The sequence below is a fragment of the Shewanella japonica genome (assembly GCF_002075795.1).
GTDB lineage: Bacteria > Pseudomonadota > Gammaproteobacteria > Enterobacterales > Shewanellaceae > Shewanella > Shewanella japonica.
The window spans coordinates 3389944-3851316 of record NZ_CP020472.1; the positions used below are offsets into that span (position 1 = coordinate 3389944).

A 461373-nucleotide genomic window follows, 5' to 3' on the forward strand; every position below is an offset into this window, starting at 1 on the left:
CGCGATAAGGATACTCCTCAAATTCATTGGTATAGATAGTCAGTCAGACTCAAGTGTGGTTTCTTACCTATTATTTGAAAAAGCCTACACAAGTGCTTTAATTGATTTAGGTTATCAAGACGCAATGACACAGATAGACACCTTTAAGGACTTTTTTAATATCAAGACTACCTAGCTGGATAAAAGGAATGTTATGGACGCAATAAGGATAATTGCTCTAGCAACTTTGCTGATGTTAGCAGCCTGCAATGACACTAAGTTACAATTTGACCCCGATCCTCTCAAAGGCAGCTTACATACGGTTGACTGGGCAGGCACTTACCAAGGCGTTTTTCCTTGTCCAAGCTGCAACGGAATGAAAACCATACTCACCTTAATTGCCCCTAATCAATACACCATTTCAACAGAGCACTTAGGACAAGACCCTAACCCATTTGTCAGTTCAGGTGAGTTCAATTGGGATAGTACAGGAAATATAATCTATTTAGATCGAGGGCAAATTTACCAAGTTGTAGAAAGCAAAATGTACTTATTGAATGTGGAAAGTCAACGAATACGTGGGGAACACGAAGAGCAGTATATTGTTCACAAAATCAGTTCATAAAATCAGTTCATAAAATCAGCTCATAAAAAAGCCTTCCCCTTATATGTCCAACAGTATGTCCAGTCGTCGATATACATTGTTAGCAATTAGCTTCCCGGCTACCGCCTAACATAAGCGAATGATACCAGATAGGTCGGAAAGAGTTTTTCACCAACAAAGCACATATATTTTGCTTTCGCTTCAAAATAAAATTCGGTAAAAAGTACGGGTAACCAGTCATGATATACGCTATGACAGCCCTAAAAACTCAGCTGTAGTAGCATCACTTTGGAAAGAGTTATGTCTCAAAACTATAAATTTGATATCGACGATCTTCTTTGGGATGAAGAAGTTGAAACCAAGCCCAAAACGAAAAAAGTCAATCATCGTAGAAAGGATACCAAAAAACGTTATGCCGATGATTACGCTGAATTAGATTTTGAGGCGAACCAATATCAGTGACAGACTGCCATAAAAAAAGCAAGTTGCTCAGCAACTTGCTTTTTTATATATGAACGACCAACGATGAAAGTGCTAGAATTTTGCCGTACCGCCAATATAGAAACCATCATCAAATGAGCGATCTGAACGGTCGTCATATTTGAATGTTAAGTTACGGTAACCTACAAACAATGCCATATTCGGGTTAAAGCTATACTTCACTTTTGCACCTAGCTCGGTGTAGCCATCGACGTTAGAAAAAGATAATACAGAAGGTGCGTAATAAGCATCACCATGTAATGATAAATTGTTATTCAGCGCCAAGCTGTAATGACCACCCACTGATATCACACTGCCATTTGGACTATCATCAAACCAAACTGAAGACCATTTAGGGCCTACTTCAATAGTATGTGGACCAGTTTGATGAACCATGTGCATCGCAAATTCAGCCAAATGTCCTTTTTTATCAGAATAAATGTAACCCGCTTCAAGGTTGGTATGCTCATTAAGGTAAGATTTTAAATCAGCAGAAACCACATGTTCGCTTATACCAAACGTTAATTCGGATGCACTTGCATTCAACGATAGTGCACTTACTGCCGCTATGGCTGCAGCTTTAATGGTTTTGCTCATGTTAATACCTCAATCAAGAATCATAATTTGCCGAGATTATACTGACCATTATTATTAAGTCTTTATAAATCAGTCACGCTGGTGACAAATCAATCACTCGCATACAAACTTCAAACGCGTTAATAACAATTTAACCAAATGATTCATACTTGCTACTTATAAATATTGATTACGACATTGCTAAAAAATAAACGAAATAGCAGTGTTTTTGATATCTAACTCACAACAAAAAAATTAAATTGCACACAATTTAATTGTGCTATTAGAGTTGATCAGATATAGTAAGAACAAATCTATGAGGAGTAAGCTATGAGTCAGTCTTTTTACGATCAATCAGCAGTTGATATTCAAGGTAATACCGTTTCAATGGCACAATTTAAAGACAAAGTTGTGTTAGTCGTTAACACCGCTAGTGAATGTGGCTTTACTCATCAATACAAACCACTGGAGCATTTATACCAACTCTACAAAGATCAAGGTTTTGTGGTATTAGGTTTTCCGTGTAATCAATTTGGTAAACAAGAAAAAGGCGACGAAGCAGCTATCAGTGAATTTTGTGAAATTAATTTCGGGGTCACCTTCCCACTATTTAGCAAAATTGATGTAAATGGCCCAGATTCAGCACCGCTATATACTTTCTTGAAGTCACAAGCTAAGGGATTATTAGGTAGTCAGTCGATAAAATGGAACTTTACAAAGTTTTTAATCAACAAAGATGGCAAGGTTCTCAATCGATATTCACCAACAACAAAGCCGGAAAACCTAATGAGTGAAATTGAGGGCTTATTAAAATAAATATCAACCCACTGAATTTAAACACAAAAAATTTATTAAAAGTCATATCAAAAGAAATATCAAAATAAATTGTATTTTTTTTGAACTATTCAGAGAAGGGAGAGTCTTACTTACTAAGACAGTGTGATTTCACTTTCATCATCTCCCTGGGACTTCTAGCGCGGTCCCCTTGATCTCAAAGTGGATCGATAGGCAATCATTTGATTGCCTTTTTTTATGGCTCTAAATACGTAAGCCAATACATCGACATCTCAATCATAATAGTACTCCTCTCCGACTAGCTAAAACTCATAAAAAGCGGCGTAATGGCAAGACTCTAGGTCATCAAAAATCAGTTTTTTATATTTTTATAAAAAATTTTAAATTTATTTGAACCTTTTTGAATAGCAACGCTCTGAGTATATGTAGCAAGTTGGTAAGCGTTAATGGTAAAGCAAACCCTTCATCACGGTTTACTTCACAAGATAATTTATCAACATGGTCTCATCAACCAATGCTAACCGAATTATTTTTAAGACTGCTTTACTGGTTTTTGAATTGTTCATCATCATCCCCCCCATTCGGGAACCTGTTAATCTGCTAGCGCTTGATTAACTTATGTCCCACAAGAAATACTTCTGGCAACCCATTGGGTTGCCATTTTTTTATCTGTGCTTTAATTAATACAAAAATCACCCCTTCCATACAAAGCCCGCACGCTTATGTTGGTATGAGATAGAAAGGAGTGTTAGATAAAAATGCATCTTGGATATAAATAGAATGAAAAGATCATTTTTTTATAAAATCATTGAACCTTTTATTAAACCACCACTCTGAGTAACTGTAGCGAGTTGATAATGGTTAAGTGGATTCTTACTTACCCAACATCTCAAGTTTGATTAGCCCTTCATCACGGCAACATTAAATGATCGCTAACCGAATTAGTTTACGACTGTTTCATTGTTCATCATCATCCCCCTTATTTGGGAACCTGTTAATTCGCTAGCGCTTGATTAACTTATGTCCCGCAAGAAATACTTCTGGCAACCCATTGGGTTGCCATTTTTTTATCTGTGCTTTAATCCATACAAAGCCCGCACGCTTATGTTGGTATGAGATAGAAAGGAGTGTTGGTTAAAAATGAATCTTGGATAAAAATGAAATGAAAAGATCATTTTTTTATAAAATCATTGAACCTTTTATTAAACCACCACTCTGAGTAACTGTAGCGAGTTGATAATGGTTAAGTAGATTCTTACTTACCCAACATCTCAAGTTTGATTAGCCCTTCATCACGGCAACATCAAATGATCGCTAACCGAATTAGTTTAAGACTGTTTCATTGTTCATCATCATCCCCCTTATTTGGGAACCTGTTAATTCGCTAGCGCTTGATTAACTTATGTCCCGCAAGAAATACTTCTGGCAACCCATTGGGTTGCCATTTTTTTATCTGTGCTTTAATCAATACAAACATGACCCTTTCCATACAAAGCCCGCACGCTTATGTTGGTTTGAGATAGAAAGGAGTGTTGGTTAAAAATGAATCTTGGATAAAAATGCATCTTGGATATAAATAGAATGAAAAAATGATTTTTTTATAAAATCATTGAACCTTTTATTAAACCACCACTCTGAGTAACTGTAGCGAGTTGATAATGGTTAAGTGGATTCTTACTTACCCAACATCTCAAGTTTGATTAGCCCTTCATCACGGCAACATTAAATGATCGCTAACCGAATTAGTTTAAGACTGTTTCATTGTTTGTTCATCATCCCCCTTATTTGGGAACCTGTTAATCCGCTAGCGTATGATTAACTTATGTCCCACAAGAAATACTTCTGGCAACCTATTGGGTTGCCATTTTTTTATCTTAAATTCAGCAAATAAAATTTGAGGTTAATCGGGCAAGTTTCGTTCAAAGCAAGAAGAGTTGGGTTAATTTTAAACAGGTCTCTTTAAGCTAAAAAATTTTTCCTAAAAAATGTATTTTTTTACTCATGACATTGAACCTTTTGTTAAACCGCTACTCTGAGTAAGTGTAGCGAGTTGATAATGGTTAAGTGGATTCTTACTTACCGACTATCTCAAGTTTGATTAGCCCTTCATCACGGCCACATTAAATGATCGCTAACAGAATTAGTTTAAGACTGTTTCATTGTTCATCATCATCCCCCTTATTTGGGAACCTGTTAATCCGCTAGCGTATGATTAACTTATGTCCCACAAGAAATACTTCTGGCAACCCATTGGGTTGCCATTTTTTTGTTCGTTATTTAGCTAAGGAGTATTGAGGTAACTGGAGTTTTATGACGTAAGCATAACATCCAGTTGTACTTGTAATGATGGGTGATAGCTTGCTCTTGTTTGCTGATAAATATCTGACACAAAATCCACATAGCCAGCAATAAGCAATTCACTGTAGAGTGGTTTTACAAATTTTGCTCGTCCAATACTTCCTAAGAATTCAGCGACGGTTGGCAGCACTACCTCATAATGGTTTCGAATGGCGACTCTAAGCCAGTCACATGCAAGCTCTGCATTTTTGCTCTGAGTAAAACCAAAGGTCATATCCAAATCTTTCAACTGAACCTGCGTTAATTGAAATGGCAATTGGTTGATAAAATACTGCCAATGGTGCACTCGCCAGCCTGCCACATTCAATTGCTTTGCATGCCCTCCTGCGCAAAATTGTGTTAATGCCGAGGTCACTTTGTCTAAGCTACTTGATGTTGGGCCCTCGAACCACTCAGGTAGGCCCTCACCATAAACCCAAGTGAGTAATTCACCCTCTGATATTTTGCCGCCATGCTGGGGCAATAAGGTTTGTTTGGCATACTCTACAAACGTCTCTGTTGTAATAGCCTCAAACTTAAACTGCTGAACATAATTAAATAAGAACACATCAAAATCAGCGCGTCCTAGCCTCGATTCAAGCTCATGTACAAACATAGAGGCTTTATCATAAGTAAATCGATTAAATGAGTCGTTAGCATCTTGAAACTGGACATTAGCTGGCAAAGTTTGTGCACTTAGTGGCATTGATAGCATTTCTTCTTTTAAGCGACCATATTCAATCACCCACTCAAGTTCCGCTTGTTCTTGGCCATATATTTTTTCAACCAAACGATTGGTGAAATATGTGGTAAAACCTTCATTTAGCCATAAGTCACGCCAGGTTGCATTACTGACTAAATTGCCTGTCCAAGAGTGGGCTAATTCATGCGCCACGGTTGACACTAAGCTTTTATCACCTGCAATCAATGTTGGAGTAATAAATGCTAAACGTGGGTTCTCCATTCCACCAAAAGGGAAACTGGGTGGCAGCACTATCATGTCATAACGATCCCAAGGATAAGGCCCCAATAAAGATTCTGCAGCCACAATCATTGATTCGGTATCTTCAAACTCCTTGAGCGCCTTATCAAGCATGCCAGGTTCTGTATAAATAGCGCATCGATGGCTAATCTCACCATAAGCTAAATCGCCAACTGCAAGCGCAAGCAAATGAGTTGGAATGGGTTTTTCCATTTCAAAATAGAATTGACCATCTTGAGGTATAGCAGAAGAATTAGCGGCGCTCATTACTGCACGAAGACCGTTATTAACTTTGACACTCGCATTGAAAGTGATTCTGGCCTTCGGGCTGTCTTGCAGTGGGATCCAGCTTCGGGCATTAACAGGCTGAGATTGACTAAATAGATAAGGGTGTTGTTTACCTAAGGTTTGCTCAGGAGTTAACCATTGTAATCCTTGGGCGCTAGGCGAAGTATGATAATGAATAACCACTTCGGTAATCTCTGTACCGATATCAACAGTGATTTGCCCGCCTTGAAACTCGCTTAGGCTTTCATATGAATAGTGACACTGGTTTCCATGGATATCTGTCACTGCATCAATCAACAAATCACGGCTATCTAGCACCAAATGCACAGCGGATGTTTGCCGTTTAAATTGCAAATTAACCTGTCCATGAAGTTGCTGTTTGTCAAAGTCAACATCAAGGAAAAGCGTCATATGATGCACGATAATGTCATCAGTGTTAGCAACAGAATGGTAGTCACGAGTGAAATCTAATTGTTCAGCCACATCAAACCCTTATTGGAATTATTATCGGGTTATATTAACTCACTTAGGTCTTTTCATCGAGTCTATTAAACGGACACAAAAAAGCCTCACGAATGAGGCTTTTAGTGTCAAAAGTGGGATTGTATTACAGCTTAATTCCAGCTTTTTCTAGGTCTTTTGCAACAACACTACGAGGTAGTGGTACGTAACCGTCTTTTTCTACGATTTGCTGACCTTGCTTAGATAACACGTAACGGATGAATTCACGATCCATTGGTGATAAATCTTTGTTAGGGTGCTTGTTGATGTAAACATATAGGTAGCGAGATAATGGGTAAGTACCATTTGCAGCGTTACCTGCTGTTGCATCAATGTATTTAGTGCCTTTCTTAGAGATTGCTACAGCTTTAACACCTGCAGTCTTGTAACCGATACCTGAGTAACCGATTGCATTAAGGCCTTGAGACACAGATTGAACTACTGAAGCTGAACCCGGTTGCTCGTTTACGTTTGCTTTGAAATCACCTTTACAAAGTGCTTTCTTTTTGAAGTAACCGTAAGTACCTGATACTGAGTTACGACCGTACAACTGGATGTCTTTCTTAGACCAGTTGCCGTCTAAACCAACATCACCCCAACGATTTACGTCGTTACCGCCACATTTCTTAGTTGACGAGAAGATAGAATCGATTTGCTCGATGCTTAAACCTTCAATTGGGTTATCTTTATGTACGAAAACTGCTAATGCATCGATTGCTACACGAATTGCCGTTGGTTGGTAACCGTAATGCTTTTCAAATGCTTCAACTTCGTTAGGCTTCATTTGACGGCTCATTGGACCGAATTGTGAAGTACCTTCAGTTAATGCTGGTGGTGCAGTAGAAGAACCAGCAGCTTGAATTTGGATATTTACGTTAGGGTAAATATGTTTGAACTCTTCAGCCCATAACGTCATCATGTTAGCAAGTGTATCTGAACCCACTGATGATAAATTACCTGAAACACCACTTGTTTTTTCGTACACAGGTAATGTTTTATCAATTGCTGCCATCGATGTTGCTGAAAATACACCAGCTGCAGTAAAGGCAATAGCGCCAACTAGCTGTTTAAGTTTCATTGTAATGCTCCGGTATTATAAGCGTTGTTATTTAAGACACGCTCAGTATCAATTGCTACGATGACAAGTCTATGACCAATATGTGACAGTTGTATGACAATCAACATTTTTGACATTCTTGTTACACCTGCTGCAACCCCGCAAATACTAACTTAAAATACTATTTAAACAGTGACTTATAGAGGCTTACTTTATCTTACCCTAAATACACACTCATTTTTTATTGACGTTATATGACAATCTTTGTTGATTTCAATTAAAAACGGCGCCCAAAACCGATAATTAAATGCTGCCAATTTAAAAAGCCATACTCAGCATATAAATTCCATTCATTTTTCGGCCCGAAGTCATAGTTCATACTCAATGACATATTTTTAGTTTCTTCTTTCGCCAAATCGATATCAAATTTCACATCTTCCATTAAAGGCTCAAGCTCTGTGCCAACAAAGGAGTAATCACCGGTGACATTCTGATCAACACTTTGATGGCTGAATGCTAAAAACCAAGCTAGCTTGTCGGTGCCTACATCAAATCGTTGCCCTACTCTTACTGAAGCAATTTTAGTTTTAATGACACTATCAGTTGTATTAGTGTTGGCTTTCACTATTGCCCCCACGGCCATCACAATTACAGGAGTATCACCAATAATGGGATCTATTTGTCCCGCAAGCACAGTACCGATACCGTAATTTTTAGCGGTATAATTAATAGGAATTGGCAGTACCACGCCATTACAGGCCTCATCACAAGGCAAACCTTCAACATTATCTAACTTAGCCAAGATATCTTTGTTGCCTTCGGTATACCCCAACAAAGCATAGACATTCCAAAACGGTAATATCCACGCATCAATTTTAAGCTGCACACTTCTATCAGAACCTGTAATACTGACATCTTCAGCAGGCACGACGTAATCATTGGGGCCACGAAACCCTAATAAACCACCATCTACTTGAACCTCAAAGTCATTAACAGCGATGTAGTCGGCATCAATGTTGTTATAAAAAAGGCTCACGCCTACGGGGATAGGTAACTCATAGCCTCGCTCAGTCGCTTTATCAGACAATAAGGGTAAACCACTCCAGTGAGAAGGCTTAGTCTGTTGTTGTACCACAGTGTTAACATCGTTGTTGGCATTAGCAGTAAAACTAACACCTGAAAGTAAAACACTGGCCAATAACACCGATTGAGATTTAACTGAGTAATTAAACATAATTCCGAAACAAAAGTAATTAAATGAGGTTCAGCCAAAACAGCTGAGCGAAAGCGTCACAGAGAAAGCGCCTTGATACATATTGTAGAGCATGTTAATGAATTGCGTGATACTTTACGACTTACTCTGAGCGGGGATGTTAACTGCATCACAAGCAGCCTAATCACAGGCAGTTAAAACGATTAGCCTATAAATTAAAAAGCTAACTCGCATTGACATGAGTTGGCTTTATTAAATGAAGTAATACTAGCAATTAATTACTTGTGTTGTTTTTTACAACCAAGTTTATGGGGATAATAAAACTAAAACAGCTGCCTTTATCAAGCTCACTAGTAATGGTTAACTCACTGTAATGATGGCTTAAAGCATGCTTTACAATAGCTAGGCCTAGCCCACTACCGCCCGTCTTACTTGAACGTGCATTATCCACACGATAAAAGCGTTCGGTTAAACGATTAATATGCTGTGGAGCAATACCAAGACCTGTATCAGTCACACTAAATTGGGCGCCTGCTGGTACCATTTCCCAGCGCACAGTCACCTTACCACCAGGCTCGGTATAACGAATCGCATTAGAGATTAAATTTGTGCACGCGCTACGTAATTGTAGCTCGTTACCGTGGCAATCTAAGCCGTCTTCGCAATAAAAAGATAAATCATATTGATCAAGGGCTAGCGCTGAAGCTTCATCTTTTAAGATATCTAACATCGCTCTCATATTGATGGTTTTTTCCAAATCAATATCGGCACCATCTTCGATACGAGACAAAGCTAACAATTGCTCGACCATTGATTGCATACGTCTTGTTTGTTGTTGCATCAGATTCAATGGTTTATGGTTCATGCTGTCTGGCTCTTCCATGCTTTGCATGATTTCTAAATAGCCTTGAAGCACTGTTAGCGGTGTCTTAAGTTCATGGGATACATTCGCTACAAACTCTTTTCGCATCCCTTCTAATTGATTAATTCGTGTGACATCGCGAGCGATTAATAATAATTGCCTGTCACCGTAACTCATTAAGCGGATTTCTAATAAACGCTGCTCTGACACTGGAGATGCCAATTCAAGCGGTTCATTAAATTCACCTTTTTTAAGGTATTCAGAAAAATCTGGGTGACGGATTAAATTATCGATTCTTTGACCATTATCTTGCGGCCAAACAAACCCTAAAATCAGTTGAGCAAGCTTGTTACACCATAGAATATTCAACTCGGAATCTAGTACAACTGCAGCATCAGGCAGTGCTTCTGCACCTTGTCTAAAGCGGCTCAATAACGAAGCGAGTTGGCCGACTCTACGACGGTTTTTACCTTGTAAGCGATAGATACCATTGAAAATACCTTCCCAGCTACCCGTCCCTTGAGGAGGCGTTAATTTTCTGTCTTTCCAAAGCCAAAAATTAAGACGACTAATTTGTCGGTAATGCCATCCTAATAAAAGAATACTGCCGATAATAAGGGTGAGTGCGACTTGATTTATCAATAAGCCGATAAGGGCGAATACAAGCTCAATTCCGAGGAGCCGTAATAGCAAGCGAGATCCTGAATAAGATCGAAACATAAGTAGCCTAAAATTAATGTAAATAATCCAGTTTGCGGATTATTACCTAATTGTTGGTAGGTAAATATTGGCTCACAAGATAGCGTAAAATGAAATCTCTGACCACGACTAATTGTTAAAAAACCACTGAGAGATTGTAAAATACAACAACATACTCCTTATGTCGTTACTCAATGCAATCTACTGCAGTAGTTTTTTATCTGCGGCTTTAAATATTACATTCTGGTCGAAAAACGGTAACCAGCACCACGAACGGTTTGAATTAACTTATCATGCCCAGAGTCTTCAACCGCTTTACGTAAACGACGAATATGTACATCAACAGTTCTGTCTTCTACATAAACATTCGTGCCCCACACATTATCTAATAGCTGTTCACGGCTATAGACACGCTCTGGGTGAGTCATAAAGAAGTGCAGCAATCTAAACTCGGTTGGCCCCATGTCTAGAACCGACTCGCCTACCGAAACGCGATGACTGACAGGATCCAGTAACAATCCTTGCACATCAATGGTTTCTTCTAGACGCGTAGGTGCACTACGACGTAAAACGGCTTTAATACGTGCCACAAGCTCTTTAGGAGAGAAAGGTTTAGTGATGTAATCATCAGCTCCCACTTCTAAGCCTTTTACCTTATCTTCTTCTTCACCGCGAGCAGTTAGCATGATGATAGGAATTTGACGTGTAAATTCATCTTGCTTTAAGCGTTTAGCCAATTGTATGCCACTGCCGCCAGGGAACATCCAATCCAACAGGATGAGATCCGGGTAAGGCTCTTGCAATAGCTCAACGGCTGAATCAAAGTCTTCAGCAGCAGATGTGGTAAAACCATGTTGTTCCATAACAAAGGTCAGCATCTCACGAATGGCTGACTCATCTTCTACAATTAAAATCTTAGCTGTCATAATCTTTTCTGTGTTTAGTAAGCCGCATGAGTATTATTGGTCAGTTTTATTACAGAAATATGATCTTAGCACTCAAAAAAGCTATAAAATCATATTTTTGTCATAAATCTATCATTCTTTTCAATCTAACTTGTTAACAGTGCAACGTATAGAGAGCTAACTCACTATTGCTGCAATAAAAAATAAAGGAGACTAACGCCTCCTTTATTATCAAGAATCTAGCTGAAGCATTGATTAAATGCTTAATTTAGAACTTGTGTTCAATACCTACAGCGAAGTAGCTTTCATCGATAGAGATATCGATAATGTCACCATTGTCTTCTTCTACTGTGCCCATTGAAGTACGGTCAGTGTAGAAAGCGAATAGTTTTGTAGGCTTACCTAACGAGTAATCTGCACCAATTGACCATGAATCACCTTTGTCTTCCATGTCTTGGTATTGTGCTTTTAACGTTACTTCTTGAATTTTGTAAGCTGCACTTAATAAGTAACCATCGATGCTTGAACCGCTATCAACTTTTTCTTCTTGCTGGTACATACCGCCTAATACAAAACCAGCGATTTTACCTTGAACAGTACCACGAACGATGTCGTAACCGGCAACTTCAGAGTCGTAAGCAATTGCAGCATAAACTGGGCTTTTCTTTAGACCAGAATCACCGTACATAGCCGCAATACTGAAACCATCACTTTCTTCTTGCTTGCTATCACCTTCAGCAGCGTAAGTTACACCAACTTGAAAATCACCAAACTTTGGCGTTAAGTAAGTTGCAGTTTGCGCTAGACGGTTTTCACCTTTGAAAAGTGCTTTTAAATCGCCTGAGTAATCGTTAAATAGGTCAACTTTACCTTGTGATTTTTTCAGCATAGTGTCGTTACGACCCACAGCGAAAGAACCAAAGTTACCTTTTAAACCAACAAACTGGTTACGAGCAGTGAAGTTATCTGAACTAGCATTGCCAGTATCAACTTGGTATTCGATAGTGTAAAACGCTTCTAAAGACTCACTTAATTCAAATCCGCCTTTTACACCGAAACGTGATGCATTACTTTGAATTTCAGTTACTGAACCGTCACCTTCGTCATTCGACTGAACTGACACATTCAACTTACCATATACTTCTAGAGGTTCTGCTGCATGGGCAGTTGAAAGCGTAGCAGTGGCAATAGCAGAAGCAACTAACGTTTTATAAAAAGCATTCATCATTTCATCCTTTAGACATATTTTTTGGTGTTTTACACCATTTTTTGTGCTGCTATCAGGTTGGAACAAGCAGATATTTGCTGCCTAATAGCTTGGGAACGATGCGAATAGTGCACGCCTTTTGTTGCAGAAATATTTCAAAAAGCCGAGTTTATTAAGCTAAAGCTAATTCAGCAAAAGCAAAGAACAAACAAGCTGCTGATTTTTAATGGATTTAATTTAAAATTATGAAATATTACAGTTTAATGAATTCTGAATATGGAACAATCAAGCTGCAGTCTTTTGATGGTTTACCCCAGCGCATGGATCCCGTAAACTGCATTTTTAATTTTTGATGAGTGTCTTTTTATGTGGTTTAAAAATCTCACCCTTTATCGTTTCAATAAACCTTTCACTACCGATACCGAGGCACTAGAAACAGCATTAGCTGATTTCACTTTCTCGCCATGTTCTAGCCAAGACATCAGTAAATCTGGATTTTCAAAAGCGTTAGGTAAACAAGGCCATGCATTGGTGCACAGTGCTGAAAATCGCCACCTCATTTGTGTGACCAAAGAAGAAAAGATTCTACCAGGTCAGGTGATTAAAGAAGCTTTAGATGAAAAAGTGGCATTAATAGAAGATCAAGAAAGTCGCAAAGTCACCAAGAAAGAAAAAGATGCGATGAAAGAAGAGATCACTATGACGCTTCTGCCTCGGGCATTTTCTCGTCGCAGTCAAACTCACGCGTTAATCATGCCAGAACTTGAGATGATTCTGGTTGATAGCTCAAGTGCAGCAAAAGCTGAAGAGTTACTCGCATTATTACGTAAAGCGCTCGGTAGCTTACCAGTTATACCACTTCACTTTACTACGCCAATTGAAACCACATTAACTGAATGGTTACGCAATGGTTCATCGCCACAGCCATTTGAAATGCAAGATGAAGCAGAACTTAAGTCAGATTCAGATGAAGGTGGTATCGTGCGCTTTAAACAGCAGGTACTGCAAGAAGATGAAGTGCTAGCACACCTTGCTACAGGTAAGCAGGTGCACAAGTTAGCGCTACATTTTGGCCAATCTATCGCATTTTTATTGCAATCAGACGCCAGCGTGAAGCGTCTTAAATTCTCAGAAGAATTCAGAGCGGCAACTGATGATGTTGGCACTGAAGATCCTTTAGCCAAATTAGATGCTGACTTCGCACTAATGGGCGGAGAGCTTGTTGCCTTTATCAATGCATTACAACAAGCATTAGGCCCAATAGAAGAGAATATCTAAATGACTTCCCCTGCTTGGATAACAAGCAGCGGTTAAGATTATTGATACATAAAAAAGCCCTCAACGCATCCGCATTGAGGGCTTTTAACAATTAATAACTAGATGAATTTACCTGCATCATCAAATGGCCAATCAATACCAAGCCAAGCTTTTAAGAATGCTTTTTGCGCATTAGTCGGATTAGACACACCTTCAATCGCTAAGTCACCTTTAGGTTGCTCTTCTAGTGTCAGTGAAACTTGAGTTAACTTATCATTATTAAAAATAGTCAGTTCAATTTCGTCACCTGCGTTAAAGTCTTCTAAACGCTTTTTGAACCCAGCTGTAGTCACTTTTAATCCATTAACCGCAATAATTTCATTGCCCGCCACAATACCCGCCAGCCATGCAGGGCTGTTACGTGTCACATGAGCAAGCGTGAGATCGTTATGCTGACCAGTTAATGTAAGACCGCTGTAAACGGTCGCTTTTTCACTGTCGCCATAAGATAAGACCAATCCAGCTTGAGCCAGTAATGAGTCAAACTCTAAACTAAATGGTGATGTAATATGTGACTGCCACCAAGGTTGATAATCTTTACCAGAAAGCGATGCTAATATGTTTTTCACATCATCAACGTTATACCCTTTAGGTAACTTGAAGTCTTGATATAACTTACGATGAACATCACGATAAGAATGAGCAAGCTCAGTGTCTGCTAACAGGTTAAAATCTAAAGATAAAGAAGCTAAATAACCTTCAGAATAAATATTAACACCATGGTTAATGGCATAATCGCCACCTGTATTAGTCCATTCATTCAAGCTAGCTTCAGCAACAGATTGAATTTCCCGCCCAGGTTTGTTGAGATTTCTATCAATACGTTTTGCTAAATCAGCAAAAAACTCTTTTGGCGTAATAACGTCAGCACGAAGCAATAATTGATTTTGGAAATAACTGGTTGAGCCTTCGGCCATCCACAATAACTCAGTCATGCTTGCCTTTTGATAGTCGTAAGGTACTAACCCTTCAGGACGGTAGGCTTTCACATTCCATGTATGGATAAACTCATGTGATGCTGTACTAATGAAGCGTAAGTAATCCTTTCGCTCACGAAAGTTAAACCTTGGCAGTTGAATAATGGTCGAATTTAAGTGCTCAGTTGCACCACGTGCGCCACTGGTAGCGTGGATCATGTAGACGTAACGTTCAAAAGGATAATCATCCCATATGACTTCCGCTGTGCTACTGATTTTTGTTAGGTCTGTAACGATCTGTTCAGCGTCATAGTTACCTTCCCCCCAAAAAACCACTTCATAATCACGTCCATCAGCTTCAAAGCTGTAGTGTGTGTTTACTCCAGTTTCGATTGGAGAATCGATCAATACATCATAATTATCAGCAACAAAAGAGTGCTTACTACGTCCTGATTCCATTCCTGAATAACTTTGCCAGCCTTTAGGCACCGTCATAGAAACATTCACCTTATCTTGGCGAAACTCGGGGCTATACATAAATACGCCACTGGCATCTAAATAAGCATGGGATTCATCAATATGGCGAACACGAGTTCCTAAATCATTAGCGTAAAGCTGATAACTCACATTGACCTCTGTCGGCTCTTGTAGCTCAATCGTCCACTCACCTGTTGCAGTTCTCTGCCAATTTAGTGCATTACCATCGTCATCTGTCGCCTTAAACAAACGCACACCATCTGCAAGTGGAAGCACTGCATATTTACCAGTACGCCAAACCGGTAAATTTACTGTAAGCGTATCTGCAGATGACTCGGGAAAGGTCACATTCACTTTTGCAAGGTGATGTTGTGGTTGAGTGAGATCAATCTGATATTGCACTTCAGCCAGGGTAGAAGCTGAAAAAAATATCCCTGCGGTAAAAATAGCCAGTTTTGAGACTTTCACTATCGATTCCTTCTGTTATTATTCTTGTTATATTTTTACACGCTGTAGTTAAGCGTTTTCAACATCATATAGATTTGTTGTAATAAATATTACATTAAATGAGGTGGCATTATAACAAGAGCTTATTGTAGGCTCACCCACTTCCAACAAAAGCTTACAAAATAATAAGGTCACTGTTCTTACATGCGAAAATTGATACCAAACTGCTTGGCCTTTATTTTATTAATAATTTCAATTCCGGCATTAGCAATCGATCCACAAGAACGTGAAATTGAATTCAATGAAACACCGCAAGCGCTATTTGACCAACTATTAGTTCGAACACAATTTCCGCTTTCATTCAATAACCGCCAAGAATTTGAGTTAATAGCAAAAGAACTCAAATATACGCCAGATGAATTACAAGCAGACCTCGAAACTTTGGCTCGTTTGTATATGGAAACGGTTGTCAGAACACCAAATAAAACTGAAAACTCTCGTTTATTGACTCAACAGTTAGAATCAATTGCAGTAACCCCAATGCAAGAAGCGATGATATTGCTACTTGAAGCAAGATTTCGCGGTATTGAAGATCAACAGTACAAACAATCCATTATTTTATTTAAAGAAGCTTTGAAGAAAATTGCTTCAATACGTGATGAGCACAGCCTCACCTTACAATTTGTTTTACATGGCGGTTTAAGCAGCCTTCACGCCATATTAAAGCAAGATACCCAAGCCTTATATCATTATAAAAATTATCGAGAAATTGCTTACCAGCTGCGAAATGACTATTTTATTGCCCAATCTGAAACCGCTATTGGTAAATATTACACTGGTAAAAACCAGCTAGCGAAAGCGCTGCAACATCATAGCGAAGCCTATCGAATTTCCAATCGATTGAATTACCCAGTAATTCAAGCTCACGCTCAATTTCAGCTTTCAAGGGCTTATCGTGATTTAGGCCAATGGGATGAAGCATTAAAAAATGCAAATGAAGCTGCCATTAGCTTTCAGGAGTTAGGACATGAAGCCTTACAGTCTAATGCCATGACAGTCATCGCCATGGTGTACGGCAACCAAAAACAATGGAATAAAGCCATTGATTATTATTTAAATGCACAACAGCTCGATAAAAAAAATAATCAGGTTATTAGCCAAGGACTAAATTTCCATAATATTGGCGAAGCGTACATGTATCTAGACAACTACCCGTCTTCTGTCAGTTATTTGAAAATGGCCAACGAGATTTTTAAAAGCCGTAGAGTCATGCATTATTTGGTATACAACGAGTTGCTGTTTGCTGAAGTGATGTCAAAACAAGCCTTATGGGAAGAAACGATTACTCATGCCAAGGCCGCGCTAGTCATTGCAGAAGAAAAGCAACTTATTGATGCGCAAAAAGAGGCCCTTTCTTTTCTTTCCAAAGCTTACCGCGGGATAAAAGATGATTCCTCAGCGCTTGAAATGATGGATAAGCTTGTAGCGATAGATAATGAACAGCAAGAAAATATTGTGGATGAAGCGGTAAACTCAAACCTGAATGAAGAAAAGCTCAAATTTGAAATAAACGTTTACCAAAACAAGTTAAATGGCTATATCAAGAGCAGTAAAGATCAGCAAATGGCGATTATCATTCTACTGGCCGCTATCTTTATTTTGTCGTTTGTGTGGTTATATAGCTTAAAAAGAATTAATACATTAAAACAAAAACAACAGTCATTAACCGCCAAAGTTATTCAAGACCCACTCACCGAAGTAAAGGGCTACAGAGGGATGCTTGACTGCATGTCCACTGGCACATCGCCTAAAACCATTGCCTTAGTTAATATCAAAGCACTTACCGATTTAGATATTGACTTTGGGCTATCGGAATCAAAATTAATTACAGAAAGCTTAATCCAGCAATTTGAGAAAGACCTTCCAGCTTGTGTTTATGTCATTAAGCCAGGCGAATTTGCTTTTTGCTTTAAAGAAACATTCACAGCTAATGAAACACTCAAAAAGATTGAGGCAAGTTTGGCTTCGCAAGATTTAGCAATCAATACCAATATTCCTAATTACTCGGTAGTAAAACATGACCCCCTTGAATGCATCATGGGTCATATTAATCTCCCTTTATTGGCGAACCCTAATTTACGCCTTACCAACGACCTTCAGTTTGAAACAGTACAATATGCCCTTGCAGCAGCAAAAACCATTGATAAAGGTAGTACTTACGTCAGTATACGTACACTGAACTTTGCTCCAGCAGCCATCTTTTTCAAACCTTTATATTTAAACCTTACTCATGCATTGCAAAGAGGCATTATCAGAGCTGAAAGTAATAGACCTATCGCTGAGATAAAATGGCCTACAAATTAACCAATAAACACAAACATCATTAATCTTTCGTCCACAGCGGCCGATATAGGTATATAGTTAATAATATTATTTCTATAAAAATACCAAATACAGTATTATAAACGTCACTAATCAATCAAATAGGTGATTGATGTTGTTAGTTATTTGATTGATTTAGGAAGCTCATAAGCATGAAAGATTCTTCGACGGCAGTGTCACAAGTTTCACTTTTGAAACAGAAACTAAACTCTGCCAAGTTGGCGCTTGAAGAAATCCATAAGGATCGTAATGAAAAATTACGCACCCTAATTCAATTTTTAGGTCATTTAAGCCTTGCCTGTAAAGGTCAAAATCTAGAACTTGATAATCGATTAGCCAAGCTAAGACATCATTTACAAGGTTATGATCAAATTGATGAGGCCTTGCCTGAGCTCGTTGAAATTGAGCGCCTATTAAAAGGCCAATACAATCATACAATGACTCAACTTGAAGAAAGCCGTACCAGTCTTTCTCGAGTTATCAGCCAAATTCAACGTGTAGACTCCGCCCCAGAAGAAATTAAAAAAGAAATTAATTACTTCAAAAAAGATCTCAATAAACCGATTCATACCATTTGGGAGTACATCCCTAAAGTTGAACAAGTCATCGGCTTTTACGAGCATATTTTACAAAAGCAATTTGCAGGTACTGATGAACACGTTATTTTGCCTCAGCACCTTATTTTAGCCAAAGAGCTAGCCCAAAAAATTTCTGAGATAGAATTTAGAAAAGAACAGCGTGATCAAATTTTGGTCATGAAAGAAGTATTAATGGGTGATATTAAACTCAATACCCTGCTTGAGTCGTATCAAACAATATTAAGCCTTTTACTCAATAACATCGCACGTGAAAAAACAGCGTCCCAAGACTTTTTATATGCTTTGAATGATGCCATTAGTGTCGTTAGAGATGTGGTAAGTAACACGGCTAATAACAATGAACGTTCACAGCAAATAAAAAGCCAGCTGAACAAAGAGATTAACTTACGTGTTGACAATGCCGATGGCATTTTAATTGAGTCAGATGATTTAAACGCATTAAAGACAGCGCTGACAATTCAATTATCTTCGCTTAAAGATGCGCTAAGCCGTAAAGAAGCATTGGAAAACAGAGAGCAAACACTGCTCAGAAAATCCATTGAGTCAATGCGAAAAGAATTAACCAGTATTACCAAAGAGGCAAATAGTTATAAAGAAAAACTATTTGAACATCAAAAACTTAATTTACTTGATCCATTAACACAATTGCCTAACAGAACCGCACTTGAGGATAGAATGGAGCAAGAATTTCGCAACCATAAGCGTTTTAATGCACCGCTTTGGGTTGCTGTTACTGACATAGATTACTTTAAATCAGTCAATGATAACTTTGGTCACAGCACCGGTGATAAAACATTGCAGGTCATTGCTATGGCGCTAAAAAACTCATTGCGAGAAAGCGAGTTTGTCGCACGATACGGCGGTGAAGAATTTGTTTTATTACTTCCAGAAGTCAATGAAGACAATATTGGTTTATTATTAAATCGTGTCAGAGAAAAAATTAAGAACATTCCATTTAAATTTAAAAATCAGCGAATTACAGTTACATTATCAATAGGTGCTGCGCAAGTAATGGAAAATGAACGTATCGAAGAAACCTTTGAACGTGCCGATGCAGCCCTATACAAAGCCAAACACAATGGCAGAGATAGAGTCGTAATCGATATCTAACCTTCGATGCAACTCATCTCAAGAGGAGTTGCATATGATAGTAAAAATAAGCCCTCGCGGAAGTTTAGATCAACTTTCACAAATGGAAGTTAATCGACTCAAACAAAGCGCTAAGAGTGATTTATACCAACTACTTCGAAACTGCGCCCTTGCAGTGCTTGCCTCAGGATTACAAAGTGATAATTCTGAGGCCCTATTTGATAAATACACCAATTTTGACATCAATGTACTCCAGCGCGAACGAGGCTTATTAATTGAATTGATTAATCCGCCAGAGCAAGCATTTGTTGATGGCGAGATTATCGCAGGAATTCAAGAGCATCTTTTCGCCGTTCTTCGAGACATCGTCTATATCGACAATAAATACGACAATCTCAAACACATCAATCTTACTAATGCGAGCCATATCACCAATGTTGTGTTCGATATTTTACGCAACGCAAGAGTCATCTCACCGATGAAAGATCCTAATGTCGTCGTTTGTTGGGGAGGCCATAGTATCAATCCTATTGAATATCAATATACCCGTGAAGTGGGCTATGAACTTGGGCTACGTGGACTCGACATTTGTACAGGTTGCGGCCCTGGAGCAATGGAAGGACCAATGAAGGGAGCAGCCATTGGTCATGCTAAGCAAAGGGTTAATAACGCTCGTTATATTGGCTTAACTGAGCCAAGTATCATCGCCGCAGAGCCGCCAAATCAAATTGTTAATGAGCTAGTGATTTTACCCGACATAGAAAAACGCTTAGAAGCCTTTGTGAGGCTAGGCCATGGTATTGTTATCTTCCCTGGTGGTGCGGGTACAGCCGAAGAACTGCTTTATATTTTAGGTATCTTACTTAACAATGCTAACCAATCCTTACCCTTCCCTTTGATACTCACAGGTCCCATTGAGAGTGCCGATTACTTTACCGAGATCGATGCGTTTATTGGGGCCACTTTAGGACCTGACGCTCAAGCTAAATACCAAATCATTATCGATGATCCCGTCAAAGTAGGACAAATCATGAAACAAGGTATGCAAGCCGTTAAAAACAGCCGCAAAGAATTGGGCGATGCATATCAATATCAATGGTCTTTAAAAATAGAGCCCGAGTTTCAGCTACCATTCGATCCGACCCATGAAGTGATGCAAAACCTGCATTTATATTTCCAGCCTAATAAGGCCGAGCTAGCAGCAACCCTTCGACGTGCTTTTTCAGGGATAGTCGCTGGCAATGTGAAAGGAGACACCATAAAGCTCATTGAAGAGCTAGGCCCCTTTGAGATCCGCGGTGACAAACAATTAATGATGATGATGGATAAACTGCTCAATGCATTTGTTAGCCAGCAACGAATGAAATTACCAGGCAGTGCATACGTGCCTTGCTATCGCATAATGAATAAAACGGAAAATGAAACGGAATCCCAATAGGGTTCCGTCAATATCTGTCGCTTTAATGGTGGTGATTGTTTAACAAAACGTTAAATAGCTATATGATTAGTCATCATAAATTAAAACTGAATTTAATCACCTATATGGTGAGCTAAAACTATTCAATCTAACGTGGGCTCACTTGAGCCTTACCACCAGCAACGAAAATAAACATGAACAAACTGTTGATCATTGATGGTCTGAACCTTGTTAGACGTATTCATGCAGTACTACCAGATGAAAATGATATTGCCAGCGTCAAAGAACGTACGTTAGCCGCAGCCAAAAAACTGTTAGTTCACCATGAGCCCAGCCATGCGATTGTCGTCTGGGATGGTGATGAAGAATCTTGGCGAAAACAGTTATACCCTGATTATAAAAAAGGACGTAAGCCGATGCCTACGCCTTTAAAATCGGGATTAGCCGATATTAAAGCGGCGCTTTCTGAAGCACATATACATTCTCATGACGCCGTCTCAGAAGCAGATGATGTCATCGCTACCCTAGCGACTAAAATCACTGAAAATAAAGGTAAAGCAATTATCGTCTCTACTGATAAAGGTTTCAGCCAAATCATTGATGACAATATCGTCATATGGGATCACTTCAAACAACAATATTTCGATTTAACTGAATACGAAAAAAAGCTTGCTGTACAACAAAGTCAGATACTTGATTTTATCGCGCTAGCTGGAGACAGCGGCAATAAAGTACCTGGGATAGCAGGTATTGGGCCGAAGTCAGCAGCCGATTTATTAAATAAGTTCAGAAGCTTAGCAAACCTATACAAGTCCATTGATAACTTAGGTGCAAAACAAGCGCAAAAGCTCATTGATGGTAAAGACATGGCGAGAGTGAGTTACAAGTTAGCCCAATTACAATGTCATATGCCCCTCAATATCAATCTCAAACAATTCAGAGTCATTAGCAATAGCGAAAGGAATACCTAAGCAAATGAATTCAAAAATGTCCTTTACCATCGCCTCCATGTTCATTGCCTACATCGTCTTCGCAATTGCCGTTGTGATGGTGTATGAACCGAAACCAGAAGATAGAAGTTGGCAAGAAAGACAAGAGTTTAATCACAATATGCTCAGTGAAATCAATATAGGCCAGCCTATTGAGAACATTAGAAAATTAATGGGTCGAGCGGACTTTACCGAAGCGAAAGCAACTGACAACGCTAACTTTCAGATCATGTTTTATCGAACCCATCATGTTAAATCTGACGGCATCACTACTAAAGATGAGTGCACGCCATTGTTATTTAAAGATGGAAAATTGATTGCGTGGGGACAAGAGACTTACGATCAGTTTTTACAAATTCCCATTTTAAATAATGTCATCCCAGCTTCTCCCCCTGCAGTCGCCGAAACAGATTCTGATGACCATAAGACCCCTTTATCAGAAGGTGAAAAGTAATCTGATAATTGCCCCTAATATCTCAGTTTTAAAACGAGAATTCGACTGTCAGCCTATTGAGCCACAATCGTGTGCAAGGTTACTTTAGCCATAAAAAATGCCACATAATGTGGCATTTTTATTAATCACAATTAAGTCTATTTAACTGTTATTGATACTCTTTATAAGCCTCACCTTTCTCTAACCATTCAGGGGCTTTAGCACCTTTAAGATAATGGTCAAAGTACTGCTTCATTCTGATTGTATAGTCGAGTTTATTCGGATATTTCTTCAAATGATGCGGCTCGTCTTCATATTGTAAAAACACCACATCCTTACCAGTGCGTCGCATTGCAAGGTATAACTCAACGCCTTGCTCCCATGGCACCGCATCATCTTTATCACCAAACATGATCATCATTGGTGTCTGAATACGTTCAGCATAAAATACTGGTGAATTCTCAATATATTTTTGTGGGGAGTTAAATAAACTTTCTCCAATTCGACTTTGGCCTGTTTCATACTGGAACTGTCGAGCTAAACCAGAACCATGACGAATACCACTGTATGCACTCGTCATATTAGACACAGGGGCCCCCGTTACAGCTGCTTTAAAGATATTGGTTTGGGTAACCGCAAATGCAGTTTGATAACCACCCCATGAGTGTCCTTGAATACCGACAGCATCAGGATCTGCAATGCCCATATCAATTAACTTTTGCACACCAGAAGTTAACCCTTTAACCGCTGATGCACCTGGATAACCAACTTCAAACCGAATGTCCGGTAAGAAAATCGCATAACCATTGTCAGCGTACCAAGCGAAGTTAGGACGATGATTAATAGCCATATGCGGGAATGAATGTAATCGGTCGCTCATAAAGCGATAGAAATACACCATAACAGGATACTGTTTACCTTCTTGATAATTAGTCGGCTTGATCAATACACCGTCAGTTAATCGGCCATCTGCATCACGCCATTGCACTAGCTCGGCACTGGCCCAATTAAAATCATCTCGCTGTTTATCTAACGCCGTTTGCTTAACACCATCTTGCGGTGCTGCAATGTCAGCGGTGTAAAGATCAGGATAAAGATCATAACGCTCTTTTGAATACACGATAGTGTCAGCATTTTTACTTTTTGCTAGCACTTTCACTTTCGCATCGGTTTCCATCAAGGTTGTTAACCCAGGCACACCTACAACGGCACTGTATAAGCTATCCGCTTTGGTTTTTTCGTTGTAACCATGCACCAACACCGTTTGCTGCTGTGCTATCGTTGCTGGGACATTCTTGTCTTCATACAACCCTTCAATTCTCATTTGCGTACTGGTTTTACGCCCCTCACCGGCCGTCAGCATAAAGCCATCGAATGATGCACTGCTAAATTGCCAAGCATCATACTTGTCGTAAGCAATAATACCTGAACCATCAGCTAACCAAGGGCCAAAGCCATAACTCGGTGCATTACCTGGGTAGTCATGATCTTCATTGGCAAAGCTCACGCTAATGTCTTTAGAGATGGTATGCCTTCTTACTCCTGCAATGTCATAGAGAAAGAGCTGACCTTGCTGATAATAAGCCACAAATCTCGCATTAGGTGATAGCGTCGGCATTTCATTCGTTGGGTGCTGGGTTAAAAGCTGCTGCTTTCGGCCTGTATTTAAGTCCACTAAATACACATCTTGATAAAAACCAGCCCAAGTGATCATTTTTTGATAAGGCACATCTGATGTGGCCAATAGATATCGTTTTTGCTCACCATATTGCACATTTGGTACATCTTTATCTGCTAGTTGCACAATACGGTTGGCATTGACGTGAAGAACAGCTAAGTAAGTACGTTGTAATTCTTTACTGTATTGTTTGACTTCATGGGGCTTAATTTTAGGATCATCCCCATGCCATACTTTCAGGTTTCGTAAGCCGGTTACGACTTCAGTATCAAACAAATCAGCTTGCTGTTTTATTTCAGGTAAAGAAACCACTTTATCAACCTGTGGTACTCGACCTACAAATAAACGCAAACTATCTTCTGAGAAGAAGATTTTTGAATATTGATTAAGTGTCCATTCATCCGTTGTAGGCGTTGGCTTAACCTGGCTATTTTTCAAATCAATAATAGATAACTGATACTCACGTTCATCTCGCTTAACGGCGGCATCACCACTGGTAAACGCAAGCCATAATCCGTCGTCAGATACGCTTAACTCTCCAAATTGTTGAGTTTGGCTTTGGTGTAGTTGGTTTAAGGTATTATTGATTAAATTAACTTTTTTAATGGTGTGGCGCTGATTATTGATATCGTTGCTCGCAACAACAAAGTTTTTACCGACTGTGTCAAAAGCAAACTGTGTCACATGCTCAAACTCATGAGCATTATTATCAGCTAGATGAATAAGTTTGATTTTACTGCCAGTGTCTTTCTCATCAACTTTGGCTTTATCGTCTTTATCCGCCTCCTTATCAGCCTCTTCGGATTCTTCAGCTTCAAACCATATCGCGACAAACTCACCATTAGGGCTAAATTCTGCGTGTTTTACCTTTTCAAACTGCTGTTGCTCTCCAGTGCTGGTATTTAGCAATACCAAACCACTATGAAGTTCAGACTTTTTGAGGGTCTCTGCAGATAATAAACTCGGCTCAATTTTCGCTATTGCAAAAGAGCCTTGGCTATTAAGCTGAAGTGCCGAACCACCATCAATAACGTACTGTTTTTGAGTCGCGGCAATATTCACTAAGGCGCGACTGTCGCCTCTATCAGGCATCGCTTCAACCGCAATAACACGACCATTATCAGAAATAACTGGCTGTTGCAGGGTTTCAAAATGCATGATGTCATTTAAGCTTAACGTTTTTGGCTGCTGCGCAGCGTTTACTGCAACGGACGCGGCGAGTAACGTCAGTGGTAGAAATGTATGTAACTTCAAAGTCATCCTCGTGAGTTATTATTATCGAGCAATTAAACAAATGGATCTTTATTCAATCAAGCGCTTTGACACATACGCAATGAATACGAGCTAACATTTAATCGACTTGAGTGATGTTGAGGTAAACCATCCAGCTATTTACTGGTGCATTTTTAACCTGTTAGACCAAAGTCGTCTGTAAAAATATTCTTATCTACCTAAGCTACTCAGGTAAAATCATTGCCGCGCCAACCTTTTTGCAACATGTAAAGTGTATTTATGACGCTAATTGAATCTTAAATTTACGCTATTGTGAATATATTAAAGCAATCAGCTGAGGATTAACTTAAAAAATACAAAAAATATGTGATTAAACTCACTAAATCCTGTAAAAAAAATTCTAAATTCGTTAAAATGCGGCGCATTAAAACGTTAGTAAATCGTTCTGTTACAAGCTTGTTAACGTAAACAGAGAAATGCAGTAACTACTAGGTGGAAGGACTATCCATGCCAAAACGTACTATAACCGTAATCCCAGGTGACGGGATTGGACCAAGCATTATCGATTCCGCTTTAAAGATTCTCGACAAAGCTGGTTGCGACTTTGAATATGAATTTGCAGACGCCGGTTTAGCCGCTTTAGAAAAACAAGGTGAATTAGTACCTCAGCGTACCTTAGACCTTATTGAAAAAAACCGTATCACTCTTAAAGGTCCATTAACCACTCCAGTGGGTGAAGGCTTTACTTCTATCAATGTTAGCTTGCGTAAAAAGTTCAGTTTATACGCAAACGTACGTCCAGTGCTTTCGTTTAAAGGTACTCAAGCACGTTACGACAATATTGATATCATCACCGTTCGTGAAAACACCGAAGGTATGTACTCTGGTTTAGGCCAAAAAGTATCTGAAGATGGTGCTACTGCAGAAGCAACTAGTATCATTACTCGCCAAGGTGCTGAACAAATTACCACTTTCGCTTATGAGCTTGCTCGTAAAGAAAACCGTAAAAAAGTAACGATTGTTCACAAAGCAAACATCATGAAGTCGACTTCAGGTTTATTCTTGAAAGTGGCGCGTGAAGTAAGCCAGCGTTACCCAGATATCGAAACAGAAGAAATGATTGTTGATGCAACATGTATGAAGTTGGTCATGAATCCAGAAAATTTCGATGTATTGGTAACAACTAACTTATTCGGTGACATTTTATCTGACTTATGTGCAGGTTTAGTGGGCGGTTTAGGCATGGCACCAGGTGCTAACATCGGTAGCGACGCTGCGATTTTTGAAGCCGTACATGGCAGTGCACCTGATATTGCGGGTAAAAACTTAGCAAACCCAACTTCAGTTATTCTTGCATCTATCCAAATGCTTGAGTATCTAGGTATGGCTGATAAAGCTGAAATGATCCGTAGTGCAGTATCTGCAGTGATCGAAGAAGGCGACCGTACGACTCGCGATTTAGGTGGTACACACGGTACGACTGACTTCACTCAAGCCGTTATTGACCGTTTAGGCTAATCTTTGCATTAAGCTAAGCTAAATAGATAATAAAAAGCCCTTAGTGAGATTCACTAAGGGCTTTTTTATAGCTGAAACAATAAACATCACAAAAACAATGCCAATATCGCTTCAAGGATTAATTAAAGTTCCATGGTGTATTTGGTTTAACCCATAAATGCACTGTCACTTCATCACGGTCATGATAAAGATGCTTACATTGGATTTTAAAATCTTCGATTTCGTTTTCTTTTAAAATCTCAGCCATAGTATCGAGGATTTGTCTCACCTCTTTATAACGGCTTTTCATTGGTAGCTTAAGGTTAAAAATAGCTTCTTTAAACCAACCATTTATCGCCCATGCTTCCATAAGCTCTGCAACCCGTGAAGGCTTCTCAACCATGTCACACACCAACCAATAGATGTTCTTTCGCGGTGGGTCAAAACGGAAACCATCAGCACGATAGTGACGAACCTGACCTGTATCCATCAACTTTTGATCCATAGGACCATTATCAACAGCAGCGACAAACATACCGCGGCGAACGAGTTGATAGGTCCAACCGCCAGGACATGCCCCTAAATCAACAGAATGAAGACCTGAGCGACAGCGCTGTTCTTGTTCTTCTTTTGTTAAGAAGTGCCCAAATGCTTCGTCTAATTTCAAACTTGACCGGCTAGGTGCATCAGCCGCCATTTTAAGACGTGGGATCCCCATAAAATGAGGCGAGCTATTATTAGTTAGTGAGTAACCAACGTACGCTTGACCTGGCCCAACAAAACAAACGTGAATAATGGGTCTTTTGTCATTTTCTTGAGCAAGCAATGAGCCTGACTTTTTCAAACCTTGCCTTAGTGGCACGGTAAACTTACGACAAAAACCCGATAATTCCTTCGCTTCATTAGTATCCGGCGTTTCAACACGTAACTCTCCCGCTTTTGACACTTCCGCTAAAGCTGCAACAATTGGAGAGACACGGTCTGATTCAGGCAAATCTTTTAGTAAATCATTTGCCGCAAACATTTGTCGCGCGAACACCAAAGAGTTGAGCTCAATTCTTTTTGCTAGTTGTTCACCACCATCTTCTTCAAAGCTTTGGAAAATAACATAAGCATCATTGGTATTGGTTTTTACAAAACCACCAATATTCAATTCAGCTGCACGCTGTTGAATTTCTGCTGCGCAATCTTTCTCATAGCCTGCACGGCAGAATAAAAATAGGTTTTTCATGATGAACCTTTGGTGTCGATAACGAGACTGTACGTTCCATTAGAATAATGACGTCAGTGCTTGTGATTAAAAATAGTTTGCTGGGCTGCATTATACGCAAAATTCATAATTCTGTGTGAAATGAAACGAGAAATACAGAAACTAAAAAAGCAGCTAAAACGATGTTTCAGCTGCTTTTAATAAACTCATATGGCTTTTCAGTAGGTTAACTCATTAATCTTTCTGATACTTAGCAATGGCAACTGCAAATAATATCCAACCGATTAACATGCATCCACCACCCATTGGAGTTATTGGTCCGATCCACTTAGCCCCAGTAAAGGCATAAAGATACAATGAACCAGAAAACAGTAAGATGCCGATAAAAAACAGATACCCAGCCCAATCAAGTAACTTTGACGAGATCCAATGGCCTGCAAACGCAACAGCGATAATCGCAAAGGTATGATAAAAGTGATAATCAACGCCTAAATTAAAAATGGCAATTAACTCTGGTGAGGCAATATTTTTTAATCCGTGTGCACCAAATGCGCCAAGCGCAACGGCTAAAAAACCATTTAGCGCTGCTAAAAGTAGTAAACCTTTTTTCATCATGATTGCCTTTAAATGATCAATTTATATGTGCATTAATGAAATGCTGACATTGTTGAATACAAGTTTGCAGATTATCCTCTAATGTGGTCCCTGACGACTTCCGTGGTTTAAAACTATGATCGCCATCCTTAATCCACTGTATTTCAATCGACTTGTTTAAAGGCCATTGCGGGAGTTCTTCTTTACCGCCAAATTTGTCCCGCTCTCCTTGCATAACTAATAACGGTACAGTGCAATCATTGACTGGTGCTAACCTAGGTTCTCCACCTTTTAATGGAACAAAAGGATAACCAAGGCAAATCACGCCTTTGATCAATTTAGCGAACTCAGAAAATTCAGGTACAAGTTCGACCTTCGCCATTTCAGCTAACTCTGGCGTCATCAATATGGCCGACATTCTACCACCCATAGATTTCCCCATTAAAATAATATTCTCAACCGCTAAGGTTTGCTGTTTATTTTGCGCTAGTACTTGCTGCAATACTTGTTGAAAATGATTGAGTAGTTTTGGCGCCCTATCTGGAGGTCTGCGTTTGCCATCTTGCATGTTGGCTTGCATATACAAAAAGTTAAAACGTAACACTTGAACGCCAGTTTGGCTCAGTCCAGTTGCCACAGCCTCCATAAACTCATGATGCATATTAGCGCCAGCACCATGAGCAAAAACCACTAAAGTTTTGCTCTGCTCACCTTGTAAAATATATTCTATTGCTTGACCATTGATTTCACTAGAGCACAACTTATCTGTCATTGATTGGGGTTCACTTATTGATGAATAATTGTTGAATGGTAAGTTGAGGCCTCTTAGCAACACTTTGCTTTAAACGCCTCATAGTTTCGTGCAGCTTAAGCACAGCAAGTAATAAATCACTTCTAGAAAGTAACGACTTATTTATCTAACCAGCTAATAGCTCACTGCGTGACTCTTCAGCAAACATATCTACCATCCATTCTCTGAAAGCTGCCACTTTTCCGAGCTCTGAGTGGCTCTGCTGACACACAAGGTAATAAGCGTCTTTACTGACTAATATTTCCGAGAACGGACACACAAGTCGACCGGCTTTAATATCAGGCCTTGCCAATACGCTATACCCCAATGCCACACCTTGACCATGAGCCGCAGCTTGCAATACTAATGATGAATGGCTGAAGATAGGACCAGAATTAACATTAATTTCACTAATCCCGCATTGTCTAAACCAAGCCTGCCAATCTTGACGACTCGAGTCGTGTAATAAGGTGTGATTTTTTAAATCGCTGGGTTTTTCAAGAGGCTTAGGACCGCTCAATAACAGCGGTGAACAAACAGGAATTAACACTTCATTACGAAGTTTATCTGCACGTAGCCCAGGCCAATTACCTTGACCATAATAAATAGCGACATCGACATCATCAGTCAATGAGTCGACCTCGCTATCTACAGCTTTAATTCGCACATCAATGTCTGGGTTTTTCTCACTAAACTTTGCAAGTCTTGGCACAAGCCATTGAATTGCAAAGCTTGGTGACATGCTTACCGTTAACGAACCAATCGCGCTTCTGGCTAATAGCCTATCGGTAGATTCGCCTAATTGGATAAAAATATCTTTGATATCGAGGAAGTAGCTTTGGCCTTCTTCAGTCAATAATAGCGAGCGATTTTTGCGTCGAAATAGTTTTAAGCCCAAAAAATCTTCTAGTGCTTTTATCTGGTGACTGACTGCTGCTTGCGTGACAAATAGCTCTTCTGCCGCTCGAGTAAAACTTAAGTGCCTCGCAGCAGCCTCGAATGCTTTGACTGCATTCAAAGGTGGCAATCTTCTCGACATAGTGATCAATCTCTCGTTTTTTAATTAGTTTTTCTAATGATTATCGTTATTTTTTGTCGTTTGTAAAGAACACTGTGTTCGTTTAAATTATAACCATTGAAATTTAGTGAGTTGGACAATCTCTACCAGGTAATAAGGGAGTGTCCGACAGTGTGATTTGTCACCTCGGAGGCGACCCTTTATGTTTAACTTAACAACGTTAGCAGCAGCTGCTTTACTCTCTTCATGTGCATTTATGGCTACAGCAAATGATACCACAATTGATATCAGCGACCTTCAAGCATCAATTAATGCTGAACTTGAGCAAAGCATGAATGAAATGCAAAACAACATCGATGTTAACGTGAAAAACACGCTAACCGAAGAGAAAGAAGACAAAGCGACAATCAAAACGGCTGAAACACGTATTGCTGATTAATTTACTGTAAAAACCGTTTCAAAAAAACCGCATTAACCATTTTATTGGTAATGCGGTTTTTTTATATTCAATATTCACAGCTATTTCAGGTAAAAAAATAGCCACTAGAATTAATCTAATGGCTATTTAGCATTAACATAGTTTATTCGAATCGACGAATCAATTAAGGACGGTAAACCTTAACGTTAGTGTAGCCTTGCTCAGTTAAATACAGAGCTTGTAATTTACTCATCACACCACGATCGCAATACAATAGGTAAGTTTTTTCTTTACTTAAGTCTGCAAATTGAGTGGCTAGTTTGAAGAAAGGGATCTTCAATATTTCTGTATCAGCTATTTTTAGCGGATTTTGCTCTTCTTCATCTTGAGCACGAATATCAATAACTACTTCGTCATTATCGATTGCAGCGACTGTTTCAGTTTCACTTACCGTTGTTTCGACCTTTTCTGCAATTTGCTTGATATCAATCACGACAGCGTCATTAACGACTCTATCGACAAGATCTTCTGAAAACTTCAATTCTTCAGCTTCAATTTTAGATAAAATGGCTTTCACTGTTGGTTTCTGTGAAATCACACCACAATATTCAGGAATAGCTTTAGCAAAATCTTCTGTGCCAATTTTACGGCTTTCATTAATGATATCTTGCTTATCCATGGTGATCAGTGGACGCAGAATCAATAAATCGGTGCAACGGTCGATTACATTGAGGTTAGTCAAGGTTTGACTTGAAACTTGACCGAGACTTTCACCTGTAACTAGTGCTTGAATACCGTATTTCTCGGCAATTTTAGTGGCCGCACGCATCATCACACGCTTTAAAATAACGCCCATTTGACCATTGTCGATTTTCTCAAGGATCTCTTCTACAACTGGCTCAAAAGGCACTGTGATAAAACGAACTTTATGAGATTCTCCATACTTTTGCCATAAGTGGTAAGCAACTTGTTTAACGCCAATCTCATGTTGAGCGCCACCTAAGTTAAAGAAACAGTAATGTGTACGTGCGCCCTTTTTGATAAACTGATAGCTAGAAACACCAGAATCAAAACCACCCGAAATAAGTGATAACACATCTTCTTGAGTCGCCATAGGGAAGCCACCTAGACCTTCAATACGACGTACAACCATGTATAGCTTTTCATGATCAATCTCAAGATTCACTGTCATATCAGGATTTTTTAACTTCACGCCAACAGCGTCAGTGTGCTGGTTTAAACCACCACCGACATAACGTTCGACTTCAATTGAATTGAAATCATGTTTACCTGTTCGCTTAACACGAACACAGAAGGTTTTACCTGCTAGTTCATCTTTATATACAGGCAAAACTTGCTGGTAAATGTCATCAATTGACTCAAATGAGTATTCATCAACTTGAATCACATGAGCAATACCAGGGATACATTTTAATCTAGCTGAAATCGCATCAATTCTTGCTTGTTCATCGCTCGCTACGTGGATCATGATACGATCCCATTGGCGTTGCACTTTTACATCGTCATCAACTTTTTTAAGTACATTGCGAATGTTTGTTTCAAGGATTTTAGTAAAACGCATTCTCACCGTTTTACTTTTCATCATGATTTCTGGGTATAGCTTTACGATAAACTTCATTGGATTTCCGCGGGCTTCTGTTTCGGTATTACCTTACTAGCAAACTAAACCAATGATATAAAACAAAAATATATCAAAATTTAATATGTAAAAAGGCTTAAAAATGATGGCTAGAAAAGCAACCAGCCATTAAAGGCGGGATTATAACAAAAATTGTCTATTTACCAAACACAATAAATCACCAGATTTGAGCGCAGGCTTATTGATTTATCAGGCTTCAGGCCAATAAAAAAACCGCAGTAATAACAGAATTAATCTGATACTAAAACGGCTTGATAACTCACCATAAAAACAATAATCAAAACAACAAACTTAACAAAAACGCCACTGATGATAATCCAACCATAGGTTATTATTAAGCCACTGTATGTCGCTAAAAACTATGATTCAAAAAACTATGGTACAAAAAACCTATGGCGCAAAATCTATGGCGACATAACCTCAATTTCATCTGACTCTTTAGCTTTACCTTGCTCAATGGCAATTTCCACTCGACGATTACGACTGCGATTTTGGTTAGAGTCATTGGGTACTAACGGGGCATTTGATGCCATACCAACCACTTGCATTCTCGCTTCATCAAACCCTTTCACTTTTGCTAGCTCATGGGCGACAGCAACAGCACGTTTACTAGACAAGTCCCAGTTAGAGCTATAAAGCTCATTACTAATATGCATTCCGTCTGTATGCCCCGAAACCGTGACAATACCAGGGACATCTTTTAATAACTCACCAATTGAACGAACCACAGGCTTAAAACGAGGTTGTAGAAAACCAGATCCCGAAGCAAAGGAGCCTTTTTCACGAATTCGAATAATAATTTGCTGACCTAATGATTCAATTTCTATGGCACCATCAACAATCTCTTCATTGAGTTTTTCAGCCATTTTCTTAACTTGATCGTTAATATTCTCTTGTTCTGATGAAGCTTGAGATTGCTGAGCTTGAGCTTGTTGCTGCGCAGTAGCAGAAGAATTGCCGCCTCGGTTTTCACCTTGTTGCTTTTGAACGCCGCCAGCACTGGCATCTTCACCTGCTTGATACTCAATCGTTTGTTGAGTCATCTCGTTGGTTTGCTGGTTAATAATTTCAATCGGGGTAGGATCGGGCTTGCCTGGGCGAAACTCCAGCGCAATCACAGAGGTACCTTTGGGAATATCTTTCACTTCGACTTTATTTTGCACCCCGAAGGCGTATTTCATTGAACCGGCAATTTGCTTGAACTTCATCACATCCATTTCGGAAAAAGCCAATAACAGTACAAAGAAACACATTAGCAGCGACATTAAATCAGCAAATGTCGCTAGCCATAAAGGGGCGCCAGGTGGCGGACAATTACACTTGGCTTTTTTGGCCATGAGTTACTCTCCGTCCGTGGTATCGATTTGACGTTGTTTTTCAGCTAAGTAGTTTTTCAAAAATCCTTCAATTACACGTGGATTCTGACCATCTTGAATCGCTAATACAGCATCCATGATTAAATTACGATTGAGGAGTTCTTCACTCATTCTTAACTGCAATTTATCCGCGATTGGAATAGCAATCATGTTGGCAATGATTGCACCGTAAAGTGTGGTTAATAATGCCACAGCCATCGATGGTCCAATAGATTTCGGGTCATCCATATTTGATAACATGGCAACCAAACCAATCAAGGTACCGATCATCCCCATTGCAGGTGCTACATCACCTAAAGATTTAAAAATGCCGATACCGGTTTTATGACGTTCTTCGGTCAAGGCTATGTCTTTTTCTAAGGCTTCTCGTACGACATCGCCATCGTGACCATCAACCAGCATATCAACTGCTTTTTGCATAAAACTGTTGGTGATTTGCGCTTCTTCTAAAGCTAAGAAACCACCTTTACGAGCGGCATCTGCCATATTGACTGATTGCTCGATGAGATCTTCTGGCTTGTCAATTTTGAACATAAAAGCTTTAGCACCAATTTTAACAGCGCCAAGAAACTGCTTTAAATTGTACTTCATCATGACCACAAACAATGAACCGATAAATACGATCATAATCGACGGCACATCAACAAAGATGGAAATACCACCACTGCTGACCATTGACCCAATAATAAATGCAAATGCGCCTATCAAACCGATTAGGGTTGCTAAATCCACAATGTCTCCTTGATTGCAGTCTTAAAATGCTGCCTTAGCTGATAAATCACTACCAACGCAGCACTTATCTTTTCAGTATCAATGTAACACCCTGTGCAACAGGGATAATAGTTCAAATATCAAAAAACACTGAAAAAACAGCATTCGATTATAAAATAACGGCCAGTGCTAAAAAATTCATCAATTATTAGGTCACTATTTACGAGTGGGCCATCAATTAAATGAATGCGAATGAAGGAAACTGGCTTTCGTTATAGTTATCGGTCAAACTTAGCCCAAGTTTAGAGATTTTTTACTAATTTGTATAAATTTTCAGTCTTAAAGCGTGCTATTGAGCAAATAAACAACGACTGAATTTGACCCTTAGGTCGCCCTGATATACCTTGTCATCCGCAAATCAGAAGGAATCATAATTGTGGCTAAAAAACCTGAGAATCTAAGTTTTGAAGAATCGTTATCGGAGCTTGAAAACATCGTTGCAGATCTTGAGCAAGGTGAAGTCACACTAGACAATGCCCTCAAACAATTCGAGCGCGGAATTAAGCTTGTACGTCAAAGCCAATCTAAGCTTGAACAAGCCCAACAAAAAGTATCTATCCTACTTGATGAAGATGATACGAATCTGACCCCATTTACCGTTGAAGGCGAATAAGCGTGTTAGACCAAGCTATTGAAAAATATCAACAACGTGTCAATCGAGTTCTTGAAGCAAAACTAAATGAACTTGATGACAATGCTCCCCAATTAAAAGCTGCGATGATTCATGGTGCTTTACTTGGCGGCAAGCGTATTCGTCCATTTATGGTATACAGTATCGGTGAAATGCTTGGTGCTGATAGTCGCATACTCGATAATGCCGCAGCGGCCATTGAGTGCGTCCATGCTTACTCATTAATCCATGACGATTTACCCGCTATGGATGATGATGCGCTTCGCCGTGGCCAACCAACGGTACATATTGCTTTTGATGAAGCGACAGCGATATTAGCAGGTGATGCACTACAAACACTGGCATTTGAGCTCATTTGTCAGCCAGTCGAAGGGATCAATCCACAGCAACAATTGGCAATGGTAACGGCACTAGCTAAAGCCTCAGGCTATAGTGGTATGTGTGGCGGACAAGCAATTGATCTGAGTTCGACAGATAAACGTATTAATATTGAACAGCTGACCCAATTACATAACAAAAAAACTGGTGCGTTAATAAGTTGCGCCGCAGAATTAGCGTTAATTGCCGCTAATGCCTCTGACACAGAGCAGCAAATCATCAGAGAATTCGCCGAAAATATTGGTTTAGCTTTTCAAGTTCAAGATGACATTTTAGATATCACTGCCAGCACCGAAGAGCTTGGTAAACCACAAGGCAGTGACGAAGAAGCCAACAAAAGCACTTTCCCCAGCTTACTTGGACTTGACGGTGCTAATGAATGCGCCGAAAAACTAATTAACGATGCACTTTCAGCGCTGGCTAAATTGACCTACAATAGCCAGTTAATTGCAGACTTCGCCCGCTATATCATTGCGCGAAGATTATAAAAGAGACAGTTTATCTCATTATGAGTTTCGATAATTCTCAATTTCCAGTGTTAGCACAAGCTAATACGCCTGAAGATTTAAAAAAGCTACCGCAAGGTATGCTGCCACAGCTGTCTGATGAGTTAAGACAATTCTTACTAAAATCAGTAAGTAATTCCAGTGGCCATTTTGCATCAGGCTTAGGCACAGTCGAATTGACCGTGGCGCTTCATTACGTCTATAACACGCCATTCGATCGTTTAGTTTGGGACGTTGGTCATCAAGCTTACCCGCACAAAATTTTAACCGGTCGTCGTGAACAAATGCATACTATTCGTCAAAAGAATGGTTTGCACCCGTTCCCATGGCGTGAAGAAAGTGAATACGATACGTTCAGTGTTGGTCACTCTGGCACGTCAGTTAGCGCTGCTTTAGCGATGGCAGTTGCAGCTGAAAAAGAACAAAAAGATCGTAAAGTTGTTGCCGTTATTGGTGATGGTGCTATGACAGGCGGCATGGTGTTTGAAGCCATGAACCACGCCGGTGATTTACACAATGACATGTTAGTTGTGCTAAATGACAACGAGATGTCAATTTCTGAAAACGTCGGAGCACTCAACAACCACCTAGCACAATTAATGTCGGGCCGCTTTTACACCACGATCCGTGAAGGCAGTAAAAAAGTCCTCAAAGGTATGCCAGTCATTAAAGAAATGGCAAAGCGCACCGAAGAGCATCTTAAAGGCATGGTTGTGCCTGGAACACTATTCGAAGAACTTGGATTCAACTACATCGGCCCTATCGATGGTCATGATGTAGATTCGTTAGTCGAAACATTGCGCAATATGCGTGACCTTAAAGGTCCACAAATTCTTCATATCATGACCAAGAAAGGTCGTGGTTATGAACCTGCAGAAAAAGATCCTATCGGCTGGCATGCGGTCCCTAAATTTGATCACACTCAATTTAGAAAGCCTAAAGCGAAACCAAGCTCACCAACCTTCTCGCAAGTGTTTGGTAAATGGTTATGCGATGTTGCCAAAGAAGATGAGAAGCTTTTAGCGATTACGCCTGCAATGCGTGAAGGTTCAGGAATGGTTGAGTTTTCGCAAAAATTCCCTAAACAGTACTTTGATGCCGCCATTGCAGAACAACATGCTGTCACCCTCGGGGCTGGTTTTGCGTGTGAAGGGTTCAATGCGGTTGTGGCAATTTACTCAACCTTCTTACAACGTGGCTACGATCAAATCATTCATGACGTCGCCTTACAAAAACTGCCAGTACTATTTGCCATAGACCGCGGTGGTATTGTGGGTGCCGATGGTCCTACACACCAAGGTGCATTTGACTTAAGTTTTTTACGTTGCGTACCTAATATGGTCATAATGGCACCATCTGACGAAGATGAGTGCCGCCAAATGCTTTATACAGGTTATTGCTATAAAGACGGTCCTACCGCGGTTCGATACCCTCGTGGGAGTGCTACTGGCATTGAGCAAACTGAAGTTATGACTGCTCTGCCAATTGGTAAAGGCTTGATAAAACGTCAAGGCAAACGAATTGCCATTGTTAATTTTGGTACGACATTGGCCGCAGGTTTAGAAGCTGGCGAAGCACTTGACGCTACCGTTGCTGATATGCGCTTTGTTAAGCCACTCGATGAAGCTTTACTGGCTGAATTGGCCACTAGCCATGATGTGATCGTGACATTAGAAGAAAACGCCATTATGGGCGGTGCTGGTAGCGGTGTTATTGAAGCGTTGCAAAAAATGAAAATCATTAAGCCTGTTTTACAAATTGGTTTACCTGATGAATTCATTAAGCACGGCGCACCCGATGAGATAATTAAAGAATTAAAACTCGATGGTGAAGGTGTACTCGCTCAAATCAATGCCTATTTAGATTAACTTACTCCTTGTTTGATTGCCTCGTCTGTTAAACGGTTGAAGCGAGTATTTGCTTTAAATGGCGATAAAGAGACATAAAAAAAAAGGACTGCAATTGCAGTCCTTTTTTTTTGATACTTAATCGCTGTTTTAATGCTTGAATAGTCTCTTCGTGTGAGCCTATTCGTTTGAATATCTGCGCTTGAGTATCTGCACTTAAGTATCTATGCTTGAGTATCTACGCTTGGGCCACCTTGAGAAACCATAACCATAGCTGGACGGAGTAAGCGTGAATTTAAGGTATAACCCTTCTGCATAACCAACATGACAGTGTCTTTTGGATATTCTGCGCTAGGTTGCATACCAATTGCTTGGTGATGTTCAGGGTTAAATGCTTCGCCGATTGGGTTAACTTGTACCACTCCGAATTTCTCTACTGAACCTAAGAAACCTTTCATGGTTAATTCAACACCTTCAACGATAGCTTTAGTCGCTTCATCTTCAGGATTAACACCTGTTAACGCACGCTCCATGTTGTCCAACACAGGTAGCAGTTCGTTTACAAACTTCTCTAAAGCGAATGCACGTGCTTTTTCAACATCTTTAGCCGCGCGAGTACGGATATTTGCTGTTTCTGCTGCAGCACGAATTTCTACATCTTTACGTTCAGCTAATGCTGCTTCAGATGCCGCAAGTTGTTGTTCTAACTCTTCAATTCTAAGGTTAGCTTGAGTTAGCTCATCAACTTCTTGTGTTGCTTCAGTTTCAACTTCTGTTTCGATTTCAGTGGTTTCAGCTGCATCAATAACGTCTTGATCTGCTTTATTTGACTCGTTGCTCATTTTCACTCCAGCTAAAAATGCTTTGTTTCTGATTACTATGGGCATATTATGGGGATCAATTTCTTTGTTTCAAGCCTTTGAGCAAATCAAATACTAATATGACCAAAAAGTTCCAAACAATTGGCCTAATCGGCAAACCACACCACAAGGGTACAAACCTCACTTTGAAGCGTTTGCATCACTGGTTGTCGATGCAAGGTTTCGATATTTTAGCCGAAGAACGTGTCGCCTCAGAACTGAAAGTCGACATTGAATCGGTTGATTTAACAGAATTAGGTGAGCGTTGCGATTTAGCCATTGTGGTAGGCGGCGACGGAAATATGCTTGGAGCTGCCAGAGTATTAGCTAGGTTTGATATTGCAGTGATTGGTGTAAACCGTGGCAACTTAGGTTTTTTAACTGATTTACCTCCAGATAACTTCGAAGCGTCGTTGTCGAAGGTGTTAGACGGACAATATGACACTGAGTACCGTTTTTTGCTTGAGGCAGAAGTCCATCGCCATGGCATGCTCAAATCAAGTAATACCGCTGTCAATGAGGCCGTACTGCATCCAGGTAAAGTGGCGCACATGATCCAGTTTGAGGTCTATATTGATGATCAATTCATGTATAGTCAGCGGGCTGACGGCATGATTGTCTCAACGCCTACAGGCTCGACCGCGTACTCATTATCTGCTGGCGGCTCAATTCTCACCCCTAACCTGCAAGCATTAATTTTAGTGCCAATGTTTCCACACACCTTATCTTGTCGCCCTATTGTTGTGGATGCAAGCAGTACAATTAAGTTAGTCGTCTCGCCCGATAATGGCGAAAACCTTGAAGTAAGCTGTGATGGGCATGTGCATTTATCTGTACTGCCTGGTGATGAGATTTTAATAAGCCGCAGTGAAGACAGGCTTAGAATGATTCACCCTAAGGGGCATAATTACTTTAATGTGTTAAGAGCTAAATTGGGCTGGGGCAGTAAGTTATTTTAAGGTGCTGAAATATTGATGCGCGCAGAAGGCGCATCAATATTCCCCTGTGTTAACTGATTTAATTTGCTGTTAAGCAAGCGAGCAATTGCTCGGTAAGGGTTGTTTCATTTAGTGCAGGTAGCGAAATTATCTCGATGCGAGAATCCATCGCATCATCCAGTTCCATCACTGATAATTTGCCATCAGACATATTAAAACCCGCAATCCCTTCTTCAGTGATCATCACAGCCTTAATACGTACCACATTATGTGCAATTAATTGATTAATGAAACTAATAAGCTTATCAAATTCAAAGCATAAACTAGGATCAAAAATCCAACCAATACTAAATGCTCCCTCACCTTGATTAGATTTAACCCAATAACCACCTTGATTAAACTCGACAGGCTTTGGTAATGGCTCTGATGAAGAAACAGGCTTAAATATTGAAGCTGAACTTTGTGTTAATGACGTGCTTTTGCCCAAGCTAGTAGATTGCTTAATTGGTGTTGTCGATTTAGCGCGAGGTAAAAGTGGCTTATCAATCTCATTTAATAACAATTTAATCGCACTTTCAGCATTGGCGCTAATTAGTATCGATTCTTGGTTAACTCGGCCAATAAGTGCCGATAAGCTTTCAAACTCTTGTGCTTGATATAAATCAGCTTTACTTGCATAAACAATATCAGCAATGCGTAGCTGCTGATTAAAATTTTCATTATCACGATAAGCTTCAATGAGCACTTTACGTGCATCAACCACACATACCGTTTGATTGACCGATAGTACTTGGCGGTTATATTCGTTGGTTAATACTTTTAAAATCTCAGCTGGATGCCCTAAACCTGTAGGCTCGATAAAAAGTCTGTCAGGTTTGGCTTTTTGAATCAGTTGGTTAATAGCAACTTGAGTCGGGATCCCAGCAGCACAGCACAAACAACCACCAGCAACTTCTTTAATCACCACTTGCTCGGATGAGTGAGTGCCAGCCATTAGACTGGCATCAATACCAATTTCACCAAACTCATTAACTAATATAGCCCATGTTTCATTTTCAGGTTTTAACTTGAGTAAAGACAAAATAAGGCTAGTTTTACCTGCGCCTAAAAAACCCGTAATTACATTTGTTTTGATAGTCTTGAGGATCACCCAACATTTCCTTGTTCAATTAGTACTTAAAAAAGCCGTAATGATCACTTAGCTTTTTTAGCATATTTACCTTGTCGACTTGGTTTGGCTTTATCATTGCCACGATGACCATTTGGTCTTTTATGTTTAAAAGATTTCTTTGGCTTAACCGCTTCAACTTCACGGTATCTGGCTGGTAAAGGAGCGCCAGCTTCATAGCCAGGCTGAACATGGACTTCTATTTGGCATTGAATTAGCGACTCAATATCACTTAATAATTCCATTTCATTTTGAGCTACTAACGAAATTGCCTGTCCAGCAAGTCCTGCTCGCCCTGTTCGACCAATACGGTGAACATAATCTTCAGGCTCAGGCGGTAACTCAAAGTTAATCACCAAAGGTAAAGCCTCAATATCTAGGCCTCGAGCAGCAAGATCGGTAGCAATCATGACACGCAGTTTACCGCTTTTAAATTCTTCTAACGCTCTATTTCGTGCTCCCTGAGTTTTATCGCCATGAAACACTGCAGCTTTAATACCGTCTAATTTCAACTCTTTAAGAAGGTGTTCCGCAGTTTCTTTCATACTGGTAAACACCATTACTTGTTGCCAATTATTACGGCCAATCAGTTCTGATAACAACTCTGCTTTACGTCGTTTGTCCACTTGAAATACCGATTGAGAAATCGTATCGGCAGTGGCTTGATTTGACACATGCACAAACTCAGGCGACTTAAGCATTTTTGCCGCTAAGCTTTTGACATCTTCTGAATAGGTTGCTGAAAACATCATGGTTTGATGTTGACGATTGACTAAACGTTTTACCTTCTCTATGTCTTTGACAAAACCAAGATCAAGCATCCTGTCAGCTTCATCAATCACTAAATGAGTGACAAAAGATAAATCCAGATCGTACTGGCCAATAATGTCAAATAATCTACCAGGCGTAGCAACGAGAATGTCTACCCCTTTATTTAACGCTTTACGTTGGGGGTTAATGCTTGCCCCGCCATATACTGCGACACTCTCAAACGGTAAAAATTGAGCGTAATCAACAATGTTACGCTCAATTTGGATTGCTAACTCTCGTGTTGGCGTCATAATTAACACACGGAGTCTTTGCCAAGCAGTTTTGGTCTCTTGTTGCTCAATTTGTTGCGACAACAATGATAATAATGGCAACGAAAACGCAGCGGTCTTACCTGTACCTGTTTGAGCACTTGCTAAAACATCTTTACCTTCAATCACAAGTGGCATCACAACCTGCTGTACTGGCGTCATTTTGTCGTAGCCGCACGCCTTAACCGCATCTAAAATAGGCTGTGAAAAGCCAACAGAATCAAAAGTCATATTTTTCTCTAATCTACACAAGTAATAATGGCGCTATTGTAGCGGCTCAATGACATTTAAGCGATGTATTCAAGGCTGGATCAGTCCCTTTCACTATTAAATACACAAAATTCAATAAATACTGTTTTTAAGTGCAAAGTAACAGTTTGTATCTTGTGGTTTTTTTTGTTGATTTACCTAGACCAATTAAGCAACATAACCGCAACAAAAACAAAACACAAAAAAGGCCCACAATGAAATTGATGTACCCGTTGTTATTTGCATTGACCTTATCTGCATGTGGTGGAAGTTCAGATTCAAGCACAACCGATCCAGTAGAACCTGTCGACCCAAATCCACCTGTAGAAGAAAAAGAGCTTCAAGCTGATATTTGTTACATCATGTCGACATCGCTAGGTGACATTACACTTGCTATCGATACAACAAACACACCGATCACTGGTGAAAATTTTAAAACCTATGTTGAAGAAGAGTTCTACAATGGCACAATTTTTCACCGTGTAATTCATAACTTTGTTTCGCAAGGTGGTGGCTTCACATCAGGATTAGTCGCAAAACCAACTAATGATCCCATTGAGTTAGAAAGTAACGTCGGCTTATCGAATGCTCGCGGCACCATTGCAATGGCAAGAACCAACGTGGCAAATTCAGCAACATCGCAGTTTTATATTAACGCGCTAGATAATACACAACTGGATTACAGTTCAAGTACAAATCCTGGTTATGCTGTTTTCGGTCAAGTTGTACAAGGAATGGAAGTCGTTGATCAAATCAATATCACTGATACTAATAGTAGTGATGTGCCGACGACAGATATCGTCATCAACACAGTAACTGAAACCACTTGTCCTCAAGTTTAACGACCTGAATGATAGCGGGTATATTCTAGTTTTATCTCTAACGGTTTCTCTTATTTAAATGCTGATAACACTTTTAGTTATCAGCGTTTTTTTAGTGGATAATGTGCTCAATATCTCGCAAAAAACTAAAATAAGCGCCAAATCCCCATTTCGTATTAAAACTACAAAATGACAAAAATTTAGTATCAATATATGATTTTCATCACAAACCACAGTGCATTTGGTTGTTACTTTAACGACAGAAAAGAATTTTAACTTTATTAATTTCAAGCGTTGAAGAGGTTTATTATGGCGACTAAATTTTTCATTCCAAGTGTAAATGTTCTCGGTCAAGGTGGTGTTGATGAAGCAATTAATGACATTAAAACATTAGGCTTCAAACGTGCTCTGATAGTTACTGATACGCCATTAGTTAACATTGGTTTAGTAGATAAGGTCGCTGCTAAACTCATCGATAATGGCATTACAGTATTCATCTTTGATGGCGTACAACCTAACCCAACAGTGAGCAATGTTGAAGCTGGTTTAGCCATGCTAAATGCACATGAATGTGATTTTGTTATTTCATTAGGTGGCGGTTCACCGCACGACTGCGCCAAAGGTATTGCATTAGTCGCAACCAATGGCGGCAGTATTAGTGACTATGAAGGTCTGGATGTATCAACTCGTCCACAATTACCTTTAGTTGCTATCAATACAACAGCCGGTACGGCCAGTGAAATGACACGCTTTTGTATCATTACTGATGAAACTCGTCACATTAAAATGGCTATCGTCGACAAAAACACGACACCAATTTTATCAGTAAATGATCCTGAGCTTATGATTGAAAAGCCGGCGGCATTGACTGCGGCTACTGGTATGGATGCACTAACGCACGCAATTGAAGCATACGTTTCAATCGCTGCCACTCCCATTACCGATGCTTGCGCGATTAAAGCAATCGAGTTAATTAAAGCCAATTTAGTCAATGCGGTAGAGCAAGGCGATAATATTGACGCTCGAGAACAAATGGCATACGCGCAATTCTTAGCGGGTATGGCATTTAATAATGCAAGCCTTGGGTATGTCCATGCTATGGCGCATCAACTTGGTGGTTTTTACGACCTACCTCATGGGGTTTGTAATGCATTGTTACTGCCGCATGTTCAGGCATGCAATGCAAAAGTGGTTCCAGGTAAGTTAAAAGACATCGCTAAAGCAATGGGGGTAGATGTTGCTCAACTATCTGATGAACAAGGTGCTGAGTCTGCAATTGAAGCAATTAAAGCGTTATCTGTTGCAGTGAATATACCTGCTAACTTAACCGAGTTAGGTGTGAACCCTGAAGACATTCCAGTCTTAGCTGACAATGCGTTAAAAGATGCATGCGGATTGACTAACCCGCAACAAGCAACACACGCAGAAATTTGCGAAATTTTTACCAACGCTCTATAAGTTAATAAGTACCTAATCAGCATAAGCTGACTCATTGTCTAACATGATGTGTTAAGAAAGACAGAAATCGTACTGCGGCAAGCTAACTTGGTTGCAGCAGTACGATTTTCATTCAAGTATCGAGCTACAACAACTGGCAAGTTTGGTATACCTGCTTGGCAGTAATTCACGCATGTGCTTATAGGCAAACTATCAATATTAAGCATCAAAAAACAAAGTACCAATCACAGATAAAAACACATAAACAACTGTTTAATATATATTTTTAATTACCATCATTTAAGAACTGTTAACTGGCTCTAACTTCTATAAATAACCATTGACCAAAGTTAAATTAGCAGTCTATGATGAATTACATTCTTAAAAAAGTAGGTAAGCTATGACAGCAATCACTCATGTGTATAACTACACAGTAAGATGTCCTCATTACAAAGAAAATGAAAAACCAGCAAGCTGGTTAAATCATGTCGAAATTAACCAATCTAGTGAAATCGCACTAAATAGAATTACTAAGTGGCACTGTGAGCCAGGCTCAAAAGCATTTGAAAATGGTGAGTTTGTGGTTAGAAAATCTGACACTGACGATACCTACTATGCAATGCAAAGTAACCGCATGTTAAATAACGCCCACTCACTGGTGACGTTTAAAATATTCTTAGACCAATGCTGCCAAGATGCGGATCCCGAAAAAATTGTAGCTCACCTTGTTGAAGATTATAACGGCCGACTGGCTAAAGCTCAGTAAATCAGTCATGACAACTTAATAAAGCACAATTGTTTTCCAAAATCTTCACTGACTCGTATATCGTTCTAAATGGAAAACAGTCATATCAACCCGACAATACATTGCGATTGTCGGTGTTGTTTTAACTGTAATTAACTTTCCAACTCCGCGCATATTTTGTGATCGACTCTTCGTTTTTGGTAACAGCATTGATATGCGATCACAGTTTATCGATCAAAATCTGACGAACTCCCCTGTATTACTATATAAACACTGCTCAAATTTCTATTTTAATATCAGAACACAGTGAACTTACAGGCTCAGTCAATTGAACTTAGTCTCACTGAAAACAAGTGATTTAAAACGCTTTTACAATTAGCCCCGCTTTATCAAACTTATGTTTACATTATAAAGATAATACGAGTAGATAAAGTTCAATATGGCCAAGCTTTTCGATTTCTGCCATTAACCAAATTAACAAGTGAGCTAATTGGCGTTCATATAACGCCCCAAATAGAAATTAACTGAATTTTTAAACTTACCTTTATAGGAGCATCATCAGATGCAAGCAGTTCCAAATATCGTCATTATTGGTGGCGGCGCAGGTGGTATGGAAATCGCCACAAAACTTGGTCATAAAGTTGGCAGAAAAGGCAAAGCAAAAGTCACATTAATTGATTGCGCCGAAAGCCATGTGTGGAAGCCGTTATTGCACGAAGTGGCAACAGGCGCCTTAGATATTGGCCTAGATGCAATCAGCTATCGAGGCCACGCATCAGCCCATGGTTATCATTTCCAGCAAGGTGCGATGATTGATATTAATCGAGACGAAAAACAGATTGTTTTGGCGCCAATTAATGACGAAGAAGGTCAAGAGCTGTTACCAGCGCGCCATATTCCATATGATTATGCCGTAATCGCAATTGGTAGTGTTGCAAACGACTTCAATATACCAGGCGTTAAAGAACACAGTTTATTCTTAGATAACACTGAACAAGCCATGTCTATTCGTAAAATATTACTGAATAAATTCATGCGCTACGCAAGCCACCATCAACTTGATGAAAAAATCAAAATTGCTGTCGTTGGCGCTGGTGCTACAGGTGTGGAAATGTCAGCGGAAATGCACCATGCAGTTGAACAGCTAAGTGGCTTTGGCTATAAAATTGATACTAGCTTGCTTGAAGTGACCTTAATTGAAGCTGATGAACGTATTTTACCAAAAGTCGATAAGGTAGAGATTTCAAATTCAGTTACCCGTGAGCTGAAACAGCTTGGCGTAAACGTAATGACAAATACGCGTATCACACAAGTAACCCCTGAAGGTTTATCAACAACTGAAGGCAACTTAATTCCTTCAGACATGGTTATTTGGTCTACTGGTGTAAAAGCGCCTGACTTCCTGAACAATATTGGTGGCCTTGAAAGCAACCATATCAATCAGGTGATGGTAAAGCAGAACATGCAAACGACGCTAGATGACCATATTTTCTCAATTGGAGACTGTGCAGCGTGCCCACAAGAAGATGGCAGCTGGGTACCGCCTAGAGGTCAATCAGCAAGACAAATGGCGTTAATGACAGCCGATAACATTATATTAATGCTTGAAGGCAAAGCACCTAAGAATGAATATGTGTATAAAGATTTAGGCTCTTTGGTGAATTTATCTAAGTTTCATACTGTCGGTAATTTAATGTCATTCATGGGCGGTGGTGTATTAGTGGAAGGTAAAATTGCCCGTTTCGTTTACACTTCTTTATATCGTCGTCATTTGATTGAATTACACGGTGTAGTTAAAGGGACATTAATGATGTTGGCTAAAGGCATTGGTCGCATCATTCATCCACATTTAAAACTACATTAAAGGCAGGTAAGCCCTTTTAGGCTTTTAATGCGTTTTAGCAAAAGCCCATTTCAATATTGAAATGGGCTTTTTTGTTTTAAGCCTTACGCAGCATTCGCTCTGATCCCATGTGGCACAGGCAAACCACGTTCATTGATATTCACAAAAACAACTTTATCAACCACCGCAATAGGCGCGTTTGTTGATTGATTTCTTGCTTTACAGCGAAGTGTTATAGAGCTTTGACCTAAGCTAATAATTTCCATTCCAAACTCAACTACATCACCCAAGCTTGCTGAGCACATAAAATTAATTTCCGACACTAGCTTGGGCATCAATAATTTACTGTGCATTTCACATCGAGCATAAAGAGACGTTTCTTCATTTAGCCACTTCATCAACTGGCCACTGCATAATTTCTTATCTGAATTTAAATCAACTAATTTGACAATATGACGGCCTAAATATTCCATGATATTGATCCTTTTATAGAGAATACCCCTAAAGAGGTAGCAACATTAATACCACTAAGGTAAACAATTGAAATATAAGGAGTAGAACAAAATAAACTTAACCCAAAAGAGATGGCTTGCGCTACAAATGAGCATAACATGAGTAAGATTGCACGATAAAAGCGCAACGATAGTCGCTCGCTACGCTTTGTCTTTGATTGGCAATATTTTAGATAAACTACTTAGTGAGAGCCTGAGGCAAACATGCTTTAAGTGCTTTAACAAACGTCAGTATGTCTTGTCGGCTAATATCTTTATGGGTCACAAAGCGAAGAGAATAACTAGAACTGATTAATATCCCTTGTTGTGCGAGTAACAAGGTTAAATGCTTTACATCAAAGCGTTTATCTAACGTCGCAAAAACCATATTAGTCTGTACTTGTGAAATATCTACGTTAAGCTCAGGCATCTCAAGTAAATGTTGCGCGAGTAAAGCTGCGTTATCATGATCTTCTGCTAATCTATCAACCTGATCGGTAATCGCAAGTTCTGCGGCAGCTGCGATTATCCCAGCCTGACGCATACCACCACCTAACATTTTACGCCATCGAATTGCTTTATTAATTAATCGCTCATCACCTAACAATATTGATCCAATTGGCGCCGATAACCCCTTTGATAAACAAATAGAAACAGAATCAAAATATTGGGTAATATCACTTATCGCTATATTTTGAGCCACTGCAGCATTGGCAACTCTAGCACCATCAAGGTGAATTTTTAAATTATGATTAAACGCTAACGCTTGGGCATCAGCCAAATATTGTTGCGGTAGGACTTTTCCCCCAATCGTGTTTTCAATGCTCAGCAAGCGAGTTCTGGCAAAGTGCACATCATCGGGTTTAATTGCTGCTTCAATATCCGTTAATAAGATACTGCCATCAGCTTGATTATTTAGCGGTTGTGGTTGAATACTCCCCAGTACGGCAGCCCCACCACCCTCAAATTTGTAATTATGAGCCTGCTGACCACAAAGGTATTCATCGCCTCGGTCACAATGGCTTATCAAGGCCAGTAAATTGGCTTGAGTGCCTGAACTAACAAACAAGGCACTGTCAAAGCCGAATCGCTCAGCGGCCATGTCTTGCAAACGATTCACCGTCGGGTCATCGCCATAAACATCATCGCCGACTTTTGCATTCGCCATTGCCGCTCGCATCGCATCGGTAGGTTTTGTGACTGTATCACTACGAAAATCTATCATGTTTGTTCTCATCAACATCAAGCTTGTAATAAGCAGCTAAATTAAAGACATTCATTCTACCTTAATTAATCATGCCTTCATTATTTAATGTCACACCATTTGAACCAATTCAGCCTATGTTGATTAAATTTGTCACAAAAAAAACCAGCAACAAGTGCTGGTTTTTTTAAAAGAGTTACCAACTTATTTGGCAGGCATCTCTTTTAAGTGAAGATCCATTTGTGGGTATGGAATTTCAATATTCGCTGCATCAAGTGCATTTTTAATTTGTTCAAGTAGTTCGAACTTAGCACCCCAATAATCTGGTGTCTTTACCCAAGGACGTACAACAAAGTTAATTGAAGAATCAGCAAGCTCAGCCAGTGCGATTGTGTACGCAGGATCTTTTAAGACATAGGCATTGTTGTCTAACACTTCAGTTAATATTTTCTTGGTTTGAGCAATATCAGCACCGTAGCCAACACCAATAACCATATCGATACGACGTTTTTCTTGTGCAGAATAGTTGGTAATTGTGCCATTCATCATTGCTGAGTTAGGAGCAACAATCACTTTGTTATCAGGCGTTAAAAGACGTGTTGAAAAGATAGTGATTTCATCAATCGTACCAGAGACACCTGCCGCATCAACGTAATCACCTACGCGACATGGACGAAATACAACCATAAGCACGCCAGAAGCAAAGTTTGATAATGAACCTTGAAGCGCTAAACCTACCGCTAAACCAGCCGCACCCAATACAGCAACCAATGACGCTGTTTGCACGCCAATTTGGCCTAAAGTGGCGATAATGGTAAATACAAAAACAACGCCCCAGACTAAGTTACCGACAAAAGAGGCAACTGTTTCATCAATTTTACGGCTTAGCATCATCTTAGTGGTTAAGTTCTTAGCCACGTTTGATAAGTACTTACCGATAATAAAGATAACAATTGCCATGACCACTTTCAGTCCGTAAGTGACAATAAATTCTGGCGCTTGTTGCATTAAGCCTTCAATATTTTCCATTGTTTAACTCCCTAAATATAAATTATTTTGTACTTTTACTATTTAATAAAATGTCTACTCGTCTATTTAATTGACGTGATTCTTTAGATAAATTATCAGTCATAGGCTGACTGCTACCCTTGCCTAACACTTCTATAAATTCTGTATTAACGCCATACTCTTTACTTAGTAATGACTTCACTGCTTTTGCCCGTGCTAAAGACAAGGCGTTATTAAACTGCTCTGCTCCAATATTGTCTGTGTGCCCTACCAACAACACCTTTGCGGAATGCCTAATCTCTGGTAAAAATGCCTGTAAAGAAGCTCTCTGCGTTTGCGATAAGTCTGCGTGGGCAAATTCAAAGAATAGCCGTATTGGAGATTCAATAGCTGAAACTGAATGACCTTGCACATCAGCAACACCTGCAGCTTTTTCATCGATGACATTCGTTTCACTTGATAACAAAGTAAGGTCCTGGCAGCCATTGGCTAACACAACCGCATCAGCGGGTGTATCAGGACATGCATCTTTTTTATCTGGTACGCCGTCTTTATCGGTATCAACCCACGCCGAACAAGGTAAACTCAAACTTAATAAGCAAGCTAAGACAAATACTTTGTAAAACATCTTGCCTCCACGCTTATAAATCCAAGATTAGGCATGCGAAAACAGCACATGTTGCTAACAGGTAAATCAAACAATTGAATATCTAATTAAGACAAACAGATCCAAAGAGTTATATTTTATCTCCTTGTTAACAGATTGCAAAGCAATTAACCAAACTTACTCTAGTATAGGTAGGATTTTTTAACTTGCTTATCCTTAGCCCCTCTCGCTTCAACACTGCATTAACCAAAACAGTGAAATACAAGCTTGAACCTGCACCAGCGTTAAACGAATACAAACCCACTACAAATATCAACAAAGGTATCTAAAAATCCAACGAAGTTGTGATTTTATACAAGTATTTACAGAGCCAGATGTCGCATTAGCATTGACTTTTAAGGCCTTTAAAGGGTATATAAGGTTAGCTTTTTGAGGTTTTAATGATTAAAACTTTAAAATGATGACATTTAATATAATAAATAAACAACAAAGTGATTAATTTTATAGCAACTAAATTGAAACACTAACGGGCGTAGACCCTTAAATAATCAATACGTTGAAATTAATCACCATTTGCAGACAACAATTTCTGTGGCGACCCTTGTCCCGCAGGCAATCACAAGCTTAAGGTGGAAGACTTAATGAGCAATGCAAAACCACAGGGGACCATGCTTGGTCATCCCAAGGGGCTTTTCCTGCTGTTTACAACAGAATTATGGGAAAGATTTAGTTACTACGCAATGCGCGCCATTTTGGTGCTCTATCTAGTCGATAAGGTTCAATCAGATGGTGGTCATGGTCTTGGTTGGACACAAGCAGATGCAATCTCTCTTTATGGTACTTTCACAGGTCTAGTATACTTAACACCGCTTATTGGTGGTTGGTTAGCTGATAATTATTTAGGTCAACGTAAAGCCATCATGATTGGTGGTGCATTAATGGCTGCTGGTCAATTTACTTTGGCATTTCCTCATAGTTGGGCACCGGGTGCCGAAACGACTATTTTCTATATCGGTCTATTTACTCTTATCATTGGTAACGGCTTATTTAAGCCAAATATCTCTACTATGGTAGGTGACTTATATGAAGAAGGTGATCACCGTCGTGATGGTGCATTTACTATCTTCTATATGGGTATCAACGTAGGTGCATTCCTTTCAGGTATCATTGTTGGTTCGGTTGTTGCAGCTTACGATGGTAACTTCCAAATGGGCTTCTTGTGTGCAGGTATCGGTATGGTACTTTCACTGATTATTCAATTTGTTTTTGCGCAAAAATTATTAGGTGACATTGGTCGCTACCCTGCTGCAAAACTTGAAAAAGAGAAGCAAAAAGAAAAAGGTGATGTACGTAAAGAGCCATTAACTAAAGTTGAGCGTGACCGTATTAAAGTGATTATGGTTATGGGTCTGTTCACCATTATCTTCTGGGCTGGCTTTGAGCAAGCTGGTGGTCTGATGAACTTGTTCACTAATGACTTTACTGACCGTATGATTGGTAGCTGGGAAGTACCAACAACTTGGTTCCAGTCTTTAAACGCTATGTTTATTGTTATTTTTGCGCCAGTGATAGCCTCTATTTGGGTACGTCTTGGTAAAAATGAGCCTAACTCACCTGTAAAATTTGCTTTAGGTTTAGTATTACTGGGTATTGGTTTCCTATTCATGATTGGTGCGGTATTAGAAATGGGCGGTGACGCCAATGCCAAATCAAGCATGTGGTGGCTTGTAGGTGCATACTTCTTCCATACTATGGGCGAACTATGTTTATCTCCAATCGGTCTATCAATGGTAACTAAACTTGCTCCACTGCGTATTGCTTCTCTAATGATGGGTGCTTGGTTCCTATTCGTTGCTATTGCAAACAAAGTTGGCGGCATTGTAGGTTCATTCATTGGTCATGGTGGCGAAAAAGAAGAGCAACTTGCTAATGCAATGGCCATTTTCGCTGGTATCGCAATTACTTCTGCTGTATCAGGCATTATCCTTTACTTCATGGCTGACAAGCTCGTTGACTGGATGCGCGGCGCTGAAGGACACAATGAAAGCGAAGAAGAAGCATTAGCAGAAGAAATCGCTGTTACTGCTGAACATGAAGCGATTAAACCAAGTTAATCGATAAGTGTTAAAAAGCTAAAAACCTCGCAATTGCGAGGTTTTTAGTTTTTTACTTTCTTAATGCTTGTTAGCTAATGACTTATCACTTATTTAAAAACTTGAAACAGCCCAAAATAAACCTACCTTGTCTTATACTAGTAACCGACTAGTTAACCGCTAACTCAATAAAACCACCAGCAGGAACAGTTTCATCATAATATAATCCGTCAAATTCATTATTCAAAAGTTTATTACGATGCTGACTAATATTACTGGCGATACAAATTTTTTCTTCAGGCATTAACGTTCTAAACTGCATACTTGGTTTATTCCATTCAACAGTTCCCAGCTGTAACGATTCAGACATTGCCAATGGCGCAAGCCCATTATTATTACGTAAATAACAGCGTAAACCGCTACCAGCCTGCCCTATTGCCACTCTAAAGTTACTTAAATCAATGCAGACATAAACAATATCTACAAATAAATTAATGCCAGAATTAACCATACGGTCATTTAGGTAGCTCAACATATTAAACGGCTCAATGAGTGTGGTGCTCAATCCATTTCTAAATAACTTTAGTTTTTGATTTACGAAACTTCTTAATAGTACGCAGCCAAATGCAGCACGATTATCCTCGGGATGGAAATGAGCCATATACATCATTAAGTGATTGTCACCCACCATCGTTGAGTCAATAAAGTAGGCACTGACATCACTATTTTTGCAGAGGCTATAATGAATTTTAGCTGATGGATAACACACATTTGATGCAGGAAATAATTGCTGCTGAACACTTTTAGCCGCTTCTGAATTATGTTCAAGCAAACTGAAATTATCGGTTAACTCTTGGTAGGATAAATCCTGACTCATGTTTGCCGCTGAATTAATCACCGCGTCACTATCATTAAAATCGAGATGTTCTAATTGCGTGTTTTGTGGGGAAATAGCTTGCAAGATGGCTTGTTCGATAATACTAAAATCAGCCAAAGGTTTAACCAAATAATCACTGGCGCCATATCGCAAAGCCTCAACAACATCGGCCATGACATTGTTTCCAGAAATGACAATTGAAGGCACTGCTGGATTAATTTTAATAATTTGCTTGAGCATCCCTAACCCATCGAGTTTAGGCATACTCAAGTCTGCAATCACAATATCAACAGTATGAGCCTGAAACTCACTGACACCTTCGTTACCATCTGCGGCTTCGAATACAACGGCACCTTGCTGGACTAAAAAATCGGCCAACAATTGCCTAAAAACTGAATCATCTTCAACTAACAGCACAGCGACATCTGTTAATGCCATACTTTTCCCCGGCAGATTATCTACCGGCGAAATAATTAGTCCGGCAGGTTTACTCGAGCTCTAATAGGTATTCTTCGAGTAACTCGTCATCGTCTTGTTTTGAAGGCACATTGCCGTCATAAACTTTATAATCCATATACTGAAAATAGGCTTCTTTTACAAAGGTATATGGATCAAGCGCATTATCCAATAAGCGTTCTTGATCAATAGCAGCAGCACGAGAATCAAGGTTTTTTAAACCCCATTTCAAAATGGACTGCCATAACAAGAACTCTGATAAAGGAAAGTATAGACCATCAACCCAATCTGAGGCGAGTTCCCTTGTCACATAGGGACCAAAAAAAGGCGCCATAAAATAAGGCCCATTTGGTACACCGTAATAGCCCAAAACTTCGTTAAATTGATCTTGTTTTCTTACCATCCCCATCATGTCAGCAACATCAATGATGCCGAATAAACCTAAGGTGGTATTAACTGTGAAGCGGCCACCAGCATTGGCAGCCCAACCCCATTTTCCTTGTAATGCATTATTCACAAGTGAACTTGGCTCTTCAAAGTTACGTACAAAGTTATTGACACCTGATTTAACGGGTAAGGGTAAATAGTCGTTGTAGCCGTGGGCTATGGGGCGAAATAAATGCCTGTCTAGCACCAAGTAATTAAAGTCCCACATTGCACGGTTAAAACCTTCAATGGGGTCTCTTGGGTCGTTATAAATAACTTCAACTGCTGGTTTTACGGTTGATTGAGGTGCATTGGTTGAAGCTTCTTCAGCGTGCGCTAAAAAAACCGAATTACCCAACATCAAAGAAAGTAACATCCATTTATACTTCATACATCTCTCTTTAGGGAATTAGTAACTACCAGCAAATGACAATATTTATGATACTAATGAGTACGTTATATACATATGATGAGATCAAATAGAGACTACAAAGAAAGTTGGAAATCATCATATTCTTGCTGATAGTGTTAAAGCTTAATCTTAGTAAGTCGATAAAAGAGCACTGAGGTTATAACTTGTTCATTGAGCTTATCGGCAACGATAAATAACAAAGTTATTTAAACAATAAGTCAATATTTGTAAGTTTAGCAATGTTACAAATACCACCAAGTGACTTACGATTAGGCTACACAATGACTTTTAAGGATACGTGTGGCCAACAAGATATCAACCATTAAATTGTAATAGAACATATTATAAGGTGCTATTGCCCTGTTATGACAACTATCAAAACAAGTGCACATATAGACAAAAGTGAAGTAGGTGCCGCATTAAAAAATGCAGCTAAATCCCACAGTCTAGACTCGTCCTCGTCAAGGCCAGCATCATCACAATTAGAGCAAGGTACTGTGCTGGTTCCTGCTAAAATAATTGCTGATAAACCAATAGCTAATTCTTCAACAAGTCGTGCGCAAGTGGATAAGCCTCAACCAGCAGCAGCGAATCCAAGTCAAGTTACACTTGATATAAAAGGTAAACAGATACAATTTAAACCGAGCCTGCAAGTCAACCAACTGTTGCAGGCTGGCGCTAAAGTCATGATTAGCGCCGAGCAAGTCACTCAGTTGACAACCAGCACACAGCCAAGCCCAACACAAGCCGTTAATCTAGGGCAACAACAAATTGTCATTGTAGGCCAGCCTGTTAGGCTTAACTTACCGGATGAAATTTTAAATATTGCCTATTCAAATGGAATTTCATCCAAGCAGCTTTTGACGTTAGCATCTCGACCACAAGGTTATCCGCTACCAATTGTAAACATCAATACCAATGTAATGAGATTCGATAATGGCACCAATGTCACTGTTTCAACATTACCCACACTACCTAGTGGTACCCAAGTTGCCTATGTATCTCAGATCGCAGGCAAACTGCAGCTCATATTAAGCCCAGTAAGACTTATAGAGTCGGTACCAATGACACTAAAAGTCGACCATATTACCGATGCGAGTACTAAGGCTGCGCCCAGCTTGACCTCCCAATTAGACCAACGCATTATCACTCGAAATGAGCCGGTCCAGGTCTTATCGCAATTTTTAAAAAAGCTTGAGCACATGCCTGCAGCTATAGAGAATAGTCATGTCAGACAGGTACAATCTAATACAACCATGTACCCAGTGCAGAAACCTTCTACAGAGTTGATTGCAAAACAAAGCCATCAAGAACAAGCGTTGTTTATAAAAATTAAAGATGTATTAACGAGCCCTTTCAATAACAGAAGCATTGACCTTCTCAACAGCAATGTTTCGCAATTATTATCTAAAGGGGCGTCGTTATCTCCAGATCAGTTTAAACAACTCACCAACCTTATTCTGCAAATGGCCCAATCAAGCAATGCTGGGAGCTTGAGGGTGACGCAGGAGCAAATAGCTGCGATTACTGCGCAGGTGAATAAGTTAACCCCTCAAGCTAAGCTTGATGCCGCTCATATTTGCGCAGCAACTAAACTTACTGGCGAAACTTTGGCGAATACAGTCTCGAATAGCACTGTGGCTGGTAATAGCCTAGTTAGTCATAGTAAGTCACCATTTGAAGTACTAAACCAAAATTTATCTAAAGCTGGTGCAATGCCCTCTCAGCAAGCCGATACTACTCAATCACAAAGCCTAGCATCACAACTATTAAAAATACTGCCTAAGCTCGATCCATCGCCAATAACTGAGTTAGTTAATCCTCAACTTCTAAAGGCTGAACTAACACAACTTGCAAACCTTAACCTGAGCCAGACAGCATCTATTCCAAATAGCACACTAATGGGCGGAGCAATAACAAGTCTATTTCAATTATTGCTCGGATTTAAACTCAAAAGTGTTAATACCAGTATGAGCCCGAAGCTGCAAAACTATATGGCTAAATTACAACAGAAAGTTGTTAGTTCAATGACCGCCAATCATCCGATGCTAGCAGCATTAGATAAAGCGGGCAGCTTAGAATCACTCACTAAATTTGCATCAAGTGTGAACCTTTACCAACAAGCCAGTAATGAAAACAGTCAAACGCAGACTTGGTACTTTGCTTTACCTTATTCTATTGGGCAAAGAAATGAGCAGTTTGAAGGCAAATTTGAACAGTCCGCAGCTAAGGATGAAGATGAAAAACAGCAAGGTTGGCGTCTTCAGCTTAAGTTTAACCTTGCCCACGGCCCATTACTAATTAATGCCCATAAACAAGGTGAGTACCTAGACTTAGCCTTCACTGGTGACAATCCTGCTATTTTGTCAAAAGTGGATTCATTTCAAGAAGCTTTAGCTGAAAAAATAAACCAAGCAGGCTTACAAGCGCGAGAGATAAAAACCACTGTAGCCCCAGTTGCCGCGACCTTATTACCTGGCGACCATTACTTGGTGAAAACCAACGCTTAATAAAGCTGGGAGAGTAAAACCAGTACAAGTGAAATCAGTGTTTAGTCAAAACACGTTTTTAATTGAAAGCAAAATAAAGAATAGGATATGTATGAGTAAGATTAAGAAAGCGGTTGCGTTGAGCTTTGATGGAAAAGAAGCGCCAAAAGTAACAGCAACAGGCAAGGATTTAGTCGCGCAAGAAATCATTGCTTTAGCAGAAGCAACGGGGGTTTATATCCATCAGGATGAGCATTTAAGTGAGTTTTTACAATTGCTAGAGCTAGGTGAAGAAGTTCCCAAAGAGCTCTACACGCTAATCGCAGAGCTCATTGCATTTGTCTATATGCTAGATGGTAAATTTCCTGAGCAATGGAACAACCTTCATCAAAGGATCCTAGATAAAGCCTAATGACAATGTACGCTATTTTTTATGTAAACGAATGATAAGTTCAGCTTCGGCTTTCGGTAATTCACATTCTTCCATTAATTCTTGTACCCCAGCGCCTAACCCCACCATTTTTAATGCGCGAGAATATAACTTAGACTGGGGATCTTGCTGACTGGCCTCTTCAATCATATCTGATTGTTTAGCAATCTTTTGCTCGAGTTCTAATACTCTTTTACCTACCCCTATAGTGCCACTTCTTAGCTCTTGCAGCTCGCGCTTGACCGACTCGCGCTGTCGATCATTTTCTTTAACTAACAAGGTAAGTGCATCAACTTTGCTTTGCAGCTTAGCTGTTTTTTTACTAAACACAGTCCAAAAAATTGCCCCTGCAACAACAATAATAACGATAAGAATCAGCAACTCTTGTGACATTTATTTTCCTTGGTAAATTTTTTAGTCATTAAAACACAAAAGCCAGCAAAAAATAATGCTGGCTTTCATTGGTATAGCGTTAACACTATAACTGAGTGATTTCAGCCCACTCATCATCCGATAATAATTTATCTAAGTCGACTAAAATAAGTAACTCATTGTCACGGTTGCTCACACCTTGGATAAATTTAGCACTTTCTTCAGTGCCGACATTCGGTGCATTATCAATTTCAGAGCGGCGTAAGTAAACGACTTCAGCAACGCTATCCACTAAAATACCAATAACTTGTTTTTCAGCTTCAATGATAACGATACGAGACGAGTCATCGACCTCAGCCGAATCAAGGCCAAAGCGCGAGCGTGTATCAATAACAGTAACCACATTACCACGAAGATTAATAATACCCAGTACATATAATGGCGCACCTGGTACAGGGGCGATTTCAGTGTAACGTAACACCTCTTGTACTTGCATCACATTAATGCCGTAGGTTTCATTATCTAACTTAAATGTTACCCACTGTAAAACTACATCTTCTTTACCCGTAGCAACCGCTGCTACATTTCTTGAGTCTGTCATAAATAACCTCAGTCAATCGAATCTTGACAACCTAATCCTGCATCTAGCATTTCAATAAGCGCTTGCACGTTTAAAATGCCACACATTTGTTCTTTTACCACACCAGCAAGCCACGGACGCTTACCAGGTTTTTCACGCCAATTAACTTGTGATTTATCTATTTTTACAGCGTTAACTAATGACTCACAAGCCAAGCCCCAATCACTGTCTTCTAGCATTACTAAATACTGATAATCTACGCTTTCAGCCAATTCTTTAGTGTATTTCTCTGGCATAACCCAGCGGCAACTATCCACTACGTTAACTTTTTGCTCCCTGCGTGTTTGTACTCCTAAAAACCAATCCGGGCGACCTATTAGATGACTAATATGCTCTATTTTAACAATACCACCTAGACTTACCAATGGCACAGCAAGTGTCAGCCCTGCAACATTAAAAAACAGTACCTGAAACTCATTATCAAGCACTTCTTGCAAGTTTTGAGTGACACTTGGTGGTGTTGCTCCAGTTTGTAAAGCAGGAGATGACTCTCGTTTACTATCAAGGGTGTCTTCCCTTGAATGGTTTTTCTTTAATGATATATCGGCAGTTTTTTCAGATACTTTACTGACAGATGCGCCAGAAGTGTCAATTTTTTTATCTAGGCTGTTTGCCTGAGTTTCTGGGCTTGCTTGGCTAAGCTTTTCCCTCAATAACTGTGCTTTTAATTTAATATCATCTTGAACCTTGCTACTTGAAGGTTGTTTAATATCCGCAGCAAGATTTTCTTGTGCTTTTTCTAATGTTGGCTCGACAACACCTTGCTTCTTAATCGTTGCACTAACGGCTGGTTCAGCATGTTTCGACACGGCTGAAAGTAATTTAGATAAAGCCGCTTTATCAACTGGAGGTTCAGCAAACGCTTTGCTCTGTTGTGATGTGCCAGCAACCCTAGCCTCGTTGAGCTGCGGAACATCGTCAATTGGAGCGACAGGCTTGTGTACCACTTTGCTGTGCTTTTTCTTGAAATCTACTGAATTGATATCTCGAGGGTTAGCTGCTGTTTTTTCATTTACTGATGCCTCGTGAGTATCAATAGTCTTTTTCGTTGCGGCAATGGAGTTAGTTGCATTGTCTGTTTTAGCAGTTGTTGAATTAGATAAGGGAGTTTCGGAGTCAGCTAAGCCTGCCGGCTCTTCTAGAGCTTCTTGTAATAAAACAGAAAAAAAATCAAAAACAGTTTCGTCAACCGATTTTGACATGCTTAAACTCCTTGGCGAGCAAAAAATCTAATAGTCGATTATAAGCTTTCATACCTCGGCTGCTCGGGGAATAGTGAGAAGCAGGGACATGCGCAAGACTCGCATCTCTAAACTTAGTATCGACAGGAATAACATCTGGCCACAAGGTATCAGGATATTTTTCCTCTAACGACTGCAATGCAATAGGTGATGCTTTGGTTCTTCTATCGAACATGGTAGGTAAAATGGTAAAACTATAGGTCGTTTTTTTAGAACGCCCCATTAACCCCATTGTTTTAACCATACGTTCTAAGCCTTTAATCGCCAGAAATTCTGTTTGCACAGGAATAACGATATGCTGGCTCGCAGCCAATGCATTGACCATCAACACCCCTAAAATAGGTGGACAGTCGATGATAGCCACATCGTATTTATCTGCAAGTAACGAGGTCACATTTCTAAGTACTAACCCCACCCCCTCTTGATGACCGAGCGCTCTATCTAGGGTAGCAAGGGCCATTGAAGCAGGAATAATATCCAATCCATCTATGGATGTGGGGACGATATGCTTTTCAACACTTTCAAGAGTAAGGGTCTTATGTGAAAGGAAAATATCATATAGTGAGCTTGGGATTTCTTCTGAATCAATGCCGAGATAGTAACCCAATGAAGCATGAGGATCCGTGTCAATCATAAGCACTTTTTGGCCACGTTTTACTAACGCACCCGCTAAACTTGCCACCGTTGTGGTTTTGCCGACACCACCCTTTTGATTAGCAATTGTCCATACTTTCAAATCACGCCTCATTACTCATAAGTGTTTGCACTATATTATTGTTATTGTTTGTTATTGCTATTACTAGGCTCAGCCTCACGCGTGGTAACTCTGATCCCCCCATGGGGTAAGGTAATCACTTTCACACCTTGTGCATTTTCAGTTACAACTCCGTTTGAAATGACTGAGTTTGAAAATTGCTGCTCAGCATTAGTGTTTGCCGCGGGCTGTGATGAAACCGCATCACTCCCTGGGCCAAACGTCATTGTTATTCCTTCTCCATCAGCCGCTCTTGCCGCCAAAGCTTTAGTTTGATCAGGGTATTTCGCTAACCAATTGGCAATATCTGCAGCCTGCTCATCGGGTACCATCAATAATACTTGTGATGCTTTAAGCTCTTCTACTTGTTTTGTTAATTGTCGATTTTCTTTAGCAAGATCAAAATAAAGTGCACCAAGTGCAATCACTCCAATAACCAACAAAAACACGACAAGCATGTGCTGGGTCGACATTGAATGGCTCGCTTTAGCCACGAGCTGTCTCTTTCATAATCGCTTCAGCCATATTATCTAAGGCTATAGAGTGTGATGATATTCCCGCTGATGTAACGGCTTGAGGCATGCCATAAACAACACAACTCGCCTCATCTTGCGCCCAAATAGTGGCACCAGCGGCCTTTAACATTCTAGCACCTTCACGGCCATCTGCTCCCATTCCTGTTAGCACAACGGCCATAACATCGCTGCCAAATGCTTTTGAAGCAGAAGCAAAGGTAATATCGACACTGGGTTTGTAGTTCATGTCAGCATTACCTGCAATCACTTTTAATCGCCCTAGCGCCCCCGCTTTTTCTATCATCAATTGCATGCCACCTGGCGCTAAATACGCACAACCGGGTTTCAAGGTATCGCCAGTTTGTGCTTCTTTCACGTCAATTTTACATAAGCTATTAAGTCGACTGGCAAATGCTGGAGTAAAAGCAGCAGGCATATGTTGAATTAGCAATATTGGATGAGGATAACTAGCTGGAAATGAGGTCAAAATTTTCTGCAGTGCGACTGGACCACCTGTCGATGTGCCAATTAGCAATGCTTTATATTTTTTACCACTTGCTCGAATGGATGACACAGATGCGGCATTAACTGGTTGTTCGCTAGCTCCACTCGTTTTTGAACGCAGTGATGTCAGCGAACTAGTAGGCTTGCCTGTTGAATGACTAGTCAACGGACGAGTAGTCGCATTGGCACGAGCTATAGGTTTATACAGTCTTCTACGACCTAACGCTTTTACCCTTTGTTGTAGTAGCTTAATCGCATCATCTTTATTAGATGCGATATCTTCAAATCGTTTAGGTAAAAAGTCTAATGCACCCGCATCTAATGCATCAAGCGTCGCCTGCGCACCATCATGGGTTAATGATGAAAACATTAAGATCGGTGTTGGATTCGAAGCCATGATATGGCGCACGGCAGTAATACCGTCCATAACAGGCATTTCAATATCCATAGTAATCACTTGAGGCTTAAGCTTCTCAGTCATCTCAATGGCTTCTTTGCCATTAACTGCAACACCAACAACTTCTAGGTCAGGATCTTGATTAACAATCTCACTGACCCGTCGTCTAAAGAAACTTGAGTCATCTACAACTAATACTTTGGTAGCCATTTAAGTCCTTAAAAATTGGAACTCTTACTTCTTATTCTTGGCGTAATATTTCAGCAATCCAGGTACATCTAAAATAAGTGCAATACCACCATCAGAAGTAATTGTTGCCCCAGCCATTCCTGGCGTACCTTGTAACATACTGCCAAGAGGTTTAATCACGACTTCTTCTTGGCCGATCAAGGCGTCAACGACAAAACCAATTTGCATTGTCCCTAATTGAACAATCACTACATGGCCTTGCTGCTTATCACCGTGAGTAAAGTTGGTTTTATTTCGATGTAACCATTGCTCTAGATAGAATAGCGGTACCGCTTTATCACGCACAATGACAGTTAATTGACCATCTACTACATTTGTTTTAGTTAGATCGAGATGGAAAATCTCGTTAACACTTGATAACGGTAAGGCAAAGACTTGTTTAGCCACATCCACCATCAAGGTTGGCATAATTGCTAAAGTCAGTGGCACTTTAATTTCTAAAATGGTGCCTTTACCCTTCACTGAATCAATATGTACGGTTCCGTTAAGCTGGGTAATACGTGTTTTAACGACATCCATACCAACACCACGGCCGGAGATGTCTGAAATTTCAACTTTGGTCGAAAAGCCTGGTGCGAAAATCAAGTTATAAGCTTCATTATCAGTCATTCTAGCGGCTGAATCTTCATCCAATACACCACGACTAATAGCAATTTCTTTTAACTTATCAGCATCCATTCCAGCGCCATCATCTTCAATTTTAAGAAGAATATGGTCACCTTCTTGGCTTGCCGACAGGGTAATTGTACCTGCACGTGACTTGCCATTGGCTTCACGAGTGATAGGCATTTCAATACCATGATCCACTGAGTTTCTCACCAAGTGAACTAAAGGATCGGCTAATGCTTCAACCAAGTTTTTATCAAGGTCGGTATCTTCACCCACCATGACTAAATCAATTTCTTTATTTAATGTTCTCGCTAAATCACGTACAACTCGAGGGAAGCGACCAAACACTTTCTTGATCGGTTGCATACGAGTTTTCATCACTGCGCCTTGAAGGTCAGCAGTAACAAGATCGAGGTTAGCTAAAGCTTTAGACATCTCTTCGTCATCGCGAGAAATACCTAAACTCACTAATCGATTTCTAACCAGAACCAACTCACCGACCATATTCATAATTTGGTCGAGTCTCGAGGTATCTACGCGAACAGTTGTCTCACCTTGAGGCATTTGCGCTTTTGCAGGCTCTGCCTTCTTAGCCACAGCTGCTTTAGGCGCTGCTGGCGCTTTTGCAACCGGAGCAGCTTTCTCTACTTTAGCTGCAGGAGTTGCAACTGGTTCAGCAGCTTTAGCTTGGGTAGTTTGCGCTTTATCTGCAGCTGACTGACTTGCGTTTGATGGCGATGAGCTTGTTGATGATGAAGCAGGCTTTGAGGATGTCGATGCTGTTGCTGCAGGTTTAACGGCCGCTGGTGCAGACCCCTTTCCATGCAACTCATCTAATAACTTTTCAAATTCGTCATCAGTAATATCATCGGCATCTACGGCAGGTTCTTGTTCAACTGGCGCAGGAGTCGCTTTCGCTGTTGGCGCGGCATTAAAACCACTTGAACCATGAAGCTCATCTAATAGCGCTTCAAATTCATCATCGGTGATTTCATCGCTGCTGGCAGCTGGTTCAGATTCAGCAACTGGCGCAATTGCAGGTTCAGGCTCAACTTGAGACGTTGGACTTTTTCCTTCACCATGAAGTGCATCAAGTAAAGCTTCGAATTCACTTTCGTCGATATCATCAATAGAGCCTGACGCATCTGAGATTTCGTCATCAAGTTGTGCTTCAACTGCAGGTTCTTCAACAGTCTCTACAACGTCTTCAGAAATTGATTCAATAAATTCTTCGACAACTTCAACTTCATGATCGGCATGAGTTGCGCTGCCAGCAAGCTCTGATGGTAAAGGCTCACCAGAACTTAATAATTTGAGTTTTTCCAACAACTCAGGATCAGCATCATCTTGTTGCTGACCTTGTTGAGTTTGTTCGAACATGCTGTTGATGGCATCAACTGCTTGCAGAATAATATCCATTAATTCTGCATTTACTTGGCGCTTGCCCGTTCTTAGTAAGTCAAAGGTATTTTCTGCCTCATGACACACATCGACCATTGGGCCTAAACTTAAAAATCCAGCACCACCTTTAACAGTGTGGAACCCTCTAAAAATAGCATTCAGTAAATCAGCATCATCAGGATTATTTTCAAGAGCGACAAGTTGCTCTTGCAGAAGCTCTAAAATTTCACCAGCTTCAATTAAAAAGTCCTGGAGTATCTCTTCATCAACATCAAAAGACATTAAATTTGACTCCTAGTTAGAAACCCAGACTTGAGAGCAGATCATCCACTTCATCTTGGCCAGTCACCACGTCTTCACGTGTTTCAGCATTCAAGATAGGGCCTTCTGCTTCAATTTTATTTTCATCAACGACCCGTGCCGAGTCAGCTGCATTTTCGCCAAAGATGGTTAGCATTGACACTAAACTGCTTTCCACTTCTCTGACTAAATCAATAACACGACGGATCATTTGCCCGGTTAAGTCTTGGAAATCTTGCGCCATCAATATCTGATTGAGCAATTCTCTTAATCGACTTGAGTCATGTTCGCTATGAGACATGATATGTTGAACGTCATGACACAGAGCCTTAAACTCATTAAGAGCAATGTCTCTACGCATCAATTTATCCCACATTGGCGTGACCGATTGAATGTTATTTATTATTGTATCGGCCAAAGGTAAACATTCTTCAACTGCATCCATGGTTTTATTTGCAGCTTGCTCTGTCATATCGATGACAAAGTTCAATCTTTCTTTTGCGTCAGGTATTTCGTTGTTGGCAAGTTCGGCTAAACGCGTATCTAATTGGAATTCATTTAATGAACTGTGTAATTGACGTGTCAATTTACCCACTTCATCAAACAACTCTCTTTGAAGCGGCGCTGATAAGTCACGAATGACGTCATCAGCTTGTTCTTGTTGTCCATCTTCAAGTAGTGCTACGAGCTGCTTGGCTTGCTCAAGGTCGATTAACCCCGATATTGCTGCCTGCATAACTTATCCTTAGCTTATGCTAAACGCTCAAAGATTTTATCGAGTTTTTCTTTTAGCGTTGCAGCGGTAAACGGTTTAACAACATAACCATTCACACCAGCTTGCGCTGCTGCGATAATTTGTTCGCGTTTTGCTTCTGCGGTCACCATTAAAACAGGTAAATGTTTTAATGAATCATCAGCACGAATAGCCTTTAGCAAATCAATTCCTTGCATGCCTGGCATATTCCAGTCAGTGACAACAAAATCAAATTCGCTTTTTTGTAACATTGGTAAGGCGGTTGAGCCATCATCTGCTTCTTGGGTATTATTAAACCCCAAGTCTCGCAACAAGTTCTTGATGATGCGTCTCATTGTTGAAAAGTCATCAACAATAAGAATCTTCATATTCTTGTCCAAGGTTTCCTCCGGTGAGCTTCACACTGTGCTTTTATTAATAATTATACCTGTGTCCAATGCTTAAGCTTGCCTTTAAGACGCAGCATTGCCTGACTTAATATCTGGCTAACACGCGACTCGCTGACCTCAAGAATGGCACCGATTTCTTTTAAATTTAATGCTTCGTCATAATATAGCGACAAAACTAACGCATCTCTTTCGGGTAATGTTGTAATTGCTTCGGCTAACGCAGATTTAAACTGAGTTTCAGCTAAGGAATCAAAATTTTCATCGTGAGTTGTTTCCTCACTTACAATCACATCTTCAGAAACACCAAGATCTTCTATTCCGATGACTTTACCGACTGACACATCATTGAGAATATGGTGATATTCTTCTAATGTCATTTCTAGCTTTTCAGCAATTTCGGTATCTCTAGCATCACGGCCAAGTTCTTGTCCTAGTTCATCAATAACCTGAGCCACTCGGCGCTGATTACGGTGCACAGAACGAGGAACCCAGTCTCCGCGACGGATTTCATCAATCATAGAGCCACGAATTCTGATGCCTGCAAAGGTTTCAAATTTTGCCCCTTTGCTTCCATCAAACTTCGTTGATGCTTCTAGCAACCCCATCATCCCTGCTTGTAATAAGTCATCTAATTGCACTGATGCTGGCAGCCTTGCTAGCATGTGATGTGCAATTCTTTTTACCAACGGAGCATACTGTTCAACAATTGAAGTTTTATTATCAAACTGAGTATACGCGGCGGCTTTATTCACTCGTAGTATCCTCTTGTGGATCTTTACGCTGAACTAAACGTTCAACAAAAAATTCAAGATGTCCACCAGGCTGTTGCGGTATCGGCCAGCTCATAATTTTATTCGCTAAACCATGGTATGCAATGGCCGCAGGAGACTTAGGAAAGGCTTCGATAACTAATTTTTGTTTACGTACAGACTTACGTAAGTTCTCATCGAATGGCACCGTAGCAACCAATTCTAAAGCCACATCTAAGAATCTATCGGTTACTTTACTCAGTTTGGCAAATAACTCCATACCTTCGCGTAAACTTCGTACCATATTTGCTACAATTTTGAACCGGAACACACCATGTTCACGACTCAGAATTTTTATCAAGGCATATGCATCGGTAATTGATGTCGGTTCATCACAAACCACAATCAATACATCTTGTGAAGCACGAGAGAAACTTAACACCATATCTGAAATACCTGCTGCCGTATCGACAATCAGTACATCAAACTGGGTTTTCATTTCGCTGAAAGCACGAATTAGTCCAACGTGCTGAGCTTGAGTCAATTCAACCATCGCTTGTGTACCTGAAGTGGCCGGTACAATACCGATCCCTTTAGGACCACGAACGATAATATCATCCAGTTCAGCTTCGCCAGACAGTACATGAGATAAGTTACGTTCAGCTCGAATACCGAGCATCACATCGACGTTCGCTAAGCCTAAATCGGCATCAAGTACGAGTACTCGTTTACCTTTCTCTGCAAGGGCAACAGCTGTATTAATTGACACACTGGTTTTACCCACGCCGCCTTTACCGCCACTTACTGCGATTACTTTTACTTTGTCGTTATTTGGTTGATTCATCATACGTAAACCACTTGCTTGATCTCGGGTCATATTTTTACTCGAATGCGTAGGCCATGTCATTTGACCACGCAGTGTCAGGTGACGTTTGAGGTTTGGTGTCGTTTAATGCTGCTAACGCTTGTTTTGCTAACATTAGCGTATCTGCAACTTGCATATCTTCTGGAACACGTTGACCATCAGTTACATAACTTAATGGTAACCCATTTTGAATCAATACACTTAATGCGCCGGCAATCGATACGGATTCATCTAGTTTTGTCAAAATAACTCCCGATAACGGGATGCGTTTAAAATGCTCAACTGCATCTTGTAACACTCTGCGTTGTGAAGTTGCTGACATGACTAAATAACTTCTAATCGGTATTCTTGTATTTGCCATTAAATCATCTAATTGCTGATATAGGCGTAAATCACGTTGTCCCATACCTGCAGTATCTATTAATACTAACTTACGATTCTTAAACTGATAAAGAATTTGTTCTAATTCAGCTAAATCATGTGCCTGTTTAACAGGACAGCCCATTATTTTGCCATAAGTTGCTAATTGCTCAAAGGCTCCAATACGATAATGATCGGTTGTAATTAATGCAACTTGCTCTGGGCCATGATGTGCAGCAAATCGAGCAGCTAGTTTTGCTAGTGAGGTCGTTTTTCCAACACCTGTTGGACCAACAAAAGCAACAACGCCACCAGTGCGCACAATATCATCACCTTGATTATCTAATAAATTCGCTAAACTCTGTGGTAGTGCTCTAACCAAATCTGCTGGGGTATATTGTTGACTAAGCCCTGCTAATTTTGCGGCAACAGCAGGAGAAAACTCAGCATTAATGAGTTTACTTTCAAGCATAGCCCCAACTGGGTCTGTACGTTTTTTCTGATCCTTCATCAATGATGAAACTTGATGGGTCAACAATCCTCGTAATGACGCCATTTCTTCGCGCATGGCTTCCATTTCTTCAGATTGACTATGATTTCTTGATGAACTTCTTGGTTGGTCGAATTGCGGCTGCGGTTTACTGTCAGCTTTAGCGGCTTTAGTATCTTGAAGCTGTTTTGCCCAATCAGGTAATTCCGTTTCTTCTACTCGCTGAGTCATCTGTTGCTGTAAACGATTATGCTGCTTTTCTAATAACGCTTGCAGAGAGTCTGCCGCTGGTGGTGGGCTCACTTTGGTCTGGGCTTTAACTGATGGCTTGTTGATTCCTAACGAAACTTGGTCATCACTCACGTCCATAAAACCAGGAACAGGTAAGTTCACTGCAACATCAGCTTTTGGCTCGTCGTAATCAACAGCTGCAACAATTTCTATACCACCAGTGACTTTCTTATTTGACATGATCACAGCATCTGACCCCAAGGTGTCTTTCACTTGAGCTAATGCTGAACGCATGTCTTTGGCAAAAAATCGTTTAATTTTCACTTAACACCTCTTTCAAACAGAAAGTCATCGCTATTGCCCTACTGCAGATACTATGCGTATTTGCTTTTCATCAGGAATTTCTTGATAAGAAATAACCCGTAAATTCGGGATAGTATATTTAACAAATCGTGACAGCGTTGACCTTAGCATACCTGATGTCAATAAAATGGCTGGCTGACCGACCATTTCTTGCTTCTGAGAAGCGTCTAGTAATGACTTCTGCATGCGTTCTGCAAGGCCTGGTTCAATATTTGGCCCTTCACCGCCTGTCGCTTGCATAGACTTGTGCAACATCTGTTCCAACTCTGGCGCCAATGTTATGACAGAGATTTCTAATTCTGGTCCAGATATCTCTTGAACAATCATTCTCTTCAATGCAATCCGCACTGCGGCTGTTAATACTTCAGTATCATTACTCTTTGTACCGTATTCTAACAGTGTTTGCACTATTGTACGTAAATCTCGTATAGAAACACCTTCATTAAGAAGGTTTTGCATCACTTTAACCACTGAGCCAAGTGGCATGATGTCTGGAATAAAGCCATCAATAAGTTTCGGAGAGTTTTTAGCTAGCATGTCCATTAATTGCTGTACTTCTTCATAGCCCAGTAATTTCGCAGCATTGTTCGTCAATAACTGACTAATATGAGTCGCTACTACCGTTGCGGTATCCACGACCGTATACCCTAATGTTTGGGCATGTTCACGCTGCTCAGGTGCTATCCATACAGCTTCTAAACCAAAGGCTGGGTCAGTTGTCTCAATGCCATCAAGTTTACCGTAAACTTGCCCTGGATTGATGGCAAGTTCACAGTCATGCCTAACTTCAGCCTCACCAACAACAACGCCCATCAGCGAGATTCGATAACTATTTGGTGATAAATCCAAGTTGTCGCGAATATGCACAGCAGGAACAAGGAAGCCTAACTCTTGAGATAGTTTTTTACGCACCCCTTTAATACGGCCAAGTAATTCGCCGCCTTGACCTTTATCCACAAGAGGAATTAAGCGATACCCCACTTCTAGTCCAATAGTGTCAACATGTTGAACATCTTCCCAGCTCAATTCTTTGGGTTCAGCATCTTTAACTTCTGCTGGGCTGCTCACAGCTTTTTCAAGGGCCGCAGTTTTAGCGTCATTATTACGTTTATAAATCATGTAAGCTGCAATGCCAGTAATCACAGCAAAAGTTAAGAAAGCAAAATGAGGCATTCCAGGGACAATACCCATGATGAACAATACAGCAGATGCAATCGCCATTGATTTATGACTATCAAACATCTGGCTAATCATCATACCGCCCATGTCACCAGATTCATTTTGACGAGTGACCATTAACGCAGCAGCAATCGATAGTAACAATCCTGGAATTTGAGCAACTAAGCCATCACCAATAGTGAGCAGAGTATAAATTTCAACGGCACTCGAAAAATCTAGCCCATGTTGCACCATACCAATAACAAAGCCACCAAGAATGTTGATGACCAAAATCATGATACCCGCAATGGCATCACCTTTTACAAATTTTGACGCACCATCCATCGCACCGTAAAAGTCTGCCTCTTTAGTCACTTCAGCACGTCTAACTCGAGCTTGGTCTTGCGTCAATGTACCTGCGTTAAGGTCAGCATCAATCGCCATTTGTTTGCCGGGCATAGCATCCAATGTAAAGCGAGCACTGACCTCAGAAATACGTCCAGCACCTTTAGTTACAACGGCAAAATTGATAATAATCAAGATAAGGAAAACCACTAAACCGACAGCATAGTTACCACCGATAACGACTGAGCCAAATGCCTCAATGACTTTACCTGCAGCATCTCCACCGTTATGGCCTTCTAACAATACAATCCGAGTGGAAGCGACATTGAGCGCTAGACGTAATAAGGTCGCAACGAGAAGCACACTAGGGAAAGCAGCAAAATCTAATGGACGATCAGAATAAATAGCAACTAACAGCACGACCAGAGCAAGTGCAATGTTAAATGAAAACAAGATATCGAGTAAAAATGCGGGCATTGGTAGCACGACCATGCCGAGTGCAGCAAGTACCAATAGCGGTGTACCAACACCTTTGAAAGTACTGAATCTAACTTGTTTAACTTGGCCTAATGCTGCTTTTACATCCATCAGTAGGAAACCTTTATAGTAATATTCTTGACGCTAACGTCTCTAATTAGCAATTACTACGCCAAAAGAATGGTTCAAACAGAAATACTCAGCTGAGTGGCCAAGTTATAACCAAAAAACAATTAATAAATCTCAGTTAGTGTTTTAAGTCATCGGGGATGGGTTGATTTAAAGGAATAGGTTTAGGGCGCTTCCCTTTGCCTTTTTGATATTGTTTAAGCTGAAAAACATAAGCAAGAATTTGAGCGACAGCAGTAAAGAGCCCTTCTGGCACTTGCTGTTCAATTTTCGTCGTATGATAAATGGCACGGGCTAAAGGTGGTGCGGAGACAATCGGTACTTCATGCTCTCGAGCAATTTCGCGTATTTTAAATGCGACATCATCCACACCTTTCGCCACTAAAAAAGGCGCAGATGATTGCATAACATCGTATTTTACAGCCACAGCGTAATGCTCGGGGTTTACCACAATAACATCGGCATTAGGGACTTCAGACATCATGCGCTTATTCGCCATTTCATGCTGCATTTGCCTAATACGCCCTTTCACTTCCGGCTTACCTTCAGTGTCTTTATATTCATCTTTTACTTCTTGTTTGGTCATTTTTAATTGTTTGTTGTGATTCCATATTTGAAATGGCACATCAATAATTACAATGAATAACATCGAAGAACACAGTAAAATAAACATCCACACTAATAGCTCTAGCGCATGATATACATTGCCAGGCAAGTGGTCAGTCGACAGTGTCAAAATGTCAAAGAAGTAAAAACTTAACAAGAAATAGGCTGAAATGGCCACCACAGAAAATTTGGCAATCCCCTTAGTCAGCTCAACCAATGCTTGAGTACCAAACATCCGCTTAAAGCCTTTGGCAGGATTCATTTTACTGCCTTTAGGCATAAAAGCTTTTACAGAAAACGTCATACCACCAAGAATGATATTACCGATAAATGCAATGACAGTTAAAAAGCCAATAAAGCTGAATAACGGGAACGCGAGCTCTGTGCCAATAATTCCCCAAACGAGAAACATGGAGTTGGTATCAAAAATCTGGTCACGTTCCATGGTCAAAATTTGCGTCATGATGGTGTGCAGACTTCGCGCAAGGTTTGGCCCCACAATAGCAAAGCCCACTGCTGATGCGAGTAATACCGCCGCAGTACCTATTTCTTTTGAACGTGCCACCTGCCCCTTATCACGCGACTGTTGCAGTCGCTTGGCGGTGGGTTCCTCGGTACGTTCTTGACCAGTATCTTCTGCCATCAGTAATTTACCGAGTTATCGAGCCGTCAGTTTGACAGGTCAGTTGCAAAATATCACACATCAATACTTGGCCTTGCAGCCAAACCTCATCGAAATGAGACATGATGGGTCCTAAAGTTAACCACAAAATTAGCAATCCACTCACCATAGTGACTGGAAAACCAATTGCGAAAATATTCAATTGAGGTGATGCACGAGTCATTACCCCAAAAGAAAGGTTTATTAATAATAAGGCGACAATCGCTGAAATTGACATGGTGAGTGCAGCGCCAAACATATAGCCACCAAACTCAGCAAGTCTGCGATAATTTGTAATTGTGAAGCCCTGATTTGAAATAGGAATCGTATCAAAACTCGCCACCAGCATAGTAAACATCAGCAAATGCCCGTCCACGGCAAGAAAAATCAATGTTGCCAATAATAAAAAGAAATTACCTACAACGGGTGTCTGCTGTCCTGAGCCTGGGTCAACCATTGACGCAAAACCCAAACTGGTTTGCATACCAATAATTTGTCCAGTTAATACAAAAGTTTGCATGACCAAAATAGTGACAAACCCCATTGCAGTACCGATAAGGATTTGTTGTGCTGTAATAAACACTGCACTTAACGAAAATAGCTCAATATTGCCAACGGGTTCAGGTAACACAGGCGCCACAGCAATGGTAATGGCGACTGATAATAATAAGCGGACTCTTGCTGGAGTGGTGTTAGCGCCAAATACCGCCATGACCATCAACATTGAGGAAATTCTAAATAACGGCCAGACATAAGCTGCTATTGTTTGGCTAATTTCCTCAAATAGAATCTCCATCAAGCTAGCCTATCACTTGCGGGATCATATCAACCATGGTGTAAAAGAAATCCATCATGGTTTGCACTAACCAATGGCCTAAAAACATTAATGAAAAAAGCGTCATTAACAGCCTTGGTAAAAAGCTTAAGGTTTGTTCATTAATTGAGGTGGCCGCTTGAAACACAGCGACAATTAAACCGACAAAAAGACCCGGTAAAATAATCGCTGATACGATCAATACAATAACCGACAGCCCTTCGCGAAATATATCAATTAACGACTCTGGTGACATAGTTGGCCCTTACGTGCCGAAACTGTTGGCAAGTGTTCCCATGACTAATCCCCAACCATCAACTAATACAAACAACATAATCTTGAATGGTAAAGAAACAATCATCGGCGATAACATCATCATACCCATCGCCATCAAAATACTCGCAACCACTAAATCGAGCACCAAAAATGGCACAAACAACATAAAGCCAATTTGAAAAGCAGTTTTTAATTCGCTGGTGATAAAAGCAGGTACCAGAACACTCATAGGCACTTGCTCTGGAGATGAAATATTCGTGTAACCAGAAATTTCAATAAAGGTTTCTAAGTCTGTGGTTCTGACTTGAGACAGCATAAATGCTCTAAGTGGCTCTTTGCCTACCTCATACGCTTGCTGCATCGTCAGTGATTCATTGATATATGGCTCAACCGCTTGGTCGTAAATTTTGTCGAAGACTGGCGCCATGATAAAAAATGTCATGAACATGCTCATACCAATCAACACTTGGTTTGAAGGGGTTTGCTGTAATCCAAGCGCTTGACGCAAAATAGAAAGCACGACAATGATACGGGTAAATGAAGTCAGCATGATGACCATGGCTGGAATAAAGCTCATCGCCGTCATCAATAACAAGATCTGCATTGTTACTGAATATTCAGTGCTACCATCGGCCCCTGTTGTGACTGTGACGGCTTTTAAAATACCGTCTTCTGCAAAGCTATAAGGGGTGAAAAATAATGCCGTCAATAATGTCAGAACAATCCATTTTTTCATTATCGTTATTCCTTGGAAGCTGACTTAGCTTGCTCTTTGGCTTGCTTTAAACGGCTTGCAAATGAAGTGGTTTCAACTTGTACTGCGCTATCTAATTTTTCAATCAGATTCACTTGCTGCGCGGTCACGCCGAGTAAATATTGTTGGCCTTCTAGCTCAACAAGCACCAGTTTTTCTTTTTGCCCTAACGGCGTCATTGCAACGGTTTTTATGACACCTTGGTTAGATTGAACGAGGTTTAGCTTTTTAACGATGTATGCCAGAACAAAAATGATCGCAATCACTAATATCAGGCCACCCATCATACTGGATAAGGCTGCAATATTTGATGTTTCCGCCCCCCCGAGTAGCCACCACGGGTGACGCAGCCTCATTGACAGCAGAACTCGCAATGGCGAACAAAATAACAGCATTTAACACAAATAAATCCTTTACTAATTGATGGGTGTTTTATCTCTATTTTACTTAAGCTTTTTGATCCGTTCAGTTTGGCTGATCACATCTGTTAGGCGAATACCAAATTTATCATTCACCACAACCACTTCACCATGGGCAATCAAGGTACCATTAACCATAACATCTAATGGTTCACCCGCCACCCTATCAAGCTCAACAACTGAGCCTTGGTTAAGTTGCAGTAAATTACGAATACTAATAAAGCTTCGCCCTACTTCCATCGAGATGGTGACAGGAATGTCCATGATGCTATCAAGTTTTTCTGCTTCTTCTTTTGAAATAGGCGCAGATTCATCAACTAACTCATCAAGCTCGACTTGTTCAGCAACATTTGCTTCTTCAAGAGCTTGCTCTGCCATCGCTGCTGCCCAATCATCAGTATCATCACTCATTACTTCACCTTATAATTCTGAAATATCACGCGCTTTACCTTTCTTACGCGTAATTAATTGTAGTTCCGATTTAGCGGTTTCTGGTCGAGGTATTTTCTCGCTAATTTTTAACGCTAAGTTATCTCTAGACTTACCTAATTTACATCGATAAGTCGGTAAATCTTCGATTCGCATCATGATGTGTTCTGGTAATTCAATCGGTATCACATCACCAGCTTTAAACTCCATGACATCTCTAAGAGTCACTTCATGTTCAATAATATTGGCATCGATTCCAACCTGCACGTCCATAATTTCATCACGTAATGCTTGGCCCCAGCGCATGTCGGTATCTTGTTTATCACTTTGAACACCCGCATCTAATAATTCTCGAATCGGCTCAATCATTGAATACGGCATCGTGATATGAAAATCACCACCGCCACCATCCACTTCAATGTGGAATGAGTTAATCACCACAACTTCAGTTGGGCTAACAATATTCGCCATTGCAGGGTTAACTTCAGAGTCAAGGTACTCAAATTCGACATCCATCACTGGCGCCCAAGCATCCTTGTAGTCTTCAAAAATAATTTTCAGTAATAGTTGTACAATGCGACGCTCGGTCGGGGTAAATTCACGTCCCTCAATCTTGGCGTGGAAACGTCCATCACCACCAAAGAAGTTATCAACGAGAATAAATACCAGACGTGCTTCCATCGTGATAAGTGCAGTCCCTTTTAGCGGACTGAAACGCACCATATTTAAACTTGTTGGCACAAATAGCGTATGCACGTATTCGCCAAACTTGAGCATTTGTACGCCATTAATCGAGACTTCGGCTGCACGGCGCATCATATTAAACATGCTAATGCGAAGATGACGAGCAAAACGTTCGTTTACAATTTCCAGCGTCGGCATTCGCCCACGCACAATTCTATCTTGAGATGAGAAGTCATATACCCGAGTATCGTCATTCTCATTAATGTCATCTTCATCGACATCATCAACACCATGGAGTAGCGCATCAATTTCGTCTTGGCTTAATAAATCACTCACGTCATCACCTTGGCTTTTTCACTGGCGTTATTGCATTACGAAGCCAGTAAATAGTACTTTTTCGACTATTTTTCGACCCGCTACAGGTTGCAATGTATTTTGCACGTTTAGTAAGGCCATTTGTCTTAACTCGTCTTTTCCAGCTTGAGTACTGAGCTTTTGAACATCAGCAGCACTAAATGTTGTCAGTAACGCATCTTCAATTAAAGGAATATGCATTTTAGCTGTTTGACCATCGTCGCCTCGTACCATTAGTTGAACTTTAATTTCAACTAACCTTGCTCTATCGACTCCTGGTAAATTAAACAAAAACGGCCTAGGCATACCGACGTAGTTCGCTTTACCTTTGGTTGAATCATCTTCCACCACTTCACTTGTTGCTGCTGTGCCCGGTGTCGTTGAAGCAGACTCTTCATCTCCACCTAAAAAGAACATTGCAGCACCTGCGATAACCGCAAGCAACACCACACCTATTACAATAAAAATGATGAGCTTCTTTTTACTTTTAGGTTGGTTCTCTGTGGTTAACTCTAAAGACTCTTCTTCAGCCATAATTCATTCCATTTATTTATTGCGCTGCCAGTAAAATTATTAACATTCGCTATAGCGCACCAACAGTCTTAACTTGTTGGCTATAGATTACCGACTTAGGCGTAATAATCTATAGCAGAATTGCTACTCAGTGAATGTTTTGCTGCAATGTCGAGTTCTTGTGCTGATATTTCATCCAACATCGCATCACCATTGCTGTTTTGTTCATCATATTCAGATTTCGACTCGTTATCACCATCTTGAGAAACATGACTATCAGCAAGTTGAAGTCCTTCTTCAGCTAACATTTCGCGTAACTTAGGAATCGCTTGTTCGACGAGATCTCTTGTTTGTGATTGTGCGACTTGGAACTGTACTTGAGTTTGCTCACCGTGAACTTGAACTCTCACGACCATATGACCGAGCTCGGCAGGATCAAGTCGAATTTCAGCATGTTGAACGCCTTGTCCGACCATAGTGATTAATTGCTGCTTCATCACTGGAGCAAACTTTTGAATCATATCTTGCATGTTCACAGCAGCTTCAGCCCCTTGGCGTAAAGATAGCTGAAATTGTGGGACATCACTTTTATGTTGCGCCGTAAAGCTGCTTTGATTTTGTAATGCTTTTACTTCAGTTGACTCAGGTGTTAACTCAGACGTTGCTGCGCTAGCAGCTGAACTGGCCAACGCTGCATTTTTAGCTATTTGTTTATCCATTGACACAGTTAACTCAGCTTTGGACAAATTGATTTGAGGCACCTCTTTAGAGGATGACTTCGTCTCTGATTGGCTTGCTTCGCCTAATATCGTGCCTTTTTCGGCATTGAGATTCGCCTCTGCAGTATTTTTACTGGCTTGCATTTCAAGTGTCGTATTAACCACTGACTGAGGGTTCACTAATGATGCATTATTTGTTTGATTGGCATTAGCTTGCGTATTGGACGCTAAATTAGCGACGTTTTTAACTGAGTCACTGTCAGCCGCACCTTCATTAGCATTTGCAAGCACAGCTTGCTTATCTGTCAGAGCCATTAAAGGCAAAGCTTGTTCACCGTTTAGCTGATGCTGACGATTGAAATCAGCAATCAATTGATTAAGCTGCGCTGGCGTGAGGCTCGCTAATTTCTCGCTATCCATTGATGAAAACTCACTTAACTGAGTAAGCTGTTCAGCCGTCAACGATGATAGAAAAGCGTTGACGGTTTCATCAACCTCAGTCTCAAGTTGTTCATCAGAGTTGATTGTCTGAGTATTTGCCAATAATTCAGAATCCAGCATGTCAGAATCTATTGCTGAGCCTTCGTCCGCTAAAAGCTCTTCATCTAACGGCAATTCTTTGCCACTTGGATCTGAAGGACCGACTTTATCAAAATTTTCAGACATACCAATTTGCGCAAAAATTAACTCTACATCAGCCTCTTCAATTGCGACATCAAACTGCTCTTCTACATTTGTCTCGCTACTTTTTGCCAACTTGGTCTTTTCAACATCCATTTGTGACGCTTGGTTAAAAACAGATAGAAAAGATTGATTATCAGCACCTTGCGATTTATCTGAACCAGTAACACTTGCAACTTTACCACTATTGCCTAATAAAATATTACTCATCTGCTGCATAACCAACTCCAAATCACTCCCCTAATCGAAACCATTAACAAGGTCATTTCTGGGGGTTTATCCATTGTCACAAAGCTGACACTTTGCGAAGTTAATACAAGTAACCTGCAAATTAAATGCCAAACTTTTATCTTTGTAAAAAGTTGAAAATTGGTAAGAGTAATGACAGTGAAATGAAACTAATGATGAATTGATAAAAATAATAAAAAGACCTTAGCGAGATTTCTTGCGGATAAACTGCTGCATAGCAAATTCATCTGATGCTTTTTGTTCCTTTTTATTGGCAAGCTGTTGAGCTTTTTGGGCGTTTTTTTCAAGTAACAATTCAACTGCTTTGCGCTTTTGTTGTTTCTCTTGCCAGTGAACCTGACGATAACCCGTTTGTTTCTCAGCCTCTTTTACCGCATTAACTTGTTGTAATAAGGCTTGATCTACTTGCTTTATAAATTCATGAAAAGAATGATACTGGCTTGCACTGAGGGTTTTCCCTTGGTTTTCGCCCATTTGTTTCATGTATTCAAGTCGATAATTATTAAGCGCATCAAGTTGGCTTTGATGTTTTTGTTGTTCAAGCTGAGCAGACTTTAGCTGAAGCGCAGCTTGCTCTTCAGCTTCTTTGTTCAACTTTAATACGGTTAACAAGGGATCAGTTCGGCGCATTATTTACATTGAGCAGCAATCTGCCCAACCATAGTTTGACTATCATCAAAAGTAATTACATCTTTAAAGCCTTGCCTTAAAAAGGCATTCATAGCCGGTTGTAGGCGAATCGCATTATCAATTCGAGGATCACTCCCTTGGGAATAAGCACCTATCGAAATAAGATCTCTGTTTTGCTGATACAAGGAATACATTTGTTTAACCAGTCGCATCGACTCAAGGTGCTCTGCTGAAATAACCATAGGCGCAACACGACTAATAGATTGTTCAATATCTATTGCAGGGTAATGCCCTGAATCTGCAAGAGTCCTTGATAACACAATATGACCATCTAAAATCGCTCGAGACGCATCTGCAATGGGATCTTGTTGATCATCACCTTCGGTTAATACCGTATAAAACGCAGTAATAGAACCTTGCCCCGGTCCACCATTACCGGCTCGTTCCACTAAACGTGGCAGCTTGGCAAATACTGAAGGCGGATAGCCTTTGGTTGCTGGCGGCTCCCCGACAGCAAGGGCAACTTCACGTTGCGCTTGAGCATATCGAGTTAAACTGTCCATTAATAACAAGACGTTATAGCCGAGATCTCTAAAGTATTCAGCTATTCGTGTAGACGTTTCACACGCTCGAAGTCGCATTAACGGTGAAGTATCTGCTGGCGCAGCGATAACGACCGAGCGAGCTCGACCTTCAGGGCCCAAAATTTCTTCAATAAATTCTTTTACTTCTCGACCACGCTCTCCCACTAAGCCAACAACAATAATATCTGCCGTTGTCCCCCGTGTCATCATGCCAAGTAGCACACTTTTACCGACACCAGAACCAGCAAATAATCCCATACGCTGACCTTTACCTACGGTTAGCATGGCATTAATCGCTCTGACTCCCACATCCAAGGGTTCTGAAATAGCCCGTCGAGAAAGCGGGTTAATCGGTGGTGCATGTCTTGACGCTTGCTGTTCTGTGTTTAATGGGCCTAAACCATCCAACGGTGCACCACTACCATCAAGCACGCGCCCTAATAAACTTAAACCGACATTTAACCCTGATTGCTCACCCAAAGGTTGAACTCTTGCTCCTGGTAACACGCCTCTTAATTCTTCTACCGGCATCAAATACAAGAGTTCATCATCAAATCCAACTACTTCAGCAATTAGCTCACCAGCCATAGTTTCAATTGAACATAAACTACCGACAGGTGCACGACAGCCCGTTGCCTCTAGCGTTAACCCTACAACACGCACCAATTGCCCACTTGCAACAGGGCGCAAAGGACTGACTTTTTGGCTTTGTATTTTGAGTTTATTCAGTAGCTGATGTTGACGGCTTTGCATCGTCGATATCCTCAGCAGTTACAGAAGTGTCAGGAGCTTGACTCGCTTCCTCTACAGGCGCGTCTGATGCTGCTAGATTGGCTATTTCAGGGGACAGTTGTTTTGGCGACAATGCAGCGTCAGGCTCATTCTCATCTGCAATTGTTGTTTCTGGCTCATGTCGAACTGGTGAAGATGTCGTCGTTGAATCCAAATCTCTTGCTGGTAGTTCATCGACAATATCAGTTTGATAAACGTTGGAATCCGATTTCACCGTTTGAACATTATGTTGAATACCTTGTGCTTGCTCTTGAAGCTGAGAGAGCACCTGCTTCATTCTCTCTTCAACTCGCAAGTCCACGCTTGAACGTAAGCTATTAATAATACAGTCACCGGAATTCAGAGAAGGATCGGCATCGATTTCCCAATGGTTTTTTGCTAACTGAGCATCACTGTACATTTTGGTGACTAAGGTGGCGTCGTCAGGATGTAATCGAAGTTTTACTTGCTGTTCTTTAATAGGCAGTGAGTCAACACCTTGGCGTAACACAGATAAAATATGTTCTGGATGAGTTTTTAGCTCATGGCCCACAATGGATTTTGCCAGATTAATAGCAAGGGTGAGCATTTCTGACTCAATTTCAGCGTCGAGAATCATTAACGGTTGCTCAAACTGTTGCACAATGCCCGTTAAGCGCTCCAACATCTCATTCGCTTTATTCAATCCCTCTTCATAGCCTTGTTGCTCGCCTTGGCTAAATCCTTCTGAGTGACCTTGTTCTAACCCTGCTAATTTCCCCTGCTCAAGCCCTTGGTTATACCCATCAGCTTTGCCTTGTTCAAATCCTTCTTGCTCTGCCTCTGCTCGAATTTGCTCAATCTCAGCCATGGTTGGCGGTAATAACGGTTTGTCATCCGCTTGCGGTGGCGGATTATTGGCACCTAAGTGACCAAATAAGTTTGACGGAGCATCAGCTTGAGATTCAGTCACATCAGGTAATTGCCAGTGACTAAAATCATGTTCTTCATTTTCAAGCGGTTTGTTGGTTTTAGCGTCCGTCATCTTAATGGCCTAATTGACTGCAAAAATACTGGTTAAGTCGGTGATGTCACTCTCTCGTTTAGCACAAGTGATTATAAGAACTCTTCTCCACCACCGCCGCCAAGCATAATTTCACCACTATCACTCAAGCGTCGTGCAATTGCGAGAATTTCTTTTTGAGCCACTTCCACTTCACTGATCCTAATCGGTCCCATAGCCTCAAGATCGTCACGTAGTAACTCACCTGCACGCTTAGACATATTACCCACGATTTTATCAGATAACTGGTCATCGGCCCCTTTCAAGGCTTTCATAAGTACATCTTGTTGTACTTCTCTGAGCAAGACTTGAATGCCACGGTCATCAACGTCAATCAAGTTCTCAAATACAAACATTAAGTCTTGGATCTGTTGTGCCATTTCCTCATCAGATTCACGCATGGTTTCCATAATCTGACTTTCTACGCCGGTATCAAGGAAGTTCATAATATTCGCAGCTGCTTTTAAGCCGCCCATTTTAGCCGCTTGTGCGCCGCCTTGGCCTGCAAACTGTTTCTCCATGATGTCATTTAACTCTTGCAATGCAGCAGGTTGCACTTCTTCCAAGTTAGCAATACGCATCATTAAATCTAAGCGGGTATTTTCTGGGAACTGACTAAAAATTTCAGCCGCTTGATCGGGCTCTAAATAAGATAAAACAATAGTTTGGATTTGCGGATGCTCATTCTGAATAATGGTGGCAACCTGACGTGCATCCATCCATTTCAATGAATCCAAACCTTTGGCACCACTGCCCATGATAATTTGTTCAATCAAATTACCCGCTTTATCTTCACCAAGTGCCGCTGTTAATGCTTTTCTGACAAATTCTTCACTATTAAAGCCAATAGATGAGAATTTTTGGATTTCTTCAAGAAATAACTTATGAACACCAATGACTTTTTCTTGGCCAAACTCTTCCATAGCAGCCATTGCCATACCGACTTTCTGGACTTGCTTAGGTTCAAGGTGCTTTAAAATCGAAGCTGCATCAGCTTCACTTAGGCTTAACAGCAAAATAGCCGTTTTCTCGATACCCGTTAAGTCATCAGGGTTAAACCCTTTAGTTGCCTCTGCAACTGCTACGTCATCATTTGCCATCTTCTTGTAACCAACTCTTAATTACTTGGGTAGAAAGTTCAGGTTCATTAGCCACTAATGCCCTAATCGACTTGATCATATCATCATCTTTATGCAGGTTCGGTATTTGAATTGAACCGTCATCAGCATAACTGTAATCAGCTTGCTGAGTATTTAACATGCCTAATGTGTCTGCGGCGTACTGATCTTCAATTTCAGCAAGCTCATGGCCTAAACGTGTTTCTTCAGGCATCTCAACTTCGTTAGATTTCAATAACCTGTTTAGCATTGGACGAATAACAAATAATATCAGAACTAGCACTAATAATGCGCCTAGTATTAGCCTTACCGCTCGCCAAAACCATGGTTGCTCCCACATTTCAAGCGCTGGCAACTCTTCAATTAGTTGGTCCATAAATGGAACCGTTACCACCTCCAACGTATCACCACGTTGACTGGTAAACCCCATCGCCCCTTCTAATAAACGTCGGATATTAGTCAGCTCTTGTTCGGTTCTAGGTACTCTTGTTACCACACCATTTTCATCAACAGGTCCAGGCTTGTAGTCAATAGCAACTGATACACTTAACCTTCTAACCACGCCAACTTGCTGACGAGTATGACTAATAGTCGTATCAAGCTCAAAGTTACGAGTCGCTTCACGGAAACTGTCTCCAGTAGCTGCAGTGGCTTCAGATTCACCCACTTCTTGTGGAATATCAGACTCCATAGGTGGTTGGTTTGATAATGCACCTGGAATACCACCCATTGCCTGACCCGATGAATTACGCTCAATGGTCATTTCGCTGCGTACTGCTGGTAAATCAGGAGAAAAACGTTTTGCTGTTTGCTCAACGGCAGTGAAGTCCATATTGACATCCACTTGCGAGGTAAAGTTTTCAGGGCCTAAAATCGGCATTAAAATAGAATCAACTTTATTACGGTATTCAGATTCTTTTTGTTGAACTAACTCTTGTTCACGGCGAGCTCTTGCTGAAGCGCCATCTTGGCTTCCAGAGTTAAGTAAACGGCCATTAGAGTCAGTCACTGTGACTCGAGTAGGCTCCAAACCCTGAACAGCAGAAGCGACAATATCAACAATGGAATCAATTTCTTCTTGGCCTAAGCTGCCACGGCGCACGTTAACGACTACGGTTGCGCTAGGTTTAGATTTGTTTCTGGCAAATACATTTTCTTTTGGTAACGCTAGAATCACTTTGGCACGAGTAACACTTTTAAGCTCTTCAATTGCACGAGCTAAATTGACTTCTTGGCTTTGTTTTAATCTCGCCTGCTCCATGCGTTGACTCACACCAAAGCCACTATCTTTACTCAAATAATCAGTTGGTTGGCTTGAGGTTTCAACACCTGCACGGCCTAATAGTAATTTTACATCTTGATACTTATCTTCTGGAATACTGACTACATCACCAGAAATTTTATAGGCAATTTTATTTTTATCGAGAACGTCCAGAACCTGGATCATTTCATTGGTTTCCATCTGACCTAGAGGTCTAAACTCAGGCTCTTGCGCCCAAATCATCATGAAAACCGCCAGCACCAAACAGACTGCCAACGCTAATATCATGGTGATTTGACGCATGAAATCAGCACTGCCAAATGAACTCATTAAGCCAGATTTGTTCTCTTGCTGAATCCCTGTGCTATCAACGGTATCTGAATCTAATACGAGATCTGTGCTCACAATAATTACCTACTTTCTAATCTGATAAGAGCCTAAACAGGCATGCTCATAATTTCTTTATAAGCTTCAACAAGCTTGTTTCTTACTTGCACAGTTGCTTCAAATGCCACACCTGACTTTTCACGAGCTATTACGGTATCTGACAGCGTGACTGTCGAATCTCCCATTTCTAAACGTGTCGCTAGGTTGGCGGAATTTTTTTGTAAAGCAGTAACACTTCCTACGGCTTGAGAAAGTAACCCTCCAAAATCAGCCCCTGATGTATTACCCACCTTCTGAGTCATATCCGGTTGAATTGGAGAACGAAGATTAGGTGAAATTTCACCACGAAGTGATTGCATTTCTTGTAAAAAAGGATTTCCGCTAACCTGCATTGTAAACTCCTATTCGTCGGATATTTGACGACTAAAAACCAGTTACAATAGATTTAGCAATTAGGATGCCAATAATATAAAAATGCCTATTAACAATAGATATTGGGGGTAAAAAGCAGTGCGTTTGCTCAATGTATGCGCAGCAATTGTCATTGTAGATAAGAAAACCTAGCGAAAGTGCTAGGTTTTCTGGCTGAAGTTAACAATAAAAATGTTAACAGGAGAAAATTAAGCCGGCACTTGAATGCCCATATCGCGCATTTTCGCCATTTTATATCGTAAGGTTCTTGCGCTAATTCCCAGCTTTTCAGCTACCGCTTTGCGACTGCCATTACACTGATTTAATGTTTCCAAAATAATCACATGTTCTTGGGCTTTTAATTCTCCGCCTAAGCCATCTGTTTCTGTGCTCGGTTTAGCTTGTTGCTCAGTAGGCTGTAGCGGCACTTCGGCACTATCAAGCACAATATCATTGCTTGTCACCTCTTCACCTGTATACAATATCAGCGCTCGTTGAATGACATTATCAAGCTCTCGCACATTACCAGGCCAGCGATAAGTCAGCAGCCTTCTACAAGCCACATCATCGATTGTGGGTACAGGTGAAATATTCGCAAGTTTTGCATGTTTCACTATCAAGTGACGAGCAAGCGGTAAAATATCAGCAGGTCGCTGATTTAATGCAGGCCAAGTAAGCGGAAACACATTAATGCGATAATATAAGTCTTCTCTAAAGGCTCCTGAAGATGCCATTTCTTTCAAATCACGGTTGGAAGTTGCTAACACTCGAACGTTTAGCGATATCGTTTTACGACCACCAAGGCGCTCTACTTCCCTTTCTTGCAGCACACGTAAAAGTTTAGCTTGCAGACCAAGCTCCATTTCAGAGATTTCATCTAATAAAATCGTCCCGCCTTGTGCCTGCTCAAATTTACCAGGACACGCCTGATAAGCGCCAGTAAAGGCGCCTTTTTCATAACCAAATAGGGTTGCTTCAAGCATATTCTCAGGTATAGCGGCGCAGTTAATGGCAATAAAAGGCTCATCTGCTCTGACACTGTTTTGATGAATGTATCGTGCAAGCACTTCTTTACCTGAACCGCTCGGCCCCATAATCATCACTGATGCATCGGAACTTGCGACTCGTTGTGCAATTGACAGTAATGCCAAACTTTTGTCATCAGCCACAACAGGTTGATCGAGGTTTTGTTTTAACGGCAAGTAGCGTGACACTTGATTGAGCAGCACCTCTGGCGCAAATGGCTTCGCCAAATAATCCACCGCGCCTAACTTAATGGCACTTACCGCATTATCAATGGTGGCGTAAGCTGTCATTAATAATACTGGAATCTTATTATTATTTTGCTGGAGGTAATTTAATAAGCCGATGCCACCAATGCCATCCATCTGAACATCACTGATAACCAGATCAAAATCATTAGATTTTAACGCTATGATGGCTTCTTCGGCTGAACCAACATCAACACAATCGTAATGAGCTAACATTAATGTATCCAGTAATGCTTCTCTTAACGATGCATCATCCTCAACGAGTAGTAATTTTGCTTCACCCATGAGAAGTCTCCGTTTGAGTTAAACTTGCCTTAGCGTTGACTTGTTCATCAACATTATGCACTGGGAATGAAAGCCTGATAAGGCAACCTTTATCGGGTTGCGATGACACCTGCACCGTGCCGTTATGGTTTCTCACAACGGTTTGCACTACAGCAAGCCCAAGTCCTGTACCTTGGCTTTTTGTGGTAAAAAAGGGCTCAAGTATTTGTTGCTGCATATCAGCAGCTAGCCCTTTACCATTATCAATCACATCAATATTCAGACGATGATCGGTTGAACTGGTTATGATACGTACTTCAGTTGCATTGGCTTCTAAGCTGTTCATCACTAAATTGTTAATCGCTGAACTTAATGCATTGCCATTAGCTAAAATCGCATCACTAGAATGATTAAAATACTGTAATTTACACGACTTGTTTTCAGCAATAGGTTCACAGTTAGCTAACACAGGTTCAATAATTGCTTCAGCCAATAAAGCCTCTGAGACATCGTCTTGTTTATTCTTAGCCATTAGCAGCATGTCATTAACTTGTCGCTCAAGTTCATTAAGACGATCAACTAACTTAGACTGAAAGCGTTTTTTAGCCGTTTCAGCCAACTTAGGGCTGGCTAAGTTCGACGCATATAACATTGCAGCAGAAAGCGGAGTTCTGACTTGATGAGCCAATGTTGCGACCATTTTCCCAAGCGCTGATAATCGCTGTAAATGCGATAAATTCTTTTGAAGTAAGCGGGTTTCAGTTAAATCCGTCAGTACAATTAACTGACCAGGCTCCGGTGTTAAAGGAGTAATTGCTAACTTAACTCGACGACCATTTTTAAGAGAAACCTCATGACCATCATCTTCTTGGGGAGAGAAAGCACGATTAATAATTTCAAACCACTTGGCACCTTGTAAAGGTCTGCCTAATAATTCAGTGGCCACAGGGTTAGCAAGAGTGACAACACCATCCCCATTAATAATCACAACGCCAGATGGCATAGCTTGTAATATATGCGCCATTTGATTTGACATATTAGCCGCCTTTTGCGGAACCGCTCGCTCATTTTGTTCAATAAACTGCTGATTAAAAGGCGCCGATGAACTGACTGAGCCAGTTAAGTCAATTTTAGCAGTGCTTTGCTGAACTGAATCGTCATCTATATTAAAGGCATAGTGCTCTGCTGATGCTTGCGCCGTTACTGATTGTTCTGAAACTAGTTGCGCTGAAAACATAGCCACTCCGTCAAAATATTTACTTTTAACAGGCTAATGCATTTGGTATGCCACTTTAATCAAACTTATCAAGAGGCATAAAAAAGCATGCCAGAAGGCATGCTTTAATAGAACATTTTTTGCGCGATGATACTAGTCTTTACTCATACCGTATTTACGCATTTTCTCAACGAGTGTCGTTCGGCGAATACCAAGCATTTCTGCAGCCCTTGCAACAACGTTATCTTGCTGCTCAAGTGCTTGACGGATCATATCGATTTCAAGCTCGGCTAATAAATCTTTTAAATTCACGCCTTCAGGAGGTAATTCGCTTGGGAATCGTGTTTCAGGGATTTCGATAGGCTCATCATCACTGAAAATTGAAGCTAAGGCGTCACGCTCTTGTTGCTCCTCACTGATTTCCACGCTGTATTCAGGCACATCAATATAACGATACTTACGTGGTAAGTCATTGACATCGACAAGCCCGCCTGGGAATAAAATGGTTAGCCTTTCAACTAGGTTAGACAGTTCACGTACATTACCAGACCAGTTATGTTCTTTTAATGACTCTATCGCACGTTGGGTAAAACGAATTTTACCGCGACCTTCATTAAACACACGGCTAACTAATTCTTGCAGTAACAGTGGTACGTCATCACGTCGTTCACTTAACGACGGCATTTCAATTGGAAATACGTTTAGTCGATAGTATAAATCTTCACGAAACTCATTCTTATCAATCATGGTTTCAAGATCACGATGAGTCGCAGCAACCACGCGCACATCTGTTGTAATCGTTTTAGAACCACCGACACGTTCAAAGACTTTTTCTTGCAGTACACGTAATAGTTTTACTTGCATCTGCAGCGGCATATCGCCAATTTCATCTAGAAATAATGTGCCGTTTTCAGCTAATTCAAAGCGACCTTTACGGGTAGAAATCGCGCCAGTAAAAGAGCCTTTCTCATGGCCAAATAACTCACTTTCTAATAACTCAGGTGGAATAGCACCACAATTGACAGGAATAAACGGTCCATCACGTCGCTCTGACATATAATGAATATTACGAGCAACCACTTCCTTACCTGTACCAGATTGACCCAGCACTAACACAGTGGCATCAGACGTTGCGACTTGGCTTATTAGGTGACGAACATTGGCAATCCCTTCACTACGACCAACAAGTGATCTAAACAGTTTGGTTTGATTGGCGCTGGTTGGTATTTGAGGTTGCTTAGCTTGACCGTAAATTTGGCAAAAATGAAGCAGCTCAGTGAGCTGAGGATAGTTTATTGGCTCTTCGATTGTACCAAGTACATTCACGCCATTAATCTCTTGCGAACCGATTAATAAAACGGGTTGCCAAGGAATTGAGGATTGCACATCTTTAATGAATTCAGCTGAAACAGATTCAGTGTCGATAACTAAAGCTCTAAAACGAGAGTCACGAGTTAACGGCGCAAGATCATCAGTTGAAATGAGGTGATGTTTTTCATCTAAAAATTCAAAAATACAACAAAGACGAGACACGCGCTCAGAAGGTTCAGCAACAATTAAAATTCGTTGTTCTATTTGCATCATTAAGAAGGCCAAAGCTCTAGTTATTAGTAATTCAGAGTCAAAATTCTTCGTTATCAAAAATCAATAACGCTCACCTGACTTGAATGTAGTTTATCACGCTATATTTCTATGAGTCAGATGACACAATTATAATATAAACATTAACATAGAAGATCGCGAACACATATTTTTTAATCTTTACTTAAATATAGCCAAAACTGCAATAAAGTTTAAACGAATACGCAAAAATAAATACTGTATTATCAGAGCAAGAGAATCAAGCTTGATCAGCCAATATTCTACCATGCTATTGATTTAAGTCACTAACAGCTGTTTTTATATACAACCAATACGATAAGCCAGACTGGAAATGCCATTTATGGACGAATAGAGACGCTCATTTTTACCTGTCGAAATACAAAAAAGGCGCCTATGGCGCCCTTTACAATGATATCAAAATTAACTCGCTTCTGACGTCATTTGATGCATCTCAGCAGGGATTGCATCCCAACCTTCTTTAATCGTTCTTAGGATGTTTGTGACATCATCAATGGCTATCACATCATTATTCACGTTTGCCTCTGAAATACGGCGTAACATGAAATCATAAAGATCACTTAAATTGCTTGCAACAGAGTCTTTGACGTCCATATTAAGACTATTATTCAAGCCATTTATGATACCTATTGCTTTGTTAATCGCGACACCTTTAGCCTGTAAATCATGATTTTCAATTGCGTATCGGCTTTGCGCTAATCGTAATAAAGCACCATCGAACATCATTTGAATAATTCGATGTGGAGAAGCAACAGCTATCTCACTGTCGATTGATACCTTTTGGTAAGATTTAATTGATCCTCTCATAGGGTTCACCTTTGCTACTTATTTGAGTCTATAGATTGATAAACATTAATTTGGCGCTGATTTTTCTTTCTAGCCTGAAGTAAAGATTGAATGTGTTTTTGCAATGCTATGACCTTCTGCTCAAACACTTTGCCAATAGAAATCTGTTGTTCTAACATTTTTCTTTCAGTTTCTTCATCTTCAAATTTCAGGTTATCGAGTAAAATTTGACGCTCACCTATAAGTACTAGCAAGTTAGATACCAACTCATCAGAAGATTCATTTTCTGAAGGAGTATTATCAATATTTTTTAGCAATTCTTCTATTTGCAGGTTTTTTTCAGATAGTTGTTTCATATAAATTAGCTACTTGGCACAGAGCCTGGTAATGAATTTAATCGCTCTGTTAATCCAGAGCTTTGTTGATTCAATGATGCAACGACCAAATCCATGGCATTAAACTGTTTAAATAAACGTGCTTCAAGTAACTCCATTTTCAAACTAAACGCATCACGCTGATCGTCTAAACGGCTTTTCTCACTGGTTAAACTATTATTACGGCTATCAATTAACCCACCCGTTTTAACATAACCTTCGACCATGGTATCTAATTGGCTTGCAATACCTGTGTCAGGAGTCGCAAATAATCCTTCAACTAAATCCATGTTTTCACTGATAGATTCATCTAGTTTTTCGGTATTAATTGACATTTTTCCGTATCGATCAGTTTCAATACCAATGTCATATAATGCAACGCTCTGTCCGTCAACATCGACTCGATTACTGATCATGCTTCTCATTTGGGATTCTACCGAACGAATCATTGAATCCCCTTGCAGCGCAGCGGCTTCTTCTTTTTCAGTGTCATATTTAGACATATCACTGATTGAAGTCACTAACGTATTGTATGCATCCACAAATGCTTGCACATTTTCTTTAACTAGCTCGTCATCTTGCTCAATTTTTAATGTTGAGGTTTTTGATACATCAGCATCAGTTAGCGAAAGCGTGACACCAGCAATGGCATCGGTAATTTCATTAGATTGAGAAGTAACCTTTTGACCATCAATATAGATGACGGCATTTTCCGCATTTTGAAGTGTCGTCAAATTTCCAGCGCCAAACATGTCATTTAACCCAGAGCCGGCAGTATCGTTCGCAGTAATTGTCACTTCATTGTCGGTACCTGGCTCATCAGAGCTAAACACGATACGGCTACCATCATCACTTTTAATGATCGTTGCAGTTACACCAGAGTTGTCTGTAGCGCCATTGATTTTTTTGGCGATATCTTCAAGTGAGTCGGTGGCTTCAATATCTACTGAGAAAGCTTCACCATTAACCGATAAATCCAGGCTACCAGTTCCCACCCCTAAACTCGGGTCGGCCACATTGGCTCCAGCCACTTTATGAGAAGAAGCCAGCTGTTCTACTTGAATTTGATAACTGCCTGATTGTGCATTCTTATCGGCTGTAGCGCCAAAATAAATGCTTTCGCCAGTCGACACTTTACGAATATTAAGTGCATCTGGGTCACTCAGCTTCTCTAGTGCATCTTGGAATGTCGATAATTTACTTTTCAACGAACCAATCGCTGACACTTTTGCATCTATTGTCGCTTCACTTTTATCGAATAATGCTTCTTTAGGGAGTTTTTCAGCATCGACGAGTACACCGACAATGGTGTTGATATCAAGACCTGAGCCAATACCAGTTGCTGTTAATGCCATAAATTCCTCACCTATTATTCAATAATTCTTACATTAATATTAAAGCAAAAAAACGCCTTAATTATGCCTCTGTATTAAGCAAAATCCCTGCCACTTCAGCTAATTTTTTCGACAGTTCTAACGCTTCTTCATTAGGTATTTGCCTAATGACATCACCAGAGTCAATATCCATGACACTGATCACATTTTTCCCAGAGTCATCATCCACTTTAAAGGCAAGCCCTTTACGCATTATTGACGCCATATCATTTAGGTCATCAGTAACTTCGGCTAACTCTTGATTATTTGACTCTTTATCAACATAGTCTTTAGCTTGTTGATCTGACTTTACTAACTCAGCAACTTTGGTTTTTTCTTCTGCGACCTGAGCTTTACTCTCAGTCAGTTGACGAGTCCCCATATTATCAGTAAGGGTATTTGAGGTACCAGTAAAATTGATATCCATAGCCATCTTACGCCTCTTAATTAGTTTAGTACGATAATCAATATCAAAACGACAAAAGGGAGACCTAACAAGATCTCCCTTCTCTAATCATCAAAATTTAATTAACTAATCAAATTATAGAAGAGATAATGCCACTTGAGGTAACTGGTTAGCCTGTGCAAGCATTGCAGAACCTGTTTGTTGTAACACTTGGTTTTTAGTCATTTCAGCGGTTTCTTTCGCGAAATCAACATCTACAATACGTGATTTAGCATCTGCAACGTTTGCTTGTGTATTTGCACTGTTAGCGATGTTATGTGCAAGACGGTTTTGTTTCGCACCTAAATCTGCACGTTGGCTATCAATTGTTTTAATTGCCGCATCGATTTTAGACAGAGCAGAAGCACGGCCCGCTGATGTTGCGTTAGTTAGTGAGGCAACTGATAAGCTTGTAGAGTCACTTGTTTTAACTGTAATAGTGATATCTTCACCATCTTGGTGACCTACTTGGAAGTTTTTACCACCTGAAAAACTACCATCTAATAATTTAGTTTCACCAAATGCGGTGTTATTACCAATTTCAGTAATTTCTAGTGCAAGTTCGTCCATTTCAGCTTTAAGAGCCGCTAAATCTTCAGTACTGTTTGCACCATTCTCAGATTGTACCGTTAAGTCACGCATACGCTGAAGCATGTTTGTTTGCTCTTGCATTGCGCCTTCAGAGATTTGAGCGATTGAGATTGCGTCGTTAGCGTTACGCATACCCACTTCTAAACCACGAACTTGAGAGTTCAAACGGTTCGAAATAGCTAAACCAGCCGCATCATCTTTTGCGCTGTTAATACGTAAACCACTTGATAAACGCTCCATTGAGGTTGCTAAGTTACCTGTAGAAGCATTTAAGTTCTTTTGCGCTTTCATTGATGTTACGTTTGTATTTACTGTAATAGCCATAATTTGTTTCCTCTTTATACCCGGCTTTAAAACTTGCCTGTCTCTATTGCCAGGCGGGTCTATTGGGTTACAAATACTTTAACGGCTGCAATTTAGGTTACTTTAGAATTTTTTTGAACATTTTTCGCACATCAAGCCTTAATTACATAAAATCAATAACTTAAACAAACAAAAAAGCCATGCTTGTTATTATTTAAACAAGTATGGCTTAATTTTTAGCCCGAAAGATTTTATAAAAAGCTTTAGGGTGTTAACTCGGTGTCATTAACCTAATAATGATAGCGCCACTTGTGGCAATTGGTTAGCTTGAGCCAACATTGAGCTACCCGTTTGTTGCAACACTTGGTTTTTAGTCATTTCAGCGGTTTCTTTCGCGAAATCAACATCAACAATACGCGACTTAGCATCTGCAACGTTAGCTTGCGTATTTGCACTGTTTGCAATGTTATGTGCTAGACGGTTTTGTTTTGCACCTAAATCTGCACGTTGAGTATCAATATTTTTAATTGCGGCATCAATTTTGGTTAGCGCTGATGCACGTCCTGCTGAAGTCGCATTTGTTAATGCTGCAACAGATAGACTTGTCGCATTACTTGTTTTAACTGTAATGCTGATATCTTCACCATCTTGGTGACCAACTTGGAACGTTTTACCAGCAGAAAAGTCACCTGTTAATAATTTCGTGTCACCGAAAGCCGTACTATTACCAATCGCGGTGATTTCTTCCGCTAATTGATCCATCTCAGCTTTCAATGCTGCTAAATCGTCAGGGCTGTTTGCACCATTTTCAGATTGAATAGTCAAATCACGCATACGCTGCAACATGTTTGTCTGTTCTTGCATCGCACCTTCTGAGATTTGCGCTATCGAAATTGCATCGTTCGCATTACGCATACCAACCTCTAACCCACGAACCTGCGAGTTCAAGCGGTTAGAAATAGCTAGACCGGCCGCATCATCTTTTGCACTGTTAATACGTAAACCACTTGATAAACGTTCCATCGAAGTACTTAAATTTTGCGTCGACGCATTTAAGTTCTTCTGTGCTTTCATAGATGTAACATTGGTATTTACTGTAATAGCCATAAATAAATCCTCATTCTTAGTTTTGTTGCCAAGACTTTGGAGCTTGGCTAAATTTTACAATTTAACGTTGGTCTTTCTTGCTTTATATATCTTGCAAGATCTGAACGCCTTACTAGATATAATCAAACAACGAAATAGAACCGACTTTGCCGAACACACTCGACACGGCATTTAATGCCAGTTGCTGTTTTTCAAATTCAGTTATTGCTGCGGCATAGTCCAAATCTTCAAGCATGGATAATGCGCTATCATTAACGATTTTTTCTTCAGCGTGATTCGTAGAGATACTCTCTAAACTTTTCAAGCTATTGCCAGCAATACTTCTTGCTGTACTGACTTGATTTTGACCACTATCGATATTATTCAATAGCTGTGCCAACTTTGAGTTTCCTTGAGAAGTATTTGGAATAGTAGGATCTTCAAGCATCGCAATCGCTTCATTAAAGGTATCTAGAATACTGACGGTTTCTTGAGGTTCCATGGTAAAAGAGTCACCCGCGACAGGCTGACCTGACAGTTGAACTTCTATGCCGTTAAAACTTACCGGATTGCTAGGATCAAAGTTTGCAACCGTTGATACGACGGTGCCGCCCGAATCTTCAATTTGTAAATCAAGGACACCTGCGTTATCAACAAACTTAAAGGTATAGGTATCTTCTACGTGTGCAGCAGAATCAAAAATGGCCGCCTTATCAACAACAAAATCACCCTGTTGAGATGGCAAATAATTGACACCATAATCACCAAGCGGATTAGGTGCGTTCATAAACACAGTGTCACCTGGCACATTTGTTCCGATGGTAACACCCGAGGCAACGATACTTTGCCGCTCGCCACTGTCACCGCTGTAAATTATTTGACCATTATTATCAAACGCAAAAGGTGGATTATTAGTATTGTTGCCAGCAAAGATATAATTACCCGATTCGTCTTTTGTGTTGGCAATCGACATTAACTCTTCGAGACTATCTTTCATTTCATCGGCAATCATTTGCCGTTCCGATTGAGATAGGCTGCCGTTTGCGGCGCGCTGTAGTTGCTCACGCATACTACTCATAATTGTTTCTGTGCTGCCTAACTTACTTTCGCTTAATCCAAGGTGCTTTTGTGCATAGTCAATATTCTTGACGAATTGATCCACCAAGGCGTTTTTTTGTTTTAAGTTATCAACACCAATAGCTGCAACAGGATCGTCTCCTGCGGTATTGAGCCTTTTGCCACTTGCCAGTTGTTCCAAAATTTTATTGGTTGAAGACTGACCTTTAGACAGACTTAAAGTATTTTGATGAAACATTTGAGCAGTTGAAATACGCATGACTAATTCTCCTAACGAACAGAACTAAGCAATGAATCAAACATTTGCTGAGCTGTTGTCATGATCCTGGCTGAAGCTTGGTAAGATTGTTGATAACGCATTAAGTTGGCAGCTTCTTCGTCTAAGTTCACTCCCGACTCACTTTGTACACGGTTATATGCTTGTAGATAAACAGCTTCATTTGATTCAAAAGACACGGCAGCGGCTTTGGTTTTGCTAGCAATATCAAGCTTACTACCTTCAAACACGCCAGCTAAGGTCGTTGTGCCGCCATTCATTAATTTTTCATCTGACAGTTTCGCCATTTCTATCGCATTGCTGTTATCTCCTTCGGCAAATGATAAATCGAAGGTATAACTGTCGGTTACGCCAGCTGTTGACGTGTCGCTAATTTCAAAACCAAAGCCATAAGGTGTACTAATTTGTGGAGGAGTAAATGCCGTTGGGCCACCAATTGCTGCGCCACTGGCGTCAAAAGCTTGATAAGTATTTGTAACGGTATCGATTTGAATAGTGATTTCACTATCAGTCACAGGGAAATTAGCATTTGTTCTATCTATGCTAGTTAACTTAACACTGGTGTCACCCGAGTTAGTGGGTTCACCAGTAATTTTAGGGGCAGCTGCTGCAATACCTTTGGGATCGGTCATTTCGACACCAATACCTGCTGCGGCGCCTGCATTGGGTCTAATTTCAAACTTATCACCATCTGCAAAACCTGCTGGCACCGAGTCAATTTGGATACTGAATCCATCTCCGCCCGTTAACTGGTTATTGACAGCATCATAGGTCAAAGCTTGTACTTCACCTGTTTTAGTATCTTTTAACTCATAGGTTGAAGGTGCAGTAAACGACAGTTCATATGAACTTCCTGTCAATTCACCGACATCATCTATGTTGACTCGGATTTTGGCAGTACCAGTATTTCCGTCAAATTCACCGACACGCCCAGCTGACATCAGTGGATCATTTATATCAGTAAATATATTTTGACCAATTTCACCATTTAAATCATAACCATTTGACTGCATTTCATTGAATGCATCAGCAATACCTAACGCTAATTGACCTAATTCTTGGCCAACAGGCACTAAGGTTTCATCGCGAAATTTAAATAGCTCCCCAAGTTGACCGCCTAGTTTTGATCCATCAATTACTAAACTTTGATTACCAGTGGTCGTGGTCAAACGAGATTCATTGGGATAAGGGTCTCCAGTAGTGGTACCGATTTGCATTGAAACTTCACCAGACACCAGCATCACAGAGCCGCCTAACATGACACTTTTAGCACCATTCTCAAGCGGAATAACGTTGACTTCGGAATACTCACTTAACTCCAAAATAAGTGCATCTTGTTTATCTAGTAACTGGCTGTCTGGACTTTCGCTTTTCATTAGCTCTAGATTAATGCTAGCCAGCTCATTGCTGATTTCATTGATGCGATCAGCCATCGCACCAATTTGACTATTAGTCTGTTTCATCTGTGAGTCGAGATGAGACTGCATTTGATTTAGGCTACTTGCAGCTTGTTGCGCTGCGCCAAGCATACTGTCACGCATACCTATATCGGTTGGTAAATCGGCCACACTATTAATGCTTGAGAAAAAGTCGTTTAATCGATCTGGCACCATTGAACCAATTTGTGAATAGAGCTGATCCATCTCATTCATTTTGGTGTAACGAGTCTCTGCGGCGCTCATTGAGGTTTGGCCTATACGCAACTCTCTGGCAGCAAAGTCATTGTAGATCCGCTTTACATCAGTAACGTAAGTACCCGTACCATAAAAGCTGTTACCAATCTTTTGGGATTCTAACGACGACTGCTCGGCAACTTGACGGTGATAGCCAATCGTATTGGCGTTAGCAATGTTATTACTGGTAACGCCCATTTGAGATTGAGCCGCCAGTACGCCGGTGCGGGCGATATTTAATAAATCAACAGCCATTAGTTAGTCTCTCCTGGTAATGCAGACTTAAGTCCATTAGTCACTGTTTCCATCACTTTTAGCACTTTCTTTGCGTATTGAGGATCAGTGGCGTAGCCAGCTTTTTGTAACTCATTAATAAATTTTGCAGGTTCTGCAGCCACTTTTTTGGCCTCTTGGTAACGTTCACCATTGGCGATAAAGGACACAAAATCATTAAAGCTTTGTTCAATACTGTCGTACATTCTAAAGTCAGCTCTTTGTTTAACAGCCTTGCCTTGCTCATACTCCAAGGTGTTCACCGATGTCTTATCACCCTGCCAGCGAGTATCGGCTTTAATGTTAAACAGGTTATTACTAGCCGTGCCGTCTTGACGTCTGATCATTTTCTGACCCCAGCCTGTTTCAAGTGCTGACTGAGCAAGCAACACTTCAGGTGTTGTTCCGAGAGCTTTAGCTGCTTTTTCAGCATGAGGATAAAGCGTATTAACAAAATGCGCAGGGTTGCTAAATTCGGACGGCGCTTTATTGACTGATTGCGGCAATTGATTGCCATTAGCGGCAACTGAAGTGCCCTTTTCGCCTGCCAGAATTTTCGCCATTGCTTGCTCATCGATAACCGAGTGATGACTGGCAAGCTGATTAACATTTACTACTGGTTCATTGGGTGTTTTTTGTGCAAACGACGCTATTGGACTGACCGCAATGTCTGCTGATTTGTTATCAAATAAACCATGTTGAATGTTTGCATCAATATCGCCACGAAGGACAGAGGCAGGCTTAAATGGTGTATCTTGAGGTGATAATTGCTGAACCATTAAATCAGCAATGCCCAGCATACCTTTATCAGACAAGTCCACTGACATTTGTTGATCACGCATGTTCTCAAAAAACTCAGTGGTTTGACTGTTCATTGGACTGTCTGATTTAAAAGCTGCGTTAGCATCACGCATGCTTTTCATCAGCATTTGAATAAAGATACCTTCAAACTGTTTAGCGACTTCTTTAAGTGCCGCTTTCTCGTCTTTCTGAGCCTGAGAACGTAATGAATCTAGTCCTCCTAGATCCAGAAAGTGCGATGAATTTGACAGCTTTTCCATAGTCGTACCGACAATATTTAGATGATGATAAGTTCACCATGCAAAGCGCCTGCCATCTTTAACGCTTCTAATATTGCAAGCACATCAGAAGGCGCTGCGCCAACCAGGTTTACAGCACGTACAAGCTCATCTAATGTCGTACCTGGATCAAACAAAAACATACGACTGTCTTCTTCAGCAACATCAATTGTGCTATCTGTAGTGACAACCGTTTGACCATTTGCAAATGCATTTGGCTGCGAAACTTGCGTAGCTTCTGCAATGGTGACCGTTAATCCGCCATGCGTCACAGCTGCAGGCATTAAACGCACATTTTGGCCAACGACAATGGTGCCAGTGCGTGAGTTAACAATCACTTTCGCAGATTCATCAGCTATCTCGACTTCAACATTTTCTAATGTCGCTAAAAAAGAAACTCGCTGTGATGCATCACGAGGCGCACTGACTTGAATAGAGGTTGCATCTAACGCTCTTGCCATACCTGGACCTAAAAAGTCGTTAATTGCATCTGCCATACTTTTAGCGGTAGAAAAATCTGAACGACGTAGGTTAAAAGTTAGATGATCCCCTGTCGCAAATGGACTCATCACACTGCGTTCAACAATCGCGCCACCAGGAATACGCCCAACTGTTGGCGTATTTTGAATCACTTGCGAACCATCTAAACCTTCTGCACTGAAACCACTGACCACTAGACTGCCTTGTGCGATAGCGTAAACATTGCCATCAACCCCTTTTAAAAAGGTTTGCAGTAAAGTGCCGCCACGTAAGCTTTTTGCTTCACCTAAACTCGATACGGTAATGTCAATATTTTGACCGGGCTTAATAAATGCTGGCATCTCTGCATGCACCGCTACCACCGCCGCATTCTTGGTTTTAGGGTTCACATTATCAGGTAAATTAATGCCAAAGTTTTTCAGCATGGTTCTGAATGTTTGTTCAGTGTATTTGGTTTTTTCACCAGTGCCTGGCAAACCAACCACAAGACCATAACCAATCAGTTGGTTACTACGTACACCTTGAACGTTGGCAATATCTTTAATTCGCTGTGCTTGAACTGGCGCAGAAAATACCGTTAATGCAACAGAGACGGTAAGGGTAATGGAGATAAATAAAGATGAAATTTTCATGGCATACTCCTTAGAAAGGCCACCATTCGCTCATAAAGAATGAGCTTAACCACCCTACTTTTTGAACATCTGCAAATGTACCCGTTCCGCTATATTGAATGCGGGCATTGGCTACTCGAGTTGACTGAACTGTATTCTCAGGAGTGATATCTTGACTTCTTACCATGCCTGTAACACGAATAAATTCATCGCCATTGTTAATCGAAATCCATTTTTCACCACGGATAACCAAGTTGCCATTACTGAGCACTTGCATCACGTTAGCTGAGATACTGCCATCAAGGCTGTTAGATTGGTCAGCATCAGCTTCACGCTTGGTGTCCATCGCATCAGAATAACGTAAATCAAGTGGTACACCTTTAATCGTCACATTGCCGCCACCAGCATAGATAGGGTCAACACTCAGATTAGAGTCTTTTTTGATTTCGTTATTGGCGCTTTTTTTAGCTTGAGTCGATTCATTTAACAGCACTGTGATAATGTCACCGACTTTATGTGCTCGTATATCTGAATATAAGCTAGACGATTGATGGTCCATGTAAATCGACCCCGTCGACACCATTTTAGTTGGTGATGCTTCTGGATACACTGGCGCATAAAATGGATCATCAGGTATAGGTTTTTGTTGCGTTGAACTACAACCGGCAATGAAAATAACGGATGCTAACGCTAGGTATTTATTCATAATCCAGTTCCTTTCAATAACAGTTATAGGTTCTGAGTCACGTAAGACATCATCTGATCAACAGCTGATATCACTTTAGAGTTCATTTCGTAAATACGCTGACTTTGAATCAGGTTTACTAGCTCTTCAGTCACATTAACGTTTGATGTTTCTAATGCCCCTTGGCGAATAGCGCCTAGGCCATCTAAAGAAGCTGTTCCCTGAATAGGCGTTCCACTTGCGCCAGTTTCGGTATACAAGTTTTGCCCTAATGGATCTAACCCTGATGGATTAATGAAATCGCTCATGGCTAACTGTCCAACAACTGTGCTTTCTGTCGCGCCAGATAATTTTACTGATACTTCACCTTCGGCAGAGACTGTAATTGAAGTTGCATCATCAGGTATGGTGATTGACGGTTGCACGACATAACCAGAACCTGGAGTCACAATCTGGCCATTTTCATCTAAGCTAAATTGACCATTTCGGGTATAAGCAGCGGTGCCATCAGGCATCTCGACCTCAAAAAATCCAGGGCCTTCAATCATTAAATCTAACGAGTTATCTGTGGTTAACATGTTACCTTGGGTGAACATTTTTTGAGTTGCCACGACCTTAGTACCGGCACCAATGTTCAAACCATTCGGCAGCTTAGTATTATCAGCACTTATACCACCAGCTTGATTGACTGTTTGATATAGCAAGTCTTCGAATACTGCACGGCTTTTTTTGTAACCTACGGTGCTCGCATTCGCCACGTTATTAGAAATAACTGCAATATCGGTTTGTTGGGCATCTAAGCCTGTTTTACTGATCCATAAAGCGGGATGCATAATTATTACTCCTAACTAACTCTCATTAAGGATGATGAAGCACGGTCTAGCTCTTCGGCATTTTTCATCATCTTCACTTGCATTTCGTATTGACGCTGGATATCAATTAACGCCACCATTTCTGAAACAGCGTTAACATTACTGCCTTCAACAGCCCCTGTTTCGATATTCACATTAGGATCGTTCGGCGCATTTAAGCCCGAAGTCAGCCTAAATAACCCATCTTCACCACGCATCATTTCTTCATTTGATGGATTAACTAATTTAATTCGTGCCACTTCTTCAACCACATCCGCAGTTGCACCCTGAGGTCTTACAGAAATAATGCCATCAGGCGAGATTTGAACTTTGTCGATTGGTAGCGGCAAAACTATCGGTCCAGCCTCTCCCATAACAGGGTTGCCTCGACCATTAGTTAATAAGCCTGTACTGTCAAAACTTAGACTACCGGAGCGGGTATACGCTTCGCCGCCATCAGCACCCTGCACTGCAATCCAACCTTTATCTTTAATCGCAATGTCTAAATCACGACCCGTAGTTTTAATTGGGCCTGAACTAAAATTTTGCCCAGGGCTTTCAGTCATAGAAAAGACACGTGTCGGTAAGCCTTCCCCAAACGCTTGCATAGAGCGAGCTTGAGCCAAATCAGCTTTAAAACCATCGGTATTCGCATTGGCTAAATTATTGGCACGAACAGCCAAAGCATTCATATTTTGCTTTGCCCCACTCATGGCAACATACAGTAATTTGTCCATCTGCCGCTCCGTCAAACTTTTTACATAACTAAAGATATAACTAGAACTAGCAATGAGTGTGCCAATATATAAATTGTGAATAGAGAATGGCTAACTAAATGAAATGTATTTGAAAAGCAGGAAGTGAAAAGAAAAACAATAAGAGGCAAAAAATGAAAAGGCAAAGAGTTGCCGTTGCGGCAACTCTTTGTCAAAACAAGTCAAACTTATCGAATTTGAAGAATCGACTGATTTAACGTGTTATTCACTTCAAGTGTACGAGAGTTCGCTTGGAAGTTACGTTGTGCAGAAATCAAATCCACTAACTCAGTGGTCAAATCGACGTTAGATTGTTCAAGCGCCGATGAACGAATACTACCAAAGGTACCACTATTTGCTTCACCTGCTAGCGCTGGACCAGAATCCAAGCTGGCTTTCCAAGAAGTATTACCCACTTGAGTTAAACCTTGCTCGTTAGCAAAACGAACCAAAGCAACTCGAGCTAATGGTTCAGTCGAACCGTTACTGTAACTTGCTGTCACTAAGCCATCTTCGCCAATACCTACGTTAGTCAAACGACCGACGGTGGTACCATCTTGAGTTAACTCAGTCACTTCAAATGGAGATGCATATTGAGTTGGATTATTAAATCCAACGGTAACTTTTTGACTACCATCAGCGCCAGGGCCTAATACGTTAGCACCATTAACACCCAGCTCAACCGTTTCAACTACCGCAGGATCTGAGCCTGTATATGCGCCCGCATCATTGAACTTTAATACCGAGCCTTTCCAGCCCGATGCATTTTCAGCAAATCTTGTCGTATCAGCAACACCGTCACCAGTCGTATCAGCGCCGTATGAACCACCATTTGCTTGGTCAAGGTCAACTTGTTTGCCATCTACAGCATAGAATGCAACCCAATTACTTTCACCGGTATAAGCCCCTTCTGTCGGCTTAACAAAATAGGTGGTCATAATGTGCGATTCACCAAGTGAGTCATAAATCGTCACTGAAGTCGATTTATTAAACGTGTCAGGATCGTTGGGATCAAAGTTAGCAGGATCTAATGGCGTTTCACCCACATCAAGGTTCATCTGTAGGCCAATATTCTCAGTTTTCACTGGGCTACCTGCCGTATCAGGGATCTTAATTGGTTGAGTCGTCGTTAAACTAACCGAGGTAGAGTTACCGTCAGCATCAACAGGGAACCCTTGTAAATAGTTACCAGCAGAATCAGTCATGTAACTTTCTGAGTTAACTTTAAATGCGCCAGCACGAGTGAATGCGTGATCTTGAACTCCCACACCTGATGATGTCACAAAGAAACCACCGCCACTTATCGCCATATCTAAAGAGTTACTAGTAAACTGTAAACTACCTTGCTGAAATTGCTGTGCAACCTGTGTCGTTGTCGCACCGCCACCGACAGCAGTTTTGCTGTTAGAGAAAATTGAATTAGCATATACGTCAGCAAACTCGGCACGAGATTCTTTAAAGCCTACGGTGTTAACGTTAGCAATGTTATTCGCAGTGGTATTGAGATCTTTTTGAGCTGCAGAAATACCACTCAAAGCAATGTTAAACGACATAATTCACCCCTTTCCTACTCATTCTGTTTGTTTTACTGACTGCCACAGCTGCCAGCTTTAAATTTGATAAGCTAATTAACTTTCAGTGACAGCTAAGACATCTGACAACTGAATACCACCAATACCACGTAGGTTTAATATTGCTCCTGTTGTGGTGTTACCCAGTGACACGCTCGTCACATGCGCATAGGTCGATACTGCTAAATCTTCTGATTTTCCATCAATTTTGCCGTTCGCTTTTATCGCGTAATTGCCTTCAGGAGCTGGGTCGCCATTTTTATCTAGCCCATCCCATGACACATCAATGTTACCGCCAGCAGAGCCGTCAACTTCAAAGGTTTTAATGACTTGGCCACTTTCGTCTTCAATACTGACTGTTATCGTATCGATAGAAGTTGGTGTACTAATCACGCCATTGACTTCTGGACTATCTGACGATATGTGCCCCGTATCAGACGGAATTAACACTTTACGGCCTACTAAACTTGAAGCCTGCAACGCCTGACTCGAACTCGTTAAGTTATTTAAGTTGAGAATTTCTTCATTCAACTTGGCAATACCGTCAACGGTTGAGAATGATGCCATTTGCGAAATCATTTGATCGTTTTCAACAGGCTTAAACGGATCTTGCATTGATAACTGTTGACTCAATAAAGCAAAGAAATCTGATTGAGTCAGCTCCTGGCTATTAGGTTCAGGTGTTTCTGGCTCTCCTTGTAAGGCCACACTGTCTAAAAATGCATTCCCTGTACTGGCTGTTTCTTGTGTATTGGATGCAATACCAGTACTACTAGCAGATTGAGTCTGTGGTAAAGACTGACTGCTGTAAGGATTAATGAGGCTCATCTTTTACCCCCCACAAAATTCATATTACTTACCCATACGAAGTGTTTGTTGCAGCATTGATTTTGCCGCATCAGCCACTTGGACATTCATTTGATAAGAACGAGATGCTGAAATCATATCCGCCATCTCTTCCATCACATTGACATTCGGTTTGTAAATAAAGCCGTCACCATCAGCCATAGGATGATCAGGAGAAAACTCCTTTAATAACGGTTTATCACTTTCAACAATGCCCTTAACACTGACACTGTGAGAACTATTTTGCTCATGGCTTGCTTTGGCCATTTCAGCTTCAAAAATCGGATGACGAGCCTTATAAGTTTGATCAACACTACTGGAAACTGAATCAGCATTGGCAATGTTACTGGCGGTAGTATTAAGTCGCACTGATTGTGCTGACATACCAGAACCCGACACATTAAAAATATTAAATAGACTCATGATTAATCACCTCTAATAGCTTTACGCATGCCTGAGAACTTGCTTTCAAGAAAGCCCAGTGACATTTGATATTCCAAGGAGTTCTGCATAAAGGCCGCTTGTTCTTGTTGAGAATCAACGGTGTTGCCATCACCTGTATCTGGTTGATTAGGCACTCTAAACTTTACATTTTCCTGGCTTAACGCTTTCAAGTCGAAATGTTTGTCAGTTGTTTGACTCATCTGTAATCCACTTTGCTTAGCGCGTGCGCTGTTCATTGCTGCAGCAAAGTCGACATCTCGAGCTTTATAACCTGGCGTATTAGCATTGGCGATGTTGCTGGATAGCACTTCAGCCCGTTGTGCACGTATGCCCAAAGAGTATTGATGTATACCTAAACCATTTTCAAAATTAATCGCCATAAAATTGCCTCCGCCAGCTAACTGACAGAATTAAAGCAAAGCTTATGCCAAAAAAATTAGATTATTAGAAATGAAATGATAAAAATGAAAATGCCAACGAACGCTGGCATTAATAAATAAAAATATTCAACTATTACAACTAATTATAGCTAACTCTTCTTCTGGTAATATATACCAGGGTTGCACCTAACCATATTGAACTCGTCCGTTAATCCCGAGATAGACTCTGACGCCCCTAAAAACAAAATACCGTTAGGGTTTAAAGCGGCAGCAAATTGCCGCAATATTTTTGCTTTTGCCTCTGGGGCAAAATAAATCAGAACATTACGGCAAAAAATAATATCAAACTTTCCTAAAAGGCTATAACTTTCAAGAAGATTGTGTGCCCTAAAGTTTACCAAACGCTTCACATTATCTTTTACTTTCATGTTACCGGAAGGCAAAGGATCAAAAAATTGGCGCTTACGCTCAGGTGATAACCCTCTAGCTAGGGCTAAACTATCGTATTCAGCATTTTTACAACGCTCAAGCATTGACGGAGATAAATCTGTCGCTTGAATGGTTGCATTACCAGGTAATGCGCCTGGTTTACGTTGCTGGTATTCCAAAATCGTCATCGCGAGTGAATAAGGCTCTTGCCCTGAAGAACAAGCAGCAGACCAAATTTTTAACGGTCTTCCTAAGCGACTGTATTCAGGTAATAACGCATTATTGAGCAACTCGAACGGATATTTGTCCCTAAACCACAAGGTCTCATTCGTTGTCATTGCATCAATGACTTCCGCCCTTAAATGCCTTTCCGTTGGCTTCATCGACCTTTTAACCACTTCTGATAATGACGGCAAATCATATTTACCCATCAAAGGAGCTAATCGGCTTCTTACTAAATATTGCTTGTTGTCACCTAATACAATGCCGCTGTGCTGTTCTAAAAAGAGCTTAAACTGATTATATTCTGCTTCAGCGAGTGATTTATTCGTCACATTTACATCCTATTATAAGAAATGACACTAGCGTCACTTCAGAGTGAACAGGTTACTTTTATTAACTTATCACGACTATCGACAAGCACAACGTATTGCTCACAATAACTGTCTGACTATCTATTTAATCATAGTCAGACTTATCAATATTGCTTATAAAATTAGGTGTTTATTTACAGCAGATGCTAATTCATCTGGATTAAACTTGGCGATAAAGTCATTGGCACCCACTTTCTCAACCATTGCTTGGTTAAATACACCACTAAGAGATGTATGAAGTACCACTTTAATGTCTTTCAACTTAGGATCGTCTCTAATTTCAGCCGTTAAGGTGTAACCATCCATTTCTGGCATTTCGATATCCGAAATAATCAAAGGAATTTCGTCAGCAACATTATCCATCTCAGTCGCAATCGCTTTAAGCTTTTCTAGCGCATCTTTACCATCAATGGCGGTATCAATTTGCAAATTAAGCGACTCAAGCGAACGAATAATTTGTTTACGCGCCACTGCAGAATCATCAATGACCATGATGTGATAATGCTGGTCACGATCAATGGTTAACGCTTCATTAGCTTCTTCACTGATTTCAGTCTTAACAGGTGATATCTCGTCTAAGATTTTTTCAACATCTAAAATCTCAACCAATTCACCTTCGATTTCAGTTACCGCAGTTAAATAAGAGTTACGCCCAGCCCCTTGTGGTGGTGGCATAATCGATTCCCAGTTCATATTGATAATACGTTCAACTGAACTGACTAGGAACCCTTGAATGCTTCGGTTGTATTCAGCAATGATAATAAAACAATTCTCTGTCGATGTAAGAGGACGCCCACCTGTTGCAGCACTCAAATCAATCACAGAGATGGTTGAACCACGGATATGGGCAATACCTTTAATCAGCGGACTCAAACGAGGTAATGTCGTTAACGGAGGACATTGCAGCACCTCTTTTACTTTAAATACGTTAATGCCAAAACGCTGACGTCCATTCAACTTAAATAGTAACAACTCTAATCTGTTTTGACCTACAAGCTGCGTACGTTTATTAACTGACTCAAGAATACTCGACATAACCCTGCCTTGTTTTATTTATACTGCCCCTAAGGACTTTATTACTTATGACTTAAAGCGACCATAAGCCATATTTGTCAAATTGTAGCATACGCTGCAATTATTTATGTCGCGATGACTATCGCATTTAGGTAATAGGCATACTTATTGCTTATTTAAACCGTATCGGTGTTTACAAGCGAAAAAAGTCAAACTTATGACTCTTTATTTACCCGATAACCATTTATCCAAAATCAAAGCGTTGTTAGCTTAACTTAAAAGTATAGAGGTATTCTGGCCACCACCGCTAGAAACAAGATATGAAGAAAAACACATTACTGTTATTGCTCATTCTTTGCATTCATTTACCGGTTTTTGCCAGTGAACAAAGCACTATTACCTATACTTTATCGACCATCACCGAGCTAGCTAAAGAGACAGTTGCAAAAAAAATTGCAACCAGTCCAAATGCTAACCCCAATGCGAAAGTGAATATCATTCCCCAAAGCTTAGAAGGAAGGTTAACGCCACCCGCTTGTTACCCTCCTCTTTCTGTTGCTATGGCAAGCGACCGACCGATTAATCGAACCAATACCGTTAAAATTAGCTGCATCAGCCCAGACTACGATTACCCTTGGCAAATGTATTTATCGGTTAAAGTCGAAGTCATGTATCCCGTCGTCACCGCAATTGGCATCATTGAAAAAGGTGAACTCATCACTCCTGAAGCCATCGAAATTAATTACGTTGACCAACACAGTATCCGAGGACAGTTTTTCTCAGACACAAGCAACATAATCGGCACCCGCTCTAAAAGACGTGTCGCAGCTAAAGCCCCATTGCTGAATAATAACCTATGTTTTGTCTGTAAGGGGGATTCGGTATCCATTTACGCAAAAACAAATAGCTTTGAAATAAAAACAGCTGGTGAAGCACTAAGAGATGGCAATATAGGCGATGCAATAAGAGTCAGAAATGCCAACTCAAACAGACGATTAGATGTCATTGTCACCGGAGTTGGCGAAGTTGAAGTTAGGATGTAAAATATTCCTAAAGTTTTTTCCAACAAGGTCGATAGCCTGTTAGGAAAACCATAAATTACGCTGGAGCCTAAAATGGCAATTGATATTAACAATCTTAAAACAGCATCACACACTCAGTTGCGTACTAATCGTGACTCAGGTGCTGCCCCAAAAGCTGCCGAGTCAGCTGGGCAACAGGCTGCACCTATTAAAAGTGATTCGGTCAGCATTACCTCGCAAGCACAGCAGCTGCAAGGAGCCCAAACTAACATGGCATCTTTACCTGAAATTGATCAAAGCAAAGTTGATGCAATAAAGTCAGCCATTTCAGAGGGACGTTATAAAGTCGACCCTGAAAAATTAGCGGCGAATATTGCAAGCTTTGAAGCTGACATGAGCGGACTAAATTTCGACCAAGAGTAGCGTCATACCTGCTCTTGGATAAACAATCATCATCGCATTACGCCTTGTCGTTATGATGTGGGTTTTTATAAAGAGTAAATTATGAATGAATTACTACAGCTGTTATCTTTTCAGCACGGCACTTTGTCGTCGCTGAAAAAACTTGTATCTGCAGAAAAGCAGGCCTTAGCAGATCAAGATGCCGACACCTTGTTAGCACTTGCACGCGAAAAAGTGGAGTGTTTGAATACGCTTCAACAAAATGATGAGAAATTAGCTAATCATCCTGATAAATCTTTGCTCAATTCAGAGCCTAAACTCATTGAGAAAGTCGCTGAAGCTAAAACCATTCTCGAAGAGTGTAAAGACATCAATAATCAAAATGCTAGCTTAATCGAACTGAATATTGCGAGCTTAAATCGCTTTTCTCAAGCCATGCAAATGAGTAGAAATGCCACCAGTTTAACTTATAACGACAAAGGCCGAACGTCGACAATTTCATCTTTGGGCCAAAACCTCAAAGCCTAAGTTAAGCTAATATCGATTTAAGCCATGTAGACAGTTCATCCTAGGTCAACTGCAATCTCTCCAATGGCAAAACAGCATCGCTAATGACCAACATAAAAAAACCGCCTTTATTGGCGGTTTTTATATCTGTCGAAATTTACATTAAAAGTATGTCACTTCTTTTACACGACGGGGGCGGTTTTGTTGCTGATAAAGATCCCACACCTGAGCAAAATCCAGCTCTAACTCAGTCACATACATATCACCCGCAGGATAGCTTTTTACTACTTTCGCGCCTTTAATCATTCCTGACACATTGGCAGAAACGGTTTCGTTATTGAGCATCCAGTCGCTCATTTGACTATGAGCATCAATCTGTTGACCATATACCTGCTCTGCTAATTCTCGATATGCCGCGATTTTTGACGCTTGCATGGCCATTAGAACTTTATGTGACTGCTCTTTCGCAGGCTGAGTCGCTAAAGGCGCATAACCAATTGCAGTTAACTTAGGGAACTGATCTGGCGCTTCTGTTTCCCATTGCACATATTTATCATTACTTGCACAACCACTTATCGAGATTGCCAATAATGAAACCAATAGAACCACTAACTTATTCATAATTTTGCTCCCAATACTACGGCATTACCTTGACCAGACGCTTCATGGCGGAAAAGCAATCCATCTTGAAAAATGACTTGATTTGAAGGTGATAAATAGCCAGGTAAACTATTCATATTCACAAAAGTTTGTACTGCTGACACCACCCGATTATTAGTCACATTCACAATTCTTGCATTAAGAACTAAGCCCATTGGTGTGGTATCCATAGTCGAAACGACAACATGAGAAACAGGCAAGTCAGACGGAAGTAACTTCCAATCTCGACTTAAAATAAACTCGCCCTGCTCAGTTGAACGTAATGCATTCGCCACGTTTAAATCGACCAAGTTAAATTCATGACTATGAAAAGCGGCAACAAAACCTTGCTGTAACTGTAAGCCTAAAGCATCCGTTTTGCTGTAATCACTGGTATTAACCGGAGTGGTTACAAGTAAAGGTTGGTCAGAGCGTAAACTGTCATTTTGTAATACCAATTCATTTACGACTTTTTCAGCCAATATATTCACATGTGATTTAGGGGCTAGACCGGCTTTAGTAATGTCATATTGTAAAGGCGCAGGCTGCACTTCAGGTTCATCACTAAACCAAAAGCTAGTTTCAGTAGGCTTTTCTACATAAGCTAACTCATTTGTCGACACAGGCGGCTCGCTAGCGCAAGCAGCCGCTAGCAACGCAATGGGAAAAATGATTAAACGGCTCATGGCTTATTCCTTATTACAATGACGTCTCAGCATTGATGTGATGTTAGGTTCAGTAATGTTGCCACTAACAGGCTTTAGGTCCAATCAGAGCACACATTAAACACACTATAGATAGTGTATCGACCACACATTCAAAACCTTTACCTTGAAATAAAGAATTTATCTCCATCTGTTCACTGCTAAAAGCTCATACAGGCATGGTTTTTGCTTTTATTATGATAATTAATTTAAGTCGTGCTAAACCGTCATAGAGTTGGCACCCTTTTTCTTCGATATTGTGAAAAGCGAACATGAACATGCCAAACGTTAGCTCTAAATATTTGACGATTATCATGCTGGTTATTCTATCAGCTTGTTTCAGTCACTCTGTATTAGCGCAAAGAGTTGAAGTGTCAGGAAAAGCCAAAATTATTGACGGCAATATAGATAAAGCCCGCGAGGATGCGATTAATCAAGCATTAAACTATGCCAGCTTAAAAGCGGGTGTGAACTTTAATAGCCAGCAAAGTATTAATCAGGGCAACTTAACTCAAGATGCATTTCAAATAAAACGCATGGGTCAAGCTAACGATATTGAACTCGTGTCTGAAATCATCAGCGCATCAGATATCACGGTTATGTTGCGGCTCAATCTTGAATCTAAACCCCAAGCACAGCAATGCCACAGCCAACAATTAAAAGCGGCAATAATGATCCCCCAAGCCATCATGCGTGACCGCTCACAACTTCGATACGGACAACTTGCTAACTTTGAACAAGCTTTATCACAGCAGTTTGGCAATTTATTAAATAATGGCTCTGACTACAGTTTTGCTCGTATGCACGCCGAGGAGAAGCTTGACCATAACAACCAACTCATCAACTTCAAAGGCCAACGCATACCAAGCTGGCTTGGCGAAATAACCGACAGCCAATATATCTTACAACCGGAAATCCTGGATATTTCAACCGAGCCATACTCGAGTTCTTTATTTGGATTATGGGATGAGACACCTTTAAGACAAATTAATTTACGGTTTACCATGTTCCAAGGCATTAGTGGTGAAAAAGTGTGGAGCAAAGACTATCAAGCAGAAGCTGAGTGGGATTTTGAACGAGATGAAACCGTGTCACCTTCAACCCAACGGTTTTGGGGCTCAACTTATGGTCAAACTATGAATCAGCTTTTACAACAAAGCACTCAAGATATTGATAATTTACTAAATTGTCGACCTTTACTCGGTCAAATCGTTGCTAAGCAAGGTAATAGAATCATCATTAATTTAGGCCGTCGAAATAACGTCAAAATGGGTGATAACTTCCAAATCGTGTTACAACAAAACATTCCTGATAGAGTGAATTTAATGCGAGCTGTTGCAACTAAAAATAGAGCCACGGTCACAATAGAACAAGTTTCAGAAGAAAGCGCCACAGCCTTACTAGAAGGTATTGAAAGCTCTGGCAACATACAGATCCAAGATATTGTGATTAAGATTTAAAAATCAGTGAACGTGAATCGATAAAACATATACCAATAGACAAGAAGGTTTTACTTACAATGGCTACATCACAATCAGTTTTTAATAATCAGTTCGCCATTAGTCAATTTGATGAGTACTACTTGCCCTGCATCAACAGGAATACCTTTGAAAAAGAAGACTCTATAACCGCTTTTAAAAAGAAGTATAAACACGATATTTTTAAGGAAGATACATTACACGTCATTCTAGGTCTCGATTCTGGCTTATTGGTTAATTATATTCTTGAGTCTCCACAGGTAGCAGGAAGTAAATACATTTTTGTAGAGCTACCAGAAGTCATGTCGATGTTAAATATTGATATACCAGAGGAGCAGCAACACTACCTTAAAGTGCTAAGTCTTGAAGAACTTAATGAACATATAGAATCGGGCGAAGATGATTTATTCCTTATAAAAGATCAAATCGCCATTACACTCTCATTAGCCGCCTCTACAGGCGTGGTTGAAGAATATTCAGGCTACTACAGCCAAATTTATAAATTAATAAAACAACAAACCACCTCACATAAAGCAAATTTTACTCAAAAGTCATTTTTTGTAGAACAATTTTTCAATGTTGTCGAAAATAACCAACCAGCTTCGATATTGAAAAATAAATTTGCAGGTAAAACTGCAATAGTGATTGGTGGTGGCCCATCACTTGATGAACATATTGATTGGATTAAAGCTAATTATGAACAGTTTTTCATTCTTACCGTATCAAGGTTCGCATCAAAGTTGTCTGCTGCTGGGATCCCAGCTCATATTATTGTTTCAGTAGATCCTCAAGATACAAGTTTTGAGGTTAACCGCGATATGATGGGCCTCGCAAATGAAAGCCTGTTTATTAACTCACATCATGTCAATCATAGAATCATTGCTCAGTGGAATGGAAAATCATTGTTCTTAGGCAATCGGTTCCCATGGGAAGAAACTAACAACATTCTTACCATTGGTCCTACGGTAACCAATAGTGCTATCAGAGTGGCAATTGAAATGGGCTTTAAACAAGTGCTTTTAAGCGGCGTTGATTTATGTCACCCCTCTGCAGGCGTCACTCATGCAAAAGGAAGCGTTGAAGCCAGTGCCGGAAGTAATAATAGTATTATTCATGAGTGGGTAGAAACCTACTCTGGTAGCATTGCTGAAACGCCAATTCAACTGATACATGCAGCACTCGCGCTAAAAGAAGAAGCTGAGACTTACCCTAATGTTGAAATCGTTAACCTATCTATAAATGCAGCTAAAATTCAAGGTATTACCCATATACCAAAAGAACAAGTTTCAATTGTTTCAGCTGATTGCAGTCCAAGTCAGTTACTCGAAATGGTTCCATCAGCTAGTGAAAACAAACAAGAAAAATTACAACGTATTCAAACTGAATTATCTGCTGCTAACGAGGCTTTTAAAGCTATAAGCAAGCTGGCTATCAAAGCCTTACACATTAATAATGAAGCTAAAAAGTTGAAACAGCACTCTGCAGCGTTTCAAGCTAAAGCGAGTGAAATCGATAAAATTGAGCAAAAAATAAATAAGAAATTTCCAAAATATAATATGTCGATAAAGGTATTCGGATATTTTGAGTTTACGCAATTTCTGACAACAAAGAAGACTCAGGATTGGTCCTTTAAACAAATGAATTCAATGACTCATTTGTACTATAGTGCTTATCAAATCATTACTGAACAGCTTCAAGAGTTAACAGAGACCGCGCTAGATATTGTCAAATTAAGACGTGAAGAAATAAGCGACACACCATCAATAGAATTGATTACCGAAGGCTGGAAAAAGCACAACCAACCGGGACGAGTCAATATTTTTCAAGCGATGTTCAACAACACAGTCGCTAGCTCTTTGACACTAGAAGAAAAATCCAAACTAAAATCAGCAAGTGACAGCTATCAAGATCAACTCACAAGCTTTGCTCATCCATACTTTTCGATGAAGAAAAAGAACCAAAATTTAGACAATACATTAGCCAAAATTCTAGATTTGAAACAACATAAGAATATCGATGGTTTAACACTACTCACTAACAATATAGAGCCATTAATTGCCAATGATAAGTTTGCACATAGGTTATTCCATCTCGCGTTGCATTATGTACATTTTTTAGAAAATAACTTTGATGCAGCTTTAGCTGCGTTACTGGAAATTGAACCCACAAGCAGAACTGAAGTCGAATTAAAGCAGCAGTTATTGCTTGCGCTTAAATTACACAAAATTGACTTAGCAGAAGAAACAATAACCTCTTTGGCTCAGTACAGTGACGAATATTACCCTCAGCATGCCCACATATTGTCCTTACAAGGTAAAAACCAGCAAGCATTGGATTTGTATTTAAATTATTTAGACAAATACCCTACTGACGAAAGTACATTGATTAAACTCGGCGTCTTTTTAGCAGGGCTTGGGCAAATCGAAGGAGCTAAATCAGCTTTCGATAATGTGATGCAAATCAATCCTGATAATGTCACCGCTAGAAACTACCTAAATCAGTTAGCAACAGGTAATGCATCTTAAAAGTCTATGATGTTGAAACTACGCGTTAGTTGACGATTAAAGGTCAACTAACTCAACTGCTTAACTATTAAGCATTTAAATTTGAAGCCTTTTAATCATATTAAAAGCTTGTATAATTGCCCTGTCTCCCTATAGCTCAACAGGATAGAGCAGTCGCCTCCTAAGCGATCGATCAGGGTTCGAGTCCTTGTGGGGAGACCAAATAAGCCTATTTTATTATACTAATCAATATCTTATCTTCTTACGTACAATCCTGTGTCACCCCTGTGTCACCACAGAAAAAGTTTTTTACCACTTCTTATTATAACTATTTCGAATAACCCCAGTTTTAAAGCATTCACTTCAATTATGGACTTTTCGCCCTATTTCTAATAGTTTTGTATCAAACAAGAATATGGAAATTGAACGTGATGGATGACACCTCATCAAGTATTAATCACAATAAAGTCACAGATGAATCGCTTAACAAAATGTTTAGTGAAATGCCTGCTGAACAAAAAGAACAACTGTTAGCAATTCTTACCTCTAAAGAAAATAGCACTGTTGATAATCAAGATTTATTGAAAAAATTTATCACCCTCGAATCATTATCTTCAAAACCTTCAGGATTAAAAGAAAACCTTCCAGAAGATACAACCGAAGAAACATTGGCTAAAGCTTTAGCCCAAATAGATAACAGCCAACAGACTTTGGCAGACGAACAGTCACAGTTAATCAATGTGTTTACTGAAATGTTTGAACAGTTTTCAAATGCTGAACCTTGTGATGATATTAACGAACTCAGAGTATTCGGTAATTCACCTTCACTTTTTGAGGCTCTAGAAGGTGCTGGCGTTTCTGGGTTATCAGTTTTTAAAAATACCGTATCCCAAGAAACTGATGAACTGCTGCACGCAGCTATGACTTGCCAAATTGCTGGACTGACAAAAAACTCACATTACCTGTTTAAGCTTTTTTTGCAGCAGCAATTCATAGATAAAAATGAAAGCTATCAATCATTGCAAACAGACATAAACATTGAGAAAGGCATCATTGAAACAGCTCAAAGTCATTCAATAAAAGGGCAAAACACTAGGCACAGCAAAAACCGCCAACGTAAAGAGTTTGCTCTTAGCTTATATGCAAAGAAATCTTTCACAAATCCAAAGCAAGCTACGGAACGCCTATTTCCATCAATTAATGATTTTGCCAACACAATGCATCACCCTTTCACAAGCGATTAGCAAGGGTTTCAAACCATTTACCGTTGGTTTCTTGCAGCAAATAAGTAGCAACTGCATATAGTCAAAATTAAATCAAATAAACTTGATTCAATTTACTCATTAATATAGATTCTTTATTAGGCGCCAGCCTCACTTACATGCGAGTGAAAACAGGCACTAAAAACGAAAGTTTAAAATCAGAATTTAAAACCAATTTTTCATAAATGACTAGGTTGAGAAGCCTCGCCGTAATCGCATGTGGTATTGCTTTAATGCACCTCGCACTCAACCGCGGAGTTAATTTATGAACATGCTTTCAACTTACACTTATAACGTATCCTCACGCGCAAAAAAACTGCCTGAATGCACGATTTCTAGAGCACAAATCCTCGAACTAATTGCCGCATACCTAGGTAAAAAAACTTATGCAGCCTTAAAAACTTCATCAATTACAAATCTATTAGAGCAAGCAAATAAAGAACCTTTAATAGCCTTTGAGAGATGTAAGCTCAAAGCAATCCATCTAAATCAAACCGAAACAGCCTCAACTCAACTTGCCAATTTAATACGTGATGAATTAGCTGCGCTTATTGGTATGCAATCATCACTAATCAATCAGCAAGCACTACACTACTTAACCTATGTTGACAGTCTTACCAACAATGATGATTTTGACAGCAGGTACTCCAGTGAATCTAGTAGCAGATTTGAAAATGAATCAGTAAATAAGTTTTCTTATAATGGATTCGAAATTGACATTAAAAATCTCTTTACTGAGTTACAGCAGAGTTCTATTAAAGGCGATAAACAATCAACGCTTTTGGAGTTTTTATGGCTACTAGATGATTTATCTTCAGTTACTGGAGGTGAAAGTAGTCAACACTGGTATGAGCAAAGCTTAAAAGGCCAAACTATGGGCGACACCCAAAAAAAGTGGGCAGATAACTATGCGAAACAGATAAAGCCTACTCAAGCATTCGAACGGTTTATTTCTCAAGTAACTATTTCTGATTTAGCTTTTCCCAATATAGATGATATTTTTGAAGCAATGAATTCTAATTCAATCGAAAAATCAATCTGCTACCTTTTAGATGCTGAGAAAACACTCCACTTACTCAATCAATATTGGGGGGAAGATTATGATAGTGACTTCAAAAAGCAGCCCTTTAATCAATGGTTAAAGTTATCAGCCTTACAGCAACCTAATCGGGATATAATTGCTGAATTAATTGAAAACTCTAAAGAGCCGATTGAACAGCACGCATGGGCTCAATTTGCTAAAGAAAACAAAATTGATGTTACTCAGGATGATCACTATGCGATCAATATGGATACTGGTGAGCGTTGGGATGAAGATTATGGCCCTATTGAAGTTGGTGGCTATAGTGGCGTTCGATTACTTCAATTAGCTCCAGCGTACGAATCTAAAGTTCATGAAAGAAGCCAAATAATGCTTCAAATCAGTCAAAAATGTCAAAATAGAACCTAAATTAAAAAGGTGTTTCTCACCCTGAGAAACACCTTTTTGAGCCTGACAAGCGCATACCCTATTCCTCTTTGATCATATTGTTCACTCCGACGAACACAAACTAATCGGAGTTAACATGAATAATCTACTACTTACCCCTTCTCAGGTTTCTGAGTTCTTGGGCGTTACTATCGGCACCCTTTCCGTTTGGCGTTGTACTGGCAGATACCCACTTAGCTTTATCAAAGTGGGTCGTCGAGTCATGTACCGTCAAAGTGATGTTGAAAACTTCATCAATGGGAGGGTTTATGAACATACTGCTTAATTATTCCCTAATTGAAATACTTGCCCTAATAGCGAATCACATTCCTGCAATCAGGGATATTAATGCACAAAAAGGTGGTGAGTAATGGCCACTTTTAGCAAAGAACAAATTAGCTTTATTGAATGGTTGTCCAAAGGCAATCACGTTGAAGTGTGCATTGAGATTTGCCCTGATCTTGGCAAGATGACTGGTTATGAGTCATTTTCAGGCAGCTTTCAAAAACGCACCTTATTCAAGCTCAAGCAGCAAGGCTTTCTGGCTGAAAGCACTCACAACAACATGGGTATGAAGTGGCAAGCATGTAGCCTCAATATCAGGGGTCAACAATGGTTAATGAAGCATGGAGAAACAAACCATGCTTTATGAAGCTAATTACAACAAGCAGTGGGTAGAGAAAAGACTTTATGGCCTACCTGACATTCACAAAAAAGCTGTAATGCAGCGCTATAAGAAAAAACCAACTAAACAGCAGGCTAACTTATATATCTTGGCTATCACTAAGGCAATTGCTGAAATATTAGGGAGCACTAGTCACATTTACATTGTGAATATTGAAGGTCGAGAGTATGAAATCAAAGCCAAATATCATGCTAGACAGTGTATTAATATTTGCAGAAGATTAGATTCACAAAGCCTGTTTACAACTTATAAAAATATCGAGCATTACTTAAAGGCTTACCAAATTAAGCCTCCAGTATTAAGTGAAACGGTTCTAGCTAACTTACAACAAGATACTCTTTCAGAAAGTGAATTGAGCAAAGTAGTTGGCGTTCTCAACAGAGCTATTGATGAATCTTGGTGGAAGCCTAAGTTAAGAAAACTCCATAACAGGCAAATCGAAACGATTTCTCGCCTACTTAATCAGGTGAATGAACATAAGGGAATATATGCCAGTAACGTAACAGTTAGCAACTTCAAAACTCAGTGGCAAAGCAATCGTGAGTTACTTGAAAATACCATTGCCACCAATGAGCATGACTACTCAATGAGTTTGGCTGAATTGTCAGATTTAAACGTATCAAACCCAAAAATCAGAAAAGCTGAATTAATGGTTCGTATCCGTGGTTTTGAAGATTACGCTAAAGATATGGGCTATTCAGCTTTGTTTTTAACCATGACTACCCCGTCTAAATACCATAGAAGCTATTCAAAATCTGGTGCTGAAAACCCGAAATGGAACGGTGCAACTCCGCTTGATGGACAGGATTATCTTAATCGCACCTTCCAGCGTATTAGAGCATCGTTAAACCGTGACAATATCACCCCGTTTGGTTTCAGAATTGCAGAACCCCATCATGACGGTACACCCCATTGGCATATACTTTATTTTGTACCAACAGAACATCAAGACAGACTGGTAGAAACCTTCGAGCATTATTGTTTTGAAGAAGATGGTGATGAAAATGGCGCTAAAAAACACCGTTTCGAAGTTGAGTACATCGACCCAGAAAAAGGTTCTGCAACAGGTTACATAGTTAAGTATGTTTCTAAAAGTATTGACGGTGAAGGCATTGAACATGACTCATATGGGAAAGAGGCAACCGATTCTGCTGTGCGAATTAAAGTTTGGGCTTCATGCTGGGGCATACGCCAATTTCAGCAAATTGGTGGGGTAGGTGTAACACAGTGGCGGGAATTAAGACGTTTATCAGCCATTACAGATGAAAGCTTAGATTGGGTTGAAACGGTTCGACAAGCAGCAGATGAATCTAACTGGAGCAAATATACCGAACTTATGGGTGGCGTATTTTGTAAACGTGAAGACCAACTTATCAGGCCGTTATATCAACTTAAAAAGCAATCGACTCAGCCTGTAACTAAAACAGTGGCGAACAATGAGTCTAATATAATAGTTAACAATGATTCCTGCAAACCCTACATAAACACTAGGGATACAGCGCATCAATGCACTATGAGTTCATGCAGCCATATTGCAAGAACCCCTATACACCATGCAGGGTTCACTAAAAATTACCTTTCAAGAATTGCAGAACCATTTACAGAAATGTCTGCAATCAATCTCGAAACGGTTTCAGCAATACCTGCAATATGTGCTGAAAGCAATCCAGCAATGATTACTGAAATTCCGAGACCATATCCCGCATATTCCTGCAATCACACAGTAAACAGTCACCAAGGCAACATATACAAAACTAATCGCTACGGCGATGAATTTGTTATTCAGCTAAAAGGTATTGTGGCTTTAGGAGTTGAAATCATTACCCGAGTCCATGAATGGACATTAACTCAATCAAGCCCTGCTTGTGCTCTTGATTTAACTTGGAGTTCTGTCAATAAGTGTACTGTTCAGTAATTCGTTTCTTCTGATGGCTTAAAGAAGTTGTTTAGACTAAATAATAAAACAAAACTTATGATCGCTATGTCTCAATAGTTTCAATAGTTTCAACAGTGCGTGACAAACAATAAAAATGTAAATATCCTAATCTGATACTGTAGGTTATAACCAAGAAGTCAAACACATACCCACTGATACTATTTGTTTCTCATATAGGAATGCCAAATGTCTGAATACTGTTTTTTTACTCCAGAATCTCAAGCTCTAGCCGAGTCAGCTAACCTAAAAGTGAGGCTTGAGGAGTATGCTGAGGCTAATAAAAAACAAATCTATGTGTTGTGTCGCCCTTTATCAAAAGAAGACCTGACATATGAGTATGAAGATGCCTTTGTAATCTTTTCCTCAGGAAGAAAGCCTTGCTTCGTGGATACAGGTCGAGACCCAGACGGCTTTGATGAATTTATTGATGACTTTATTGATGACATTGGCTTTTTATCTGAAAAATTTAAATACCGTCAAAAAATAGGACGAAAAAAGAAGTGGAAAGAGCTGATAGAACACACTTCAGGCGATAACTTAAACTTAGATATATTACAGCTTGAAAACCCTTCAGATAAGAGAGTTGCTGACCTACTAACTTCATTAGTAATTGGCAGTATTAATGATGTCAACAGAGTTAACCTAGATGCTGACAACATACTGGATAGTATCAAGTCAAAAATTGTTTTATTCGACACTGATCAAACTGGCTTTGTCTTTAAAATGGAGGCTAGCAAAAAGTTTGTAATCCAAGGGTTAGCTGGCTCAGGTAAAACAGAGCTACTTCTGCATAAGCTAAAAGAAGTTTACTCTAACGAAGATGAAGCTAGAATTGCCTTTACATGCTTTAATAAAATCCTTGCTTCAAGTATGAAAAATAGGATCCCTTCATTTTTTGACTTTATGAAAGTTGAAAGGCAAATTGACTGGGGAAATAAACTATTTTGTTTTCATTCATGGGGAAGTGGACGAATCCCTGACTCAGGGATGTATCGCTATATCTGCCATAAATATGAAATTCCTTTTGGTACATTTGCTGCTGGTTCATTCGATTTACTCTGTAAAAAGGCCATAGAAGAGATAAAAAGCATTGCCAAAGGGGGAGAACACAAATACATTTTTGACTATGTATTTATTGATGAAAGTCAGGACTTTGGAGTACACTTTGTCGAACTATGTGAACTAGTTACACAGAAAAAAGTCTTCGTAGCTGGTGATGTTTTTCAAAATATATTTAGAACTATTGACGAGTCAGTTAGTCACTCAGATCTTGTACTGAAAAAGTGTTATAGAACAGATCCTAAAAACCTTATGTTTTCCCATGCACTCGGGATGGGGCTTTATGAAAATCCAGTTTTAAGGTGGCTTCAAGATAATGAATGGGGCGCATGCGGTTATAAATATCAAATATTAAACAATAGAGCGATAGTTAGCAGAGATCCTCTCCGCAGATTTGAGGACTTACCAAACGAATTTCAATCGACTTCTCTCCACTTAGTTGAGGATAATCAAAATATTTCAGACTCGATTTTCAGAGTAGTAGAGCAGATAAAGGAACGACATGAGACGGTTGAACCGGGTGATATTGCAGTTTTATTTATCGATAAAGCCAAATATATTTACGACGTCATACCAACACTAGCAAATACGGTAAAAAGTCGATTAGGCTGGAGTGTAAATATTTCTCATGAAAGTAAAACTATTGACACTTCAAAGTTTTTTATATCAAATATTAATAATGCAAAAGGATTAGAGTTTCCTTTTGTGATTTGTTTTGCGCGTGATTTACGTTCACAACCTGCTTTCCGTAACGGGCTATATACAATGATGGCTCGCTCATTTTTAGAAAGTCATTTGGTTCTAGGAAGTCAAACAGATCGAACTTTACTCAATTCATTGAACTCAGGCCTTGAATGCTTAAACACAAACGGTCATATGGATTTGCGAATCCCCACTAAACAAGAAATTGAAAATCAAAAAGCTACGATTGTGTGGGACGAGGAACCATCACTAGAAGAAAGAGTCGTGGCTTATTGTGAAGAGTACGGAGCCAGCCCAAGACTAAAAGCTAAGCTAATACAGCGAATGTCGGAAGTCATGGGGGATGTAGAATACGAGGAAGACTACTTCAATGTTCTAATTCAAGCCGAATATAAGCGTTTTGAAAAACTATGAGTTCATACTTTTACTTGGGAATACCAGATCACTTTATGAAAAGGCTATGTGCAGTTAGAGAGCCTTACGATAATTTGTGGAACACCCTTATTCTAATTGAAGCTATCAACTCTTGCCCTGACTTGAGAACTGAACATTATGAGGGTGGTTTCGACGTAGCTATTTTCACGAAAGATTTGGATCGTTTTCTGATCAAGAAGTCTGATGGGTATTTTTCAATGTCAAACCCATTTCAAGTAGTCTTAGGGGATAATGAAATATCATTTAACTGCGATTTACTAGAAGAACCTGTCAGTGGTAGGTTCATATCAATCATGAGAAACGCAATAGAAACAGTTAGGGGGGGGATATTTTCGCATGACGATATCGTCCTCTCACTACATGAGAACTTTAATATGGATTGGTCTGAAGCCGCAGCATATTCAGATACTTTCGCATCAATTATTGCCGGCGACCATGGCTACTTCAGGTTTGACGATGATGAGAACAATGAAGATGGGCATATCCACCCCCGATATCATTTTGATATTTTTTTCAGAAACTCCAGCTCGATAAAAATTGGATATGACAGGGTTGCAGGTGTTGAATGTTTTTTATCACTAACCGATAAAAACCATCCAAAAAAATATCTACAAAACATATAGGTAAAAACGTTCTCAAATTTAAACCCTATTTAACAGCTCTCTCTTTTCACCCTCTGAGAGCTGTTCTATTTCCCTCACCAACCTATCAACCTTCGACTCATGCTGGTAAGTCCCCATCAATTGAGCAGTGGTGATACCTAACTCAGCCCTAACCTGCTCAATATCCAAATGGGCGTAGGTACTGGCTGTAATGCTAATGTCGCTATGGCCTAACAACTTACTCGTTGTTTGGATATTACCGCCACGCATGACGCTCCAGCTTGCAATGGTGCGCCTTAAATCGTGTATGGTGACACTCTCGCCCTTTGTATCACTTCTTAGCCCTGCTCTTTCGGTTATGCGCCACCAAAAACTACCTTTGCCAGACTTTTCTGTGATGTGACCTAGTTTGGTTCGTGGTGCTGGGAAAACGTATTTTTCGCCTTTGTCAGCCTCGTTGCTGCGTCGTTTAAGAATTTCCATCACTTCAGTTGTTAAAGGCACTGCATGGGGCTTTTTTACTTTCATTTTACTGGTTGGAATTATCCAAATTCCACGTTGGTGGTCTATCTCTTTCCACTCCATGGTAAATACACAACTTTTACGCTGGCCTGTTAGCAATAACACCATAATCACGTCTTTGTAGATTGGTAGTTCATGGTTAAGCGCATCTAACAGGTTTTTTACTTCTAACTGATTTAGGATTCGCTCTCTTTTGGTATCGGCTAGTTTTTTAATTTTGGCAAACGGATTTTTTTCTTGCTCATTAAACATCGATTTCAATAGTGACAAACATTTATTATGAATAGCCACAGAATTTTTACTGATTAATTTTTTTAGCAGGTTGCTAGCATCAACAGGGGTTATATCTTGTATAAGAATTGATGAAATTTTAGGTGCTAGATGCTTGCGCCACAATGCTTCAATATCCCTAAGTGACTTCTCTCGTCGTTCACCTGTTTTTATCTTAAGTTCAAACTCTGCAACATAGGCCTCAAACAGTTGCGCTACGCTCATTGCCAAAGCTCGCTCTACTTCTGCTTGATGTATTTGTTTCTTTTTTTCTTCATTAGGATTAAGCCCTTGAGACATATTTGCCGCATGTTTTAGGGCTAATTTACGTGCGTTTTCAATAGTAATGGTGGGGAAATCGCCAAGGGAGATAGTGACGGCTCTACCTAAGTGCTTACGACGAAAGCGAAAAATGGTTTTGCCTGATTGCAGAACATCAATATATAGCCCTTTTACTGAGCTTTTATGGCCTATATCGTAAATTTTATAGCGTTTTGTAGGCTTTTCTAGTTTTTCTAAAGTACGTTTTGTAAAAGGTATTTCTTGTTCCATAATGACTTAGCCTCAATCCTTAACACGATTCTGTGTCACCCCTGTGTCACCACGAGGGTTAATTTTGACTAATTTACAGTAATTTTGGTTAATGTCAAAAATGACAAACCAAACGTAAAATATTGATAAATAGCACTTAGTTAAAAACAGTTAACTTTGGTTAAACTCGCCAAAGCTCGCTTGTGGGGAGACCATAACAGCTTATTAAGATGCCAATAACTCCCCCCTCTAAATCTTATGTGAACTTTACTTATAAAGACTTAACCCAAACTCTTGTGTTTATAGAGTCGTAATTCTGAATTAAATCCGTCTACCGTTTCAAACCCAAATGGATGAACATTCGTTGATACCAACTGATAATCAGGTAAAAAGGTATCGTAATCATCACCTTTAATTTGCTCTTTAACCCCTGCATGGCTGCCATCTGTTGCCAATTGTTTTCCTTCACGTAGATTTCGTAAAAGCACGTATTTACAGTTGAGTCTGGCAACATGTTCAAGATAGTTCTTAACGATATCAGGCTCCATTTCTTGAAAAGAAATAAAGTTAACGAACAAGTCTAAATCGCCGCTCACCTGAGGCAATTGCCATGGACACAAAACGGCCCCTTTATAACGTTCAGAAAGGTTAGGTAAAGATGGTTCTTGCATCGATTTAACCGTTTGATAATCAGCAATATTATCTTTTCCAAAATGCGTTTGGAGGTAGTAAGTCGAAAATAAGCAGGTCGGTGCAATATCAACATTCATATAGAATGTGTTGTTACGGCTATCGCTTAATAAAATCTCGCCGAGGGATCCAAAACCACCACCGATTTCAAGCACTGTATTAATTGGGACATCTTTAATTTGCTGTTTAAGGAAATTAAGACCCAATAAATAATTCAAACTAGAGCGACTAAACTTACGGTTTTCGAACTCAAAATGTTCAATTGGTGTACCTACCGAGCTTTCACTGAACTTATCAGTAAACGGCTGTTTGTTACTCTCACTTGCTTTATACACTCTAAAATCACTTCTTGCATGGCTTTCACCCGACAAGAAATCCTGCATAGATAGAATTGCTTTTTGATCTCCAGCTAACTGAGTTTCGCAAACTCCAACTAGGTCTTGATACTTTTCAGGACGCGTCGCCCAGCCATGAAATTTATAGGTTGGTACAAAAAACGATAATGCACTCTTTAGACTTCGGAAATTTTCAATACCATGAGTTTCAATATCTTGTTGCAAGCCATTAGCGCCAAATTGCCAAAAGCTGGTTGGCAAATATTTGGAATCAACTTGCTTCATATCTTTACTGATTATTTCAATTTGTTCAGTCCACATGGAACATCACCCTTTCATTTTTTATTATTAACGTCCTGTTAAAGTTAACAAAAACAATAAATCAGGAAATATGTAAAATTCATTTTAGCGAATAGCCCACACGCAACGACTCCATTGCGTTATGACCAGTTTCACTATTGTTGCAGAAAATCTTTTTTATCAAGATCCTCAGCCAATACAGGCTCACCAACATTGACGCTGCGAGTCAATGTTGCCCCAATTAAAGACTTCATATGCTTTGGATGTAAACCACTGCCATTACGCAAAACTTTAATATCCTCTTCACCTATCAGCTCACCGGCAGAGCGATCTCGGCAATAAAAAATTGAGCGGCGGCGAAGTTTATCTTGTTCAGACACACTGTAATTTACTTTACCTAAACATGATTCGACATTTCTGATCTGATTTACCATGTCACGAAACTCATCAGGCTCCATTGAAAAAGCAGAATCTGGGCCGCCATCATGTCTGTCTAATGTGAAGTGTTTTTCAATGATTCTGGCTCCCAGGCTCACAGCTGTCATCGGCACTAATGAGCCCATAGTGTGATCGGATAACCCAATCGGCACGTTAAACTTTTTCTGCATATCGGTGATCATATGAAGATTGGCATCGTTTAAGCTTGCAGGATATTGAGAGGTACATTTAAGTAAAGCAACATTAGTATTGCCTGCTTCGAAACAAGTCTTAAGCGCTAAATCAATGTCCTTATCATCCGCTACGCCTGTGGAAATAATCAGAGGTTTGCCTGTACGTGCGGCTTTATCAATGAGTGGAATGTGGTTAATTTCGAAAGAAGCAATTTTATAGTAAGGAACATTAAGTGTTTCAAGGAAATCCACACCCTCAAGATCAAACGGACTTGAGAAAAACGCCATACCCAATTCATGGGTAAGGGCTTGTAAAGGCTGATGCCACTCGTAGGGCAATGCGGCTTCTTGGTAAAGACTCCACAAGGTACGTCCTTTCCACAAACCCGCTTTCCGTTTGCCAAAATAGTCATTATCGACATCTAGACATAACGATTCTGGACGGTATGTTTGAACTTTAACAATATCCGCTCCAGAATCAGCCATCGCCCTTACCGTGTCGCAAGCTCGTTGTAAGCTACCATTGTGATTGGCTGACAATTCGGCAATCACTATGGCTTTTTTAGGTAACCAATCAGTCATTTAATTTACTAAAATAAGCGATTAAAGCGGCTGGGGAAGTTAACTCGTCAATCAGCTCATCAGGAACTTGATGACCTGTAAGCTGCTCAAGTTCAACAAATAAATTAAACATATCTAGGCTATCAAACCCTGCTTCTTCAAAGGTTTTATCAAGCACTAGACCTTCGGTATCAACTGCTGCACCTGACTCTTCTAAGGCTTTTTTTATTACGTCTAAATTGACCATTTTGGCCTCCTAATTATCTATACATTAATGCACTGGCCCACGAGAAGCCTACACCAAATCCACTTAGTACAATGTTATTCCATTCACTATTCATTGCATGCTTTTCTATCAAAAGAGGAATAGAAGATGAAACCGTATTACCCGTGTCCTTCAAGTCTTTAATAAAGCGCGTTTTGTCCGTAAAACGCCGTGCAATGGTATCCACAATCGCAGCACTACCTTGGTGAATTAAAAAAGCATCCACTTCAGCCTCTGTTAATTCGCAAGCGGCCAACAACTCTTTGATATGCTTAGGGACATTCATAGAAGCAAAGTTGAATACTTGTCGCCCATTCATCGACAAAATGCCTTCTTGAACTTGTAGGCTTTCTGCTCCCTCTCCGTCCGTGCCGAACAGGACAGGGCCCAGTTTGAATACAGGATTTTGCGAAATCCAACTCACAGTAGCAGCATCGCCAAATAACATGGAAGTGACTCTGTCAGAAGTATCAATAACCTTCGAATAAGGATCTGCTGTTATCAACAAAGCTTGTTTCATTCCAGCAGCTTGCAACAACCCTTTAATAATATAAAGGCCATACACATAGCCTGAACAGCCAAGCGATACGTCAAAAGCGGCAATCGTTTTTGGTAGCCCCGCTTTTTGTTGCACTATTGCTGCAGTATGAGGCAGTTTTTCACCATCACCATTTTGCGTCACGACAATCAGAGCATCGATTTTTTCTTTATCAAAACTCGGCTGTTGCTTAACGAGCTGTTCAATGGCTGCGACACATAAATCAGAACATTCTTGATCTTCGGCCTTACGAGGCAACTTAACGGGGCCTAATTTAGACTCAACAAAGTCAGCAGTTTCGCCAAAGTGACTACCTTGCTCTACATTATCAATTGAGGTGGTAGGGATATAACTTGCAATAGCTTGAATACCGATTTCCATTATTGTCCCTCCACGATAAATCTAATTTGACCTAGCTTTACTCCGTCTAGCCACACTTCAGACACCGAAAATTTGCCATGTAGCATGGATTGAAGCTTTATTTCTGCACTTTGATATTCTGTTGGTAAATTTTGTGTCAGGTTTAACTGGCCGAACAACCATTTCCCTTTGCTAAGAGGAGCAATTTGGTTATGCATTTTTTTGGTCAACGCAACAAGCACTTCAATACAGGTGTAATCGTCAACCGGTTTGTGCATCTTTATTGTTGCTGGTGATATTGTTAGTTCCGCATTAGCAACTAACTCATCTTCATCAAATTCATAACGGCCTTCAACAAGAGTATTTCCCTCAACCCACCATAATGGAACTGTGTCACCATCACTCAGGCTAAATTTACCTGTTGCCACTACCGTGCCTGCTTCAGGTCTTTGGGTTGTTAACTCACATTGAAACCGTGCAAGCTTTCTAAAACTCAGTTGGCTCAACCTTGTGTTTTCAGGCATGTGTTGAGCAGCATAATCAAGCGTAAACCGATAAAAATCAGTCCCGTGTAAGTAGTTTCGGTTACCTTTAAATTCAAACATATAACCACCTCTTATCTAGCTGACTCGACGGGCTGGATTCCCAAGCCATGTAGTGCCTTCGCCAGCATCTTTTAACAGCGCAGAGCCCGCTCCAATAACAGAAAAAGCTCCAAGGTTTAAACCATCACGTACTACGGCATTGGCAGCAACATGTACCCCTTCTTGCACGCTGGCATATCCACACAAACACACATTAGGACCAATATCGACATAATCAGAGATTTGTACATCATGCCCCACATTCGCTCCAGCTCGAACAAGCACATTGCTGCCGATTTTAACCTGAGGTTGAATAGATACATTCGAGCAAATCACACTACCAGCGCCAATTTGCGAATCAAAACCTATCATTGCACTCGGGTGAATTAAGGTCGCCATCCGCTTAGACGGAATGCCCAGCGACTTTAATAAATCAGCCCTTTCTCGCATTTTTCCAACACTTAACAAAGCAAATACAAAGAGTACATCTTGGTCTAAGTCGCGCCACTGTGAAGGTTTCCCTAGCACTGTCCAATGAAACAGTAATTCATCAGTACTGTGATGATCATTAAGAAATCCGGCTAGCTCAATATCATCACCAGCGCGCTGCATATCCAGTATAATTTGCGCTAATACTGCACCATTTCCGGCGCCACCAATGATAACGATTCGCTTTTTACCCATACAATTTTATTCCTAATTTTAATCACTTAGTTGAGTATCTGTGTCATCCAAGTATTTTTCTTATCCCACCCTAACATGACCTTTTTTGCACTCGCAGACATCGCTGACAACATTTCAGGTTGTGCGAATAATAAAGCCATCTTTGACTCAAGTTCGTGCGTTAAATTTTCACTCACTTTTCCGAGGTGAATAATGGCATTTAAGCTGGCTAGTTGTTCATTAGGTACGGTCTGATTATCTGCAATCGTCCAACAAAGCGCTGGCAATGCTGCGGCGCAACGTTCCCAAGAAATTCCGCCACCAGCACCAATGGCTAAATCAGCATCTGCCATCAGTTTTGATATTCGTGTCGATTGAACTTCAAGATTCAAATAGCCTGAATATTGCTGACATAATGCACTAAGTCGCTCAATGTGAGGGTATGACGATCCAACCACAACATCGACTTTTTCTAACTTGTTTCGAAATGACGGCTTGGTTAACACATCACAAACTTGTCCCGTGATGTCATCTTTATCAACGCCACCAAAACACACAAACACTTTGTTAAGTTCAGTTCTTCGTTTTGGATTAATCTCGGTAAATTCCTCACGAAGGGGAATGTGCCAAGGGCCAAAAAGTACCTGACCTTCTCCTGGTGTAGCAGAACGTTTATTTAGTGTTGGATCAATAAGAAGCTGACATTCATGCGGCCTATCTCTGAGTCCATCAATGACCAAAGCACGAGCGTGGGTTTCTGATGTTAACTTTTGCTCCCAGATTGCACCTAAAGAGAAATGGTCAACGATGACCCAATCAGGCTTTATACCAGCTCGTGTTAACTCACGTATCGTCTGCTCAGCATCTTTTTCTTCTGTGCATCCCAACCAATGACTATGAGGATATTCACCATGCTCCTGGGTATATTCTTCAGGCTCTGGCAGCATGACAAGCGGAAACGCTCTCAAAACGTCAGATTGATGACCAATATGATTACGACAACAAAATGTCACTTCTGCACCCAGTTTTTTGAGTAACTTTGCAATAGTCAAACAACGCATGATATGACCGCTACCGATATGGCGGCCACTATCTGCACGGATTAAGACTTTTTTCACATTCTTCCCGCTAGAAATATACGTTCAGCAAACACCCAATCTTCTTCAGTATCAATATCTTGCACTTGATACCTCGGCACAATAAAAGGCGTAGCATGGTTGGAGTACATTATATCTCCTCGTAAAAAAGCTTCAGCTTTACCCCAATAAAACTGTCCTGCATCGTGATAGGCCTCGACGAGATCTTGAGAGCGAGTTTGTAATTGATGCGGGGTAAACATTTCAACATGGCCAGCGTCATTCATAAATAATGCACGCTGGATAGGTGAGGCAAAACTTGTCACGGTAAAGCAAAAGTCTGTCCCCACTTCAATAAGTTGAGCAAAACTTTGCTTTATCGCTTTGGCTGTTACAAACGGTGCTGTTGCATACAAGCAGCAAGCATGCTCAACATCACCTAAGTTATCGTTGACCCAATTAATGGTGTGATTTACCACAACACGCGTTGTCGCCACATCATTTGATAATTCAGCAGGTCTAACAAAGGGAACTTCAGCGCCGTAATCTTTGGCAATTTTTACGATTTCCTGACAATCAGTAGACACAATAACATGATCGAATAATTCAGATTCAATCGCCGCTTCAATCGATCTTGCAATGATTGGCTTACCACAAAAAGAGCGGATATTTTTCTTTGGAATACGTTTACTGCCACCACGAGCAGGAATAATTGCAATTCTCACTTGATTAACTCCTTTAGAGTGTCACAAATGAATGCTAATTCCTCGGAGGTTAAATCAGGAAACAAAGGTAAAGTGAGGCAAGATTGATAGTAAGCTTCGGCTTGCGGAAAATCACCTTTCTTAAAGCCAAGCTCTTGATAGTAAGGCTGCAGGTGAACAGGAAAATAATGAACATGCACACAAATACCCATTTCTCGCATATGGTTAAAAACCAACTTACGATGTAACTTGTTAGGTAATTGTACAATTAATAAATGATAAGAACTGATGCTATTAGACAGTGGAGTTACAATTCTAATATCACTATTTGCCAACAGACTTTGATACCTTCTTACAAGCTTATGTCTACTTTCTATAAACTCATTTATTCGGTTTAACTGGCTATTACCAAGAGAAGCATGCAGATCCGTCATACGATAATTTAAACCTAAAAGCTGTTGTTCATAATACCAATCTCCTTCATTAGGCCTAGATAACAACTCTGTATCTTTAGTAATCCCATGGCTGCGAAACAGTCCCATCTTGTTAGCAAGCTCTACATCATTCGTAGTTGCAACTCCCCCCTCAGCAGAAGTAATAATTTTTACAGGATGAAAACTAAATATAGTTATATCACTATATCGGCAACTGCCAATTTTATTCTCTTTATATTGTCCACCAATTCCATGCGCAGCATCTTCGATGATTTTTACACCATACTTTTTAGCTAATACAGCTATAGTTTCCATGTCACAACTATGACCAGCCATATGAACAGGTATAATGACCTTGGGTAAAGTCCCATTTTCTTTTGCTATTTTTAATTTTGAAGCTAGTGCTTTGGGGCACATATTCGCTGTATTAAAATCAATATCAACAAAGTCAATCTGTGCTCCACAATGTAAAGCACAGTTTGCTGATGCTACAAATGTTATAGGACTAGTCCAAACACGATCCCCTTTAGTTACTCCTAAAGCTAAACAAGCTACATGCAACATAGCACTAGCACTACTTGAAGCCACAGCAAATTTTGCGTTAGTCAACGAAGCAATGTTTCTTTCAAATAAAGGTACCTGTGGTCCTTGAGTTAAATAATCCGAACGTAAAACATTTACGACTGAGTCAATATCATCTTGATTAATATTTTGGTGACCATAAGGAATCATCACTATTAAGCCTCATCTAAAATCATTATCAGTTCAATCACGAGGAGTTGACGCAATTCCTCTTAAAGCCAAATATCAATAACCACATACCTAAGAACTAATGCGAAAGCCTTTAGAAAAATGGAAACAGAAGGAATTTAAAAGGAAAATATTTCCCATTACATTCTTACAAGGTGCTTTATAGCAAAATTAATACTACTTACAGCGTTAGGTATAAATAGTTAAAAGCAAAAATCACACCACAATAAGCTTACTTAACGCACTCTGGGAAAATTTCTAGCTGCGTATTTCTAAGCCTGTATTTTTTGAGTAATTTACCAACAATAATATGCATTATTTTTAATTACTTAACTAAACCTACCGCTAGCTTGAGTCTATCACTCTATAAGCTCAACTAACTATCGACTTAGGCATTTTTTATCACCCGAGTCTAAAAAGGTGGTATTTGAAGCTCACATTTTCGCATGTCGCCGCCTTTGTCAAAATGTTGACTAACGAAATTGAATACTCTGCACACAGCAACTGACTAATATTTCTAGCATAGAAAATTTCATTCATTCAATCTCTAACAATAATATAGTTGAGCAGCATCACCGAAAGCTTGGCATTTGGCCTTATTTCAGCCATAAAAAACGACATAGGGAAACCATATGCCGTTTTATTCACTCAATGAGCTCAATTGATATTATTTACTTTGGTTTTCTAAATACCAAAGTGAATCTGTCCGTATTGCCAGTCACGGTTTTACGCCCAACCTCGTAACGTAATTCATCATCAGGGCGGTAAAACATATTCGATGACTTCTCTAACTCAAATCCTGCGGCTTGCACTTCTAAAATCACATCGACAGGATCTTCACGGCGACGCATTTCATCAGTTTCAGGCATCATGTGACGTCGAGTATGATCAACAATCACATAAATCCCCCCCGGTTTTAACGCATCAAATGTGGCTTTATTCAGTTTAGTTTTATCTTCTACATTGAAGTTATGGTACTCGCGAATACTGAGCATCATATCGGCATCTGTCATACCAAAATCAATATTACCTAATGTGTAACTTCTTGCTTTTGGGTTCCAGTCCAATGCTATAGGTAGCTTTTGCGCTTTACTCATCGCATCTTTTGCTAACAGATCATTCAAACCTTCTAGCCATTCTGCTTTATAGGCTAAGTGCAATTCACCTTGATCTTTTAACAGCGGGGCCAGTATTTTGCTATACCAACCATCACCAGGAGCGAATTCAATAACCTTCATCTCTTTTGTTAAGCCAAAAAATTCCAACGCATAATAAGGGGCACGATTATCATCCCTTTGCTTATCGGCATCTGTACGATGCTCCATTTTCATCACTTCAATGACATCTTGTTGAAATGGCGTAAGAGCAGCAAAAGATGAAAAACTACACAACAAAGAGGTTCCAGCTATCACTGCAGCAATCCAAGTCTTACTCTTATCAATCCTTAACATGTCAATCTTCCTTTTCCGCTCAATGTAATGAGTTGCTAGTCAAACTCGCTTAGGTTCAACAATTATCTTAGTTATTGTATGCCGTAATTTTATGCTGTAATTGTATGTCATAGTGACTATACGTCACTGACGTTATATGCGCACACACTAATATGTTGCCAATTATGTCTATATTTAACCGACTTACGAGAGACACTAGCCACTATTGCACATCGTAGAATACGAAGAATAACCTTATAACAACCACTCTTAGCAACCGGTTTGGTTTGCAAAAAAACTCGGTTCGGTAGCGCCAGGAAATGCTAAGTAAAAAAAGTAGCAAGTATCAGTGAAGGTATAGCCTTTTGGAAATAACAACACCAAGATCCCTGCAATTTCAAAGGTGCCCCAATCAGCAGTGATCTCAGCATTAAGGTTATTTACTTGCTCAAAACTTCCCTCTATCGCATTTTCAATATTGTCAGCAGTAGGCGAAATAAAACCAAAGCTTGTGGTGATAGTTTCTCCGTTAAGTTCAATAGAGGACGAAGAAAGCTTTTCTTTACCTTCAATTGCCAGCTTAGAGTAAACAATTGAATTAGCCGACTTTATGGCGGCCTCTAAGCTATCGAGACTTGCAATGGATGCATCGGTTTTCAGGTTTAAAAACTTGGGGGCTGCGATGATTGCAAGCACGGCTAAAATAATGATAACCACAACCATTTCAATCAATGTAAATCCCGCATTATTTGACTCAATCAGGTTAAATTTTTTCATAGTTCACCTAAGCGGTTATAAAAAGCAAGGTCAGATTTGTTCAATAAAAAATCATTCTAATATCAGTTATAACCCTACCTAACGCCTTATTCAAGCTAAGAAAACCAATGACCTATACCCATAACCACATAATAAAAAACCAACACTATGCTGGTGTTGGTTTTTTAGTAAGGCGAAATTTATTTTAGTAGTGAGCTAGGCTGTGAGTAATCGCCACCACATCCCGGGTAAACTGGTAAAGCCGGTGGTGTAATATTGCAATTCACCGTTTTTAAATACCATGACAGTAGGCGTCACTTGCACAGACCACTTACGAGATAAGAAACCTTGTCGATCATTTATCGTACTTAATGTATATCCTTTGTCAGACAAAAAGTGCTTCATTTTTTTATCACTGCCTGAGCTCATTGCGACCGAGACCACTGAATAGTGTTCACTAAGTATATCTACTGCTGGAGTCACAAATTGACATACAGGACACCATGTTCCCCAAAAGTAGACTAACACGGCATCGTCATAGCTCATGGCCAACACATCAACAAGGTCACCATTTAAGTCGACTGCAGTCATCGTTGGTAATGACTCTGTTGGTAAATCTTTTCCTCGCCAAAGATCAACCACTGTCGATACCAAAATAAACAAAATCAACATGATTGATAATTGTTTTAAACCACTGAGTAGTTTCTTACCCCATGTTTTCTGGTTGGGCTCTTTCATCGTTATCTGGTGTTCCAATGTCTTATCGTGTCTAAGAAGGCTCGATTATCGCAATACAGGTTTTACTACTGATTTCAGTTCTGATATTCAGACTCAGGTTTTTACTCAGTATTGCGACTGCTCGTTGACTAGACCGCCAGACTCAACATTTGTATTCACATTGGTTGATAAAAACTTATCGAGCTGATGCTTGCTCAATTGCAGCAAGCACTTGTTCTGTCGTTAAAATGACCGGGAGCTTTATCCCATCTGGTGCATTAGGGCCGTAAACCACGTTAAACGGCACCCCGAATCGGCCATGACTTTGTAAGTAATCAGTAATCGGTTGCGATGCTGTTGTCCAATCACCTTCCACTAACGCCATATGGTCTTGTTTTAGCATTGAATAAACAGGGTCTTGTAAAATCACCCCAACCTTGTTGGCTTTACAGGTAATACACCAATCAGCGGTTACATCCACAAATACCGTTTTGCCTTGAGCCACGCTACTTGCAATATCTGTTTGCTCAAGAGGCGTCCAAGTGAGATCCGTTGGCAGCGGATTTGACCAGTCATCAGACGTTGCAAATGCGCCAATAGCAGCAAACATCACCACCATGCTAAAACTTGCAATAACAGCTGGAACGCCATATTGCTTGGCCATAAGCCCAAAGAAACCTAGCACTAACACAGCCGCAATGACCCATAGAGCTATGACATTGATAAAGCTTGATAATAGGCTGATTAGCCATAAACTTGTCATCAACAATAGCACCGAGAAGAACACTTTAACGATATTCATCCAGCGCCCTGGTTTAGGGAAATAACCGGCTATTTGCGGAAACATAGCCACTAATAGCCAGGGTAGTGCCATTCCTATTGCTAATGCAGTAAAGATGACCACTAAGCTAAGTACATCTGCCCCTAAGGCAAAAGCCACTGCGGTCCCTAAAAACGGGGCACTACAGGGGGTGGCGAGTAAAGTGGCAAACATGCCTTGTAAAAAATGACCTCGATGATCATTGCCACCCGTGGTAGCAAGTTTAGTCTGCAAACTCGATGGAAGATTTATTTCGAATGCACCAAGCATATTCAGCGAAAATACAGAAGTGACAATCACCATAAACCCAATAAACCAAGGGTTTTGAAATTGCACGCCCCATCCCACAGCTTGTCCCGTAACCTTCAGCATAATCACAAAGGCAGCCAACAGCCAAAACGACACAATAATGCCAAATGCAGAAGCGATAAATTGGGTTCTTATTTGATTTTTCTGCAAGTTAGGCGCAGCAATAACAGAACTTAACTTCATCCCTAATACAGGCAATACACAAGGCATCACATTAAGAATCAACCCGCCTAGTAATGCAAAAAATAGCATTGTCAGTAATGAATTATCTGACATATCAATTGAGGCTAACCGAACATTCGCTGCGTATTCATACGCTCGCTGATTATCACTTACCGTAATATTCAGTTGCTTCGTATCCAATTGGGCGTCTTCGTTCCAAGTCGATACCTCAAAAAAAGCCGTCCATACTTTCGAACCATCATCACGTGTTTGTCGACTTACGCTAATAGGATTGAAATTGGTTTCTTTATCGCCATCAACAATGACCTGTGGCTGACGCCAACTGTCATCTAATAACGTCACTTGGAGTAGGTTTTGCGCTTTGTCCCACCCAACATTAACTTGATCATTAGCCGTATCAATATCCACTAATTGTGGCACTGCCGAAATGGCTTTATTGAACTCAAACATCGCTTCAGTGTCTGCTTGAAGTTGATTCGCGGTTAAATCCAATTCGAGCTGATAATCCGTCAGAACACAGACAGTCGTGCAAGATGATAAGGTAAATTTGCCCATCAGTGACGTTGGCGCATTAATATCTTCGACCTTCAGCGCAATAGGGAATACCACCTCACCTTGATAACCCTGGGTTTTATAACCCATGATGGTGTATTGCTGAGGCGTCGGCCATTGCCAATTCACGTCTCCAAGATTCGATGACTCACTCCAATCTATTTTCGGGGCAATGCCGCCCTCACCCGGCGTACGCCAGTACATCTTCCAATCATCATCTAATTGCACATCTAAAATGGCAGGAACCGTATTGGTTTTTTCATCAAGCTCTCCGGTCAGCATAAAGCGAACTTTTACTGGCGGATGATTATCATTGACTAGCCAACCTGTCGTAGCAGCATTGGCCAATGGAGTGATGCTTGCCAGCATCAACATCAAAGTAGAAAAAATGATCGTTTTGACAATATTCAACAAACTTTCCTTATATTGCCCTCATTCTGCTCGAGCAATAAATACGGTTGTAAAATGACAATAAAAAAATGCGTTACCAAGGACATAGGCAATGGCAGCTTAATAGACCGAAATAATGACAAAATAGTTCATCTAATGTCACTAAATTAGTGGATAAAGTGTAAATCTGTGAAGCGGTACTTTATTTATTGATTTTCATGACAACCCACCCATTTTACCTACTCTCATCTAGCGCTTTATGTCTGACATAAGCTGAAACAGGTTAAATATAGACATACGTTTGAATGATTGCTTTAATCGAATCAGGTGTTTTTGTTGTATTTCGATATTGTGGCCCTAAAGGCACAACTGCTCTGAAGTTGAGACACCAAGGAAAGGCAAGACTCACTCATTTATCAATAAAATGAGACAACAATAATAAGGATAATTTTCCATGAAAGTAATGCATTTGAATAAACTCATGCTAGCTATTGGCGTTGCATCTTCAGTTTTTATCGCTGGTTGCGGCAATGACACCGACTACTCTCGCTCCCCTGAAGTTACCCCTGAACCTGAAGTCACACAGCCACTGCAAGCTTTTGCACCAGACGGGATGCTTAAAGCACAAATTCGTCGAACTGCTTATGGCGTTCCACATATTCAAGCCGACAACCTTGAAAGCTTGGCGTTTGGCAGCGGGTACGCCCAAGCACAAGATAACTTATGTATACTTGCCGATGGATTTATCAAAGCCAATTCTGAACGCTCAATGTATTTTGGGCCTCACGCCTCAATTGACTTTGCCACAGGGCTTCCAACAGCTGAAGATAACGGCAATTTAATTTCAGATTTTGCTTATAAAGCACTTAAAATTCGCGAGTTAGCCGAAAACCAATACTCACAATTTAGTTATAACTCACGTGCATTAATGGAAGGCTTCAGCGCAGGATACAACCAGTATCTTGCTGACGTCGATGCTGGGGAACAGCAAGCTTCCCCTTTTTGCGCAGGTCAACCTTGGGTTAAGCCCATTGAAGGGGTCGATGTTGCAAACTATTTATTCTCTATCGCCTTATTACCGGGCGCAGCTAACTTTTTAGATTTGATCTTTTATGCTAATCCTGGTGATGCTGAAGAGTACCTGCCACGTATTGTTGGCCCAGCGCCATCAGCAATGCAAACCGCCTTTATTCAAGATGTGAAAACCAAATTAATCGCTCGTGCCAATACCATTACTACACCAGATACCAACCCTCGTGATTTAGGCTCAAACGGCTGGGGACTCGGTAAAGATAAAACTGAAAATGGCAAAGGAATGGTGCTAGGTAATCCGCATTTCCCTCATACGGGCAACTTGCGTTTTTGGCAATCGCATATCACGATTCCAGGCCAGCTTGATGTCATGGGCGGATCACTCGTTGGCATGCCAGGGTTAATCAATATTGGCTTTAACAAAGACCTAGCTTGGACACATACCTTCTCAACTGCCGAGCATTTTGTGATGTATAACCTTGAGCTAGTCAGTGGCGATCGCATGCAATACCTTTATGAAGGTAAACCCATGCCAATCAACAAAGAAACCGTGCAAGTCCTCGTTAATGGCGGACCTGCAGGTATGCTCATTGCGGAAAAAGACATCTATACCACGGCTAAAGGACCAATTGTAGAAGCCCCTGTTGGACTTGCTCCTTTTGGTTGGGATGATGGCCAAGCCTTTATGATTCAAGATGCTAATATGGCAACTAAAGATCCTATCGATCATTGGTTTGCAATGAATCGCGCTACCAATAAAGATGAGTTTCAACAAGCCTTTAAGAACTATGACGGGGTTATTTTTAATAACACCATGTACGCCGATAAAGAAGGTAATGCCTTTTACATTGATGACTCAACAGTGCCGGGCTTAAGTGACTTTGCCGTATCTTTGCTAAAAACCAACCCGGATATTATTGCGGCTAGAGAACAAGCAGGCTTTACCATCTTACCTGGTAACACCTCTATTTTTGATTTCGACAGCCCAATGCCGTACAACCGAGCGCCAAAGCTTGAACGTACTGACTTTGTGCAAAACTCTAATAACTCATTCTGGTCAACTAACCTTGATGAGCCATTAGAAAATTATTCACCAATGTATGGCCCTGAGCGAGGCCAACTGTCACTTCGTACCCGCATGGCACTTACTTTAATGGAAGATGCAGCAGGTGATGATGGTAAGTTTAATATTGATGAGCTAGAGACCGCGCTGCTGTCTAACCGGATATATTTAAACGATCTTATTTTTACTGACCTAATCAGCCAGTGTGATGCACAAGCTGACACGCCAGTCATGGTGACTGATTCGATTTCTAAAGATATCAGTGGCGCTTGTATTGCGCTAAAGGCGTGGAACGGTAAACAAGATAACGACAGCGTTGGCGGCGCATTAATTCGTGAGTTTGCACATCAGTTTGATCAAAACAGCATGTTAGCTGTGCCATTTGACTACAACAATGCCGCAACTACGCCCCATACCTTAACCACAGATGGCAGTGCGCTCGTAGCACTTGCTCGTGCAACTCTTAATGTTGAAGCGGCAGGATTTGAAGTTGATGCGCCAATGGGGTCTGTTCAATTTGTTGAAAAATCATTGCCTGATGGCAGCGCTTCTGGCACCAAACTACCTTGGCCTGGAACCCACAATGCAGAAGGCGGATTTAATGTATTTTCTACCAGCTTGTCAGGCGATGATACTTTAATACCTCAGCATGAATATGCCGCAGTGATGGACGCGGTATCAGGGGCACCTTTGGCTTCAGGGTTAACTGCCGAAGGCTATCACATTCGCTATGGTTCAAGCTGGATGATGGCGGTGAGCTTTACTGATGATGGCCCTGTGGCTAAAGGAATCTTAACTTATTCTGAGTCGAATAATATTCTTAGTCCCTCTTTTGCCGATCAAAGTGTGCTTTATTCAACAGAAAAGCAATTGCGTCCGTTTCTATTTAATGAAGCTGATATTGCCGCATCCGTTGAGTCCACGACTGAACTAAGCTTTCAAAAAGGTGAATAGCTTACTGTTAACTCGTTAATAATCACTTAGCGGCATCTATAGATGCACCTTTAGCTGCATATAAGTTGTCATCAATACTAAGCCCGCATTTCGCGGGCTTTATATTGATACAAGTACAGCTAAAAAGCTCAAGACGTAATGGTAAAATCAAGTTAATCCAACAGCGGCCCGCTCAATTAAGCAACTCGCAATAAACACCAACAAAACCAACCTAAGCGCAACCCACAACAAACACTCAAGACCCAATTAAGACACAAACAGATCTGCGATTAACCCGGCATTTACATTGGTATATTTTATTTGTAGCCCCTCATTACACATGGCTAAAATCTCGCTCAATTCCCAGTAAAGGGAATACATAAATAATAAATGGGGTTCAATATGAAAATGTTTAAAACTGCTGCAGCTTTAGCTGTCGGTGTAGCGTTGCTTACGGGTTGCAACGACGAAACAAACAACTACTATCCAGGTGAACCAGCACCTGAAACAACAGATGTACGCATCGGTGCTTATAACTTGTCATTTGACAGAAACACCTTTGAAGATCTTGTCGCTGAAATGGCGTTAACCGTCGCAGAGCAAGATGAATTAATGGAGAAATGGTTCGATGAGTCACTCAGCGACGAAGAACTAGCTGTTGCAGAAAAGGTTATTCAAATTCGCAACGTTGCAGCAATTATCCAAACTGAACGACCTGCAATCTTATGGATGGGTGAATTCAATAACGATGGGACAGCAGAAAGCCAACAAGCAATTCAAGGTTTCCGTTTAAACTACCTGACTGTGCCACAAAATGCGTTAGGTTCAACATCTGAAGAATTTGAAGCCCTTGAGCCAATACAGTTTGGTTATTTTGAAAACTTCGCCACAAATACTGGCCTATTAAGTGGTCACGACTTGAACCACGATGGTAAAGTTGCCCTTCCTGATGATGCTTGGGGCTTTGGCTTCTACCACGGTCAATATGCATTCAGCTTACTATCTCAATACCCAATTGATACAGATAACATCCGTACTTTCCAAGACTTCAAATGGAAAGACGTGCCAGGTGAAACCAACCCAACCATCATTAACTGTGAAGACGAAAACAATCCGATCCCAGAAGGAAAGGCATGTGGTGATGAATGGTACAGCGCTGAGGCATGGGCAGAAAAGCCAATGTCATCTAAGAACCATGTTGATGCCCCTATTATTATTCCTACAGCAGATGGCGATAAAGTCATTCACTTATTAATGTCGCACCCAACACCACCTATTTTCGACACTGTGACTGAAAACAACAAGTTACTTAACCGTGCTGAAATCAAATTCTGGGATGATTACACATCTGGTGAAGGTAGCTATATTTACGATGATGAAGGTAACAAAGGCGGTATCGATAGCGATGCATCATTTGTGATCTTAGGTGACTTGAACGCTGATCCAGAATCTGGTGATGGCTACTTAGATACCATCAAAGACTTAATGTACAGTGACCAAGTTAACCAACTTGCTACTCACGGAATTTACGCACCAAGTAGCTTAGGCGGACCAGAGTGTTTGTCTAACGGTGAATGTAAAGAAGAAAACTGGGGCACTAAGTACCCAGATCTTGTGACCAGCACATCTGGTTTACGCTTAGACCACGTTATCCCTTCAAGTGACTTGAATGTGACTGATTCAGGTGTATTCTGGCCAGCGACTTTTGAAGAAGGTCGTCTAATGATGAATGACGAGCGTGTAGGTAATTGGGGCGGCGGCGGAAAGTCAGTTTCTTCTGATCACCGTTTAGTCTGGATTAACGTAGAACTTTAAACCGTCAATATAGTGAGCTGAAACAGTTTACTTCTAATATAAAAGCCCGCAAGCATTGCGGGTTTTTTGTGTCAATTTAGTGATGAAAAATCAGTATCAATTTCTTGCTGTAATTTCTCTAACTCATCTAGGATGCGTAAAAACTTTTGGCCAAAGTCAGTTACCTTGTACTCAACTCTTGGTGGAAGCTCGTTGAAAGTGATTTTTTCTAAAATACCAAACTCAACATTTCGCTTTAAACACACATTGAGCACTTTTGTGGTTAAGCCCTCAACATGACTAACCATAGCCCCAGGTCGATTGATACCATTTGCCAATAACTGATACACAGTCAGTGACCACTTACATCCATAAATCGCTTCAACCATACGCGCACTTTTATTGGGTGCTGACTTCTTTGAAAATAAATTTTCTTTTGTTTTCATAAATATGTACCAATAAGTACCTATGACACTAAATTGTGCCTATTTTTCAATAGCCTAAAGCGTTTATTAAACTGAGTCTATAGGCAATATAACTCAAACAATTTGGAGTCAACTGATGAATAATTTAACACCATCACTCGATGCGTTTTCAGCCATCGTCTTAGGCGGTTCAAGTGGCATAGGGTTAGCAAGTGCTAAGCGTTTGCTTGCTCAAGGCATCAACACCTTAATTGTCGGCAGTTCAGTAGATAAATTAATCGCAGCTAAAACCGTATTAGATGAAATACCTTCAACAGCCTCACTACAAACCCTGCAAGCAGATTTATATCAAGGTGATGATATCGCACGACTCATCAGTATCATTGAACAAGCACAGCATCACATTCAATACTTTGTTAACGCAGCAGGTAAATTCATCCCTACCGCCTTTTTAGACCACCAGCAATCAGATTACGATAGTTATATAAACCTGAATCGTGCGAGCTTTTTTATCTCCCAAGCAATCGCTAAAAACATGCGTCAATATCAAGCTGGCGCAATTGTACATGTTGGCTCAATGTGGGCTAAACAAGCGATTAAAGCAACGCCATCATCTGCTTACTCTATGGCAAAAGCGGGTTTGCACTCACTAACTCAGCATATGGCAATGGAGCTAGCTGAATACAATATTCGAGTGAATGCAGTCTCCCCCGCTGTGGTTAACACCCCTATCTATGGGGCATTCATTGAACCTGATGCAATCGATGAAACCTTAGCCTCTTTCAATAAGTTTCACCCCATTGGCAGAATTGGTACCTCAGATGATGTAGCGGCAACAATCGACTTTTTACTCAGTGAGCAATCCAGTTGGGTTACAGGCGCCATATGGGATATTGACGGCGGAGTAATGGCAGGTAGGAATTAACCACAAAACAGAATATCTTCTCGATTTTCTAACCAAAGCGGATGTTTAGTCATGACTTTACTGAACATCTTGCTTTGCAAATAACGATTCAGCCAAATACGTAAATGAGGATATGGAGCGTGTAGATACCATTGCCGCTCAACCCGGGCAAATTGACGAATAAACGGCAGTATTGCAATATCTGCTAAGCTTTCTCTATCAGCCATTAAAAAGCGATGCTGTGACAGTAATTCTTCCAACTTAACGATGTACTTTTCGCAAGCTTGTCTGCATTCCACAATATTAGATTCACTATAACGTTTAGCGCATTTGTAGTTTTCTAAACAGCGCTTAAACTCGCTATCAAAGGTGTAGATTAGCGCCAACATGCTATCTAAAGTGTCATCATCGGCAAACAACAAGTCATCAGGATCGCCTTGGGTCAACGCCCATAACATCACTTCAAAACTTTCTTCTATAATAGTACCCGTTGGGGTCACAACGACTGGCACAGTGCCTTTAGGCGATACCGATAGCATTTCAGCGGGTTTGTCGCTTAATACTAAGTCACGCAGTAATACAGGCTGTTTCGACTTATAAATGGCAATACGAGCTCGCATTGCAAAAGGACAATTTCTTAACGAGTAGATTACAGGTAAATCCATGATTTTATTCATTGTTGTCTTGCTTCCCTTACAACTTATATACGGGTTTACTAATTAATTATGTACTTTAACCATATTCATTCGCAACATATACGGGTAACATCCCCCCATTAAAATTAACTGAGAACCTTATAAAGCATGAAATCTAAGATTGAATTATTAGCCCCTGGTGGTGATGTCGATGCAATTAAAGCGGCCATTATAGCTGGAGCAGATGCTGTTTATTGCGGCCTAGATACTTTTAATGCCCGTAACCGTGCTGCTAATATTTCATTCGATCAGTTAGTTGGGATCATTAGATTGGCTCATCAATATGACTGCCAAATATTTTTAACCTTGAACATTGTGATTTTAGAGCAAGAGTTCAAAACACTCATAAAACTACTCAACAAATTGGTTAACACCACATTAGATGGCGTTATCGTTCAAGATATGGGCTTACTGTACGTATTGCGTAAGCACTTCCCTACGCTGGATATTCATGCATCAACTCAGCTAACCACTCATAATGCTGGCCAAATTCCATTTTTAAAGACCTTAGGTGCAACCCGAGTTAACTTATCTCGAGAATTAAACTTAAGAGAAATAACCGCACTTGCCACGGTAGCAAAAGAGCACGATACCTTATTAGAAGTGTTTGTTCATGGCTCATTGTGTGTGGCATTTTCAGGGCTTTGTTACTCAACCTCTGCTAGTGCGGGTAACTCAGGTAACCGTGGCCGCTGCAGCCAAGCTTGTCGTGAAGAATACGAAACCACAGAGTCGGGCAATAACTTCCCGTTAAACATTAAAGATAACTCAGCATTTTTTGACTTACCTAAACTCATTGATGCGGGTGTTTATTCCTTTAAAGTTGAAGGTCGGATCAAAGGCGCAAGCTACGTCCATACCGTTATTGACAGTTTCCGTAAGCAAATCGATGGCTATATAGAAACCGGAGAACTCACCCAAGATGGCGAGCGACTTTATAAAGTCTTTAACCGTGATTTCACCAATGCATTTTTACGTGGTGACTTAAACCAATCGATGTTTATTGATAACCCTCGTGATAACTCTAAAAATCACTTGGTCGATAAGCTTAAAGCCGAAAAAGGCGAATCGATTTCAGTAGTCCAAATCCATGACGCACAGCAACAATTGCAAGTGGATAAAAAACAAATCAATGCCTCGGTCGATGACAAAATTGCGCATTTGAGTATTGAAAAAATTAAACTCAAGTTAACGTTTGCCAGCGAACAAGAAAAGCCCTTAACATTGACAGTAACCACTGAGCAAAATAGCAGTGATTTAAGTGATATTGACTCGAAGACAATTGTGTTGAGTTCAACCAGTTTAATGCGTCCAAGTGAAAAGTTAAGCGTTGATCAAGAAGCCATTGAAAAGCGCTTTAAAAATATTAATAACGCCAACTATGATTTAGTCGAGTTAAACACCCAAGATCTCACTGATGGCATGAGTATCCCTTATCGTGAAATCACCACGCTGAAAAATGAGTTATTAGCTTATTTGAACGATGGTATTGAAGTCATCCCAGAAGTGGAATTGCCAAAGCTTGCACGCCACCCAAAACCTGAAGGCCAAAAGCCGGCGCTTTCAATGTTGATTTGTGATGAAGCCGACGCAGATTTAGCCAACATCACTGACGGGGATATTTATTTTAAATTACCCGATGCTTATAAACGTGGTTGCACCAAGTATGTCGACTTTTTACAGCAAAATCCTCGTCTAATACCTTGGTTCCCGCCTGTGCTAATTGGTAAAGATTACGATGTCGCATTGAATATTCTTGAGCACGTGAAGCCGCCGTTAATCGTTACGAACAATACTGGTATCGCTTATCATGCTAATCGATTAGGCATTAAGTGGATTGCTGGGCCCTTCCTAAATACGACTAATTCATATGCACTATTAGCATTACAAGAAGGCTTTGAGTGCAGCGGCGCCTTTATTTCAAACGAAATCAATCGCCAACAAATTATGCAAATAGCCAGACCAAATAACTTTAAGATGCTCTACAGTATTTATCATCCAATTTTATTAATGGCTAGCCGTCAGTGTTTCTTCCAGCAAAGTGTTGGCTGTGAAAAGCCAAGAATTGATAATGGCTGTATGTTGTCCTGTGACAAATCAACTAGCATCAAAAACCTGAAAGGCGACTCCTTTGCCATTGATAAACAAAAAGCAGGTTACCCAAGTATTTATAATCAAGATCAATTTTTAAATACTGACATTATTGAAGATTTAAGCCATATGTTTGATGGCTTTATGATTGATCTAACCAATATTGGTGCTGGCGATAGAGAATCACCTGATAAAATGGCGCTCATTAAGCAATTTGAAGCCTTACTCGATGGGCAACGTAATGCCAGTGATACGTTAGCCAAAATGGTGCCAGAGTCTACTCATCTGCAATACCAAAATGGTTTGTAAGTCTGACGGCATTATGACTTAGCAATAAAGATACTATCTAGCCCTGCTTATATTTTGCAGGGCTTTTTTATGCTCATAACAAACTGAAAACCTTAAATTTAACGCTAGCCCACGCAAAAAACCTGCAACAAATTGTATCACCTAACATTAACTCAATTGTTCATTAATCCCGTTTAAACACTTGTTTAAATTAAGGTTTTTATACTCCTTAGCATATCCTCCTAAAAAATACCTCTAAGCAGTTGTTTTAGCCACTTTAAATCTCATTAAGTTTGCATTACATTCTTGACACACTTTGAGATAAATATCACATTTAGCTCATTTTTGCGACATCAGCAGTTAATAATAAGAAGAACTATGAACAGTCATACTGCAAGCAATAAAGAATATTTATTTCCATCAGATACCCCACTCGTTTCCAGTACCGATCCCAAAGGGATTATTACCCATTGCAACCAAGCTTTTATCGATACCAGTGGTTATAGCCGCGAAGAGCTCATTGGTAAACCGCACAACCTAGTTCGCCACCCAGATATGCCAGCAGCCGTTTTCGCCACCATGTGGAAGACACTTAAAGCAGGAAAAGTGTGGATGGGGCTAGTTAAAAACCGCCGCAAAAATGGCGATTACTATTGGGTCAGCGCGTTTGTCACCCCAGTATATGATGGCAAAACCTTAGTGGGTTATGAGTCAGTTCGAGTTAGCGCCGAACCATCAGAAAAACAGCGAGCGACTAAGGCTTATTCACGGATTCTCGCAGGGAAATCAGCAGCCCCTTTAATGACTCAGCTAAGTCATCATACGGCAAAGATACTGCCAATTGTTCTACCTAGCCTAGCGCTGATGGGATACTTCGGCTTTCAAGGCAATCACACTGGGTTATTTGCAACGCTGGCAACAGCTTTGCTTAGCAGCTTATGGAGTCTTAAACAACAAGCCGGTCATTGGCAGCACCTACTGGATATCAGCCCTAAATCGTTCGCAGACGCTACCGTAGCCCAAACCTACTTTGACGATGTCGGCATGAGTGCTCAAGCAAAGCTTGCCTTTATCAGCGAAATGGCAAGGTGCCGCACTGCGTTAACTCGCATTAACGAGTCGGTTTCGGGTTTAGGTGACATCTCCAATATCAGTAAAACCCAAGTCGCCGTAACTCAGACCTCCGTAGAACAACAAGGTATTGCCACACAACAGATTGCTTCAGCTATCACCGAAATGTCTCAAGCGATTCAAGAAGTCGCCCAAAAAATTGAGGAAAACTCTCATAGCGCTGAAAACGCCATTCAATTTGTGGATGCAGGTTCAAAGCTGGCTGATGAATCCTTGTCATCAATTCATCAACTCAGTCATACCGTCGACAGTATTGCTGTTACCGTTAAGGAATTAGCTGACTCAACCGCTGAAATCGGTCAAGCCGCTAATCTCATTTCATCCATTGCAGATCAAACCAACCTATTAGCGTTAAATGCTGCTATTGAAGCGGCTCGGGCGGGTGAGCAAGGTCGCGGCTTTAGTGTGGTTGCAGATAAAGTCCGCGCCCTTGCATTAAAAACTCGCGAATCAACCGACCAAATTCACAGCGTCATTAACCAGCTATCACAAAGAACTACCAGCGCTGTAGAAATGTCGACCCAAGGTGAGCTTGCAGCAAAACACGGTGTGGAAGTCGTTGAAAATACCCGTAATGCCCTGAATGAAATTAAAGATGCGGTGGTTAATATTACCGATATGACCTTTCAAATGTCCTCTGCTGCCGAAGAACAAAGCGCCGTGGCCGAACACATTAACCAACAGATTATCGATATCGCAGACGGCGCATCTGAAACAGCCAATGCAGCGAATAAGTCGCTTACAGCCAGTGAATCACTTGAAAACACTATCGGCATTTTTCATTCGCTGATCAGACGATTTAGAGTTTAAAAGTTTGGTGCGCGGCGCTCTACACTCCCCCGTGAGTGCTGCGCATCAAGCTTTCTTGTTGTATTAATATAACCCTTCCCTACAGCCCTAGCACTATGATGACCGAGTCGTTATAATCCCAGTCTTAATGCAGACCCATCTCTTTCAAACCTAGGAGCTATTTTTGGCACACACTTACATCCCATTAGATGCATACAAGCGCAAGTGGATTTTTAACCATAAAGATTTACCTGTGTTAGATACAGATAAAGCGTTAATCAAGCCACTTACCGATAAGAGTGCAATGACTGTCTGGAATCAATGGATAAGTAATAAGTGTAATCGTGCTGAATTATTCTCTAAAGGTGACTGGGCGGCCAAACAAGACGCTTGGAAACAAACTGAACATTGGCAATCAGCTTGGGATTCAGATGACAATACGCTACTAGAACCTATCGCTGAATTTATCGATTGGGACGACGATACCCAAGTATTCTTCTGCTACGAAAAATATCAAATTATTGAAACCACTTGGGCGGTGTTTGCCCGTAATTGGAAAGCATTTTTGTTTTTCGATGACGGTCCAATCCTGATTGCTCCCAAGAAAAAACAAGCAATCATGTTTGAACAAAATGGACAATATAAGCTAGGGATGCGCAGCTAAAAACCGATTAGCCACGTTTACTCAAACTTATCAACGTGGCAAGGGCCTGTTGATCTTTCAAGGTTATTTTTGCAGCGAATTGTTATCCATTTATACAAGGCAGAGACTTTGTGGTGTAGTTATTCTACATAAAAAGTCGATAAAGCAGTAAAAATGGACAACAAACGCAGCCCAAAGGGTTCGACTAAAAGTGTTTTACTCTTTGTTGGATGAATCTTTTTTTTAAAAGAAGTGCTTAGATGACTAGGCATCAATCCATCCGCCTTAATTAAAACACTTTTATTTCGAACAAAACTTAACCAGCAAAGATCAACAGGCCCTATCAATACAATTATAAAATGAGTCCTCTATGAAAGCATTTTCAACAATCGCTCTAACCGCTGTTCTTTCAACAAGTTTATTTTCATCGACGCTAGTACAAGCTAAAACCGTATCAGGTGTCGAACTTGAAGATAACCTGACAATCGCAGAGCATTCTCTTGCATTAAATGGCGCAGGTGTACGCAGTAAATTCTTTATGGATTTGTATGTTGGCAGTCTTTACATCGCCACGCCAGCAACCGATTTAACGTCTGTATTAGCGCAACCAATAGCAGTTGTTCGCCTTAACATCACCTCAGGTATGATCACCTCAGATAAAATGGTCGATGCCATAAACGAAGGGTTTGATAGCGCAACTGACGGTGACATTAGTCCAATACAAGCTGAAATCACTCAGTTTATGGGCCTATTTACTGAAGAAGTCAGCAAAGGAGATCAATTTACCTTTGTTACTCATAAAGGTGCTGGCGTTACCAGTGTTAAAAACGGCATTGCACAAGCCACTATTGAAGGCGAAGCGTTTAGACAAGCACTGCTGAAGATTTGGTTAGGCGACGACCCTGCACAAAAAAGTTTACGTAAAAAGATGTTGGCTAAATAGTCTATCGATAGATTGGTATTATAAGCCTTTCATGCAGATGTAAGGCTTTCTCGTTTTAAGATAAGAATATCTATTACCAAGCTAAAAAAATATTTTTAGATGGTATTTTCATACTTGTACAAATAAAATTTAGCCAGTTGTAAAATTAGATAGAAACTCTGACATTAAGGCTCAAGAGTTAAAGGTTTTGGTTCTTCTTTTCCAAAATAATTCCAATCAACCAAATTATATTCTTTATGTTTGATAGCATGCATGAAGTTAAAAAAGTGCTGTCTGACGACCGCAGAATCTTCAAAATTTGCATAAATTGTAAGCCTATAATCACTTTCCTTGACGATAATACTGAAACTATTTTTCCCTAATACACCATAGTCTTTGCCATTAATGTCGTAAACAAAGTCTGTGTCTCTGTTAAATGCGGCATTCTTAATAAACAACGTCTGCCAATTTTCAAACCAATTAACATCTACGGTTTTTTTAAAGCTTTCTTCGTCAACAATTTTATCGCACTGGAGTATTGATGGTGTAATTTCATAACCTTTACGAACAATGTCATGAACTGTATTTTGATAAAACATTTCTAACTTTTGACGTTGCTCATGATTTAATATCTCTATGATTTTAGGACCCAATGGAGAACTATTAATTTCATTGAGTTTCTTCTGTCCATCTCTATCCACTGTAATTAAAAATGCAATACCTTTATCTTCTGAACCAAAAAACCAAGTGTTTTCAGGAAATGGCTCTAGTAGTGTGAAATCAGTCAGATCAATAACAGGAATGACTGAGTTAAATACTTTAATAGAAAATGGAGTATCTCTTTTGATAGAGTCCCAGTCATTTTTTGACCATGTTAACTCTAATCTTTTTGAGGTCAGGTACTCATTTACTGGTTCGCAAAAACTTGAGTATGATTTGTCTTTGGCAAAGGCGTTAAACGAAGTTACCAAGATTAAAATACAAATCCATTTGCACATTAAAGTTCCTATATAACAATTGATTATGCTAATAATCAGAGTCTAAAAATAAATATCAAAAAGCGACTATTAGATCGCTTTTTTGTTTATCACAACAATCTAATTGTTGACTGATTAAAACTTAATATCGAACGCTAAACCAATAGCTGCTTGATTTTCTAGCTCATCAGTCACTTCAGGCTGACTTAACTCCATTTCACTGTTAAAGAAGTAACCGCCATAAGCATTCACTGTCGCTTTATCACTGATATTCCAGCCCGCTCTTAAAAAGCTCACCCACTCTTCCACTTCAATGGTTTGCTCAGCATCTGAAATCAAAAAGCGCTCTGTGCGTCGAGATGTCCCTAAACCAAAATCCCACTTTTCATTCAAATTATAAGTCAACTCAAGACCAGCAGGTCCACTAAAGCCCGCTTCAAAGGGGTTACCTAGCGTTAACTTATCAGTAATTTTCCAGCGAACGGCAATGTAAGGTACGGTTTTAACTTCTGAAATATCATTAAGATATGCCACACCAAAGCCGAGCATGTTGCCAGACTCAAAACGATACATCGCCGAGCCAACTACACCATAGCTTTGTGCATCTGAAGATGATGCGGTATTGGCATAAGCATATTGCAGCTTAGGCGCAACCATAAACATCCAATTCTGATTTGGACGGTAAATCAGTGACAAACCCGCACTGTATTTATTGATTGAACTCCAAGGCGTGACTTGGCCGTTCAACACACCGCTATCGATGTTTTTAAAGCCATAATCTAAATTGTCATAACCAATATTAGCGCCGATCATCCACTCTTTGTTGATTGGCATCGCACCCGATAACTTTAAGCGCCAAACATCACGTTGTAACTCAGCGTTAGTGTCACCCACTTGGGCTGAGTCTGTGGAAGTGCGCGAGACATGAAACTTAAACGGGGAGTAATCTCTCGCGATAACTTGAGGAGCAAGGAGAAGTCCAGCAAGCGCTGTTAACTTAACCACTTTTTTAACAGAACTTACGTCAAGCTGATTAGCCTGGAACAAGCTTGGAATAACTTTCATTAACTGCTTCCTTTCTCATTATTATTGTGGTCGAAATGATTAATACTCAATAGCAAAAGGTAATACCAAGGCACTACCAATTTGGATCACAATTTCAATATATTATGAGATATTACACAGTTTTAGCATGACACAAAAGCACTGATTTACATTCAAATCTTAAATACGGTGAGCCGTTAAAAATAGGTTAACGCTATCGTTTATATATTGCTCTCGATCTACAATTAAATCGCTCACATCTAAGCCTAGCTCTAGTCGAAGCTTTACCTCACCAAACAACATTAAACATAACCTCACGGCACAATCATGCGGCTTTTCAAAATAAAAAACGTCTTGTTTGTTGACTTCACCCAAGTACTCACTTAATAAGCCCAATATGTGTTTTGGGCCAGCATCAAAATAAAGCTTGGATAAATTCGGGTGAGTTTCAGCATGAGCCAAACAGGTTTTAAATACAGCAACGACTTCATCACTAATGATTAGCTCGCCAAACTGGTGCGCAAAGGTACGAATTGTATTTTCAGGATTTGTTGCGTCTTCTAGTAAGTTGCCCGTTAACTGATGAACAACACATTTAGATTCGATAGCAGCAATAAACAACTCATCTTTAGAGCCATAGTGAGAATAAACCGTTTGCTTTGATACGCCTGCCTTCTTCGCCACCATATCCATACTGGTGCTCGGAAAGCCTTGAACACAAAAAAGCTCAATGGCCGATTGCAGTATCGTTGCTTTTTTTTGCTCACTTCTTGTTCGCGGCAAGTCATGATTACATGTCACTGGAATATCAGAAATTTTGCTCATAAACTCTTCTTTTTTGTCTCAACAGGCGCACGTTATCGCTTTACAACTAAACAACAACGATAACATTTAATCACAAATTAGACTGGACAGTCTAGTTTTTTGACCATAAACTAAGCCTAAAATGGACTAGACAGTCTAGTTTTAATTATTGAGCATCACACAGATGTCATTCGCAGGTCAATACAATAGCTATGATTTGCCTTGGAAGTTGCATTAGCAATAGGAATGTTCCCATGAAAACAGCGACGCGTTCATTATCCGCACTCAGTATTGTCATTTCATTTTTGCTGCTAAGTGGTTGCGGCAATGATGAAACCATCCCAACGCCTTCTGTGGCTGTGCCGAATGTCATCACCCAACCCTTACGGTTTAATTCAAGTTATCAACATCAGCAAAGTTACACAGGCACTGTCCGCTCAGCTGATACCACAGGTGTAGGATTTGAACTTGCAGGCAAGCTAAGTGACATTATCGTCGACAGCGGTGATGCTGTGATTAAAGGGCAAAAGCTTGCCACCTTAAACACCCAATTACTTGAAGCTGAGCAGCAACAATTAAGTGCATCACTGCAACAAACCCAAGCGGATTTAGATTTAGCCCAAAGTAACTTGGAACGCTCCATTGAGCTCAAAAAAAAGCAGTATGTTTCTGAGCAGCAATTCGATGAAACCCAGCAGCAAGTCGCTAGTCTTTTAGCCAATCAAAAACGCCTTAAAGCCTCGCTATACGCCACAGAACTTAAACTTGAGAAATCAACATTAGTCGCTCCATTTAATGGCACCATCAGCAAACGTCATCATAATTTAGGTGAAGTGATCGCGTTAGGTAGCCCAGTATTTACCTTAATCGGCACAAATCAACAGCAAGCCTATATTGGTGTTCCCCATAGCGTCGCTCAAACGCTTGAATCAAATCAAGTCGTTGATATTCGCATTGGAGACCAAACCCATAAAGGCTTAATCGCTGGTATCAGCGCCGAAATAGACCCTGTCACTCGTACTGTTCAATTACGTATCGACTTACCCAACAATAGCCAAGTGATTAATGGCGAAATTGCCTACCTTGAGTATCAACAGCAAATCGCTGATGCGGGATATTGGGTGCCAATATCATCGCTTACCGACGGTGTTAGAGGCTTATGGAATGTCTTTGTAGTCACGAAAAATGAACAAGGACAAGCCCGAATAGAACGCCGAGACGTTGATATTTTATATACCACAGAAAAACAAGCTTACATCAATGGTGCAATTCAAAAAGACGATGTAATTATTACTCAAGGCTTGCATAAACTGGTGGTAGGACAGCGTGTAAATCCACTTCTGAGACTGTGGCGAGGTCATTATGATTAAGGCCTTTGTCGAAAACGGCAGACTCGCAAGTCTTATGATTGCATTACTATTGGTGGCTGGTTTAGGCGCTATTAGTAGTTTGCCTCGCACAGAAGATCCCACCATAACCAATCGCTTTGCTTCGGTTATTACCCAGTACCCTGGCGCTTCAGCTGAACGTGTCGAAGCGTTAGTCACTGAAGTATTAGAAAATGAGCTGCGCCGCCTAGAAGAGCTAAAGCTGGTTCAATCCACTTCCCGTCCTGGCATTTCAGTGATTCAATTGGAGTTAAAAGACACGGTACTTGATACTGCTCCCGTATGGTCTAGAGCCCGAGATCTCATTGCAGACAGTAAATATCAACTGCCCACATCGGCGCAAAATAGTTTATTGGACGATCAAACAGGCTATGCCAACACAGCCATTTTAGGCTTGGTATGGAACAGCGACGCCCCCATCCGTACTGATGTGCTAAACCGCTACGCTAAAGAGTTACAAAGCAAGCTTCGGGTATTAAACGGCACTGATTTTGTAAAATTATCAGGCACACCTGATGAAGAAATATTAGTAGAACTTGATGGCAATAAAATCAGCCAACTCAAGTTAACCCCAGCAAGCATTGCAAGCATTCTGTCAAACGCTGACAGTAAAATTTCAGCAGGTGAAATCAATAACGCCACATTTAAAGCCTTAATTGAGGTATCAGGTGAGCTAGATTCCATTACTCGGGTCAGCGAAGTACCGCTAAAAATTGATGCAAGCGGCCAGATTATTCGCCTTGGTGACGTGGCGAATGTCAGTCGTCAACCGAAAACCCCTGCAACCAGCATCGCATTAATTAATGGCGAACCTGGGGTACTAGTGTCGGCACGTATGATTGATAATAACCGTGTTGATAAATGGCAAGCTCAAGTGAGTCAGGTAGTTGAAAGCTATAGTGCAAACCTGCCTGCCAACATTGATGTGCAATGGCTATTTGATCAACAAGGTTATACCAGTGTTCGTCTTGGCGACTTAGTCATCAATCTGATCCAAGGATTTTTGATCATTCTTTTTGTACTTATGTTAACACTCGGGCTGCGTAACGCCGTTATTGTGGCCCTATCACTACCGCTAACTGCGCTCTTCACCCTTGCTTGCATGAAATACACCGGCTTACCCATCCATCAAATGTCAGTCACAGGCTTAGTGGTTGCTCTTGGGAACATGGTCGATAACGCCATTGTGATTGTCGATGCCATTGCCCAGCGCCGCAAGCAAGGGCTAACCAAGCTTGAGGCTGTTAGTAAAACCTTGCATCACCTTTGGTTGCCTTTAGCAGGCTCTACTATCACCACGATGTTAGCTTTTGCGCCAATTGTACTCATGCCTGGCGCTGCTGGTGAGTTTGTTGGTGGCATTGCTATTTCAGTCATGTTCGCTTTGTTAGGGTCTTACCTCATTTCTCACACGATTATTGCAGGCCTTGCGGGACGCTTTAGTCAAGATAACGAGTCCATGGCTTGGTACCAAAAAGGCATGGCCTTTCCCCGCCTAGGACACGCTTTTAAAGTCAGTTTACGCTTTGGCTTATCAAAACCCTTACTCACAGCCATACTCATCGGAATATTACCGGTATCGGGCTTTTATGCTTCGACTAAAATGACCGAGCAATTCTTTCCGCCTTCAGACCGAGATATGTTCCAAATTGAAGTCTATTTAGCGCCTCATGTCAGCCTAGATAACACCCTCAAACAAGTTAAAAGCATTGATGAACGTCTTGAGTCGATTGACGATGTTGAAATGATCACTTGGGTGGTTGGCGGTAATACACCTTCGTTTTATTACAACCCTACCCAACGTCAGCAAGGGGCAACAAACTATGCTCAAGCTATGGTGAAAGTCACTGATTTTAACGCTGCCAATAGATTGATTTTATCGCTGCAACAAGAATTTGATGCTGACTTCCCTCAGGCACAAATCTTGGTCAGAAAGCTTGAACAAGGCCCACCATTTAATGCACCAGTAGAACTGCGGATCTATGGCCCGTCATTGGATACATTAAACCAGTTAGGCGAGCAAGCCCGTGGCTTACTGATGGACACAGAGGATGTGATTCATACCCGTGCCACCTTGAGTGCAGGATCACCTAAAGTCTGGTTACAAATAAACGAAGATGCCAGCTTAATGAGTGGTCTCAGTTTATCTGATATCGCTAAGCAAATAGAAATGGCGACCACAGGTATTATTGGCGGCAGTATTTTAGAGCAAACGGAATCATTACCTGTTCGAGTTAGGCTTGCTGATACGTCTAGAGAAGAAGCAACGCGTCTAGCAGAGCTTAACTTAGTCTCTAGCCAAGGAGACACCATCCCGCTTTCAGCAGTATCACAAAACCAAATTAATGTGAGTCGTGGCGGTATTCCTCGCCGTAACGGCGAGCGAGTGAACACAATAGAAGCATACATTGTCAGTGGGGTTTTGCCCGGTAAGGTGCTTAATGACGTTAAAAGAAGGTTAGAACAAATTGAGTTACCGTCTGGTTATCATCTTGAAATTGGTGGTGAAAGTGCCAAACGAGACGAAGCCGTTGGTAATTTACTGTCCAATATCGTCGCGGTAGTGACCCTGCTATTGGCCACTGTAGTGTTATCGTTTAACTCATTCAGATTAACCGCCATTATCTTACTCAGTGCCTTCCAGTCTGCAGGGCTTGGCTTACTAGCCGTTTACCTGTTTGGTTATCCGTTCGGCTTTACCGTCATCATTGGCTTATTGGGCCTAATGGGTCTGGCAATTAACGCTGCTATTGTGATTTTAGCTGAATTAGAAGACGTACCAGAGGCTCGGTTAGGCAATAAAGACACCATTATTGCCTTAGTGAGTGGCTGTGGCAGACACATTGGCTCAACCACTATCACCACCATTGGCGGCTTTTTACCCTTGATCATTGCTGGCGGTGGATTCTGGCCACCCTTTGCCATTGCAATTGCGGGCGGCACATTACTAACCACTATGCTGTCACTTATTTGGGTACCCACCATGTACCTTATTTTAATGAAGAAAAAACAACATAATTCTGAAATATTGTCGCCCGTACAAGTTTAATATAATCAACTACTAACCAACAAAAAACGACGCATTAATGCGTCGTTTTTTATTATAGAATCGCCAATTACACATTCACGAATTTACTCAATCTAGACATGATCTCAATCAAGTCATCTTGGCATTATTTGCTCTAGATTGGAGTGACCTTTAATTCGGAAACTATCAAATGAACTATCGAAGTTGGTCTCTAACAAAACAAATAACGTACTTTTCTTTAGCGCTGACGGTTTTAGTCTTCAGCATCATTTCTTCCGTGTCATATTTCAGCTCATCAAACGTATTAAAAGAAAAAGCCATCGACTCGATGAACGAGCAAATGCAGAGCAATGCAGCGCTAATTGAGCTGCAGTACACAAGCTTACTTGCCCTAGCCCGCCGTAATGCCGACATACTACGTGCAATGTACCCTGGAAACTTTCACAAACCAGATCGCACCGTCAGAGTTTACAGCACTCAAACACCTGCCCTAGTACATGAAAAAGAGCAAATTAACGCCACTAAAAGTAAAGTAGATCGTTTTTCAAACTTAACTGGCGGCACAGCCACCATTTTTGTAAAAGACGGCGATGACTTTCTTCGTATTTCGACTTCACTGAAAAAAGCCGATGGTAAACGGGCATTGGCAACTTACCTAGGTAGTAGCCACCCAGGCTACCAAACACTGATAAACGGTAATGAATATGAAGGTTACGCCAAACTATTTGGTAAAGACTACATGACCGTTTACCGACCAATCAAAAATGCTAGCAATGAAGTCATCGGTATTTTGTATATTGGTTTTGATATCACCGACTCAATTTCCGAACTGCAAAAGACAATTAATAATCTCAAAGTTGAAGAAACGGGTCATTACATGTTGGTGCGCAACAATGACCAACGACTGATTTCGCATCCCAACTTCGCCACGGGTGAAGCATTAAATAGCGACATATTAAATGGCCTAGACATCAACCAATTATTGGGCCGCCACCAAAGCGTTGAATACGTTAACCACCAACAACAGCAAATGTTTGCTAACAGTATCAATATACCGGGGTGGAACTGGACATTAATCGGATTAACTCAAACCGCTGAGCTTAATAATGAGAGCCTACAACTCTTGTATATTACCACTGGTGTTGCCGTGTTAGGGATACTGCTAATAAGTGGGTTATTAGCTGCTCTGCAAATAAAAGCATTAGCGCCTTTGCAGCGTTTCCAGCAACAACTGAAAGCCTTAGGTAAAGGTGATTTATCCCAGCAATTTGAAGTCAGTGATCCTAATAGCAAGAACGAAATAGATTTAATTACGCTCAGTGCTGCCGACATGTCAAACAACTTAAAAGAGCTGATTTTCTCGCTGCAGCACTCAGTAGAGACCCTTGAGTCACAGGCTCAAAAAGCCCAAGAGATGGCAAGGTTAAATGGCGATGAATCGGCATCGTTAATGATGCAAACGAACCAAATTGCCACAGCAATTGAAGAGATGTCAGCTTCTATTCGAGATGTTGCTAGTCACTCGAACGAAGGGGCAGTCAAGAGCCAACAAGTGGATCAATCCTCTCGTAGCGGTCATAAGCAGCTTACTGACGTTGTTGAGTCGCTGAATGCGCTTAAAACCCAGCTTAATGAAAGCCAAGATAACATTGAAAATGTCAGTAAAGAGAGTGAAGCGATTAATCAGGTCACAGAAGTGATTAATAGTATTGCCGAGCAAACTAATTTGCTCGCACTAAATGCTGCTATTGAAGCTGCTCGAGCAGGCGAGCAAGGACGAGGTTTTGCGGTTGTCGCTGACGAAGTAAGATCGTTAGCACAGCGCACGCAAAGTTCGATTTCCGAAATCAGTAAAACCATTGGCCAACTGCAAGCGCAAGTTAAGGTTACCAGCCAGCAAATGTCAGACAGCCATAGACTCGGCACTGAATCGGCAGAGCAAGGCTTTGAGACCAGCGAACAGTTAAGCCAAATCACCGTAAGTATTGGTGAGCTTGCCACCTTCACTAGCAGCATTGCGAGTGCAACAGAGCAGCAAAGTGCAGTCGCTGACGAAATCACCCGTAACCTACATCAAATATCGACACTCGCAAACGAAGGACAAGAACGCGCTAGCGAAACCGTCGATGTGGCTGATGGACTCAGTTCTCTTGCCAGCGAACTGAATACTAAAATTAATTTCTTTAAAATCTAATGCGTTTCTTTGAAATAATATCCTGATAACTCAGGTCTTTATAAAGGCATGTCCCATAGGTACATGCCTTTTTTATTTGAACAAACAGCCTAACACACAGTGTATTTGATGTTAGTCCCTGGTGTTAAAAACGGAATCAATATGAAAAAACGAACTCTCGCAGCCCTTCTTGCATCTCACACTTTGGCTCTTGCTATTGGTTTTGGTGGTGGCATTTATGCCTTACCGATTTTAACTGCGCCTGATGCGCCTTCAAGTGAAAAAGTCGCATCGTTAGATACCCAACAACGCTACACAGCAGAGTTCACTCGAGACCTTAAAGACAGCGATGCACTGCACTGGGGAGAAGGAACAGTGATGATTGGCGATGATTACATTACCTTAAACGGTAAGCTATCGCCTGGGCCTGACTTTAAGGTATACCTTGCTAAAGAGTTTGTTGAAACAGAAGCCGACTTTAACCGCCTTAAGTCCTCTATGGTGCAAGTGGCTGACGTCAAAACCTTCGATAATTTTTTAGTGCCAATTACAAAGGATATTGATGTTGGCGATTACAATACCGTCATTATTTGGTGCGAAAGTTTCGGCCAATTTATTACTGCTGCTCAATATCAATAAAAGCAATTAACCCATAATCAATTCGCGATTTAGAGTGTTCCTATTAAGAGTTAACATGAACAGCTGGCCTTCATTGAGTTAATAAAGCAATAAAAAACCCTGCGCTATGGCAGGGTTTTTTATCAGCTCAAATTACTTACTTATCTTTTGCATCAGCTTCGCTGATACGATCTAAGTTTTCAGTGTTTTCAAGCCAAAGCGCATTAATGATGCCAAAAGCACAGGCTAGTAATACACCTAGTATCCAAGAGAAATACCACATAATGGCTCCTTAATTAATAAAGTGACGCTTTGTTCTTTTCAATAAACTCACGGTTTAGACGACCATACATCTTGAAGTACGTCCAAATGGTGTAGCTTAATACGATAGGTACAAAGATAATCGCAGCCCAAGTCATAACGTTCAGAGTCATTTCACTTGCTGTGGCATCCCACATCGTTAAGCTCACGTTTGGATCAAGCGATGAAGGCATGATGAACGGGAACATTGCTGCGCCACATGTCACGATAATACCTGCAATAGCGAGTGAGCTAAATAAGAATGCAAAGCCACTACGATTCAAACGACTAGCGAGTAATACAAGAATCGGCATAACTAGACCCAATACAGGGAATAACATTGTTAGCGGGTATTTATCGTAGTTAGCTAACCAAGCACCAGCTTCAACAGCAACGGTTTTAGTCGTTGGGTTTGAAGGGCCCGCAGTGTCAATTACCGAAGTAATAACATAGCCATCAATACCATTAACTAACCAAACACCTGCAGCAGCAAATAGTACCGTCACAAGTAAGCCACAAATTTGCGCCGCTTTAGCAGCACGAACACGTAGCTCACCTTCAGTTTTCATTTGTAGCCATGATGCACCTTGCATCATCACCATTAATGCACTGATTAAACCAGCAAGTAAACCGAATGGGTTTAATAAACCAATTAAGCCACCGTGGTATGTCGCACGTAAAAATTCGTCAAAATTAAACGGTACGCCTTGGAGTAAGTTACCAAACGCAACACCGATAATCAGTGGTGGAACAAATCCGCCAACGAATAACGCCCAATCCCACGACTTACGCCATCTTGGATCTTCAATTTTTGAGCGGTAATCAAAACCAACAGGACGTAGGAATAACGCAAACAGTACCAACATCATAGCCACATAGAAGCCAGAGAAAGATACACCGTAAACCATAGGCCAAGCAGCAAATAATGCACCACCAGCGGTGATTAACCAAACTTGGTTACCATCCCAGTGAGGAGCAATGGTGTTGATCATAATACGGCGATCAGTGTCATCTTTACCAATGATAGGTAATAACGCACCCACACCCATATCAAAACCATCTGTCACAGCAAACCCAACTAGCAATACGCCAACCAGAGCCCACCAGATAAATCTTAGCATTTCATAATCAAACATAATCAGGTCCTCAGATTAAGCATCTTGGTTTTCAAAATGATATCTACCAGTCTTAAGGCTTGATGGGCCAAGACGAGCAAACTTAAACATTAAGAACAATTCAATCACTAATAGAATCGAGTAGAACACAGTGATAGAAATGATACTGAACCATAGATCAGACGTTGTTAGACTTGATGCAGACATAAAGGTCGGCAACACTTCTGAAATCGTCCAAGGTTGACGTCCGTACTCAGCCACGAACCAACCACACTCAATCGCAATCCAAGGTAGTGGTAAGCTGTATAGCGCCGCTTTAAGTACCCAAGGTTTTTCTTCAATCTTGTGACGCGTGCTTTGCCAGAATGCCGCAGCAAACACGAATAACATAATCACACCAGCACCAACCATCACACGGAATGACCAGAACATAGGCGCAACGTTAGGGATAGAGTCTTTCGCAGCAGCTTTAATTTGCTCTTCTGTCGCATCAACTACATTTTCAGTATAACGCTTCAACAATAAGCCATAGCCTAAGTCGCCTTTTACCGCTTCAAAGTCTTCACGTAATTGTGGACTTTCGTCACCTGCACGTAGTCTTTCAAGGAATGAATAAGCAATCATACCGTTACGAATGTGCACTTCATGTTCATCAATTAAGTCGATGATACCTGTGACTTGCTCATCTAAAGAACGCGTAGCAATGATACCCATCGCATAAGGGATTTTTAGGGCAAAGTCAGTTTCCATTTTTTCTTGATTCGGGAAACCTACCGCAGTAAATGCAGCTGGAGCTGGCTCAGTGTGCCATTCTGCTTCAATTGCCGCTAACTTAACGCGTTGTACTTCACCTACTTTATAGCCAGATTCATCGCCCAGTACGATAACCGATAAAATCGCTGCCATACCGAAACTTGCTGCAATCGCAAATGAACGACGCGCAAATGGTAAATCACGGCCTTTAAGGATGTAGTATGAACTAATTGCAAGAACGAACATTGCACCGGCAACATAACCTGATGCAACCGTATGAACGAACTTAACTTGTGCTACAGGGTTAAATACCACTTCAGCAAAACTAGTCATTTCCATACGCATTGTTTCGTAATTGAATACTGACCCAACTGGGTTTTGCATCCAACCGTTTGCGATCAAAATCCATAGCGCTGACATGTTAGAGCCAATAGCAACTAACCAAGTTACAGCTAAATGTTGGCGCTTACTGAAACGATCCCAACCGAAGAAGAACATACCCACTAGAGTAGACTCTAAGAAGAATGCCATTAAGCCTTCAATTGCTAATGGGGCACCAAAGATATCACCCACATAATGTGAGAAATATGACCAGTTAGTACCAAACTGGAATTCCATTGCTAAACCGGTTGTCACACCGAGTGCAAAGTTAATCCCGAACAACTTACCCCAGAACTTAGTCATATCTTTATAAATTTGATTATCAGTCATCACATAAAGTGACTCCATGATCGCCAAAATAAAGGCTAAACCTAAGGTTAAAGGTACAAACAGAAAGTGATACATGGCTGTTAGCGCGAACTGCAATCGTGACAGCTCTACAACCTCTTCAATAATCATTGGCGACTCCTTACTCGGTACATCCAAATGCCATGATGATTCCCATCAATCACAACAAGTGCCATTGCAGGAAAAAATTTAAAATACTTTAAGTAGCAACATTGCCACGTTAACAACTTGTTAAACACAAGCTTTATTTCATCTCAATCTCGTGGGTAGTTTATCTTGTTAAAACACCTCGTAAATGAGACGTTTATCACACTTAAGCGCAAAAAGTGACTTAACACTACAAAACTAAAACCACCAATAATGATTAATCATTAAATATCAAGAACTTAAATAAAAAATCAAATACTGTAGACCTGTAATTTATATCACCGAAATTTGACTCCAATCAACATATTCAGCAATAAAAATGTGGTTTTTTACGGGTTTTGAGCATGGGCGCAAAGTACCACTTACTAGGTGTTGACCCCAGCTCAAATAACTGCTAGGGATTTGTTTACATTTTTGTAAAATCAACATCTCTAAACCACCTAAAACTAATCAAAGCCCTCCTAAAGCAAAAAATAAACACTTAACATTTAAGGCCTAGATTATCTACACCTAAAAAGATATCACCCAATAAAAAATAACAATAAAAATCAATAAGATAAATGTAAAAACAATATTTAAAACCAACAAAAACCTTAAGTTTCGGATAAGTTATACTAATAGCTAAGATTAATTTATTTCGTTTGAGTGTTTTATAAGGAGAATATAGAATTCTCCTCGTATTCAGAGAAGGTCGATTGGACTTGAACAAAATGGACATCAAGTTGCATCCCCAACTCTACTAATTTTAATATTACTGAGTGGAGATTTAGCACATGACTAAATTATTTGAGCGTTTCATCAACAGCTACAAAAAAGTATTTGTTGAAATGTACCAAGCGTACTAAACCGTTTTATATTGTTGCTCTCGTTTGTGTCTTAGCTTTAGACACCCATTAGCAGCAATACAACGAAAGATAGAATAAGTATGCAATTGCTTGCTGACGCTATTGGACGTTACCCTTGATGTTTTGTTAGCGCAAAACAGCTCTTGCAGATCACTTGCAACATAGAGCATTGACTAGCCCTTTAGAGTTTCGATTCTAAGGGGCTTTTTAATGCCCCTTATTGATGTCTTTCTTTATCTCAAGTTTCTATATCTAAACTTTCTTTATTTAAAGTAAGAAGTATTCAAACATACGTTTGATATTGAGCTGTTGATCAACTTTTGACTGAGATTTGACCAATTGTCCAAACTTCGTTTGGATTAAGGTCAACGTCGTGGCGCTTCGCCCACACCAGAGCTAAGGGGGAAAGCGCTTGTCCCCCTTAACAATCCCTCAGCGCTCCGGCGAAATTTAAACAGCAAAATTTCCAACGGAGAATCATCCAGCGTTAACCTTCTTTTGCAGCCCGCTTCGGTAAGCTATAAAAATCACTAACGCTTCCGATGGGGCGTCTGATGTATAGAGAATTACGAATGTCACGATGGGATGGATGCCAAAGAGTCACCCTTCCCCTCGAAAGCTAGCTGGCATCTTAAGTGCAGGATACACTAACTGCCTTGAAGCACATGGATGTGCGAGAAAAGGCCGTGGCCAGACTCATGCGATTTTCTTGCTTACCTCAATTCAAATGAAACATTCGAAAAACCATTAAACTTGAATTTATTAAACATATTCTCTCTGTTGATTTAATCTTATCAATCACTTAAGTTAGTTGGCCTATTACATACACATCAAAAGCAGTTTAATCACAGACATGGAGTTCACGTGATAAAGTATTTTCTTCTATTTACCTTCTTATTCTCCTCCTTCAGCGCTCAAGCAAATAAGTTAATTAACGATGATAGCGTCAGTAATCAGACAAATTGCTTTAGTTCTATTTTTGCTGACTACGATACTTGGCATAAATTCATGGAAGAAAAGTATCGAAAGAAATTAAAAATTGAACACAAATTCAATAAAGCATTATCACAATTTGATGCCACGTTTGGCACAGAAAAGTTCAATCACTTTAAAGCGAATTTATCTTGTAGCACATTTAGGTATACGGTAAATAATACCGAGGTGATGGGCTATGTCATAAAACCCAAAGAGCCTGAAGCTAAGTTACCCGTTTTAATTTATAACCGCGGTGGTAACGGCAACTTTGGCAGTGTTGTCTTTGGCACAATGATGTACGAATTATTTCCGATTGTAGAGCAAGGCTTTGTCATCATCGGGAGTCAATACCGTGGAGTTCATGTTAAGCAGCCAAGTGCTAAAGATGAATTTGGCGGAAAAGATGTGAGTGACGTTATTGCTCTACTCGATTTAATCCCCAATATTAAAGGCGCAGATCCGCAGCGCATTGGCATGTACGGAGGCAGCCGCGGCGGTATGCAGACACATTTAGCCATGAAACAAGCAAGCGGCATCAAAGCAATTGCTACAATTGCGGGCGTATCAGATTTACAACAAGGGTTACTAGAACGCCCAGAAATGGAAAATGTTTATAAAAAACGAATTCCTTATTATGGGCTCAAAAAAGATACAGAGTTATCGAAACGCTCTGTTATCAATTGGGTCAATGATTTATCCCCCAATGTACCTATCTTACTGATCCACGGCACCGAAGATAAACGTGTTGCAGCGGACCAATCCATTGTACTTGCTGATGCATTAACCAAATATGATATTCCCCATAAACTGGTGCTATATTCTGATGACCATTACTTGAGAAACAGCAAAGACAAGGTCAACTTGGAGTTAGTAAACTGGTTTCAAAAGTATCTTTAGACACAGGGGTTACTATTTCACTTCATCAAAGAGTTACTTGAAGTAAGCCGTATTTTCCAAACTTCGTTTGGATTGTGTCAACGTCGTGGTGCTTCGCCCCCCCACCCCGAGCAAGAGGATATCAACAGCTATACCCTCTTGCATCACCCAGCCGTCCATCGCGAAATTTTCTGAGAAGCGAAAGATTTCCATATGGATTTAATCCAGCTTTTAACTTCGTTTGTTGCTAACTTCAGACTTATTCGAAAATGCTAACGCTTCCGATGGTGCATCCATGCACCGCGAAAGCTAAGCTCACATCCATGTGAGCATCACGCTATTTTCTTCAACGTCCTCAATCCAAATTGAGTCTTTTAGCTCTTTAAATTGTCACGAATGCAGTCAAATCGAAGAAAAATAATCCCAGTGTAGATGCAACAGCGAACTTCCAAAACATAGTGAAGTTTCACAGTGTGAAACGCTTTGAGCGAGAGGCATGGATGCTGAACGGGCCGCTTAACATAGATGTTATTTGTTTTGGCAGAGCTTACAGGAACCTATTGGTTTATATGAAGAATGTCGTTTATTGCAGTTGTATCTGCATAAAAGGTCAATCTTTCACATCTGAACCATAAGGATATGATTAATGTCAGTATGATGAAGGAGCATCATTGACCAAGTAATCGCGACATTCCGTTCATTCTGAACATCCCAGCGGCAGGCAATGGGTTAAACGGAAGTCATGGACTACTGAAGAAAAACCAATATAAATGAAGTATTGAGTTGGTGTCCTTAAAACTTTTTTGCCAATTTATTCCACACAGACCAATCTAATCTATTAGTTTTTCATTAAACTATTGATTTCATATTTAAGGCTCAAAAGAAATACCGCTAATCACTCGTATAAAAAGCGTTATATCTATTGTAATGGTCTACTCTAGGTCTATGATGCGACACCTTATGGATAGTGAGCTTATAGTAGCCCCTGGAGATAGGCTTCGAATAAATCTAATTGCTTTTGCTAGGTCTTGTGTTTCAATTTTAAATTTATTATCAATACGCCCATCATTAGTCATATCGGTATCTACAACACTAGGGCATAAACAACAAACCTTTACCCCAAAAGGAAGAAGTTCGTGATATAGCGATTGGCTATAACTAACAATTGCGGCTTTTGTCGCTGAATATGCTGCAATCTTAGAGACTGGCACCAAACCAGCAGTAGAGCCAATATTATATATTTCCCCGTAGCCTTGCTGTTTCATTTTCTCCGCTACTAAATTACAAGCAGTGATTGTAGATAATAGATTTACGTTTACCAACTCAGAAAGTTTAGCTAAGGAAAGGTCAGTATTACCAGCTGCCAAGACGCCAGCACTGTTAACCAGAGTATCAATTTCTTCATGCTTTTTGATGATTGATGTAATAGCAGTTTCAACTTCAGGTGGGTTATTGAAATCGACTGGCATTGTCTCAACTAGGCATGATGAATAGTGTGACTTGAGCTCTGCTTTAGCCTGCTCAAGGTTTTCATTATTTAAGGAAAGTAACACCAAAGTGTATCCTTCCTGAGCAAAGTAATGAGCAATAGTTTTACCAATCCCACGACTAGCGCCTGTGATTATGGCAACTTTAGACATAGTGTCCCCCTAAACGATGGAGTAAGTGTGTTGTTAGGATAATTTGCTAAATAGTTTTCAAAATAAGAACTGATCTTTGCAAATTCTGATAGTTGCTCTTTAGCTCAACTCGAGTCTTGTTCAGCGGTAGATGCTCGTAAATATCCGTAAATCCGCATTTGCTTCTCTTTGAGTGTATTTTACATAGGTGCTTAGATAGTGATGCATAATATATATTAAAACCGAAAATAAGTAGCGAAAAAAAGTAGCCACCCATTGTTAATGCTTTATGGACTGATACTAACCAAACGCCGCACTTTATCTAATCATTCCTTTCGATATTAAGTATAGGTAGCTTTGTGACGACTTAACATCGGCAAAAATAAGCTGAAACACCTAAATACCATCAAATCTAGCTAACTTAATACTTCCTCAGACGTTCACGATAGTTCAGCCATGTTTGTTCACTTGCGTGCACAGTAAAAGGCCGTTATGTTATTGGTTAATAGTGGGTGGCTTGTTTACTTCTGTATTTTCCAAGCTTCGTTTGGATTAACGTCGTGGCGCTTAGCCCACACCAGACTAAAAGGGAGTGAACTGCGACTCCCTCTTACTTTTCGCTAAGAGCTACGCCCCGCAGCCCCGACGAAAAATGCTGAAAAGCGCATAATTTTCGATAGGGGTTTTCATAGCTTTAACCTTCTTTTGCAGCCTGCCCCGGCAAGCTGCCAAAATCACTAACGCTTCCGATGGGGCGTCTGATGTATAGGAATTACAAATGTCACGATGGCATAGATGACAAAGAGTGACCCTTCCCCTCGAAAGCTAGCTGGCATCTTAAGTACAGGATGCACTAAATGCCTTGAAGCACATGGATGTGCGAGAAAGGCCATGTCTGGGCTCATGCGATTTTCTTGCTTACCTTAATTTAAATGTATCATTCAAAGCCTAAGAAAAATTTCGGAACATTTGCTAATTCTAATAAACCTGCGGGTACCACAAATCCCCATAGAAATTGCTGAAATGCGTTGAAGAAAATAGCGTAAGCCTGACAGGACGTCAGGCTAGCTTTAGTTGGCCATGGATGGCCTATCTAAAGTGTTAGCTATTTTCGAATAAGCATGAGGCTTGCTCGCTTTTAAGAGCAATTTCGTAGGGGCGGCAAGGGATGTCGAGAAGGGAAATGCTGTTGTTTCCCTTTCGTCGGGTATGAGCGAACCGCCACGACTTCAAAACATATAATTAAATGATTTATATCAATGATATAAAAACTCACAATGCTATAAATTAAGGTTATTATGATAAATTTCAATTGATATGCTTTGAAAAATAAATGGAGTTAACTTTGAATAAGGTTCTAATTAGTTTAGTTTTTTTACTTATAACAGGTTGTACAAGTGTCAATGTCGAGCAGCTTGACCCCAAAATGCAAGTAAGTCACGTATGTATTGAAGAAAACCCCAAAGTGATCGTTCACGACTTTTTGCCTGTTGTTCAAAAAGGTTTTAAACGTCATGGAATAACAACAGAAGTTTATACAGACAGTATGCCAAACTATTGTGACTACCATTTGAACTACACCGCTTTGAAAACTTGGGACATGGCTATGTACATGCACCATGCAGAGTTATGGCTATATCGTGGACTAGATAATATTGCTTATGCCGAATATCACCTTAACGGTAAAGGTGGCTTAGCCTTAAATAAATGGGCAAGTGTAGACTCGAAAATGGATCCCGTTATTAATCAACTTTTATCGGGTTATTCACCTGAGCTCGTAAATGCTTACCGCAAAACTATACCAACTAATGAATCAGAAAAGGAGTTGGTTTCGGAAACCAAAGAGGATCAATTAAGACAGTTGAAAAGATGGTTAAGTGAAGAACTAATTACTCAGGAAGAGTACGAGCTAGAAAAGCAGAAAGTTCTTTCTAAAAAATTATGAATACTGTGAGAAAAGTATTCTGAAAATATGCACCGCTGAGTATTAAAAGTCCTTATTAGAATCCAATAGGTGTCTAATATTTAAACTAACTATAAAAAAGGCGACCAATGGTCGCCTTTTTGCTGTTAACTCAGTTGAGGTTTAAGTAAAACTTAACCTAACTTAACGCGCGCATTACGGAACATACGCATCCATGGGCTGTCTTCTGCCCACTCGTCTGGGTGCCATGAGTTAGCAACGGTTCTGAATACACGCTCTGGATGCGGCATCATGATGGTTACTCGACCGTCTGTTGTCGTTAGTGCAGTAATAGCATTTGGCGAACCATTCGGGTTTTGTGGGTATTGCGTTGCGATTTGACCGTTACCGTCAACATAACGCAGTGCCACTGTACCTGATGCTTCAGCTGCTGCTAATGCTTCAACAGATTTAAATTCAGCGCGACCTTCACCGTGTGATACGGCGATTGGCATGCGTGAACCTTCCATTCCTTCGAAGAAGATTGAAGGACTCTTTTGCACTTCAACCAAACTCGCACGGGCTTCAAAACGCTCTGAACGGTTACGGACAAAGTGTGGCCAATGCTCACTGCCCGGAATGATTTCTTTCAGGTTAGATAACATCTGACAACCATTACAAACACCCAGCGCTAATGTTGCATCACGCTCAAAGAACTGAGAGAACTCACTGCGAGCACGCTCGTTGAACAAGATTGATTTAGCCCAACCTTCACCCGCGCCTAATACGTCACCGTATGAGAAACCGCCACAAGCCACTAGGCCTTGGAACTCTTCAAGGCTAATGCGACCCGATAAGATGTCTGACATATGAACATCGCGGCTTTCAAAACCTGCGCGGTCAAATGCGGCTGCCATTTCAACGTGAGAGTTAACGCCTTGCTCACGAATAATCGCCATCTTAGGTGCTGCGCCTTTTAAGATATAAGGTGCTGCTACATCTTCACTTGGGTTAAAGCCTAATTTAACTGTTAGACCTGGGTCTTTAGCTTGCTGTTTAAGCTCAAATTCTTCTTTGGCGCATTCTGGGTTATCACGCATGGCTTGCATACGGTAAGTGGTTTCTGACCACATAGTACGAAGCGATACACGCGAATCACTGAATACTGCACGTTCACCGTCAACCACTGTGATGTTATCGTCGGTCGTTAATGTCGCAACACTATGGCAATCAACGCCAGCGGCGGCAAATTGCGCTTTAATCGCTGCGCTATCAGCTTTAGCCACTTGGATAACCGCACCTAGTTCTTCGTTAAATAAACGTTCAAGGTCGTTACCTTTAAGCGCTGCTAAATCGATATTTAGGCCAGTGTTACCAGCAAATGCCATTTCCACTAATGTGGTGAATAAGCCACCGTCACTGCGGTCATGGTAAGCCATCACTTTTTGCTCAGCCACTAATGGCTGAATGACTTCAAAGAATCCACGTAAGCTTGCAGCATCATCTAAATCTGGCGCAACATCACCCAGTTGGCTGAATACTTGTGCTAAACAAGAACCGCCTAAACGGTTTTGACCTTTGGCCAAATCAACCAATAACAGCTCAGTTTCGCCTTTGTTTGTGCGAAGCTCTGGTGTAACAGTATGACGAATGTCTTTTACCACACCAAAAGCAGTTATAACTAACGACATTGGCGATGTGACTGTTTTGTCTTGACCTGCATCATTCCACGCAGTCTTCATCGACATTGAGTCTTTACCCACAGGGATAGTTAACTCAAGCTCTGGACAAAGTTCTTCACCGACAGCTTTTACTGCTTCATAAAGACCCGCATCTTCACCTGGGTGACCTGCTGCTGACATCCAGTTAGCTGACAATTTAATGTCTTTGAATGAGCCAATATCAGTACCAGCAATGTTTAAGATTGATTCTGCTACAGCCATACGCGCTGATGCGCCAAAATCAAGTAGTGCAAGCGGTGTACGCTCACCAATCGACATAGCTTCACCAGCGTAGCTGTCAAAGCTTGACGCAGTAACAGCACAATCGGCAACTGGAACCTGCCAAGGGCCAACCATTTGGTCACGGTTAACTAAACCCGTCACTGAACGGTCGCCAATGGTGATAAGGAATGATTTATCTGCAACCGTTGGTAAATGTAGGATACGAGAAACCGCATCTTTTACATTTATTTCTGCTTGATTAAGCGCTGGCGATTTAGCTTTAGCTGACACCACATCACGGCTCATTTTAGGTGCCTTGCCTAATAGCACTTCAAGCGGTAAATCAATTGGCTTGTTGTCAAAATGGCTGTCTTCGAGCGTTAAATGTTGTTCTTCAGTTGCGTCACCCACTACAGAAAAAGGTGCACGTTCACGCTCACAAATCTGTCTGAAGGTTTCTAAGTTTTCAGGCGCAACAGATAACACATAACGCTCTTGAGATTCATTACACCAAATCTCAAGTGGGCTCATGCCTGGCTCGTCTGAAGGCACGTTACGTAAGTTAAACAATGCGCCACGGTCAGCGTCATTCACAAGCTCAGGGAAGGCATTTGATAATCCGCCAGCGCCCACATCGTGAATAAATTGAATTGGGTTGTCATCACCCATTTGCCAGCAGCGGTCGATCACTTCCTGACAACGGCGTTCCATTTCTGGGTTTTCACGTTGCACTGAAGCAAAGTCTAAATCTTCACTAGATTGGCCTGATGCCATTGATGAAGCAGCACCACCACCTAAACCAATGTTCATTGCTGGGCCACCTAAAACAATAAGCTTAGCGCCTACGGTGATTTCGCCTTTTTGAACATGATCTTCACGAATGTTACCTAAACCACCAGCAAGCATAATTGGCTTGTGGTAACCACGAACTTCAACACCGTTGTGGCTTGATACTTCTTGCTCGTAAGTACGGAAGTAACCCACAAGTGCTGGACGACCAAATTCGTTGTTAAAAGCAGCGCCACCTAATGGGCCTTCTGTCATAATTTCTAACGGAGTAACAATACGGCTAGGTTTGCCGTAATCGCCTTCCCATGGCTGTACAAAACCAGGGATTTTAAGGTTTGATACGCTAAAACCAGTTAAGCCCGCTTTAGGTTTTGAGCCACGACCTGTAGCGCCTTCATCACGGATTTCACCACCTGAACCTGTTGCCGCACCTGGGTATGGGCTGATGGCTGTTGGGTGGTTATGGGTTTCAACCTTCATCAAAATATGCATTGGCTCAGTGTGATAGTTATACACACCGTCTTGATCTGGGAAGAAGCGCCCTGCCACACTGCCATTCATCACGGCTGCGTTATCTTTGTATGCTGATAACACGTTATCAGGTGTCACCTCAAAGGTGTTTTTAATCATTTTAAATAATGATTTTGGCTGAACTTCACCGTCAATAGTCCAGTCAGCATTAAAGATTTTATGACGACAATGCTCTGAGTTTGCTTGAGCAAACATCATTAATTCAATGTCGTTAGGGTTACGGTTTAAACGTACGAAGTTATCGACTAAGTAATCAATTTCATCTTCTGCTAGGGCTAAACCTAGTTCTACGTTGGCAACTTCTAATGCACGGCGACCTTCAGCAAGAATATTAATACTCTTAAACGGTAGCGGCTCAGTGCGTTCAAATAACACTGATGCTGCGGCAAACTCAGGTAAAATCACTTCAACCATACGATCATGGATTAAGCCTTTTACTTGCTCAAGTTGTTCGGTAGTTAATGAGGTACCGGCAACGTAATAAGCTACACCACGTTCTAAGCGTTTTACTTTGCTTAAGCCACAGTTTTTAGCGATATCGGTTGCTTTAGATGACCAAGGAGAAATGGTGCCAGGACGAGGGGTAACAAAAAATAACGAACCTTCTGGCGCATGAGATTCGATAGCAGGCCCGTAAGTTAAAATCGTTTCAAGCTGCTGATACTCTTTATCATCAAGCTTGTCACTTAAATCGGCTAAATGGATATACTCAGCGTAAATTTGCTCAACAGGAAGGGCTGCGCTTTCGCAGGCCTCCATAAGCTTTTGAACTCTAAAAGCTGAAAGTGCTGGGGCTCCGCGAATGATCTCAATCACGTCAATTCACCTTATTGATTATATTGGTAGGGTAAGAATTGGCGCTATTATAGGGAATCAGACTATATAAATCACCTAAGAAGGCTTGCTAGAACAGTGTTTCCCGTTAACGAAAACAATCAAAAATAAACTGCTGAATATCGTGTTATTATTTCAGCAACAAATTATGATAATTTTATTTTTTTAAATTCGAATTTACTAATAAATTCAACCGTATATTTTAACAGTTACCACCAGCAGACTAGGTGAAATACAAAACTACTGCTACAGTATATTTATACCGTAAAGGTTAACGCTGTTATGTTAATTCAGGTTATGGACAATCTGATTAGCAAACCAGCATCGATATAGGCATAAAACTAGCCGCAATATCAGAGCAAGCAACACTTAATCTTGCCTAGCGATACGCAGCCATAACAAGACTATTTATCATTAACGGATTTAACAAAGAGGGATATGAGTAAACTCTTAACGATAGTCTCTATCATTTCAATCAACTTTTTACTCAGTGGTTGTCATCGTGCTGACATTACTATCACTGACTATGTTGAACAGCTCCCGCAGCGTACCGTGTTAAAGGTAGGGACGCTTTACGGCTCACAAACTTACCTTAATTCAGACCAAGGTGAGAGTGGCTTTGATTATGAAATGGCCGCTAAGTTTGCTGAATATCTCAATGTTCCTCTTGAAATGGTGCCCTACCATAATCGTCAGCAGCTATTTGAAGCATTACGCCAAAATGACATTGATATTGTGGCCGCAGCGATCACAACGACTAACAATCGACGTGAGCAGTTTCTTCTCGGTCCCACATTATATGAAGTCAACCAAGTCTTAATATACAAGTCAGGGAACCTTAAACCACGAGACTTTAATGATCTACAAGGTGACATTAGCGTTATCTCAGAGTCTGCCGCGGTCGATACCTTAATTAAGTTAAAGCAATCCAACCCGAACTTGTCTTGGAAACAAATTGTTGATGGCGACAATGAAGAGCTATTTTCAATGGTCGCCTCAGGCGAAGTGCTTTATACCATTGCAGATTCCAACAGCTTACTGATCAACCAACGCTACTTACCTGAACTACGTGCAGGTATTGTCCTTGATGAGAAAACCCAAGTGGTGTGGTTACTGCCACCAGTTAACAGCGATTATTTACTGAGTTCATTACTGTCTTTTTGGCACATTCAAAAACGTAATGGCACCCTAGAGCACCTTAACGAAAAATACTTTGGCCACGTAAAGCGTTTTGACTATGTGGATACTCGTGCTTTTATTCGTGCTATCGACAATGTGTTACCAGAGTATCAAGCACTATTTGAAAAGCATGCTGGCGATTTAGATTGGCGTAAACTTGCTGCAACCGGTTATCAAGAGTCTCATTGGAACCCGCACGCCCGCTCTCCTACGGGTGTCCGTGGCATGATGATGTTAACCCAACCAACGGCAAGCTCTGTTGGTGTCGATAATCGACTTGATGCTGAACAAAGTATTCGAGGCGGCGCGATATACTTACAAAAAATGATCGATCGTTTGCCTGAGTCTATTCCTGATAGCCAGCGAATTTGGTTTGCTCTTGCGTCATATAATATTGGCTTAGGTCATGTTGAAGATGCACGTAAAATCACTCAAGGTATGGGGAAAGATCCCAGCGCATGGCGCGATGTAAAACAAGTTTTACCGTTATTGCAGCAGCGTAAGTATTACAAAAATACTCGTTATGGTTACGCAAGAGGCAACGAAGCTGCCCATTATGTTGATAATATCCGTCGTTATTACGACACCTTAGTTTGGGTTGATAATCAAAATAAAGAACAAGCGATGCTCGCGGAGTCAAAAGCCAAAGAGGCAAGCGAGCAAGAATCGACTACCGAAGAGCAGCAAGATGATAAGCCTAACGAGCTCCTTAAATCATCGGCGCAATAAACTCATGCACACGTCAAGAAGTGTCATTTAATAAAGCATTCATAATTACTTGGTATTAATAGTGTCAGGACATGATACTGACGTTTGAGTGCCCTACTGAATGAGAACGCCTGACTCGCCATTAACGTTAAGCGACAGGGCTTTACTGATGCAATTAAAAGAAAGATTCAGGGGGTTATAAGACATTCGTTCTAATGTCTTCACTTATACCTTATGTTCTAATAGCTTATGTTCTAATAGCTTATGTTTTAACATCTTAGGTTTTAACATCTTAGGTTTTAACATCTTAGGTTTTAACACAATCGGTTTTACGGCCTGAGACTTTAACGAATAACTTTTAACGAATAACTTTTAACGAATAACTTTTAACGAATAGATTTTAAATAACAGATTTCAACAAGTTAACAGGTGAAATATGAAAAGAAATAATAACGCTCGCCGCCGTAATATCATTAAGCTAAAGCAGCGCAAAATGCTTAACCGTCAAAAACTATTCTTCGCCTTTTTGCAGCAACAAGTCTGATTGCGTTTTTAATTGTTTTTTTAACGCTTTTTTCTCTTCTCGGCGTCGCTTAAAAAACTGACTTAATTGGCTCGCGCATTCATCAGCTAATACGCCTGAATCCACGCTAAGTTGATGATTAAAATGCGTGTCTTGTAGTAGGTTTATCACACTCCCCGCCGCGCCCGTTTTTAAATCTTTAGCACCAAAGACCACTCGTTCAATTCGACTGTGGACCATCGCGCCTGCGCACATTGGGCATGGTTCTAAGGTAACGTACAACGTGGCGCCTAACATACGGTAGTTTTCAAGCACTTTGCCTGCCGCTCTTATGCACTGCATTTCAGCATGGGCACTAGGATCATGCTCAGTAATACTTAAATTAAATCCTGATGCAATAAGCACATCGTCTTTGACCAAGACAGCCCCAACAGGCACCTCACCTAATTCTTCAGCTTTAGTCGCCAGCGCTAAAGCCACTCGCATCCACTTTTCATCTTGAGCTGCACGTACCGCTAACTCTTCAGCAGTTAATGGCTTAGCCTGACTCCTTTGCTGCTTTTGGCTGATATGGACTTTGTTTTCTAACGTCATGAGTATCTCTTAGGCTTTGCTATGTTTAACTTGTTGCATATAGCTTAATCATTAAATCTTATCGTGTATGGCAATACATCAAACTTCATTAGATTATACGGCAAACAGCAATAAATTTATCTCAATAAAAAAGGCGCCTAAGCGCCTTTTTTAATTAATGGAAACTTATTCCCATTCGATTGTCGCAGGTGGCTTACCTGAGATATCGTAAACCACACGTGAAATACCATCGATTTCATTAATGATTCGGTTCGATACACGACCTAAGAAGTCGTATGGTAAGTGTGCCCAATGCGCCGTCATAAAGTCGATAGTTTCAACTGCACGTAGTGAAACAACCCAGTCATATTTACGGCCATCCCCCATAACACCTACAGAGCGTACTGGTAGGAATACAGTAAAGGCTTGGCTGACCTTATGGTAAAGATCTGCTTTATGCAGTTCTTCAATAAAGATAGCATCAGCTAAACGCAGTAAGTCACAGTACTCTTTTTTCACTTCACCAAGAACACGCACACCTAAACCCGGTCCAGGGAACGGATGACGGTAAAGCATGTCGTATGGCAGACCTAGCTCTAAACCAATCTTACGGACTTCATCTTTAAATAATTCACGTAAAGGTTCTACTAAACCCAGCTCCATATCATCTGGTAGTCCGCCTACATTGTGATGAGACTTAATCACGTGGGCTTTACCGGTGGCGCTGCCTGCTGATTCAATAACGTCAGGGTAAATTGTGCCTTGCGCTAACCATTTAGCATTGACACATTTCTTTGATTCTTCATCGAAGATATCAACAAATACATGACCAATAATTTTACGTTTAGCTTCTGGATCAGCTTCACCAGCCATCGCGTCTAAGAATCGATTTTCAGCGTCAACATGGACAATGTTCAGTCCGAAGTGGTCACCAAACATTTCCATCACTTGATTAGCTTCGTTTAAACGTAGTAAGCCGTTATCCACGAACACACACGTTAATTTGTCACCAATGGCGCGGTGAAGCAGCATAGCGACTACTGATGAATCAACACCGCCAGATAAGCCTAAGATAACTTCATCATCACCGATTTGTTTTTTCAAACGTTCAATTGCATCTTCGATAATTGAAGAAGGTTTCCAGTTGGCATCACAACCACAAATGTCTAATGCAAAGTGCTCAAGCATGCGCTTGCCTTGACGAGTATGGGTAACTTCTGGGTGAAATTGAACGCCGTAAAAACGCTTGTCTTCATTCGCCATTGCAGCATATGGACAGGTTTCTGTTTTAGCGACAGTCACAAAACCTTCTGGGATTTCAGAAACTTTATCGCCGTGACTCATCCATACATCAAGCAAAGGTTTGCCTTCAGCGCTAATCGCATCTTCAATGCTTTTAAATAACGCCGATTCAGTTTGAATTTCAACTTGTGCGTAGCCAAACTCACCTTCACCTACACCTTGAATCACTTTACCGCCAAGCTGCTCAGACATAGTTTGCATGCCATAACAAATGCCTAAGACAGGCACGCCGGCATTAAATACATATTCAGAGGCACGTGGTGAGTTTTCTGCGGTCACACTTTCTGGACCACCTGCTAAGATGATGCCGTTTGGAGCAAATTCTTTAATTTGCTCCTCAGATACATCCCAAGCCCAAAGCTCACAATAAACACCGATTTCACGAATACGGCGGGCGATTAACTGCGTGTATTGCGATCCAAAATCTAGGATCAGGATTTTATGCTCATGAATGTTGCTCATGGGATACCTTATATCTGGGTTTACTTTTAAAAACAGTATTCTTCGTAGGTGTACTTCAACCTTGTCTCATTGTGTATTGTTAGTCACCACTGACGAGAAAAGGTTGAAAAAAAGCGGCATAACAATATGCCGCTTTATGATTTAAGAACCGCTACGATAATTCGGCGCTTCTTTACTGATCGTAACGTCATGAACATGAGACTCGCCCATACCCGCTGAGGTAATTTTTACGAATTCAGCTTTTTCATTTAATTCTTTAATGGTGGCGCAACCCGTCAGACCCATACAAGAACGTAAACCGCCCATGTGTTGGTGAATGATTTCTTTTAACTTACCTTTATAAGCAACACGCCCTTCAATACCTTCAGGTACTAATTTGTCAGCAGCGTTGTCGCTTTGGAAGTAACGGTCAGAAGACCCTTGAGTTTGCGTCATCGCACCTAATGAGCCCATACCACGGTATGACTTATAAGCACGGCCATTGTATAGCTCTGTTTCACCCGGTGCTTCTTCAGTACCCGCAAACATTGAACCTGCCATGATGCATGATGCACCAGCAGCTAAGGCTTTAGCTAAGTCACCTGAGAAACGAATACCGCCATCAGCAATAACTGGGATATCTAAATGTTTAACCGCTGCTGCAGCGTCAGATACCGCTGTAATTTGTGGCACACCCACACCAGTAACGATACGAGTGGTACAAATAGAACCTGGGCCAATACCCACTTTAACGGCATCAACACCAGCGTCTACTAGGGCTAAAGCGCCTTCAGCAGTGGCGACGTTACCACCTACGATTTGTAAATCAGGGAATGAGGCGCGAGTATCACGAATACGTTGCAGCACACCTTCAGAGTGACCATGAGATGAATCAATCAGCAATACGTCAACACCCGCTTTAACGAGCGCAGCAATACGCTCTTCGTTGCCAGCACCTGCGCCAACAGCTGCACCAACACGTAAACGACCTAATTCGTCTTTACATGCATTAGGCTTACGCTCTGCTTTTTGGAAATCTTTAACCGTGATTAAGCCTTTTAGCTTAAAGTTATCGTCAACCACTAATACTTTTTCAACGCGGTGTGAATGCATTAGTGTTTGCACTTCATCTAACTTAGTCCCTTCAAGCACAGTCACTAGACGATCTTTCGGCGTCATAACTTGCTCTACAGTACGGCTCCAGTCAGTAATGAAGCGAACGTCACGGCCAGTAATAATACCCACAAGCTCATTAGCATCGTTAATCACTGGATAACCAGCAAAGCCATTGCGTTCAGTTAATTCTTTTAACTCAGCAAGTGTGGTGCTTGGCGTGACGGTTACAGGTTGTTGAACGATACCCGCTTCGTAAATTTTAACTTTACGAACTTCTTCAGCTTGTTGTTCAATCGTCATATTTTTATGAATAAAACCTAAACCACCTTCTTGCGCCATGGCGATCGCTAAGCGAGCTTCAGTGACCGTATCCATTGCAGCAGAAACGATTGGGGTGTTTAATTCAATTTTTTTAGTCAGACGAGTTTTTAGAACAGCGGTATTTGGGAGGACGGTTGAGTGAGCAGGCACAAGTAGTACATCATCAAATGTTAGTGCGTCATTTCTTAATCTTAACATGCAACATCTCCCAGAAAGTGTAGGGTTTGGAAAGGGTAAATATTGCGGCGGGATTATACCTTGCATATTTAGGTTGGTAAATGGAAAATAGTTAAAAAATACTCTTAGTCGGTTGAATTTGATGAAAAGCTCGAAAAATAATGTTTACACGGTTTCCCGTTTAAACGGCGAAGTCCGCCAGCTGCTTGAAGGTGAGCTAGGTAAGGTGTGGCTTGAGGCCGAAATCTCGAACTTTGTTTCCCCAAATTCAGGTCATTGGTATATGACATTAAAAGACAGTCGCTCACAAATTCGCTGTGCGATGTTTAAAGGTCGTAATCAAACCGTGCCATTTAAACCTGTTAATGGCCAACAAGTATTAGTTAAAGGTTCTATCAGTGTTTATGAACCTCGTGGCGACTATCAATTACTTTTAGAGTCAATGCTGCCAGCTGGAGATGGATTACTTGCACAGCAATATGAAGCGCTTAAGCTTAAATTAGCAGCCGAAGGCTTATTTGCAACAGAAACCAAGCGACCATTACCGCAAAATATTCAACGAATTGGTGTTATTACCTCTGCCACTGGTGCTGCGGTTAGAGATGTGGTTAAAGTGCTTTCTACTCGCGACCCGTCAATTGAAGTGGTGGTTTACCCAACCCAAGTACAAGGCGCGACGGCAGCGAAACAAATCATTAATGCAATCTCCACGGCCAATAGACGTTTAGAGGTCGACATTTTATTGCTTACCCGCGGTGGTGGCTCTTTAGAAGATTTATGGTGCTTTAACGATGAAGACTTAGCCCATGCTATTTATAATAGCGCCCTGCCCGTTGTCAGTGCGGTAGGTCATGAAATTGATACCACTATCAGTGATTATGTCGCAGATGTAAGAGCTCCGACGCCTTCTGCTGGCGCAGAGTTATTATCAGATGATAAAGGTAATAAGACCCAAAAGCTTAACTTGACCTTTTCACGGTTACGACAATCAATGCGCCATTACTTATTACATCAAAGTACGCAACTCAGTGAATTAAGCCACCAGCTACAACGTGAAGATCCTAAAAGGCAGCTACAACAACTTGAGCAGCGCTTTGATGAAATGCAGTTAAAGCTTGAATCAGCCCTGCGTCATAAGCTTGCTAATGCAACATTAGCTCAGCAACAACTTAAGAGTCGACTGCAACAGCGATCACCCGCTCATAAGCTAACCTTAGAGCAAAACAAAGTGGGTTATCTCACCAATCGTTTAAAAGAAGCAATGAAAGCAAGGCTAGTAAATGCCAATCAGCAAGTGAATTACAGTGCGCATCAACTAGAAACCGTTAGCCCATTAGCGACATTAAGCCGTGGTTACAGTATTACTCGTGATGGTAAAGGCAATATTTTACAAAATGCCCAACAGGTAAAAGCGGGCGAAACGCTAACGACCAAGCTGCATCAAGGTGAAATTAAATCAGTGGTGGTGTAATTGGCCCCAAACGGCCAATGATAGAAATCACTGATAACAAAATCCCGCATTAAGCGGGATTTTGTTAATTGGTTTATGACTTTCCATCGTTGCAAGTTTAATCAGTATTGTTATTTAATCGCTTTGTTGGTAACACTGTTCGCTGTACACCTAACAACAAGAGTATGAATAACGAAGTCCACGTCATACTGCCGCCACTGACATGCACCTCTGTTTCAATCACTTCAACGTATTCTTCCTCATAAACCGTATCTCTATCACTACTTTCTAATGGTAATGCATATAATCCATCAGACTCTTCACTACTTAATGTCGCCACAATGTCCTCGTACCCGAGTTCATATAAATCAATCAACACATCGTAATAATCAGTTTTATAACCTTGAGCTAATGTCGTTAATACTTCGTAATCGTCATCGGTAGCATCGCCATAGATAGTAAACACATCGGTAGAGTAATAGTGCTCCCAAGGACCTCCATTACGGCTTAAATAAAGTTCGGCATAAACATTAGCCGCCTCTCCTTGAGTAAAACCATAAACATCGGCATCAAAGGTCACGCTAAACGTTTGGTAAAACCCATCTTCATCTAAATCATCAAATAAACGACTATAAGCGGCATAAATGTCAAAATCTCGATAACCGACGATAGCCTGTTGATTTACCTGAGCCTTTTGTATTTTACTTAGCCCTGTGCCATTCGATAAGCTTTGCGCTGTAGGCAAACCTTGTTGCACTTTTTCAGACATGACGCCACTTGCCCGAAGCGCTATGATCTCGCTGCGGCTCAGTTTCTCTGCATGATTTTTTCCTGCGGACTCACTAGCTTGTCGCTGTTGCTTCTCTTTTAACACAAGTTCATTCAGGGTACTTTTTTGTTGTTCAGTCAATACGCCATGTTGAGCCTTAAACGGATCCCCCTGCTCAATGCTTGAGAGTTGACGCCCCTCACTGACAATTATGCTTTGCTGTGAAGTACTTGCCATTGCTGACATCGAAGCAACGCCCATCACTAGCATCAAAAAACGACTTATTGAGCTTATAGCGAACAATCTAATACGTCTTAAACATGGGTATTGTCTATTCATGTGTGTTCCCTCTTAATTGATATCACAGCCATCAATGGGTGATTGAATCACCGTGATTCCGTATCGTTAATGAGGGTTATTTAAGAACACTGAAAATGAATGCAAGCTGAACAGTGGAAGTAGAATATTGATAACAAGTTCTAGTTAACCATCAGAAATTGGTGATTAAATACAATTAAACGGCCATTCATCTTACATTCATATTCGCCGCGCAATACTTCATTTTCACAAAGGGAATGCAACTTCATACATAGCAGATGTTTCTATATTGAAAGGGATCTTTTACACTGATGACTGATTTCAAAGATAAATATTGAATTGGATTTGGCAATGAGCAAAGTAACAATGAAATTAAGCATACCTGTGTTAACGCTAATGTTGAGCTTTCTCAATATTGGATTAACCCAAGCTGCGCCTATTTCAGCTGTTTCTACTATCGCATGGGGACAATCAACTCATCATGCTTCTCATCAAGCACCGAACCAAAATAAACGAAATCAACCTAAGAAATTAGCAATCAACAGTTCACAGCAAGCGGCACAAGTTGCTAAAAGGCAATACGCTGCCAAAGTGCTTTCTGTTCAGTCAACATCAGTGAATGGTTCTCCTGGCTATCGAGTCAAACTGCTTTCTAATAAAGGCATGGTGTTTTACGCCACCGTGAATGCACGTACCGGTTCAGTTTCGAGGAATTAACCATGAGAATATTGTTAGTTGAAGATGATTTAGGCTTGCAAAGAAACCTAACCGAGCATTTACAAGCTGCTAATTACAGTGTCGATATATCATCGGATGGTGAAGATGGCTTGTTTCAAGCAACAGAATATCCCTACGATGCTGCTATTATTGATGTGGGTTTACCTAAGATTGATGGATTGAGTTTGATTACTCAGTTACGCAATCAACAAATTGATTACCCTATTTTGATCCTCACCGCCCGAGATGGTTGGCAAGATAAGGTCCTAGGGTTAGATTCTGGCGCCGATGATTATCTCACCAAGCCGTTTCAGCCAGAAGAGTTGGTTGCTCGCTTGAATGCGCTTATTCGCCGCTCAGTAGGTCAGGCAAGTCCTATTGTTTCTAATGGTCCATTTAATTTAAATACACGCACGCTTGAACTAACCCATAATCAAGAGTCAATTATTCTCAGTAGCTCTGAATTTAAATTATTCGAATATTTCATGTTGCATCAAGGTGAAGTGATTTCTAAACCAACTTTGATAGAGCATATTTATGATCAAGATTTTGATTTAGACTCAAATGTCATTGAAGTTTTTATTCGCCGTTTACGAAAAAAGCTCGACCCTAACAGTGAATATAAATTGATTGAAACCTTGCGTGGCCAAGGCTATCGCTTACGCGCGTTAAGTTAATCTTATGCACACTAAAATGACGAGGTTTATCGCAAATCAATTATCTAAGTTGACTCATTTAGTGCAGCTTAAGAACAAGTCATTTTCGTTAAAATCTGCCCAGCTAGATTCGCTTAAGTTAAGGCTAATGCTTAGCGGGTTATTGCTAATTGTGGTGTTATTGCCATTAATTGGTGTGACAGTTAATAGCGCTTTTCAGCATCAAATAACGCAATCAATTAACCAACAATTACGTGCTTATGTTTACTCTGTGTTAGCTGTAGCAGAAGTGAAAGATGATAGCGTAGTCATGCCTAATTATTTACTCGAAAATCAATTTAATGTGATTGGCTCAGGTCTATATGCTCTTATTACTACTGATAATCAAATGGTGTGGCAGTCAGAGTCTTTCTTTGGGTTAAGCCTCCCAACGCCAGCTAAAACAGAACTCGCGCTGCCTACTCCACCTATGGGGGAAGGAAAGCTGACTCAAGTAAGCTTTGATGACTTGGCAGGCAATGGCGATAACAATCATGTGGTTTATAGTTTCAGTGTCAGTTTTGAAACACCCAACGCGCCGCTACCTATTACAGTCCATATCATCAAGGACGATGCTGATTATCAAAAACAGATCAGCGAATTTAGCGCTACATTGTGGACTTGGCTGATTATTTTGATGCTTGTATTAGTGCTAATCCAAGCAATTTGGCTATTCTGGACGTTAAAACCCTTAAACCAATTTACGCGTGAGCTCGCCTTGGTAGATCAAGGTCAGCAAACTCGACTGAACTCTAACTACCCAGCTGAACTAAATGCAGTCGCAAAACAGCTCAATGTTTTACTCAGCACTGAACAACAGCAACGTCAGCGATATCGAAATGCACTAGCCGATTTAGCCCACAGCTTAAAAACCCCATTAGCAGTATTGCAAAGCCAAAGCGATTTAAGTGAAGACTCTAAAGAACAAGCAAGCAACATTAACAACATCATCAGTTATCAGCTAAATAAAGCAAAAATGTCAGCCAATACTGCATGGCATTTAGGGGTAAGTATTGATGAGGTCGCAGGGAAGCTGATTAGAACATTATCGAAAATTCATCAACACTCATCATTAGATATTGATTATCAATCACAAGCTGGGTTGATATTTAAAGGTGATGAAACGGATCTAAGCGAAATGTTAGGTAATTTACTCGATAACGCCTGCAAAGCTGCGAAGTCTCAAGTGTGTTTGTCAGTAACGCAATCGGAGTCATGTTTATTTTTTATTATTGAAGATGATGGTAAAGGCTTAACGGAGCAACAAAAAGAGACCATCTTTGAACGTGGTATGCGTGCTGATACTTACCACCAAGGTCATGGCATTGGACTTGCCATTGTGAAAGATTTAGTCACGAGCTATGAAGGTACACTCACTGTAAATGAGTCCGCCGAATATGGCGGTGCTAAATTTATGCTCAGTTTTGCTCGCTGATATTATTGGGTAGCTGACCTGCTGCTAGACTTTTGCTAAGGATTGCTAATCTATTATCATAAATGGCTAGCGTATTGCTAAAAACTGCCGCTAATGCTTTCTTCTAAAAACTCGTTTTACTCAACCTCGTTGCTGTTACTGCCACTATGTTTTACTGCAAATAGTGCTTTTAATTATTTGTTGCTCATCCTTGTGGTCACTTTTCTATTAATTTCTACGCTCATAATGGCCGCTTTCATCTTACGTTCATTTTCACTTGGTTAAGCTAGTTCTATCATTCGCAAAGTATCGATATTCGATATCTGGAGATTTTATGAGACGACTGCATTTTCCACATAAGCTACTCAAGGCTGGCATTATCAGTCTGAGCTTGCTGGTGCCTTTCTCGGTCATCGCCTCTGACAATAATGACACGCAGTATCAACAAACTCTGCCATCTGAAGCTGAATTGGCGCAAATGCTCGCGCCAATAGCGCTTTATCCTGATAGTTTACTGACGCATATTTTAATTGCATCGACATACCCGCTAGAAGTTGTACAAGCTCGTCGCTGGGAGGAACAACACAAGCATTTATCAAGCGAGCAGAAGATGCTGCAAGCTGAATCACAGTCATGGGATCCAAGCGTGACCGCATTAGTGGCCTTTCCTACAGTACTTGAAAAGCTCAATGAAGACTTAGCCTGGACTCAACATTTAGGGGAAGCATTTTTACAAGATGAAGCAAGTGTTCTTGCAAGTATTCAAACACTAAGACAACAAGCAGATGATGCTGATAGCTTCGATAATATGGATAACATGACCGTTACCCGTGTTGAAAAACAAATCATCATCGAACCGGCAAAACCTGAAGTCATTTACGTGCCGGTTTATGGCCCAAGAATTGTATACGGTCACTGGCGCTGGCATGCTTACCCACCAGTCTATTGGCATTACCCCGCTTACGCCTACTATAGACCACATCGTCCGATATATTGGGGGCCGAGTGTATACATCAACTTTAATTATTTTTTTGGTGCAGTCCATTGGTCACATCATCGAGTTGTCGTGGTTAATCACCGTCACACCCGTTATTACCGTAAGCCACATAAAATAGCTTATAGCAGCGGCTCAAAACGTTGGAAGCATAATCCGACTCATAGACGAGGTGTTGCGTATAAGTCGCCGAAAGTCAGCCACCGCTACGATAAGCTACGTCATAACAAGGTCAAGGTGGCTCATCATTCAACTAAACATGGCATCAAAAGCAGCCAGCTTAATAAATCACACTATGCCAAGCAGTCGCAGCAGCAAAGAGTCAATAAAGCGCTGAAGCACAATAAGTCTCATGCTGTCAGTAAATCGGTTAAATCCGATAAAGCATACAAGGCAACTACGGCGAATAAAGCGGCGCATTTGAACAGAAGCACACACGTGAACAAAAGCGCCCATGGAAATAAAAGTGCCCATAAGTCGACAGCCTCTAAAAGCCCGTCGAACGTGAAAGCATCAAGCCATCAAAATAAGGTGAAATCACATCAAATGAAAACTGCAGCGAGCTCAAAACAGTACGCTTCGAATCGTACAAGTGCTACCCGTTCAAATACTCATAAAACGATGACCCAATCAAGAAATTCATCTTATAAAGCGTCAACTCAAAGGATGTCGTCTCAAAGAAGTACAGCTCAACGAAGTCATCGTACAAGCGCACCTAAACAGAAAGTACGTTAAATAGTGAGCTATAAATTTCTGCCATAAAAAAAGCCTGAACATCATTCAGGCTTTTTATTGGCAATAAATGTCCCGTCCTGAGATAAGTTGACACTTTGGAGACTTATCTATGAAACCTTCAAGCGCAATCAGCGTTAAACGAACACAGCGTGATTACACATTAGGCTTTAAATTAGCCGTCGTCAGCCAAGTAGAAAAAGGCGAGCTAACCTATAAGCAAGCTCAAGAGCACTACGGTATCCAAGGTCGAAGCACCGTCCTTACATGGTTGAGAAAGCATGGTAGATTAGACTGGACACTCCCTACTGAGCACTCTCCTATGTCTAAAAGTAAAGAAACCCCAGCCCAGAAAATTAAACGATTAGAGAAGCAAGTTTCCAATCTAGAAATGAAAAATATGATTTATGGCGATATGGTTGAACTGTTAAAAAATGAATATGGTATCGATTTAGAAAAAAAGTACTTAGCCGAACGCTCTGGATTGCCAAAGAAAAAGGCACGGTAAAGCTAGCGGCAGCGAGTCGGCAATTCAATTTATCAAGACAAGCGATTTACCAATGGAAACAACGTGCTGAAACAAGAACTGAAAGGCTTAAACCCGTTATGTCTATGGTGAAGTATTGGCGCCAGTTTATGCCAAGATTGGGGACACGTAAGCTCTACCAGCTCATCAAGCCACAGTTGGTTGAGCAAGGCATAAAACTCGGTCGGGATGGGCTATTTCAATACTTGAAACAGCGAGATATGTTGGTGATGCCGAGAAAAAACTACACCAAAACAACGAATAGTCATCACTGGCTTAGAAAGCATCCTAATTTGCTTAAGGACAAGATTGTTGAACGAGTAGAAGAAGTGCTAGTTAGCGACATCACCTACGTGAAATCAGATGAAGGAACACATTACTTATCGCTGGTGACAGACGCATATTCTAGAAAAATAATGGGGTACGAGTTAAGTCATGAGATGAAAGCGAGCGATGTCGTCAAAGCGCTGGATATGACGGTAAAGAGTCGTCAAACAACAGGTCATATCATTCATCACTCAGACAGAGGGATGCAGTATTGCTCAGAGGAATACCAAATGGCATTAGCAGCCAGCGGTATGACGCCATCAATGACGGATGGGTATGACTGCTACCAAAATGCACTGGCTGAGCGTGTGAATGGTATTTTAAAGCATGAGTTTTTGCTTTATCGCTGCCGAACGATGGAGGAGCTCAGGGCCTTGGTCAAGGAATCGGTAACAATTTACAATGAATTACGACCGCATCTTAGTTTAGGGATGAAAACCCCAAACGAGGTGCATGAAAAAGCCAGTAGGGAGTACCAACTGGCTTAACAAAAACCGTCAACCTATTTTAGGACTAGACAAAATACCGTTTAATACTACTTTTTACGGCTGTTAATATGGCTCATAGCGCGTTTACGTCGACGCTCTTGGCTAATCGTTAGCTTTTCGTTCTTACCTTGGAACGGGTTCGCACCTTCTTGGAAACGAATTTGAATCGGCGTACCAATCACTTTTAATGAACGACGGAAGTAATTCATCATATAGCGTTTGTATGAATCCGGTAATTTGCTCACTTGGTTACCATGCACCACGACGATTGGCGGGTTATATCCACCTGCGTGAGCATATTTCAATTTAACACGGCGACCATGCACTAACGGTGGCTGATGATCATCTTGTGACATTTGCATAATACGTGTCAGCATTGAAGTACTCACACGACGAGTCGCACTGTCGTAAGCTTCTTCAATAGACTCATATAAATGGCCAACACCTGTTCCATGAAGTGCTGAAATAAAATGAATGCGGGCAAAATCAATAAAGCCTAAGCGGCGATCAAGCTCGCTTTTAACACTTTCTTTAAAGTCTTGGTCAAGACCATCCCATTTATTCACTGCTAATACAATTGCACGCCCTGCGTTTAACGCAAAACCTAATAGACCAAGATCTTGCTCTGTAATACCGTCTTGCGCATCGATAACAAGCAGAACAACGTTTGAATCCTCAACCGCTTTCAGGGTTTTAATAACAGAGAATTTTTCGATTGTCTCATGCACTTTGCTACGGCGGCGAACACCTGCAGTATCAATCAACACGTACTCACGACCTTCACGTTCCATAGGAATATAAATACTGTCACGAGTCGTACCGGGTGCATCATAAACAACAACACGTTCTTCACCTAAAATACGGTTAGTCAGCGTTGATTTACCTACATTGGGTTTACCGATAATAGCCAATTTGATTGGCAAACTTTGCAAGCGCTCTTGCTCAGCTTCAGCTTCTTCTTCGGTATACTCACGAACTTCTTCGTCTTGCTCGTCTGTTTCTTCACGCTTGATACCCATCGCTTCCGCATACGGTGCTAGTGAGTATTCAATCATGTTTGTGACACCACGACCTTGAGCCGCTGCCATTTGGTAAACTTCACCTAAACCCAGTGACCAAAATTCAGCACAAGCAGAATCAGCATCAATACCGTCAACTTTGTTTGCAACAACGAAAGTCGTTTTATCACGGCTTCGTAAATGTTCAGCAATGGCTAAATCCGCTGCTGTTAAGCCGGCACGAGCATCCGTTAAAAACAGTACAACATCAGCTTCTTCAATCGCCGCTAGCGACTGTTCAGCCATTTTGGTTTCGATCCCTTCTTCAGTGCCATCGATACCGCCAGTATCAACCACAATAAATTCGTAACCAGATAAAAAAGCACGACCATATTTACGGTCACGAGTTAAACCTGGAAAATCGGCGACAAGCGCATCTCTTGTGCGAGTAAGACGGTTAAATAAAGTTGACTTACCAACATTAGGTCGCCCGACAAGGGCCACTACAGGGATCATGATTTTGCCTCTAAAAACTTTTAAATAAAAAGCCCCCGGAACACACTTCCAGGGGCTCTAATAGGGTTTCTGGTTTAATTATGGCAGAACAACAGTCGCTAGCTTTCCGCTACGACCTTGTACATATACCTTGTCTCCAACCACAACCGGTTGTGAGAATAAACCATCACTATCAACCTCAACTCGCCCAGCTACTTCGCCAGTGTTGCGGTCGATAAAGTGTAGATAACCTTCAAAGTCACCTACAACAATATAAGAACCAATAACGGCAGGAGATGTTAAGCTACGGTTTGTTAACGTAGTATTACTCCAAAGCTCTAAACCATTTCGTCTGTCTACTGAATAGATACGACTATGGTCATCAACTAAGTATAGTCCAACACCTGCATAGGCCAATTCATTAAAGCTTGAATACTTACGTGTCCAAACAACACGACCCGTTCTCAGCTCCATTGACACTAAGTTACCATTGTAACTTACCGCGTATAAATTATCGCCCAAAATTAACGGTGTCATGTCCACATCGGCCATACGAGTAAACTCGTTACCACCGGTTGGATTATATACCGCTTGTTCCCAAGCAACTTGACCGTTATTTTTTACTACTACCGCTATTTTACCATCAGCCGTACCAAGGAAGAAACCACCAGAATCATATGCTGGAGAACCTGTTCCACGAAGGGTCAAGTTAGGTAGTTGCATTTCATGACTCCATAACTTGGTGCCATCTGCAATTGAAAAAGACTCCAGGTTACCATCACTGGTATGCACTGCGACAGAATCTTCCGATACCGTAGGAACTGACAGTAACTCACCACTTGCTATAGCGCTCCACTGGGTTTCACCCGTTTTTGCATCTAAAGCAACTAATAAACCTGACTCACCACCCACAAATACTTTGTTACGGCCAACGGTTACACCCGCAGCGATACGCGCTTCTTTTGTTTTAGCCAGCGCAGTATCTTTAAATTCTGACGCTAAATCTTTACGCCAAGCTACTTCACCAGTTTCTTCATTATAAGCAACAACTGTCCCATTACGATCAGCGGCATACACGTGACCATAAAAAATAGCTGGTTTTAACTGCGAGTAGTAATCGCCTACACCATTGCCAACGTTTACTTCCCAGTTCACTTCAGGAAAGACAGTGGCTTGAATTTCTGTAAGTTCTGTTACGACTTCTTCTTCGGTATCACTTGAAGAGCAAGCCGATAGCATTGCGACACTTAATCCAGCAGCAAGCAAGGTTTTGCATAAAGACTTCATTCGGCTAATTCCTTATGCCTTGTTTAAATTGTCTAGCTTCATTTGTAGCGCAGGGCTTGCTAATGCACCGCCATTATCAATTGCAGCTTGATAAGCAACTCGTGCTTTATCCATATCGCCTTGACGCACTAAAAAGTCACCTTTCAATTCATCACGCTGTGCATTAAATGCTTCATCTGTCACTTGATCTAATGTTGCAAGTGCAGTGCCTAAGTTACCTTGCTCAGCTTGAACTCGTGATAAACGAATTGTTGCTAGTGACGCTAAAGAAGCACCTGGATTTGAAGCAATAATTTTTGTAAAAGCAGTTTCTGCTTTATCTAAATCACCCGCTTCAACAGCTGCTTTTGCCGCCATTAACTCTAGCAACGCTTGGTAACCTTGTTGATCGTGTTGTTGACCAAACTCGCTCACTGCAGCCATTACCGCTGCGCTATCAGCTGAATTAGCACTGATACTTTGGAATGCTTCAGAAGCGGCTTCTGCATTTTCTAATTTGACGTCAGAATAATAGTTCCAACCGTATAATCCACCCAGACCTACTACAGCGCCAACAATGATTGAGCTGCCGTAATCTTTCCAGAACTGCTTAATAGCATCGACTTGTTGTTCTTCTGTGCTATAAATTTCCACGCGCACTTCCCCTTTCTATTCAGTTCTGTTTTATATCAGCGTCACGCTGACATTAAAATAATGATTTAATCGTGGTCGCCAAATCAGCTCGGGCAACCAAAAGTTGTTCGTTTTTATTTCTCAATGGTTTAACGGCGACTTGCTGGTTAGCAATTTCATCTTCACCAATGATAAGTGCGTATTCAGCGCCACTTCTATCTGCACGTTTCATCTGCTTTTTGAAGTTACCGCCACCACAATGAGTCATGACTTTAAGCGTTGGCAGGTTTTGACGCAACTCTTGAGCAATTTTAATTGCTTCAACAACACACTTTTCACCCATTGCTGTGACATAAACATCAACAACAGGTGCCACATCTTTATCAAGCTCTAGCGTTTGCAGTAGTAATACAATGCGCTCAAGGCCCATTGCAAAACCAACAGCAGGCGTATCTTTACCGCCTAACTGACCCACTAAGCCATCATAACGGCCACCAGCAAGAACAGTACCTTGCGAGCCTAAGCTGTCTGTTACCCACTCAAAAACCGTACGATTATAGTAATCTAATCCACGAACAAGACGAGGGTTAACTGTGTATTCGATGCCAACCGCGTCTAAGAGTTCACATAAGGTTGAAAAATGTGTTTTTGATTCTTCACCTAAGTAATCCATCAGTGCTGGTGCATCAGTTAAAATAGCCTGAACCTGCGGTGATTTAGAATCTAATACTCGTAATGGGTTTGAGTACATGCGACGCTTAGAATCTTCATCTAATTGTTCTTTGTGTTGCTCTAAAAATGCAATTAGCGCATCACGATAAGCAGCACGTTCCGCTGTATCACCAAGTGTATTCAGTTCCAGTTTTACGTGTTCTTTAATACCAAACGAATCCCAAAGGCGTGCAGATAACATTAATACTTCAGCATCAACATCAGCACTTGGAATACCATACACTTCTACACCAAACTGGTGGAATTGACGGTAGCGGCCTTTTTGAGGGCGCTCATGGCGGAACATGGGACCCATGTACCATAAACGTTGCTCTTGGTTATACAGTAAACCATGCTCATTACCAGCACGAACAGTAGACGCTGTACCTTCTGGACGCAGCGTTAAGCTGTCTTCATTGCGATCAGCAAAAGTGTACATCTCTTTTTCAACAATATCGGTGACTTCACCAATTGAACGTTTAAAAAGGTCAGTAGACTCAACAATTGGAGTTCGAATTTCACTGTAACCATAAGCACTAACCGTTGAGCGGATAACCGACTCGACTTGTTGCCATAATGGGCTTTGCGTTGGCAGAATGTCATTCATTCCGCGGATTGCTTGGATCTGTTTTGCCACGTTGATTCGCCTGCTTACTTGCTCTATTAGATCGATTAATAATCGATGACCGAGAGCCTTAATTTATTTTCACGCCTTACACAAAAAAACACCTACCATCGCTGGTAAGGTGTATTTTTCATGTAAAGCAAACTTATTCTGTTGCGTCTTTGATATCGATTCGATTTTGCATCATCGCCGCTTTTGCACGGATTTTGGCTTCTAATGAATCCACCAAATTATTGTTATCAAAACGCTCTTTTTGACGTTTACCATCGTCATAGTAACCACTTTTACCATTGCTACCTGTTAGCCCAATATCTGATACTAATGCTTCGCCTGGGCCATTAACCACACAACCAATAATAGAAACATCCATGGCAGTAGTAATGTCTTCTAAACGCATTTCAAGTGCATTAACAGTATTGATCACATCAAACTCCTGACGAGAGCATGAAGGACAAGCAATAAAGTTAATACCACGACTGCGAATACGTAGCGACTTTAAGATATCAAAACCGACTTTGATTTCTTCAACGGGATCGGCTGCCAATGAAATACGCAAGGTATCACCAATACCTTCAGCTAATAGCATTCCTAAACCAACAGCTGATTTAACTGAGCCAGCACGAGCGCCGCCAGCTTCAGTAATACCTAAGTGCAAAGGTTGTTTGATTTGCTTAGCCAATAAGCGGTATGACTCAACCGCTAAAAAGACATCCGATGCTTTAACACTGACTTTAAACTGGTCAAAGTTAAGGCGGTCTAAAATATCCACGTGTCGCATTGCAAATTCCAGCAATGCTTCTGGTGTTGGCTCATGGTATTTATCCATTAAATCTTTTTCTAATGAACCACCATTAACACCAATTCGAATTGGAATATTTTTATCACGCGCGCATTCAACAACGTTGCGAATACGTTCTTCGTTGCCAATATTTCCTGGGTTAATACGTAAACAATCAACACCGTATTCTGCAACTTTGAGTGCAATACGATAGTCAAAGTGAATATCTGCCACCAAAGGCACGTTGACACTTTGCTTGATCACTTTGAATGCTTCAGCCGCATCCATAGTTGGCACAGAAACACGCACAATATCTGCACCGACTTTTTCAAGTGCGCGAATTTGTGCAACCGTAGCTTCGACATCAGTCGTTTTAGTATTCGTCATCGACTGAACTGCAATAGGTGCGCCATCACCGATAGGGACATCGCCGACATAAATGCGGCTCGAAGGACGACGTATGATTGGAGATTCGTTATACATAATCTGTTGCTCTACTGCTTATCTAATTACAATCAAGGTTACACTTTCGGCAAGGTTAATCGCGCTACACTGCCTTCTGAAAAGTCAGCTAAACTGACATTTTCACCATTAAATTGAAGGGTCACAACTTGTGGAGCCCCTAAGATCAATTTGAACGGAGCAACGCCTTGTGCTTCAACCACTCTATCAACACCTTTGACACCATCAACAATGGTTTTGCCTGTTGCGTCAACGATATTCACCCAACAATCAGCACTGAAGCTCATAGAAATAGCATCTTGTGCAGCAACATTATCAGCAACCAAAGCGGATGCTGATTGTAACGCAGGCTCGACCACATTTTGTTGCGCATTATCAAGCATTACAACATCGGTACTCGTAGGCTCTACAGGTTGAACTGATGATGCCGGCAAATCTGAGTTGTTGCTTTGTTCATTTTGCAGGGCAGTCTGTTCATTTAACTGATCCGCTGGCTCAACATACGCCATATTAGGGTCGATTTCTGGCTCTAATAAATCTTCTGTTTGACTAACAACATTTGCAGCTGCAACTTCTTCTACGGTAGGTTTGGATAAATCTATCCCACTTAACATAGAGTCTTTTTGCACCCACCACACAACTAGCAGCGCTAACAAAGCAAGGACAATTAAATATGTCACTATTGTTAAGCGGCTATCACGGGCTTCACGTGTGGTTTTGCGAGAAAAACTCTGCATTGCTGCAGTTTCATCTGGCAATTGTTGCGCTAAACATTGATGTACTGCATCTACATCTGCTTCGATGTATTTGGCATAGTTTTTCGCATATCCACGTGCATAGGTTGCTGAAGCGATATTATCAAATTTATCATTCTCAATATCTTCGATGATGCCAGGACGTAAATGTAATTGGGTTGCAACCGCATCAATCGATAACCCTTTTTTCTCTCGAGCTGTACGCAGCAACATACCAGCAGTAGATACTGCTTCAAGTATATCTGCCTGTTCAGCGTCACTCCCATTGGTTTGGGATGTTTGATTGTTATTTGTCATTAATGCAAAGTAGCCCTGTATTCTTTCGCTTGTTCTGATGTCGGATATTTGGCAATTAAGGTAATACCATAGCGTTTAACCGCATCCTCATCTGCTAACTCGCGCGATATTTTTATTCCTAAAGCTAAACTTTCAGGCGTTTGCTCTGCCACTCGATGAAGACGGCTTAAGTTGAATTTAGCGCTATCGTAGTCATTCTCTAAAATAGCTAAATCAATTAACTCCATTAAAGTGGACTTTCTTCTTGGGTCATAACGTAATGCATTTTCAAAGTACTGCTTCGCCTTTTCAGGCTCACCTGCAGATAAACTGCACACGCCAAGGTTTTCATAACTTGACGCGGTACGTGTGTATTCTTTTGCATTAATCGCATTTTTGAACATAGCTTCAGCTTGCGAATATTTTTCTTGTTGGCATAAAAATACACCAAAGTTGTTCATCGCATCACCCGTTGCATCACTGGTATTAATTGCTTTTCTGTATGATTCTTCCGTGCGCTCAATATCACCTACAGTCTGGTAATAATAGGCCATCGCTGTGTGCACTGCGCTTAATTGCGGCGCATACTCAACAGCACGGTTTAAGTTGAACTTTGCCTGCTCCATATTGCCACGGTTAAGGTAAGTTAGGCCTAATTGCATTCTTTCTTTTGCAGCAGACTGTTTATCCAAGGTTCTTTCAGAAACAGGGATATCCGTACCAGTATACGTTCTTTCCGTTACACAACCCACTAAAGGCAGTGATAAAGTAGCAATCATTAAAAGCTTCGGCAATCCGTGCATGATTTTTACGCCTATTAATCTATACAAACAATGAGTTAATCCATTGTGACCGAAATAGCACTCTCTTGCATGCGTTTTTTCGCAAGACGTTTAGTGCGGTCACGAATATCACCCGCTAATTGACCACAAGCAGCATCAATATCATCGCCACGTGTTTTACGAACGATAACAGTCAGCCCATATTCCATTAGCACTTTCGAGAATCGGTCAATTCTGGAATTAGAAGAGCGACCATAAGGCGAACCAGGATAAGGGTTAAATGGAATTAAGTTAATTTTACACGGTGTGTCTTTCATTAACTTGGCTAACTCGTGTGCTTGATCAGTACTGTCATTGATATGATCCAACATCACATACTCAACCGTTACACGGCCACGGTTAGCGTTTGATTTTGCTAAGTAACGACGAATACCAGCAAGGAACTCTTCCAATGGGTATTTTTTATTAACTGGAACTAACACGTCACGCAGTTCATCGTTTGGCGCATGAATACTCACAGCCAGAGCGACATCTAGCGCATCACCCAGTTTATCAAGCGCTGGAACAACACCAGAGGTTGATAAGGTGACACGACGTTTTGACAAGCTAAACCCAAAATCATCTAACATGATGTCCATTGCAGGGATCACATTAGCTAAGTTAAGTAATGGCTCACCCATGCCCATCATCACTACGTTTGTAATTGGTCGTTCGCCTGTTTCTTTTTGGAAACCTAAAAATTGCGATACTCGCCAAATTTGCCCAACAATTTCGCCAACCGTTAAGTTACGGTTAAAGCCCTGTTGAGCAGTAGAACAGAAGGTACACTCTAGCGCACAACCCACTTGAGATGACACACATAAAGTCGCTCTGTCTTCTTCAGGAATATAGACAGTTTCCACTTCTTGGCCTTGGCCAACATTGATAGCAAACTTAATCGTGCCATCTTCAGATTTTTGGAAGCTAGAAATTTCTGGCGCAACCACTTCACACTTACGAGCTAATTTAGCGCGTAGTGCTTTGTTAATGTTGTTCATTTCTTCGAAGTCGCTAACACCAAAGTGATAAAGCCATTTCATCAATTGATCAGCACGGAACGGTTTTTCGCCCATTTCGGTGAATAACGCTCTCATTGCCTTTCGATCAAGATCCAATAAATTGATCTTTTTCTCACTCATCTTGTGTAACCTCAAAAAAACCTAAAACCTGCTAGCGGGCGGCGAATTATACAGATCCTTACAAAATTTCGCCAGTGTCACTGCATTAAAGCTTTGATACTTTCACGACTGTGCTAAAATTTCGTTGGACTAATATTGGTCTGCCATATGGAGGTGTAATTCCACCTTTATGATAACTCTTATCATTATAGTATTTATCGCCATTGCAATCTCGTTTCTTTGCAGTGTATTTGAAGCGGTATTACTGTCTGTTACCCCTAGTTATATTGCCAACTTGGCAAAAACTAACCCTAAAGCCGCGAAACGGCTTGATAAACAGAAACAAAATGTGGAATCACCACTAGTTTCTATTCTGACATTAAATACCATCGCCCATACCGTGGGTGCCGCTGTTGCAGGCGCACAAGCTGCAAAAGTCTTTGGTGATGAAATGCTTGGAGTATTCTCTGGTGTGCTTACCTTCTTGATTTTATTCTTTTCTGAAATCATTCCGAAAACATTAGGTGCTAACTATTGGCGTTCACTCGCTGCGCCTGTGTCTTTGATTTTGGTTTGGATGGAAAGATTAACTAAACCGCTAATTTGGATGTCTTCTCAAGTGACCAAATTAATGGGGAAAGGCGATGAAGGCCAATATATCAGACAAGAAATGAGTGCGATGGCTGAAATAGGCTTGCGTTCAGGCGAGCTAGACAAACAAGAGTCATCAATTTTGACCCAAATGTTGTCAGTAAAAGAAATGCCAGTCTCTGCAATCATGACGCCAAGAACGGTCATGTTTAAATTACCAATTCACTTGTCACAAGGTGAATTTGTACAGCAGTTTCTAGCGAAACCTTTTACGCGTATTCCTGTCTACGAAGATGATCCGGATAATATTATCGGTTACGTTAACCGTAATAATATTATTCAAGCAGAACGATACACTCCAAAAGAATCTATTGGTGTGTTGAAAAAGAATCTGCTTGTGATCCCTGAAACCGCGAAGATATTACCGATTTTCGAGCTCATGATTAAGCGCAATACAAAAATTGCCATGATTGTGGACGAATACGGCTCAGGTGAAGGTATTGTGACATTAGAAGATATTGTCGAATCTTTACTAGGCTTAGAAATTGTCGATTCAAACGACCCTGTCACTGATATGCAGCAATTAGCGCGTAAACTGTGGGGCACGCGAATGAAACATAAAGGCATCGTATTATCTGATGATGGCGAGTTTACAAAACAAACAACCCAGCATACACCAGAGCCCGAGGTTGCGCCCAAAAATAGTACGATATAAAACAGTTTGATATTTCAATAAAAAGGGAGCCTAGCTCCCTTTTTTGACTATGATTATTGCGACTTTGCCAATAATAATACCCTCACAGAGTATTTATTTTTTGAGTCGTTTCCCAAAAAGGGGTTAACGCATTATCATGTCGCCAAGTTAATTACTTAAGCATTTACTAATAAGGGCTAATATCCAATTCGCTCTTACCATTTTTTGAGGACGAAATGCCGAACACCTATTCTTTATCACTTGCCCATATCAATGACACGCATTCAAATTTCGAGCCGAGTCAGGTTCAATTCTCCTTGTCGTTTAATGAGCAAACTTACCTTGCTGAAACGCAAACCGGCGGCTATGCCCGTTTGGGCCACCAAATTGAAACGGCAAGAATCGCGGCGGTGAAAAACCAACACGAATTTATGTTTCTTCATGGCGGCGACAGCTTTCAAGGTACATTGTACTTTCGTGAATTTCAGGGCGCAGCAAACGCACATTTACTGAATATGCTTAAGCCAGATGCCATGGTATTAGGTAATCATGAGATTGATGCAGGCAATAGTCCTGTGTTGGCATTTTTAAATCGAATCGAATTCCCTTTGTTAGCGGGCAATATGGATTTAAGCCAAGAGCTTGAAGATAAAGAAGGTCGCTTAAAGCACCATCCAATGTTATTTGACTACGACACTGAGCAGCAATGTGCCAAAGTGCTAATCAAACCCTTTTACGATAAACAAATTGCAATTATTGGGATCACTCTAGATCAAATGCCACTCATTGCTAGACCTGATCCTGACACCCACTTTATCAATGCTATCGACACCACTAAAAACACCATTGCAAAACTTCATCAACAAGGGATATACCACATTGTTGTACTCAGTCATTTAGGGTTAGATCAAGACCGTGAACTGGCTGAAAAAGTGGATGGAATAAGTGTTATTGTTGGCGGCCACTCTCACACGCTTCAAGGTGAATTTTCAGATTTAGGCCTAAGTCACACAGAATACGGTGAACGTATTAACAACACCCCTATCATTCATGCCAGTAAATATGCAGAAGTGCTCGGGCTCGCTCAAATTGAGTTCGATGAAAGTGGTCTATGCCTTTCATTAAATGGCAATAATTACTTTATGATTGATGAACAAATTAAAGTGTCACTCGATGCCAAACAGGCGAAAAAAGCAGATTTACAAGACATCAGTCAAGCTGAAATTGATGCAGTCACCTCCCAGCTATTAGCTCACCCAGGAATATTGAATAATGCCGCAAATGATGAGGTTCACCAAACCATTATGCGAGATTACCGCCCTGCCTTAAATGCACTTGAAGAACAGGTATTGGCACATATTCCTCGAGATTTAATTCATACACGCCTTCCGAGTAAACACTTTCCACATGGCAGTGAAATTGCGCCTTGGGTGTGTCGAAGTATGTATAAAGCCACCAAACTATCAGAACCACAACTAGACTTTGCGCTGCATAATGCTGGCGGTGTTCGTCAGTCATTAATCAAGGGGAACCTGTCATTAGCTGACGTATTAGGGCGCATTTTGCCGTTCGAGTTACCTTTGGTGAAATATCAAATTCAGGGAAAGTTCTTATATCAAGCTTTGGAATCCGCCATTAACTCGGCAACAAATAATGGGGTAACAGGTACTGGCGCAGGAAGCTTTCCCTACACTTATGGTATTCGATACTTTTATGATGGCACTTTACCTATGAATCATCGTATCACCTTAATTGAAGAGTTCACTCAAGGCGAATGGCGAGCGATTGATTCACAGAAGCTATACATTGGCGTTTCAAGTGCTTATACCGCTGCGGGTAAAGAAGGTTACGATGCATTGTTAAAGGCGCATTGGCAGCAAGATATGGAGTCCATGACATTACCTGAAGCGTTTGTCGATTTTGTGTCGCAGCACGGTAATTTGATTGAAAATCCGTTACAACCGAATGTTCATTACATCAGTCACCGTTAATGTAGCTGACTTGGTGATCGCTGAGGTAACCATTACTGAATTTAATAGCAATTACACTTTTACTATGACTTGCCAGTGATTTCGTTAAGTGTTGGTAAGCAAACTAAGATGCCAATTAACATAAGTCAGGCGTGCATTAGCCTAAGTTAATATAATTTATGATAATGTAGACTTCACAAATCTGCAGCGGATCACAGACCCAATGATCGCTTCATGATTTAATGATGTATCTTTATGTGGATTCATGACTTGAATCATTGCAAATTTTAGCCTAATCAAATAGGAAACAACTTCATGAAAGCAAAACTGATCAAATTAGCTGCAGCAGCAACATTAGCACTAGGCGTATCTTCAGCTTGGGCTGCAGGTATCATGCACCAGGGTGAAGTATTAGAAACAATGAACAGCGGTGGATACACTTACGTTCAAGTTAAAGGCGAAGACAAAACATTCTGGGCTGCGGGTCCACAGGTTGAAATCGCTAAAGGCGATACTGTCAGCATGAATGAGCAAATGTGGATGAATGACTTCACCAGCAGCACGCTAAACAAAACATTCGACGAATTATTATTTGTTGGAAAAATCGAGAAGAAATAATTCGATTTAACCTCAAACAAGACATAATCGGTTAATGATTTCATTAGCCGATTTTTTTTGGTTAAACTGCCGTAATACGCATCAACATAAAGCAGCATTAACAAAATTTATGGAAAACACAGCTAACCAATCAATAACACCTTTTAGCCCACAATATGCTAGTAACGTTAGTCTACTTGTCCACGAATGTATTCAGCACATTGACCATCCTCGCTACACACAAGCACATCTAGATGCGTGGTCAACTACCCCTCGCTCAGTCAGACATTGGTGCCAACGCCTTTTGCGCAGTCAAAGCTGGCTATTATTAAATAACGCTCCATCACAGCCGGAAGTGATTGGTGTCATTAATGTTGAAACGGATTTTAACCATCGTGGGTATATTGATAGTTTATATATCAGCCCAGGTAAGCAGCGACAAGGCTTAGCTGGCAAGCTTTATCAAACACTTGAGCAATGGGCTATTGCTCAGGGTTATCATGCGCTCAGCGTGGATGCATCCTACTTATCTAAAGGCTTCTTTTTAAAGCAAGGGTTCCAGCAAGTGCAGCCAAGCTATCAAATCACAAAAGGACAGGTCATAAACGGTTTTTACATGAAAAAAGACCTCACATAACTCACACTACTTTTTAAGTAATGGCTGCAGCATTTCTTCTAAACCATTAAGTTTAACTTCATACATTAGCGCTAATTGCTCACCTAATTTTCCTTCTGGAAAGCCTTTACTGTGAAACCAGACTAAATAAGGCTCAGGAAGTTCTAACAATTTACGTCCAGCATATTTTCCAAAAGGCATTTTCTGGTTAATTGCTTCTAATAATAACGCTTCATTCATTTTGGCTCTTCCTAACTAATTAGATAATAGATTCGTATCTCGCTTATTCTGCTAATGCAGTGCGCTTTGCTCATCAAGATCACAGGACGAATCATACCGTGAGTGATGGCTTAGTAACATTACTCATTACCACTTATAGCGTTTAACAATGTACTATCTGTAAGCTTCTAGGTTAGTTTTTGCATATTTTGTACCACAAGATATATACCGATTAGGAATAACAAAACTCTAAAAGACAGCTTTTAGCTATAAAAGTTACCCAGACTTTTTTACAAAAACACAAGAACAGAATACAAGCATCCCCTCGTCAATATTTTTACACGCTAACCTACTAAAAAATAATAAGTTCAGTTACCGTTTTATGACAAGAAACAAACCTGTCAATAAGTTGCCTCTAGTCAGTTTTTGTCAAATAAACACCATCAAGTCAAAATGACTTTTTAGTCAATATACTGCCAATTGACCCGTTACAAAACTGCACATAAAGTTAATAGCATTGAAGCTAAATGTTGCTATTTAATGACTGATTTAATCGAAGTTTGAGCTGTTTATCATCTCAATAATTCGGCTTTCAAATCGCAGTTATTGCATCATACCCTTCTCACCAGGTTCACTGCAGCGAGTGTTTATATAGCCGTTCTCGTTGCACCTATCAGGAGATGTTGAAATGATCATATTAGTTGGCGGAGAGAAAGGTGGTAGTGGCAAAAGTTGCCTTGCACAAAATATTGCCGTTTTTCTCGCAAAAGATGCTAAATCAAGCATTATCATGGTTGATTGCGATCCACAAAGAACAACTTCAGATTGGATCCAAGCAAGAAATAACAATCCAGAATTACCCGGGATTAATTGTGTTCAACTATACGGAAAAATTCGCAACGATCTTTTAAGCCTTGAGCAGCATTATGATTACGTTATTGTTGATTGTGGCGGACAAGATAACCTGGCACTGCGAGCGACGTTATCTGTCGCATCTCATGTATTGATGCCATTAAGACCTAAGCGCCGAGACTTAAAAACGGTCAGTCACATGGACGACATCATTGCCACCTGTAAAATGATTAACCCTAAAATGAGAGCCTCATTTGTCATCACTCAATGCCCAAGCTTACCGAACCAAGCAGGGCGTATCGTCGAAGCTAAAGAAGTCTGCAACACGTTCGATATCAATGTACTAGATGCAATTACCTTTAGCCGCAATATTTACGATGACAGTGAAGAGTCTGGCTTATCAGTTATCGAAATTGACCCAACAGGCAAAGCTGCAAGCGAAATCAGGGCAATTGCCTGCGAGCTTCTAGAGGTGCAAAACGCCGAACAGATTATTCAGCAACGTAATGATGCCGCTAATGTTACTCAACTGAGGGGGACCTATGGGGCTAGCAGATCTCAAGAAAAACGTTACGCCATGTAATACGATGTTTGAGCCACAAATGTCAGTGGATGATTTTATTGAGGCTGCCAACTTGTATGCAATGGGAAAACAGCATTCAAGTTCAAACAGCATTGAAAACGCAAATAAACAAGCAATGGAAAAGTTACTTGCGTTAACAGAAGCTAACGAGCCATTAGCTAAAAAGCCAGCACCATTTAAACGGGCGACCTTTACGCTAAGTGAGGATGCAATTAATCAGCTAACGCTACTCAGCCAAAGTAGCCATACTGCAAAATCGAAATTGATCCGTCAGCTGATACAACAGCATTTCTCACTGCCAGTGGCGGAGCAACGAGAAATTGAACAACAAATACAAATAAGGTAATGAACTCTAACTAGGATTGACAACACTAGCATTGTGACGCAAAAAATAATAAATCTCCCTCCCCCTCCTTTACTGGCAGCAACGTAAGTTGTTTGCCAGTTTTTTTACTCGCAAATCGCATCCTTGATATTATTTTTATTAGCTATACCTAAAATAAGCTTAGCATCTACAGATTAACCCTTGAATTATGACAACTTGCGCCCAATAACTATTTTAGGTTCAGGATATTTTATCTATGATGACTTAACACAAGGAAGGCAAATGTTTGCTCTTATCGCTTTGATTATCGTCTCAACGATTGCTATTGGTCTGATTATCAGTAAGCCAAAACGCAATCAAATAAGACGTGCAAAGATCACTAAGCAGGCTTTCCCTAAACAATGGCGTCAAATTCTCAAACATCGTTTCCCTTACTTTAAAGCTATGCCAACGGATCTACAGTTACAGCTCAAAAAGCACATACAAGTATTTATCGAAGAAAAAGAATTTATAGGCTGTGATGGCTTTATCATCACTGATGAAGTGAGAGTCACCATTGCGGCACAAGCTTGCCTACTATTATTAAATCGAAAAACAGACTACTACCCTAAACTCAGACAAATTTTAGTCTATCCTTATGCTTTTATAGTGGAAAAGCAGGGAACTGATTTTGCTGGAGTTCAGTCAAACCAACGTAATGTTCTCTTAGGTGAATCATGGGGAAATGGTAAAATCATTCTTTCTTGGAAAAGCACCATAGATGGGGCTGCTGATCCGACAGATGGACAAAATGTCGTCATACATGAGTTTGCACATCAACTCGATCAGGAAAACGGCCAAGCAAATGGCGCGCCGCCGCTGCGAGATATCACGTCCTATTCTGCATGGTCAACGATTCTCGGGCAAGAGTTTGACAGATTGCAGCGCTGCGCGAGTCAACAACTCCCATCACTGTTTAACTATTATGGCGCTACCAACCCAGCCGAGTTTTTTGCCGTTATCACTGAAACTTTTTTTGAAATGCCCCATGATTTTTACCAACAGCATCCTTTGCTGTATAAAGAACTAAGCCGTTTTTATCAACTAGATCCAATTCATTGGCATTAGTCGTGAGACCAATATCCGCTAACCTAAGTAACAGGAACTCCCATGCAAAAAGCCATTCTTACCTTATTACTCACCAGCAGTTTATGGGTTATGTCATCCCTCCCATCATCAGCTACAGTGGCGATATCAACCGAATCGAAACAACTCGCTGACAATGTACTTAACCAACTGCATCAAGATGCTAGTGCGGCAAATTGGGATAGTTATTTTTCTTTATACGATACTGATGCAGTCTTTTTAGGTACCGATGCGACAGAGCGATGGGATATGAAAGAGTTTGAAGGTTATGCCAGACCAACTGATGGTTGGCACTATGAGGTGCAATCTAGGCAACTATTACAGTTCGACAATACCATTGTATTTGATGAGCTATTGAACAGTGCCAGCTATGGTTTGTGTCGAGGTACTGGTGCTCTGCAATTAACAGAGCAAGGTTGGAAAATCGTCCAATATCATTTGAGTATTGCAGTCCCAAATGAAAACGCCAAAGCCGTTGCTAAGTTAATTGGTGCGGCTAAATAATCGATTACACAAAGCTCAATCGCCAGTATGTTTAAGCGCTGGCGATTTTCTTTGTATTGAGCTTGAGTAAGCTTTTACAAGGTAAATAAACGGTAGTAAACCTTAAAACTGCATATGCTCACTGATGATATTGACGATTTTATCTTTAAGCCATTGCGGCCCATAGTCATTCATATCGTTATGTTTAGCATCTTTTATGGTCACCACTGAAATAGTTGTTACTTGTTCACTCGGTAGTGGCAAAACACCTTCATCAGCAGGGTAATCGCTCGCTCTAATCGAAAGCTGCGTGATATTGGCATTACGCGGTAACGGAACTCGTCGATGATCCAAAGTAATGATTCGCGCGATGTAATCAGCATAGCCTGTTGATGATACTGGTTTTAAATTGCTCTCACTCTCACTCTCACTCTCACTCTCACTAAATAGTGAAATACCTTGGGTTGCTAGCCAAACTGAAATATCACCACCATTTGAATGGCCGACCAATGTCACATGCTCAAAGTCGAACTCAGGCAAGTATTGACGACTTTGCTGCAAAATAAAATCAACAGTATTAGCACCTCGTTGCCAATTTTCAGCGCGTGTTTGGATAAATGGCGGCGTTCTTGATAATGCAGGATCTGTGGCTAACTCATGCTGAATCGCCACCACTAAGTATCCATTTTGCTGAAATAGCTGACTTATAAATTGATAATCTGTGTGTAATAACCCATATCCGGAACCAATTATCATCACAGGACACTGCTGCTCGACATGGCAGGCAAAGCTTTTTTCGGGGAGATATAACTCTATTGGAACCTCTCTTTGTCTGAGAGTATCGACAACTAGAAGAGATTGCGGTTGAACTTGTGCTTTATCGATTTGAGCCATTGAATTCACAAGTGAATTCGCAACTGAATTACCTGCAATAACACTCAAAATAACAGCCAATAAGATTAACGTACAATATTTGAAAATGTAGGAGCTTTTACCCTGTGATACTAATGCTAATTCCATTTAATTCGTCTTTAATAAAATGATTAAAATATTAACTGATGACAATACTGGCTAATGTCATTAACTTAAGTTTTTAGCCTAAACCTTGCACAATCCCAAGCTTACTTCATTGTTAAACCAAAACATAAATTAGCCAGCTGACTCAAATGGCAAAAACCATCAAAATCCTGCTGAGACAAAGGTCTTTCGGATGCATGCTTATCGGCATAAAACACCCCTATTACTTTGTCGTTTACGACAATTGGCGCAACCATAAAGCCTAAAGCAAAATTCACTTTGCTATTAAGGTCTTCATTTTTTCCTTGTTGAACCAACATTAGTTGGCTATTTTCAGCTGAGTGAATCAAGCTTGGTTTTTTAGCGTCAACGACCTGTGAAAATGGGTTCAACTCCCCTTGCATATCAATTAGTAGCTCTTGCTTAAAAAACTCTGCACTCTCGCCAAACACAACCCGAGCAGATAGCTGCTTTCGGTTAAGTGATAGCAACATCACCGCGCATCTATCAACACCAACCCCATCTAAAATACCTTCTAATGCAGTCTGCACCACTTGATTAAAGTCCGCTTTTTGAATGGCATGCTCAGTCAATTCACGCAGCTTTTTCAATTGCAGCACTAAATCGGCATCACGAAATTGCGGTTTTTGTTCTGGCTTATCTAAGCACAAAATGATTTCTGCAGTATCGGGAAGGTATTGAATTAATTCAGTAGCCCCATAATCTTCAGCTAACCTCATTGTGGCTTCTGCGCAGCGACTGATCCTCGACTTACATTGCTCAAGACTAATTCCTTGAATTTCTGCAGCAGCTAAGAGTAAATCATTGAGCTTTTCTGGGTTAACATGAGGCTGATTCAACGCTTCAGAAATTTCATTTGCTAGAAAAATAGTCCTTATTTCAGGCATTCTCTCATCAGGGTGAGACAGTGATGTGGTTAATACGTCACCTAAGCCCCAAGCTCGAGCAATGCTTTGAGTTAATTGCGAAAATGATGTCCCAAGATGCTCACGCACAATAGCCTTTTCATCTTTTACTGATGGGGAGACTAATATCGCTTGATCTAAGTTATCAACAAATTCGCCACCAATGCTCCAAAATGCACTTTCACCAATGCGATATAATAACGAAGCGATAAACACTTCTTCACGAAGTGCTTCATCATAATCTTTAAGCATCACCCGCGAAATCATGGCAGCTTGAAAAGAGTGCGCCATGAGTTTGATTAATCGTTGATACACAGACTCAGATAAATTGTTATTTTCGAGCAAGCTGGTGAGTAGTTTGGCGGTAATACAAATATTGCGAATGGTATCAAAACCCAGCACCACGGCAGCTCTACTGACCGTTGTAACGTGATTAGTGCCTTTATTATAAATAGCACTGTTGGCCACACGTAATATCCGAGTGGTAAGCGCATTATCATGCAGCACACTACGACCTAATGTCGCTAATGATGACACATCATCTTTTGCCAGCTTTTCTAAATCCCTGACGGTTGAACACAAAGCAGGCATTTCTTGTTCACTGATACGCTTGGTCCAGTAGTCGACGCCTTTAGTGATAGGTAAAGAGTTTTTCAATGCTTAAGTCACCAATTGTTACAATAGTTTTACTATAACTCTTTATGTGAGCGGATGAAGCATTCTTAGCAAAAATCATTCGAAAAATTTATCAAAAAAAACGGCTCCGAAGAGCCGCAACACAAGCGATTGGTTGAAAACTTACTGGGTAGGAAGTTAAAAATCCTCGCATTAAGAACGACAACTAGCTTGCGCTAATATTCCAAATACTGGATAAAAACCCGGTGAAACCTGTAGGTGAGTAACACCGGGGGAAATCAGCTGCAAAGCAGCTAAACTGTTACAAGGTTAATAAAGGTTAAAACTGCTCTTCTTCGGTAGAACCAGTCAATGCCGTCACTGATGATTTACCACCTTGGATACAAGTCGTTACTTGGTCAAAGTAACCTGTACCCACTTCTTGCTGATGCGATACGAATGTGTAACCTTTTTCAGCAGCGGCAAATTCAACTTCTTGTACTTTTTCAACGTAGTGCTTCATACCTTCACCACGAGCGTAGTCATAAGCTAAATCAAACATGTTGTACCACATGTTATGGATACCCGCTAACGTGATGAATTGGTACTTGTAGCCCATATCTGAAAGCGCTTGTTGGAATTTAGCAATTGTTGCGTCATCCAAGTTTTTCTTCCAGTTAAATGACGGTGAACAGTTATAAGCAAGTAACTGATCTGGGTATTGTGCGTGAATAGCGTCAGCAAACTTCTTCGCTTCTTCAAGACAAGGTTTTGCCGTTTCACACCAAATCAAATCAGCATATGGCGCATAAGCTAAACCACGTGAAATCGCTTGGTCGATACCAGCATTCACACGATAGAAACCTTCTTCGGTGCGATCGCCGGTGACAAAGTCACGGTCATAAGGATCGCAATCTGAAGTCATTAAATCTGCAGCGTTTGCATCAGTACGTGCAATGACTAATGTATCAACACCGCTAACATCTGCTGCTAAACGTGCAGCAACTAACTTTTGTACAGCCTCTTGAGTCGGCACTAATACTTTACCGCCCATGTGACCACATTTTTTAACTGATGCTAATTGGTCTTCAAAGTGAACCCCAGCAGCACCCGCATCAATCATAGATTTCATTAATTCGAACGCATTTAACACACCGCCGAAACCTGCTTCAGCATCTGCTACGATTGGTAGGAAGTAATCAGTGTAATTCTCATCACCTGGGTTAACTTCTTTGCCCCATTGAATTTGATCAGCACGACGGAATGAATTATTAATACGTCCAACAACTGCAGGTACTGAGTTAGCTGGGTATAATGATTGATCTGGGTACATAGTGCCTGCTAAGTTGGCATCTGCAGCGACCTGCCAACCAGAAAGATAAATAGCTTCAATACCGGCTTTTGCTTGTTGAACCGCTTGACCACCCGTTAATGCACCTAAAGAATTAACATAGCCTTTTTTAGCGCCGCCATTAACAAGATCCCATAGTTTTTCTGCGCCACGTTTAGCAATGGTATTTTCAGGTACCACAGAACCACGTAGTTTCACTACTTCTTCCGCTGTAAACGGACGCTTAACACCTTTCCAACGAGGGTTTTCAGCCCAATCCTTCTTAATCGCATCAATTTGTTCTTGACGAGTTAGTTGCTTATTAGTGTTAGACATAGTGTTACTCCTTCCTGTGTAATTCGTTATGTTTTACTGATTAATATCGGTGCTCACACCCCAATGTGAAGCACCATTTTTTAAGCGGTTAACAGCTCATAGCCTGGTAACGTTAAGAAATCGACAAGTTCATCTGAGGTGGTAATTTCATCAAACAAACAAGCAGCTTGATTAAATTTACCTTGGTTAAAACGTGCTGAACCTAGTTCCTGCTCAACATTAGCGAGCTCTTCACTGAGCATCTCTTTGAATAACGCTTTAGTGACAAGTTTGCCGTTAGACAGTGATTTTTCATGCTGGATCCATTGCCAGATTGAAGTACGAGATATCTCTGCAGTTGCCGCATCTTCCATGAGTCCGTAAATTGGGACACAACCGTTACCTTGGATCCACGCTTCAATGTATTGCAGCGCAATGCGGATATTTAAACGCATGCCATCTTCGGTACGTTCCCCATCACAGGGGGTGAGTAACTCATCCGCTAAGATAGGCGCATCAACATCACGAGTAATGTGCAACTGATTAGTGCCTGCACCGATATAATCGTTGAATATGGTCATTGCTGTATCAGCAAGTCCAGGATGAGCGACCCATGTACCGTCATGACCATTGCGTGCTTCAAGTTCTTTGTCGCCTTTAACCTTTTGCAGTACTTGCTCATTTGCTTCAGGTGTTTTAGCTGGAATAAATGCCGCCATACCGCCCATCGCTAACGCACCACGCTTATGACAGGTTTTAACTAACAAGCGTGAATATGCACTCAAAAATGGTGTGTTCATCGTAACGGCTTGTCTGTCTGGCAATACACGGTCTGCATGCTTCTTCAGTGTTTTGATATAGCTAAAGATGTAATCCCAACGACCACAATTTAATGCCACAATGTTTGAACGTAACTCATAAAGAATCTCATCCATTTCAAATACGGCAGGTAAAGTTTCAATCAAACAAGTACATTTAATCGTGCCAGGTTTTAGACAAAAACGTTCTTCAACGAAAGCAAACACTTTTGCCCACCAACGTGCTTCAACATGGCTTTCCAGTTTTGGAATGTAAAAGTATGGACCGCTGCCTTTAGCTAAAAGCTGATGATAGTTGTGGTAGAAGTACATGGCGAAATCAAATAAGCCACCCGGGATAGCCTCACCTTTAAATTCGACATGCTTTTCTTTAAGATGCAAACCACGTACTCGACAAATTAGTACGGCAGGATCTTCATCTAAGCTGTAATGCTTACCGGTATTTTCGGCTGTAAAACTGATGTCACCTCTGACGGCATCTCGAAGGTTAATTTGGCCTTGAACCACTTTCTCCCAACTCGGCGCTAATGAGTCTTCAAAATCTGCCATAAACACTTTTACGTTCGCATTCAGAGCATTAATAATCATTTTACGGTCTACTGGACCGGTTATCTCAACACGACGATCTTTCAAGTCGTCTGGCATGCCTCGAATTGACCACTCACCGTCTCTAATAGCACGAGTTTCAGGTAAAAAGTCTGGTAATTCACCATTATCAATTCGTTGCTGTTTTTGCTGACGCTTACTTAGTAACTCAGGCACTTCTTGAGTGAACTCTTCACAAAGCGCAGCTAATAAAGATAAAGCACCATCATTAAATATCGTATCTTGTCCTGGGACCCCTGGACCGATTAATGCAAGTTCTGCACTTGTTGGTAATTCAGTATCAGCACTTGGCTGGGATTTCGCATATCTAGCCACTAATTGTTCTGCTGTCATATTAAGCCCCTTGAGCATAAGTCAGTTTCAAAAGAGAGAAGGTAGTCGTTAAATGTCATTCATCGTTAACTGGTCTAAGGTTGCCTTACCTAACCTTGGAAACTTGATGTACTCATTGTTATCCAGTCCTAAGTTAGTAAAAGAAGTTACGTAAAACTCAATAAGTCGTCTCAATGACAGTCTTACACGAACTCTTTAGGCCTTGCTCCTTTCCATCTCTATCTTCAAAACAAACTAGCCAATATTTAACCGTCAAATGTTTGTTTCGTACTAAAACCTAACGACAAACCTTTGCATTTGCAACAGCTTGAAATTGCTCTCGAGCGAATAAAAATAGCAATATAAATTGGTATGACCATAACAAATCAAAATATAAATACTTGATTAAAAACAACTTAAAATAAATACATTTTGTTTTTATTTTTTCATTGGTCAATTGTCTTACAAGTTAACCAAAGACAAATCAAAGAAAATTAATCCGTAATTAAAATACGTGATGTAAATTTTTAATTACAGCATTTTTAGGGTTTTATACCAAAGTAGAATTAGATGTTTGTTTTGAGCTGCCCTTAAGGTAAAGCAATTAAAATCAACAAATACAACATATTAGCTAAAGGGCCACCCCAAACCAATTCAAACAACCGTTTTAATTTTACGTTAACGTAAACGTAATGAGCAATGTAGAATATTTACTCTAGACGGTAACCGATGTAGTCCGATCAACATCACAAAAAATATTGGTTCAGCTGAAAAAAAAGACGTTTTTTTTACAAAAAAGTTAAAAAAAACTGTGATTTCGAGTTTTACACTGAAAAAGCGCCATTGTGAGCAGCAAAAAAGAACACCATGCGTTAGCGATAGAATGAAGGGGTCATTGGTATAAGCTCAAAGATGCAACTCAAGATAGTGGCAGTGTCCCCAGGTTTAGCTGTTAGCTAAAAAACATACTCCTATTTGAGGTTCTACTCGTCGCTGCAAACATCGAGAACAATAAAAAGTAAGCAGTAAGCAGTAAGCAGTAAGCAACGAGGAAGATACGGCATACTAATGTTTTGAGTATCAATAAGAGTTCTGAAGACGAGAATGTTACCCCTTCCCCCTCTTTCATTTGGCTTTTCTATTCACACGATTAAGCGATACCGTTAAAACTTAAGATTGCAATAAGATGACGATAAGATTGCACTCAAGCGAGTAAGCTCTTAGTGCTTTAAAGATGCGAAGTAGCCGAAAGATAAAGCGCGAGTTACCATGCCTGCAAGCAGCCTATACGTAGCGTTAAATAGCGGGCTTTCGTTAAATTATCTACCGTGAAATTATCTACTGTTAAATGCGCTATCGATAAAGCACGCGATAACTTAAGCGCAGTGGTTGAGCCAAAGCTCAAAACAGCACCAGTATTGAGATGTTAAATATATCAATAGAGAACGAGTTTTCTTTTACGAGATAAATGGGACTGCTCATCGGTTGAAAGTAGTAAAGTGAGATAGTTTTTAGTTTGGCAGTTTTGTAAGTTAGAAGTGTTATAAACAGACGACCCTATTTCGTCCATTAGATTTGGCCTGATAAAGCGCTGTATCAGCTCTGTTGATAATAGGATCTAAGCTTAAATCCTCCTCCGCTTTATCACTGACTCCTATACTGGCTGTAATGGTAAATTGGTGACCAGAGTATCGAGTGTTAATGTTAGCAAAAGCCTGACATACATTCTCTGCCACTTCATTAGCTAACATTTTATCCGTGTTAGGCATAAAAATAGCGAATTCCTCACCACCTAAACGACAAGCAATATCGGTACTACGCTTATATTCATTGATGGTATCTGCCACTTTCTTTAACGCCCAATCACCAGTAGCATGGCCAAAGCTGTCATTGATTTTTTTAAACCAATCTAAATCGATCACTACAACGCTGAAAGTTCCACCACTGGCTAACGTTTTAATAAATTCATTCTCAGCCTTATCAATCCCTGCTCCACGATTAAACAAACCCGTTAATGAATCAACTTGAGCTTACTTTCGGAACTGATTTCGTTGATTCCAAGCGGTATAAAGGAGTAAAGCCAATAACGCTACCGTACCTGCAAGTACCGTAGAAAACATAAACGAAGCGCTTTTCTCATTGTTTAAAATGCTACGCTGTTTGGCAATCATCTCGTGATCTTGTACTAACTTGTTTAACTCTCTGGTTTTTTCTGCACTATCAAACTTAACCATTTGGTAGGCATTTTCTTTAACCTTTTTCTCGTCTAGTAGTTGCACGCCAATAGCATGAGCTTGCACTTGATATTGATAGGCTTCTTTAAACTTTCCTTGCTTACTTGCGATCACCGATTGAACGTGAAAGGTTCGTTTCTTGCCTTTTAAATTCATCGGTTCATTAGGGAGTTGCTCAACAAGCTTGGCATACGTTAATGCTTGGTCATAATCTCCTAGATGAAAATACACTTCGCTTAAATAAGCATGGCTATCATGTATTTCTATATGAAATTTAAACGCTTGATAGCGCTCTAACGAATCCAAATACCCGCTAAGTGAAGCTTGGTATTGGCCAGTTTCAAATAATACGTGTGACTGGCCTTTAATAGCCATCGCAACAATAAGAGGAAAGTTATGCTTATTACAATACAGTTCGGCTTCTTTGAACTGAGAAGCGGATAATTCAAAATTTTCTAACTTTAGGTTTGCAACAGGTAAATATAATTTTGCGTAACATTCGTTTTTCTTATTTTCGCCTTTGTTTAAACTTAAAATCTCAGTTGCAGTGGTGAGCATTTCTTCAAATGCATCAAGCTCCATATACACGTTCATTAAGCGAATATACGCGTTTACTTTTATCTTGCTGTCATCATAACTATCAATTCGGGCTAGACTTTCTTCCAGTAATTGAAATGCTTGCTGATAATTATTCTGCCCAATATTGGCAGTGATTTTATACATCGAGATTTGCGTCATTAACTCGTTATCAGGCTTGAACAACAGCGCCTTATCGAGCGTAAACAAGGCTTGTTCAAATTCACCTAAATATAAATGTTTAATACTACTAAGCGTATGAAAACGCGCTAACTGCAGTTGAGACAATTGGTTTTGTTGCTTTTCTAATGTTTCAATTTGCCTTTCTGATTCGGTTAAATCTACTTGAAGCGCTACCTCTAACGTGTCCAGTTGCTGATCAAAATCCACAGCAGCATTAATGGCATCACTAACAAGTAACGCCATTAAAACGACTGTGAAACGTAAAAAGTGATTAAGCACGGCTATTTTGTATGATTTGATATCAGCAAGAATGCTTTCATTTCAATATCACCCGCTAATGCACTCACTGCTTTAGCATCACCAGATAATACTGCTTTGATTTCATTTTCAGATAAACCATAGTTTTTCATTGCCCCCTCAGGGTCTTTTTTATAGGTTTCTAATAATTTCGCATCAGTATTAAGTTCGGTAAAAAACTCCGTTAAATTTGCCATTCTATTTCCTTCTTTGTTATTTCAGGTTTGGTTTACGTTATCCGATATCACACGCACTGATCCCAAGCTTTTCGAGAATACTCAGATTAAGGCTAAGTGTTTCTGAAGGTGGGATCATCAAAGTCGAGATCATTTCTAAACGAGCATTGGGTAAGTTTTTCAAGGGTAATCTCTCGACTCTTGGTGTTTGTGTCGGCAAATTAGCAGCTTCATAAATCACGACTTCATGATCTAGCGGATACCACTGAGATAAATGGGCGACTAAAATGTCTAAGCGTTCGCGTGTGGTAGAGAATTCAGTTAACGTATGCTCGCCAGCTAATGCGATTTGCCACAGCAATAAATGGGTTTTGGGGTTTGGAGTATGCTGATACAGCATAAACTGAGTTGCTTCGTAGCTTTGGTGCCCTGAATGGCCAGGGTCAATACCTAAATCAGCCCATAGACAAGCCTCTGCAGAAATCCCCGGTAGCATGTCAGCTGGATAACCTTCTTCACGAGCTTGTGCAATAGCAAGATGTGAAATGCAAGCAAACACGCCAGGGTGACCATATAACGCCACCACCACATTTTTATCTAACCTGAGTTCGTTAAGAATAGCTTCAACCATTTGTGCATAGGTATCTCGGCGATTTTTAACTTCACCTTTTTGAGCATAAAAAGGCTGTAATGATCGATGATTATCATTCAGGCTTTGAATCCAACGTTCAGTAAAGCCATCTGGCACTAGAGAAAACACAATATCGGCATGTTCAATATAACTTTGACTCAGCACACTAATGTGCCCAGCAAGTTGCAGACCCGTGCCGACAAAAACTAACCGACCATCTTTGGTTTCAGTATGCTGTTTTACGTTATGTTCAGAGTAAATTGGTGACATTATTTATCATTATTCTTTCGTCAAAAGTTAATTACTTAACAAACCTAACCGCCAATTAAATCCTATTAATTTCTATATGATTCAAATTTTGCATAAGCGCTTATATCAAACTTATAGAATTACATTCAGATTTTCCATGATTTTCTACATTTTCGTAACATCATCAAGCGTAAAAGAATTTATAACTAAGTCATTTACCGATAGCATCATTGAACTATATCTATAATATCGACTCTATTATTCACATCGTTATAGCATTCTCAGCGAATAGCCCCTTGTCAGCATAGGGACCCCTTGGGTATGATGTCGTCAGATTTTTAGGAAGTAGCACAGACAATGATAAACAAAAAACAAAGTCTTACCCTTTTAGGCGCAGTTGCGCTTTCAGTTTCTTTAAGTGCGTGTAGTGTTTTTGATTGGCTGATCTATAAGCCGGATATCGCACAAGGCAACTACATGGAATTACAGCAAGTTGAAAAGCTGCGTGTAGAAATGACCAAAGAACAAGCTGAGTACATTCTTGGCCGCCCAGTTCTTCGTGATAGTTTTGCCGATAATGTTTGGTATTATGTTTATCACTTCAAAAGTGGCCGTGACGCAAGTATCACTCACAAAGAGCTCATATTGTTCTTTGAAGATGATTTACTTGTCAAAGTTGAAGGCGACTACAAACTCAGTGAGGACTTTGACACTCCTCTAGAATCAGGTGCCTTGCCTTCGATTTCATCTCCTACTGTTGAACCTTTACTTCCAGAACAAGATCCTGCATCAATTCGTCGTGATGCTAAACCTCTGGTTGAAGAGAACCGTCTAGAAAAAGAAAATGACGTGCCAACAGGAAATGAGAATATGCCAAAAGGCGAATAAGCATTAAGTGAAAAACTGACTTATACAAAAAAGCGGAAAGACACGTCTTTCCGCTTTTTTATTGTGAAAAATAATCTAAGTACACAACAAATTATGACACAGCTTCATCATTGTGCTTGGTCAAGCTCAGTGCCCACTGTGTAACCTTGAAAATTTCGCTAAATTTTCGCACCAGTAATCTTGTTGCTACGTCCCTCTTCTTTCGCTTTTTCTGCACGCTTACGGCGAACATCTTTAGGATCTGCAATCAAAGGACGGTAAATTTCAATTCGTTGTCCAGGTACAAGCACCTCATCGTGCTTTGCTTGTCGACTAAAAACTCCTAATTTTACTTTAGCTAAATCGATATCAGGAAAGAAACTTGCCATGTTGCTTTGCTTTACCGCGTCAATAAAGCGAGTACCATGCGCAACATTAACCGTAATCACCTTTTGCTGCTCAGGTAATGCGTAAATAACATCAACTGGAAATAAGTCTGTCTCATTTGTCATGGTAAATCACCTTAGCTCGGTCAGTAAAAGCAGTTACCATTGAATTCATCAACTCTTTAAAAACACGACCAAATGCAATATCCGCTAGTGGGTTGGAAAACTCAAAATTTAAATCGAACTCCACTTTACAAGCATCATCAGTTAACTCAGTAAAACGCCACATGCCATCTAGGTTTTTAAATGGGCCATTTTCTAATGTTAACGACACACTTTTACCTGACACCACTTGATTACGAGTGGTGAATGTTTTTCGGATCCCAGCCTTTGAAACATCAACAGATGCAACCATGGTTTTACCATCAAACTCAATGACTTTACCGCCAACACAACCTGGCAAGAATTCATGGTATGACTCAACGTCATTAACCAAGTCATACATTTGCATCGCACTAAAACGAACCAACACATTTTTTGAAATTTTTGGCATGAGTAACAACACTATCGATAACAATGAGGCAATTTTAACACGCTTACAGTAAAACGCATCCATTACCCTGATGATTAAACTCGCATCTTTAAGTGGTTTGGGTATAATCCCTTGATTAGTTTTTTCTCTCCCCCATATCTACCACGGTAAGCATAAGTGACTAGAGTTTTTAAATGGGATAACAGCGGGCATTAAACGCGATTATGGTAAAAAAGAATTCAAAAAAGTCAAAGAATCCACCCGCTACGATTACACGTAATAAGCGCGCGACCTTTGAGTTTAAAATAGAAGATAAAATCGAAGCTGGGTTAGAGCTTCAGGGCTGGGAAGTAAAATCCTTGCGTATGGGCAAAGTCACCCTTGCGGACTGTTACGTTTATATCAAGCATGGTGAAGCGTTTATGCATGGCTGCACAGTACAGCCTTTAAATACCGCATCAACCCATGTGGTTTGCGATCCAATTCGTACCAAAAAACTGTTATTAAAGCGCAGTGAAATTGATAAGCTTGAAGGCCTAATTGAGCGTCAAGGTTATACATTAATCCCCCTTTCACTATACTGGCGCAAAGGCGCTTGGGTAAAAGTTGAAATTGGTTTAGGTAAAGGTAAAAAAGACCACGATAAACGCCAAGACACTAAAGAACGCGAATGGAAAGTAGAACAATCTCGCGTAATGAAGAAGTCTAGACTGGACGGATAATGTACAAACGATTGTTAATTGGTGAAATGCACTAGGTATTTTGGCATTTAACCGATACAATCAACAAACTTTGGGGGCGATTCTGGATTCGACAGGATTCACGAAACCCTGGGAGCATGTCGAGGGGCGGTTGGCCTCGTAAAAAGCCGCACTGTTATAGTTGCAAACGACTCTAACTACTCTCTAGCAGCTTAGGCTAGCTAGCCATCAACCACACGTCTTGCACATGGGCAGTGGATTTTGATGGTCATCTTACATCGTGCTAGCGAGGGAACCTTGTCTGGGGGTGAACCGCGAAACAGTACCGGACTCGCCTTGTAATATCCTGTCTTTCGGAGCTTGCAAGGTTAACCAAAAGAGAGACTAAACATGTAGCGCCTTGGATGTAGGCTTTCTGGACGCGGGTTCAAGTCCCGCCGCCTCCACCAAATACCTAAAAAGGGCTTAGCAGCAATGCTAAGCCCTTTTGTTTTCCTACAGATTTATTTTTTCCTGATAATACCAATCAACAGGATACTTAAAATCCCATATCGCATTATGTACCTGCCGTATATACATCATGCTGTTGCATATACATAGTGCTGTTGTATATACATAGTGGTGTTGACTTGGCACATAAAAAAACCTGCACTTGGCAGGTTCTTTTTATTATTATTTGAAAGCTAAATTTAGTTTTGCTTTCTTACAAATTTAGACTTCAGCATCATTTGGCCATGGCCATCTACTTTACAGTCAATATCATGATCAGCATCAACAAAACGTTTAATAACGGCTTTGGTGCCTACTTTAAGCACTAATGAAGATCCTTTTACTTTAAGATCTTTAATCAGTGTCACTTTATCGTCTTCAGCAAGTAAGTTACCCACTGCATCTTTTAATATGATGGCATCAGGATCGATGATTTCTTCGTTTGGGTTCCATTCATGAGCGCACTCAGGACAAATAAGTTGCGAACCATCTTCGTAAACATAGACAGATTCACATTTAGGACAAGGTGGGATAGCGCTCATGGTCAATTCTCTTTAATTAAAAGGTTTATGCCTGTATCACTCATAAGTATTTTATTTGCGAACAGAAATAGATATCTAACATTATACGTAAAAACAGTAAAATCGACTAGTTTACTTATGTGTGCTAGCTATCATGTTTACGAAATACTTTAATAAACATGATAGCTAGCACTCTAACGAGCATTAACAATAGCCCTCCAAATTTTACAAACAAGCATTACATTTAAGTTTGTTTTATGTACAATCAACTCAAGTTTGACACTTTTGATAGCTAGCATTACTTTTAATTTCATAAAGTTACATTAAGATACGCTTAATTAGTTTTAGTTTGATTTTATTTACTATAAGAATAGCAACTGTTTTAACTGAGAACGCGGCGGAGAATTTTTATAGTTCTCGACTTTACTAATGATTAGACGTGATTTCCCCATAGAGAATGTCATAGGTATATGGATATGAATAGACATATAAATGCCTTAGTTAGGTCAATATTAGAAGATAATTCAAGCTTATCTGACTCTCCTAATAGCAATACAATCAACAAAGACACTAACAGTGCTATTTGGGGCAAACAGCAGTTTATACAACCTAACCTAGCCTCTTGTGTATCTTTTAATGAAAGATAAATAGAATACTGCCGGACAATAATTTAGACAATCACTGCTATTTATTATCCCTTAAGAATATGAAATAAATGGATTTAATTTTGAAACATAACCTGTTATTAATATTACTAATCGTTCTATTTTCAAATGTAGATTTAGCGACTGCAAATGATGGCTCCCCACTTAGATTTGAACATTTAACAGAGGATAAAGGAGGCACATCCGCAACAATTCTGGACTTAATAAAAAGCCAAGATGGCTTTATTTGGATGGCAACACCCAACGGGTTATTAAAATATGATGGTTATTCAACAAAAACATTTAAGCATCAACCAGAAAAGCAAAATTCTTTATCATCTAGCTATATTCATTCAATTGCAGAAGACCAAGAAGGCATAATTTGGATTGGCACTGAAAAGGGGCTAAATAGTTATAACCCACAGTTTGATAGCTTTACTCGACATACTGAATTATTTCCGGAACTTAATTCAACAACCATTTCTGAGTTATATATCAATGAAAATACCCTCTGGATAGGTACTTGGGGACAAGGTTTAACAGAATATAATTTACTTAGAAAAGAATTCGTTCAGCACAAAATGCAAGACTCTGCTGCTAACTCTATTGCAAATAATTTCATTAAAGTTATAAAGCCGGATTCTCAAGGTAACTTATGGATCGGTTTTAGCTCTGCACCTTTTAGTAGGGAAGATGGCAACGGGTTAGATATTCTCAATATTGAAACAGGCGTATTTACCCATATTGAACACGAAAAAAATAATCCAAATAAGTTACATAATCCAAATGTAAGTGCCCTACTGATTGATAAAGATATGGTTTGGATTGGTTATTATGGTGAAGGTTTTAGCCGTTACAATACTAAAACAAGCGAGTTTTTACATTTTACACCTAAAAGCCATTATGGATTCCCAGAGCGCGTCATGGATATAAAACAAGCTGATGAAAACGGCTTATGGATAGGATCAATAGATAAAGGGCTTACTTACTTCAATAAATCCACTTTCGAAATTTCAAACCACCTTCATGACGCATCTAAGCCTTATAGTCTTAATAGCTCAATAGTAACCAATATCATGATTGATAATGAGCATATGTGGGTAAGCACTTGGCTAGGACTTAATAAGCTCAATCGTGTAAGCGAAAACTTTAATTGGCTTAACCAAATAGATGATGAGCTTCCTGAGCAAATAAACGGCATTGCAGCAGATAGCAACGGAAACCTTTGGATTGCAGCAGAAAAAAATGGTCTAGTTTACTGGGATAAGAAACAAAAAAAAATCACTGAATACACACACATTCCAGGAACAAGTGTGGATCTCGCTGATGCGATAGTCATGAGTGTTAAGCTTAAAAAAAATGGTAATGTCTTAGTTGGCACAAATAAAAATGGTTTCTACGACATTAATTTTAACAACTACCAATATAAAAATTATGCATTGGAATCTCAAGGCGGTATTCTGCCTGACTCAGTCATTCTGGCCTTTTTAGAAGCGAATGACACTATTTGGTTAACTACTGGCAATAAGGGGGTTGTAAAGTTAAATACAAATGACAATTCAATCGTTAAATACCAACATGACCCCAATAATGAGAATAGTTTATCTTCAAATGTCCTTAACTATAATGCACTTTTTTTAGACTCAAGTAACCACCTATGGATTGGTACTGTTAACGCTGGAGTTAATCGCTTAAACACCATGACCGGTGACATCACACGCTACAATACTGGTACAAAAAGCTCACCTCTAAGCCATGATAATGTTACTAGTGTGTCAGAAAACAGTCTTGGCAGTTTTTACCTTTCCACTTATGGCGGAGGAATCAATAAAATTGATATCACGCCTCAAAAAACCACAGTTACCATCGTAAACTCTTTAAATGGATTGGCAAATGACGGTGTCGCAAGTATTCATATTGATAAAGATGACAATATTTGGGCAGCACTCGATAATGGAATAAGTAGAATTACACCTGAAAACCAAATCAGACATTTTAATTTTCTAGACGGTGCTTTACCAGGCCCTTATCAGGATGGTGGCTACACCAGTAATGAAGATTATATTTACTTTTCTGGTTATTCAGGGATCACCTACTTTAATCCTAATCAAATTCCGCAAAAAAAACGTACCTCAAAAGTTGTTCTAACTGACTTTCTTTTATTCAATAAACCTATTAGACCAAGCCAAGCTGAAGATGCAATTTTAAATGAAGCAATTAATAAAACATCGACAGTAACTCTAGACCATACCCAAGGCTTGTTTGGCTTTGCTTTTTCATCATTAGATTACAGTAACCCACTGAAAAATAAGTATGCATATCGTCTATTAGGTTACAGCGATCAATGGATTGAAACAGAAGCTGTGATAAGACGTGCAACATATACCAATATTGATGCTGGTAATTATACCTTTGAAGTGAAAGCTGCTGACAACGATGGTGTTTGGGGAGAGGACATTACTCAAGTAAAATTAATCATCTTAACTGCACCTTGGTTAAGTTGGTGGGCTTACTGTATTTATACTTTATTGATATTAGGAATTCTTCTTACTTTCTTATATTTATATAAACAAAAACAAAATGAACGATTTAAACGCCTTTTAGATACAGAGCAACATTACATTTCGACTCAAAAAAGGGAACAAATCTTACAATTGGCCCTTTGGGGGAGTGGCGATGAACTTTGGGATATTGACCTCATAGGTCATCAATTAACACGCCAAAATCCCATAGCAATACTGGGTCAACCTGAGGGAGTGAGTCAATGGCACATTTCAAATATGAGGAATGGGTTAATTCACCCACAAGACATAGAGCAAACTCGAAATGCATTCAAAGCACATTTAAATGGAGAAACAGATCATTACGAAGCAACTTACCGTGCGAAAACGACTAATGATGAGTGGTGTTGGCTACTCGACAGAGGCCAAGTAGTAGAAAAAGATACTAACCAAAACCCCATTAGAGTGAGTGGCACAACTAAGAACATAACCAAACTAAAGCACGCTGAAACCGAATTAAGGGATTTTGCCAATAAATTAGAAATGCGTGTGGCTAGTAGAACGATTGAATTGAAAGAAGCAAAAGAAATTGCAGAAGCAGCGACACAATTTAAGTCTGATTTTTTAGCAAATATGTCGCACGAAATCAGAACGCCAATGAATGCCATTATAGGTATGAGTTATTTAGCACTACAAACCGATTTAGATAAAAAACAAAAAAATTACATCAAAAAAGTAAATCAAAGTGGCGAATTACTGCTGGGTATTATTAATGATATTTTAGATTTTTCTAAAATCGAAGCCGGTAAACTTGAAATAGAACATATTGACTTTAACCTTAACGAAGTACTTGAACAGTTTACCAATGTCATTGGGTTAAAAGCGGTAGAAAAGAACTTAGAGCTGCTAATTGATATCGAACAAGATGTGCCACTTGGCCTTATCGGCGATCCACTTAGATTAAATCAAATCTTAGCAAACTTAGGCAGTAATGCAGTTAAATTTACTGATGAAGGCGAAATAACAGTTTCAGCAAAAGTAATAGAAGAAAATGAAGAAAGTGTGCTACTTAAATTTGCAGTAACGGACAGTGGAATAGGTCTAACGGAAGAGCAAAAAAACAACCTTTTTCAGTCATTTACACAAGCTGATAGTTCAACTTCTAGAAAGTATGGCGGTACAGGTCTAGGGCTAAGTATTTCAAAAGAACTGACTAACTTAATGCACGGTGAAATTGGAGTTGAAAACATCTCTGGAGTAGGTTCATGTTTTTCATTTACAGCGAAATTTGGCATTAGCCAAGGCATTATCTTGCCACAATTAATTTCACCTAAAGAACTAACTAACCTTAAAGTGCTTATTGTAGATGATAGCGAAACAGCTAGAAGCATTATGGAAACATTAGTTAAATCGTTAGGATATCAAGCTGACTTAGCTGATTCTGCTGAAACCGCATTATTAATGTTAAGCGCTGCAAATGAACGATCTGCCCCCTATGATTTAGCGATTATTGATTGGAAAATGCCTAAAACTGATGGTATTGAATTAATAAAAGAAATCGAGCAAGTATATCGAACATCTACCTCTACGAAATTAATGATGGTATCAGCTTGTGATGAAGAAGAAGTCACTCAAGCTATGAATACAGCTAATGTAAAACCAAGGCACATCCTCACTAAACCAGTATCAGCTTCCACCTTATTTGATGGCATTATGGAGACATATAATGTTAATGATGCGTGTAGCAACCTCGATTTCTTAAAATCGGATACACCAAACCTGAAATATGCCGAGCACCTCAGTGGAACCAAAATTTTATTGGTTGAAGATAACTCATTAAACCAAGAGCTAGCGATAGATATTCTTCAACAATATGGCATAACAATCACGGTTGCAGAAAACGGGTTAGAGGCCTTAAAGCAACTAGAGCAACAAGACTTTGATGGCGTATTAATGGACTGCCAAATGCCTGTTATGGATGGTTACGAGGCGACAAGAAAGATTCGCTCACAAGAAAAGTATCAATCTTTACCTATCATAGCAATGACAGCAAATGTGATGGCTACAGATATAGATAAAGTCATCGCCTCAGGTATGAATGCACATATTGGTAAGCCTATAAATGTGTCTCAAATGCTTGAAACAATCAGTCAATGGATCACCCCTAACAATCCGGTGGAATTTAATCAAAATCAAACTAGTCATGAGGCAGATGACAAGATTAACATTGATGGAATAGACACTGAGCTTGGTTTAATTCGAGCTAACGGTGATATAAAACTCTATAAGAAATTACTTTCACATTTTAATGTAACAGCAACTAGTTTTGTTAACGATTTTAATCAAGCTGACACTTCAAATGCCAGCTTGATATTAGCGCACACACTAAAAGGGATTGCAGGAACAATTGGTGCGACACAACTTCAAGCAACAGCTGGAACTCTCGAAACAGAGATTGCTAACGATGCTTCTGTGGAACAAATAGACGCTCAACTTATCAATGTAAAAAAAATATTAGATCCTATCATCGATGCCATTAATGATTACCTAAACGACCAATCAACTAACGAAATTCAATCAGAAAAGCTGTCGAATGAAGCCCTAAAAATAGCACTTGTTGAAATTAAGCAGTTAGCTGATGACTATGACTCTTCAATCAGTAATTTATTAGATTCATTAATCAATCAGTCACAAGGCAGCGAGCATTACCAAGATTTAGTAACGGCAAACCAATTAGCACAAGAGTATCAACTAGAAGAAGTATCAGAACTATTAAGTCGTATTTTAGAAAAACCTGATTTTAATTAAAAAGTATTCTTTTGCTGGCTTTCGATATCGGATAGTCCAGCTTAGGTAAATAAAAAAGGTATATAGATATAATTTATGAACTCCAATAAACAAAAGAGCATTTTAGTCATTGATGATACCCCTGCGAATATTGATGTTGTCAAAGGCGTATTATCTGACACCTATCAGATTAAAGTGGCAGTAAGCGGTGTAATGGCATTAAAAATACTAGAAAAACAAACACCAGATTTGATTCTTCTAGATATAATGATGCCTGAAATGGATGGCTATGAAGTATGTAAACGTATTAAGCACCAACCAAATACTAAAGATATTCCAGTTATTTTTCTCACAGCAAAAGCGCAAGAAGAAGACGAGTCAAAAGGTCTTTCGCTTGGAGCTGTGGACTATATAACTAAACCTATCAGCCCACCTATTTTAAAAGAAAGAGTAAAAAATCATTTAATGTTAAAAGAAGCCCAAGACTTTTTGAAACAACAAAATAAGCTTCTTGAAACAAAAGTCTCCGAGCGAACAATGCAGTTAAACGAGCTACAAGATGTAGTCATGGTCGCAATGGGCGCTTTAGCGGAGTCCAGAGATCCTGAAACGGGTAACCACATTCGCCGTACCCAACGTTATGTAAAGTCTCTCGCTTTGGAGTTGACAAAATACCCAAGATTCAGTGATTACCTAACCCCAGAAATTATTACTTCACTATACAAATCAGCCCCTTTACACGATATTGGTAAAGTAGGCGTTCCAGATGAAATTCTTTTAAAACCTGGAAAATTAACCTTCGAAGAGTTTGAAGAAATGAAACGTCACACCACCTATGGACGTGACGCTATTGTTGCAGCCGAAGGTTCAATGAATTTAACAGATAACTTTTTAATAGCGGCAAAAGAGATAGCTTATTCTCATCAAGAAAAGTGGGATGGTTCTGGTTACCCAGAAGGGCTTTCGGGTGATGATATTCCCGTTTCAGCAAGGATAATGGCTGTTGCGGATGTTTATGATGCTTTAATTAGTAAAAGAGTCTATAAGCCTGCTTTTAGCCACACTAAAGCATGCAGTATAATTATAGAAGGAAGTGGTAGCCATTTTGACCCAGACATGGTTAGCGCATTTAAAAATATCGCTGATGAATTTAATGAAATTGCAAAAGAGTTTGCTGATAAAGAAGGTGAGATACAGTAATTATATTCGTCTTATTCTCTCAGTAAGTACATATAACAATCTTCATAAAGTACGAATGTGTTAAGTTGTCCCTTAACACATTCAAATTTATTTAAATGTCTCACAGCTTTTTTAAAGTGATTTCAATCTCTGTTTGATTATCAGTTTCTGTATTAAGTAACAATTTACCTTGCATGACATTTGCTGATAATTTTGCAGAATAAGTGCCTAAACCTGTGCCTTTTTCTTTTCCAAAAGTGACGAATTTCTCAAAGAAAGAACTTCTGATTTCCTCTGCCACTTCACCTTTATTTTTAATGATAAAAACTAGGTGATGCTCCTTGGGGTTACATTCGATACTGATAGTACTTTCATGAGGAGCGGCTTCAACTGCATTTTTTATTAAATTATGAAACAAATTAAAACTCAGTGCAGAATCTCCTGCAAAAACATCTTCAGAGCTAATTTCAATATCAACACTTAAGCTTTTCTCTTCTATTTCGTGGGATAGAGCAGCAACTGTTTTCATAACTAAAGCTCGTGCATCAATGCTGGTAAGCTCAATATGATATTCATTACTTTCAAGTTTATGCATTATCATTTGTTGCTCAACCATTGCTTGAATGACCGCAGCTGATGACTTAATTGCAGAAATGTCCTCTTGAAATTCTGATACATTACCTTCTAACTTATTTACAGCAGCTAAGATAGTCGTTAAAGGGTTTCGTAAATCATGCTGAAAGATATGCTCAATATCATCTCGCAACCTAATATTATCCATCAGGGTATCAACTTGAACCGACATACTCTGGTGTTGGGTCACTAACTTCATGTGAGTATTTACTCTTGCCTTTAAAATTTCAGGAGTTATAGGCTTGGTTACATAATCAATTGCCCCAAGTGCAAGCCCTTTAACCACATCTGCAGTTTGAGTTAATGCTGATACGAAAATAATTGGTATGTGCTCAGTTTCAGGCTGGCTTTTTAATGCTTTACACACTTCAAGCCCGTCCATTTCAGGCATCATTATGTCGAGTAAAATTAAGTCCGGTTTATTCTTTTTCTGACAAATTTCTATGGCTTTCATACCACTTTTACAAGATTGAAGTTTATAGTCATCTTGTAATAGTTCATTAAGCAGTAGTAGATTTGCTGACTCGTCATCAACAAGTAAAATGCTATTCTTATTAGGAGGCGCAAGTTGCACATCCTCCATTTTATTTACTTGAGTTGAGCTAGCACGTGAGCTGGAAATTGGAGCACGAAAGGCTCGTGAAACTCGATCTCTTAACATGCCTTTGGAAAATGGTTTAATAAGATATTCTGATACACCGCATTTTATTGCTGTAATAACATCAGTTTGACTCACATTACCCGTGATCATAATAAAAGGAATACTCCGAGTTCCTTCATTATTTCGAATAGCTTTGAGTAAATCTAAACCATTTAACCTTGGCATATTCCAATCAGCTACAATAAGATCATATTTCTGCTTATTCAGCATTAATAACGCATCTTTTCCATCGTAGGCTTTATGGACAGTTTTAAAACCTATGTCATTAAACATACTAACTAATGTACTGACCATCAAAGGTAAATCATCAACAATAATCACGCTCATGTTGCGATACTCATTGGTATTTACGAACGAATTTGGCTTAGATGTATTCATTCTTCCTTGCTTAGTTAGATAAAGTCATAGCAACTTTTAATGTGAATGATTTTATTTTAATCCCATAACCGGAACTGAGCAATTAGTATAGGGTATATACTTGTAAATATTAAAATTATGGAATGGCCCATTTTGCTAGAGCCAAGTTTTACAAAATTGTTGAGCACAAAGTAATGCCATAATGTTATAACTCGCCAATTTGTCCAACATCAAAGTATCTTATAAAAAAGCCGCTACAATCAATTTTATAACTTGCTAGAAAACATGCTTTAAGAGTCAAACTTCATGCCTTATCTGTTTTATATTTTAAATTTGACTCTCAAATCATATTTTTACATTTAACACAGACTTACATGTTTGGGCTAATTTGTTTTGAAATGTTGACCTAGCTTAAAAATCAGCCCATATTGATAGATAATTGCTAATAATTACATAAACTTCACAGTTTTCAGTGATTGAGTTTACCTTATAAAATTCAAGCTTAAATACTGTAAAAGTAAGGTTCCTGATTGAGTTTACTTACTCATTATTTACATAAATGGAAGAAAAGGCTTGGGATACTCTTAGCCTTACTTTGCTTGTGGCCGCTACAAACTTGGGTCGTCTCGCTCCTTGCAACTAATGCACTCACCCCTTTCGACATAACGCTATCCCTCCCGCTTTCCGAAAAATTAAATCAGCAATTTGGTCTATCACCTACAAGTAAAATCAATAAGGTATTTGTCAGCGGTAATTTTTCAGACTGGCATAGTGATGATCCCTTTTATCAAATGCAGCTCACAGGTAAAAATCAATGGCAGTATCAGTTACCGCTCCATCCTGGAGATATAGAATATAAACTGGTATTAGAAATTGAAGGGCAAGCGAATCCAACATGGATTGTAGACCCAACTAACCCCAACACAGCAATTAACCCATGGGGCGACGCAAACTCCTTAATAGAGGTTGCCGATTGGCCAAAAATTGCGGTCATTAGCCAACTATTAACCTTAGCTGTGATTGGCGCGTTTTTATTATATTGTGTGTTAGAACCGTTATTGTATTGGTTATTGCACTTAAAAATGCCGCTTTATCGCAAACTTATGCTATCTAACCTTCTAATTTTAATCTGTATTCAAGTCATTTTTTTCAGCTATCAACTCCACCAAAACAGACAACTCATTAAACTCAGCATAAGTGATACTTTGCATAACATGCATTTGGTATTAGCCAGTAACCAGATTGATTTTAGTCAGCTTAACAATCAAAAAGATGAAATCGACACAGCTATCGATCAGTTCTTCGCTCAGGCAACCACGCGTATAGACAAAAAACAAACCAGCCTATTTCAAATCACTTTATCTGACTTTGCCGTTTTAGATAAAAACGGTGAACTTATTTCGTTGCATCATCGCCTTCAAAATCAATCTATCCAGCTTAATCGAGCCCAAAAACTCGGATTTGATAATACGCACGATTATTTTATTAAAGGAATGTGGGCAAGCTTGATCCCCAACGCATTGAGTCAAGCGACGAATGGCCAACTTATTACAGCAAAACGCCCTGCTGCTATTCGTCATGTTGAAACGAATAAAACCCGCCAAAGTGAATGGGTTTTAGGCTTTAGCCAAGTTATGCAGCCCATCATTTCACGTGGGCAGTTACAAGGGTTTTATGGCGGTTCAATTCAGGTCAAACTCTATGGAGAGGAATTACTCAATACCTTATTTTTTCAGCTACTGCTACTATCTGGGGTCTTGTCTTTAGCCAGCTGGTTATTAATGAGTGTGGGTAAAATTGTCACCTCGGATATATTGACACTAACCAATTGGACACAAAAAATTGTCAGGGGTGATTTAACCCAAAAGCTAACCTTAAATAGCCAAGATGAAATTCAGCAGTTAGGTGATAACTTTGAAGTCATGCGCCAATCCTTAGCGGATAATTTTCATAAAATTGAACAGCAAAACAGTAACCTTTTTAAAGAGGCGTACTTTAACAACTTAACCGGATTACCTAATAGAAAAAAACTGTACGCTGATTTACACCAACATCAAGCCTCCTCATTAATCGTCTTCAATATTAATGACTTTGGGCAAATTAATGATTTTTATGGTGTTAACGCTGGCGATTTGATTATCATTGAAGTGGCCAATAGTTTAGAACTCGTTTCAGCCCCTCATCACCTTTATAAAACTGGTGCTGATGAATTTGTCGTGCTCACCCACTCCCAATTCGATGATGCCCAATTACAACAACTTGCTGTTCAAATCATTGATTATGTTAGCCATAAAGCCATTGCCATCGACGGTAATGAAATTTATGTCACATTAAGCGCAGGCGGTGCCCACTGCGTCAATGACCAATATACTCAGTTACATCAACAAGCTGATTTAGCTAGGCGTATTGCTAGGCGGCATTTTCAACGATACCAACTATTTACAGCTGAAATGTCTAACCCTGAAGCTTTTGAAGCAAACATGCATCAAAGCCGCATGCTTGTTGCAGCAGTCACCCATGATTGGGTCACGCCCTATGTGCAATTAATTAAGCCAATAACTGAAAACTTGCAACCTAAGTTTGAGTGCTTGATGCGAATATGCTTAGACGATGGCACAGTGTTAACACCTGCTCAGTTTATGCAAACTGCAGTGCGCTCCCGATTATATCCACGTTTAATGGCCGCGATGTTAACCAAGTCTTTTGCCTTGTTTAAAGGTTTACCCTATGCCTTTTCAGTTAACATTTCACTCGAAGATATTGCTGATACAGAAAGGGTTGAGCAATTGCTAAAATTATTAAAAGCCAATCCTGAAACATCAACTCGCTTAACCTTAGAGTTATTAGAAAGTGAAGAGATTACAAATTATGATTTGGTGCATGACTTTATTGAAAAAGTTAAGCCCTATGGCTGTAAAATCGCAATTGATGACTTTGGGGCAGGATATTCAAACTTTGTTCATTTAATGCGTTTGGATATTGATATCATCAAAATTGATGGTTCATTGATCCAGCATTTAGATCAAGACACTAAAGCACAGCACCTAGTAGAAACCGTATCAAGTTTTGCGAAAAAAATGGGTATTGAAACTGTTGCAGAATTTGTTGATTCTCCCCAAGTTCTTGAGCGCGTGAAACACTACCATATCGATTATGCCCAAGGTTTTTTACTCGGAAAACCAGAGGCGAGCATTGCAGAAGCCTTATCCATAAGCAAACTTGAAACGCGCTAACTTATTAACGATATACTCATTAAAAAAGGCAGCCTTGCTGCCTTTTTTAATACGTCTAACTTACCATCGCATTGTAGGCATCAAACTAGCTCAGCTAACATGGCATCATCATAAGCAGTCAGCTCTTCTCCACGACGTACCTTGCTCACATAATCAGGATTCGCAATAAACGCCCTGCCAATCGCCAACAAATCAAATTCATTCGCCTCAATGGCTTTATTGCCAGTTTCAGCGGTATAGCTACCAACCCCCACTAAGGTTTGATTGTAGTGCTTTCTTAAATACGCGGACGCTTTACCATCCAGGTAGTCAAACTCCATTGCATCATCAAATATTCCTAAATGAATAAAGGCAAGTTGACGAGACTCTAATTGTTTAAGTAGGTAATCAAATACTGCCCGATCGCGGCTATCGGGTTCCATATTAAAATACGCCCCAGGTGATAAACGAATAGCCGTTCTCTCGTGGCCAATTTTAGCCACAATCCCATCTACTACTTCAATGGCAAAACGTGCCATATTTTCTGGTGATTCACCATATTCATCTGTGCGGTTATTACAGGAGTAATGTAGAAATTGATCAATGAGGTAGCCATTAGCACCATGAATTTCAACGCCATCAAAGCCCGCCTTGAGCGCGTTGTCTGCTGCGGTTGCATAATCTGCCACCAGCTGAGTAATATCCTCACCGGTCGCTGCTTTAGGCTGTTGATACATTAACTCTCGATTGCGGGGTATTGTGCCTTCTATGCCAATGTTTGATGCTGATAGCACTTCACCATTACCTTCACCAAAAAAGAATGGATGAGCAACACGTCCTGTGTGCCAAAGCTGAGCAAAAATTTTACCCCCTTTATCATGCACGGCCTTGGTGACAACTTTCCAGCCATCAACTTGTGCCTGGGTATAAAGTCCTGGTGTATTGACATAGCCCTGGCCATCGGGACGAATAATGGTCGCCTCACTAATGATAAGTCCAGCATCGGCACGGCGAGCATAATAATCAGCCATGGTTTGCGTTGGAACTAAATCATCATCAGCCATGCAGCGAGTTAACGGGGCCATTAATATTCTGTTGTTAAGAGTCAACGTGTCATTGAGTTTATAGGGGGTAAATAACGAGGCTGGCATAATGCTTCCTTGAAAATGAGATCGTTAATTGGTGTGGTAAATAAGTCACCGCGTTTGATGGCAGTATATACATACTTTGTCTGCCAGTTTAACAACAGATTAAGTTTGTCATATTTTATGTTTAAGCAACTAAACGATTATCTCAAACATCTAGGTCAATGATTCAACATAGATGCTCGTCATAAGTATGAAATGAATATTGAGACTCACTTTTTACAGTCGATTAGTTTGCCTCAAGATTACGAAGAAAGGAGGTAGAAAGTTCAGATTGATTGTCATTAATCTAATAACAATAATTAGTTACGGCTAAAGTGCCTTTTAAACAAGGTTTTTTTGCGCATAAACACGCTCGCCCAATGAGTTAAGAATTTTACACTCGCCATCAAGTACAGCAATGATTGATTTACCAGCACGAAACTCATTAGGTAGCATCACCCTACCTGTTTCACTTACGTCAAGATCAGTCAACACGGTATTCTTCATCAGTAAGCCAACTGGGGCCTCGTAAAATAGCACGGTTACCGTGGCTTTGTTATTATCATCCGTGGTGGCAACTTCCTGGCTAACATCTGTCATATAGAACTCTCTTATTAATGCTGACTTATCAATGCAATCATATCGTTACTTCCCTCCAAGTTTAGCGCATTTTTACTATAGAGGGTTACTCACACAGCTTTGAGTTTAGATGATTATTAAGTCTATTTCCGCATTTTAGTAATCAATATCTTACACAAATTTAACAGTAACTATGTTAAATTGAATGCATTAACCCTATATCGGCTGATCTGTATCAATAGCTCTGCTCATATAGACTAAACAGCTGCGATTATTTTTGTTAGAATCAGCGGCAATTTTTCGAAATTTAAAACGAGATCAAGATGGGAAGAGCATACCAAAACCGCAAAGAATCTATGGCAAAGACTGCCGGCCAAAAAACGCGTTTATACTCGCGTTATGGTAAAGAAATTTATGTTTGTGCCAAAAATGGTGGTGTTGACCCTGACGGTAACCTAGCGTTACGCAGCTTAATTACTCGCGCAAAGAAAGACCAAGTACCAGCACATGTAATTGAACGCGCAATCGAAAAAGCGAAAGGTGGTGGCGGTGAAGATTACGATACTGCACGTTATGAAGGTTTTGGCCCTGGCGGGTGTTCAGTTATCGTTGACTGCCTAACCGATAACGTAAAACGTACCTTTACAGAAGTACGCCAAGCATTTGTTAAAAACGATGCTAAGTTAGGTGGCCCTGGTACTGTTGCCCACAGCTTTGATCATCAAGCCGTATTCGTATTTGCAGGTGATGACGACGAAGCCATTTTAGAACTGCTAATGATGGCTGATGTTGATGTCACTGACGTTGAACTTGAAGATGGCATGATCAGTGTATTTGCGCCAATTACTGAGTTTAACAAGGTACGTGTTGCACTGACTGAAGAAATTGCCGATATCAACTTTGAAGTTGAGCACATTACTTTTGTGCCACAAGCAATGACCGAAGTTACTGGTGAAGATGTTGAAACGTTTGACAAGTTTATTAACGCATTAGAAGATTGCGACGACGTGCAAAATGTTTATCACAATGCTGAAATTAATGATTAAACATCATTAGTTAACGGCCACAAAAAACGCAGTCATTTGACTGCGTTTTTTTATTTCGTTAGAAAGTCTTGGACTATTTCAGATCCATCTCTTGCACTCTTTCATAAGCAATTTCAGGCGCTGTCACTTCAGGCTTGGCGTGTAAATCAGCTTTTAGCTGACCTTTGCGGTGTTTAAGAGCTGCATCAAGTTTTTTACCTGCACTTGAAAGTGCTGGATACATAACAGGATCTGAGGCTTTTGCTGCGATACGACTGCCTTCATAATTTGTCGTGATTTCAACTTCAAATTCGCCGTGTTCTTTTGAGATGATAATATCGAGTGATATTAGCGTTGGGAAATGGCTGGCAATTTTGGTGAATTTTGCGCTAACGTCTTGTTTTACAGTATCTGTAACATCAACATGGTGACCCGAAAGATTTATTTTCATAGATAACTTATCCTTTAATAATATAGCAAGGCTATATACTTCACTTTCTAGCAGATATTTATTCTTACATAAGTAGATTTTGGGGCGTGTGTCCTAGATCACAAGGGCCGTTGTATAAATTTTTGTTAACTTAGCTAACAACCTGCCTTCTTTTAATACTACTGTCATTTTCTTCCTTTACAGCTTTAGTATAGACACAAAAACCAAACAAAATCTGCAACTTTTGTCGTCTTTACATCAAAAATGCATTTATTGTCATTTTTCAGACAATTAGCCCTCTTTTTTGTTTAAATTTCATTCAGAACTAGCCAGTTAACAAAGTAATATATTACTGTTCGCCCCCTTAAAAGACGCTTTAAAACAGTTTTAGCACAAATAACATTGGGCTGCTTTTACCGAGAACCCTGCTATTTAACACTGAGTCATCCTGATGAAACATAATTAATAAAGCACTACCGACCAGCACGCTAGGTGTCATTCACAACACGTATTGCGGTTTTTGAACACAAAAAAGCCCAGCTTTCGCTGAGCCTTTTACCATCCACACAATTATCTAGTTAACACTATTAACGGTTAACGTAGGTGAACTTGAACTTGGGCCTGTTACCGTAAAGCGATAAGTCCCAGCTACAGCAACATCAAACAACATATTTGCTCCTTTAGAGGCTAAGGTTTTCATATCGCCTTCAATCACTGCCTCTTCACCAGCTATAGCGCCAAAATCTACCGTTGACCAGTCTCCTGTGGCGATTTTGAACTCAGCAGTTCCAGCGTCAAGTGCAATATCGACAGTATATACAGATGAGCCCTGATAACTGAGTGCATCCACTTCACCCCACCCATTCATGCCACCACGAATGTAAACGGTATTACCAGCAAACATATCAGTTTTGTTCACTGTTAACACAGGTTCATTGCGATTAGTCATGTCTAGAGTGAAGGTATACATTTCTTCAGTTTCAAAGTTCAGGCTCATATTGCTACCAGAAACAGCTAATGCTTTTTCAGTCCCTAGTGTGACTGAACCATCGGCATCTAAGCTACCAAAATCAACAGTAGACCAATCAGCTGATGCCACTTTAAACTCATGGTTTGCTACAGATACCAAAATTTCAGCTTGATAAATACTACCGCCCATATATGTAAGCTCGTCAGTTTCACCCCAACCGTTCATACCACCACGAATATAAACGCTAGTCCCCACAAAAGGCTCTTCGTTGTATACGGTAAGCACTGGGTTATCTTTATCTGCCGCATTGAGTGAGAACACGTAAGTTGCATCAGTTGCAGCTGTAAAGCTTAAGTTTGCACCACTTGGCGCAAGTTGCTCTGCTACGTCTTCATCTACACCTGCTTCAGCATCTGATACGCCGCCAAAATCAACGGTACTCCAATCTGCTGACGCTACTTTAAAGTCATAGCCACCCGCAGCAAGTGTAATCGCAACACGATATTCACCACTCCCCACATAGGTAAAGCTATCCACTTCACCCCAACCATTCATGCTGCCACGAACAAAGACTTCAGTGCTGCCATAAGGTACAACATCAGGTGCTCCTGCAGTGGCATCAGCACTTAATCCTGTCCCTTGGGTATCTCCTTGATTTTTAACAAACACAGCTGTGGTATGAGCTGGAACGGTAAAGGTTCCTTCGTCAATGCCTTCACTAAAGTTTGCACCTTGAACTGTTGAGTCAACTGACATAGCTAATGTTGGATGCAAGCTAAAGCCCGTTGCTGTTGACACAGTATGAGATTGCTCACTATCACTACCATTTATCATCACCACCATGGCATCAACCGCAGGGTCGACATCCACTAGGCCTGCACCATCGTCAACACTCATCACGAGAACGCCTTGCTTTTGGTTTTTACCAATATTATGGAAACCAACTCGATCAATAATGTCTTGTTCGGTAGTTAACCGCAGTAAAGGGCTGCTTTTACGTATCGATAAGAACTCATTAAACACGCTTGAAGCAAACTCAATTTCAGACATTGATGGGGCTGAATTAGGATTACCTGCTAGTGCGATAATTTGTTCCATTTTCTCTGCATTATCTTGCTCTAACGGTAATCCAACATTCCAGTTATTGCTTTCCTTGGTAAAGTCGACCCAGTTAAACCAATCACCAGAGTCATAGGTGTTACGATCCAGTGATTTTGACCGCAACATATCACCACCCATTTGGAAGAACGGGATACCTTGGCTCATTAATGGAATCGTTGCAGCAATGTTTTGCACACGAACTCGAGTATCAAGCGACATACCAATGTCATTTGAGTACTGCAAAATATCCCACAAGGTTTCGTTATCATGCTTTGACACATAGTTAATACTGTCAGCAGGATCTAAAGTATAAGCAGTAGGCTGGGTGTTCCAGCTAAAGCTGCTGCCTGTTGCTGTATTACCAATAAAGTCTTTTAAGACGTAGTTTTGTAAGTTACCAGCCATTGATAAACGCAGGGTGTCTTGGTCGCGTAAGTAGTCATCTTTTTGCTCCATAGCAAATAATGCACCGCCACGAACTGACTCACGAATACGATCATTAAAGGTACCGACTTCACTGCCAGCCATATTGGCCTGAACAGCTTGTTCAAATAAGCGGTTATCTGCGACTTCACCAAAGTTCCAACCTTCACCATAGAAGTAGTTATCAGGATCAACCGCTTGAACAGCCTCGCGAGCATCTAAAATACTGCTCTTAGGCATATGACCCATCACGTCGAATCGGAAACCATCAAATCCATACTGCTTGGCAAGAATGACCATGGAGTCTGAAACAAACTTATCCATCATTCGATGCTCTGTTGCAGTATTATCACAACAAGTCGATGACTCAATTTTACCGGTAATTTCGTTATAGCGGTGGTAGTAACCTGGCACGACTTTATCAAGTACCGAGTTATCCCAAAGTCCCGACGAACTCGTATGGTTATAGACCACATCAAGTACCACGCGTAAACCGAGTTCATGTAATGCTAAGTTCATTTCTCGCAATTCTTTAATACGAGCAACACCTTCAGCATCAGTCGCATAACTTCCTTCTGGGGCAATAAAATGTTGCGGATCGTAACCCCAGTTAAAGCTGTCATAACCACGCATAGCATTAACGAGTGCTTGCGCATCTTTAGAGCCTGGTAATGTTCCTTCTAAAATAGACTGAATAGTTGCCGACTTATCCTGAGTCAAACACGCATCTGCATTGTCATCAATCTTGTCACATAAGGTGCCCAAGGTATCTGAAATATCAACGCGCTCAGCTGGGTCTTCATTGACTGTGGCAATGTCATTGATTGGCAGCAAATGAAAATGTGTTACACCACTTTCAGCCAGCTTTCTAAGATGCTCAACAGGGTCACTTCCCTCTTCAGTAAAGGCTAAATACTTTCCTCGATTAGCTTCAGACGTGCTTTCATCACGTGCACTAAAGTCACGTACATGACCTTCGTAAATCACGATATCCTCAGGATTTGCCACCGTCATAACTTCGTGGCCATCCCAACCTTCAGGTTTTAAATCTGCATCACTCAAGTTAACAAATTGGCTGTAACGGCCATTAGTTGAGACATTAAGTGAATAAGGATCCGTTGACTCGAGTGTTTCAATAGCCTGAGTAACAGGATGATAAACTACTAATTCATAGCGGTAATACATTCTGTCTAGGCTCATATCACCACTGAATGACCAAATACCCGTGTCAGCATCAAGGCTCATCGCTTCTGTAGAGGTTAAGTTTTTCGCCGCATCATAAACCTTTAAGTTTACCGACTGCGCTGTTGGCGCCCAGACATTAGCAATGATGTTACTACCGTCATATATTATGCCTAAATCAGCTTCGTCAGCATCGTTATCACCTGAGGTATATAACGCATCCAATACTTTTGCCACTTGTACATGACTTGCCGCAACAGGTTTATTATCACTGTCATAGGCCGCCATCACCAATTGATTTTTAGCAATAGACTTAGCTTCTTCTGCAGTAAAATTCGCTTCATAGGCAGGCCAATCAGCTAAATGTGGCACTAAGGCTTTTTGCACATCAGTTAGCTCACTGCTCATAACTTCAACCTGAGTACCACTGATGTTGCCATCATTATTAGCGGCAATTCCAGCTGATGCAGAATGATGAATGACGAACTTAGCAATGCCGTCGGGATCTTCATTCCATACAAAAGTGTTTTGATCTAACCAGTGAGCACTTGCACCAGCAATAGAAAAACCAACATCTAGAATCGGATAATCATACACATCACTTTCACCATGGATGGTAAAATTAGTACGGTTAAAGTTTGCTTCAGGCTCGCCGTCTTCGGCTAACACTTTAAGGTTCATGACTAAGTCACCATCCCCCAGTGCTTTACCTGAACCTTCAGTACCGATATGAACAATAAAGTTGGCACATTCGCCATAGCCTTCTTTAAGATTAATGATCCAATAAGCACCATAATTAGGGTCAATACCATCAAACGAATGACCATTTGCCCAATCAGTTGAATCAAACGGCGGCGCATAGCTATCACAGGTGTCATTATTCCAAGTATGCAGCTTATAACCTGGGTAATTAGGGTTCGAATCAGTATTATCGTTATCTTTAATTCGGTTGTAATACAACACAGCTTGGTTTTCACCAGCGTAAGCTACAGGCTCAGGTAGCTCAGGGTTATAGCCCACAATACAGCTTTCATTTTTTGCATCAGGAAATTTAGGTGCTGGACAGCTTAATGGCGGCGGAGGTACACATTCGGTGCCCGCTGCATTAGGGATATTCGGTACATTACACGTTAACAGCACTTCACCTGGCTCAGATGAATCCCCACCACCACAACCTGCAAGCGTCGCTAAACTGGCAGCAACTGCAGATAATTTCACGACTCTAGAAATACTCATCATGAGTGACTTCTCCCCATAGAATGTTGATAAAATTGCGTCATCAGTTTGTTGTTATTAATTTGATGACCCATCACACGAATTAACTGGATATTGTTCTTATTATTTTTGTTACATGGCATAAGTGAACCCCAAGTAAAATTCGCGGCCAAAGTACTGAATGGTGCCGGTTTTGTTTTCAGTGCCGAAGTAACTTTTAGTTGGCTCATCAGTTAAGTTATTCACTTGAAATAACACTCCTAAGCCATCAGTCACTTGGTAAGACGCTTGATAATCAAGCACTGTTTCACCATCAAAATTCACCACTTGTTCGTTAATGGCGACTTGCTCAGATACGAAATCATCACGGTAACGACCACTTAAACGAGTTTCGAAGCCTTCGTAAGAGTAAAAGAGCGTGGCGCTGACCACATTGTTAGATAACCCAGGTAAATCTTGCGTTGCCGTGTCACCACCTAAGTTAGTAATGGATTGCACTTCAGACTCGGTGTAAGAGTAACTTGCGTTAAACCCTAGCCCTGACCATCCTGCTGGTAGTGAAGCAAACACTTGGGTGTAAGCTAATTCAAGACCACGAATATAGCCGCCTTCAGCGTTATTGACTGCTGTGGTGTAAGTACCGTTAGTGGTTTCAATTTGCTCACCACTATCTTCATCAATAATGTAATCAGGGACGTTAAAACCGTTACCTTTAAAGTCGAAGTTATCAATCGCAATCGTGTCAATGAATGAGTCAATATTCTTATAGAAGACAGCAGCGACGACTGCCCCTTCATCAAAGTAATACTCATAAGATAAATCGTATTGATCTGCATAGAACGGCATTAAGAATGGGTTATTGGTACTTGAACCATTGATTTCACCATCATCTGAAACCGATGCACTGATATCGCCAGCTAAGCGATTAATCGGTGGGCGAGACATCACTTTTGCAGCGGCAAAACGGACCTGTGAGTCATCAGTGACTTTAAAGTTTAAGTTGATAGAAGGCAGGTAATCGGTGTAATCAACCCCCTGAACCGTTGGCGCATAGTTTTGGTTGATAATGCCAATTTCATCAGTAATATTCTGCGCACCTAAAGTCGGATCTCCTTCTACATTTTGAAGCATGGTCGCTGACTGGTCGGTATTAACCACACGAACACCAAAGTTACCCGTAATTGGTAATCCACCAATTTCAGTATCAATGTTTGCCATGACATAGCCAGACAAGACTTCTTCATACACCTCGCCACTTTGCAGCACTGACCAAGAATAGTTAGTTGTGTAGCCTTGTGGATCGATGACTCCACCCGCATTACCCCAAGTTTGTACAGGTTGTGGCGTGCCATCTGGGAACCATGCATTTAACGCTTTATCTAAATCAATGGCTAAATAAGAAGGGAAATATGAAAAGTCACCATCCCAGTCAACAACCGTTGTCATATCATCGGTAAGTTTGAGTGGCGGCTCAGATTTTGAAAATGCACCATCATTACCGTATTCAAATACTGAGCGATCGTTTGAGTAAGTGCGATCTGAATAGCGTGCGCCAAATTCTACACTTGCGATAAAGTCATTATCTAACTCATAAGTAAAATCTACTCGGTATGCTTTCACTTCATCTTCGTTTTCAAACGGATAAATACCGTATTTACTGACCATCACTCGGTCGATATCAGAAAATGCATCCGCTTGATTAAAGCCAACATCGGGTAAATCTAAACCATTTAATAAATAACTTACTGAGACATTCTCATCAAAAATAGGCGCATCCGCATTCGCATCAACAGCGACATTTGACCAAAGTAAGCCGTTTCTGAAATCACTTTTAGCCGCTGATAACGACACATCGACATTGACGTTTAATCTGTCTGTTACCTGCCAATCACCATTGATACCAAAGCTGTCGACCTCATCAAAATCTTGGTTATCATCATTGACGATTTCGACACGAGTGTAGCTTTTAGAAGTGCGGTTAAACGTGCCGCCGATAACTGAATTACCATCATAAGTTGGATTTGAAACACTGGCATCGCGGCCGCCAAACTTGGTACGAAAACCACGAGCAAATGATTCGCTGTCAAAGCGGGACATAAAGGCATCAGCCTTTAACACAAAATTGTCTACTGGTGCCCACTCAATGGCGGCCATGTAACCATTTCGAATTTCAACACCACCTAGATGTTGTACCTCAAAACCTTCACTGATGTATTCGTTCGCAGGGTTATCTTCAGGTCCATTGGTATCCCCTTCAATGCCGTCGACATCCTTGGAATCATTGTAAGCAAGGCCAATAAATTGAGTTGCGACACTCGGCTGTTCAAGACGAGCGTAACCCACTGCCACACCTAAGGTATCCTCTAGGAATTTACCTTGATATGAAAAACTTAAACGAGAACCAAAATCTTCGGCACCGTACACTTCATCGGCACGATCGTTATACATACCACGTACATTGGCAGTAAAGTTATGTTGTTTATCTTTGCTTAGAGGACTGACGGTTGTCAGCTCAACAGTACCCGCAACACCGCCTTCAATAAGGGAAGCTTTAGGCGACTTGTAAACCGCTGCAGAACTAATTAATTCAGAAGGGTATTGGTCAAACTCAATACTACGAGAACCGCTCGTTGATACTTGTTCACGTCCATTTAAGGTTGAAAAAACAAAGCCACCCGACATACCACGAATGTTAATTTCAGCGGCTTGACCACCAGTACGTACTGCAGAAATACCAGGTAAACGGGTCAATGCATCGGCCATTGAAACGTCAGGTAGTGCACCTAAGTCATCGGCAGATAATTGCTCAGAAACGGTATCCCCATAACGTTTTGAGTTAAGTGAATCAATCAAACTACGACTATAGCCTTTCACACTGATCCGCTCGATGCCAGTTTCAGCTTCCGTATCATCCGCTTCATTGCTAGCTAACGCATTTGTGGGTTGTGTATTCTCTGTGGCACTCACTTCGACATCAGCTGTCGATGATTGAACCGTTTCAGTTTTTATCTCATCGGCCGCAAATGCGTCATTAGGAGTCAACATAATACTGACTCCTGCCGCTGCTAGCGCTAGTGATAACACACTAGGTTTACAATTGAACATTGAGTTTCCCCTCACCTTACTGACTTTATAGTCACCCAACATTCAGTTATACGACTCAGACTAATGGAATATCAGGCATTATTATCGAGTTATAGTAGTCATGGATAAGTATTAGTCTCAATTTTTTGCATACGTATTCATAACAAACCATTAACAAACAAATTCAAAAACGCTTACATAAGCGAATGAATTAATGCGCAAAAAACAAACAAAGTGAAATGCAAAGGTATTTTTACGAATACAATAGAATTGAATTTTCTAAGCTTTAGTAGATTTCATCAGGTACTCAGGTAAAATGCAGGCTCGGTAAAAATGTATTTAAGGTAAGAACGCTAATTTATTTAGCAAACAATCGACTTTAAGCATTTGAATTGGCTAATAAAGGAAGCATTAATGGGTTTTAAGCTAACGGTAAACTGGCAAGCGGATCATTTTGAACATACCGCACCTGAATTTAACCGAGATCACCAAATTGAGTTTGGTTCAGGGCAAGTGATACAAGCTTCTTCAGCACCTGAGTACAAAGGTAATGACGAAAAAATTAACCCAGAAGAAAGCCTTTTGGCCGCCTTATCTTCGTGTCATATGCTGACATTTCTAGCCATTGCGCACTTAAAGCGATTAACTGTCGTATCTTATCAAGATAATGCCCGTGCTGAACTTGGTAAAAACGATTCAGGAAAATTGTCTGTCACTAAAATGCTCTTAAACCCGCAAGTAACGTTTGCTGAAGGCATTGAAGTCAGTAATGAAGTACTGCAAAAAATACACGATAAAGCCCATGCTAATTGCTTTATTGCGAACAGTATTAACTCTGAAGTATCAATAAATATCGATTAATATTCATTACCGAGTTAAGACAGATTTAACCTCTACTCAGCAACCGAGTAAGACATAAAAAAAGCCAATCATTGTGATTGGCTTTTTTAGTGTCTAGATGACTTATTAGTAAAGCCTTCGTCAGATGTATTTCAATTTACACTATAAAAAAACAATAATTTAAATCACCAAGCAACCGTTTCCTGTTCTGCTTAGTCACTTTTAAAAGAGTCTATGGTTTAGGTAAAATATCCTCTGCAGTGCCTTGTTGTGGAATAGGTTTAGCACGTAAAGGTAGGATCGGCGTTTGTTTTAGTTCCTCTTTAAGGTAACTAATGGCCTTTTCAAGCTGCGCATCAGCACCGGTAAACGTTGAATAAGGTAAGTTATCAACTTCAATATCAGGTGTAACACCGTAGCCTTCAACAATCCAACGACCATCCATTGCATATTGAGGATACTCAGCGACGCGTGCCATTCCATTATCAGTCACTCGATTACGCCCTGATAACCACACTCCAGCACCAGCAGTTTGCTTGCCAATAATAGGGGCTAAACCTAATGCTTTAATCCCTGCTGAAAAAGTTTCACCATCTGAGTACGTCATTTGATCTGCAAGCACCACTAAATGGCCCCTAAAGGTTTGTTGCATGTTGGTATTTGCTGAACCATGGGTCGGCTGCCAAAATGCCCAAGCACGGCGAAGCAGTTTTTCAATTATCCAGCTATCAATGTTTCCGCCTCGGTTTCGACGAACGTCGATAATTAAGCCATCCTTATCGTAATTGGTGTAAAACTCGCGTGCGAAACTTTCGATATCACCCGAACCCATAGCATACAGGTGCAAATACCCCATTTTGCCATCACTGGCCTTAGCGACTTTTTGCGCATTGTTGTTAACCCAATCTAAGTAACGTAATTTAGCATCTGCGCCATTGCTATGAGGCACAACAATGGTTTTATGACTATCTTTGCCACGCTTTAAATCAAGCAGTACCTGTTTTTCGGCTTGGTTTCGCAAGCTATGCGTTACATCCGCAACCGAGTTAATGGCTTTGCCATTAATGGCGACAATGATATCCCCTGGTTTAGCATCCACATTAATTCGCCCTAGGGGTGAAGCTTGAGAAGGCAACTCAGGATCATTCTGATAAATATGACCGATAATCACTCCTTTATCGGTTTGTGATAATCGCGCACCTAAACTAGCCGCAGTTGCAGTCTCATTTTTAGTGACATCACCACCACGAACTTGGGAATGCAATGAATCGAGTTCCCCCATCATTTGCTTAAATATGTCATTAAGCTCGTTACGATCGGTCAATCTTTTTAATAAAGGTTGGTATTTTTGTTTAATGGCAGCCCAATCTTTACCTCGCATGCCTTTATCGTAAAAAGAGTCTCGATGCATCAACCAAGCATCTTCAAAAATTTGCTGCCACTCTTGCATAGGTGAGATAGCCAGCTGCCATTGAGCGGTATCAACTTGAGTGTTTTTAAGTTCAGCAGGTAGCTTATCGCCTGCGGCAACAATATGCATTTCAGCAGGGTTAGACTGCTTAGTTATGAGTAATTTCTCGCCGTCAGCAGACACAGCATAACCACCGATATCAGCCCCAAACTCGCTAATTTCAGCAGAGAGATGATCAAATTTAATGAGCTTTAAACTGGTCTTATTGGCATGAGTGTCCAATAAATACAACTTATCTTTTAGCACAGTTAAATTAGCATAATTCCCTGATGCAACGGGTACTTGCCAAAGACGCTGAGTAATCCCTTTCCAGTCAACTCTGATTTTTTTAGTTGCGGTATTGGTCGCTTCTTCTTTATCTGCAATGGTACTTGCATTGAGTTCAGTCGGTTTTTCGAATGGAAATAACGCCTTCTCATTGAGTGCAATCGCAAACACTTGGGTGCGTTTATCAAAAATTGGCCCCATGTTTCTATCACCCCAAGGTGAACCTGGTGTTGCATCAAAGTGGCGATTAGATAAGAAATATAACCACTGCCCATCAGGGCTAAAACTAGGTGAAAATGACTCATATTTATCGCTAGTTAATGCTTATGCTCTTTCATCTGATAAGGAGTACAACACCACCTGTGGACGCTGCTTACCAATTTCAGACTTAGTCACGGCGATAAGCTGACTGTTCGCAGACCAAACAATATCCGCATATTCGCCTAACCCTTCTCCATTAACGATAATTTTTTTATTCTTGCCTTTTTTCAAGTCCAATAGCCACACGTTGCCGTCATAATCATCGTGAGCAATATAACGACCGTCTGGTGAAAGGTGTAAGCTGGTTCGTAGCGATGAGCCATCTTTGGTTAATTGTTTCGCACCTTCGCTACCATCCGCTGGGAATTGCCAAATCTCTTGTTGGCCTGAAGCATCACTGATGCCGTAAACCCATTTTCCGTCAACACTAAGAGCACCATTACGAACTCTAGCATCAGCAGGGGTTTTAATTTGAATCAGTCTACTGCCGTCATGACTGGCAACGGCGACATGACTACGTGCTGTAATAACCGCTTTATTACCCTTTGCAGCAAAAGCAACTGACGTGGCATATTGCATTGGATCTGCAATCCATTGCTCACGACGATGAGGAAAATCTGAAGTCAAACTAACATTGACGATGGACGAACTATTATTACTAATATCAAATACGTTAATGTCTGCGCCATGTTGAAACACTATACGTCCCTGATTTAATTGAGCGTCACGCACTTGCCACTCTGAAAATTGAGTATGCTGAGTCATGTCCTTGCCATCAACTGACATAGACCAAATGTTATCATTGCCAGATTGATCACTGACAAAGTACACGCGATTTTGCCACACCATAGGTTGTCTTACAGAACCCTGATGGGAGGCGGTAAGCTTTTGCGCTTCTTTTTTGCTACCCAGCTCATAGCGCCAGATTTCGCCTAATGCGCCACCTCGATAAACCTTGGCGTTATCTCCACTGGCTTGTAGACCAAATTGAGTGAAGTAAACATATTTACCTTGCGCATCAATCGCACCTTCAATGGCATCAGCTAGGGGAAGATCGGTTACGATTAATGACGATGGATTAACTGTTTTTAGCACCCAGTAATTTGCTGGATCATTGGCATTGTCAGTGGCATATAGGATCTCACCAGAAGCAGTCCAACCTTGCAGGCGAACCCGGCTATTCTCAAAGCTCACTCGTTTTGCAACTCCGCCGGCCATTGGCATAACATACACTTCAGTTGCACCGTCATAATTGGCAGTAAAAGCCAACCACTGACCATCTTTTGAAATAGTCGCATCTAACTCTTCAGCTGCTTGAGTCGTCAATCTTGTCGCTGTAGTTTGGTTTAACTGACTGGTCCATAAGTCGCCCTCAGCGGTAAACACAACGGTTTGGTCGTGCAATGCTGGCGCACGATAGTATCCTTGATTTTCACTACTGACCGCTTGAAAAGCGATTCCTGAAAGCCCAAGGGCCAGCATGCAAGCGGTAACGGATTGACGAAGTTTCATGGTCAGAAAAGTCCTTGTAAATATTATTATTTTCAAGCACTCAAATTAGCAAAAAAAATGCAACTTATCAGTATCAAAATACGTTAATTAATGATTTATCCTCGATGAATTTGTAACCGAATACGTTAGTAAAAATACTCATCAAAGAATAAGGATTAACATGATTAAGTTAAGATAAAAAAAGGTAATAATATCAATTAAATATTATTACCTTTTTAATATTATGGCTTTGCGCTCACGGCGACACTATTGAGTAGTCAACTGCCTTTTTAATTGCTGATACACTTCATGTTGTGGATGTTCTAATTCCACAATCCTAGGGAATCGCTGTTCAATCGTTTGTAGATATCGTTCAGCTTGTTGCCAATCTTTATCTTTAACTAATTGTGTTAATGTTTCCAAAGCTTGTTCGACTGAATCATGTTGCATTAAAGGTTGTGACTGCATTTTATCTATCTTGCTAATACCTTGTGCTTCAGACAGTTTCATTTGACTTCGAGCGATATCTGAAGCGTGTTCCGTACTCACTTTCGGTGCTGCTTGTTGTTGAGTTAATGCTTGTATGGCTTGAGTCTCTTGCTGTGCTTCAGCCATCGTTTCAATATTCTGCTCACTTCCCTGCTCAACACGTTGACTTGAACTTGCAGGTTCATCAGCAAAAGTATTGGGCTCTGCACGCATCATAGCTGGCGAAGGTGAAGTTTGATTAACCTCTGTCGCCATTGGAATGGCTTCTTCAATATCTGTCACAGCATGTTGATTAAATTCAGGATTGAGTAACATAACCGATGCTATGATCATCACTGATGCAGCACTTGATAATGGCAATTTATGCTTATGCCAAAAACTCACCTTAATCACATTGGAGTTGGAATCCTGCTGCGTTGTCTGTGTCGAACGCATTTTTGACTGAGCCAAAATTGCAGCATCAATCGCCGCAGAAGGCCGCTCTAAATTTTGTAGCTTATACAATGCAGAAATGTCTTGCTGCAACGCCGCAAAAGCTTCGTCAGTCATAGGTTCAGAGTCATTATTATCATGCTTACTCATGAGTCATTCCCTCCCACTTATTGGCGACACATTGTTTGATACTTTGATACGCATAGCGAATTCGGCTTTTAGTGGCTTCAACGGTAACATTAGCAATATCACTGATGGCGCTAGCTGTTAAGCCTAACTCGATGTTCAACAGAAATGCTTCTTTTTGCACCGCTGGTAATTTAGCTACGCAGGCTTTAAGTAATTGCGCTTGATGCTGTTGCTCTAAAACTTCATCTGGTCGCCCATTGAATTGTTGATTACCAATGTTGGCATCAAACTCATCCATGCCCTGCTCACCTAATTCATCAAGCTTATCTAATGGTTTTACAGCACGGACATGATCGATTAATAAATTATGTGCAATACGGTATAACCAAGTAGTAAATTTAGCAGTAACTTGGTAATTATCTGCGGCATTAATCACTTTGCCCCAAGTATCTTGATATAAATCTTCTGCTAAGGTGTTATCGCTTATTTGGCGTACAAAGTAGCGATAAAGCGGCCCTTTATGTTTACTGTAAAGCGCTGCAAAAGCGTGAGCATCACCTTGCTGATAGTCCAACATTAATTGTTCATCGGATCTATCAACAGCTCTATTAGCTTGCTGATTTATTTCGTTATCTGTCACCACTGACTACCTTGGTTATAGGCTATTTTCGCATTAAACCAGTTTGCCCAGCGACGTAGGTAATGTCCACTTATTCACTGCATTGAGTCATAAAAAACCTCATTCAATCTTCAGTTAACTTGAAATTAATGATTTTGATTCTTTGTTTGCTTACCCTCTAATAACTCACTCTGTTTTGGTGGCAAAATGGGCTGCGGCATTGGATAAGGCGTGACCTGATTGGGAGGACGATATTGTTTACCTTGTTGCGACTTGGTTAGCTCATAAACCGACTTAACAAGCGCTAAAAACTCAATTTTATCGGTTGATGCGTTATCGCCCACAATTTGATTTAGTTCATTCACCGACTGGTTAGCAATATGCACTAATTCGTCATAATTAAACTGATGCACATAATGATTGTGATTAATAAGCTGACCCAGTCCAGCCACCGCAGTCGCAAATCGAAACTCAGGGCTAGCTTGTTCAAAGAACTTATGTTGCTGCGATATATCAATCGCGTATTCAGGTATTAACTGCTGTTTAGCTGTGGCTCTGGAATCCAAAATGACTAATTCGGCCATCGTTGTTGCGCTAAAACCTTGGTGAACACCACGATTACCAGCAGTATCACCCTCAATATTATTAACACCTACACTCATGGTTTGCTCGTTATATCTAAGCTCATATAACGCAACAAACTGTTTAGCATCACTCAGTTTGATATGAGGTTGAACATGTTGTGCAGGCCCCTTTCTACTATTAACTCTGGTATTGGTTTCATAGCCAATTAAACGATACTCAGACACTAATCTAGGATTAAACCTCACCAAAGTCTGTAGCCAATTAAAACCCAATGCGGCTTTTTCGCTGGCATTCGCGGTCAACTCAACATTCACAAGTAGTAAAAACGTGCTTTGATTGAATGGCGATGGCGCGAGTTCTGTGGTCACTTTATAGTTTTTTGACAACTCGCCGCTGTTAGCTAATGTGTTGTCAAGTCGATAATCGAAATGGTTAACTAATTGATGGCTACTAACTGCGTTTCGTAAAGGTAACTGGCCTTGAGCTATCAAGGATTGTAGCGCATCGTAATCAGTATCATTAAAGGAAAGTCGGTATTGCGACAGCGGCGTTTCCCCTGTCACCATATTGCCACCATGACCATCAATGCTCAGCAGCCCTTGATAAAGCCCAGGTTTAACGGGCGGCATCGTCGGTTTTTTAGGAAGAATAATAGGATCAATAGGCTCTGCTTGAACGGCATTAGGTTTGTTCGTGACCTCAGCTCGCACATGTAGAGTAAGATTCACTAACAACACCAATAGTAATGTCAGACCAACTAAAATAGACGGCCATAAACGCCCTTTTTTGAAGTAATAGCCCTCCAATTTTTGACGTGATAACTTCGATGATGTTCCCATTTTTAGCCCCTTAACCGTTTTCACCTATTAGTAATAACGGATAACAAATCAAAAAGGGTTAAATTTTTTAAATAATATCAGTATTGCTACGACTCAAAAAAATAATTACGGTTATTACTGACTAAAAACACGTTCTAATTCAGGAATTAAAATGGCTTGTTCAGCCTCACCAAAAAAGTCAGCATGCATTTGAATAAAAGCTTCTTGAAAACTTTGTAGCCCCATAATTCGGTCAATTTCAGCAATGACTTTTTTACCTTTTTCGCCCTGTGAACAAACGATGTAACCATAAATAGGCTGAGTCACATGGCGAATAGGAATAGATTGATAATCTAAGCTCTGGTTATTGTCTCGTAAAAAGGCATCGACCACTTCACTGTACTCGATAATCCCCTTTACTCGCTCTGCTTTAAGCATTTTAATTAAACTGTTTGAAGAGCCCATCCCGCCACGAATATAGTATTGATGTGGGTTTCTTTTTATTTTCTCATCAATAAAGTCGCCATAAGCTCTATCTTTGACGACCCCAAGTTGACCATGTGTATCTGCAGGAAAATTCGCTAAATCAAACTCTTTGGGAAAGAGATCCCAATTATGACTCATTACGATTAATCTAAGTGGAGGGTAAACACTGATAGGATATTTGGAAAAATGAGCGACACTTTCACGTTCTGCGGTTTTTATTTTATTAAACATGCAACTATTTTGCTGTTTAGATAATTCTAACCAACCACGAGTCATGCTGACTTGCTCTTGGTCAAATGAAAGCTGCTCATCACTAAACTCTGTTAATAATGCAATTGCTTCCATCTCTTCATTACCAGAAATAGACACTATCGTTTCATCAACTTCCGTTAACATAACGGCATGAGTTGCAGCTATAAGCTGCTGATTGAATGTAGTAAAAAAAAATACAGTGCAAAAAACTAGTCCCTTAGTCTTTAACCTTTCGAATGCCATAAAGTACCCTCGAGTTCAAAGCCTATGTCATTAACAGTAGAGTACCCTGTTAGCATTCGCAATCAGAAACTGAGTTTCAGCCGCAGAAAACACTGAAATGCAGCGAAAATAAAGCCAGCATGCTATTATCTAGCCCCTTTTTTATCGTCATGATTTTCATGGTGATAAGCCCTGTACCCTACGCAGGGAAAAGTAAGAAATAACCTAATAATATAAGTGTGTTAAGGAGTTATCATGCAAGCCCTTGTTGCCGTAGTAATGGGATCTAAGAGTGATTGGCCCACCATGGAAGCCGCCGCAGAAATAATGGATAAGCTTCAGGTGCAATATCATGTTGAAGTTGTCTCAGCGCACCGTACTCCTGACAAACTAATGGACTTTGCAAGCACTGCTGCCGATAAAGGTTATAAAGTGATTATTGGTGGCGCCGGTGGTGCTGCTCACTTACCTGGTATGATCGCTTCAAAAACCCGTTTACCCGTTCTTGGCGTGCCAGTACAAAGTAAGGCGCTTTCAGGAATGGATAGCTTACTGTCAATCGTTCAAATGCCTAAAGGTATTGCAGTGGGTACCTTGGCAATCGGCACAGCGGGTGCATTTAATGCTGGCTTACTTGCAAGTCAAATCCTTGCTGTAACGGACGCTGAACTGGCTGCTCGTCTTGATTCATTTAGAGATGATCAAACTAACACCATTCTTGAAAACCCAGATCCGAGGGAAGCTTAATAATGGCTCAGCAAAACCCTAAACAACATAATGTCTGGGTACTTGGCGATGGCCAACTCGGCGCCATGCTTTCCCATGCTGGTCAACCTTTAGCAATCAATGTCCAACCTGTGGACATCATGACGCCATCTAATGAGCGTTTACCGCTGAAAGATACTGATATTATCACTGCAGAGCGTGAGCAATGGCCAGAGTCATCCCTAAGCCTGCAATTAAGTGAACATCAGCATTTTATTAATGGCCCCGTTTTTGGGCGTTTGGCTGACCGCTTCACCCAAAAAAGCTTATTGGATGAACTGTCGGTTCCGACATCGCCTTGGGAATTAGTTGATGACAATACCGATACCTCAAACTTGCATCAGCAATATGGTGATAGAGTATTACTTAAACGCCGCACTGGCGGTTATGACGGCAAAGGTCAGCATTGGTTAAAGCAAGCTGAAGGAACAGAAATCCCCGCGGATTGGCGCAATGAAGCCATTGCAGAGCAAGCAATCAATTTTGATGAAGAAGTATCAATTATTGGTGTCAGAACCCAAAGTGGTGAATGTGTTTTTTACCCATTAACCCTTAACTTACATCAAGATGGTATTTTAATGGCTTCTATTTCGCCATTAAGCCGATTAGACCACCTTCAACCACAAGCTGAAGCAATGTTAACTAGCGTCATGGATGCTCTCGATTACGTGGGAGTTATGGCGATGGAATGTTTCCGTGTCGGTGATGAGCTACTGGTGAATGAGTTAGCACCACGAGTGCACAACTCAGGGCACTGGACACAGTCAGGCTGCCACATCAATCAGTTTGAATTACACCTGCGTGCATTGTGTGATTTACCGATCCACACCCCACAAGTTAACTATAAATGTGTGATGGTTAACTTAATTGGTGCGGATAAAGACGACCGCTGGCTAAGCTTACCGAATGCAGAGCTATTCTGGTACAACAAAGAAGTCAGAGTGGGCCGTAAAGTGGGTCATCTCAATTTATCAGCACACAATAAAGCGATGGTTGACGACAGTATTGCACTATTACAACAGTGGATGCCTGAGCAGTACCAAGCCCCTCTTGCTTGGATATTGGCTGAATTCGAGCGTTAAATTGTAGTGAGTCATGTTCGCTATAAAGCAAAAAAGGAGCCTAAGGCTCCTTTTTTATTTGCTACCTTTAAGCTTGTTAAATACACACTCGGGTTAGTACTTGTTCAAGGTTTTCAGAGCTTGCCTTTTGTTGTTGTGCTCTTAATGAAATCGCTTCGAGATTTAATTGCACCTCATGGCTTAAACGTGAAATTTCAATCGCACGATTATTAATGCTTCCCGTTGAAGTTTGCTGACCTTGAATACTGTAAGTCATATTGCCAGCAACACTGTCTAATTGCTCAAAGACGTGTCCTATATCGCTAAAGGCTTGGGTCACACGCTGACATTGTTGTAGGCTTTCTTGGGTGACACGCTGACTTTCTCCGATGGCACTGACCGCATTTCCAGCTTTAGCTTGAAGCTCTAGCACAATTGATTGAATTTCAACTGTCGATTCTTGTGTTCGATGCGCTAAGGCTCGCACTTCATCTGCTACAACAGCAAAGCCACGCCCTTGCTCACCCGCTCTAGCTGCCTCAATTGCAGCATTTAGGGCTAACAAGTTAGTTTGCTCGGCAATACTTTTAATGACTTCTAAAACGTTACCAATTTTCTGGCTATCACTGTTCAGCAAATCTAAATCAGACACCATGCTCTCAATGCCATTAGCAAAGGTCGTCATTGAGCTTTGGTTATTTTGTGCATCACTTGTTCCTGATGCTAATAGCTCTTTAACTTGAACTGATGTCGACTTAAGCTCTTCAGCATTAGTAAATAATTCATCCGCAGTGTGAACAATCTCAGTTAAAGAAGCACTTATTTGTTCATTCTCTTGTGTGCTTTGACTCATTGATGACTCAGCAGCTCCCATTTGAGAAGCAAGTTCATATGATCCTGAGCGAACATCATTAGCATCGGCTCGAATCTCATCAATAACAGCTTTCAAATCTTCAATGAAATCGCTTAATCCATTACTGATATTAGCAATTTGGTCATCTCCATTATCCTTTAATGGCTTATCGGGCGCAGTATGGGTACTGACCACTAACGCTAAATAATGACTCAATACATTTAAGCGTTTTTGTACTTGCTGCTGGTAAACATATAACAAGGCAAACGACTGCGCAGTCCCTAAGCAAACAAGCAATATGACCAATTGGAATGTGGAGATTTGATCAGGAAGAAACAGTGAAACAACAATGGCGAGCAAGACAAACGACATGACGGGTAATAATAACCTCGTCTGCAATTTATTATTATCATTATGAGTTTGCATATAGGGTTCCGAAAACGAATAAATTATTTTAAACCTAAGTGGTTACAATTTTTATTATTGATAAATCGTAAGATGTTAAATCCTGTGCAACATTAAAGAATTAACACAATATCTACAATTGTTATCGGACATTGTCGCTGAAAGTTTAGATTTATTATTGTCAGTATTTTTATACAAATGAAATAAAAAAGCCTCGCATTGGCGAGGCTTATGGTTCAAGGCGATGGATTACCCAAAGAATAAACGCCATAACCAAGAAGAATCTAAGTCTTCTTTACAAGTGTGATACTGTTGAGCATAGGTTTTTGAACGTGCATCGACGCGATTGGCGACAGGGCCTAGCCACGCTTTGGCTTTATAAGTTCCCCGTTTGTAACCGCCCCATCCTTCGTGATAATTCAAATATTGATTTTTTGCATCCCACTTAGAAATACCATTGATTTTATTAGTTTTATAAATAAACCACCCCATAAAATCCATCGCATCATCAAAGTTACTTCGACTCGACCATGAATTACCTGTTTCTCGTACGTAATCATCCCAAGTCATCGTTTTCGCTTGCGCATAACCATAAGCATCACTGGCACGCCCAATAGGAATAAAACCGAGGAAATATTCCATAGGCGGTGCAGCATTATGTTTAAATGAGCTTTCTTGATACATCATGGCTAAAGGCACATGAACCGGTACGCCCCATTTATCACGAGTATTGACAGCAGCTTTATACCAAGAGCGATTTTCTTGGAAAATAGAACACAGGTTGTCAGGCTCTTTTGGTGGAGGTGTGGCACAACCAGTTAGTTGTAATAATAAAATGGTGCTTAAAGCACGAAAAAACCACTTCATAAAAGCCCTTATAGCAAATGAAAACAACTGAATATGAAAATCCAAAGACGGGTAGATTCTCACATCAAAGTGACAGAGATGCAAACCGCTTTATCATAAAAAAGCTGACGATGTCGTTATGATAAAGCGACAAAATATCCCATGACTTAACTGACAATTAGACAGTGTCGCTTAGACGGTTATGGACTATCACGGATTGATATCATCGCAGTACATATAGGCTATTAACGATATTTTGAGGTCGCTAATTTTAAGAAGGCTAGTTTATGAGGCTAACTTTAAGTCACTTTGCTAAATGATTTTTCAGTCACTTTTTAAATAACTGCGTTGAAGAGATAAATGTAAAGCGATTAATTGAACACGAGGAAAATGAAAAATAGGTATGGGACGAAAAATGACTAAGCATTATTCCTTGATGCAATTATCGCTTGGGGAGCATTGAGTATTTATCCCATCTTATCGGTAAATACACATTCATAAGACGCTTGCTTCCAAACCACTGGCTGCCAATAGTCGCTATTAAGCCCTGTATATGTTTTATCAACTTTAAGTTCAGCTGCTAAATGATAGCGCTGCTCACGTTCAACCACAATATCCAGCTTTTTGGTTTGTCTGGCTGCGAGTTTAACTTTCAATTCTGGCGACTCTATTAGCTCAGCTAAAGTAAACGTGTGCTTACCTGCTGTCAGTTTATAATAAGGACGCGAAATAACAGCTTGACCATCAAGATGTGTGACAACCACCCGATATAGGTTGTCTGCAGTCGGCGGCGTAATGTAACTCGCAACCGAACCACACATAAACTCATCATCTGATGAACTTGCACACCCTTGAAGCAGTGCAAGCATCATCAATAATAAGGCCATTATCTTCATTGATTGACGGCAACTGCTGACTGTGCTAAATCAGCAAAATAATCCGCTAAAAACTCATCAAAGCTCACTGCGGGTTGTGCTTCAATATCTTGCTGCACTCTTAGAGACTCTTGCGCTTCAGCTTCATATTCAGCCAGAGTGTTGGCTGATAACGGATAATTAGACAGGTACTCATGGTACTGTTTTGCAAGTTGTTTAACCCACACACCATGATCAATTCCTTGATTAACTACATCTTCAAGCACACGACCAGATAGTGTTTTACTTGGGTCGTTAATCGCTTCTTGCCACTGTGATAATGCTTTTTGGTACTGATTTCCCTCACCATCAAGTAAAACAGCAAGTCGTGACATTGGCTCAAAAATATCACTTAACCATTCAGTTAACTTAACGTGTTGGCCCTTTCTACTTAAGGTTAAGTCAGGTTTACGACCTTCAAGTACAACAGCTTTTAAGTTAGCGGCTATTTCAGCCTCCCCTTCAACATCTGTTTTATCGGATGAAAGTAATAAACAATAAAGCAAGAACAAATCAAGGAACTTAACCTGACTAGCATCAATACCAATAGGGCTATATGGATTGACATCAAGAGCACGCACTTCGATATATTCTACACCAGCTCTAGCAAGCGCTTCAGATGGTTTTTCACCTGACTTAGCAACGCGTTTAGCCCGAATTGGCGAATAAAATTCATTTTCGATTTGTAAAACGTTGCTATTCAACTGGCGATATTCATTGCCAACCTTAACCCCGATTTTTGCAAAGCTTGCTGAAGGCATTCTAATCGCTTCGCCTACACCCGCTAGATACTCAGGCAGCGAGTTATAACTAATATCTAGCTGCTCCTGCTCTTTATTGGTGTAACCTAAATCACTCATACGCAATGACGTTGCGTAAGGTAAGTAAAGTGTCCCTTTACCTGTTTTCTTAAAATCAAAATCAACTGGCTGTTCTTTAATAAACGAACTACATAGTGCGGGTGAAGAGCCAAAAAAGTATGGCAATACCCATACCAAGCGGCGATAGTTACGGATCATGCCAAAATAAGATTCTGAGATAAAATCTTGTCGAGAAAGCTGTTTATCACTTTTCTCGTATAAAGCATCCCACAGTTTTTCTGACACTGAAAAATTAAAGTGAACCCCTGCAATAATCTGCATTAAAGGTCCATATCTATGAGTTAGCCCTTGACGATAAAGGGTTTTCATTTTGCCATTATTTGAACTGCCGTAACGGGCGATCGGAATATCTTTCTCATCGCCAACATAACAAGGCATGCTGACAGGCCAGAGTGTTTGGCCATTCATATTTTTAACACTGTAGGCATGAGTTTGAGTCAAGCCATCTAATAAAGTGTCAATATTAGAATTAACTGGAGTGATGAACTCTAAAAGAGACTCACTGTAATCTGTGGTAATACGAGAGTGAGTTAAGGCTGAACCTAACTTTTCTGGGTGACCGTCTTTTGCTAATTGACCAGAGTCATCGATTCTTAAAGCTTCACGTTCAATGCCCCTTAACATACCGAGCAGTGATTCACGACCTTGGTCGTTGGAAAGGTAATCGATTATTTCATTGAATGAGTTCAATTTGCTGTTCTCTTATTGTAACCCGAATTAATAACTCGAATTAATCACTCGAATTAGTCAGCCGCATCGGTTCATATTGCGACTTACAATCTGCTAGACCTGCTATTAAACGATATTATTTCCAACAATGCATAATAAAATCTGCTTCATTGAATAAATTTACGTTCAATCGTCTTAAAATAAAAAACGGTAACATCATTATTGTCACCGTTATGTGGTCTTTCATCATATCAGACCCTATAAAACCTATATAGGGTCTATATTTTTAAAAACAATAGCGAAACCTATTTAATCTCTTTTATAGGATAGCCTAAAGCTTCAAGTTTAGGTGAAATCACCGTTTTATCGCCAACAATGACCATAATCATACTCGATAAATCTAACTGCGCTTTAGCTAACTCGTTAAGTTCATCTTTACTGATTGTCGCCACAATATCAGCCTGTTGCTCAGTAAAATCATCTGCCAATTGGTAACGCTGTATCATGCGCATAAAGCCCGCTTTTTGATATGGGGTTTCATACTCAAGCGCTTTACCTTGAGAAATAGAACTGCGCATGAAAGCTAACTCTTTATCCGTCATGCCTTCAGCTTGAAAACGTTTTATTTCATTCACAAATTCAGTCACAGACTCAGCCGTTACATCTGTGCGAACACTAGCAGTTGCTTCAAAACGACCGATAACATCATTACCATTAAAGCCAGTTCTTGCCCCGTAGGTATAGCCTTTATCTTCACGTAGATTCAGGTTTATACGACTATTAAATGCTCCACCTAATGGGTAATTCATTAAGAAAGATTTAAAATACTCCCCTGTCGCATCGTAAGGTAATGCTCGCTTACCTATCTTAATCACTGACTGAGCCGCACCGGGTTTATCAATAACGTAAATAGTACCACCAGCAAGTGTTGGGAATGTTGGTAAGGCTTCAGCTTTATTTGCACTGCCTTGCCATTTCTCCAGTACAGAAAGTTCAGACATCACCTGTTGTTGAGGTAAATCAGACACTAACACCATCTGCGCATTACCTGCTTTATATTGGGTTTGATAGAACTGCTTTACGTCATCTAATGTCAACGCAGAAACTGTCGCTACACTGCCTGAGGCTTGTACGCTAAAGTGAGTATCTTCGCCAAAAAGTAATCCTGAAAATGCTCTACGAGCTAGATAGTTTGGATCTGATTCTTGGTGTTGTAACCCTTGTATTTCCTGTTGTTTTAGACGCTCAAAATCAGCCTCAACAAAACCTGGCGAAAATAACTTTTCTTGTAAAATTGCCAACGTTGGTGTCAGATTTTCAGTCAAACTCGATACTTGAATGTAGCTCTGAGTAGAGGTTGCTCCAAATGAAATACTACTGCCTAGCATTTCAAGTGCGCCTGCTAATTCTTCTGTTGTTCGTTTTTGACTCGACTCATTTAACATTGAAGCCGTTAAAGAGGCGACACCTGCTTTTTCAATTTCAGGTAACCGATTACCGCCATCAAGGTAAATTAATAACTCTACCGTTGGGGTTTCATGGTTTTCTGTTCCCATGACCTCGATGCCATTTGCTAGTGATGCATTCCATAGCTTTGGTACTTTAAGCACGGGCGCAGCGCCTGCCTTCGGCATCACGGTGCGATCAAAGCTTGAAGTGATTTGACGAACATTCTCTGTTCCTGTTACCGCTACATCAGCCACTGATTGCGTTACCGGAGTGAAGTTATCCTCTTTAGCTATAAGCTGTTTAGCCCCTTCAGGAACCACACTCATTACGACCATTGGTTTATCTTTGATATAGGTTTTAAAAACCCGCATCACATCTTCTTTGGTAACACTGGCATAACGAGCTAAATCACTGGCGACCATATTAGGGTTATCAAAAAAGGTTTGATTGTAAGCCAGTGTAGAAACTTTGCCTTTCACACTCTGCATGCCGTAAATGGTATCGGCTTCAAATTGCACTTTTACTTTTTGTAGATCGTCATCGGTCACACCGCGCTGCTCAAACTCGACAATCGAGTCATTAATTTTTTGCTCTAATTTAGCAAGGTCGGTACCTGATGCAGGATTTGCCAACGCATATAGAGTCAAACGACACGATAACTCTTGGCAAGGATGACCGACTGATGCCTGCACAGCAAATCCATCTTTAACCAGATTTTTGTATAACAGCGATGTTTTACCGCCGCCTAAAATGTTGGCCAATAAATCTAATGCAGCTTCATCTTCATGACGGGCATAAACTGTTGGAAAACCCATATAAATCAGAGGTAGATGCACCTTATCTTCCATCGAAATATATCGGGTTTCATCGAGAGTAACAGGGGTTTTAGGATCGGCTTTAACTTCAGGGCCACGGGCTAACTCACCAAAGTACTTATTAACCATGGCAAGCGTTTGCATTTCATCAAAATCCCCACCAATAGTTAACGTAGCATTGTTAGGCCCATACCAACGTTTAAAGAAGTTACGAACATCATCAACCGTTGCACGTTCTAGATCTTCTGGCCAGCCAATCACAGGCCATGAGTAAGGGTGTCCCTCAGGAAACATGGCTTGATTAAAGCGTTCATTCAAACGGCCATATGGTTGGTTGTCGATACGTTGAGCACGTTCGTTTTTCACCGTTTCACGCTGAACTTCAAATTTCTCACTGGTCAATGCTGGCAACAAAAAGCCCATTCGGTCTGACTCTAGCCACAACATTTTTTCGAGCTGGTTACTTGGCACGGTTTCAAAATAATTTGTTCTATCGGTATTAGTCGTCCCGTTAAGCGTGCCGCCAGCTTCTGTGACGACTTTAAAGTGTTGCTCATCTCCAACATGCTGGGAGCCCTGGAACATCATGTGTTCGAATAAATGAGCAAAACCACTGCGGCCTTCTACTTCACGAGCAGACCCCACATGGTAAGTAACATCAACATGAACAAGAGGATCTGAATTGTCCTGATGCAAAATAACTGTCAGTCCATTCTCTAACAAATATTTTTTATAAGGGATACTCACCGCGTCAGATACACCAACGGTTTCGATTAAAGTCACGCCTTGAGGCAAACTGGAGGACGTTTTTACGTCATGTGCGCAGCCACTTATGGCAATAGAGATCGCCGCTGCTAAGATCCATTTCTTCACTTAAACTTCCTTTAAAAAATTAATAGCATAAATAGTATGGGCTTACGACCCTGCTTTATTCAGATAGTTTCCAATAGTAGTGAAAATTGCGCTATGGCTTGCAAAAATACAAACTAAAGTGATTGAAAGTTATATATTAATATTCAATATGATGGATACCCTACCTCGTAGGGTCATTATTACCACGCCAACATAAATGCTGCCACAATTAAAGAGTAACGAATCGTTTTACCGATGAGTATCATGATAGTCGATTGGATAATAGGTAACTTTAGCCATCCTGCGATTAAACATAAAATATCGCCGATTAATGGCAGCCAAGATAACAATAACGCCCAATAGCCATATTTTTCGATTAATTTTAGTCCATGTTGATATTTTTTAGAGGCAAAGTCCTCTGGCGTCTTCGCAAAGCGGCCTAAATAGCCTAAATAATAACTGGTGATTGCCCCTAACGAATTACCAATACTGGCCACAACAAGCAATGCAAACCACGTTTGTGGGGCTTCATTCAATAAAGCGACAAGTAAAACTTCTGAGCCTCCTGGTAACAAAGTTGCTGCTAGAAAGGCCCCGCTAAACATTAACCATAACGCTGTCATTTACTTTACCTGATGATATTTATAGAGTTTTAATCACTTTGAAGTCACACCTTACCAAGGGTTAGCAAGTTGTTGAAATTTAAAGTACATTTAACAAGTCTCAAAAATGGTATAAGTTATATCAAAAACGGTTTGTCCCGTTATGTTTGACTCAATACAATTCGAAAATTGCTCCACCGAGAACTGTAGATAAGCAATATTAAAATAAGCTGAACCTTAATGATGTGAACCATCGTATTGCTTACGCAGCGTAACTTCCGCAATGACTATTCAATAGCCTTTGTGTAATTGTGTTCGGTTATTGAAATAATAATCCCCTTGCTGAAAACAACGGCAAGTATAATAAATAGTTGGAAATTTAATGATTTTTCAAACCTTGAAACGTATTCCTTTTTGGCAAAAAGTCCTCGCGGGTTTTGCTTTTGGTATCATGGCGGGTGTTGCTTTAGGCGAAAGCGCCGTAATGCTTAAACCACTCGGTGACTTGTTTATCAGTGCCATTAAAATGTTGGTCGCACCCTTAGTTTTCTGCGCCATTGTCGTTAGTATTACTTCTTTAGGTTCTCAAGCAAACCTTAAACGTCTTAGCTTTAAGACCTTAGGCCTGTTTATGCTAACAGGCACGGCTGCATCATTCATAGGTCTTGCCATTGGTAGTTCTTTTGATATGGGCGGCAGTATTGAGCTGGCGACAACGGAAGTGAGAGACCGTGATATTCCAGGGTTTGCTCAAGTCTTATTAAATATGATCCCAGTTAACCCTTTTGCCTCATTAGCAGAAGGAAAAGTACTGCAAATTATCGTATTTGCTGCATTAGTGGGTATCGCTATTAATGCTGTTGGCGAAAAAGCTGCACCACTTAAAAATACCATTTCAGCTGGCGCAGAAGTCATGTTTGAACTCACTCGTATGGTATTAAAACTCACCCCAATAGGTGTATTTAGTTTAATGGCTTGGGTTGTGGGTGAGTACGGTTTATCAACCTTATTGCCATTAGGTAAGTTCATTATCGCAATTTATGTCGCAGCGCTCATCCACATCATTTTTGTCTATGGTGGCTTAATTAAGTTTGTCGCTAAACTGAGCCCGATACAATTTTTCCGCAAAGCCATGCCTGCACAGTTAGTCGCATTCAGTACTGCATCTAGCTTTGGTACATTACCAGCAAGTACTAAATGTACTGAATCAATGGGCGTATCTAAACGCTATAGTGCTTTTGTTTTACCTCTTGGCGCAACCATGAATATGGATGGTTGTGGCGGTATTTACCCTGCTATTGCGGCAATCTTCATTGCCCAAATTTATGGTATCCCCTTAGAAATGAGCGATTACATGCTTATTGCTGTGACAGCTACAGTAGCGTCAATTGGTACTGCAGGTGTACCTGGTAGTGCAATGGTTATGCTAACCGTTACCTTAGGTGTTGTTGGTTTACCGCTTGAAGGAATCGCATTTATTGCGGCAATTGACCGTGTAATTGACATGATCCGTACAGCAACGAACGTCACTGGCGATATGATGACAGCGGTTGTTGTTGGTAAAAGTGAAGGTCAATTTGATGAAGCGCAGTTTAATTCAAATGAAAAAATCATTGAGCAAACAGCATAGTTAATGACGTAATTAAGGATTTGGTTAAAGATTCAGTTAATTTGCTACCAAACCTACAAAACGGCAGATGAATTGTTCATCTGCCGTTTTCATTTTATAGCCCAACCTATTTAAAAGTCGCGAATGACATTAGGCTAAAACTTTGCGTTAAACCATACCCACGCTTTGTCAGTATCCACTTTACCTGCTGCAACATCACCAGCTGAATAAGCCGCATATTTAACGCCAACGGTATAGTGGTCATATAATGGCATACTAAAGACGGCGTTGATTTCTGAGCCTAAATCGTCCACCGCTGCACTTGATTCATCCGCATCAAACTCGTGATAAGCCACCGCCCATTTACCACCAATCACACTACCACCAATAGATGCATACAAGTCAGCCAAGCCTTCTTTAGGTGTTGTTAAGAATTGGTCGGTCCAACCATTAAAGCCATGTAGTGTTGCAAGTGGAGTCGAGAAACCATAATCGCCACCATCTGAACCTAACAGCTCGTAGCCTACTTTGAAGGTAACCACTGAAAAACCAACGCCCCCCTCAAGGCTCATATAATCTGCAGAATAAGATTGCCCTGCTGTATCTGAATCCTGAGTGGCATATTCCGCTGTATAAAGTAACTTGATATCACCAATATCAGCTTTACCGGTAAAGCGAAGACCATAAGTGTCTAGACCGTTTTCAATATTAGTATCTTCTTCTAATAGGTAGCCATAGGCGCTTAACGTACCAAAACCCGTTTTTAATTGAGCATTGATTAAATTATCTTTTGAATCAATATCTTTTGCTTCTGCAAAAATACGATTTCGCTGAGTAATATAACCATAATCAATTTGGAACATATCATTGAACTTATATTCAAGCATGACGCCATCAAACGTCTGTCTATCTTGACGCCAACCCACATGTCCCACAAAACGCTGATTATCAAAGGTGATCACTTGTCGACCCCCTTTAACACTAAAACCTTCGTATTGGTATTTTAAAAATAGTTGATCAAGTTCTGTGGTTTCAGGATCGGCAATCACAGAATAATCAGGATTGTTTCCTAAAGTATCGTTATAGTCATCAACACCCGCTACGACACGTGAATCTTCGAACTCGACTAACGAACTAAAACCATAGTAATCAGCTGTGGCGTAAGTTAATCGGGTACGTAACGTAAAGGCATCTGCATCTTTTAATGCGTTATCTTGCTCTACCATTTCATAACGCAGATTCAAATCGACTTTCACTTTCCCTTCAGTCACAGCTTCTGCAATCGTCGTTGCTTCTGCAGCATGTACTTGGCCCATCAATGCCAAAGATGCTGGAGCAATGATGGTTAACGCTGATTTTGCTAACCTTTTATTGATAAAACTCGCAAGTTGATTCTTTCTCATCATATTTCCCTTGTTGTAATTAAATCTTGTCCATCAGAGTAATCTTAGCCAACATTAGCAGTTTCATCGTTACTAATTGATGAATTACTAATATTAATGGTCTCAACTTTTCGTTGCTTCTCGTATAAGAACTTCAATACTTCAGCACGTAGACGGTTATATTCTTTGTCTTCTGCCAGTGCTAACCGCTCTCTTGGTCTTGGTAAATTAACGTCTAAAATTTCACCAACCGTCGCTGCTGGGCCGTTGGTCATCATGACAATTTTATCGGATAGTAATACGGCTTCATCCACATCATGCGTAATCATAATAACGGTGTTATTCAGCTCGTTTTGAATTTCCATTAGCGAGTCCTGCATGTGCGCACGCGTTAGTGCATCTAATGCGCCAAACGGTTCATCCATTAGCAAGACTTCGGGTTCCATTGCCAATGCTCTTGCAATACCCACTCGTTGCTTCATACCGCCTGAGATTTCGCTAGGAAGCTTATGCATTGCATGTTCCATATGTACCAGTTTTAAGTTGCATTCAATCCAGTCCTTAATTTCAGCTTTGGATTTTTTATTCTTAAATACTTGTTTAACTGCTAGCTCGACATTTTGATATGACGTGAGCCATGGCAGTAATGAGTGGTTTTGAAACACAACGGCTCGCTCAGGCCCTGGCTCTGTTACTTCTGCGCTGTTTAAAATCACTCCACCTTGAGTGGCTTGATAAAGACCCGCTACGATATTTAGTACAGTTGACTTACCACACCCCGAATGACCAATGAGCGATACAAACTCACCTTTATTGATCTTCAGGTTCACTTCTTTAAGCGCTTTAAATGGACCATTAGGGGTAGGAAAATCCATATCGATATTACTGATATCTAAAAATACACTCATAATATTTACTCCTTGCGTCCCAAATTAACGGGCTTTATCCCAAGAGAACCAAGCTTGTAGTGCAAGCATTGCTCTATCTAGTAAGAAACCAATAAACCCAATCACGATAACGGCTGCCATAATGCGAGATAACGACTCTGAACTTCCGTTTTGGAACTCATCCCAAACAAATTTGCCAAGGCCTGGGTTTTGCGCCAACATCTCTGCTGCAATTAACACCATCCAAGCCACACCGAGTGATAAACGCATCCCCGTGAAAATTAACGGTATTGATGCTGGTAATACGATTTTCTGCACATGAGTAAAGGCTGATAACCTCAATACTCGACTGACATTTAATAAATCAGTATCGATAGATGCGACTCCGATTGAGGTGTTAATGATCATTGGCCACAAACTACATAAAGTGACTGTGAGTAACGAATTGATAAACGATTTGGATAACATAGGATCTGGAGAGACATAAAGTGCGCTCACCACCATAGTAACCAGTGGTAACCAAGCCAATGGCGAGACGGGTTTAAACAGCTGCACAATAGGGTTTATTGCCGCATTTAAATTTTTGCTCAGCCCCATCCAAATACCCAATGGAATTGCGATAATCGCGGCTAATAAAAAACCTGACATCACGGTAATCAAACTCGTAACAATCTGATCAACAAAGGTTTCTTTACCTGTATAAGCTCGTGTCTTTGGCACATAAGTTGGATCTTTTGCCACGCGGGCTTCATTACGCACTTTTTGACGCTCATAGAAAGCTGCCGCTTTTTCTCGTTCAGCCACATGTTCTTGGTAAAGCGAGTCGAACTGAGCTACAACAGCCACTGGCCCCGGAAACTTACCCAACGAAGTGTTGATGTTATTTGCGCTGATAGACCATAAGACTAAGAACACGGTTAAGCCAATAATGGGTAACAGTAACGCTTTACTCATTTGACCTAGTTTCGAAAGCAACACGTTGGCAGATGACTTATCCATAGGAAGCCTCTGGGTAATTTTTGCAATGGTTGACATAGCTCTATCCTCACTTCGATAGCTGTAAATTACAGCTTATCGCCTTGTTTTAGACCAATGCTGAACTTATTGATGTAAGCATTAGGCGCGCTCCCGTCATACACGATATCGTCAATAAAGTGCTGCTGAGGTTTTTTAAAGCCAGTTTCAGTTGCAAAGTCTGGGAAATGTTTTGCATCAATGGTTTTGTCATCAATTAAGGATTGAGCAGCTTTAGCATAGATATCTGGGCGATAAACTTTCGCAGCAACATCTTTGTACCAATCATCAGGTTTATCTTCAGAGATCTGTCCCCAGCGACGCATTTGCGTTAAATACCAAATCGCATCTGAGTAATATGGGTAAGTTGCGTTATAACGGAAGAACACATTGAAGTCTGGAACCGCTCGTTTATCGCCTTTTTCATATTCAAATGTGCCGGTCATACTATTAGCAATGACATCGTAATCAGCACCAACATAATTAGATTGCGATAAGATTTTTACAGCTGCTGGACGATTGGCATTGTTATTATCATCTAACCACTTAGCCGCCTTAATCAGGGCACGAGTTAAACGAATCGTCGTGTTAGGATATTTTTCAGCAAATTCAGCCGTGATCCCAAAAACCTTCTCTGGGTTGTCTTTCCAAATTTCATAGTCGGTAACAACCGGCACTCCAATGCCTTTAAATACGGCTTGTTGATTCCATGGTTCACCCACGCAGTATCCATAAATAGTGCCAGCTTCAAGCGTTGATGGCATTTGTGGCGGAGGGGTTACAGAAAGAAATGCTTGCGCATCTAATTGACCCGAAGTGTCACCTTTATGAGGCGCATAGTATCCTGGGTGAATACCGCCAGCAGCTAACCAATAACGTAGTTCGTAGTTATGGGTTGATACAGGAAATACCATGCCCATTTTGAACGGTTTACCAGCTTCAGTGTATTCCTCGACAACAGGTTTCAGCGCATCAGCTTTAATTGGATGAACAGGTTTGCCATCGCTATTTTTAGCGATGTTAGGTTTCATTTTTTTCCAAATATCATTGGATACCGTAATGGCATTACCGTTTAAATCCATCGAAAAAGGCGTAATAATATGCGCTTTAGTACCATAACCAATAGTGGCAGCTATTGGCTGCCCTGCCAGCATATGTGCGCCATCTAAGCGACCATCAATAACACCGTCTAATAACACCTTCCAGTTAGCTTGGGCTTCAATCGTGACGTATAGGCCTTCTTCTTCAAAGTAACCATTCTCATAAGCGATAGCGATGGGCGCCATATCAGTTAATTTAATAAAACCAAAAGTCAGTTCTTCCTTTTCTGGAAATCCGACCTCAGCCATGGCTGGCAATACGGCAGAAAAAGACATCACCAGTAATGTCTGTTTAAGTGCTTTTTTCCAATTCATCTTTAAATCCTTGTTAAGTGTTAAATAGGTAAAACAAAAAAGGCGCTAACTACCCCCTAAGGAATAATTAAGCGCCTTTGCTTAAATTAATTTACGACTAAAAAATGATTAATTTTCACGTTTAAGACCAAAAACAATCAAAAATGGATAAATAAAATACAATTATAATCAGCCAATATGTGACCATTACTATTCAGCTAACGTGCCAACTTGGTAACACACTGTTTTAAATGTAAATTTTAAAACACTCCTCCAACATACCTATAAAGTGTAGTGCTAATTTAGTGCAAGATAAATAAAATCGCACCTAAATGGGTATAAAATACGAGTCGTTATTTGGATTGAACAACAATGGAGCAATGCAAGCCTTAGTATTGGATTAGGCTGATAAATCGACGTGCCTTAAGCCTTGCTAATCGAGTAAGAAAAGAAAATAAAGAAAGGCTTATGAGTGGTGAGTTAAATGCTATGTGAAGAGAGTGAGAAAGTGAGTAAAACCCTGATACAGACGCGTAATAGATGGCACTATCTTCTGTTTATACCGATGAGCTAGCGATGAACTCAGGCTCAATATGACTAATGTGTTAGCAAAAAAAACCACTGCTTAGCAGTGGCTTCAATATGATTTACAACAAACAGAGTTAACGCAAGGTATTAACCTAGAACAGCCAACAATACACCAGCAGCAACAGCGCTACCCAGTACACCAGCGACGTTTGGTCCCATAGCATGCATCAATAAGAAGTTTTGTTGGTTTGACTCTAAACCTACCTTATTCACAACACGTGCGGCCATAGGTACAGCAGATACACCAGCTGCACCAATCAATGGGTTAATCTTACCACCTGATACTTTAGACATCAGTTTAGCCATCAACACACCAGCAGCTGTACCGATACTAAATGCGACAGCTCCTAAGACTAAAATACCTAAGGTTTCGATACGTAGAAACTCTTCAGCCTGCAATTTAGAGCCTACAGCTAAACCAAGGAAAATAGTGACAATGTTAATTAATTCGTTTTGAGCAGTGCTTGATAATCTATCTACCACGCCACATTCACGCATTAAGTTACCTAGACAGAACATTCCTACTAAAGGCGTTGCTGCTGGTAAGAATAAAATGGTCATTCCCACTACCATCAATGGGAAAATAATTTTCTCTTTTTTACTGACTTCACGCAGCTGTTCCATCTTAATGGTGCGTTCAGATTCGTTAGTCAATAAACGCATGATTGGTGGTTGAATTAACGGTACTAACGCCATGTACGAGTACGCAGCAACTGCGATTGCACCCAATAAATCAGGAGCTAGTTTAGAGGCTAAGAAAATGGCTGTTGGGCCATCGGCGCCACCAATAATCGCAATAGCCGCAGCATCTTGCATAGTAAACTCAAACCCAGGCACTAAATTTAATGCAATTGCACCAAGCAAGGTCGCAAAAATACCAAACTGCGCCGCAGCACCTAATAGTAAGGTTTTCGGATTAGCAATCAGCGCTCCAAAGTCAGTTAACGCCCCCACACCCATGAAAATCAGTAATGGGAATATGCCTGTTTCAATACCAACATAGTAGGCATACCAAAGTAGACCGCCTTCGTCGGTAAACCCCGCATTAGGAATATTCGCCAGGATAGCACCGAAACCAATCGGCACTAACAAGAGTGGCTCGAAGCCTTTAGCAATGGCGAGATATAACAATGCCCCGCCAATTGCCATCATAAATAGTTGATCAGGTGCGAAGTTAGCAATACCTGTCTCAGACCAAAAGGCCATTAATCCTTCCATGCTATCTCCTACCTCTTACGCTAGTGCCAGTAATGGTGCGCCAACTGCAACTGCATCGCCTTGTTTAACCGCGATATTTCTGATCACACCTGTCGTTTCTGCTCGAACTTCGGTTTCCATCTTCATTGCTTCAAGGATTAATACCACATCCCCTTCATTCACATGGTCGCCATCATTCACCATCACTTTGAAAATATTGCCTGACAGCGGTGCGTTCATCGTGACTTTAATTTCATTACTCGCCGGCGTTAATGGTGCAAGCGGAGCTGGCGCTTGAGAACCAGCTGATGATGAAGTGGGTACAATTTGGCTAATATCTCCACCTTCACTGACTTCCACCACAAAATTTTGCCCTTGGACATTAACGGTATAGGTTTCAGGCCCTTTGTCTTTTTTATCAGCAACAACCGCCATATCATCAGCACTTGGAATAGGCTCAAATGCGTCCGGATTACCACGGTTAGTTAAGAACTGTAATCCAATTTGATTAAATAACGCATACGTCATCACATCATCATCAGTTTCTGCCGCCAAAGTAATATTGTCTTTCTTCGCGATATCAGCCAACTCTTGGCGTAACTTATCTAGCTCTGGTGCAATAAGATCGGCAGGGCGACATGTAATGGCCTCACCACCGTCTAGCACTCTAGTCTGAAGTTCAGCGTTAACTGGTGCAGGTGTTGCACCGTACTCACCTTTTAATACGCCTTCAGTTTCTTTAGCTAGGGTTTTATATCGCTCACCCATTAGGACATTAATTACAGATTGAGTACCTACAATCTGTGACGTTGGCGTCACCAAAGGTAAGAAACCAAGATCTTCACGTACACGAGGGATCTCTTCTAATACAGCATCCATTTTGTCTGCAGCGCCCTGCTCTTTGAGCTGGTTTTCCATGTTGGTTAACATGCCACCTGGCACTTGTGCACGTAAAATGCGTGAATCAATACCTTTCAGTGCACCTTCAAAACGAGCATACTTTTTACGAACTTCTCTAAAGTAAGCTGCAATTTCTTCTAACAGCGCCATGTTATAGCCGGTTGAGCGGCCATTATCTTCAGCCATTGCGACTAAGGTTTCTGTCGCTGAATGTCCATATGTTTGGCTCATTGACGAAATGGCGGTATCAAGTACATCAATACCCGCTTCAATTGCTTTTTGATAAGTTGCAGTGCTTAAACCCGTTGTAGCATGACAATGCATAGACACTGTTAAATCCGTTTGAGATTTAAGTCTGCTAATTAGGTCAAATGCTTCCATTGGTTTGAGTAGACCTGCCATGTCTTTTATACACAATGACTCACAACCCATGTCTTCAAGGTTTTTAGCCATATCAACCCAAGTATCAACAGTATGAACTGGGCTAGTTGTAAACGAAATAGTCCCTTGAGCATGACCACCAACCTGTTTCACCGCTTTAACAGCCGTTTCTAAGTTACGAACATCATTCATTGCATCAAACACACGGAACACGTCAACACCGTTAGTATGCGCACGCTCCACAAAGCGAGTTACTACATCATCAGCATAATGGCGATACCCCAAAAGGTTTTGACCACGTAACAACATTTGCTGCGGTGTATTTGGCATGACCTTTTTAAGTTCTCGGATACGATCCCACGGATCTTCTCCTAAATAACGAATGCATGAATCGAAGGTCGCGCCTCCCCATGATTCAAGTGACCAATAACCGATTTTATCCAGTAAAGGAGCGATAGGTAACATATCGTCTAAACGTAGGCGTGTTGCCAAAATAGACTGATGGGCGTCTCGTAATACTACATCTGTTAACGCTAAAGGCTTGCTCATAATTACTCCTAAACTATTAATCTTTGGCACGATACTGATGAATAGCAGAAGTGATTGCTGCTACTAACTTAGGGTCAAGTGTCGCTGCTGATGCAGGTGCTTGCACTATTGGCGCCGACGCTGCTGCAACTTGATTTTCTGACTTGGTTAATCTGGCGACGATAGTGATACCGACGATTAACAAGCTTAAAAAAATAAAGACTAAGCTCATCCCCATTATCATCACGCCTAAGGCGTTAAATAATTGCTCAGATATTGAAGTCATACACCCTCTCTTGTCTTAGTGTTCAATCAGTCATTGCACACAGGATCCGTTCTGATTACATACGCCAATAATGAAGTCATATATGAAATTAACTCACGCACCAAAAGTAGGCATTCATTAATTCACAAACGGCATTCAGAATAAATATTCAGTCTATCTTAACTAATTTATGATTATAAAAAAGCTAATCAACCAGCTAATTTAGTTATATCAAATTCTTCATTGACGAAAAATATAACTAATCTATAACAATTAATCCAACACCTTGTAAATTGGTCAGACCAAAAATAATAAAATTAAAAGGATATAGGTGAGAATTCGATAATTAAAACGAAACTTTTATGATAATAATTTAATTTTGATGGGTTTATGAAGAAAATGACAAGATTATGACGACTTCTAACTAAAAAGTGATATCAAGATAAAGAACAACCAATCGCCCTAAAGAAGTGCAGATGATGTAAAAAGCATAAATATGCCAATTTTATCGTGATTAATTGACTATTTATTACAATCGAGCAGTTACATGGTAAATCATGCTCCTCAGTGTGCCTGATGCCAATAGATCAACGCTGATGATCCATGTTAAGAGTGATTTCACCTAAAAGAGTACCAATATAGATAATGCGTTTGTTGAGTTGCAAAAAAGATCCCCCTTAGCCGCAGACTCTATATAGAGCTCAAGCGCATGCTAACCAACATCAAGCGAATTAAAAGCTGTTAACACGTATAGATTGGCTAAAAATATAAACAGCATTAAAACGACGCTGGCGGCCTAGAAAGGAAGGTAATTGAATTTAACACTTTGAAGGCTTTGCCCTATTACGCAAAATGAAAATAGAAAAGTGACACTTAAATTGAGCACTGACGAACCAGCAATAAAAAATGCCCTGTAGCAAGCTACAGGGCATTCTCTAATAATGGTGCGCGTGGGAGGATTCGAACCTCCGACCGCCTGGTTCGTAGCCAGGTACTCTATCCAGCTGAGCTACACGCGCAAATCTTTCATATCGCTCGCTTAACACGAGCTTGCTCATTGCTAATGAGCTTAGTTGCATGGTTTAGATTATGCAAATAATGGCGGAGAGGGAGGGATTCGAACCCTCGATGGGAGTTAAAGCCCATACTCCCTTAGCAGGGGAGCGCCTTCGGCCACTCGGCCACCTCTCCGAACAATAATGGTGCGCGTGGGAGGATTCGAACCTCCGACCGCCTGGTTCGTAGCCAGGTACTCTATCCAGCTGAGCTACACGCGCAAAATTTGGTACAAAAGCAAATAATATCAATGGTGCGCGTGGGAGGATTCGAACCTCCGACCGCCTGGTTCGTAGCCAGGTACTCTATCCAGCTGAGCTACACGCGCATCGTATTGATATTGCTTTTTTTAATAGTAATGGTGCGCGTGGGAGGATTCGAACCTCCGACCGCCTGGTTCGTAGCCAGGTACTCTATCCAGCTGAGCTACACGCGCATCGTTTACTATTTTTAAGAAATGGCGGAGAGGGAGGGATTCGAACCCTCGATGGGAGTTAAAGCCCATACTCCCTTAGCAGGGGAGCGCCTTCGGCCACTCGGCCACCTCTCCGTTTTCTTGGGCGGTATATTACTGTTTGAAGAAAATAAGTCAAACCCTTTTTCAGAAACTATATTCATTTGAACTGTTTTTAATCACATTGCCGACATATGCCACAATATTTATCAATTCTTTTACCCGATTTTTGTTTTTATAGATAAAAACAATAAACCATCATTTTTGTAGCCATCATCGTCATTCATTAAAATGAAGTAGATAAACCTGCCCATAAACTAAAAATCAGCTTATTTGAGAATAATTGTGTGCATAATGATTAGAGCAAATAAATGAAGATCGAAATAATTAGAGGGTTAGAACAACACTCAAGTCGTCAACGACTCAAAGATAAAAAAGAAGCGTCACAGCAATGATGATTAAAAACGCTTAAAAATGATTAAAGCAACAGCGATAGCTTCCATTGATCCAGCATTATTTACCATCCAAAAACAATAAAGCCAGCTTTCGCTGGCCTTATTCGTATAGCTAACAATTCTGATTTATCAGAAATTGCCCCCTTCTGGGGTCGTATTGCCAGATTTTTCTGACTGGATACGTTGGTAAATTTCTTCACGATGAACTGATACTTCTTTAGGTGCGTTTACACCGATACGTACCTGATTACCTTTTACGCCAAGCACAGTAACTGTAACTTCATCACCTATCATTAATGTTTCGCCTACACGGCGAGTCAAAATCAGCATTCGATTGCTCCTTTAGTCCAATCAGCATACACCAGCTTCTATCCGTAATATGCGCGTTTTAATATAGTTAGCTTAATACAAATCATTAGTAACGACACTAAATCAATAAAATTTTTAAGCTTTTTACTGTAAAAAATCAAAAAATAAAGAAATTCGGTATTTTTAAAGTCCGATTGTTTCAAGCTGTTAACATTTGACGTTCATTCTTTAGACAAAGCTAAAACAGAACCTTCAAAACAATTTGTCGCTTTCATAACCAAATAAGCATAAAAAACTATACTCACATGATTTTCAGTGCGTTAAATCTGTTTTTATTCAAAAATGTGGTTTCGTAATACCGCTGTCATTATTACGTTTCTACTATGCCAAACCTTGAACAATCACTCAAGCCATAAAGCAACTAACAATCACTGGTAAATCAATCACATTTTTACCCGCTATCAATATTAGATGCTTTATGTTCATTGCTCTATGAGAGTGACTTTAATCTTAATTAACCGTTAGCCTAAACGCTCTGTTAACCAAGGTTGAACTAATGCTAAGGCATCATCAAGTTTCTCTGGTTGCGTACCGCCAGCTTGAGCCATATCAGGACGACCACCGCCTTTACCACCAACTTGCTGAGCGACCATAGCAACAAGCTCACCAGCCTTCACTTTACCGACTAAATCTTTACTCACACCAGCAATAAGATTAACTTTACCTTCATTAGCTATACCAAGCACAATAATGGCTGAGTTTAGCTTCTGCTTAAGCTCATCTTGTAAACCACGTAGTGATTTAGGATCAACACCTTCAAGCTTTTTAACAAGAACTTTTACGCCGTTTAGTTCAATGGCTTCACCAGCAATATCTGCACTAGCTGCAGCAGCTAACTTATCTTTTAGCTGCGACATTTCTTTTTCTAGTTGCTTCACTTTATCAAGTTGCGCTTTAAGCTTAGCAACAACTGAAGCTGAGTCAGACTTTAACAATGAAGCCGCTTTATCAAGTTGTGCTTGCTGGTCAGCAACATACTCCATTGCCGCAACGCCAGTCACCGCTTCAATACGACGAATACCCGCCGCAATACCGCCTTCAGAAGTGATTTTGAATAAACCAATATCACCTGTACGGCCAACATGTGTACCACCACAGAGTTCAATCGAGAAATCACCCATAGTCACAACGCGTACTTCACTGTCGTACTTTTCACCAAACAAAGCCATAGCGCCCTGCTCTTTTGCCTCATCAATACCCATCACAGCAGTTTTTAGCTGATGGTTACGACGGATTTGGGTATTAACCATATCTTCTACTTGCTTGAGCTCTGCAGCAGTTACGGCTTCAAAGTGCGCAAAGTCAAAACGTAAACGCTCAGGGTTAACTAAAGATCCCTTTTGATTTACGTGAGTACCTAAAACATTACGAAGGGCGGCATGTAATAAGTGAGTCACCGAGTGATTTAACTGTGTACGGTGACGTAATTTCTTATCCACTTCTGCAGTGACTTTTTGGCCTACAGTCAATGTACCTGCCGTTAACTTACCTTCGTGACCAAATGCTTGACCGAAGATTTGCGTATCAGCAACTTCAAAAACATTTTCGCCAATTGAAAGTAAGCCTTTATCACCTACCTGACCACCTGACTCAGCATAAAAAGGCGTGTTATCTAATACGATTACCGCTTCTTGACCTGCTGCTAACGTCTCGACTGATTCACCACCAACATAAATTGCAGAAACACTGCCTTCACCGTTTAATTCGGTGTAACCACAAAACTCAGTTTCACCTTCGATTTTAAGACCAGTATTATAATCAGTACCAAAATTACCAGCAGCTTGTGCACGGCTTCTTTGCTCAGCCATCGCAGCTTCGAAACCGGCTTCATCAACGGTAATATCACGTTCACGACAGACGTCAGCTGTAAGATCCACAGGGAAACCATAGGTATCGTAAAGTTTAAAGGCTGTTTCACCATCTAAAACGTTAGTATCTAACTCGTTTAACGCAGCATCTAAAATACCTAAGCCACGCTCTAGTGTTCTGGCAAATTGTTCTTCTTCAGCTTTTAATGATTTTTCAATAATAGCTTTAGCTTCAACCAAACTTTTACCCGCATCGCCCATGACTTCAATCAGGGTAGGCAGTAATTTAAAGAAGAACGTATCGGTTGCACCTAACTTATTTCCGTGGCGCACTGCACGACGAATGATACGACGCAATACATAACCACGGCCTTCATTCGACGGCATCACACCATCAGCAATTAAGAATGAACAAGAACGAATATGGTCAGCAATTACGCGCAGTGATTTATTTTCTAAATCTTCAACCCCAATAATTTCCGCCGCTTTTTTGATTAACGCTTGGAAAATATCAATTTCGTAGTTTGAGTGTACGCCTTGCATGATAGCTGCAATACGCTCAATTCCCATACCTGTATCGACTGAAGGTTTTGGTAGCGGTTTCATTTCACCGTCAGCTTGACGGTTGTACTGCATGAAAACGATATTCCAGATTTCAATGAAGCGATCGCCATCTTCTTCTGGTGTACCAGGGCGGCCGCCCCAAATGTGCTCGCCATGATCATAAAAGATCTCTGAACATGGACCACAAGGACCTGTATCACCCATTTGCCAGAAGTTGTCAGAGGCATAAGGAGCGCCTTTGTTATCACCAATACGAATAATATTTTCAGCAGCAACACCGATTTTCTTATTCCAGATTTCAAAGGCTTCGTCATCAGTATCGTAAATAGTGACACAAAGTTTTTCTGTTGGTAATTTCAGTGTTTGGGTTAAGAAGTTCCACGCATATGAAATGGCTTCTTCTTTAAAGTAATCACCAAAACTAAAGTTACCTAACATTTCAAAGAAAGTATGGTGACGGGCGGTGTAACCTACATTATCTAAGTCATTATGCTTACCACCAGCACGGACACAACGTTGCGATGTCGTTGCACGTGAATAACCACGATTTTCCAATCCTAGAAAAGCTTCTTTAAATTGGTTCATACCCGCATTTGTAAATAATAACGTTGGATCGTTATGTGGTACTAACGAGCTACTGTCGACAACTTGGTGTCCGTTGTTACCAAAATACGCTAAAAATGCGCTTCTTAATTCTGTGGTGGTCTGAAACATGAAATCGCCCTAAATGGATAAATTCTATTTATCATGAAGCTGAATATCAGCTTTAAATTGGCAACATTATATACTTAAACAAACTGAAGGTGCGAGATCCAAGCGTATTTAGATTAGCGATTTTCTTGCTATGAGGGGCGATTACTGCAATCGGTTAATTGGTTTTTAATAATCTGTGCCGTAATACGAGCTAAATGACGTCTTTAATGAAGTCATTTCCTTACGAGCGGCGTTCGATCACATATGCCAATGAATAGAGCACTTACAAAAAAAAATCGCGGCCGACTCATGTCGACCGCGATAGTTATTTTCATTACTGTTAAAACGTGATTAGAACACTTCACCTGTTTCTAAATCGATGTTTTCATCCGACTCAGCTGGTGCCACTTCTTTTTCAGTGCTTAATAGCATTTGACGTAAATTTGCTTCAATTTCTTCTGCTACTGCAGGGTTTTCAACTAGGTATTTCCCCGCATTTGCGCGGCCTTGACCAATCTTGTTGCCTTGGTAGCTGTACCAAGCACCAGCTTTCTCAACCAGCTTGTGTGCTACACCTAAATCAACGAGCTCACCAGTACGGTTAATACCTTTACCGTAAAGAATTTGGAATTCAGCTTGTCTAAATGGCGCTGCAATTTTATTTTTAACGACCTTAACTCGAGTCTCGTTACCTACGACAGCATCGCCGTCTTTAATCGCACCTGTACGACGAATATCTAAACGTACAGAAGCGTAGAATTTAAGTGCATTACCACCCGTTGTGGTTTCAGGGTTACCAAACATAACACCAATTTTCATACGAATTTGGTTAATGAAAATAAGTAGCGTATTTGACTGTTTTAAGTTACCTGCAAGCTTACGCATTGCCTGGCTCATCATACGTGCGGCAAGGCCCATATGAGAATCACCAATTTCACCTTCAATTTCAGCTTTTGGTGTTAATGCTGCAACAGAATCGACAATGATTACATCAACAGCACCTGAACGTGTTAGCGCATCACAGATTTCAAGCGCTTGCTCACCAGTATCAGGTTGTGAACATAATAGGTTATCAATATCGACACCTAGATTTTTTGCATAGATAGGGTCTAGAGCATGCTCAGCATCAATAAACGCACACGTTTTGCCTTCACGTTGTGCTGCAGCAATAACTTCAAGTGTTAACGTTGTTTTACCCGATGATTCTGGACCGTAAATTTCAACGATACGTCCCATCGGTAAACCACCAGCACCTAAGGCAACATCCAACGAAAGCGAACCTGTAGAAATGGTTTCAACATCCATTGTGCGATCAGCGCCCAACTTCATGATTGAACCTTTACCAAATTGCTTTTCAATTTGACCTAATACAGCATTCAGCGCTTTCTCTTTATTTGGATCTGCTTTCATTCTCTTTATCCCTTTAAGGTGACTCAGTTCGAATAACGAACTTGGTAACGAATAAATTTGTCTGTTTCGTAATATGAGCTCAGTATACTGTATAATCATACAGTATCAATAGTTACTGTATAATTTTTTTCCTTTTTTTTACCTTACTATTATTTACACATTAAAAATCATACAGTTAATAACGAAAATATATTAATAACGATAAATAGTAGACAAACAAAACCACTGTATACAGTACTTCTAGGTTGGGTAAATTCCTGAGTTTACAACAATAAGTATTGTTCAAAAAATCAGTAAACAAGGGCAAGACGGCATAGCATCGTTGCGATTCTATTGGGTATCAAATCAATTGTTGTTAAGATGACCGCCTATATTGACCCAGACTTAGCCTAATTCAAAATAAAGTAAGAGCAATCACTTAATGACCGTAAATGAAGACCCAAATTTAGAAAAGCACACTCCCATGATGCGCCAGTATTTAACGCTGAAAGCACAGCATCCTGAAATGCTGTTGTTTTATCGTATGGGAGACTTTTATGAATTATTTTATGAAGACGCTAAGCTGGCATCTGAACTGTTAGGTATCTCATTAACTGCACGTGGAAAAAGTGGTGGTAACGCGATTCCCATGGCAGGACTTCCCTACCACGCCGTTGAAGGTTACCTCGCAAAATTGGTTCAAATTGGTCAATCTGTCGCTATTTGTGAACAAGTCGGTGACCCTGCTACAAGTAAAGGACCAGTTGAGCGTAAAGTTGTAAGAATTGTTACCCCAGGTACCTTAACCGACGAAGCCTTACTACAAGAAAAGCAGGATAACTTACTTGCTGCGGTATATCAGGGTAAGAGTGGATTTGGCTACGCGACTTTAGATGTTTCGTCTGGTCGATTTGTTATTGTTGAACTTGAAAATGAAGAAACACTGGAAGCTGAACTGCAACGTACCAGTCCTGCAGAATTGCTCTACAGTGAAGATTTACTTGACCGCCAATTAATTGAAAATCGCAAAGGCATACGTCGAAGACCTGAATGGGAGTTTGATTACGATACCAGCATTCAATTACTTCTAGAGCAATTTGGTACCAAAGATCTTCATGGATTTGGTATTACAAATGCTAGGCTTTCGCTACAAGCAGCTGGCTGATTAATGCAATATGTCAAAGACACACAAAAAACAGCATTGCCTCATATTAATAGCATCACCATGTTTAATCAGGCTGATACTATCATTCTTGATGCTGCAACCCGCCGAAACTTAGAACTTACTATTAATTTATCTGGCTCACGTGATAATACCTTAGCTTGGGTACTCGATAAGACAGCTACGCCGATGGGAAGTCGTATGTTGCAGCGATGGATCCACCAACCGCTGCGTGACCAACAGCATATTAGCCAAAGACAACAAGCAGTTGCTGAGTTAATTGATACGGGGCTATATGCAGACTTACACCAGCAATTAAAAACCCTTGGCGATATCGAACGTATCATGGCGAGGCTAGCTATTCGCAGCGCACGCCCACGAGATTTTGCCCGTCTTCGCCAGGCGTTGGCTTTATTACCTGAAATTCAGCAAACTTTAGGTCACTGCCAACAAAGTGAACTCCAACGTCTAGCCAATTTATTAGGCGAGTTTCCAGAGCAGCAACAGCTATTGGAAAATGCGATTGTCGATAATCCGCCTATGCTTATCCGTGATGGCGGCGTAATTAAAGCGGGTTACAACGCACAACTAGATGAATGGCGTGGCCTAAGTGAAGGGGCATCTGATTATCTAGTACAATTAGAAAACCGTGAAAAAGAACAAACAGGCATCAATACCTTAAAGGTCGGCTACAACCGGGTTCACGGCTACTATATCGAAGTGAGTCGCTTACAATCAGATCAAGTTCCTTTGAGCTATCAGCGTCGTCAAACACTAAAGAATACCGAACGCTACATCACACCAGAGTTAAAAGAATACGAAGAGAAAGTGCTATCTAGTCAAGGAAAGGCATTAGCGATTGAAAAGCAGCTTTGGGAAGAGTTATTTGATTTACTTTTACCTAAATTGCATGAACTAAAACTGTTTGCCCAAGCTGCATCCGAATTAGATGTGCTAAGCAACTTTGCAGAGCGAGCTGAAACACTGGATTATCATTGTCCAGAAATCAGTAATGACATTGGTATTCATATCGAGTCTGGCCGTCATCCTGTGGTCGAATTAGTTAGCCAAACACCATTTATTGCCAACCCAGTCACCCTCGCGCCTAAGCGAAGAATGCTTATCGTAACGGGGCCCAATATGGGGGGTAAGTCGACTTATATGCGTCAGGTTGCGTTAATCACGCTTATGGCTCATATAGGTAGCTTTGTACCTGCACAAAAAGCAATTATCGGCCCTGTAGATCGAATATTTACACGTATCGGCGCCTCTGACGATCTCGCCTCTGGACGTTCTACTTTTATGGTCGAAATGACAGAAACCGCTAACATTCTTCATAATGCTACAGAGAAAAGTTTAGTTTTAATGGATGAAATCGGTCGAGGAACTTCGACCTATGACGGTTTATCTCTAGCTTGGTCAGCAGCAGAGTATTTAGCTGAAAAAGTAGCTGCATTAACCTTGTTTGCAACCCACTATTTTGAGCTAACACAATTGCCAGAACAGATTAATGGAACTGCTAACGTGCATTTAGATGCCGTCGAGCACGGGGACACAATTGCCTTTATGCATGCTGTTCAAGAGGGCGCTGCGAGTAAAAGTTATGGCTTACAAGTTGCTTCACTAGCAGGGGTACCAGCCCACGTCATCAAAGCGGCGAAACAAAAACTGCATATGCTTGAAAGTCGTGACTTTGCTAATAACAATCAAGTACCGATTCAAGAAGCATTAAACCTGACATTACCTGAACCCCAGTCATCTGCTGCAACAGACAAGTTAGCTAAGATAAACCCAGACAATTTAACGCCTAAACAGGCTTTAGATATGTTGTATGAACTTAAAAGGTTAGCTCAGCTTTAATACATCTATTTATAGACTCAATACAAAAAACGCTGCGATGATTTCGCAGCGTTTTTTTATTCACTAACAGCATTGAGTATAGCCTGGTCACTTCTCTAATGATTTTAGACTACTCGTATCAACTCCTTTCATGACTTCTTGCTCTAATGCATGTTGCTCAGCTAACTCATTACTCTTGGTCTGTTGCTGTAATTTCTGTTGCTCGATGCTCATTCTTACTTGGCGCTGTATTGATTCTTGCTCAGTTTCACACTGTCTAAATCCATCAGTCCAGCCTTGAGCATAATCCTGCTCCTGATTAAAGCGATTGACATCTTTTTTAAACTCATCAAACAAACTTCCGCCAGCCTTGTTACCGCTATCGCACCCATCCTGAAAACCATCGGCATAAGCTAGGGGATAACCTTGCTCTATCATTGTGTCTCTTGTGCTTTGACAACCAGTCAATATCACAACACATACAATACTGATAAAACTAATGACATTTTTTTCATTGTTTCTTATTCCTCGTTTTCAACAGACAATAAAAAAGGACATGATTAATGTCCTTATTCACTGAAAGCATACTAAAGCTTATTCCAACAAATTAGCTTCTGAATAACGCTTCAACTGACAAGCCTTGTGCACCTAAAACATCTTTCAATCGTTTTAAAGCTTCAACTTGGATCTGGCGGACACGTTCACGCGTTAGGCCAATCTCAGCACCCACATTTTCTAATGTAGAAGGCTCATAACCTAATAAACCAAAACGTCTCGCGAGCACTTCTCTTTGCTTAGTATTTAGCTCATTTAGCCAACCTACTATCGAATTTGATAGATCTTCATCCTGCACTTTGTAATCAGGTCCAACCGAATCATCATCAGCAATGACATCTAATAAGGCTTTATCATTTTCGCCGCCTAATGGCGTATCTACAGAAGTGATTTTTTCGTTTAGCTTTAACATGCGGCTTACATCGCTAGTAGAAACATCTAACGTATCTGCGATTTCTTCAGCCGTGGGCTCATGATCTAATTTTTGAGCCAATTGTCTTGCGGTACGAAGGTACACGTTAAGCTCTTTAACGACATGAATAGGTAAACGAATGGTGCGAGTTTGATTCATGATAGCGCGCTCAATGGTCTGTCTTATCCACCATGTCGCATAAGTTGAAAAACGAAAGCCTCGCTCTGGGTCAAATTTTTCGACCGCGCGAATAAGTCCTAGGTTACCTTCTTCAATAAGATCAAGTAACGCTAGTCCACGGTTGTTATACCTTCTGGCAATTTTAACAACTAAACGTAAGTTACTTTCTATCATGCGGTTACGAGATTTCTCGCAGCCTTTGAGTGCTTTACGTGAAAAGAAGACTTCTTCTTCTGCACTAAGCAAAGGGGAAAAACCAATCTCACCTAAATATAGTTGAGTGGCGTCAAGATTCTTTTGCAGATCATCTTGAACTTGTTGGTCGATATCGGGTTGCTGTGCTGTTTTGGCTTTAGTTCCTGCCTTTAGTGCAACCTCTTCTGGTTGTTTAGCTAAATCCATAAGCTCTTCTGCTACTGCAGCGTTTTGTTTCTGGCTCATATGGTGCTCTCCCAAACCTGATAAAATTTAAGTATCTACTGCACTTGCCTATCCTCCGTTTTAATGTGAACTAAACAGTTAGCGTTTAGGTAAATAATTTAATGGGTTAACTGACTTACCATGGAGACGGATCTCAAAATGTAACATCACCTGGTTTGCCCCTGCGCTACCCATTTTCGCCACTGTCTGTCCTGCATTTACATATTGTTTTTCTTTGACCAATATTGCATCAGCATGGGCATATGCACTTAAAAAATCTTCGTTATGCTTAATAATGACTAAATTACCATATCCACGAAGTGCATTGCCGGCATAAACCACTCTTCCATCAGCTGCGGCTTTAATAATATCACCGCGAGAACCCGCAAGCTTAATGCCCTGATTCCCCTGTTGAGTGGTAGAGAAATACCCTATTATTCGACCTTTATTCGGCCAATTCCACTTACTTACTTTATCTGGCAAGCGTGAAACAGGATTTTTCGCTACTTGTACCGTTTTTTCTTGGGTAGTTTTTACAGAATACGCAGGCTTTGCTTTGTGATCAAGCTCTTTTTTTGTACTATTTTTATCAGCACTAGTGCCAGCCTGTTTTGTAGCTGTAGTTTGTTTTGCCACAGGTTTCTTTGCAGGCTTAGGTTTACTGTTCGCTACAGCAACCGGTTTAGCTGACGTTTTGCTAGGTGTAGGCTGATAGAGTTTCAGCGTCTGCCCGGGGTAAATTGTGTAAGGTGCTTTGAGGCGATTATATTTAGCAATATCGCTAAAATCCTTGCCTGCCCCCCAAGAAATTGAATACAAGGTATCGCCACGTTTTACTTTGTAAGTGCCAGAGGTGATCGAGCCTTTATTGTATTTCGGCCCAGCAGAAGCCGAAATGCTACTCACAGGTGCTGGAGTGTGAGCTTGAAAACTACAACCCGTAATTGAAAGCAATATGAAAGTGATTAAAACCCAATTGTGATACTTCAAGCATGTTCTCCAAAATGATAGGAAATATCACCCTAATTAAGCGAGTTCGCCATTAATTAATGGGACGAATTTTACTGCCTCAATAATCTGTGAACTGTACTCATTCCCGTGACGAGTAATTTTTAATAATTGCTGAGAGTCTTCTCCAACAGGGATCACTAATACACCGCATTCTGATAACTGCATCAATAAAGCTTCTGGCACTGAAGCTGCAGCAGCAGTCACCATAATGGCATCAAAAGGAGCTTTGTTCTGCCACCCTTTCCAGCCATCACCGTATTTAAAAGAAACGTTATGCAAATCTAAACGCTTTAATCGCTGCCGAGCTTGAATTTGCAACGCTTTAATTCGTTCAATAGTGCACAGTTGGGGCACTAACTGAGCTAATATCGCAGCTTGATATCCTGAACCTGTGCCAATCTCCAACACTTTGCTAGGATTATGTTGTAACAACAATTCAGTCATTCTTGCGACAATATAAGGCTGAGAAATCGTTTGTCCTTGCCCAATGGGTAAGGCGGTATTCTCATAAGCTTTATGCGCCAAAGCGCCATCTAAAAATAGCTCTCTTGGAGTATTAGACACGGCTTGTAAGACGGCATTATTACGAATCCCAGCTTCGTGTAACTTTCTCGCTAAATTAATGGCAACTGTTGAGGCTACCTGGCTCATAGTTTATTTATCCAGTTCTCTAAACCAGCAAGCTGATTATATGCAGTTAAGTCGACAGTTAACGGCGTTATTGAAACAAAACCTTGCTCTACAGTGCCAAAGTCAGTGTCATCACTCGCATCTTGTTCTTTACCTGGCGGGCCTAACCAGTATATATCTCGCCCAGCAGGATCTTGAGCTTTGATCATGCCTTCAGCTTTATGTCTCGAGCCTAGGCGAGTCACGCGTATGCCTTTGATTTCTTCTACAGGCAAGTCAGGGACGTTAACATTTAAAATTTGATCATTATTAATGGGGTGTTCAAGCAAGCCTTGTACAATTCTAGCCGCATAAATTGCAGCACTTTGATAATGTATCAGCTCTTTACCAACTAAAGACACTGCAATGGCAGGCAGTCCTAAAAATCGCCCTTCCATCGCAGCTGCCACTGTGCCTGAATATAATGTGTCATCACCCATATTTGCGCCTGCATTAATGCCAGATACGACAATATCGGGTTCATTATCACATAGCTCACGAATTGCTAAATGAACACAATCGGAAGGTGTGCCATTAACCGCAATATACCCATTATCTAAGTTATTAATTCTTAATGGGTTAGTCAAGGTCAAAGAATTACTCGCTGCAGAACAGTTACGATCAGGAGCGACCACTTTTACCTTCGCGATTTTAGCAAGTTCAACAGCAAGGGCTTTTATACCAGGAGCCGTTACTCCATCATCATTACTAACAAGTATATTAATCACTTTGTCGACTCTTGCGCTTTTTGTAGGTTTTCTGCTTGCATTGAAGCTTGCATTTGCTGTTCAGCAACCCTTTGCTGACGTGCAACTTCCTGCACATCTTGATAATCCAATAACTCTCGCAAAACGGAAGTTGCATAGCTACCTGCAGGTAATATGAACTCTATGAGCAAGGTGTCTTGTTCAAAACGATATTTCAATGCTTGCGGTTTTAACAGCATAGGCCGTCTTTCTTGCTCTAACCCAGCTTGCTCTAACCCTTGTAGATCGTTTGTTAGTGCTATTAACGCAGCTTGCTCAACATTAGCAGCATCAGCTTGAGGGAGTATGCTACCTCTTCCCCATAACGGCGCCGATAACTGAATATCATTACTTGATAATCTTGCTAATGTTTCAGGATCCCATTTATCTGTCACAAAAAAACTTTTACTCCCCGCAAGCATGACGCAATCTCCTGTCAGAGGCGCAATACTATGATGGTTTAATCGATAAGACACCACTTGATTAAACACATTAGAGCGAACTGCCGAAAGATACATACTGCGCTTTTTTCGATCTTTTACTTTTTTTCCAGCTAGCATTTGCTGGCCAAAAATCAAATTCTTACCTTGATGACCAAAGCGCTGTTCCCCAAAATAATTAGGGACACCAGTTTGCATTACCTGTTGAATACGTTTCTCAAGCTCAGCCTTGTCACTGACATTGCGCAGGGTGAGTTCAAAACGATTTCCAAGTAATGCCCCAATACGCAATTTTTTACTATGGCGCTGACTAGATAATATGGTTAAGCGAGGGGTATTTTCTTTATTCGCTAAGTCAACTTCATTCGCCTTTGCATCAGTATTATCTTGTGTTGAAAGAGACTGCCAGTCAGGGGTTTCTTTTCCCGGAATTCTGACGCCGAACCATTGCTCAGTAACGGCGTTTTTATCTTTTTGGCCCGCGTACGTCACTTCTTTTTGATGAACTTTAGCGAATTTAGCCAAGATTTCAGCCACCTGATTGGTATTCAAGCCCTCTTTACGCACATGGATCATATGATGCTCACCTTCACCTGTTGGACTGAAAGGGAGCATTTCTTTAACGATAAAATCACTGTTTACAGTACGTAAATCAGCTTTACATGCAGGCTTACCAAAAAGGTAATGTAACGAACTCATGATATTTTCTCTAACTCATTGGGGTTGTAAGTTGAACGGCACTTACAAGAAAACGGTTTAACTATTTTTGTGTCATTAATACAACTGACTCAACGGCTATACCTTCTTTGCGACCTGTAAAACCTAACTTTTCGGTCGTTGTCGCTTTAACATTAATATTCTCAACATGCGTCTCTAAATCAGTCGCAATACACTGACGAATGGCTTCAATATGAGGTAGCATTTTAGGCGCTTGAGCAATAATAGTGACATCAAGGTTGCCTACAATAAATTGCTTCTGCTTTGCGAGATTAAAGCAATGTCTTAATAAAACACGGCTATCAGCCCCTGCAAATTCAGCATCGGTGTCAGGAAAATGCTTACCGATATCTCCAAGCGCCATAGCGCCTAAAATCGCATCTGAAACAGCATGCAGCACAACATCACCATCAGAGTGAGCAATTAATCCCGTCTCATAAGGTACTGTGACACCACCTAAAATAAGTGGCTTATCGCCACCAAACTTGTGTACGTCAAAACCATGTCCAATTCGTATATTCATCATTATCACTTTTCGTTAATGTTTATGCGTATAGGTTTATCAAGCTTATTTGCTATTGATATGCGCTAAAAACAACTTTGCAAGTTGCAGATCATCAGGGTGAGTCACTTTAATATTGTCAGCTCTACCGTTGACCAAGCCTGGCTTCACGCCAGCCCACTCCATCGCACTGGCTTCATCTGTAATCGTGATATTTTGCTCAAGTGCTGATGATAGATGTTGTTGCAACTGCCCTGCTGGGAATAGCTGTGGCGTCAATGCATGCCATAAATTATCTCGGCACACGGTTTCTGCAATTGACAGACTCGATAACTCACACCTTTTCATGGTATCTCTTACCGGCATAGCCAAAATAGCGCCTTGTGGAAATTGCTCTCGAGAAGACAATAATTTATCGATATCAGTTTGGGTTAAACATGGCCTTGCTGCATCATGAACCAATGCCCATTTAGGCTGAGTGCTGTGATCATTTTTACAGATAGCGCTAAGAGCGGCGAGCACAGAATCAGCTCGTTCATCTCCGCCGATAACAGTTGTTATCTTTGGATGTTCAGCCTGAGACAATGTCTCAAAGAATCGATCGTCAGGATGCAAAGCAACAATGACTTCACTGATATCAGCATGAGCGATTAAGCTATCTAAGGTGTGGGCTAAAATACTTTGCTCACCAAGTGCTAAATACTGTTTGGGAATAGTGGCGCCCATTCTTGCGCCAATGCCAGCTGCCGGAACAATGGCAATCACATCTGATGTTACAGACTTCATCATTTTTTTACTGACCAAAGGTAGAATTATTACGAGGATTATTACCTACGACACGAAAGAAAGTTTCTCCTTCCTTTACCATGCCTAGCTCATTGCGAGCACGTTCTTCAATTGCTTCAGTGCCACTTTTAAGATCAATAATCTCTTCTTTAAGCACGAGGTTTCTTGCAATAAGTTTATTATTACTTTCTTGTTGGCTGGCAATTTGCTTTTGCAAATTCATATACTGAGAAAGGTTGTTCTCGCCTAACCATAGTCGATACTGCAACAAGCCTACTAAGATAAAAAGTAATAGTAAAAGTCGTTTCATATAGTTGGTTTTCGGCGAAATTTAAAAATAATAGTAATGCTATAGTACAACAAAAAAGGCCACCTAGTGGTGACCTTTTTAAGATTTAGCTAAGATTTGAAATTAAGCTTGGCCTTTCACTTCTTTTAAACCGTTATAAGGTGCTTTTTCACCTAGTGCTTCTTCGATACGAAGTAGTTGGTTGTACTTAGCCACACGATCACTACGGCTTAATGAGCCCGTTTTAATTTGGCCTGCAGCAGTACCAACAGCTAAGTCTGCAATCGTTGCATCTTCTGTTTCACCACTACGGTGAGAAATAACGACAGTAAAGCCTGCGTCTTTAGCCATTTTGATTGCAGCTAACGTTTCAGTTAACGAACCAATTTGGTTAAATTTGATTAAGATTGAGTTAGCAATACCGTTGTCGATACCGCGCTTCAAAATTTTAGTGTTTGTCACGAATAAATCGTCACCAACTAATTGGATTTTGTCACCTAACAATTTAGTTTGGTGTGCAAAACCGTCCCAATCAGACTCGTCAAGACCATCTTCAATTGAAACAATTGGGTATTCTTTCGTTAGATCTTGTAAGAAGTAGTTAAACTCTTCTGAAGTGAACTTTTTACCTTCACCTTTAAGGTCATAGATATTTGCTTCTTTGTCATAAAACTCAGATGCGGCACAATCCATCGCTAGTGTGATGTCTTTACCTAACTCGTAACCAGCATTCGCTACAGCGACTTTAATTGCAGCTAATGCTGATGCATTAGATGGAAGGTTAGGTGCAAAACCACCTTCATCACCCACTGCAGTTGAATGACCGTCAGCTTTTAAGACTTTCGCTAGGCTATGGAATACTTCAGCACCCATGCGTAAACCTTCACGGAAATTAGCAGCGCCAACAGGCTGAATCATAAATTCTTGAATATCTACTGAGTTATCAGCATGCTCACCACCATTAATGATGTTCATCATTGGTAGTGGCATAGAGTAAACACCAGGCGTACCGTTTAAATCAGCGATATGAACGTATAAAGGCACTTTCTTTGATGCTGCAGCAGCTTTAGCCGCAGCTAAAGAAACAGCTAAAATAGCGTTAGCACCAAATTTAGCTTTATTTTCAGTACCATCTAAGTCAATCATGATTTGGTCAAGTTCAGCTTGAGCCAATGCATCTTTACCTTTTAGTGCATCTGCAATTGGGCCGTTTACCGCTTCAACTGCTTTTAAGACACCTTTACCTAAGTAACGTGCTTTGTCGCCGTCACGTAATTCTAATGCTTCACGTGAACCAGTAGATGCACCTGATGGTGCCGCAGCCATACCAAAAGAGCCATCATCAAGATGTACTTCAGCTTCTACTGTTGGGTTACCACGCGAATCCATGATTTCGCGACCAATGACGTTAATAATGTTAGCCATAATATCCTCGATATATGTAAGATAAAATTAAAATAGAAAATCAATACCAATAATCAGTAACATTAATCTAAATAATGAATCACTATTGGTATTTCACTTTCAGTTTGGTAATTTAAAATCAATTCGCAGCATAGCATAGACCTATTATGTTAGCGCAGCAACTATCAAAGCGCACAAGATTGTCTATGGACAAAAAAAAAGCCATTGATGTTGGCATCAATGGCTTTCATTATTTAGCTAGCATCACCTTTTTGATGGGCAGCAGCGGCAGCTACAAACCCTTCAAATAGTGGGTGGCCATCACGTGGCGTCGAGGTGAACTCTGGATGGAATTGACCCGCAACAAACCAAGGGTGATTTGGCAGCTCGATCATTTCAACTAACTTGCGGTCAGATGAAAGACCGCTGAATACTAATCCTGCTTTCTCTAAGCGCTCAACGTAGTTGTTATTCACTTCAAAACGATGACGATGACGTTCAACACACGTATTCGAATTATACGCCGCTGCAGCTTTAGAACCTTCCAGTAAATGACAAAGCTGAGCGCCTAAACGCATCGTGCCACCTAGATCTGACTCTTCATGACGCTTCTCAATATTACCTTCTTCATTGATCCACTCAGTGATCAAACCAATAACTGGGTGGTCAGTTGAAGAATCAAATTCTGTTGAATGCGCATTTTCAAGGTTCGCAACGTTACGAGCAAACTCAATCAATGCCACTTGCATACCTAAACAGATACCGAAATAAGGTACGTTATTTTCACGGGCGTATTTAGCAGCATAAATTTTGCCTTCAACACCACGTTCACCGAAACCACCAGGAACCAAGATACCGTCTAAGCCTTCTAAAACTTCAGCACCTTTTGCTTCAACAGTTTGTGAATCTACGTATGTGATATTAACGGTTAAACGATTTTTCAGGCCAGCATGTTTTAATGCTTCATTAACTGACTTGTAAGCATCAGGTAATTCAATGTATTTACCCACCATACCAATAGTGATTTCACCTGTTGGGTTAGCTTCTTGGTAAATTACATTTTCCCACTCAGATAAATCTGCTTCTTTACAATCAATACCAAAGCGCTTGATAACTAATTCATCAAGACCTTGCGAGCGAAGTAACGCTGGGATTTTGTAGATACTGTCAACATCTTTAAGCGAGATAACGGCTTTTTCTTCTACATTACAGAATAGCGAGATCTTTGCTTTTTCATTCACAGGGATCGCACGGTCACCACGACATACAAGTACATCTGGCGCAATACCAATTGAACGCAACTCTTTAACAGAGTGCTGTGTAGGTTTAGTCTTAATCTCACCTGCAGCACCTAAGAAAGGCACTAAGGTTAAATGCATAAATAAAGTGCGATCACGTCCTAGCTCTGCACTTAATTGACGAATAGACTCTAAGAAAGGCAATGATTCAATATCACCCACAGTGCCACCAATCTCTACGATAGCAACATCATGGCCTTCACCACCTTCAAGTACTTTCTCTTTAATCGCATTAGTAATATGCGGTATGACCTGAATGGTTGCGCCTAAATAATCACCACGACGCTCTTTACGTAATACTTGCTCGTAAATACGACCAGTAGTGAAGTTGTTACGACGGTTCATTTTGGTACGAATGAAACGCTCATAATGACCTAAGTCTAAGTCAGTTTCAGCACCATCTTCAGTCACGAATACTTCACCGTGCTGAGTCGGGCTCATGGTACCTGGATCAACGTTAATGTATGGGTCCAGTTTCATAATGGTTACATTGAGGCCACGCGCCTCTAAAATTGCTGCGAGCGACGCTGCTGCAATGCCTTTACCTAGTGAAGAAACAACGCCACCAGTAACGAAGATATACCTTGTAGTCATGCTGAACCTGAGAATGTGAGTTTGAAAAATACGTGCTTGTAAGAAAGCACTAGGACGGGGCGACATTCTACCAAATTAGCCTGATAACAACAAACAATAAACTCATTAAATTGATATAAAACTTATGCTCACTGTTTTAGCGAGCCTGTTACCCATCTATCCCCGCAACAAAGTTTAATTTAACCAATTGATTCTATTCTTAGTGGTGCGATTAAACACGGCAATAAGTAAAATTCATTGCCTCAGCTGTGAATGCCACACTTTATTTCAAATACTTATGGCCATAATCTATTCCAATATCTTTTCCACAAGTACCTTAGTCACAAGTACCTTAGCCGCCAGTTTCTTAGCGCATAATGGTTTAACGCCCAGTATTTTAACGACTGATGCCTTTGGGACTGATACCATAATGAATAATGACTGTCGTTATCTTTCAACTTTTGACTTAATTAATGCTAAATAATGGGCTCATCGTTGTTAAGTTCATCGTTGTTTAGCTCAAAATTGTTAAGTTCAATCTCTATAAACAACTTTCTCTTATTCAAGCCTGCAATTATTTGCTTCGCTCGGTTTGCTTAACGGTATCCCAATATGCGTCTAGCTCTTCGAGTGTATGCTCACTCATGGGTTTTGTACTTTTTTCAGCTAAACTTTCAACACCTTTAAATCGACGCTCAAATTTTTGATTCGCTTGTCGTAAAGCAGATTCAGGATTAACACCTAGATGCCGCGCCATATTGGCTACAGCAAAAAGTAAATCCCCCATTTCATCAACCACTTTAGCTTGGTAGATTTCTGGCTCAGCTTGTAAATGTTTCGCCTCTTCCATGACTTCGTCTATTTCTTCATGGACTTTAGCGACAACAGGGGCTAAATCAGGCCAATCAAAGCCGACTTTTGCAACTCGTTTTTGAATTTTAATCGCGCGATTTAACGCAGGAAGTGATACTGGAATATCATCAAGTAGAGAAAACTGCTGTTTTTGTTCACGCTCTGTTTGTTTAATCGCCTCCCAAGACTGTTTGACTTTTTCGGCGTTGTCTATTGCCGTGTCATTGTTAGTTGGCACAGTGTTAGTAGGCGCACTGTTAGTTGAACCTAGCTTTAGAGCGCTTTGTTGATGAAATACATGCGGGTGTCGGCGGGTTAATTTATCGCAAATTTTATCTACTACGGTGGCAAAATCAAATAAACCCTGCTCTTTTCCTAATTGACAGTAAAACACCACTTGAAATAACAAGTCGCCTAGCTCATCTGGTAATGATGTTAAGTCGGCTTGCTCAATGGCATCAGCGACTTCATAAGCCTCTTCAAGCGTAAACGGCACTATGCTCGCAAATGTCTGTTGTTTATCCCATGGGCATCCCGTTTCAGGATCTCGCAGTTTTTCCATTATGTTTAACAATGGTTGAATAATGTTTTTTGGCTGGCTTACTAACAGGGCATCTAATTCAGCAGAATCTGGAGTTTGTGACATGGTAAATACTCTTTTGCGCGTTTTAAAAATGGGACAAACAGTAAACTAAAGCTATGAAAGAAAAAGGTGGTAAACCAGTTGATTTACCACCTTAATTAAAACGTATCACTTTCAACTAGTCGAATGATTATAAACGTCTTGCTTCAATCACACCCTCTATCTGACCAAGCTTAACTAATATTCTTGATAAGCCATCTAAATTATACAGTTCTAATTCAAGGTCGACTGCAGCAGTTTGATTTTTTTCATCCGATGTTGAGCTCATCGCCATCACATTGGACTTTTCAGCCGCAAGCACCGTTGTGACGTCTCTTAACAAGCCGCTTCTATCGTGAGCGCTCACTTGGACTTTAATGCGATAACCACCTGAATAGTTCTCGCCCCAAACGACCTCCACGCTGCGCTCAGGGTGAGCACGCATTAACTCTTTAACTTGTGAGCAATCACTACGATGTACCGATACGCCACGCCCCATGGTGATATAACCAAATATTTCATCTCCAGGAACAGGTTTACAGCAACTTGCAATGTGGCTTAATAAATTGCCTACCCCATTAACTTCGACCTGACCTTTGCCTTTGCGAGCAGGCTTTGTATGGGAGCGTTTAATGATTTCTTCGACAATTTCTTGTTCTGTACTCGGCTCTTTACGCAAGCTAGTTTCAACAAAGTTGACCACTTGGTTTAAACGTAAATCCCCCCCACCTATCGCCGCTAACATGTCATCCATAGAGTTCATGTTAAAACGCTCAACCGCAACTTGAGCATCTTTAAGTTTCAGCGACACTCTTGCTAGTTCAGCCTCTAGTAATTCTTTACCTGCAACCATGTTTTTGTCACGGTCTTGTTGTTTAAACCAGTGCTGAATTTTAGAGCGTGAACGAGATGACTTAATGTAGCCTAAGTTAGGGTTAAGCCAATCGCGTTTCGGGTTAGGGTGTTTTGAGGTGATGATTTCAATTCGTTCACCGGTCTCAACTTGGTATGTAAACGGCACAATACGCCCATCCACTTTAGCGCCAATACATTTGTGACCGACATGGGAGTGAATGTAGTAAGCAAAATCCAGTACCGTGGAACCTAGCGGTAAATCGACTACCTCACCATTGGGGGTAAATACATATGCTCGGTCTTCGAAAACCTGACTGCGCACTTCTTCGACAAGGTTGCCAGTTTCAGCCACATCCTCTTGCCACAATAAAATCTTACGTAGCCAGTTAATTTTTTCTTCATAGCCACTTTGTTTACCACCAGCAGTACCTTCTTTATACTTCCAGTGAGCTGCCACACCGAGCTCTGCATCTTGATGCATGGTTTCTGTGCGGATTTGTATTTCAACGGTCTTGCCTTCTGGGCCCACAACCACAGTGTGGATAGATTGATAGCCATTAGGTTTTGGGTTTGCGACATAATCATCGAACTCTCGCGGAATATGGTGCCACAAGGTATGCACAACCCCTAAAGCACCATAACAGTCTTGCAAGCGATCAGTGACAATTCGCACCGCTCGTACATCAAATAGCTCATCAAAGGTAAGGTCTTTACCCTTCATTTTTCGCCAAATACTGTAAATATGCTTTGGACGACCGTAGACTTTAGCGCGAATATTATCTTTATCTAAACGCTCTTGCAGCTGAGTAACAAACTTATCGACAAACACTTCTCGATCGACACGTTTACCGTCTAATTGCTTAGCAATATCTTTATAAACAACTGGGTGCAGGTATCTAAAAGAGATGTCTTCTAGTTCCCATTTAAGTTGGCCGATACCTAACCGGTTGGCAAGAGGGGCATAAATATCAGCAACTTCACGCGCAATCAAAACCCGAGTTTCTTCATCGCCATTTTTGACTTCACGAAGTAAACGTAACCGCTCAGCAAGTTTTATTACTACAGCACGAACATCTTCGACCATAGCCAATAGCATTTTACGAATATTATCAATTTGCGGTTCGGCTGCACGAGAATCTTGGCTGACTTTTAGTGCACCAATGGCTTCCATGGTGACAACACTCGCCACAAGTTTACTTAAACTTGCACCAAATTTTTCTTCGATATCCTCAATGGATAATATGCCTTCATCATGAACGATAAAAAGCAGTGAGGCCTGCAGGGTTTCGATGTCCATGTTTAAAGGGGCAAGAATCTCGACCATCTCTCGTGCTCGGTCAAGTAATCCACGATGAACATCTGGCGTTGCGGTTGGCAAAGCATCGAGCTGTTGAATAAGTTCCAGCAACATTTGGGCTTCTTCGGCGTTTTCTATATAACGCTTAACCCATTCATCGATATTAAAATCTGATGAATTGAAATGTGCTTCTCGGACTGAGACCATAGTAAACTTCCTTTTCGGTACTTATTTTACCCTTACAATGAAACAAGCAATATCAACAAAACTAACGCAGCGCATTTCGCCCTGCACAGATAAAAATAGTCATCTTGAGGGTTGAGTATTTTATGTCAAATTAATATTACTCAATTTACAAATTCTTACGTAAAATTCAAATTTCAGCTTATTGTTTGGCCAAAAGTGAGTTGTTCTGGGTATTGGCGACACGTAATATCAATAATAAATCATCTAGAATGAATTTAGTGTTACGTGAGCAACATTCCCCAAAAACCTTTAGCCAATAACCAAAAAATGAGCCGACTTGCTTTGGCTGGTTCAACTTAGCGAGTTTCAAATAATGCCATCGCTTCAATATGATGCGTTTGTGGAAACATATCTAACATAGTCAATTTACTCAATTGATAACCTTGCTCAATTAACACCTGACTATCGCGCGCTAAACTCGCTGGGTTACAGGATACATAGACCACTTTTGCAGGTTTCATTTTAGATAACCATTGCAAACTTTCATATGCACCGGCACGAGCCGGATCGAGAAGTAATTTATCAATTTGTCCTAACCAGCTTGCCTCAGATAAATCAGCACTTAAATCGGCATGGTAAAAATGAATATTGTTTAATTGGTTTTCTTTCGCATTTTGATTGGCTTGAGCCACCATTTCAGGCACGCCTTCAACCCCAACTACATCTGCGGCTTGTAACGCCAATGGCAAACTAAAATTACCTACCCCACAAAACAAATCTAAAATTCGTTCATTTTCTTTAGGTGCTAACCACTCAATAGCTTGAGCAACCATCTTTTGATTAATATCCGCATTCACTTGCACAAAATTACCAGGACTGAACTGGCACTGAACTTGGCCTTCAGCTAACCGATAAAAAGGTAATCTAATATGATTCTCAGTAATGACATCGGCTGGAGGCTCATCTGCCACAAACAGAGACTGTAATTGACCTTCATTATCTTGAGTTAGCAAATGAATCTTTTGCGCTTTGGCAAACTCGATGAGTAACTGACTATCACTTTCTTTCAAAGCTTTAGTGATGCGTAATACCGCAAACACGCCATTTTCTGCTTCAGTTAACTCCACATGCCCTAACGTTGTCTTAGCATGAAGTTGATTAAGTAATGCGGTAAACGGTGTAATTAAATTTGATAATGACTTCGCTAATACATCACATTGTTTTATTTGCACAATATTATTGCTATTGGCAGCACGGAAGCCTAATTCGAGCATTTTTGATTTCTTATTAAACAGCGTAGCTAGCCTTGCTCTTCGGCGATAATGCCAATCTTCACTGACGACAGGCTCAGTAAGAATACCGTCTTCGACATCTACTGCCAGTTTGCTCATTAAATTAGTTAAGGCAGCTTGTTTATGTTGACGTTGTGCATCTATGCTTAAGTGTTGTAAATCACAACCGCCACACTGTTGATAATGTGGACATTTTGCTTTGGCACGATTTGGTGTTTTTTCGTCTATACCGATTAATTTCGCTTTAGCGTATTTTTTCTTTTGTTCTGTTAGCTGTACCGTCACTTTTTCACCAGGGAGCGCACCAGGTATAAACACGACCTTACCATTATGCTGTGCTATACCAGCGCCAAGGTGATCAAGTTGTGTTACCGTTAAACTCAACTTAGCTGATAACTGCTTCGTTTTGTTCGGTTTTGCTTTAAAAAATTGCGCCATTTTGGCCTCTGGTATGGAATAAAAAACTGGTCAAGAGTGCTCTATTTCTGGCAATCTAGACAACATATTTGATAAAAGTCTTTAGGAATAATTACTTCACGATGAATAATGCTAACAACATGACCAAATACAGCCTCCGTTCGTGGGTGCTTGTACTTGCGTTAGCGCCTACCGTGATGGTGGGTATTCTACTTGGAAGTTACTTCACCATAAACCGTTTTTATGAACTTGAAGAAACCTTAATCGCCCAAGGCCGTAGTATTGTCGAACCATTGGCTATTGCAAGTGAATTTGGTCTTGTCACCGAAGATAGAGAAGCCACTAAACGCTTATTAGCCGCATCGCAATTAAACAACTCCTCTTTGATTCACTCTATCGCCATTTTTGATAGCGACAACCAACTGTTTGTCACCTCGCACTACCATAAAGATTTCGAAAGTATGCGATATCCACTAGCGCTGAGAAATTTAATCGCCAGCCAATATGAAACCATAGACGATACTATGGTCATTCGTGTGCCTATTTTATCCCATACCGGTATTGCGCCCAAAACCAATAACTATATTGCAACAGCCTCTCCTGCTCCGACAGGAACTAGCGTTATCAATAATGCTGAAGGTCAGCAAATACTGGGCTACATTTCAATATTATTAAACAAAGAAAATGCATTATTAGAACAACATCGGGCAGCGATAGCGGCTTTTGTTATTGTATTAATCGGGGTGCAGTTAAATCTATTTTTCACCTTTCGATTAGTAAAGCATGTGAACTACCCAATTACAGAAATGGTTCGGGTCGTCGCAAAAATCCGTGAAGGAAAGCTCGATACTCGCCTTGAGGGACAACTTATCGGTGAGCTAGATTTACTGAAACGTGGCATTAATGCCATGGCAAGCTCCTTGTCTGAATATCACGATGAAATGCAGCAAAATATTGACCAAGCGACTTCTGATCTACGTGAAACCTTAGAGCAAATTGAGATTCAAAACGTTGAGTTGGACTTAGCTAAAAAACGGGCGCTTGAAGCTAGCAGAATAAAATCTGAATTTTTAGCAAACATGTCTCACGAGTTACGTACTCCGCTTAATGGTGTCATTGGTTTTTCTCGACAACTGATTAAAACGCCCCTGCACTCTAGCCAGCTTGATTACATCAAAACCATTGAAAGAAGTGCCAGTAACTTACTCGGCATCATTAATGACATTCTTGATTTCTCTAAACTCGAAGCGGGTAAAATGGTCCTTGAAAAAATGCCTTTTGCTTTGAGAGAAACCATTGCCGACACCATCAGTATCGTGGCGGGTAGTGCCCATGAAAAAAGCATTGAATTAGTTGTCGATATTGATGACAACGTGCCAGAAAGTGTCAGCGGTGATGCAATGCGCGTAGGTCAAATCATGACAAATTTAATTGGTAATGCGATTAAATTTACTGATGAAGGCAGTGTGATTTTAAAAATGCATTTAGTTGGCCAGCGAGATGAAAACATTACCTTGCGCTGCGAAGTGATTGATACGGGTATCGGTATCGATGAAGGCCAACAAGAATATTTATTCCAAGCTTTCGGGCAAGCTGACTCGTCTATATCTCGACGCTTTGGCGGTACAGGATTAGGCTTAGTGATTACCAAACGCTTAATCAATCAAATGGGCGGACAAATCGGTTTTACCTCTACGCCTAATAAAGGGTCGACTTTCTGGTTTATGCTGCCGCTTGAGCTAAGTCAATTCCATATCGGTGAAGTATTACACTTAGAGTCTTTGCGGGATAAAACACTATTACTGTTTGAATCACGAGAGCTCACTCGTGATACCTTTAATCGCCGCTTTGAAGCTTGGGGAATGCATTTAACGTCTGTTGGACAACTACCACATTTAGAAACCACATTGTCTTCGAGTAAAGTGCACTTCGATTATGTTCTTTTAGGCTGCCATGGCTTTAAAGATAATGAGCAATTACTCAGCTTCTTAAAACTTGCTCGTGAAAAGACAGCTTGCTTGGTGTTATTGCATGACGGTATCGAGCAACAAGAAATCTTAAACCAAGGATTAAGACCTAATACAGACATACTGTTGAGTATGCCGGTCAGTGACTATGATTTAGCGAATCAGTTGATACATCCACCAACGCAAACAGCGTTATTAACTGAAACATTGCCTGAAACAGTTTATGAGCGTAAAAACCTTAATGTTCTGGCCGTTGATGACAACTTAGCGAACCTTAAGTTAATTGATACCTTACTGAAAGAACTCGTTGTGAATGTGGTATCAGTGAATAACGGTGATGATGCGATTAAGTACGCTAAACAACAAGTATTCGATGTCATCTTTATGGACATTCAAATGCCTGGCACAGATGGCATCACGGCAACCAAGTTGATTCGTCAAGAGTCACAAAACCGCAATACGCCAATCATTGCCGTCACTGCCCACGCAATTGCAGAAGAGCGAGAATTAATTTTAGGTAGCGGCATGGACGGTTATCTGCCGAAGCCGATTGATGAGGCAGCCCTTAAAGGAGTTATTGATCGCTGGATCAATAAACCTAAGTTTACCCATTTTGATATGCACACTTTAAATTGGGAATTATGCCTTGCTCAAACGAATCAAAAACCTGATTTAGCCCTCGAAATGCTGCAGATGTTAGTTGATTCATTGCCTGATAACGTTGTTAACATTGAAACAGCCCTTAAAACCGTCAATAGCGAACTCATGTTACAGACCGTGCACAAACTTCATGGGGCAAGTTGTTACTGTGGTGTACCTAACACTCAGAAGCTTTGCCAAGAAATTGAGTCTGCGCTGAAGCACAAAACCAGCATTGAAGATCTTGAACCAGAAATACTTGAGTTACTTGATGAGTTAACTAAGGTAGAATCAGCAGCAAATCAAGTGATATCACAGTTATCAGCGGATGTACCCAATGAGTCATAAACCCGGTTTTTTTAAACGTTTAAAAGCGTTGTCTTTACCTCAAAAGCAATTATTTGCTACCGCACTTTGCCAACGCATGTTGCCAAATTATCAGTTATTTTCTGAAGTTTGCGAATTTGGCGAGCCAAAAACACTCAGCACAGTCTTAGAGCTATTGTGGCAATCTCAATACGATAAAAAACTTAAATTTAACTATGACATTCATTTACAACGCTTAGAAGACAACACCCCTGAGCCAAGTAACTTTGAAGCATACGGAGTTTACCCAGCAATGGATGCAGCTGTCGCGTTAACCACCTTACTTGGCGGTATTCAGGGTAAAATTGAAGAAGACATTACTAACATCAGTAAATTATCTTCAAGTACAGTAGCCAACTACATTGAAGCTATCAGTGTTGATGAACTTCAAGATGAATTAAACGAAGAAGTCGTAGAAGAGTTTGTTTTCGCACATCCTGTGATGCAGGAAGAAAAAGAACTACAAGGGATGCTACTGGATATTATTGAAGCTAACCCTAAATTATCAGCTGAATTCGTTAAAGAGTTACGTAAAGAAATAGTCGACGCTGGTGTTTCTAATATTGGGATCAGTGTTCAGTAACTGAGTTTTTTGTTAGGAATATTTATTGGCAAGATTTATGGGCATTCAGCCTATAGATAAACTTTGAGCTCACTCGTTCGTGCGCTCAGAGTTGCACTTGCATCATTAACTTATTCGCCAACCCAATGACTGTCAAATCAACAATGTCATTGACTTCCAATAGACACACATAAGGAGAAGATGATGGCCAACATTTTAACTCCCCTTATTGCTGTCTTTGGCATCATGTTGCTAGGCTTTATTGTTCAAAAGCTAAAAGTGCTTCCTCATGATACCGACTTTACATTAAACGAATACGTCTATTACGTGGCGTTCCCCGCTATTTTATTCATTGCGTTAGCCGAAACCGATATACATGAGATCATGCAATGGGGCTTTATTGCGGCCTTTGGTATTGCAATGGTTGTGACCTATTTCATTACGGTGCTCATTTCATCTATCGCAGATAAAAAACAACCGGCACTAGCCGCTATCAGAGGGTTAAATACCAGCTTTGGTAATACCGCATTTATTGGTATTCCACTAATGATGATGCTTTATCCAGATAACAATCACGCAATCACAGCTGCTGCTATTGCGAGTTTGTTATCTGTCATTATGTTTGCCTTTGCAATGGTCAATATGGAACTTGCCATCAATAAAAAGCAAAAACGACACCCTGTGCATATTATGTTGAATGCGTTAATTAGTAATCCCATTGTTATTGGTTGCACTTTAGGAGTCATGGCATCAGCTTTGTATATCCCAATTCCTGATAGCATCAGCATGATGATGAGGTTAATTGGCAATACCTCAAGCCCATGTGCGCTGTTTGCGATTGGTATGGTTCTCGCTAAAGCAATGCATGGAGGTACAGAGCCTGAAACACCACCTCACCATCTTGCAATCGAAATGGGCATATTAAATATACTTAAACTCGTGATTCAGCCATTGATTGCTTATGGTTTACTACGCTATTTTAATGTCGATAACGAGTTACTTATCATGGGGGTCATCTTAGCTGCATTACCAACTGCAGCAAGTGTTTACTTACTCGCACAGCGTTATCAAACCTATGGGTTATCGAGCGCTAAATGCATCTTGATTAGTACCCTTGCCACCTTTATTAGCCTTCCCCTGATTGAACAATTACTTGAACAGCTCAGCTAAATACTAAACTTCTTGCTGCTAAAAACTTCCGCATAAATACAACTCAAAAAAATTAGCAACCAGCACTTTACTGTATATAAAAACAGTGTAGACTGTTTATAAATACAGTGGTTTGGTGTTTCTTTACACAGGGATTGATTATGCTTTGCCAATTAAGCATTAATAATTTTGCGATTGTACGTTTTCTTGAACTTGACTTTAAAGCCGGAATGACCAGCATCACGGGGGAAACTGGTGCCGGTAAATCTATCGCTATCGATGCGCTAGGCCTATGCTTAGGCAATAGAGCCGATGCCAATACCGTTCGCCCTGGGGCAAACAAAGCGGAAGTTTCTGCACGGTTTTCGCTTGAAGATGTGCCGTATGCTAAACGCTGGCTTGAAGATAATGATCTTGATGTCGATGAAGAATGTATTTTACGTCGAACGATTAGCGCCGACGGTCGCTCTAGAGCCTACATTAATGGTAACCCTGTCCCACTCACTCAACTTAAAGCACTAGGACAATTATTTGTCGGAATTCATGGGCAGCACGCTCACCATGCCATGCTTAGAAGTGAGCATCAACTTACCTTACTCGATAGCTATGCCAACCACAGTATCCTTATCGACAATGTGAGTAAAAGCTATCAACGCTGTAAGCTCATTGAAAATGAATTAAAACAATTACAGTTAAACCAACAAGAGCGTATTGCCCGCAAACAACTTCTACAATACCAAGTCGAAGAACTGGACGAATTTGCTTTAAAGCCTGGTGAATTTGAGCAAATAGAGCAAGAACACAAACGCTTGGCTAACGGCAGTGATTTAATTGAAAATTGTCAATTAACGCTTCAGTTGCTTAGCGAAGATGATGAGCACAATATTGAGTCCTCATTAAATCGGGTGATAGGTTTTGCCGATCAATTACAATCATTTGATCCAGCATTGCAAAGTGTTGCAAACATGCTCAATGAAGCCTTAATTCAGGTACAAGAAAGTACCAGTGAAGTTCAAGACTATTTAAGCAAAATAGAGCTAGATCCCGAACATTTTGCATTTTTGGAACAACGAATTTCCAAGGCCATGCAACTGGCGAGAAAGCATCATGTTCAAACAGAACATTTAGCTGAACACCATCAAGCATTAGCCATAGAATTAAAAGAGCTAAATAACGATGCAACTCGACTAGATGAGATTCAACAGCAAGTTGACGACAGTAAACAAGCTTATATTAAAAGCGCTCAAAAACTCAGCCAAAGCCGACTTCGCTATGCAAAAGAGCTTAATAAACTTGTCACTCGTTCGATTCATGAATTGAATATGCCTAAGGGTAAATTTTCTATAGAAGTCAATTTTAACCCAGACATTCAATCTGTTACTGGTAGCGATCAAGTTGAATTTCAAGTGACCACTAACCCAGGACAACCCCTTCAACCGATTGCAAAAGTCGCTTCTGGTGGTGAGTTATCACGTATTGGTTTAGGTATTCAGGTTATTACTGCGAAAAAAGTTGCCACCCCGACACTCATATTTGATGAAGTCGATGTCGGTATTTCTGGGCCAACTGCGGCTGTTGTAGGACGAATGCTGCGCAGTTTAGGGGAATCTACTCAAGTTATCTGTGTGACCCATTTACCTCAAGTAGCAGGTAATGGTCACCAACATATGCTGGTGAACAAGTTTAGTAAAAGTGGTGGCACTGAAACACAAATGAAACCCCTTGATAAAGAGCAAAGGATCAGTGAATTAGCAAGGTTATTAGCTGGTGATGTTATTACAGAAAACACACTTGCTAACGCTCGAGAGCTACTTCAATAGCTAAGATAGTAAAGTGCGCACTAATCACTAAAAAGCCCACCAATTGGTGGGCTTTTTAGTGATTATCAATCATGACTTATACGAAATAATAGATAAGCTGCAGACAGATTAATGCAAAAAAGCCTGCTAAAACATCGTCAATCATAATACCAAAGCCGCCATGCACTTTGGCATCTAGCCAACGAATAGGCCAAGGTTTCAAAATATCAAAAAAACGGAATAGTGCAAAACCAATGACTAACCATATTAAGCCCGCTGGGGCAGCTATCATGGTAATCATTAAGCCAGCAACCTCATCCCAGACAATGGCGCCATGATCATGGACTCCCATGTCTTTGGCTGCTTTATCACATATATAAAAGCCAATAAGCGTACTTAACACAGTGATAATAATAAATGCGGTTAAGCTAAGGTGCCCCATTAAGTAAACTAATGGCACTGCTGCTAATGTACCGAAAGTGCCGGGGGCTTTAGCTGCTAGCCCACTGCCAAACCCAAGTGCTAGGAAATGCACTGGATTTTTAAGTGATAATTTTTTTACCGCTGGATCGTTTGATAATAGATTCATTAAAAGTGCTCAAAACTTTTTAGGTCTAGCTCAAATGGTTCGCCATTGGATACCAACCTTAATTTATCACCCGCGCATATTTGTCCAATTTTGACAAATTTAACACCTGCGTGAATTAAGGCTGTATCTAAGGCGCCCCGCTGTGCTTCAGGTACAGTGAAAAGAAGCTCGTAATCTTCGCCCCCAGTCAAAGCATAATTGATTGCTTGCTCTGGCCCCACTGAGCCAACCAATGAAGTCGATAACGGTAATTCATTGACATCAATGACGGCTCCAACGTTTGAAGCTTTTAATATATGAGCAATATCGGAGTTAAGACCATCAGATAAATCAATTGCACTGGTTGCTAATGAACGCAGGGCTTGTCCAGCCAAGATCCTTGGCGTTGGATGATAATGGCGATTAATCAAAAACTCTTTAAACTGAGGGTCAACATCTTGCTTACCTAGCAAAATATCCAAGCCTAATGCGGAATCACCTAAGGTACCAGTGACATAAATCCAGTCACCGATTTTTGCACCACCACGAGTTAAGGCTTTACCGGTAGGAACTTGACCATGGATCGTGATATTGATACTGCGAGGACCACGAGTAGTATCACCACCAATCAAGCTCACACTGTAGTATTCCGCAGCTTCAAACAGCCCTTCACTAAACTGCTGTAACCAGTCGTTATCAACATCAGGCAAGGTTAACGCCAGGGTCATCCAAGCGGGATCTGCTCCCATTGCAGCTAAATCAGATAAATTTACAGCCACTGATTTATAGCCTAACTCATGCGCAGGCATTGAAGGTAGGAAGTGAATATTTTCGACGAGGGTGTCACAAGAAATTGCAATAGATTTGTTTTCAGCTGGTTGTACTAATGCACAGTCATCACCAATGCCGAGATGAACATCACGACGTTTCTGACCTTTATCACGGAAAAATTGTTCAATAAGTTGGAATTCTTTCACGATAAAATTGGTACGGTTGCCCGCCCACCTACTGTTATAGAAATCGGTAAGCCATACAAAAACGGTATCCGAAGATACCGTTTTATTTATTACTTACGAGTAACAAGCTTATCTAGCATACCATTGACAAACTTATGACTGTCATCGGCACCAAAGGCTTTCGCTAATTCGATACCTTCGTTGATAGCCGCTTTAAATGGCACATCTTTACGATAAGTGAGTTCATACGCAGCTAAGCGCACAATGGCTTTCTCAACTGGCGATACGTCTTCAATATCACGATCTAAATGTGGCTTTAAAAGCGCATCAAGTTGAGTCGCTTTTGTTGCTACACCTGATAGCAACTCACGAAAATAAGCTACATCAACACCGTTAATGTTTTGCTCAGTTAAAAATTCGTGTTCAACGTCAGCAACGTTATTTTGGCTTAACTGCCACGAATAGATAGCTTGAACAGCTAAACGGCGTGCCTTACGGCGCTCTGAAGGCTTCATTACTTTTCCTACTACTATACCAACTGTTGTTCTAATTCTTGCAGAACATTAACCATTTCAAGTAGGCCAAGGGCAGCTTCAGTACCTTTGTTACCTGCTTTAGTACCAGAGCGCTCAATTGCTTGCTCAATGGTATCTGTGGTTAACACGCCAAATGAAACAGGAATATCAAACTCTAAAGCAACTTGAGCTAGACCCTTATTACACTCGCCTGCAACTAAATCAAAATGCGGAGTACCACCACGAATCACAGCACCAAGTGCAATGATACCGTCAAATTTCCCACAAGCAGCAACACGTCGTGCAGCCAGCGGTAATTCAACAGCGCCAGGAACACGAACAACAGTAATGTTGTCATCTTCAACCTGACCAAAACGTTTTAGTGTATCTATTGCGCCATCAAGCAGACTCTCAACTAAGAAACTATTGAAACGCGATACAACGATCGCCACTTTGGCATTTTTTGCTTCGATATTACCTTGAACTACGTTCATTATCTTACCTAAATTAGCTAAAGCACCCAGCTCTGGGCAAAAGTGGCGGTATAATACCACAGCAAAATGCCCTGAGTCCTGTGCAATTAATGATAAATGTTAACTTCACTAAATTAGTGAATTATTCTGCAATGTAATCAGTCACTTCTAAACCGAAGCCTGATAACGAATGATAATGTTTCGGCGAACTCAATAGTCTCATGGTGCTGACACCAAGACTTGAGAGTATTTGCGAACCGATGCCCACTTTACGTGAGGTGCCGACCCATTTCGCCGCTGTTGGTGCTTGACCTTTGTCTTCTGCTTCAAACGCTTTTACTTTGGCTAGCATCTCACTTGAATGCTCTTCATGGCCTAATAACACTAAAACACCACCTTCATTAGCGATGCGTTCCATCGCTTTTTCTAGTGGCCAGCTACGTTTTTGATCTCGCTCAGAGTGAAGCAAATCGTTAAATGTATTTTGCAAGTGCACACGGACTAAACAATCAGCTTTCACTTCACCTTTTACCAATGCATAGTGCAATTGATTATCGATGGTGTCTCTAAATGTCACCATAGTAAACTCACCGAAACGTGTGGGTAGTTTACATTCTGCTTCACGCACAACAGTGGTTTCTTTGGTATTACGGTACTCAATTAAATCAGCAATTGTCCCCATTTTAATACCGTGTTTTTCACTAAACACTTCTAAATCAGGACAGCGTGCCATCGTGCCGTCATCATTTAAAATCTCAACGATCACACCTGAAGGCTCCAAACCTGCTAATCGAGCTAAATCGCAACCTGCTTCAGTGTGTCCAGCACGCGTTAATACGCCGCCATCTTGCGCCATTAATGGGAAAATATGCCCAGGCTGAACTAAGTCAGCGGCTTTAGCATCTTTTGCAACAGCCGCCTGAACTGTAACAGCACGATCATGAGCTGAAATGCCTGTTGTTACACCTGTTGCAGCTTCAATTGATACAGTAAAGTTTGTCGAGAACTGTGCATTATTATTAGTTACCATTAAAGGTAAATTTAACTGCATACAGCGCTCTTTGGTCATCGTTTGGCAAATCAATCCACGACCATAGGTCGCCATAAAGTTAATTGCCTCAGGCGTCACCTTTTCGGCCGCCATGATAAGATCGCCTTCATTCTCTCTATCTTCATCGTCCATCAAGATAACCATTTTACCCTGACGAATATCTTCGATGATTTCTTCTATACTGTGTAGTGCCATGTTAAGACCTTTATGTTTAGTTTTTCTATATCAGCAACATAGGCTAAATATATTCGGGTATTCTATTTTCTATCGCATAAATCCGGCGTTGGCTAGCATTTCCATAGTGATGCCGCCTTCGGATTTTGTGGCTTTTTCAGCGCTCATCAAGCGCTCTAAATAACGTGCAATTAAATCCACTTCAATATTGACCTTACTGCCGGCTTGCAAAGCCAACAAGGTCGTTTCTTCGGCTGTATGTGGCACAATCGTTAACCTAAAACGATGCCCATCAATTTCGTTAACTGTTAAACTAACTCCGTCAACGGTTATTGAGCCTTTATGAGCGATATATCGAGATAAGTCTTCTGGTGCGAGTAACCAAAACTCGATGGCTTTTCCGCGCACATTTCGTTGCTCAACTCTTGCAATACCATCAACATGCCCGCTTACCATATGGCCGCCTAAACGCGTCGTTGGCATCACCGCTTTTTCAAGGTTAACCTTTTGTCCGACTTTATAATCAGCAAAACCAGTTAGTGCGACAGTTTCAGCTGAAATATCTGCAACATAACCATCAGGTAGACATTGTACAACCGTTAAGCACACGCCATTGGTTGCAATACTATCTCCTAGTTTGACATCAGATAAATCCAAACTACCACTTGCAACATTTAAACGAATATCATCGCCTTTGCGATCAATTTTTCTTAATGTGCCTAGGGCTTCAATAATGCCGGTAAACATAAATACTCACTTGTTATCTTATTCAATATTATTTAACAGTGTTCGTTGCCTAATACCGTTTAAATAATGGCAAAAAATCTTGTTGCTTATAGAGCAAATATCATTCTTAGATCTGCACCGACTCGACGCGTATCGTTAAGTTGTATTTTAGGGATATCTGACATGGCTTGGTAATCATCAAGCTGGACTAAATTACGACCTTGGCTACCCAGTAACTTCATCGCTTGATATAAATACAATTCATCACCTAAGCCTTGTTTGATGACGCTACCCGCTAATGTTGCTCCAGCTTCTACGAGAACCGTATTGCATTGCTTACCTAAATAAGTAAATAACGCATGTAAATCAACGCGTCCATCATCATTTGCACCAATAGTGATACAACTAACATGATTGTTAAATCTTTCTCTCACTTCTGCGGGGTATTCCACACATGAAACCAACAGTATAGGAGACGCTATTTCAAACAGTGTAAAGTCATTTGTTAGCCTAGCTTTACTATCTAGAATAACCCTTAATGGTTGTTTAATTTCACTTTCTGCTAAATGCTCTTTTACACTGCCTAATTCTTCATAACGGACATTCATCGAAGGGTTGTCAGCAAGTAGCGTTTCTACACCAGTTATAATAGCGCATTGTCGAGCACGTAACTTTTGCACATCCGCTCGGGCTTCAGGTCCTGTAATCCATTTAGACACCCCATTAGACAATGCCGTTTTGCCATCAATACTGGCAGCAAGCTTAATGGTAACAAGTGGCAAGCCTGTGAGCATTCGCTTAGTAAACCCAAGATTAAGTTGTTTGGCTTGCTCGGTTAATAATCCGACTTCAACCTCAATTCCCGCTTCTTGTAGCATTCGAATACCATTACCTGCCACTTGCGGGTTGGCATCAACCTCAGCAATAACAACCCTTTTTATCCCCGCATTTATTAACGCTAATGCACAAGGAGGGGTTCGGCCATAATGACTGCAAGGCTCAAGGGTGACATAGGCAGTGGCTTGGCTTAATTTATCTTGCTGCTGATTGGTTTGTACTGCATTTAAAGCGTGAATTTCAGCGTGCGGGCCCCCCGCTTTAATATGATAACCTTGACCAATAATCTGCTCGCCAACGGCAATCACACAGCCTACGTTTGGATTAGGCCGAGTTGTATAACGTCCTTTTTCTGCTAATGAAATTGCCAGACTCATCATTGAAATATCAAGGATAGACCACTGAGACATAAAAACCTTCTTGATTGCACCAAAACGATAAAAAGCAATATTTTGCTAGCGGCAAGTAATGATAATGCGGTTACTTTTGTAACTTAGCGATTGCTTCACCAAATTGAGACACATCTTCAAATGCACGATAAACAGAAGCAAAGCGAATATAGGCAACCTTATCAAGCACCATTAACTGCTCCATCATTAAGTTACCGATCATAGCAGAGTCAATTTCTCGTTCGCCTGTCGCACGAAGCGTGGATTTTATTTTTGTTAATGCTTGCTCAATTTGATCCATAGAAACAGGGCGTTTTTCAACTGCTCTGAGCATACCGCCACGAAGTTTCTCTTCATCAAATGGCTGACGAGTGCCATCTTGTTTGATCACTCTAGGCATCACCAGCTCAGCACCTTCAAAGGTTGTAAAGCGTTCATGGCACTCTGTACATTCCCGGCGACGACGTACTTGGTGGCCATCAGCCACAAGTCGAGAGTCAATCACTTTAGTATCTGTCGCGCTACAAAATGGGCAATGCATATTCGCTCCTGAAATTAAAAAGAAAATGGCTGTAAGTACTCGGTACTTACAGCCATTAAAGTTTATCCTATTTACTTTATAAGGTTAACCTTATCGATAAGATTATCCTGCCAAGATAAATTGAATAAAGCCAGTCTTACTCAATCACGTTCCTGTTACAGAACACTTGAAAGGTATTAACCGTAAACAGGGAACTTAGCACATAATTCAAGCACTTGATTCTTCACACGCTCAATCGTGGCTTCATTATTAATATCGTCAAGTACATCACACATCCAGTTGGTTAATTCAACTGATTCAGTTTCAGTAAAACCACGACGTGTAATTGCAGGAGAACCAATACGTAAACCTGAAGTCACAAACGGTGAACGTGGATCATTTGGCACCGAGTTTTTGTTCACTGTGATGTTAGCTTTGCCTAAGGCAGCATCAGCATCTTTACCAGTCATATCTTTGCTGATTAAATCAAGCAGGAATAAGTGGTTATCAGTACCGCCAGATACCACATCATAGCCACGTTCGATAAAGGTTTTAGCCATCACTTTAGCGTTGGCAACAACTTGCTCTTGGTAAGTCGTAAACTCTGGATCTAATGCTTCTTTAAATGCAACTGCTTTAGCTGCAATAACGTGCATTAATGGACCACCTTGACCGCCAGGGAATACTGCTGAGTTTAATTTTTTATAGATATCTTCATCGTTTGATGCAGATAAAATTAATCCACCACGAGGACCGGCAAGTGTTTTGTGTGTCGTCGTTGTCACTACGTGAGCATGTGGTAACGGGTTCGGATAGATACCAGCAGCAACAAGACCTGCAACGTGGGCCATATCAACAAATAAGTAAGCACCTACTTTGTCAGCGATTTCGCGGAATTTACCCCAATCGATGATACCTGAATATGCAGAGAAACCAGCAATAATCATTTTAGGCTTATGTTCAACAGCTAAACGCTCTACTTCTGCATAATCGATTTTGCCAGTCGTTTCATCAATACCGTACTGAACCGCATTGTATAATTTGCCTGAAAAGCTCACATGAGACCCGTGAGTCAAGTGACCACCGTGTGCCAGGCTCATACCTAAAACGGTGTCACCACCTTGTAAAAGCGCCATGAAAACAGCTGAGTTTGCCTGAGAACCAGAATGCGGCTGAACATTAGCGTATGTTGCGCCGAACAACTCTTTAGCACGTGAAATAGCTAATTCTTCAGCAATATCAACATGCTCACAACCACCATAGTAACGCTTACCAGGGTAACCTTCTGCGTACTTATTGGTTAACTGAGAACCTTGTGCTTCAAGAACACGTGGGCTGGTATAATTTTCTGATGCGATTAATTCAATGTGCTCTTCTTGGCGACGAGTCTCATCTTCAATGGCTTGAAACAGTTGTGGATCGTAATCCGCGATATTCATAGCTTTCTTTAGCATTGGTGTCTCCAACAGCAGTTCTTATATATAGGGTTGCGCGGTATTCTACTCTGCTCTGCGTCACAATCCCAGCATTTAGAACATGAATTTCATTGGAAATTATCTTTAATTTGATTAATCCAAAATTTGAGTTAAACAAAAAATAAAGTAGAATTATCATCATCATTGGTCACTAAAGAACCTTAAAAATGGCTCAATTTGTCTATAGTATGCTGCGGGTAGGAAAGATTGTTCCGCCTAAAAAACAAATTCTCAAAGATATTTCACTTAGTTTTTTCCCTGGCGCCAAAATTGGTGTACTTGGTTTAAATGGTTCTGGTAAATCAACTTTGCTAAAAATCATGGCAGGTTTAGATACCGAAATCGAAGGTGAAGCACGTCCGATGCAGGACCTAAAAATTGGTTACCTGCCACAAGAACCCAAGCTTGATGAATCACAAACAGTTCGTGAAGCAATTGAAGAAGCAGTCAGTGAGGCTAAGAATGCGCTGACTCGTCTGGATGAAGTTTACGCACTTTATGCTGAACCTGACGCCGACTTTGATGCATTAGCAAAAGAGCAAGGTGAACTTGAAGCAATTATTCAGTCTCAAGATGCACATAACCTAGATGTAATTTTAGACCGAGCAGCTAACGCATTACGCTTACCTGATTGGGATGAAAAAATCGAAGTGCTATCTGGTGGTGAACGTCGGCGTGTCGCAATTTGTCGCTTACTACTTGAAAAGCCAGACATGTTGTTACTTGACGAACCAACTAACCACTTGGATGCTGAATCTGTCGCGTGGCTTGAACGTTTCTTACAAGATTATACTGGCACCGTAGTTGCGATTACCCATGATAGATATTTCTTGGATAATGCTGCGGGTTGGATTTTAGAACTTGACCGTGGTGAAGGTATTCCTTGGGAAGGTAACTACTCATCTTGGCTTGAGCAAAAAGATGCACGTCTACAACAAGAGTCTGCAACTGAAAGCGCCCGCCAAAAAACCATTCAAAAAGAATTAGAATGGGTACGCCAAGGCAGTAAAGGTCGTCAATCGAAAGGCAAAGCCCGTATGGCTCGCTTTGAAGAATTGAACACCAACGACTATCAAAAGCGTAACGAAACTAATGAATTGTTCATTCCACCAGGGCCTCGTTTAGGTGACAAAGTAATTGAGGTTAATAACTTAACTAAGTCTTATGGCGATCGAGTGTTGATTGATGACTTAAGTTTCTCAATCCCTAAAGGTGCGATTGTCGGTATAATCGGTGCGAACGGTGCGGGTAAATCAACATTATTTAAAATGATTTCAGGCGCTGAACAACCTGATAGCGGCAGCATCGAAGTGGGTGAATCAGTACAAATTGCTTCGGTTGAGCAATTCCGTGATTCAATGAACGACAAGAATACCGTCTGGCAGGAAATCTCAGATGGACAAGATATCATGCGTATCAACAACACAGAGATCCCAAGTCGTGCTTACGTTGGGCGCTTTAACTTCCGTGGTGGCGATCAGCAAAAAATCATTGGTACCTTATCTGGTGGTGAACGTAACCGTGTTCATTTAGCCAAACTGCTACAAGCTGGTGGTAACGTACTCCTACTCGATGAACCAACCAATGACTTAGATGTTGAAACACTACGTGCGCTAGAAGAGGCACTATTAGAGTTCCCTGGTTGTGCCATGGTTATTTCTCATGACCGTTGGTTCTTAGACAGAATCGCCACTCACATTTTAGATTATCGTGATGAAGGCCAAGTCAACTTCTATGAAGGAAACTACACAGAATACACGGCCTGGTTGAAAGAGCACCTTGGTACTGAAGCCATTGAGCCACATCGTTTAAAATACAAGCGTATTGCTAAATAGTCGCAGGATTATCATTATCTGATTCAGAATAAAATTAATCACTTAATAATAGCCTTAGTCAGTTGATTGTATTGCCATTATAAAAGTCCTATTGATGGTGAAATTCGTTAATTCGAGTTTTCACTTTAAATAGGACTTTTTTATGTTTACCCGCCATTACTTTCACTAATCGCTAAAATAACCACTTACCTATAAAGGCAGTCATAAAAATGACGACTGTCTAAAAACCTGCAATTTGTTAAATTTCTAAATACCTCATGGTTAACTTACTCTGTTGAGCTAATTCACTCGCGTTAACAACATAACTAACATAGCCAACAAAAACTTGGTTCTTTAAAGAACATTAACAATAACTTAAGCACAAGAGGACAAAGCAACATCAGGTATAATAAGGTAACAATATATCAGTCAAACCGCCCTACTGTTGGCTTGTTGTAAAAAAGCGTCAAAAAACCACAATCTATTTGTAAAGACAAATTAACTTAAGTACTATAAAATTATTGACGGATTATTTTACTGTTGACCAGTTGCAGTAGCACAAGGCTATGCACGAACAATTACACAAAAATGGAGGAATCAGTGAGATATAGTCGAATTACTTTTATTTTATTATGTTTTTATGCCAGCAGCTCATTTGGTTTAGAGATTATTTCGAGTAGCGAAACCCAAAAACTACAAGAAATTGAGCAAAAGTATAATATTGATGATTTACTCATTTCTGCCAACGATAAATTGTCAACGCACAAAAAGAAAGAATCAGATTTCCACGCCTTAAGTGTCGAGATTAAAAGCAAGCAAACTGAATATGAACATTTGGTTTCTAAGTTACCAGCTAAAATCTTGTCACGCGCTAACCTAAGTTCTTTTTACCGTGATTTAGAAAATCTTGTCCTTAAAATAGATCAACTTGAAACCAAGTATGATATCGACGGTAAATCCCTTAAGAGAGAATACAAATCGATAATGGCAGAATATGATGTCATTAATGAAACTCGCACAAACAAAGATGAGCAGCTAGCCGCACTTAAAAGTGAAATCACCAAACGCGTTATTGCTGACGTTTCAAAAGCTGACACGGTTCAATCAGTTGATTTAGATGGTTCAACCTTATGTAGTAAATTTCAGTCAATTAACGATTGTTTGAAAGATTCAGAAAGCTACATTGTGACTAATACAATCAAAACTGATCCTTTTTTGAATGAGCGCAGTGTTTTACTTTCATATGACGTCATCGACGCCAGTATGAATATGTCAGGCAACTTAAACTATAAAATTAAGATGGCATTCAAACCTTCATATAACAGTAAAATTGACTCACTGATTAATGAAGAACTAGGCCTTAAATCAGCCATGATTACATTAGTTAGTAATGTCGCCGCTGATTGGTTTGTCGATGGTGTTAAAGTTGGGACTGGTCGTGAAATTTTTCATGAAGTGCCATTAGGTCAACACGGTATTTTGGCTTCTTATCAAACGAAAGATAAGTCGAGTGTTGAGTTCATTCAAGGTAATGGTGTTTTCAACTATAACTTTAACGAAACATCTCGTAATAATGACTTAGTGACATTGCCACAGACCGAAAAAACCAAAAAGCAAACCATGAAAATGAAGCCTAAGCAAGCGAATGTCGCTGCTAAAGATAAGCCTCAAATGAGCCTATCAAACAAGAGCTACGAATATTTCATGGGAATTGAAGCATCGACTAAAGAGCAAAACGAAAGCTTTAATGGAACACCTTCAGCAAAACTGTAGCGTCTCATATTAGAATAAAAAACCACTTAGTATGGCTAAGTGGTTTTTTTGTTTTCTAGCATACCAATTTAAAGAATCAACCTGCTTTACTGTATCTTCCCTCTGGTAACTGTTAAAAAATTGATACCAACTTAGACACAAGTTCACAACTCAGATCCAATAACTAAACACTAATGTTATCAGCATGTTTTGTTACAGTCTTATCTGCTACGCTTTACATTCCTTTACCCTTATATGCTGCTTTTTTTATTAAAATAGCCTCACATCAGCATAGGCATTTTTAGAGTTCATCAATGAAAAAATTAGCATTCCTTATTATTGTTTGTGGCGTTATGGCCGCCGCTTTTTCATTTAGTGGTATTAGTCAGGCCAGTAAATCTAAGCCCGATAGCAACAATAAACCGCAAAGAACTATTCCTGTGGTAACAGGCATTGTTGATCAACATGAGTTATCGCAATCGTTATCATTGATTGGCAAATTAGATGCTGAACAGTCCGTGTTTATTTCCTCACAGGTTGCTGGCCAAATCAGTGATATTCTCATTGAACCAGATCAAAACATTAAAGCGGGTCAAACTATTGTTCAGCTTGATAATGCGAAAGCTAAAGCCGCAACAGCGGAGGCTGCTGCCTACCTTGCAGACGAACAAAGAAAATTGAAAGAGTTTTTAAAGTTAATCAAAAGTAATGCCATTACCCAAACTGAAATTGATGCCCAACGCGCTAATGTCGATATGGCTCAAGCTCGCCTTGCCTCCGCTCAAGCCGATTTAAACTACCACACACTTAAAGCTCCGTTTTCAGGCTCAGCAGGATTAATTGATTTTAGTGTTGGTAAGATGATTTCGGTTGGTACTGAATTGCTTGCTTTTGACGATCTATCTAGCATGAGACTTGATCTACAAGTTCCTGAGCATTACTTATCGTTACTTTCAAATGGCATGGCCGTTAATGCACAAAGTCGTGCTTGGCCTGATCAAGTATTTACAGGCAAAATCATTGCCATCGACTCTCGCATTAATCAAGACACCTTAAACTTACGGGTGAGAGTACAGTTTGATAACCCCGAAAACCGTTTAAAGCCAGGTATGATGATGGCTGCAGTACTTAACTTCCCTGCAGTTTCTGAACCTGTCATTCCAGTCCAAGCAATTGAATACTCTGGCACAAAGCGTTTTGTGTATATCATCAACGAAAACAACATAGCAAAACGCACTGAAGTAACATTGGGCGCTCGTATTGACAACGAAGTGTTAATTTCTGACGGCTTAAATATTGGTGACCATGTTGTAGTTCAAGGGTTAGTTAATATGCGTGATGGGGTATTAGTGGATGTGCTTGAACAGCAAAATACAGCTGAGCGCCTAGCCAATGAAAACACAGCAGAAGAAAGTAACCAGCAGGAGAAAAGCTAATGTGGCTTTCTGATGTTTCAGTCAAGCGTCCTGTTGTCGCTATTGTACTCAGCTTATTATTGGGTGTATTTGGCCTAGTTTCACTGTCAAAACTGTCGATTCGAGAAATGCCGGATGTTGAAAATCCTGTAGTCACGGTAATGACCACCTATAGTGGCGCTTCAGCCACTATTATGGAAAGCCAAATTACCACCACGATTGAAGATGAGTTAACGGGTATTAGTGGTGTTGATGAAATTGAATCTGTCACTCGTAATGGTATGTCCCGCATTACTGTCACATTTTTACTTGGCTGGGATTTAACAGAAGGCGTGAGTGATGTGCGTGATGCTGTAGCGAGAGCTCAGCGCCGCCTTCCAGATGAAGCTGACGATCCTGTAGTATCTAAAGACAATGGCTCAGGCGAGCCGTCTATTTATGTCAACCTGAGTTCATCAACGATGGACCGAACTCAGCTCACCGATTACTCCCAACGAGTATTAGAAGATCGTTTTAACTTGATCACAGGAGTCAGCTCAATTTCCATCACGGGCGGACTTTACAAAGTCATGTATGTTCAATTAAAACCTGAACTCATGGCAGGACGTAATGTGTCGGCCAACGACATCGTATCAGCACTAAAGACTGAAAACGTTGAAACGCCAGGCGGCGAAGTTCGTAACGACACTACGGTCATGACGGTTCGTACAGCAAGACTCTATAACCACCCAGAGGACTTTGACTACTTAGTCGTTCGTACTGCCGACGATGGCACACCTGTTTACCTAAAAGATGTCGCGGATGTATTTATCGGTGCAGAGAACGAGAACTCAACCTTTAAAAGTGATGGCGTTGCTAACCTTTCTTTAGGCATTGTAGCCCAATCTGATGCGAACCCATTAGATGTCGCGAAATGGGTTCATCAAGAAGTCGATAGAATCCAAGACTTCTTACCTGATGGTACGGCGCTCGTGGTCGATTATGACTCTACCATTTTCATTTCTCGCTCAATCGATGAGGTCTATAACACCTTAATTATCACTGCAGTATTAGTGATATTGGTGCTGTATATTTTTATCGGCCAAGTCCGTGCGACGTTAATTCCTGCGGTGACTGTGCCTGTATCGTTAATTGCGGCATTTATTGCGGCTAACTCATTCGGTTTTTCAATTAACCTTCTCACATTGATGGCGCTGATCCTAGCCATCGGACTGGTTGTTGATGACGCTATTGTGGTCGTTGAAAATATTTTCCATCACATTGAAAAAGGTGAACCTCCTTTACTTGCTGCCTACAAAGGAGCTCGCGAGGTTGGCTTTGCAGTTGTCGCCACTACTGCAGTATTAGTTATGGTGTTTTTACCCATTTCATTTATGGAAGGCATGGTTGGATTACTGTTTACTGAGTTCTCGGTAATGCTTGCAATGTCGGTGTTATTTTCATCGCTTATTGCATTAACGCTTACCCCCGTACTCGGTAGTAAATTGCTAAAAGCCAATGTAAAACCTAACCGTTTTAACTTATGGGTAGACGGGTTATTTGATGCACTAGAAATACAATACCGCCGTGTCGTGAGTAAAGCTGTGCAATTCCGTATGGCTGCACCATTGGTTATTGTTGCGTGCGTGGCTGGTAGTGGCTGGTTGTTAAATCAAGTACCTGCTCAATTAGCTCCTCAGGAAGACCGAGGCGTTATTTTTGCCTTCATTAAAGGCGCCGAAGGCACTAGCTACAATCGCATGTCTGCCAATATGGAAATCGTAGAGCAGCGACTATTACCTATGCTAGGTGATGGCGTTATAAAATCATTTAGTATTCAAGCACCGGCATTTGGCGGCCGAGCTGGCGATCAGACTGGTTTTGTTATTATTCAGCTGGAAGAATGGCAAGACAGGAATATTAATGCACAGCAAGCGTTAGGGATAGTCGCAAAAGCACTAGAAGGCATCCCTGATGTCATGGTACGCCCAATGTTGCCAGGCTTTAGAGGTAAATCAAGTGAGCCAGTACAGTTTGTATTAGGTGGCTCCGATTATGAAGAGCTGTTTGATTGGGCGCAAAAACTACAACAAGAAGCGGATTTAAGCCCGATATTAGAAGGGGCTGATCTTGATTATGCTGAAACAACCCCAGAACTATTAGTTAGTGTCGATCGTGAGCGTGCAGCAGAACTTGGCGTGAGTGTCACTGAAGTTTCAGACACCTTAGAAATCATGCTTGGCGGTCGCAGCGAAACCACCTTTATTGAGCGTGGCGAAGAGTATGATGTGTACCTACAAGGCGATGAAAACAGCTTTAACAGTGTCGCCGATTTAAGTCAGATATATATGCGCACTTCAAAGGGCGACCTTATCACCTTAGATACCATCACCCGAATTGATGAAGTGGCTTCAGCGCAAAAACTTAGCCATTTGAATAAACAAAAGTCCATCAGCTTAAAAGCCAATTTAGGCGAAGGATATACCTTAGGTGAAGCATTAGATTTTCTCGATGCGAAAGCCATTGAAATGCTGCCAAGCGATATCACCATTTCATATACAGGTGAGTCAAAAGATTTTAAGGAAAACCAAAGCAGCGTTTTCATCGTGTTTGGTCTTGCGTTATTAGTCGCATACTTAGTACTTGCGGCTCAGTTTGAAAGCTTTATCAATCCGTTGGTCGTTATGTTTACTGTACCCATGGGCATATTCGGCGGATTCCTTGGGCTGTATTTCACTGGCCAAGGGCTCAACATTTATAGCCAAATTGGCATGATCATGTTAATTGGTATGGTCACCAAAAACGGCATTTTAATTGTTGAGTTTGCTAATCAGTTGCGTGATAAAGGACTCTCTCTCGAACAAGCAATTATCGATGCCTCAGCCAGACGTTTAAGACCGATTCTCATGACGGCCTTCACCACTTTAATTGGAGCAATCCCATTAATATTATCGACAGGGGCAGGTTCAGAAAGTCGCATCGCTGTCGGTACGGTAGTGTTCTTTGGGATGGCATTTGCTACTCTAGTGACACTCTTAGTCATCCCAGCTATGTATCGACTCATATCAGGGGCAACAAAGTCGCCAGGCTTTGTGGAGCAGCAACTTAATTTGGCTATTGAGCAACAAAAAGCAAGCGCCAGCAAATCATAGTTAGCTCTAAGGGTTTAGCCTACCTTGGCTAAACCCTGCTTGAACAAGTTAAATTAATTAAAATGGATAATAGGTGTCACATGGAAAAAGTTGCCGTATTTGTTGATGTGCAGAACATCTATTACACATGTAAACAAGCCTTTGGGCGTTCATTTAACTATCGAGCCTTATTCCAAAACCTCAATTATACAACTCAAATTGAATATGCCATTGCCTATGCCATCGCTCCGGCGGACGATGGCCAAGTTAAGTTTCAAGATGCACTTAAACATATTGGTTTTGAAGTTAAACTCAAACCTTATATTCAAAGAAGTGATGGCAGCGCCAAAGGTGACTGGGATGTCGGCATTACCATCGATGTTTTAGACTATGCCGAGCAAGTAGATAAAGTCATTTTGCTTTCTGGTGACGGTGACTTCGACTTACTGATGGCAAAAGTAGCGCAAAAATTTAACTGTAAAACCGAAGTCATTAGTGTGACAGAGTTAACCGCTAAATCTTTATTAGATGTGATTTCCCATCATACCCCTATCGATAACCAGCTTTTAATTTAGCCCTAACACTCCTCCAACCAAACCTGCTTAAACGCACTTATGTAGCACAAAGAACAGTCTAAGCAGGCCAAAGTCTTTACAATCCGCTGCTAATTCGAGCAATAATACATTTCAACAAACTATTTCCTCAAGAAACGTAACGATTGCCGATACAAAGTCACACAAGAAGTATTGTTTTACCGCATTACATACGTTTACAAAATTGGTTAAAATGCGTAACGATATAATAACCACATAAAATAAGGGCTTTAAATGTTATCAGCGTTAAAACATCTGCTTTTATTCTCTATTGTGGCTACTATTTTTTTGCTGTTTCTCTGTCTCCCCATAGCGCTCAGGCTGAGCAATTTCAGCTGGAAACCCTTACAATTAGTGATGGCCTACCGTCCTCTAGCATTACCACGTTGTATCAACAACGGGATGGATTTATTTGGTTTGGTACCGATACTGGAGCCAGTCGCTATGATGGGGTTAACTTTACCAATTTTCAGTTCTCTGAATCTGACAAGACCCACATATCCAACAACTACATCACCAAAATCCATGAAGATCGCAGTGGCAATATTTGGATAGCTACCGAAGATGGCTTAAACCAGTTAACCCAAGACAATGAAATCATCATTCATAATATGATTTCCACCCAGTCCAGCTTAGGTTCGAGTTGGATTATAGAAATTTATGAACAAGAAAATGGCTTGCTATGGTTTGGCACTGGCTCAGGACTAACCCAATATAACCCGCAAAACAAACAGTTCACTGCCTACTCATTATTTGATGAAAATCAAGCATACGAAACCTCAGTCAGCGGAGTTTTTAGCGATCACAATGGTACTATTTGGGCCGTCACTGACTACGGCTTAGCCACACTCAACACACAATCGAATCAACTCGAAATAGTGAAGTTTGAAGGTGAACTTGCAAAGCAACTAGACCCGGTCATTTTCTATGGCGCCAAAAAAGCCAAGAATGGCGAAATATGGCTCGGTAGCTATCGAAATGGATTATTCAAACTCAACTTAGAAACTCGCAGCATCAACAATATCCATTTCAACAAGGATAACCCGAGTAATCAGCAGCTCCCATCCAATCACATTCAAAGCTTCACCTTTAAAGACGACAACACCCTATGGGTAACACACGGTAAAGGTGCTAGCCGCATTACATTAGACACCATGAGCTTTTCACACCTGACTCATGAGGCATTTAACCCTAATTCGATGCCAAGTGATTATGTCCCGATTGTAATGGTTGATCAGTCTGGTGGGGTTTGGTTTGGTACCGGTAATGGCGCATCGCTGTATTCTAATTTTAAACAAGGAACACGTTTATACAGACCCAAACCGATTAGCTCTGAATTATCCGGAAATATGGTCTATTGGTTCGATTTTGATAAAGATAACAATACTTGGATAAGCACGACAAAAGGCATAGATAAACTAAGGTTAAATAAAGATTTAATCTCTTTGCAGCCTATTTCTGAGTTAACTCCTTCGATGATTTATAGTGCAACAATCGATGACGCCAACACCATGTGGATTTCCCAAGCAGATGGTTTGACAGTATATGATATTGATACAGAACGTTTACGCCACTTCAGTAATGCTAAAGATAACCCTCATGGTTTGCCTGAAAGCGAATTTTATTTAGCACTGCCTGATAATCATGGCAACGCATGGATCACAGGCTACCTTGATGTAGGGCTCATTTTATTTAACCCTGACAAAGGGATACTAAAGCAGCTACTGCATCACAATGATAATTCTTATGCCGCGGGTGGAAACTTCACCTTTGATAAGCAGCTTCTCCATAATGGCGAGCTATGGCTAGCGACAACCAATGCTATATACCGAGTCAATCCACAAACCTACGAAGTCAAACACCTTCCTTTAGGTAGTGAAGCGCAAAATATTCGTACCGTTAAAATATATCAAGATGAGAACAATACTGTTTGGGTCGCAAGCCAAGGTCTAGGCCTGGTCAAAATTGAAGTGAGTGACTTCTGGAGTGACGATTTACAACTTGAATATATTACTAAAGAAGATGGTTTAGCTTCGAATACTCTTAAAGGTGTCACAGGCGATGGTCAAGGGCATTTGTGGATCACGACACAATCTAAATTCGCCAAGATGCACATCGAAACTCAAAAAATCACTAAATTTCCTAGTGCTATCAATCACAAAGATAGCTCTTTTTCAGATGCTGCCATCGCATTTCAAAAAGATGAGTTGTATATAGGTACAAACAACGGTGCCTTTAAAATTGATACACGAGCAATTAAAAGTAACCAATTTTCCCCACAGGTTCATATAACATCGGCATTAATTGCCAATGAAGAATATATCCACTTAAACAGTAACCATAGTATTGATGCATTAACCCTAGACTATGAACAAAATATGGTGCAATTTTCATTCGCTGCACTGGATTTTAATGCGCCGCAAAAAAACCAATATCGATATAAACTGCATGGCTTTGATGAACGCTGGATATATTCGCAAAACATTTCCACAGCAACCTATACCAACCTTCATGCAGGTGATTATCGTTTTGTCGTGCAAGGCAGTAATAGCGATGGTATTTGGAGTCCGTTAATTGCAGAGCTTTCATTCACCATTAAAAAACCCTGGTGGTATTTTGCCATCATTAGTTTAGTACTTGTGTGTGCGTTATTGACCTTTTTATTTTTGTTAACCCGTTATCAAAAAGTCACAGAGTTGAAAAACCGAGCTAATTTCGACACGTTAACAGGCTTATCAAATCGATTCCGTTTTAATACTGTACTTGAAGCCACTGTGAATCAAAAACATCAGCATGCTGCGGTTGCTTTTATCGACCTTGATTACTTCAAGGAAGTCAATGACTCGATGGGACACGACATAGGTGATGAGCTGATTATTCAAGTGAGCAAACGCCTATCATCAAACCTCAAAAGTGATGACCTATTAGCCCGCTTAGGCGGTGATGAGTTTGCAATTATTCTTCGAAATCCGGGCGAGCTTTCACAGCTAGTGAATATCATTGAACGCCTAAGATTAGCAATTAACACAGGCTATCAAATACAGGAACATTGGATTAAGAGCTCTGCCAGTATTGGGGTTGCTTGCTACCCTGAAGATGGTCTGGATGCGAAGACGTTACTAAAACATGCCGATACCGCGATGTATGCTGCTAAACAAGCAGGACGTAATAGCGCCTACTTTTTTAATGAAGCACTGTCAGTCGCCTTACAAGAAAAAATTTCGATTAAACAGCAGCTTCAACATGCATTAACCAATGATGAGTTTGAGTTGTATTATCAGCCTAAAATTTGCCTTAAAACAGGTAATATCCGTTCATTTGAAGCATTGTTGCGCTGGTTCCACCCCGAAAAAGGTTTGATACCACCCGATAAGTTTATTCCAGAAGCTGAAAGTAATGGTCAAATCATTGAAATTGGTTATTGGGTTATTAAACAGGCTTGTATCACGGCAAATCAATGGCACCAAGAAGGCTTGCTCAAAGGGAGTGTGTCGGTCAATATCTCCCCTGTGCAGTTATCTCAGCCAGATATTAGCGAAAAAATCGAAGCCATATTAGTGGAAACCGGTTTCCCAGCAGAGAAACTGGAACTGGAAATTACCGAATCACTTCTGATTGAGAATGTTGAAACCGCTAAAAAGGTGCTAAACCAATTACATGATTTAAAAATCAGACTCAGTTTAGATGACTTTGGTAAGGGGTATTCATCCTTAAATTACCTCACCCGATTCCCATTAAATACCTTAAAAATCGACAAAGGTTTTATCGATAGCTTTTTAGATAATGAAGCCGCAAAAGCGGTCTTAAAAAACATTATTAATTTAGGTAATGACCTAAAAATGCAAATTATCGCAGAAGGGATTGAAACTGAAATGCAATTAATTAAACTCATTCAGTACCAGTGTCATACTGGTCAAGGTTACATTTTCAGCCCAGCGGTAAATACCCAAAGTGCTTATAAGATGCTAACAGGTGAAATGGTATTACTGCCTAAATTTATGCAAAACAAAGTTGGCTAAATAAGCATTTTAAACGGTTTGAACTGAGTAACCTCTGTCGAGATATTAAAGGGGATGAGTCAAACTCTGGTCTGAGCAGTCAATGAATCGCCATAGCAAACCGAAAAACACTGTTGTAACATCTAAGAATAAGTAACAATGCCCTCATAAAATGACTTAGTAGCATCAAGATGACTCAGAAAACGATTGAATATAGCCCAACTTTTCACTTTCCTGTACAAATTTACTATGAAGATACAGACTTTTCAGGCGTGGTATATCACCCCAACTTTTTAAAGTATTTTGAACGAGCTAGAGAACATGTGATTGGCGCTGACGTACTGAACTTATTGTGGCAACAGCAACAGCTAGGCTTCGCTGTATATCGCACAGATATGCTGTGTCACGATGGGATTGAATTTGCTGATATCGTTGATGTTAGAACGCGTTATTACTTTGAAAGTAAGTACCGTACTGTTTGGCAACAAGAGATTTGGCGTCCTAATGCTAAAAAGCCTGCTGTGACAGCCACAATTGAGATGGTCTGCATGAATCAGCAACGTCAGATGGCCCCTATGCCACTCAACTTGATTAGCCAGTTACAGCAACAATTTAATCAGTCATAAGCGCGTTAATCACTTTAATGTTTAACGTTATCTGAGCTTGGTAGGAATAAGAAAGGTTGTTCAATGAGTTGCGTGTATCGTAGCTCAAAATCTGTTGCGACAAGAGGCTTACTAAAATACTCCCCTTGAATGGTATCAGTACCGAACTCAATTAAGGTATCAAATACATCTTTGGTTTCAACCCCTTCGACCGTAACATCAAAACCAAGGCTCTTAGCCAGTTCGATGCTAGTTTTCACAATCTTATTAGCTTGTAAATCGCAGTTAAAGTCGTCCAAAAAGGCTTTATCAATTTTAACTTCATCAATGGGGAGGTGGCGTAAGTAAGCTAAAGATGAATGCCCTGTACCGAAATCATCAATGGCAATTTTAACTCCTAACTCACGAATTTCTTTTAGTGTTTCGATGGTCCGTGCTAAATCTAACATCAACACACTTTCAGTGATTTCAATCATTAAGTTCTCAGCAGGCACTTTGTACTGCATAAGCAAATTACTGATATCAATTGGCAAATGCTGATTTTCAAGATCTTTAGTGGATAAGTTAACTGCCACTTTGATATTAATGCCTTGCTGTAACCACTTAACCTGCTGCTGTAACACTTGTTCAAGAGCCCACTTACTGATTAAGTCAATCATGCCAGTATGTTCAGCTAAAGGAATAAACTCTGTAGGCGGTATAATGCCTAAGCCATCATGCTCCCATCGAATTAACGCTTCAACTTGTGAACACTTACCCGAGCTGATATCCAACTTAGGTTGGTACACCATATGGAGCTGGTTTTGCTTCAGACTTTTAGGCAAGCTATTAATGATTGTCAATTCACGATATTGAGCTTTGTCATCATCTTGATTATAAAATGCGATATCGTTTCGGCTGAGCTTGGCTTTTTTTAGTGCTAAATCTAATCGACGTAGCATTAAACTCACATCCGCATGATGGTCATGCAGCTCAAGTACCCCTAATTGTACTTTAATGCTGATTGGAGTTTGCTCGATGTCGAATGGCTTTTGTAGATGCTGCTTTATATTAGATAACTCGTTGACTGAAATAGCTTTAGGGTAGAAAAGTAAAAACTCATTACCGTTCATTCTTGAAACGAATTGTGGCGGATTGTTTAGCCCCTTAATTCGTAATGCAAAAGATTTTAATAACTGGTCACCAAAAATAAATCCAAAGAGATCATTTACAAAGCGAAACTGCTGAATGTCCACCAGCACGAGCATCCCCTCAGTCGCAGGCATCTTGGCAAACATTTTACGCTTGAATCCAACTCGATTAGATAACCCTGTCAGCTTGTCTCGCTCAAGCGTTATAGGGTTGTTTTGCTGGAATAAATTGAGGTTTCTAACCAGAGGTTTGAATGCTCTTGGAGTATGTTTAAAGTTAAGTGGGGACTGGGTTGCATTATTCGACTCTAAGGTTTGAGTCAGCTCTGCGATGAATTTGCCTTGTTGGAAGTAACCGCCTAATACAATACCCAATAACAAAATAAGGGCGATAAACAATACAATTATAATTTCAATACTTAACACAACTTATCGCTCCTTATTCAATTGGGGTTAATTCCATAACCAAGCTCATTCATGTCTGCTTGGCGGCTATATTCTCAGCTGTTATTGGTAACTTTGCTTAATAGAATGATACACATCTAAAAACTCGTCACTCTCTAGATCTTCCGGTGTTACAGGTAAGCCGCGAGTTGCAAAAATATCTAGACGTTGTTCCAATTCAGGCCCTGCTCTTAACTCGCCAGTATAATAAGCTGCTGAGCGAATAAAGTCTAAATAGGTCACCGACTCAGGCATATAATGAAGATCAGCCCAGCGTTCAACCACTTCCATCACTTCAGGCGCAAAGTCCCAAGTCTTTAAAATAGCACGACCAATTGGCCCTTGCATTTTACGGACTAAACCACGTAACTGTTCAATACTTGTAAAGGCATCAGGCTTTGTTTCTGCCTCAGATAACACAGGTAGAGCGCCAATATTATGGACTAAGCCTGCCAATGTTAATGTTTCAGGGTCTAATTTCTTACTCGGGTGACGTTTATTGTAAATAGCCAACATAGCACCGGCTGATGCGGTGACCTCGATAGAGGTTTGCCACACTTCATCCATCACTTCCCAAACCATCTCATTGGTTGAGATAAATAATTGCTCTAATGCGACAGAGGTAACAATCGCTTTTATTTGTATTAGTCCAATACGATTGACAGCAGCACTGATATTTTCAGCTTTGTTACCTCGGCTATATAAAGCACTGTTTGCCACCTTAATAATACGCGCAGAAATTGCGGCATCTTGACCAATAATGTCGCCAACTTGTTTAAGACTTGAGTCTGGTTGCGCAACAACTTCCTGCACCCGCATGGCGACTTCAGGCAGTGTCGGAAGCACTAAAGCATCGTCTTTTAGCTTCTTTAATAGCCCTACCAATAATTGGTGTTCAGTTGTCATAGATCCCGCCTGTAATTTTATTGTTGTTGCTTTGTTTCGATTATATCAGCTATGTCATTTAATAGAATAAAGAAAAAGCACTAATCTTTATAAAGCATGTCAATTAATTAGCAAACATTAAATTAGACAAGCAGCACAATCACAGATGAATTATTTGCATTCAGCGACCATACTTAAGTAAAATGCCGCCCCCGCGCTGTGTGCGAATTTCCATCAAATTGAGAGTGATTATGTTTAGACCAGAGCTATTGTCTCCAGCAGGAACGTTAAAGAATATGCGCTATGCCTTTGCATACGGTGCAGATGCTGTTTATGCAGGCCAACCTCGCTATAGCTTACGGGTTAGAAATAATGACTTCAAAATGGAAAATCTGGCTATGGGCATCAAAGAAGCCCATGCGCTAAATAAAAAGTTGTATGTCGTCAGTAACATTGCACCGCACAATGCAAAATTAAAAACTTACATACGTGATATGGCACCTGTCATTGATATGAAGCCTGATGCTGTGATCATGTCAGATCCTGGTCTTATTATGATGGTGCGTGAGGCATTCCCAGATCAAACGGTTCATTTATCAGTGCAAGCTAATGCAATTAACTGGGCCTCTGTTAAGTTTTGGCAACAACAGGGGATTAAACGAGTCATCTTATCTCGTGAATTATCATTAGATGAAATTGAAGAGATTCGTCAACAGTGCCCAGATATTGAATTAGAAGTGTTTGTCCACGGTGCGTTATGTATGGCTTACTCTGGACGTTGTTTATTATCAGGCTATATCAATAAACGCGATCCAAACCAAGGCGCATGCACTAATGCTTGTCGCTGGAAATATGATGTACATGAAGCTAAGCAAACTGACACAGGTGATATCATCGCCGTTAACCCACAAGGTATCGTCGATGCAAACGGTGTGCAAATTGAGACACCGACGTTAGGTGCTGGTCAACCTTCAGATGAAGTTGTCCTATTACAAGAGCCTGGGCGTCCAGGTGAATATATGCCCGCTTATGAAGACGAGCACGGCACTTACATCATGAATTCTAAAGACCTACGTGCGATTCAACACGTCGAACGTTTAACAAAAATGGGCGTAGACTCTCTTAAAATTGAAGGCCGTACTAAGTCATTTTATTATGTCGCACGTACAGCTCAATTGTACCGTCAAGCTATTGAAGATGCAGTTGCAGGTAAAGACTTTGATCGTACATTAATGCACAACCTTGAAGGGTTAGCACATCGTGGTTACACCGAAGGTTTCTTACGTCGCCATGTTCATGATGAATATCAAAACTACGATTACGGTTACTCAATCAGTGACACTCAACAGTTTGTTGGTGAGTTCACTGGCGTTCGCAATGATAGCGGCGCTGCAGAAGTCGATGTTAAAAATAAGTTCTCTGTCGGTGATAGTGTTGAAGTCATGACGCCACAAGGAAACTTTACCCTGACGATTTCAGAGCTAGTCAATCGTAAAGGTGAATCAGTTGAAGCTGGGTTAGGTTCGGGTCACTTTGTATTTTTAGCCGTTCCTGAAAGCGTTGAGTTAGATAAAGCAATCTTGATGCGTAACTTACCGCAAGGCAAAGATACTCGCAATCCTCATCAAGCTGCAGAAAAAGCTGAGTAATCTGTTATGGCATTATTAATCGATGATAGCTGCATTAACTGCGACATGTGTGAGCCTGAGTGCCCTAATGAAGCGATTACCATGGGCGAAGAGATTTATGAAATAGACCCAGCCCTGTGTACAGAATGTGTTGGCCACTATGATAAGCCGACTTGTGTCTCTGTATGTCCTATCGATTGTATTGATCCCGATCCTGAACATGCTGAAACACCTGAAGAGCTTAAATATAAATACCAAGTCATCACAGGAAAGGTATAGCCCGAAAGCACAAGCTTAATCCTTCGGTGAAAACTGAGATACACAAAAAAGGCGCCTAAGGCGCCTTTTTATTAATAGAATTTTAATGCTCTGCTCAGATAGTGCTCAACAATAGTAATAAGTTGCCTACAGACATTAAGCTGACGCTTGGGGCTGCTCAGATGAGTAGCCTTGAAGAGTTTGTAGTGTTAAAGCCAGCTTCTCTATTGTTAATCTAGCGGGTTTAGGCAGAGATTCTAGCTCAATACCGAGTAGTAAATTTTTCACTTCTAAGCCTAACTCAGTATCCCCTTCAATTTTTAACTTACGTTGAAAGAATAAGGTATCAGGATCTTCTTTTCCTGCCGCAACTAACAGTAACTCAGGAACATTAGCCGTAAAAGTCACATCTGCTTGTGTTAATGGTCTAAGCAACAATTCATCATTGAAACTGATTTCAAAGTGCAAGCCAATATCCATCACAGAAATAGCAACCCATTTAGACTGCAAAAAGTCTAACTCACCAAATTTTATCTGTTCAGACAATGTCAAAGACAATAATTTAGCCAACACATTCATTTTGGCTTTTTCTGGTACTACCGCCAAAGATTGCGTTGCCACTTTAGGGGCTAACCCTAGTACATTTTTAGCCACACTATTGGTGAAACGAAAAGACATCCCTACTCCTACACTGCTTACTCTAATAATTAAGCTAGTTTACTCACATTTTATCAATTGAAACCTGTTTCAAATCAAATCATGTGACGTCATTCAACTTTACACTCCCTTTCTACGACAGTTTGAGAGAGAGAATATGGAACTCTTGTGCCCAGCAGGAAATTTAGCCTCATTAAAAGCCGCTTTTAGAGCAGGTGCTGATGCGGTTTACCTCGGATTAAAAAATGATACAAATGCACGTTCATTTGCAGGGTTAAACTTTACACCCGAGCAAATGAAACAAGCGACGAAGCTTGCCCATAGTCAAGGCAGAAAAGTATTTTTAACCTTGAATACTTACCCAAAACCAGGTGAAGAGTCACGCTGGTATCAGGCCATTGATCTGGCAGCCCAACTTCAAATGGATGCTTTAATCACTGCTGATATTTCGCTGCTCGACTATGCAAGCCGTCGATACCCTCATTTACCGCTTCATTTATCAGTTCAAGCTAGTGCAACGAACCTTGCTGCACTAGAGTTCTACCAACAGGCATTTAATATCGAGCGAGCGGTATTACCTCGGGTATTGTCGATGAAGCAAGTCAAAGATCTTGCTAAAAATAGCTCTGTTGACTTGGAAGTGTTCGCCTTTGGTAGCCTTTGCATTATGGCAGAAGGACGATGCCACCTATCATCTTATGTTACAGGTCAGTCACCCAATACCGGTGGTTCTTGCTCGCCAGCAAAACACGTTAGATGGCAAGAAGACGGTAATCAATGTTTAACACGTTTAAATGAAATACTCATTGACACTTCTAATATCGACCAACAGTTAGGTTACCCCGTTGTGTGTAAAGGGCGCTACATTGCTGAAAATGAATCCCAAGCCGACTACTTACTCGAGTCGCCAACAAGCTTGAATACACTCAGTTTATTGCCTCAACTTGCTAACGCAGGTATTTGTTCTCTTAAAATTGAAGGCCGACAACGCAGTCCAGTGTATGTTGAACAAGTCACCCGTGTTTGGCGTGAAGCAATAGACAGTTACTTGGCCAACCCAAATGCATTTACTGAACTTGCAAGATGGAATGAAACATTAGCAAAGGTATCAGAAGGACAGGTCACCACATTAGGCGCCTACGAGCGTCAATGGCAGTAGGTAAGAATTCATGAAAATTTCACTCGCACCAATTAATTATTGTTGGGAAAAAACCGCAGTAGATGACTTTTACCAGCAAGCTACTCAAAGTCGCATAGATACCATTTACCTTGGTGAAACCGTCTGCAGTCGCAGAAGATTACTCAAATTCAATGATTACATTGAACTGGCAACCATGCTTAACGCTCACGGAAAAAATGTCATTTTATCTACCATGGCATTAATTGAAGCTCAATCGGAGCTGACCGAGTTAAAAAAGTATGTCGATAATGGTGAGTTCAGCATCGAAGCAAATGACATGGCTGCAATTCAAATCGCACAACAAGCAAACCTGCCATTTATCTGTGGTCCTTCAATCAACAACTACAACCGAGCCAGCTTAGATATACTGCATAAAATGGGAATGAGTCGTTTTGTTATGCCATTTGAACTGTCTAAAGCTTGGTTAGATACAGTATTAAATCATCCTAATAGGCCTGGGTTTGAAGTTGAAGTGACTGGATATGGGTATATTCCATTGGCGCATTCTGCTCGTTGTTTTACCGCTAAACATTTCGGGTTAAGTAAAGATAACTGCGAGACAATATGCCGCCAGCATCCCAAAGGCATTTTGGCGCAAACTCAAGAGCAACAAAGTCTATTACGTCTAAACGGAATTCAAACTCAATCTGCAGCTCATTTGGACTTAACCTCTGAAATCGCCGATATGATAGCAATGGGCGTTAATTTCTTTAGGGTCTCACCCAATGATATTCACGATATTAAGCGAGCCGATGAATTAGTGAGCTTAATTAGCCACCTTAAAAACCACAGCGATGAAGCAGACAATAAGACCACATCTTCGAACGTTAATGCCTGTAATGGCTATTGGTTTGGTCAAGCAGGATTACAACAAGTGTAGTGTAGTTTACTTGCTTAATTGCCCCTGTTGCAGGGGCAAGAAGTACCAGCGACATATACTCAATATCCATAACCACATAGTGACAATGCTGCACCAGAATAAAATGGATAGCCACCAAATATCAGGTTTCGGCGATTGAGAAACTATCGCCTGAAATAATTCACCATCTGAAATCGGGTTTAAGCCTAAGCTCTCCCGCCAACATTCATGAGCTAAAATGCTGCCATGAATGAGCACAATAACAAAGCTCAACATCAGAGGTAAGAACAAGCGAATTCTTCGCTCAATAGCACACTCTATAAAGCAAAAAATCGCAGCTAATAAACCAAAGTAAATGTAGATAGACACAGCTTTGATGTGTAAATGAAACACATTAAGCGGAAATAAGCCCGTTGCAGCTAAAGCAATAAACGTCACGATGAGTGAAAACCAAAAGAGTCCGCTGGAAATACGTCGACTTAACTGTAAGCCAAATAAACAACTCATTGTCAGGCTTAAACTACCAAAAAACAGCCCTCCGTTGATCCATAACGCACTAGAAGAACGATTGTAGGTGCCGAGTTCACTGATAGAAAATTGCAGTAAACTGTATTGATCGCCAAATTGAATATATTCCATCAATACCGATAAACTAATACCAAGAAAAAGGCCAAGCAACCCTAGCAAACCAAACAGGTAAGCTAATCTGGCGATTTTTTCTCGTTTACTTAATATCACAGTAGTCAAATTTCCTTATATGGTTTGCTTTATCATACTGAATCTACATTGATAAAACCGCTATGCACATCTAATGTTTAGTAACTCATTTATATGACGACAACAGTACCCTGCTATGCACAATCGAACAAAGCACCTTAATAATTGTAATAACAAAGACCAAAACACACAACAACAGTTAGCTAACATTATGATTACAAACAAATTATTACGTGCATTTATTGCCAAACCCTATAGAATATAGATAAGCAAAATAACTCAATAACTATTCGCCAAAGTGAATAGTTTTACATAGACTAGATAAGCAGGTACCCTTGCCTCGCTTTATTACTTCTGAATGGACATTCAGCATTTTTCCCACTGGACGGTTAGACACAATCAGCCAAGCTTATTTGGCCAATTGCAAAGGCATATAAAAAGTGACTCAAGAAAAACAAAAATACAACATTAAGACAATATTGACCTTTGTCATACCGTCATTGCTAGGCTTGTTATTATTCATGACGCCTATCAGTTATAACGGCGCCATTACGATTCCAATTGCTATTGTTTCCAAAGCAGTGCAAAGCCATTTTGCCGACGTATTACCTTTATTGGTAACTTGTATTGTCGTGTTTATGGCTATCATTTCGGTAATCAGTAAATTACTTAAGCCTAAATTGGTATTAGAAAAGCCTTTTCTTAATACCCTTCTCAATGTGTCACCTTTTTGGTTAGTTGTTCGTATTTTAGGTGCGATATTCATTGTATTAACTTATTTAGAGATTGGCTCCGAAGTTATCTATTCTGCAGATACTGGTGCATTAGTCCTTAATGACTTGCTACCTGTATTATTTTCTGTGTTCATTTTCGCAGGTATGTTGCTGCCGTTATTATTAAATTTTGGTTTGCTCGAGTTTTTCGGAACCATGCTGACTAAATTAATGCGTCCTATCTTTAACTTACCTGGCAGAAGTGCAATCGACTGTATGGCATCATGGCTAGGTGATGGTAGTGTCGGCATTTTAATGACCAACAAACAATATGAAACACGCCTTTATACTGAGCGTGAAGCCGCTGTCATCGGTACAACCTTTTCTGCTGTTTCGATTACCTTTAGCTTAGTCGTTATCTCTCAAGTCAAACTTGAACACCTTTTTGTACCGTTTTATTTAACAGTATGTTTAGCTGGTTTTGTCGCTGCTGTAGTGGTTCCTAAGTTACCACCACTGTCATGGAAAAAAGATTTATACATAGATAACACCCCTCGTCATCCTGACGATGAAATGATCCCTAAAGGTCATGGGGTTATGTCGTGGGGATTTGAGCAAGCAATCAATAAAGCATCTCGTGCTGGCGGCGTTAAACATGTACTGCGTGAAGGCGTAAAAAATGTCGTGGATATGGTGTTCGGTATTATCCCAGTAGTAATGGCCATTGGTACTATTGCCCTTATACTTGCAGAAAACACTCCTATTTTTGAATACTTAGGTATGCCGTTTATTCCACTGTTAGAACTACTGCAAATTCCGGAAGCTGATGTCGCATCAACCACAATCGTAGTCGGTTTTGCTGATATGTTCTTGCCATCTATTTTAGCAAGCTCTATTGAATCTGATTTAACGCGTTTTGTGATTGCGGCTTTGTCAGTCACACAATTAATCTACATGAGTGAAGTCGGTGCATTATTAATTGGTAGCAAAATCCCAGTTAACTTCTTTGAGTTATTTGTAGTATTCATTCTACGTACACTCGTTACACTGCCTGTCATTGCACTTTGTGCTCATTTACTCATTTAGTGTAAATCAGTAAACTCATTGAGTAATTATTTTACTCAACATTAAAAAAGGAGCTGAATGCTCCTTTTTTTATGCGCTATTTTTAATCCGGTTGGTTCCTCTAACAACTGACTTATATTGGCAATCAAATACAGATAGCGTATTCTTAAGTGGTTATTTGAATGGTGAAATTAGCCCTTCCTTCCCTATTCAATTTAAATCGAGTGACAATCTAGGTAACATTTTATGGATGAAAGAAGACAATACACTCGCACATTGTTTGCCGCGACAGCCACCCTCAGTTTTAACGATAAAACCTATCGTACCAATATATTAGATCTCAGTATTAATGGCGCATTAGTATCAGAGCCAGAAGCCTTATCCCTCACATTAGGACAAAAAATTGGCTTAAGCTTTTTACTGCCTGAATCTGATATCGTCCTGAATATGGATACTGTACTCGTGCATCATAAAGGCCAGCAACTTGGGCTAGAGTGTCAGCACATTGACCTTGATAGCATTAGCCATTTAAAAAGAATCATAGAGTTGAACATTGGTGATGCTGAGTTATTGCACAGAGAATTAGCACAGTTGCTGCATCTAGATTAAGCATCCCTATGTGTAGGTGAACACTCAATGCATCAAGATATCAACTTATCGATGCTTAATCTGGCTGTGACTCAAAGTCAGTTAAAGCCACCAGCTTGAATCGATAGGTTTTTCGCTAAGGTAATCTTGGTTTTCTAAATGAATAATTGTTCGCTGGGGTAATTTCGCCTTTAAAATAGCGTCACTATAATATTTTAAAAATAACTCCTGAAACGATAAGTCTTCAATGGCTCTTTGTAAGCCCTTCTCAATCCGCTCCGCCAACTCTGGATTCTGTTTATTCACAAACACATACATAGGCAAATGATAAACAAGTGCTAGGTTAGGTTCGATAATGAGATCGGGCAAATCAGGGCCTAGCCTTTTCTTTTCAGCCCAAATCTCGCTCACCCCTCTTGGGAAGTAATCGAAACGCTTCGCTTGTAACATACGATACAAACTTTTCGCGGTGCCAACTTCCTGCGTTGGCAACTCGTTATGGCGTAAAACGTCTAAATCAGCCCAATGTGAGCCAAAGCCAGCAACAAATGAATGGCTTAGCTGATTTGCACTGTTAACTTGCTTAAATTTATCTTGATTATCTTGATGAATATACAGTAACCGATACCCTAATAAGCCTTGCAACAATGGGACTTTTATCGGAATAAACATCTTTTCACGTTGCTTACTTGAAGCAAGAAAAGCGACATTGACTTCGCCTTGCTCCAACATTTTTAAACCGCGACCAGGGGTAACTTGCTCGGTAAATTGTACTCTAGCCTCAGGGTATTCAGCAGCCGTTTTATCCAATGCCATTTTTAATAATTCAATATGGTACTGAAAGTGAAACTCATTTTGATATAAGCGCAAAACTTGAGGAGTGGACTCTTTAGCGAACAGACTTGTTGAGAAGACACACCACAATAATAAACTGACTTTAAATCGAATAAACACTGCTATATTCCATTTTAAATGTGATGAGATTGAGTGAATGAGGCTTAACGTTACAAATAAATAAAGATTATACCTTTGTTAATTTTAAACTTTCTAGCTTTTTCCGATTAAACCGCTCAACGCTATTGTCAACACATGCTGACAATAGCGTAAGCGATAAAACCAACTAATTAATTAACTCAAGTAATTCATGAATGGTTTTAATCGGATGAATTTTAGCGCCTAAACCTTCCATCGATTTATGATAATTACGATGCGGAATAAACACCTCTGTAAAGCCATGTTGTACCGCCTCTTTAACACGCGGTACACCGCTGTCGATTGGCCTAACATCACCATTTAAACTGAGTTCGCCCATAATGCATGTGGTTCTTGGTACCACAAAATCATTCAAGCTACTTAAGAGTGCTGTCACCAGTGCTAAATCAATACAGGTTTCTGACTCATCAATTTTTAACCCACCGACTAAATTAAAATAAGTATCGTGATAAATTTTGGTTTTGGTGTGTTTACGTAATACGCCAGTGAGCATTTTAATTCGGTTCATATTTAAACCGACACAGACTCGCTGTGGAAATTCGCCTTCTGTTTCAGTTGTTAGGCATTGAATCTCAAGTAAAAGGTTGCGATTCCCCTTTCGAATACAGGTAATGGCAGCCCCAGGAGAATTGGTTGTAGACCCAGATAAGAAGATTTCACTCGGATTATCAACACTTATCATGCCACGTTCGGTCATTTTGAAAATACCCACAGTATCAACATCACCGAATCGGTTTTTATTCGCACGTAGGGTTCTGATTTGACCATCATTACATTCAATATGAGTCAAACAATCTACAATGTGAATCAGTGTTTGCGGCCCAGCTGTTTCATTATTTTTATTGACGTGAGCCACTAAAAACATGGTCACATTATTTTGCTTACAATACTGTGTTAAGGCTTGGGCACTGCTTTTAACCTGTGAAGGCGAACCTGGACTGCCATTCGCCGTTTCTGACACAACAGCTTGTATCGAATCAATCACAGCAAATTTAACTTTTTTGGCTTCAAGTTCTGCAATAATCGCTTCGACACTGGTTTCAGCCATTAAATACAAGTTATCTTCGTTATAATTAAGCTTCAACCGATTAACTCGGTTCTTAAATTGGGATAACGACTCTTCAGCAGTACAGTAGAGTGATGGCATGCTTTGAGACATTCTTGCAATCAGATCAGACAATAATGTGGTCTTACCCGCCCCTGGATCGCCTGAAATAATATTGACTGAGCCGGTCGTGAGCCCCCCACATAACACTCGATCTAATTCACCAATACCCGTTAATTTTTTCTCGGCTTCAAACTCTTCAACTTCACCGAGCTTTTTTGAACCTCCACCAACAGAGCCTGCGTAACCCGCCACTGAGTTTGCTGTAGATTTAACTGCTGCAATACGCACTTCAGAAATCGTATTCCACTCCTGACATGCACTACATTGCCCTTGCCATCGTGGAAAATCTTGCCCACATTCATTACATACAAACGCTGTTTTATTCTTTGCCATGCTTCAATGTCATTTCGTTTAGAGTTAAACCAATTTGATAATGAATGAATTATCAATTCATTTATAATATATTTTAATGATTATCTTACTTGCTTTAACAGGCACATAATTTAAATTTATATAAAGTAAGCTTACTTTAGGCCGATAAGATTAACAGTCAGGCTTATATTTATCACCTATATCTCGTATCTAAACTGAAAAGAGCTAATGAGCATAGAAGACCATAGTCAGCTAATAGAACAACTCAAGCCGCTATTAATGGAGCCCGACTTCAAAGAGGTCTTTGAAAAACTCACCATCGATGAGTCTAACTCTACTCGCTTTTTAGTTAAAATGGAGCTCAACCGCCTTTCAGCCAGTTGCACCCGAATTATTGATTTACGAGATAAATCTGAACTTCAATGTGAAGAAGTGACCGTTGCTAAACAGCGACATTTTCTTGATGAGCCCGCTAAACTTTCCCTTGTTCAAGCTCTTGGACTATACCGTAATAAATATACTGTTGGCGTATACGAGCATGTCCTGAGCCAACACAAACTTCGCAAAGAAAGCCTTCGCAAAACAGAACAAGAACCCACTGAAGAGTTATCTGAACTCGTCGTCCCTGGTGTTGTATTAGGGAGCTACTTCAGTCGCAGCGAAGAGAGAATGAATTATTCCATTCGTATTTCTGCATCACAAGATGGCGGCGGCGAAGTCTTAGGTGCCAGTTTAGATTTATCCGTGGGTGGCGCTAGAGTTCGTTTACCCGCCAAACATCGCTTTGACCAAGATAAACCACTTAGAGTAAAACTACTTGAGCTTAATGAAGAGTTCTTTTTCGAAGATTTACAACATGGTGTAGATTATCAAATTGTTGATATACAAAATAAAGATGACAGCGCCATCATGCGCCTTAAGCGTCTTGGAGATAGCAAAGAATTAGACAAACTACTCAGTCAGCTCATTCGCGGTTACAAGTTTCGCTACAAAGTTGATGTCAATGATGTCATCGTCAATGCCACCGGCTTAGGGTTTGAGCGTCACTATTTACCTATGTTGTCACACATGCCGCTGTATCTGTCTGTTGAAAATGGGAAGCCATTTATCAGTCATCAGTTACTCAGTCGTGGCAACCAGCCTATATTGCAGTATTTTATTGACGAAAACGAAGTTAACCAATTACCTAACTTCCTCACCAATAATCGATTAGTTAACTTAATCAAGTCGCCTGATAAAGCAGATCACAGTCTATTCTTTTGTTTTACCCATAGTAATAAAGGCATTACTCAGTATTTTTCAGCCACCTTACATGAACTAAAAAAGCATCAGGCTATGCAGCTCTTTTTCGGTTTTGGGGCCTCTAAATCCAGCTGGCGAATTTTTAAAGTATGCCAACAAAAGGTAGATCATAAGCTTAATTATAAAACCTCGACACTGCCTGGTGATGAGCAGCAATACTCAGCGTTAACAGAGCAACAACTGGCTCGTTTTGCCTATACATTACAGCTTATAGACTTAACTAATGAAGATATTAGACCAAACTATCGTGCTTGGTTTAATGAAGGCGATAACGTCAATCAACTTAAAATCTTTAATCAAAAGAAACTGACTAAAAATACGATAAAAAGATTATCAATGCCTTTCAGCGAGCGTAGACGAGAAGCACGCTTTGCCTTTAAAACCATTATAGAAATTGAGCATAATGGTAAGAAGTCTCGTGGGATTTCCCATGATATCTCATCACGTGGTATCCAGTTTACCTTAGAGGATGATACTCAGTTTAGCAGTGCAACAGATGTCATATTGAGTTTTCCTAAGTTGCAGGAAATCGCTGGAAAAATGCAATTAAGCCAACTGCCATATCGACTTATTCGTGCTCGCACTCAAGGTAATAAGAAACAGCAAACTTTGCATTTATCCGCATTAATCGGTCATGAACCGCACCAAGGAGTGGAGTTTCTCAATAAACTAATCAACCATAACCGAGATAAATTTGAGCAGCTTTCAGAAGATGAGGGCGAGCTAAAAGAACTGGCTGATGGGATGAAAAATTTATTGCTTCGACAACTAGTCAGTGTGCCTTACTTTGTTGAAAAAACGAAAAAGTCAGCTCAATTAGCCTGCATTGGAATTGGCACCAAAACCGACGATATTAGTCATTTATTTGCAGCGGGCTCAACTACACCACTCAGCTTCAACCTCACGCCATTGTTTAATGAAACCGAGTTTAAACAGCTCATTATTGATCCTGTCAGATCAATGAAGCCCATAGACGGCATGCAGTACTTTGAGGTTTTTCTGCAGATATCAAGGCAAGGTCGAGGAGCAATTAACATTCAATCACAGTTAGTCAGTGATTTTAGCCATCGCAGTGCACAAATAAAATTTATTAGTCATGCACAAGCTGTAGGCAAGTTTATGGCATTGAGGATTTATTTGGGCGCAACAGAAAAACCTGATATGAGCTATATTCGCCGTGAAATGGAATACATTACTATCCATGCCAGCCATAGAGCTAAAGCCTTAGAGGAACGTTTGTGGCGAATTATTGGTAGTGGTGAACTGTTAGATATTACATCTGAAGTCGAGGTCAGGTTTCCAGAGCTGCATTTACTAGAAGATTAGCCGTCAAAACCCGCCTATCACAAGCTTAATATCGTTATGAGTTTATAGTCGTTTTTACTATTTTGTTTAAAATCGATTATACCAATCACTCACTAATGGAAAGTGATCCAAAACAGCCACTTTATCAGTCAGCATTCCTCCATGGGTATAGTCACGCTTAAAACCTTTTCGTTTTGACAAGAGTGTATAATCAGCGTTTTCTAAACCACACTCAAGCATCATGTCTTTTACGTCTCTAGGGTTTCCTAGTACGTAATCTTTTTGAGCAGCGATAAACCAGGTTTTCGGCCAGCTGATACCTTTAACCGCTTCGGAATAATCGAAGTGATCTTCAGCGTCTACCCAATCACCACCTACCCAGTCAATCGTCTGTAATAATGATTGCCTGCTTTCATTATCCATCCCTATCCGGTATTTATCTGCCGCTAAGTAACCTTGATATTGCGTCATTAATGGAGCAAGTCTGTTCCAAAATACATCCACCATCATCGTTTTTCTTAATGATTTAACCTTAATGGTTCGCTTGGTACCAAAAGTAACAAATGAGGCAACCTCAGGGCGTAATGACTCAAATCGAATATAACAGCTCGCCATTAATACGCCCCCCCATGAATGAGCGCACCAATGCACTTTATCCGCGCCAGTTTGGGATAGGATAAATTGATGAGCTAAAGGGATTTGCTCCAAAATCACCTCTGTTTGTCCCAGAGAATATGAAGCATTAATTCTAGGCTCACTCAAGCCTCTTCCTGCAGTATCAAGCACATAAACATCATAGCCCTGCTCAGCCAAATAACAGGCAAGACCTCGCCCTGATGGACTATAAAAAACCCGTCCGTTCGACATCGCGCCGTGAAGCATCAGTATAGGTTCTCGAGAAGCAATTGGCATAGAGGGCTTGATATGTCGAAGGTGTAACTTGCCATCACGATATGGCAGAAAGTGAGATTCTTGCTTCATTGGTATTGGTAAGTTTTATCAGCAGAAAGGAATATACCTAGGTTAAACAGCATAAATGTTAACTTCAAGTTAATTAGAGTAAAAAATCTAATCAATAATATAAGCGACGGTTCAGTTCTTTCTATAAGCCAACAAAAACCGCATTACTACTTAACAGTAATGCGGTTTTAAAATTAACAACCTCACCTGGTTAACCTCCAGCTAAGCAGGCTATCCTAGTGGCGAGTTAACCTTGAAGGTGGAATACTAAACAGCGTAAATCTAATCGCTGTATACTCGCATTTGATGCTGCTAATAACTTAGGTTTAGCATGGAATGCAATACCATAATCTGCCGCCTTAACCATTGGAATATCATTGGCTCCATCACCAATAGCCACTCGTTGACCTGCAGCTATTTGCCATTTAGCAGCGCTTTTATCTATCACATCGGCTTTATATTGCGCATCGACAACCTCACCAGTCACCTCACCTGTTAGCTTTCCATCTTCGATGACTAACTCATTAGCATAGGCAGCATCTAACCCCAGTAAGTCTTTTAAATGGCCAACAAACGGCGTAAATCCACCTGATGCTAGCACCAGCTTCCAGTCATTAGGCTTTAATTCAGCCACAATAGACTCAAGCCCAGGCATTAGCGGTAAATCCTGACAAAGCTGATTAATAATACTGTCACTCGCCCCTGCAAGCTTGCTTACTCGAAGACGAAGACTTTCTTCAAAATCAAGTTCACCTTGCATTGCTCTTTCTGTTACTTCTGAAACAGCTTCACCAACTCCAGCCATCGCGGCCAATTCATCAATACACTCAATTTGAATCGCAGTCGAGTCCATATCCATCACCAATAAGCCCGGTTTAAATATACTCGGCAATGCTTGTGTGACTTCAAATAGCTCTGCATTACTGTCAATAGGAAAGCATTCAATTAATTGCGCTAACCGAGAGGATGAAGCGATCTCAAACCCTTTTAGCTCGTTATGGCGCATTAACACAGCCACAGAACAATCCTGATTAAGATGATTCAACCACGAAGACACAGCATCAAAATCTACCTCATCAAAAATGACCCGAAACCGATGCGGTTGTTTAACTTGGATATTATTGAGAAATTCGTCTTCAAAGTAGCGAGTTAAGCTAAAATCTCCATGAGAAAAAGAGCCATCTTCCCCTGAAAATAACCAGGTTAGAGCATTAGAGTTTTTCTGACTTTCCATCGACTGCATTTCCTCAATGATTGCGACTATCTACAATTAAATATTTCGATTAGTATTAATTAAATAGAAAAAACACCAAGGATTAAAGTGATTTTTGTTAAAGGTCTTAAGAAAAGTCAAAAAATCAGCAGATTAATTCAAATCGTGATTGCGATAATCTTGTTAATTGGGCTAACTCATTTATGGAAATCTAGCCTCAACAACGGGCAACAATTGCTCAATTCGCAAACGCAGATTATGGCAAGACTATTAGCCCAACAAGCGGCAAATGGTGCGGCGCCAGCGATGTTTTTACAAAATGATGAACAGCTACAGTGGCTTGCAAATGCCCTCATCGATGACCCTAAAGTCATGTCCGTCCACATTTATGACGCTCAAGGTGTTAGGCTTGCTTTCGCTCAATCGGTCAGCGAAGAAGCACTTGATGCCGATGATGAAGAACTTAAAGAGTTACTCTCGCCTTATCCGCCAATGATTGAAAATGTACTCCAAGGTGACAACAACCTAGGCTACATTGAAGTACGGGTAAACTTGCGAATATTCTTCGACGAAATCAAAACCTTGTATCAAGAAAATATGAAGCTACAACAAACCATGTTAATTGTGGCTGGAATTATAGGCTTGCTTCTCTCTCGCGCCCTGTCATTTAAACGAGCTGACTTTGACCGACGTAAAACTCGAGCTAAACAAGGAAGAAAGAACAGTCATTTATTACAGCTTAATCAAAGTGACTCAGTCGATGGTATAGATGATGACATGAATGATGGTATGGATGATGGTATGGATAGCAGAGAAGATCTGAAAGACCACATCCCCTCAGGTGAGCATGCAGAACTCAGTGATACTGAATTGGCCGATATTGAATATCAAGAACTAAATGATTTGAATCAAGGTAGCCAAACGACTACTGATACGAAAAATAAAGGTGCCAAAGCGCAAGCCTCTAAATCGCCTAAAGCATCTAACTCATCTAGCGCCGCCAAATCACGAGAAGAGCAGAAAGATAAATCCGAGCCAAAGTAAGCTATTTAGCTTTATCTTAGCTCTTTTAAACAACAAAAAAGGGATAACATCACTGTTATCCCTTTTTATCAAACTTTAAAATAAATTAAAGTGTGATAGCAGCATCTAATGTCATCACAATCATATCGTTGAACGTAGTTTGACGCTCATCTGATGATGTTTTTTCACCGGTTCTGATGTGGTCAGAAACAGTAACAACACATAAAGCTTTAGCGCCTAATTCGTGTGCAACACCGTAAAGACCGGCAGCTTCCATTTCGACACCTAATACACCCATTTTTTCCATTGTATCGAACATTGAAGGATCTGGAGTGTAGAATAAATCTGCAGAGAAAACGTTACCAACACGGATTTTAGTACCGTGTGTTTTAGCTGACTCAATAACAGCATTCATTAAGCCGTAGTCCGCGATAGCAGCGAAGTCTTGGCCTTTAAAACGAAGACGGTTAGCTTGTGAATCAGTACATGCACCCATACCAATAATCACGTCACGAACTTTAACGTCTGTGCTGATTGCACCACAAGTACCAACACGAATAAGGTTTTTAACACCGTATTCTTTGATTAGCTCGTGAGCATAAATTGAACATGAAGGAATACCCATACCTGAACCCATAACAGAGATACGAGTCCCTTTATAAGTACCAGTAAAACCGAACATGTTACGAACGTCAGTCACTTGCTCAACATTTTCTAAGAACGTTTCAGCAATGTATTTTGCACGTAATGGATCGCCTGGAAATAAAACTGTTTCGCCAAAAGCACCTTCAACAGCATTAATATGTGGTGTAGCCATGAAAAACCCCTATATTTTTATATTAAATCTTTAATATGAGTAATTAAGTCATCCCCTTAATTACTCAGTGCGATTCTACTATATTTATTAACAAAATAGCGTTAGAAGATAATAATCTTTTATTGTTAAATGAAAGATTTACCATATTCCATCGGCTCAAGTTCAAAGTAACTAGCAATTGACTGACCAATATCAGCAAAACTGTTACGACGACCGAGTGAGCCAGCAGCTAAACCTGCCCCCATAGCCAATACAGGCACACGTTCACGAGTATGATCTGCTCCCTGCCAGCTTGGGTCACAACCATGATCGGCTGTGAACACGATTAAATCTTCTGGATTTAACAGTGCTAATAATTCAGGTAAGCGTTGGTCAAAATACTCTAACGCTTTGGCATAACCCGCGATATCACGGCGATGACCATAATGAGAGTCAAAATCAACGAAGTTGGTAAACACTATGGTGTTATCACCCGCTTGTTTAACTTGCTCAAGTGTCGCATCAAATAGCGCCTCAAGGCCTGTCGCTTTCACTTTTTGAGTAATACCGCAATGAGCGTAAATGTCTGCAATCTTACCAACGCTAACCACTTCACCACCTGCAGCAGCTAATTTATCTAGCACGGTTTTTGACGGTGGCTCAACAGCGTAGTCGCGACGATTACCTGTACGTGCAAAATCATCAGGACCATTACCAACAAATGGGCGGGCGATCACTCGGCCTATATTATAAGGCTCAAGCTCTTCACGAGTAATTTCACATAAACGGTATAGGTTCTCTAAACCGAACGTTTCTTCATGACAGGCAATTTGAAATACCGAGTCAGCTGAAGTATAGAAAATAGGCTTACCAGAGCGCATATGCTCTTCACCAAGCTGTTCAAGAATGGTAGTACCTGATGCATGACAATTACCTAAAAACTCAGTTAAACCGGCACGAGCCAGGATTTTATCAGTCAATTCTTGTGGGAATGAGTTTTCTAGATCTGAAAAATAGCCCCACTCATAAAGAACCGGTACACCTGCCATTTCCCAATGACCGCTCGGCGTATCTTTACCTGAACTTAGTTCGTCTGCATGGCCATAAGCGCCGATGAGCTCAACGTTATCACCGAAGCCATCAGCAAATTTACCTGTACTTTCGAAACCTGCATGGCCTAAGCCCAACTTTGCTAAGTTAGGTAATTTTAGTGGACCTTGACGGCCAATATCTGCTTTACCTTCTGCACATGCTTTTGCAATATGGCCAAAGGTGTCTGAACCGACATCGCCAAATTTATCAGCATCAGTTGCAGCACCAACACCAAATGAATCCAGCATCATAATAAATGTACGTTTCATATTTGAGCTCCTTATAAATCCGATGCGCGGATATAGCGATAAATTTCAGGCGTTTTTTCTGGCGCCGAATCTTTAATATGTATCGCTTGTTGTACCGCGGCAGAAGCTTCTTCAAATGCCGCTTCTGATTGAGCATGTATCATAGCAATAGGTTTATCTTGAGTAATCTCATCACCTAAAGCACAGACATCGGTTAATCCGACACTGTAATCTAATTTATCACCAGGCTTTCTGCGTCCGCCACCTAAAGTAACAACAGCTAAGCCGAGCTCTCGAGTATCCATGCTATGCGCAAAGCCTTGTTGGCTGGCATAAACAGGACGGATAATCGATGCATGAGGTAAATATTTATCGAATGACTCAATGAAGTCAGCCGGACCACCAAGACCTGACACCATACGGCCAAAAATCTCAGCGGCTTTACCATTATCAAGTACAACATTAAGTTTAGTACGAGCTTCAGCATCATTTTGGGCAATGCCACCTAACACTAGCATTTCCGCACATAAGCCCATAGTCACTTCATATAGACGCGGATTACGATATTTACCAGTGAGGAAGTTAATCGCTTCACGAACTTCGACAGCATTACCTGCACATGAGGCTAGTACTTGGTTCATGTCAGTGAGTAATGCAGTGGTTTTAGTCCCTGCGCCATTAGCAACAGCAGTAATACTTCGAGCCAACTCTTCAGATGCTTCGTAAGTTGGCATAAACGCACCACTACCGACTTTGACATCCATCGCTAATGCATCAAGGCCCGCTGCGAGTTTCTTTGAAAGAATAGAAGCAGTAATCAAAGAAATAGACTCGACTGTCGCTGTATTGTCTCGAATAGAATAAAAGCGCTTATCAGCTGGGACTAAATCACCAGTTTGGCCAATGATGGCGACACCAGCTTCTTTAACTACTTTACGGAAGAGTTCACTTGAAGGTTCGGTTTGATAACCTGGAATTGCATCAAACTTATCGAGAGTACCACCAGTATGGCCTAAACCACGACCGGAAATCATTGGTACATAACCGCCGCAAGCCGCAGCCATAGGGCCAAGCATCAGACTGATAACATCACCGACTCCGCCAGTACTGTGCTTATCAATAATCGGTCCGTTTAACGATAACGAATCCCAACTAAGTACTGTGCCAGAGTCACGCATGCCTGTGGTCAGTGCAATACGTTCATCCATGTTCATATCTTGAAAATAAACTGCCATGCCGAATGCAGCAATTTGTCCTTCAGAAACAGTATTTTGGGTAATACCGTCTACAAAGAATTGAATTTCAGCAGAACTAAGTGCTTCACCATTACGTTTTTTACGAATAATTTCTTGAGCGAGAAACATAACATTTCCTCCAATGAAACCCTTTTATTCATACTTAAAATCAAGAGTTTCACCTTAACAAGATGGCACCAAATAAATAATGCAATGTTACTTGGTGCTATCAATTAAAACCGTTAAGACGTCTAACTAAGCAAATCGACCTGCTTAGTATCCTTGTTTACCTTGAGGCGCATCAGCAAGATCTAGAGTGTGAAGTAAGCTAGTTAATAAGCTTGATGCACCAAAACGGAAGCTAGCTGGAGAAATCCACTCTGCACCTAAAATACGCTCTGCCACGCCTAAGAACTCAGCTGTTTGTGCAGCATCGCGCACACCACCTGCAGGCTTAAAGCCAACATTACGGTTTTTCTCACTGATAACTGTCAGCATAATTTCTGCAGCTTCCAATGTCGCATTAACAGGAACTTTACCCGTTGACGTCTTAATAAAGTCAGCACCTGCATCAATCGATAACTCAGAAGCTTTACGGATTAACGCAGGATCTTTAAGCTCGCCTGATTCGATAATCACTTTTAAGATCGCTTCATCACCACACGCTTCTTTACATGCTTTAACGAGCTCAAAACCTAAAGACTCGTTACCAGCCATTAATGAACGGTATGGGAAAACCACATCAACTTCGTCTGCGCCATAAGCAACAGCAGCACGAGTTTCTAATACTGCAATAGCAATATCATCATTACCGTGTGGGAAGTTAGTTACGGTAGCGATTTTGATATCTTCGCAATCTAACTCATTCAATGTTTTACGAGCAATTGGAATAAAACGCGGATAAATACAAATGGCAGCAGTATGGCCAGCAGCAGTATTCGCTTTGTGGCATAAATCAATGACTTTTTGATCAGTATCATCGTCATTTAATGTGGTTAAATCCATTAATGAGATACCAAGTTGTGCTGCTTTTTTTAAATCACTCATGTTTGCTCTCCGAAACAAAAACCTAATAAAAATCTTGTTTTGGCAATGCATAAAGCTGGCAGTTGATTGATGTAGAGGCCGGGCCTTCGAGCATTGCCAGTAAATTAATTGATAAGTTACTGAACTAAGTATTCAATCTGATAACGAGTACCACGACTTGAATCCTTGAAGACCGGAAGAGGTGAAACAAAGAATAATTGTTTCATCCATTCCGCGAAAATTCCCTTTTAGCGCGCAAATCAATCCAAACATTTGATACCGAACCACTAGTATATTAGTTCACTATTTTAAATTGTTTGGACTTTAATATTTATCTAAATACATTCTAACAAATTTTTGTATGTACTTAAGTAAATACTAACATATTTTGCAATAAATTTGGAGCCACATAATGTGGCTCCAAAGCTTACAAATTAGATTAGAACTTGTAAGTAGCTGTTAGGTAGTGAGCCCAACCAGTTGTTTCTAGACCAACGATACCAGCACCATCTTCAAGAAGGTATACATCTTTGTAGCCTTTTAGGCCGTAACCAAGTGCGTAGTTATCTGAATGCCAGTGTAGACCGAAGTATGCTGCACCACCATTGCTAGACATTGGAACGAACTCATCGCCGTACTCATCATCAGCACCAAATTGGTAATCAACATAACCTTGGAACGCTACGAAAGTACCGTTATCGAAGTTATGAACAGGCTTGAACCAGTTAGCAGAGAACTGGTAACCATTCCAATCTTTACCATTCATGTCGTAGTGAGCGTATAAGTTCATGCCAGTTTTACCTAACCATGGAACCATAACGTCAGCACCTAAACCCCAGAAAGAAGAGTTTACGTCTTCACCAATTGCTCCACCACCCCAGTTGAATAGAGTAGAGAAGTACACTTCTTGGATAGGACCAACTGAAAGGTCAAGACCAGTAATTGCATCTAAAGAGAAACGAGGTGCAAACTTCATGAACATACGGCTTTCACCGTAGCCTTTGTCACCAGAATCTTGAGTGAATAAGTTGAATACGTCTACGTAACCGTATAAATCAACAACACCAGCGCGGCCGCCAAATTCCATTTCTAAGTAATCGTGGCCACTTTCGCCAGCACTTGGTAATTCGTCAAATGCGTACATTGCATTGAACTGCATCCAGCTGTAATCACCAGAACGGATATCTTCACCACGGTCAGCAGCCATTGCAGGTGCAGACATAGCAGCGATAGTTGTAGCAGCTAAAGCTAAAGTTTTAACGTTTTTCATTATCAACCCCATTGATATATTTATTTTACCACCTTCGTGGGTGGCGATTTTTATAAACGTTTGCATTGTACATAGATTGGATAAAAGCTCAATATTATTTGGTAAAAATACGAATACTTAATCCCAAAATGTGAACAATATCTCTACTTTCTACTAACAACTTAGAACATTTATGACTAATAAACTGCATTTTTTGAGTAAAGTAATATAAAAAACTGGTGATTTAACAAAGCAAGTCATATGCCAGCCAACGGGCTAGCGAGATTAAACTTCAATTAACTTAGGTAAAAAAACCTAAAAAAAAGCTGCTATTACCGAGGTAACAACAGCCTTCATTTACTCAACTCAAGGTTGTCTTAGACAATTAAATCGCTAAGAATAAACCAGCTAGAGTCGCACTCATTAAGTTAGCTAAAGAGCCGGCAATAACAGCACGGATACCTAGTCTAGCTAAGTCATGGCGACGGCTAGGAGCCATTGCACCTAAACCACCTAATAGAATTGCAATAGAAGATAAGTTAGCAAAACCACATAATGCGAATGAGATAATCGCTTTGGTTCTGTCAGTCATCATCATGCCTGTTTCTGCTACCACTTGGTAACCTTCTGCTGATGCATCAAGTAAGTAAGGAGCAAAGTTAAGGTATGCTACGAATTCGTTAACAACAATCTTTTGACCGATGAAAGAACCAGCAACTAATGCTTCGTTCCAAGGTACACCGATTAAGAATGCTAATGGCATGAAGATGTAACCTAAGATTAGCTCTAAAGTAATACCTTCAAGACCGAACCAACCTGTTACACCACCGATGATACCGTTGATCATTGCAATCAAACCAACGAAAGCAATCAACATTGCACCAACGTTAAGTGCTAAGTGCATACCAGATGAAGCACCTGCAGCAGCAGCGTCTAACACGTTTGCTGGCTTGTCAGGATCTTCAGGAAGATCTGACATTTCGTTTTTAGCTTCTTCAGTTTCAGGATGCATTAGCTTAGCCATCATAAGACCACCTGGAGCAGCCATGAATGATGCAGCAACTAAGTACTCAATCGGTACACCCATTTGCGCATAACCAGCTAATACTGAACCCGCGATTGATGCTAAACCACCAACCATGATTGCGAATAATTCAGAGTTAGTCATTGTCGCGATGAAAGGACGTACAACTAAAGGAGCTTCAGTTTGACCAACGAAGATGTTAGCCGTTGCAGACATAGACTCTGTACGGCTAGTGCCTAATGCTTTTTGTAAACCACCACCGATAATACGGATGATCCACTGCATGATGCCCAAGTAGTAAAGAACTGCAATTAAAGAAGAGAAGAATACGATAACCAGAAGTACGTTTACCGCGAAGATGAAACCAACTTTAAATTGGGCTAAGTCGCCAAATAAGAAGTTAATACCATTTTGAGTGTAACCAATTACGCTAGATACTGCGTCAGAAACACCTTTTAAAATGTCTTTACCAACTGGAACGTATAAAACAAAACCAGCAAAGAATGCTTGAATTGCTAAAGCGCCACCAACAGTACGAACATTAATAGCTTTTCTGTTGTTTGATAGTGCATAACCGATTGCTAGTATGGTAACCACCCCAACTAGACTCATTAGTATATCCATTAATCATCACCCTTATTTATGTTAACGATTTGTATAATTGTTGTTAACTCACCTATTTTCCGTTAATGATTATAACTGAGGAGCAGATGAAAATCGTGGATTAGATCATACTTTTAGAGTTTAATTTCAGGATCTTATGAAACATTAATATTTATTAATAACCATGTTTAAAAAAAAATTACGACAGCTCAAACAGTTGGGAGAAGTTTTTATTCAATCGTTCTAATATAAAAACAGTTGTTTTTTTCTGTAAATTTGCGATCTCAGAGGCCACATTTGGCAAAATAAGCGGAGTATTTCGTTTTTCGGTTGCATTATAGGGGGTCATGCTAGGCGAGTCTGTTTCAATTATGAAATGTTTAATATCCAATTCAGTGATCGTTTTTCTTAACTTTTTGGCTTTTGGATTGAGTAATAAGCCACCGATACCCAATTTATATCCTAGTTCAATATATCGACTTGCCAACTCTGGCGCACCGTAAAAACCATGAATAACGCCCCCTTTGGGATTAGGGAATCGGTTTAATAATGACAATAACTCTTGGTGACATTTCACTCCATGAAGAATCACTGGGTACTCCATGTTAATTGCAATTTTTAATTGTCCAGATAACAGCTGTTGTTGTCTATCAAAGTCTGGTTTTAGCTTATCTAATCCGCACTCACCAACGGCTACAAGTCTGTCATTTGCCGCATGTTTGGCGAGCATATTCTCCAGTGATACGAGTGATGCGTTAATGTCTTCGGGAACATACCAAGGGTGAATACCCAAAGCAAAATAGCAATGATATTGCTGTGCTATCGCTAATTGATTTTCCCAACGCTGTTCACTAATCGCAGGGATTAAAGCCGAGTTAATTCCTTTTAATGCCATAGCATTAAATAATTCAGCCCTGTCATGATCAAAGTCAGCAAGATCTAAATGTGCATGAGAATCAATCATGTATATCTCTCCCTTTGACTAAAATCATTTATACATCAGGTTATTATTAATCGTCGTTGCTAAGTTTAACCTATCAAAAACGGCTTAAAGAATACTGAATGCTAAAAGCTTATCGCACACAAATAATGGAATAGTCGATGCTGATAAGTATTTCTTGCTCCAAAATATACTGATTATTCCGTTTATACAAACCGATTTATTTGGCCTATTTGAGCATAAAAAAAGGCGGAAAATCCGCCTTTAATATTCATCAATACCGACTCTTTAGAGTTTATGGATTAATTTTCTCGTGTTTTGGCAAACTCAACATCTGGGTAGCGTTCCATTGATAAATTCAGATTTACCATGGTAGGTGCGATATACGTTAAGTTATCGCCACCATCTAGTGCTAAGTTTGCACTGCACTTACGGCGGAACTCTTCTAGCTTACGCTCGTCTTTACAATAAACCCAACGGGCTGTCGACACACTAATGCCTTCATAAATCGCTTCTACGTTGTACTCGCTCTTAAGACGGCCTACAACCACTTCAAATTGCAGCACACCAACAGCACCAACAATAAGGTCATTGGTATCAAGTGGTCTAAATACCTGCACAGCGCCTTCTTCAGCTAGCTGCACTAAACCTTTAAGCAATTGCTTTTGCTTCAGCGGATCTTTTAAGCGAATACGGCGGAACATTTCAGGTGCGAAGTTAGGAATACCCGTAAACTTAAGCTTCTCACCTTGTGAGAAGGTATCACCAATTTGAATAGTACCGTGGTTATGTAACCCGATAATATCACCAGGGTATGCTTCTTCTACTTGCTCACGGTCACCCGCAACAAAGGTTAACGCATCAGAAATGCGCACATCTTTGCCGGCACGAACATGGTGCATTTTCATGCCTTTCTGATATTTACCAGAAACAATACGCATAAACGCAACACGGTCACGATGTTTAGGGTCCATGTTAGCTTGAATTTTAAATACAAAGCCGCTGAACTTTTCATTTTCAGCATGGATATCACCCATCTCCGTTGCACGAGGTTGTGGCTTAGGAGCCCACTCTGTTAGACCATCAAGTACATGATCAACACCAAAGTTACCTAATGCAGTACCAAAAAAGACCGGTGAAAGTTCACCTTTCAAAAAAGGCTCAAGTTCAAACTCATGTGAAGCACCAATAACCAGCTCTAACTCTTCACGTAATTGCTCAGCCAGCTCACTACCAACGGCTTCATCTAAATCTGGATTTTCAAGCCCTTTAACGATACGGACTTCTTGAATCGTATGACCTTGACCAGATTGATAAAGCACAGTTTCATCACGCAGAATATGGTAAACACCTTTAAAGGATTTACCACAACCAATTGGCCAAGTAATTGGAGCACAGGCAATTTTCAGCTCATTTTCTACTTCGTCCATCACTTCCATAGGATCGCGAATATCACGATCACATTTGTTCATGAAAGTGACAATCGGCGTGTCACGAAGTCGAGTAACTTCCATCAGTTTACGTGTTCTATCTTCGACACCTTTAGCAGAGTCAATGACCATTAAACATGAATCAACTGCTGTTAAGGTACGATAGGTATCTTCCGAGAAGTCTTCGTGACCAGGTGTATCAAGAAGATTGACTAAGCAATCACTATAAGGAAACTGCATCACAGACGTCGTGATAGAAATACCACGATCTTTTTCCATTTCCATCCAATCAGACTTTGCGTGCTGCTTTGATCCACGACCTTTTACAGTACCTGCAGTTTGGATAGCTTGTCCGAATAAAAGAACTTTCTCGGTGATAGTCGTTTTACCGGCATCGGGATGCGAAATAATCGCGAAGGTACGACGTTTATCGACCTCGACTGTGTGAGCTGACATGAGTTACTTTGCCCTAGCATAAATAAAATGGCGCAAATTATAGCGTTTCCGAGGATAGTTGGCTAGGTAAAGTCTTGAGTATTGGTGAGTCAAAACCAAAAGCTGATTGACGATGTCAGTGAAGTTTGAACTAGCCTTGCTTAACTGCAGAATTTGAACTAGAAAATCTGAGCTTATAAATCTTAGCCCTGAGGAGTAAAAAGAAAAAGGCCGATAATAACATTATCGGCCTTTTAGATATTCACTCAATTAGTTTGTTTGAGCCGATTCTTGTTCAATTAATTGCTGCTGCGCTTGAGCAAGTTCGATTCTTGCATAGCGATGCTCTACAAAATCATAAATATTAGTTGCCAAGCTCAATCGATAGTAATCAATAGCAAGTTGGTAATCTTGTTGCTCAACTGCTTTTTTGGCAATGTAAAAATAGGCTTCACATAAGCGCTCAGAATATTCTTTAGGCTGGTTTAAATTGACCTTAGCAGCCTCAAAAACCTGCTCTTTAGTCATTTTACCTAAGTAGTAGTCAACTAACACTGACGACCAAGCCTGATCATTCAATGACTGACGATTTTCCGCTAATGCTAGCTGTGCTGACTCTGCATCTCTTGGTGAGTCGACTAGATATAACCACAAAGCACGGTAGCCATCAGAAGGATCCTTTCGTAAAAAGTCTTTCATGTCTTGAGCGGCTAATTCATAACGCTCGCCGTAATACAAAGCAATACCACGGTTCAAATAGGCATAATCATATTCAGGTGATAACTCAAGTACGCCATCAAATGACTCGTAAGCACTTTCAAACTCCCCCTCTTGGGTGTAATAAATCCCTAAGAAGTTATAAGCGTCGGCTAAATTAGGCTGTAGTTTAATGGCTTGATGAAAATCTATTCTTGCAAGTAAACGTAAACCAACGCTGTCATATATTACGCCACGATCATAATGAAAACGCGCTCGTTGTTCAGGCGTTAGTTCCATCGTGCCAAGAATTTCATTTAATTTGGCTAAGGTTACTTCAAGTTTGTAGTCTGGGACATTTGGCGCAACCATGATTTTGCCATTCGCTGCGCTATCGGCACTACCAGATAAAGAGGCACAACCTGACAATAACAAACTGGCACCCACACATAATGCGACAACTGTGGTACGTAATTTCTGTTCCATTTAAATACCTTATCAGGTTCTATAATTACTTTGCATCATATCAACCAATCTCCATAAGGGCTATGCAGATACCAATAAAATTTCATTTACCAGCATAACTGATGATATAGCCAGCTTTAGAGTTAATAAGCTACGGTTGAAATTGATAACTTACATGACTTGCTCAACGTATTCATTCAATATCCATAACGTCTACACTAAGCATTTATCGACAAATTATAGGCACAAAAAAGGAGACCCGAAGATCTCCTTTTAATTTACGCTTAGTGTCAGATATTATTCTGCAGCAGCTTCTTCTTTAGCGTTCGCTTCTTTGATAGAAAGTCTTACACGACCTTGACGGTCAACTTCCATCACTTTAACGTCAACTTCTTGATTCATTTCAAGATGGTCAGAAACGTTAGCTACACGCTCTTCACTGATTTGTGAGATGTGAACTAAGCCGTCTTTACCAGGTAGGATGTTAACGAATGCACCGAAATCAACGATACGGATAACCTTACCTTTATAGATGCGACCCACTTCAACTTCAGCAGTGATTTCTTCGATACGACGGATAGCTTCTTTCGTTGCTTCACCGTTTGAAGATGCAATCTTCACAGTACCGTTGTCGTCAAGCTCAATTGTTGTACCTGTTTCTTCAGTAAGTGCACGGATAGTCGCACCACCTTTACCGATAACGTCACGGATCTTCTCAGGATTAATCTTGATAGTCGTGATACGTGGAGCGTGATCAGAGATATCTTCACGTGCGCCACCAATTGCTTGGTCCATAACGTTAAGAATATGAACACGTGCGCCGTATGCTTGTTGCAGTGCGATGTCCATGATCTCTTTAGTGATACCTTCAATCTTGATATCCATCTGCAGAGCAGTAATACCGTCACGAGTACCCGCTACTTTAAAGTCCATGTCACCTAAGTGATCTTCATCACCTAAGATATCAGAAAGAACAACAAAGTCGTCGCCTTCTTTTACTAGACCCATTGCGATACCAGCAACAGAAGTCTTGATAGGTACACCCGCATCCATTAACGCTAATGAAGTACCACAAACAGAAGCCATAGAGCTTGAACCGTTTGATTCTGTGATTTCAGATACAACACGAACACTGTATGGGAATTCTTCAGCAGAAGGCATAACAGCATTGATACCACGCCAAGCTAATTTACCGTGACCAATTTCACGACGCTTAGGCGAACCAACCATACCTGTTTCACCAACAGAATAAGGAGGGAAGTTGTAATGAAGCATAAAGCGATTAGTACGCTCGCCCATGATGCTGTCAATTTTTTGAGCATCACGTTCAGTACCTAAAGTACAAGTTACTAATGCTTGAGTTTCACCACGGGTAAATAAAGAACTACCGTGTGTACGTGGAAGTACACCCGCTAATACGTTTAATGCGCGGATCATATCTGGTTCACGACCGTCGATACGTGGCTTGCCACTGATAATACGACCACGAACTACGTCTTTTTCAAGACTACCTAATAAGTTGTCAACTTCACGAGTATCAACATCAGGATTTTGAGCAATCAATGCTTCTTTAGCAGCCGCTTTAACTACGCCAACTTGAGCATAACGGTCTTGCTTAACTTCGATTTGGTAAGCCGCAGTCATGCCTTCTTCAGCTAACTCTTTAATTTGAGCTACTAAATCTTGATCTTGTACTGGAGCAGTCCAATCCCAAGTAGGTTTACCCGCTTCAGCTTTGAATTCTGCAATAGCTTGAACAACAACTTGCTGCTGGTCGTGACCGTAAGTCACCGCACCTAGCATGATTTCTTCAGCTAATGATTTTGCTTCTGATTCAACCATCAATACAGCTGATTCAGTACCAGCAACAACTAAGTCAAGGTCACTTTCAGCAACTTGATCAACTGTTGGGTTTAATAGATATTCGCCATCAATGTAACCAACGCGTGCTGCGCCGATAGGGCCATTAAATGGGATACCTGAAATAGAAAGCGCAGCTGAAGTACCAATCATTGCAACCATATCTGGTTCAATTTGTGGATCAACTGAAACTACCGTAATGATTACTTGAACTTCGTTTTTAAAACCGTTCGGAAATAAAGGACGAATTGGACGGTCGATTAAACGAGCAATCAGTGTTTCATCTTCAGAAGGGCGACCTTCACGCTTGAAGAAACCACCAGGGATTTTACCTGCTGCGTAGGTTTTTTCTTGGTAGTTAACTGTTAATGGGAAGAAGTCACGGCTTGGATCCGCTACTTTTTTACCAACAACAGTTACTAAAACTGTTGTATCGCCCATGCTCGCTAAAACTGCAGCATCTGCTTGACGTGCAATAACACCTGTTTCTAAGGTGACGGTATGTTGACCATACTCAAAACTCTTTACAATTGGATTCACGTGACCCATTCCTTAATTATTGACCTTTAAATTACGCGCATAAGTATACTGCAATTTTTTACAATAGTTAAAGCGCATCGCAATATACCGCTAAAAAATAATTAAATTTACCAAAAATGAAGCCGATAACAGCCATTGTAAATAATTGCATTTGATGACAGCAGGATGACAAAGCCGCTCAAAATTGCTTAACTGCTTGAAGTACCTCTCTTGTTGAATAAGGTTATCGCTATAATTAATGACATTTAATCTGATTTTGTCTAAAGTGAGATGATGCGAAAGCGATATAAATTAATAAGTGATTAGGCACAGCAGATTTACTCTCTAATCGATATCTGCTCTATGAAACTGTAATAAAAACAAATGGAATCGTTTGAATGACACCAAGGTTTAAATCTCTGACATGGAAGCAAACTAACTTAGTTGTATTTACTGCTTTGTTTTTTGCGATTGCCATTTTTGTTGTCGAGATAGCTTTAGTTGTCGTCACAACCAAACAGCAGCTTACCGCCTCTCAAGAAGAGTTACTTAATTCAGTAGAACAAACTGCCTCTAATGCAGTTTGGGCACTAGATGATAAACAAACCGAACAAACCTTAGAGGGTATTATCAAAATTGATAATATTAGCTCTGCAGTCATTACCTTAGATGATGGTAGCCTTTTCGTAACAGCCAGTAATCAACCAAAACAATTCTCTGAAAACTACGACAATTTAAGCCACTTTTTATTTAAAGACTTAAATGAGATTTCACGACCGCTATACCGCCCTTTTTATTTTGAAGGCAATAAAAAACAGCAACTGATTGGAACGCTTACCATCTTTTACAACACACAAGAGATGACTAATAACCTATTTAATCAGTTACAACTCGGCTTTATTGCAACGTTAGCACGAGCTTTATTACTCACCTTAGTATTAACTATCGTTTTCCACCGCTTTTTGACTCAACCCATTGCCCAAATTAGTGAAGCAATTGATAAAATTGACCCAGACTTGCCCGATGAAAACTTACTGCCTATGGCTAAGGCTCACAAAGATGATGAGCTTGGGCTAGTGACCTCAAAGTTCAACCAGATTTTATTACAGTTTAGTCAGACTCAGAATAAACTCAGAAAAATGGCAACTCGGGATCCATTAACCAGTTTGCCTAATCGCACCTTATTGCTCGAAACTTTGGATGTAACCATTCAACGAGCACGGGTTCACAAAAGACACTTTGCACTACTCTTTATCGATTTAGACCGCTTTAAAAACGTGAATGATTCATTGGGTCATGCTATTGGGGATCAATTCCTAGCACGTGTCGCGAGGATTTTAGAAACCGTTGTAGGTGACAGAGGCGGCGTAGCAAGATTAGGTGGCGATGAGTTTGTTATTGTCGCTGATGATATAGAAACACCAGATCAAGCAGCTGACTTCGTCGATAAACTGCAAAAGCAACTTAATGCCCCCGTACAACTTAACGAGCACGCCATTCACCCTGCGGCATCAATCGGTATCTCTATTTATCCTGAAGATGGCCCTGGCGCAGAGGATCTTATTCGACACGCTGATATCGCTATGTACAGTGCTAAAGCTGCTGGTTCTAATCAATGGGCTTTCTTTAAGCAACAAATGACCGAGAATGCAGCTGTGAGGCTCAAAACAGAAGCCTCACTACATGATGCCCTGAAGCACAATGAATTCTTATTATACTTCCAACCAAAACTTGATCTAAAAACGAATCGAATTATGGGGTGTGAAGCACTTATCCGTTGGCAAAAGAATGGCGAACTCGTGCCGCCGATGTCTTTCATACCTATCGCAGAGGAAACAGGGATAATCATTCCTATAGGCCGCTGGGTTATCGAGCAAAGCTGTAAGGTCATTCGTGAATGGGAAAAGAAATACAATTATGCCATTCCAATTGCAGTGAATGTGGCATCGCAGCAGTTCGCTGATGCCAGTTTGGTTTCTGACATTAAACAATTAGCGCTTAGATATCAAATTCGTCCTGAACTCTTAGAAATTGAGATAACTGAGACTTCTTTGATGAATGATGTCGATCAAGCAATTACTAAACTTGAGCAGCTAAAAAGTGCAGGGTTTGGTATAGCGGTTGATGATTTTGGTACAGGGTATTCATCATTGTCATACTTAAGACATCTGCCTATTACAACGATGAAGATTGACCGAGGGTTTGTATCTGATTTACCCCATGATGCATCAATTGCTTCAACCATTTTGATGTTAGGTCAGCAACTGAATTTAGATATTGTTGCAGAAGGTATTGAGAACCAAGAACAACTCACTTGGCTTCAGCAGCATAATTGCCAAATTGGCCAAGGCTTCTTTTTCAGTAAGCCCTTACCGCTAGACGAGTTTGAAGCGCAATATTTTACTGAAATGAGTATGCCGTTAGAACAGGTATAAATGCCAGCAACTAGCTTTAAAGAATGACGTAAAGCGATGATGTATGACTGAATTGGACATAATAAAAAAGGAGGCTTAAGCCTCCTTTTTTACGGTTAGAATTTGACTATGTAAACACAATCAAATTAAACATCGTTATTAACGACGTAAACCTAACTTCTGGATAAGAGCAGTATAACGAGCTACGTCTTTACGCTTTAAGTAAGCAGTAAGTTTACGACGTGCGCTAACCATACGTAATAGACCACGACGTGAATGGTGATCATGGATGTGCTCTTTGAAGTGACCTTGCAGATGGTTAATCTGTGCAGTCAATAAAGCAACTTGTACTTCAGTTGAACCAGTGTCGTTTTCACCACGGCTGTATTCAGCTACGATAGCTGCTTTTTGTTCATTACTTAGTGACATATTTATCTCCAGAAAAAATTAAATTAACTCTAGCCAATCACTAACTCAGCCAGAGGGGGCGACATTCTAACTATATTCAGTCACTATCGCAATAAAAAACACTTAACAGCCGATAAAAGCTAGTAATTAATGATTATTCTGCACTGTGATCAACAACTAGACGCTTAGGAGCCAGCAAACCATCATCATTCATGGTACCTATTCCGATAAAGCGACGCTGCTCACCTAACGTCATTCTGACCAATTCACCTGCTTTTAAGCCTGTAGCCTGAACAGGCTGACCTTGCATAATAAATTGCTCACAAGCATCCGGTAAATTAACTTCGGTGAAGTTTGCTACAGCAGTGTCCATTGGCAACAACAAATCATCTAACACGCTAAAAGAAGACTCATCTTCTTTATCGACGTGTTCAGCTAATTCAGTTAACTGCTCAAGCGTCACCATTTTCTCATATGGATAGCCTGCAACTTGGGTTCGTCTCAGCATAGTGACATGTGCGCCACAACCTAACATTTCACCTAAATCATCAATGATGGTACGAATGTAGGTGCCTTTTGAGCAATGAATATCAAGTGTTAAGTCATCGCCTTCTAGGCTAACAAATAGCAACTCAAATACGGTAATAGGACGGGCTTCTCGAGGAACCTCAATGCCTTCACGAGCATACTTGTATAAAGGCTGCCCTTGATACTTTAGTGCAGAGAACATTGAAGGCACTTGCATGGTGTCACCGCGAAAATGCTCTAAAGAATCCTCTAACAGCTTTTGCTCAAACTTAACCGGTCGGATCTGAACAACTTCACCATCAGAATCACTGGTGTCTGTTCTTTCACCTAATTTAGCTGTCACCAAATAACGCTTGTCCGCATCTAAAAGGTGTTGAGAGAACTTGGTTGCTTCGCCTAAGCAAACGGGGAGCATACCTGTGGCTAAAGGGTCTAAAGCACCAGTATGGCCTGCTTTATTGGCGTTATAAAGACGTTTGACGCGTTGCAAAGCATGGTTAGAACTGATACCAGTACCTTTATCTAAAAGTACGATGCCATTAATAAAACGACCTTTGCGACGACGAGCCATTAATCTTTATCCTCAGTTTTATCTTCTGATGCATCAACATCGTCAGAGCCAAACTCATCTTGTCTTGCTTTGTCTTGCTTAGCTTTATCTTGTGTAATCACTTGGCTCACTAAGTTAGACATGCGCATGCCTTCAACTAACGAACTATCGTATACGAAACGCAGCTCCGGCATAACACGCAGTTTCATTCGACTTGCAACCAATGTTCTCACATAAGGCGCAGCCGCTGTCAGAGCTTCAATTTTTTGTTCAACCAACTCTTGATCTTCTTCGAAGAAAGTCACAAAAACTTTCGCAAAGCTTAAATCACGAGAGACATCAACATCGTTTACTGTCACGAAGCCGATACGTGGATCTTTCATGTCGCGCTGTAAAATCATCGCTAACTCTTGCTGGAGTTGCTGTGCAATACGGCGTGTACGACTAAATTCTTTTGCCATAACATTAATACCTTATAGCTTTATATAAATAAAAAAGGCGGCTTACGCCGCCCTTTCTGTGTTACAGCGTTCTGGCCACTTCGACCGTCTCGAAGACCTCAATCTGATCGCCAACTTTGACGTCATTGTAGTTCTTCACACCGATACCACATTCCATGCCATTACGGACATCGTTTACATCATCTTTAAAGCGACGTAATGATTCTAGTTCACCTTCGTAGATAACCACGTTTTCACGTAGTACACGGATAGGAGCGCTACGTTTGATGGTACCTTCAGTAACCATACAACCCGCAATTGCACCAATCTTAGGCGACTTAAATACGTCACGTACTTCAGCTAGACCGATGATTTGCTGCTTGAACTCAGGCGCTAACATGCCGGTCATTGCCGCTTTAACTTCATCAATTAGGTCATAGATAACGCTGTAGTAGCGTAAATCAACGCTTTCAGCTTCAATTGTCTTACGCGCTTGTGCATCAGCACGAACGTTGAAACCAACCATGATAGCGTTTGAAGCTGCTGCAAGTGTTGCATCAGTTTCTGTTAATGCACCAACACCACGAGCAATAATGCTAACTTTAACTTCGTCAGTAGACAGTTTAGTTAATGAATCACAAATTGCTTCAAGTGAACCTTGAACGTCTGCTTTAAGTACGATGTTTAGCTCTTGTACTTCGCCTTCAGTCATGTTCGCAAACATGTTCTCAAGTTTAGACTTCTGCTGACGCGCAAGTTTAACATCACGGAATTTACCTTGACGGTAAAGTGCAACTTCACGAGCTTTACGTTCATCACGTACAACTGTCGCTTCATCACCCGCTGATGGCACACCTGAAAGACCTAAAATCTCAACAGGGATTGATGGACCAGCTTCAGTAATGCTCTTACCGTTTTCATCTTTCATCGCACGGATTTTACCGTACTCAAGACCACAAAGAACGATATCACCTTGGCGTAACGTACCTTCTTGAACAAGAACAGTAGCAACTGGGCCACGACCTTTATCCAATTTAGATTCGATAACCACACCTGCAGCCATACCTTCACGAACAGCTTGAAGCTCTAGAACTTCAGCTTGTAAAAGAATGCCTTCAAGTAGCTCATCGATACCTGTACCTGCTTTAGCTGAAACGTTGACGAACATATGCTCGCCGCCCCAATCTTCAGACATTACACCATGCTGTGCTAATTCACTCTTAACACGTTCTGGATCAGCTTCTGGCTTATCCATTTTGTTCACAGCAATGATTAACGGCACGTTACCGGCTTTAGCATGTTGGATTGCTTCAATTGTCTGAGGCATAGCACCATCATCAGCAGCAACGACCAATACAACGATATCTGTTGCTTTAGCACCACGAGCACGCATAGAAGTGAACGCTGCGTGACCAGGAGTATCTAAGAAAGTGATCATGCCGTTGTCAGTTTCAACGTGGTAAGCACCAATATGCTGCGTAATACCACCGGCTTCACCATCGGCAACTTTTGCACGACGAATATAATCAAGTAATGATGTTTTACCATGGTCAACGTGACCCATGATGGTCACAACTGGAGCACGTGTTTCTAGAACAACGTTCTCTTCATCACGATCACCAAGTACTTGATGCTCTAATTTGTTTTCACGTAGTAGTACAACTTTGTGACCCATTTCTTCAGCAACCATTTGTGCTGTTTCTTGGTCAAGGATTTGGTTAATCGTAACCATTGAACCCATTTTCATCATTTGCTTGATGATTTCAGTTGCTTTAACAGACATACGCTGCGCAAGTTCAGCAACAGAAACGGTTTCACCAATACGAATGTCGCCTTTAACTACTGCGACAGGCTTGTTAAAGCCGTGTGCCATTGATTCAGGAGCAGTACTTTGGTTACGAGCGCCTCTTGAACGGTTATCACGACCGCCTTTGCCACCACGTTTCTTGTTCGCATTCTTGTTACGAGAACGACGGCCACGTTTTTCTTCTGCAGCATCAGAGCTATCTTCAGCAGCACGAGCAGCTTTAGATGTTGTGATGTGATGGTCGCTGCTTTTCTCAGCTTCTATACGTTGACGCTCTTCTTCAGCCCAACGCTTAGAGTTTTCTTCAGCAAGTTTACGCGCAGTTTCAGCAGCTTGTGCAGCTTCTTCTTTTTGCTTTTTAGTTAACGCTTCTTCTTGAGCAGCTTTAATACGCTCAGCTTCAGCTTTAGCTGCAGCAGTTTCAGCATCATCAGCTTTAGCAGGTTTTGCTTCTGCTTTTGCTTTAGCTTCGGCTTCTTTCTTTGCCTTAGCTTCTGCATCGGCTTTAGCTTTTGCTTCAGCCTTAGCTTTGTCTTCAGCAGCTTTAGCTTCTGCTGCAGCTTTTGCCGCCGCTTCTGCTTCTTTTTGCTGTTGTGCTTGTTTTTCTGCTTCTGCGGCTAATTCACTTTCATCACGTTTAACGAAAGTACGTTTCTTACGTACTTCAACTTTAACGTCTTTAGATTGGCCACCACCGGCATTCACGCTTAAAGTAGACACAGTTTTGCGTTGCAAAGTCATTTTTTGCGGCGCATTTTCACCACCATGCTGCTTCTTTAAGTGATCTAACAACGTTTGCTTTTCTGTTTCAGAAACGCTGTCAGTTTTAGTCTTCTTAATTCCCGCTTCGGCAAACTGTTCAATCAGTCTGTCTACATTCTTGCCCACTTCTGTGGCCAATTTATCTATACTTGTATCTGCCATCAATTAAATCCCCCTGTTGATCGACTTATGCTTCTTCGCCAAACCAACAGATATTACGGGCAGCCATGATGAGCTCACCTGCTTTTTCTTCTGTCAATTCTTCAATATCGATTAAATCGTCAATACCTTGTTCTGCTAAGTCTTCTAAGGTCGACACACCTTTACTTGCAAGAACATATGCTAAATGCTTTTCTAAACCATCTAACGCTAATAAATCAGCAGCCGGTTCTGCACCATCAAGTGCTTCTTCCGTTGCTAATGCTCGAGTCGAAATCGCTGCTTTGGCACGTTCGCGCAAGGCAGCAACAATATCTTCATCAAAACCGTCAACTTCTAACAGTTCTGCTTCTGGTACGTATGCAATTTCTTCTAAAGAAGTGAAACCTTCTTCAGCAAGAACGGTTGCAAAATCTTCGTCAACGTCTAATGTTTCAACAAACAAGCTAATCACTTTAGCGCTTTCAGCTTGATGCTTAGCGTTTAGCTCCTCAACGGTCATCACGTTAAGTTCCCAACCTGTTAGTTGAGTAGCTAAACGAACATTTTGACCGTTACGGCCAATTGCTTGTGCCAAACTATCTGCTTCAACAGCAATATCCATTGAGTGGTTGTCTTCATCAACAATGATTGAAGCAACATCAGCTGGTGCCATTGCATTGATCACGTATTGTGCAGGATTGTCATCCCACATAACGATATCAACACGCTCACCGCTTAATTCATTTGATACAGCTTGAACACGTGCACCACGCATACCAACACAAGCACCGATTGGGTCGATACGCTTATCGTTAGTTTTCACTGCAATCTTAGCGCGAGCGCCTGGATCACGTGCTGCGCCCATGATTTCAATCATTTCATCTAAAATTTCAGGTACTTCTACTCTGAATAGCTCGATGATCATCTCAGGCTTACTACGGGTTAAAAATAGTTGCGCGCCACGAGCTTCTGGGCGAACGGCATAAAGTAATGCACGAACACGGTCACCTGGGCGGAAAGATTCACGACTGATGATGTCTTCTTTATAAATCACACCGTCTGCGTTATTACCTAAATCAACGACTACACTTTCGCGGGTGCTTTTCTTGACAACACCAGTAACAATTTCACCTTCTCTTTCGATGAACTGCTCTACGATTTGTGCGCGTTCAGCTTCACGTACTTTTTGTACAATAACTTGCTTCGCTGTTTGCGTTGTAATACGGTCAAAAACAACTGAATCGATTTCATCTTCGATGAACTCACCCGGTTGAATTTCAGGATTTTCAAAACGTGCAGCTTCAAGTGTAATTTCACTATAAGGGTTTTCTAAAGCTTCGCCTTGATCATCAACAACCATCCAACGACGGAAAGTGTCGTAGTGGCCCGTTTTACGGTCAATAGCAACGCGAACTTCAATTTCGCCTTCGTATTTTTTCTTAGTTGCTGTGGCTAGAGCAATTTCTAGCGCTTCGAATATTTTCTCGCGTGGGACGGCTTTTTCATTGGATACCGCCTCTGCGACTAGCAGAATCTCTTTATTCATTATGTCTTGCCTCGTTCACCTTGAAACTATCAAAACTTCGCAATAATGTTGCCTTTACGCACATTATCTAAAGCCACAATCAAATCTTCACCATCAACGGTAATTGTCAGCATTTGCCCTTCAATTGCCGTAATAGCACCTTTTAAATTACGACTACCTGCAACAGGCATCGTTAACTGTACTTTTGCATCTTCGCCGATATAAGCAGCGTATTGCTCAGCCGTAAATAGTGGTCTATCTACACCTGGCGATGAAACTTCTAGTGTGTATTCTGTCGAAATTGGGTCTTCAACATCTAGAACAGCACTAACTTGGCGGCTGGCTTCAGCACAATCTTCAATATTGATACCGTTTTCACCATCAATAAATACACGTAATATTGAATGACGCCCTGCATGGACAAACTCAATACCCCAAAGTTGAAAACCTAACGCTTCAACAGGTACTGTCAGCATTTCTGTCAGTTTAGTTTCTAATGTTGCCAAAAATGACCCCCAAAAACGAAAAAAAGGGCAAATAGCCCCAAGAAAGTCCGTAAAATCACGGAGTTACTAAGCTCCATATAACAAAAAACCCCGCAATAACGAGGTCTTAAATATAGAACCTTTTAATTATTTATCCTTAGAAATAAGAAATAAATAATAAGCTGGTTGCGGGGGCCGGATTTGAACCGACGACCTTCGGGTTATGAGCCCGACGAGCTACCAAACTGCTCCACCCCGCGTCAACTTGCGCAATTATATTAACTTACGTCTTTGCTTGCAATAATTAATCAGTGTTAACTTGAGGCTGATTAATTAAATTTTGGTGCGGATGGTGGGACTTGAACCCACACGAGCATAGCTCACCACCCCCTCAAGATGGCGCGTCTACCAATTCCGCCACATCCGCATTCAAACTTTTTACACTAGTTAGCTAAAGCAATCACTACTAGTTTTTTGCCAATTAGAGGCAATAATTTAGTCAGGAATTTCTGATTCTGAGGTTTCAGCCTGAGTAGGAGCTTGTTCAACTTGCTCTACTGCAGAACCTAAATCATTCCAAGCATCATCTTTTTTAGAGTGGTTTGCACTTAAGTTACCTAAAATAAGGCTTAATGCGAAAAAACCAATCGCTAAAACAGCGGTGCTACGGGTCAGGAAGTTACCTGAACCATTTGAGCCAAATAGAGTTCCTGATGCACCAGCACCAAAAGAAGAACCCATATCTGCGCCTTTACCTTGTTGAATTAAAATCAGTCCTACTAGACCAATCGCAACAACCAAGTAAACAACAATTAAAACTTCATACATAATATTATGCGCTCATCGCTATGGAACATAAACTTAAAAACTCGCTAGAGTTTAAGCTAGCTCCGCCAATCAATCCACCATCTACGTCTGGTTGGGCAAATATATCAGCAGCATTTGATGGGGTAACACTACCGCCATATAAAATGCGAATATTCTCTCCAATAAATGGAGACACTTCAGAGAGTCGATTACGAATAAACGCGTGAACTTCTTGCGCTTGCTCTGGAGTTGCACTTTTACCAGTGCCTACAGCCCATAAAGGCTCATAAGCGATAATGGCATTATCAAAAGCCATGGTGCCATTCTTTTCGATCACAATGTCTAACTCTTCAGCAATGACTTCAAAAGTGCGTCTTGCCTCACGAGCTGGACCTGATTCACCAACACAAAGAATCGGCGTTAGACCATGTTTTTGTGCTGCAGCGAATTTCTCTGCAACGATATTACTTGTTTCGCCGTACATTCTACGACGTTCGGAATGGCCGATAATCACATATCGACATCCTGAATCTTTTAGCATTTTACCGGAAATTTCACCAGTATAGGCACCGAAGTCATGTTGACTTAGGTTTTGTGCGCCCATTCTTACAAGCGCACCATCTAAGGTTTGCTTATTTGCTTCAAGTAGTTGTCTAACACTTTCAAGATAAATTGAAGGTGGACATAAAACTACTTCAGCAGAATCATTTTGGAGCTTTGTAGCAAACTTGCTGAATAACTCTTGAGCTAACGCTGCACTGCCATTCATTTTCCAGTTGCCAGCTACCATAGGACGTCTGAGTGCCATTACTGTCTCCTTTGAAAGCGGCGTGAATGATAACGAACCGCCAAACAACTTACAATAGCTAACTCAGGAATATTTATCATAACTTGACGGAATGATGTTTTTTTATTCGCTGAGCTAAGATATTAAATAAGTTAATAATAAATAAAAACGCTAAATGATTGTATACCGAACTTTGTCACAAACCCACGCTTTTGACTACATCGGCAATTTCGTTTGCAAAAGCCGTGACTTGAACATCATTTTTACCTTCGACCATCACCCTTATCAAGGGTTCTGTGCCTGACTCTCGTATAAGTACTCGCCCATTTTGACCCAATAGCTTTTCAATTTTTGTCTGAACAGATCGCACAAGTTTCGATTCTAATGGCTTTTTGTCGACGTGATAGCGGACATTAATTAATACTTGCGGGTACATTTCTAGAGGGGCAACTAATGCAGCAAGCTTGCTGTTGGCATATTGCATGGCTGCTAATACTAATATCCCAGCAACGATACCATCACCAGTCGTACCATGATCTAAATTAAGAATATGACCTGAATTTTCACCGCCGATACGCCAGTTATTTTGGCGCATAAGCTCCATAACATATCGGTCACCAACATTTGAACGAACAAACGGTACATCTAACTCATTCAATGCGACTTCCAATCCCAGGTTTGACATCAAGGTCCCCACAACTCCGCCTTGAAATTCACCTTGTTTGATCGCATCTCGAGCAAGAATATACAATATTTGGTCACCATCAATAATATTGCCTTGATGATCGACCATCATGATACGGTCACCATCACCGTCGAGTGCTATTCCCACATCTGCATTGTGATTGATAACGGCTTCACAAATAGCCGCCATGGAAGTTGCTCCAACTTTATCATTAATATTTAATCCATTGGGTTTATCACCAATGGTAATCACGTTGGCACCTAACTCTTTAAATACATTGGGTGCAATATGATAGGTAGCACCATGAGCACAGTCGATGACTAAAGTTAATCCGTTTAAAGTCAGATTTGCCGGAAAGTGGCCTTTGCAGTATTCAATATATCGACCGGCGGCATCATCAATTCGAGCCGCCTTACCGAGTAGGTGTGACTCAACACATTGCATAGGCTTAGTCAGCTCATGCTCAATTTCCAATTCTATTTTGTCATCTAACTTACTGCCGTCAGCAGAGAAGAATTTAATGCCATTATCATAATATGGATTATGTGAAGCGCTGATAACGATTCCCGCTTCAGCTCTAAACGTTCTAGTAAGGTAAGCAATTGCGGGGGTAGGCATTGGACCAACGAGCAGAACATTAAGTCCTGCTGCAGACAAACCAGCTTCTAATGCTGATTCGAAAAGATACCCGGAAATGCGGGTATCCTTACCAATAATAATTTTCTTTGTCCCACTGCGTGAAAGCACTCTGCCTGCAGCCCAACCCAATTTTAAAGCTAATTCAGGGGTCATGAAGCCTGCGCCAACTTTTCCCCTAATTCCATCCGTGCCAAATAGATTACGTTGTTGCATTAGTACCTCACATTAAGTGAATTCACACTAACTCAATCAGCTAAACTAACAGGTTATATCACTTTATTGATGTAAACTCGCCATGGTTGCTGACATAACCGTTAACGCATCGACGGTTTCTTTTACATCATGTACTCGTAAAATTTGCGCGCCTTGTTGCGCCGCAATCATTGCTCCAGCAAGACTACCGGCGAGTCGTTCATCTACATTTCGCTGGAGTAAATCGCCAATCATGCTCTTTCTAGAAAGACCGATAAGTACAGGTAGGTGCATGCTATGAAGTTCAGGTAATTTTGCCAATAGCTCATAATTGTGCGCTAAGGTTTTCCCAAAACCGAAACCCGGGTCAATGATAATATTTTCGCGAGGCATACCTGCTGCAACACAATAATCAATGCGTAGTGATAAAAAATCGACAATTTGTTGAATGACATTGTCATAACTTGGGTTATCTTGCATTGTTTCAGGCTTACCTTGCATATGCATTAAGCATACAGGCACATCCAAGTTAGTCGCCATCGCGACTGCGCCAGGTGCTTGTAAAGCGCGGACATCGTTAATAATATGCGCGCCTGCTGCGACCGCTTTCTCCATCACCTCAGGTTTACTCGTATCGATTGAAATCCAAATGTCAGGATGTTTAGCCGCATACTCAATCACTGGGATCACACGAGCCAATTCTTCTTCAACTGATACATCAGTTGCACCGGGCCTAGTTGACTCGCCACCAATATCCAAGATGGTCGCACCTTCTTCGATGACTTTATCAACCTGTTTACAGGCATTTTCGAACGTAGAAAACTGACCACCATCAGAAAAAGAATCAGGGGTAACATTGATAATTGCCATTACGACAGGGCTAGATAACGATAATGTTTTATCGCCAGACTTCAACTCAAACACACAACCTCACTTACATTAAAAAGTGCCACACCAGCAATATGACTTAATTATGACACTAGTACAATAAATATAAAAAAACCCCTTTCGGGGTTTTTTATTTCAAAATACAGCTAGTTATTTTGCTGTAGATTCATCTGTTTTAGGTTCAACATCAGGCTTATCTTCTGTTGACTCTTCGGCTACAGAATCGGTATTAACCGGTGTGCCTTTATCTTGGTCATCCATTGAATCATCCGCTTGCCAATCCGCAGGCTGGCGAACATCACGTCGATTCATAAGATCATCAATTTGTTCAGCATCAATGGTTTCATACTTCATTAATGCATCTTTCATTGAATGAAGGATATCCATATTTTCAGTCAGGAATGTATGTGCACGCTCATAGTTAATATCAATAAGGTGCTTCACTTCCTGATCAATCATGCCAGCAGTTTCATCAGACATATTCTTAGATTTCGCCATGCTGCGACCTAAGAACACTTCGCCTTCATCTTCCGCATATAGAACAGGCCCTAACTTCTCAGAGAAGCCCCACTGTGTCACCATGTTACGGGCAATCGATGTAGCATATTTAATATCTTGAGATGCACCTGTCGATACTTTCTCACCACCATAAATGAGCTCTTCAGCTAGACGGCCACCATAAGCTACCGAGATTTGACTCTCAAGTTTACGACGACTTTGACTGATAGCATCCGCTTCAGGTAGGAAGAATGTTACACCTAATGCACGGCCACGAGGGATAATCGTGACTTTATGAACCGGATCATGCTCTGGTACTAAACACCCAACAATCGCATGGCCTGCTTCATGATAAGCCGTCATTTCTTTCTCTTCTTCCGACATCACCATAGTGCGGCGCTCTGCACCCATCATGATTTTGTCTTTTGCGCTTTCAAACTCTTCCATACCAACGACGCGGCGATTACCACGTGCTGCGAAAAGTGCAGCTTCGTTAACAAGGTTAGCGAGATCAGCACCAGAGAAACCTGGTGTACCACGAGCGATAACACTGGCTTTAACACCATCAGCTAGAGGTACTTTACGCATATGAACTTTAAGAATTTGCTCACGACCACGGACATCTGGCAAACCTACAACCACTTGACGGTCAAAACGGCCCGGACGCAATAAAGCAGCATCAAGAACATCTGGACGGTTAGTTGCAGCGATAACAATGATACCTTCGTTACCCTCAAAACCATCCATTTCAACCAACATTTGGTTCAATGTTTGCTCACGTTCATCGTGACCACCACCCACACCAGCGCCACGTTGGCGACCTACGGCATCGATTTCATCGATAAAGATAATACAAGGTGCTGACTTTTTCGCTTGCTCAAACATGTCACGTACACGAGATGCACCAACACCGACAAACATTTCAACGAAGTCAGAACCAGAAATAGTAAAGAACGGTACTTTAGCTTCACCAGCAATGGCTTTAGCGAGTAGGGTTTTACCTGTACCCGGAGGGCCCACAAGTAACACACCCGTCGGAATACGACCACCCAACTTTTGGAAACGTGTCGGTTCTTTTAAGTAATCAACCAATTCTTTCACGTCTTCTTTAGCTTCGTCACAACCTGCAACGTCACCAAAAGTCGTTTTAATTTGGTCTTCGCTCATCAATTTGGCTTTACTTTTACCAAATGACATTGCGCCTTTACCACCACCGCCTTGCATTTGACGCATGAAGAATATCCATACACCGATCAATAGCAGCATTGGGAACCAAGAAATGAAAATTTGGGTTAAGAAACTAGACTCTTCAGCTTCCTGCCCTTTCATTGAAATCCCTTTACGATCAAGATCATTAATTAAATCTTGGTCATACATTGGCATAATAGTGGTGAACTTCTCTCCAGAACGCTTGATCCCTTCAATAGTTCGTTGATCACTCTTAATTTCAACCGAATTGATATTGCCATTACGGACACTATCTAAGAATACGGAATAATCCATCTTCTGCGATGACGAAGAAGAGGGGGAGTAACCCTGAAAAACTGACATCAGCACAACGGCGATGACAACCCAGAGAATTAAATTTTTTGCCATGTCACTCAAATTTCTAGACCTCTTAAAGACCCACGATAATTAATCGTTAGACTACTATAACTTGTAACCAGTCGCCACTATATACACTTCACGTGAACGTGGTCGCGATGAATCTGGTTTTCGTGTTTTAACTGTAGTGAAAGCTTGTCGAACTGCTTTCATATATTCATCAAAGCCCTCCCCCTGAAAGACTTTAACTGCAAAACTACCATTAGATGCCAATACTTGATGACACATATCTAATGCTAATTCAACAAGATACATCGCCCTAGGTTGGTCCACACCGTCTGAACCACTCATATTAGGCGCCATATCAGAAAGCACTACATCCACTTTATCCTCACCAACACGGTCAAGTAAAGCATCAAGTACTTTCTCTTCACGGAAATCACCTTGTAAAAAGTCAACTCCCACAATTGGATCCATTGGTAAAATATCACAAGCAACAAGCTTGCCTTTTTCTCCAACCAATTTAACAGCAATCTGTGACCAGCCACCAGGCGCTGCACCTAAATCAACCACTGTCATGCCTGGTTTAATCAATTTATCTTTCTGTTGGATTTCTTCCAACTTGAATGCAGCTCGAGAGCGTAAGCCTCGCTTTTGTGACAGTTTAACGTAATGATCGTCAAAATGTTCTTGCATCCATCGGCTTGAACTTGCCGAACGTTTTTTCGTTGCCATTTAAATTCCGTAACGATTTGGAGTTACATAAAGCTTATATAAGGGTAGAATAGCCGTTTTTCAACAGTAACATTCAAAAAGTTGGTACAAATGAACTTAACAACCAAACAAAAACAGCATTTAAAAGGCTTAGCGCATAATCTTAAGCCAGTGGTGCTGCTGGGTGCTAATGGTTTGACCGAAGGTGTGCTGGCTGAAATTGATAGTGCACTCACTCATCATGAACTAATAAAAGTGAAAGTAGGCTCTTCTGATAGAGAGCTTAAAAATGCTGTCGTTGACGCGATTATTCGCGAAACTCAATCAACCAAAATACAGCTTATCGGACACACCTTAGTTATTTTCCGTCAGTCTGCTGAAATGAAAGTTGCCATTCCAAAAGCAAAGTAATTTCGTCAAACAACTCGGTTTAAATGTTCATATTGCCTCAATACGATTCAAATGTTCATTTTGACCTAAAAAAACCACTGTTAATCAGTGGTTTTTTTATTACTATAAAATATCAATCTTAAGTCGTAATTAATATTGATATTAATTCTGGCTTAGATGTACTCAACAGCCGTAATTTCATATTCTGCTGTGCCACCTGGCGTTGTAATAGCCACTTCATCATCGACACTTTTACCAATCAGTCCACGGGCAATTGGCGAATTTACTGAAATTAAATTCTCTTTAATATTCGCTTCATCATCACCTACAATACGGTAGGTTGACTCTGCATCAGTATCAATATTTAAAATGGTAACTGTTGTACCAAAAATAACACGACCAGTATTTTGCATCGTGGTCACATCGATGATTTGGGCATTTGATAGCTTGCCTTCAATATCACGAATACGAGCTTCACAAATCCCCTGCTCTTCACGAGCTGCATGGTATTCAGCATTTTCTTTTAAATCACCCAATTCACGTGCTTCTGCAATAGCAGAAGTGATCTGTGGGCGGCGTTCAAATTTTAATTCGTCTAATTCTTTACGTAGCTGCTCAGCTCCGATAATCGTCATAGGGACGGTATTCATAATGTCTTATGTCTCCTTTAAAAACAAAAGCACCCCGTGCTGGTACAAAACCAACACAGTTAAATCTCGATTAATTCGCATAGCGCACGATCTTTATAACAATAAGTCTAAATGATGCGGTGTCTTGCGTTGAGGATGCATCTAATGATGATGCCTTAAGCTTACATAAACTTGAGATTACTTACTACTGACTGTCAAAAAATAGTAATAAAAAAGACTGCACGAATGCAGCCTTTTTAATCAAATCATCAATAAATTAAATAAAATTAATTTTTAGCGATTCGCTCATGTAATTCTTGTACCGAATTCACATTATTTCTGTCATCTGCTGAATGTGCTAAACAAGTAGCAAAAGCAGCATTAAGCGTTGTCGTGTAATTCACTTTGTAGCGAAGTGCACCACGTCTAATTTGACGAGAATCCTCAATTGCTTGACGACCTTCAGTCGTGTTAACAATGTAGGTGTACTCATCATTCTTAATACGGTCAAGAATATGAGGACGTCCTTCATGTACCTTGTTAACTAAGCGAGGGTTAATTCCTGCTTCGCCAAGAATCACGGCAGTACCGTGTGTGGCATCGATTTGGTAGCCAAGTTCAATTAACTTAGCAGCAAGCTCGGCAACACGCTCTTTATCACTGTTACGTACAGATAATAATGCTCGACCTGATTTTGGTACTTCAGCTGTCGCACCTAGTTGTGCTTTTGCATACGCTTCAGCAAAAGTTTCACCTACACCCATAACTTCACCCGTTGAGCGCATCTCAGGGCCAAGCATTGGGTCTACACCAGGGAACTTGTTGAACGGTAATACCACTTCTTTTACAGAGAAGTACGGTGGAATCACTTCTTTAGTAAAGTTTTGCTCAGCTAAAGATTGACCAGCCATCACACGTGCTGCGATTTTCGCTAATGGTACACCCGTTGCCTTAGAGACAAATGGAACTGTACGAGCAGCGCGAGGGTTAACCTCAATCATGTAGATCTCATCGTCTTTAACAGCAAATTGCACGTTCATCAAACCAATAACGCCTAGCTCCATTGCTAATTTAGCAACTTGCTCACGCATACGGTTCTGAACATCTTCACTTAAACTGTAAGGAGGTAAAGAACAACCTGAGTCACCTGAGTGAACACCCGCTTGCTCAATGTGCTCCATGATAGAGCCCACGACAACAATCTCGCCATCACATACCGCATCGATATCAATCTCGATTGCATTATCAAGGAATCTATCTAGCAATACTGGAGATGAGTTAGATACGCTCACTGCTTCATTGAAATAGCGACGTAAGTCTTGCTCGTCATACACGATTTCCATTGCGCGGCCACCAAGTACATAAGATGGACGAACAACTAATGGGTAACCGATACGCTCAGCAGAAATAACCGCACCTTCAACTGTTGTTACAGTGTCATTTTCAGGTTGCTTCATTTCTAAGCGTTGAATTGCTTGCTGGAAACGCTCTCTATCTTCAGCACGGTCGATTGCATCAGGACTTGTACCAATAATCGGTACCCCTGCCGCTTCAAGAGCACGTGCTAATTTTAGAGGTGTTTGACCACCATATTGAACGATAACGCCTTTTGGCTTTTCAATGCGAACAATTTCAAGCACATCTTCAAAGGTTACTGGCTCAAAGTATAAGCGGTCTGACGTGTCATAATCCGTAGAAACCGTTTCTGGGTTACAGTTAACCATAATAGTTTCGTAACCATCGTCACGTAAGGCTAACGCTGCGTGAACACAACAGTAATCAAACTCAATGCCTTGACCAATACGGTTAGGGCCGCCACCAAGAATCATGATTTTATCGCGATTTGATGGCGCAGCTTCACATTCTTCTTCGTATGTTGAGTACATGTAAGCAGTGTCTGTTGCAAATTCTGCAGCACAGGTATCAACACGCTTATATACAGGGTGCATATCAAAGCGGTCACGAATCTTACGCACTTCTGTTTCGCTAACACCTAAGATTTGCGCTAGGCGAGCATCAGAGAAACCTTTACGTTTTAGTTTCAGTAAGAATGCTTGATCAAGACCTGACATGCCCACTTCAGCAACTTTCGCTTCTTGCGCAATTAAGTCTTCAATCTGAACTAAGAACCAGTGATCAACATTCGTTAGCTTGAACACTTCATCACGACTTAAACCTACACGGAATGCATCCGCAATATACCAAATACGGTCAGCACCTGGTTCTTTAAGCTCATGACGGATTTGCTGCATGCTTTCAGGTAACGCAATATCAACAATTGGGTCAAAGCCTGTACGACTAACTTCTAGACCACGCAGTGCTTTTTGCAAAGACTCTTGGAATGTACGGCCAATAGCCATCACTTCACCAACAGACTTCATTTGCGTTGTAAGACGGTCATTCGCACCAGCAAATTTTTCAAAGTTAAAGCGAGGAACTTTAGTTACAACATAATCGATAGCAGGTTCAAATGATGCAGGAGTTCGACCACCTGTAATATCATTCATCAACTCATCTAAAGTGAAGCCTACTGCTAATTTAGCGGCCACTTTCGCAATTGGGAAACCCGTTGCTTTAGATGCTAATGCAGAAGAGCGAGAAACGCGTGGGTTCATTTCGATGATAACCATACGACCAGTATTTGGACAAATACCAAACTGAACGTTAGAACCACCTGTTTCTACACCAATTTCGCGCAGTACTGCTAAAGAAGCATTACGCATTAACTGGTATTCTTTATCAGTCAGAGTTTGTGCTGGAGCAACGGTAATTGAGTCACCAGTATGCACACCCATCGCGTCGAAGTTTTCAATAGAACACACGATAATACAGTTATCGTTGCGGTCACGAACCACTTCCATTTCGTATTCTTTCCAGCCGATTAATGATTCATCGATCAATAATTCACTGGTAGGAGAAAGCTCAAGACCTTGCGAACAAATGTCTTCAAACTCTTCTTTGTTATAAGCGATACCACCGCCACTGCCACCCATAGTGAATGAAGGACGGATAATACAAGGGAAGCCAACTTGGTCTAAAACGCCATAAGCTTCTTCCATTGTATGTGCAATACCGGCACGTGGACATTCAAGTCCAATTGCTTTCATTGCGGTGTCAAAACGACTACGGTCTTCAGCTTTATCAATTGCATCCGCTGTCGCACCAATCATCTCGACATTAAACTCTTTTAGCACACCCTCAGCTTCAAGCTGAAGTGCACAGTTAAGCGCAGTCTGACCACCCATAGTAGGTAAAATCGCATCAGGCTTTTCTTTAGCGATAATATTACGTACCACTTCCCAATGAATAGGCTCGATATATGTTGCATCGGCCATCTCAGGGTCGGTCATGATGGTTGCAGGGTTTGAGTTAACTAGAATAACTCGATAGCCTTCTTCACGCAGCGCTTTACACGCTTGCGCACCCGAATAGTCAAATTCACACGCTTGGCCAATGACGATTGGACCTGCGCCTAGGATTAGAATGCTTTTAATATCAGTACGTTTTGGCATTGCTTCTATCTTCTCCGAGTGACCTAACTATTTAGTGTTTTGACGAAATTGCTCAATCAATTCAATGAAATGATCAAACAAAGGTGATGCATCCGTCGGTCCAGGGCTCGCTTCTGGATGCCCTTGGAAACTAAACGCAGGTTTATCAGTCAGGTGAATACCTTGTAATGACCCATCAAATAATGACTTATGTGTCACTTTAATATTCGCTGGTAACGTCGCTTCATCAGCAGCAAAACCATGGTTTTGGCTGGTGATCATCACATTACCTTTTTCGATATTGCTGACAGGATGGTTGGCACCATGATGACCAAACTTCATTTTTAATGTTTTAGCCCCAGATGCTAGTGCAAGTAACTGGTGACCTAAACAAATACCAAACACTGGAATGTCAGTCTTTAGAATTTCTTGAATGGCTGTAATCGCATAATCGCATGGCTCTGGGTCACCTGGACCGTTTGACAGGAATATACCATCTGGATTCATTGCTAATACTTCTGCAGCAGAAGTTTGAGCAGGTACCACAGTCACATCACAACCACGGTCAACTAACATACGTAAAATGTTACGCTTAATACCGTAATCGAAAGCAACAACTTTATATTTAAGTTCTGATGCTGGTGTCTCATCAGGTAAACCGCCAACTAAACGCCAGCTAGCTTTACGCCATTGATAAGTAGACTCAGTCGTCACTTCTTTGGCTAAGTCCATGCCTTTTAAACCAGGGAATGCCTTTGCTGCAGCTAATGCTTTAGCTTCATCGATATCGCCAACCATAATACAACCGGCTTGCGCACCCTTTTCACGTAAAATACGGGTTAATTTACGGGTATCGATATCCGCGATGCCGACAACATTATTTGATTTTAAGTAATCACTTAATGATTGTTGGTTACGGAAGTTGCTGGCTAATAGAGGTAAATCTCGGATGATAAGACCACAAGCATGAACTGAATCAGATTCAGTATCTTCATCATTTGTGCCGGTATTACCAATATGAGGGTAAGTTAAAGTTACGATCTGGCGAGAATATGACGGATCCGTTAGAATCTCTTGATAGCCTGTCATTGAAGTATTGAATACTACTTCACCAACAGTGAGTCCATCGGCACCAATTGCTGTGCCAGAGAAAACGGTTCCATCTTCGAGTACGAGTAAGGCAGACTGTGTCAACGCGACCTCCAAAAAATAAGAGCCAAGCCACTGAAATTATTTGTATTTAATTTTTACAAATCCACCAATTTACAAAATTTTGGCAAATTCCAGCGATTTTATATGAATTAAGTTAAAGCGTCTATGCTTAGTTATTTTATTTTGGGAAAAATAATTTCCAAAAAAAAACCACCAACGGTGGTTTTTTTAAATATTAATTGAGACCTAATACTTGCTGCATGTCATACAAGCCTGAATCCTGATCGGATAACCAATAGGCTGCACGCATTGCACCATTAGCAAATGTCATTCGACTGGTCGCTTTATGGGTTATTTCTACTCGTTCACCAATATCAGCAAACATCACTGTGTGGTCACCAACGATATCGCCGGCACGAATAGTAGAAAAGCCAATCGTATTCCTATCACGCTCTCCGGTCATACCTTCACGACCATAAACAGCACATTCTTCAAGATCACGACCTAGAGTGTCGGCTATTACCTCACCCATTTTTAATGCCGTACCTGAAGGAGCATCTTTTTTAAATCGATGATGACCTTCGGTTATCTCGATATCAGTGTAATCACCCATCACTTTAGCGGTTAACTCTAATAATTTTAGGGTTAAATTCACACCAACAGACATATTAGGGGCAAAAACAACAGGAGTTTGCTCGGCAAAGGCGTTAATCATTTCTTTTTGAGCATGATTAAAACCTGTTGTGCCAATCACAATCGCTTTATTATTCTTTGAACACCATTCAAGGTGAACAAGAGACGATTCTGGCGAGGTAAAATCAATTAATACATCAAAGTGTTCTGATGCAATGTCTAATGAATCTGTAATCGCGACATTCATAGTACCAACGCCAGCGAGTTCACCAGCATCTACACCTATAAGTGTAGAGCCTTTACGCTCAACTGCGGCACCTAAATAAATCATTTCATGTTGCTTAGCAGCTTCAATCAATGTGCGACCCATACGGCCACTGGCACCAACAACAGCGACTCTTACTTTTGCAGTCATGTCTTTCTCCCAGTGATACAAAAACGCCTAAGATTAACTTAGGCGTTTATCATTAAACGATTGCTAATAATTCAACTTCGAATACCAACGCCGAGAATGGCGGGATTGAAGCACCAGCACCACGTTCGCCGTAAGCTAAGTGTTGTGGAACGAATAATTTAAGCTTAGTACCAACTGGCATTAGTTGTAATGCTTCAGTCCAACCTGCGATAACACCAGGCACTGGGAATTCAGCTGGCTCACCACGAGTCACAGAGCTATCGAAAACGTCACCGTTGATGAAAGTACCGTGGTAATGTGCACGAATAGTAGAATCAAGTGTTGGCTTCTCACCTTCACCTTGTGTGATCACTTCGTACTGAAGACCTGAGTCAGTCACAGTAACTTCGTCACGTTTAGCATTTTCAGCTAGGAAGTTTTCGCCTTCTGCAGAAGCAGCTTCAGCAGCTTCTTCTTGAGCAGCTTGTAAACGACGGCTGATTTCAGTGAAAGCCACTTGTAAGTCTTCCATTGCAACAGCGCTTTCTTTACCTTCAAACGCATCCGCTAGACCAGCTTGTACAGCAGGGATATCGATACCTTCGAAAGAGTTAGCTGCAAGTTGCTCACCCATTTGACGACCTACACCATAACTTGCTTGCTGTTCCATTGTGTTGAACTCTGACATAACTTATTTACTCTCAATTCATCAGTTAAAATTTGCGGGGCAGTTTAGCACACTTTACCACCTGATGTAGGCTAATCTGCGGTGATATTGACTATTTTTCATAAGCCTTATTTACATTGGGGCAATGACTGTTTTTTTGCAGCCAGATATAACGGGGATACTTTGTCTTGAAGTGCTTGTAAATCAGCTATTCGTGTAGAGTGTGACGGGTGAGTTGAAAACAATTCAGGCCCTTGTTCACCACCCGCTTTGGCCATGTTTTGCCATAAAGTGACACTCATTGCTGGATTAAAACCCGCTTTAGCCATTAACTCTAAGCCCAGCTCATCAGCTTCACTTTCTTGATCTCGTCCAAACGGTAATAAAATGCCAACTTGTGCCCCTAAACCCAGTCCCGCCATATACAAATCTTTATTCGCGACACCACCAGCACCTAAAGCAACGTCAGCAAGTTGAATACCCGTGTTCGTCATCTGTGAGCGAGAAACTTGCTCATTGCCGTGTCGAGCAAGAACATGGGCAACTTCGTGACCAACGACAGTTGCTAACTGATCTTGGTCCGCAGCGACCTCAAGTAACCCGGTATAAACACCAATGTATCCACCAGGTAAAGCGAAAGCATTTACCTGCTTTGAGTCAAAAAGTACCACTTCCCATTGCTGGGTTTGGTCAGGTAGTACCGCTGTTATTCTATTGGCAACGCAATTTACATATGCCGTTTTTTGCTTATCTTGACTAATTTTTTCAGATTTTTTCATGGCAACAAAAGATTGTTCACCCATCTGGCTCATTTTATTTTTATCAAATAACAACATTTGACTACGACCAGTGGGAGATTTATGGGTGGCACACGCTGACATCAACAGCGAAATAAATAACAGCGGCACTAACTTGTTCATTTTATATCCTTTAAAATAATTCTTATTGGTGAGATAACTCTGTATTTATATGCATTATTTTAAACCAAAGCGCGGTTTAAATGCACGGCTCTATTGCTGCCTCTTTTCATCTAAGTCAACAAAGAAAGGAAGCGCTGTTCGAAAATCAAAAAAAAACTGCTTACCGAAGTAAGCAGTTTTTTGATACTCAATGAGTGAGTTCAGTTAATCACAATTAGCTATTTAAATCGTGAAAGAACTTCTTAACACCATCAAAGAATCCTTCAGCCTTTGGGCTATGCTTCTTTGACTCGCCTGTTAAGGTCGATTCAAATTCGCGAAGTAATTCTTTTTGTTTCTCATTTAAGTTAACAGGCGTTTCCATTACCACCTTACACAGCAAATCGCCAACGGCATGACTGCGTACAGACTTAACCCCTTTACCACGCATACGGAACATACGGCCCGTTTGAGTTTCTGTAGGGATCTTAAGGTTCACTTTGCCATCTAAGGTCGGAACTTCGATTTCGCCACCTAATGCAGCTTTGCTGAATGAGATTGGCACTTCACAATAAAGGTTATTACCATCTCGAGTGAAGATTGCATGGTCACGTACACTAACCTGAACATATAAATCTCCAGGAGGTGCACCAAACTCACCCGCTTCACCTTCACCAGATAAACGAATACGGTCACCAGTATCAACACCAGCAGGGATCTTAACTGATAAGGTTTTGCTCTTTTCAACACGACCTTCACCATGACATTTCTTACATGGGTCTTTAATGATCTTACCGCGACCATGACAAGTTGGACAGGCTTGCTGAACAGCAAAGAAACCTTGACGCATTTGTACTTGGCCTTGGCCATGACACGTGCCACAAGTCGTTGCTGAAGAACCTTTATTAGCACCGCTACCGTCACAGCTATCACAAGATGCTAACGTAGGAATGCGTAATTCTTTTGTAAGGCCACGAACGGCTTCTTCAAGCGAAAGTTCAAGGTTGTAACGTAAGTCACTGCCTCGAGCTGCTTGACGCTGACCACCGCCACGACGTCCGCCGCCAAAGATATCGCCAAACACATCACCGAAGATATCACCGAAATCGCCTGCACCACCATGGCCGCCGCCACGGTTAGGATCTACACCAGCATGACCAAATTGATCATAAGCCGCTTTTTTATTGGCATCGGTGAGAATTTCGTAAGCTTCTTTTACTTCTTTAAAGCTTGCTTCAGCTTCTTGATCGCCAGGGTTACGGTCTGGATGAAACTTCATCGCCAAACGTTTATAGGCTTTTTTGATTTCTCGTTCACTGGCATCACGACCGATACCAAGAACTTCGTAATAATCTCGCTTTGACATAATCTCAGTTTTCTCAAGCAGGTATTGTACGAACGGGCGTTAGAGATTTCTCCCAACGCCCGCCTGAAAGTTAACTAAAAATTTAGCTTACTTTTTGTCGTCTTTTACTTCTTCAAACTCAGCATCAACAACGTCATCTTCAGGCTTAGCTTCTTGAGCATCTTGTGCAGGCGCTTCACCTTGTTGTGCTTGTGCATTTGCTTGAGCAATTTCCATTAACTTAGCAGATGCTTCCATTAATGCTTGTGTCGCTTTATCAATTGCTTCTTTGTCGTTACCTTTAGTTGCGGTATCAACTTCAGCCATTGCAGCTTCAATTTTCTCTTTGTCTTCGCTTGGTAATGCGTCACCCGCTTCTTCGATTTGCTTCTTCGTAGCGTGAACCATACCATCAGCTTGGTTACGTGCTTGAACTAGCTCTTCGAATTTAGCATCTTCATCAGCATGCGCTTCAGCATCACGAACCATTTGCTCTACTTCTTCATCAGATAAACCAGAGTTTGCCTTGATGGTGATGTTTTGCGCTTTGCCCGTTTTCTTATCCGTTGCAGACACGTTTAAGATACCATCGGCATCAATGTCGAATACAACTTCAATTTGTGGCTGACCACGTGGAGCTGGCTCAATACCTTCAAGGTTAAATTGACCTAAAGATTTGTTGTAGCTCGCTTGCTTACGCTCACCTTGCAATACGTGAATAGTCACAGCAGCTTGGTTGTCATCAGCAGTTGAGAACGTTTGCGATGCTTTTGTTGGGATAGTGGTGTTTTTCTCGATTAGACGAGTCATTACACTACCCATAGTTTCGATACCGAATGAAAGTGGTGTTACGTCAAGTAACAATACATCTTTCACATCACCAGAAAGAACACCTGCTTGAATTGCCGCACCTACTGCAACAGCTTCATCAGGGTTAACGTCTTTACGTGGCTCTTTACCGAAGAAATCAGTTACTGCAGCCTGTACTTTAGGCATACGTGTTTGACCACCAACTAAGATAACTTCATTGATGTCAGATACTGATAAGTCTGCATCTGCTAACGCAACTTTTAACGGCTCTAAAGAACGTTGAATTAGATCTTCAACTAAAGACTCTAATTTAGCGCGAGTCACTTTAACAACTAAATGCTTAGGACCTGTTGCATCAGCAGTGATGTATGGCAGGTTAACTTCAGTTTGAGTTGTGCTTGAAAGTTCAATCTTAGCTTTTTCAGCTGCTTCTTTAACACGTTGCATTGCTAATGGGTCATTACGTAAATCTAGACCTTGTTCTTTTTTGAACTCATCAGCTAAGTAGTTAATTAAACGGTTATCGAAATCTTCACCACCTAAGTGAGTGTCACCGTTAGTAGCAAGTACTTCGAACGTTTGGTCACCGTCGTTGCTATCGATTTCAATGATAGAGATATCGAAAGTACCACCACCTAAATCGTATACAGCAACAACGTTGTCGCCTTGTTTCTTATCGATACCGTAAGCAAGTGCAGCAGCAGTTGGTTCGTTGATGATACGTTTAACATCAAGACCAGCAATACGACCAGCATCTTTAGTTGCTTGACGTTGTGAATCGTTAAAGTATGCAGGAACAGTAATAACTGCTTCTGTTACTTCTTCACCTAAAAAGTCTTCTGCAGTCTTTTTCATCTTTTTCAAGATTTCAGCAGAAACTTGTGGTGGAGCCATTTTCTTACCGTGTGCTTCAACCCATGCATCACCATTGTCTGTACCAATGATTTTGAAAGGCATGACGTCTACGTCACGTTGAACTTCGTCATCTTTAAAACGACGACCGATTAAACGCTTAATCGCGAAGAAAGTGTTAGTTGGGTTGGTAACCGCTTGACGTTTAGCTGGTGAACCTACCAATGTTTCATCTTCAGTGTATGCGATGATAGAAGAAGTAGTACGTTCGCCTTCAGCATTCTCAATTACGCGAGCTTTGTCGCCATCAAGGACAGCTACACAAGAGTTTGTTGTGCCTAAGTCAATACCAATAATTTTGCCCATGAGGATCTCCGAAATATAAATTTTAGTGTTACTAATTTGCTTATGGTTGTTGATATGGGGTCAGGATTATTAATTTCAAGTCCTAATTTTTTAGCCTCTCATATCAGCCTTAATGCATATATTGGGACAGCGATCTGAATTACAAGGGGGAAGATCGAAATTTTTATTAAAAATATATTAAGGATCGATAAATAAACCGTGCACCACTTTTGCATATTGCATACAATCCTCACATTAACCGATAGCAACCTCATCATTTCACTGGAAAGGCCGTGTCAAATACTACTCTCGCATACCTATATGGCCTGCTGGCTGTGTTACTTTGGTCAACTGTCGCCACAGCATTCAAAATTGCATTAGGCTACTTCACCCCATTGCAACTTGTATTTGTTGCCGTGATGACATCAATACTTGCTCTTGGCATTATTGTCACCTTTCAAGGAAAACTCACTTTAATCTCAAAGCAATTGAAACGTCGTCCGTTATTTTATTTGTTTACGGGACTGTTAAACCCTTTTCTTTATTACTATGTGTTATTTGAAGCTTATGATCTTCTACCAGCGCAACAAGCGTTGTCACTCAACTATACTTGGGCAATTTTATTACCGATATTAGCTGTGCCTTTATTAGGTCATAAGCTCACTAAGATAGATTCTGTTGCGGCAATCATCGCTTATGCCGGAGTGTATGTTATTGCCACAGGCGGCAATATCCGTGAATTTAATTTCGAAAGCCCTACAGGAATAGCCTTTGTATTAAGTAGCACAGTGATTTGGTGCCTTTACTGGGTTATTAATACTAAAGATGATGGTGATGCAATCGTTAGCCTGTTGCTCAGTTTCTTAATTGGTTTGCCATTTGTCACTGTGGCAATGATGTTACACCAACCTATTGAATCCATCAGTTGGCAAGCTCTAGGGGCTGGCATGTATGTTGGTTTGTTCGAGATGGGGTTAACTTTCGTGTTGTGGCTAATGGCACTTAAAACAACACAGAAAACGGCCAACATTACCACCTTAGTTTTTTTAACGCCTGTATTATCTGTTGGCCTTATTGCTGTTATCTTAAAAGAGCACATAACCATTAGCACCTACATTGGCTTGTGTTTTATTTTGACGGGCTTAATGCTGCAAAAATTATTACCTCGATTACTAAAAACTAATAACCCGTAATAAAACAGCGATAAGCTCGATTAAGCTAACATTCAACTGGTACATCCTCTTATTGATAGTTGATTGCTTCATCATTACTTGCTACTAATATATTGTACAAATATTCAACTACATGGAGAACTGGGCAATGGGAATGCCACGTTGGAATTTAAGCGATACGATTGAGCGAAAAATAAGGCTTAGCAGTTTAGTGGTCACTGCATTAATCATATTCTACGAACTGTTAAATGGCGATATTTCGACACAATTTCCAGCGATGTACCTATGTGTTTTTGTATTCCCTGCGGTGTATTTTACAAATAAGACTCAAGACAAATACTTTCCATTGCTAAAAGAATATGTTCAAGCAACTCGCATCGTTGCCATCTTTATGACTTTAGCCAGCTTGTGCGTTTGGGGTTATGCCACTTATTTAAGGCTCTCTATCCCTCCTATGCCCAGCCATCTTATTTATAATATGTAGATCTAGCAGTTACTTTCTGCATTCAAGTCATTAGCTTTTCCACATTGCTAAAACAAAAAAGCACCGAAGTGCTTTTTGTATAAAAACGAAGTCGAAACCCCAACTCATTTTCTTGCTGTGTAATCGCCAGTTGCAAGCCATTTATAGGTCGTTAATGCATCCAACGCCATTGGTCCACGGGCATGTAACTTTTGTGTACTTACGGCAACTTCAGCTCCTAAGCCAAATTGAGAGCCATCGGTGAACCTAGTACTGGCATTGACATACACAGCAGCAGAATCAACTTCATTCAAAAAATGGGTCGTTGCATGAATATCATCAGATAAAATGGCTTCTGAGTGTCCGCTTGAATGCTTTCTAATATGCTCAATAGCATCATCAATATTACTGACGACTTTGACACCTAAGGTCAAGGATAACCACTCTGTAGAATAGCTCTCATCAGTTGCTGAATGTAGCTCAAAAGCAGGGCTATCAACTAAGGCTTTGGTTTTATCACAGGTATAAAAACTCACCCCTAATGCGGCCATTTCTTCAAATAATCTAGGTAAGTATTCTGCAGCAATCGCTTCATGAATCAACAAAGTATCTAGCGCATTACATACAGTAGGGCGTTGTACTTTAGCGTTAATGATCACTTCTGCACTGCGACTGAGATCGGCCATTTTATCCAGGTATAAATGACAAATACCAATCCCACCTAAAATGACAGGAATACTGGCTTTTTCAGCACATAAGCGCTGCAAAGTTTGACCACCACGAGGAATAATCATGTCTACATATTGATCTAATGTCAGTAAGCCAGTTACGAGTTCACGATCGGTTGAATTAATCAGCTGCACAGCATCTTCTGGCAAACCTTGAATTCGCAGGGCTTGGCGAATGACATCACTTAACACTTGGTTTGAGGTGAGCGTTTCTTTACCGCCACGCAAGATAACGGCATTACCCGTTTTAAGTGCTAATACTGCAATATCTACTGTCACATTGGGACGTGCTTCATAAATAACCCCAACGACACCTAAAGGCACTCTGCGTTGGGTAAGGCGTAAGCCATTATCTAACAATTGACTTGCCGACTCACTACCAACAGGATCTGCTAGATTAATGACATTATCAATATCCGCAATAATGCCTGCCAATCTTGGTTTATCAAGTAATAAACGATCAATCATCGCATCAGTTAGCCCATTCTGCTTAGCTGCTGCGACATCTTTAGCATTGGCAGATAATATCGCATCAGTATTCAATGTCAGTTGTTCGCTAATGCAATGTAGTAGTGCTGATTTTTGTTGGCTTGATAGATTAGCTAGTTGAAAACTTGCAGTTTTAGCTTGCTGACCTAATGTTTGCAAATATTGCTGATTCGACATTTTTTTGTCCTGTAAATTATTCATCTAGTAATACCATGTCATTACGATGTACAACGGCCACGCCATAGTTATAACCGAGTAAACTTTCTATCTCGTTTGAGTGTTTACCTGCGATTAAAGCTAAAGCACTTGCACAATATCGGCTCATCCCTTTTGCGAGTACCTTACCTTTTTCATCGACTAACATTATCGGCGCACCACGCTCAAATTTGCCTTCTACTTTTATAATGCCTTTTGATAATAAACTTCTACCGTTTTGTGTGACGGCAACTGATGCGCCAGAATCCAACACTAAGCGCCCTTCTGATGCTGGACCTGCTAAAATCCATTGTTTGCGACTTTCTAGCGGATTATCAATAGCACTAAAATGTGTTCCTACGGGTTCTTTATTGGCCACTTTTGTGATGACATTGAGATGATGCCCAGAAGCTATAACGACCTCAATGCCTGCACGTCTAGCAATGTCAGCCGCTTCGAGCTTTGTCGCCATTCCTCCCGTGCCCAACCCTGAAACAGCCCCGCCAGCGAGCGAGCGTAAATCAGCATCAATATTTTTTACCGACGAGATAAGCTTGGCATCAGGGTTGGTTCGAGGGTCAGCATCAAATAAACCCTTTTGATCCGTTAATAACACCAATAAATCTGCGTCACAAAGTAGTGCTGCGCGAGCGGATAAATTATCGTTATCGCCAACTTTAATTTCGTTAGTCGCAACCGCATCATTTTCATTAATGATTGGAATAATATTATTATCTAGCAAGGCGTTGAGCGTATCTCTAGCGTTAAGGTATCTCTCTCTATCTCGCAAGTCTGCACGAGTCAGTAATAACTGTCCGACATGCAGACCGTATATGCTGAACAATTCAGACCAAGCTAAAATCAGCTGGCTTTGCCCTACGGCTGCTAACAATTGCTTATTGGGCATCGTATCGGGAAGTACGGGGTATTGCAGATGTTCACGTCCGGCAGCTATTGCGCCTGAAGTACATAATACGACTTCAACGCCTGAGTGCATTAACAAAGCCATTTGTCTAGCCAATTCAACCATATGCGCTTTATCAAGGCTTCTGCTGCCTGATGTGAGCACACTGGTGCCTAACTTGATTACGATCCGCTGGTAACCCATTTGTACCTTATCCCAACAAAAATTGTTTAATGAAAGATTTTTATACCTAATAAATACAGAAAATAACAGCTATCCATTACTAGGGATAAATATATTCACTGTTAAATTTTAGATGACGCACAAAAAAGGGCTATGCATTGCATAACCCTTAATATAAACATAACAAAGCCATCGAATATTGCTTTACACGCGATAACGACTGCTACATACCATTTTAGCCATAAATGAATTTAGCTAAAAACAATAATGCGATGAATAAAATCCCTAAGTTAAGATCTTTAAAGCGGCCCGTTAATACCTTAATGACGGCATATGAGATAAAGCCAAAACCTATCGCATTAGCGATAGAAAACGTCAATGGCATTAGTAAGCACACTATCACCACTGGTGCTGCTTCTGTAAGATCTTCCCATTCCACATTGACTAAACCAGACATCATTAAAATGGCAACATAAAATAATGCACCACTAGTCGCATAAGCCGGAACCATCCCTGCTAACGGGGCAAAAAACAAAGAAAGAATAAACAAAAGACCAACGACAACCGCGGTTAAGCCGGTTCTTCCACCAGCGCTCACCCCAGCTGTACTTTCAATATAACTGGTTGTTGTTGATGTACCTAAAGTCGCACCAGCCACTGTCGCTAAACTGTCAGCACTTAATGCACGCTTGACTCTTGGAAGGCGGCCTTGCTCATCTAAAAAGCCACCACGCTGAGCAACTGCAACCAGCGTACCTGATGTATCAAATAAATCGACAAATAAGAACGCAAAAATCACCGAAATCATACTGATTTCCAGTACGCTAGACAGGTCCATTTTCATGAATGTCGGCGCAACTGAAGGCGGCATAGACACAATGCCGCCATAAGTGACATCACCAAAAATCAAACCAAGAATGGTAACAATGAAAATACTCAAAATAACCGATGCTTTAAGTCCACGCTGAACCATTGCAATAATGAGGAAAAAACCAAGTGCCGCCATCACAGCCGGAAACGACGTAATATCTCCCATGGTAACTAAGGTCGCTGGGCTCGCCACGACTATTCCCGCTGCTTTTAAGCCAATAAAAGCTAAAAAAAGACCAATACCTGCGGCAATACCAAGTCGTAAACTCATCGGAATACTATTAACAATCCACTCTCGAATTTTTACCAGCGACAATACTAAGAAACAGATACCAGACATGAACACAGCGCCGAGTGCTGTTTCCCAGCTGTAACCCATTTCCCCTACAACGGTGTAAGTGAAAAAGGCGTTTAATCCCATTCCAGGAGCTAAAGCAATAGGATAATTAGCGACCAACCCCATAATAAGACAACCAATTGCAGCGGCTAAACAAGTCGCAACAAAAACAGCACCTTGATCCATGCCTGCATCAGCTAACATCATTGGATTGACAAAAATAATGTAAGCCATTGTCAAAAAGGTCGTTATACCTGCGATAACTTCTTGTTTTAAACTAGATTGATTTTCTTTTAGCTTGAACAGTTTCTCTAACATGAAACGTAAATCCTTAAAAAAGGGAGTTAATAAGCGTGATTTAATTGGGCTAAAGGTCAAATAACGGACTGAAAGCACATCAAAATATGACACTTTAATGAACGCGATTATAGGTATTTATATGGCGTATAGCCATGTTCACACTATAAACACTCATATTTGTAAGAAAGACAATTTAATCGTTTGATTTGAAGTAAGACGTGTTAGGCAGGCAAAAAAAAAGCCTGCTCAAAGAGCAGGCTGACAAGTTAAAAAGTTTTCCAGTATGGGGAGAGGAAAACTGCATCACAATTAAGTGATAAAACTTCAATATAAATTAGCAATAGAGAACTAATTTATCGTTTGTCTAAATTCGTCTAAAAGACGACAGAAAAAAGGGTTGATACGGGTCAAACTTACAATCAAGGATGGGTTAGCCCTTGAAGGTCATGGCATATAAACCACCAGCTAAAGCATTAGAACTTAACCAAGTGTTTTGCCAATAAATATATTGATTGCCTGTATAAGACATAGTAAATACTCCAAATAAAGTTGTTTAAAACCTAGTCTTGCTGGGCTCGGTTCCTTGGAACTTACTTTTCTCAATCCGTTGAGACAACTTATCACTCGATTCCTTGGAGACTTTATCCATCCTGGATTAACTAGAATTGAAAAGCACCGTTGCTCTTCAACGAGAACAATAATACCAAAATGTAATTTAATTACAAGTATTATTTTATTTATTTAAAAAAAACCTTAAAAAAGGAAATTTATTACAGATTTTGGTCATTTTATAAATATTAAGCTTTGTCACCTAAGTGACAAAGCCACTACATATAGTGTTTGAACAAAAATAATACAACTAGATACTTATTTTATCGCATTCTGTAATAAAGTTACCAAAGGTTCACCTGTCGGTTTGCCGTATAAAGGGTGCCCTTCTGTTGCACTACCTGCGATATCAATATGAGCGAACGGCATAGGTTGTGACGAATTTAACCCATGGTTATCAAGGCCTGCTGCATTTATTAAGAAGGCAGCAGGGTATTGATGTCCTCGAGCAGTAATGGCTGATGGGCCATTATTGGATGATAATAATTCGCCTTCTCCAGAAATATTATTCACTTTATTAAAGTCATCACTTCGCAACCTTGAAACCTCAAATGATTCACCCCATAAGGCTGATATTTGCTCTAAGTCTTGGCTAATGCCCACTTTTTTTGCAACAGCATTTTCTACAACAGCCGTATAACCGCCGTAGCAACGTACTACGTGTCCAGTTAATGTTGCCACAGAAAATAATTGAGGGTTGACTGCAGTCGTCGCTTTTATACGTAAATGTGACAATAAATCAGCCAACACTAGGCGCCCTTCTGCATCGGTATTACCAATGCGAACCCTGACACCTGCATGACTTTTAATAATTTCATCAGGGACAAATGCATTACTGCCAATACTGTTTCTGACTAACCCTAATTCGGCCACGACTCGCAGCCCTCTTGGTTTTAGAATAGATAATGTTTTCATTAAACCTGCGACTACCGCAGCGCCACCTTTATCTCGGCTCATGCCAGCCATACCACCTGCGACTTTAATGTCAGCACCACCGGTATCGTAGATCACCCCTTTACCAGCAAAGAATAAGGTTTTTTCGATAGTACCTTCACCCACATACTCAACTTTGACAACGCGTGGTTGATGCCTTTGCACCGAGAAAGAAGCCCGTCCAACCGCACAAAGTAATGGGTAATCACGTTCAAGCTCTTCTTGCTCTTCTATTACAGATACAGATAAACCAGATCCTGTGAATGCATCAACACAATAATCAGCAAAAGCTGGGGCGGCCATTCTTTCAGGCTCTGTACCACACAGATCTCGAGTTAAAATTTTACCGGCTTCAACAGCATTGATTAGATCACTAAATGAATGACCTTCAGACTGACTGGTTAACAAGCCAATTTCAGTGACTGATGCTTGTATAGATTGCCCTTCAGCTTGAGTCGCCTCTCTTAACTCTAGTGATTGCCATAACTCTTGACCACAAGCTAAAGCTGACACTTGTTGAGCATATTGGTAGCGGCTTTGGTTTTGTTGATTAACAACTAATAACGGTTTAACTGCGCCTGCACTTTTTGCAATAGCAAGTCCTTCTCTAGCCGCTTTAGCAAACACGCTAACGTCACTGTATTCATTAGACGCTGCACTTACAGGGGAAATGATTAACCTTCCACCCGCTAACCCCGGAGCAAATAATAAAGTGGCACTTTGGCCAATACGGTTATCAATTTGTTTGCCGTGACTGGCTAACAATTTAATTTCATCTTGCTTGATGTCATTTAAGTCAGTGGTGATAACAATGACGGCATCCCAGCCTTGTCCTCCAAATATCGCATCTTCATTTTTTACATCGACAACATTTGCTTGCAACATGAGCCTTCCTTTTGATTTTTATTATGTAAGGTATGAGAAATTTAGTGCGCTTTATATCCATTGATAATAGCGGCTATAAGTGAGCAAAGTACATATTTTTACTCTGTAAAATGGTTAATATTTATTTACAGATTTTAGTCAGGTTTCGAACAATCAAATCCCCCAGATCACTGTCTGTACAATTCATTATGGTAAACTGTGGTTCATCTATTCCCACCTCATAACTATAAGGGAGTCTCCGTGACAGCGATTAATCAATTATACCCTCAGCCACTATGGCAATGGTTCGAACAAATTTGTTCTATCCCGCATCCATCAAAGTTTGAACATGCTTTAAGTGCACACATTCAACAGTGGGCAAAATCAAAAAATCTTAGCGTTATTGAAGATAAGGTCGGTAACCTTATCATCAAAAAACCAGCCTACCCAGGCATGGAAAATAGAAAAGTCGTAGTACTTCAAGCCCATATTGATATGGTGCCGCAAAAAAATGCAGACAAAGTTCATGATTTTGAAAAAGACCCTATTGAAGCCTATGTCGATGGTGAATGGGTAAAAGCTAACGGCACCACATTGGGCTCTGATAATGGTATCGGTATGGCATCAGCTCTTGCAGTGTTAGGTGCTGATGACATTAAACATGGCCCATTAGAAGTCTTGTTAACTATTGATGAAGAAGCTGGCATGACCGGCGCTTTTGGACTCGAAGCAGGCATGCTTGATGCTGATATTTTAATTAATACCGATTCTGAACAGGAAGGCGAAATTTATATGGGTTGCGCTGGCGGTGTCGATGCGCAAATAAGCGTGCCGATGTCGTGGCAAGCCCCTGAGCAAACCAATGCTAGCTTCAAATTAACCTTGTCGGGACTTAAAGGTGGTCACTCTGGTGTGAACATTCATTTAGGTCGTGGTAATGCGAATAAATTATTAGCACGATTCCTATTCATTTATGCGGACGATTTAGCACTTGAATTAGTCAACTTTACTGGTGGTTCATTACGTAATGCGATTCCTCGTGAAGCGAATATCAGCTTTATGTTACCTAGTGAAAACCAAGTAAAACTTGAACAAGCGATTACTGAGTTCCAAGCCTTAGTACGTGCAGAGCTATCGATTGCCGATCCTGACATGTTACTGACACTTGAATCAATCGAGACACCAGAAAAGGTCATCGGCGAAGAAGCGCAGAATACCTTAATTGACTTACTTCATGCTTGCCCGAATGGCGTTATGCGTATGAGTGATGAAGTTGAAGGCGTAACAGAAACATCACTGAATGTCGGTGTTATCAACACTGAAAATGAGTCTGTAGAAGTCCTATGCCTTATCCGCTCGTTAATAAACTCCGGTCGTGAAGAAATCGAAACTCAGTTAACAGCATTAGCTAACTTATCAGGTGCAAGTATCGAACTTTCAGGCGCATACCCTGGCTGGAAACCTGACAATAACTCGCCTGTAATGGCGATAGTTCGTGACACTTATAACGACATTTATAAAAAAGACCCTACGATCATGGTGATCCATGCAGGTCTTGAATGTGGTCTGTTTAAAGAGCCATACCCGACTATGGATATGGTATCTATTGGTCCTACAATTCGCTTCCCACATAGTCCTGATGAGATGGTTAATATCACAACCGTTGGACAATACTGGGAGTTACTGCTTGCAGTACTTGAACGTATTCCAGCAAAAGACTAATTAGTAAAAACGTCAAAAAGGCTGCCATTCTCTTGAGAATGGCAGCCTTTTTCATTTAAGCGAAGCGAGTAGTCAGTAAAATACGCATCAGCTTAAAAGTTTAAATCAAGTTGTTCAGTGTTCGACTGTTTATCCTTGGTGTCAATTTCAATATCAGCTAATCCGACCGACACGCCGACTAGACGAATCCCCCTGCCATTTGCTCGCGCTAGAGCTTGGCTTAATAAATCATGAAACAGGTTCAATGATATTTCATCACTACGGTGTTCAATCGTGGTCTGTTTAAAATCATTAAACTTGAGCTTAACAACTTGCTTATGAATTTGCCTATCCTTTGCACTGCGGTGAACTCGAGCAATGAGTTCTTGAATTAACTGCGGCATAACATTATTGCACTGATCAAGCGTAAAAATATCTTGTGCCAGTGTGGTTTCAACTCCGACCGATTTCCTGACTCGATTGGGGCTGATTGTCCGATTGTCGATACCTTGCGCACGTTCAATCAGAACTCGCCCAAATTTACCAAATGCTGCAATCAGTTTATCACTTGGGTAATGTTGCACATCTTCACAGGTTGTTAGACCAAGGGCGGCTAGCTTTGCCGAAGTCACTTTACCTACGCCAGGAATTTTGTTCAGCGTTAATGGCTTTACGAAGGCGTTAATATCTTCAGGAGGGATAACATACTGACCATTAGGCTTATTTAAATCTGAAGCAATTTTGGCAAGAAACTTAATGGGCGCAACACCTGCTGATGCTGTTAACCCGGTTTCATCGAGTATTTCTTGACGAATCGCCTTAGCAATTAAAGTGGCACTGCCCTTGTGGGCATGACAGTCCGTGACATCTAGATAAGCTTCATCTAAAGATAAAGGTTCAACTAAATCGGTATAGCGATGAAAGATAGCTCTAATTTGTACGGAAATTGATTTATAGACATCCATTCGACCTGGCACTAAAGTGAGATCTGGGCATAATTTTAACGCCTGATAACTCGACATAGCAGAGCGCACACCAAACTGGCGAGCTTCATAATTACACGTGCTGATCACGCCCCTGCGATCGCTTCTGCCCCCCACAGCTAAGGGTTTGCCACGCAATTCTGGAAAATCTCTCATCTCCACCGCTGCAAAATAACAATCCATGTCGATATGAATAATTTTACGGACCATTTTCAAGCAAGCTCTTTCTAGCTCATTAACTGATTAATTAATTTATCATAGCAGATGGACAAAATCACTGTATAAATAAACAGTGCCGTGTAATAACACTAGTAACGCTGATATTTGAATCAAATCTGCTTATCAATGAACCGGTATTAGCTATTTCAACGAGCGTTTGCGACTTAACATGGTGATTTAGTTACGGAGATGTCTGTTACACATTTTTTATCTAAGCCCTTATATAGTGACCTTTTCACCAAGTAACTTAGTACAAAAACAAAAAAGCCCAACATTGTTGGGCTTTTTAATACCAGTGACTTTTTACATTTTCGTCTGTAAATAGTTCTGTAATCCAACACGATCAATCAGTCGAATTTGTTTTTCTAACCAGTACATATGATCTGATTCAGTATCATCTAATAATACTTCTAAGATTTCACGAGTTTGGAAATCTTCTTTTTCTTCACAAAGTGCAATGACTTTACGTAAATGATCAGCAACGGCATACTCGTAGTTCAAATCATTTTTCAGCATCTCTTCAACATCTTTACCGATGTTGAGTGCTTCACGACTCGCAACGTCTGGAGTACCTTCTAAGAATAAAATACGTTGTACTAACTTGGCAGCATGCGCTTTTTCATCGTCTGATTCATGAAGAATACGAGTGTATAACTCATCAAATCCCCAATCTTCATACATATGAGCATGAACAAAATATTGATCCATCGCCGACAATTCACCGGTTAATAGTGCGTTTAGCGCTGCAATAACTTCTGGATGACCTTTCATGTTAAATTCCTATTAATCTTTAATTTGTGATTGAAGGTAATTTTGAATACCTGTTTGATTGATGAGTTCTTTTTGAGACTCAATCCAATCAAGATGTTCTTCTTCATCTTCGAGTAAATCTTCAAGTAGATCACGACTCACATAGTCACGCTCTGCTTCACACAACTTGATGGTTTCTTTCAGTACGACAAGCTGCTCGGTTAACGCTTGCTCGTCACAATCAAGCATCTCTTCACAATGCTCACCAATACGTAACTTATCGAGTTGCTGTAAATTGGGTAATCCTTCCAGAAATAACACGCGCTCAATTAGCTTGTCGGCATGCTTCATATCTTGAATCGATTTCTTGTATTCTTTTTCATTCAGGTTTTCTAAACCCCAATGTTTGAACATGCGTGCATGTAGGAAATACTGGTTAATGGCAGTTAACTCACACGTCAGCACTTTATTCAGCTGACTAATTACTTTAGGGTGGCCTTTCATAATTCTGTCCTTTAATTCAAGATTGATCTGGATCAATTTCCAACAGGATAGTACATGCGCTCATTAATTACAAATACCCTTTAAAATCATACACTTGATTAGTGATAATCATTATCATTACAACTTAGGTTATTAACTAGTTTCACTTCAGTTTAAATACCGTTAACTTCAATGGAATCACGGTTATAGGGTAAAAACACAAAAACGCTACATGCGCTTGATCACAGAATAATCGTAAAATGTTACCTAAAAAGATTTTTGTAAATTTTGTATCGAATGAGATGACAAACTATTTCAGACATAAAAAAGCCCAATGAGATAAACCTCATTGGGCTATTTAATTAACCTAGATCCGCTAAATCGCTTTGAGTATCGCGATGAGATACAGGTTAAATAATACGGTTCTGATTTAGCTTAGCTTCACGCTCAGATTCCGCCATTCGACGTTTTCTTTTATCGCACGGATCATCGCAATCACAAGCTTTTTCGATGCCAAGAACACCAAGACCACCGCAACTGCCTTCTACAGCTTTACGCTTAATAATGTAGCCAACAGACATTAATAGGAAAAATAATAACAACACGACAAAGGCCGCTATAAAGGTACTCATCATAATTTCTCACTTATACTTCTTTATCATTGTATTGCCAATAAAGCTTAATCGCCACTTACTGAATATAAGGCCCGTAAGCTTCACTATAAAAGACTTCGTAATGGTCGTCATCTTTCTCAATCAACATAACTGGTAAGTTCTGCTCATGAGCAAGTGCCAACGACGCTTCGGTACCCAGTACCATCATTGCCGTAGCATACGCATCAGCAGTCATACTACTAGGATGTAATACTGTGACTGAAGCTAACTTGTGTTTAATTGGGTAACCCGTTCTAGGGTCGATGAGGTGCGAGAATCGCTCACCCTCTTCTTCATAATAAATACGGTAATCACCTGATGTAGCTAAAGCCATATTGCCAGGTTCTACGACCTGCTGGATGACGCCACCCTCAGTCGTTGGCTTTTCAACTGCAATACGCCAAGGTGAACCATCATCCTTCACACCTTTAACACTGATCTCACCACCAATTTCAACTAAGTAACCCGCTACCTGATACTTGTTAAGTAAAGTAGCTATTTTATCTACGCCATAACCCTTAGCAAGTGAAGACAAATCCACATACAAGTCAGGGTTAGTTTTAGTAATCTTTAGTCCATTAATGGTAAAGCCATGAATATCAGCCTTTGCTTTAACGATATCGATGGTTTCTTGGCTTGGTATTTCAGTAGGGCGCTTGTCTGGCCCAAACCCCCAAAGATTAACCAGTGGGCCTAATGTGATATCTAACGCACCACCTGTCACATTGTATAATCGTACCCCTTCTTTAAATACCTTTATGGTATCTTCCGAAACAGTGATGCTTTGGTTTACTAACAGCTTATTGAAACGAGACAATTCTGACTTAGGTCGATAAGTCGACATTTGGTCATTCACTAACTCAAGCGCAATGTCGATTTCCGCTTGCAATAGTTGGGTGGTCGGTAAGCGATCATTTCTCACCACTTTGATGTGGTAAGTCGTTCCCATAGTATTGCCCGATAACGACACAATATCGTCTTCACTTCCACAAGCAGTTAGAAGTAATACAACCAAAGATACAAGCAGTGCTTTTAAAGAAATATTAATCATCTCAAACTTCAAATTAGGGTTATCTAACATAAAAAAATGCAGCTTACTTAACGAAGATGACCTCCGTGTCAGCAAACTGCAATTTATGACGTTCAATGTCTTTTAGGATTATATCTAATCATTTGCGATTAGCATATTAGCCACCAAAGTCATCGAGTAAGATGTTTTCATCTTCAACACCTAAGTCTTTAAGCATACCGATAACAGCAGCATTCATCATTGGAGGTCCACACATGTAGAACTCACAATCTTCTGGCGCATCATGGTCACGTAGGTAGTTTTCATACAATACGTTGTGAATGAAACCCGTGTATCCGTCCCAGTTATCTTCTTCTTGCGGATCAGATAACGCAACATGCCATTCGAAGTTTTCATTTGCTGCAGCTAAGCCATCAAAGTCTTCTACGTAGAACATTTCACGCTTAGAACGTGCGCCGTACCAGAAGCTCATCTTACGCTTAGAGTTAAGACGCTTAAGTTGATCGAAGATGTGTGAGCGCATTGGCGCCATACCAGCACCACCACCAACAAACACCATTTCAGCATCAGTTTCTTTTGCGAAGAACTCACCAAATGGACCAGAAATAGTGACTTTATCACCTTCTTTCAGGCTCCAAATGTACGAAGACATTTTACCACAAGGTAGAGTTAGGTTACGTGGAGGCGGCGTAGCAATACGCACGTTCAACATAATAATTCCAAACTCTTCTGGGTAGTTAGCCATTGAGTATGCACGAATAGTTTCTTCATCAACTTTAGATTCAAGGTTGAAGAAGCCAAAGTGCTCCCAGTCGCCACGATACTCTGCAGGTACATCAAAATCTGCATATTTAACATGGTGAGCTGGCGCTTCAATTTGGATGTAACCACCAGCGCGGAAAGGCACTGATTCGCCATCAGGAATTTGTAGCTTAAGCTCTTTAATGAAGGTTGCTTTGTTATCGTTAGAGATAACTTCACATTCCCACTTCTTGATGCCGAAGATTTCTTCATCAAGTTCGATATCCATGTCAGTTTTAACGTTAACCTGACAGGCTAAACGACAACCCTGACGAGCTTCACCTTTACTGATGTGATCAAGCTCGGTCGGTAAAATATCACCACCACCTGATTTCACATTCACACGACACTGACCACAAGAGCCACCGCCACCACAGGCACTTGATACGAAAATACCGTTATCAGCTAATGCGCCAAGTAACTTGCTTCCCGCACCTGTTTTAATTGCTTTGTCGCTATCATCATTGATTGAGATAGTGATATCACCGCTTGCAACCAGCTTAGATTTAGCGAATAAGATCACTAATACTAAGATCAAAACGATTGCAGTAAACATACTCACACCTAGATATACATCTATTGGAGTAGCGTTAAGAATATCCATTAACTTATCCTTTAAGGTTCAAAGTAATACGTCGTAAGGTCTCTCTTAAAGAGAGACACCTGAGAACGACATGAAACCTAGCGCCATTAAACCAGAAGTGATGAAGGTAATCCCTAAACCACGTAGGCCATTTGGCACATCAGAATACTTCATTTTCTCACGAAGACCGGCTAACAATACGATTGCTAATGCCCAACCAATACCTGAGCCGATACCGAATACCAAGCTCTCACCCAGGTTGTAGTCACGCTCAACCATGAATGATACTGCACCAAAAATCGCACAGTTAACGGTAATCAATGGTAAGAAAATACCTAACGCGTTATACAAAGGAGGAAAGTACTTATCTAACGCCATTTCCAAAATTTGTACGAGTGCAGCGATAACACCGATGAAAGTAATGAACTTCAAGAAGCTCAAATCTGCATCAGGTACACCTGCCCAAGCGAGTGCGCCGGGTGCTAATAAACCTTGATAGATGATTTGGTTAACTGGTACAGCAATGGCAAGAACCACAATTACTGCTACACCAAGTCCCATCGCAGTTGTGACTTTCTTAGACACAGCCAAGAAGGTACACATACCCAAGAAGAAGGCTAATGCCATGTTCTCAATGAATATTGAACGAATTAACAGACTAATATAATGTTCCATTGCGCTTACCCTTTCGCTTCTACTTGCTCTGGCTTGTAAGTACGGATAATCCAGATCAACATACCGATCAAGAAGAACGCACTAGGAGGAAGAAGTAACAAACCATTTGGTTGGTACCAGCCACCGTCAGAGACCTTGCTTAGGATTTCAACACCAAATAAAGAACCGTTACCAAATAGCTCACGGAAGAAGCCAACTGATAATAGGATTGCACCGTAGCCTAAGCCGTTACCGATACCGTCCATAAAGCTCATTAAAGGTGGCGTTTTCATCGCATAAGCTTCTGCACGACCCATTACAATACAGTTAGTAATAATCAAACCAACGAATACTGATAACTGCTTAGCTACGTCATAGGCGTAAGCTTGCAATACTTGGTCAACCACGATTACTAACGAAGCAATAATCGTCATTTGCACAATAATACGAACACTGCTTGGAATGTGATTACGTAAAATCGAAATAAATAAATTCGAAAATGCGGTCACTGCAGTTAACGCTAATGTCATTACAATAGCGGTTTCCATTTTCGCGGTAACAGCTAGCGCACTACATACACCCAGAATTTGCAGAGCAATTGGGTTGTTATTAATGATAGGTCCAGTCAGAACCTGTTTAAGTTCTTTAGCATCAGCCATTAGCTAAGTCCTCCATTGCGTGCTTTTTCGATAAAGCGTGCAAAACCTTCTTCACCTAACCAGAAAGTTAATGAATGCTGAACACCATTACTTGTCAGTGTCGCACCAGATAATGCATCTACACCGTGAACTGAAGAAGCGATAGTTGGAACTTTAGTCACTTGAATAGCTAAGTTGCCATTGTCATCATAAAGTTTCTTCCCTTCCCACTTCGCAATCCATTGTGGATTTTGAACTTCACCACCTAGACCTGGGGTTTCACCAGAACCAGTGAAGTCGTAATACACTAAACTACGAATCGTGTTCATATCAGCTTCAACTGCTAAGAAAGCAAACATGGTTGACCATAAACCGTAACCTTTAACAGGAATAATAACGGTTTGTAGTGCATTGTTATCATCTTTTACAAGATATATAACACCTTGATTCGCTACACGTTTAACAGAAGCAATATCGTTCTCAGGCTTGAAAGAAGTCGCTGGAGTTCGCGCTGCTTTTTCAACATCAAACGTATCAGCATCACCATCTACAAAGTCACCTGTTTTTAAATCAACTAGGCGAGCTTCAACGTACTTATTGTACTTTTCGATGATAACGTCTTTCTCTACTTTGCCAGCTTTAGTATCCACTAAGCCCGCAGCTTCAAGAATATACTTTTGCTTATCTAATAATTTATTTTGTTGTTGAGTCGGCTTTAATAATACTGCTGCAGTCGAAACAAACATTGAGCAGACAAAGCACAAACCAATAACAACAAATAATGTTTTGCCGATTGATTCTTTATTACTGGCCACGTGAAATCCTCCGCTTAACATTTGCTTGAACCACAAAGTGGTCAAATAAAGGTGCGAATAAGTTAGCGAATAGAATTGCTAACATCATGCCTTCAGGGAATGCTGGGTTAATAACACGGATAAATACCGCCATCGCACCAATTAACAGACCGTAAGCCCATTTCGCATTATTAGTAAATGAGGCTGAAACAGGGTCAGTCGCCATAAACATCATACCGAAAGCGAATCCACCTAAAACAAGGTGCCAATACCATGGTGTTGCAAACATAGCGTTGGTATCACTACCAATAACGTTAAGCAATGTTGATACCGCAATCATGCCAAGTAACACACCACCAATGATGCGCCATGAAGCAATACGGGTATAAACGATAACTGCGCCACCAAGTAAAATAGCAAAGGTAGACACTTCACCTACAGAACCAGGAATGAAACCGAAGAATGCGTCCCACCAATCTTGCGTTAAGCCATATTCTAATGTGCCTTGTGCCGCTTGGCTCAGTGCAGTAGCACCAGAGAAACCATCAGCAACAACCCATGGCGTGTCACCTGACATGTTAAGTGGGTAAGCAAAGAATAGGAAAGCACGACCAGCTAATGCAGGGTTAAGGAAGTTACGACCTGTACCACCGAAGACTTCTTTCGCAACAACCACACCGAAGGTAATACCTAGTGCAACCATCCATAATGGAATTGTTGCTGGCAGTGTTAATGCAAAAAGAATCGAGGTAACAAAGAAACCTTCGTTAACTTCATGGCCACGAACAGAAGCGAAAAGCACTTCCCAGAAGCCACCGACCGCGAAGGTCACCGCGTAAATAGGTAAGAACCAACAGGCGCCATACCACATCAAGGCTGCAACGCCAGAGTCTGCGGTAAGCTCAGTTCCAAACAAGCTAAATAAGCTAACTTGCCATACATCAGGAGTAGCAAAGCCAGCAATTAACGCATCTTGCGCTTGTAAGCCAACGTTGTACATACCAAAGAACATCGCAGGAAAAGTACATGCCCAAACCGTAATCATCATACGCTTAAGGTCAAGATTATCACGCACGTGCGTGCTACCTTTGTTTACTTTACCCGGAGTATAAAACACAGTCGCAGCCGCTTCATACAGGGCATACCACTTTTCGTACTTGCCGCCTTTTTCAAATTGCGGTTCAATACGCTCGATAAAATCTTTCAAGCTCATATTAGCCTTCCCTCTCGATCGTATCTAAACAATCACGCAGGTATGTACCATAGTCATACTTGCCCGGACATACGAAGGTACACAATGCTAAATCTTCTTCGTCTAGTTCAAGTGCACCTAGCGCCGCAGCACCATCGTAATCACCTGAAACTAAGTCACGTAGTAGCATTGTTGGTAAAATGTCTAGCGGAACAACACGCTCATAATTACCAATTGGCACCATTGCACGGTCAGAACCACCAGTACTGGTCGTCATATTAAATAAACGTGAACGGTTTAAGTGGCCTAAGAATGCACGTGTAATAGAGAATTTGTCGCTACCAGGCATCGCCCAGCCAAACAATTCTTTTTCAGTGCCTTCAAGCAACAAACTGATTTGTTGATGATAACGACCAAGGTAAGCATGAGGACCTGCAGCTTGACGACCACTTAATACTGAACCAGAGATAACACGTACAGCATTACCTTCTACCTCATCAGCGGTAATTTCAGTTGTGCTTGCACCTAAGACCGTACGAATTAAACGTGGGTTCTTAGCTTGTGGGCCACCAATGGCAATAACACGTTGAGTGTTAAGTTCGCCTTGAGTAAATAGCTGACCGATTGCAATCACATCTTGATAGCCAACATGCCATACAGTGCGTGTTGCAGATGCAGGAAGTAAGTTATGAATATGAGTACCCACTAAGCCAGCAGGATGCTTTCCAGCAAACTCTTCAACTTGTGCATTCCCAGAAGGAATATCGGCACCAGGTGCTTTAGCCAGGAATACTTTGCCTTCAGTTAACTTAGCAAGTAGGGTCAAACCGTTTGCGAAGTCTTCTTTGTGCTCAGCAATCACAACGGCAGGATCTGCAGCTAGTGGTTGGGTATCTATTGCGGTGACGAAAATACCAGCAGCGACTGAGTCAACAGCAGGTACTTTACTGAAAGGGCGAGTACGCAAAGCTGTCCATAGACCTGATTCAATCAAGTTCTCTTTGACAACAGCTGCATCTAACGTGTTTAACGCATCAGCACTGTATTGAGTAAAGCTGACTTTTTCATCACCTTCAACTTCAATAACTACTGACTGAAGTACACGTTTCGCACCCCGGTTAATTTCTAATACAGTCCCACTAGCTAAAGCAGTATATTTAACGCCAAGGTTCTTTTTGTCTTCAAAAATTACCTGACCTTTTTTAACTTTATCGCCAACCTTGATTTTCATCGTTGGACGTAAGCCAATATACTCTTCACCCAAAGTGGCGACATTCTTAATGGCTGGGCCATTATGGATAACTTGCTCTGGGCCACCTGCTAGAGGTAGTTCCAATCCTTTCTTTATTGTAATCATATCCACAAGCACTACGTTTGAAGGAAAGACAATGCGCCGCGTTCCTACCCAAAAAAACAAAGTGTTAACAAACACTTCAGTGTTGAGCTAGCGCAGATTTATCACGGAAATGCGATCGCAATCACGCTGGTCGCGCGCATTTTACCCCAAAATGTGCGCTATCGCCACGAAAATAATAGGTGATTGAAATTTTTGATTGTTCATTTTTAAACAATTACACCTATTTAGGGTGTGGAATAGGCCGATAAATAGCGATCCGATGCAATATTTCAGTAACAAGGGCACTATAGCATTAATTTTAAAAGAATTAATATAAGAAGTGTTTTATCTATTTGTTAACAAATGTAGCGTTTAGCATAGGCTAAAATAGCCCATGCTAAAGCGCTTTTAAAACAGTAAGGTAGGAAGGCTGACACTCAAATTAATTAGAAACGCGCTTGGTAACCCACATAACTCAGCATTTCACCCTGCGAGGTAATACCTAAACTTGATTGCTGACTGACTAAATTTTCATCAAGCACATTTTCAACACGTAGATAAATTTCATGCACATTCGATAAATGATAATTTGCAGCAATATCAACTTTCCACTGGCCATCTATTTTTTCACCACCAGAAATTGCCGTAGCATAACCCAGCTCTGATTGATAAAGCGCCTGTGTCATAAAGCTAAAGTCCCCTACTACAACACCCGTGCTCAAGGCTATTTGTTGTTCAGGAACCCAAGGTAATTGCTCACCTTCAACGTAAAGGCCAATAAGCTCATTGACACCAGATTCACCAAACTCTGCTTGGCTATACTGATATTGAACCGATAACGGTATCGCAAACGAATCAAAACTAAATTGGTAATCTGCAGATAGATCGACACCATTTGCTGTTACGTCTTCGATATTGACCTGCATATAACGTTGTGAGAAATCACACGCCATGCTCCACATACAAGTGACATGCTGATTATCAAAGTCTTGCATGTATAAGTTAACACCAAGATTCAATACTTGGGTTTGATAAGTAAAACCAAGTTGATAATGCATTGACTCTTGCGCTTTCATCTCAGCATTACCTGCAGATGCAGCAGTCCAAGACTGTTTGGCGGCAAAAGCGGCTTTCCAGTTACCTGTTGTATAAGCTATTTCAAGAGACGGGATCCAACCATCATCAGAGAAGTCAGCTTCTTCAACACCATAAGCTTCCACTCCAACTTCACGAGTTGTACTGACACTCTCGAAGGCCACACCAAGGTTAAATGACAACGCGCCGTAGTTTAGCTTTGCATCTGCAGTTGTCGTGAAAACATTCACATCATCTACATAAGCCATAAGCGCTTTATCCACCGATACGCTTGATAAACTTCTATCAATATTCCATAGCCAGTCTTGTTGGCCAAATTTCATTTCTGCTTTATCTGAATGATATAAAGCACCGTAGGTGACTTGATGAGCACCGTATTGACTGACGCCTTCGGTTTGTAAACCATAACCAGCATAATGATTATCTTCGAGCATTGAGGCTAAGTTTGCCGTTGCAGAAGGGTTGGCATCCATCGCAGCAATGGCTTGCAACTCTGCTACACCAATCGCAACGCCTTCTAAACGATTCAGTTGCGAGATTTTTTCATCGTAGGACTGATAATAAAAATCTGACACCATTTGAGTGCCACCAGTTAAATCAACCACATGGCTAACTTGATACTTATGCCGTTTACCTTCTTGCTGATCGTTTTGAGTTGCTGAGTAGCGGGAAGCGGGCTTACTGTTCCAGTCTTGTGCAACTAGGCCAACATTAGAATAACCACTTTCAGAGTCGGTATACTGATACATGAACTCGGTTTTTTGTGGGTTACGCGCACCAACTAAGCTATCAGCATTAATCTTGAACATGATATCGGTTTGCGTTTTTTCATTATCAAATTGACTGGCAAAACCTACTTCTTCTGCCGTATTTTGATAATCAACCCCAAGCAACATGCCATATTCTTTATTCAAGCCGCTGGCAATTGCGCCAACATGCCCATCGCCATTATCGTTAATTTCAATATTGGCTCGGCCCCCCATTTCATTAGGGCTAATTTGCGCTGTAGTGTAATTAACATGACCAAATGCGCCCATCCCACCCTTAGTCACATCTGTCAGACTTAAAGCAGCGATAGACTCTTGTAATACTAAGTTAGGTTGCAGTACTAAATGAGGCGCTGCATAAGGAGAAGGAGAAAAGCTGACTCTGTCTTGGGTCACCGCCACGCCATTAATTGCTCCGCGGTGGGTCACTGTTGTTGTTTGGTTTGTCGGCAATACAGTCATGCCTGATAATGCTAAAGGAATATCACTATCACGATAATGCAAAGACGCAGTCTGAGGTTGAGTGAGAATAACGCTATTATTTGATTCATCCATCGCAGCTGTAACTGAGGCGGCTGCATAAGTTGAACCTGAATGACAAACAAATAGCACAGCAGAAGCAATTACAGACAAGCTGAATTGACTTTTAGACATGGTTAACTCCCAAAATACATCATCGGCACCGTAGAGTTCGGTCCCTTATTGTTATGACAAAATCCTTCCATTGACTGATAACAATAACGTTTTCATACAAATAAAAACAGTATTTTAATAAAAAATTAACCACTAAAAAACAAAGCGGCCTAAGCCGCTTTTATCAAATACCTAATGGGATCATTAGCAACAATTATAAAGTCCCTAAAATATCATCACTCAATTTTAAGTCATCATTACGATTCACACTTACACCCGCTGCAATAATCGCACGTGCAATATCTTGTGCTTGCTCTAATGAATGCATTTCGAAGGTGCCACATTGATATTCGTTTAACTCGGGAATTTCAGTTTGTTCAACTACTTTTAGTACATCTTCCATGGCAGCCAACCATGCATCAGCAACGATACGCTCAGATGGCACACCAATAAGGCTCATATAAAAGCCCGTTCTACATCCCATAGGGGAAATGTCGATAATCTCAACATTGTCTCCATTAAGATGGTCACGCATAAAGCCTGCAAATAAGTGCTCCAAAGTATGGATACCACGCTCACTTAGAATATCTTTGTTAGGGGTGCAAAAACGTAAATCAAATACTGTAATGGTGTCACCTTTTGGTGTGCTCATATGCTTCGCTACACGTACAGCTGGTGCTTCCATTCGAGTATGATCAACGGTGAAACTATCAAGTAAAGGCATTGCTTATTCCTTAAAGTGGGTGAAATCTTTTGGCATCATAGCATCAAAATTAACAGCAAGCAGCTAGGCCTATTTCAGGCCTACATTAATCTTTAACAATGATTGATGACACTCTTATGACAAACTATCAGTAATGGACAAACAAGCCCCAAATAGCCAATAAATCCCACATCAAAGCTTAGAAAACACTCAGTTAATCCATAAGAGTATGAAAATAACTCATGTAAAAAATAAGATAAAAAATTTGGTTTAGTAAATGTAAGGCAATAAAAAACCCCATACGAAAGATGAGGTTTAGGTCATGTGTTAATCGCTAATTGTTAAGCTGTATTAACCTTTGCAGTTTGGTGTTTTTGGCACACTGTCTAGCGCTTGCCACTCTTCTTGTGTATAAGCATTAATCGACAGCGCATGCACTCCATTAGCTAACTCTTCTGCTAGCACAGCATTGACAGCACGGTGTCTAGCAATGAGACGCTGAGCATCAAACTTGTCGCTGACGACAACGACTTTAAAGTGGGTTTCAGAATTAGGCGGCACATGATGACGATTGCTTTCATTAAGCACGTCTAAATGGACAGGGCTAAAAGATTGGTTCAGTTTTTCGGTAATAACGTGTTCAACTGACATAACAAGCTCTTTTTATCTACATCGTAAAAAGTGAAGACTACTGATTAACGTTTCAAAAATCAAACTTGCAACAACCCAACAAGATCCAGTTGGCAAAACAAGTTTACGATTACGTCTTGTATACTTTATCTACTGCTCACTCTCTTACCCACCCTGATGAAATCCCACAATCATTTGCCTAAAGGTAAAATTAATTCTTGGCTCATTCACTTTTAGGCGTTTAGGTATGGCGTGTTGCCACTCATCTTGCATACCTGCATGCATGATCAGTAAGTCGCCACAGCTAAGTTCAATGGCGTGTTTATGCCGTGTTTGCATGTGTCTCATAACAAAAGTACGACTGGCTCCTAATGTTAACGATACAATATCTGAATTGGCAGCAATCTCAGGCTCGTTATCACTGTGCCATCCCATGCAATCTTGTCCATTTTCATAGCGATTAACCAACACGCCATTGGTCATGATATTAAATTGCGACTCAAGTATTTGTCTTACTTTCAGCAATACAGGTGGCCAAGGTTGTGGCTTTATCATGAGTGATGAATATTGATATTCGCAACCTGAATCACCAAACCAGATCTGGGAGCGTGGAATAGGATGTTGCTTGCCAAATATCGTTACGATCGGTTTTTCAAATTGATATGAGTTCGCTTCTTGAAGCAGTGAAGTTTGCAATGGTAAAGGTAAGAAGTTGGCTAAATATGTAATGGGCGCAACAGGTAAACTTGCCTCAGCAGTTTGATTTTCACCGATATCATCAGCCCCCTGAGTAGTACAACTCACTGGTTGAGAGTTAACAAGTTCAAATCCTAATTGTTTCATGCTAAATAACCTGCCTTTGTATCACTTTATGATGATGCACAGCATCTAACCTGACCGTTGTGACTAATCCTTTAGTATATAAACAAAATTGATACGCATTTATGATATTAAGCTTAGTTATATTATGAGAGTCTAAATTGAGCTAGGCTTGTATATTATACTTATTTAGCTAAAAACGTTCACTCAGAGCGATATGGATTTATACCCTGTCGCCATAAAGTTGGATTACTTTTTTGTAAAAAAGTAATGAATGGATTTCTCGATGACATCATAACAATGGCATGTGACCGCATTTATGAAATGGATATTGACGCTGATTATTTGTTTATTTATCTGCATGAACCCTAACGCTGTTCACGCCAAAGAGCTGTATTTATCTGATAAACACAACAAGCCTATCGGTTTATCACTAAAGCAATATATTGAAGATGAGCGACTCAATGCCTCACAAGCATATTCGTTATTACAGCAAGGCCAGTTTAGTCCTGTCAGTCAACATATCAGTAATTATGGTATCAATGCCAAACCAGTTTGGTTAAGTCTCACACTCATTAATAACAGCCAAACAGAACAAGAAAAAACCATTCATATCGATAACTATTGGCTAGATGAAGTCAGTAGTTTTTGGTTTGCGGATGATCACATCATCCATTTTGAGCACCAAGGTGACTTATCATTGTTTTACCAACAAGAGTCACAGCAGCCTAGTTTTAATTTAAACTACCGCTATCCACCAGGTAAAACCACGGTGTTAATTCGGGTGCAAACCCCTGATGCTATGGTTATCCCTGTGTATTTATTCGACCAGCAGGAAATGGCTAAGAAAAATGCCTTCAATGCTTATAGCTATGGTTTTTTGTATGGCTCAATCACTGCGTTATTAATTTATAACTTTATTTTATATGTTGGTCTTCGTCTAAAAAGCTACTTATTTTACAGTTTATATTTATTGAATTTTTTGCTGCTTAATTTTGCCTATAGCGGCCATGGTTCATTATGGTTATGGCCAGATTCACCGATATGGCAACAATGGTCTATCCCGATACTGATGGTCAGCTTTTGCACCAGTGGGATACTGTTTGCTTGCCACTTTTTACGACTTAAATTCCAACTCCCCACTTTAAACAAAATTCTCAAGAGCCTCTGTATTATCTTTCCGGCACTAATGCTGCTTGCTGCAGTGCTTCAAGACCGAGTTTTAGGGCTCATTTTTGCGTTTGATTTAATGCTGCTGTTTAGCGGCTTGATGATAGTGCTGGGAATACTGTCACTGAACTTTGGTAACATCTCAGCAAGATTTTTCTTAATCGCCTCAATTTCGTCAATGATCGGGATTGCCATTACCTGTCTTGCCGTTTGGGCTTATATCCCATTCAATCAATTTACTTATAGGGCTGCTGAGCTCGAGGTGTTTATTGATGTATTACTGCTCGCACTGGCATTAACAGAACGCTTTAGACGGGTAGAAAACGAAAAAACAATTGCCGAGAAAATGGCTAACATGGACCCGTTAACAAGGTTGAATAATCGCCGAGCTTTTTACCAATTAGTTGAGCCTCAATTTACAGAAAGGCAAGTCAAAAAAGCAGCGTCTATCTTGATGGTAGATATCGATCGTTTTAAAAGCATTAATGATACCTATGGGCATAATTTTGGCGATGAAGTGCTGGTCAAAGTCGCCGCGTTAATCAGAGATACATTACGAAAAAACGATATTTTAGCGCGCTGGGGCGGCGAGGAATTTATTATCTTTTTACCTTACACCCAAGAGCAAGAAGCCAGTACCCTAGCAACAAGGCTGTGTGAAAACATTGCTAAACTCTCCTTTACTCAAAGTCAGCAAAAGGTCAACGTCACAGCCAGTATTGGCATTGTCACCAGTTGTAGCGCCATCAACCAATTACCTATGCTTATTGAGGTCGCCGATAAACACCTATACCAAGCTAAGCGAGCTGGCAGGAACCAGATTTCAGCGGGCACATCCCCCAGCAAGGAAAGAATAGATAAATTAGCGACCTAGATAAAAGAGGGAATCCCCTACTACCATTAAGGTATCGTCGTCTCTAATTGTGTTGTCATACACACATAATTTTGCTCTAACCATTGCGGGTTAATGGGGCCCCAATCATCAATTTTATAATAACCAGCATTATGACGTTCACCCTCTTGAATAAACTGAACCGTCACACCAATATCAGACATTGATGCCAATGTATCTTGAATGGTTCTGCGGGGCATTTGGGTCATTTTATGCAAAGATAATAAATTATGTTTATCTTGGCTAATCAAATAGCAAAGATAGAGTTTTCGCAAAAATGCTTTATGTGCTTTAGAAACAGTTTGAGTCAATTTCGCCTCTTTTTTGATGAAAATAATAGTTAAATACCAACAAAGGAGCCTTTGTCTTATACTTTCAAAGTAAAAGATTATTGCATGAATATAAAGCTATTTTAGTCACTTAAGCTTACATGAGTGCTCAAAGACCTTTTCGACTTACTGCACAAGGCTGCTATGTCTGATTAGCATTACCCTTTACATTGCAGCCTTACATTGAACCCTGACATTGCAGCCAATGAGCATATAAATGACAAAAATTGACGATAAAAGCCAGCTTGAGCCAACACAATGGCAACCATACAACACGCTAACGTTAACTCCCGTTGATAAGCGCTACCCCATACAAGCCGCGCTTCAAATCAGTATTATTGTGCTAATCATTCTAACCGCCATCATGGTTATGATGAATATTCAGCACACCCAACCACTCGCAGATATCCTGATTGCTGTTACTGCCATAACGTCTATTGGCACTCTTTGGATCTCACTGAAGTATCAAGCTGCAAAAAAGGTCTATTACGGCGTACTCAAGCATGAACTTGTCATGAGAAAAGGCTTGTGGTGGGTAAAAACCACCACCCTACCTTTTAGCCGGCTGCAGCATGTCAGCTTGTCGCAAAACCCGATTCAGCGACAGTTTAACTTAGCGACGTTAAAATGCTTCAGTGCAGGAAGTGGCGCTGCAGAAATTAACTTACCCGGCTTGAAGTTTGAAACAGCAGAACACCTAAGACAACACTTACTGCATAGAGCGACTTCGCACCAACAAGACAAATCAATGCCTGAACAAGTCAAAACAGAGCTTCAGCCAGACAGCACAGATATTGAGCCAGTCAACACAGAGCATCTGCAGGTCGAACAACAGTTTATTCCCTCTGCCCACCAAACATCAGCAGAGCAGCCTGTTATCTCACATCAAACGACTCAATCAGCAACCGCTGAAAATAAGCTAAAGTCGGAAAAGCAAGATGACTGAACCTTCCCAACAAAGCACCAATCAGCAATCCATGGGCAAATTTAGTCAGTGGCAAGCTTTATCACCTTGGGCCATGCTCAGTTTTAGTTCCGGGACTGCAAAAGCCATTTTATCGAATGGTTATGCCATGATCCCAATTGTCTTCGCAGGTTGGAAAAACGGCTTTGATTTATCCTTTGCAATGATTGCTGCACTATTTCTGATTATCTCGTTAACTGTGTTTTCATTTATACAGTGGAAAAAATACCGTTTTAAGCTTGTTGATAATCAATTGAATATTAAGCGAGGGCTACTGTTTACTCGCAAAGACGAGATCCCATTTAATAAAATCCAAAATATTCGCTACGAGCAACCTCTATATTTTAAGCCCTTAAAGCTAGGAACGTTAATCATTGAAACGGCAGGCTCAAAAAATGATGAAGCACATCTTGCAGCAGTGGACTCAAATACCGCCTATAAAATTAAGCAGCAACTGTTACAGATAACAGCAAATAGTCTTGAGGAAAACGGCAATAGTGAATCTTTATTGGATCATGATGATGCCAGCAGCGAAAATGATGTAACCAACTTAGCGACACGAACTCATGCATTCGATAATAAAGATCCAGCAAATAATTCTAGCCAGTCACTGCCGAACATTATTATTAAGCGCAATTTATTACAGCTAATCAAATTTGGATTTTATCAGAATAACCTTATCTGGCTCGCCGTTATCGCAGGACCAATCTTAGGACAAATACAATGGGAAACACTCGCCGAAATCCCGTTTTTTCAACAACTTTGGCATAGTATTATCACGTTAAGTGGTGACAATATTACCCTACAAGTGAGCATCATTTTGCTATTAATTGCCTTGGTATATTGCCTGTTCGCTTTGATTTCTATTTTTTCTGCCGTACTAAAATATTTTCCCTTCACCCTAGAGAAGCGACAACAAACTCTGCAAAGAAGTGGTGGAGTCATTTCACATCAGCAAGATGCATTAGCGATTAAACGGATTCAACTTGTACAAATCAGCCAACCTGTATTAGCAAGGTTATTTAATGTTTGGACTGTGTATTTAAAACAAGTAAAGGGGCAAGAAGTTGAGCAAAAAACTGAACAGCACATGCTCATTCCTTCAGTCAAAACCACAGAGCTACAATCCACCCTTGGCAAAATAACCGGACTTGCAGGCGGCTCGTGCAATGTTCCGCGCCAGTATCAGTCAATCGCTTTTGCTTGGTTTTTACGGCGAGGGTATTTGCCGTTCATTCCCGCTGCGATTTTGTCACTGTTTTTGGGCGCCAACTTAGCAAGTTTAATAATTTGTGTATCCGCAGTTGTTGTCAGTGGGCTTATCTACTTGCGCTACCGACAATGGGGATATGTCATTGATGAGGAAGCGGTATGGCAACATAGTGGATTGTTCAGTCGAGAATGGAAGCGCATTCCTTTTACTAAAGTTCAACATGTCACCCTCACTCAAACTCAAGGACAAAAACAAAAAGGTTATGCGTACCTGACATTAGGATTAGCCAGTGGCGAAATGACTTTGCCTTATATTAGTCAAAACGATGCCCAATATATATCGGAAAAAGCCATGATGGCGACGAAGTATGACACCACTAATTGGATTTAAGCCTAACTACCAATAACATTATAAAGACGTTTTTATCCGCTAAAGTCACGATTAAATAAGCTTAAATCGTGACTTCTCGCTTTACAAAACAATCACATATCGAGCGCTGTGCACGCTAACTATTTCACAACCAGTACTGGACAAAGCGCTTGATTTGCTACTTCCTCCGCGACATTGTCATGGAGAAAATGTGCTAACCCTGTTCGGCCATGACTAGCGATCACTACCATACCAATATCACCGCTATTGGCTTCTGCAACGATTTCTTCAATTGCATCGCCGCGACGAATTAGGGTTTCGATGGGTAAGTCAGTTTTAAGCTCAGCTAATAAACCGCGCATTTTATCTGCAGCGGCCTGCTCCATACTTTTTGCTAACCCTTCTGGTGTGATGGCGAGAATCATATAATTCTCATCACCTAGAGGCTGATCAACCACATGAAGAATACGAATACCAACTTGATATAAGTTTGCCATTTCGATGGCATATCGCAAAGCATGAGAAGCCGTCTCAGAAAAATCAGTCGGCCATAATATATTACGTGAACGCATAGTGACGCCCTCTTGTAGATTGAAAAAAATTAAAATTTTTCAGCTAACTAGGTGTTACTGATACCGCCTAAACAAGACTTAATGTGACAATATCCATAGGCAGAATATCAACACATTTTTAATTAATACTTAAATCTCGTGTGGCTTACGTTAATTACTATCTCCTAATAAAAGTGTAGTGTAAAACACTAATTTGCTCCTTGAGCTGTATCAACTTCTGTGACTCAAATTATCTAAAACTTGCCTTTTGATGATTTATAGCCCATATTAAACCGACTAATCAGTCGGTTTAATTTTAAACGATAACTAGGCTGCAGAAAAACACTAGGAGAAGCAGATGAATATGGCGCTCAATGAAACACACCAAACCTCATTGAAACAACACCTCGACCTACAGCGACAGGCTTACAACTCAATGCCAGCACCTAGTTATCAGTCAAGAGTCAGCAAACTTGAACAGCTCAAAGCTGGATTATTGGAGCAAAGTGAGCAATTTGTTACTGCTCTCGCTGCCGATTATGGTCATCGCTCAAGTAACGACACCATGATTTCTGACATCATGCCATGTGTAAATAACATCAATTACACGCTGAAAAACCTTAAAAAATGGATGAAACCAAATCGTCGTCATGCGGGCTTACTTCTCGCGCCTTCATCTGTAACGGTTCACTATCAGCCATTGGGAGTTGTCGGCATTATCGTCCCATGGAATTTCCCTGTGATGTTAGCCATTGGTCCATTAATAACCGCCATTGCTGCTGGTAACAGAGCCATGTTGAAAATGTCTGAATTTACCCCAGCGACCAACCAAGTGATTAAAGCAATGTTGGCAAAAATCTTTAATGAAGATGAAGTTGCAGTCATTGAGGGTGAAGCTGATGTAGCAGCGGCATTCTCTGCCCTGCCTTTTGATCATATGCTTTTCACCGGTTCTACCACAGTAGGTCGTCACGTTATGCGTGCTGCGGCCGATAACCTCACGCCTGTCACACTTGAACTCGGCGGGAAATCTCCTGTTGTTATTGCACCTGATATTGATATTGCCACAGCAGTCGAGCGACTCATTTACGGTAAATGTTTAAATGCTGGCCAAATCTGTGTCGCACCTGATTACATTTTATGCCCAGAAGATAAGGTTGATGAGCTCATCAGTGAATATCAAAAGCGCTTCAATAAGATGTACCCTGACTTTGACTCTAACCCTGATTACGGCAATGTCATTAATGAACGTCAATATTCGCGTTTATTAACTGTATTGGAAGACGCTAAACAAAAAGGTGCGGTGATCCACTCTGCAACCGAATACAACATTGATACTAATGTTCGAAAATTACCGACTCAATTAATCACTGCTACCAGCGATGATATGACCGTGATGCAAGAAGAGATTTTTGGCCCCTTGCTTCCTATTGTGAGCTATAAAAATATTGATAATGCGATCGGATATATTAATCAACGAGAACGTCCATTAGCCTTATATATCATGAGTTTTGATAGCTCAACCCAGCAACACATCGTTCAGCACACCCATTCGGGTGGCGTTTGTATAAACGATACTGTGTTTCATGTTGCTGCAGATGATGCACCTTTTGGCGGTATTGGCCCATCAGGCATGGGACATTATCATGGTAAAGAAGGGTTTTTGACGTTTAGCCATGCCAAAACAGTCCTTAAGAGTGGCAAGTTTAATTCTGGTTTATTTGTTCATCCTCCTTATGGTACAAAAATCCAAGCGCTATTGATGAAGATGTTTTTACGTTAGTTCAAAGTGGGTGCAATATATCCTCACCCACTTTATTCTAAGCCTAAGTAAAACAAAGAATATAAATCAACATAGGAAATCAAACGCGTATGTCAGCCACCGTAAAACCTGCTGCAACAGATAAAAAACAAGCTATTTTAAATGGCGCGCTACAACTGTTTGTCGACCAAGGCTTTCATGGCACTTCCACGGCTTCAATAGCAAAAACAGCAGGGGTGGCAACAGGCACCTTATTTCATCACTTTCCTTCTAAAGAAGCCCTATTGAATCATCTCTTTGTTGTGGTAAAGCAAGAGTTTGCTGATTCGCTTACCCATTCGATGACGCAATCCTTATCGCCAATCAATGATAAAGAGGCTTCTTTAGAGCAATTGATTACTGATATAGATTTTCATACCAGTAACTCTATTTCAGCCGATGTAAATAACGCAGCGACATTAAAAAGCAGCGCCAATAAACTGTGGCAACATGCGATTGATTGGGCACTGTTAAATCCAACCAAACAAAAATTTTCCTGCAGTTTTCTTTATCATCTGATATTGATCCCGAAATCCGCTCTCAAGCGATGAACAGTATTTTACATTTCATTATTGAGCTTATCGCTAAAGGTCAGCAACTGAATATCATTGCCGATTTTCCAATCACATTAATGCTTGAGAATTGCCATGGTCAATATTTAGCTGCGATTCGCTACTTCACCGATAACCCTCAGTGGGGCCATGATAAAGTCCATCGTGAAGCAAGTTTTGAACTGTTTTGGCGCTCAATGAAGTTGTAGCGCTGAAATTACAGTATTTACTTTTGCATAATTAACAAAAGTTATTTGTATCATTTGCTGTTTTTGCAATGAGTTCTTGCCGTTATGATTTCCTTCATTAGCCCAATGTCGAGGAAAAATCATGACAGCAGCACTATTTAATCCAATCAAATTAGGCCAACTTACGTTGGCAAATCGCATAGTCATGCCACCCATGACCCGCTCAAGAGCGAGTTTGCCTGATAACAGAGCAAATGAAATGATGGCAGCCTATTACGCTCAGCGAAGTTCAGCAGGACTTATCATTGGTGAAGGCACACAAATATCCCCTTTAGCACAAGGCTATGCTTGGACCCCTGGAATATATTCATCAGCCCAATTAGATGGATGGCACAAAGTTACCAAAGCTGTACACGCCAACAATGGGATCATGTTTGCTCAATTGTGGCATGTTGGTCGTGTTACTCACCCGCAAAATATTGGTGGTTTGCAACCTATTTCGTCTTCTGCAATTAAAGCGAATAACGTCAAGGTTTTCATCGACGATGGTACTCATGCTCCCGGTTTTGTTGATGTGGTAACCCCACGCGAAATGACACAAGCAGATATTGATACAGTGATCGCCGAATTTACACAAGCGGCTAGCAATGCAATTAATGCAGGTTTTGATGGTATTGAACTTCATGCCGCTAATGGCTATTTGATTAACCAGTTTATTGATTCTGAATCTAATCACCGTACAGATAAATATGGTGGTAACTTAACGAATAGACTGCGATTTCTTGATGAGGTGATTAGCGCAATGGCTGCAGCTATTGGTGCCGACAAAATTGGTGTCAGGTTAGCACCACTCACGACACTTAATGGCACTGTCGATGCTAATCCAGAACAAACCTATGTTGCTGCAGCTGCGCTGTTAAATAAGCATAATATTGCGTACTTACATATTGCAGAGGCCGACTGGGATGATGCCCCCGTTATGAGTAATAGCTTTAAAAATGCCATACGCAATGCCTTTGCCGGAGTGTTGATTTATGCGGGTAAATACACCGTTGAACGAGCAATCTCAGCTATCGAATCAGGTGTGGCTGACATGATTGCTTTTGGTAGACCATTTGTCGCGAACCCAGACCTGCCATCACGGATAAAACACGGTCAACCTTGGGCAAATCATGATCCACAAACCTTGTTTGGCGGTAATGAAAAAGGCTTAACTGATTATCCCACGTTTTCAGAATCAGAAAGCGCCTAATCACCTTAGGTGTTTCATTTTAATTTGCATTTTTATCAACAATCATCAGGAATTGTTATGTTATTTACCGAATTTGATTTAGCAGGTTCAAGGCTTGCTAACCGCATTACTATGGCACCAATGACACGTTCACGCACCAGTCAGCCTGGCGATGTGCCTAACGCATTGATGGCAACTTACTATCAGCAACGAGCCAGTGCGGGGTTAATTATTTCAGAGGGAACGCCAGTTTCAGCAGTGGCCAGAGGATACTCACTGACACCTGGCATTTATACGCAAGCACAAATAGAAGGTTGGAAGTTAGTCACCGATGCCGTACACCAAAAAGGCGGTAAAATTTTTACTCAACTTTGGCATGTTGGCAGACGTTCTCATACTGATATTGCTGGTGAGCAACCTGTTGCTCCTTCAGCGATAAAACAAGCAGATAAAGTCTATGGTCCTCTCGCTGGCGGGGGGTATGGCATGGTTGAAACCTCAGTACCTCGTGCTATGACGCAAACTGATATCGACCAAACCGTTGCGGATTTTGTCCAAGCAGCAAAAAACGCAATAGAAGCGGGGTTTGACGGTATTGAACTTCATGGTGCACATGGCTATTTACTCGACCAATTCATGCGTAAAGTCAGTAATCAGCGACAGGACCAATATGGCGGCAGTCAACAAAACCGCATTAGATTGACAGTGGATATTATCAACGCTGTTGCTGATGCCATAGGTGCCAATAAAGTCGCAATACGCTTATCGCCTTTGGTAGGTGAAGGCTTTAGTGAAGTTGACAGTGATATTATTGACGTCACAAAGTTGCTGCTTAAAGAAATTGCCCCACTTAATTTAGCTTATGTGCATTTTTCTGAAAATATTGGTGAATACACAGAAGCAACAGATCACTTTAGACAAGAGATGCGAGCCATATATCCTCATACCATTATGGTCGCTGGTAAACTGACACAAGAAAGCGCACAAACATTATTAACCAAAGGCTATGCCGATTTGGTTGCTTTTGGCACGCCTTATGTCACAAACCCTGACCTAGTGGAACGCTTTAAACACAACAAGCCACTCGCTGAATTTGATGCCGATGCAAGATTAACCTTATATGGTGGAAATGAAGTTGGTTATATTGATTACCCAACTGCGTCATAACAGCACACTCACTCATCTTTAAAGGTGAGTGAGTTTTTTGGCGTGAATCATCCACTCTCCCCACTAAATCAATAACAAAAAATTATTAAAAATATAAAATTTGATAATTTTTAATCGGTGCGATATCGCCATATACTTCACTCATCAAAACGAACCAAACATTATTAAGGTGAAGCAAATGAAAATGAGTCATGTAGGTATTATGGTCAGCGACATGGATAAAGCGATTGAGTTTTATACCAAAGCATTGGGACTAAAAGTCGTAATGGGAAAATCTGCTGTCATCGAAGAAAAAGAAACCGCTATTGGAGCCATGTGTATCGCTGTATTTGGCGAAGGGTTTAAAGGCTTTAATATTGCCCACCTGGTAACCACTGACGGAGTCGGTTTCGAACTATTTGAAATGAAAGACAGAGAAGAGCGTCATCATGTCGACTTCTCAAAAATTGGTTTATTTCATTATTCTCTGGAAACAGATGATTTTGAAGGTGTCATTGAACGCGTAAGACAATATGGTGGCAAGACTCGAATGGAAACCATGCGATATCATCCAGAAGATGACAGCAAGCCTTATAAAATGGTTTATTTAGAAGATCCATTCGGTACTTTATTCGAGTTATATTCTCATTCTTATTCTGAAACCTACTCTTCTGAATACGAATAAAGCCACCACCCCATTGCAGTATTTGCCGTCAATAATGTTGACGGCTTTTTCGTTTTTAACTAACCACTATCTGGGCTGTCGATATTGATAAAGTGCAAACAACTAGGCTTAGCTAAATTGCTATGAACATTTGATAATGTGCATTCTTAGCCATTGATGACGGAGATCATTTAAGCGAGAACAAAACCAGTACATTGCCACCTGAATCAGTTCAATTAAGTAAGTTGTTTTAACTTCACATATTGGCAATATTGATCCGCTAATCTAATCTAAATTGAATTTAGTGCCGACTAAAACGCCTGCCAAAAAATCCCGAACGAACTGAAAATAGCCACAAACCAAGAAAGCGATCTAAGGGTCGATAAACCTTTGATATATAAGATGTGATAGGCCGCTCTTGCGACCACATGTACTATGGCTAACGTACTCACTGTCGAATTAACATTGTCTGTAGCAATTGCCGTTAGACAACAAATGCCAAACACAATGAGTGATTCAAATGCATTTTGGTGCCCGGCAAGCGCCCTAGCACCGAGTCCTGTTAGCTGGGATTGCTGCGCGCGAGGATGTGCATTGTCATACCCACCTAGTTTAGCCATCGCAACAGCAACGGGGCCTTTAGCAAAATAAGGCAATAATAAGGCGATAAAAAGACAAATAAGTAATGTTTGCATGGTGCTTCCTAGCTTGCAGTAATCAATGAGCGGATAGTAAAACATTTTTTTATACGTATAAAAACCCATTTCAGCTCATCGCAGCGGCTTCAATTAATCTCATCAGTTAATCCAACAACAAATAGGTCTAAGGCCAATATTGGAGCTCTCCTAACCACAATGACGGCTTAATTGGATATTCATTAGCTAAAATCCTAGCAATTGGGCTTCATTAGTTGAAAAAGTTTAACTAACAAATGTTAATAAAAAGTTATTTAAAATCAATCTTTAACGAAAATCCTTTCTTGTCATTTACCTTATTTCTTCGATAACAAATTAATTTTTATGAAATATCTGTAACGCCACCACGGTCAATATAACTACCTGCTATTAAGACAGATAACCGCGGATAGTATCGTTTAACAAGTAGGAAGATAGTCAAAAGAAGGCATGGAAGTGTCTACGATCTTACTCATTAGCAAAACACTAGCTCATCAAAGTCTCAATTTGTACTGATGAGTTAATGCAAGGAAATATCATGAATACTAAAGCACAAACCGCACTATCAGGTGCAGCGCTAGCCATGGCAATGGCTGGGTTATCTGGTCAAGTCGTGGCAGGCGAATCAGATACCTCTCCGGTTACAGCGGGTGAAACTGACTTAGTCCATTGTTATGACGTCAACATCTGTAAAGGACACAATGACTGCGGTACAGCTGACAATGCTTGTAAGGGTCAAGCGAGTTGTGAAGGCACAGGTTTTGTTGCTATGCCGTCTAAAGCGTGTAGCGATGTTGGCGGGAAAATAAAAGATGATTGGGTTGGTAAAATAACCAAAGCTGATTTGGTCCATTGTTACGGTGTTAACGTATGTAAAGGACACAATGATTGTAAAGGTGCTGACAATGCCTGTGGCGGTAAAGCAAGCTGTAAAGGCACAGGCTTTGTGAATACAACCGCAAAATCATGCGCCGATATCGGTGGTAAAACCGGCTAACGTTCAAGCCTGAACAACTTTTAAGCTTAATCGACAACACGAGTTGTAATAATGGCTTGGCAAGATTCGTCTCCTTATTGCCAAGCCGTTTATTTTGCTTAAATTCATTCGATAACAAGCAAGTCAACATCCGTCTTCCACCAGCATGAAGGTTATGATTAACCTAAGGAAAGCCCATGTCAGATTCGAAAATTACGCAAGACTTTATTGGTTTTGGCTTAGGGCTTCGTACAGATCATTTTGAGTACATCTTGCAGCATCAACCAGCCATAGATTGGTTTGAAGTACTATCAGAAAACTACATGGTTGCAGGGGGTAAACCTCGTTACTACCTTGAAGCGTTCGCTGAGCAATACCCTGTCGTGATGCATGGTGTTTCTATGTCGATTGGCAGCACAGATCCATTAGACATGGATTACCTTAAGTCTCTCAAAAAACTCAGTAATGACATTAATCCGAAGTGGATTTCTGATCATATTTGTTGGACCTCAATTCATGGTGTTAACAGCCATGACTTATTACCTTTGCCATATACAGAAGAAACCGTAAAGCACGTAGTTGAACGTATAAACGTCGTGCAAGACTTTTTAGGTCGTCGTTTATTACTCGAAAACGTTTCGAGTTACTTATCCTATAAAGACTCGACAATGGACGAATGGGAGTTTTTATCTCAAGTTGCTGAAGAAGCAGACTGCTTAATATTGCTAGATATCAACAATATCTATGTCAGTGCGCGTAACCATTGTTTTAACCCGCTTGATTATTTAAATAAAATAGATCCTAGACGAGTGCAGCAATTTCACTTAGCTGGCCATTCGGATCATGGCGAATATGTGATTGATACTCATGACAACGAAGTCCCACCAAGTGTGTGGACACTATATCAAGCCGCACTTGAACGCTTTGGTCCAATAAGTACCATGATTGAGCGAGATGCCAATATTCCTGATTTTCCAGTGTTATATCAAGAATTATTAGAAGCTCAAAAAATTGCTGAATTAACTTTACCTGGTCACCCTGCACTGGCTTGTTCATCATTAACCCCCATGGGGCTAGATTCTCATACTACAGCAGCCTTTCAGACCCAATCGTTATTGCCAAAAAGAAAGGTTGCAGTATGAGTAAACTAGCTAAAATTCAACAAGAGTTTATGCAGTATCTGCTCTTTGAGGCCTCTCCTGAACATCCGCAAAGTATTACCCACAGAGTGGCACAACAAACGGGGATTTCAGCGCAACATCGTTTGGAAATTTACGCTAATGCTTATCGTACTCGCCTTACTGAAACACTTGAAACTGACCATCAAATATTAGCGTTATATTTAGGTGATGAATTGTTCGATAAGTTATCGAAAGAGTACATTCAAACACACCCATCAGCCACCAGCTCATTAAGGCATTTTTGCAATAACTTAACTGAGTATTTACGCCAAGATGCATTTTTTAGCCAGTATCCTATTTTAGCTGACATAGCAGAATTTGAACGTCGCTTACTGGTTGCTTTTGATGCTGCAGATGCAGACAGAATAGGTTTTGAAGCGTTACAACATTTACCACCTGAATATTGGCCAAACTGCCAATTACGTTTTCATCCGAGTGTTCAAGTTTTCAGTTGCCAAAGTAACGCAGTTGAAAGCTGGCAAGCATTAAAAGCTGACACCCATCCAGATGCACCATACTACAAGCGAGAACGTCATTGGTTACTGTGGCGAAATAGCGAAAGGCTAACTCAATTTGAGTCCTTAACGGTTAGCCAGCACGCGCTGCTTACCGGATTTATTGCTGGTCAAAACTTCGCTCAACAGTGCGAGTTGATGCTCAATTGGTATGATGAACACAGCGCACCCGCTGTGGTATTACAGACCTTACAAGATTGGTTTAAAAAAGGCATGATCAGAAGTCTGTCTAACTAACAGCTGCCATAAATGAATCTTACTATGACTCTTTAGGTAACCATAATTTAACGCTCAGTCCGCCTTCAACTTTGTTTTGCATGGTAATGTGACCGCCATGCGCTTCGATAATCTCGCGACACAGAGGCAAACCGATCCCCGTACCTGATTGTTTGGTTGAATAAAAAGGTAATAAGGCTTGAGACAACACTTCGCTAGACATACCGCTACCTTGATCTGCCACTACAATCAAAATACCAGATACTGGATGAGTGACCTCATCGATATCCAAAGTGACATGCTGTGTATCTGAGCCTGACTCATGGGCATTTTTAAGCAGATTAATCAGGACTTGCTCAAGTTGAACACTGTCGAGCGCGATGTTCAAGGTTGGCAAAGTAGAGGTGAGTTTAAACGGGTATTGCTCAGCTAACTGATCGACTAATTGCGACCAATCTACTGTGGTTTTACGTGGCAAAGGTAACTTAGCAAATTGTGCATAATGAGAAATAAACTGACTTAGGTGAGCGGTTCTGTTTTCGATGGTATCAAAAATAAGTGCCAGCTTTTCATTATCAAGATCTTTGGTTAACACTCGCCCAGAGTTAACCATAGACGCAATTGGCGCGACAGAATTATTTAACTCGTGGCTGATAATTCGAATCACTTTTTTCCACACAGCCACTTCTTGACGGTTAAGCTCTTTAGTTAACTGTTTTAGTAGAATCAAATGATGCTGTTGGTTATTTTGAGTAAAGCTGCCACGAGAAATATGCCAGGTTTCCAGCTCTTCATTACCGCTGCCGTCCGATGTTAATTGCTCATTGTTCACATCAATTGAAAACAATCCTTCATGCTGACTATTCAATGCGTGCTTTAATGCACTCGGCAGCTCGGCGATAAGTGCATTTAACAGCATTCCTTCTATACGTACGCCTTGATTAAATAAATGCCTAGCGGCGTCATTTGCATAGATAATCCTTTGATTGTCATCAACTAACAACATAATATTGGGCGAGTTTTGAATCACTTTGTCCAACATTAATTCACGCTGATAAATAAATTGCCTTTCGTTTCGCAGCTTTTGGGATGCTTGATTATAAAGCTCAGCAATGGCATCTAACTGAGGCTCTCCATAACCATGCAACGACACACTAAACTCATTATCTTTAAAATTAAGTAAGCCCACTTCTAATGCTTTCAGGCTGTCATTCAGTGCAGTTGTTAACCACATGCTTAACACAAAACACAAGCCCAAGCTCGTTAGCAGCGCTAGCCAAACATGTTCACTGCCAAGAAAAAACCACACGCACCAACCGCATAAGCCGCTTAACGCAACGGAAAACACGTTACCAAGTACTAACTTACTGCGCAGTTGTAGCGTGTATCTCATTTATCGGTTCACTCTTATTATTCATCCGTTTTACTTTTTTATGATGTTCACAGCACTTATGGAATATCATTTTGAGGATAAACCATACTTATCCATCCTGCGATAAAGCGCTTGGCGACTTAACCCTAAGGATTTTGCCACTCTGGCGATAACACCATTGTGATGCTGCAACGCCTGCTCAATCTGTTGTTTATCAGGCTCAACTTGAGCGGCACTCACTTGTTGAGGGGCTTGCTGAGTATGCTCACCATTTTCCTGTGATGGTACCCCTTGCTTAGGTGTAAAAGTCGATGTTGTTACAGGTTCACTTGTTTTCACATTCGAAAGCGATGAGTTTGTTGAAGGTAATAGCCCCAAGTCATCCACCGTTAAAACAGCGTTGGTAGCAAGTAGCACCGCCCTTTTACACACGTTTTCTAACTCTCTTACATTGCCTGACCAAGCATGGGCTAACAAGGCCTGTTGAGCGGTTTTTTCAAACGTAAATCCATCACCCACAAAATGCTGCGCTAACGGCAAAATATCATCAATACGCTGATTCAATGCCGGCAAAGGTAACTCAATCACATTGAGTCGATAAAACAAATCTTCACGAAAAGTCCCTTTGGCAATATCGTCGGCTAAATCAGCATTCGTCGCACTGATAACCCGCACATTCACTTTGCGAGTTTGGTGACTGCCAAGTCGTTCAAACTCGCCGGTTTGCAGCACTCGTAACAACTTAACTTGCCCAGATAAAGGTAAATTACCGATCTCATCTAAGAATAAAGTGCCGCCATCTGCCGCTTCAAAACGCCCTATTCTGACTTTATTCGCGCCTGTAAACGCTCCAGCTTCAGCCCCAAATAGTTCAGCCTCTAATAGATCCATTGGTAATGCACCAATATTGACCTTAATAAAAGGTTGTTTATTTAATAAAGAGTTGGCTTGAACAATATCGGCAATTTTGTCTTTACCTGCGCCATTAGGGCCGGTAATCATCACCGAGACGTCTGATTTGGCAACTTGTAAGGCCAAGTCTATGCACCGCTGCATGGCTCCACCACCAAACACCATGCCGCATAAATCAGCGTTATTAATCACACTCATGCGCTCTGAGTCGACTCTAGCAAGCTGATTATTTTGTTTAGAAAGATGATAAATGGACAGTAAGTTATTGATACTCGTGAGCAGCTTGGCATCATCCCATGGTTTACCCATGTAATCTGCAGCGCCGGCTTTAACTAATTCAACTGCAGTTTCAAGTTGCGTCCATGCTGTCATCAAAATAATCGGTAGATTAGGCTGCTGTTGTCTTAAGGTATAAAACAACTGTTTGCCTTCTTCACCCGAGGTCGTATCTCGGGTGAAATTCATGTCTTGAATCACTAAGCTAATATCTTGTTTTTCCACAATAGCCAACGCTTGTTCTGGCGTTTCACAGCTCAGTGCTTTATAGCCATGAATGTCCAACATTAACGTTAATGCGCTGCAAATTGAACTGTTATCATCTACGACTAAAATACTGTCCATACTTCCCATCATTCTTATTTATCGAGCTTAATTATCGAGTTAATACGCTAACTATATCTTACCAAGATACGAGCAGGCTAATTTAGCGACATCAAATTAAACGCTGCGCGTCGCCATCGCTGGAGAAATCTTAGCCGCCTTTAATGCTGGAAGCATTACCGCCAATGTGGTCACCAGCAATAAGCCTATCACCGCTGCAATAGGATAAGTGACTGGCAGCATAGGTAAATTATACAAACTCATTAATTGTTGACCTAACTGCAATGCCAGCATGGCACCAATCAGTCCACCCGCTATACAAATAAGGTAGTTTTCAACCATAAAGTAATTAACAATATCGCGCTTTTTAGCACCTAAAGCGCGACGAGTTCCAATCTGTTTCGTGCGGCGCTGAATATTAAACATGACCATACCCGTTAATCCGAGTGCGGTAATCAAAAGTAGCAATATCACCATCATACTTAATAATGTCGCCATCAATCTATGATTGTTATAAGCGCCTTTTTTGGTCTCGCTTAGTGATGAAAAGCCATCAATTACACGGTTTGGGTTTTCTGCATGAAATGCCTTTATTATCACTTCTTCCAGAGCGGGTATATGCTCAGGAAGCGCACGCACCATATAGGTTTTGTTTTTAAACCCGCCACCAAAATCAATATTTTGAATCACACTGTATTCAAAGTTTTCATGATTCACCCAGGCGCCTTGTAATTTATCCACCACGCCGATAATTTCGATCGTCTGTTTGCCTTGATACATGGTTTTACCCACAGGCGACTCATCCCCCCAAAACGCCTCTGCTAAAGGTTTTGAGACTATTGCGAGCATGCCACTTTGATCTAACTGAGTATTAATTTCTTCAGGACGAAAATTGCGCCCATCTACCAGTTTAGATCCCATAACATTCAGTAAGTGCTCATTACCTAAATACAAAGCAAATCCAGGCATACTTTCTGCTGTATTTTCATCTGCACTATCAACATAGCGGTCCATCCAACCACTACCACTCAGTGGCACCATGTTAGTGGAGCTTGCCTCTATGACATTGGGCAAGCTACGTAAAATTTGCTGGTCAACTTCGTTTTGCAGCACATTATCAATTGCAGGGTCAAAGTTATAAACGTTAAAGGTTAAAATTTGCTCCTCGAGTAAACCAGAATCACGCTGCATCATGGTTAAGCGTTCATGGATAATAAAACTCGCATTGGCAACAATGGCGACCGATAACACGATTTGTAATAACAACAGCACAGGCCCACTTTTACTGCGCATTAAACTCGATAATATTGGCTTAATATGTAACATGTTGAATTCCTTCTCTACTACTGAGCTTTTAAATACACACTGGGTTTAGTACGACACACAACCCAAGCTGGATACACCCCTGCTAATACAGCGGTAGAAATGGCAATTAATGGCGTAATAATCCACATGCTGCTATCAAGCCCTGTAACGCTTTGCTCCATGTTGAATTCAGCATGAAGGACAGTCAATGCGCCCCACGCCCAAAGCAAACCGATAATTCCACCAATAAAGCCAATCAAACCAACCTCAACCATATATTGGCTAAAGATTTGCGCTCTACTTGCTCCAATAGCGCGACGAACGCCGACTTCGGGAGCACGTTTTAAAAACTTAGTCAGTAATAAGCCAAGGATATTGACCAAACATACACTCAAAAACAGCACACTTAATCCTACGAGAATCTTGTTATCTCTTGGCACGACATCATTATTTTCAAGCCATAAGGCAACATCACTAATTTGAAATGCCTCGGCTGCACTTTTTGCCGTGTCAGTAAATCGCCCTAAATTGCGTTGTTGCTCGACATAATGAGTAAGCCAAGTCGCTAGCTCAGATTTGTCGTCATCTGTTGCAAGAAATGTCCAAAATTGGATCCACGTTTTTTCTGAGTTTAATCGGTCTTGGTAAGTAAGCATCGGCTCGAAACGCCAGCCACTGGTGTTTCCCCACACATCAAACTCTTCTTGCTCATTTAGTGAAAATGGAATGAAAATTTCTTCTGCATCATTAAATGCTCCATTGGTCGGGTCGTAATACTTAGGCTGAGGATTCCAATCTTTAATCACCCCTACGATCTGGTAGGGTTTACGATTCAAATACAAGGTTTCACCGACGCTGTTGTTACCATTAAAGAATGTTTGATTAAGGGTCTCTCCAATCACCACTTGATAAGCTGGCTGACTATCGACACTTTTATCCCAGCGTTGCCCATATAAAAACGGCACATCAAAAATGTTAAAAAAGTCACGATCAGTAATTCGCACACTTTTTAATGACGGCTGAATATCAGGATTCTCAGATTGAACCGCAAGACCTGTACGATACGACGCTGCTTTTAATTCCAGCTGATTGTTGTTCCGCAGATTAATCACGTCGGTGTAAGTAAGATTTGAATGAAAGTCATCCCAGGTATCCAGGCCTTGACTCCACAACTGAATCGAATTTATCTGACTACTCTTATCACCTGCAGGGTTATGCGACATCGTTTTATACACGTTCAAGGTGGTAATCGTTATGCCAATACCGATGGAAATGGCCAGCACCATTAACATGGATAACATTGGGGTTTTCTTGATGCTGCGCCAAGCAAGATCGCAATAATAAAAAAACATAAGCTTCTCTCCTGCTTCAATTAGCGACTGGCGTTGGCAACTTGCTGCAGATCAGCAACAACAGATTGGTCAGCCTTTTGATACATAGAAAAGTCACATACCTGACCGTCTATAATTTGAATATTACGCTGTGCTCGTCTTGCTAACTCTGCGTCATGGGTCACCATAATGATGGTGGTACCTTGTTGATTAATATCTTCAAGTAATTCCATCACTTGCCTAGCCATTAAACTGTCTAAGTTACCTGTTGGCTCATCTGCTAACAAAAAACGTGGCTCGCCTGCTAACGCTCTCGCGATGGCCACACGTTGCTGTTGCCCGCCCGATAATTGCGTCGGTAAATGCTTCATTCTTGCGCCTAAACCCACTTGCTCGAGTGCCGATTTCACACGGCGTTGACGTTCAGCGGCATTAAAACCACGGTAACGTAATGGCACTTCAACATTTTCAGCAAGATTCAAGTCGGGAATTAAGTTAAAGCCCTGAAAAATAAACCCTATTTTTTCATTTCTAACTTTAGCACTGTGGTTATCGCTCAAATTAGACACGTTTTCACCGTCTAAACTGAACTCCCCCGATGTAAAGCCTTCAAGCAAACCTGCGATATTTAAAAAGGTAGTTTTACCTGAACCTGATGGGCCAGTCACTGCAACAAATTCGCCTTCTTTCACTTCAAGATTAAAGTCACGCAATGCGTGGGTTTCTACTAAGTCCGTTTTAAACACTTTGCTAATATTCTTCATTGATAACATGAGTCTGTCCTTGTCTTATTGGCTCTGTGTTTTGCCAATTTTTGTTTATTCAATTAATCGGTGAATTCGCGCTTAAAAATGCACTATGATTTGCAGTGCTGTTGGAAAATCTAATTCAAATAAAATCTTTACCATGTCATTCGTGAGACCATAACTCACTTGCTCTGATAGTTGATCCGTTAAGTCGATAATGTGGAAACTAAATGACAACCAATTGAAGCTTTCATCAATGCGATAACTCACCGCTAAGCTCAATAACATCAGAGCAATAAAGCCTGTCATTGGTTTACTTTGTAATAATTTCATCCTGAGATCCTTACTTGTACAGTCCAAGTCACTTATCTGTGATTATCTAATTTGAATTTGCGTATCATTTTTGAAGGTTTCGGTGCCTGAAATAACCCATACATCACCTTCTTTAGCGCCGTCGATAACTTCAATCTCACTCATGCTTCGTGCACCTAAAGTCACTGCTGTTCTTTGCACCATGTCGTCATTCATGACAAACGCAGTAGCACCGCCTCGATTAAGAAAATCCCCTCGTTTAACCATCAATACGTTAGGACGATTTTCAAGTAACACTCTTGCTGATAAACGTTGATTTTGACGTAATGACAAACTATCAATCGCTTCAAAGCGCACTCTTGCTGTTACTTCACGATTTCTGACTTCAGGTGAAATAGACGATAAATGCCCCATTACGGTGACGCTGCCAAAACTCAGTTCAACATCCATTCCTATACCTAAGTCATCAGCATATGATTCCGGTACTGCAAGTTCTGCTTCAAAAGCACTTAAATCCACCACAGTTAACATTGGCTGACTCGCTCCAATACGGGCTTTTTGTTCCACCAGCCAATTACCGATAATGCCTTTTACTGGTGCTTTAATATCCAATGCCGCAATTTGACGGGCAAGCTCGGTTACCACTAAGGCTTGTCTGTCGACTTCTAGCGCACGGTTTTTCAATTCAAATGTCAGCGTATCTCGCATTAAATCAACTTCTTGTAATGCATGTTGATGCAGTAAGTTGGCTTTATGCAGCTCATCTTTGCCTTTTTCAAAATCAATTCGGCTAATCAGGCTGTTTTCAATCAGTTGATCACCTCGGCGACTTTCTCTGTCTGCCGCTTCTAAGTCCACTTTCGCCATATCAAGCACTTGGCTAACTCGAAGTTGCTCGCGTCGTGCATCTAACTTGGCACGTTCCAAATCACTTTCCATTGCAGCAAAGACCGATTGTTCTTGCTGAAAACGACTGCGAAGTTTCGGACTATCAATTTGAGCAACCACTTGGCCTTGCTCTACTTCATCACCTGGTTGACTCAATAAAGTGACCACACCTTGCTCTGTGCTGTATAGCACTGGCGCATTGGCGGCAACGATTTTACCTGTGGTCGCAATGTCTCTGACTAAGGTGCCACGAGTGACTGTCGCCATGCGTAAGTCTTTACTATCAACAGAGCGAATACTGCTATCGTGACCTAAGCTTGCCCACACCAATGCACTCGTTAGTAATCCAGCAAGTCCTAGCACCATAGGTAGGCGAAGCTTACGACCCATTGTCGGTGTCACCACTGTATCTTGAGCACTTGTATCTTTAATCATTTCAGTTCCTTGAAATTCGTTGCTGTGGCCTTAGCAAAATAAATGGACACAAAGGTTGTCCGCTTTTCGGTCACTTACGATATCGTTGAATGTATGACGCTTATAGAGCACAAGCTATGCCAACAATTAAATGTCAATTTATTTCAACAGCTTAAGTAATTATAGTAATAACTAGATTTCATAAAAGTGTCCGCGGACACCTTTAAAAGTGTCCGAAAAACAAAAAAGTGTCCGAGTGGACACTTTTCAAAAGAAGCGATGACTGTTGGAGCTAAATGGAATAGAACGCTTTTTTCACATCAGTTGACTCTGGCGTTGTCTAAGGCTGCACATAATGCTTGCACACCTAAGATGGCTCTGGGGGAGGCTCGATGCAGTAAGTCTGCATTAAGCTGGTAGATATGATTGTTTTTAACTGCTGGTAATTCAGGCCACTTTGACCAATCGACACCAATAATATTGCCTTCATCTTGGCTTTGTAAAATCACTTCTGCATCGGTGAGTAATACATTTTCAACACTGATTTGTGGGTATTCACTCGCAGCATCAAGAAACACATTCTCGCCATGACATGCACTAATAATGTGCTCAATCCAACTGCCTTTAGATACTGTCATTAAAGGCGTAGACCATAATTGATAAAATACCTTTATTGCTGGTTTTTGGGCGTTACTTTTTTTGATTTTACTAAGCTGTAATCGATACTCATCAGCGGCTTGTTGTGCTTTTTCTTGATGGCCAGTTAACTCACCAAGTTGCAATAACTCTTTGGCGACATCATCTAAACTCTTAGGGTCGCTATTAAACACGTTAAAGCCTAATTGGGTTAATTGATTGATATCATCCAGCTTATTACCGCTTTGCCAAACAACAATAAGATCTGGATTGAGCTCAATAACGCGCTCCATTTGAATACCGTAATAACCACCAATACTCGGAATCGCTTTGGCTTCTTCAGGAAAATCAGCATGGTCCGTGGTTGCAACTATTGTCTCGCCTGCACCAATGGCAAATAACATTTCTACTGCATGAGGAGATAAGGCAATGACACGCTTAGCTGTTTTCTGGGGGATAGCGGTGTCTATTACCTTGCTTGTTGCCTTGCCTAACAGATGTGTTTCTTGTGCTGCATTGGCTGTATTGAGTGTTACTGACGTCATCAATACGAGTGCCGTTATTGCCCAAATACGGCTCAATTTAGTAAGAAACAACATGGGTACCCTTATGATATTTATTAACAACATTCGCGAAGTCATCGCCCCATTATACTAACTCACTTCGGCAAATAATGTGGTGGTTAATTACGCCAAGCTGACCGAGATTATTTCACTATATTAGTCAACCAAATTAATCGGCCAGCCGTGTTGCTTGATGTAGTTAACTAAATTTTTCGGTCGATATTGACTATCTTGCTCCCAACGTACCTTAACCGACTCATGTATTTGGGCCGGCAAACCAGCCTTATCAATGCCACGTATATACTCACCACGGATCCGATAGACGTGCTTCTTCGAGTTGTGTTTACTTGCTTGGGGGTTAGGATTAAGCGAATCCGTTAAGTGCGGTTCCGTACTAAGGGATTGCAAATTTGCTTGCGTAATCATCCATTGCAGGGATATATCACTCAATAATGTCTGATCTTGATCTGGCGAGTAACTGCCTCCCACATCACAATGAACCCCAGCAAACCAAACTTGCTCAATATCAATATCACTGTTGTTTGCCCAAATAGTGGGTTCAAAGTCACTCCTTATTTCGTCAATAGCCATAGCATGCCTTGCGACTTTAACGTTACGGCCTAACTTAGTGTCGTAAAACTCATCTTTATCATCAAATAACCCTAGAAATGAAAATGGAATTCCCATCGCCCCCACGGTATCCCACACACCGACAAACTTGACCTCTCTAGATGGGTGACTGTGGTCATTTCTGAATTGAATTGATTTTTCACCGCTAGGTTTATAGGCCTTAGCTTTGGTTTTGTAATGATTAAATGCTTGTTGAATTAAGTTAGCATCAGGACGTTTTAAAATACCGCAATTATTAATCAAACCACATAAACACCTTACGGTATAAGCGCCACGGCTAAAGCCAAATAAATATATCTCATCACCATCTTGATAGTTTTGAACGATATAGCGGTAGTTATCCATAATGTTTTTATGAACGCCTTTACCGGTAACCCCTCCAGAAAACGAGTCATAATACGAGCCAACACCCCAATCATAAAAAACTTGTTGAGGTGTTCCGTCTTCAGCAATAGGTTTTATAGCTCTCGCCATTTTTAGCACATTAGTCGGGTAATCATCTTGGTTTTTTTCCGGCCGATTCCAAGTTCCATCAGCACAAATTACAATACGCTTTTTCATTACCTAATCCTTAAAGACTCCGCTATTTATCAATATTAATAACCCAAAATAAACACTAATGCAGCAAGCTCAATGTCGTCCTAGACTGATTCCTTCCTTCGACTTATCGACAATAGGCGAAACACAAAAATTAGCGTTTACTGGTGTAAGAATAGCCAAAACAATGGTGCACATTGGCAGATTAACCTGAGGGATTTTTATGTTAACAAGTGAAAAGTCAGTATTGGTCATAATTGATGTTCAAGGCAAACTTGCACAAATCATGCAGCAGTCATCCCAATTACATCAACAACTTGAAACGCTTATCCAGGGGGCACAGTTATTTGATATTCCCATTTTATGGGTCGAACAACTACCAGATAAATTAGGCCCGACCACCGAGTCATTAGCTTCACTATTAACTAAAACAACACAAGCTATCCCTAAATCGCACTTTAGTGCTTGGCATTGTCATGAGTTTCAGCAACAACTAGCAAGGCTCAATCGTAACAATATTATTTTAGCAGGCATCGAAACCCATGTTTGTGTGTATCAAACTTGCCAAGACTTATTGGCTAATCGTTATCAAGTTCATGTGGTTGCCGATGCGGTGTCATCTCGCAACCAAGACAATAAACAATTAGGCCTACAAATGATGCAGCAAAAAGGCGCCTTTCTCACCAATACCGAATCATGTTTATTTGAGCTGCAACATCAAGCCACAGGTGAGCGTTTCAAGGCGTTACTCAAACTCATAAAGTAATGTGAATTTGAGTTAAGTTTTGAACATTAATTATTGCTTAGGCTAGATAAGTAGTGCTTCAGATAAAGCTTGAATAAACTCAGTTTCAAAGGCAACGAACGACCTCATGACAAATGTCATTGACACTCATGACAAAGCTCACTTATCTCATTGTCCAACGTTTTATATTCTGGTTGTGAATTCAAGGAAAGCCAAAGCAAACTAGCTTGGTATATCCATCACAAATAGTGACTAATGGCAGTCAATAAGGAGTATAAAATGGGTTGGGAACATGTTGCAGCACTGAGCCTTTGCGTAGGAATCGTTAACCAGTTAGTACCAGTATTAATGGCATTAATTGATAACCAGCAAAGTGACTCTTCAACCAAGCACCAGCAGTAATCTAAATACATCATCAAGCGCCAAGTGCGCTTTGATGTATAAACTCCCCACACCTTACATGCGTTAATTCAATTTACGTTATTCAAGAAAGAGCTGTATTAACGCACTTTAATAACCTCAGTTTCTATTCACAAAAAGCAATAACAGCACTTTTTGTATTATTTTTATTCAATATTGCCCGCTGTATTTTGAATTAAGCTAAACTAGCTGATAGTTTTATGGAAATGATTGTATTTCTGTTATTATTTCTAACCAAATAATCATAATTTAGTGGGATAGCATCAGTCTATCCAAGTTCAATCGCCATAGGTAAAAATATGATTAACCACTTCACAGTCCTCGGTGTTAAAGCCAGTGCCAAAGAAGACGAAATAAAAAAAGCCTATAAACGTTTATCAAATAAGTATCATCCCGATAAACTGATTAATGCTTCAGAAGAAGAAAAACATCATGCAGCCGAGCAACTGCACCGGGTTAAAAATGCCTACGATGTGTTATCTGATAAAAAATTAAGAACGGCATTTATTAAAGATTTTAATAATGTCATCGTGACCAACCCAACAGCTGCTATGACCGAGCTGTGGGACCAATTTTATTCTTGAGAAACCCATGAGCAAACCACTTAATATCTCTCGCATTAATGAGTTAAAGAATAATGCCTTCGATAATATCGAATCGTATAACGATCCCGATAGCCCTGAAGCTTTAGCAAAATTCACCGATTCGATGAAAGAGATTTTATTAGCCGATCCATCGATGTTAGCAGCCGTGCCAGAATATTTGCCTGTTGCACTATTCAATCGTGTTCGCTTTTCAGATGAAGCCAAAACCAAATGGGCGTCCTGGATTGATAACGCTGAATTACCTAGCTGGGATGAGTTTAAGGTAACGATTCAATTTAATAACGCTGATGTCCCGTTAGTGTTAGCGGTACGAAAATATTCTGAAGAGCTATTAATAGAAAGCTGTGCAGTGGTTTACCTGCTTAATACTCAAGATAATGTGGTTGCTCCAAGTAAATCTTTTAGTGCCAATGAAGCAAGTGATACTAATGATGACGGCCATGATCCCTACAATGATGATGGGGACTATGATGACAGCGATGAAGAAGGTTATTACGACCAATATGATGACGAGGAGCGATAATGAACAATCTTATTGAACTCACCGCAGCAGAGATAAAAGATCTAGCTGACGTCGAGCCACAACAAGCCAGTAAGCGATTCGAAATCATTGCAAACACGATGTCAGACGATCAACTTGTTGATGTTATTGAACATATGGACATTGTGACATTAACGCAGATTAACAGTCATCATGATATTTCATGTCCGTCAATTATGTCGGAGTTAATGACGCCTGAACAAATTCGCGACATCGTTTGTCAGCAACCTTTATATTGGGAAGAACAAATTAAAACCAATGCTGATGAGCTTATGCATCATACATTTGAGTTTTTAACTTACCTTATCCGTATTCAGGGTACCGAAGAAAAACAAGCGGCGATTTTAGAATGTATTGCAGAAGATCCTGCAGGCTTATTCTACCTTTCTATTCCGTTTATCGAGTTAATTTTATCGCCTTCAGCCGAGCAAGATACCAACAGTATTTACGAAAGCTTTGACGATGAAGATGACGGCGAAACCGTTGGTTATAGCAACTGGCAGGCAGATGAAGAAGCACATAGTTTAGCGATTGATGATCCGCGTAGCTTGCTTGCGTTAATTAAACAAATTGCGCCAGATGTGGCCTCTTCGATTAAAAACTTACTCCGTAATGAAAGTTCTGGATGGGAACAAATTATTGGTAAGTTCGTTAATGAGCTTGTACTGCAAGCTAAAGAGAAAAACGAAGTGGCTGATGAATACGCCGAAGTCGACGATATGTTTACTTTTCTTGATTAAGGAATCGAGTTAATGCAATTAGCATTACGTGATAATAACCAAGGCCCTTATTTTAGTAGAGTACTAGAATATGGGCGCACAGAAGAAAGATTAACTGATGAGCACATCACTCAAATAAAATCGAAAGCGATTTTAATGAGTTTAAAACTGGCTGATAAGTTTTATAACAAGCATAAAATGCATCTACTTGAGCAAGCAGGCCATGATGTTATTGGAGTTGTAAGCCTTGGACTTATTGCACTGACGGGCCAAAAGCCTGCTGGCTCAGTTGCCTTGCTGCAAACACCTGATGGTGTGTTGAAGTGTTTTCAAAAAGGCTGGAGCATGTTGACCGTTGTCAGCAAACACATGCACGGTAGTGATAAATCGCTTTATGGTGATATTAATCCACTGTTGTTAGAGAAAATCTCTACACCACCCGACACAGAAGAATGGCTAGGTTGGCAAGATTATCAATCAGCGCTACAAGATCATCGCAGCCAAGAAGCCACCAAAGTGTTACTTGAAACCTTTTATGCTAAAACTGAGCTCGATCCACTGTTCAGTTTAGGTCTTGAAAGTGTGCTGGCTGAAGCCGTCTTGTACCGCATCATGTTTGATGATGCCAAAGTACGTGAAGACATGAAAAAGCGTTTACGTAAAATAGAGCTTAATGAGCAATGGTTTAGCACTGAGTCGATTAAAAACCATACCGAACGCGCATTATCTCAACTACCTGAAATCTTAGCCGATGCCATACGCCGAGATTTAGGAAAACACTTTTATCAAGAGCTTCTACGCACCCTTAAATTTGCCAAAAAATATCGAGAATTGGCATTAAGTGACGCAAGCCCTGAAAAACTTGAGCGCTATGAGCAAAAGCATGGCTTACAAAGTGTCCTTTTAGGTTGGCAAGACACAATAGATTTTTAATCAATAGCTTAGGGCAACAAAACCTTCTTTGTTGCCCCAGCTTTTATGCTGGGTATGTTAATCGCTATTGTCATTCGTATTCATAATTATCATTACCTACCTCTTTCGATACTCCTCATTTCACTGCAGACCAGCAATTATCTCTTGATCAGGGTTACAGCTTATTCATACGTGTTAGCTTGGCTTTATTCATACCGTCTTATTTACCTCATCCAATTCCCTACGATTAACTGATTGATCTAAATTCACTAATAATCGTATTGTTATTTATAATTAAATAAAGACTCATGAGCTATTAAACTGCATGTTGATAGACATTGAGTACCCCATTCTTGATACAGTGTCAGCATCATTAAGTTGATGTTGCAGCTGAATCCATTAATTACATGAGTTGTCACTATGTCTAAAGAAGTTGCCAGTGTTCCCAGCAGTCGGTTATCTAGACTATCCAAAATAGGCGGGCTAGCCTCTCGCCTTGCAGGCAATGTATTCGTAGAAGGTGCAAAACAGCTGAGTAAGGGGCAAAAGCCAACATTACAACAACTGGTACTTACCCCCAACAACCTGACTCAAGTCGCAGAAAAGCTAGCGCAGCTTCGAGGGGCTGCCATGAAAGTTGGCCAAATGATCTCAATGGATACTGGCGATTTACTTCCCAAAGAACTCAGCGACATTCTGGCTAGACTTCGTGATGATGCTAAAGCAATGCCTCACAAGCAATTGGTTGCTACGCTGAAGCAGCAATGGGGTGATGATTGGCTTGCGCCATTTGCTCAATTTGAGTTACGCCCTTTTGCAGCTGCGTCTATCGGCCAAGTGCATCAAGCATATCTTGATTCAGGTGAAAAACTGGCGGTAAAAATCCAATATCCAGGTATTAAAGACAGCATTGACAGCGACATTGATAACGTTGCCACCCTACTCAAAGTAGCGCAGCTGGTCCCCGACAATGTGCAGTTTGATAAATTACTGACTGAAGCCAAAGCACAATTGCATCACGAGGCTGATTACAGCTACGAAGCAAGATTGCTAAAAGAGTATCAACAATGGGTCGCTAACGACACACGATTTATCGTTCCTAAACTATATGAACAACATAGCACCGACAGTATTCTTGTTATGGAGTTTGTCGAAGGTGTACCGATTGAATCCGTCAGCGAATTACCGCAGCTAGACAGAGATAAAGTCGCGACTGATCTATTAGCATTATTTTTAGATGAACTGTTTACTTTTTCTTTGGTGCAAACCGACCCCAATTTTGCCAATTTTATGTACCAAAAAGAGACAGGTAGCATTGTATTACTCGACTTCGGTGCCACCAGAAAAATGACTAAGACACTGTCTAATGGGTACCGAATGCTGATGCAAGGTGCAATGACAAGTGATAAAGCGCTCATGACAAGTGCAGCCGAATCAATTGGTTTTTTTCAAGACAGTATCACTCCAGAGCAACAAGCCTTTATCGTTGATATTTTTTATCAAGCTTGCGAGCCATTACGAAGTGAAGGTCCATACGATTTTGCCAGTAGCAATCTTGCTAAACGTATTACTGATGCAGCCAAGTCATTAAGTACCAAACAAGATGAATGGCATACCCCGCCAACTGACGCTATTTTTGTCCATCGTAAACTTGCAGGCATTTATTTACTCGCCTCAAGAATACAAGCCAAAGTCGATGTAAAAAAATTGTTTTTAGCTCATCAATAATGAGCTGTTGTTTTAGATTAAAAACGGTAAGCTAAAGGTCATTTTATTTCATGCTAATAAAGCGTTATCAATAATGGCATTTTAACTATGACCCCAATTATCCATGGCATTCTAATATTGATTGTCCTGCTTAGCTCAATGCTCGCAGAGCCCACTTTCGCTGAACAAGTCAATCAGCCCACAATGGCCACTAAAGCAAATGCAGCCTCCCTTAACGGTTCAGATCCAACGTTGCCTTTAGCATTAAAACCAAGCCAGCATGGTGAACTGTCAATATCGGCATTATCAGACAATCTTTACCTGCATGAGTCTTTCATGCAAACCAAGCAGTTTGGGTTTGTAGGCTCAAATGGGCTAATTTTTGTCGATGGCAAAGATGCCTACTTGATTGATACTCCTTGGAGTGAAGCAGACACAATTAAATTGGTGCAATGGGTTGAACATCAAGGCTTAACATTAACAGCAAGTGTATCGACTCATTCCCATGAAGACAGAACAGCAGGTGTGGGCTACCTCAATAGCATTGGCGTTGACACTTACGCATCGACGCACACTAACCAACTATTAGAAAAAGCAGGCCACCCACAGACAAAGCAACAGTTTACGCCCGGTCAGTTCGACTTTTTAAACCAGAAAATCGAAGTTTACTTTGTCGGTGCTGGCCACACTCACGATAATCTTGTCGTCTGGTTCCCTGAATCAAAACTGCTTTATGGAGGCTGTTTAGTTAAAAGCCTTTCGAGTAAAACCCTTGGTTACTACGGTGAAGCCGATCTGATTGCTTGGCCAAACTCAATTAAGCAGTTACAAGTTCAATTTGCCGATAGCGAACAAGTATTACCAGGTCATGGTGACATTGGTACAGGTGTTTTATTGAGTCACACAATCAAGCTACTTGAACAACATGCGGCGCATTAACAATTACCTCAGTAAATTATTACTATTAAATCTATAGGGAGATACACATGTTCAGTCACATTATGATTGGTGCAAACGATATCGAGAAGTCGAAAAAATTCTATGATGCTGCGTTAGGAGCATTAGGTCATGCACCAGGTCAAATTGACGAAAAAGGCCGCTGTTTCTATTTTACTGATACAGGTGTTTTTGCATTAACCAAGCCAATTAACGGTGAAGCAGCCAGTCATGGTAATGGCTCAACAATCGGTTTTGCGGCGAAAAATGAACAGCAAGCTGACGAGTGGCATGCTGCGGGTTTGGCAAATGGGGGCGAAAGTTGTGAAGATCTTCCAGGTTACAGACAGGGGCCAAACTTTAAATTGTATTTAGGTTACCTTAAAGACCCTGCAGGTAATAAAGTTTGCGTGCTTTATCGTCCTTAACCTTCTTAACTGCTCACGGCATAAGTAAGCTTAATGATGTTCAGGTATACATTTTAATGGCGCCCTATGAGGCGCCATATTCTTATCAGCTTGGGCAATCGATATACAATCAGCACTATTACTGATGATCCTATGGTTAACTGATGCACTTGTGTTGCATTCAAGGTAAAATTAACAATGCCCGTCATTGTTATAGTTAAACTCATTTTTCTATTATTAAATGAACAAAATGTTTGCGCTTAATAAGTGAGAGCATGAGCGATGATGGTACCTGACTATTTCTCAATACTTTTGATGTTTATTCTGTAAAAGGTTATCCATGTCTGAACTCGATCCCCGTTTCATCCAATTCAACGAATCGGTTGCTGATATCCCTTTACCAGAAAAATTCACCTTCCCATTTTTTTATCAGCCACACCCACTAGCCATTAAGGCATCTGAGCAGCTTCAGCAACACTTGATGCACCAGACTGATTGGCAACATAACTTCGGAGTGACGCAAAGTCATGCTCCTGAAGCGCTGCAATCATTGCCTGTTATTGGCAAAATGTTTGGGGTTCTCGTGGTTAAAGATGCTCATAATCAACTCGGGTTTCTGGCCGCATTTTCAGGAAAAGTCGCCGACCAAAATATTCTTCCATATTTTGTGCCACCGGTATTTGACATGCTCAGCCAAGATAGCTTTTTTAAAGACGAATATGAGGCAGTCAACACATTAAGTCATCAGCTGACTGTTTTACAAAGCGACCCTAACCTTGCGTCTTTGACTGAAAACCTTAAATTGCTGATGTTAAAAGCCGAGCAAGAGATTGCACAGTTTCGTCAGCAAATGATTGAGAATCGTAAAACTCGTAAAACAAAGCGCAGTAGTCTGACCAATCTAACGGAAGATGAGCAAAAAACACTGCCGATAGAATTGAGTCGACAAAGCGTACAAGATAAGCATCAACTCAACAGCATTAAAGCAAGCTGGGAGCACAAATGTGGCTTGGTGCAGCAGCAATTAGACGCACTGACAAATCAAATTGATTCTATCAAACAGCAGCGAAAGCAAGTATCGAATACACTGCAACACAAACTATTCGCCCAATATCGTTTTTTAAATATACGTGGTGAAAGCCGAGATTTAACCCATATATTTAAAGATGCACCTAACCAGCAGCCACCCGCGGCAGCAGGAGAATGCGCTGCGCCTAAACTACTACAATATGCTTTTCAACAACAATTCACTCCCATCACGATGGCAGAGTTTTGGTGGGGCGAATCACCCAAGTCAGAAATCAAACAACATAAAAACTACTATCCTGCATGCCATGGCAAATGTAGGCCTATTTTAGGTCATATGCTTGATGGTATGAACGTAGATGAAAACCCATTACTTAATAATCCCGCCGAAGGGGTTGAGCTGCCAATTTTATATCAAGATCCCTATATTGTGATTGTTAATAAGCCAGCTAACTTCTTATCGGTACCAGGTAAAAATATTACTGACTCGGTATACAGCAGAATGAAACAACGCTTTCCAAATGCAACTGGACCATTGATTGTGCATCGGTTAGACATGTCAACTTCGGGCTTGATGGTAATCGCGTTATCAAAAGAGGTTAATAAACACTTAGTACAGCAATTTATTGCTCGAACAGTCACCAAGCGCTATATCGCAAAAATCGACGGTGAAGTAACCGAAGATAGTGGCACTATCAGCTTACCTCTAAGGGTAGATCTTGATGATCGCCCAAAACAGCTCGTCTGTGATGAACATGGGAAGCACGCAGAGACATTTTGGCAAAAAGTCACCACAAAAAGTGGCAAGAGTTTATTACATTTATACCCTAAAACCGGGCGTACCCACCAATTAAGAGTACATTGTGCACATCATCAGGGATTAAACATGCCAATTTTAGGTGATGATTTATATGGTAAAACAGAACAGCGGTTACATTTACACGCTCAACTATTATCTATTACCCACCCACACACCAATGTAGCAATGACATTTGAAGTTAATGCCGACTTCGAATAATACAATCGTTTAAAACACTCATTTAAACAATGTTAGCTCCTGCTAATTTACCCAGCAATAAAAACTTGAAAATTTAACTATTTCGAAGTAGATATGTTAACGAATATAGGTTAATGTAACCAGTTCGTATGATATGCGGTTTAATTTTTTTTAACCCTGCAAGCTGACGTTTTCCTTCGTTATATTTTGAAATCACCAAAGCTGTTGATTGTATTCATAAAACTTTAGCTTACTACACGATTAAGGATAAGAGTGGACTATGAAAGAGTGGTATTTCTCAAATAATGGTGAGATCAGCGGACCGTTAGGCTTAGCTGATTCGAATAAATTTATTGCATCGAACCCTGATGTCTATGCGTGGCACCCGTCTTATGCCCAATGGGTACCAGTTAGCCACGTTGAAGAATTTGATATTACAGTGTCTCCGCCACCGCCTCCTGCGGAGATCCCACAACAGTTAATCGAGCGATTTACTGCTAAGGAACGTGAGTTGAATTCAGCCCTTGGCCGAATCGACACCACGCTAAAAACGATTAATTCTTCAATGTCAGATATTGGACGTGACTCAAGCCGTTATAAGGTCACAACAAAAGAGTTGAATGAAAAAGTAGAAGCGACGCTTCGTAGCGTTAATGAACAATATGCCGCACTTCAGAAAACCTTATCAGGTGTGAGTTAATTAAGTTTTACCCGACTTAAAAACTGATTAAATCTGAGTGGCATATAACAATTGTTGTTAACTAAATAAAAAGAATACGACTATGAAAAAATGGTATTTTTCCAAGAATGGTCAAGTAACAGGGCCGTTGAACGAAGTTGAAGCAAAAGAATTTTTAATGAAAGATGGCAACTGTTACGGTTGGCACCCTTCATTCACACAGTGGAAGCCGGTAAGTTGCATTAAAGAATTTGCCCACCTTGTGCCTGTCATCACACCGCCAGCATTGATTCCTCAAGATCTTATTGAAGAATTTACTGCCAAGGAAAAAGCACTTCAAGTTAAAGTCGCGAGCATGGAAGAAAGCGTGGCAGCAACTCAAGGCGTGCTGGTTGAGTTTGAGCAGGAAATTAACACATACAAAAAACTGACAATTAACTTAACTGATGAAGTTAAATCAAATATTGATCCTTTTGAAAGCAAGTACAACTCTTTCAAAGGGTCATTTGATGAGCTAATTTCTGCATTATCAATTGCCAAGACTGAAGTTAATGAGGTGACTACTGACTTCAATCAACGCGTTGCTAAGCAAGCTGCTGAGAATACGAATAGCCCAGTAAGTGCGCCAATTGTAGCACCAGCAGCACCTGCGCCAGAGAAAGCATCAAGCTCTAGCCTTTCTCCTGACAATGTTTCTGAAATCAGTAATCAAATTCAAAAAGCACTGGCAGAAAGTATGCTTAAATCAGCCGCAGAAGACTCTGCAGCAGAAGAGCTTACAGCCGCTAATACAGTAAGTGCAGCAAAAAGCCTTGACCCGGTAGCCGTATCTCCGAAGAAAGCAAAACCAAAAATTGACAAAATTGAATTCTCTGAAGATATCTCTGAAGACAAGCAAGCTGAGGATGCAGCCGGCATTAATGGCGTAACAAGCATCATCAAGTCCGTCTTCAAGGGGGACACTAAGAGAAATGAAAAAAAGTCCGAAACGCCGGATGATGTAGCTCAACTGGCGCAAAGTAACGAAGCTACCGCTAAGACCAAAAAATCTGGTGAAACTGCAGTTAATGATTCAGCAAACGATTCTAATAACGAATCGGACGATGGTGATAAAGAAGGTAGAATGAGACGTCGTAGAAGACGCACTCATTACATTGCTTCTTAATACTTAGCTAAATATGGCATTGCTCTGCATATCAGAGCGGCGCTAGTTTCTAAGTTTTACTTTGTAAAATGCTAAATGAATTGATTGAAAAAAGGCTTATCTAAACGATAAGCCTTTTTTATTGTTCAATATTGCCATTTAGCGACTTTATCAACGGATAACATATTTCCATTGGCTTTATGTAATCAATTGAGCATTAACGATCAAGTGTTAGCAGCAATCAACCTTGACGCCTCTGTTACCGTTTTGGCATCAGCACGATCGATAATCTTAACCAGTGTGGTTTGAATCACCTCATCTTCCCTTACATCAACTTTACTCTTAAAAGATTGCTGCTGCGGCTCAGCTCCTTCATCTAATACAAACTCAATTATCACTTCGTCAGCGATATCTTGGGTTTTCCCCTGATAGATGATATTAACTTGCGGATAACCTTTAAAACCTGCTTTTACTTTTTTAGCGATTCTCTTTCTTGATTTATCTAAATTCATATTCCATTCCTAAAAGTAAAGCACTGCCATTTGGCGATTAAAAATCTTTCAAGCTATTGTAATAACATAACGATTATTGCGTGATACTCGCAAAAGAACCTTGAGTTAACGCACAAAGTGATATTGGCGATAAACCGATTTCTAGACCGCGCTTACCTGCACTGACATAAATGACATCAAATTGTTCAGCGCTCACATCAATCACAGTCGGTAATCGCTTCTTTTGCCCTAACGGGCTTACCCCACCTAGGACATAACCTGTGGTTTTCTCAACCCGTTGCTTATCTGCCATCACAACTTTTTTAACCCTAACACTCTTAGCCATTTGTTTTAAATTAAGCTTTGAAGAAACGGGCGTAATAGCGACAGCTAATGTTCCATTATCTAACTGCACCACCAAGGTTTTAAAAACTTGCTCAGCACACAGGTTTAACTTAGTTACCGCTTCGTCGCCATATGACTGTGCACTAGCTTCATGTTGATAGCTAAGCACTTGATGACTAATCCCTTCTCTTTCCAATAAATTAATTGCAGGGGTCATGTATTCCTCTACGATTTTATCTCACTCGCCTATTGGGCTGACGTAACTTAGTGGCTGACCTGATTTATCACTCTTTTTAAGCAGAGGTGTTATTGACGACGTTTTCATAGTCAAAAGTTGTAATCTCAAATGGATTTCCATCAGGATCGCTAAAATAAAGCGACCATGAAATATCATGGTCGCTCACCACAAATGTCACTTCATGGGTCGTTAAATGTTGTTGCCATAATAAAAAGTTTGCCGCATCAACACCAAAAGCGACCGTGGTTCTTTTTTGAAGTTCAGATTCAAATAAAGCTAAATGCAAATCCTCATGTGCAACCACTAATGGCCCTTTATCAACAGCCCAAAACGCCAATGACTCAACAACAGAGAAACCTAAAACCGCTTGATACCATTTCACTGCTTGTTGTCGATTCTTAACGTAAATATGGATATGGTCAAATGATTGAAGCTTTGGCATTGACTGTCCTTTAAAATAAATAGATGAATTGGCAAGGGTAGCGCTTTGTAAACGAATGTATCTCAAATTTATATAAAACAATACTTTACAGTTTAAAATGGCTGAGTAATATATGGATATTAAATTCTACAAGGATGTCAAATGCCTCAAGAGTCGCCAGTCGATACGCCTAAAAATACCACTGAGAAGCCTGCAAATAACCAATCTCTAAGTCAATTTTTAAAGCAACTCAAAAGCCAAGTTAGCCACTCAAGCTCTATTGATGTCATTAAAGACGCATTAGATACAGCAATTCATTACCCAAACCAATTGTCTTATAACAATACTAACTTATTCATTGTTATCGCTATAGCCTTATTTAGCGGGATTGGATATTGGTTTTACCTAGAGCAGTTAACTTATTACTACCGCTATACTGACCTGGATTATGCCGTTTTCGCAGTCTGTATCATCACACTAATTATACCAATTTGGCAGTTTTTTAACCGCCGCAGCCAAATTAAAAAAGTCTCAACCCTGATAAGGGACGAAACCTTAAAACACCTATACAATATGCGAGATTGCGATGGCAGTTTTTTAAAGGACGCAGAAAACAAGTTTGTCGACTTTAATCGAGGTAATTACTCTCAAAAAGTAGAATGGGGTAAAGAAATTGATTTTCATGCAGAAAGCGGGTTAATTCGAGCATCTGTGGTTTATCATCATTATGTGGATAGAAGAACTGAAACCTATACTGAATCTGACGGTAAAGGTGGCACTCGAACACGTACTAGAACCGTATACGATCATTACTATCGACAAGGTGTCATCATTCCACCTATCAATAAAACCACCCACTTAGTGATGAGTGAGTCGAGATTATCAAAACGCTGGTCACAACGCTTTATGCCAGCGTCAAGAGAGTTTGAAAAAGCCTTCCATGTTCAAGCACAATCTGAGTTCGATGCGGCTAAGTTTCTGGAGCCTGCTGTCGTAGTGGCATGTGAACAACTCAATAATAAACTAAAAAATCTCACCATTGAATTTGCTCATGATGGAAGCTTATTAATTAATCAACACAATACTAACTTACTCAATCCTGCTATGGATTATGACATCACTGAACCAGAAAAATTTAAACAAGAGTTGCTTAATGACACTTCTCTGTTCACAGTGAATAGTATCTTTGGCTTCGTTAACCAAATCATTAAACACACAACCTAACCTAGGAAATAAGGAACCACTATGGAAATGTCGTATGTGATATTAGCCGTCATTGTTGTTATCGCGATTATTATGCTCACCATTTACAATGCCATTGTTAAAGAGCATAACGCAGTACAACGCGGTTGGGCTGATGTGTTAACGCAAGAAAGACAACGTAGCCGAATCATCCCTGAACTTGATCGTGTTCTGCAAGAGCACAAAGATTACGAAAGTGATTTGCTGCCTAAAATCACCGCATTACGTCAAGGTATTAATGCGCTGCAAGATAATAATATTGACCCGAAACTGCAAAGCCAGGTTGATAAAGCATCACAAGAATTAATCAAAGGCATCAATGTCGCTGTGGAAGCATACCCAGAACTTAAAGCCTCTGAGTCTTTCGCCAAGTTTATGGGGGAAATTACTGAGCAAGAAGAAAATGTCGGTGCTGCAGTGCGTATTTTTAACCAAAATGTGGCTAATTTTAATAACTGTATTCAAGCTTTCCCTAACAATATCGTCAACAGCTTGTTTAACAAAAAGCAGGTTATTGAAGTATTTACTGACAGTAAAGCCCAAGCAGCTTTTGAATATAAACCTAAGTTTTAGGCCATATTAGCAAGCCATAAACATCATGTTAGTGGGGCTTAATGCCCCACTTTTTTAGGCTTGCTGTACTAAGTTAGGTTGGCCGAAGTAATGTATGTTTTTTGGTATTAAGCTAGATTCAGTCGTTAACAAGCCACTGTGAAATACTACCGCATCATCATCTGAACACAATAATAAGTCTTGTTGGGTATGGGCCACAAAATCCATTATTTGAGCAGTGGGTTCTTGCGGGTTTTTAACGTGTGGTACAAATTGAAAAGGCACTATATTAAGCGCTGATGTGTTAGCTAACCCAATTGAATTTGTATCGCCACATAATATGGCGCTACTGATATCTGGCGTCAATATCATTGCACCAGCACTGACTCCAACAATCGGTAAGCCATTTTCAGCTAAATGATAAAGCTGTTTATCAAGCCCTCGTTGCTTTAGCCAATATAGAAATCGAAACGTATCGCCACCCGATAAATGAACCAAACCAGCCGCTCTTAAAACCTTTAACGTTGCTTGAGCATCAAAGTCCTGCTCTAGTTCCACATACTGAACAGTATTAAACCCAAGTTGACGATAACAATCGGCAATAGGATTAAAAAATTGCCTTTGTGCATCAGGTTCTGAAGCGATATAAACCACAGGTAGTGATTTTAAATCGTTTGAAAGTCCATTGATAAAATACCTTAATGCCTTGCTCGCATTGGCGGTATCGGTATGACTTAATAGCGCTACATTCACTATGAATCCTTTCTATTTTTGTGATTTGAACGATTAGGTGTTTGCTTAAGTAGTTACTGGCTTATAGCGAGTGACTAAAGTTAATAACCAAAGCTAATAACTAAAGCTGATAACTAAAAAGAGTAACTAAAACTAATAACTAGCACTTAGTCGTGTTCCCCCATCCCCTTCGCAGTTGCCTGTATTCAGCTAATTAATCATTAGATAATGATTCGAATAAAGCCCGTTTCTCTTCCATAAAAGCCTGTAATGCTGATGGGTTTTGCATTAAATCAGACATTGCCGTCATTGCCTGAATATGTGCAGGATCTTGCTGCTGAAACATCAACTTTCCATGCGCCTGACTCAAGGTTTGTATTTGTTCAAAATTGTCAGCTTGAAAACGCTCATCACAAGCGCCGCCTAATTGCTTACATGTCATTGTTTTCATCACTTATCCCTAATATCACACCAGTAAACAGCTTAAAACAAGCCTACAAATTACTATTATGTAGATAACGCACTATTGCAATCCATATCAATAACAACACCGAATTTAGCAATAAAAAAACCAGCTGTGCAACTCTATGCTCAGCTGGTTTTATGTGAGTTAGTCACTCATTTTATAAAACTGAATACTATGACTAACTTATATTAATGGTTACGCCATGAATCAAGGCAAACGCTTATGATTGACGACGACGCCAAAGTAACGGTAGCAGCATCAGTAAACCAGCACCCAAACTACCGGCGCCTTCTGGTTTGCTCCAACCATCTTCTAAAGTGTTGCTAACATTTACACTAACAGAGGATGTCACTTGCTCTTCACCATCGCTAATCACAAGTTCAAATACAAGCGATTGATCAACAGAAACTTCAGGGGAGTTAACCGTTAATACTAAACCATCTGCACTGTACTCAGCAGCGGCACCTGACACTTGCTGCCACGTGTATGTTAACCCTTCAGGCTCATCAGCTATAGCAGCAGTAATCGTCGTGCTTTCACCTTCATTTAGTTCAGTGTTACCACTAAAGCTAACATCAAAAGCTAATGGCACATTGATAACAGACACATTAACCACTTGAGTTTTATCCAGTACACCGTCACTGACCGTTAAAGTAAACGCTATTGCTGTATCTGCTGTCACCTCTGGTGCAGTTACAGATAATATAGCCTTAGTGCCATCAAAGGTTAACTCTGGTCCAGCTGTTTGCTCCCAGCTGAAACTAAGCTCTGAACCATCTTCAGCAACCGTAGCTGATGCATCAATAACCAGTGTTTCAGCTTCGTTCACTTGCTCTGGTGCATCAATAATTACGTCAACATCTAAGCTTGGGTTAGCTGGATCACCACATTGGTCACCATAAACTTGTTGAACCCATTCTGGGTAATCAATGTATGGGTTACGGTTTCCTTGATACTTATACACGGCATCATTACGCTGTGTATCAGTAGCATCAACTGGATCTTGTTGATGCCAAGCATAAAGTGTACATAGCTTGCCATGCAGTGGGTCGTTATTACTAACTTCATCAGCCGTAGTGATGCGATCCACTGCAACCAAGTCAGGCATGTTACTGTCATTGCCTTGGTAACGTGTATCCATGTAAAGGATCATACGTGCGACATCACCTTTAACTTGATCCCGTGGCTCAAAACAACGTGCCGCAGTATCTAGGTAATTACCTGGTGCGTCAGCCACCTCAGTTCCAGTGTCGCTACACTCATTAAAGTCATAGTTACTGCGAGTTGAGTTGACCTTTACATTCGTTGGACGTAAATGGTGCGCATCGGTGTAACCTAATTGCGACTCACTTGGGAAGCCATGGCTTTTAGCCCAAACGTGTTCACGGTTCCAGTCACTGGTATTGCCGCCATTATTTTGCTTAGACACAGATAGGCCTGTGTAAAGCTCAATAACATTACTGCTGTTAGCAGGATCTTCATCAGAATAAGACAGTGTAGTCCAAACTTGGTTGTAAGTTAGCTGTTGATGACCTGCTGTAATAGCAACAGAAATGGCATTTTTCATTGCTTCAGCATCATCGAAACTCCCCGTCAGAACGTTAGTATAATAAACGTTACCGTCAAAGGTGGTTGGGTCTGCAACAGGAGTTAACTCTTCACAACCTGAGCAAGGCGTATCTGGGTCTGGCTCAACTGGCGTTTCGCCACATGCATTTTCCCCAGCACAACCTAGGCCATCAGCAGTGTCCTTATCAAATGTCACCCACTGATTGTTATCACCAGGGAATGCTGCTGTTGCATCAGTATCACCAGCGGTGACACTGTCTTTGCGACGTAGCGTTTTGTCTTTTGTCGAAAAGTTTGCATCGTTCGGATCCGTCCATTCAGAACCAGGATCTTCACCTAACTTACCTAAACGGTCAATAACCACATCATCTTTATAAAGAACCAGCGCATCATCACCATTAAAATAAGTAACAGTTGAAGCCGTGCCCACTTTGAATGCGTCATCGGCACTGCTGTTATGGAAAACAATGCTTTCACCAGCAGCCAGCATACCTGTTAATGTTTCGGAATTACCCGCATCAGTGCTGCCATTGCCATATAAACTTAACGTGTATACAGCAGCATCTAAATCAATTGCACTGCCACCTACGTTAGATAATTCAACAGCTTTATTATTGCCACCACCTTCTACGTATTCGGCAATGATTAATACACCAGGTTCAGCTGTACAAGCACCTTCACCTGGGCAACCTAAGCCATCACTGGTGTCTTTATCGAATACTAGCCACTGGTTATCAGTACCCGGAAAATCAGCCGAGGCATTGGTATCACCTGTAGTGATACTGGCTTTGCGTCTTAACGTTTTATCTTTAGTCGAAAAGTTAGCATCGTTTGCATCGGTCCATTCAGAACCAGGGTCTTCGCCAAGCTTGCCAAAACGGTCAATAATGGCGCCGTCTTTTGTCAGCAATAACGCATCGTCACCATTAAAGTAGGTTACAGTTGATTCAATACCCACTTTAAAAGCGTCATCGGCACTGCCATTGTGGTAAACAATACTGCTGCCAGCAGCTAATGTACCGGTGAGAATTGACGAGTTACCCGCTTCAGTTGAGCCATTCGAGTAAAGTGTAATCGCGTATTGAGCAGCATCTAAATCTACTGCACTCGTGCCTAAGTTTGAAATTTCAACAGCTTTATTACTACCACCACCTTCAACATACTCGGTAATGACAAGATCAGCATTGGCAGCTGTTGACGATGCAGCTAACAGTAGGGTAACTGCTTTTGCGACTGCGTTAATTTTATTATTCATAGTCGTATCTTTTAATTAGAAAGTGAGGTGAAGCTAGCGCTAACACCTCACTTTGGGGTTGAACTTATTTACGATTACGGCGACGTAATGCCGATAATCCCAACAGACTCAGTAAACTGATAAGTCCGGTGCTACCGCCGCTGCCATCATGTGTTTCTTCTTTGATATCAGCCACTAATGCATCACGACTTGCGACTTCGATATCTAATGAAACCGTAGAACCATCAACCACTGTTCCGTCACGTTCCAGTGTCACTTTGGCAGTGAAACGAGCAGATGGAGCACCAAACACTTCGAAGTTCACCAACGTTTCGCCGTCTTGAGTTAATACCACATTCGGTTCAACCAATTGGCTCATGTCTAATTTAGCTTCATCATCTTTTGGTGTGAGCTTAATCTTAGCGATATCACCCGCCATAGCCCCTGCAGCTTCAGGGATCTGATATGGCACTTTAATCAACTTATTAAGCTTGGTTAAATAGATAGGCGTGCTTGAGTCAGCTTCACCAGGTAAATAACTTAGTGTCACAAGCGCTGGATCATGATCCGACGAGCGGAAGTGATCTTCTGCATAAAACTTGTTGTACTCGTTATCGTAGTCGCCTTTATATTCATTGTTGTAATCGTACAAGCTAGATTCAGCAGCATTAATGTGCCAATCCGATGCATCAATCACACGATCTTCAAGCGATGGAGAAATTAAGATGTGATCTAATGAGCCCACTTCGTCGTTATAAGAATAACTCCAAGGTGTTTTGCCTTTTTCTTCAAAGACTTTAGAAATAATATCGATGTAACCGTAGCTTTGTGTAATTGCCACAGGTGACCCATCGCTATTAAATTGCGGCTTAGTACCAACAAAGGTATGGCTTGCTGTCATCAAGGCTTTATTACGTGGGTTTTCGGTCAGAACCAGTAACGGATCCTCTTTAGCATAAGCATTTAAATCACCTAAGATGATGCTATCGCCTTCAACAGACTTTAACTCTTCAGCTAAATGTACTGCACCAGAAATACGGAACTCAGAACACGAACCTTGGTAATCAAGATCTGGCGCATCATCAGTCCATTTAGTGGCATCACCAAACTCAACACCTTGCCAGTCTTCCCAACAGGTTGACCCTTTAGATTTAAAGTGATTAACCGCTAAGGTTAAACGCTTACCTGTTTGGTTTACCATGAAGGTGACAACTAGCGCATCACGATGATAGTTTTGACCACTTTCTAGGATCTCATCGTTGTTGTCCTTAATGACTTCGTTATTGTCATTAACAATGGTAGGCGCTTTTTGTTGTGGCATTGTCACAACTCGTGTGCGTTCAATACTCAGCTTGCTTGGGCGATAAATAATACCCGTTGCAATTGCATCAGAACCTAAAGCATCTAACTCATCAAGCATTTGGTTACCGTTGTGGTCGAAACCAACAAACACATAACGGTTCTCTGTTGAGTAAGGCTTATCAAAGTTATCGGCATACTCATCGTTATAGTAAACGTTAACTTCATTGACTAAATCTGCAATCGCACTTTTTAGTCCATAACCATTGTTTTCAATTTCCATCAAACCAACAACGTCAGCATCGAGTGCACGAATGGCTTCAACTAACTTAGTTTTCTGTTGGATGAATTCATTGTAGGTATCAGCACCACGGCTTTGGCCGAATTGGTTTTGATCACCGCCAAATGGCGAATTAAAGTAATTGAATAGGTTTTGACTTGCGATACGAATAGCAAATTCATCATCGGCTACTGTTTCATCAATATCAGGGCTATCAGTTCTTGGCAGGTTGTGAACAAAGTTATTGCTCGTTAGCTCATTGGTAACTGTTAAGGTGTAGTCGCCGTAGCTGTAACTAATCACACCTTCCATACCCACTACACTGTCATCAATGCGAATGTAATTATTTTCAGGTGCAACTGAAAAATTAGGGTAATAAGGGATATTGTCATTACTTGCCTGTGTCGCGCTTTCAATCACTAAGCGATAGTCATTATTTTGCGCTGCAGCTGCAATTGACTCAGGAGTACCAGCAACATTTAACTGATTTGGCTGCATGTTAGGACGCATATAAGCCAACGTCATATTGTTGCGGAAACTGTCGTAGTTAAAGCTGAAACTACGAGAAACACGCATGTCTTGATTACCCTCTTGTTGAGGATTCAAGTCTTCTGGTAGATTTACAACCATGCCTTCGTAACGTGCTAATGTGGTTTCAAAAGAACCACCATCAGAATCGAGTATTTCGATATCTGTAGCAACAGTCGCAGTAAAGTCACTGTTAGTGATTTCCCAGTTTTCGGCACTTAACTGAGTTTGACCATAGCTTTCTGCAACATCACTACCTAAACAAACGGTGCGGCCGACAAGTTGGCTATCAGCGCTACCACTTTCAACAAAAATACCGTCAGACGTTAATGGATTACCATCTGCAACTTCATCGCGTAGATAGAAACCTTTCTTAGGTAGGTCAACAACAGCAGTTACCACACCTTGCACTGCAACCGCTTCACCTTTTAGTGGAGACTCGCCACCAGTACCTTGAATGTCACTGATGCGGGTTAAATTTTCACATACAAATGGAACATATGATTCAGCAAGATTTGGCGCACCAACTGTGCTCATATCCAGTGGCGTAATCACTTCCCACTGCGATGCATCAAAGTCACTTGACGGTGTTGGCGCATTGCCTTCACTGTCTTGGCGACGACGTAAAGTTGTGTCTTCAGCCCATACGCTTGTATTATCCGCAGCGCCAACTCGGTCAATGATCACATCACCGTTTTAATATAAAAACCGTCATTACCGCTTAAGTAAAAATCACTGTAATTACCATTACCTTCACCAATAACGAAAGCTCCGCCATTATCAGTAATGATTTGTTTGTACTCGTCACTCGCAGCCGAATTAAGTACAACAACAGATTTACCCGCTTCAACTGTAATACCGGTTAATAGCGGCTCACCTTCAGCTGTTAACATTTGATTTTCGTATTTACCATTACCCCACATAAATGCGGCAGTTTCATCGGTAAAAGTGAAAGATTCAGTTGCGTGAGTATTCGTAATTTCTACAGAGCCAACTTCAGCACCATAATTTTTTTGCACCATTTCGGTGATCAGTAGATCGTTGACGCCAGCGTTGGCACCTACACTGATGACACTGGCGATTGCCAGTGAAAGGAAACTTTTCTTCATAGTAAACTCGATAATTGTTTAACTGAAAATGAAACTAGAAGTACATGCGTACGTATGCATAGCCGGCTTCTGGCGCTTCGCCTACACGACCTTCAACAGACAACACAATGTCTCTTGCTGGACGGTAATTAAAACCTACGCTTGCCCAGCGACGATCTTTGCCATATTCAGCGGGTAATTCCGTGAAGTCATAGTTCGGGCTTTCAACATCCCAACTCTCATACTCTTCATGGTTAGCTGAAGCTATAAATTCCCAAGATTCATTCAGTTGGTATTTACCGCTTAACGTGAGGCCATAATTACGGAACGTTTCATAAGCGAGATACACATCGCCACTTTTACGTGTTGCAAGATCTTCATCTTCAATAAAACCATTTAAGCCTAATGCAATATCAGAGGTCACTTGAACACGCATGCCAAGTCCAAATAACTGCTGTTCGCCATACTTAGATTCACCTTCTGAACCGCCACGCGCTTCAACACCAGCAACAACAGAAACAACGTCTGACATCCAACCGACGTAGCCATTTACAATGTCACCTTGAGGTGAACCATTCTTATGCTTTCCTTCATAAGAATAAGAAACGCCGTAAAGCAGATGATCGAACTTAGCTTCGTACTTAACCGTGTTTTCTTGATCGCCCGCTTCACCAGTTTCAACAGACTTATTAAATGTAAAATCACCGAAATGATCGTATTCATCAAAAGCGGTATCCGTTAAACCAAGTTCAACCCAATGATGATCATCAAACATATAACCGACATACATCTTGTCGATAGCAAGTTCAAATTCGCCGTCACCACCTAGCCAATTGCGACGTTGATAATCCAACTCCAATCTGTATATGTAGTTTGAGCGCTGTCCTTTTACTCCCAAGGTTGCAAAACTGTCATCAACATACCCTTTGGTGTCATAAAACTCGTCATGGTTGTAATCTGAATTAGTACCAAAATGGCCACCAACACCCACTTCACCATAAAGGTCAAGGTAATCCCCATTGTCCTCTTGTTGTAATGTCACTGCACTGGCAGTTGTCATACAAAACAAAGAGGCTAATGCGATTGCAACTGTTGTTTTTTTAAGCATCGCGTTTATTTCCATTAGTAAACTTCAGTGACTTCATTTGAAGGCTGAATTCTGACTTATTTATTATTTGTGTGAGGTTGACTTATTGACGATGAACATATTGGAAGAGTTTTCATATTTAAAAAACTTATTAATAAAAACCGAACAAAAGATATTCAAAGAAATGTAAACCAAGCAAAAACAGAGGTGAATTAACACTGTTAACACTCGATTTGTTAATAACCAGTTAATATTAACTTGTAAAAAGCAGGAATAAATTGAACAAAAAACACTCAATTTTAAAGCGGCATTTTAAAACCCCAATATTTACATTGTCATTACATTTGTTTGATTAACTTATATAAGAAGTCGTCACAATCAACATTCGAATATTAAGCAAGTTACATATGTATAGCAAGGCACAGATAGAGATCTACATCACAAAACATAAGCACTACCAAAGCTTAACAAAAGAGAAATAATCTATACATTATATGCACTTAACTTACTACCAAGTGATACAAGAACCTAAACATAATTAACCGTATTGCAAAACAATAGAGTGATATAAAAAGGAGGTTTTTAATAAAAATAACGCCACACAAAAACAACAACTGGAAACCACCACAAAATAAACCAAACAAACATAGACTTAACCAAAAACAATGATAGATATTTAAATTGTAATATTACAAATATAGTTCGAAATAAAAAACAGAGATAAAAAATCAACAAATATTAAATAAGATACAAATTTACACAAACTGTTATTTAATCGATTTAGTTACACTTATATTCATCACATGCGACGTTAAATTAAAATCAAAGTTATTTAGTTACAAAAAGAACACAAAAAAGCTGATTTAGTAATGTAAAACAGTTTCTCGAGCGGATTGACTTTACTTTTTAGCAACAAATATGTTCTTAATTCATTCAATTTAGCGTCTTGCCAAAAAAAAGAGCGAGAAGATGAAGCTCAATCGCACAAGGTTATACTGCTAAAAATGAATCAGCATATTTATACAGCGTAAATGAGGCATTGAAGAGTCTGCTTGATATGCGCAGAGTTGGAACTGATGTTAATTGATTGGCTAAGTTAGGAGAGACTAGGTTAAGAGAGGCTAGGTTAAGAAAGGCTGGTAATAGTGGTTAGCTAAGAGCTTCTGGAAACATACTAAGGTTATCAGTGAAAGTTTGAGCGTTAATTTAGGCGGCACGGTCAAATCTGTATAACAGCCGCCCATAAACACAATGATGTATCGACAGCTTTTTTATTAATAGTCGAAACCAATTTGCGCTTTGATACCGTCATTAAAAGCATGCTTAATCGGTTGTACTTCGCTTACGGTATCTGCCAATTCGATAATATCGCGGTGACAGGCACGTCCAGTAATAATCACATGCTGCATTGGTGGACGATTATTCAGCGCCTCTATCACACGGGCTAAATCGATATACTTATATGTCACCATATAAGTTAGCTCATCTAATAACACTAGGTTTATCGATTCATCTTTAAGTAACTTCTCGGCATCTTGCCAAGCAGACTCCGCAGCAGCCACGTCTTTTTCACGATCTTGGGTTTCCCAAGTAAATCCTGTGCCCATGACATAGAATTCAACCCCAACTTTTTCAAGTAGATTACGCTCTCCGCACTCCCATCCACCTTTAATGAATTGCACAACGGCCGCCTTTTGTCCATGACCAACACAACGTGTCACAGCACCAAAACCAGACGTTGATTTACCTTTACCATTGCCCGTAAGCACTAATAAAATGCCCTTTTCATCTTGAGCTGCAGCAATTTTTGCATCGACACCTTCTTTGAGTTTTTGCTGGCGAGCTTTATGACGTTGCGCCTTAGTATCAGCATGATTAACCTCTGTTGATTCAATGCTGTTATTGGTGACATTTTCAGACTTTTCCATTAAAGACTTCCTGTTAATTTATCCATATCAAGATGTGTTTCTAACACATCCGTTAATCTTTCTAATTGTTGCTCTCGAATTTGATTAATATCCAACGACTCAGCAGATGAAAGTCCTGCCCAGCGTAAAATCAGTTGGCAAGCATCGGGGTTGTCAAATAACCCGTGCATATAGCATCCCAGTATCTGATTATCATGACTTACTTGTCCGTCAAAACGAAGCGAAGGTAATCCTGTTTGTTCATCCTCTTCGTTATTACCGATATTCTTATTAGCAACGCTATTAACGCTGGTATTAGCGCTGGTATTAGCTTGTTCATAAAAAATTTCTATAGGTTGATTCAGGTTAGCCTCAGCCAATAAGTGACTTTCACCACAATGAATTTCATAACCTGACACCGCTACCTTATAGTCATCAAGCTGTAAGTAACCGCTTACTTTGGTAAGTAATTTTTCATTCGTGAGTGTGGTGTTTAATGCTAACAAGCCTAAACCTTTGCTTGAGCCGGCTTCGTCTTCAATGCCTAATGGGTCATCAATGTGATGGCCTAACATCTGATATCCGCCACAGATACCAATGACTTTACCGCCATACCGTAAGTGCTTATTAACCAGCTTGTCCCAGCCTTGCTCACGCATGAAAGCTAAATCGGCGCGCACATTTTTGCTGCCTGGCATGATAATTAAGTCGGCGGCAGGCGGCAGTGATTTCGCTTGGTTTTGTTGACTTATATAATGAAAATCAATCTGTGGATGTAAGCGAAGCGGGTCAAAATCAGTGTGATTACTGATCCTGGGAAACACAAATACAAGCACAGTGATTTTTTGCTGATGCTCGATAACGTCACTCGTTTTTAAAGGGCTATCAATCAAGGCATCTTCTGCATCAAGGTGTAAATCATGTAAGTAAGGTAATACCCCTAATACTGGCTTATTAGTATAACTTTCAAGCCAGTCAATTCCCGACTGCAACAAACTAATGTCGCCTCTAAATCGGTTAATAACAAAGCCTTTCACTCTGGATTGCTCAGATAAACTTAACAGCGCTAAAGTGCCTACAAGGTGTGCAAAAACGCCGCCCTTGTCGATATCTGCAATAATAATGACAGGGCAATCAACGGCTTCAGCAAAGCCCATATTAGCAATATCACCCTCACGTAAATTAATCTCTGCTGGGCTACCAGCACCTTCAACGATGACCATGTCATATTGATGCGTTAATCGCTCAAATGATTGCAAAACAGCATTCATCGCTGTTGCTTTATAATGGCGACTTTCTGGGCCAAAAAACGTTTTGGCCTCTAATGAAGTCAGTGCTTTACCATGAATGATGATTTGCGCTCCCGTATCAGAGCTTGGCTTTAACAGTACAGGATTAAAGTCAGTATGTGGTTCAAGCTGACATGCAATCGCTTGCAATGCTTGAGCTCGACCTATCTCGCCGCCGTCTTCTGTGACTGCACTATTTAACGCCATATTTTGGGGTTTAAATGGCGCAACCTGCGTGCCTTTTCTGGCAAATAAGCGACATAAGCCTGCCACTAAGGTGCTCTTACCTGCATCAGATGTGGTGCCTTGCACCATTAAGGTTAACGCTTTACCCGCTTGATAAGAATGGGGCTTACTCAACAGATGTAGTATTTCCGAATCATCAGTATCAGCTTGAGTCACATCTTGGGGGGCAGTGTTCATATGGCGTTGCTGCTGGCTTTCGGGCTTTTCTTGATTGCTCATTAACGCCAATCATCCTTCAAATTTGGGTTATGTAAGTAAGTGATGACATGATGTCATTTCAACATTGACGCATTATTTTATTGAGATGGGAATGCCCGCGACCACTAGGCTAACCTTATCAGCTTGCGCAGCAATAGCTTGATTAAGCCAACCAGCCTCATCAGCAAAACGACGAGTTAACTCCCCTAACGGAACAATCCCTGACCCCACTTCATTACTGATAAAAATCACCTGCCCTTTTAATGACGGTAAACAAGCTAGCAAAGCTTGCTTTTGCTGTTGCCATAAGTCATCCACACCATTACGGTGCGTTTCTTCACTAGCAATTAAGTGATTAGATAAATATAAGGTGAGGCAATCGACTAATATTACGCAATCATCAGCGTGGTAGTTTTGCAATGTTGAGGCTAATGCCATTGGTGTTTCAATTAATTGCCATGGCAGATTGGAGTCAACTCTATCTTGCTGATGTTTGGCTATTCTGGCCGTCATTTCATCATCTAAAGCTGTGGCAGTAGCAACGTAAACACAACGAAAACCTTGCTCAGCATACTGCTTTGCAATAGACTCACCGTATCGACTTTTCCCTGAACGGGCTCCGCCTAAAACTAGATGGATCATGTTGATAAACCTATGGTTAAAATAATGCAGTAGCAGACAATTTCGCTAACTTGCTGCGCAGCCCCTAACGTGTCGCCAGTGTAACCACCAATTTGACGATTAAATCCCCATACCAGTAATTGTCTTGTGGCCACTAACGCTAATAATAGAACAAACGCCAATACACCGTTTAAACAAGCCAGCACGACAAAGCCGCTTAAACATAAAATCAATAAATCATTAATGTGCTGATATTGAGCCAAAGGCTTTGACTTACTGCCGTCATCTTCGGTGACATATTGCTCCGAAAAAATCATGCTTGCTGCAACAACTCGACTTAAAGGATGCGCTACAATCAGTGCAATTGCTGCTTTAAGTGGGCTGTATAGGGCAATTTCAACCAATAGTTGCCATTTTAACAATAAGGTTAACCCGATGGCTAAAGTGCCATAAGTCCCTATTCTAGAGTCTTTCATAATGCGTAGCTTATCAGCGACTTTCCAGCCGCCACCAAAGCCGTCAGCCGTATCAGCAAGGCCATCTTCATGAAAGCCTCCTGTCATTAATACGCTGGCGATAATCGCCAAGATCACTGCAACACCGTTAGGCAGCACTAATTGGCTTAACCAAAACACGCTCGCACTCATTGCGCCAACCAGTAACCCCACCACACCAAAATAACGACTGGCTTTATTTAACTTTTCACTGTCAAATTCAACCCAATTAGGTATAGGAATACGAGTAAAAAAACTCACCGCAATGAGCAATAGGTTAAGCTGTTTTTTCAACCAACTGGCACGATTTACAGAGCCTGATTGCAACGACATTCATCATCCTTTGTTAGTTAAGTGTAATCTTGACTTAGCTAGCGTTGCTTCATTAACTGAGCACAGGCAAAGCCATAACTTAAACCACATTACTGACACCAGCTTTGTCAAAACTGGCCATATCATTGTAAAAATTGACCGCCGCTTGAATCATAGGTAATGACAACGCAGCGCCTGTGCCTTCACCCAAACGTAAACCCAGCGACAATAAAGGTTTAGCATCTAACGCTTGTAGCATTTTTGGGTGGCCTTGCTCATCGGATTGATGGGCAAAAATAAGGTAGTCTCTAGCACTTGGGTGTAATGCCACCGCAACTAACGCTGCCGCCGTTGCGATAAAGCCGTCTATCACCACCAGCATTTTCTTTTCTGATGCCGCTAAAATTGCGCCAGTCATTTGCACAATTTCAAAGCCACCTAAGCAAGCCAGTACATTTACAGGATCATGAATTTTGTCGCGGTGAAGATTCATTGCAACCGTTAATAACTCACGTTTAAGTGCAAAGGACTCATCATCAATGCCAGTCCCACGTCCAACACACTCTTTGACATCTAATTTTAGCATCGCAGCCATTATTGCTGCCGCTGAAGATGTATTACCAATCCCCATTTCCCCTAATGCAATAAGATTGCAGCCAGAATCAAAATGTCGCTGCACTAGGTCATTGGCAAAACTAAAACCATCTTTTACTGCGAGTAAATCCATTGCTTGTTTTTGATGAATAGCCTGAGTACCGGCTCCTAGCCTATGATCAGTCACTTTAGGGTGGTCGCTAGGGGTTAACATACCGCAATCAATGACTTCCAGATTCAATCCCATTTGACGACAAAACACATTAATCGCCGCACCGCCACTCGCAAAATTGTTCACCATTTGCTGAGTCACTGCACTAGGCGCAATCGACACCCCGTGATTTGCGATGCCGTGATCACCTGCAAAGACCAACATTGCTGGCTGATTAATGGCTAACTTTTGGCGGTTATTAAATGGTTCAGTTAACTGTACTTGCGCTATTTGCTTTGCCAACGACTCAAGTGAGCCTAATGCCCCTAGCGGTTTGGTTTTTTGGTTTATTTTATGTTGGATCTGTTCATCATTAAGATGATTAACGGGATCAACTGCGAACATACTTCATACTCCCAAATGCGCCTAGCGGCGGTGACGTAACACAAATAAGAAAAACACACTACCAATTGCCGCAGTAATTATACCGACAGGCAATTCTTGGTTGGACAACAAACAACGAGCTAATACATCAATCCACACCATAAATAAGCCCCCTACAAACACTGTTGTAAAAATAGGTTGCTGGCCAGGAAAGAGTAACCTTACAGTATGAGGGATCATCAAGCCTACAAAGCCGATACCACCACAACTGGCGACTAATGTTGCTGTAATCAGCGAGCACAGAATCAGCATATATAGCCTTAATCTGGCGACATTGACCCCTAGTGAGTGGGCAGTTTCATCCCCAGCTTGTATCGCAATCACTTGACGCTTGAACGCCAGAATAATTATCACGCTTGAGCACACTACAACAGCTGGGATAATCAAACCTGACCAACTGGCTTTGGCAAAACTTCCAAGGCTCCAGAACAAAACAGACGCCGCTGCTTGAGGGCTTGAGAAATACAGCACTAAGCTAGTTAATGCGCCAAACATAAAAGAGGTAGCGACCCCTGAGAGCAGCATTCTTTCCACCTGACTTGCTCTGCCAAAACCCGATAACGACAGCACTAATAGCACTGAAAAAAGCGCACCGATAAATGCCCCGACAGGAAGACTTAATGATGACCAAGACCACCACGCATCATGACTAAATAACCCTGACCGGTAAATCGCGCCAGCCCATAAGCTATCGGACTTTGAAAGCCATTGCTGCACTAAGCCTTGAGTGCCGAAAAAACTCAACACCAACACAGCGCCAAAAGAGGCACCAGAACTTATACCAAATAAATAGGGATCAGCTAATGGGTTTCTCGTAACAGTTTGCAACACGCTGCCAGCCAAAGCTAAGCCGGCACCAGCAATAAACGCCAATATAATCCGTGGCATACGCAACTCAAACACAATACGTTCAGTTATTGCCGTTACGCCATCAGTGCTTGCAGAAGCGCCCAACATGGGTTCTGTAAAAAGTAAAAAAACTTGTCCGAAACTAATATTTGCTGCACCAAAACTGGCTGCTGCAATTGGGGTAATTAAGGTCATCAATGCTGTCAATGCCAATAAGCATTTATGGCGAAGGGAATAAGTCGCAAACATTAAATCCCCTCCTTGTTATCTTGTTGCCGTGTTTGATGATGGGGATGCTCATCTTGATAACCGTAAAAATAG

383 protein-coding genes, 9 tRNA genes, 1 other RNA gene and 3 pseudogenes (2 of these 396 cut by a window edge) are annotated in these 461373 nt (G+C 40.6%); 128 read left to right on the plus strand and 268 right to left on the minus strand.

All coding sequences use genetic code 11. The annotated features are described in order from the left end of the window. The 3 genes from SJ2017_RS14585 to SJ2017_RS21500 all read left to right on the plus strand — a co-directional run. Positions 1 to 175, plus strand: the 3' portion of a protein-coding gene (locus tag SJ2017_RS14585) for a patatin-like phospholipase family protein (protein ID WP_055026047.1). 956 nt of this gene lie to the left of the window's left edge; 175 of the gene's 1131 nt are visible here — the last part of the coding sequence; its start codon lies beyond the left edge, outside the window; it ends in the stop codon at positions 173 to 175. Between the two features lie 18 nt (positions 176 to 193). Next, the gene (locus SJ2017_RS14590) at positions 194 to 604 is read left to right on the plus strand and encodes a copper resistance protein NlpE (RefSeq protein WP_055026046.1); all 411 of its coding nucleotides are present in this window, start codon (positions 194 to 196) and stop codon (positions 602 to 604) included. 279 nt (positions 605 to 883) lie between these two features. Next, a complete protein-coding gene (locus tag SJ2017_RS21500) occupies positions 884 to 1045 on the plus strand; it encodes a small highly charged protein (protein ID WP_119968964.1) in 162 nt (53 codons plus the stop codon). Between the two features lie 72 nt (positions 1046 to 1117). On the opposite strand, the gene SJ2017_RS14595 is transcribed toward SJ2017_RS21500, so the two are convergent. Beyond that, positions 1118 to 1660: a YfaZ family outer membrane protein gene (locus SJ2017_RS14595; RefSeq protein WP_055026045.1), complete on the minus strand. Its 543-nt coding sequence runs from the start codon at positions 1658 to 1660 to the stop codon at positions 1118 to 1120. A 309-nt stretch (positions 1661 to 1969) separates the two neighbouring features. On the opposite strand from SJ2017_RS14595, the gene SJ2017_RS14600 reads away from it, so the two are divergent. Continuing rightward, positions 1970 to 2455 carry a glutathione peroxidase gene (locus SJ2017_RS14600; RefSeq protein ID WP_055026044.1) on the plus strand — a complete coding sequence of 162 codons (486 nt, stop codon included), beginning with the start codon at positions 1970 to 1972 and terminating at the stop codon, positions 2453 to 2455. 2287 nt (positions 2456 to 4742) lie between these two features. Here the strand turns inward: SJ2017_RS14600 and SJ2017_RS14605 are convergent. The 6 genes from SJ2017_RS14605 to SJ2017_RS14630 all read right to left on the minus strand — a co-directional run bounded on the left by SJ2017_RS14605 (position 4743) and on the right by SJ2017_RS14630 (position 12506). Beyond that, complete coding sequence (locus SJ2017_RS14605; protein ID WP_080916213.1) at positions 4743 to 6524, minus strand: M1 family metallopeptidase; 1782 nt, start codon at positions 6522 to 6524, stop codon at positions 4743 to 4745. A 124-nt stretch (positions 6525 to 6648) separates the two neighbouring features. After that, a complete protein-coding gene (locus SJ2017_RS14610; protein WP_055026437.1) occupies positions 6649 to 7620 on the minus strand; it encodes a PstS family phosphate ABC transporter substrate-binding protein in 972 nt (323 codons plus the stop codon). A 256-nt stretch (positions 7621 to 7876) separates the two neighbouring features. Next, positions 7877 to 8833 carry a hypothetical protein gene (locus SJ2017_RS14615; RefSeq protein ID WP_080916214.1) on the minus strand — a complete coding sequence of 319 codons (957 nt, stop codon included), beginning with the start codon at positions 8831 to 8833 and terminating at the stop codon, positions 7877 to 7879. A gap of 253 nt (positions 8834 to 9086) precedes the next feature. Then, the gene (gene phoR / locus SJ2017_RS14620; RefSeq protein WP_080916215.1) at positions 9087 to 10394 is read right to left on the minus strand and encodes a phosphate regulon sensor histidine kinase PhoR; all 1308 of its coding nucleotides are present in this window, start codon (positions 10392 to 10394) and stop codon (positions 9087 to 9089) included. A gap of 215 nt (positions 10395 to 10609) precedes the next feature. Beyond that, positions 10610 to 11299: a phosphate regulon transcriptional regulator PhoB gene (phoB, locus tag SJ2017_RS14625; RefSeq protein ID WP_055026434.1), complete on the minus strand. Its 690-nt coding sequence runs from the start codon at positions 11297 to 11299 to the stop codon at positions 10610 to 10612. Between the two features lie 247 nt (positions 11300 to 11546). After that, positions 11547 to 12506, minus strand: a complete 960-nt coding sequence (locus tag SJ2017_RS14630; RefSeq protein ID WP_055026433.1) for a porin — start codon at positions 12504 to 12506, stop codon at positions 11547 to 11549. A gap of 345 nt (positions 12507 to 12851) precedes the next feature. Between SJ2017_RS14630 and rdgC the strand changes: the two genes are divergently transcribed. Then, the gene (gene rdgC, locus SJ2017_RS14635; RefSeq protein WP_080916216.1) at positions 12852 to 13763 is read left to right on the plus strand and encodes a recombination-associated protein RdgC; all 912 of its coding nucleotides are present in this window, start codon (positions 12852 to 12854) and stop codon (positions 13761 to 13763) included. A 98-nt stretch (positions 13764 to 13861) separates the two neighbouring features. Here rdgC and SJ2017_RS14640 read toward each other — a convergent pair whose 3' ends face one another. Continuing rightward, positions 13862 to 15664, minus strand: coding sequence for a M61 family metallopeptidase (locus SJ2017_RS14640; RefSeq protein ID WP_080916217.1), 1803 nt, complete (start codon positions 15662 to 15664; stop codon positions 13862 to 13864). A 183-nt stretch (positions 15665 to 15847) separates the two neighbouring features. On the opposite strand from SJ2017_RS14640, the gene SJ2017_RS14645 reads away from it, so the two are divergent. The 5 genes from SJ2017_RS14645 (at position 15848) to SJ2017_RS14665 (ending at position 22573) form a co-directional block, all read left to right on the plus strand. Next, positions 15848 to 18007, plus strand: coding sequence for a tetratricopeptide repeat protein (locus SJ2017_RS14645; RefSeq protein ID WP_080916218.1), 2160 nt, complete (start codon positions 15848 to 15850; stop codon positions 18005 to 18007). A gap of 170 nt (positions 18008 to 18177) precedes the next feature. Beyond that, positions 18178 to 19734: a GGDEF domain-containing protein gene (locus tag SJ2017_RS14650; RefSeq protein ID WP_080916219.1), complete on the plus strand. Its 1557-nt coding sequence runs from the start codon at positions 18178 to 18180 to the stop codon at positions 19732 to 19734. Positions 19735 to 19768: 34 nt separating this feature from the next. Further along, positions 19769 to 21151, plus strand: coding sequence for a nucleotide 5'-monophosphate nucleosidase PpnN (ppnN, locus tag SJ2017_RS14655; protein WP_080916220.1), 1383 nt, complete (start codon positions 19769 to 19771; stop codon positions 21149 to 21151). Between the two features lie 173 nt (positions 21152 to 21324). After that, on the plus strand, positions 21325 to 22101 hold the full coding sequence (gene xni / locus SJ2017_RS14660) for a flap endonuclease Xni (protein WP_080916221.1): 777 nt from the start codon (positions 21325 to 21327) through the stop codon (positions 22099 to 22101). Between the two features lie 4 nt (positions 22102 to 22105). Then, the gene (locus SJ2017_RS14665) at positions 22106 to 22573 is read left to right on the plus strand and encodes a DUF3192 domain-containing protein (RefSeq protein ID WP_080916222.1); all 468 of its coding nucleotides are present in this window, start codon (positions 22106 to 22108) and stop codon (positions 22571 to 22573) included. A gap of 148 nt (positions 22574 to 22721) precedes the next feature. Here SJ2017_RS14665 and SJ2017_RS14670 read toward each other — a convergent pair whose 3' ends face one another. Continuing rightward, positions 22722 to 25484: a S9 family peptidase gene (locus tag SJ2017_RS14670; protein ID WP_420876287.1), complete on the minus strand. Its 2763-nt coding sequence runs from the start codon at positions 25482 to 25484 to the stop codon at positions 22722 to 22724. Positions 25485 to 25970: 486 nt separating this feature from the next. On the opposite strand from SJ2017_RS14670, the gene SJ2017_RS14675 reads away from it, so the two are divergent. Beyond that, a complete protein-coding gene (locus SJ2017_RS14675) occupies positions 25971 to 26981 on the plus strand; it encodes an isocitrate dehydrogenase (RefSeq protein WP_055024975.1) in 1011 nt (336 codons plus the stop codon). Between the two features lie 118 nt (positions 26982 to 27099). Here the strand turns inward: SJ2017_RS14675 and rlmM are convergent, their stop codons facing one another. The 4 genes from rlmM to SJ2017_RS14695 all read right to left on the minus strand — a co-directional run bounded on the left by rlmM (position 27100) and on the right by SJ2017_RS14695 (position 30593). After that, positions 27100 to 28191 carry a 23S rRNA (cytidine(2498)-2'-O)-methyltransferase RlmM gene (gene rlmM, locus SJ2017_RS14680; protein WP_080916224.1) on the minus strand — a complete coding sequence of 364 codons (1092 nt, stop codon included), beginning with the start codon at positions 28189 to 28191 and terminating at the stop codon, positions 27100 to 27102. 213 nt (positions 28192 to 28404) lie between these two features. Beyond that, positions 28405 to 28782: a DUF423 domain-containing protein gene (locus SJ2017_RS14685; RefSeq protein WP_055024977.1), complete on the minus strand. Its 378-nt coding sequence runs from the start codon at positions 28780 to 28782 to the stop codon at positions 28405 to 28407. A gap of 19 nt (positions 28783 to 28801) precedes the next feature. Next, a complete protein-coding gene (locus SJ2017_RS14690) occupies positions 28802 to 29536 on the minus strand; it encodes an alpha/beta family hydrolase (RefSeq protein WP_080916225.1) in 735 nt (244 codons plus the stop codon). Positions 29537 to 29681: 145 nt separating this feature from the next. Next, positions 29682 to 30593, minus strand: coding sequence for a transcriptional regulator GcvA (locus SJ2017_RS14695; RefSeq protein WP_080916226.1), 912 nt, complete (start codon positions 30591 to 30593; stop codon positions 29682 to 29684). 181 nt (positions 30594 to 30774) lie between these two features. Between SJ2017_RS14695 and SJ2017_RS14700 the strand changes: the two genes are divergently transcribed. Further along, positions 30775 to 31011, plus strand: coding sequence for a hypothetical protein (locus SJ2017_RS14700; RefSeq protein WP_080916227.1), 237 nt, complete (start codon positions 30775 to 30777; stop codon positions 31009 to 31011). Between the two features lie 163 nt (positions 31012 to 31174). Here SJ2017_RS14700 and thiI read toward each other — a convergent pair whose 3' ends face one another. From thiI to pomA, 3 genes are all read right to left on the minus strand, one after another. After that, positions 31175 to 32629: a tRNA uracil 4-sulfurtransferase ThiI gene (gene thiI / locus SJ2017_RS14705; RefSeq protein ID WP_080916228.1), complete on the minus strand. Its 1455-nt coding sequence runs from the start codon at positions 32627 to 32629 to the stop codon at positions 31175 to 31177. Between the two features lie 425 nt (positions 32630 to 33054). After that, a complete protein-coding gene (locus SJ2017_RS14710) occupies positions 33055 to 33987 on the minus strand; it encodes a flagellar motor protein MotB (RefSeq protein WP_055024982.1) in 933 nt (310 codons plus the stop codon). A gap of 3 nt (positions 33988 to 33990) precedes the next feature. Then, positions 33991 to 34758, minus strand: coding sequence for a flagellar motor protein PomA (gene pomA / locus SJ2017_RS14715; protein ID WP_055024983.1), 768 nt, complete (start codon positions 34756 to 34758; stop codon positions 33991 to 33993). A gap of 415 nt (positions 34759 to 35173) precedes the next feature. Between pomA and xseB the strand changes: the two genes are divergently transcribed. Genes xseB through dxs form a run of 3 tightly spaced genes read left to right on the plus strand, consistent with a single transcriptional unit; the run spans position 35174 to position 38180 of the window. Next, positions 35174 to 35410, plus strand: coding sequence for an exodeoxyribonuclease VII small subunit (gene xseB, locus SJ2017_RS14720; protein WP_055024984.1), 237 nt, complete (start codon positions 35174 to 35176; stop codon positions 35408 to 35410). 2 nt (positions 35411 to 35412) lie between these two features. Next, entirely contained in the window at positions 35413 to 36294 is an 882-nt protein-coding gene (gene ispA, locus SJ2017_RS14725; RefSeq protein WP_065108514.1) for a (2E,6E)-farnesyl diphosphate synthase, read from the plus strand. A 20-nt stretch (positions 36295 to 36314) separates the two neighbouring features. Next, complete coding sequence (gene dxs, locus SJ2017_RS14730) at positions 36315 to 38180, plus strand: 1-deoxy-D-xylulose-5-phosphate synthase (protein ID WP_055024986.1); 1866 nt, start codon at positions 36315 to 36317, stop codon at positions 38178 to 38180. A gap of 203 nt (positions 38181 to 38383) precedes the next feature. Here the strand turns inward: dxs and grpE are convergent, their stop codons facing one another. Continuing rightward, positions 38384 to 39001: a nucleotide exchange factor GrpE gene (gene grpE / locus SJ2017_RS14735; RefSeq protein WP_065108516.1), complete on the minus strand. Its 618-nt coding sequence runs from the start codon at positions 38999 to 39001 to the stop codon at positions 38384 to 38386. A gap of 98 nt (positions 39002 to 39099) precedes the next feature. Here grpE and nadK point away from each other — a divergent pair, with 98 nt between their 5' ends. Further along, entirely contained in the window at positions 39100 to 39978 is an 879-nt protein-coding gene (gene nadK, locus SJ2017_RS14740; RefSeq protein WP_055024988.1) for an NAD(+) kinase, read from the plus strand. A 58-nt stretch (positions 39979 to 40036) separates the two neighbouring features. Here nadK and SJ2017_RS14745 read toward each other — a convergent pair whose 3' ends face one another. Both SJ2017_RS14745 and SJ2017_RS14750 read right to left on the minus strand, forming a co-directional pair. Next, positions 40037 to 41107: a CobW family GTP-binding protein gene (locus SJ2017_RS14745; protein ID WP_080916229.1), complete on the minus strand. Its 1071-nt coding sequence runs from the start codon at positions 41105 to 41107 to the stop codon at positions 40037 to 40039. 44 nt (positions 41108 to 41151) lie between these two features. Further along, complete coding sequence (locus SJ2017_RS14750; protein WP_080916230.1) at positions 41152 to 42435, minus strand: DEAD/DEAH box helicase; 1284 nt, start codon at positions 42433 to 42435, stop codon at positions 41152 to 41154. Positions 42436 to 42668: 233 nt separating this feature from the next. Here SJ2017_RS14750 and SJ2017_RS14755 point away from each other — a divergent pair, with 233 nt between their 5' ends. The 4 genes from SJ2017_RS14755 to SJ2017_RS14770 all read left to right on the plus strand — a co-directional run bounded on the left by SJ2017_RS14755 (position 42669) and on the right by SJ2017_RS14770 (position 47320). Then, on the plus strand, positions 42669 to 43295 hold the full coding sequence (locus SJ2017_RS14755; protein ID WP_080916231.1) for a peptidylprolyl isomerase: 627 nt from the start codon (positions 42669 to 42671) through the stop codon (positions 43293 to 43295). Positions 43296 to 43583: 288 nt separating this feature from the next. Then, positions 43584 to 44732 (plus strand): L-threonine dehydrogenase, encoded by a 1149-nt coding sequence (gene yiaY, locus SJ2017_RS14760; protein ID WP_080916232.1) that lies wholly within the window; start codon positions 43584 to 43586, stop codon positions 44730 to 44732. 379 nt (positions 44733 to 45111) lie between these two features. Then, a complete protein-coding gene (locus SJ2017_RS14765; RefSeq protein WP_055024993.1) occupies positions 45112 to 45477 on the plus strand; it encodes a hypothetical protein in 366 nt (121 codons plus the stop codon). Between the two features lie 541 nt (positions 45478 to 46018). Then, complete coding sequence (locus SJ2017_RS14770) at positions 46019 to 47320, plus strand: NAD(P)/FAD-dependent oxidoreductase (RefSeq protein ID WP_055024994.1); 1302 nt, start codon at positions 46019 to 46021, stop codon at positions 47318 to 47320. Positions 47321 to 47403: 83 nt separating this feature from the next. Here SJ2017_RS14770 and SJ2017_RS14775 read toward each other — a convergent pair whose 3' ends face one another. From SJ2017_RS14775 to SJ2017_RS14790, 4 genes are all read right to left on the minus strand, one after another. Beyond that, positions 47404 to 47772 carry a hotdog domain-containing protein gene (locus SJ2017_RS14775; protein WP_055024995.1) on the minus strand — a complete coding sequence of 123 codons (369 nt, stop codon included), beginning with the start codon at positions 47770 to 47772 and terminating at the stop codon, positions 47404 to 47406. Between the two features lie 217 nt (positions 47773 to 47989). Beyond that, positions 47990 to 49027, minus strand: coding sequence for a low-specificity L-threonine aldolase (gene ltaE, locus SJ2017_RS14780; RefSeq protein ID WP_156003304.1), 1038 nt, complete (start codon positions 49025 to 49027; stop codon positions 47990 to 47992). A gap of 171 nt (positions 49028 to 49198) precedes the next feature. Beyond that, positions 49199 to 50023, minus strand: coding sequence for a mechanosensitive ion channel family protein (locus tag SJ2017_RS14785; RefSeq protein WP_055024997.1), 825 nt, complete (start codon positions 50021 to 50023; stop codon positions 49199 to 49201). Positions 50024 to 50045: 22 nt separating this feature from the next. After that, positions 50046 to 50630: an OmpA family protein gene (locus tag SJ2017_RS14790; RefSeq protein WP_080916234.1), complete on the minus strand. Its 585-nt coding sequence runs from the start codon at positions 50628 to 50630 to the stop codon at positions 50046 to 50048. A gap of 620 nt (positions 50631 to 51250) precedes the next feature. Between SJ2017_RS14790 and SJ2017_RS14795 the strand changes: the two genes are divergently transcribed. After that, positions 51251 to 52723: a peptide MFS transporter gene (locus tag SJ2017_RS14795; RefSeq protein ID WP_080916235.1), complete on the plus strand. Its 1473-nt coding sequence runs from the start codon at positions 51251 to 51253 to the stop codon at positions 52721 to 52723. A 148-nt stretch (positions 52724 to 52871) separates the two neighbouring features. Here the strand turns inward: SJ2017_RS14795 and SJ2017_RS14800 are convergent, their stop codons facing one another. After that, a complete protein-coding gene (locus SJ2017_RS14800; RefSeq protein ID WP_055025000.1) occupies positions 52872 to 54017 on the minus strand; it encodes a response regulator in 1146 nt (381 codons plus the stop codon). A gap of 49 nt (positions 54018 to 54066) precedes the next feature. Continuing rightward, positions 54067 to 54852: an MlaA family lipoprotein gene (locus tag SJ2017_RS14805; protein ID WP_080916236.1), complete on the minus strand. Its 786-nt coding sequence runs from the start codon at positions 54850 to 54852 to the stop codon at positions 54067 to 54069. A gap of 386 nt (positions 54853 to 55238) precedes the next feature. Between SJ2017_RS14805 and SJ2017_RS14810 the strand changes: the two genes are divergently transcribed. After that, the gene (locus SJ2017_RS14810; protein ID WP_080916237.1) at positions 55239 to 57383 is read left to right on the plus strand and encodes a hypothetical protein; all 2145 of its coding nucleotides are present in this window, start codon (positions 55239 to 55241) and stop codon (positions 57381 to 57383) included. 91 nt (positions 57384 to 57474) lie between these two features. Next, the gene (locus SJ2017_RS14815; protein ID WP_055025003.1) at positions 57475 to 57774 is read left to right on the plus strand and encodes an EscU/YscU/HrcU family type III secretion system export apparatus switch protein; all 300 of its coding nucleotides are present in this window, start codon (positions 57475 to 57477) and stop codon (positions 57772 to 57774) included. 12 nt (positions 57775 to 57786) lie between these two features. Here SJ2017_RS14815 and SJ2017_RS14820 read toward each other — a convergent pair whose 3' ends face one another. The 50 genes from SJ2017_RS14820 to SJ2017_RS15065 form a co-directional block, all read right to left on the minus strand. Then, positions 57787 to 58185 (minus strand): DUF2802 domain-containing protein, encoded by a 399-nt coding sequence (locus tag SJ2017_RS14820; protein ID WP_080916238.1) that lies wholly within the window; start codon positions 58183 to 58185, stop codon positions 57787 to 57789. An 85-nt stretch (positions 58186 to 58270) separates the two neighbouring features. Continuing rightward, a complete protein-coding gene (locus SJ2017_RS14825) occupies positions 58271 to 58765 on the minus strand; it encodes a chemotaxis protein CheW (RefSeq protein ID WP_055025005.1) in 495 nt (164 codons plus the stop codon). A gap of 8 nt (positions 58766 to 58773) precedes the next feature. Further along, positions 58774 to 60006, minus strand: coding sequence for a chemotaxis protein CheW (locus SJ2017_RS14830; protein WP_080916239.1), 1233 nt, complete (start codon positions 60004 to 60006; stop codon positions 58774 to 58776). Continuing rightward, positions 59990 to 60781, minus strand: a complete 792-nt coding sequence (locus SJ2017_RS14835; RefSeq protein WP_080916240.1) for a ParA family protein — start codon at positions 60779 to 60781, stop codon at positions 59990 to 59992. The genes SJ2017_RS14830 and SJ2017_RS14835 overlap by 17 nt, the downstream gene beginning before the upstream one ends. A gap of 41 nt (positions 60782 to 60822) precedes the next feature. Then, positions 60823 to 61272, minus strand: coding sequence for a membrane anchored protein in chemotaxis locus (locus SJ2017_RS14840; RefSeq protein ID WP_244899702.1), 450 nt, complete (start codon positions 61270 to 61272; stop codon positions 60823 to 60825). 13 nt (positions 61273 to 61285) lie between these two features. Further along, on the minus strand, positions 61286 to 62425 hold the full coding sequence (locus tag SJ2017_RS14845) for a protein-glutamate methylesterase/protein-glutamine glutaminase (protein ID WP_080916242.1): 1140 nt from the start codon (positions 62423 to 62425) through the stop codon (positions 61286 to 61288). A 24-nt stretch (positions 62426 to 62449) separates the two neighbouring features. Next, the gene (locus tag SJ2017_RS14850) at positions 62450 to 64756 is read right to left on the minus strand and encodes a chemotaxis protein CheA (protein ID WP_055025010.1); all 2307 of its coding nucleotides are present in this window, start codon (positions 64754 to 64756) and stop codon (positions 62450 to 62452) included. Positions 64757 to 64772: 16 nt separating this feature from the next. Further along, entirely contained in the window at positions 64773 to 65510 is a 738-nt protein-coding gene (locus SJ2017_RS14855) for a protein phosphatase CheZ (protein ID WP_055025011.1), read from the minus strand. A 14-nt stretch (positions 65511 to 65524) separates the two neighbouring features. Next, positions 65525 to 65908: a chemotaxis response regulator CheY gene (gene cheY / locus SJ2017_RS14860; RefSeq protein ID WP_080916243.1), complete on the minus strand. Its 384-nt coding sequence runs from the start codon at positions 65906 to 65908 to the stop codon at positions 65525 to 65527. 41 nt (positions 65909 to 65949) lie between these two features. Beyond that, positions 65950 to 66669 (minus strand): RNA polymerase sigma factor FliA, encoded by a 720-nt coding sequence (locus SJ2017_RS14865; protein WP_055025013.1) that lies wholly within the window; start codon positions 66667 to 66669, stop codon positions 65950 to 65952. Then, positions 66662 to 67543 carry a MinD/ParA family protein gene (locus SJ2017_RS14870; protein WP_055025014.1) on the minus strand — a complete coding sequence of 294 codons (882 nt, stop codon included), beginning with the start codon at positions 67541 to 67543 and terminating at the stop codon, positions 66662 to 66664. Before SJ2017_RS14870 ends, SJ2017_RS14865 begins: the two co-directional genes overlap by 8 nt. A gap of 4 nt (positions 67544 to 67547) precedes the next feature. Further along, complete coding sequence (gene flhF, locus SJ2017_RS14875; protein WP_080916244.1) at positions 67548 to 68936, minus strand: flagellar biosynthesis GTPase FlhF; 1389 nt, start codon at positions 68934 to 68936, stop codon at positions 67548 to 67550. A gap of 30 nt (positions 68937 to 68966) precedes the next feature. Beyond that, positions 68967 to 71066, minus strand: coding sequence for a flagellar biosynthesis protein FlhA (flhA, locus tag SJ2017_RS14880; protein WP_080916245.1), 2100 nt, complete (start codon positions 71064 to 71066; stop codon positions 68967 to 68969). A gap of 136 nt (positions 71067 to 71202) precedes the next feature. Continuing rightward, positions 71203 to 72333: a flagellar biosynthesis protein FlhB gene (gene flhB / locus SJ2017_RS14885; RefSeq protein WP_080916246.1), complete on the minus strand. Its 1131-nt coding sequence runs from the start codon at positions 72331 to 72333 to the stop codon at positions 71203 to 71205. A gap of 7 nt (positions 72334 to 72340) precedes the next feature. Then, on the minus strand, positions 72341 to 73147 hold the full coding sequence (gene fliR, locus SJ2017_RS14890) for a flagellar biosynthetic protein FliR (RefSeq protein WP_055025018.1): 807 nt from the start codon (positions 73145 to 73147) through the stop codon (positions 72341 to 72343). Between the two features lie 4 nt (positions 73148 to 73151). After that, the gene (gene fliQ / locus SJ2017_RS14895) at positions 73152 to 73421 is read right to left on the minus strand and encodes a flagellar biosynthesis protein FliQ (protein WP_055025019.1); all 270 of its coding nucleotides are present in this window, start codon (positions 73419 to 73421) and stop codon (positions 73152 to 73154) included. Positions 73422 to 73430: 9 nt separating this feature from the next. Then, positions 73431 to 74177 carry a flagellar type III secretion system pore protein FliP gene (gene fliP / locus SJ2017_RS14900; RefSeq protein WP_055025020.1) on the minus strand — a complete coding sequence of 249 codons (747 nt, stop codon included), beginning with the start codon at positions 74175 to 74177 and terminating at the stop codon, positions 73431 to 73433. A gap of 5 nt (positions 74178 to 74182) precedes the next feature. Then, positions 74183 to 74551 (minus strand): flagellar biosynthetic protein FliO, encoded by a 369-nt coding sequence (fliO, locus tag SJ2017_RS14905; protein WP_338057675.1) that lies wholly within the window; start codon positions 74549 to 74551, stop codon positions 74183 to 74185. A gap of 87 nt (positions 74552 to 74638) precedes the next feature. Further along, a complete protein-coding gene (gene fliN / locus SJ2017_RS14910) occupies positions 74639 to 75025 on the minus strand; it encodes a flagellar motor switch protein FliN (protein ID WP_055025022.1) in 387 nt (128 codons plus the stop codon). 9 nt (positions 75026 to 75034) lie between these two features. Further along, positions 75035 to 76063: a flagellar motor switch protein FliM gene (gene fliM / locus SJ2017_RS14915; protein ID WP_055025023.1), complete on the minus strand. Its 1029-nt coding sequence runs from the start codon at positions 76061 to 76063 to the stop codon at positions 75035 to 75037. Between the two features lie 27 nt (positions 76064 to 76090). After that, a complete protein-coding gene (fliL, locus tag SJ2017_RS14920; protein ID WP_055025024.1) occupies positions 76091 to 76615 on the minus strand; it encodes a flagellar basal body-associated protein FliL in 525 nt (174 codons plus the stop codon). 95 nt (positions 76616 to 76710) lie between these two features. Further along, complete coding sequence (locus SJ2017_RS14925; RefSeq protein ID WP_080916247.1) at positions 76711 to 78213, minus strand: flagellar hook-length control protein FliK; 1503 nt, start codon at positions 78211 to 78213, stop codon at positions 76711 to 76713. Between the two features lie 213 nt (positions 78214 to 78426). Next, positions 78427 to 78873, minus strand: coding sequence for a flagellar export protein FliJ (gene fliJ / locus SJ2017_RS14930; RefSeq protein WP_055025026.1), 447 nt, complete (start codon positions 78871 to 78873; stop codon positions 78427 to 78429). After that, positions 78873 to 80210 carry a flagellar protein export ATPase FliI gene (gene fliI / locus SJ2017_RS14935; RefSeq protein ID WP_055025027.1) on the minus strand — a complete coding sequence of 446 codons (1338 nt, stop codon included), beginning with the start codon at positions 80208 to 80210 and terminating at the stop codon, positions 78873 to 78875. Before fliI ends, fliJ begins: the two co-directional genes overlap by 1 nt. Then, a complete protein-coding gene (gene fliH / locus SJ2017_RS14940) occupies positions 80179 to 81252 on the minus strand; it encodes a flagellar assembly protein FliH (protein ID WP_080916248.1) in 1074 nt (357 codons plus the stop codon). The genes fliI and fliH overlap by 32 nt, the downstream gene beginning before the upstream one ends. A 71-nt stretch (positions 81253 to 81323) precedes the next feature. Then, a complete protein-coding gene (gene fliG, locus SJ2017_RS14945; RefSeq protein ID WP_055025029.1) occupies positions 81324 to 82370 on the minus strand; it encodes a flagellar motor switch protein FliG in 1047 nt (348 codons plus the stop codon). After that, positions 82360 to 83979 (minus strand): flagellar basal-body MS-ring/collar protein FliF, encoded by a 1620-nt coding sequence (gene fliF / locus SJ2017_RS14950; protein ID WP_218919256.1) that lies wholly within the window; start codon positions 83977 to 83979, stop codon positions 82360 to 82362. Before fliF ends, fliG begins: the two co-directional genes overlap by 11 nt. Positions 83980 to 84086: 107 nt before the next feature. Then, a complete protein-coding gene (gene fliE / locus SJ2017_RS14955; protein ID WP_080916249.1) occupies positions 84087 to 84428 on the minus strand; it encodes a flagellar hook-basal body complex protein FliE in 342 nt (113 codons plus the stop codon). A gap of 228 nt (positions 84429 to 84656) precedes the next feature. Continuing rightward, positions 84657 to 86003: a sigma-54-dependent transcriptional regulator gene (locus SJ2017_RS14960; protein ID WP_080916250.1), complete on the minus strand. Its 1347-nt coding sequence runs from the start codon at positions 86001 to 86003 to the stop codon at positions 84657 to 84659. Next, positions 85996 to 87219: a sensor histidine kinase gene (locus SJ2017_RS14965; RefSeq protein WP_240433822.1), complete on the minus strand. Its 1224-nt coding sequence runs from the start codon at positions 87217 to 87219 to the stop codon at positions 85996 to 85998. The genes SJ2017_RS14960 and SJ2017_RS14965 overlap by 8 nt, the downstream gene beginning before the upstream one ends. Before the next feature lie 132 nt (positions 87220 to 87351). After that, the gene (locus tag SJ2017_RS14970; RefSeq protein WP_055025033.1) at positions 87352 to 88782 is read right to left on the minus strand and encodes a sigma-54 dependent transcriptional regulator; all 1431 of its coding nucleotides are present in this window, start codon (positions 88780 to 88782) and stop codon (positions 87352 to 87354) included. 438 nt (positions 88783 to 89220) lie between these two features. Then, complete coding sequence (fliS, locus tag SJ2017_RS14975; protein WP_055025034.1) at positions 89221 to 89625, minus strand: flagellar export chaperone FliS; 405 nt, start codon at positions 89623 to 89625, stop codon at positions 89221 to 89223. Positions 89626 to 89639: 14 nt separating this feature from the next. Then, positions 89640 to 89960 carry a hypothetical protein gene (locus tag SJ2017_RS14980; RefSeq protein ID WP_055025035.1) on the minus strand — a complete coding sequence of 107 codons (321 nt, stop codon included), beginning with the start codon at positions 89958 to 89960 and terminating at the stop codon, positions 89640 to 89642. Positions 89961 to 89965: 5 nt separating this feature from the next. After that, positions 89966 to 91333: a flagellar filament capping protein FliD gene (fliD, locus tag SJ2017_RS14985; RefSeq protein WP_080916251.1), complete on the minus strand. Its 1368-nt coding sequence runs from the start codon at positions 91331 to 91333 to the stop codon at positions 89966 to 89968. Positions 91334 to 91394: 61 nt separating this feature from the next. Continuing rightward, a complete protein-coding gene (locus SJ2017_RS14990; protein WP_119969042.1) occupies positions 91395 to 91778 on the minus strand; it encodes a flagellar protein FlaG in 384 nt (127 codons plus the stop codon). Between the two features lie 114 nt (positions 91779 to 91892). Then, the gene (locus SJ2017_RS14995) at positions 91893 to 92711 is read right to left on the minus strand and encodes a flagellin N-terminal helical domain-containing protein (RefSeq protein ID WP_080916253.1); all 819 of its coding nucleotides are present in this window, start codon (positions 92709 to 92711) and stop codon (positions 91893 to 91895) included. Positions 92712 to 92975: 264 nt separating this feature from the next. Next, positions 92976 to 93797 (minus strand): flagellin N-terminal helical domain-containing protein, encoded by an 822-nt coding sequence (locus SJ2017_RS15000; RefSeq protein WP_065108534.1) that lies wholly within the window; start codon positions 93795 to 93797, stop codon positions 92976 to 92978. A gap of 112 nt (positions 93798 to 93909) precedes the next feature. Further along, positions 93910 to 95112: a flagellar hook-associated protein FlgL gene (flgL, locus tag SJ2017_RS15005; RefSeq protein WP_055025040.1), complete on the minus strand. Its 1203-nt coding sequence runs from the start codon at positions 95110 to 95112 to the stop codon at positions 93910 to 93912. An 11-nt stretch (positions 95113 to 95123) separates the two neighbouring features. Then, entirely contained in the window at positions 95124 to 97058 is a 1935-nt protein-coding gene (flgK, locus tag SJ2017_RS15010) for a flagellar hook-associated protein FlgK (protein ID WP_080916254.1), read from the minus strand. Further along, positions 97058 to 98137: a flagellar assembly peptidoglycan hydrolase FlgJ gene (flgJ, locus tag SJ2017_RS15015; RefSeq protein WP_080916255.1), complete on the minus strand. Its 1080-nt coding sequence runs from the start codon at positions 98135 to 98137 to the stop codon at positions 97058 to 97060. The genes flgK and flgJ overlap by 1 nt, the downstream gene beginning before the upstream one ends. Positions 98138 to 98154: 17 nt before the next feature. Further along, a complete protein-coding gene (locus tag SJ2017_RS15020) occupies positions 98155 to 99267 on the minus strand; it encodes a flagellar basal body P-ring protein FlgI (RefSeq protein ID WP_080916256.1) in 1113 nt (370 codons plus the stop codon). A 10-nt stretch (positions 99268 to 99277) separates the two neighbouring features. Next, entirely contained in the window at positions 99278 to 99952 is a 675-nt protein-coding gene (gene flgH / locus SJ2017_RS15025; protein WP_080916257.1) for a flagellar basal body L-ring protein FlgH, read from the minus strand. Positions 99953 to 99975: 23 nt separating this feature from the next. Further along, positions 99976 to 100764: a flagellar basal-body rod protein FlgG gene (gene flgG / locus SJ2017_RS15030; RefSeq protein ID WP_055025044.1), complete on the minus strand. Its 789-nt coding sequence runs from the start codon at positions 100762 to 100764 to the stop codon at positions 99976 to 99978. An 11-nt stretch (positions 100765 to 100775) separates the two neighbouring features. Further along, positions 100776 to 101519 (minus strand): flagellar basal-body rod protein FlgF, encoded by a 744-nt coding sequence (gene flgF / locus SJ2017_RS15035; protein ID WP_065108537.1) that lies wholly within the window; start codon positions 101517 to 101519, stop codon positions 100776 to 100778. 206 nt (positions 101520 to 101725) lie between these two features. Beyond that, the gene (flgE, locus tag SJ2017_RS15040; RefSeq protein ID WP_055025046.1) at positions 101726 to 103090 is read right to left on the minus strand and encodes a flagellar hook protein FlgE; all 1365 of its coding nucleotides are present in this window, start codon (positions 103088 to 103090) and stop codon (positions 101726 to 101728) included. A gap of 75 nt (positions 103091 to 103165) precedes the next feature. Continuing rightward, complete coding sequence (flgD, locus tag SJ2017_RS15045; RefSeq protein ID WP_055025047.1) at positions 103166 to 103936, minus strand: flagellar hook assembly protein FlgD; 771 nt, start codon at positions 103934 to 103936, stop codon at positions 103166 to 103168. Between the two features lie 24 nt (positions 103937 to 103960). Beyond that, positions 103961 to 104377 (minus strand): flagellar basal body rod protein FlgC, encoded by a 417-nt coding sequence (flgC, locus tag SJ2017_RS15050; protein ID WP_055025048.1) that lies wholly within the window; start codon positions 104375 to 104377, stop codon positions 103961 to 103963. A gap of 2 nt (positions 104378 to 104379) precedes the next feature. After that, complete coding sequence (gene flgB, locus SJ2017_RS15055) at positions 104380 to 104778, minus strand: flagellar basal body rod protein FlgB (RefSeq protein WP_065108539.1); 399 nt, start codon at positions 104776 to 104778, stop codon at positions 104380 to 104382. A 149-nt stretch (positions 104779 to 104927) separates the two neighbouring features. Beyond that, a complete protein-coding gene (locus tag SJ2017_RS15060; protein ID WP_055025050.1) occupies positions 104928 to 105761 on the minus strand; it encodes a CheR family methyltransferase in 834 nt (277 codons plus the stop codon). Between the two features lie 153 nt (positions 105762 to 105914). After that, positions 105915 to 106835, minus strand: a complete 921-nt coding sequence (locus SJ2017_RS15065; protein ID WP_055025051.1) for a chemotaxis protein CheV — start codon at positions 106833 to 106835, stop codon at positions 105915 to 105917. 299 nt (positions 106836 to 107134) lie between these two features. Here SJ2017_RS15065 and flgA point away from each other — a divergent pair, with 299 nt between their 5' ends. The 3 genes from flgA to SJ2017_RS15080 all read left to right on the plus strand — a co-directional run bounded on the left by flgA (position 107135) and on the right by SJ2017_RS15080 (position 108766). Next, positions 107135 to 107857 carry a flagellar basal body P-ring formation chaperone FlgA gene (flgA, locus tag SJ2017_RS15070; RefSeq protein ID WP_080916258.1) on the plus strand — a complete coding sequence of 241 codons (723 nt, stop codon included), beginning with the start codon at positions 107135 to 107137 and terminating at the stop codon, positions 107855 to 107857. A gap of 72 nt (positions 107858 to 107929) precedes the next feature. Then, positions 107930 to 108259 carry a flagellar biosynthesis anti-sigma factor FlgM gene (gene flgM / locus SJ2017_RS15075; protein ID WP_055025053.1) on the plus strand — a complete coding sequence of 110 codons (330 nt, stop codon included), beginning with the start codon at positions 107930 to 107932 and terminating at the stop codon, positions 108257 to 108259. 81 nt (positions 108260 to 108340) lie between these two features. Then, entirely contained in the window at positions 108341 to 108766 is a 426-nt protein-coding gene (locus SJ2017_RS15080) for a flagella synthesis protein FlgN (RefSeq protein ID WP_055025054.1), read from the plus strand. A gap of 141 nt (positions 108767 to 108907) precedes the next feature. On the opposite strand, the gene SJ2017_RS15085 is transcribed toward SJ2017_RS15080, so the two are convergent. Both SJ2017_RS15085 and SJ2017_RS15090 read right to left on the minus strand, forming a co-directional pair. Then, the gene (locus SJ2017_RS15085; protein WP_065108543.1) at positions 108908 to 109366 is read right to left on the minus strand and encodes an LPP20 family lipoprotein; all 459 of its coding nucleotides are present in this window, start codon (positions 109364 to 109366) and stop codon (positions 108908 to 108910) included. After that, a complete protein-coding gene (locus SJ2017_RS15090) occupies positions 109363 to 110070 on the minus strand; it encodes a FlgO family outer membrane protein (RefSeq protein ID WP_055025056.1) in 708 nt (235 codons plus the stop codon). The genes SJ2017_RS15085 and SJ2017_RS15090 overlap by 4 nt, the downstream gene beginning before the upstream one ends. Positions 110071 to 110366: 296 nt before the next feature. On the opposite strand from SJ2017_RS15090, the gene SJ2017_RS15095 reads away from it, so the two are divergent. From SJ2017_RS15095 to SJ2017_RS15140, 10 genes are all read left to right on the plus strand, one after another. Beyond that, on the plus strand, positions 110367 to 111548 hold the full coding sequence (locus tag SJ2017_RS15095; RefSeq protein ID WP_420876288.1) for a flagellar assembly protein T N-terminal domain-containing protein: 1182 nt from the start codon (positions 110367 to 110369) through the stop codon (positions 111546 to 111548). Positions 111549 to 111607: 59 nt separating this feature from the next. Continuing rightward, positions 111608 to 114091: a 6-hydroxymethylpterin diphosphokinase MptE-like protein gene (locus SJ2017_RS15100; RefSeq protein ID WP_080916260.1), complete on the plus strand. Its 2484-nt coding sequence runs from the start codon at positions 111608 to 111610 to the stop codon at positions 114089 to 114091. A 125-nt stretch (positions 114092 to 114216) separates the two neighbouring features. Continuing rightward, positions 114217 to 114292: transfer RNA gene (locus SJ2017_RS15105), tRNA-Arg, on the plus strand. A gap of 209 nt (positions 114293 to 114501) precedes the next feature. Further along, entirely contained in the window at positions 114502 to 115314 is an 813-nt protein-coding gene (locus SJ2017_RS15110) for a hypothetical protein (RefSeq protein ID WP_080916261.1), read from the plus strand. A gap of 283 nt (positions 115315 to 115597) precedes the next feature. After that, positions 115598 to 116782, plus strand: a complete 1185-nt coding sequence (locus tag SJ2017_RS15115; protein ID WP_080916262.1) for a hypothetical protein — start codon at positions 115598 to 115600, stop codon at positions 116780 to 116782. 115 nt (positions 116783 to 116897) lie between these two features. Next, a complete protein-coding gene (locus tag SJ2017_RS15120; RefSeq protein WP_080916263.1) occupies positions 116898 to 117086 on the plus strand; it encodes a helix-turn-helix domain-containing protein in 189 nt (62 codons plus the stop codon). A gap of 84 nt (positions 117087 to 117170) precedes the next feature. Then, positions 117171 to 117452 (plus strand): hypothetical protein, encoded by a 282-nt coding sequence (locus SJ2017_RS15125; protein ID WP_080916264.1) that lies wholly within the window; start codon positions 117171 to 117173, stop codon positions 117450 to 117452. Continuing rightward, positions 117427 to 119400: a replication endonuclease gene (locus tag SJ2017_RS15130; protein WP_244899703.1), complete on the plus strand. Its 1974-nt coding sequence runs from the start codon at positions 117427 to 117429 to the stop codon at positions 119398 to 119400. The genes SJ2017_RS15125 and SJ2017_RS15130 overlap by 26 nt, the downstream gene beginning before the upstream one ends. 207 nt (positions 119401 to 119607) lie before the next feature. Next, on the plus strand, positions 119608 to 121596 hold the full coding sequence (locus SJ2017_RS15135; RefSeq protein WP_080916265.1) for an STM2767 family DEAD/DEAH box helicase: 1989 nt from the start codon (positions 119608 to 119610) through the stop codon (positions 121594 to 121596). A 35-nt stretch (positions 121597 to 121631) separates the two neighbouring features. Next, positions 121632 to 122240, plus strand: a complete 609-nt coding sequence (locus SJ2017_RS15140) for an STM2766 family helicase-associated protein (protein WP_244899704.1) — start codon at positions 121632 to 121634, stop codon at positions 122238 to 122240. 18 nt (positions 122241 to 122258) lie between these two features. Here the strand turns inward: SJ2017_RS15140 and SJ2017_RS15145 are convergent, their stop codons facing one another. From SJ2017_RS15145 to SJ2017_RS15210, 14 genes are all read right to left on the minus strand, one after another. Next, positions 122259 to 123563, minus strand: a complete 1305-nt coding sequence (locus SJ2017_RS15145) for a tyrosine-type recombinase/integrase (RefSeq protein ID WP_080916267.1) — start codon at positions 123561 to 123563, stop codon at positions 122259 to 122261. A 260-nt stretch (positions 123564 to 123823) separates the two neighbouring features. Next, positions 123824 to 124888 carry a putative sugar O-methyltransferase gene (locus SJ2017_RS15150; protein ID WP_080916268.1) on the minus strand — a complete coding sequence of 355 codons (1065 nt, stop codon included), beginning with the start codon at positions 124886 to 124888 and terminating at the stop codon, positions 123824 to 123826. A 134-nt stretch (positions 124889 to 125022) separates the two neighbouring features. Beyond that, the gene (pseI, locus tag SJ2017_RS15155) at positions 125023 to 126060 is read right to left on the minus strand and encodes a pseudaminic acid synthase (protein WP_080916269.1); all 1038 of its coding nucleotides are present in this window, start codon (positions 126058 to 126060) and stop codon (positions 125023 to 125025) included. Then, positions 126053 to 126286: an acyl carrier protein gene (locus tag SJ2017_RS15160; protein WP_055025067.1), complete on the minus strand. Its 234-nt coding sequence runs from the start codon at positions 126284 to 126286 to the stop codon at positions 126053 to 126055. The genes pseI and SJ2017_RS15160 overlap by 8 nt, the downstream gene beginning before the upstream one ends. A 13-nt stretch (positions 126287 to 126299) precedes the next feature. After that, positions 126300 to 127223: a ketoacyl-ACP synthase III gene (locus SJ2017_RS15165; RefSeq protein ID WP_080916270.1), complete on the minus strand. Its 924-nt coding sequence runs from the start codon at positions 127221 to 127223 to the stop codon at positions 126300 to 126302. Beyond that, positions 127223 to 127807 (minus strand): hypothetical protein, encoded by a 585-nt coding sequence (locus SJ2017_RS15170; protein ID WP_080916271.1) that lies wholly within the window; start codon positions 127805 to 127807, stop codon positions 127223 to 127225. Before SJ2017_RS15170 ends, SJ2017_RS15165 begins: the two co-directional genes overlap by 1 nt. Positions 127808 to 127822: 15 nt before the next feature. Beyond that, entirely contained in the window at positions 127823 to 128470 is a 648-nt protein-coding gene (locus SJ2017_RS15175) for a NeuD/PglB/VioB family sugar acetyltransferase (protein ID WP_080916272.1), read from the minus strand. A 26-nt stretch (positions 128471 to 128496) separates the two neighbouring features. Then, positions 128497 to 129567, minus strand: a complete 1071-nt coding sequence (gene pseG, locus SJ2017_RS15180) for a UDP-2,4-diacetamido-2,4,6-trideoxy-beta-L-altropyranose hydrolase (protein WP_167692929.1) — start codon at positions 129565 to 129567, stop codon at positions 128497 to 128499. After that, positions 129564 to 130250, minus strand: coding sequence for a pseudaminic acid cytidylyltransferase (gene pseF / locus SJ2017_RS15185; RefSeq protein WP_080916274.1), 687 nt, complete (start codon positions 130248 to 130250; stop codon positions 129564 to 129566). Before pseF ends, pseG begins: the two co-directional genes overlap by 4 nt. After that, positions 130247 to 131395, minus strand: coding sequence for a UDP-4-amino-4,6-dideoxy-N-acetyl-beta-L-altrosamine transaminase (gene pseC, locus SJ2017_RS15190; protein WP_080916275.1), 1149 nt, complete (start codon positions 131393 to 131395; stop codon positions 130247 to 130249). The genes pseF and pseC overlap by 4 nt, the downstream gene beginning before the upstream one ends. A gap of 689 nt (positions 131396 to 132084) precedes the next feature. Beyond that, on the minus strand, positions 132085 to 132864 hold the full coding sequence (locus SJ2017_RS15195) for a class I SAM-dependent methyltransferase (protein WP_080916276.1): 780 nt from the start codon (positions 132862 to 132864) through the stop codon (positions 132085 to 132087). Positions 132865 to 133113: 249 nt separating this feature from the next. Next, positions 133114 to 133620 (minus strand): prepilin-type N-terminal cleavage/methylation domain-containing protein, encoded by a 507-nt coding sequence (locus SJ2017_RS15200; RefSeq protein WP_055025076.1) that lies wholly within the window; start codon positions 133618 to 133620, stop codon positions 133114 to 133116. Positions 133621 to 133815: 195 nt separating this feature from the next. Then, on the minus strand, positions 133816 to 134337 hold the full coding sequence (locus SJ2017_RS15205; protein WP_080916277.1) for a protein disulfide oxidoreductase: 522 nt from the start codon (positions 134335 to 134337) through the stop codon (positions 133816 to 133818). 175 nt (positions 134338 to 134512) lie between these two features. Further along, the gene (locus SJ2017_RS15210) at positions 134513 to 136591 is read right to left on the minus strand and encodes a protein-disulfide reductase DsbD family protein (RefSeq protein ID WP_080916278.1); all 2079 of its coding nucleotides are present in this window, start codon (positions 136589 to 136591) and stop codon (positions 134513 to 134515) included. Positions 136592 to 137033: 442 nt separating this feature from the next. On the opposite strand from SJ2017_RS15210, the gene SJ2017_RS15215 reads away from it, so the two are divergent. Beyond that, a complete protein-coding gene (locus SJ2017_RS15215) occupies positions 137034 to 139619 on the plus strand; it encodes an acylase (protein WP_080917494.1) in 2586 nt (861 codons plus the stop codon). Positions 139620 to 140000: 381 nt separating this feature from the next. Then, complete coding sequence (locus SJ2017_RS15220; RefSeq protein ID WP_080916279.1) at positions 140001 to 141413, plus strand: endonuclease/exonuclease/phosphatase family protein; 1413 nt, start codon at positions 140001 to 140003, stop codon at positions 141411 to 141413. A 71-nt stretch (positions 141414 to 141484) separates the two neighbouring features. Here SJ2017_RS15220 and SJ2017_RS15225 read toward each other — a convergent pair whose 3' ends face one another. After that, positions 141485 to 141838 (minus strand): winged helix-turn-helix transcriptional regulator, encoded by a 354-nt coding sequence (locus SJ2017_RS15225; RefSeq protein ID WP_055025080.1) that lies wholly within the window; start codon positions 141836 to 141838, stop codon positions 141485 to 141487. Positions 141839 to 141953: 115 nt separating this feature from the next. Here SJ2017_RS15225 and SJ2017_RS15230 point away from each other — a divergent pair, with 115 nt between their 5' ends. Further along, positions 141954 to 142742 (plus strand): SDR family NAD(P)-dependent oxidoreductase, encoded by a 789-nt coding sequence (locus tag SJ2017_RS15230; protein ID WP_055025081.1) that lies wholly within the window; start codon positions 141954 to 141956, stop codon positions 142740 to 142742. Here the strand turns inward: SJ2017_RS15230 and SJ2017_RS15235 are convergent. Beyond that, positions 142739 to 143398, minus strand: coding sequence for a glutathione S-transferase (locus tag SJ2017_RS15235; RefSeq protein WP_055025082.1), 660 nt, complete (start codon positions 143396 to 143398; stop codon positions 142739 to 142741). The two genes, SJ2017_RS15230 and SJ2017_RS15235, sit on opposite strands and share 4 nt — an antisense overlap. A gap of 126 nt (positions 143399 to 143524) precedes the next feature. Here SJ2017_RS15235 and SJ2017_RS15240 point away from each other — a divergent pair, with 126 nt between their 5' ends. From SJ2017_RS15240 to SJ2017_RS15260, 4 genes are all read left to right on the plus strand, one after another. Then, positions 143525 to 145816, plus strand: coding sequence for a peptidase U32 family protein (locus SJ2017_RS15240; protein ID WP_080916280.1), 2292 nt, complete (start codon positions 143525 to 143527; stop codon positions 145814 to 145816). A gap of 357 nt (positions 145817 to 146173) precedes the next feature. Continuing rightward, positions 146174 to 147736 carry a methyl-accepting chemotaxis protein gene (locus SJ2017_RS15245; RefSeq protein ID WP_080916281.1) on the plus strand — a complete coding sequence of 521 codons (1563 nt, stop codon included), beginning with the start codon at positions 146174 to 146176 and terminating at the stop codon, positions 147734 to 147736. 163 nt (positions 147737 to 147899) lie between these two features. Beyond that, entirely contained in the window at positions 147900 to 148379 is a 480-nt protein-coding gene (locus tag SJ2017_RS15250; protein ID WP_080916282.1) for a DUF2947 domain-containing protein, read from the plus strand. Between the two features lie 349 nt (positions 148380 to 148728). After that, complete coding sequence (locus tag SJ2017_RS15260; protein WP_080916283.1) at positions 148729 to 149301, plus strand: chalcone isomerase family protein; 573 nt, start codon at positions 148729 to 148731, stop codon at positions 149299 to 149301. Between the two features lie 164 nt (positions 149302 to 149465). On the opposite strand, the gene SJ2017_RS15265 is transcribed toward SJ2017_RS15260, so the two are convergent. The 3 genes from SJ2017_RS15265 to SJ2017_RS15275 form a co-directional block, all read right to left on the minus strand. Further along, complete coding sequence (locus SJ2017_RS15265) at positions 149466 to 150278, minus strand: hypothetical protein (RefSeq protein ID WP_080916284.1); 813 nt, start codon at positions 150276 to 150278, stop codon at positions 149466 to 149468. Positions 150279 to 150392: 114 nt separating this feature from the next. Then, positions 150393 to 151322 carry a DUF6268 family outer membrane beta-barrel protein gene (locus SJ2017_RS15270; protein ID WP_080916285.1) on the minus strand — a complete coding sequence of 310 codons (930 nt, stop codon included), beginning with the start codon at positions 151320 to 151322 and terminating at the stop codon, positions 150393 to 150395. Positions 151323 to 151481: 159 nt separating this feature from the next. After that, the gene (locus tag SJ2017_RS15275) at positions 151482 to 152126 is read right to left on the minus strand and encodes a TetR/AcrR family transcriptional regulator (protein WP_080916286.1); all 645 of its coding nucleotides are present in this window, start codon (positions 152124 to 152126) and stop codon (positions 151482 to 151484) included. A 233-nt stretch (positions 152127 to 152359) separates the two neighbouring features. Between SJ2017_RS15275 and SJ2017_RS15280 the strand changes: the two genes are divergently transcribed. The 4 genes from SJ2017_RS15280 (at position 152360) to SJ2017_RS15295 (ending at position 159333) form a co-directional block, all read left to right on the plus strand. Further along, on the plus strand, positions 152360 to 153475 hold the full coding sequence (locus SJ2017_RS15280) for an efflux RND transporter periplasmic adaptor subunit (RefSeq protein WP_080916287.1): 1116 nt from the start codon (positions 152360 to 152362) through the stop codon (positions 153473 to 153475). Beyond that, positions 153468 to 156542 (plus strand): efflux RND transporter permease subunit, encoded by a 3075-nt coding sequence (locus SJ2017_RS15285; protein ID WP_080916288.1) that lies wholly within the window; start codon positions 153468 to 153470, stop codon positions 156540 to 156542. The genes SJ2017_RS15280 and SJ2017_RS15285 overlap by 8 nt, the downstream gene beginning before the upstream one ends. A gap of 169 nt (positions 156543 to 156711) precedes the next feature. Continuing rightward, positions 156712 to 158715, plus strand: a complete 2004-nt coding sequence (locus tag SJ2017_RS15290; protein ID WP_080916289.1) for a methyl-accepting chemotaxis protein — start codon at positions 156712 to 156714, stop codon at positions 158713 to 158715. 141 nt (positions 158716 to 158856) lie between these two features. Continuing rightward, positions 158857 to 159333 (plus strand): DM13 domain-containing protein, encoded by a 477-nt coding sequence (locus tag SJ2017_RS15295; RefSeq protein ID WP_055025092.1) that lies wholly within the window; start codon positions 158857 to 158859, stop codon positions 159331 to 159333. Between the two features lie 136 nt (positions 159334 to 159469). Here SJ2017_RS15295 and cydX read toward each other — a convergent pair whose 3' ends face one another. From cydX to SJ2017_RS15310, 3 genes are read right to left on the minus strand one after another with little or no spacing between them, the layout of a single operon-like run. Then, the gene (cydX, locus tag SJ2017_RS15300) at positions 159470 to 159595 is read right to left on the minus strand and encodes a cytochrome bd-I oxidase subunit CydX (RefSeq protein WP_063124246.1); all 126 of its coding nucleotides are present in this window, start codon (positions 159593 to 159595) and stop codon (positions 159470 to 159472) included. Positions 159596 to 159608: 13 nt separating this feature from the next. Further along, positions 159609 to 160748, minus strand: a complete 1140-nt coding sequence (gene cydB, locus SJ2017_RS15305; protein ID WP_055025093.1) for a cytochrome d ubiquinol oxidase subunit II — start codon at positions 160746 to 160748, stop codon at positions 159609 to 159611. Between the two features lie 15 nt (positions 160749 to 160763). Next, positions 160764 to 162320 carry a cytochrome ubiquinol oxidase subunit I gene (locus SJ2017_RS15310; RefSeq protein WP_080916291.1) on the minus strand — a complete coding sequence of 519 codons (1557 nt, stop codon included), beginning with the start codon at positions 162318 to 162320 and terminating at the stop codon, positions 160764 to 160766. 1745 nt (positions 162321 to 164065) lie between these two features. Between SJ2017_RS15310 and SJ2017_RS15315 the strand changes: the two genes are divergently transcribed. Further along, positions 164066 to 165073: an alpha/beta hydrolase family protein gene (locus SJ2017_RS15315; RefSeq protein ID WP_080916292.1), complete on the plus strand. Its 1008-nt coding sequence runs from the start codon at positions 164066 to 164068 to the stop codon at positions 165071 to 165073. 911 nt (positions 165074 to 165984) lie between these two features. On the opposite strand, the gene SJ2017_RS15320 is transcribed toward SJ2017_RS15315, so the two are convergent. After that, positions 165985 to 166692, minus strand: coding sequence for an SDR family NAD(P)-dependent oxidoreductase (locus tag SJ2017_RS15320; protein ID WP_080916294.1), 708 nt, complete (start codon positions 166690 to 166692; stop codon positions 165985 to 165987). 1324 nt (positions 166693 to 168016) lie between these two features. Here SJ2017_RS15320 and SJ2017_RS15325 point away from each other — a divergent pair. Next, complete coding sequence (locus SJ2017_RS15325) at positions 168017 to 168616, plus strand: Sbal_3080 family lipoprotein (RefSeq protein ID WP_174567609.1); 600 nt, start codon at positions 168017 to 168019, stop codon at positions 168614 to 168616. Between the two features lie 152 nt (positions 168617 to 168768). Here SJ2017_RS15325 and purL read toward each other — a convergent pair whose 3' ends face one another. Then, positions 168769 to 172650, minus strand: a complete 3882-nt coding sequence (gene purL / locus SJ2017_RS15330; protein ID WP_080917495.1) for a phosphoribosylformylglycinamidine synthase — start codon at positions 172648 to 172650, stop codon at positions 168769 to 168771. Between the two features lie 459 nt (positions 172651 to 173109). Here purL and mltF point away from each other — a divergent pair, with 459 nt between their 5' ends. Further along, positions 173110 to 174579 (plus strand): membrane-bound lytic murein transglycosylase MltF, encoded by a 1470-nt coding sequence (gene mltF / locus SJ2017_RS15335; RefSeq protein WP_080916295.1) that lies wholly within the window; start codon positions 173110 to 173112, stop codon positions 174577 to 174579. Positions 174580 to 175069: 490 nt separating this feature from the next. Here the strand turns inward: mltF and tadA are convergent, their stop codons facing one another. The 3 genes from tadA to guaB all read right to left on the minus strand — a co-directional run bounded on the left by tadA (position 175070) and on the right by guaB (position 179032). Further along, complete coding sequence (gene tadA / locus SJ2017_RS15340; protein ID WP_080916297.1) at positions 175070 to 175675, minus strand: tRNA adenosine(34) deaminase TadA; 606 nt, start codon at positions 175673 to 175675, stop codon at positions 175070 to 175072. Positions 175676 to 175840: 165 nt separating this feature from the next. Further along, positions 175841 to 177418: a glutamine-hydrolyzing GMP synthase gene (gene guaA / locus SJ2017_RS15345; RefSeq protein WP_055025666.1), complete on the minus strand. Its 1578-nt coding sequence runs from the start codon at positions 177416 to 177418 to the stop codon at positions 175841 to 175843. 141 nt (positions 177419 to 177559) lie between these two features. After that, positions 177560 to 179032 carry an IMP dehydrogenase gene (gene guaB, locus SJ2017_RS15350; RefSeq protein WP_055025667.1) on the minus strand — a complete coding sequence of 491 codons (1473 nt, stop codon included), beginning with the start codon at positions 179030 to 179032 and terminating at the stop codon, positions 177560 to 177562. Positions 179033 to 179153: 121 nt separating this feature from the next. On the opposite strand from guaB, the gene xseA reads away from it, so the two are divergent. After that, on the plus strand, positions 179154 to 180482 hold the full coding sequence (xseA, locus tag SJ2017_RS15355) for an exodeoxyribonuclease VII large subunit (protein ID WP_080916298.1): 1329 nt from the start codon (positions 179154 to 179156) through the stop codon (positions 180480 to 180482). A gap of 97 nt (positions 180483 to 180579) precedes the next feature. Here the strand turns inward: xseA and SJ2017_RS15360 are convergent, their stop codons facing one another. Continuing rightward, positions 180580 to 181569 carry a choice-of-anchor H family protein gene (locus tag SJ2017_RS15360; protein ID WP_080916300.1) on the minus strand — a complete coding sequence of 330 codons (990 nt, stop codon included), beginning with the start codon at positions 181567 to 181569 and terminating at the stop codon, positions 180580 to 180582. A 330-nt stretch (positions 181570 to 181899) separates the two neighbouring features. Between SJ2017_RS15360 and SJ2017_RS21505 the strand changes: the two genes are divergently transcribed. The 5 genes from SJ2017_RS21505 (at position 181900) to SJ2017_RS15385 (ending at position 187441) form a co-directional block, all read left to right on the plus strand. Further along, positions 181900 to 182265 (plus strand): PepSY domain-containing protein, encoded by a 366-nt coding sequence (locus tag SJ2017_RS21505; protein WP_244899705.1) that lies wholly within the window; start codon positions 181900 to 181902, stop codon positions 182263 to 182265. 2 nt (positions 182266 to 182267) lie between these two features. Beyond that, positions 182268 to 182942: a response regulator transcription factor gene (locus SJ2017_RS15370; RefSeq protein ID WP_055025670.1), complete on the plus strand. Its 675-nt coding sequence runs from the start codon at positions 182268 to 182270 to the stop codon at positions 182940 to 182942. Positions 182943 to 183069: 127 nt separating this feature from the next. After that, on the plus strand, positions 183070 to 184395 hold the full coding sequence (locus tag SJ2017_RS15375; RefSeq protein WP_244899809.1) for an ATP-binding protein: 1326 nt from the start codon (positions 183070 to 183072) through the stop codon (positions 184393 to 184395). A gap of 313 nt (positions 184396 to 184708) precedes the next feature. Next, positions 184709 to 186103: a DUF3300 domain-containing protein gene (locus SJ2017_RS15380; RefSeq protein ID WP_080916302.1), complete on the plus strand. Its 1395-nt coding sequence runs from the start codon at positions 184709 to 184711 to the stop codon at positions 186101 to 186103. A gap of 109 nt (positions 186104 to 186212) precedes the next feature. Beyond that, a protein-coding gene (locus SJ2017_RS15385; RefSeq protein WP_156003307.1) for an IS3 family transposase occupies positions 186213 to 187441 on the plus strand; the annotation gives its coding sequence in 2 pieces (ribosomal slippage) (positions 186213 to 186564 and positions 186564 to 187441; 1230 coding nt in all). A gap of 47 nt (positions 187442 to 187488) precedes the next feature. On the opposite strand, the gene der is transcribed toward SJ2017_RS15385, so the two are convergent. The 8 genes from der to rlmN form a co-directional block, all read right to left on the minus strand. Continuing rightward, complete coding sequence (gene der, locus SJ2017_RS15390; protein ID WP_055025672.1) at positions 187489 to 188955, minus strand: ribosome biogenesis GTPase Der; 1467 nt, start codon at positions 188953 to 188955, stop codon at positions 187489 to 187491. A gap of 78 nt (positions 188956 to 189033) precedes the next feature. Next, positions 189034 to 190221 carry an outer membrane protein assembly factor BamB gene (gene bamB, locus SJ2017_RS15395; protein ID WP_080916303.1) on the minus strand — a complete coding sequence of 396 codons (1188 nt, stop codon included), beginning with the start codon at positions 190219 to 190221 and terminating at the stop codon, positions 189034 to 189036. Between the two features lie 12 nt (positions 190222 to 190233). Beyond that, positions 190234 to 190854 (minus strand): tetratricopeptide repeat protein, encoded by a 621-nt coding sequence (locus tag SJ2017_RS15400; protein WP_055025674.1) that lies wholly within the window; start codon positions 190852 to 190854, stop codon positions 190234 to 190236. Positions 190855 to 190906: 52 nt separating this feature from the next. Further along, entirely contained in the window at positions 190907 to 192181 is a 1275-nt protein-coding gene (gene hisS, locus SJ2017_RS15405; RefSeq protein ID WP_055025675.1) for a histidine--tRNA ligase, read from the minus strand. Between the two features lie 133 nt (positions 192182 to 192314). Then, positions 192315 to 193430, minus strand: coding sequence for a flavodoxin-dependent (E)-4-hydroxy-3-methylbut-2-enyl-diphosphate synthase (gene ispG, locus SJ2017_RS15410; RefSeq protein WP_080916304.1), 1116 nt, complete (start codon positions 193428 to 193430; stop codon positions 192315 to 192317). Between the two features lie 38 nt (positions 193431 to 193468). Further along, positions 193469 to 194461: a RodZ domain-containing protein gene (locus SJ2017_RS15415; RefSeq protein WP_080916306.1), complete on the minus strand. Its 993-nt coding sequence runs from the start codon at positions 194459 to 194461 to the stop codon at positions 193469 to 193471. Further along, on the minus strand, positions 194461 to 195246 hold the full coding sequence (gene pilW, locus SJ2017_RS15420; RefSeq protein WP_055025729.1) for a type IV pilus biogenesis/stability protein PilW: 786 nt from the start codon (positions 195244 to 195246) through the stop codon (positions 194461 to 194463). Before pilW ends, SJ2017_RS15415 begins: the two co-directional genes overlap by 1 nt. A gap of 32 nt (positions 195247 to 195278) precedes the next feature. Beyond that, positions 195279 to 196400 carry a dual-specificity RNA methyltransferase RlmN gene (rlmN, locus tag SJ2017_RS15425; protein ID WP_055025678.1) on the minus strand — a complete coding sequence of 374 codons (1122 nt, stop codon included), beginning with the start codon at positions 196398 to 196400 and terminating at the stop codon, positions 195279 to 195281. Positions 196401 to 196569: 169 nt separating this feature from the next. Between rlmN and SJ2017_RS15430 the strand changes: the two genes are divergently transcribed. From SJ2017_RS15430 to SJ2017_RS15445, 4 genes are all read left to right on the plus strand, one after another. Continuing rightward, complete coding sequence (locus SJ2017_RS15430; protein ID WP_080916307.1) at positions 196570 to 197685, plus strand: CNNM domain-containing protein; 1116 nt, start codon at positions 196570 to 196572, stop codon at positions 197683 to 197685. Positions 197686 to 197900: 215 nt separating this feature from the next. After that, on the plus strand, positions 197901 to 199655 hold the full coding sequence (locus tag SJ2017_RS15435) for a bifunctional metallophosphatase/5'-nucleotidase (RefSeq protein ID WP_080916309.1): 1755 nt from the start codon (positions 197901 to 197903) through the stop codon (positions 199653 to 199655). A 294-nt stretch (positions 199656 to 199949) separates the two neighbouring features. Next, entirely contained in the window at positions 199950 to 200252 is a 303-nt protein-coding gene (locus SJ2017_RS15440; RefSeq protein ID WP_055025681.1) for a hypothetical protein, read from the plus strand. 109 nt (positions 200253 to 200361) lie between these two features. Further along, on the plus strand, positions 200362 to 200868 hold the full coding sequence (locus SJ2017_RS15445; protein WP_080917497.1) for a GNAT family N-acetyltransferase: 507 nt from the start codon (positions 200362 to 200364) through the stop codon (positions 200866 to 200868). Between the two features lie 6 nt (positions 200869 to 200874). On the opposite strand, the gene SJ2017_RS15450 is transcribed toward SJ2017_RS15445, so the two are convergent. Beyond that, complete coding sequence (locus SJ2017_RS15450) at positions 200875 to 201087, minus strand: DUF3820 family protein (RefSeq protein WP_055025682.1); 213 nt, start codon at positions 201085 to 201087, stop codon at positions 200875 to 200877. Positions 201088 to 201754: 667 nt separating this feature from the next. Here SJ2017_RS15450 and SJ2017_RS15455 point away from each other — a divergent pair. The 4 genes from SJ2017_RS15455 to SJ2017_RS15470 all read left to right on the plus strand — a co-directional run bounded on the left by SJ2017_RS15455 (position 201755) and on the right by SJ2017_RS15470 (position 204455). Further along, a complete protein-coding gene (locus SJ2017_RS15455) occupies positions 201755 to 202501 on the plus strand; it encodes an AAA family ATPase (RefSeq protein WP_080916310.1) in 747 nt (248 codons plus the stop codon). Beyond that, positions 202461 to 202847, plus strand: coding sequence for a hypothetical protein (locus SJ2017_RS15460; protein WP_065108595.1), 387 nt, complete (start codon positions 202461 to 202463; stop codon positions 202845 to 202847). The genes SJ2017_RS15455 and SJ2017_RS15460 overlap by 41 nt, the downstream gene beginning before the upstream one ends. Positions 202848 to 203108: 261 nt before the next feature. Then, positions 203109 to 203933, plus strand: coding sequence for a M90 family metallopeptidase (locus tag SJ2017_RS15465; RefSeq protein WP_080916311.1), 825 nt, complete (start codon positions 203109 to 203111; stop codon positions 203931 to 203933). A 42-nt stretch (positions 203934 to 203975) separates the two neighbouring features. Then, positions 203976 to 204455 carry a nuclear transport factor 2 family protein gene (locus SJ2017_RS15470; protein WP_080916312.1) on the plus strand — a complete coding sequence of 160 codons (480 nt, stop codon included), beginning with the start codon at positions 203976 to 203978 and terminating at the stop codon, positions 204453 to 204455. Positions 204456 to 204557: 102 nt separating this feature from the next. Here SJ2017_RS15470 and SJ2017_RS15475 read toward each other — a convergent pair whose 3' ends face one another. From SJ2017_RS15475 to SJ2017_RS15510, 8 genes and pseudogenes are all read right to left on the minus strand, one after another. Next, positions 204558 to 205454, minus strand: coding sequence for an alpha/beta hydrolase (locus SJ2017_RS15475; RefSeq protein WP_244899706.1), 897 nt, complete (start codon positions 205452 to 205454; stop codon positions 204558 to 204560). 101 nt (positions 205455 to 205555) lie between these two features. Then, the gene (locus tag SJ2017_RS15480; protein WP_055025688.1) at positions 205556 to 207034 is read right to left on the minus strand and encodes an HDOD domain-containing protein; all 1479 of its coding nucleotides are present in this window, start codon (positions 207032 to 207034) and stop codon (positions 205556 to 205558) included. Positions 207035 to 207332: 298 nt separating this feature from the next. Beyond that, the gene (gene aceA / locus SJ2017_RS15485) at positions 207333 to 208658 is read right to left on the minus strand and encodes an isocitrate lyase (RefSeq protein WP_055025689.1); all 1326 of its coding nucleotides are present in this window, start codon (positions 208656 to 208658) and stop codon (positions 207333 to 207335) included. A gap of 80 nt (positions 208659 to 208738) precedes the next feature. Continuing rightward, positions 208739 to 210394 carry a malate synthase A gene (gene aceB, locus SJ2017_RS15490; protein ID WP_080916313.1) on the minus strand — a complete coding sequence of 552 codons (1656 nt, stop codon included), beginning with the start codon at positions 210392 to 210394 and terminating at the stop codon, positions 208739 to 208741. Between the two features lie 1520 nt (positions 210395 to 211914). Beyond that, positions 211915 to 212391: pseudogene (locus tag SJ2017_RS15495) on the minus strand (GGDEF domain-containing protein); the annotation flags it as partial. A gap of 12 nt (positions 212392 to 212403) precedes the next feature. Then, positions 212404 to 213609: a tetratricopeptide repeat protein gene (locus SJ2017_RS15500; RefSeq protein WP_156003310.1), complete on the minus strand. Its 1206-nt coding sequence runs from the start codon at positions 213607 to 213609 to the stop codon at positions 212404 to 212406. 38 nt (positions 213610 to 213647) lie between these two features. Next, positions 213648 to 213860, minus strand: a complete 213-nt coding sequence (locus tag SJ2017_RS15505; RefSeq protein WP_080916317.1) for a hypothetical protein — start codon at positions 213858 to 213860, stop codon at positions 213648 to 213650. 37 nt (positions 213861 to 213897) lie between these two features. Next, positions 213898 to 214740 (minus strand): SAM-dependent methyltransferase, encoded by an 843-nt coding sequence (locus SJ2017_RS15510; protein ID WP_080916319.1) that lies wholly within the window; start codon positions 214738 to 214740, stop codon positions 213898 to 213900. A gap of 336 nt (positions 214741 to 215076) precedes the next feature. On the opposite strand from SJ2017_RS15510, the gene SJ2017_RS15515 reads away from it, so the two are divergent. Continuing rightward, the gene (locus SJ2017_RS15515; RefSeq protein ID WP_055025693.1) at positions 215077 to 215607 is read left to right on the plus strand and encodes an outer membrane protein assembly factor BamE; all 531 of its coding nucleotides are present in this window, start codon (positions 215077 to 215079) and stop codon (positions 215605 to 215607) included. A 158-nt stretch (positions 215608 to 215765) separates the two neighbouring features. Here the strand turns inward: SJ2017_RS15515 and SJ2017_RS15520 are convergent, their stop codons facing one another. Together SJ2017_RS15520 and SJ2017_RS15525 are read right to left on the minus strand one after the other, a co-directional pair. Then, entirely contained in the window at positions 215766 to 216098 is a 333-nt protein-coding gene (locus SJ2017_RS15520) for an RnfH family protein (protein WP_080916320.1), read from the minus strand. Then, positions 216088 to 216525 carry an SRPBCC family protein gene (locus SJ2017_RS15525; RefSeq protein WP_080917500.1) on the minus strand — a complete coding sequence of 146 codons (438 nt, stop codon included), beginning with the start codon at positions 216523 to 216525 and terminating at the stop codon, positions 216088 to 216090. The genes SJ2017_RS15520 and SJ2017_RS15525 overlap by 11 nt, the downstream gene beginning before the upstream one ends. Before the next feature lie 203 nt (positions 216526 to 216728). On the opposite strand from SJ2017_RS15525, the gene smpB reads away from it, so the two are divergent. Together smpB and ssrA are read left to right on the plus strand one after the other, a co-directional pair. After that, positions 216729 to 217226 carry an SsrA-binding protein SmpB gene (smpB, locus tag SJ2017_RS15530; protein ID WP_055025695.1) on the plus strand — a complete coding sequence of 166 codons (498 nt, stop codon included), beginning with the start codon at positions 216729 to 216731 and terminating at the stop codon, positions 217224 to 217226. Between the two features lie 72 nt (positions 217227 to 217298). Continuing rightward, positions 217299 to 217654: a transfer-messenger RNA gene (ssrA, locus tag SJ2017_RS15535) on the plus strand. A gap of 240 nt (positions 217655 to 217894) precedes the next feature. Here ssrA and SJ2017_RS15540 read toward each other — a convergent pair. Further along, on the minus strand, positions 217895 to 218236 hold the full coding sequence (locus tag SJ2017_RS15540; protein WP_055025696.1) for a zinc ribbon domain-containing protein YjdM: 342 nt from the start codon (positions 218234 to 218236) through the stop codon (positions 217895 to 217897). A 455-nt stretch (positions 218237 to 218691) separates the two neighbouring features. Here SJ2017_RS15540 and SJ2017_RS21510 point away from each other — a divergent pair, with 455 nt between their 5' ends. The 3 genes from SJ2017_RS21510 to SJ2017_RS15550 all read left to right on the plus strand — a co-directional run bounded on the left by SJ2017_RS21510 (position 218692) and on the right by SJ2017_RS15550 (position 225347). Next, positions 218692 to 218862, plus strand: a complete 171-nt coding sequence (locus SJ2017_RS21510; RefSeq protein ID WP_156003313.1) for a hypothetical protein — start codon at positions 218692 to 218694, stop codon at positions 218860 to 218862. Between the two features lie 80 nt (positions 218863 to 218942). Further along, complete coding sequence (locus tag SJ2017_RS15545; protein ID WP_167692930.1) at positions 218943 to 224168, plus strand: hybrid sensor histidine kinase/response regulator; 5226 nt, start codon at positions 218943 to 218945, stop codon at positions 224166 to 224168. Positions 224169 to 224243: 75 nt separating this feature from the next. Next, on the plus strand, positions 224244 to 225347 hold the full coding sequence (locus SJ2017_RS15550; RefSeq protein ID WP_080916323.1) for a response regulator: 1104 nt from the start codon (positions 224244 to 224246) through the stop codon (positions 225345 to 225347). Positions 225348 to 225447: 100 nt separating this feature from the next. Here the strand turns inward: SJ2017_RS15550 and SJ2017_RS15555 are convergent, their stop codons facing one another. Beyond that, positions 225448 to 226947, minus strand: coding sequence for an ATP-binding response regulator (locus tag SJ2017_RS15555; RefSeq protein ID WP_167692931.1), 1500 nt, complete (start codon positions 226945 to 226947; stop codon positions 225448 to 225450). Positions 226948 to 227507: 560 nt separating this feature from the next. On the opposite strand from SJ2017_RS15555, the gene SJ2017_RS15560 reads away from it, so the two are divergent. Continuing rightward, positions 227508 to 230210 carry an EAL domain-containing protein gene (locus SJ2017_RS15560; protein ID WP_156003317.1) on the plus strand — a complete coding sequence of 901 codons (2703 nt, stop codon included), beginning with the start codon at positions 227508 to 227510 and terminating at the stop codon, positions 230208 to 230210. A gap of 80 nt (positions 230211 to 230290) precedes the next feature. Here SJ2017_RS15560 and SJ2017_RS15565 read toward each other — a convergent pair whose 3' ends face one another. Then, positions 230291 to 231340: an alkene reductase gene (locus tag SJ2017_RS15565; RefSeq protein ID WP_080916328.1), complete on the minus strand. Its 1050-nt coding sequence runs from the start codon at positions 231338 to 231340 to the stop codon at positions 230291 to 230293. A gap of 318 nt (positions 231341 to 231658) precedes the next feature. Continuing rightward, a complete protein-coding gene (locus SJ2017_RS15570) occupies positions 231659 to 231916 on the minus strand; it encodes a TIGR02922 family protein (RefSeq protein WP_055025699.1) in 258 nt (85 codons plus the stop codon). Between the two features lie 302 nt (positions 231917 to 232218). On the opposite strand from SJ2017_RS15570, the gene SJ2017_RS15575 reads away from it, so the two are divergent. Next, a complete protein-coding gene (locus SJ2017_RS15575; protein WP_055025700.1) occupies positions 232219 to 232941 on the plus strand; it encodes a YebC/PmpR family DNA-binding transcriptional regulator in 723 nt (240 codons plus the stop codon). 73 nt (positions 232942 to 233014) lie between these two features. Here the strand turns inward: SJ2017_RS15575 and hpf are convergent, their stop codons facing one another. From hpf to SJ2017_RS15590, 3 genes are all read right to left on the minus strand, one after another. After that, complete coding sequence (gene hpf, locus SJ2017_RS15580) at positions 233015 to 233371, minus strand: ribosome hibernation-promoting factor, HPF/YfiA family (RefSeq protein WP_055025701.1); 357 nt, start codon at positions 233369 to 233371, stop codon at positions 233015 to 233017. A gap of 553 nt (positions 233372 to 233924) precedes the next feature. After that, positions 233925 to 238265, minus strand: a complete 4341-nt coding sequence (locus SJ2017_RS15585; protein ID WP_080916329.1) for an alpha-1,6-glucosidase domain-containing protein — start codon at positions 238263 to 238265, stop codon at positions 233925 to 233927. Positions 238266 to 238373: 108 nt separating this feature from the next. Next, positions 238374 to 241346, minus strand: coding sequence for a TonB-dependent receptor (locus SJ2017_RS15590; RefSeq protein WP_080916331.1), 2973 nt, complete (start codon positions 241344 to 241346; stop codon positions 238374 to 238376). A gap of 393 nt (positions 241347 to 241739) precedes the next feature. Here SJ2017_RS15590 and SJ2017_RS15595 point away from each other — a divergent pair, with 393 nt between their 5' ends. Beyond that, positions 241740 to 242186, plus strand: a complete 447-nt coding sequence (locus SJ2017_RS15595; RefSeq protein WP_055025704.1) for an OsmC family protein — start codon at positions 241740 to 241742, stop codon at positions 242184 to 242186. 211 nt (positions 242187 to 242397) lie between these two features. On the opposite strand, the pseudogene SJ2017_RS15600 reads toward SJ2017_RS15595, so the two are convergent. The 5 genes and pseudogenes from SJ2017_RS15600 to SJ2017_RS15620 form a co-directional block, all read right to left on the minus strand. After that, positions 242398 to 245676, minus strand: a pseudogene (locus SJ2017_RS15600) (S41 family peptidase). Positions 245677 to 245922: 246 nt separating this feature from the next. Next, complete coding sequence (locus SJ2017_RS15605; protein WP_080916332.1) at positions 245923 to 246726, minus strand: hypothetical protein; 804 nt, start codon at positions 246724 to 246726, stop codon at positions 245923 to 245925. After that, the gene (locus SJ2017_RS15610; protein WP_080917501.1) at positions 246719 to 247282 is read right to left on the minus strand and encodes a sigma-70 family RNA polymerase sigma factor; all 564 of its coding nucleotides are present in this window, start codon (positions 247280 to 247282) and stop codon (positions 246719 to 246721) included. Before SJ2017_RS15610 ends, SJ2017_RS15605 begins: the two co-directional genes overlap by 8 nt. 188 nt (positions 247283 to 247470) lie before the next feature. Next, entirely contained in the window at positions 247471 to 248748 is a 1278-nt protein-coding gene (locus tag SJ2017_RS15615; protein WP_080916334.1) for a YfbK domain-containing protein, read from the minus strand. A 114-nt stretch (positions 248749 to 248862) separates the two neighbouring features. After that, positions 248863 to 249609, minus strand: a complete 747-nt coding sequence (locus SJ2017_RS15620) for a hypothetical protein (protein ID WP_167692932.1) — start codon at positions 249607 to 249609, stop codon at positions 248863 to 248865. A gap of 333 nt (positions 249610 to 249942) precedes the next feature. Here SJ2017_RS15620 and purE point away from each other — a divergent pair, with 333 nt between their 5' ends. Next, positions 249943 to 250434 carry a 5-(carboxyamino)imidazole ribonucleotide mutase gene (purE, locus tag SJ2017_RS15625; RefSeq protein ID WP_080916337.1) on the plus strand — a complete coding sequence of 164 codons (492 nt, stop codon included), beginning with the start codon at positions 249943 to 249945 and terminating at the stop codon, positions 250432 to 250434. Positions 250435 to 250436: 2 nt separating this feature from the next. Further along, positions 250437 to 251534, plus strand: a complete 1098-nt coding sequence (gene purK / locus SJ2017_RS15630; protein ID WP_080916338.1) for a 5-(carboxyamino)imidazole ribonucleotide synthase — start codon at positions 250437 to 250439, stop codon at positions 251532 to 251534. Between the two features lie 76 nt (positions 251535 to 251610). Here purK and SJ2017_RS15635 read toward each other — a convergent pair whose 3' ends face one another. From SJ2017_RS15635 to SJ2017_RS15660, 6 genes are all read right to left on the minus strand, one after another. Next, positions 251611 to 252792, minus strand: a complete 1182-nt coding sequence (locus SJ2017_RS15635) for a methyl-accepting chemotaxis protein (RefSeq protein WP_055025711.1) — start codon at positions 252790 to 252792, stop codon at positions 251611 to 251613. A gap of 228 nt (positions 252793 to 253020) precedes the next feature. Beyond that, complete coding sequence (locus SJ2017_RS15640; protein WP_080916340.1) at positions 253021 to 253638, minus strand: transglycosylase SLT domain-containing protein; 618 nt, start codon at positions 253636 to 253638, stop codon at positions 253021 to 253023. A gap of 446 nt (positions 253639 to 254084) precedes the next feature. Continuing rightward, positions 254085 to 254513, minus strand: a complete 429-nt coding sequence (locus tag SJ2017_RS15645) for a hypothetical protein (protein WP_080916341.1) — start codon at positions 254511 to 254513, stop codon at positions 254085 to 254087. Beyond that, positions 254510 to 256102 (minus strand): glutamate--cysteine ligase, encoded by a 1593-nt coding sequence (gshA, locus tag SJ2017_RS15650; RefSeq protein WP_080916343.1) that lies wholly within the window; start codon positions 256100 to 256102, stop codon positions 254510 to 254512. Before gshA ends, SJ2017_RS15645 begins: the two co-directional genes overlap by 4 nt. 284 nt (positions 256103 to 256386) lie before the next feature. After that, a complete protein-coding gene (locus SJ2017_RS15655) occupies positions 256387 to 259218 on the minus strand; it encodes a M16 family metallopeptidase (RefSeq protein ID WP_080916344.1) in 2832 nt (943 codons plus the stop codon). Positions 259219 to 259397: 179 nt separating this feature from the next. Continuing rightward, complete coding sequence (locus SJ2017_RS15660; RefSeq protein ID WP_055025715.1) at positions 259398 to 259820, minus strand: YqaA family protein; 423 nt, start codon at positions 259818 to 259820, stop codon at positions 259398 to 259400. Positions 259821 to 260181: 361 nt separating this feature from the next. On the opposite strand from SJ2017_RS15660, the gene SJ2017_RS15665 reads away from it, so the two are divergent. Beyond that, positions 260182 to 261429, plus strand: a complete 1248-nt coding sequence (locus SJ2017_RS15665; protein ID WP_080916345.1) for a dicarboxylate/amino acid:cation symporter — start codon at positions 260182 to 260184, stop codon at positions 261427 to 261429. A gap of 134 nt (positions 261430 to 261563) precedes the next feature. On the opposite strand, the gene SJ2017_RS15670 is transcribed toward SJ2017_RS15665, so the two are convergent. The 16 genes from SJ2017_RS15670 to recA form a co-directional block, all read right to left on the minus strand. Beyond that, on the minus strand, positions 261564 to 262811 hold the full coding sequence (locus SJ2017_RS15670; RefSeq protein WP_055025717.1) for an alginate export family protein: 1248 nt from the start codon (positions 262809 to 262811) through the stop codon (positions 261564 to 261566). A gap of 44 nt (positions 262812 to 262855) precedes the next feature. Then, positions 262856 to 263698 (minus strand): ABC transporter ATP-binding protein, encoded by an 843-nt coding sequence (locus SJ2017_RS15675; RefSeq protein ID WP_080916346.1) that lies wholly within the window; start codon positions 263696 to 263698, stop codon positions 262856 to 262858. A 24-nt stretch (positions 263699 to 263722) separates the two neighbouring features. After that, on the minus strand, positions 263723 to 264712 hold the full coding sequence (locus SJ2017_RS15680; RefSeq protein ID WP_080916347.1) for an ABC transporter permease: 990 nt from the start codon (positions 264710 to 264712) through the stop codon (positions 263723 to 263725). Positions 264713 to 264741: 29 nt separating this feature from the next. After that, entirely contained in the window at positions 264742 to 266106 is a 1365-nt protein-coding gene (locus tag SJ2017_RS15685) for a CmpA/NrtA family ABC transporter substrate-binding protein (protein ID WP_055025720.1), read from the minus strand. 654 nt (positions 266107 to 266760) lie between these two features. Beyond that, entirely contained in the window at positions 266761 to 267891 is a 1131-nt protein-coding gene (locus SJ2017_RS15690) for a sodium ion-translocating decarboxylase subunit beta (protein WP_055025721.1), read from the minus strand. A 15-nt stretch (positions 267892 to 267906) separates the two neighbouring features. After that, the gene (gene oadA / locus SJ2017_RS15695) at positions 267907 to 269700 is read right to left on the minus strand and encodes a sodium-extruding oxaloacetate decarboxylase subunit alpha (protein ID WP_080916349.1); all 1794 of its coding nucleotides are present in this window, start codon (positions 269698 to 269700) and stop codon (positions 267907 to 267909) included. A 16-nt stretch (positions 269701 to 269716) separates the two neighbouring features. Next, positions 269717 to 269965, minus strand: a complete 249-nt coding sequence (locus SJ2017_RS15700; RefSeq protein ID WP_055025723.1) for an OadG family transporter subunit — start codon at positions 269963 to 269965, stop codon at positions 269717 to 269719. A gap of 921 nt (positions 269966 to 270886) precedes the next feature. Next, positions 270887 to 270963: transfer RNA gene (locus tag SJ2017_RS15705), tRNA-Arg, on the minus strand. Between the two features lie 80 nt (positions 270964 to 271043). Continuing rightward, positions 271044 to 271135, minus strand: a tRNA-Ser gene (locus SJ2017_RS15710). A gap of 9 nt (positions 271136 to 271144) precedes the next feature. Beyond that, positions 271145 to 271221 (minus strand) — tRNA-Arg (locus SJ2017_RS15715). Between the two features lie 30 nt (positions 271222 to 271251). Next, positions 271252 to 271328, minus strand: a tRNA-Arg gene (locus SJ2017_RS15720). 31 nt (positions 271329 to 271359) lie between these two features. After that, positions 271360 to 271436: transfer RNA gene (locus tag SJ2017_RS15725), tRNA-Arg, on the minus strand. 22 nt (positions 271437 to 271458) lie between these two features. After that, positions 271459 to 271550: transfer RNA gene (locus SJ2017_RS15730), tRNA-Ser, on the minus strand. Positions 271551 to 272038: 488 nt separating this feature from the next. Continuing rightward, positions 272039 to 272239 carry a carbon storage regulator CsrA gene (csrA, locus tag SJ2017_RS15735; RefSeq protein ID WP_055023781.1) on the minus strand — a complete coding sequence of 67 codons (201 nt, stop codon included), beginning with the start codon at positions 272237 to 272239 and terminating at the stop codon, positions 272039 to 272041. Between the two features lie 500 nt (positions 272240 to 272739). After that, on the minus strand, positions 272740 to 275364 hold the full coding sequence (gene alaS / locus SJ2017_RS15740; RefSeq protein ID WP_080916350.1) for an alanine--tRNA ligase: 2625 nt from the start codon (positions 275362 to 275364) through the stop codon (positions 272740 to 272742). A gap of 330 nt (positions 275365 to 275694) precedes the next feature. Continuing rightward, positions 275695 to 276753 (minus strand): recombinase RecA, encoded by a 1059-nt coding sequence (gene recA / locus SJ2017_RS15745; protein ID WP_080916352.1) that lies wholly within the window; start codon positions 276751 to 276753, stop codon positions 275695 to 275697. Between the two features lie 421 nt (positions 276754 to 277174). On the opposite strand from recA, the pseudogene mutS reads away from it, so the two are divergent. Continuing rightward, positions 277175 to 279754 (plus strand): annotated as a pseudogene (gene mutS / locus SJ2017_RS15750) (DNA mismatch repair protein MutS). Positions 279755 to 279841: 87 nt separating this feature from the next. Here mutS and SJ2017_RS15755 read toward each other — a convergent pair. The 11 genes from SJ2017_RS15755 to SJ2017_RS15805 form a co-directional block, all read right to left on the minus strand. After that, the gene (locus tag SJ2017_RS15755) at positions 279842 to 280171 is read right to left on the minus strand and encodes a hypothetical protein (RefSeq protein WP_244899707.1); all 330 of its coding nucleotides are present in this window, start codon (positions 280169 to 280171) and stop codon (positions 279842 to 279844) included. 169 nt (positions 280172 to 280340) lie between these two features. After that, entirely contained in the window at positions 280341 to 281321 is a 981-nt protein-coding gene (gene rpoS, locus SJ2017_RS15760) for an RNA polymerase sigma factor RpoS (protein ID WP_055023776.1), read from the minus strand. 78 nt (positions 281322 to 281399) lie between these two features. Next, complete coding sequence (locus tag SJ2017_RS15765; protein WP_080916354.1) at positions 281400 to 282290, minus strand: peptidoglycan DD-metalloendopeptidase family protein; 891 nt, start codon at positions 282288 to 282290, stop codon at positions 281400 to 281402. Positions 282291 to 282326: 36 nt separating this feature from the next. Then, complete coding sequence (locus SJ2017_RS15770; RefSeq protein WP_080916356.1) at positions 282327 to 282962, minus strand: protein-L-isoaspartate(D-aspartate) O-methyltransferase; 636 nt, start codon at positions 282960 to 282962, stop codon at positions 282327 to 282329. Beyond that, positions 282959 to 283708: a 5'/3'-nucleotidase SurE gene (gene surE, locus SJ2017_RS15775; protein WP_055023773.1), complete on the minus strand. Its 750-nt coding sequence runs from the start codon at positions 283706 to 283708 to the stop codon at positions 282959 to 282961. The genes SJ2017_RS15770 and surE overlap by 4 nt, the downstream gene beginning before the upstream one ends. Then, positions 283705 to 284865, minus strand: a complete 1161-nt coding sequence (gene truD / locus SJ2017_RS15780; protein ID WP_080916357.1) for a tRNA pseudouridine(13) synthase TruD — start codon at positions 284863 to 284865, stop codon at positions 283705 to 283707. The genes surE and truD overlap by 4 nt, the downstream gene beginning before the upstream one ends. 61 nt (positions 284866 to 284926) lie before the next feature. Beyond that, a complete protein-coding gene (gene ispF, locus SJ2017_RS15785) occupies positions 284927 to 285406 on the minus strand; it encodes a 2-C-methyl-D-erythritol 2,4-cyclodiphosphate synthase (RefSeq protein WP_055023771.1) in 480 nt (159 codons plus the stop codon). 45 nt (positions 285407 to 285451) lie between these two features. Further along, positions 285452 to 286174 (minus strand): 2-C-methyl-D-erythritol 4-phosphate cytidylyltransferase, encoded by a 723-nt coding sequence (gene ispD, locus SJ2017_RS15790; RefSeq protein ID WP_080917502.1) that lies wholly within the window; start codon positions 286172 to 286174, stop codon positions 285452 to 285454. 4 nt (positions 286175 to 286178) lie between these two features. Continuing rightward, on the minus strand, positions 286179 to 286481 hold the full coding sequence (gene ftsB / locus SJ2017_RS15795) for a cell division protein FtsB (protein WP_080916359.1): 303 nt from the start codon (positions 286479 to 286481) through the stop codon (positions 286179 to 286181). 102 nt (positions 286482 to 286583) lie between these two features. Next, positions 286584 to 287885 (minus strand): phosphopyruvate hydratase, encoded by a 1302-nt coding sequence (eno, locus tag SJ2017_RS15800; RefSeq protein WP_055023768.1) that lies wholly within the window; start codon positions 287883 to 287885, stop codon positions 286584 to 286586. A gap of 233 nt (positions 287886 to 288118) precedes the next feature. Next, complete coding sequence (locus SJ2017_RS15805; RefSeq protein ID WP_055023767.1) at positions 288119 to 289756, minus strand: CTP synthase; 1638 nt, start codon at positions 289754 to 289756, stop codon at positions 288119 to 288121. Positions 289757 to 290033: 277 nt separating this feature from the next. On the opposite strand from SJ2017_RS15805, the gene SJ2017_RS21605 reads away from it, so the two are divergent. Continuing rightward, entirely contained in the window at positions 290034 to 290219 is a 186-nt protein-coding gene (locus tag SJ2017_RS21605) for a hypothetical protein (RefSeq protein WP_167692933.1), read from the plus strand. A gap of 90 nt (positions 290220 to 290309) precedes the next feature. Here SJ2017_RS21605 and mazG read toward each other — a convergent pair whose 3' ends face one another. From mazG to rlmD, 3 genes are all read right to left on the minus strand, one after another. Continuing rightward, entirely contained in the window at positions 290310 to 291149 is an 840-nt protein-coding gene (gene mazG / locus SJ2017_RS15810; RefSeq protein WP_244899810.1) for a nucleoside triphosphate pyrophosphohydrolase, read from the minus strand. 211 nt (positions 291150 to 291360) lie between these two features. Next, the gene (relA, locus tag SJ2017_RS15815) at positions 291361 to 293568 is read right to left on the minus strand and encodes a GTP diphosphokinase (protein ID WP_055023765.1); all 2208 of its coding nucleotides are present in this window, start codon (positions 293566 to 293568) and stop codon (positions 291361 to 291363) included. A gap of 335 nt (positions 293569 to 293903) precedes the next feature. Next, on the minus strand, positions 293904 to 295277 hold the full coding sequence (gene rlmD, locus SJ2017_RS15820) for a 23S rRNA (uracil(1939)-C(5))-methyltransferase RlmD (RefSeq protein ID WP_055023764.1): 1374 nt from the start codon (positions 295275 to 295277) through the stop codon (positions 293904 to 293906). A gap of 119 nt (positions 295278 to 295396) precedes the next feature. Here rlmD and barA point away from each other — a divergent pair, with 119 nt between their 5' ends. The 4 genes from barA (at position 295397) to recN (ending at position 301759) form a co-directional block, all read left to right on the plus strand. Continuing rightward, positions 295397 to 298210: a two-component sensor histidine kinase BarA gene (gene barA, locus SJ2017_RS15825; RefSeq protein ID WP_478007858.1), complete on the plus strand. Its 2814-nt coding sequence runs from the start codon at positions 295397 to 295399 to the stop codon at positions 298208 to 298210. After that, positions 298200 to 298811, plus strand: a complete 612-nt coding sequence (locus tag SJ2017_RS15830; RefSeq protein ID WP_065108626.1) for a YjaG family protein — start codon at positions 298200 to 298202, stop codon at positions 298809 to 298811. Before barA ends, SJ2017_RS15830 begins: the two co-directional genes overlap by 11 nt. Positions 298812 to 298994: 183 nt before the next feature. Then, entirely contained in the window at positions 298995 to 299960 is a 966-nt protein-coding gene (locus SJ2017_RS15835) for an AEC family transporter (RefSeq protein ID WP_080916363.1), read from the plus strand. A gap of 140 nt (positions 299961 to 300100) precedes the next feature. Beyond that, positions 300101 to 301759, plus strand: a complete 1659-nt coding sequence (gene recN, locus SJ2017_RS15840; RefSeq protein ID WP_080916365.1) for a DNA repair protein RecN — start codon at positions 300101 to 300103, stop codon at positions 301757 to 301759. 76 nt (positions 301760 to 301835) lie between these two features. On the opposite strand, the gene SJ2017_RS15845 is transcribed toward recN, so the two are convergent. The 9 genes from SJ2017_RS15845 to glyA all read right to left on the minus strand — a co-directional run bounded on the left by SJ2017_RS15845 (position 301836) and on the right by glyA (position 309401). Then, positions 301836 to 302327, minus strand: a complete 492-nt coding sequence (locus tag SJ2017_RS15845; protein WP_065108629.1) for a phosphatidylglycerophosphatase A family protein — start codon at positions 302325 to 302327, stop codon at positions 301836 to 301838. Then, entirely contained in the window at positions 302327 to 303283 is a 957-nt protein-coding gene (gene thiL / locus SJ2017_RS15850; RefSeq protein WP_055023758.1) for a thiamine-phosphate kinase, read from the minus strand. Before thiL ends, SJ2017_RS15845 begins: the two co-directional genes overlap by 1 nt. 89 nt (positions 303284 to 303372) lie before the next feature. Then, on the minus strand, positions 303373 to 303777 hold the full coding sequence (gene nusB, locus SJ2017_RS15855; protein ID WP_080916366.1) for a transcription antitermination factor NusB: 405 nt from the start codon (positions 303775 to 303777) through the stop codon (positions 303373 to 303375). Between the two features lie 14 nt (positions 303778 to 303791). Continuing rightward, positions 303792 to 304271, minus strand: a complete 480-nt coding sequence (gene ribH, locus SJ2017_RS15860) for a 6,7-dimethyl-8-ribityllumazine synthase (RefSeq protein WP_055023789.1) — start codon at positions 304269 to 304271, stop codon at positions 303792 to 303794. A 121-nt stretch (positions 304272 to 304392) separates the two neighbouring features. Beyond that, positions 304393 to 305496, minus strand: a complete 1104-nt coding sequence (ribBA, locus tag SJ2017_RS15865) for a bifunctional 3,4-dihydroxy-2-butanone-4-phosphate synthase/GTP cyclohydrolase II (protein ID WP_055023756.1) — start codon at positions 305494 to 305496, stop codon at positions 304393 to 304395. A gap of 69 nt (positions 305497 to 305565) precedes the next feature. Then, entirely contained in the window at positions 305566 to 306222 is a 657-nt protein-coding gene (locus SJ2017_RS15870; RefSeq protein ID WP_080916368.1) for a riboflavin synthase, read from the minus strand. Positions 306223 to 306308: 86 nt separating this feature from the next. Continuing rightward, complete coding sequence (ribD, locus tag SJ2017_RS15875; protein ID WP_080916369.1) at positions 306309 to 307448, minus strand: bifunctional diaminohydroxyphosphoribosylaminopyrimidine deaminase/5-amino-6-(5-phosphoribosylamino)uracil reductase RibD; 1140 nt, start codon at positions 307446 to 307448, stop codon at positions 306309 to 306311. 70 nt (positions 307449 to 307518) lie between these two features. Beyond that, a complete protein-coding gene (gene nrdR, locus SJ2017_RS15880) occupies positions 307519 to 307968 on the minus strand; it encodes a transcriptional regulator NrdR (RefSeq protein ID WP_055023753.1) in 450 nt (149 codons plus the stop codon). 176 nt (positions 307969 to 308144) lie between these two features. Then, on the minus strand, positions 308145 to 309401 hold the full coding sequence (gene glyA, locus SJ2017_RS15885; RefSeq protein ID WP_055023752.1) for a serine hydroxymethyltransferase: 1257 nt from the start codon (positions 309399 to 309401) through the stop codon (positions 308145 to 308147). Positions 309402 to 309589: 188 nt separating this feature from the next. Between glyA and ettA the strand changes: the two genes are divergently transcribed. The 7 genes from ettA (at position 309590) to SJ2017_RS15920 (ending at position 322730) form a co-directional block, all read left to right on the plus strand. Beyond that, positions 309590 to 311257 carry an energy-dependent translational throttle protein EttA gene (gene ettA / locus SJ2017_RS15890; protein ID WP_065108633.1) on the plus strand — a complete coding sequence of 556 codons (1668 nt, stop codon included), beginning with the start codon at positions 309590 to 309592 and terminating at the stop codon, positions 311255 to 311257. 579 nt (positions 311258 to 311836) lie between these two features. Continuing rightward, a complete protein-coding gene (locus SJ2017_RS15895) occupies positions 311837 to 313009 on the plus strand; it encodes a hypothetical protein (protein WP_080916371.1) in 1173 nt (390 codons plus the stop codon). Positions 313010 to 313302: 293 nt separating this feature from the next. Further along, positions 313303 to 314424: an efflux RND transporter periplasmic adaptor subunit gene (locus SJ2017_RS15900; RefSeq protein ID WP_080916372.1), complete on the plus strand. Its 1122-nt coding sequence runs from the start codon at positions 313303 to 313305 to the stop codon at positions 314422 to 314424. After that, entirely contained in the window at positions 314424 to 317534 is a 3111-nt protein-coding gene (locus tag SJ2017_RS15905) for a multidrug efflux RND transporter permease subunit (RefSeq protein ID WP_080916373.1), read from the plus strand. Before SJ2017_RS15900 ends, SJ2017_RS15905 begins: the two co-directional genes overlap by 1 nt. An 80-nt stretch (positions 317535 to 317614) precedes the next feature. Next, positions 317615 to 318088 (plus strand): LabA-like NYN domain-containing protein, encoded by a 474-nt coding sequence (locus SJ2017_RS15910; RefSeq protein ID WP_119968472.1) that lies wholly within the window; start codon positions 317615 to 317617, stop codon positions 318086 to 318088. A gap of 368 nt (positions 318089 to 318456) precedes the next feature. Next, positions 318457 to 322125, plus strand: coding sequence for an EAL domain-containing protein (locus SJ2017_RS21635; RefSeq protein WP_276328897.1), 3669 nt, complete (start codon positions 318457 to 318459; stop codon positions 322123 to 322125). Between the two features lie 170 nt (positions 322126 to 322295). Beyond that, complete coding sequence (locus tag SJ2017_RS15920) at positions 322296 to 322730, plus strand: acyl-CoA thioesterase (RefSeq protein ID WP_080916377.1); 435 nt, start codon at positions 322296 to 322298, stop codon at positions 322728 to 322730. A 14-nt stretch (positions 322731 to 322744) separates the two neighbouring features. Here the strand turns inward: SJ2017_RS15920 and SJ2017_RS15925 are convergent, their stop codons facing one another. Both SJ2017_RS15925 and SJ2017_RS15930 read right to left on the minus strand, forming a co-directional pair. Further along, positions 322745 to 324265 carry a putative bifunctional diguanylate cyclase/phosphodiesterase gene (locus SJ2017_RS15925; RefSeq protein ID WP_080916378.1) on the minus strand — a complete coding sequence of 507 codons (1521 nt, stop codon included), beginning with the start codon at positions 324263 to 324265 and terminating at the stop codon, positions 322745 to 322747. 81 nt (positions 324266 to 324346) lie between these two features. Beyond that, positions 324347 to 325189, minus strand: coding sequence for an HDOD domain-containing protein (locus tag SJ2017_RS15930; protein WP_055023744.1), 843 nt, complete (start codon positions 325187 to 325189; stop codon positions 324347 to 324349). Positions 325190 to 325419: 230 nt separating this feature from the next. On the opposite strand from SJ2017_RS15930, the gene trhP reads away from it, so the two are divergent. Both trhP and SJ2017_RS15940 read left to right on the plus strand, forming a co-directional pair. Beyond that, on the plus strand, positions 325420 to 326817 hold the full coding sequence (gene trhP / locus SJ2017_RS15935) for a prephenate-dependent tRNA uridine(34) hydroxylase TrhP (RefSeq protein ID WP_080916380.1): 1398 nt from the start codon (positions 325420 to 325422) through the stop codon (positions 326815 to 326817). 6 nt (positions 326818 to 326823) lie between these two features. Next, complete coding sequence (locus tag SJ2017_RS15940; protein WP_065108640.1) at positions 326824 to 327075, plus strand: YfhL family 4Fe-4S dicluster ferredoxin; 252 nt, start codon at positions 326824 to 326826, stop codon at positions 327073 to 327075. A gap of 135 nt (positions 327076 to 327210) precedes the next feature. Here SJ2017_RS15940 and ubiT read toward each other — a convergent pair whose 3' ends face one another. Further along, a complete protein-coding gene (gene ubiT / locus SJ2017_RS15945) occupies positions 327211 to 327732 on the minus strand; it encodes a ubiquinone anaerobic biosynthesis accessory factor UbiT (protein ID WP_080916381.1) in 522 nt (173 codons plus the stop codon). 136 nt (positions 327733 to 327868) lie between these two features. Between ubiT and ubiU the strand changes: the two genes are divergently transcribed. Beyond that, complete coding sequence (gene ubiU / locus SJ2017_RS15950) at positions 327869 to 328870, plus strand: ubiquinone anaerobic biosynthesis protein UbiU (RefSeq protein ID WP_080916382.1); 1002 nt, start codon at positions 327869 to 327871, stop codon at positions 328868 to 328870. 10 nt (positions 328871 to 328880) lie between these two features. Beyond that, entirely contained in the window at positions 328881 to 329771 is an 891-nt protein-coding gene (locus tag SJ2017_RS15955; RefSeq protein WP_080916384.1) for a U32 family peptidase, read from the plus strand. A gap of 6 nt (positions 329772 to 329777) precedes the next feature. Here SJ2017_RS15955 and SJ2017_RS15960 read toward each other — a convergent pair whose 3' ends face one another. Continuing rightward, the gene (locus tag SJ2017_RS15960; RefSeq protein WP_080916385.1) at positions 329778 to 330488 is read right to left on the minus strand and encodes a hypothetical protein; all 711 of its coding nucleotides are present in this window, start codon (positions 330486 to 330488) and stop codon (positions 329778 to 329780) included. Between the two features lie 500 nt (positions 330489 to 330988). Here SJ2017_RS15960 and SJ2017_RS15965 point away from each other — a divergent pair, with 500 nt between their 5' ends. Further along, complete coding sequence (locus tag SJ2017_RS15965) at positions 330989 to 332266, plus strand: YjiH family protein (protein ID WP_119968521.1); 1278 nt, start codon at positions 330989 to 330991, stop codon at positions 332264 to 332266. A 225-nt stretch (positions 332267 to 332491) separates the two neighbouring features. Beyond that, on the plus strand, positions 332492 to 332854 hold the full coding sequence (locus SJ2017_RS15970; RefSeq protein WP_080916387.1) for a PilZ domain-containing protein: 363 nt from the start codon (positions 332492 to 332494) through the stop codon (positions 332852 to 332854). A gap of 81 nt (positions 332855 to 332935) precedes the next feature. On the opposite strand, the gene SJ2017_RS15975 is transcribed toward SJ2017_RS15970, so the two are convergent. Next, on the minus strand, positions 332936 to 333787 hold the full coding sequence (locus tag SJ2017_RS15975; protein ID WP_055023731.1) for a type 2 periplasmic-binding domain-containing protein: 852 nt from the start codon (positions 333785 to 333787) through the stop codon (positions 332936 to 332938). 166 nt (positions 333788 to 333953) lie between these two features. After that, positions 333954 to 335327, minus strand: a complete 1374-nt coding sequence (radA, locus tag SJ2017_RS15980) for a DNA repair protein RadA (RefSeq protein WP_080916388.1) — start codon at positions 335325 to 335327, stop codon at positions 333954 to 333956. Between the two features lie 207 nt (positions 335328 to 335534). Here radA and SJ2017_RS15985 point away from each other — a divergent pair, with 207 nt between their 5' ends. Further along, a complete protein-coding gene (locus tag SJ2017_RS15985) occupies positions 335535 to 337934 on the plus strand; it encodes a PilZ domain-containing protein (protein ID WP_080916390.1) in 2400 nt (799 codons plus the stop codon). Positions 337935 to 338000: 66 nt separating this feature from the next. On the opposite strand, the gene SJ2017_RS15990 is transcribed toward SJ2017_RS15985, so the two are convergent. Both SJ2017_RS15990 and serB read right to left on the minus strand, forming a co-directional pair. Continuing rightward, the gene (locus SJ2017_RS15990) at positions 338001 to 338894 is read right to left on the minus strand and encodes an alpha/beta fold hydrolase (protein WP_080916391.1); all 894 of its coding nucleotides are present in this window, start codon (positions 338892 to 338894) and stop codon (positions 338001 to 338003) included. 226 nt (positions 338895 to 339120) lie between these two features. Then, the gene (gene serB / locus SJ2017_RS15995) at positions 339121 to 340107 is read right to left on the minus strand and encodes a phosphoserine phosphatase SerB (protein ID WP_080916393.1); all 987 of its coding nucleotides are present in this window, start codon (positions 340105 to 340107) and stop codon (positions 339121 to 339123) included. An 87-nt stretch (positions 340108 to 340194) separates the two neighbouring features. On the opposite strand from serB, the gene SJ2017_RS16000 reads away from it, so the two are divergent. Then, entirely contained in the window at positions 340195 to 341130 is a 936-nt protein-coding gene (locus SJ2017_RS16000) for an AhpA/YtjB family protein (RefSeq protein ID WP_080916394.1), read from the plus strand. An 85-nt stretch (positions 341131 to 341215) separates the two neighbouring features. Here the strand turns inward: SJ2017_RS16000 and deoD are convergent, their stop codons facing one another. From deoD to pnp, 10 genes are all read right to left on the minus strand, one after another. Then, positions 341216 to 341926: a purine-nucleoside phosphorylase gene (gene deoD / locus SJ2017_RS16005; RefSeq protein WP_055023726.1), complete on the minus strand. Its 711-nt coding sequence runs from the start codon at positions 341924 to 341926 to the stop codon at positions 341216 to 341218. 125 nt (positions 341927 to 342051) lie between these two features. Beyond that, a complete protein-coding gene (locus tag SJ2017_RS16010; protein ID WP_080916396.1) occupies positions 342052 to 343266 on the minus strand; it encodes a phosphopentomutase in 1215 nt (404 codons plus the stop codon). Between the two features lie 11 nt (positions 343267 to 343277). Further along, positions 343278 to 344609, minus strand: coding sequence for a thymidine phosphorylase (deoA, locus tag SJ2017_RS16015; RefSeq protein ID WP_080916397.1), 1332 nt, complete (start codon positions 344607 to 344609; stop codon positions 343278 to 343280). Between the two features lie 144 nt (positions 344610 to 344753). Further along, a complete protein-coding gene (gene deoC / locus SJ2017_RS16020) occupies positions 344754 to 345527 on the minus strand; it encodes a deoxyribose-phosphate aldolase (RefSeq protein WP_055023723.1) in 774 nt (257 codons plus the stop codon). A gap of 418 nt (positions 345528 to 345945) precedes the next feature. Continuing rightward, positions 345946 to 346776 carry a nucleoside-specific channel-forming Tsx family protein gene (locus SJ2017_RS16025; RefSeq protein WP_055023722.1) on the minus strand — a complete coding sequence of 277 codons (831 nt, stop codon included), beginning with the start codon at positions 346774 to 346776 and terminating at the stop codon, positions 345946 to 345948. Positions 346777 to 347140: 364 nt separating this feature from the next. After that, a complete protein-coding gene (locus SJ2017_RS16030; protein WP_080916399.1) occupies positions 347141 to 348403 on the minus strand; it encodes a NupC/NupG family nucleoside CNT transporter in 1263 nt (420 codons plus the stop codon). 178 nt (positions 348404 to 348581) lie between these two features. After that, positions 348582 to 349346, minus strand: coding sequence for a TatD family hydrolase (locus SJ2017_RS16035; RefSeq protein ID WP_080916400.1), 765 nt, complete (start codon positions 349344 to 349346; stop codon positions 348582 to 348584). 278 nt (positions 349347 to 349624) lie between these two features. Then, positions 349625 to 351208: a peptide chain release factor 3 gene (gene prfC, locus SJ2017_RS16040; RefSeq protein WP_055023719.1), complete on the minus strand. Its 1584-nt coding sequence runs from the start codon at positions 351206 to 351208 to the stop codon at positions 349625 to 349627. Positions 351209 to 351457: 249 nt separating this feature from the next. Beyond that, on the minus strand, positions 351458 to 352369 hold the full coding sequence (gene nlpI, locus SJ2017_RS16045) for a lipoprotein NlpI (RefSeq protein WP_065108655.1): 912 nt from the start codon (positions 352367 to 352369) through the stop codon (positions 351458 to 351460). Between the two features lie 276 nt (positions 352370 to 352645). Then, a complete protein-coding gene (gene pnp / locus SJ2017_RS16050) occupies positions 352646 to 354748 on the minus strand; it encodes a polyribonucleotide nucleotidyltransferase (protein WP_055023717.1) in 2103 nt (700 codons plus the stop codon). Positions 354749 to 355125: 377 nt separating this feature from the next. Between pnp and SJ2017_RS16055 the strand changes: the two genes are divergently transcribed. Continuing rightward, positions 355126 to 357162, plus strand: a complete 2037-nt coding sequence (locus SJ2017_RS16055; RefSeq protein ID WP_080916401.1) for a putative bifunctional diguanylate cyclase/phosphodiesterase — start codon at positions 355126 to 355128, stop codon at positions 357160 to 357162. A 138-nt stretch (positions 357163 to 357300) separates the two neighbouring features. Here SJ2017_RS16055 and rpsO read toward each other — a convergent pair whose 3' ends face one another. From rpsO to rlmE, 14 genes are all read right to left on the minus strand, one after another. Then, the gene (rpsO, locus tag SJ2017_RS16060) at positions 357301 to 357570 is read right to left on the minus strand and encodes a 30S ribosomal protein S15 (protein ID WP_055023715.1); all 270 of its coding nucleotides are present in this window, start codon (positions 357568 to 357570) and stop codon (positions 357301 to 357303) included. Positions 357571 to 357703: 133 nt separating this feature from the next. After that, entirely contained in the window at positions 357704 to 358648 is a 945-nt protein-coding gene (gene truB / locus SJ2017_RS16065; protein WP_080916402.1) for a tRNA pseudouridine(55) synthase TruB, read from the minus strand. Continuing rightward, a complete protein-coding gene (rbfA, locus tag SJ2017_RS16070) occupies positions 358648 to 359088 on the minus strand; it encodes a 30S ribosome-binding factor RbfA (protein WP_080916403.1) in 441 nt (146 codons plus the stop codon). The genes truB and rbfA overlap by 1 nt, the downstream gene beginning before the upstream one ends. Positions 359089 to 359149: 61 nt before the next feature. Beyond that, positions 359150 to 361798 carry a translation initiation factor IF-2 gene (infB, locus tag SJ2017_RS16075; RefSeq protein WP_080916404.1) on the minus strand — a complete coding sequence of 883 codons (2649 nt, stop codon included), beginning with the start codon at positions 361796 to 361798 and terminating at the stop codon, positions 359150 to 359152. 25 nt (positions 361799 to 361823) lie between these two features. Then, positions 361824 to 363323 carry a transcription termination factor NusA gene (gene nusA, locus SJ2017_RS16080; RefSeq protein WP_055023711.1) on the minus strand — a complete coding sequence of 500 codons (1500 nt, stop codon included), beginning with the start codon at positions 363321 to 363323 and terminating at the stop codon, positions 361824 to 361826. Positions 363324 to 363352: 29 nt separating this feature from the next. Then, positions 363353 to 363808, minus strand: coding sequence for a ribosome maturation factor RimP (gene rimP / locus SJ2017_RS16085; RefSeq protein ID WP_055023710.1), 456 nt, complete (start codon positions 363806 to 363808; stop codon positions 363353 to 363355). Between the two features lie 162 nt (positions 363809 to 363970). Then, positions 363971 to 364047 (minus strand) — tRNA-Met (locus SJ2017_RS16090). 81 nt (positions 364048 to 364128) lie between these two features. Continuing rightward, positions 364129 to 364214 (minus strand) — tRNA-Leu (locus SJ2017_RS16095). A 68-nt stretch (positions 364215 to 364282) separates the two neighbouring features. After that, on the minus strand, positions 364283 to 364615 hold the full coding sequence (secG, locus tag SJ2017_RS16100) for a preprotein translocase subunit SecG (RefSeq protein WP_055023709.1): 333 nt from the start codon (positions 364613 to 364615) through the stop codon (positions 364283 to 364285). 4 nt (positions 364616 to 364619) lie between these two features. Further along, entirely contained in the window at positions 364620 to 365402 is a 783-nt protein-coding gene (tpiA, locus tag SJ2017_RS16105; RefSeq protein WP_055023708.1) for a triose-phosphate isomerase, read from the minus strand. A 175-nt stretch (positions 365403 to 365577) separates the two neighbouring features. Beyond that, a complete protein-coding gene (gene glmM, locus SJ2017_RS16110; protein WP_080916405.1) occupies positions 365578 to 366918 on the minus strand; it encodes a phosphoglucosamine mutase in 1341 nt (446 codons plus the stop codon). Between the two features lie 63 nt (positions 366919 to 366981). Beyond that, positions 366982 to 367821 carry a dihydropteroate synthase gene (gene folP, locus SJ2017_RS16115; RefSeq protein ID WP_080916407.1) on the minus strand — a complete coding sequence of 280 codons (840 nt, stop codon included), beginning with the start codon at positions 367819 to 367821 and terminating at the stop codon, positions 366982 to 366984. A 114-nt stretch (positions 367822 to 367935) separates the two neighbouring features. Further along, positions 367936 to 369888 (minus strand): ATP-dependent zinc metalloprotease FtsH, encoded by a 1953-nt coding sequence (ftsH, locus tag SJ2017_RS16120; RefSeq protein WP_080916408.1) that lies wholly within the window; start codon positions 369886 to 369888, stop codon positions 367936 to 367938. A gap of 45 nt (positions 369889 to 369933) precedes the next feature. Further along, positions 369934 to 370563 carry a 23S rRNA (uridine(2552)-2'-O)-methyltransferase RlmE gene (gene rlmE / locus SJ2017_RS16125; protein ID WP_055023704.1) on the minus strand — a complete coding sequence of 210 codons (630 nt, stop codon included), beginning with the start codon at positions 370561 to 370563 and terminating at the stop codon, positions 369934 to 369936. A gap of 90 nt (positions 370564 to 370653) precedes the next feature. Between rlmE and yhbY the strand changes: the two genes are divergently transcribed. Continuing rightward, entirely contained in the window at positions 370654 to 370953 is a 300-nt protein-coding gene (yhbY, locus tag SJ2017_RS16130; protein ID WP_055023703.1) for a ribosome assembly RNA-binding protein YhbY, read from the plus strand. A gap of 152 nt (positions 370954 to 371105) precedes the next feature. Here the strand turns inward: yhbY and greA are convergent, their stop codons facing one another. The 8 genes from greA to dnaK form a co-directional block, all read right to left on the minus strand. Further along, positions 371106 to 371582 (minus strand): transcription elongation factor GreA, encoded by a 477-nt coding sequence (gene greA / locus SJ2017_RS16135; RefSeq protein ID WP_055023702.1) that lies wholly within the window; start codon positions 371580 to 371582, stop codon positions 371106 to 371108. Between the two features lie 266 nt (positions 371583 to 371848). Next, on the minus strand, positions 371849 to 375073 hold the full coding sequence (gene carB, locus SJ2017_RS16140) for a carbamoyl-phosphate synthase large subunit (RefSeq protein ID WP_080916410.1): 3225 nt from the start codon (positions 375071 to 375073) through the stop codon (positions 371849 to 371851). Positions 375074 to 375100: 27 nt separating this feature from the next. Beyond that, entirely contained in the window at positions 375101 to 376258 is a 1158-nt protein-coding gene (gene carA, locus SJ2017_RS16145; protein WP_119968453.1) for a glutamine-hydrolyzing carbamoyl-phosphate synthase small subunit, read from the minus strand. Positions 376259 to 376439: 181 nt separating this feature from the next. Continuing rightward, complete coding sequence (gene dapB, locus SJ2017_RS16150; RefSeq protein ID WP_055023699.1) at positions 376440 to 377252, minus strand: 4-hydroxy-tetrahydrodipicolinate reductase; 813 nt, start codon at positions 377250 to 377252, stop codon at positions 376440 to 376442. Between the two features lie 52 nt (positions 377253 to 377304). Next, positions 377305 to 377919, minus strand: coding sequence for a BamJ family beta-barrel-assembly machinery protein (locus SJ2017_RS16155; RefSeq protein ID WP_080916411.1), 615 nt, complete (start codon positions 377917 to 377919; stop codon positions 377305 to 377307). A 107-nt stretch (positions 377920 to 378026) separates the two neighbouring features. Further along, a complete protein-coding gene (locus SJ2017_RS16160) occupies positions 378027 to 378818 on the minus strand; it encodes a M48 family metallopeptidase (protein WP_080916413.1) in 792 nt (263 codons plus the stop codon). A 214-nt stretch (positions 378819 to 379032) separates the two neighbouring features. Next, complete coding sequence (gene dnaJ / locus SJ2017_RS16165) at positions 379033 to 380163, minus strand: molecular chaperone DnaJ (RefSeq protein ID WP_055023696.1); 1131 nt, start codon at positions 380161 to 380163, stop codon at positions 379033 to 379035. Positions 380164 to 380250: 87 nt separating this feature from the next. Beyond that, on the minus strand, positions 380251 to 382170 hold the full coding sequence (gene dnaK / locus SJ2017_RS16170) for a molecular chaperone DnaK (RefSeq protein WP_080916415.1): 1920 nt from the start codon (positions 382168 to 382170) through the stop codon (positions 380251 to 380253). Positions 382171 to 382442: 272 nt separating this feature from the next. Here dnaK and SJ2017_RS16175 point away from each other — a divergent pair, with 272 nt between their 5' ends. After that, entirely contained in the window at positions 382443 to 383342 is a 900-nt protein-coding gene (locus SJ2017_RS16175; RefSeq protein ID WP_080916417.1) for a DMT family transporter, read from the plus strand. A 133-nt stretch (positions 383343 to 383475) separates the two neighbouring features. After that, positions 383476 to 383805, plus strand: a complete 330-nt coding sequence (locus SJ2017_RS16180) for a hypothetical protein (RefSeq protein WP_225442089.1) — start codon at positions 383476 to 383478, stop codon at positions 383803 to 383805. Between the two features lie 104 nt (positions 383806 to 383909). Here the strand turns inward: SJ2017_RS16180 and SJ2017_RS16185 are convergent, their stop codons facing one another. From SJ2017_RS16185 to SJ2017_RS16200, 4 genes are all read right to left on the minus strand, one after another. Continuing rightward, positions 383910 to 385178, minus strand: a complete 1269-nt coding sequence (locus SJ2017_RS16185; RefSeq protein WP_080917503.1) for a glutamate-5-semialdehyde dehydrogenase — start codon at positions 385176 to 385178, stop codon at positions 383910 to 383912. A 16-nt stretch (positions 385179 to 385194) separates the two neighbouring features. Further along, a complete protein-coding gene (gene proB / locus SJ2017_RS16190) occupies positions 385195 to 386304 on the minus strand; it encodes a glutamate 5-kinase (RefSeq protein ID WP_080916418.1) in 1110 nt (369 codons plus the stop codon). Positions 386305 to 386518: 214 nt separating this feature from the next. Next, on the minus strand, positions 386519 to 387808 hold the full coding sequence (locus SJ2017_RS16195) for an NCS2 family permease (RefSeq protein ID WP_080916420.1): 1290 nt from the start codon (positions 387806 to 387808) through the stop codon (positions 386519 to 386521). 849 nt (positions 387809 to 388657) lie between these two features. After that, positions 388658 to 390217 carry a M17 family metallopeptidase gene (locus tag SJ2017_RS16200; RefSeq protein ID WP_080916421.1) on the minus strand — a complete coding sequence of 520 codons (1560 nt, stop codon included), beginning with the start codon at positions 390215 to 390217 and terminating at the stop codon, positions 388658 to 388660. A gap of 240 nt (positions 390218 to 390457) precedes the next feature. Between SJ2017_RS16200 and SJ2017_RS16205 the strand changes: the two genes are divergently transcribed. Then, the gene (locus tag SJ2017_RS16205; RefSeq protein WP_065108666.1) at positions 390458 to 391918 is read left to right on the plus strand and encodes an aminoacyl-histidine dipeptidase; all 1461 of its coding nucleotides are present in this window, start codon (positions 390458 to 390460) and stop codon (positions 391916 to 391918) included. A 92-nt stretch (positions 391919 to 392010) separates the two neighbouring features. On the opposite strand, the gene dinB is transcribed toward SJ2017_RS16205, so the two are convergent. The 15 genes from dinB to SJ2017_RS16280 all read right to left on the minus strand — a co-directional run bounded on the left by dinB (position 392011) and on the right by SJ2017_RS16280 (position 406684). Beyond that, positions 392011 to 393090, minus strand: a complete 1080-nt coding sequence (gene dinB / locus SJ2017_RS16210; protein ID WP_080916422.1) for a DNA polymerase IV — start codon at positions 393088 to 393090, stop codon at positions 392011 to 392013. Positions 393091 to 393402: 312 nt separating this feature from the next. Continuing rightward, positions 393403 to 393870 carry a bacterioferritin gene (gene bfr / locus SJ2017_RS16215; RefSeq protein ID WP_080916423.1) on the minus strand — a complete coding sequence of 156 codons (468 nt, stop codon included), beginning with the start codon at positions 393868 to 393870 and terminating at the stop codon, positions 393403 to 393405. 12 nt (positions 393871 to 393882) lie between these two features. After that, on the minus strand, positions 393883 to 394353 hold the full coding sequence (bfr, locus tag SJ2017_RS16220) for a bacterioferritin (RefSeq protein WP_055023686.1): 471 nt from the start codon (positions 394351 to 394353) through the stop codon (positions 393883 to 393885). A gap of 389 nt (positions 394354 to 394742) precedes the next feature. Further along, on the minus strand, positions 394743 to 394964 hold the full coding sequence (gene nqrM / locus SJ2017_RS16225; RefSeq protein WP_055023787.1) for a (Na+)-NQR maturation NqrM: 222 nt from the start codon (positions 394962 to 394964) through the stop codon (positions 394743 to 394745). 58 nt (positions 394965 to 395022) lie between these two features. Next, positions 395023 to 396036: an FAD:protein FMN transferase gene (locus tag SJ2017_RS16230; RefSeq protein ID WP_080917504.1), complete on the minus strand. Its 1014-nt coding sequence runs from the start codon at positions 396034 to 396036 to the stop codon at positions 395023 to 395025. 136 nt (positions 396037 to 396172) lie between these two features. Next, the gene (gene nqrF / locus SJ2017_RS16235) at positions 396173 to 397420 is read right to left on the minus strand and encodes an NADH:ubiquinone reductase (Na(+)-transporting) subunit F (protein WP_055023684.1); all 1248 of its coding nucleotides are present in this window, start codon (positions 397418 to 397420) and stop codon (positions 396173 to 396175) included. A gap of 45 nt (positions 397421 to 397465) precedes the next feature. Beyond that, positions 397466 to 398074, minus strand: coding sequence for an NADH:ubiquinone reductase (Na(+)-transporting) subunit E (gene nqrE / locus SJ2017_RS16240; protein ID WP_055023683.1), 609 nt, complete (start codon positions 398072 to 398074; stop codon positions 397466 to 397468). A gap of 5 nt (positions 398075 to 398079) precedes the next feature. Beyond that, positions 398080 to 398712, minus strand: coding sequence for an NADH:ubiquinone reductase (Na(+)-transporting) subunit D (locus tag SJ2017_RS16245; protein WP_055023682.1), 633 nt, complete (start codon positions 398710 to 398712; stop codon positions 398080 to 398082). Beyond that, complete coding sequence (locus tag SJ2017_RS16250; protein ID WP_055023681.1) at positions 398712 to 399506, minus strand: Na(+)-translocating NADH-quinone reductase subunit C; 795 nt, start codon at positions 399504 to 399506, stop codon at positions 398712 to 398714. Before SJ2017_RS16250 ends, SJ2017_RS16245 begins: the two co-directional genes overlap by 1 nt. Next, a complete protein-coding gene (locus tag SJ2017_RS16255; RefSeq protein WP_080916425.1) occupies positions 399496 to 400698 on the minus strand; it encodes an NADH:ubiquinone reductase (Na(+)-transporting) subunit B in 1203 nt (400 codons plus the stop codon). Before SJ2017_RS16255 ends, SJ2017_RS16250 begins: the two co-directional genes overlap by 11 nt. A gap of 1 nt (position 400699) precedes the next feature. Then, positions 400700 to 402034 carry a Na(+)-translocating NADH-quinone reductase subunit A gene (locus tag SJ2017_RS16260; RefSeq protein ID WP_065108774.1) on the minus strand — a complete coding sequence of 445 codons (1335 nt, stop codon included), beginning with the start codon at positions 402032 to 402034 and terminating at the stop codon, positions 400700 to 400702. 425 nt (positions 402035 to 402459) lie between these two features. Then, positions 402460 to 404529 carry a TonB-dependent receptor gene (locus SJ2017_RS16265; protein ID WP_080916426.1) on the minus strand — a complete coding sequence of 690 codons (2070 nt, stop codon included), beginning with the start codon at positions 404527 to 404529 and terminating at the stop codon, positions 402460 to 402462. 193 nt (positions 404530 to 404722) lie between these two features. Next, entirely contained in the window at positions 404723 to 405232 is a 510-nt protein-coding gene (gene luxS / locus SJ2017_RS16270) for an S-ribosylhomocysteine lyase (protein WP_055023678.1), read from the minus strand. Positions 405233 to 405562: 330 nt separating this feature from the next. Continuing rightward, on the minus strand, positions 405563 to 405862 hold the full coding sequence (locus tag SJ2017_RS16275; RefSeq protein ID WP_055023677.1) for a BolA family protein: 300 nt from the start codon (positions 405860 to 405862) through the stop codon (positions 405563 to 405565). Between the two features lie 144 nt (positions 405863 to 406006). Then, the gene (locus SJ2017_RS16280) at positions 406007 to 406684 is read right to left on the minus strand and encodes an alpha-ketoglutarate-dependent dioxygenase AlkB family protein (protein WP_055023676.1); all 678 of its coding nucleotides are present in this window, start codon (positions 406682 to 406684) and stop codon (positions 406007 to 406009) included. Between the two features lie 295 nt (positions 406685 to 406979). Here SJ2017_RS16280 and SJ2017_RS16285 point away from each other — a divergent pair, with 295 nt between their 5' ends. Next, positions 406980 to 408704, plus strand: a complete 1725-nt coding sequence (locus tag SJ2017_RS16285) for a sensor domain-containing diguanylate cyclase (RefSeq protein WP_080916427.1) — start codon at positions 406980 to 406982, stop codon at positions 408702 to 408704. 26 nt (positions 408705 to 408730) lie between these two features. Here the strand turns inward: SJ2017_RS16285 and SJ2017_RS16290 are convergent, their stop codons facing one another. After that, positions 408731 to 409033 (minus strand): winged helix-turn-helix domain-containing protein, encoded by a 303-nt coding sequence (locus tag SJ2017_RS16290; RefSeq protein ID WP_225442090.1) that lies wholly within the window; start codon positions 409031 to 409033, stop codon positions 408731 to 408733. Positions 409034 to 409268: 235 nt separating this feature from the next. On the opposite strand from SJ2017_RS16290, the gene SJ2017_RS16295 reads away from it, so the two are divergent. After that, positions 409269 to 409997: a PH domain-containing protein gene (locus SJ2017_RS16295; RefSeq protein WP_080916429.1), complete on the plus strand. Its 729-nt coding sequence runs from the start codon at positions 409269 to 409271 to the stop codon at positions 409995 to 409997. Continuing rightward, the gene (locus tag SJ2017_RS16300; protein WP_080916430.1) at positions 409990 to 411618 is read left to right on the plus strand and encodes a PH domain-containing protein; all 1629 of its coding nucleotides are present in this window, start codon (positions 409990 to 409992) and stop codon (positions 411616 to 411618) included. Before SJ2017_RS16295 ends, SJ2017_RS16300 begins: the two co-directional genes overlap by 8 nt. Positions 411619 to 411737: 119 nt before the next feature. Here SJ2017_RS16300 and SJ2017_RS16305 read toward each other — a convergent pair whose 3' ends face one another. Then, a complete protein-coding gene (locus tag SJ2017_RS16305; protein ID WP_080916432.1) occupies positions 411738 to 412169 on the minus strand; it encodes a universal stress protein in 432 nt (143 codons plus the stop codon). A 337-nt stretch (positions 412170 to 412506) separates the two neighbouring features. Here SJ2017_RS16305 and SJ2017_RS16310 point away from each other — a divergent pair, with 337 nt between their 5' ends. The 6 genes from SJ2017_RS16310 (at position 412507) to SJ2017_RS16330 (ending at position 417750) form a co-directional block, all read left to right on the plus strand. After that, a complete protein-coding gene (locus SJ2017_RS16310; protein WP_080916433.1) occupies positions 412507 to 413931 on the plus strand; it encodes a coniferyl aldehyde dehydrogenase in 1425 nt (474 codons plus the stop codon). Positions 413932 to 414020: 89 nt separating this feature from the next. Next, positions 414021 to 414500: a TetR/AcrR family transcriptional regulator gene (locus tag SJ2017_RS16315; protein WP_244899708.1), complete on the plus strand. Its 480-nt coding sequence runs from the start codon at positions 414021 to 414023 to the stop codon at positions 414498 to 414500. Beyond that, positions 414497 to 414709 carry a hypothetical protein gene (locus SJ2017_RS21745; RefSeq protein ID WP_244899709.1) on the plus strand — a complete coding sequence of 71 codons (213 nt, stop codon included), beginning with the start codon at positions 414497 to 414499 and terminating at the stop codon, positions 414707 to 414709. Before SJ2017_RS16315 ends, SJ2017_RS21745 begins: the two co-directional genes overlap by 4 nt. 121 nt (positions 414710 to 414830) lie before the next feature. Continuing rightward, a complete protein-coding gene (locus SJ2017_RS16320) occupies positions 414831 to 415940 on the plus strand; it encodes an alkene reductase (protein WP_080916435.1) in 1110 nt (369 codons plus the stop codon). A 57-nt stretch (positions 415941 to 415997) separates the two neighbouring features. Further along, positions 415998 to 417086, plus strand: coding sequence for an alkene reductase (locus tag SJ2017_RS16325; protein ID WP_080916436.1), 1089 nt, complete (start codon positions 415998 to 416000; stop codon positions 417084 to 417086). 178 nt (positions 417087 to 417264) lie between these two features. Beyond that, entirely contained in the window at positions 417265 to 417750 is a 486-nt protein-coding gene (locus SJ2017_RS16330) for a VOC family protein (protein ID WP_055023666.1), read from the plus strand. A gap of 290 nt (positions 417751 to 418040) precedes the next feature. Here the strand turns inward: SJ2017_RS16330 and SJ2017_RS16335 are convergent, their stop codons facing one another. After that, positions 418041 to 418424 (minus strand): MAPEG family protein, encoded by a 384-nt coding sequence (locus tag SJ2017_RS16335; RefSeq protein ID WP_055023665.1) that lies wholly within the window; start codon positions 418422 to 418424, stop codon positions 418041 to 418043. Between the two features lie 517 nt (positions 418425 to 418941). Between SJ2017_RS16335 and bufA2 the strand changes: the two genes are divergently transcribed. From bufA2 to SJ2017_RS16350, 3 genes are all read left to right on the plus strand, one after another. Then, the gene (bufA2, locus tag SJ2017_RS16340) at positions 418942 to 419400 is read left to right on the plus strand and encodes a BufA2 family periplasmic bufferin-type metallophore (RefSeq protein ID WP_065108679.1); all 459 of its coding nucleotides are present in this window, start codon (positions 418942 to 418944) and stop codon (positions 419398 to 419400) included. Between the two features lie 176 nt (positions 419401 to 419576). After that, a complete protein-coding gene (gene bufB, locus SJ2017_RS16345; RefSeq protein WP_080916438.1) occupies positions 419577 to 420521 on the plus strand; it encodes an MNIO family bufferin maturase in 945 nt (314 codons plus the stop codon). Next, positions 420518 to 421312, plus strand: a complete 795-nt coding sequence (locus SJ2017_RS16350) for an HvfC/BufC N-terminal domain-containing protein (RefSeq protein ID WP_055023663.1) — start codon at positions 420518 to 420520, stop codon at positions 421310 to 421312. Before bufB ends, SJ2017_RS16350 begins: the two co-directional genes overlap by 4 nt. Positions 421313 to 421334: 22 nt before the next feature. Here SJ2017_RS16350 and SJ2017_RS16355 read toward each other — a convergent pair whose 3' ends face one another. The 9 genes from SJ2017_RS16355 to SJ2017_RS16395 form a co-directional block, all read right to left on the minus strand. Next, positions 421335 to 422684, minus strand: a complete 1350-nt coding sequence (locus tag SJ2017_RS16355; RefSeq protein WP_055023662.1) for a sensor histidine kinase — start codon at positions 422682 to 422684, stop codon at positions 421335 to 421337. A 66-nt stretch (positions 422685 to 422750) separates the two neighbouring features. Then, entirely contained in the window at positions 422751 to 424196 is a 1446-nt protein-coding gene (locus tag SJ2017_RS16360; protein WP_080916440.1) for a sigma-54-dependent transcriptional regulator, read from the minus strand. Between the two features lie 96 nt (positions 424197 to 424292). Then, positions 424293 to 425501, minus strand: coding sequence for an ABC transporter permease (locus SJ2017_RS16365; protein ID WP_055023660.1), 1209 nt, complete (start codon positions 425499 to 425501; stop codon positions 424293 to 424295). Between the two features lie 17 nt (positions 425502 to 425518). Next, positions 425519 to 426832, minus strand: a complete 1314-nt coding sequence (locus tag SJ2017_RS16370; protein WP_055023659.1) for an ABC transporter permease — start codon at positions 426830 to 426832, stop codon at positions 425519 to 425521. Between the two features lie 20 nt (positions 426833 to 426852). Beyond that, entirely contained in the window at positions 426853 to 427584 is a 732-nt protein-coding gene (locus SJ2017_RS16375) for an ABC transporter ATP-binding protein (RefSeq protein ID WP_080916441.1), read from the minus strand. A 72-nt stretch (positions 427585 to 427656) separates the two neighbouring features. Then, on the minus strand, positions 427657 to 427890 hold the full coding sequence (locus tag SJ2017_RS16380; RefSeq protein ID WP_055023657.1) for a hypothetical protein: 234 nt from the start codon (positions 427888 to 427890) through the stop codon (positions 427657 to 427659). Positions 427891 to 427932: 42 nt separating this feature from the next. Further along, positions 427933 to 429192 (minus strand): efflux RND transporter periplasmic adaptor subunit, encoded by a 1260-nt coding sequence (locus SJ2017_RS16385; RefSeq protein ID WP_080916443.1) that lies wholly within the window; start codon positions 429190 to 429192, stop codon positions 427933 to 427935. A gap of 299 nt (positions 429193 to 429491) precedes the next feature. After that, complete coding sequence (locus tag SJ2017_RS16390; protein WP_231919057.1) at positions 429492 to 430406, minus strand: cobalamin-binding protein; 915 nt, start codon at positions 430404 to 430406, stop codon at positions 429492 to 429494. 120 nt (positions 430407 to 430526) lie between these two features. Continuing rightward, on the minus strand, positions 430527 to 431561 hold the full coding sequence (locus tag SJ2017_RS16395) for a DUF2235 domain-containing protein (protein ID WP_080916444.1): 1035 nt from the start codon (positions 431559 to 431561) through the stop codon (positions 430527 to 430529). 199 nt (positions 431562 to 431760) lie between these two features. On the opposite strand from SJ2017_RS16395, the gene SJ2017_RS16400 reads away from it, so the two are divergent. The 12 genes from SJ2017_RS16400 (at position 431761) to SJ2017_RS16450 (ending at position 442396) form a co-directional block, all read left to right on the plus strand. Then, positions 431761 to 432303, plus strand: coding sequence for a hydrolase (locus SJ2017_RS16400; protein ID WP_080916446.1), 543 nt, complete (start codon positions 431761 to 431763; stop codon positions 432301 to 432303). Positions 432304 to 432561: 258 nt separating this feature from the next. After that, positions 432562 to 432684: a hypothetical protein gene (locus tag SJ2017_RS21880; protein ID WP_269454721.1), complete on the plus strand. Its 123-nt coding sequence runs from the start codon at positions 432562 to 432564 to the stop codon at positions 432682 to 432684. 317 nt (positions 432685 to 433001) lie between these two features. Next, on the plus strand, positions 433002 to 433286 hold the full coding sequence (gene atcJ / locus SJ2017_RS16405; RefSeq protein WP_055023653.1) for a cold adaptation protein ActJcold adaptation protein ActJ: 285 nt from the start codon (positions 433002 to 433004) through the stop codon (positions 433284 to 433286). A 7-nt stretch (positions 433287 to 433293) separates the two neighbouring features. Next, positions 433294 to 433830 carry a cold adaptation protein AtcA gene (atcA, locus tag SJ2017_RS16410; RefSeq protein WP_080916447.1) on the plus strand — a complete coding sequence of 179 codons (537 nt, stop codon included), beginning with the start codon at positions 433294 to 433296 and terminating at the stop codon, positions 433828 to 433830. Beyond that, positions 433830 to 434588, plus strand: coding sequence for a cold adaptation protein AtcB (gene atcB, locus SJ2017_RS16415; RefSeq protein WP_055023651.1), 759 nt, complete (start codon positions 433830 to 433832; stop codon positions 434586 to 434588). Before atcA ends, atcB begins: the two co-directional genes overlap by 1 nt. A gap of 12 nt (positions 434589 to 434600) precedes the next feature. Further along, positions 434601 to 435500, plus strand: a complete 900-nt coding sequence (gene atcC, locus SJ2017_RS16420; protein ID WP_080916449.1) for a cold adaptation protein AtcC — start codon at positions 434601 to 434603, stop codon at positions 435498 to 435500. Positions 435501 to 435899: 399 nt separating this feature from the next. Continuing rightward, positions 435900 to 437207, plus strand: coding sequence for an ABC1 kinase family protein (locus tag SJ2017_RS16425; RefSeq protein ID WP_080916450.1), 1308 nt, complete (start codon positions 435900 to 435902; stop codon positions 437205 to 437207). Positions 437208 to 437294: 87 nt separating this feature from the next. Then, complete coding sequence (gene bla, locus SJ2017_RS16430; protein WP_080916452.1) at positions 437295 to 438125, plus strand: subclass B1 metallo-beta-lactamase; 831 nt, start codon at positions 437295 to 437297, stop codon at positions 438123 to 438125. Positions 438126 to 438172: 47 nt separating this feature from the next. Beyond that, entirely contained in the window at positions 438173 to 438550 is a 378-nt protein-coding gene (locus tag SJ2017_RS16435) for a VOC family protein (RefSeq protein ID WP_080916453.1), read from the plus strand. A gap of 319 nt (positions 438551 to 438869) precedes the next feature. Beyond that, complete coding sequence (locus tag SJ2017_RS16440) at positions 438870 to 440573, plus strand: RluA family pseudouridine synthase (RefSeq protein ID WP_080916455.1); 1704 nt, start codon at positions 438870 to 438872, stop codon at positions 440571 to 440573. Positions 440574 to 440832: 259 nt separating this feature from the next. Next, a complete protein-coding gene (locus SJ2017_RS16445) occupies positions 440833 to 441252 on the plus strand; it encodes a GYF domain-containing protein (protein WP_055023646.1) in 420 nt (139 codons plus the stop codon). A gap of 82 nt (positions 441253 to 441334) precedes the next feature. Next, positions 441335 to 442396 (plus strand): DUF4339 domain-containing protein, encoded by a 1062-nt coding sequence (locus tag SJ2017_RS16450; protein WP_055023645.1) that lies wholly within the window; start codon positions 441335 to 441337, stop codon positions 442394 to 442396. Between the two features lie 203 nt (positions 442397 to 442599). Here the strand turns inward: SJ2017_RS16450 and SJ2017_RS16455 are convergent, their stop codons facing one another. From SJ2017_RS16455 to SJ2017_RS16465, 3 genes are all read right to left on the minus strand, one after another. Then, positions 442600 to 442887: a hypothetical protein gene (locus SJ2017_RS16455; protein WP_055023644.1), complete on the minus strand. Its 288-nt coding sequence runs from the start codon at positions 442885 to 442887 to the stop codon at positions 442600 to 442602. 73 nt (positions 442888 to 442960) lie between these two features. Further along, a complete protein-coding gene (gene ybaK, locus SJ2017_RS16460; protein ID WP_055023643.1) occupies positions 442961 to 443428 on the minus strand; it encodes a Cys-tRNA(Pro) deacylase in 468 nt (155 codons plus the stop codon). Positions 443429 to 443504: 76 nt separating this feature from the next. Further along, positions 443505 to 443891, minus strand: coding sequence for a VOC family protein (locus SJ2017_RS16465; protein WP_080916456.1), 387 nt, complete (start codon positions 443889 to 443891; stop codon positions 443505 to 443507). A gap of 141 nt (positions 443892 to 444032) precedes the next feature. Between SJ2017_RS16465 and SJ2017_RS16470 the strand changes: the two genes are divergently transcribed. Both SJ2017_RS16470 and SJ2017_RS16475 read left to right on the plus strand, forming a co-directional pair. Further along, positions 444033 to 445094 carry a DUF3137 domain-containing protein gene (locus tag SJ2017_RS16470; RefSeq protein WP_080916458.1) on the plus strand — a complete coding sequence of 354 codons (1062 nt, stop codon included), beginning with the start codon at positions 444033 to 444035 and terminating at the stop codon, positions 445092 to 445094. A 21-nt stretch (positions 445095 to 445115) separates the two neighbouring features. Beyond that, positions 445116 to 445685 (plus strand): LemA family protein, encoded by a 570-nt coding sequence (locus tag SJ2017_RS16475; protein WP_065108694.1) that lies wholly within the window; start codon positions 445116 to 445118, stop codon positions 445683 to 445685. A gap of 54 nt (positions 445686 to 445739) precedes the next feature. Here the strand turns inward: SJ2017_RS16475 and SJ2017_RS16480 are convergent, their stop codons facing one another. The 13 genes from SJ2017_RS16480 to SJ2017_RS16540 all read right to left on the minus strand — a co-directional run. Next, positions 445740 to 446417 carry a Type 1 glutamine amidotransferase-like domain-containing protein gene (locus SJ2017_RS16480; RefSeq protein ID WP_167692934.1) on the minus strand — a complete coding sequence of 226 codons (678 nt, stop codon included), beginning with the start codon at positions 446415 to 446417 and terminating at the stop codon, positions 445740 to 445742. A gap of 193 nt (positions 446418 to 446610) precedes the next feature. Further along, positions 446611 to 446847: a DUF1059 domain-containing protein gene (locus tag SJ2017_RS16485; RefSeq protein WP_080916460.1), complete on the minus strand. Its 237-nt coding sequence runs from the start codon at positions 446845 to 446847 to the stop codon at positions 446611 to 446613. Between the two features lie 235 nt (positions 446848 to 447082). Next, the gene (locus SJ2017_RS16490) at positions 447083 to 449686 is read right to left on the minus strand and encodes an endonuclease (protein WP_080916461.1); all 2604 of its coding nucleotides are present in this window, start codon (positions 449684 to 449686) and stop codon (positions 447083 to 447085) included. 64 nt (positions 449687 to 449750) lie between these two features. Further along, on the minus strand, positions 449751 to 452459 hold the full coding sequence (locus SJ2017_RS16495) for an ExeM/NucH family extracellular endonuclease (RefSeq protein WP_080916462.1): 2709 nt from the start codon (positions 452457 to 452459) through the stop codon (positions 449751 to 449753). Next, a complete protein-coding gene (locus SJ2017_RS16500; RefSeq protein ID WP_080916463.1) occupies positions 452456 to 452881 on the minus strand; it encodes a hypothetical protein in 426 nt (141 codons plus the stop codon). The genes SJ2017_RS16495 and SJ2017_RS16500 overlap by 4 nt, the downstream gene beginning before the upstream one ends. A gap of 34 nt (positions 452882 to 452915) precedes the next feature. Beyond that, positions 452916 to 453968, minus strand: coding sequence for a hypothetical protein (locus SJ2017_RS16505; protein WP_080916464.1), 1053 nt, complete (start codon positions 453966 to 453968; stop codon positions 452916 to 452918). A gap of 1253 nt (positions 453969 to 455221) precedes the next feature. Continuing rightward, a complete protein-coding gene (gene cobO, locus SJ2017_RS16510; protein ID WP_080916465.1) occupies positions 455222 to 455875 on the minus strand; it encodes a cob(I)yrinic acid a,c-diamide adenosyltransferase in 654 nt (217 codons plus the stop codon). Continuing rightward, positions 455875 to 457458, minus strand: a complete 1584-nt coding sequence (locus SJ2017_RS16515; RefSeq protein ID WP_244899812.1) for a cobyric acid synthase — start codon at positions 457456 to 457458, stop codon at positions 455875 to 455877. The genes cobO and SJ2017_RS16515 overlap by 1 nt, the downstream gene beginning before the upstream one ends. A 222-nt stretch (positions 457459 to 457680) precedes the next feature. Next, the gene (gene cobU, locus SJ2017_RS16520) at positions 457681 to 458229 is read right to left on the minus strand and encodes a bifunctional adenosylcobinamide kinase/adenosylcobinamide-phosphate guanylyltransferase (RefSeq protein ID WP_065108700.1); all 549 of its coding nucleotides are present in this window, start codon (positions 458227 to 458229) and stop codon (positions 457681 to 457683) included. Then, a complete protein-coding gene (locus SJ2017_RS16525; protein ID WP_055023633.1) occupies positions 458226 to 459035 on the minus strand; it encodes an adenosylcobinamide-GDP ribazoletransferase in 810 nt (269 codons plus the stop codon). The genes cobU and SJ2017_RS16525 overlap by 4 nt, the downstream gene beginning before the upstream one ends. Before the next feature lie 79 nt (positions 459036 to 459114). After that, the gene (cobT, locus tag SJ2017_RS16530; RefSeq protein ID WP_080916467.1) at positions 459115 to 460164 is read right to left on the minus strand and encodes a nicotinate-nucleotide--dimethylbenzimidazole phosphoribosyltransferase; all 1050 of its coding nucleotides are present in this window, start codon (positions 460162 to 460164) and stop codon (positions 459115 to 459117) included. Positions 460165 to 460185: 21 nt separating this feature from the next. Next, entirely contained in the window at positions 460186 to 461301 is a 1116-nt protein-coding gene (locus SJ2017_RS16535; RefSeq protein ID WP_080916468.1) for a FecCD family ABC transporter permease, read from the minus strand. Further along, positions 461301 to 461373, minus strand: partial view of an ABC transporter ATP-binding protein gene (locus SJ2017_RS16540; RefSeq protein WP_244899710.1) — the end only. 788 nt of this gene lie beyond the right edge of the window; only the last 73 of its 861 coding nucleotides appear in the window; the start codon falls outside the window, past its right edge; the stop codon is at positions 461301 to 461303. Before SJ2017_RS16540 ends, SJ2017_RS16535 begins: the two co-directional genes overlap by 1 nt.

Excerpts from the sequence above, each read along its gene's own strand:
- SJ2017_RS15115 (WP_080916262.1), top strand. The coding sequence starts at position 115,598 with ATGAACATGCTTTCAACTTACACTTATAACGTATCCTCACGCGCAAAA.
- SJ2017_RS15435 (WP_080916309.1), top strand. The coding sequence starts at position 197,901 with ATGCCGAACACCTATTCTTTATCACTTGCCCATATCAATGACACGCAT.
- SJ2017_RS15620 (WP_167692932.1), bottom strand. The coding sequence starts at position 249,609 with ATGTTAACGGAAGTTGATGAAACGATAGTGTCTATTTCTGGTAATGAA.
- nlpI (WP_065108655.1), bottom strand. The coding sequence starts at position 352,369 with ATGGAACAGAAATTACGTACCACAGTTGTCGCATTATGTGTGGGTGCC.
- SJ2017_RS14825 (WP_055025005.1), bottom strand. The coding sequence starts at position 58,765 with ATGACAGACTCAAGAAATGTAGCAGCGGTTGCTACGGGTAAAGAAGAT.
- SJ2017_RS15095 (WP_420876288.1), top strand. The coding sequence starts at position 110,367 with ATGCCAAACGTTAGCTCTAAATATTTGACGATTATCATGCTGGTTATT.
- luxS (WP_055023678.1), bottom strand. The coding sequence starts at position 405,232 with ATGCCTTTACTTGATAGTTTCACCGTTGATCATACTCGAATGGAAGCA.
- fliR (WP_055025018.1), bottom strand. The coding sequence starts at position 73,147 with ATGGAGATTCTATTTGAGGAAATTAGCCAAACAATAGCAGCTTATGTC.
- SJ2017_RS16155 (WP_080916411.1), bottom strand. The coding sequence starts at position 377,919 with ATGTCAGAGTTCAACACAATGGAACAGCAAGCAAGTTATGGTGTAGGT.
- SJ2017_RS15920 (WP_080916377.1), top strand. The coding sequence starts at position 322,296 with ATGACTCAGAAAACGATTGAATATAGCCCAACTTTTCACTTTCCTGTA.
- SJ2017_RS15520 (WP_080916320.1), bottom strand. The coding sequence starts at position 216,098 with ATGACAAATGAGACAGACTTATTTCCAGTTGATGTTATTTACGCATTA.
- cydB (WP_055025093.1), bottom strand. The coding sequence starts at position 160,748 with ATGTTTGATTATGAAATGCTAAGATTTATCTGGTGGGCTCTGGTTGGC.
- glyA (WP_055023752.1), bottom strand. The coding sequence starts at position 309,401 with ATGCTAAAGAAAGCTATGAATATCGCGGATTACGATCCACAACTGTTT.
- SJ2017_RS15680 (WP_080916347.1), bottom strand. The coding sequence starts at position 264,712 with ATGTCAACCATTGCAAAAATTACCCAGAGGCTTCCTATGGATAAGTCA.
- dinB (WP_080916422.1), bottom strand. The coding sequence starts at position 393,090 with ATGGTCCGTAAAATTATTCATATCGACATGGATTGTTATTTTGCAGCG.
- SJ2017_RS15515 (WP_055025693.1), top strand. The coding sequence starts at position 215,077 with ATGATAAACAAAAAACAAAGTCTTACCCTTTTAGGCGCAGTTGCGCTT.
- SJ2017_RS14695 (WP_080916226.1), bottom strand. The coding sequence starts at position 30,593 with ATGTCGAGAAGATTGCCACCTTTGAATGCAGTCAAAGCATTCGAGGCT.
- SJ2017_RS14590 (WP_055026046.1), top strand. The coding sequence starts at position 194 with ATGGACGCAATAAGGATAATTGCTCTAGCAACTTTGCTGATGTTAGCA.
- SJ2017_RS16185 (WP_080917503.1), bottom strand. The coding sequence starts at position 385,178 with ATGTCGAATCAGCAATATTTGCAAACATTAGGTCAGCAAGCTAAAACT.
- rlmE (WP_055023704.1), bottom strand. The coding sequence starts at position 370,563 with ATGGCAACGAAAAAACGTTCGGCAAGTTCAAGCCGATGGATGCAAGAA.
- SJ2017_RS14990 (WP_119969042.1), bottom strand. The coding sequence starts at position 91,778 with ATGGATATCAATTTTACTGGTACCTCAAATACCCTTACTGATAATATG.
- bfr (WP_080916423.1), bottom strand. The coding sequence starts at position 393,870 with ATGAAAGGTCATCCAGAAGTTATTGCAGCGCTAAACGCACTATTAACC.
- atcC (WP_080916449.1), top strand. The coding sequence starts at position 434,601 with ATGCAATTAGCATTACGTGATAATAACCAAGGCCCTTATTTTAGTAGA.
- dxs (WP_055024986.1), top strand. The coding sequence starts at position 36,315 with ATGAGTTTCGATAATTCTCAATTTCCAGTGTTAGCACAAGCTAATACG.
- flgM (WP_055025053.1), top strand. The coding sequence starts at position 107,930 with ATGGCAATTGATATTAACAATCTTAAAACAGCATCACACACTCAGTTG.
- flgD (WP_055025047.1), bottom strand. The coding sequence starts at position 103,936 with ATGAGCCTCATTAATCCTTACAGCAGTCAGTCTTTACCACAGACTCAA.
- SJ2017_RS15665 (WP_080916345.1), top strand. The coding sequence starts at position 260,182 with ATGATTTTTCAAACCTTGAAACGTATTCCTTTTTGGCAAAAAGTCCTC.
- flgF (WP_065108537.1), bottom strand. The coding sequence starts at position 101,519 with ATGGACAAATTACTGTATGTTGCCATGAGTGGGGCAAAGCAAAATATG.
- SJ2017_RS15590 (WP_080916331.1), bottom strand. The coding sequence starts at position 241,346 with ATGTTCAATTGTAAACCTAGTGTGTTATCACTAGCGCTAGCAGCGGCA.
- flgC (WP_055025048.1), bottom strand. The coding sequence starts at position 104,377 with ATGAGTCTATTTAATATTTTTAATGTGTCGGGTTCTGGTATGTCAGCA.
- barA (WP_478007858.1), top strand. The coding sequence starts at position 295,397 with ATGACCAAATACAGCCTCCGTTCGTGGGTGCTTGTACTTGCGTTAGCG.
- ispG (WP_080916304.1), bottom strand. The coding sequence starts at position 193,430 with ATGTATAACGAATCTCCAATCATACGTCGTCCTTCGAGCCGCATTTAT.
- SJ2017_RS15550 (WP_080916323.1), top strand. The coding sequence starts at position 224,244 with ATGAACTCCAATAAACAAAAGAGCATTTTAGTCATTGATGATACCCCT.
- SJ2017_RS15575 (WP_055025700.1), top strand. The coding sequence starts at position 232,219 with ATGGGAAGAGCATACCAAAACCGCAAAGAATCTATGGCAAAGACTGCC.
- SJ2017_RS15360 (WP_080916300.1), bottom strand. The coding sequence starts at position 181,569 with ATGAATAGACAATACCCATGTTTAAGACGTATTAGATTGTTCGCTATA.
- SJ2017_RS14820 (WP_080916238.1), bottom strand. The coding sequence starts at position 58,185 with ATGTCACAAGAGTTGCTGATTCTTATCGTTATTATTGTTGTTGCAGGG.
- SJ2017_RS15145 (WP_080916267.1), bottom strand. The coding sequence starts at position 123,563 with ATGGAACAAGAAATACCTTTTACAAAACGTACTTTAGAAAAACTAGAA.
- SJ2017_RS15455 (WP_080916310.1), top strand. The coding sequence starts at position 201,755 with ATGATCATATTAGTTGGCGGAGAGAAAGGTGGTAGTGGCAAAAGTTGC.
- SJ2017_RS15970 (WP_080916387.1), top strand. The coding sequence starts at position 332,492 with ATGGATGAAAGAAGACAATACACTCGCACATTGTTTGCCGCGACAGCC.
- flhA (WP_080916245.1), bottom strand. The coding sequence starts at position 71,066 with ATGGATGTAAAAGCAGCATTAGGCCAAGTTAAACAAGTTAGATTCAGT.
- SJ2017_RS15150 (WP_080916268.1), bottom strand. The coding sequence starts at position 124,888 with ATGTGGACTGAACAAATTGAAATAATCAGTAAAGATATGAAGCAAGTT.
- SJ2017_RS15445 (WP_080917497.1), top strand. The coding sequence starts at position 200,362 with ATGGAAAACACAGCTAACCAATCAATAACACCTTTTAGCCCACAATAT.
- SJ2017_RS15540 (WP_055025696.1), bottom strand. The coding sequence starts at position 218,236 with ATGAGCGCTATCCCACCTTGTCCTAAATGTGAATCTGTCTATGTTTAC.
- oadA (WP_080916349.1), bottom strand. The coding sequence starts at position 269,700 with ATGAGCAAGCCTTTAGCGTTAACAGATGTAGTATTACGAGACGCCCAT.
- SJ2017_RS15955 (WP_080916384.1), top strand. The coding sequence starts at position 328,881 with ATGAAAATTTCACTCGCACCAATTAATTATTGTTGGGAAAAAACCGCA.
- flgE (WP_055025046.1), bottom strand. The coding sequence starts at position 103,090 with ATGTCGTTTAACATTGCTTTGAGTGGTATTTCTGCAGCTCAAAAAGAT.
- SJ2017_RS16055 (WP_080916401.1), top strand. The coding sequence starts at position 355,126 with ATGACACCAAGGTTTAAATCTCTGACATGGAAGCAAACTAACTTAGTT.
- SJ2017_RS15370 (WP_055025670.1), top strand. The coding sequence starts at position 182,268 with ATGAGAATATTGTTAGTTGAAGATGATTTAGGCTTGCAAAGAAACCTA.
- SJ2017_RS15835 (WP_080916363.1), top strand. The coding sequence starts at position 298,995 with ATGGCCAACATTTTAACTCCCCTTATTGCTGTCTTTGGCATCATGTTG.
- SJ2017_RS15085 (WP_065108543.1), bottom strand. The coding sequence starts at position 109,366 with ATGAATAAGTTAGTGGTTCTATTGGTTTCATTATTGGCAATCTCGATA.
- SJ2017_RS15500 (WP_156003310.1), bottom strand. The coding sequence starts at position 213,609 with ATGGCGTTACTTGTTAGTGATGCCATTAATGCTGCTGTGGATTTTGAT.
- SJ2017_RS16360 (WP_080916440.1), bottom strand. The coding sequence starts at position 424,196 with ATGGACAGTATTTTAGTCGTAGATGATAACAGTTCAATTTGCAGCGCA.
- cobT (WP_080916467.1), bottom strand. The coding sequence starts at position 460,164 with ATGTTCGCAGTTGATCCCGTTAATCATCTTAATGATGAACAGATCCAA.
- SJ2017_RS15930 (WP_055023744.1), bottom strand. The coding sequence starts at position 325,189 with ATGACAACTGAACACCAATTATTGGTAGGGCTATTAAAGAAGCTAAAA.
- SJ2017_RS16265 (WP_080916426.1), bottom strand. The coding sequence starts at position 404,529 with ATGTCTAAAAGTCAATTCAGCTTGTCTGTAATTGCTTCTGCTGTGCTA.
- tadA (WP_080916297.1), bottom strand. The coding sequence starts at position 175,675 with ATGACGTTAGAAAACAAAGTCCATATCAGCCAAAAGCAGCAAAGGAGT.
- SJ2017_RS14690 (WP_080916225.1), bottom strand. The coding sequence starts at position 29,536 with ATGACAGATAAGTTGTGCTCTAGTGAAATCAATGGTCAAGCAATAGAA.
- der (WP_055025672.1), bottom strand. The coding sequence starts at position 188,955 with ATGATCCCTGTAGTGGCCCTTGTCGGGCGACCTAATGTTGGTAAGTCA.
- SJ2017_RS15675 (WP_080916346.1), bottom strand. The coding sequence starts at position 263,698 with ATGAGTGTATTTTTAGATATCAGTAATATCGATATGGATTTTCCTACC.
- SJ2017_RS16485 (WP_080916460.1), bottom strand. The coding sequence starts at position 446,847 with ATGAAAACAATGACATGTAAGCAATTAGGCGGCGCTTGTGATGAGCGT.
- SJ2017_RS14980 (WP_055025035.1), bottom strand. The coding sequence starts at position 89,960 with ATGAAACAACTATCTGAAAAAAACCTGCAAATAGAAGAATTGCTAAAA.
- nqrE (WP_055023683.1), bottom strand. The coding sequence starts at position 398,074 with ATGGAACATTATATTAGTCTGTTAATTCGTTCAATATTCATTGAGAAC.
- SJ2017_RS16280 (WP_055023676.1), bottom strand. The coding sequence starts at position 406,684 with ATGAAACAATTAGGATTTGAACTTGTTAACTCTCAACCAGTGAGTTGT.
- SJ2017_RS16525 (WP_055023633.1), bottom strand. The coding sequence starts at position 459,035 with ATGTCGTTGCAATCAGGCTCTGTAAATCGTGCCAGTTGGTTGAAAAAA.
- SJ2017_RS16505 (WP_080916464.1), bottom strand. The coding sequence starts at position 453,968 with ATGCTTAAAAAAACAACAGTTGCAATCGCATTAGCCTCTTTGTTTTGT.
- SJ2017_RS16350 (WP_055023663.1), top strand. The coding sequence starts at position 420,518 with ATGAGTAAACTAGCTAAAATTCAACAAGAGTTTATGCAGTATCTGCTC.
- SJ2017_RS16300 (WP_080916430.1), top strand. The coding sequence starts at position 409,990 with ATGACTGAACCTTCCCAACAAAGCACCAATCAGCAATCCATGGGCAAA.
- SJ2017_RS15570 (WP_055025699.1), bottom strand. The coding sequence starts at position 231,916 with ATGACAGATGTTAGCCAGGAAGTTGCCACCACGGATGATAATAACAAA.
- SJ2017_RS14965 (WP_240433822.1), bottom strand. The coding sequence starts at position 87,219 with ATGTTTTCAGCGCAACTAGTTTCAGAACAATCAGTAACGGCGCAAGCA.
- csrA (WP_055023781.1), bottom strand. The coding sequence starts at position 272,239 with ATGCTGATTTTGACTCGCCGTGTAGGCGAAACATTAATGATAGGTGAT.
- thiI (WP_080916228.1), bottom strand. The coding sequence starts at position 32,629 with ATGAAGTTTATCGTAAAGCTATACCCAGAAATCATGATGAAAAGTAAA.
- atcB (WP_055023651.1), top strand. The coding sequence starts at position 433,830 with ATGAACAATCTTATTGAACTCACCGCAGCAGAGATAAAAGATCTAGCT.
- bufA2 (WP_065108679.1), top strand. The coding sequence starts at position 418,942 with ATGAATACTAAAGCACAAACCGCACTATCAGGTGCAGCGCTAGCCATG.
- flgH (WP_080916257.1), bottom strand. The coding sequence starts at position 99,952 with ATGAATAAATACCTAGCGTTAGCATCCGTTATTTTCATTGCCGGTTGT.
- SJ2017_RS16160 (WP_080916413.1), bottom strand. The coding sequence starts at position 378,818 with ATGAACAAGTTAGTGCCGCTGTTATTTATTTCGCTGTTGATGTCAGCG.
- SJ2017_RS15660 (WP_055025715.1), bottom strand. The coding sequence starts at position 259,820 with ATGACAGCGTTATGGTTAATGTTTAGCGGGGCCTTTCTAGCAGCAACT.
- nqrF (WP_055023684.1), bottom strand. The coding sequence starts at position 397,420 with ATGGATATTCTTAACGCTACTCCAATAGATGTATATCTAGGTGTGAGT.
- SJ2017_RS15555 (WP_167692931.1), bottom strand. The coding sequence starts at position 226,947 with ATGAGCGTGATTATTGTTGATGATTTACCTTTGATGGTCAGTACATTA.
- SJ2017_RS16275 (WP_055023677.1), bottom strand. The coding sequence starts at position 405,862 with ATGTCAGTTGAACACGTTATTACCGAAAAACTGAACCAATCTTTTAGC.
- proB (WP_080916418.1), bottom strand. The coding sequence starts at position 386,304 with ATGGGTTACCAGCGGATCGTAATCAAGTTAGGCACCAGTGTGCTCACA.
- SJ2017_RS16450 (WP_055023645.1), top strand. The coding sequence starts at position 441,335 with ATGAAAAAATGGTATTTTTCCAAGAATGGTCAAGTAACAGGGCCGTTG.
- SJ2017_RS15215 (WP_080917494.1), top strand. The coding sequence starts at position 137,034 with ATGCATTTGAATAAACTCATGCTAGCTATTGGCGTTGCATCTTCAGTT.
- flhB (WP_080916246.1), bottom strand. The coding sequence starts at position 72,333 with ATGGCAGAAGATACTGGTCAAGAACGTACCGAGGAACCCACCGCCAAG.
- SJ2017_RS15965 (WP_119968521.1), top strand. The coding sequence starts at position 330,989 with ATGACGCCTATCAGTTATAACGGCGCCATTACGATTCCAATTGCTATT.
- nrdR (WP_055023753.1), bottom strand. The coding sequence starts at position 307,968 with ATGCATTGCCCATTTTGTAGCGCGACAGATACTAAAGTGATTGACTCT.
- SJ2017_RS15320 (WP_080916294.1), bottom strand. The coding sequence starts at position 166,692 with ATGTCTAAAGTTGCCATAATCACAGGCGCTAGTCGTGGGATTGGTAAA.
- phoB (WP_055026434.1), bottom strand. The coding sequence starts at position 11,299 with ATGACAGCTAAGATTTTAATTGTAGAAGATGAGTCAGCCATTCGTGAG.
- yhbY (WP_055023703.1), top strand. The coding sequence starts at position 370,654 with ATGAACTTAACAACCAAACAAAAACAGCATTTAAAAGGCTTAGCGCAT.
- SJ2017_RS16255 (WP_080916425.1), bottom strand. The coding sequence starts at position 400,698 with ATGAGCTTGAAAGATTTTATCGAGCGTATTGAACCGCAATTTGAAAAA.
- SJ2017_RS14960 (WP_080916250.1), bottom strand. The coding sequence starts at position 86,003 with ATGGGTGAAGCAAAATTACTACTCGTTGAGGATGATGCATCGTTAAGA.
- SJ2017_RS16325 (WP_080916436.1), top strand. The coding sequence starts at position 415,998 with ATGTTATTTACCGAATTTGATTTAGCAGGTTCAAGGCTTGCTAACCGC.
- SJ2017_RS15770 (WP_080916356.1), bottom strand. The coding sequence starts at position 282,962 with ATGAGCCAGGTAGCCTCAACAGTTGCCATTAATTTAGCGAGAAAGTTA.
- radA (WP_080916388.1), bottom strand. The coding sequence starts at position 335,327 with ATGGCAAAGAATAAAACAGCGTTTGTATGTAATGAATGTGGGCAAGAT.
- nadK (WP_055024988.1), top strand. The coding sequence starts at position 39,100 with ATGACCAAAAAGTTCCAAACAATTGGCCTAATCGGCAAACCACACCAC.
- recA (WP_080916352.1), bottom strand. The coding sequence starts at position 276,753 with ATGAAAGCAGATCCAAATAAAGAGAAAGCGCTGAATGCTGTATTAGGT.
- SJ2017_RS15230 (WP_055025081.1), top strand. The coding sequence starts at position 141,954 with ATGAATAATTTAACACCATCACTCGATGCGTTTTCAGCCATCGTCTTA.
- SJ2017_RS14650 (WP_080916219.1), top strand. The coding sequence starts at position 18,178 with ATGAAAGATTCTTCGACGGCAGTGTCACAAGTTTCACTTTTGAAACAG.
- rpsO (WP_055023715.1), bottom strand. The coding sequence starts at position 357,570 with ATGTCACTAAGTAATGAACAAAAAGCAGCTATCGTAGCTGAATACAGC.
- SJ2017_RS15595 (WP_055025704.1), top strand. The coding sequence starts at position 241,740 with ATGGGTTTTAAGCTAACGGTAAACTGGCAAGCGGATCATTTTGAACAT.
- SJ2017_RS16355 (WP_055023662.1), bottom strand. The coding sequence starts at position 422,684 with ATGAGATACACGCTACAACTGCGCAGTAAGTTAGTACTTGGTAACGTG.
- ftsB (WP_080916359.1), bottom strand. The coding sequence starts at position 286,481 with ATGAAACGACTTTTACTATTACTTTTTATCTTAGTAGGCTTGTTGCAG.
- SJ2017_RS15275 (WP_080916286.1), bottom strand. The coding sequence starts at position 152,126 with ATGAGCAAAATTTCTGATATTCCAGTGACATGTAATCATGACTTGCCG.
- SJ2017_RS21510 (WP_156003313.1), top strand. The coding sequence starts at position 218,692 with ATGAATAGACATATAAATGCCTTAGTTAGGTCAATATTAGAAGATAAT.
- SJ2017_RS15635 (WP_055025711.1), bottom strand. The coding sequence starts at position 252,792 with ATGCAAACTCATAATGATAATAATAAATTGCAGACGAGGTTATTATTA.
- ettA (WP_065108633.1), top strand. The coding sequence starts at position 309,590 with ATGGCTCAATTTGTCTATAGTATGCTGCGGGTAGGAAAGATTGTTCCG.
- SJ2017_RS16425 (WP_080916450.1), top strand. The coding sequence starts at position 435,900 with ATGTCTAAAGAAGTTGCCAGTGTTCCCAGCAGTCGGTTATCTAGACTA.
- SJ2017_RS14765 (WP_055024993.1), top strand. The coding sequence starts at position 45,112 with ATGACAGCAATCACTCATGTGTATAACTACACAGTAAGATGTCCTCAT.
- SJ2017_RS16445 (WP_055023646.1), top strand. The coding sequence starts at position 440,833 with ATGAAAGAGTGGTATTTCTCAAATAATGGTGAGATCAGCGGACCGTTA.
- SJ2017_RS15505 (WP_080916317.1), bottom strand. The coding sequence starts at position 213,860 with ATGGCAAATTTAACGGAGTTTTTTACCGAACTTAATACTGATGCGAAA.
- bamB (WP_080916303.1), bottom strand. The coding sequence starts at position 190,221 with ATGAAGTCTTTATGCAAAACCTTGCTTGCTGCTGGATTAAGTGTCGCA.
- SJ2017_RS15565 (WP_080916328.1), bottom strand. The coding sequence starts at position 231,340 with ATGCCAGCCTCGTTATTTACCCCCTATAAACTCAATGACACGTTGACT.
- SJ2017_RS16400 (WP_080916446.1), top strand. The coding sequence starts at position 431,761 with ATGTTAACAAGTGAAAAGTCAGTATTGGTCATAATTGATGTTCAAGGC.
- SJ2017_RS16330 (WP_055023666.1), top strand. The coding sequence starts at position 417,265 with ATGAAAATGAGTCATGTAGGTATTATGGTCAGCGACATGGATAAAGCG.
- SJ2017_RS15670 (WP_055025717.1), bottom strand. The coding sequence starts at position 262,811 with ATGAGAAAGAATCAACTTGCGAGTTTTATCAATAAAAGGTTAGCAAAA.
- SJ2017_RS16535 (WP_080916468.1), bottom strand. The coding sequence starts at position 461,301 with ATGTTTGCGACTTATTCCCTTCGCCATAAATGCTTATTGGCATTGACA.
- smpB (WP_055025695.1), top strand. The coding sequence starts at position 216,729 with ATGGTAAAAAAGAATTCAAAAAAGTCAAAGAATCCACCCGCTACGATT.
- SJ2017_RS14770 (WP_055024994.1), top strand. The coding sequence starts at position 46,019 with ATGCAAGCAGTTCCAAATATCGTCATTATTGGTGGCGGCGCAGGTGGT.
- SJ2017_RS14925 (WP_080916247.1), bottom strand. The coding sequence starts at position 78,213 with ATGCAGCAGATGAGTAATATTTTATTAGGCAATAGTGGTAAAGTTGCA.
- aceA (WP_055025689.1), bottom strand. The coding sequence starts at position 208,658 with ATGTCTAACACTAATAAGCAACTAACTCGTCAAGAACAAATTGATGCG.
- flgB (WP_065108539.1), bottom strand. The coding sequence starts at position 104,778 with ATGGCGATTAATTTTGAAAATGGTTTAGGTATACATCAATACTCTTTG.
- SJ2017_RS14755 (WP_080916231.1), top strand. The coding sequence starts at position 42,669 with ATGAAATTGATGTACCCGTTGTTATTTGCATTGACCTTATCTGCATGT.
- SJ2017_RS15805 (WP_055023767.1), bottom strand. The coding sequence starts at position 289,756 with ATGACTACAAGGTATATCTTCGTTACTGGTGGCGTTGTTTCTTCACTA.
- flgL (WP_055025040.1), bottom strand. The coding sequence starts at position 95,112 with ATGCGTATTTCAACTGCTCAAATGTTTCATCAAAATACTTTAAGTCTG.
- SJ2017_RS15065 (WP_055025051.1), bottom strand. The coding sequence starts at position 106,835 with ATGTCGAGTATTCTTGAGTCAGTTAATAAACGTACGCAGCTTGTAGGT.
- SJ2017_RS14775 (WP_055024995.1), bottom strand. The coding sequence starts at position 47,772 with ATGGAATATTTAGGCCGTCATATTGTCAAATTAGTTGATTTAAATTCA.
- bla (WP_080916452.1), top strand. The coding sequence starts at position 437,295 with ATGACCCCAATTATCCATGGCATTCTAATATTGATTGTCCTGCTTAGC.
- SJ2017_RS15465 (WP_080916311.1), top strand. The coding sequence starts at position 203,109 with ATGTTTGCTCTTATCGCTTTGATTATCGTCTCAACGATTGCTATTGGT.
- SJ2017_RS16375 (WP_080916441.1), bottom strand. The coding sequence starts at position 427,584 with ATGTTATCAATGAAGAATATTAGCAAAGTGTTTAAAACGGACTTAGTA.
- SJ2017_RS15430 (WP_080916307.1), top strand. The coding sequence starts at position 196,570 with ATGATAACTCTTATCATTATAGTATTTATCGCCATTGCAATCTCGTTT.
- SJ2017_RS14810 (WP_080916237.1), top strand. The coding sequence starts at position 55,239 with ATGACAACTATCAAAACAAGTGCACATATAGACAAAAGTGAAGTAGGT.
- SJ2017_RS15380 (WP_080916302.1), top strand. The coding sequence starts at position 184,709 with ATGAGACGACTGCATTTTCCACATAAGCTACTCAAGGCTGGCATTATC.
- nusB (WP_080916366.1), bottom strand. The coding sequence starts at position 303,777 with ATGAAGCCTTCAGAGCGCCGTAAGGCACGCCGTTTAGCTGTTCAAGCT.
- SJ2017_RS16465 (WP_080916456.1), bottom strand. The coding sequence starts at position 443,891 with ATGCCAAAGCTTCAATCATTTGACCATATCCATATTTACGTTAAGAAT.
- SJ2017_RS15110 (WP_080916261.1), top strand. The coding sequence starts at position 114,502 with ATGGATGACACCTCATCAAGTATTAATCACAATAAAGTCACAGATGAA.
- dnaJ (WP_055023696.1), bottom strand. The coding sequence starts at position 380,163 with ATGTCAAAGCGAGATTATTACGAAGTTCTTGGTATCGGTCGTGATGCC.
- grpE (WP_065108516.1), bottom strand. The coding sequence starts at position 39,001 with ATGAGCAACGAGTCAAATAAAGCAGATCAAGACGTTATTGATGCAGCT.
- truB (WP_080916402.1), bottom strand. The coding sequence starts at position 358,648 with ATGGCTCGTCGTCGCAAAGGTCGTTTTATTAATGGCATCGTACTTTTA.
- ybaK (WP_055023643.1), bottom strand. The coding sequence starts at position 443,428 with ATGACCCCTGCAATTAATTTATTGGAAAGAGAAGGGATTAGTCATCAA.
- ribBA (WP_055023756.1), bottom strand. The coding sequence starts at position 305,496 with ATGGCACTACACAGTATAGAAGAAATCATCGAAGATATTCGTCAGGGT.
- tpiA (WP_055023708.1), bottom strand. The coding sequence starts at position 365,402 with ATGGCACTCAGACGTCCTATGGTAGCTGGCAACTGGAAAATGAATGGC.
- truD (WP_080916357.1), bottom strand. The coding sequence starts at position 284,865 with ATGAGTTCGTTACATTACCTTTTTGGTAAGCCTGCATGTAAAGCTGAT.
- SJ2017_RS14830 (WP_080916239.1), bottom strand. The coding sequence starts at position 60,006 with ATGTCAAAATCGGTTGACGAAACTGTTTTTGATTTTTTTTCTGTTTTA.
- SJ2017_RS16245 (WP_055023682.1), bottom strand. The coding sequence starts at position 398,712 with ATGGCTGATGCTAAAGAACTTAAACAGGTTCTGACTGGACCTATCATT.
- SJ2017_RS15125 (WP_080916264.1), top strand. The coding sequence starts at position 117,171 with ATGGCCACTTTTAGCAAAGAACAAATTAGCTTTATTGAATGGTTGTCC.
- dapB (WP_055023699.1), bottom strand. The coding sequence starts at position 377,252 with ATGACTGCAAAAGTAAGAGTCGCTGTTGTTGGTGCCAGTGGCCGTATG.
- nusA (WP_055023711.1), bottom strand. The coding sequence starts at position 363,323 with ATGAATAAAGAGATTCTGCTAGTCGCAGAGGCGGTATCCAATGAAAAA.
- SJ2017_RS14805 (WP_080916236.1), bottom strand. The coding sequence starts at position 54,852 with ATGAAGTATAAATGGATGTTACTTTCTTTGATGTTGGGTAATTCGGTT.
- SJ2017_RS15205 (WP_080916277.1), bottom strand. The coding sequence starts at position 134,337 with ATGAAAGAGCCCAACCAGAAAACATGGGGTAAGAAACTACTCAGTGGT.
- deoD (WP_055023726.1), bottom strand. The coding sequence starts at position 341,926 with ATGGCTACACCACATATTAATGCTGTTGAAGGTGCTTTTGGCGAAACA.
- fliO (WP_338057675.1), bottom strand. The coding sequence starts at position 74,551 with ATGAGGCTGCGTCACCCGTGGTGGCTACTCGGGGGGGCGGAAACATCA.
- fliI (WP_055025027.1), bottom strand. The coding sequence starts at position 80,210 with ATGCAAAGCCGTCAACATCAGCTACTGAATAAACTCAAAATACAAAGC.
- xseA (WP_080916298.1), top strand. The coding sequence starts at position 179,154 with ATGAAAAGCTCGAAAAATAATGTTTACACGGTTTCCCGTTTAAACGGC.
- SJ2017_RS16380 (WP_055023657.1), bottom strand. The coding sequence starts at position 427,890 with ATGAAATTATTACAAAGTAAACCAATGACAGGCTTTATTGCTCTGATG.
- SJ2017_RS14785 (WP_055024997.1), bottom strand. The coding sequence starts at position 50,023 with ATGGAAAATATTGAAGGCTTAATGCAACAAGCGCCAGAATTTATTGTC.
- SJ2017_RS14800 (WP_055025000.1), bottom strand. The coding sequence starts at position 54,017 with ATGGCATTAACAGATGTCGCTGTGCTGTTAGTTGAAGATGATTCAGTT.
- mazG (WP_244899810.1), bottom strand. The coding sequence starts at position 291,149 with ATGGAAAAACTGCGAGATCCTGAAACGGGATGCCCATGGGATAAACAA.
- SJ2017_RS14750 (WP_080916230.1), bottom strand. The coding sequence starts at position 42,435 with ATGACTTTTGATTCTGTTGGCTTTTCACAGCCTATTTTAGATGCGGTT.
- SJ2017_RS16370 (WP_055023659.1), bottom strand. The coding sequence starts at position 426,832 with ATGTTTTTTTATTATTGCGATCTTGCTTGGCGCAGCATCAAGAAAACC.
- guaA (WP_055025666.1), bottom strand. The coding sequence starts at position 177,418 with ATGAGCAACATTCATGAGCATAAAATCCTGATCCTAGATTTTGGATCG.
- SJ2017_RS14700 (WP_080916227.1), top strand. The coding sequence starts at position 30,775 with ATGTTTAACTTAACAACGTTAGCAGCAGCTGCTTTACTCTCTTCATGT.
- fliJ (WP_055025026.1), bottom strand. The coding sequence starts at position 78,873 with ATGCGCCGAACTGATCCCTTGTTAACCGTATTAAAGTTGAACAAAGAA.
- SJ2017_RS16285 (WP_080916427.1), top strand. The coding sequence starts at position 406,980 with ATGAAATGGATATTGACGCTGATTATTTGTTTATTTATCTGCATGAAC.
- SJ2017_RS15460 (WP_065108595.1), top strand. The coding sequence starts at position 202,461 with ATGGGGCTAGCAGATCTCAAGAAAAACGTTACGCCATGTAATACGATG.
- SJ2017_RS16320 (WP_080916435.1), top strand. The coding sequence starts at position 414,831 with ATGACAGCAGCACTATTTAATCCAATCAAATTAGGCCAACTTACGTTG.
- prfC (WP_055023719.1), bottom strand. The coding sequence starts at position 351,208 with ATGTCAGCTCACACAGTCGAGGTCGATAAACGTCGTACCTTCGCGATT.
- fliE (WP_080916249.1), bottom strand. The coding sequence starts at position 84,428 with ATGCAGGTTAGCGGAAATCCTTTTTTACAAGAAATGCAATCACTTCGT.
- SJ2017_RS15090 (WP_055025056.1), bottom strand. The coding sequence starts at position 110,070 with ATGAGCCGTTTAATCATTTTTCCCATTGCGTTGCTAGCGGCTGCTTGC.
- fliP (WP_055025020.1), bottom strand. The coding sequence starts at position 74,177 with ATGAAAAAATGGATTGTTCTGACATTATTGACGGCATTATTTTTCACC.
- SJ2017_RS15690 (WP_055025721.1), bottom strand. The coding sequence starts at position 267,891 with ATGGAAGGATTAATGGCCTTTTGGTCTGAGACAGGTATTGCTAACTTC.
- SJ2017_RS15645 (WP_080916341.1), bottom strand. The coding sequence starts at position 254,513 with ATGAAGATAATGGCCTTATTATTGATGATGCTTGCACTGCTTCAAGGG.
- SJ2017_RS21605 (WP_167692933.1), top strand. The coding sequence starts at position 290,034 with ATGGCCATAATCTATTCCAATATCTTTTCCACAAGTACCTTAGTCACA.
- SJ2017_RS15910 (WP_119968472.1), top strand. The coding sequence starts at position 317,615 with ATGGAAAAAGTTGCCGTATTTGTTGATGTGCAGAACATCTATTACACA.
- purK (WP_080916338.1), top strand. The coding sequence starts at position 250,437 with ATGGCTCAGCAAAACCCTAAACAACATAATGTCTGGGTACTTGGCGAT.
- ppnN (WP_080916220.1), top strand. The coding sequence starts at position 19,769 with ATGATAGTAAAAATAAGCCCTCGCGGAAGTTTAGATCAACTTTCACAA.
- SJ2017_RS16385 (WP_080916443.1), bottom strand. The coding sequence starts at position 429,192 with ATGATTAAAGATACAAGTGCTCAAGATACAGTGGTGACACCGACAATG.
- SJ2017_RS16010 (WP_080916396.1), bottom strand. The coding sequence starts at position 343,266 with ATGAAACGTACATTTATTATGATGCTGGATTCATTTGGTGTTGGTGCT.
- SJ2017_RS15985 (WP_080916390.1), top strand. The coding sequence starts at position 335,535 with ATGAGCATAGAAGACCATAGTCAGCTAATAGAACAACTCAAGCCGCTA.
- SJ2017_RS16490 (WP_080916461.1), bottom strand. The coding sequence starts at position 449,686 with ATGAATAATAAAATTAACGCAGTCGCAAAAGCAGTTACCCTACTGTTA.
- fliF (WP_218919256.1), bottom strand. The coding sequence starts at position 83,979 with ATGAGTTCATTTGGCAGTGCTGATTTCATGCGTCAAATCACCATGATA.
- SJ2017_RS16295 (WP_080916429.1), top strand. The coding sequence starts at position 409,269 with ATGACAAAAATTGACGATAAAAGCCAGCTTGAGCCAACACAATGGCAA.
- serB (WP_080916393.1), bottom strand. The coding sequence starts at position 340,107 with ATGGAAAGTCAGAAAAACTCTAATGCTCTAACCTGGTTATTTTCAGGG.
- bufB (WP_080916438.1), top strand. The coding sequence starts at position 419,577 with ATGTCAGATTCGAAAATTACGCAAGACTTTATTGGTTTTGGCTTAGGG.
- SJ2017_RS16470 (WP_080916458.1), top strand. The coding sequence starts at position 444,033 with ATGCCTCAAGAGTCGCCAGTCGATACGCCTAAAAATACCACTGAGAAG.
- SJ2017_RS16500 (WP_080916463.1), bottom strand. The coding sequence starts at position 452,881 with ATGAAGAAAAGTTTCCTTTCACTGGCAATCGCCAGTGTCATCAGTGTA.
- SJ2017_RS16260 (WP_065108774.1), bottom strand. The coding sequence starts at position 402,034 with ATGATTACAATAAAGAAAGGATTGGAACTACCTCTAGCAGGTGGCCCA.
- SJ2017_RS14595 (WP_055026045.1), bottom strand. The coding sequence starts at position 1,660 with ATGAGCAAAACCATTAAAGCTGCAGCCATAGCGGCAGTAAGTGCACTA.
- SJ2017_RS15615 (WP_080916334.1), bottom strand. The coding sequence starts at position 248,748 with ATGGGAACATCATCGAAGTTATCACGTCAAAAATTGGAGGGCTATTAC.
- SJ2017_RS14600 (WP_055026044.1), top strand. The coding sequence starts at position 1,970 with ATGAGTCAGTCTTTTTACGATCAATCAGCAGTTGATATTCAAGGTAAT.
- SJ2017_RS15270 (WP_080916285.1), bottom strand. The coding sequence starts at position 151,322 with ATGAAAGTTATTCCAAGCTTGTTCCAGGCTAATCAGCTTGACGTAAGT.
- SJ2017_RS15510 (WP_080916319.1), bottom strand. The coding sequence starts at position 214,740 with ATGTCACCAATTTACTCTGAACATAACGTAAAACAGCATACTGAAACC.
- SJ2017_RS15450 (WP_055025682.1), bottom strand. The coding sequence starts at position 201,087 with ATGAATGAAGCGTTATTATTAGAAGCAATTAACCAGAAAATGCCTTTT.
- fliH (WP_080916248.1), bottom strand. The coding sequence starts at position 81,252 with ATGACGGACGCTAAAACCAACAAACCGCTTGAAAATGAAGAACATGAT.
- pseC (WP_080916275.1), bottom strand. The coding sequence starts at position 131,395 with ATGATTCCTTATGGTCACCAAAATATTAATCAAGATGATATTGACTCA.
- ubiU (WP_080916382.1), top strand. The coding sequence starts at position 327,869 with ATGGAACTCTTGTGCCCAGCAGGAAATTTAGCCTCATTAAAAGCCGCT.
- bfr (WP_055023686.1), bottom strand. The coding sequence starts at position 394,353 with ATGAAAGGCCACCCTAAAGTAATTAGTCAGCTGAATAAAGTGCTGACG.
- SJ2017_RS15830 (WP_065108626.1), top strand. The coding sequence starts at position 298,200 with ATGAGTCATAAACCCGGTTTTTTTAAACGTTTAAAAGCGTTGTCTTTA.
- SJ2017_RS16195 (WP_080916420.1), bottom strand. The coding sequence starts at position 387,808 with ATGTTAGAGAAACTGTTCAAGCTAAAAGAAAATCAATCTAGTTTAAAA.
- SJ2017_RS15295 (WP_055025092.1), top strand. The coding sequence starts at position 158,857 with ATGAAAAAACGAACTCTCGCAGCCCTTCTTGCATCTCACACTTTGGCT.
- SJ2017_RS16435 (WP_080916453.1), top strand. The coding sequence starts at position 438,173 with ATGTTCAGTCACATTATGATTGGTGCAAACGATATCGAGAAGTCGAAA.
- SJ2017_RS14855 (WP_055025011.1), bottom strand. The coding sequence starts at position 65,510 with ATGCAGGCAGCAATATCGGGGTTAATCGACCTTGAGCAAGCCAAGCAG.
- rlmD (WP_055023764.1), bottom strand. The coding sequence starts at position 295,277 with ATGGCGCAATTTTTTAAAGCAAAACCGAACAAAACGAAGCAGTTATCA.
- SJ2017_RS15000 (WP_065108534.1), bottom strand. The coding sequence starts at position 93,797 with ATGGCTATTACAGTAAATACCAATGTTACATCTATGAAAGCACAGAAG.
- fliQ (WP_055025019.1), bottom strand. The coding sequence starts at position 73,421 with ATGTCACCAGAGTCGTTAATTGATATATTTCGCGAAGGGCTGTCGGTT.
- fliS (WP_055025034.1), bottom strand. The coding sequence starts at position 89,625 with ATGAGAGGATCAATTAAATCTTACCAAAAGGTATCAATCGACAGTGAG.
- SJ2017_RS15290 (WP_080916289.1), top strand. The coding sequence starts at position 156,712 with ATGAACTATCGAAGTTGGTCTCTAACAAAACAAATAACGTACTTTTCT.
- fliG (WP_055025029.1), bottom strand. The coding sequence starts at position 82,370 with ATGGCAAATGATGACGTAGCAGTTGCAGAGGCAACTAAAGGGTTTAAC.
- SJ2017_RS14850 (WP_055025010.1), bottom strand. The coding sequence starts at position 64,756 with ATGTCTTTTGATGTTGATGAAGAGATACTCCAGGACTTTTTAATTGAA.
- SJ2017_RS16335 (WP_055023665.1), bottom strand. The coding sequence starts at position 418,424 with ATGCAAACATTACTTATTTGTCTTTTTATCGCCTTATTATTGCCTTAT.
- SJ2017_RS15160 (WP_055025067.1), bottom strand. The coding sequence starts at position 126,286 with ATGGTCAATTTAGACGTAATAAAAAAAGCCTTAGAAGAGTCAGGTGCA.
- SJ2017_RS15120 (WP_080916263.1), top strand. The coding sequence starts at position 116,898 with ATGAATAATCTACTACTTACCCCTTCTCAGGTTTCTGAGTTCTTGGGC.
- glmM (WP_080916405.1), bottom strand. The coding sequence starts at position 366,918 with ATGCAACAACGTAATCTATTTGGCACGGATGGAATTAGGGGAAAAGTT.
- SJ2017_RS14675 (WP_055024975.1), top strand. The coding sequence starts at position 25,971 with ATGCCAAAACGTACTATAACCGTAATCCCAGGTGACGGGATTGGACCA.
- xni (WP_080916221.1), top strand. The coding sequence starts at position 21,325 with ATGAACAAACTGTTGATCATTGATGGTCTGAACCTTGTTAGACGTATT.
- SJ2017_RS14665 (WP_080916222.1), top strand. The coding sequence starts at position 22,106 with ATGAATTCAAAAATGTCCTTTACCATCGCCTCCATGTTCATTGCCTAC.
- fliL (WP_055025024.1), bottom strand. The coding sequence starts at position 76,615 with ATGGCTGAAGAAGAGTCTTTAGAGTTAACCACAGAGAACCAACCTAAA.
- SJ2017_RS16025 (WP_055023722.1), bottom strand. The coding sequence starts at position 346,776 with ATGAAAAACGTTAAAACTTTAGCTTTAGCTGCTACAACTATCGCTGCT.
- guaB (WP_055025667.1), bottom strand. The coding sequence starts at position 179,032 with ATGTTAAGATTAAGAAATGACGCACTAACATTTGATGATGTACTACTT.
- SJ2017_RS16390 (WP_231919057.1), bottom strand. The coding sequence starts at position 430,406 with ATGTTGTTTCTTACTAAATTGAGCCGTATTTGGGCAATAACGGCACTC.
- SJ2017_RS15175 (WP_080916272.1), bottom strand. The coding sequence starts at position 128,470 with ATGGGTAAAAAGCGAATCGTTATCATTGGTGGCGCCGGAAATGGTGCA.
- SJ2017_RS14610 (WP_055026437.1), bottom strand. The coding sequence starts at position 7,620 with ATGAAACTTAAACAGCTAGTTGGCGCTATTGCCTTTACTGCAGCTGGT.
- SJ2017_RS14685 (WP_055024977.1), bottom strand. The coding sequence starts at position 28,782 with ATGAAAAAAGGTTTACTACTTTTAGCAGCGCTAAATGGTTTTTTAGCC.
- SJ2017_RS15605 (WP_080916332.1), bottom strand. The coding sequence starts at position 246,726 with ATGAGTAAGCATGATAATAATGACTCTGAACCTATGACTGACGAAGCT.
- deoC (WP_055023723.1), bottom strand. The coding sequence starts at position 345,527 with ATGAGTGATTTAAAAAAAGCAGCACAACTTGGTATCTCATTAATGGAT.
- SJ2017_RS14970 (WP_055025033.1), bottom strand. The coding sequence starts at position 88,782 with ATGATGCAAATAGAACAACGAATTTTAATTGTTGCTGAACCTTCTGAG.
- SJ2017_RS15195 (WP_080916276.1), bottom strand. The coding sequence starts at position 132,864 with ATGTTAAGGATTGATAAGAGTAAGACTTGGATTGCTGCAGTGATAGCT.
- rbfA (WP_080916403.1), bottom strand. The coding sequence starts at position 359,088 with ATGGCAAAAGAATTTAGTCGTACACGCCGTATTGCACAGCAACTCCAG.
- SJ2017_RS15285 (WP_080916288.1), top strand. The coding sequence starts at position 153,468 with ATGATTAAGGCCTTTGTCGAAAACGGCAGACTCGCAAGTCTTATGATT.
- SJ2017_RS15870 (WP_080916368.1), bottom strand. The coding sequence starts at position 306,222 with ATGTTTACCGGCATTATTGAAGCCCTAGGCACATTAAGAAAAATTGAT.
- pseI (WP_080916269.1), bottom strand. The coding sequence starts at position 126,060 with ATGACTGATTGGTTACCTAAAAAAGCCATAGTGATTGCCGAATTGTCA.
- hpf (WP_055025701.1), bottom strand. The coding sequence starts at position 233,371 with ATGAAAATAAATCTTTCGGGTCACCATGTTGATGTTACAGATACTGTA.
- fliD (WP_080916251.1), bottom strand. The coding sequence starts at position 91,333 with ATGGCATTAACAGCAACTGGTATTGGCTCAGGTCTTGATATCAACACC.
- SJ2017_RS15525 (WP_080917500.1), bottom strand. The coding sequence starts at position 216,525 with ATGCCAAAAATTTCAAAAAATGTGTTGGTTCGTTTTAGTGCGATGCAA.
- SJ2017_RS14645 (WP_080916218.1), top strand. The coding sequence starts at position 15,848 with ATGCGAAAATTGATACCAAACTGCTTGGCCTTTATTTTATTAATAATT.
- fliN (WP_055025022.1), bottom strand. The coding sequence starts at position 75,025 with ATGAGTGATGATACTGATGATTGGGCAGCAGCGATGGCAGAGCAAGCT.
- cobU (WP_065108700.1), bottom strand. The coding sequence starts at position 458,229 with ATGATCCATCTAGTTTTAGGCGGAGCCCGTTCAGGGAAAAGTCGATAC.
- ribD (WP_080916369.1), bottom strand. The coding sequence starts at position 307,448 with ATGTCTCAGTGGTCTATCCTTGATATTTCAATGATGAGTCTGGCAATT.
- SJ2017_RS15755 (WP_244899707.1), bottom strand. The coding sequence starts at position 280,171 with ATGATAGAGCAAGGTTATCCCCTAGCTTATGCCGATGGTTTTCAGGAT.
- SJ2017_RS15700 (WP_055025723.1), bottom strand. The coding sequence starts at position 269,965 with ATGACTTCAATATCTGAGCAATTATTTAACGCCTTAGGCGTGATGATA.
- SJ2017_RS14815 (WP_055025003.1), top strand. The coding sequence starts at position 57,475 with ATGAGTAAGATTAAGAAAGCGGTTGCGTTGAGCTTTGATGGAAAAGAA.
- SJ2017_RS15310 (WP_080916291.1), bottom strand. The coding sequence starts at position 162,320 with ATGATTATTGAAGAGGTTGTAGAGCTGTCACGATTGCAGTTCGCGCTA.
- flgA (WP_080916258.1), top strand. The coding sequence starts at position 107,135 with ATGAAGAAAAACACATTACTGTTATTGCTCATTCTTTGCATTCATTTA.
- SJ2017_RS16230 (WP_080917504.1), bottom strand. The coding sequence starts at position 396,036 with ATGATTAATATTTCTTTAAAAGCACTGCTTGTATCTTTGGTTGTATTA.
- SJ2017_RS15940 (WP_065108640.1), top strand. The coding sequence starts at position 326,824 with ATGGCATTATTAATCGATGATAGCTGCATTAACTGCGACATGTGTGAG.
- SJ2017_RS15235 (WP_055025082.1), bottom strand. The coding sequence starts at position 143,398 with ATGAATAAAATCATGGATTTACCTGTAATCTACTCGTTAAGAAATTGT.
- flgK (WP_080916254.1), bottom strand. The coding sequence starts at position 97,058 with ATGGCTGTTGATTTATTAAATATCGCCCGCACCGGCGTACTGGCGGCT.
- SJ2017_RS15135 (WP_080916265.1), top strand. The coding sequence starts at position 119,608 with ATGTCTGAATACTGTTTTTTTACTCCAGAATCTCAAGCTCTAGCCGAG.
- SJ2017_RS15585 (WP_080916329.1), bottom strand. The coding sequence starts at position 238,265 with ATGATGAGTATTTCTAGAGTCGTGAAATTATCTGCAGTTGCTGCCAGT.
- SJ2017_RS14840 (WP_244899702.1), bottom strand. The coding sequence starts at position 61,272 with ATGTCGACCCAGCACATGCTTGTCGTGTTTTTGTTGGTTATTGGAGTG.
- mltF (WP_080916295.1), top strand. The coding sequence starts at position 173,110 with ATGAGTAAACTCTTAACGATAGTCTCTATCATTTCAATCAACTTTTTA.
- SJ2017_RS15080 (WP_055025054.1), top strand. The coding sequence starts at position 108,341 with ATGAATGAATTACTACAGCTGTTATCTTTTCAGCACGGCACTTTGTCG.
- rlmM (WP_080916224.1), bottom strand. The coding sequence starts at position 28,191 with ATGAAAAACCTATTTTTATTCTGCCGTGCAGGCTATGAGAAAGATTGC.
- SJ2017_RS15245 (WP_080916281.1), top strand. The coding sequence starts at position 146,174 with ATGAACAGTCATACTGCAAGCAATAAAGAATATTTATTTCCATCAGAT.
- SJ2017_RS14630 (WP_055026433.1), bottom strand. The coding sequence starts at position 12,506 with ATGATGAATGCTTTTTATAAAACGTTAGTTGCTTCTGCTATTGCCACT.
- SJ2017_RS16200 (WP_080916421.1), bottom strand. The coding sequence starts at position 390,217 with ATGTTGCAAGCAAATGTTGTCGATGTAAAAAATGAAGATGCGATATTT.
- rdgC (WP_080916216.1), top strand. The coding sequence starts at position 12,852 with ATGTGGTTTAAAAATCTCACCCTTTATCGTTTCAATAAACCTTTCACT.
- deoA (WP_080916397.1), bottom strand. The coding sequence starts at position 344,609 with ATGTTTCTCGCTCAAGAAATTATTCGTAAAAAACGTAATGGTGAAGCA.
- alaS (WP_080916350.1), bottom strand. The coding sequence starts at position 275,364 with ATGTTTCAGACCACCACAGAATTAAGAAGCGCATTTTTAGCGTATTTT.
- rlmN (WP_055025678.1), bottom strand. The coding sequence starts at position 196,400 with ATGAGTGAGAAAAAGATCAATTTATTGGATCTTGATCGAAAGGCAATG.
- SJ2017_RS21745 (WP_244899709.1), top strand. The coding sequence starts at position 414,497 with ATGAACAGTATTTTACATTTCATTATTGAGCTTATCGCTAAAGGTCAG.
- SJ2017_RS16030 (WP_080916399.1), bottom strand. The coding sequence starts at position 348,403 with ATGGATATACTAATGAGTCTAGTTGGGGTGGTTACCATACTAGCAATC.
- trhP (WP_080916380.1), top strand. The coding sequence starts at position 325,420 with ATGTTTAGACCAGAGCTATTGTCTCCAGCAGGAACGTTAAAGAATATG.
- aceB (WP_080916313.1), bottom strand. The coding sequence starts at position 210,394 with ATGACAGCAGAACAATTAGTGGCTAGATATGCGAAATCCCAGCCAAGT.
- flgG (WP_055025044.1), bottom strand. The coding sequence starts at position 100,764 with ATGCATCCCGCTTTATGGATCAGTAAAACAGGCTTAGATGCCCAACAA.
- eno (WP_055023768.1), bottom strand. The coding sequence starts at position 287,885 with ATGGCTAACATTATTAACGTCATTGGTCGCGAAATCATGGATTCGCGT.
- SJ2017_RS15020 (WP_080916256.1), bottom strand. The coding sequence starts at position 99,267 with ATGAAAATTTCATCTTTATTTATCTCCATTACCCTTACCGTCTCTGTT.
- SJ2017_RS16315 (WP_244899708.1), top strand. The coding sequence starts at position 414,021 with ATGTCAGCCACCGTAAAACCTGCTGCAACAGATAAAAAACAAGCTATT.
- secG (WP_055023709.1), bottom strand. The coding sequence starts at position 364,615 with ATGTATGAAGTTTTAATTGTTGTTTACTTGGTTGTTGCGATTGGTCTA.
- SJ2017_RS15140 (WP_244899704.1), top strand. The coding sequence starts at position 121,632 with ATGAAAAGGCTATGTGCAGTTAGAGAGCCTTACGATAATTTGTGGAAC.
- infB (WP_080916404.1), bottom strand. The coding sequence starts at position 361,798 with ATGGCAGATACAAGTATAGATAAATTGGCCACAGAAGTGGGCAAGAAT.
- ubiT (WP_080916381.1), bottom strand. The coding sequence starts at position 327,732 with ATGTCTTTTCGTTTCACCAATAGTGTGGCTAAAAATGTACTAGGGTTA.
- SJ2017_RS14870 (WP_055025014.1), bottom strand. The coding sequence starts at position 67,543 with ATGACCCGAGATCAAGCAAGTGGTTTACGTATGATGAATCAACCAAAT.
- ltaE (WP_156003304.1), bottom strand. The coding sequence starts at position 49,027 with ATGAGAACAAACATGATAGATTTTCGTAGTGATACAGTCACAAAACCT.
- SJ2017_RS15415 (WP_080916306.1), bottom strand. The coding sequence starts at position 194,461 with ATGACAAATAACAATCAAACATCCCAAACCAATGGGAGTGACGCTGAA.
- SJ2017_RS14790 (WP_080916234.1), bottom strand. The coding sequence starts at position 50,630 with ATGTTTTACAAAGTATTTGTCTTAGCTTGCTTATTAAGTTTGAGTTTA.
- SJ2017_RS15260 (WP_080916283.1), top strand. The coding sequence starts at position 148,729 with ATGAAAGCATTTTCAACAATCGCTCTAACCGCTGTTCTTTCAACAAGT.
- ribH (WP_055023789.1), bottom strand. The coding sequence starts at position 304,271 with ATGAACGTAGTTCAAGGTAATATCGAAGCAAAAAATGCCAAAGTGGCG.
- SJ2017_RS14615 (WP_080916214.1), bottom strand. The coding sequence starts at position 8,833 with ATGTTTAATTACTCAGTTAAATCTCAATCGGTGTTATTGGCCAGTGTT.
- purE (WP_080916337.1), top strand. The coding sequence starts at position 249,943 with ATGCAAGCCCTTGTTGCCGTAGTAATGGGATCTAAGAGTGATTGGCCC.
- SJ2017_RS16365 (WP_055023660.1), bottom strand. The coding sequence starts at position 425,501 with ATGTTACATATTAAGCCAATATTATCGAGTTTAATGCGCAGTAAAAGT.
- SJ2017_RS15440 (WP_055025681.1), top strand. The coding sequence starts at position 199,950 with ATGAAAGCAAAACTGATCAAATTAGCTGCAGCAGCAACATTAGCACTA.
- SJ2017_RS14795 (WP_080916235.1), top strand. The coding sequence starts at position 51,251 with ATGAGCAATGCAAAACCACAGGGGACCATGCTTGGTCATCCCAAGGGG.
- SJ2017_RS16475 (WP_065108694.1), top strand. The coding sequence starts at position 445,116 with ATGGAAATGTCGTATGTGATATTAGCCGTCATTGTTGTTATCGCGATT.
- relA (WP_055023765.1), bottom strand. The coding sequence starts at position 293,568 with ATGGTCTCAGTCCGAGAAGCACATTTCAATTCATCAGATTTTAATATC.
- SJ2017_RS16305 (WP_080916432.1), bottom strand. The coding sequence starts at position 412,169 with ATGCGTTCACGTAATATATTATGGCCGACTGATTTTTCTGAGACGGCT.
- SJ2017_RS15100 (WP_080916260.1), top strand. The coding sequence starts at position 111,608 with ATGGCTACATCACAATCAGTTTTTAATAATCAGTTCGCCATTAGTCAA.
- SJ2017_RS15165 (WP_080916270.1), bottom strand. The coding sequence starts at position 127,223 with ATGGAAATCGGTATTCAAGCTATTGCAAGTTATATCCCTACCACCTCA.
- SJ2017_RS15845 (WP_065108629.1), bottom strand. The coding sequence starts at position 302,327 with ATGAATCTATTATCAAACGATCCAGCGGTAAAAAAATTATCACTTAAA.
- SJ2017_RS15610 (WP_080917501.1), bottom strand. The coding sequence starts at position 247,282 with ATGTTGGACTATCAGCAAGGTGATGCTCACGCTTTTGCAGCGCTTTAC.
- SJ2017_RS15130 (WP_244899703.1), top strand. The coding sequence starts at position 117,427 with ATGGAGAAACAAACCATGCTTTATGAAGCTAATTACAACAAGCAGTGG.
- nqrM (WP_055023787.1), bottom strand. The coding sequence starts at position 394,964 with ATGAGTACCTTTATAGCGGCCTTTGTCGTGTTGTTATTATTTTTCCTA.
- SJ2017_RS15375 (WP_244899809.1), top strand. The coding sequence starts at position 183,070 with ATGCTTAGCGGGTTATTGCTAATTGTGGTGTTATTGCCATTAATTGGT.
- cydX (WP_063124246.1), bottom strand. The coding sequence starts at position 159,595 with ATGTGGTATTTCTCTTGGATACTAGGTGTATTACTAGCCTGTGCTTTT.
- SJ2017_RS15640 (WP_080916340.1), bottom strand. The coding sequence starts at position 253,638 with ATGAAGTGGTTTTTTCGTGCTTTAAGCACCATTTTATTATTACAACTA.
- carB (WP_080916410.1), bottom strand. The coding sequence starts at position 375,073 with ATGCCAAAACGTACTGATATTAAAAGCATTCTAATCCTAGGCGCAGGT.
- SJ2017_RS15470 (WP_080916312.1), top strand. The coding sequence starts at position 203,976 with ATGCAAAAAGCCATTCTTACCTTATTACTCACCAGCAGTTTATGGGTT.
- SJ2017_RS15170 (WP_080916271.1), bottom strand. The coding sequence starts at position 127,807 with ATGTTTGAATTTAAAGGTAACCGAAACTACTTACACGGGACTGATTTT.
- SJ2017_RS16395 (WP_080916444.1), bottom strand. The coding sequence starts at position 431,561 with ATGAAAAAGCGTATTGTAATTTGTGCTGATGGAACTTGGAATCGGCCG.
- SJ2017_RS21500 (WP_119968964.1), top strand. The coding sequence starts at position 884 with ATGTCTCAAAACTATAAATTTGATATCGACGATCTTCTTTGGGATGAA.
- SJ2017_RS15990 (WP_080916391.1), bottom strand. The coding sequence starts at position 338,894 with ATGAAGCAAGAATCTCACTTTCTGCCATATCGTGATGGCAAGTTACAC.
- SJ2017_RS15200 (WP_055025076.1), bottom strand. The coding sequence starts at position 133,620 with ATGAAAAAATTTAACCTGATTGAGTCAAATAATGCGGGATTTACATTG.
- SJ2017_RS21880 (WP_269454721.1), top strand. The coding sequence starts at position 432,562 with ATGGGTTGGGAACATGTTGCAGCACTGAGCCTTTGCGTAGGAATCGTT.
- SJ2017_RS16440 (WP_080916455.1), top strand. The coding sequence starts at position 438,870 with ATGTCTGAACTCGATCCCCGTTTCATCCAATTCAACGAATCGGTTGCT.
- SJ2017_RS16455 (WP_055023644.1), bottom strand. The coding sequence starts at position 442,887 with ATGAATTTAGATAAATCAAGAAAGAGAATCGCTAAAAAAGTAAAAGCA.
- yiaY (WP_080916232.1), top strand. The coding sequence starts at position 43,584 with ATGGCGACTAAATTTTTCATTCCAAGTGTAAATGTTCTCGGTCAAGGT.
- flgJ (WP_080916255.1), bottom strand. The coding sequence starts at position 98,137 with ATGGAAAAGCTGTCAAATTCATCGCACTTTCTGGATCTAGGAGGACTA.
- SJ2017_RS14845 (WP_080916242.1), bottom strand. The coding sequence starts at position 62,425 with ATGGCTACCAAAGTATTAGTTGTAGATGACTCAAGTTTCTTTAGACGA.
- dnaK (WP_080916415.1), bottom strand. The coding sequence starts at position 382,170 with ATGGGCAAAATTATTGGTATTGACTTAGGCACAACAAACTCTTGTGTA.
- SJ2017_RS15225 (WP_055025080.1), bottom strand. The coding sequence starts at position 141,838 with ATGAAAACAAAAGAAAATTTATTTTCAAAGAAGTCAGCACCCAATAAA.
- SJ2017_RS15905 (WP_080916373.1), top strand. The coding sequence starts at position 314,424 with ATGTGGCTTTCTGATGTTTCAGTCAAGCGTCCTGTTGTCGCTATTGTA.
- phoR (WP_080916215.1), bottom strand. The coding sequence starts at position 10,394 with ATGTTTCGATCTTATTCAGGATCTCGCTTGCTATTACGGCTCCTCGGA.
- ispD (WP_080917502.1), bottom strand. The coding sequence starts at position 286,174 with ATGATGAAGTCTGTAACATCAGATGTGATTGCCATTGTTCCGGCAGCT.
- SJ2017_RS14995 (WP_080916253.1), bottom strand. The coding sequence starts at position 92,711 with ATGGCTATTACAGTAAATACAAACGTAACATCAATGAAAGCGCAAAAG.
- SJ2017_RS15240 (WP_080916280.1), top strand. The coding sequence starts at position 143,525 with ATGAAATCTAAGATTGAATTATTAGCCCCTGGTGGTGATGTCGATGCA.
- cobO (WP_080916465.1), bottom strand. The coding sequence starts at position 455,875 with ATGGAAAAGTCTGAAAATGTCACCAATAACAGCATTGAATCAACAGAG.
- SJ2017_RS14710 (WP_055024982.1), bottom strand. The coding sequence starts at position 33,987 with ATGGCCAAAAAAGCCAAGTGTAATTGTCCGCCACCTGGCGCCCCTTTA.
- SJ2017_RS15220 (WP_080916279.1), top strand. The coding sequence starts at position 140,001 with ATGAAAATGTTTAAAACTGCTGCAGCTTTAGCTGTCGGTGTAGCGTTG.
- SJ2017_RS16180 (WP_225442089.1), top strand. The coding sequence starts at position 383,476 with ATGCCACGTTGGAATTTAAGCGATACGATTGAGCGAAAAATAAGGCTT.
- atcJ (WP_055023653.1), top strand. The coding sequence starts at position 433,002 with ATGATTAACCACTTCACAGTCCTCGGTGTTAAAGCCAGTGCCAAAGAA.
- SJ2017_RS15900 (WP_080916372.1), top strand. The coding sequence starts at position 313,303 with ATGAAAAAATTAGCATTCCTTATTATTGTTTGTGGCGTTATGGCCGCC.
- rpoS (WP_055023776.1), bottom strand. The coding sequence starts at position 281,321 with ATGAGCCAGAAACAAAACGCTGCAGTAGCAGAAGAGCTTATGGATTTA.
- SJ2017_RS16515 (WP_244899812.1), bottom strand. The coding sequence starts at position 457,458 with ATGGTGCAAGGCACCACATCTGATGCAGGTAAGAGCACCTTAGTGGCA.
- SJ2017_RS21505 (WP_244899705.1), top strand. The coding sequence starts at position 181,900 with ATGAGCAAAGTAACAATGAAATTAAGCATACCTGTGTTAACGCTAATG.
- SJ2017_RS15685 (WP_055025720.1), bottom strand. The coding sequence starts at position 266,106 with ATGAATTGGAAAAAAGCACTTAAACAGACATTACTGGTGATGTCTTTT.
- greA (WP_055023702.1), bottom strand. The coding sequence starts at position 371,582 with ATGAATACCGTCCCTATGACGATTATCGGAGCTGAGCAGCTACGTAAA.
- recN (WP_080916365.1), top strand. The coding sequence starts at position 300,101 with ATGCTTTGCCAATTAAGCATTAATAATTTTGCGATTGTACGTTTTCTT.
- atcA (WP_080916447.1), top strand. The coding sequence starts at position 433,294 with ATGAGCAAACCACTTAATATCTCTCGCATTAATGAGTTAAAGAATAAT.
- SJ2017_RS16035 (WP_080916400.1), bottom strand. The coding sequence starts at position 349,346 with ATGATTGATTCTCATGCACATTTAGATCTTGCTGACTTTGATCATGAC.
- SJ2017_RS15475 (WP_244899706.1), bottom strand. The coding sequence starts at position 205,454 with ATGGAATTAGCATTAGTATCACAGGGTAAAAGCTCCTACATTTTCAAA.
- ispF (WP_055023771.1), bottom strand. The coding sequence starts at position 285,406 with ATGAATATACGAATTGGACATGGTTTTGACGTACACAAGTTTGGTGGC.
- SJ2017_RS15265 (WP_080916284.1), bottom strand. The coding sequence starts at position 150,278 with ATGTGCAAATGGATTTGTATTTTAATCTTGGTAACTTCGTTTAACGCC.
- SJ2017_RS15280 (WP_080916287.1), top strand. The coding sequence starts at position 152,360 with ATGAAAACAGCGACGCGTTCATTATCCGCACTCAGTATTGTCATTTCA.
- SJ2017_RS16310 (WP_080916433.1), top strand. The coding sequence starts at position 412,507 with ATGAATATGGCGCTCAATGAAACACACCAAACCTCATTGAAACAACAC.